This is a genomic window from Rhizobium sp. Leaf371 (genome assembly GCF_001424045.1).
GTDB lineage: Bacteria > Pseudomonadota > Alphaproteobacteria > Rhizobiales > Rhizobiaceae > Ferranicluibacter.
In genome coordinates this window covers 173,015-631,292 of record NZ_LMQB01000001.1, presented here as the reverse complement: position 1 = coordinate 631,292, position 458,278 = coordinate 173,015, and the positions used below count along the sequence as shown (strand labels likewise).

Annotated in this window: 411 protein-coding genes, 2 tRNA genes, 2 other RNA genes, 3 pseudogenes and 2 riboswitches (2 of these 420 cut by a window edge); of the genes and pseudogenes, 182 read left to right on the top strand and 236 right to left on the bottom strand. The window is 64.2% G+C overall.

Annotated elements, in window-relative coordinates; genetic code table 11:
• Positions 1-146, bottom strand: the start of a protein-coding gene (locus ASG39_RS02775) for an ATP-dependent RecD-like DNA helicase (RefSeq protein WP_062592559.1). 982 nt of this gene lie to the left of the window's left edge; only the first 146 of its 1,128 coding nucleotides appear in the window; it begins with the start codon at positions 144-146; its stop codon lies beyond the left edge, outside the window.
• A 291-nt stretch (positions 147-437) separates the two neighbouring features.
• Between ASG39_RS02775 and ASG39_RS02770 the strand changes: the two genes are divergently transcribed.
• Positions 438-1,532 (top strand): AbrB family transcriptional regulator, encoded by a 1,095-nt coding sequence (locus tag ASG39_RS02770; RefSeq protein ID WP_062592557.1) that lies wholly within the window; start codon positions 438-440, stop codon positions 1,530-1,532.
• A 63-nt stretch (positions 1,533-1,595) separates the two neighbouring features.
• Positions 1,596-2,438 (top strand): aldo/keto reductase, encoded by an 843-nt coding sequence (locus ASG39_RS02765; protein WP_062592555.1) that lies wholly within the window; start codon positions 1,596-1,598, stop codon positions 2,436-2,438.
• A gap of 116 nt (positions 2,439-2,554) precedes the next feature.
• Here ASG39_RS02765 and ilvN read toward each other — a convergent pair whose 3' ends face one another.
• The 4 genes from ilvN to ASG39_RS02745 form a co-directional block, all read right to left on the bottom strand.
• Entirely contained in the window at positions 2,555-3,127 is a 573-nt protein-coding gene (gene ilvN, locus ASG39_RS02760) for an acetolactate synthase small subunit (protein ID WP_062474084.1), read from the bottom strand.
• 20 nt (positions 3,128-3,147) lie between these two features.
• Positions 3,148-3,549 (bottom strand): type II toxin-antitoxin system VapC family toxin, encoded by a 402-nt coding sequence (locus ASG39_RS02755; RefSeq protein ID WP_062592553.1) that lies wholly within the window; start codon positions 3,547-3,549, stop codon positions 3,148-3,150.
• Entirely contained in the window at positions 3,530-3,826 is a 297-nt protein-coding gene (locus ASG39_RS02750) for an AbrB/MazE/SpoVT family DNA-binding domain-containing protein (protein WP_062592550.1), read from the bottom strand. Before ASG39_RS02750 ends, ASG39_RS02755 begins: the two co-directional genes overlap by 20 nt.
• A gap of 85 nt (positions 3,827-3,911) precedes the next feature.
• The gene (locus tag ASG39_RS02745) at positions 3,912-5,699 is read right to left on the bottom strand and encodes an acetolactate synthase 3 large subunit (RefSeq protein ID WP_156468018.1); all 1,788 of its coding nucleotides are present in this window, start codon (positions 5,697-5,699) and stop codon (positions 3,912-3,914) included.
• Positions 5,700-6,055: 356 nt separating this feature from the next.
• Here ASG39_RS02745 and ASG39_RS02740 point away from each other — a divergent pair, with 356 nt between their 5' ends.
• Positions 6,056-8,104 carry an ATP-binding protein gene (locus ASG39_RS02740; RefSeq protein ID WP_062592546.1) on the top strand — a complete coding sequence of 683 codons (2,049 nt, stop codon included), beginning with the start codon at positions 6,056-6,058 and terminating at the stop codon, positions 8,102-8,104.
• A gap of 28 nt (positions 8,105-8,132) precedes the next feature.
• On the opposite strand, the gene miaA is transcribed toward ASG39_RS02740, so the two are convergent.
• Positions 8,133-9,029: a tRNA (adenosine(37)-N6)-dimethylallyltransferase MiaA gene (miaA, locus tag ASG39_RS02735; RefSeq protein ID WP_156467982.1), complete on the bottom strand. Its 897-nt coding sequence runs from the start codon at positions 9,027-9,029 to the stop codon at positions 8,133-8,135.
• On the opposite strand from miaA, the gene serB reads away from it, so the two are divergent.
• On the top strand, positions 9,028-9,930 hold the full coding sequence (gene serB / locus ASG39_RS02730) for a phosphoserine phosphatase SerB (protein ID WP_062592542.1): 903 nt from the start codon (positions 9,028-9,030) through the stop codon (positions 9,928-9,930). The genes miaA and serB overlap by 2 nt on opposite strands.
• Complete coding sequence (locus ASG39_RS02725) at positions 9,927-10,472, top strand: GNAT family N-acetyltransferase (protein WP_062592540.1); 546 nt, start codon at positions 9,927-9,929, stop codon at positions 10,470-10,472. Before serB ends, ASG39_RS02725 begins: the two co-directional genes overlap by 4 nt.
• Before the next feature lie 43 nt (positions 10,473-10,515).
• On the opposite strand, the gene ASG39_RS02720 is transcribed toward ASG39_RS02725, so the two are convergent.
• Positions 10,516-12,171, bottom strand: coding sequence for a DegQ family serine endoprotease (locus tag ASG39_RS02720; RefSeq protein WP_062592538.1), 1,656 nt, complete (start codon positions 12,169-12,171; stop codon positions 10,516-10,518).
• A 291-nt stretch (positions 12,172-12,462) separates the two neighbouring features.
• On the opposite strand from ASG39_RS02720, the gene ASG39_RS02715 reads away from it, so the two are divergent.
• Positions 12,463-12,681: an alkylphosphonate utilization protein gene (locus ASG39_RS02715; RefSeq protein ID WP_062592536.1), complete on the top strand. Its 219-nt coding sequence runs from the start codon at positions 12,463-12,465 to the stop codon at positions 12,679-12,681.
• 49 nt (positions 12,682-12,730) lie between these two features.
• On the opposite strand, the gene ASG39_RS02710 is transcribed toward ASG39_RS02715, so the two are convergent.
• The 5 genes from ASG39_RS02710 to ASG39_RS02690 form a co-directional block, all read right to left on the bottom strand.
• Positions 12,731-13,117, bottom strand: coding sequence for an ACT domain-containing protein (locus ASG39_RS02710; protein WP_062592534.1), 387 nt, complete (start codon positions 13,115-13,117; stop codon positions 12,731-12,733).
• 242 nt (positions 13,118-13,359) lie between these two features.
• On the bottom strand, positions 13,360-14,295 hold the full coding sequence (locus tag ASG39_RS02705) for a protease modulator HflC (protein WP_062592532.1): 936 nt from the start codon (positions 14,293-14,295) through the stop codon (positions 13,360-13,362).
• A complete protein-coding gene (gene hflK / locus ASG39_RS02700) occupies positions 14,292-15,434 on the bottom strand; it encodes an FtsH protease activity modulator HflK (protein WP_062592530.1) in 1,143 nt (380 codons plus the stop codon). The genes ASG39_RS02705 and hflK overlap by 4 nt, the downstream gene beginning before the upstream one ends.
• Positions 15,435-15,578: 144 nt before the next feature.
• Positions 15,579-16,133 (bottom strand): dihydrofolate reductase, encoded by a 555-nt coding sequence (locus tag ASG39_RS02695; protein WP_062592529.1) that lies wholly within the window; start codon positions 16,131-16,133, stop codon positions 15,579-15,581.
• The gene (locus tag ASG39_RS02690; protein WP_062592528.1) at positions 16,130-16,924 is read right to left on the bottom strand and encodes a thymidylate synthase; all 795 of its coding nucleotides are present in this window, start codon (positions 16,922-16,924) and stop codon (positions 16,130-16,132) included. The genes ASG39_RS02695 and ASG39_RS02690 overlap by 4 nt, the downstream gene beginning before the upstream one ends.
• Positions 16,925-17,264: 340 nt before the next feature.
• Between ASG39_RS02690 and ASG39_RS02685 the strand changes: the two genes are divergently transcribed.
• The 5 genes and pseudogenes from ASG39_RS02685 (at position 17,265) to ASG39_RS02665 (ending at position 19,863) form a co-directional block, all read left to right on the top strand.
• On the top strand, positions 17,265-18,143 hold the full coding sequence (locus ASG39_RS02685; RefSeq protein WP_062592527.1) for a transglutaminase family protein: 879 nt from the start codon (positions 17,265-17,267) through the stop codon (positions 18,141-18,143).
• 84 nt (positions 18,144-18,227) lie between these two features.
• Positions 18,228-18,628, top strand: a transfer-messenger RNA (tmRNA) gene (ssrA, locus tag ASG39_RS02680).
• A gap of 200 nt (positions 18,629-18,828) precedes the next feature.
• The gene (locus tag ASG39_RS02675; RefSeq protein ID WP_062592526.1) at positions 18,829-19,350 is read left to right on the top strand and encodes an SspB family protein; all 522 of its coding nucleotides are present in this window, start codon (positions 18,829-18,831) and stop codon (positions 19,348-19,350) included.
• Between the two features lie 6 nt (positions 19,351-19,356).
• Positions 19,357-19,566 (top strand): DUF4169 family protein, encoded by a 210-nt coding sequence (locus tag ASG39_RS02670; RefSeq protein WP_062592525.1) that lies wholly within the window; start codon positions 19,357-19,359, stop codon positions 19,564-19,566.
• Between the two features lie 70 nt (positions 19,567-19,636).
• A pseudogene (locus tag ASG39_RS02665) lies at positions 19,637-19,863 on the top strand (ribbon-helix-helix domain-containing protein).
• Positions 19,864-19,982: 119 nt separating this feature from the next.
• Here ASG39_RS02665 and ASG39_RS02660 read toward each other — a convergent pair.
• From ASG39_RS02660 to ASG39_RS02645, 4 genes are all read right to left on the bottom strand, one after another.
• A complete protein-coding gene (locus tag ASG39_RS02660) occupies positions 19,983-23,804 on the bottom strand; it encodes an AsmA-like C-terminal region-containing protein (protein ID WP_062592524.1) in 3,822 nt (1,273 codons plus the stop codon).
• A 197-nt stretch (positions 23,805-24,001) separates the two neighbouring features.
• Positions 24,002-25,411 carry an FAD-linked oxidase C-terminal domain-containing protein gene (locus ASG39_RS02655; protein WP_062592522.1) on the bottom strand — a complete coding sequence of 470 codons (1,410 nt, stop codon included), beginning with the start codon at positions 25,409-25,411 and terminating at the stop codon, positions 24,002-24,004.
• Positions 25,412-25,600: 189 nt separating this feature from the next.
• Positions 25,601-28,756, bottom strand: coding sequence for an efflux RND transporter permease subunit (locus ASG39_RS02650; protein WP_062592521.1), 3,156 nt, complete (start codon positions 28,754-28,756; stop codon positions 25,601-25,603).
• The gene (locus tag ASG39_RS02645) at positions 28,753-29,979 is read right to left on the bottom strand and encodes an efflux RND transporter periplasmic adaptor subunit (RefSeq protein WP_062592518.1); all 1,227 of its coding nucleotides are present in this window, start codon (positions 29,977-29,979) and stop codon (positions 28,753-28,755) included. The genes ASG39_RS02650 and ASG39_RS02645 overlap by 4 nt, the downstream gene beginning before the upstream one ends.
• A gap of 232 nt (positions 29,980-30,211) precedes the next feature.
• On the opposite strand from ASG39_RS02645, the gene ASG39_RS02640 reads away from it, so the two are divergent.
• Entirely contained in the window at positions 30,212-32,848 is a 2,637-nt protein-coding gene (locus ASG39_RS02640) for a UvrD-helicase domain-containing protein (protein WP_062592516.1), read from the top strand.
• A gap of 3 nt (positions 32,849-32,851) precedes the next feature.
• Here ASG39_RS02640 and ASG39_RS02635 read toward each other — a convergent pair whose 3' ends face one another.
• The 3 genes from ASG39_RS02635 to ASG39_RS02625 form a co-directional block, all read right to left on the bottom strand.
• A complete protein-coding gene (locus ASG39_RS02635; RefSeq protein ID WP_062592514.1) occupies positions 32,852-33,550 on the bottom strand; it encodes a hypothetical protein in 699 nt (232 codons plus the stop codon).
• A gap of 73 nt (positions 33,551-33,623) precedes the next feature.
• The gene (locus tag ASG39_RS02630; RefSeq protein WP_062592511.1) at positions 33,624-34,832 is read right to left on the bottom strand and encodes a DUF2778 domain-containing protein; all 1,209 of its coding nucleotides are present in this window, start codon (positions 34,830-34,832) and stop codon (positions 33,624-33,626) included.
• 246 nt (positions 34,833-35,078) lie between these two features.
• Positions 35,079-36,320 carry a YeeE/YedE family protein gene (locus ASG39_RS02625; RefSeq protein ID WP_062592509.1) on the bottom strand — a complete coding sequence of 414 codons (1,242 nt, stop codon included), beginning with the start codon at positions 36,318-36,320 and terminating at the stop codon, positions 35,079-35,081.
• 245 nt (positions 36,321-36,565) lie between these two features.
• Here ASG39_RS02625 and ASG39_RS02620 point away from each other — a divergent pair, with 245 nt between their 5' ends.
• Positions 36,566-37,066 (top strand): CreA family protein, encoded by a 501-nt coding sequence (locus ASG39_RS02620; RefSeq protein WP_082476864.1) that lies wholly within the window; start codon positions 36,566-36,568, stop codon positions 37,064-37,066.
• Positions 37,067-37,093: 27 nt separating this feature from the next.
• Here the strand turns inward: ASG39_RS02620 and pncA are convergent, their stop codons facing one another.
• The 3 genes from pncA to ASG39_RS02605 form a co-directional block, all read right to left on the bottom strand.
• Positions 37,094-37,744 carry a bifunctional nicotinamidase/pyrazinamidase gene (gene pncA / locus ASG39_RS02615; protein ID WP_062592507.1) on the bottom strand — a complete coding sequence of 217 codons (651 nt, stop codon included), beginning with the start codon at positions 37,742-37,744 and terminating at the stop codon, positions 37,094-37,096.
• A gap of 147 nt (positions 37,745-37,891) precedes the next feature.
• Positions 37,892-38,356: a chemotaxis protein CheW gene (locus ASG39_RS02610; protein ID WP_062474135.1), complete on the bottom strand. Its 465-nt coding sequence runs from the start codon at positions 38,354-38,356 to the stop codon at positions 37,892-37,894.
• 2 nt (positions 38,357-38,358) lie between these two features.
• Positions 38,359-40,362, bottom strand: coding sequence for a methyl-accepting chemotaxis protein (locus ASG39_RS02605; protein ID WP_244481101.1), 2,004 nt, complete (start codon positions 40,360-40,362; stop codon positions 38,359-38,361).
• A gap of 287 nt (positions 40,363-40,649) precedes the next feature.
• On the opposite strand from ASG39_RS02605, the gene ASG39_RS02600 reads away from it, so the two are divergent.
• The 4 genes from ASG39_RS02600 to ASG39_RS02585 all read left to right on the top strand — a co-directional run bounded on the left by ASG39_RS02600 (position 40,650) and on the right by ASG39_RS02585 (position 44,835).
• Positions 40,650-40,802, top strand: coding sequence for a hypothetical protein (locus ASG39_RS02600; RefSeq protein WP_156467981.1), 153 nt, complete (start codon positions 40,650-40,652; stop codon positions 40,800-40,802).
• A gap of 151 nt (positions 40,803-40,953) precedes the next feature.
• A complete protein-coding gene (locus tag ASG39_RS02595) occupies positions 40,954-41,553 on the top strand; it encodes an SCO family protein (protein WP_062592500.1) in 600 nt (199 codons plus the stop codon).
• Between the two features lie 116 nt (positions 41,554-41,669).
• Positions 41,670-42,551: a 50S ribosomal protein L11 methyltransferase gene (locus ASG39_RS02590; protein WP_062592498.1), complete on the top strand. Its 882-nt coding sequence runs from the start codon at positions 41,670-41,672 to the stop codon at positions 42,549-42,551.
• A gap of 454 nt (positions 42,552-43,005) precedes the next feature.
• Entirely contained in the window at positions 43,006-44,835 is a 1,830-nt protein-coding gene (locus ASG39_RS02585; protein ID WP_062593366.1) for an aminopeptidase P family protein, read from the top strand.
• A 57-nt stretch (positions 44,836-44,892) separates the two neighbouring features.
• On the opposite strand, the gene ASG39_RS02580 is transcribed toward ASG39_RS02585, so the two are convergent.
• The 12 genes from ASG39_RS02580 to ASG39_RS02525 form a co-directional block, all read right to left on the bottom strand.
• Positions 44,893-45,219, bottom strand: a complete 327-nt coding sequence (locus ASG39_RS02580; RefSeq protein WP_062592495.1) for an AzlD family protein — start codon at positions 45,217-45,219, stop codon at positions 44,893-44,895.
• Positions 45,216-45,911 carry an AzlC family ABC transporter permease gene (locus ASG39_RS02575; RefSeq protein WP_062592493.1) on the bottom strand — a complete coding sequence of 232 codons (696 nt, stop codon included), beginning with the start codon at positions 45,909-45,911 and terminating at the stop codon, positions 45,216-45,218. The genes ASG39_RS02580 and ASG39_RS02575 overlap by 4 nt, the downstream gene beginning before the upstream one ends.
• Before the next feature lie 197 nt (positions 45,912-46,108).
• Positions 46,109-46,942 (bottom strand): 3-methyl-2-oxobutanoate hydroxymethyltransferase, encoded by an 834-nt coding sequence (gene panB, locus ASG39_RS02570; RefSeq protein WP_062592491.1) that lies wholly within the window; start codon positions 46,940-46,942, stop codon positions 46,109-46,111.
• Entirely contained in the window at positions 46,939-47,814 is an 876-nt protein-coding gene (gene panC / locus ASG39_RS02565) for a pantoate--beta-alanine ligase (RefSeq protein WP_062592489.1), read from the bottom strand. The genes panB and panC overlap by 4 nt, the downstream gene beginning before the upstream one ends.
• Positions 47,815-47,926: 112 nt before the next feature.
• On the bottom strand, positions 47,927-50,077 hold the full coding sequence (ligA, locus tag ASG39_RS02560) for an NAD-dependent DNA ligase LigA (protein ID WP_062592487.1): 2,151 nt from the start codon (positions 50,075-50,077) through the stop codon (positions 47,927-47,929).
• Between the two features lie 139 nt (positions 50,078-50,216).
• Complete coding sequence (gene recN / locus ASG39_RS02555) at positions 50,217-51,890, bottom strand: DNA repair protein RecN (protein ID WP_062592485.1); 1,674 nt, start codon at positions 51,888-51,890, stop codon at positions 50,217-50,219.
• Positions 51,891-51,911: 21 nt separating this feature from the next.
• Entirely contained in the window at positions 51,912-52,730 is an 819-nt protein-coding gene (locus ASG39_RS02550; protein ID WP_244481122.1) for an outer membrane protein assembly factor BamD, read from the bottom strand.
• 222 nt (positions 52,731-52,952) lie between these two features.
• Entirely contained in the window at positions 52,953-53,900 is a 948-nt protein-coding gene (lpxC, locus tag ASG39_RS02545; RefSeq protein WP_062593364.1) for a UDP-3-O-acyl-N-acetylglucosamine deacetylase, read from the bottom strand.
• Positions 53,901-54,219: 319 nt separating this feature from the next.
• Positions 54,220-56,028, bottom strand: a complete 1,809-nt coding sequence (gene ftsZ / locus ASG39_RS02540; RefSeq protein ID WP_062592481.1) for a cell division protein FtsZ — start codon at positions 56,026-56,028, stop codon at positions 54,220-54,222.
• A gap of 87 nt (positions 56,029-56,115) precedes the next feature.
• A complete protein-coding gene (ftsA, locus tag ASG39_RS02535; protein ID WP_062474158.1) occupies positions 56,116-57,447 on the bottom strand; it encodes a cell division protein FtsA in 1,332 nt (443 codons plus the stop codon).
• Complete coding sequence (locus tag ASG39_RS02530) at positions 57,444-58,319, bottom strand: cell division protein FtsQ/DivIB (protein ID WP_162242408.1); 876 nt, start codon at positions 58,317-58,319, stop codon at positions 57,444-57,446. The genes ftsA and ASG39_RS02530 overlap by 4 nt, the downstream gene beginning before the upstream one ends.
• Positions 58,320-58,366: 47 nt before the next feature.
• Positions 58,367-59,293, bottom strand: a complete 927-nt coding sequence (locus tag ASG39_RS02525; RefSeq protein WP_062593362.1) for a D-alanine--D-alanine ligase — start codon at positions 59,291-59,293, stop codon at positions 58,367-58,369.
• Between the two features lie 458 nt (positions 59,294-59,751).
• Here ASG39_RS02525 and ASG39_RS02520 point away from each other — a divergent pair, with 458 nt between their 5' ends.
• Positions 59,752-61,056, top strand: coding sequence for an MFS transporter (locus tag ASG39_RS02520; RefSeq protein ID WP_062592477.1), 1,305 nt, complete (start codon positions 59,752-59,754; stop codon positions 61,054-61,056).
• 429 nt (positions 61,057-61,485) lie between these two features.
• Here ASG39_RS02520 and murB read toward each other — a convergent pair whose 3' ends face one another.
• The 17 genes from murB to ASG39_RS02430 form a co-directional block, all read right to left on the bottom strand.
• On the bottom strand, positions 61,486-62,460 hold the full coding sequence (gene murB / locus ASG39_RS02510) for a UDP-N-acetylmuramate dehydrogenase (RefSeq protein ID WP_062592472.1): 975 nt from the start codon (positions 62,458-62,460) through the stop codon (positions 61,486-61,488).
• Positions 62,457-63,884, bottom strand: coding sequence for a UDP-N-acetylmuramate--L-alanine ligase (gene murC, locus ASG39_RS02505; protein WP_062592470.1), 1,428 nt, complete (start codon positions 63,882-63,884; stop codon positions 62,457-62,459). The genes murB and murC overlap by 4 nt, the downstream gene beginning before the upstream one ends.
• Positions 63,881-65,005: an undecaprenyldiphospho-muramoylpentapeptide beta-N-acetylglucosaminyltransferase gene (gene murG, locus ASG39_RS02500; protein WP_062592468.1), complete on the bottom strand. Its 1,125-nt coding sequence runs from the start codon at positions 65,003-65,005 to the stop codon at positions 63,881-63,883. The genes murC and murG overlap by 4 nt, the downstream gene beginning before the upstream one ends.
• A gap of 221 nt (positions 65,006-65,226) precedes the next feature.
• The gene (gene ftsW / locus ASG39_RS02495) at positions 65,227-66,381 is read right to left on the bottom strand and encodes a putative lipid II flippase FtsW (RefSeq protein ID WP_062592466.1); all 1,155 of its coding nucleotides are present in this window, start codon (positions 66,379-66,381) and stop codon (positions 65,227-65,229) included.
• A gap of 149 nt (positions 66,382-66,530) precedes the next feature.
• Positions 66,531-67,919 (bottom strand): UDP-N-acetylmuramoyl-L-alanine--D-glutamate ligase, encoded by a 1,389-nt coding sequence (murD, locus tag ASG39_RS02490; RefSeq protein ID WP_062592465.1) that lies wholly within the window; start codon positions 67,917-67,919, stop codon positions 66,531-66,533.
• A gap of 4 nt (positions 67,920-67,923) precedes the next feature.
• Complete coding sequence (gene mraY / locus ASG39_RS02485; RefSeq protein WP_062592463.1) at positions 67,924-69,024, bottom strand: phospho-N-acetylmuramoyl-pentapeptide-transferase; 1,101 nt, start codon at positions 69,022-69,024, stop codon at positions 67,924-67,926.
• A gap of 95 nt (positions 69,025-69,119) precedes the next feature.
• Positions 69,120-70,556: a UDP-N-acetylmuramoylalanyl-D-glutamyl-2,6-diaminopimelate--D-alanyl-D-alanine ligase gene (locus ASG39_RS02480; protein ID WP_062592461.1), complete on the bottom strand. Its 1,437-nt coding sequence runs from the start codon at positions 70,554-70,556 to the stop codon at positions 69,120-69,122.
• A 4-nt stretch (positions 70,557-70,560) separates the two neighbouring features.
• Entirely contained in the window at positions 70,561-72,096 is a 1,536-nt protein-coding gene (locus tag ASG39_RS02475; protein WP_082476862.1) for a UDP-N-acetylmuramoyl-L-alanyl-D-glutamate--2,6-diaminopimelate ligase, read from the bottom strand.
• 63 nt (positions 72,097-72,159) lie between these two features.
• Entirely contained in the window at positions 72,160-73,911 is a 1,752-nt protein-coding gene (locus ASG39_RS02470; protein WP_062592459.1) for a penicillin-binding protein 2, read from the bottom strand.
• Positions 73,911-74,315, bottom strand: coding sequence for a hypothetical protein (locus ASG39_RS02465; RefSeq protein WP_062592458.1), 405 nt, complete (start codon positions 74,313-74,315; stop codon positions 73,911-73,913). The genes ASG39_RS02470 and ASG39_RS02465 overlap by 1 nt, the downstream gene beginning before the upstream one ends.
• 3 nt (positions 74,316-74,318) lie before the next feature.
• Entirely contained in the window at positions 74,319-75,344 is a 1,026-nt protein-coding gene (gene rsmH, locus ASG39_RS02460; RefSeq protein WP_062592456.1) for a 16S rRNA (cytosine(1402)-N(4))-methyltransferase RsmH, read from the bottom strand.
• Between the two features lie 14 nt (positions 75,345-75,358).
• On the bottom strand, positions 75,359-75,799 hold the full coding sequence (mraZ, locus tag ASG39_RS02455) for a division/cell wall cluster transcriptional repressor MraZ (protein WP_062592454.1): 441 nt from the start codon (positions 75,797-75,799) through the stop codon (positions 75,359-75,361).
• 439 nt (positions 75,800-76,238) lie between these two features.
• An RNA gene (gene rnpB / locus ASG39_RS02450) (RNase P RNA component class A) lies at positions 76,239-76,640 on the bottom strand.
• Positions 76,641-76,749: 109 nt separating this feature from the next.
• Complete coding sequence (locus tag ASG39_RS02445) at positions 76,750-77,931, bottom strand: FAD-dependent oxidoreductase (protein ID WP_062593360.1); 1,182 nt, start codon at positions 77,929-77,931, stop codon at positions 76,750-76,752.
• Positions 77,932-77,986: 55 nt separating this feature from the next.
• On the bottom strand, positions 77,987-78,619 hold the full coding sequence (locus ASG39_RS02440; protein ID WP_082476858.1) for a lytic transglycosylase domain-containing protein: 633 nt from the start codon (positions 78,617-78,619) through the stop codon (positions 77,987-77,989).
• A gap of 201 nt (positions 78,620-78,820) precedes the next feature.
• The gene (locus ASG39_RS02435; RefSeq protein ID WP_062592452.1) at positions 78,821-79,588 is read right to left on the bottom strand and encodes an N-acetylmuramoyl-L-alanine amidase; all 768 of its coding nucleotides are present in this window, start codon (positions 79,586-79,588) and stop codon (positions 78,821-78,823) included.
• Positions 79,585-80,292 (bottom strand): DnaJ family molecular chaperone, encoded by a 708-nt coding sequence (locus tag ASG39_RS02430; RefSeq protein WP_062592450.1) that lies wholly within the window; start codon positions 80,290-80,292, stop codon positions 79,585-79,587. The genes ASG39_RS02435 and ASG39_RS02430 overlap by 4 nt, the downstream gene beginning before the upstream one ends.
• A gap of 347 nt (positions 80,293-80,639) precedes the next feature.
• Between ASG39_RS02430 and ASG39_RS02425 the strand changes: the two genes are divergently transcribed.
• Both ASG39_RS02425 and ASG39_RS02420 read left to right on the top strand, forming a co-directional pair.
• A complete protein-coding gene (locus tag ASG39_RS02425; protein ID WP_062592448.1) occupies positions 80,640-81,854 on the top strand; it encodes a pyrophosphate--fructose-6-phosphate 1-phosphotransferase in 1,215 nt (404 codons plus the stop codon).
• Between the two features lie 292 nt (positions 81,855-82,146).
• Positions 82,147-83,175 carry a lytic transglycosylase domain-containing protein gene (locus tag ASG39_RS02420; RefSeq protein ID WP_062592447.1) on the top strand — a complete coding sequence of 343 codons (1,029 nt, stop codon included), beginning with the start codon at positions 82,147-82,149 and terminating at the stop codon, positions 83,173-83,175.
• 156 nt (positions 83,176-83,331) lie between these two features.
• On the opposite strand, the gene ASG39_RS02415 is transcribed toward ASG39_RS02420, so the two are convergent.
• On the bottom strand, positions 83,332-84,696 hold the full coding sequence (locus ASG39_RS02415; protein ID WP_062592445.1) for a serine hydrolase: 1,365 nt from the start codon (positions 84,694-84,696) through the stop codon (positions 83,332-83,334).
• A 245-nt stretch (positions 84,697-84,941) separates the two neighbouring features.
• Positions 84,942-86,363 carry a bifunctional diguanylate cyclase/phosphodiesterase gene (locus ASG39_RS02410; RefSeq protein WP_062592442.1) on the bottom strand — a complete coding sequence of 474 codons (1,422 nt, stop codon included), beginning with the start codon at positions 86,361-86,363 and terminating at the stop codon, positions 84,942-84,944.
• A gap of 251 nt (positions 86,364-86,614) precedes the next feature.
• Between ASG39_RS02410 and ASG39_RS02405 the strand changes: the two genes are divergently transcribed.
• From ASG39_RS02405 to ASG39_RS02390, 4 genes are all read left to right on the top strand, one after another.
• Positions 86,615-87,895, top strand: a complete 1,281-nt coding sequence (locus ASG39_RS02405) for a DUF3419 family protein (protein WP_082476854.1) — start codon at positions 86,615-86,617, stop codon at positions 87,893-87,895.
• A 5-nt stretch (positions 87,896-87,900) separates the two neighbouring features.
• Positions 87,901-88,551: a class I SAM-dependent methyltransferase gene (locus tag ASG39_RS02400; RefSeq protein WP_062592440.1), complete on the top strand. Its 651-nt coding sequence runs from the start codon at positions 87,901-87,903 to the stop codon at positions 88,549-88,551.
• A gap of 240 nt (positions 88,552-88,791) precedes the next feature.
• Positions 88,792-89,592, top strand: a complete 801-nt coding sequence (locus ASG39_RS02395) for a GH25 family lysozyme (protein WP_062592438.1) — start codon at positions 88,792-88,794, stop codon at positions 89,590-89,592.
• A gap of 210 nt (positions 89,593-89,802) precedes the next feature.
• Entirely contained in the window at positions 89,803-91,062 is a 1,260-nt protein-coding gene (locus ASG39_RS02390) for a lytic murein transglycosylase (protein WP_062592436.1), read from the top strand.
• Between the two features lie 67 nt (positions 91,063-91,129).
• Here ASG39_RS02390 and ASG39_RS02385 read toward each other — a convergent pair whose 3' ends face one another.
• Positions 91,130-92,488 (bottom strand): cation:proton antiporter, encoded by a 1,359-nt coding sequence (locus ASG39_RS02385; RefSeq protein WP_156468016.1) that lies wholly within the window; start codon positions 92,486-92,488, stop codon positions 91,130-91,132.
• Positions 92,489-92,847: 359 nt separating this feature from the next.
• On the opposite strand from ASG39_RS02385, the gene ASG39_RS02380 reads away from it, so the two are divergent.
• On the top strand, positions 92,848-93,804 hold the full coding sequence (locus ASG39_RS02380) for a DMT family transporter (RefSeq protein ID WP_062592432.1): 957 nt from the start codon (positions 92,848-92,850) through the stop codon (positions 93,802-93,804).
• A 394-nt stretch (positions 93,805-94,198) separates the two neighbouring features.
• Here ASG39_RS02380 and metF read toward each other — a convergent pair whose 3' ends face one another.
• Positions 94,199-95,110, bottom strand: coding sequence for a methylenetetrahydrofolate reductase [NAD(P)H] (gene metF, locus ASG39_RS02375; RefSeq protein ID WP_062592430.1), 912 nt, complete (start codon positions 95,108-95,110; stop codon positions 94,199-94,201).
• Positions 95,111-96,124: a metalloregulator ArsR/SmtB family transcription factor gene (locus tag ASG39_RS02370; RefSeq protein ID WP_062592428.1), complete on the bottom strand. Its 1,014-nt coding sequence runs from the start codon at positions 96,122-96,124 to the stop codon at positions 95,111-95,113.
• 147 nt (positions 96,125-96,271) lie between these two features.
• On the opposite strand from ASG39_RS02370, the gene ASG39_RS02365 reads away from it, so the two are divergent.
• Positions 96,272-96,793: an AAA family ATPase gene (locus tag ASG39_RS02365; RefSeq protein ID WP_200943853.1), complete on the top strand. Its 522-nt coding sequence runs from the start codon at positions 96,272-96,274 to the stop codon at positions 96,791-96,793.
• Between the two features lie 423 nt (positions 96,794-97,216).
• Here the strand turns inward: ASG39_RS02365 and ettA are convergent, their stop codons facing one another.
• Both ettA and ASG39_RS22990 read right to left on the bottom strand, forming a co-directional pair.
• Positions 97,217-98,866, bottom strand: coding sequence for an energy-dependent translational throttle protein EttA (gene ettA / locus ASG39_RS02360; RefSeq protein WP_062592426.1), 1,650 nt, complete (start codon positions 98,864-98,866; stop codon positions 97,217-97,219).
• Positions 98,867-99,018: 152 nt separating this feature from the next.
• Positions 99,019-100,020: a ribonuclease gene (locus tag ASG39_RS22990; protein ID WP_277995950.1), complete on the bottom strand. Its 1,002-nt coding sequence runs from the start codon at positions 100,018-100,020 to the stop codon at positions 99,019-99,021.
• 199 nt (positions 100,021-100,219) lie between these two features.
• Between ASG39_RS22990 and ASG39_RS02350 the strand changes: the two genes are divergently transcribed.
• On the top strand, positions 100,220-101,167 hold the full coding sequence (locus tag ASG39_RS02350) for an alpha/beta hydrolase (RefSeq protein WP_156467980.1): 948 nt from the start codon (positions 100,220-100,222) through the stop codon (positions 101,165-101,167).
• Positions 101,168-101,329: 162 nt separating this feature from the next.
• Here the strand turns inward: ASG39_RS02350 and ASG39_RS02345 are convergent, their stop codons facing one another.
• Positions 101,330-101,671: a TIGR01244 family sulfur transferase gene (locus ASG39_RS02345; RefSeq protein WP_062592423.1), complete on the bottom strand. Its 342-nt coding sequence runs from the start codon at positions 101,669-101,671 to the stop codon at positions 101,330-101,332.
• A 76-nt stretch (positions 101,672-101,747) separates the two neighbouring features.
• Positions 101,748-102,674, bottom strand: a complete 927-nt coding sequence (locus tag ASG39_RS02340) for a DUF4432 family protein (protein ID WP_062592420.1) — start codon at positions 102,672-102,674, stop codon at positions 101,748-101,750.
• 237 nt (positions 102,675-102,911) lie between these two features.
• On the opposite strand from ASG39_RS02340, the gene ASG39_RS02335 reads away from it, so the two are divergent.
• Positions 102,912-104,288, top strand: a complete 1,377-nt coding sequence (locus ASG39_RS02335) for a L,D-transpeptidase (RefSeq protein ID WP_244481121.1) — start codon at positions 102,912-102,914, stop codon at positions 104,286-104,288.
• Between the two features lie 172 nt (positions 104,289-104,460).
• A complete protein-coding gene (locus tag ASG39_RS02330) occupies positions 104,461-105,762 on the top strand; it encodes an FAD-binding oxidoreductase (RefSeq protein ID WP_062592416.1) in 1,302 nt (433 codons plus the stop codon).
• Between the two features lie 58 nt (positions 105,763-105,820).
• Here ASG39_RS02330 and ASG39_RS02325 read toward each other — a convergent pair whose 3' ends face one another.
• From ASG39_RS02325 to ASG39_RS02300, 6 genes are all read right to left on the bottom strand, one after another.
• Complete coding sequence (locus tag ASG39_RS02325) at positions 105,821-106,513, bottom strand: ParA family protein (RefSeq protein ID WP_062592414.1); 693 nt, start codon at positions 106,511-106,513, stop codon at positions 105,821-105,823.
• A 188-nt stretch (positions 106,514-106,701) separates the two neighbouring features.
• Positions 106,702-107,847 (bottom strand): iron-containing alcohol dehydrogenase, encoded by a 1,146-nt coding sequence (locus tag ASG39_RS02320; RefSeq protein WP_062592411.1) that lies wholly within the window; start codon positions 107,845-107,847, stop codon positions 106,702-106,704.
• Entirely contained in the window at positions 107,844-109,229 is a 1,386-nt protein-coding gene (locus ASG39_RS02315) for an aldehyde dehydrogenase family protein (RefSeq protein ID WP_062593349.1), read from the bottom strand. Before ASG39_RS02315 ends, ASG39_RS02320 begins: the two co-directional genes overlap by 4 nt.
• A gap of 85 nt (positions 109,230-109,314) precedes the next feature.
• Positions 109,315-110,679, bottom strand: coding sequence for a glutamine synthetase family protein (locus ASG39_RS02310; protein ID WP_062592409.1), 1,365 nt, complete (start codon positions 110,677-110,679; stop codon positions 109,315-109,317).
• Positions 110,680-110,769: 90 nt separating this feature from the next.
• Complete coding sequence (locus ASG39_RS02305) at positions 110,770-112,353, bottom strand: amino acid permease (protein WP_062592407.1); 1,584 nt, start codon at positions 112,351-112,353, stop codon at positions 110,770-110,772.
• A 215-nt stretch (positions 112,354-112,568) separates the two neighbouring features.
• Complete coding sequence (locus tag ASG39_RS02300) at positions 112,569-113,336, bottom strand: N-formylglutamate amidohydrolase (RefSeq protein ID WP_156467979.1); 768 nt, start codon at positions 113,334-113,336, stop codon at positions 112,569-112,571.
• A gap of 184 nt (positions 113,337-113,520) precedes the next feature.
• Between ASG39_RS02300 and ASG39_RS02295 the strand changes: the two genes are divergently transcribed.
• The 10 genes from ASG39_RS02295 (at position 113,521) to ASG39_RS02250 (ending at position 124,736) form a co-directional block, all read left to right on the top strand.
• Positions 113,521-114,414: a MurR/RpiR family transcriptional regulator gene (locus ASG39_RS02295; RefSeq protein WP_244481100.1), complete on the top strand. Its 894-nt coding sequence runs from the start codon at positions 113,521-113,523 to the stop codon at positions 114,412-114,414.
• A 161-nt stretch (positions 114,415-114,575) separates the two neighbouring features.
• Positions 114,576-115,679 carry an ABC transporter substrate-binding protein gene (locus tag ASG39_RS02290; protein ID WP_062592402.1) on the top strand — a complete coding sequence of 368 codons (1,104 nt, stop codon included), beginning with the start codon at positions 114,576-114,578 and terminating at the stop codon, positions 115,677-115,679.
• Between the two features lie 92 nt (positions 115,680-115,771).
• On the top strand, positions 115,772-116,677 hold the full coding sequence (locus tag ASG39_RS02285; RefSeq protein ID WP_156467978.1) for an ABC transporter permease subunit: 906 nt from the start codon (positions 115,772-115,774) through the stop codon (positions 116,675-116,677).
• Positions 116,674-117,462, top strand: a complete 789-nt coding sequence (locus ASG39_RS02280; protein ID WP_062592400.1) for an ABC transporter permease — start codon at positions 116,674-116,676, stop codon at positions 117,460-117,462. The genes ASG39_RS02285 and ASG39_RS02280 overlap by 4 nt, the downstream gene beginning before the upstream one ends.
• Before the next feature lie 14 nt (positions 117,463-117,476).
• Entirely contained in the window at positions 117,477-118,538 is a 1,062-nt protein-coding gene (locus ASG39_RS02275) for an ABC transporter ATP-binding protein (protein WP_062592398.1), read from the top strand.
• 73 nt (positions 118,539-118,611) lie between these two features.
• Positions 118,612-118,777, top strand: a riboswitch (FMN riboswitch).
• Between the two features lie 88 nt (positions 118,778-118,865).
• On the top strand, positions 118,866-119,351 hold the full coding sequence (locus ASG39_RS02270; protein WP_062592395.1) for a 6,7-dimethyl-8-ribityllumazine synthase: 486 nt from the start codon (positions 118,866-118,868) through the stop codon (positions 119,349-119,351).
• A gap of 367 nt (positions 119,352-119,718) precedes the next feature.
• Positions 119,719-120,450, top strand: coding sequence for a peptide-methionine (S)-S-oxide reductase MsrA (gene msrA / locus ASG39_RS02265; RefSeq protein WP_062592393.1), 732 nt, complete (start codon positions 119,719-119,721; stop codon positions 120,448-120,450).
• A gap of 179 nt (positions 120,451-120,629) precedes the next feature.
• Positions 120,630-122,819: a TonB-dependent siderophore receptor gene (locus ASG39_RS02260; protein WP_062592391.1), complete on the top strand. Its 2,190-nt coding sequence runs from the start codon at positions 120,630-120,632 to the stop codon at positions 122,817-122,819.
• Positions 122,820-122,825: 6 nt separating this feature from the next.
• Entirely contained in the window at positions 122,826-123,605 is a 780-nt protein-coding gene (fhuF, locus tag ASG39_RS02255) for a siderophore-iron reductase FhuF (protein WP_156467977.1), read from the top strand.
• 6 nt (positions 123,606-123,611) lie between these two features.
• Positions 123,612-124,736, top strand: a complete 1,125-nt coding sequence (locus ASG39_RS02250) for an ABC transporter substrate-binding protein (RefSeq protein ID WP_062592389.1) — start codon at positions 123,612-123,614, stop codon at positions 124,734-124,736.
• Between the two features lie 78 nt (positions 124,737-124,814).
• Here ASG39_RS02250 and ASG39_RS02245 read toward each other — a convergent pair whose 3' ends face one another.
• Positions 124,815-125,318, bottom strand: a complete 504-nt coding sequence (locus ASG39_RS02245; protein ID WP_062592387.1) for a ferritin-like domain-containing protein — start codon at positions 125,316-125,318, stop codon at positions 124,815-124,817.
• 169 nt (positions 125,319-125,487) lie between these two features.
• Here ASG39_RS02245 and ASG39_RS02240 point away from each other — a divergent pair, with 169 nt between their 5' ends.
• The 4 genes from ASG39_RS02240 to ASG39_RS02225 all read left to right on the top strand — a co-directional run bounded on the left by ASG39_RS02240 (position 125,488) and on the right by ASG39_RS02225 (position 128,184).
• Positions 125,488-126,021 carry a hypothetical protein gene (locus tag ASG39_RS02240; protein ID WP_156467976.1) on the top strand — a complete coding sequence of 178 codons (534 nt, stop codon included), beginning with the start codon at positions 125,488-125,490 and terminating at the stop codon, positions 126,019-126,021.
• Between the two features lie 101 nt (positions 126,022-126,122).
• A complete protein-coding gene (locus ASG39_RS02235) occupies positions 126,123-126,596 on the top strand; it encodes an SRPBCC family protein (protein WP_062592383.1) in 474 nt (157 codons plus the stop codon).
• A 49-nt stretch (positions 126,597-126,645) separates the two neighbouring features.
• Positions 126,646-126,909: riboswitch (cobalamin riboswitch) on the top strand.
• Positions 126,910-126,957: 48 nt separating this feature from the next.
• Positions 126,958-127,134, top strand: a complete 177-nt coding sequence (locus ASG39_RS02230; protein ID WP_062593342.1) for a CbtB-domain containing protein — start codon at positions 126,958-126,960, stop codon at positions 127,132-127,134.
• A gap of 261 nt (positions 127,135-127,395) precedes the next feature.
• Positions 127,396-128,184 carry a CbtA family protein gene (locus ASG39_RS02225; RefSeq protein ID WP_062592381.1) on the top strand — a complete coding sequence of 263 codons (789 nt, stop codon included), beginning with the start codon at positions 127,396-127,398 and terminating at the stop codon, positions 128,182-128,184.
• 39 nt (positions 128,185-128,223) lie between these two features.
• On the opposite strand, the gene ASG39_RS02220 is transcribed toward ASG39_RS02225, so the two are convergent.
• On the bottom strand, positions 128,224-129,513 hold the full coding sequence (locus ASG39_RS02220; protein WP_062592379.1) for a glucoamylase family protein: 1,290 nt from the start codon (positions 129,511-129,513) through the stop codon (positions 128,224-128,226).
• 230 nt (positions 129,514-129,743) lie between these two features.
• Here ASG39_RS02220 and ASG39_RS02215 point away from each other — a divergent pair, with 230 nt between their 5' ends.
• Positions 129,744-130,493 carry a DUF1194 domain-containing protein gene (locus tag ASG39_RS02215; protein WP_062592378.1) on the top strand — a complete coding sequence of 250 codons (750 nt, stop codon included), beginning with the start codon at positions 129,744-129,746 and terminating at the stop codon, positions 130,491-130,493.
• An 18-nt stretch (positions 130,494-130,511) separates the two neighbouring features.
• On the opposite strand, the gene ASG39_RS02210 is transcribed toward ASG39_RS02215, so the two are convergent.
• The 6 genes from ASG39_RS02210 to ASG39_RS02185 all read right to left on the bottom strand — a co-directional run bounded on the left by ASG39_RS02210 (position 130,512) and on the right by ASG39_RS02185 (position 137,079).
• Positions 130,512-131,810, bottom strand: coding sequence for an FAD-dependent oxidoreductase (locus ASG39_RS02210; protein ID WP_062592376.1), 1,299 nt, complete (start codon positions 131,808-131,810; stop codon positions 130,512-130,514).
• Positions 131,811-131,980: 170 nt separating this feature from the next.
• Entirely contained in the window at positions 131,981-132,721 is a 741-nt protein-coding gene (locus tag ASG39_RS02205; RefSeq protein ID WP_062592374.1) for an aspartate/glutamate racemase family protein, read from the bottom strand.
• Between the two features lie 8 nt (positions 132,722-132,729).
• Positions 132,730-133,551: an ABC transporter permease gene (locus ASG39_RS02200; protein ID WP_062592372.1), complete on the bottom strand. Its 822-nt coding sequence runs from the start codon at positions 133,549-133,551 to the stop codon at positions 132,730-132,732.
• Between the two features lies 1 nt (position 133,552).
• Positions 133,553-134,473 carry an ABC transporter permease gene (locus tag ASG39_RS02195; protein ID WP_062592371.1) on the bottom strand — a complete coding sequence of 307 codons (921 nt, stop codon included), beginning with the start codon at positions 134,471-134,473 and terminating at the stop codon, positions 133,553-133,555.
• A gap of 170 nt (positions 134,474-134,643) precedes the next feature.
• Positions 134,644-135,939 carry a PotD/PotF family extracellular solute-binding protein gene (locus ASG39_RS02190; protein WP_062592369.1) on the bottom strand — a complete coding sequence of 432 codons (1,296 nt, stop codon included), beginning with the start codon at positions 135,937-135,939 and terminating at the stop codon, positions 134,644-134,646.
• A 51-nt stretch (positions 135,940-135,990) separates the two neighbouring features.
• A complete protein-coding gene (locus ASG39_RS02185; protein ID WP_062592367.1) occupies positions 135,991-137,079 on the bottom strand; it encodes an ABC transporter ATP-binding protein in 1,089 nt (362 codons plus the stop codon).
• Between the two features lie 244 nt (positions 137,080-137,323).
• On the opposite strand from ASG39_RS02185, the gene ASG39_RS02180 reads away from it, so the two are divergent.
• From ASG39_RS02180 to ASG39_RS02170, 3 genes are all read left to right on the top strand, one after another.
• The gene (locus ASG39_RS02180; protein WP_062592365.1) at positions 137,324-138,052 is read left to right on the top strand and encodes a GntR family transcriptional regulator; all 729 of its coding nucleotides are present in this window, start codon (positions 137,324-137,326) and stop codon (positions 138,050-138,052) included.
• A gap of 126 nt (positions 138,053-138,178) precedes the next feature.
• On the top strand, positions 138,179-138,436 hold the full coding sequence (locus tag ASG39_RS02175) for a DUF982 domain-containing protein (protein ID WP_062592363.1): 258 nt from the start codon (positions 138,179-138,181) through the stop codon (positions 138,434-138,436).
• Between the two features lie 75 nt (positions 138,437-138,511).
• Positions 138,512-139,198 carry a sulfite oxidase-like oxidoreductase gene (locus ASG39_RS02170; RefSeq protein ID WP_062592361.1) on the top strand — a complete coding sequence of 229 codons (687 nt, stop codon included), beginning with the start codon at positions 138,512-138,514 and terminating at the stop codon, positions 139,196-139,198.
• A gap of 62 nt (positions 139,199-139,260) precedes the next feature.
• Here ASG39_RS02170 and ASG39_RS02165 read toward each other — a convergent pair whose 3' ends face one another.
• Positions 139,261-141,135 (bottom strand): DEAD/DEAH box helicase, encoded by a 1,875-nt coding sequence (locus ASG39_RS02165; protein WP_062592359.1) that lies wholly within the window; start codon positions 141,133-141,135, stop codon positions 139,261-139,263.
• A 164-nt stretch (positions 141,136-141,299) separates the two neighbouring features.
• Positions 141,300-142,664: a pilus assembly protein TadG-related protein gene (locus tag ASG39_RS02160; protein WP_062592357.1), complete on the bottom strand. Its 1,365-nt coding sequence runs from the start codon at positions 142,662-142,664 to the stop codon at positions 141,300-141,302.
• A 233-nt stretch (positions 142,665-142,897) separates the two neighbouring features.
• Between ASG39_RS02160 and ASG39_RS23595 the strand changes: the two genes are divergently transcribed.
• Positions 142,898-143,089, top strand: coding sequence for a hypothetical protein (locus tag ASG39_RS23595; RefSeq protein WP_132532133.1), 192 nt, complete (start codon positions 142,898-142,900; stop codon positions 143,087-143,089).
• A 134-nt stretch (positions 143,090-143,223) separates the two neighbouring features.
• Here the strand turns inward: ASG39_RS23595 and ASG39_RS02150 are convergent, their stop codons facing one another.
• Positions 143,224-143,430, bottom strand: coding sequence for a hypothetical protein (locus tag ASG39_RS02150; protein ID WP_062592353.1), 207 nt, complete (start codon positions 143,428-143,430; stop codon positions 143,224-143,226).
• Positions 143,431-143,538: 108 nt separating this feature from the next.
• A complete protein-coding gene (locus ASG39_RS02145) occupies positions 143,539-143,946 on the bottom strand; it encodes a DUF4112 domain-containing protein (RefSeq protein WP_062592350.1) in 408 nt (135 codons plus the stop codon).
• Between the two features lie 321 nt (positions 143,947-144,267).
• On the opposite strand from ASG39_RS02145, the gene ASG39_RS02140 reads away from it, so the two are divergent.
• Entirely contained in the window at positions 144,268-145,989 is a 1,722-nt protein-coding gene (locus ASG39_RS02140) for a PAS domain-containing methyl-accepting chemotaxis protein (protein WP_062592348.1), read from the top strand.
• A 104-nt stretch (positions 145,990-146,093) separates the two neighbouring features.
• Here the strand turns inward: ASG39_RS02140 and ASG39_RS02135 are convergent, their stop codons facing one another.
• The 3 genes from ASG39_RS02135 to ASG39_RS02125 all read right to left on the bottom strand — a co-directional run bounded on the left by ASG39_RS02135 (position 146,094) and on the right by ASG39_RS02125 (position 152,287).
• A complete protein-coding gene (locus ASG39_RS02135; protein WP_062592347.1) occupies positions 146,094-148,880 on the bottom strand; it encodes an EAL domain-containing protein in 2,787 nt (928 codons plus the stop codon).
• 210 nt (positions 148,881-149,090) lie between these two features.
• Positions 149,091-150,440: a sigma-54 dependent transcriptional regulator gene (locus ASG39_RS02130; protein ID WP_062592345.1), complete on the bottom strand. Its 1,350-nt coding sequence runs from the start codon at positions 150,438-150,440 to the stop codon at positions 149,091-149,093.
• Positions 150,437-152,287 (bottom strand): ATP-binding protein, encoded by a 1,851-nt coding sequence (locus ASG39_RS02125; protein WP_062592342.1) that lies wholly within the window; start codon positions 152,285-152,287, stop codon positions 150,437-150,439. The genes ASG39_RS02130 and ASG39_RS02125 overlap by 4 nt, the downstream gene beginning before the upstream one ends.
• Positions 152,288-152,498: 211 nt before the next feature.
• Here ASG39_RS02125 and ASG39_RS02120 point away from each other — a divergent pair, with 211 nt between their 5' ends.
• Positions 152,499-153,830 carry a dicarboxylate/amino acid:cation symporter gene (locus ASG39_RS02120; RefSeq protein ID WP_062592340.1) on the top strand — a complete coding sequence of 444 codons (1,332 nt, stop codon included), beginning with the start codon at positions 152,499-152,501 and terminating at the stop codon, positions 153,828-153,830.
• Positions 153,831-154,078: 248 nt separating this feature from the next.
• On the opposite strand, the gene ASG39_RS22985 is transcribed toward ASG39_RS02120, so the two are convergent.
• The 7 genes from ASG39_RS22985 to ASG39_RS02090 form a co-directional block, all read right to left on the bottom strand.
• Positions 154,079-154,225, bottom strand: a complete 147-nt coding sequence (locus ASG39_RS22985; protein ID WP_082476848.1) for a DUF1127 domain-containing protein — start codon at positions 154,223-154,225, stop codon at positions 154,079-154,081.
• Positions 154,226-154,562: 337 nt separating this feature from the next.
• Positions 154,563-155,120 carry a fasciclin domain-containing protein gene (locus ASG39_RS02115; RefSeq protein ID WP_062592338.1) on the bottom strand — a complete coding sequence of 186 codons (558 nt, stop codon included), beginning with the start codon at positions 155,118-155,120 and terminating at the stop codon, positions 154,563-154,565.
• 161 nt (positions 155,121-155,281) lie between these two features.
• Positions 155,282-156,007: an anti-sigma factor gene (locus tag ASG39_RS02110; protein WP_062592337.1), complete on the bottom strand. Its 726-nt coding sequence runs from the start codon at positions 156,005-156,007 to the stop codon at positions 155,282-155,284.
• A complete protein-coding gene (locus ASG39_RS02105) occupies positions 156,004-156,546 on the bottom strand; it encodes a sigma-70 family RNA polymerase sigma factor (protein ID WP_132532106.1) in 543 nt (180 codons plus the stop codon). Before ASG39_RS02105 ends, ASG39_RS02110 begins: the two co-directional genes overlap by 4 nt.
• A gap of 150 nt (positions 156,547-156,696) precedes the next feature.
• Entirely contained in the window at positions 156,697-157,305 is a 609-nt protein-coding gene (locus tag ASG39_RS02100) for a DedA family protein (protein WP_062592335.1), read from the bottom strand.
• Between the two features lie 67 nt (positions 157,306-157,372).
• Positions 157,373-158,131 (bottom strand): sulfite exporter TauE/SafE family protein, encoded by a 759-nt coding sequence (locus ASG39_RS02095; RefSeq protein ID WP_062592333.1) that lies wholly within the window; start codon positions 158,129-158,131, stop codon positions 157,373-157,375.
• Between the two features lie 157 nt (positions 158,132-158,288).
• Positions 158,289-159,815: an aldehyde dehydrogenase (NADP(+)) gene (locus ASG39_RS02090; RefSeq protein ID WP_062592331.1), complete on the bottom strand. Its 1,527-nt coding sequence runs from the start codon at positions 159,813-159,815 to the stop codon at positions 158,289-158,291.
• A gap of 265 nt (positions 159,816-160,080) precedes the next feature.
• On the opposite strand from ASG39_RS02090, the gene ASG39_RS02085 reads away from it, so the two are divergent.
• Positions 160,081-163,455, top strand: a complete 3,375-nt coding sequence (locus tag ASG39_RS02085) for a DNA methyltransferase (protein ID WP_062592329.1) — start codon at positions 160,081-160,083, stop codon at positions 163,453-163,455.
• A 35-nt stretch (positions 163,456-163,490) separates the two neighbouring features.
• Here ASG39_RS02085 and ASG39_RS02080 read toward each other — a convergent pair whose 3' ends face one another.
• Both ASG39_RS02080 and ASG39_RS02075 read right to left on the bottom strand, forming a co-directional pair.
• Entirely contained in the window at positions 163,491-164,861 is a 1,371-nt protein-coding gene (locus tag ASG39_RS02080; RefSeq protein ID WP_062592327.1) for an FAD/NAD(P)-binding protein, read from the bottom strand.
• A gap of 281 nt (positions 164,862-165,142) precedes the next feature.
• A tRNA-Ile gene (locus tag ASG39_RS02075) sits at positions 165,143-165,218 on the bottom strand.
• 163 nt (positions 165,219-165,381) lie between these two features.
• Here ASG39_RS02075 and ASG39_RS02070 point away from each other — a divergent pair.
• A complete protein-coding gene (locus ASG39_RS02070; protein WP_062592325.1) occupies positions 165,382-166,131 on the top strand; it encodes an SIMPL domain-containing protein in 750 nt (249 codons plus the stop codon).
• 246 nt (positions 166,132-166,377) lie between these two features.
• Here ASG39_RS02070 and ASG39_RS02065 read toward each other — a convergent pair whose 3' ends face one another.
• The 10 genes from ASG39_RS02065 to ASG39_RS02020 form a co-directional block, all read right to left on the bottom strand.
• Positions 166,378-166,758 carry a hypothetical protein gene (locus ASG39_RS02065; protein ID WP_062592323.1) on the bottom strand — a complete coding sequence of 127 codons (381 nt, stop codon included), beginning with the start codon at positions 166,756-166,758 and terminating at the stop codon, positions 166,378-166,380.
• Positions 166,759-166,966: 208 nt separating this feature from the next.
• Positions 166,967-167,371 (bottom strand): nuclear transport factor 2 family protein, encoded by a 405-nt coding sequence (locus ASG39_RS02060; RefSeq protein ID WP_062593338.1) that lies wholly within the window; start codon positions 167,369-167,371, stop codon positions 166,967-166,969.
• Positions 167,372-167,489: 118 nt separating this feature from the next.
• A complete protein-coding gene (locus tag ASG39_RS02055; protein WP_062592321.1) occupies positions 167,490-167,912 on the bottom strand; it encodes a secondary thiamine-phosphate synthase enzyme YjbQ in 423 nt (140 codons plus the stop codon).
• A 79-nt stretch (positions 167,913-167,991) separates the two neighbouring features.
• Positions 167,992-168,345: a DUF1428 family protein gene (locus ASG39_RS02050; RefSeq protein ID WP_062592319.1), complete on the bottom strand. Its 354-nt coding sequence runs from the start codon at positions 168,343-168,345 to the stop codon at positions 167,992-167,994.
• Between the two features lie 105 nt (positions 168,346-168,450).
• On the bottom strand, positions 168,451-169,683 hold the full coding sequence (locus tag ASG39_RS02045) for a DUF930 domain-containing protein (RefSeq protein ID WP_162242399.1): 1,233 nt from the start codon (positions 169,681-169,683) through the stop codon (positions 168,451-168,453).
• Between the two features lie 182 nt (positions 169,684-169,865).
• Positions 169,866-170,441: a GNAT family N-acetyltransferase gene (locus ASG39_RS02040; RefSeq protein ID WP_062592315.1), complete on the bottom strand. Its 576-nt coding sequence runs from the start codon at positions 170,439-170,441 to the stop codon at positions 169,866-169,868.
• A gap of 346 nt (positions 170,442-170,787) precedes the next feature.
• Positions 170,788-172,842 carry an RNA polymerase sigma factor RpoD gene (gene rpoD / locus ASG39_RS02035; RefSeq protein WP_062592313.1) on the bottom strand — a complete coding sequence of 685 codons (2,055 nt, stop codon included), beginning with the start codon at positions 172,840-172,842 and terminating at the stop codon, positions 170,788-170,790.
• Between the two features lie 626 nt (positions 172,843-173,468).
• Positions 173,469-175,397: a DNA helicase RecQ gene (recQ, locus tag ASG39_RS02030; protein ID WP_082476930.1), complete on the bottom strand. Its 1,929-nt coding sequence runs from the start codon at positions 175,395-175,397 to the stop codon at positions 173,469-173,471.
• 319 nt (positions 175,398-175,716) lie between these two features.
• Positions 175,717-177,780, bottom strand: coding sequence for a DNA primase (gene dnaG, locus ASG39_RS02025; RefSeq protein ID WP_062593334.1), 2,064 nt, complete (start codon positions 177,778-177,780; stop codon positions 175,717-175,719).
• Between the two features lie 144 nt (positions 177,781-177,924).
• Positions 177,925-178,383: a GatB/YqeY domain-containing protein gene (locus ASG39_RS02020; protein WP_062592311.1), complete on the bottom strand. Its 459-nt coding sequence runs from the start codon at positions 178,381-178,383 to the stop codon at positions 177,925-177,927.
• A 354-nt stretch (positions 178,384-178,737) separates the two neighbouring features.
• Here ASG39_RS02020 and carA point away from each other — a divergent pair, with 354 nt between their 5' ends.
• On the top strand, positions 178,738-179,946 hold the full coding sequence (gene carA / locus ASG39_RS02015; protein ID WP_062593332.1) for a glutamine-hydrolyzing carbamoyl-phosphate synthase small subunit: 1,209 nt from the start codon (positions 178,738-178,740) through the stop codon (positions 179,944-179,946).
• Between the two features lie 248 nt (positions 179,947-180,194).
• Here the strand turns inward: carA and ASG39_RS02010 are convergent, their stop codons facing one another.
• The 4 genes from ASG39_RS02010 to ASG39_RS01995 form a co-directional block, all read right to left on the bottom strand.
• Entirely contained in the window at positions 180,195-181,583 is a 1,389-nt protein-coding gene (locus ASG39_RS02010; protein WP_062592309.1) for an MATE family efflux transporter, read from the bottom strand.
• Between the two features lie 163 nt (positions 181,584-181,746).
• A complete protein-coding gene (locus ASG39_RS02005) occupies positions 181,747-182,979 on the bottom strand; it encodes a TCR/Tet family MFS transporter (RefSeq protein WP_062592307.1) in 1,233 nt (410 codons plus the stop codon).
• A gap of 288 nt (positions 182,980-183,267) precedes the next feature.
• Positions 183,268-185,181, bottom strand: a complete 1,914-nt coding sequence (locus tag ASG39_RS02000) for a PhoX family phosphatase (protein ID WP_062592305.1) — start codon at positions 185,179-185,181, stop codon at positions 183,268-183,270.
• A gap of 120 nt (positions 185,182-185,301) precedes the next feature.
• Positions 185,302-186,213, bottom strand: coding sequence for a neutral zinc metallopeptidase (locus tag ASG39_RS01995; RefSeq protein WP_062592303.1), 912 nt, complete (start codon positions 186,211-186,213; stop codon positions 185,302-185,304).
• A 368-nt stretch (positions 186,214-186,581) separates the two neighbouring features.
• On the opposite strand from ASG39_RS01995, the gene carB reads away from it, so the two are divergent.
• On the top strand, positions 186,582-190,067 hold the full coding sequence (gene carB / locus ASG39_RS01990) for a carbamoyl-phosphate synthase large subunit (RefSeq protein ID WP_062592301.1): 3,486 nt from the start codon (positions 186,582-186,584) through the stop codon (positions 190,065-190,067).
• A gap of 97 nt (positions 190,068-190,164) precedes the next feature.
• Here the strand turns inward: carB and ASG39_RS01985 are convergent, their stop codons facing one another.
• The 3 genes from ASG39_RS01985 to ASG39_RS01975 all read right to left on the bottom strand — a co-directional run bounded on the left by ASG39_RS01985 (position 190,165) and on the right by ASG39_RS01975 (position 191,958).
• The gene (locus tag ASG39_RS01985; protein ID WP_062592299.1) at positions 190,165-191,202 is read right to left on the bottom strand and encodes an alpha/beta fold hydrolase; all 1,038 of its coding nucleotides are present in this window, start codon (positions 191,200-191,202) and stop codon (positions 190,165-190,167) included.
• A 90-nt stretch (positions 191,203-191,292) separates the two neighbouring features.
• Complete coding sequence (locus ASG39_RS01980; protein ID WP_062592297.1) at positions 191,293-191,637, bottom strand: hypothetical protein; 345 nt, start codon at positions 191,635-191,637, stop codon at positions 191,293-191,295.
• A gap of 24 nt (positions 191,638-191,661) precedes the next feature.
• A complete protein-coding gene (locus ASG39_RS01975; protein WP_062592296.1) occupies positions 191,662-191,958 on the bottom strand; it encodes a hypothetical protein in 297 nt (98 codons plus the stop codon).
• Between the two features lie 239 nt (positions 191,959-192,197).
• On the opposite strand from ASG39_RS01975, the gene greA reads away from it, so the two are divergent.
• Both greA and ASG39_RS01965 read left to right on the top strand, forming a co-directional pair.
• Complete coding sequence (gene greA / locus ASG39_RS01970) at positions 192,198-192,674, top strand: transcription elongation factor GreA (protein ID WP_062592294.1); 477 nt, start codon at positions 192,198-192,200, stop codon at positions 192,672-192,674.
• A gap of 148 nt (positions 192,675-192,822) precedes the next feature.
• Complete coding sequence (locus ASG39_RS01965; RefSeq protein WP_062592292.1) at positions 192,823-193,896, top strand: glycosyltransferase family 4 protein; 1,074 nt, start codon at positions 192,823-192,825, stop codon at positions 193,894-193,896.
• Positions 193,897-193,905: 9 nt separating this feature from the next.
• Here ASG39_RS01965 and ASG39_RS01960 read toward each other — a convergent pair whose 3' ends face one another.
• The 4 genes from ASG39_RS01960 to ASG39_RS01945 all read right to left on the bottom strand — a co-directional run bounded on the left by ASG39_RS01960 (position 193,906) and on the right by ASG39_RS01945 (position 197,345).
• Entirely contained in the window at positions 193,906-194,817 is a 912-nt protein-coding gene (locus ASG39_RS01960) for a hypothetical protein (RefSeq protein ID WP_062592290.1), read from the bottom strand.
• Positions 194,818-195,285 (bottom strand): Lrp/AsnC family transcriptional regulator, encoded by a 468-nt coding sequence (locus ASG39_RS01955; protein WP_062593330.1) that lies wholly within the window; start codon positions 195,283-195,285, stop codon positions 194,818-194,820.
• Between the two features lie 222 nt (positions 195,286-195,507).
• Positions 195,508-196,530: a glycosyltransferase gene (locus tag ASG39_RS01950; RefSeq protein WP_062592288.1), complete on the bottom strand. Its 1,023-nt coding sequence runs from the start codon at positions 196,528-196,530 to the stop codon at positions 195,508-195,510.
• Positions 196,531-196,538: 8 nt separating this feature from the next.
• Positions 196,539-197,345, bottom strand: coding sequence for a glycosyltransferase family 2 protein (locus ASG39_RS01945; protein ID WP_244481098.1), 807 nt, complete (start codon positions 197,343-197,345; stop codon positions 196,539-196,541).
• Positions 197,346-197,745: 400 nt separating this feature from the next.
• On the opposite strand from ASG39_RS01945, the gene trxB reads away from it, so the two are divergent.
• The 4 genes from trxB (at position 197,746) to ASG39_RS01925 (ending at position 201,874) form a co-directional block, all read left to right on the top strand.
• Positions 197,746-198,720: a thioredoxin-disulfide reductase gene (gene trxB / locus ASG39_RS01940; RefSeq protein WP_062592285.1), complete on the top strand. Its 975-nt coding sequence runs from the start codon at positions 197,746-197,748 to the stop codon at positions 198,718-198,720.
• A 115-nt stretch (positions 198,721-198,835) separates the two neighbouring features.
• Complete coding sequence (locus ASG39_RS01935; protein ID WP_062592283.1) at positions 198,836-199,732, top strand: LysR family transcriptional regulator VtlR; 897 nt, start codon at positions 198,836-198,838, stop codon at positions 199,730-199,732.
• A 683-nt stretch (positions 199,733-200,415) separates the two neighbouring features.
• Positions 200,416-200,709: a metalloregulator ArsR/SmtB family transcription factor gene (locus ASG39_RS01930; protein ID WP_062592281.1), complete on the top strand. Its 294-nt coding sequence runs from the start codon at positions 200,416-200,418 to the stop codon at positions 200,707-200,709.
• A gap of 37 nt (positions 200,710-200,746) precedes the next feature.
• Positions 200,747-201,874 carry an alkene reductase gene (locus tag ASG39_RS01925; protein WP_062592279.1) on the top strand — a complete coding sequence of 376 codons (1,128 nt, stop codon included), beginning with the start codon at positions 200,747-200,749 and terminating at the stop codon, positions 201,872-201,874.
• Between the two features lie 81 nt (positions 201,875-201,955).
• Here the strand turns inward: ASG39_RS01925 and ASG39_RS01920 are convergent, their stop codons facing one another.
• Positions 201,956-203,059, bottom strand: a complete 1,104-nt coding sequence (locus ASG39_RS01920; protein ID WP_156468013.1) for an MFS transporter — start codon at positions 203,057-203,059, stop codon at positions 201,956-201,958.
• A gap of 72 nt (positions 203,060-203,131) precedes the next feature.
• Positions 203,132-204,334 carry a pyridoxal phosphate-dependent aminotransferase gene (locus ASG39_RS01915; protein WP_062592276.1) on the bottom strand — a complete coding sequence of 401 codons (1,203 nt, stop codon included), beginning with the start codon at positions 204,332-204,334 and terminating at the stop codon, positions 203,132-203,134.
• 406 nt (positions 204,335-204,740) lie between these two features.
• Here ASG39_RS01915 and ASG39_RS01910 point away from each other — a divergent pair, with 406 nt between their 5' ends.
• The 5 genes from ASG39_RS01910 to ASG39_RS01890 all read left to right on the top strand — a co-directional run bounded on the left by ASG39_RS01910 (position 204,741) and on the right by ASG39_RS01890 (position 207,904).
• A complete protein-coding gene (locus ASG39_RS01910) occupies positions 204,741-205,214 on the top strand; it encodes a hypothetical protein (RefSeq protein ID WP_132532030.1) in 474 nt (157 codons plus the stop codon).
• 5 nt (positions 205,215-205,219) lie between these two features.
• The gene (locus ASG39_RS01905) at positions 205,220-205,408 is read left to right on the top strand and encodes a hypothetical protein (protein WP_062592272.1); all 189 of its coding nucleotides are present in this window, start codon (positions 205,220-205,222) and stop codon (positions 205,406-205,408) included.
• A gap of 80 nt (positions 205,409-205,488) precedes the next feature.
• A complete protein-coding gene (locus ASG39_RS01900) occupies positions 205,489-206,400 on the top strand; it encodes a DMT family transporter (protein ID WP_062593328.1) in 912 nt (303 codons plus the stop codon).
• 476 nt (positions 206,401-206,876) lie between these two features.
• A complete protein-coding gene (locus ASG39_RS01895) occupies positions 206,877-207,092 on the top strand; it encodes a cold-shock protein (RefSeq protein WP_062476090.1) in 216 nt (71 codons plus the stop codon).
• A gap of 389 nt (positions 207,093-207,481) precedes the next feature.
• On the top strand, positions 207,482-207,904 hold the full coding sequence (locus ASG39_RS01890) for a BA14K family protein (RefSeq protein WP_062592270.1): 423 nt from the start codon (positions 207,482-207,484) through the stop codon (positions 207,902-207,904).
• Between the two features lie 84 nt (positions 207,905-207,988).
• On the opposite strand, the gene ASG39_RS01885 is transcribed toward ASG39_RS01890, so the two are convergent.
• Complete coding sequence (locus ASG39_RS01885) at positions 207,989-208,630, bottom strand: MBL fold metallo-hydrolase (protein ID WP_062592268.1); 642 nt, start codon at positions 208,628-208,630, stop codon at positions 207,989-207,991.
• Positions 208,631-208,800: 170 nt separating this feature from the next.
• Positions 208,801-208,977 carry a hypothetical protein gene (locus ASG39_RS24150; RefSeq protein WP_200943852.1) on the bottom strand — a complete coding sequence of 59 codons (177 nt, stop codon included), beginning with the start codon at positions 208,975-208,977 and terminating at the stop codon, positions 208,801-208,803.
• Positions 208,978-209,180: 203 nt separating this feature from the next.
• On the opposite strand from ASG39_RS24150, the gene ASG39_RS01880 reads away from it, so the two are divergent.
• The 3 genes from ASG39_RS01880 to ASG39_RS01870 all read left to right on the top strand — a co-directional run bounded on the left by ASG39_RS01880 (position 209,181) and on the right by ASG39_RS01870 (position 212,078).
• Positions 209,181-209,714, top strand: coding sequence for a MarR family transcriptional regulator (locus tag ASG39_RS01880; RefSeq protein ID WP_244481097.1), 534 nt, complete (start codon positions 209,181-209,183; stop codon positions 209,712-209,714).
• A gap of 102 nt (positions 209,715-209,816) precedes the next feature.
• The gene (locus ASG39_RS01875; protein ID WP_062592266.1) at positions 209,817-210,518 is read left to right on the top strand and encodes a response regulator transcription factor; all 702 of its coding nucleotides are present in this window, start codon (positions 209,817-209,819) and stop codon (positions 210,516-210,518) included.
• 186 nt (positions 210,519-210,704) lie between these two features.
• Positions 210,705-212,078 (top strand): ATP-binding protein, encoded by a 1,374-nt coding sequence (locus ASG39_RS01870; protein ID WP_062592264.1) that lies wholly within the window; start codon positions 210,705-210,707, stop codon positions 212,076-212,078.
• Positions 212,079-212,090: 12 nt separating this feature from the next.
• Here ASG39_RS01870 and ASG39_RS01865 read toward each other — a convergent pair whose 3' ends face one another.
• The 8 genes from ASG39_RS01865 to ASG39_RS01835 all read right to left on the bottom strand — a co-directional run bounded on the left by ASG39_RS01865 (position 212,091) and on the right by ASG39_RS01835 (position 218,140).
• The gene (locus tag ASG39_RS01865) at positions 212,091-214,070 is read right to left on the bottom strand and encodes a pilus assembly protein TadG-related protein (protein WP_062592263.1); all 1,980 of its coding nucleotides are present in this window, start codon (positions 214,068-214,070) and stop codon (positions 212,091-212,093) included.
• 47 nt (positions 214,071-214,117) lie between these two features.
• Entirely contained in the window at positions 214,118-214,522 is a 405-nt protein-coding gene (locus tag ASG39_RS01860) for a TadE family protein (RefSeq protein ID WP_062592260.1), read from the bottom strand.
• Positions 214,522-215,019, bottom strand: a complete 498-nt coding sequence (locus tag ASG39_RS01855) for a TadE/TadG family type IV pilus assembly protein (protein ID WP_162242398.1) — start codon at positions 215,017-215,019, stop codon at positions 214,522-214,524. Before ASG39_RS01855 ends, ASG39_RS01860 begins: the two co-directional genes overlap by 1 nt.
• 83 nt (positions 215,020-215,102) lie before the next feature.
• Positions 215,103-215,393 carry a PilZ domain-containing protein gene (locus ASG39_RS22980; RefSeq protein ID WP_082476841.1) on the bottom strand — a complete coding sequence of 97 codons (291 nt, stop codon included), beginning with the start codon at positions 215,391-215,393 and terminating at the stop codon, positions 215,103-215,105.
• A gap of 283 nt (positions 215,394-215,676) precedes the next feature.
• Positions 215,677-216,018 carry a tRNA-binding protein gene (locus ASG39_RS01850; protein ID WP_062592256.1) on the bottom strand — a complete coding sequence of 114 codons (342 nt, stop codon included), beginning with the start codon at positions 216,016-216,018 and terminating at the stop codon, positions 215,677-215,679.
• 83 nt (positions 216,019-216,101) lie between these two features.
• A complete protein-coding gene (gene proC / locus ASG39_RS01845) occupies positions 216,102-216,920 on the bottom strand; it encodes a pyrroline-5-carboxylate reductase (protein WP_082476839.1) in 819 nt (272 codons plus the stop codon).
• A 2-nt stretch (positions 216,921-216,922) separates the two neighbouring features.
• Positions 216,923-217,423, bottom strand: a complete 501-nt coding sequence (locus tag ASG39_RS01840) for a YbjN domain-containing protein (protein ID WP_062592254.1) — start codon at positions 217,421-217,423, stop codon at positions 216,923-216,925.
• Between the two features lie 456 nt (positions 217,424-217,879).
• A complete protein-coding gene (locus ASG39_RS01835) occupies positions 217,880-218,140 on the bottom strand; it encodes an accessory factor UbiK family protein (RefSeq protein WP_062592252.1) in 261 nt (86 codons plus the stop codon).
• Positions 218,141-218,405: 265 nt separating this feature from the next.
• Between ASG39_RS01835 and lgt the strand changes: the two genes are divergently transcribed.
• From lgt to ASG39_RS01805, 6 genes are all read left to right on the top strand, one after another.
• Positions 218,406-219,257, top strand: a complete 852-nt coding sequence (gene lgt / locus ASG39_RS01830) for a prolipoprotein diacylglyceryl transferase (protein WP_062592250.1) — start codon at positions 218,406-218,408, stop codon at positions 219,255-219,257.
• Positions 219,254-220,345: a class I SAM-dependent methyltransferase gene (locus tag ASG39_RS01825; protein ID WP_062592248.1), complete on the top strand. Its 1,092-nt coding sequence runs from the start codon at positions 219,254-219,256 to the stop codon at positions 220,343-220,345. The genes lgt and ASG39_RS01825 overlap by 4 nt, the downstream gene beginning before the upstream one ends.
• A gap of 197 nt (positions 220,346-220,542) precedes the next feature.
• Complete coding sequence (gene pgeF, locus ASG39_RS01820) at positions 220,543-221,337, top strand: peptidoglycan editing factor PgeF (protein ID WP_062592246.1); 795 nt, start codon at positions 220,543-220,545, stop codon at positions 221,335-221,337.
• A 1-nt stretch (position 221,338) separates the two neighbouring features.
• Positions 221,339-222,490, top strand: a complete 1,152-nt coding sequence (locus tag ASG39_RS01815) for a Xaa-Pro peptidase family protein (RefSeq protein WP_062592244.1) — start codon at positions 221,339-221,341, stop codon at positions 222,488-222,490.
• A 314-nt stretch (positions 222,491-222,804) separates the two neighbouring features.
• Complete coding sequence (locus ASG39_RS01810) at positions 222,805-223,719, top strand: hypothetical protein (RefSeq protein WP_082476928.1); 915 nt, start codon at positions 222,805-222,807, stop codon at positions 223,717-223,719.
• A 240-nt stretch (positions 223,720-223,959) separates the two neighbouring features.
• Positions 223,960-224,892, top strand: a complete 933-nt coding sequence (locus ASG39_RS01805) for a ribose-phosphate pyrophosphokinase (RefSeq protein WP_062592241.1) — start codon at positions 223,960-223,962, stop codon at positions 224,890-224,892.
• A gap of 25 nt (positions 224,893-224,917) precedes the next feature.
• Here the strand turns inward: ASG39_RS01805 and ASG39_RS01800 are convergent, their stop codons facing one another.
• Genes ASG39_RS01800 through ASG39_RS01790 form a run of 3 tightly spaced genes read right to left on the bottom strand, consistent with a single transcriptional unit; the run spans position 224,918 to position 227,048 of the window.
• Positions 224,918-225,286, bottom strand: coding sequence for a transporter (locus ASG39_RS01800; protein ID WP_062592239.1), 369 nt, complete (start codon positions 225,284-225,286; stop codon positions 224,918-224,920).
• On the bottom strand, positions 225,283-226,020 hold the full coding sequence (locus ASG39_RS01795; protein ID WP_062592236.1) for a class I SAM-dependent methyltransferase: 738 nt from the start codon (positions 226,018-226,020) through the stop codon (positions 225,283-225,285). The genes ASG39_RS01800 and ASG39_RS01795 overlap by 4 nt, the downstream gene beginning before the upstream one ends.
• Positions 226,021-226,037: 17 nt before the next feature.
• Positions 226,038-227,048: a glycosyltransferase gene (locus tag ASG39_RS01790; protein ID WP_082476837.1), complete on the bottom strand. Its 1,011-nt coding sequence runs from the start codon at positions 227,046-227,048 to the stop codon at positions 226,038-226,040.
• Between the two features lie 181 nt (positions 227,049-227,229).
• Here ASG39_RS01790 and ASG39_RS01785 point away from each other — a divergent pair, with 181 nt between their 5' ends.
• Positions 227,230-229,068: a hypothetical protein gene (locus ASG39_RS01785; RefSeq protein WP_244481096.1), complete on the top strand. Its 1,839-nt coding sequence runs from the start codon at positions 227,230-227,232 to the stop codon at positions 229,066-229,068.
• A 3-nt stretch (positions 229,069-229,071) separates the two neighbouring features.
• Here ASG39_RS01785 and ASG39_RS01780 read toward each other — a convergent pair whose 3' ends face one another.
• From ASG39_RS01780 to ASG39_RS01770, 3 genes are all read right to left on the bottom strand, one after another.
• Positions 229,072-229,467 carry a DUF779 domain-containing protein gene (locus tag ASG39_RS01780; protein WP_244481095.1) on the bottom strand — a complete coding sequence of 132 codons (396 nt, stop codon included), beginning with the start codon at positions 229,465-229,467 and terminating at the stop codon, positions 229,072-229,074.
• A 385-nt stretch (positions 229,468-229,852) separates the two neighbouring features.
• Positions 229,853-231,361: an aldehyde dehydrogenase gene (adh, locus tag ASG39_RS01775; RefSeq protein ID WP_062592232.1), complete on the bottom strand. Its 1,509-nt coding sequence runs from the start codon at positions 231,359-231,361 to the stop codon at positions 229,853-229,855.
• A 161-nt stretch (positions 231,362-231,522) separates the two neighbouring features.
• Positions 231,523-232,470 carry a helix-turn-helix domain-containing protein gene (locus tag ASG39_RS01770; RefSeq protein ID WP_062592230.1) on the bottom strand — a complete coding sequence of 316 codons (948 nt, stop codon included), beginning with the start codon at positions 232,468-232,470 and terminating at the stop codon, positions 231,523-231,525.
• A 207-nt stretch (positions 232,471-232,677) separates the two neighbouring features.
• Here ASG39_RS01770 and ASG39_RS01765 point away from each other — a divergent pair, with 207 nt between their 5' ends.
• A complete protein-coding gene (locus tag ASG39_RS01765) occupies positions 232,678-233,877 on the top strand; it encodes a benzoate/H(+) symporter BenE family transporter (RefSeq protein WP_062592228.1) in 1,200 nt (399 codons plus the stop codon).
• A gap of 7 nt (positions 233,878-233,884) precedes the next feature.
• Here ASG39_RS01765 and ASG39_RS01760 read toward each other — a convergent pair whose 3' ends face one another.
• Positions 233,885-235,981 carry an EAL domain-containing protein gene (locus tag ASG39_RS01760; protein WP_062592226.1) on the bottom strand — a complete coding sequence of 699 codons (2,097 nt, stop codon included), beginning with the start codon at positions 235,979-235,981 and terminating at the stop codon, positions 233,885-233,887.
• A gap of 256 nt (positions 235,982-236,237) precedes the next feature.
• Between ASG39_RS01760 and ASG39_RS01755 the strand changes: the two genes are divergently transcribed.
• The 4 genes from ASG39_RS01755 (at position 236,238) to pth (ending at position 241,193) form a co-directional block, all read left to right on the top strand.
• Positions 236,238-236,888: a 50S ribosomal protein L25/general stress protein Ctc gene (locus ASG39_RS01755; RefSeq protein WP_062593319.1), complete on the top strand. Its 651-nt coding sequence runs from the start codon at positions 236,238-236,240 to the stop codon at positions 236,886-236,888.
• Positions 236,889-237,115: 227 nt separating this feature from the next.
• Positions 237,116-239,488 carry a bifunctional diguanylate cyclase/phosphodiesterase gene (locus ASG39_RS01750; RefSeq protein WP_062592224.1) on the top strand — a complete coding sequence of 791 codons (2,373 nt, stop codon included), beginning with the start codon at positions 237,116-237,118 and terminating at the stop codon, positions 239,486-239,488.
• Positions 239,489-239,627: 139 nt separating this feature from the next.
• Entirely contained in the window at positions 239,628-240,332 is a 705-nt protein-coding gene (locus ASG39_RS01745) for a transporter substrate-binding domain-containing protein (protein ID WP_162242397.1), read from the top strand.
• A 132-nt stretch (positions 240,333-240,464) separates the two neighbouring features.
• Entirely contained in the window at positions 240,465-241,193 is a 729-nt protein-coding gene (gene pth, locus ASG39_RS01740) for an aminoacyl-tRNA hydrolase (RefSeq protein WP_062592220.1), read from the top strand.
• Positions 241,194-241,239: 46 nt separating this feature from the next.
• Here the strand turns inward: pth and clpS are convergent, their stop codons facing one another.
• Positions 241,240-241,548 carry an ATP-dependent Clp protease adapter ClpS gene (gene clpS / locus ASG39_RS01735; protein ID WP_062592219.1) on the bottom strand — a complete coding sequence of 103 codons (309 nt, stop codon included), beginning with the start codon at positions 241,546-241,548 and terminating at the stop codon, positions 241,240-241,242.
• 217 nt (positions 241,549-241,765) lie between these two features.
• Between clpS and ychF the strand changes: the two genes are divergently transcribed.
• Positions 241,766-242,869: a redox-regulated ATPase YchF gene (gene ychF, locus ASG39_RS01730; protein ID WP_062592217.1), complete on the top strand. Its 1,104-nt coding sequence runs from the start codon at positions 241,766-241,768 to the stop codon at positions 242,867-242,869.
• A gap of 102 nt (positions 242,870-242,971) precedes the next feature.
• Here ychF and ASG39_RS01725 read toward each other — a convergent pair whose 3' ends face one another.
• Together ASG39_RS01725 and ASG39_RS01720 are read right to left on the bottom strand one after the other, a co-directional pair.
• Positions 242,972-243,517, bottom strand: coding sequence for an adenine phosphoribosyltransferase (locus tag ASG39_RS01725; RefSeq protein ID WP_062592215.1), 546 nt, complete (start codon positions 243,515-243,517; stop codon positions 242,972-242,974).
• 141 nt (positions 243,518-243,658) lie between these two features.
• Positions 243,659-244,126 carry a DUF4168 domain-containing protein gene (locus tag ASG39_RS01720; protein WP_062592213.1) on the bottom strand — a complete coding sequence of 156 codons (468 nt, stop codon included), beginning with the start codon at positions 244,124-244,126 and terminating at the stop codon, positions 243,659-243,661.
• Between the two features lie 197 nt (positions 244,127-244,323).
• Here ASG39_RS01720 and ASG39_RS01715 point away from each other — a divergent pair, with 197 nt between their 5' ends.
• Positions 244,324-244,509, top strand: coding sequence for a DUF1059 domain-containing protein (locus ASG39_RS01715; RefSeq protein ID WP_062592211.1), 186 nt, complete (start codon positions 244,324-244,326; stop codon positions 244,507-244,509).
• Between the two features lie 68 nt (positions 244,510-244,577).
• Here ASG39_RS01715 and ASG39_RS01710 read toward each other — a convergent pair whose 3' ends face one another.
• The 3 genes from ASG39_RS01710 to ASG39_RS01700 are packed head-to-tail and all read right to left on the bottom strand — an operon-like array spanning position 244,578 to position 247,150.
• Positions 244,578-245,837: a CCA tRNA nucleotidyltransferase gene (locus ASG39_RS01710; RefSeq protein ID WP_062592209.1), complete on the bottom strand. Its 1,260-nt coding sequence runs from the start codon at positions 245,835-245,837 to the stop codon at positions 244,578-244,580.
• Positions 245,834-246,490 (bottom strand): CoA pyrophosphatase, encoded by a 657-nt coding sequence (locus ASG39_RS01705; protein WP_062592207.1) that lies wholly within the window; start codon positions 246,488-246,490, stop codon positions 245,834-245,836. The genes ASG39_RS01710 and ASG39_RS01705 overlap by 4 nt, the downstream gene beginning before the upstream one ends.
• Before the next feature lie 24 nt (positions 246,491-246,514).
• Entirely contained in the window at positions 246,515-247,150 is a 636-nt protein-coding gene (locus ASG39_RS01700) for a DUF1285 domain-containing protein (protein WP_062592204.1), read from the bottom strand.
• Positions 247,151-247,342: 192 nt separating this feature from the next.
• Here ASG39_RS01700 and ASG39_RS01695 point away from each other — a divergent pair, with 192 nt between their 5' ends.
• The 5 genes and pseudogenes from ASG39_RS01695 to ASG39_RS01680 all read left to right on the top strand — a co-directional run bounded on the left by ASG39_RS01695 (position 247,343) and on the right by ASG39_RS01680 (position 254,330).
• A complete protein-coding gene (locus ASG39_RS01695) occupies positions 247,343-248,356 on the top strand; it encodes a MoxR family ATPase (RefSeq protein WP_062592202.1) in 1,014 nt (337 codons plus the stop codon).
• 4 nt (positions 248,357-248,360) lie between these two features.
• Positions 248,361-249,284, top strand: coding sequence for a DUF58 domain-containing protein (locus ASG39_RS01690; protein WP_162242396.1), 924 nt, complete (start codon positions 248,361-248,363; stop codon positions 249,282-249,284).
• Positions 249,281-251,257 (top strand): annotated as a pseudogene (locus tag ASG39_RS01685) (BatA domain-containing protein); the annotation flags it as partial. The gene ASG39_RS01690 and the pseudogene ASG39_RS01685, both read left to right, overlap by 4 nt.
• A gap of 180 nt (positions 251,258-251,437) precedes the next feature.
• A pseudogene (locus tag ASG39_RS24750) lies at positions 251,438-252,208 on the top strand (DUF4159 domain-containing protein); the annotation flags it as partial.
• Between the two features lie 40 nt (positions 252,209-252,248).
• Positions 252,249-254,330: a hypothetical protein gene (locus ASG39_RS01680; RefSeq protein ID WP_062592197.1), complete on the top strand. Its 2,082-nt coding sequence runs from the start codon at positions 252,249-252,251 to the stop codon at positions 254,328-254,330.
• A 5-nt stretch (positions 254,331-254,335) separates the two neighbouring features.
• On the opposite strand, the gene ASG39_RS01675 is transcribed toward ASG39_RS01680, so the two are convergent.
• A complete protein-coding gene (locus ASG39_RS01675; RefSeq protein WP_062592195.1) occupies positions 254,336-255,202 on the bottom strand; it encodes an alpha/beta hydrolase in 867 nt (288 codons plus the stop codon).
• Positions 255,203-255,335: 133 nt separating this feature from the next.
• Complete coding sequence (locus tag ASG39_RS01670) at positions 255,336-255,836, bottom strand: N-acetyltransferase (RefSeq protein ID WP_062593315.1); 501 nt, start codon at positions 255,834-255,836, stop codon at positions 255,336-255,338.
• A 270-nt stretch (positions 255,837-256,106) separates the two neighbouring features.
• Between ASG39_RS01670 and ASG39_RS01665 the strand changes: the two genes are divergently transcribed.
• The 4 genes from ASG39_RS01665 to ASG39_RS01650 all read left to right on the top strand — a co-directional run bounded on the left by ASG39_RS01665 (position 256,107) and on the right by ASG39_RS01650 (position 259,576).
• Positions 256,107-257,093: a glutathione S-transferase family protein gene (locus ASG39_RS01665; RefSeq protein WP_062592193.1), complete on the top strand. Its 987-nt coding sequence runs from the start codon at positions 256,107-256,109 to the stop codon at positions 257,091-257,093.
• A gap of 79 nt (positions 257,094-257,172) precedes the next feature.
• Positions 257,173-258,081, top strand: a complete 909-nt coding sequence (locus tag ASG39_RS01660) for a metallophosphoesterase (RefSeq protein WP_062592191.1) — start codon at positions 257,173-257,175, stop codon at positions 258,079-258,081.
• A gap of 176 nt (positions 258,082-258,257) precedes the next feature.
• A complete protein-coding gene (locus tag ASG39_RS01655; RefSeq protein ID WP_062592189.1) occupies positions 258,258-258,746 on the top strand; it encodes a sigma factor in 489 nt (162 codons plus the stop codon).
• 2 nt (positions 258,747-258,748) lie between these two features.
• Positions 258,749-259,576: an anti-sigma factor gene (locus ASG39_RS01650; RefSeq protein WP_062592187.1), complete on the top strand. Its 828-nt coding sequence runs from the start codon at positions 258,749-258,751 to the stop codon at positions 259,574-259,576.
• Positions 259,577-259,654: 78 nt separating this feature from the next.
• On the opposite strand, the gene leuA is transcribed toward ASG39_RS01650, so the two are convergent.
• Both leuA and ASG39_RS24655 read right to left on the bottom strand, forming a co-directional pair.
• On the bottom strand, positions 259,655-261,364 hold the full coding sequence (gene leuA, locus ASG39_RS01645; protein WP_062592185.1) for a 2-isopropylmalate synthase: 1,710 nt from the start codon (positions 261,362-261,364) through the stop codon (positions 259,655-259,657).
• Between the two features lie 211 nt (positions 261,365-261,575).
• A complete protein-coding gene (locus ASG39_RS24655; RefSeq protein WP_274533663.1) occupies positions 261,576-261,701 on the bottom strand; it encodes a hypothetical protein in 126 nt (41 codons plus the stop codon).
• 165 nt (positions 261,702-261,866) lie between these two features.
• Here ASG39_RS24655 and ASG39_RS01640 point away from each other — a divergent pair, with 165 nt between their 5' ends.
• Together ASG39_RS01640 and ASG39_RS01635 are read left to right on the top strand one after the other, a co-directional pair.
• A complete protein-coding gene (locus ASG39_RS01640) occupies positions 261,867-262,142 on the top strand; it encodes a type II toxin-antitoxin system prevent-host-death family antitoxin (protein ID WP_062592183.1) in 276 nt (91 codons plus the stop codon).
• Positions 262,142-262,534: a type II toxin-antitoxin system VapC family toxin gene (locus ASG39_RS01635; RefSeq protein ID WP_062592181.1), complete on the top strand. Its 393-nt coding sequence runs from the start codon at positions 262,142-262,144 to the stop codon at positions 262,532-262,534. The genes ASG39_RS01640 and ASG39_RS01635 overlap by 1 nt, the downstream gene beginning before the upstream one ends.
• A gap of 54 nt (positions 262,535-262,588) precedes the next feature.
• Here the strand turns inward: ASG39_RS01635 and ASG39_RS01630 are convergent, their stop codons facing one another.
• Positions 262,589-263,170 (bottom strand): ATP-dependent Clp protease proteolytic subunit, encoded by a 582-nt coding sequence (locus ASG39_RS01630; RefSeq protein WP_062476226.1) that lies wholly within the window; start codon positions 263,168-263,170, stop codon positions 262,589-262,591.
• Positions 263,171-263,446: 276 nt separating this feature from the next.
• On the opposite strand from ASG39_RS01630, the gene ASG39_RS01625 reads away from it, so the two are divergent.
• Positions 263,447-264,031 carry a HupE/UreJ family protein gene (locus ASG39_RS01625; RefSeq protein ID WP_062592179.1) on the top strand — a complete coding sequence of 195 codons (585 nt, stop codon included), beginning with the start codon at positions 263,447-263,449 and terminating at the stop codon, positions 264,029-264,031.
• A 206-nt stretch (positions 264,032-264,237) separates the two neighbouring features.
• Positions 264,238-265,062 carry a DUF2076 domain-containing protein gene (locus ASG39_RS01620; RefSeq protein ID WP_062592177.1) on the top strand — a complete coding sequence of 275 codons (825 nt, stop codon included), beginning with the start codon at positions 264,238-264,240 and terminating at the stop codon, positions 265,060-265,062.
• Positions 265,063-265,102: 40 nt separating this feature from the next.
• Here ASG39_RS01620 and queF read toward each other — a convergent pair whose 3' ends face one another.
• From queF to ASG39_RS01605, 3 genes are all read right to left on the bottom strand, one after another.
• Positions 265,103-265,567: a preQ(1) synthase gene (gene queF / locus ASG39_RS01615; protein WP_062592175.1), complete on the bottom strand. Its 465-nt coding sequence runs from the start codon at positions 265,565-265,567 to the stop codon at positions 265,103-265,105.
• Positions 265,564-266,532: a cation diffusion facilitator family transporter gene (locus ASG39_RS01610; RefSeq protein WP_062592173.1), complete on the bottom strand. Its 969-nt coding sequence runs from the start codon at positions 266,530-266,532 to the stop codon at positions 265,564-265,566. Before ASG39_RS01610 ends, queF begins: the two co-directional genes overlap by 4 nt.
• A gap of 245 nt (positions 266,533-266,777) precedes the next feature.
• Positions 266,778-268,967 carry an anthranilate synthase gene (locus ASG39_RS01605; protein WP_062592171.1) on the bottom strand — a complete coding sequence of 730 codons (2,190 nt, stop codon included), beginning with the start codon at positions 268,965-268,967 and terminating at the stop codon, positions 266,778-266,780.
• Positions 268,968-269,318: 351 nt separating this feature from the next.
• On the opposite strand from ASG39_RS01605, the gene ASG39_RS01600 reads away from it, so the two are divergent.
• A complete protein-coding gene (locus ASG39_RS01600; RefSeq protein WP_062592169.1) occupies positions 269,319-270,356 on the top strand; it encodes an extensin family protein in 1,038 nt (345 codons plus the stop codon).
• Positions 270,357-270,365: 9 nt separating this feature from the next.
• Here ASG39_RS01600 and ASG39_RS01595 read toward each other — a convergent pair whose 3' ends face one another.
• The 3 genes from ASG39_RS01595 to ASG39_RS01585 all read right to left on the bottom strand — a co-directional run bounded on the left by ASG39_RS01595 (position 270,366) and on the right by ASG39_RS01585 (position 272,654).
• A complete protein-coding gene (locus ASG39_RS01595) occupies positions 270,366-271,499 on the bottom strand; it encodes a DUF2333 family protein (RefSeq protein ID WP_062592167.1) in 1,134 nt (377 codons plus the stop codon).
• Positions 271,500-271,623: 124 nt separating this feature from the next.
• Entirely contained in the window at positions 271,624-271,998 is a 375-nt protein-coding gene (locus ASG39_RS01590; RefSeq protein WP_244481120.1) for a cytochrome c family protein, read from the bottom strand.
• 74 nt (positions 271,999-272,072) lie between these two features.
• Positions 272,073-272,654: a thymidine kinase gene (locus ASG39_RS01585; protein ID WP_062592165.1), complete on the bottom strand. Its 582-nt coding sequence runs from the start codon at positions 272,652-272,654 to the stop codon at positions 272,073-272,075.
• A gap of 400 nt (positions 272,655-273,054) precedes the next feature.
• Here ASG39_RS01585 and ASG39_RS01580 point away from each other — a divergent pair, with 400 nt between their 5' ends.
• From ASG39_RS01580 to ASG39_RS01530, 11 genes are all read left to right on the top strand, one after another.
• Positions 273,055-274,011: a choline ABC transporter substrate-binding protein gene (locus tag ASG39_RS01580; RefSeq protein ID WP_062592163.1), complete on the top strand. Its 957-nt coding sequence runs from the start codon at positions 273,055-273,057 to the stop codon at positions 274,009-274,011.
• A 241-nt stretch (positions 274,012-274,252) separates the two neighbouring features.
• On the top strand, positions 274,253-275,098 hold the full coding sequence (choW, locus tag ASG39_RS01575; RefSeq protein WP_062592161.1) for a choline ABC transporter permease subunit: 846 nt from the start codon (positions 274,253-274,255) through the stop codon (positions 275,096-275,098).
• Positions 275,095-276,144, top strand: a complete 1,050-nt coding sequence (choV, locus tag ASG39_RS01570) for a choline ABC transporter ATP-binding protein (protein ID WP_062592159.1) — start codon at positions 275,095-275,097, stop codon at positions 276,142-276,144. The genes choW and choV overlap by 4 nt, the downstream gene beginning before the upstream one ends.
• 97 nt (positions 276,145-276,241) lie before the next feature.
• A complete protein-coding gene (locus tag ASG39_RS01565) occupies positions 276,242-276,982 on the top strand; it encodes a HugZ family protein (RefSeq protein WP_062593311.1) in 741 nt (246 codons plus the stop codon).
• 120 nt (positions 276,983-277,102) lie between these two features.
• Positions 277,103-277,444 (top strand): metalloregulator ArsR/SmtB family transcription factor, encoded by a 342-nt coding sequence (locus ASG39_RS01560; protein ID WP_062593309.1) that lies wholly within the window; start codon positions 277,103-277,105, stop codon positions 277,442-277,444.
• A gap of 370 nt (positions 277,445-277,814) precedes the next feature.
• Positions 277,815-279,143: an aspartate aminotransferase family protein gene (locus ASG39_RS01555; RefSeq protein ID WP_062592157.1), complete on the top strand. Its 1,329-nt coding sequence runs from the start codon at positions 277,815-277,817 to the stop codon at positions 279,141-279,143.
• Positions 279,144-279,282: 139 nt separating this feature from the next.
• Positions 279,283-280,248, top strand: a complete 966-nt coding sequence (locus tag ASG39_RS01550) for an acetylxylan esterase (protein WP_062592154.1) — start codon at positions 279,283-279,285, stop codon at positions 280,246-280,248.
• Complete coding sequence (locus tag ASG39_RS01545; protein ID WP_062592152.1) at positions 280,245-280,973, top strand: alpha/beta hydrolase-fold protein; 729 nt, start codon at positions 280,245-280,247, stop codon at positions 280,971-280,973. Before ASG39_RS01550 ends, ASG39_RS01545 begins: the two co-directional genes overlap by 4 nt.
• 140 nt (positions 280,974-281,113) lie before the next feature.
• On the top strand, positions 281,114-282,811 hold the full coding sequence (gene ade, locus ASG39_RS01540) for an adenine deaminase (RefSeq protein WP_062592149.1): 1,698 nt from the start codon (positions 281,114-281,116) through the stop codon (positions 282,809-282,811).
• A gap of 59 nt (positions 282,812-282,870) precedes the next feature.
• Positions 282,871-283,071, top strand: a complete 201-nt coding sequence (locus ASG39_RS01535) for a hypothetical protein (protein ID WP_062592147.1) — start codon at positions 282,871-282,873, stop codon at positions 283,069-283,071.
• A complete protein-coding gene (locus ASG39_RS01530) occupies positions 283,068-283,322 on the top strand; it encodes a hypothetical protein (RefSeq protein ID WP_062592146.1) in 255 nt (84 codons plus the stop codon). Before ASG39_RS01535 ends, ASG39_RS01530 begins: the two co-directional genes overlap by 4 nt.
• Here ASG39_RS01530 and ASG39_RS01525 read toward each other — a convergent pair.
• Positions 283,314-284,966, bottom strand: coding sequence for an alpha-glucosidase family protein (locus ASG39_RS01525; RefSeq protein ID WP_062592144.1), 1,653 nt, complete (start codon positions 284,964-284,966; stop codon positions 283,314-283,316). The genes ASG39_RS01530 and ASG39_RS01525 overlap by 9 nt on opposite strands.
• Before the next feature lie 192 nt (positions 284,967-285,158).
• Here ASG39_RS01525 and ASG39_RS01520 point away from each other — a divergent pair, with 192 nt between their 5' ends.
• A complete protein-coding gene (locus ASG39_RS01520) occupies positions 285,159-286,073 on the top strand; it encodes a sugar kinase (protein WP_062592142.1) in 915 nt (304 codons plus the stop codon).
• Positions 286,074-286,211: 138 nt separating this feature from the next.
• On the opposite strand, the gene der is transcribed toward ASG39_RS01520, so the two are convergent.
• A complete protein-coding gene (der, locus tag ASG39_RS01515) occupies positions 286,212-287,630 on the bottom strand; it encodes a ribosome biogenesis GTPase Der (RefSeq protein ID WP_062592140.1) in 1,419 nt (472 codons plus the stop codon).
• On the opposite strand from der, the gene ASG39_RS01510 reads away from it, so the two are divergent.
• Positions 287,611-287,916: a hypothetical protein gene (locus ASG39_RS01510; RefSeq protein WP_156467974.1), complete on the top strand. Its 306-nt coding sequence runs from the start codon at positions 287,611-287,613 to the stop codon at positions 287,914-287,916. The two genes, der and ASG39_RS01510, sit on opposite strands and share 20 nt — an antisense overlap.
• Positions 287,917-287,935: 19 nt before the next feature.
• Here ASG39_RS01510 and ASG39_RS01505 read toward each other — a convergent pair whose 3' ends face one another.
• Positions 287,936-288,598, bottom strand: coding sequence for a tetratricopeptide repeat protein (locus ASG39_RS01505; RefSeq protein ID WP_062592136.1), 663 nt, complete (start codon positions 288,596-288,598; stop codon positions 287,936-287,938).
• Positions 288,599-288,926: 328 nt separating this feature from the next.
• Between ASG39_RS01505 and ASG39_RS01500 the strand changes: the two genes are divergently transcribed.
• Positions 288,927-289,979: a polysaccharide deacetylase gene (locus tag ASG39_RS01500; RefSeq protein ID WP_082476831.1), complete on the top strand. Its 1,053-nt coding sequence runs from the start codon at positions 288,927-288,929 to the stop codon at positions 289,977-289,979.
• 25 nt (positions 289,980-290,004) lie between these two features.
• Here ASG39_RS01500 and sbmA read toward each other — a convergent pair whose 3' ends face one another.
• From sbmA to ASG39_RS01480, 4 genes are all read right to left on the bottom strand, one after another.
• On the bottom strand, positions 290,005-291,279 hold the full coding sequence (sbmA, locus tag ASG39_RS01495) for a peptide antibiotic transporter SbmA (RefSeq protein ID WP_062592134.1): 1,275 nt from the start codon (positions 291,277-291,279) through the stop codon (positions 290,005-290,007).
• A gap of 130 nt (positions 291,280-291,409) precedes the next feature.
• The gene (locus tag ASG39_RS01490) at positions 291,410-292,609 is read right to left on the bottom strand and encodes a YbfB/YjiJ family MFS transporter (RefSeq protein ID WP_244481094.1); all 1,200 of its coding nucleotides are present in this window, start codon (positions 292,607-292,609) and stop codon (positions 291,410-291,412) included.
• The gene (gene map / locus ASG39_RS01485; RefSeq protein ID WP_062592132.1) at positions 292,609-293,358 is read right to left on the bottom strand and encodes a type I methionyl aminopeptidase; all 750 of its coding nucleotides are present in this window, start codon (positions 293,356-293,358) and stop codon (positions 292,609-292,611) included. The genes ASG39_RS01490 and map overlap by 1 nt, the downstream gene beginning before the upstream one ends.
• 136 nt (positions 293,359-293,494) lie before the next feature.
• Complete coding sequence (locus ASG39_RS01480) at positions 293,495-294,553, bottom strand: LLM class flavin-dependent oxidoreductase (protein ID WP_062593303.1); 1,059 nt, start codon at positions 294,551-294,553, stop codon at positions 293,495-293,497.
• Between the two features lie 208 nt (positions 294,554-294,761).
• Here ASG39_RS01480 and xdhA point away from each other — a divergent pair, with 208 nt between their 5' ends.
• The 3 genes from xdhA (at position 294,762) to xdhC (ending at position 299,493) form a co-directional block, all read left to right on the top strand.
• On the top strand, positions 294,762-296,270 hold the full coding sequence (xdhA, locus tag ASG39_RS01475; protein WP_062592130.1) for a xanthine dehydrogenase small subunit: 1,509 nt from the start codon (positions 294,762-294,764) through the stop codon (positions 296,268-296,270).
• A gap of 62 nt (positions 296,271-296,332) precedes the next feature.
• Complete coding sequence (xdhB, locus tag ASG39_RS01470) at positions 296,333-298,672, top strand: xanthine dehydrogenase molybdopterin binding subunit (protein WP_062592128.1); 2,340 nt, start codon at positions 296,333-296,335, stop codon at positions 298,670-298,672.
• Positions 298,669-299,493, top strand: a complete 825-nt coding sequence (xdhC, locus tag ASG39_RS01465) for a xanthine dehydrogenase accessory protein XdhC (RefSeq protein ID WP_062592126.1) — start codon at positions 298,669-298,671, stop codon at positions 299,491-299,493. Before xdhB ends, xdhC begins: the two co-directional genes overlap by 4 nt.
• On the opposite strand, the gene ASG39_RS01460 is transcribed toward xdhC, so the two are convergent.
• On the bottom strand, positions 299,469-299,681 hold the full coding sequence (locus ASG39_RS01460; protein WP_062592124.1) for a hypothetical protein: 213 nt from the start codon (positions 299,679-299,681) through the stop codon (positions 299,469-299,471). The two genes, xdhC and ASG39_RS01460, sit on opposite strands and share 25 nt — an antisense overlap.
• Positions 299,682-299,779: 98 nt before the next feature.
• Here ASG39_RS01460 and ASG39_RS01455 point away from each other — a divergent pair, with 98 nt between their 5' ends.
• The 6 genes from ASG39_RS01455 (at position 299,780) to ASG39_RS01430 (ending at position 305,252) form a co-directional block, all read left to right on the top strand.
• Positions 299,780-300,700 carry a LysR substrate-binding domain-containing protein gene (locus tag ASG39_RS01455; protein ID WP_062592122.1) on the top strand — a complete coding sequence of 307 codons (921 nt, stop codon included), beginning with the start codon at positions 299,780-299,782 and terminating at the stop codon, positions 300,698-300,700.
• A 31-nt stretch (positions 300,701-300,731) separates the two neighbouring features.
• Entirely contained in the window at positions 300,732-300,962 is a 231-nt protein-coding gene (locus ASG39_RS01450; protein WP_200943850.1) for a DUF4160 domain-containing protein, read from the top strand.
• Complete coding sequence (locus ASG39_RS01445; protein ID WP_082476829.1) at positions 300,934-301,410, top strand: DUF2442 domain-containing protein; 477 nt, start codon at positions 300,934-300,936, stop codon at positions 301,408-301,410. Before ASG39_RS01450 ends, ASG39_RS01445 begins: the two co-directional genes overlap by 29 nt.
• Positions 301,411-301,479: 69 nt before the next feature.
• Positions 301,480-302,718, top strand: a complete 1,239-nt coding sequence (locus ASG39_RS01440; RefSeq protein WP_062592118.1) for a urate hydroxylase PuuD — start codon at positions 301,480-301,482, stop codon at positions 302,716-302,718.
• Entirely contained in the window at positions 302,715-304,025 is a 1,311-nt protein-coding gene (guaD, locus tag ASG39_RS01435) for a guanine deaminase (RefSeq protein ID WP_062592116.1), read from the top strand. The genes ASG39_RS01440 and guaD overlap by 4 nt, the downstream gene beginning before the upstream one ends.
• A gap of 93 nt (positions 304,026-304,118) precedes the next feature.
• Entirely contained in the window at positions 304,119-305,252 is a 1,134-nt protein-coding gene (locus ASG39_RS01430) for an alpha-hydroxy acid oxidase (protein ID WP_062592114.1), read from the top strand.
• A gap of 6 nt (positions 305,253-305,258) precedes the next feature.
• Here the strand turns inward: ASG39_RS01430 and uraH are convergent, their stop codons facing one another.
• The 5 genes from uraH to ASG39_RS01405 all read right to left on the bottom strand — a co-directional run bounded on the left by uraH (position 305,259) and on the right by ASG39_RS01405 (position 308,625).
• Positions 305,259-305,621, bottom strand: coding sequence for a hydroxyisourate hydrolase (gene uraH / locus ASG39_RS01425; protein WP_062592112.1), 363 nt, complete (start codon positions 305,619-305,621; stop codon positions 305,259-305,261).
• Between the two features lie 81 nt (positions 305,622-305,702).
• A complete protein-coding gene (locus ASG39_RS01420) occupies positions 305,703-306,209 on the bottom strand; it encodes an ureidoglycolate lyase (RefSeq protein WP_062592110.1) in 507 nt (168 codons plus the stop codon).
• On the bottom strand, positions 306,206-306,766 hold the full coding sequence (gene uraD, locus ASG39_RS01415) for a 2-oxo-4-hydroxy-4-carboxy-5-ureidoimidazoline decarboxylase (protein ID WP_244481093.1): 561 nt from the start codon (positions 306,764-306,766) through the stop codon (positions 306,206-306,208). Before uraD ends, ASG39_RS01420 begins: the two co-directional genes overlap by 4 nt.
• Positions 306,763-307,689: an allantoinase PuuE gene (gene puuE / locus ASG39_RS01410; protein WP_062592108.1), complete on the bottom strand. Its 927-nt coding sequence runs from the start codon at positions 307,687-307,689 to the stop codon at positions 306,763-306,765. Before puuE ends, uraD begins: the two co-directional genes overlap by 4 nt.
• Positions 307,690-307,818: 129 nt before the next feature.
• The gene (locus ASG39_RS01405) at positions 307,819-308,625 is read right to left on the bottom strand and encodes a DUF1045 domain-containing protein (RefSeq protein WP_062592106.1); all 807 of its coding nucleotides are present in this window, start codon (positions 308,623-308,625) and stop codon (positions 307,819-307,821) included.
• A gap of 183 nt (positions 308,626-308,808) precedes the next feature.
• Here ASG39_RS01405 and ASG39_RS01400 point away from each other — a divergent pair, with 183 nt between their 5' ends.
• Positions 308,809-309,198: a PRC-barrel domain-containing protein gene (locus tag ASG39_RS01400; protein WP_062593298.1), complete on the top strand. Its 390-nt coding sequence runs from the start codon at positions 308,809-308,811 to the stop codon at positions 309,196-309,198.
• A 75-nt stretch (positions 309,199-309,273) separates the two neighbouring features.
• Here ASG39_RS01400 and ASG39_RS01395 read toward each other — a convergent pair whose 3' ends face one another.
• Positions 309,274-309,807, bottom strand: a complete 534-nt coding sequence (locus ASG39_RS01395; protein WP_062592104.1) for a tetratricopeptide repeat protein — start codon at positions 309,805-309,807, stop codon at positions 309,274-309,276.
• A gap of 83 nt (positions 309,808-309,890) precedes the next feature.
• Positions 309,891-311,066 (bottom strand): FAD-dependent oxidoreductase, encoded by a 1,176-nt coding sequence (locus ASG39_RS01390; RefSeq protein ID WP_062592101.1) that lies wholly within the window; start codon positions 311,064-311,066, stop codon positions 309,891-309,893.
• A gap of 38 nt (positions 311,067-311,104) precedes the next feature.
• On the opposite strand from ASG39_RS01390, the gene mnmD reads away from it, so the two are divergent.
• The 5 genes from mnmD to ASG39_RS01365 all read left to right on the top strand — a co-directional run bounded on the left by mnmD (position 311,105) and on the right by ASG39_RS01365 (position 317,195).
• Complete coding sequence (mnmD, locus tag ASG39_RS01385) at positions 311,105-311,857, top strand: tRNA (5-methylaminomethyl-2-thiouridine)(34)-methyltransferase MnmD (RefSeq protein ID WP_062592099.1); 753 nt, start codon at positions 311,105-311,107, stop codon at positions 311,855-311,857.
• 298 nt (positions 311,858-312,155) lie between these two features.
• Complete coding sequence (locus ASG39_RS01380) at positions 312,156-313,703, top strand: DEAD/DEAH box helicase (protein ID WP_082476827.1); 1,548 nt, start codon at positions 312,156-312,158, stop codon at positions 313,701-313,703.
• A 309-nt stretch (positions 313,704-314,012) separates the two neighbouring features.
• A complete protein-coding gene (locus ASG39_RS01375) occupies positions 314,013-315,407 on the top strand; it encodes a circularly permuted type 2 ATP-grasp protein (protein WP_082476925.1) in 1,395 nt (464 codons plus the stop codon).
• A 5-nt stretch (positions 315,408-315,412) separates the two neighbouring features.
• Entirely contained in the window at positions 315,413-316,351 is a 939-nt protein-coding gene (locus ASG39_RS01370) for an alpha-E domain-containing protein (protein ID WP_062592095.1), read from the top strand.
• Positions 316,352-316,370: 19 nt separating this feature from the next.
• Entirely contained in the window at positions 316,371-317,195 is an 825-nt protein-coding gene (locus ASG39_RS01365) for a transglutaminase family protein (RefSeq protein WP_062592092.1), read from the top strand.
• 205 nt (positions 317,196-317,400) lie between these two features.
• Here ASG39_RS01365 and ASG39_RS01360 read toward each other — a convergent pair whose 3' ends face one another.
• The 5 genes from ASG39_RS01360 to chvE all read right to left on the bottom strand — a co-directional run bounded on the left by ASG39_RS01360 (position 317,401) and on the right by chvE (position 322,723).
• A complete protein-coding gene (locus ASG39_RS01360) occupies positions 317,401-317,646 on the bottom strand; it encodes a type II toxin-antitoxin system Phd/YefM family antitoxin (protein WP_132531797.1) in 246 nt (81 codons plus the stop codon).
• Between the two features lie 58 nt (positions 317,647-317,704).
• Positions 317,705-318,694 (bottom strand): AraD1 family protein, encoded by a 990-nt coding sequence (araD1, locus tag ASG39_RS01355; protein ID WP_062592088.1) that lies wholly within the window; start codon positions 318,692-318,694, stop codon positions 317,705-317,707.
• Between the two features lie 99 nt (positions 318,695-318,793).
• Positions 318,794-320,002, bottom strand: a complete 1,209-nt coding sequence (mmsB, locus tag ASG39_RS01350) for a multiple monosaccharide ABC transporter permease (protein ID WP_062592086.1) — start codon at positions 320,000-320,002, stop codon at positions 318,794-318,796.
• On the bottom strand, positions 320,002-321,537 hold the full coding sequence (gene mmsA, locus ASG39_RS01345; protein ID WP_062592084.1) for a multiple monosaccharide ABC transporter ATP-binding protein: 1,536 nt from the start codon (positions 321,535-321,537) through the stop codon (positions 320,002-320,004). Before mmsA ends, mmsB begins: the two co-directional genes overlap by 1 nt.
• 118 nt (positions 321,538-321,655) lie before the next feature.
• Positions 321,656-322,723, bottom strand: a complete 1,068-nt coding sequence (chvE, locus tag ASG39_RS01340; RefSeq protein WP_062592082.1) for a multiple monosaccharide ABC transporter substrate-binding protein — start codon at positions 322,721-322,723, stop codon at positions 321,656-321,658.
• Between the two features lie 279 nt (positions 322,724-323,002).
• Here chvE and ASG39_RS01335 point away from each other — a divergent pair, with 279 nt between their 5' ends.
• Both ASG39_RS01335 and ASG39_RS01330 read left to right on the top strand, forming a co-directional pair.
• The gene (locus ASG39_RS01335; RefSeq protein ID WP_062592080.1) at positions 323,003-323,980 is read left to right on the top strand and encodes a LysR family transcriptional regulator; all 978 of its coding nucleotides are present in this window, start codon (positions 323,003-323,005) and stop codon (positions 323,978-323,980) included.
• A gap of 113 nt (positions 323,981-324,093) precedes the next feature.
• A complete protein-coding gene (locus ASG39_RS01330; RefSeq protein ID WP_062592078.1) occupies positions 324,094-324,612 on the top strand; it encodes a hypothetical protein in 519 nt (172 codons plus the stop codon).
• A gap of 24 nt (positions 324,613-324,636) precedes the next feature.
• Here the strand turns inward: ASG39_RS01330 and ASG39_RS24370 are convergent, their stop codons facing one another.
• Complete coding sequence (locus tag ASG39_RS24370; protein ID WP_244481092.1) at positions 324,637-324,921, bottom strand: hypothetical protein; 285 nt, start codon at positions 324,919-324,921, stop codon at positions 324,637-324,639.
• 342 nt (positions 324,922-325,263) lie between these two features.
• Between ASG39_RS24370 and iolG the strand changes: the two genes are divergently transcribed.
• The gene (gene iolG / locus ASG39_RS01320) at positions 325,264-326,259 is read left to right on the top strand and encodes an inositol 2-dehydrogenase (RefSeq protein WP_062592077.1); all 996 of its coding nucleotides are present in this window, start codon (positions 325,264-325,266) and stop codon (positions 326,257-326,259) included.
• A 31-nt stretch (positions 326,260-326,290) separates the two neighbouring features.
• On the opposite strand, the gene ASG39_RS01315 is transcribed toward iolG, so the two are convergent.
• Positions 326,291-327,844: a cryptochrome/photolyase family protein gene (locus tag ASG39_RS01315; RefSeq protein ID WP_062592075.1), complete on the bottom strand. Its 1,554-nt coding sequence runs from the start codon at positions 327,842-327,844 to the stop codon at positions 326,291-326,293.
• Between the two features lie 70 nt (positions 327,845-327,914).
• Complete coding sequence (locus tag ASG39_RS01310; RefSeq protein ID WP_062592073.1) at positions 327,915-328,613, bottom strand: SDR family oxidoreductase; 699 nt, start codon at positions 328,611-328,613, stop codon at positions 327,915-327,917.
• Positions 328,614-328,890: 277 nt separating this feature from the next.
• On the opposite strand from ASG39_RS01310, the gene ASG39_RS01305 reads away from it, so the two are divergent.
• Positions 328,891-328,967, top strand: a tRNA-Arg gene (locus tag ASG39_RS01305).
• Positions 328,968-329,424: 457 nt separating this feature from the next.
• Positions 329,425-330,213 (top strand): carbon-nitrogen hydrolase family protein, encoded by a 789-nt coding sequence (locus ASG39_RS01300; RefSeq protein WP_062592071.1) that lies wholly within the window; start codon positions 329,425-329,427, stop codon positions 330,211-330,213.
• A gap of 142 nt (positions 330,214-330,355) precedes the next feature.
• Here the strand turns inward: ASG39_RS01300 and ASG39_RS01295 are convergent, their stop codons facing one another.
• From ASG39_RS01295 to ASG39_RS01280, 4 genes are all read right to left on the bottom strand, one after another.
• Positions 330,356-331,945: a globin-coupled sensor protein gene (locus tag ASG39_RS01295; protein ID WP_082476823.1), complete on the bottom strand. Its 1,590-nt coding sequence runs from the start codon at positions 331,943-331,945 to the stop codon at positions 330,356-330,358.
• A 394-nt stretch (positions 331,946-332,339) separates the two neighbouring features.
• A complete protein-coding gene (locus ASG39_RS01290; RefSeq protein WP_062592070.1) occupies positions 332,340-334,115 on the bottom strand; it encodes a PAS domain-containing methyl-accepting chemotaxis protein in 1,776 nt (591 codons plus the stop codon).
• A 301-nt stretch (positions 334,116-334,416) separates the two neighbouring features.
• Positions 334,417-335,151 (bottom strand): LuxR family transcriptional regulator, encoded by a 735-nt coding sequence (locus ASG39_RS01285; RefSeq protein ID WP_062592068.1) that lies wholly within the window; start codon positions 335,149-335,151, stop codon positions 334,417-334,419.
• Between the two features lie 253 nt (positions 335,152-335,404).
• Complete coding sequence (locus ASG39_RS01280) at positions 335,405-337,222, bottom strand: methyl-accepting chemotaxis protein (protein WP_062592066.1); 1,818 nt, start codon at positions 337,220-337,222, stop codon at positions 335,405-335,407.
• Positions 337,223-337,683: 461 nt separating this feature from the next.
• Between ASG39_RS01280 and ASG39_RS01275 the strand changes: the two genes are divergently transcribed.
• Positions 337,684-337,860 carry a hypothetical protein gene (locus ASG39_RS01275; RefSeq protein WP_156467973.1) on the top strand — a complete coding sequence of 59 codons (177 nt, stop codon included), beginning with the start codon at positions 337,684-337,686 and terminating at the stop codon, positions 337,858-337,860.
• 118 nt (positions 337,861-337,978) lie between these two features.
• Positions 337,979-338,974 carry an MDR family oxidoreductase gene (locus ASG39_RS01270; protein WP_062592062.1) on the top strand — a complete coding sequence of 332 codons (996 nt, stop codon included), beginning with the start codon at positions 337,979-337,981 and terminating at the stop codon, positions 338,972-338,974.
• Positions 338,975-339,016: 42 nt separating this feature from the next.
• Here ASG39_RS01270 and ASG39_RS01265 read toward each other — a convergent pair whose 3' ends face one another.
• Genes ASG39_RS01265 through ASG39_RS01240 form a run of 6 tightly spaced genes read right to left on the bottom strand, consistent with a single transcriptional unit; the run spans position 339,017 to position 345,352 of the window.
• Positions 339,017-339,772: an ABC transporter ATP-binding protein gene (locus ASG39_RS01265; protein WP_062592061.1), complete on the bottom strand. Its 756-nt coding sequence runs from the start codon at positions 339,770-339,772 to the stop codon at positions 339,017-339,019.
• On the bottom strand, positions 339,769-340,602 hold the full coding sequence (locus ASG39_RS01260; protein ID WP_062592058.1) for an ABC transporter ATP-binding protein: 834 nt from the start codon (positions 340,600-340,602) through the stop codon (positions 339,769-339,771). Before ASG39_RS01260 ends, ASG39_RS01265 begins: the two co-directional genes overlap by 4 nt.
• On the bottom strand, positions 340,599-341,528 hold the full coding sequence (locus ASG39_RS01255) for an ABC transporter permease (protein WP_062592056.1): 930 nt from the start codon (positions 341,526-341,528) through the stop codon (positions 340,599-340,601). Before ASG39_RS01255 ends, ASG39_RS01260 begins: the two co-directional genes overlap by 4 nt.
• A complete protein-coding gene (locus ASG39_RS01250) occupies positions 341,525-342,598 on the bottom strand; it encodes an ABC transporter permease (RefSeq protein ID WP_062592054.1) in 1,074 nt (357 codons plus the stop codon). The genes ASG39_RS01255 and ASG39_RS01250 overlap by 4 nt, the downstream gene beginning before the upstream one ends.
• 9 nt (positions 342,599-342,607) lie before the next feature.
• A complete protein-coding gene (locus ASG39_RS01245; RefSeq protein WP_062592052.1) occupies positions 342,608-344,248 on the bottom strand; it encodes an ABC transporter substrate-binding protein in 1,641 nt (546 codons plus the stop codon).
• A gap of 42 nt (positions 344,249-344,290) precedes the next feature.
• Positions 344,291-345,352: a dipeptidase gene (locus tag ASG39_RS01240; protein WP_062593296.1), complete on the bottom strand. Its 1,062-nt coding sequence runs from the start codon at positions 345,350-345,352 to the stop codon at positions 344,291-344,293.
• 324 nt (positions 345,353-345,676) lie between these two features.
• On the opposite strand from ASG39_RS01240, the gene ASG39_RS01235 reads away from it, so the two are divergent.
• On the top strand, positions 345,677-346,897 hold the full coding sequence (locus tag ASG39_RS01235; RefSeq protein ID WP_244481118.1) for an alpha/beta hydrolase: 1,221 nt from the start codon (positions 345,677-345,679) through the stop codon (positions 346,895-346,897).
• Positions 346,898-346,954: 57 nt separating this feature from the next.
• Here ASG39_RS01235 and ASG39_RS01230 read toward each other — a convergent pair whose 3' ends face one another.
• The 3 genes from ASG39_RS01230 to ASG39_RS01220 all read right to left on the bottom strand — a co-directional run bounded on the left by ASG39_RS01230 (position 346,955) and on the right by ASG39_RS01220 (position 349,325).
• The gene (locus tag ASG39_RS01230) at positions 346,955-348,007 is read right to left on the bottom strand and encodes a Gfo/Idh/MocA family oxidoreductase (protein ID WP_062593293.1); all 1,053 of its coding nucleotides are present in this window, start codon (positions 348,005-348,007) and stop codon (positions 346,955-346,957) included.
• Between the two features lie 8 nt (positions 348,008-348,015).
• A complete protein-coding gene (locus ASG39_RS01225; protein WP_062592050.1) occupies positions 348,016-348,801 on the bottom strand; it encodes a ThuA domain-containing protein in 786 nt (261 codons plus the stop codon).
• A gap of 182 nt (positions 348,802-348,983) precedes the next feature.
• Positions 348,984-349,325, bottom strand: a complete 342-nt coding sequence (locus ASG39_RS01220) for an SMR family transporter (protein WP_062592048.1) — start codon at positions 349,323-349,325, stop codon at positions 348,984-348,986.
• A 229-nt stretch (positions 349,326-349,554) separates the two neighbouring features.
• Between ASG39_RS01220 and ASG39_RS01215 the strand changes: the two genes are divergently transcribed.
• Both ASG39_RS01215 and ASG39_RS01210 read left to right on the top strand, forming a co-directional pair.
• Complete coding sequence (locus ASG39_RS01215; protein ID WP_062592046.1) at positions 349,555-349,950, top strand: globin; 396 nt, start codon at positions 349,555-349,557, stop codon at positions 349,948-349,950.
• 3 nt (positions 349,951-349,953) lie between these two features.
• A complete protein-coding gene (locus ASG39_RS01210) occupies positions 349,954-350,316 on the top strand; it encodes a DUF423 domain-containing protein (protein WP_062592044.1) in 363 nt (120 codons plus the stop codon).
• Positions 350,317-350,401: 85 nt separating this feature from the next.
• On the opposite strand, the gene ASG39_RS01205 is transcribed toward ASG39_RS01210, so the two are convergent.
• The 4 genes from ASG39_RS01205 to ASG39_RS01190 form a co-directional block, all read right to left on the bottom strand.
• On the bottom strand, positions 350,402-350,716 hold the full coding sequence (locus ASG39_RS01205; protein WP_062592042.1) for an antibiotic biosynthesis monooxygenase: 315 nt from the start codon (positions 350,714-350,716) through the stop codon (positions 350,402-350,404).
• A gap of 246 nt (positions 350,717-350,962) precedes the next feature.
• Positions 350,963-351,373 carry a DUF2325 domain-containing protein gene (locus ASG39_RS01200; RefSeq protein WP_062592040.1) on the bottom strand — a complete coding sequence of 137 codons (411 nt, stop codon included), beginning with the start codon at positions 351,371-351,373 and terminating at the stop codon, positions 350,963-350,965.
• A 150-nt stretch (positions 351,374-351,523) separates the two neighbouring features.
• The gene (locus ASG39_RS01195) at positions 351,524-352,474 is read right to left on the bottom strand and encodes an energy transducer TonB (RefSeq protein WP_156467971.1); all 951 of its coding nucleotides are present in this window, start codon (positions 352,472-352,474) and stop codon (positions 351,524-351,526) included.
• Between the two features lie 40 nt (positions 352,475-352,514).
• On the bottom strand, positions 352,515-352,973 hold the full coding sequence (locus ASG39_RS01190; protein ID WP_244481091.1) for a hypothetical protein: 459 nt from the start codon (positions 352,971-352,973) through the stop codon (positions 352,515-352,517).
• A gap of 184 nt (positions 352,974-353,157) precedes the next feature.
• On the opposite strand from ASG39_RS01190, the gene ASG39_RS01185 reads away from it, so the two are divergent.
• The 6 genes from ASG39_RS01185 to ASG39_RS01160 all read left to right on the top strand — a co-directional run bounded on the left by ASG39_RS01185 (position 353,158) and on the right by ASG39_RS01160 (position 358,097).
• Positions 353,158-354,213, top strand: a complete 1,056-nt coding sequence (locus ASG39_RS01185) for a hemin-degrading factor (RefSeq protein ID WP_062592037.1) — start codon at positions 353,158-353,160, stop codon at positions 354,211-354,213.
• 11 nt (positions 354,214-354,224) lie between these two features.
• Positions 354,225-355,142, top strand: a complete 918-nt coding sequence (locus ASG39_RS01180; RefSeq protein WP_062592035.1) for an ABC transporter substrate-binding protein — start codon at positions 354,225-354,227, stop codon at positions 355,140-355,142.
• Positions 355,143-355,161: 19 nt separating this feature from the next.
• The gene (locus ASG39_RS01175; protein WP_062593289.1) at positions 355,162-356,268 is read left to right on the top strand and encodes an iron ABC transporter permease; all 1,107 of its coding nucleotides are present in this window, start codon (positions 355,162-355,164) and stop codon (positions 356,266-356,268) included.
• Positions 356,269-356,273: 5 nt separating this feature from the next.
• Positions 356,274-357,086 carry a heme ABC transporter ATP-binding protein gene (locus tag ASG39_RS01170; protein ID WP_062592032.1) on the top strand — a complete coding sequence of 271 codons (813 nt, stop codon included), beginning with the start codon at positions 356,274-356,276 and terminating at the stop codon, positions 357,084-357,086.
• Positions 357,087-357,243: 157 nt separating this feature from the next.
• On the top strand, positions 357,244-357,603 hold the full coding sequence (locus ASG39_RS01165) for a hypothetical protein (protein WP_062592030.1): 360 nt from the start codon (positions 357,244-357,246) through the stop codon (positions 357,601-357,603).
• Positions 357,604-357,674: 71 nt separating this feature from the next.
• Positions 357,675-358,097: a phage holin family protein gene (locus ASG39_RS01160; RefSeq protein ID WP_082476819.1), complete on the top strand. Its 423-nt coding sequence runs from the start codon at positions 357,675-357,677 to the stop codon at positions 358,095-358,097.
• 67 nt (positions 358,098-358,164) lie between these two features.
• Here ASG39_RS01160 and ASG39_RS01155 read toward each other — a convergent pair whose 3' ends face one another.
• The 3 genes from ASG39_RS01155 to ASG39_RS22975 all read right to left on the bottom strand — a co-directional run bounded on the left by ASG39_RS01155 (position 358,165) and on the right by ASG39_RS22975 (position 360,585).
• A complete protein-coding gene (locus ASG39_RS01155) occupies positions 358,165-359,661 on the bottom strand; it encodes an HWE histidine kinase domain-containing protein (RefSeq protein WP_062592027.1) in 1,497 nt (498 codons plus the stop codon).
• 166 nt (positions 359,662-359,827) lie between these two features.
• Positions 359,828-360,382 carry an RNA polymerase sigma factor gene (locus tag ASG39_RS01150; protein WP_062477108.1) on the bottom strand — a complete coding sequence of 185 codons (555 nt, stop codon included), beginning with the start codon at positions 360,380-360,382 and terminating at the stop codon, positions 359,828-359,830.
• An 8-nt stretch (positions 360,383-360,390) separates the two neighbouring features.
• On the bottom strand, positions 360,391-360,585 hold the full coding sequence (locus ASG39_RS22975; RefSeq protein WP_082476817.1) for a NepR family anti-sigma factor: 195 nt from the start codon (positions 360,583-360,585) through the stop codon (positions 360,391-360,393).
• A gap of 140 nt (positions 360,586-360,725) precedes the next feature.
• On the opposite strand from ASG39_RS22975, the gene ASG39_RS01140 reads away from it, so the two are divergent.
• A complete protein-coding gene (locus ASG39_RS01140) occupies positions 360,726-361,520 on the top strand; it encodes a response regulator (RefSeq protein WP_062476437.1) in 795 nt (264 codons plus the stop codon).
• A gap of 271 nt (positions 361,521-361,791) precedes the next feature.
• On the top strand, positions 361,792-362,736 hold the full coding sequence (locus ASG39_RS01135; RefSeq protein ID WP_244481090.1) for a sensor histidine kinase: 945 nt from the start codon (positions 361,792-361,794) through the stop codon (positions 362,734-362,736).
• A gap of 351 nt (positions 362,737-363,087) precedes the next feature.
• On the opposite strand, the gene ASG39_RS01130 is transcribed toward ASG39_RS01135, so the two are convergent.
• The 9 genes from ASG39_RS01130 to ASG39_RS01090 all read right to left on the bottom strand — a co-directional run bounded on the left by ASG39_RS01130 (position 363,088) and on the right by ASG39_RS01090 (position 373,223).
• Complete coding sequence (locus ASG39_RS01130) at positions 363,088-364,665, bottom strand: FGGY-family carbohydrate kinase (protein ID WP_062592023.1); 1,578 nt, start codon at positions 364,663-364,665, stop codon at positions 363,088-363,090.
• Between the two features lie 115 nt (positions 364,666-364,780).
• Positions 364,781-365,470 (bottom strand): HAD family hydrolase, encoded by a 690-nt coding sequence (locus tag ASG39_RS01125; protein WP_062592021.1) that lies wholly within the window; start codon positions 365,468-365,470, stop codon positions 364,781-364,783.
• Between the two features lie 7 nt (positions 365,471-365,477).
• Positions 365,478-366,962 carry a mannitol dehydrogenase family protein gene (locus ASG39_RS01120; protein WP_062592019.1) on the bottom strand — a complete coding sequence of 495 codons (1,485 nt, stop codon included), beginning with the start codon at positions 366,960-366,962 and terminating at the stop codon, positions 365,478-365,480.
• Positions 366,963-367,010: 48 nt separating this feature from the next.
• On the bottom strand, positions 367,011-367,784 hold the full coding sequence (locus ASG39_RS01115) for an L-iditol 2-dehydrogenase (protein ID WP_062592017.1): 774 nt from the start codon (positions 367,782-367,784) through the stop codon (positions 367,011-367,013).
• Positions 367,781-368,782 (bottom strand): ABC transporter ATP-binding protein, encoded by a 1,002-nt coding sequence (locus ASG39_RS01110; RefSeq protein ID WP_062592015.1) that lies wholly within the window; start codon positions 368,780-368,782, stop codon positions 367,781-367,783. The genes ASG39_RS01115 and ASG39_RS01110 overlap by 4 nt, the downstream gene beginning before the upstream one ends.
• A gap of 43 nt (positions 368,783-368,825) precedes the next feature.
• A complete protein-coding gene (locus ASG39_RS01105) occupies positions 368,826-369,650 on the bottom strand; it encodes a carbohydrate ABC transporter permease (protein ID WP_062592014.1) in 825 nt (274 codons plus the stop codon).
• Positions 369,651-369,661: 11 nt separating this feature from the next.
• Entirely contained in the window at positions 369,662-370,534 is an 873-nt protein-coding gene (locus tag ASG39_RS01100; protein ID WP_062592012.1) for a sugar ABC transporter permease, read from the bottom strand.
• Between the two features lie 263 nt (positions 370,535-370,797).
• Complete coding sequence (locus ASG39_RS01095; protein ID WP_062592010.1) at positions 370,798-372,120, bottom strand: sugar ABC transporter substrate-binding protein; 1,323 nt, start codon at positions 372,118-372,120, stop codon at positions 370,798-370,800.
• 149 nt (positions 372,121-372,269) lie between these two features.
• Positions 372,270-373,223, bottom strand: coding sequence for a sugar-binding transcriptional regulator (locus ASG39_RS01090; RefSeq protein WP_062592007.1), 954 nt, complete (start codon positions 373,221-373,223; stop codon positions 372,270-372,272).
• A 178-nt stretch (positions 373,224-373,401) separates the two neighbouring features.
• Between ASG39_RS01090 and ASG39_RS01085 the strand changes: the two genes are divergently transcribed.
• Positions 373,402-374,766 carry an NAD(P)-dependent oxidoreductase gene (locus ASG39_RS01085; RefSeq protein ID WP_062592005.1) on the top strand — a complete coding sequence of 455 codons (1,365 nt, stop codon included), beginning with the start codon at positions 373,402-373,404 and terminating at the stop codon, positions 374,764-374,766.
• Positions 374,767-374,778: 12 nt separating this feature from the next.
• Positions 374,779-376,092, top strand: a complete 1,314-nt coding sequence (gene preA / locus ASG39_RS01080; RefSeq protein ID WP_062592003.1) for an NAD-dependent dihydropyrimidine dehydrogenase subunit PreA — start codon at positions 374,779-374,781, stop codon at positions 376,090-376,092.
• A 90-nt stretch (positions 376,093-376,182) separates the two neighbouring features.
• Here the strand turns inward: preA and mqo are convergent, their stop codons facing one another.
• Complete coding sequence (mqo, locus tag ASG39_RS01075; protein WP_062592001.1) at positions 376,183-377,886, bottom strand: malate dehydrogenase (quinone); 1,704 nt, start codon at positions 377,884-377,886, stop codon at positions 376,183-376,185.
• Positions 377,887-378,104: 218 nt separating this feature from the next.
• On the opposite strand from mqo, the gene ASG39_RS01070 reads away from it, so the two are divergent.
• The gene (locus ASG39_RS01070; protein WP_062591999.1) at positions 378,105-379,799 is read left to right on the top strand and encodes an adenylate/guanylate cyclase domain-containing protein; all 1,695 of its coding nucleotides are present in this window, start codon (positions 378,105-378,107) and stop codon (positions 379,797-379,799) included.
• Positions 379,800-379,821: 22 nt separating this feature from the next.
• Here ASG39_RS01070 and ASG39_RS01065 read toward each other — a convergent pair whose 3' ends face one another.
• Positions 379,822-380,487, bottom strand: a complete 666-nt coding sequence (locus ASG39_RS01065) for a TetR family transcriptional regulator C-terminal domain-containing protein (protein ID WP_062593286.1) — start codon at positions 380,485-380,487, stop codon at positions 379,822-379,824.
• Between the two features lie 270 nt (positions 380,488-380,757).
• Here ASG39_RS01065 and ASG39_RS01060 point away from each other — a divergent pair, with 270 nt between their 5' ends.
• The 11 genes from ASG39_RS01060 to ASG39_RS01010 all read left to right on the top strand — a co-directional run bounded on the left by ASG39_RS01060 (position 380,758) and on the right by ASG39_RS01010 (position 392,977).
• Positions 380,758-382,008, top strand: a complete 1,251-nt coding sequence (locus ASG39_RS01060; protein ID WP_062591997.1) for a Zn-dependent hydrolase — start codon at positions 380,758-380,760, stop codon at positions 382,006-382,008.
• Between the two features lie 30 nt (positions 382,009-382,038).
• On the top strand, positions 382,039-382,251 hold the full coding sequence (locus ASG39_RS01055; protein ID WP_062591995.1) for an antitoxin MazE-like protein: 213 nt from the start codon (positions 382,039-382,041) through the stop codon (positions 382,249-382,251).
• Positions 382,248-382,628, top strand: a complete 381-nt coding sequence (locus ASG39_RS01050) for a type II toxin-antitoxin system PemK/MazF family toxin (protein WP_062591993.1) — start codon at positions 382,248-382,250, stop codon at positions 382,626-382,628. Before ASG39_RS01055 ends, ASG39_RS01050 begins: the two co-directional genes overlap by 4 nt.
• Positions 382,625-384,082 carry a dihydropyrimidinase gene (gene hydA / locus ASG39_RS01045; protein ID WP_062591991.1) on the top strand — a complete coding sequence of 486 codons (1,458 nt, stop codon included), beginning with the start codon at positions 382,625-382,627 and terminating at the stop codon, positions 384,080-384,082. The genes ASG39_RS01050 and hydA overlap by 4 nt, the downstream gene beginning before the upstream one ends.
• On the top strand, positions 384,082-384,447 hold the full coding sequence (locus ASG39_RS01040; RefSeq protein WP_062591989.1) for a hypothetical protein: 366 nt from the start codon (positions 384,082-384,084) through the stop codon (positions 384,445-384,447). Before hydA ends, ASG39_RS01040 begins: the two co-directional genes overlap by 1 nt.
• Positions 384,435-385,265, top strand: a complete 831-nt coding sequence (locus ASG39_RS01035; protein ID WP_062591987.1) for an ABC transporter ATP-binding protein — start codon at positions 384,435-384,437, stop codon at positions 385,263-385,265. The genes ASG39_RS01040 and ASG39_RS01035 overlap by 13 nt, the downstream gene beginning before the upstream one ends.
• Positions 385,266-385,319: 54 nt before the next feature.
• Positions 385,320-386,192 carry an ABC transporter permease gene (locus tag ASG39_RS01030; RefSeq protein WP_062591985.1) on the top strand — a complete coding sequence of 291 codons (873 nt, stop codon included), beginning with the start codon at positions 385,320-385,322 and terminating at the stop codon, positions 386,190-386,192.
• Positions 386,189-387,052: an ABC transporter permease gene (locus ASG39_RS01025; RefSeq protein ID WP_062591983.1), complete on the top strand. Its 864-nt coding sequence runs from the start codon at positions 386,189-386,191 to the stop codon at positions 387,050-387,052. The genes ASG39_RS01030 and ASG39_RS01025 overlap by 4 nt, the downstream gene beginning before the upstream one ends.
• 32 nt (positions 387,053-387,084) lie before the next feature.
• Positions 387,085-388,077: an ABC transporter substrate-binding protein gene (locus ASG39_RS01020; protein ID WP_062591981.1), complete on the top strand. Its 993-nt coding sequence runs from the start codon at positions 387,085-387,087 to the stop codon at positions 388,075-388,077.
• 291 nt (positions 388,078-388,368) lie between these two features.
• On the top strand, positions 388,369-389,640 hold the full coding sequence (locus ASG39_RS01015) for an efflux RND transporter periplasmic adaptor subunit (protein ID WP_244481089.1): 1,272 nt from the start codon (positions 388,369-388,371) through the stop codon (positions 389,638-389,640).
• A gap of 13 nt (positions 389,641-389,653) precedes the next feature.
• Entirely contained in the window at positions 389,654-392,977 is a 3,324-nt protein-coding gene (locus ASG39_RS01010; protein WP_062591979.1) for an efflux RND transporter permease subunit, read from the top strand.
• A 48-nt stretch (positions 392,978-393,025) separates the two neighbouring features.
• Here the strand turns inward: ASG39_RS01010 and ASG39_RS01005 are convergent, their stop codons facing one another.
• The 19 genes from ASG39_RS01005 to urtA all read right to left on the bottom strand — a co-directional run bounded on the left by ASG39_RS01005 (position 393,026) and on the right by urtA (position 408,020).
• Positions 393,026-393,664, bottom strand: coding sequence for a LysE family translocator (locus ASG39_RS01005; RefSeq protein WP_062591977.1), 639 nt, complete (start codon positions 393,662-393,664; stop codon positions 393,026-393,028).
• Between the two features lie 105 nt (positions 393,665-393,769).
• Positions 393,770-394,381 carry an urease accessory protein UreG gene (gene ureG / locus ASG39_RS01000; RefSeq protein WP_062591975.1) on the bottom strand — a complete coding sequence of 204 codons (612 nt, stop codon included), beginning with the start codon at positions 394,379-394,381 and terminating at the stop codon, positions 393,770-393,772.
• 133 nt (positions 394,382-394,514) lie between these two features.
• The gene (locus ASG39_RS00995; protein WP_062593282.1) at positions 394,515-395,195 is read right to left on the bottom strand and encodes an urease accessory protein UreF; all 681 of its coding nucleotides are present in this window, start codon (positions 395,193-395,195) and stop codon (positions 394,515-394,517) included.
• 28 nt (positions 395,196-395,223) lie between these two features.
• Complete coding sequence (gene ureE / locus ASG39_RS00990) at positions 395,224-395,748, bottom strand: urease accessory protein UreE (RefSeq protein ID WP_062591974.1); 525 nt, start codon at positions 395,746-395,748, stop codon at positions 395,224-395,226.
• A gap of 11 nt (positions 395,749-395,759) precedes the next feature.
• The gene (locus ASG39_RS00985) at positions 395,760-396,440 is read right to left on the bottom strand and encodes a TIGR02117 family protein (protein WP_062591972.1); all 681 of its coding nucleotides are present in this window, start codon (positions 396,438-396,440) and stop codon (positions 395,760-395,762) included.
• Positions 396,441-396,516: 76 nt separating this feature from the next.
• A complete protein-coding gene (gene ureC, locus ASG39_RS00980) occupies positions 396,517-398,229 on the bottom strand; it encodes an urease subunit alpha (protein ID WP_062591970.1) in 1,713 nt (570 codons plus the stop codon).
• Between the two features lie 4 nt (positions 398,230-398,233).
• Positions 398,234-398,641 carry a PIN domain-containing protein gene (locus ASG39_RS00975; RefSeq protein WP_062591968.1) on the bottom strand — a complete coding sequence of 136 codons (408 nt, stop codon included), beginning with the start codon at positions 398,639-398,641 and terminating at the stop codon, positions 398,234-398,236.
• Positions 398,628-398,882 (bottom strand): hypothetical protein, encoded by a 255-nt coding sequence (locus ASG39_RS00970; protein ID WP_062591966.1) that lies wholly within the window; start codon positions 398,880-398,882, stop codon positions 398,628-398,630. Before ASG39_RS00970 ends, ASG39_RS00975 begins: the two co-directional genes overlap by 14 nt.
• A gap of 9 nt (positions 398,883-398,891) precedes the next feature.
• Positions 398,892-399,548 (bottom strand): hypothetical protein, encoded by a 657-nt coding sequence (locus ASG39_RS00965; RefSeq protein WP_062593280.1) that lies wholly within the window; start codon positions 399,546-399,548, stop codon positions 398,892-398,894.
• A gap of 139 nt (positions 399,549-399,687) precedes the next feature.
• Positions 399,688-400,074, bottom strand: coding sequence for a lysozyme inhibitor LprI family protein (locus ASG39_RS00960; RefSeq protein ID WP_062591964.1), 387 nt, complete (start codon positions 400,072-400,074; stop codon positions 399,688-399,690).
• A gap of 46 nt (positions 400,075-400,120) precedes the next feature.
• Positions 400,121-400,426, bottom strand: coding sequence for an urease subunit beta (locus ASG39_RS00955; protein WP_062591962.1), 306 nt, complete (start codon positions 400,424-400,426; stop codon positions 400,121-400,123).
• 75 nt (positions 400,427-400,501) lie between these two features.
• Positions 400,502-400,750 carry a DUF1272 domain-containing protein gene (locus ASG39_RS00950; RefSeq protein WP_062591959.1) on the bottom strand — a complete coding sequence of 83 codons (249 nt, stop codon included), beginning with the start codon at positions 400,748-400,750 and terminating at the stop codon, positions 400,502-400,504.
• A gap of 7 nt (positions 400,751-400,757) precedes the next feature.
• Positions 400,758-401,060: an urease subunit gamma gene (locus ASG39_RS00945; RefSeq protein ID WP_062591957.1), complete on the bottom strand. Its 303-nt coding sequence runs from the start codon at positions 401,058-401,060 to the stop codon at positions 400,758-400,760.
• Positions 401,061-401,092: 32 nt separating this feature from the next.
• Positions 401,093-401,947, bottom strand: coding sequence for an urease accessory protein UreD (locus ASG39_RS00940; protein WP_062593278.1), 855 nt, complete (start codon positions 401,945-401,947; stop codon positions 401,093-401,095).
• 11 nt (positions 401,948-401,958) lie between these two features.
• Positions 401,959-402,654, bottom strand: a complete 696-nt coding sequence (gene urtE / locus ASG39_RS00935; protein WP_062591952.1) for an urea ABC transporter ATP-binding subunit UrtE — start codon at positions 402,652-402,654, stop codon at positions 401,959-401,961.
• Between the two features lie 178 nt (positions 402,655-402,832).
• On the bottom strand, positions 402,833-403,585 hold the full coding sequence (gene urtD, locus ASG39_RS00930; RefSeq protein WP_062591950.1) for an urea ABC transporter ATP-binding protein UrtD: 753 nt from the start codon (positions 403,583-403,585) through the stop codon (positions 402,833-402,835).
• 5 nt (positions 403,586-403,590) lie between these two features.
• A complete protein-coding gene (gene urtC / locus ASG39_RS00925; RefSeq protein WP_062591948.1) occupies positions 403,591-404,769 on the bottom strand; it encodes an urea ABC transporter permease subunit UrtC in 1,179 nt (392 codons plus the stop codon).
• A complete protein-coding gene (urtB, locus tag ASG39_RS00920) occupies positions 404,769-406,376 on the bottom strand; it encodes an urea ABC transporter permease subunit UrtB (protein ID WP_062591946.1) in 1,608 nt (535 codons plus the stop codon). The genes urtC and urtB overlap by 1 nt, the downstream gene beginning before the upstream one ends.
• Before the next feature lie 354 nt (positions 406,377-406,730).
• The gene (gene urtA, locus ASG39_RS00915; protein ID WP_062591944.1) at positions 406,731-408,020 is read right to left on the bottom strand and encodes an urea ABC transporter substrate-binding protein; all 1,290 of its coding nucleotides are present in this window, start codon (positions 408,018-408,020) and stop codon (positions 406,731-406,733) included.
• A 262-nt stretch (positions 408,021-408,282) separates the two neighbouring features.
• Here urtA and ASG39_RS00910 point away from each other — a divergent pair, with 262 nt between their 5' ends.
• Positions 408,283-411,678, top strand: coding sequence for an ATP-binding protein (locus tag ASG39_RS00910; RefSeq protein WP_062593276.1), 3,396 nt, complete (start codon positions 408,283-408,285; stop codon positions 411,676-411,678).
• Positions 411,675-412,589 (top strand): DNA-binding response regulator, encoded by a 915-nt coding sequence (locus ASG39_RS00905; RefSeq protein ID WP_062591942.1) that lies wholly within the window; start codon positions 411,675-411,677, stop codon positions 412,587-412,589. Before ASG39_RS00910 ends, ASG39_RS00905 begins: the two co-directional genes overlap by 4 nt.
• A gap of 195 nt (positions 412,590-412,784) precedes the next feature.
• On the opposite strand, the gene ASG39_RS00900 is transcribed toward ASG39_RS00905, so the two are convergent.
• From ASG39_RS00900 to ASG39_RS00875, 6 genes are all read right to left on the bottom strand, one after another.
• Entirely contained in the window at positions 412,785-413,900 is a 1,116-nt protein-coding gene (locus tag ASG39_RS00900; RefSeq protein ID WP_062591940.1) for a branched-chain amino acid ABC transporter substrate-binding protein, read from the bottom strand.
• A gap of 111 nt (positions 413,901-414,011) precedes the next feature.
• Positions 414,012-414,356, bottom strand: coding sequence for a DUF6867 family protein (locus ASG39_RS00895; RefSeq protein ID WP_062591938.1), 345 nt, complete (start codon positions 414,354-414,356; stop codon positions 414,012-414,014).
• Between the two features lie 39 nt (positions 414,357-414,395).
• On the bottom strand, positions 414,396-415,118 hold the full coding sequence (locus tag ASG39_RS00890; protein WP_062591936.1) for an ABC transporter ATP-binding protein: 723 nt from the start codon (positions 415,116-415,118) through the stop codon (positions 414,396-414,398).
• A complete protein-coding gene (locus ASG39_RS00885) occupies positions 415,115-416,023 on the bottom strand; it encodes an ABC transporter ATP-binding protein (RefSeq protein ID WP_062591935.1) in 909 nt (302 codons plus the stop codon). Before ASG39_RS00885 ends, ASG39_RS00890 begins: the two co-directional genes overlap by 4 nt.
• Complete coding sequence (livM, locus tag ASG39_RS00880) at positions 416,023-417,375, bottom strand: high-affinity branched-chain amino acid ABC transporter permease LivM (RefSeq protein WP_200943854.1); 1,353 nt, start codon at positions 417,373-417,375, stop codon at positions 416,023-416,025. The genes ASG39_RS00885 and livM overlap by 1 nt, the downstream gene beginning before the upstream one ends.
• Before the next feature lie 70 nt (positions 417,376-417,445).
• Positions 417,446-418,348 (bottom strand): branched-chain amino acid ABC transporter permease, encoded by a 903-nt coding sequence (locus ASG39_RS00875; RefSeq protein ID WP_062591930.1) that lies wholly within the window; start codon positions 418,346-418,348, stop codon positions 417,446-417,448.
• Positions 418,349-418,823: 475 nt separating this feature from the next.
• On the opposite strand from ASG39_RS00875, the gene cysQ reads away from it, so the two are divergent.
• Complete coding sequence (cysQ, locus tag ASG39_RS00870; protein ID WP_062591928.1) at positions 418,824-419,600, top strand: 3'(2'),5'-bisphosphate nucleotidase CysQ; 777 nt, start codon at positions 418,824-418,826, stop codon at positions 419,598-419,600.
• A 158-nt stretch (positions 419,601-419,758) separates the two neighbouring features.
• A complete protein-coding gene (locus tag ASG39_RS00865; RefSeq protein WP_062591926.1) occupies positions 419,759-420,793 on the top strand; it encodes a DUF2793 domain-containing protein in 1,035 nt (344 codons plus the stop codon).
• On the opposite strand, the gene ASG39_RS00860 is transcribed toward ASG39_RS00865, so the two are convergent.
• Positions 420,777-421,193, bottom strand: coding sequence for a response regulator (locus ASG39_RS00860; protein WP_062593274.1), 417 nt, complete (start codon positions 421,191-421,193; stop codon positions 420,777-420,779). The genes ASG39_RS00865 and ASG39_RS00860 overlap by 17 nt on opposite strands.
• A gap of 324 nt (positions 421,194-421,517) precedes the next feature.
• Here ASG39_RS00860 and ASG39_RS23590 point away from each other — a divergent pair, with 324 nt between their 5' ends.
• Positions 421,518-421,685 (top strand): hypothetical protein, encoded by a 168-nt coding sequence (locus ASG39_RS23590; RefSeq protein ID WP_156467970.1) that lies wholly within the window; start codon positions 421,518-421,520, stop codon positions 421,683-421,685.
• Positions 421,686-421,706: 21 nt separating this feature from the next.
• Here ASG39_RS23590 and ASG39_RS00855 read toward each other — a convergent pair whose 3' ends face one another.
• The gene (locus ASG39_RS00855) at positions 421,707-422,462 is read right to left on the bottom strand and encodes a Crp/Fnr family transcriptional regulator (protein ID WP_062591924.1); all 756 of its coding nucleotides are present in this window, start codon (positions 422,460-422,462) and stop codon (positions 421,707-421,709) included.
• A gap of 199 nt (positions 422,463-422,661) precedes the next feature.
• Between ASG39_RS00855 and ASG39_RS00850 the strand changes: the two genes are divergently transcribed.
• The gene (locus ASG39_RS00850) at positions 422,662-423,525 is read left to right on the top strand and encodes an SDR family NAD(P)-dependent oxidoreductase (protein ID WP_062591922.1); all 864 of its coding nucleotides are present in this window, start codon (positions 422,662-422,664) and stop codon (positions 423,523-423,525) included.
• A 10-nt stretch (positions 423,526-423,535) separates the two neighbouring features.
• A complete protein-coding gene (locus ASG39_RS00845) occupies positions 423,536-425,149 on the top strand; it encodes a VOC family protein (protein WP_062591920.1) in 1,614 nt (537 codons plus the stop codon).
• A gap of 20 nt (positions 425,150-425,169) precedes the next feature.
• Here ASG39_RS00845 and ASG39_RS00840 read toward each other — a convergent pair whose 3' ends face one another.
• Positions 425,170-425,709 (bottom strand): DUF3833 family protein, encoded by a 540-nt coding sequence (locus tag ASG39_RS00840; protein ID WP_062593272.1) that lies wholly within the window; start codon positions 425,707-425,709, stop codon positions 425,170-425,172.
• A gap of 281 nt (positions 425,710-425,990) precedes the next feature.
• Here ASG39_RS00840 and ASG39_RS00835 point away from each other — a divergent pair, with 281 nt between their 5' ends.
• Positions 425,991-427,169, top strand: coding sequence for an aminotransferase (locus ASG39_RS00835; protein ID WP_062591918.1), 1,179 nt, complete (start codon positions 425,991-425,993; stop codon positions 427,167-427,169).
• Positions 427,170-427,893: 724 nt separating this feature from the next.
• On the top strand, positions 427,894-429,831 hold the full coding sequence (locus ASG39_RS00830) for a PAS domain-containing protein (RefSeq protein ID WP_162242395.1): 1,938 nt from the start codon (positions 427,894-427,896) through the stop codon (positions 429,829-429,831).
• 54 nt (positions 429,832-429,885) lie between these two features.
• Here the strand turns inward: ASG39_RS00830 and ASG39_RS00825 are convergent, their stop codons facing one another.
• A complete protein-coding gene (locus ASG39_RS00825) occupies positions 429,886-430,284 on the bottom strand; it encodes a response regulator (protein ID WP_062591914.1) in 399 nt (132 codons plus the stop codon).
• Positions 430,285-430,531: 247 nt separating this feature from the next.
• Between ASG39_RS00825 and ASG39_RS00820 the strand changes: the two genes are divergently transcribed.
• The gene (locus ASG39_RS00820; protein WP_156467968.1) at positions 430,532-431,419 is read left to right on the top strand and encodes an FkbM family methyltransferase; all 888 of its coding nucleotides are present in this window, start codon (positions 430,532-430,534) and stop codon (positions 431,417-431,419) included.
• Here the strand turns inward: ASG39_RS00820 and ASG39_RS00815 are convergent.
• Positions 431,416-431,898: a class I SAM-dependent methyltransferase gene (locus ASG39_RS00815; RefSeq protein ID WP_062591912.1), complete on the bottom strand. Its 483-nt coding sequence runs from the start codon at positions 431,896-431,898 to the stop codon at positions 431,416-431,418. The genes ASG39_RS00820 and ASG39_RS00815 overlap by 4 nt on opposite strands.
• 167 nt (positions 431,899-432,065) lie before the next feature.
• Between ASG39_RS00815 and ASG39_RS00810 the strand changes: the two genes are divergently transcribed.
• Entirely contained in the window at positions 432,066-433,232 is a 1,167-nt protein-coding gene (locus ASG39_RS00810; protein WP_062591910.1) for a DUF3095 domain-containing protein, read from the top strand.
• A gap of 32 nt (positions 433,233-433,264) precedes the next feature.
• On the opposite strand, the gene ASG39_RS00805 is transcribed toward ASG39_RS00810, so the two are convergent.
• Complete coding sequence (locus ASG39_RS00805; protein ID WP_062591908.1) at positions 433,265-434,596, bottom strand: nucleotide sugar dehydrogenase; 1,332 nt, start codon at positions 434,594-434,596, stop codon at positions 433,265-433,267.
• A 288-nt stretch (positions 434,597-434,884) separates the two neighbouring features.
• Here ASG39_RS00805 and ASG39_RS00800 point away from each other — a divergent pair, with 288 nt between their 5' ends.
• The 10 genes from ASG39_RS00800 (at position 434,885) to ASG39_RS00755 (ending at position 449,682) form a co-directional block, all read left to right on the top strand.
• The gene (locus tag ASG39_RS00800; protein ID WP_062591906.1) at positions 434,885-436,225 is read left to right on the top strand and encodes an adenylate/guanylate cyclase domain-containing protein; all 1,341 of its coding nucleotides are present in this window, start codon (positions 434,885-434,887) and stop codon (positions 436,223-436,225) included.
• Positions 436,226-436,433: 208 nt separating this feature from the next.
• Complete coding sequence (locus ASG39_RS00795) at positions 436,434-438,368, top strand: ABC transporter ATP-binding protein (protein WP_062593268.1); 1,935 nt, start codon at positions 436,434-436,436, stop codon at positions 438,366-438,368.
• On the top strand, positions 438,365-440,287 hold the full coding sequence (locus ASG39_RS00790; RefSeq protein WP_062591904.1) for an ABC transporter substrate-binding protein: 1,923 nt from the start codon (positions 438,365-438,367) through the stop codon (positions 440,285-440,287). The genes ASG39_RS00795 and ASG39_RS00790 overlap by 4 nt, the downstream gene beginning before the upstream one ends.
• 3 nt (positions 440,288-440,290) lie before the next feature.
• Positions 440,291-441,289, top strand: a complete 999-nt coding sequence (locus tag ASG39_RS00785; RefSeq protein ID WP_062591902.1) for an ABC transporter permease — start codon at positions 440,291-440,293, stop codon at positions 441,287-441,289.
• Positions 441,286-442,506, top strand: a complete 1,221-nt coding sequence (locus tag ASG39_RS00780) for an ABC transporter permease (protein WP_062591900.1) — start codon at positions 441,286-441,288, stop codon at positions 442,504-442,506. The genes ASG39_RS00785 and ASG39_RS00780 overlap by 4 nt, the downstream gene beginning before the upstream one ends.
• 45 nt (positions 442,507-442,551) lie before the next feature.
• A complete protein-coding gene (locus ASG39_RS00775) occupies positions 442,552-443,760 on the top strand; it encodes a glycosyltransferase family protein (RefSeq protein ID WP_062591899.1) in 1,209 nt (402 codons plus the stop codon).
• A gap of 6 nt (positions 443,761-443,766) precedes the next feature.
• Positions 443,767-445,011 carry a glycosyltransferase family 4 protein gene (locus tag ASG39_RS00770; RefSeq protein WP_062591897.1) on the top strand — a complete coding sequence of 415 codons (1,245 nt, stop codon included), beginning with the start codon at positions 443,767-443,769 and terminating at the stop codon, positions 445,009-445,011.
• Positions 445,008-446,153, top strand: a complete 1,146-nt coding sequence (locus ASG39_RS00765) for a glycosyltransferase (protein ID WP_062593266.1) — start codon at positions 445,008-445,010, stop codon at positions 446,151-446,153. The genes ASG39_RS00770 and ASG39_RS00765 overlap by 4 nt, the downstream gene beginning before the upstream one ends.
• A gap of 157 nt (positions 446,154-446,310) precedes the next feature.
• Positions 446,311-449,112, top strand: a complete 2,802-nt coding sequence (locus tag ASG39_RS00760; protein ID WP_062591896.1) for an ABC transporter transmembrane domain-containing protein — start codon at positions 446,311-446,313, stop codon at positions 449,110-449,112.
• A gap of 108 nt (positions 449,113-449,220) precedes the next feature.
• Positions 449,221-449,682, top strand: coding sequence for a Crp/Fnr family transcriptional regulator (locus ASG39_RS00755; RefSeq protein WP_062476632.1), 462 nt, complete (start codon positions 449,221-449,223; stop codon positions 449,680-449,682).
• A gap of 23 nt (positions 449,683-449,705) precedes the next feature.
• Here ASG39_RS00755 and ASG39_RS00750 read toward each other — a convergent pair whose 3' ends face one another.
• On the bottom strand, positions 449,706-451,436 hold the full coding sequence (locus tag ASG39_RS00750) for a metallophosphoesterase (protein ID WP_162242394.1): 1,731 nt from the start codon (positions 451,434-451,436) through the stop codon (positions 449,706-449,708).
• A 227-nt stretch (positions 451,437-451,663) separates the two neighbouring features.
• On the opposite strand from ASG39_RS00750, the gene ASG39_RS00745 reads away from it, so the two are divergent.
• On the top strand, positions 451,664-452,494 hold the full coding sequence (locus ASG39_RS00745) for an MBL fold metallo-hydrolase (protein ID WP_062591892.1): 831 nt from the start codon (positions 451,664-451,666) through the stop codon (positions 452,492-452,494).
• Positions 452,495-452,520: 26 nt separating this feature from the next.
• Here the strand turns inward: ASG39_RS00745 and ASG39_RS00740 are convergent, their stop codons facing one another.
• Positions 452,521-453,696, bottom strand: coding sequence for a GGDEF domain-containing protein (locus tag ASG39_RS00740; protein ID WP_062591890.1), 1,176 nt, complete (start codon positions 453,694-453,696; stop codon positions 452,521-452,523).
• A 236-nt stretch (positions 453,697-453,932) separates the two neighbouring features.
• On the opposite strand from ASG39_RS00740, the gene ASG39_RS00735 reads away from it, so the two are divergent.
• Positions 453,933-454,586, top strand: a complete 654-nt coding sequence (locus tag ASG39_RS00735; protein ID WP_162242393.1) for an OmpW family outer membrane protein — start codon at positions 453,933-453,935, stop codon at positions 454,584-454,586.
• Here the strand turns inward: ASG39_RS00735 and ASG39_RS00730 are convergent.
• Together ASG39_RS00730 and ASG39_RS00725 are read right to left on the bottom strand one after the other, a co-directional pair.
• Positions 454,570-455,340: a polysaccharide deacetylase family protein gene (locus ASG39_RS00730; protein ID WP_062591886.1), complete on the bottom strand. Its 771-nt coding sequence runs from the start codon at positions 455,338-455,340 to the stop codon at positions 454,570-454,572. The two genes, ASG39_RS00735 and ASG39_RS00730, sit on opposite strands and share 17 nt — an antisense overlap.
• Positions 455,337-456,437 carry a glycosyltransferase family 4 protein gene (locus tag ASG39_RS00725; RefSeq protein ID WP_062591884.1) on the bottom strand — a complete coding sequence of 367 codons (1,101 nt, stop codon included), beginning with the start codon at positions 456,435-456,437 and terminating at the stop codon, positions 455,337-455,339. The genes ASG39_RS00730 and ASG39_RS00725 overlap by 4 nt, the downstream gene beginning before the upstream one ends.
• A gap of 180 nt (positions 456,438-456,617) precedes the next feature.
• On the opposite strand from ASG39_RS00725, the gene ASG39_RS00720 reads away from it, so the two are divergent.
• A complete protein-coding gene (locus ASG39_RS00720) occupies positions 456,618-457,913 on the top strand; it encodes a PQQ-dependent sugar dehydrogenase (RefSeq protein ID WP_062593264.1) in 1,296 nt (431 codons plus the stop codon).
• 93 nt (positions 457,914-458,006) lie between these two features.
• A protein-coding gene (locus ASG39_RS00715) for a Ku protein (protein WP_062591882.1) crosses the window boundary here: on the top strand, positions 458,007-458,278 show its 5' portion. It continues 520 nt past the right edge of the window; only the first 272 of its 792 coding nucleotides appear in the window; it begins with the start codon at positions 458,007-458,009; the stop codon falls past the right edge of the window.

Genomic DNA, 458,278 nt, shown 5'->3' with positions numbered 1-458,278 from the left:
CCATCCACATGTTCGGCAAAATGGCGGGCAAGCGTGGTCTTGCCCGTGCCGGCATAGCCGAACAACCGGAACAAGGGCTTGCGCCCGGCCTTCAGCCACTGGCTGACGGCCTTCAACGCCTCGTCCTGCTGGGGTGCAAATTCCATGCAACGACGTGGCAGGATTCGGCGCCGGAGCGCAAGCCCGCCGGCGCGCTTTCCCCCCGCCTGCGCGAGAGGCCGCCCGCTGTGGCAGCCGCAAACGAAAAGGCAAATGGAGGCTGCATCCTCTCCTTTGACGCTTGAGAATTCTTGACTTCCACCGGCCGATGGCTCTTAACCCGCTGACGGTCCGCCCGCTGCCCCCCGCAGTGCGCGCGGCGCATCTTACAACCCGGCTGAGCCTGATGCCCCGGCTGGACCTGCCCGAGCGAGAATGGCCAGAAATCGAGCCGCCCGATGACGTTGCAATCCGAGAAAAGCAGGACCGGGCTTGGCCGGCGCTCGCGACGCGTCCAGTGGTTCCTGCTTCTCGCCCTCTCCATTGCCGTCGCTGCAACCCTCGAAGCGCTCGGCATTCCCGCGGCGCTCCTGATGGGCCCCATGGTCGCCGGCTGCATTCTCGGCCTCAACGGCAGCACGATCCGCCTCCACCGCGCGCTCGTTCTGTCCTCCCAGACGCTGATCGGCACGATGATCGCGGGCTCCATAACCGCCGATATCGTCGGCACCTTCCTCGGCAACTGGCCGCTCTTTCTCGGCATCGTCGTCTGCGTCATCACCATGAGCACGCTCAGCGGCTACCTGATCACCCGGCTGAACGTCCTTCCCGGCACGACCGCCATCTGGGGCTGTTCGGCCGGTGCCGCCACCACGATGATGGTCATGGCGGAGGCCTATGGCGCCGATGTCCGGCTGGTCGCCTTCATGCAATATCTGCGCGTGGTCTTCGTCGCCGCCGCCGCCGCCCTCGTCGCGCGCTATTGGGCCGGACTGGACGGTGCCACCGCCACGATCGTCTGGTTCGAGCCGATCGCGGCCCTGTCTCTGGCCCAGACGCTCGCCGTCGCCGTCTTCGGCGGCACGCTCGGCTGGTATCTCCGCATCCCCGCCGGCGCCCTCCTCGTGCCCTTCCTCATCGGCGGCCTGCTCAGCGTCACCGGCAGCGTCCACATCCATCTCCCCGAATGGCTGCTCGCGATCAGCTATGCGGCCCTCGGCTGGAACATCGGCCTCGGATTCACGCGGCCCATCCTCGCGCATGCCCGTCGGGTGCTCCTGCCCACAGTCGCCTCCATCCTCGTGCTGATGGGCATTTCCGGCATCCTCGCCTTTATCCTGACCCGCACGGCCGGCATCGATCCGCTGACCGCCTACCTCGCGACCAGCCCCGGCGGCATGGACTCGATCGCCATCATCGCGGCCTCCAGCAATGTCGATATCGCCTTCGTCATGGCCCTGCAGACGGCTCGGCTGCTGATCGTCATGGCCATGGGCCCGCCGCTGGCCCGCTTCGTCGCCAAGCGCGCCGGCGCGCGGCCAAACCTCGGCTGACGCCTCTTCCGCCCGGCAGACACAAGCCTATATCCTCGCTCACCAGGAAGAGAGAACGCCCCGATGCCCACGACGTTGACCAGCACCATATTTCCGAACGGAACCTCGGTTCCAGTGCTTGGTCAGGGCACGTGGCACATGGGCGAGAACGCTGCCGCACGATCCCAGGAAGTCTCCAGTCTCCGACTCGGCCTCGATCTCGGCCTGACGCTGATCGATACGGCCGAGATGTATGCGGATGGCGGCGCGGAGCGTGTGGTGGGCGAGGCCATCGCTGGCCGCCGGGGCGATGCCGTCGTCGTCAGCAAGGTCCTGCCGTCGAACGCGTCGACATCCCGGACGCTGCGGGCCTGCGAGGACAGCCTGACGCGGCTCGGCACCGATCACATCGACCTCTACCTCCTGCACTGGCGCGGCGGCACGCCGCTTTCGGAAACGCTGGAGGCCTTCGAACGCCTGCTGAAGGACGGCAAGATCCGCGCCTGGGGCGTGTCCAATTTCGATGTCGACGACATGGAGGAAATCGAGCAGCTGGCGCCGGGCCGGGCGGCGACCGACCAGGTGCTCTACAACCTGTCGCGCCGGGGCATCGCCTTCGATCTCCTGCCCTGGTGCGCCGCGAAGCGCATGCCGATCATGGCCTACTCGCCGCTGGACGAAGGCCGTCTGCTCGGCAACGCCACGCTGCATCGCATCGCCGCCGCGCATGGCGCAACGCCGGCCCAGATCGCCATCGCCTTCGTTCTGGCAACGCCGGACGTGATCGCCATCCCGAAGACCGGCCGGCCGGACCGCATCCGCGAGAACTTGGCCGCCCTCGATATCCGGCTGACGAACGAGGACAGACTGGCGCTGGACGCCGCCTTCCCGCCGCCCTCGCGGAAGCGACCGCTCGAGATGATCTGAAACGACAAAGCCGCCCACCTTTTCGGATGCGCGGCTTTATGGGTTCGAAGACTGGATCAGGAAGCGGATTCGGCTTCGCAGGAAAGAACCTCAATGCCCTGACGATAGGCGTGTTTTTACATTCCCTGCGCGCCGCGGTTCATGGCGGCGATGCCCGTGCGGCAGACTTCCAGCAAGCCGAGCGGCTTCATCACGGCGACGAACTGGTCGATCTTCGACGACTTCCCCGTGATTTCCAGAATGAAATGCTCGACCGTCGCATCGACCACCTTGGCATGGAAGGCATCGGCCAGACGCAGCGTCTCCGCCCGGTTCTCACCGGTGCCCTTGACCTTCACCAGTGCCACCTCCCGCTCGATCGGACGGTCATGCCCGAGAGAACCGGCGCGCACCGTCAGATCCACGACGCGGTGAACCGGCACCAGCCGTTCGAGCTGCGACTTGATCTGCTCCAGCACATGCGGCGTCCCCCGCGTCACGATCGTGATCCGCGAGAGATGCGCCTCGTGTTCGGTCTCCGACACGGTCAGGCTCTCGATATTGTAGCCGCGCCCGGAAAACAGCCCGATCACCCGCGCCAGAACGCCCGGCTCGTTGGCCACGAGAACGGACAGCGTGTGCTTCTCCGCGATCTCGGTTTCCTTGGCGATGAAATAGGCAGAGCCGGTCGGTTGTAGGTGGGCGTTCATGAGATTGGGTCCTCCAAAATTTATTGGGCCAGCTCGACGCTGGCGTCGGGTATGAGTTTTTTCGCGCGGCGCACAAGATCGCGGTCGAAGGTGACGAAAGGCATGCTTTCATCCGTCAGGCAGAGATGCACCGCATCGGCGAAATCCATGCCCGCGGAATGAAGGTCGAGAGCGCACGTCAGCGCGTCGGGACGCGCGACCTCGATCAATTCGTCGATCAGCATGGATCTGAACATGTCGTTGATGCGCCGAGTGTCCGCCTTGAAGACTTTCCTCAGCACCCACTCCGCCTCCATGAGCACGGTCCAGAGGACCGAAAAACGATTGGTTGTGAAAAGGCGCTCGACGATCGCGTTCTGCTCCGGGTTGTCAAGGACCAGCAACCGGACGAGAACATTGGTATCAATCGACAGGGTTTTCATCGATGCCTTTGTCCCACTGTCGCTGAACGCTGTCCCACCGCTGTTTTGCCTCGTCAAGGATGGCTTGATGCATCATTTCGTCCGTGATCGGCGGGCCGTCGTACCTCATCCGCTTCGCCAGGAATGCCTCCATGGCGATTGTCCGTTTGCCCGTCGTTTCCGACGAAGCCGCGGGTACAGGCTCAACGATCAACTTGCCGCCGCTTTCCGTGATCTCCACTTCGGAGCCCGGATAAAGCCCCACGGCATCGCGGAGCGCCCTCGGAAGCTCCACCATTCCCGTGTCAGACATCCTTGCTCTCGCCATCGCCCTCACCTTTTAAAACGGGACGCGGCCAATCTACCGCGTCCCGTCCGTGCAATCAAACCAGCTGGCGGCCCTTGGCATCGATCGCGGTGGCGACCGCTTCGTCGGTGGCCTCGTCCGGCAGCAGCATCTCGTTGTGCGCCTTGCCCGAGGGGATCATCGGGAAGCAGTTGGCAAGGTTGGCGACGCGGCAGTCGAAGATGACGGGGGCCGGGCTGTCGATCATCCGCAGGATCGCATCGTCCAGCTCGCCGGGCTTGTCGCAGCGAATGCCGACGCCGCCATAGGCTTCCGCCAGCTTGACGAAATCGGGCATCGCCTCCGTGTAGGAGTTGGAGAGACGATTGCCGTGCAGCAGCTGCTGCCACTGGCGCACCATGCCCATATACTGGTTGTTCAGGATGAAGATCTTGACCGGCAGACTGTATTGCACGGCGCAGGACATTTCCTGGATGCACATCTGGATCGAGGCATCGCCCGCGATGTCGATGACGAGGCTGTCGGGATGCGCGACCTGAACGCCGATCGCAGCCGGGAAACCATAGCCCATCGTGCCGAGCCCGCCCGAGGTCATCCAGCGGTTCGGCGCTTCGAAGCCGTAGAACTGCGCCGCCCACATCTGGTGCTGTCCGACTTCCGTCGTGATGTAGGTATCGCGGTCCTTGGTCAGCGCATGCAGGCGCTCGATGGCATATTGCGGCATGATGACGTCGGCGCTTTGCTTGTAGGACAGCGACTTGCGCCCCCGCCAGCGGGCGATATCGGCCCACCAGTCGTTCAGCCGCGCCGTGTCGAGCCCGGCCGATCCGGCATGCCACAGGCGAACCATCTCTTCCAGAACGCGGCCGACATCGCCGGCGATCGGGACATCGACGCGAACGATCTTGTTGATCGAGGATGGGTCGATGTCGATGTGGATCTTCTTGGAGTTCGGCGAAAACGCGTTCAGCCGGCCGGTGATCCGGTCGTCGAAACGCGCGCCGATGCAGATCATGACGTCGGCATCGTGCATGGCCATGTTGGCCTCGTAGGTGCCGTGCATGCCGAGCATTCCGAGCCAGTTGGTGCCGGAGGCGGGGTAGCAGCCGAGGCCCATCAGGGTCGAGGTGATAGGAAAATTCGTCAGCGAAACCAGCTCGCGCAGCAACCGCGTCGCCTCGTCGCCCGAATTGATGACGCCGCCGCCGGAATAGATGATCGGACGGCGTGCCGTCTTCATCAACGCGACCGCTTCCTCGATGCGGCGGATATCGCCATCCATCTTCGGCTGATAGCTCGTCTGGATCGGAACGGCCGACGGCGGCGTGTAGGTGCCCGTCGCGAACTGGATATCCTTGGGAATATCGACCAGAACCGGACCGGGACGACCGGACTTTGCGATGCGGAACGCCTCGTGGATGATCGCTGCCAACTCGTTGACGTCCTTGACCAGCCAGTTGTGCTTGGTGCAGGGCCGGGTGATGCCGACCGTGTCGCATTCCTGGAAGGCGTCGGAACCGATCAGCGAGCTCGGGACCTGGCCGGACAGGCAGACGAGCGGGATGGAGTCCATCAGCGCATCCTGCAGCGGCGTCACGGCATTGGTCGCGCCGGGGCCGGAGGTGACGAGCATGACGCCGACCTTGCCGGTCGAGCGGGCATAGCCCTCGGCCATATGGCCTGCGCCCTGCTCGTGACGGACGAGGATATGCTTGATGTCTTCCTGCTGGTGGATTTCGTCGTAGATCGGGAGGACGGCACCGCCGGGATAGCCGAAGATGACCTCGACGCCATTGTCCTTGAGCGCACGCAGAACGATCTCCGCGCCCGTCATCCTGTTCTCGTCCCTGCTCGCTTCATCCATTTCGCTCTTCCCGCCCGACATGTCTTGGATCCTGTGCTCTGCTTGTTCGAAGGCATAAAAAAAGGCCCCGTCAGGAGCCTTGGTTTGCGCATGGGTGGCTATCGCCGGATGGTTACACCATCCTGCCCATGCGCGATCCCACCACAAGAATGATTGCTTGAATGTTCATGGGGCGCACTGATACCGGCATTCGGCCATGTCGTCAACGGTTTTTACACCTTTGCCGCGATCATGCCCGAGGGCGTTCCATCTGCGGCGATGCCGATCCGATCAGGCTGCCCCGCGTGAAAATAGCCGATGAGAAACATCTTCTTAAAGTCCGACGCTTACATTCCGAAACGTAAGCGAGGTACTACGTGGTGAACAACGAACTTCAGGCCGAAGGCCGGACAGCGGAGGCGGACAGGCGCGATACGGTCGCCCGGGGCAATCGCTTCCTCGGTCGCGTCATCGCCTGCAACGGTTCCCGCGCGACCATCGCCGCACTGGCCGAAAACGGCGAAACGTCGCTGACCGAACTCTGGTCGGTCGGGCGGCTGGTGTCCATCACCGTCGGGACCAATCGGGTCGTCGCCCTCGTCTCCTCCATGCGCACGAGCGACGACAACTGGGCGGAGCAGCAGGACAACGTCTTCCGCATCGACGTGGAACTCGTGGGCGAGGTGCGGGTCGATATCGACGGGCGCGAGGGATTTTCCGCCGGCATCAGCCAATACCCCTATCTCGGCGCCGTCGCCCACCGTATCCGCACCGCCGACCTTGCCCGCATCTACGACACGGGTCGCGGCGGTTGCTTCACCATCGGCCAGTTGACGCAGGACGACAGCCTGGACGCGACGATCCACATTCCCTCGATGCTGTCGAAACATTTCGCCGTCGTCGGCACCACCGGCGTCGGCAAATCCACGGCCGTCACGCTTCTCCTGCGAAAGGCGATCGAAGCCGACCCGAAGCTGCGAATCCTGATCCTCGATCCCCACAACGAGTTCGCCGCCGCCTTTCCCGACCATGCCGTCGTCATCGACACAGACACGCTGGACCTGCCCTTCTGGCTGATGCGGCTGGAAGAGTTCGCGGAAGTCGTGTTCCGGGGGCGCTCCGCCATTGCCGAGGAACTCGACATCCTGCGCGATCTCATTCCCGAGGCCAAGCGAGGCTTCAAGGGCGACGGCGGCGTGATGCGGCGGCAGACGGAGAAAAGCTCCCTGACGGCGGACACGCCGGTGCCCTATCGCATCGCCGACCTCATCGCACTGATCGACGAGCGGATCGGCCGTCTGGAAGGGCGTGGCGAGAAGCCGTCGCTCCGGTCGCTGAAGGTTCGCGTCATGGCAGCCGTCAACGATCCGCGCTACACCTTCATGTTCTCCTCGAACACGATCAACGACACGATCCTGGAAACGATCGCGAAGATCTTTCGCATTCCGGGCGAAGGGCGCCCCATCACCACGTTCCAGCTGGCGGGCATTCCCTCGGAGGTCGTCAATTCGGTCGCCTCCGTTCTTTGCCGCATGGCCTTCGAGATCGGGCTCTGGAGCAATGGCGGCGTCCACATGCTGGTCGTCTGCGAAGAGGCGCACCGCTATGTGCCGTCGGATCAGTCCCTCGGCTTCCTGCCGACGCGCCAGGCCATCGCCCGCATCGCCAAGGAAGGCCGGAAATACGGCGTCTCGCTCGGCATCATCACGCAGCGTCCCGGCGAACTGGACCCGACCATCCTGTCGCAGTGCTCCACGGTCTTTGCCATGCGCCTCTCCAACGATCGCGACCAGGACATCATCCGCTCGGCCATCCCGGATTCGTCCGTCTCGACCATGAGCTTCCTCTCCTCGATCGGAAACGGCGAGGCCATCGCTTTCGGCGAAGCGGTCTCGGTGCCGATGCGCATGCGCTTCGCGCGCATCCCGGACAACCGCCTGCCGAAGGCGGCCGGCGGGTTTGTGAAGGCCGACGACGAAACGCCGGCCAATGTCGATCTGCGCACCATCGTCGCGCGCATGCGCGCGAGTTCCATCGGCGAAACGGCGTCGTTTGCGGCCCATTCGGCGGCGGCCGGCGGATTCTCTTCCGGAGAACCGCTCGCTCCGCCGCCCCTTGCCGACCGCGCTGCGGAGTGGCCAGACACTTCGACCCGATCGGACGCACGAAGCCCGACGGACAGGCTCGAAAGCTACCGCCCGGACATGCTGCCCCGCGTCGAACCGCAATATTCCGATCCCCTGTCGAATCCTCAGGCCGACCGCTTCAATGCCTATCGTCGGCAGATCCTCGGCGGCGAGGCGGACGCTTCAGCCCCAACCGCCCCCGCTCCGCAAGGGCTCGATGAAGCTGCAGCCTCCCTGCGGGCGCCGTCGCTGCGCGAAAGCCTTCTCCGCAAGCCGCTCGGCAGCATGATCCGAAAATAGTGCACCCACCGCGCCATCCGTCCCATCGTCACGGCACGATGCGCTGCCAGCTTTCATCCAGCTGGTTGCGAAACCAGGTCATCTGGCGCTTGGCATATTGCCGCGTGGCAGCCGATGCGGTCTCGATCACGCCGCGCCGGTCCGTGGTTCCCTGCAGCATCGCCGCGATCTGCGGCACGCCGATCGCCTTCATCGCCGGCAGATCGGACGCCAGATCGAGCGCGAGAAGCGCTTCGACCTCCTCCACCGCGCCCCGTTCCAGCATCGCCACGAACCGCCGGTCGATGCGCCGACGGAGGTCGTCGCGATCCGGCAGGACGACGATCTTCAGCGATCGATCCGGATCGACCACCATCGCGCCACGCGCGTCCTGGAAGCTGCGGATCGACCGGCCGCTCGCCGCGAACACCTCGAGAGCCCGCACGATCCGCTGCCCGTCGCCGGGTCTCAGCACAGCGGCGGTCTCAGGGTCGATATTCGCCAGTTCCGCGTGGAGCGCATCAGCCCCCTCCGCAAGGAGCCGCGCCCGCAGGGACGAGCGGATCGCATCGGGAACGGCCGGCATATCGGAGAGGCCGCCCGTCAGCGCCTTGAAATAGAGGCCGGTGCCGCCGACGATGACGGGAACCCGTCCCTCCGCTCGCAGATCTTCGAGCAGCGCCGTCACATCCCGAAGCCACTCGCCGGTGGAATAGCTGCGGCCGGCCGGCACATGCCCGTAGAGCCGGTGCGGCACGCCGTCCATATCCGCCTCTGCCGGTCGCGCGGTCAACACATGGAGCGTGTCGTAGACCTGCATGCTGTCGGCATTGACGACCACCCCACCATGCGCCTGCGCGAGCCGGACGGCGAGCGCGGACTTGCCGCTGGCAGTCGGTCCCGTTATCAGGATCGTGTCCTGTCCTCTTTCAAGGTTTTTCATCATGGCTCTCGTTGCCACGCTTGTCGCCAATCCGTCAAATCCGGTGCTGAGCGCGGCCCTCGGTGAAAAGGCCGCAGCCGCCGTTCAGGCGTCCGGTCTCTATTGGCTGGCCGATGGTATCGCCTGCGATATCGCGCTGCGCGACGGCACCGACCCGGTCGAGGCCGAGCGGCAGCTGCGGGACGCTATCGACGGATTTGCCGTCGATGTGATCGTGCAGGATGCGGAAACGCGGCGCAAGCGCCTGCTGATCGCCGATATGGATTCGACCATGATCGGTCAGGAATGCATCGACGAGCTCGCCGCCGAAGTGGGCCTGAAGGAACAGGTCGCCACCATCACCGCGCGGGCCATGAACGGCGAAATCGCCTTCGAACCGGCTTTGATCGAGCGCGTGGCTCTGTTGAAGGGCCTGCCGGTCGGCGTCGTGGATGAGGTGATCGCAAAGCACATCACGCTGACGCCCGGCGGCGTGGAGCTGGTCGCGACCATGAAGGCAAAGGGGGCCTATACCGCGCTCGTCTCGGGCGGCTTCACCGTCTTCACCGGGCCCATCGGCAAGAGGATCGGCTTCGACGAAAACCGTGCCAACCGGCTGAACGTCGCAGACGGCGTGCTCGACGGCACCGTGGAGGAACCGATCCTCGGCCGGCAGGCCAAGGTCGATGCGCTGATCGACATCACACGGCGGCTCGGGATCACGCCGGAGGACGCCATGGCGGTCGGCGACGGCGCAAATGACCTCGGCATGATCAAGCTTGCCGGCTCGGGCGTCGCCCTGCACGCCAAACCCGCTGTTGCCGCCGAAGCCAAGATCCGCATCGACCATGGCGACCTCACGGCGCTCCTCTACATCCAGGGCTATCGCAAGACGGATTTCGCCCGGCCGGCCGGCCGGCCATGATCGTCACGGAAACCGAACGGCTGCGCCTGCGCAACTGGGAATACCGGGATCGCGATCTCTTCGTCGAGATCAACAGCGACCCCGAGGTGATGACGTTCTTCTCCTATCGCCGGACACGCGCAGAGGCGGACGCGCTGTTCGACCGGAACCGTCAAACGATCGCCGACACCGGCTTCGGTTTTTACGCGCTCGCCCTCAAGGAAACCGACGAAGCCTTGGGGTTTTGCGGTCTGGCTATGGTGGATCTCAGCCCGATTCTGCCAAGCGGCACCATCGAGATCGGCTGGCGCATGGCGCGCCGGCACTGGGCGAAGGGCTATGTGACGGAAGCGGCCCGAGCGCTTCTTGCGGTCGGATTCGAGACCCGCGGGCTCAGCGAGATCGTCTCCTTCGCCGTGCCCGGCAACCACCGCTCGATTGCCGTGATGGAGCGCATCGGCCTGGTCCGCGACGCCGATGCCGACTTCGACCATCCGCGCGTGCCCGCGACGCATCCCCAGCTGAGGCGTCACGTGCTCTATCGCGGCACGCGACCGGTTTAGCGTATTTCGCCGGAGGCGCATCGGCCTCCGGCGCGCGCGCCGGCTATTCGATGCGCACCGTCACGAAGCGCAGCTCGCCGGTCTTGTTGGAGATCATCAGCAACGCATTCCGGCGCCCGTCCGCCTTCAGCTCTTCGATCCGCGCGGTCACGTCCTCCGGCGTCTTCATGGCTTCCTGACCGATTTCGACGATCACGTCGCCGGCCGCAATCCGGCGTTCGGCAGCAGCCGAACCCTTCTCGACCTCTGTGATGACGACGCCTTCGATGTCGTCGGCAATGCCGAAGCTGCGGCGGTTCGGGGCCTCCAGCAGCGCCAGCTTCATGCCGAGCACCTCGTCGGATTTCGGCAGTTCGGCCGCAGGCGGTTCGGCTTGATCCGTTCCCTCCTGGCTGCCCTGGTTGCCCGGGCTGCCCGGGCCAACATTACCGTCTTCGCCCCCGTCCGCCGGCGCATCGTCGGATGAGGGCGGCGTCTCTGCATTCGCGACATCGGCATCCTCGAGCCGGCCGAGCGTGACCTGTACGGTCATCTCCTTGCCGTCCCGGATGACGATGACGTCCACGGCCTTGCCCACCGGGCTTTCCGCCACCACGCGCGGCAGATCGCGCATTTCCGCGACATCGCGGCCGTCGAACTTGGTGATCACATCGCCGGTCTTGATCTCGCCCTTCGAAATCGGGCCGCCCTCGATGATGCCGGCCACCAGGGCGCCGCGCGGCGTATCCATGCCGAGGCTTTCGGCGATGTCGTCGGTCACGGGCTGGATGCGGACGCCGAGCCAGCCGCGCCGGGTTTCGCCGAAATCCTTCAGCTGGGTGATCACGTTGGAGGCAAGCTCGGTCGGCACGGAAAAGCCGATGCCGATCGAACCGCCGGAGGGCGAGATGATCGCGGTGTTGATGCCGATGACCTCGCCCTTCATGTTGAAGAGGGGACCGCCCGAATTGCCGCGGTTGATGGCGGCATCCGTCTGAATGAAATTGTCGTACGGACCTGCATTGATGTTGCGGCCGCGGGCCGAGATGATGCCGACGGTCACCGTGCCGCCGAGGCCGAACGGGTTGCCGATCGCCATGACCCAGTCGCCGATCCGCATCGCGCGGCTGTCGCCGAGCGGCACGGCCGTCAGCGGCTTCTTCGGCTCGACCTTGAGCACCGCGAGGTCGGTCTTCGTGTCGGTGCCGATCAGCTTGGCCTTCAGCTTCGAACCGTTGGCGAAGTTGACCTCGATATCGTCGGCGCCCTCGATGACGTGGTTGTTGGTGACGATGTAGCCGGTGGGATCGATGACGAAGCCGGAACCGAGCGATTCGACCTTGCGACCGGGCGCACCCTGCCCGTTCTGGCCCTTGAAGAACTCGTCGAAGAAATCCTGGAACGGCGACCCCTGCGGCACCTTCGGCATCGGCGCGTCGTCATCCGTCTTCACGTTCTGCGATGTCGAGATGTTGACGACGGCGTCAAGCAGCCCGGCGGCGAGATCGGCCACCGAGTCCGGCCCCTGCGCCGTGCGTCCGGGCGGGGCGATGGAGGGCGATGGCTGCGGCGGAACCGGAAGCGGCCCCGCGGTTCCCGCCGTCGGCGGCGTGATGGGCTTTGCGACCTGCGCTGCGGCCTCGAAAGGCGCCGTCAAAACGAGAGCCGTCGACAGGGCAAGCGCCGCCGTCCGGGTGAAGCTGGAGCGGTGTGATCCCATGAAGTCCTCGTTTCGGAAATTAAGCCGTCGGTTCGCTCGCACCTTATCGGCCCGATGTCGGAAGGAAAAGCCTCGGGCGGGACAGACGAACCCTGCGAGCGCAGATAGCAGCACTGGTGAAGCGAAGATAAGGCGCGCACCCGACGCGTCCAGTCATCTTTTCGTTATGCCGGGACGGAGAGGACATCGTCGCCCGATCCCGCCTCGGGGGCCCTTGCACAGGCGACCTCCGCCGTTCATAAGCGACAAAACAGATACGCGGGCGCCCGGCGCGCCGGAGAGGATGGACGCATGAGCATCGTCGTCAGGGACAGCAACGGAACAGCGCTCGCCGATGGCGACTCCGTGACGCTGATCAAGGACCTCAAGGTCAAGGGCACGTCGGTCACGCTGAAGCGCGGCACGCTGGTCAAGAACATCCGCCTGACGGACGATCCGGCCGAAGTCGAATGCAACGCGGAAAAGGTCAAGGGTCTGGTGCTGCGCACCGAATTCCTCAAGAAGGCCTGAGCCCAGCGTTCCCACATCCTCTGCGGGCGTCAGGATCCGGCATCGGGCCTCAGACCATGACCTCGTGGCCGTGGGTCTTCAGCGCGGCGACCGCCTTTTCGAGGTCGGAGCCGAGGATGAAGATGTAATCGGTGCTGAAGGTGGAGTTGGCGAAAAGGCCGACACCGGCCGTGGAAAGCGGCTCCAGAACCGAGGAGAGAATGCCCGGAATATCGAAGGCGAAGTGTTCCTCGATCCGGAGACACCGCCAGCCGTTCGAGGAGATCACCCCGGTCGGCACGCGCGCGGCGCGGCAGACGAGCGTCATTTCCTCGCGCGACGAGGAGACCGACCAGAAACCGGCGCCCGGCAGCCACTCCGGCAACGGCGAGCCGACATTCAGGCGGGTGATCGAATATTCGGCTTCAACCAGCCGGATCAGCAGTTTGCGAGACATTCATACCCCTCGAGACGCCGGCGCCCGAGCAAGGGTCTTCTGGAGACGCCTGACGGGCAGCAAGCGCGGTGGACGCAACGTCTGCTGCGCGAAGGCAGCAGGCCAAACCATTCGATCAGGGCCGGACACGAAAGGTACGGAGCCCTGCTGGCCTTGCCCTGCCATCCCCAGCGCATGCCGTCAAGAAAGAAGGGGCCGGCATCGCTGCCGGCCCCTTCTTTTATCGTGTCGTTCGCTCTTGCTCAGTTCGCAGCAGGCGTGGCCGGAGCCGCCGCCGGTGCCGCCGGCGCCTGGGGAGACCCCTGCGAGCTGTTGAAGTAGCGGAAGAACTCGGAGTCCGGAGAGATGACCAGGGTCGTATCCGGGCTTGCGATCGCGGCACCATAGGCCGTCATCGAGCGATAGAACTCGAAGAAGCTCGGATCGCGGGCGAACGCATCGGCGAACACGCGGGTCCGCTCGCCCTCGCCTTCACCGCGCAGGATTTCCGCATCGCGCTGGGCGTCGGCCACGAGTTCGACGACCTGACGATCGGCGATGGCGCGGCGGCGCTGGCTTTCTTCCTTGCCGCGGGCACGGATGAGTTCGGCTTCGGCAAGCCGCTCCGCCTTCATGCGGTCGAAGGTCTGCTGCGACACTTCCTGCGTCAGGTCGGTCCGGCGAATCCGGACATCCTGAATGTTGAGGCCGAGCGATTCGGCATCGTTCTTCAGGTCGGCGCGGACTTCCCGCATCATCGAAGCACGCTCTTCCGACAGGGCCGATTCGAACCCGCGAAGACCGTAGACGCGGCGCAGCGACGAATCGAGACGCGTGCGCAGGCGGGCTTCGGCCGAGGTCCGGTCACCGGAAACGGTTTCCCGGAAACGGCGCGGATCCTGGATGCGGTAGACGACGAAGGCATCGACCTCGTAGAACTTGCCGCCGGAAACCTGAACGCGGATGTTGTCGAGGTCGAACCGCAGGGCCTGGTCTTCGACATACTGGACGCGATCGGCATCCATGAAGGCGAAAGGCAGCTTGAAGTAGAGGCCCGGCTCGGTCTTGACGTCCTGGATCTGACCGAAGCGGACGACGACCGCCTGCTGGCGTTCGGTCACGACGAAGACGGAGGAGTAGACGGCCATCAGGATGACCGCGAAAGCGATCAGGAAATAAGGAAGACGGCTATTCATCAGTTGCTTCCTCCGACCTGCGGGGCCGGCCGGCCGATTTCAGTGAGCGGCAGATAAGGCAAGACGCCCTGCCCGTTCTTCTCGTCCAGAATGACCTTCTTGGACTTGCCGAGAACCTCCTGCATGGTTTCCAGATAGAGGCGCTTGCGCGTCACGTCGGGAGCCTGCGCATAGGCGTCGTAGACCGAGATGAAGCGCTGCGCCTCACCCTGGGCTTCCTTGACGACACGATCCTTGTAGGCCGCCGCTTCTTCGCGGTTCTGCGCCGCCTGGCCACGGGCCTGGCCGAGAACCTGGTTGGCGTACTGGTTGGATTCCTCGACGAAGCGATCCTCGTCCTGCTCGGCGCGCTGCACCTCGTCGAACGCATCGGCGACCTCGCGCGGCGGCGCCGCGTCTTCGATCGCGACCGTGTTGACGGAGATACCGGCGCCGTAGGTGTCCATGGTCGCCTGGATCGTCGCCTTCACGTCCTGCGCGATCGCCTGACGGTTGTCGCGGAAGATGTCCTGTGCCGGACGACGGCCGACCACCTCGCGCATGGCGCTTTCGGCAACCTGCTGCAGGGTGTTGGCGGGATCTTCGACGTTGAAGAGATAGGCTTTCGGATCCGTGACCGAGAACAGCACCGAGAACTGGACGTTGACGATGTTCTGGTCGCCCGACAGCATCAGGCCGGCGGACGACGGATCGGCCGAAACGGACTTGCTGCCGATATTCTGCTGCTGCTCGGTGACCTTCACCAGTTCGACCGTTTCAAGCGGCCAGAAATGGTAATGCAGGCCCGGCATGGAAATCTCGTCCTTCGGCTTGCCGAAGCGCATCTCGACGCCACGCTCGTCCGGCTGGACGGTGTAGATGGAGTTGATCAGGATGAAGCCGACGATCAACAGGCCGATGATGGCCGCCACGCCGCCGTTGAAACCGCCGGGAACGACGTTCTTCAACTGGTCCTGACCCCGGCGCAATATCTCTTCGAGATCCGGGGGGCCGCCATTGCCGCGGCCACCGCCGCCACCACGCGGACGGTTGGGACCTTGGCCCCAGGGGCCTTTGTTTCCACCACCGCCATTACCACCGCCGCCGTTACCGCCGCCGCCCCAAGGACCGCCGCCGCCGCCGTTCTGATTGCTCCAGGGCATTCATACCTCTTTCGTTAAACTCCCGCCTCCGGCAATCGGCGGAACCGACTGGGAAGTGAACCCGTTATAGGTATCGCCCCGAAGCCTTTCAACGCGCCGCGTCATAACTTTGGCGTTAACAAGGCGATTTCGTTCCGTTTATTCCTAAAGTTCGAGCAAACCATCGTGACCGGGCTCCGATGCACCCGTCCGCCGCCGCCATGTGGTGAACGTGACGGCATGGCTGTCCTTCTCGGCCCTTGGCGCAGAAACCGCGGAAACCCTGTCGAAGACGGAGGGATCAATCGCTGGGAACATCGTGTCGCCATCGAGATCAGCGTCGACCACGGTCAGGTGGATGATATCGACAGAGGCCATCGCCTCCCGGTAGACCTGCCCGCCGCCGATGACGCAGACCTCGTCCACGCCGCGTTCGGCCGCAAGGTCCCGAGCGAGCCGCAGCCCCTCCTCCAGCGACCCGACGCGCGCAGCACCCTCCGCCACGAAACCGGTATCCCGCGTGATGACGATGTTCGGGCGGCCCGGCAGCGGTCGGCCGATCGATTGCCAGGTCTTCCGACCCATGACCACCGGACGCCCGAGCGTCAGGGCCTTGAAGTGCTTGAGATCCGTCGGCAACCGCCAGGGCATGTCTCCATCCCGGCCGATGACGCCGTTGCGCGCGGCCGCGACGACGATGACGATCTTTGCCGCGCTCATACGGCGATCGGCGCCCGGATCGCCGCATCGGCCTCGTAGCCCACGAGCTCGAAATCCTCATAGCGAAATGCGAACAGGTCCTTCACATCGGGGTTGAGGCGCATCGCCGGCAGCGCCTTCGGCGTCCGGCTCATCTGCAGGCGCGCCTGCTCGAAATGGTTGCTGTAGATATGCGCGTCGCCGAGCGTATGTACGAAATCCCCCGGCTTGAGCCCGGTCACCTGCGCCACCATCAGCGTCAGCAGGGCATAGGACGCGATATTGAACGGAATCCCGAGAAAGATGTCCCCGGATCGCTGGTAGAGCTGGCAGGACAGCTTTCCGTCGGACACGTAGAACTGGAATAGGCAATGGCAGGGCGGCAGGGCCATCTCGTCCACGAGGGCCGGATTCCAGGCCGAGACGATATGGCGCCGGGAATGCGGGTTGGTCTTCAATCCCGCGACAAGCTGGGCGATCTGGTCGATGTGCCGCCCGTCGGGTGCCGGCCAGGAGCGCCATTGATAGCCATAGACGGGACCGAGATCCCCGTCGGCATCGGCCCATTCGTCCCAGATGCTGACGCCGTTCTCCTTGAGATAGGCGATGTTCGTATCGCCGCGAAGGAACCACAACAGCTCGTGGATGATCGAGCGGAGATGCAGCTTCTTCGTCGTCAGCACGGGAAATCCGTCCGCCAGGTCGAAGCGCATCTGATAGCCGAAAACCGAGCGGGTGCCCGTACCCGTCCGGTCGCTCCGGTCGGTGCCGGTCTCCATGACGTGGCGCAGGAGGTCGAGATATTGCTTCATGAGAGACGGGTCCGCGAAATTCGAGTCCGACCAGAATAAGACCTGGAGCGCAGGCGCGATAGACCCCTTGCCCCGTTGTCCCCGCCCTTGGTTGTCCCGCCCTTGCTTGTCCCGACATCGGTTACCCAAGCACAATCCGGTGTGGATCGCTGGCAAGATTCGTCTTATTCGGACGGAGTGAACAGGCCCTGAGCGCCGGTCACAGCCCTGACATTCACGACATTTATCATTTTCGGAAAAACGATGGAACCATTTCCCATGCCGCGTGTTCCCCGGCACTTCCCTGATCCCGTCCTCCGGGCACGAACCCCGCGCCATTCCTCGCCACGAAAGCACATCCATGACCGTCCGTTACAAGCTCGGCTGCACCCTCACCTATGAGGTCCTCGAACCCACCGTGTTCATCTTCAATGTCGAAGTCGCCAAGCTTCAGCGCCATCACGATCTGGTGGAAACGCTGACGATCAACCCCAAGGGCCCCCGCTGGACCTATACGGTGCCGGAAGAGCAGAATCGCTACTTCAAGATCGACGTCGCCCCCGGCCCGCTGGAGGTCACCTATGCCGCAGAGGTCACGCTCGACGTCTTCCGCGCGGACCCCGCCACGATCAACGAGACGCCGCTGTCGGAGATCCCGCTCGACATCATGCCGTTCCTCCTGCCCTCGCGCTTCGTGTCGTCCGATCGCCTCGCAGCCTTCGCGCTGCGCGAATTCGGCAATCTGCCGAAAGGCCATGAGCGCGTGACGGCGATCTGCAACTGGATCTACAACAATATCGATTACCAGCGCGGCTCGTCCAACGGCCAGACGACAGCGGACGAAAGCCTGCTGCTGCGCGCCGGCGTCTGCCGCGATTTCTCCCATATCGGCATCGCGTTCTGCCGGGCGCTCGGTATCCCCGCCCGCTTCGTCAGCTGCTATGCCTATGGTCTGCGGCCGTCGGATTTCCATGCCGTCTTCGAAGCCTATCTCGATGGCCGCTGGTGGCTGTTCGATGCCACGCGCCAGGCCAATCTCGATGGCCTCGTGCGGATCGGCGTCGGGCGCGATGCGGCCGAGATCGCCTTCTGCACGCCGTTCGGCCTGATGGACCCGGGTGCCGTGGATATCACGATCGAACATGCCGACGGCACGCCCGAACAGCCTGGCCGGACGATCGACGCCATCTCCACGGACGACCGCATCGAGATCGCCGAGATCGAACAGGACGCCGCCTGACAAACGCGCGCACGACCATCTCGTAATGACATATGGAAAGGGCATCCCGCTATTTGGCGGCGATGCCCTTTTTCGATGCGCTTTGCCCTTTTCATCGGCTGCGGGAACGCCTATATCTCCCCTGCCGTCGCAAGGCGGATATGGCAATAAACTGTCGGTGTAATAAACCTATTGGACCCGGGGGCGGTACCCGGCGCCTCCACCAAAAACCGGCCTGAAGGGTGACTGGAAACAGGACGCCCGAACGGCGAAATGCCTTGAGCGGCCGGCTTTTGATGGGGGCGAAATAGGATCGACAAGGGCGTAAAGATCGAACTTTTGCTCGGCATTGTACCACCGTTATCGGGCTTAAACAGTAGTTGCAAACGACAACTATGCGGAAGCTCGTCTCGCTGCTTAATCGCGGTGTGACACTTCAAATCAAGTCCTTCCGGTTCGCACCGTAAGGCGGGGTTCGGAGGTACCTGGCAACAGAAACCTCCACTTCTCCCCCCACATATCAGAACAAGCTCACGTCACGTCTGCACGACATCGGCGCGTCGAAGTCATTTCCCACAGGTAGACCGGCGCGCCTTGAAATCGTCCATCAATAGTGCAAATGGTTTGGTGGACGACGCACGGTCGATCGCCGCTCACGTGGCAGACGGTCCTGCGCACTGAAACTTCTAGGCAAGACGGGGATCCGATGGGCCAGGACCATATCCGCTACGACATTCTCGCACAGGACGCGCTTCGGGGCGTCATCCGCAAGGTTCTGAGCGAAGTTGCAGCGACAGGTCACCTTCCCGGCGATCATCATTTCTTCATCACCTTCCTCACCGGCGCGCCCGGCGTGCGCATCTCCCAGCATCTGAAGTCGAAATATGCCGAACAGATGACGATCGTCGTGCAGCATCAGTTCTGGGAGCTGAAGGTCACGGAATCGCTGTTCGAGATCGGCCTGTCCTTCTCCGACACGCCGGAAAAGCTGGTCATTCCGTTCAACGCCATCCGCGGCTTCTATGACCCCTCTGTCAATTTCGAGCTGGAATTCGACGTGGCCGTCGGCGAGGACGAAGATACGGAAACGGAATCCGCCGAGATCACGGCCTATCCCGGCGTCACCATAGAGCGTGACGAAGCGGCGGACGCCGAAGCGCCGAAGACCGAAGACGGCAAGCCAGGCGCCTCCGTCGTCTCGCTCGACGCGTTTCGCAAGAAGAACTGATCCGTCATGGCCGGCGACGTCGTCAATCTGCGCCAGTTCCGCAAGCAGAAGACCCGTAGCGACCACGAAAAAGCCGCGGAGCAGAACCGCATCACCTTCGGCCGAACCAAGGCCGAGAAGACGCTGACGCAGACGCTGAACGAGACCGCCGAGCGTCGGCTGGACCAGGGCCGGCGGGAGACCCCGTCCGGCATCGAACGGCCGACCGAAGATTGATCTGCTTTCCCTCCGTTCGCTCAATGATGCCGCACGCGAGACGGCCGTCCTGGCAAGGTGGGCGTCACCCATGCTGAAGAAGCACTCCGCCACGCCCACGGACACCGCACCAGTTTCTCGCTGGAAGACGTCTTCTGGGAGGAACTGAAGGCCATCGCTGCCGCCCGCGCCATTCCCCTCGCCCGATTGATTGCCGAGATCGACGATGCCCGCTCGGCCGACAGCAATCTCTCCTCCGCGCTGCGGGTCCACGTGCTTGCCTGGGTCAAGGCACGGCGCGAGACCACGCCGGGCTGATGGCGTCTGCGCAGACGTGACGATGGCCATGGGATAGCCGCTCACCACCAGCCGAGTGCGCACACGTGCAGGGCCTCATCGGCGCATGACATTCGTGCCCGGATCGTGCACGTGCGCCGCTATTGCGGGGTGACGCCTGGCAGGGTCTGGAAATTCAACCTGTCCGGGCTTGCTCCCGGCGAAGGCAGTGTTCCGCCACGTTCCACCTGATCGCCGGGATCGACCGGCATCAGACCGGGCTGGCGATCGTCTTCGGCAGAACGCGCCGCCGCGCGCGCGTCTGCGGCAGCCTTCTTCTCCGCGGCCTGCCGGGCGGCCTGTGCGGCGCGCTGGTCGGCAAGCGCCTTTGCCTCGGCAGCCGCCTTGGCGGCAGCGGCCGCACGGGTGTCTTCTTCCGCCTTCTGCCGGGCCGCTTCCTCAAGCGCCAGCGCACGCCGTCGCTGCTCTTCCGCGGCACGTACCCGGTCGGCTTCCCGTTCTTCGGCCCGCGCCTTGTAGAGCGCGGCCTCCCGGCGCAGGCGCTGTTTCTCCAGCACATTGGCCTGGAGAATTTCCACCCGCCGCCGCTCGCGCTCGAAGGCGCGCAGCGACAGAAAGCTCGCAATCTCCCCCGTCTGCAACTGGAACCCCGGCGCGTCCAAGGCACCCGTATAGGACAATTCGACCTCCGGCTCGGCACCGGCAACCGTCTGGTCGCCAGCATCGAAGAGAACGCGGAGGGCAGCATTCAGCGTCTGGTCGGGGAGCGACACCTCGGCATCGCCGGTCACGGTCGCACCGTCGACCTTGGCGGTCACGTTCTGCGCCCGCAGCGTGCCTCCCGCGATGCTGAAGGGCACCTTGACCGCGCCGAGGGCGGCATCGCCGGACAGGATGGCCGGCCGGACGATCGGCTCCACCGCCGCCGGCGTGATCTCGCCTTCGATCCGGTCGGCGCCGGAAAGGATCGCAGGAAGCGCGCCGACATTCAGCCCGCGCACCGTGAGGTCCGAGAGGTTGGCCTCCCCCGATCCGCTCGCCGATTCGGCCATGGCCGCCGCCGTCTTGCCGGAAGCTTCGAGCGCCAGCGACAGATCGAACCGCCCATTGGCGACCGAGGCTCCGGAGGTCTTCCAGGCCGCAGCCGAGAGGTCGCCCCCGGCAAGGTCGAGCCGGGCCTGCAGGAAGCCGGATCCGTTGCCGTTGCCGAGCAACATCCGGCCGGACATCTTGCCGCCCAGCCAGTCGCCGGCCGCATCGGTGATCTCCAGCTGGTCGCCCTTCCAGACGGCCTTGCCGATCATGTTGGAAATGGCGCCGTAGACGCCCGGCCAGACCTGCTTGGCCGTGAGGTCGAGCGCGATGTCGTAACCGTTCCACGCCACGGGCGCGACCGGAGACGTCGCCAGCGTTCCCTCGAGCGGGTCGAGCACCGGCCCGAGCAGGCCATCGGCGGCCCAGGCAAGGTCCAGCGTGTCGATCGCCAGCTGCCCGGTCGCCTTGCCGGGGACGGTCCGATCGAAGGCGATCTGTCCGGTAAAGCCGTTCCTGTCGGCCTTGCCCTCCACGGCCGACAGCGTCACCGCCTCGGGCGTCACGGTCACGTCGCTCTTCAGGCTCAGCGGCAGGCCCGTTCCCGTCTGCGGCAGCGCGATCCCCTGCACCAGCAGGAAGGGCTCGAAATCCTGGCTTTCAAGCGTCAGTTTGGTCTGGCCACTAAGGAACCGGTCCCGCGACAGATCGATCTCGCCGCTCGCATTCAGCGCGGTCTTCTCCGTGGTGAAGCTCAGCGTTCCCGAGGCCTTGTCGCCTTCTGTGCTCTGCAGCTTGATCGAGAGAAGGCCGTTCGCATCCGTATCGAACGGCAGCGGATCGAAACCCGTCTGTCCGAGCAGCGCCAGGCTGGACGGATTTTCGAGCGTGGCTTCAAGGAAGATGCCCTGCCCCGCCAGGGCCTGCGCGATCGTCGGCGCCTGGTAGTTGGCGGCCACGCGGCTGCCGCCGGCCGTGCCGACGATGCCGAAGGTCACGGGCGCATCGCCTTCGCGGCTGCCGGCCGTCAGCGTCACGTCGAGCGCCGCGTCGTTGTAATATCCGCCGCTGCGGGCAAGCCGCGCGAGGATGGGATGCGCCGCCGCATGCCGCTCGACCATCTGGAAGAACGCGGTCATGTCAGGCGCGGCGATCTTCATCTTGGCGGACACGATCGGCGCCGCCAGCGTCCCGCCCATGCGCCCGGAGGCGGCGAGCTGCGCGCTGGCAATGTTGCCGATGGAGGCGCGCTCGGCCTGCAATTGTCCGTTCTTGAGCGTAGCGACCAGTTGCACATCGCGCGCCTCCTCGCCGAAGGCCAGCAGCGTGTCGGCCGAGATATCGGCGGCGATCGTGTGCGACAGCAGCGTCTCATAGGACGCATCGCCCGCCACCAGCCCCGTCAGCGCCTGCAGCGCCTCGAGATCGATGCGATTGCCCTTCAACTGCACGGAGAGCGTCGGGGGAACGCCGTTGAGCGCCTGCCGCTCGACGCGTCCGTTCAAGGTGGCGGGTCCGACGGCCACTTCGAGACGTTCGAACTGCTGAAGCGTGTCCGTCAGGTTGACGGTCGCGGAAAAGCCGGCGGTGCGAAGGCGGCGGATCGCGGGATCGACGGAGCCGGCAAGCCAGGAGGCGAGCCCGGACGGCTGGTTGGACGCGACCAGCAGATCGCCGCGAAAGGCGCGCTGGCCGGACAGATTGAGCCGCCCCTTGGCTTCGAGCTGCGTCCGGCCCGGAAACTGCGCGACGGCATTGTCGACCATCCAGCCCGCCCCGTCGGGACGGAGATCGAGCCGCACGTCGCGGACGGTCGTGTCGCCGATGACGATCGCAGGGAGCTTCAGATTGGCCCTGCCCGGCACCTGGGGAATGGGAATATTGGCGATGATCTCCATCATCGCGGACAGCCGCTGGCGGATCGAGATCGCGGGATCGCGCCCCGTCTTGCCCGCAGCCCCGGCCTTGCCGCCGATCCGGCTGACGTCGATCTGCTGCCCGTCGGCAAGCAGCAGGAATTCCGGCGTTTTGCCGGTATCGAGCGTCGCCTCGCCGGTCACGAGATAGGGATCGTCCCGCGGGCCGACCTCGACACGGTATTCCGGCACGCGGATCCGGTCGTTGGTCAGCTCGAACTGCCCGTTGATCCGCAGGGCCGCCGCGTCGTCCTCGCGCTTCGGCGCGTCGGCGGGGCGGTTTTCCGTCATGGTGAACTTGCCCTGATAGACGGGGCGAAATTCGACCACCTTCAATTCGCCGTCGAGATCGACGCCGAAGGGCCGCTTGTCGGGCGTCAGCCGCGCCCGCAGCGGCAGGCCGCCGCCGTCCAGCAGCTCGCTGCTCGAAAAGGCGAAGCTGCCGGCCTCGCCATCGAGCGCCGCCCGCCCCTCGACCTTCCAGGGCCCGGCGAGCGTGCGGGCCGAGAGATCGGCGTTGAGCCCGGTCACTTCGCGCGTGCGGCCGGTCTGCTCGTCGATGAACTCGATCTCGCCATCGGTGATCTCGACATTTTCGAGGACGACGGTCTTGGCTGGTATCGCCGCACGGCGTCCACGCGCCCAGTCGAGCGTGCCATCCGGCAGAAGCCGCATCTTGGCCTTGGGCTTGTCCAGCCGCATATCGAAGATCAGCGCCTCGCCGGACAGGAAGGGCGCAAGCTCGGCATCCATCGAAAAACGTTCGACCTGCACGAGAGGTGCACCGGCCTCGGTTTCGCCGATGCGGACATCGCTGAGGGTCACCGAGGGAAACGGGATGAGCCGCGCATCGACACTGCCATGCACGACCACCGGCTGCCCGATGATCCGGCTGGCCTCGCGCTCGAAATCCTTGCGGAAATCCGTCCAGTCGATGAACAGCGGTGCGATCAGCGCGGCAAACAGCGCGAGCACAAACAAACCGCCGACGATGACGAAAATACGTGAAAGCACCGAGCCTTACGTCCTGTCCGATCCTGCCACGCAGCCCCCCATGGGCTGGTGTATCCCCGTTACCCTTGCCGCCTTTGCGCCGCGTCATCCCGTCCGCGTCTTGCCGGCTGCCTTGCATCAAACAGTGGCCGTCCTCCCGTTGCGGGCGCGGCAGGGTGCCGTCGATGCAGTAGCATGGCGCAACGACAAATTCTCGTTCATCCGTTAAAAATCTTGCCCGGGTTGAAGATTCCGGTCGGGTCGATCGCCCGTTTGACCTGCCGCATCAGATCGAGCGCATCCCCGAGCTCCGCTTCCAGAAACGGCATTTTTCCCTGCCCAATCCCATGCTCCCCCGTGCACGTGCCGTCCATGGCGAGCGCCCGCGCGTTCAGCCTTTCCACGAAGGCTTCCGCCCGCGCGACGAAGGCGGCGTCCTTGTCGTCGAACAGAAGGCCGACATGAAAGTTCCCGTCGCCGGCGTGCCCGACGATGGGCGCGATGAGGCCGTTTTCCCTGATGTCCTCCCGCGTCGCCTCGACGCAGTCTGCAAGCCTGGAGACGGGCACGCAGACGTCGGTCGACAGCATGGCAAAGTCCGGCCGCAGCGCTTTCTGCGCCCAGTAGGCATTGTGGCGGGCCTTCCACAGGATGGCGCGTTCGTCGGCATTCGAGGTCCAGCTGAAATCGCCGCCGCCGAAGGCCTCGACGATCTCGGCAAAGGCCGCCGATTGCAGCGCGACGCTTTCCGCGCTGCCGTGGAATTCGACGAACAGCGTCGGCTTTTCCGCAAGATGCAGACCGGAATAGGCATTGCTCGCCCGCACCTGCGTCTCGTCCAGAAGCTCGATCCGCGCGACGGGGATGCCCGACTGGATGGTGAGGATCACCGCATTGCAGGCGGCACCGACATCGGCAAAGGCGCAGACCCCGCCTGCGATCGTTTCGGGAATGCCGTGCAGCCGCAAGGTGACCGAGGTCAACACCCCGAGCGTGCCCTCCGCGCCGACGAACAGCCGGGTCAGGTCATAGCCGGTCGAGGATTTGCGCGCCCGGTGCGCGGTGCGGATCTCGCGGCCATCGGCAATGACGGCGGTGACGGCCAGCACGTTCTCCCGCATCGTGCCGTAGCGCACGGCGTTCGTCCCCGAGGCCCGCGTCGATGCCATGCCGCCGATCGAGGCATCGGCGCCGGGATCGATCGGGAAGAACAGGCCGGTCGCGCGCAATTCCCGGTTCAGCGCCTCGCGCGTGATGCCGGGTTCGACCGTGCAGTCGAGATCGCTCTCGTTGACGGAGAGCACACGGTTCATCCGGCTCATGTCGACGCTGATGCCACCATGCGGCGCATTGACATGACCTTCGAGCGAGGAGCCCGTTCCGAACGGAATGAGCGGCACCCGGTATTCGCCGGCGATGCGAACGATCGCCTGGACCTCCGCGCTCGTCTCCGGAAACACCACGGCATCTGGAAGCTGCGCCGGAATATAGGTGGTGGTATGCGCGTGCTGCGCGCGGATCGCCTGACCCGTCTGCAGGCGCTCGCCGAACGACGTCTTCAGCGCCGCAATTGCAGCGACGATCCCCGGCTCATTGCGAACGCCCGACCTGATCGCCTTCAGAGCCATCGACCGCATCCTCCACCCCAGGCACGCTGCCTGCGGTCCTGCTGAAATATCAAGGCCCTACTGTAGAATCCGGAATCACTTTGTCCAGCCTCTCCTTCACCGCATGAAGGTCACCCTGCATTTTGCGAAACGCGTGGGTCACGAGCGCCACAGGTGCACCATTTCGAAACAGGACGGTCGCGCGACCGTCTACTCCGCCGCGCGCAGCCTCTCCTCGGGCTCCACCGCATGGACACCATAGGCGGCCGCAAGCTCACGCTGCAACCGACGCTCCTCGTCCACCTGCGGCTTGGAGAAGCGTGCGATGGCGAGGTAGGCGACAGGGGTCAGGTAGAGCGTGACAACGGTGGCAAGGCCGAGGCCGCCGACGAGCACCCAGCCGAGCGCGACGCGCGCTTCCGCCCCGGCACCGCTGGCCAGCACGAGCGGCACGGCACCGACGATCGTCGCGATCATCGTCATCATCACCGGACGAAGCCGGATATTGGATGCGTTCTCGATCGCCTCCCGCAGCCCCTGCCCGCGGTCGCGCAGCTGGTTGGCGAACTCGACGATCAGGATGCCGTTCTTCGCCATGATGCCGACCAGGAGCACGAGCCCGATCTGGCTGTAGATATTGAGCGTGTTGCCCGTCAGGATCATCGCGAAGACGGCGCAGGCGAGACCGAGCGGCACGGTCGACATGATCACAAGGCCGCTGATCAGGCTCTCGAACTGGGCTGCCAGCACGAGGAAGATGATCACGATCGCAAAACCGAAGGTGACGAACAGCGCGCCCGAATTCTCGTTGAGCGTCGCGGCTTCGGCGAGCGGCACCACGCGGGAGCCGGCCGGCAGCAGCGGCTTTGCGGCCTGCTCGGCATAGGCGAGCGCCTCGCCAAGCCCGGTTCCGGGCGCAAGGCCGGCCGAAAGCGAGACGGCACGAAGCTGCGATTCGCGCGAGAGCTGCGGCGCCACCGCCTGCTCCTTGACGCTGGCGATGGAGGACATCGGCACGATCTTGCCGTCGCCGGTCTTCAGGAACAGGTTTTGCAAGTCGGTCGGGTCGTTGACCGGATTGGTGGTCGAGAGCAGCTTGACCGGATAGGCCTCGCCCTCGACATAGACGTCGATGACGCTGTTGCCGTCGAGCATGGCCTGCAGGGCGGCGGACAGGCCATTGATGTCGATGCCGAGATCGGAGGCGCGCTCCCGATCGATGGTCACGGACAGCTGCGCCTGGTTCGCCTCATAGTTCAGGCGGACGTTTTCGAAGCGGCCGCTGTCCTCCATCTGCCGCACCAGCTTGGCGGCGGCGTCGCCGAGCGCCTTGTAGTCGTTGCCGACGAGCGCCAGCTGCAGCCCGTTGCCGGCCCCGCGGATACCCAGACTGTTCGGCTGGACCGGAAAGACGCGGATCGACGGGATTTCGGCCGACAAGCGCGAGATCTCGCGCGAGATCTGCTGCTGTGTCCGCTCGCGATCGCCCCATGCCGAGAGCGACAGGACCATGAAGCCGGAATTGACGGCACCGCCCTGCCCGGAGATGGAATAGACATTGGCGATCTCGCCGGACTTGACCATCGGCTGCAGCGCGTCCTCCACCCGGCGCATCTGGGCTTGGGTGTAATCGAGGGAGACGCCCTGCGGCGCCTGCATGCGCAGCAGGATACGCGCCCGATCCTCCGTCGGCGTCAGCTCCGAGGGGAGCGTCGTAAATGCGATGCCGCCGGCAATCACCACCATTGCGGCCGCGAGGAACACCACGAGCGGCGAGTCGAGGCACGCCTTCAGGGAACGACGATACCCGCGCGCGAACACGCCGCCGATGCGGCCGAGAGCGCCGCTGTGACCGTGCCCGTCATGCTGGGCCTTCAGCATGCGCGAGGCGAGCATGGGACAGAAGGTCAGCGCCACGAAGGCCGAGAGAAGGATGGCGAAAGCGAGGACGAAGCCGAATTCGCGGAAGAGACCGCCGGTCTGCCCCGGCAGGAAGGACAGGGGAATGAACACGGCCGCAAGCGTCGCCGTCGTCGCGATGACCGCAAAGAACACTTCGAGCGTGCCGAGAACGGCCGCTGCGCGGGGTCCCATGCCCTCGCTTCGCCGTCGCACGATATTTTCGAGCACCACGATCGCATCGTCCACCACCAGACCTGTGGCAAGCACGATGGCGAGCAGGGTCAGGATGTTGATCGAGAAGCCGGCCATGTAGATCGCGGCGCAGGTGCCGATCAGCGCGATCGGCATGGTCAGAACCGGGATCAGGGTCGCCCGCCAGTCGAGCAGGAACAGGTAGATGACCACCGTCACGATGATGACGGAGGCCACGAGTGCGATCTCGACCTCGTGGATGGCGCCCTGGATGAAGACGGCATCGTCGCTGGTAATCGTCAGCTCCGTGCCCGGCGGCAGGATCTTGCCGATCTCGGCCACCGTGGTCTTCACGCCGTTCGAGATGTCGAGCGTATTCGACTGCGCCTGTCGGATGATGCCGAGGCCGATCCCCTGTTTGCCGCCGGAGCGGAGCGACGAGGTACCGATATCCGGCCCCATCGTCACGGTGGCGACGTCGCCGAGCCGCACGTTCGGCCCAAGGATGACCTTCTCGAACTGCTCCGGCGTCTGCAGATCGGCCGTCGCGCGGACGGACAAGTCCTGATTGGCGCTGGTCAGCGATCCCGCGGGAACGTCGAGCGAGGCAGTGGCAAGCGCCGTGCGCAGATCGGCCACGGTCAGGCCGCGCGCCGCGAGCTTGCCCTGGTTGACGTCGATGCGGAAGATCTTCTCCTGGTCTCCGTTCAGCTGGACGTCGGCCACGCCTTCGACGGAGGCGAGCCGGTCGGTCACTTCGTTTTCGGCCAGAAGCGTCAGGTCCTCCATCGACAGCGTGTCGGAGGTGAGCGCAAGGCGCAGGATCGGCTGGCTGTCGGCGTCTGCCTTCACGATCTGCGGCGCGTCCGCGCCATCGGGCAGATCGTTGGTCACGCGGCCGAGCGCGTCGCGCACATCGTTGGAGGCCTGACCGATATCCGTCGTGTCGGAGAATTGCAGCGTCACGCGGCTCTGCGCATATTGCGAGGTGGACGAGATGTCCTTGATGCCCTGCACGCGCGACACGGCGCCCTCGATCACCGAGGTCAGCTCCCGATCGACCGTCTCCGGCGCGGCGCCTTCGAAGCGCGTGTTGACCGAGACGACCGGCTGATCGACCTCCGGCAGTTCGCGGATCTCGACGCCGTTGAGCGCTGCCAGCCCGGCAACGATGATCAGCGTATTGACCACCAGAGCGAAGATCGGACGGCGGATGAAGAGAGCGGTGAACCCCGCCGATCCCCCGGCGCCGGCCTTGTGCGCGCCGCTCATCGCGCCACCTCCGTGCCCGGCACTACGGGTTGCGCGTTCGACACCTTCTGCTCGGCCTGATCTCCGGCAGGCCTTGCGGGCGCATTGGCGATCTTCACCTCGCCGCCGTCGCGCAATCGCTGCACGCCCTCGGTCGCCACCAGGTCGCCCTTCTGGAGCTTCGCGTCCACCAGAACCTTGTCGGAGTTGCGCTGGATGATCGTCACCGGCACGCGCTCCGCCTTGCTGTCGACGACGCGCCAGACATAGGAGCCATCGGCGCTCCACTGCACGGCAAGCGGGTTAACCGTGGGATAGCTGTCTCCGGCAAAACGGACGGTCACCGAGAAGGACATGCCGGCCCGCAGGCTGTCGTCCGGATTGTCGAGACGCGCGCGCACCCGCAGCGTTCGGCTGGCCTGATCGATCCGGTTGTCGATGGCGTGGATCGCGCCGGTCAATTGGCGCGTAACCTGGGCGACGGCAACCGCGGACACCTCCTGTCCGACCTTGATGTCGTTGGCAAACCGCTCGGGAACCCAGAAATCGACGAGGATCTGCGACCGGTCGTCGACCACGGCAATCGGCGTCGAGGTGGTGACGTAATCGCCCGGATTGACCGTGATGATGCCGACGACGCCCTTCGACGGCGCCGTGATGTTGCGGCGCGTCAGATCGAGTTCGGCCGTCTTCAGCGCCAGTTCCGCCGCCTGCTCGGCGAACTCGGCCTCCCGCAGCGTCGCGATCGAGACCGCATTGCCGAGGCGTCGGTTGCGTTCCACCTTGTCGCGGGCGGCGTCCAGCAGCACCTTAGCCTGCGCGACGGCGAGCACCTGCTCGTCGCTATCGAGCTTGGCGATCACCTGCCCCTGCTCGATCCGGTCGCCGGATTTCACCAAAACCTCGATGAGGTTGCCGGTCGAGAGCGGCGTCACGGTGACGGAGAGGATTGCCTCGCCATTGCCGATGGCGTTCAGCCGGTCGTTGACGAGCGCGGTGCCTGCCGGCTCGGTCACGACGAGCGGCGTCTGGTTGCCGGCGGCGGCGCGCTGCGTCCCGCTCTGCCCGCTGCGTCCCTGACCCTTTTCTCCCGGAGCGGCTGCCGGCGCGACCAGCGCGACGACCCCGCCGGGAACGCCGGCCGAGACGAGCATGGGCCCCGCGGAGGGCACGAAGCGCACCCATGCGGCCAGACCGATGAGGAGAAGGACGAGGCTGAGGGCCAGCTGTTTCCAGATCTGCATGCAGGTCTCCGAAGTCGGCATTCCCGAAAGGGGACGGTTCAGATGGCGGAATGCGACGGTTTGCGGCAAAGTACCGGGCAGCGCGCATGTCGCGCAATCCCGCATGGCCCTCATTACGTATTTGTAATGGTAGTGGATTTCCGATGTTCCCGAGATCGCCTCGTCATCCGGCACGGAATAAAAGAAGAACGCAATTCTGGCCTTTCAGACCCGAATCACTACATTGAGCCGCATGAGCAACGGTTTTGACGACATCCCCTTCTTCGACGAAGAGCCCGCGCGTTCGCCCGCGAGAGGCGAACGCGCAAGCGCGTCATCGCCAAAGGCCGCGGAGAGCGCGCGCGGTGCGTCCCCGGTGGAAGAAGGCAACAGTCCCGCCAAGGGCCCCTCGGGTCTCGCAGCCCGCGCCATGGCCGCACGCGACCGCGACCGCGCACCCGATTATCTCTCGGGCCTCAACCCGGAACAGCGCCTCGCGGTGGAAACGCTGGATGGCCCCGTGCTCGTTCTGGCAGGCGCCGGCACCGGCAAGACGCGGGTGCTGACCACGCGTATCGCCCATATCATGGCGACGGGCCGGGCCTATCCGAGCCAGATCCTCGCCGTCACCTTTACGAACAAGGCGGCACGCGAGATGAAGGAACGCATCGGCGTCCTCGTCGGCGGCGCGGTCGAGGGCATGCCCTGGCTCGGCACGTTCCACTCCATCGGCGTCAAGCTGCTGCGGCGCCATGCCGAACTCGCCGGCATCCGCTCCGATTTCACCATTCTCGACACCGACGACGTCACCCGCCTGATCAAGCAGATCCTGCAGGCCGAATCGATCGACGACAAACGCTGGCCGGCCAAGCAGTTCGCCCAGCTGATCGACGGCTGGAAGAACAAGGGTCTGACGCCCGCAGACATCCCCGAAGGCGATGCGCGCGCTTTCGGCAACGGCAAAGGCCGCGAGCTTTACGCCGCCTATCAGGCGCGCCTGCGCACGCTGAACGCCTGCGACTTCGGCGATCTGCTGCTCCACCCGATCGCGATCTTCCGCAAGCATCCCGATCTGCTGCGCGAGTATCACAGCCGCTTCCGCTATATTCTGGTGGACGAATATCAGGACACCAACACCGCGCAATATATGTGGCTTCGGCTGCTCGCCCAGCGGCCCACCCTGCGACAAGGGGGCACGCAACCGGCAGAAGACCGGCAAGGCCAAGCGGCCGTCGCGTCCGATGGCGCGCCGTCGCGGGGCGAGCCGCAGAGCGGCGGCAGCGTGAGCGAACAACACGTCAATATCTGCTGCGTCGGCGACGACGACCAGTCGATCTATGGCTGGCGCGGAGCGGAGGTGGACAATATCCTCCGCTTCGACAAGGATTTTCCCGGCGCGACGGTGATCAAGCTGGAGCGCAACTATCGCTCGACCGCGCATATCCTCGCCACGGCCGGCCATCTCATCGCTCACAATGAAGGCCGGCTCGGCAAGACGCTCTTCACCGACCGCCACGATCCCGAGGACCAGAAGGTTCAGGTCCACGCGGCCTGGGATTCGGAAGAGGAAGCCCGCGCCGTCGGGGAAGAGATCGAGCAGCTCCAGCGCGACAAGCATTTGCTGAACAACATGGCGATCCTGGTGCGCGCGTCTTTCCAGATGCGCGAGTTCGAAGACCGCTTCGTCACGCTCGGCCTCAACTACCGCGTCATCGGCGGCCCGCGCTTCTACGAGCGCATGGAGATCCGCGACGCGATGGCCTATTTCCGGCTCGTCTGCCAGGACGCCGACGATCTCGCCTTCGAGCGCATCGTCAACACGCCGAAGCGCGGCCTCGGCGACACCACCATCCGCCTGCTGCACGACTATGCCCGCGCCCGCGACATCCCGATGCTGGCCGCCGCCGCCGATATCATCGAGACCGACGAGGTGAAGGCCAAAGCCCGCAAGTCGCTGTTCGACGTCGTCACCATGGTGCGCCGCTGGCAGGGCCTGCTCGAAAACACGCCGCACACCGAGCTTGCCGAAATCATCCTCGAGGAATCCGGCTATACCGACATGTGGAAGGTCGACAAGACGGCGGAAGCGCCGGGCCGGCTTGAAAACCTCAAGGAACTCGTGCGCTCGATGGAAGCCTTCGAGAGCATGCGCGGCTTCCTCGAACACGTGTCGCTGGTCATGGATGCCGAGCAGAACGAGAACCTCGACGCCGTCAACATCATGACGCTGCACTCCGCCAAGGGGCTGGAATTCGACACGGTCTTTCTTCCCGGCTGGGAGGAAGGGCTGTTTCCGCACCAGCGCTCGCTGGACGAGGGCGGCCGATCCGGGCTCGAGGAGGAACGCCGCCTTGCCTATGTCGGCATCACCCGCGCTAAGCGGCGCTGCCACCTCTGGTTCGTCTCCAACCGCCGCATCCACGGCCTCTGGCAATCGACCATTCCCTCCCGCTTCATCGAGGAGCTGCCGGTGGATCATGTCGAGGTGGCGGAGATGGAGCAGTCCTATGGCGGCTACGGGCGCGGTGGCTACGGCCAGTCGCGCTTCGACAAGCAGGAGCCGTTCCAGAACACCTATGCCACGCCGGGCTGGAAGCGTGCCCAGGCCAACAAGACGGACGCGACCCGCGACAACTGGGGCAACCGCTCCGGCGTCGCCATCGACCGTATCGGTTACGGTGAAAGCGGCCCGAAGGCCCGCACGATCGAAGGGGAGCTGACCGTCCGCTCGACCGTCGAGACGCCCTCGAAATTCAGCGTTGGCGACCGCGTCTTCCACATCAAGTTCGGCAATGGCAATATCGCGGGGATCGAAGGCAACAAGCTGACGATCGACTTCGACCGCGCCGGCCAGAAGCGTGTGCTGGACGGCTTCGTCGAGAAGGTGTGACGCCTACCGTTTGACGGCGAGCCAGATCACGTGACGGGCGCCGCCGCGTTTGCCGTTGGCACGCGTCGAGACCGCCTCGGCGTCGAAGCCTGAGTCTTTCAGCCGTCGCGTGAACCGCGGGTCCGGCCCGGACGACCAGACGGCCAGCACGCCGCCCGGGCGAAGGGCCGCATGCGCGGCCCGCAGGCCCTGGTGATCGTAGAGGCGATCGTTGGAGGCGCGCGTCAGCCCGTCGGGGCCGTTGTCCACGTCGAGCAGGATGGCATCATAGGCCGCGTGCGCCGACGCGATGCAGCCGCCGACGTCGCCTTCATGGATCGCGACCCTGGGATCGTCGAGACAGCCCTTGAACACGCTGGCCATCGGCCCGCGCGCCCACCGCACCACCGCGGGCACCAGTTCGGCCACCGTCACCGCGGCATCGTCGGGCAGAACGCCGAGCGCGGCGCGCAGCGTGAACCCCATGCCGAGCCCGCCGATGAGGAAGGCCGGACGCGGGTGGTCGCCGATCCTGTCGCGTGCGAGCGACGCCAGCGCCTCTTCCGACCCGCTGAGCCGGCTGTTCATCAGCTCGTTATTGCCGAGCATGATGGAGAATTCCTGGCCGCGGCTCTTCAGCCGCAGTTCGCCGGCGCTGCCGCCGCCTGCGTCGTGGGTTGCGCCGGGAATGTCGGCTCTATCGATCTCGATCCAGGGAAGCATCGGCAGCGGTCCGGTTGAACACGGGATCTCCCTACCGCAGATCGCGGCGGACGGAAACCGGCCGAAACCCGAATCAGCCGTTGCGCGAGAACAGCGATGCCAGCGTCTTGGCCGGTTTGGAGAAGCCGCCCTTCATGCTCTTGACGATGACCATCTGCGAGATCTCGCCCCGCTTGAAGGCCTTGAGGAAGCGCGGATAGTCGGCAAAGGCGACGCAACCATGGCTGTCGCCGCGGTTCCGCAGGAGATAGCTGTGCGCCAGAAGGCCGACGCGGCCATGCGGTGCGACGCCGTCGATCGGTGTCAGGCGTACGGCTTCCACACCGTGGAACAGCGCTTCGCGCATCGTCACCTTATAGGTGCCGGGCGGCGTCGGGCCCTTCATCGGGATGTGCACGGCGTTGGGGTTGTCGCGCAGCTTGCCGATCCCGGAATGCGCCTCGAGCTTTTCGCCGTTCGGCATGTGCACGACGCCGGCCGAGATGTCGTAATAGGCGACACCCTTGCGGCTGCCGAAGAGCGGCCGGCTCGGCGCCATCGACGGCTCGTCATCGTCAAGGTCGATCGGTGCGTTCGGCTTGGCGTAGGCAAGCTGCACCGCCGGCTTGCGTGGACGCTCATTGGCTGCGGGCGCGTCGTCCGCTTCGATGGTGACGCCGGGGCGCGACAGCGGGAGGGGGCCCAGATCCGGCAGGCGCTCCGTCGTCTCGTCATCGTTGAGCACGAGGCTGAAGGGCTTCGGCAGCGACCTGGTCGGCAGGGCGTCCGGCTCCAGCATGGCATTTTCGCGCAAGGGAACCGCGATATCCGTGCGGTCTTCGAGGGATGCGACCTGAACCGGAGCAACCGTCGCCGCCACCGCCTTGGGTGGCAGTGCCGCGAGAACGATGCGATGAATGGTGCTGGCAGAGGCCATCTGCGGCTGGGTCTTGGCAACCGCGACGGCGACGACCGGCGTCTTCACGAGGCGCGAGAACTTCGCCACATGCACGGTGCGCTCGCCGACCGGCGCGCGGGCAATGGCGTTGAGGCCGAGTGAGGTCTGGAAGACCGGGCGCCCGCGTGTGGCGAGATCGCCGGCCACACCGTGCATGGTCAGAATTGTGGCCAGAAGCCAGCCGGCACCGGCAAGGCCGACGCCCGCGGCGACGAGTCCTGGAAGCAGGCGCGAGCCGCTCTCTCTGGGAAGGCCCGATCTCTGCGGCGAATGGGACGGCTGGCGGAGGGGACGCGTCTGCGAACACGTATCGACCTGTCGAACATTCTCAATCGCTGGCGCCATGGAACTCTTTACCCAAAATGGTTACGCAATTCGAAAACAGCACGCTGCACTGTTGTCGAAGCCGGCCGTTTGGGTCGCCTGGCGCTGATGTTGCGCGCTCCCTAGAACACTGCGGCTAGGCGAAAGAATGGCGAAACATGGTAACCATTTCCTTTACGAGCATCCCGAATTCTGACGATTGTCGAAATGCGGAAGCCGCGAGCGCCCCTGCGGCTTTGTCGTGATTCGCGCTGATTGGCCGTCGGTCTAGCCGTCGATGCGCGCGGGAGCCCGGCCTTCGAGGAAGAACCAGGGGCGCAGCCGCACGCCAAGAACATTGCCGGCAAAGGCGGCGACCGCCCAGAGATAGCCATGCAGGCTGCCGGAGGCGATACCGGAGAAATAGGCCCCGATGTTGCAGCCATAGGCGATCCGCGCGCCGTAACCGAGCAGAAGCCCGCCGACGACGGCCGCCAGAACGGACCTGAGCGGAATATCGAGGCGCGGCGCGAATCGCCCGGCGAGAGATGCGGCGAGCATGGCCCCGGCGATCAGCCCGAAATCCATGATCGAGGTCACGTCCGCAAAGACACTGTCGCTCAGCGCCTTGGCATTGGCCGGCGTCTGCCAATAGGCCCAGGCGGACGGATCGAAACCGATGGCCTGCGCACCCTTTGCACCCCAGAGCGCAAAGGCGGAGGTGATGCCCCAGGGCCGGCCGGCCAGCGCCAAAGTGGCGAAGTTGAGAAGCGCCAGCGCAACGGCGCCCCAGACGAGCGGCCAGGGGCCGCGGAGAAAGCGCCCGAAGCCCGTCCGCGACGCGTGCGGAGCCCGCTCAAGCGCACCGTTGCGCCGCCGCTCCACGATCACGGTCAGCCCCGCGATTGCCGCGAAGATCGCAAGCGAGACCGCGATGCCACCCCAGGCGCCGAACGTCTGGACCAGCGAGACGGGCGGCAGCGACGGCAGGCTCGTCCACCAGTCGAAATGCACGGTGGCAACGACCGAGCCGATGATGAAGAACAGGAGCGTCACCAGCATGCGCGCATTGCCGCCACCCGCCGTGAAGAGCGTGCCGGACGCGCATCCGCCGCCGAGTTGCATGCCGACGCCGAACATGAACGCACCCATCACGACGCCGAGACCCGCGGGAGAAACGGAGCCCTTGACCGGATTGCCGAACAGCGTGCCGTCGGCAAGCGCCGGGAAGAACAGAATGACGGCGAGCGCCAGGAGGATCATCTGAACCCGAAGACCCCGCCCGCGGCCTTCCGCAATGAAGACGCGCCAGGCGGAGGTGAAGCCGAACGCCGCGTGATAAAGCGAGATGCCGAGCGCACCGCCGACGAGGAAAAGCGCCCCCTGCACCGCTCCGTAGAAAAGGCCGAGCACGACCGTGCCAAGAAGAAGAACGGCAATGGCGATCAGGCCCGGCGCCCCGAGAGGCGGTGCCTCGCTTTGCGGCGATTGAGGGGATGGCGACACGGTTGAAGACGAGAGAACGGACATGAGGGTAAGCCTCCTATTTCGTTGGGATATAGGAATGACGGCACCGCGCTTCGAGCAATGGCGTTCTGCGCTTGAGCGGGATGGTAGAAAGTTTTTCCGTAAGCCGGTTAAGGTCATCTCCGAAGACTGCATGTGGGACGCAGGCGATGAAGCGTTCGCGCGCACCCAGACATTTCATCATCGATGGCTTGTATTGCGTCGTCACACACTTATCTCGGCTGTGAACCCGATCCGGAGATCTGCCGATGCCCCTGCCCCCTATCCGCCTTGCTGCCGCAGCCGCCCTCCTCGGCCTTGCGGGCCTTGCATCTCCGGCCATGGCCGAGACCGTCGGCGATGTCGGCGTTGACTGGACCGGCAACGACATCGTCGTGGATGCCGTCACCGACCCCAAGGTCGAGGGCATCACCTGCCACGTGACCTATTTCGATCGTGGCGTCATCGACCGCCTGCGCAAGGGCAACTGGTTCGAAGATCCGTCCAACAATTCCATCGCCTGCCGCCAGACCGGCCCCATCGTCATCGACGACATCGACCTGTCGAAGGGCGGCGAGGAGGTGTTTCGGTCCGGCCTGTCGCTGATCTGGAAGTCGCTCCAGGTCACGCGGATCTATGACCGGAAGAACAACACGCTGATCTACCTCGCGCATTCCCGCCAGGTCGTCGAAGGTTCGGCGAAGATGTCGATCTCGACCGTGCCGCTGTTCAACCAGCAGGTCACCTGGAAGAAGGGCGCGCCGCAATAAGGCGCGCGCCCGGCAGCGGGCCCGCCGTCAGGCCCTTGGTTCGCTCGGGACGGTTTCGCTGAGAACGGTGTGCGAGGTGACCACGGCAATTCTTGCCTGCGTCATTGCGTCGATGGCGTTGCGCAAACCGGCCGGATCGATGCCCCGGCTGGCATCCTCGATGAACCGGATCTGCGCCTCGGGCAACATGGTCCGGGCATCGAGCGCCGAGAATTTCACGCAATAATCCGTCGCCAGTCCGCAGATATCGAGACGGGTCACGCCCCGCGCCGAAAGAAGTTCGGAGAGGCCGGTCAGTGCCGCGCGATCATTGTCGCGAAAGGCGGAGTAGCTGTCGACGCGGCGGTCGAGGCCTTTTTGCTGGATGAGGTCGATCCGGTCGAGATCGAGATCGGACCGGAGCGCCGCATCCTCTGTTCCCTGAACGCAATGGTCCGGCCACAGCATCTGCGGCTGGCCGTTCAGCGTGCCCATGGTGAAGGGTGCCGCCCCCTCGTGCTGCGAGGCAAAGCTGCCGTGATCGGCGGGATGCCAGTCCTGCGAGGCGACGATGAGATCGTAGCCACCCTCGGCCATCAGCCGATTGGCGACCGGCACGATCGTGTCCCCATCGGGCACGGCAAGGTTTCCGCCCGGGCAGAAGCCGTTCTGGATATCGACGAGCAAGAGGCATTTCATCGGCTGCGTGTCTCCCCAAGACATGGTCTGGCGAGACGGACCATAGACCGCGTCCCCGCGCGGGGCTAGCCCGACAGACCATGTCCCCGCGCGGGGCGAGCCCGACGCGGAGGCGTTGCAGCGATCGTCAGCGTGCCGGCACGCCGATCAGGCGGCCTGGGCGAGCTCGTCTGCGATGACGGTGTCGAGGTTGAGGAAGCAGACCATGGTCTTTTCCAGCGCCACGATGCCGCGGCAGAAGGCGCGCTGCTCTTCCGGAATGATTTCCGGTGCGGACTGCAGGTCTTCGCTGCGGATCGTCATCATGTCGGAAACCTGCTCGACGAGCAGGCCGACCAGCTTGCCGGCGATATCGGTCACGATGATGGCCGAGCGTTCCGACGGCTCCGTCATGTTCATGCCGAGGCGGCACGCCATGTCGATGACGGGAATGACGGCGCCGCGCAGGTTGATCAGCCCGAGGACGTAGGGCGGCGTGTGCGGCATCGGCGTCACGGGCGCCCAACCGCGGATTTCGCGGATCGCCATGATGTCGATGCAGAATTCCTGGTTACCGAGATGGAAGGACACGATTTCCATCGAGCTTCCCGACTGTTTGGACGTGGTGTTCATGATCAGAATTCTTCCCATTGATCTTTGGAACTGGAGGCCGGCGCCGTTGGAAAGGCGCCGGAAAGCTTGCCCATGAGCGCCTTTGCGGGCGACGGGGCCGGACGGGTGTTGGCGGCTGCCGGCCGGATGGCCGCGGGGCGGGCATCCCCCGACCGCGTGGCGACAGACGCCAGTTTTGCGGGCGCCGCAGGGCGGTAGCTCGAAGACGACGAGGACGTCGTGCGGGGCGCGTGCGAGGACGCGGTCGCATAGGATGCCGTAGCGCCGCCGATGGCGAACTGGCCGATCAGGGCGGAAAGGCTTTCGGCATCCTGCGCGAGCGTATGGCTTGCGGCATTGGTCTGCTCGACCATGGCTGCGTTCTGCTGGGTCATCTGGTCGAGCTGGCCGATGGCAATATTGATTTCGTTCAGGCCTGTGGACTGCTCGCGTGCGGCAACGACGATGGTGCGCATATGCTCGTTGATCTGGTCAACATCGGTTCCGATGCGGCCGAGCGCGTCGCCGGTCTCCTGCACCAGTCGCACGCCGGTTCCGACTTCGGCCGAAGCCCGGCTGACGAGGCCCTTGATGTCCTTGGCGGCGCCCGCGGCCCTCTGGGCCAGTTCGCGCACTTCCTGCGCGACGACGGCAAAGCCCTTGCCCGCCTCGCCGGCACGGGCAGCCTCGACGCCGGCATTCAGGGCGAGCAGGTTGGTCTGGAAAGCGATCTCGTCGATGACGTTGATGATCTTGCCGATCTCGGCGGAGGCATCCTCGATGCGCGCCATGGCGGCGACGGCCTCGCCCACGATACGGCCGGACTCCTCGGCATTGGCGTGGGTCCGGCTGACCATCTGGCTCGCCTCTTCCGCCTTCTCGGTGGCCGTGCGCACGGTGACCGTGATCTGGTCGAGCGCGGCGGAGGTCTCTTCGAGAGAGGCGGCCTGCTGTTCGGTCCGCTTGGCCAGATCGTCGGCCGCAGACCGCATCTGGCGTCCGTTGGCGTTGATCGAGGCGCTGTTGTCGCGCATGCCGGTAAGCACGGTGCGCAGCTTCTCGACAGCCTGGTTGAAATCGAGGCGGAGCGATTCGAGGTCGGCACGGAACGGCGTATCGATGGCGATGGTCAACTGGCCATCCGCAAGCTTGTTGAGGGCCTGACCAAGGGCGGTGACGGCGCTCTGTACCTGGCGGGCGTCGTCGGCCGTTGCAGCGTCGCGCTGGCGACGATCCGTGTCGTTGTGGCTGCGGCTGTCGGCGGCATCCCGCTCCAGCCGCTGCTTGTCGATGGCATCGGTGCGGAAGCGATCGACGCAGCGCGCCATGTCGCCGATTTCGTCGCTGCGCTCCACCGCGCCGACCGCCGTGGCGTAGTCGCCGCCATGAATGCGCTGCATGCTGTCGCGCACGCCGAGAATGCCGCGGCGCAGGATGTTGCCCTGCACGGTCAGCAGCCCGAGAACGAGGCCCATCGAAAGAAGGCCGCAGATAAACTGCCAGAAGAAGGCATCGCCCGAGATGGCGCTCGCTTCCGCGATGCGCGCCTGCGTCAGCGCCATGCTGGCGTCGGCAAGATGTGCGAAACGCTCCGTCAGCTGCGAGCCGGCAGCGTCGATCTTGTCGTCGATGGCGTCGAAGGCTGCCTGGTCGGCGCCGGATTCCACCAATCCCTTGAGCTCCGTCTGGATGGACTGCGTCAATTGCGCAATCATCTCGGGGACGCCAACGCTCAGATCCGGCTTGCCGACGGCTGCGGCAAGACCGGCGATTTCCCCGCTGGCGCTCGTCAGGCTCGACACCGTCGTGTCGATTTCGGTCATGCGATCCGGCGCGATCGCCTTGTCGGCCTTGTCGACGATCGTGTCCATGGCCGCAAGCACGAGGTCGAGGCTGGTGGCGCGCAAGGTGATCGCCTTGGTCTCGACGGTCTTCGCAATGCTGGCCTCATCCAGAACCCGCTCGACCTGCCGATGCTCGTACCATCCCGTCGCCAGGATGGCGCTGATGCCGACAAACGACGCCACGCCCAGCGTGGCCAGTCGCTGACTGACGGTAAGAGAGCTCTGACGGGTCTCGTGATGAATCATTAAAGCGTCCGGAATAGCGCGGATCGTGTCGCGCGCAGGTGAAGGAGCAGCGGTCACAGATGGCGATGGCGGGAACGGCCGACGTCATGTCGACGCGCAAAAGACCTGCACGGAAGGGAAGAATAACAGCGATGCGTTAAAGATCTGGTAAAGATGTTGGCAGCGCACCCCCGCTTCTAGCCGGCCCGCAGATGCGCTATATCGGTGTCATGGACAAACGCCACATGACCAGCCACGTCACAAGCCATGCCACCTTGATCGCCCTGACGGGCGCGGTCCTGTTGCTGGTCGGATGGGCGGGGCTGATCGGTTGGTGGAGATATGGCCCCGACATGATCCTCGCACTGGCCGCAGGCAGCCTGTCGCTCTGCTTCTGAGCGCGGGCGCACAGAAACAGAAGACACCGGGTGCCGCGGACGTGATCGTGGCGATGGGTCATGCCGTGCAAATCGGTTTGCGCGGATCGCCGCTTGGCTCTATGCCTTGCGCCTAAACAATGATGCGGCGTGGACGTGAGACGAGCCTGACATGAGACTTCTTCGAGTGGTGCTGTGGATTGCCGTTCTGGTCACGGCCTCCGCGCTTGGCTTTCTGACGTACAAGATGACGCAGACCAAGGAGGCCGCAGCCGGCGGTCCGTTCGGCGTGCCCTTCACGCTGGTGGCGCAGAACGGCCAGCCGATCACGGAAAAGGCGCTGACCGGCCGGCCTTCCGCCGTGTTCTTCGGCTTTACCCATTGCCCGGAAGTCTGCCCGACGACGCTGTTCGAGATGAACGGCTGGCTCCAGACGGTCGACCCCGACAACACCAAGCTCAACGCCTTCTTCGTCACCGTCGATCCCGAGCGCGATACGCCGGAGATCCTCGGCCAGTATGTCTCCAACGTCACCAGCCGCGTGACCGGCATTTCCGGCCCGCCGGACAGGGTGATGGAGATGGTCAAGGGCTTCAGGGTCTTTGCCAAGAAGGTGCCGCTCGACGCCGCCAAACCGGATGGGGATTACACGATGGACCATTCGGCGTCCGTGTTCCTGCTGGATGCCGACGGCGGCTTCCGCGGCACCATCGCCTATGGCGAGAACACGGAAACGGCGATCCAGAAACTGAAGAATCTCACCAAGAGCTGACCGGAAAGCCGCGCGGGGCGAGCGGCGGGGAGCGCCATTCGGCATTTTGGCCGTGCAAAGCCCTGCCGTCGTGGTAAAGCGCTCATCCGAAGCTCTTGAGACCCGAAGGACGACCCGTGGCTGATTTGCGCCTCTATCTCACCACCACCGAAAAAGGTGCCGACAGCATTCTCGCCCTCATGACCGACGCCTTCGAAGACGAAGGCCATGCGATCGCAACCATGGAGATGGACGAGAAGCGCAATATCTGGGAGGCGTCCGTCTATCTCGACTTCGCCGAAGAGGACGAGGTTCGCGCCCGGTTCGCCGACATCGTGGAGCGCTGGAAACCCGGCACCGAGATCCTGCGCGAGGAAATCCCCGACATCGACTGGATCGCGAAGTCGCTTGAGGGTCTGAGCCCCGTCGTCGCCGGGCGTTTCCTCGTTCATGGCTCGCACGATCGGGACAAGGTGCGGGCCGGGCAGATCGCCATCGAGATCGATGCCGGCGAAGCCTTCGGCACGGGCCATCACGGCACCACGGCCGGCTGCTTGGAGATGATCGAGAGCGTCGCGCGGTCGCGCAGCGTCACCAATGCGCTGGATCTGGGAACGGGCAGCGGCGTGCTCGCGATCGGCCTGCGCAAGATCAAGACCGTGCCGGTGCTGGCCACCGACATCGATCCGATCGCGACCCGCGTCGCCCGCGAAAACATTCGCCGCAACGGCATCGCGAGCGGCATCTCTGCCGTCACGGCCACCGGCTTCCAGTCGCCGGCCTTCGCCGAACACGGCCCCTTCGACCTCATCATCGCCAACATTCTCGCCCGTCCGCTGATGCGCATGGCGCCGGAGCTTGCCCGTCACCTTCAGCCCGGCGGCTCGGTCATTCTCTCCGGCATCCTCGCCGAGCAGCGCTGGAAGGTTCTGTCCGCCTACAATGCCCAGAAGCTGCGCCATGTCCGCACGCTCTGGCGCAATGGCTGGGTGACCATCCACCTCGACAGCCGCGCCTGAGGCGCCTCACCGACAGACGACGACACGAAAAAGGCCGTCCGTTGCCTTCGCACCGGACGGCCTTTTTTTTCAAAACGAAGGCGATGCCGAAGCATCGCCCGTGACCGGCAAGCCGGCCATGTCCGCGAGCTCAGGGAGGAGGATCGCTCAAGCGGACTCTGCGTGATCCCTAAACGTTGCCCGGAGGGAGGAGAAGGCCAACGGTCGAACGGATCACTCAGACGATTGCCTCTCGGCATCTGCGGGAACGGGGTGTTCGCAGCCCGTCCGTTGGCAGCCCTTTTAACGCGTCTAGCGAAACCCGCTAGGGGCTGGCGCGAATAGGTGCCATGCAGATTCCGCATAAGTATGATGAATGGCCATGCGCACCGGCCAGCCGACCGCTTTGATGGGACAGCGCAGCCGGATTTGCTATAAGCGGACAACCCGTTTCATTCGCATGCAGGAAGACATCATGTTCCAGTCCTTCGACGTCACCTCCACTCCGCAGTTCGGGCGCGAACGGGCTGAAGGTCTCCGCGCTGCCTTCGACACGCTCGGTGTCGATGGTTTTCTCGTGCCGCGCGCCGACGAATATCAGGGGGAATATGTCCCGGCCTGCGCCGAGCGCCTCGCCTGGCTGACGGGCTTCACCGGCTCGGCCGGCATCGCCCTCGTGATGCGCGAGACGGCGGTGGTCTTCGTGGACGGACGCTACGTCACGCAACTGGCCGAGCAGGTGGACGGCGCGGTCTTTACCGGTGGTGACCTGATCGGTGAGCCGCCGCATCTCTGGATCGAGCGCCACCCGCCGAAGGGCTTCCGTCTCGGCATCGATCCATGGCTGCACACCAGCGCCGAGGTGCGCCGACTGGAAACCGCACTTGCAAAGATCGGCGGGACGCTCATTTACCTCGACCACAACCCGCTCGACCGCCTGTGGGCCGACCGGCCGGACATGCCGCTCGGCCGCGTCGTTATCCAGCGTATCGAGCAGGCCGGCATCCTCGCCACCGAAAAGATCGCCGACATGGCCGAAACCGTGGTGAAGGCCGGGGCTGCGGCCGTCGTTCTCACCGACCCCTCCTCCGTCGCCTGGACCTTCAACCTGCGCGGCAACGATGTTCCCCACACGCCGCATCCCCTTGCCCGCGCGATCATCCATGCCGATGGCGGGGCCGAGATCTTCCTCGACGCCCGCAAGACCGGCATCGAGGAGAAAGCCTATCTGACCCAGATGGCCGATATCAAAGCACCCGAGACCTTCGGAGCGCGGATATCGACGCTCGCTGCATCCGGCGTCTGCCTCATGCTCGATCCGGACCACGCCGCCTTCGCGCTGGCCGACCGGATCCGCAAGGACGGCGGCACCGTCATCGAGGCCGCCGATCCTGCCCGGCTGCCGCGGGCGCGCAAGAACGCGGTGGAACTCGAGGGCTCGGCCCGCGCCCACCTGCAGGACGGCGCCGCCATGGTCGAGTTCCTCGCCTGGCTCGACGGCACGACGCCCGGGACGGTCACCGAGATCGCCGCGACGGAAAAGCTCGAAGCCGTGCGGATGGCCTGCGGCGAGCGGCTGCAAAATCCGCTGAAGGACGTTTCCTTCGACACGATCGCCGGCGCGGGGCCGCATGCGGCGATCATGCATTATCGCGTCACGCGCGAAAGCGACCAGCCGCTCGAAGCAGGCACCCTGTTCCTGATCGACTCCGGCGGCCAATACGTCAACGGCACCACGGACATCACCCGCACCGTGGCGATCGGCAACGTGCCCGAAGAGCAGAAGCGCTTTTTCACGCTGGTTCTGAAGGGCATGATCGCGATCAGCACGGCGCGCTTTCCCAAGGGCACGCGGGGGGTGGAGCTCGATCCGCTTGCCCGCATCGCCCTGTGGAAGGCGGGTGCCGATTACGGCCACGGGACCGGGCACGGCGTCGGTTCCTACCTCTCGGTCCACGAGGGACCACAGCGCATCTCGCGCGCCGGCATGCAGGAGCTTCTGCCCGGCATGATTCTCTCCAACGAGCCCGGCTACTACCGCCCCGGCGCCTTCGGGATCCGCATCGAGAACCTGCTGCATGTCCTGGAGCCCGCCGCGATCGAGGGCGGCGACCAGAAGATGCTCGGATTCGAAACGCTGACCTTCTGCCCGATCGACCGCCGGCTTGTCCTGCCGGAGCTTCTGACCAAAGAGGAACGCGCCTGGATCGATGCCTATCACGCCGAAGCGCGCGAAAAGCTGGCGCCGCTGATCGACAGCGCAGCGGTGAAAAGCTGGCTGGAGACCGCGACGGCAGCGCTTTAGAGCGAGGTCGGAAACGGGCATCGGCCGGAGGAAAAGCCTCGTCGGCCGAAGCCCGGGTCAGAACAGCCCGGTCGTGCGAAGCACCATGACCACGGCCCATCCGGCCAACAGCATGGGCAGCGCCGAAAACCTCAGGCCAACGAGAAAGGCGGCAAGGATCGCGATCGTCACATCCACGCCGCCATAGACGATCGCGGGCGCCACCAAAGTCGAGAGGACCGCCGCCGGCACGGCATTGAGCGCCGCTTCCATCCGCGGTGGAATGCGCTCCATCCGCGCCATCATGATCGCGCCGCCGATGCGCGTGAGATAGGTGGCGATGGCCGCGAGGATGATAACGGCGATCAGCCGAAGATCCTGCGACAGGAAATGATCGAAGCTCATCGCGCGGCCTCCCCGGATTTGACCGGCAGGCAGGCGGCGAGCACGACGCCGGCGAGCGCGCCGATGCTGACATGCCAGGGCGAACCGACGAGGCGCATCGCGATAACCGAGACGACGGAACTGACCGCGACCACCGGCAGCCAGTTGTCGCGGCTGCGAAAGCCGAGCACCAGCGCCATGAAATAGATCGGCAACATCACATCGAGGCCGATCGCCTTGGGATCGCCGATCAACCCGCCGAAGACGGCGCCGAGGGCGGTCGCGACCAGCCAGGGCAGGTAGATCGCAAGGCCGAGCCCCATATACCAGACGAAGGTGACCGGCTCGCCGCGCTCGCCCCGCTTCTCCGTTTCGGCATATTGCGGATCGGTCAAAAGAAAGAGCGCCGCCGCTTTCTGGACAAGCGAGAAATGCGCGATGTGGCGCGCCATGGAGGCGGAATAGAGGACGTGGCGGAAGTTGACCGCAAAGACCGACAGCACGATCAGCCATGGCTGGACGGCATGGCCGAAGAGATCGAGCCCCACCATCTGGCTCGCGCCGGCAAACACCGTCGCGCTCATGAAGATCGCATCGACGATGCTGAAGCCGTTGTCGATGGCAAGCGCGCCGAACAGTGCTCCGAAAGGAGATGCGGACAGGACGATGGGAACGCCACGGCGGGCGCCGTCCCAGAAATCACGAGATGCCATGCAGACAATCCAAGGGCTTTGCCGAACCGGCGGCACGAGAGCATGTCCGGACAGAGCATGGCTGCTCGGCCGTCGAACGATGCGGCGATAGAAAAGGGCTGTACCCGGCTTTAGCCATCGATCGCGGCATCGGCAAATGAAATCCGCTGATGACCGGATCAACCCGCGTCATGCATCGTGCGGCGGCAGAAAGCCGTTCAACTCTTGACCGTGAACGTATGCTCGGGGCCGGGGAAGCTGCGCGTCTTCACCTCCTCTGCATAGGCCTTGGCGGCGGCCGATATGTCGGGAGCGAGATTGGCGAAGTGCTTGACGAACCTCGGCTTGAAATCGTTGAAGAGGCCGAGCATGTCGTCGGATACGAGGATCTGCCCGTCGCAGGCCGGCGATGCGCCGATGCCGATGGTCGGCGCCTTGAGGGAAGCGGTGATCTCGCGGGCGAGCGGCTCGACGGTCCCCTCGACCACGATGGCGAAGGCCCCGGCATCGTCGATCGCCTTGGCATCCCGCCGGATTTTTGCCGCCTCCCGCTCGTTGCGACCGAGCGAGCGGTAGCCGCCCGTGGTGTTGACCAGCTGCGGCATGAGCCCGACATGACCCAGAACCGGAATGCCCCGGCTCGCCAGGAAATCGACCGTCTCCGCCATTTCCGCCCCGCCTTCGAGCTTGATGGCATTGCAGCCGGTTTCCTTCAGGATGCGCGCGGCATTGCGAAACGCCTGCTCGCGGCTTTCCTGGTAGGAGCCGAACGGCATGTCCACCACGACGCAGGCCGCCGACGTTCCCCGCATCACGGCTTGGCCATGGGCGATCATCATCTCCAGCGTCACGCCGAGCGTCGATTCCATGCCGTAGAGCACCATGCCGAGCGAATCGCCGACCAGCAGGAAATCCACATGCGGATCGAGCAGCCGGGCGATCGGCGTCGTATAGGCCGTGAGGCTGACGATCGGCCGCTCGCCCTTGAGCGCCTGGATGGCGGAGGGTGTGAGGCGGCGGCGGGGTGCGGGGGACGCGGGCTGAACGCTCATGACAGGCGGCTTTCGAGAGAGGACGACGGTGGATAAACGCGATTGTCGAGGAGTCGCGTGGCGCCGAACCGCACGAAGAGAAGGACGAGCACCGGACGCCCCGAAACCGTGTCGATGGGGGCAAGGGTTTCCGGATCGCGAACGGCGACGACCTCGGGCACCGCGAGGGGCTCGCGGCGGATGAAGTCGGTGACGGCCTGTTCCAGCGCGTCCGCCGAGCCCATGCCGGCGCCGAGCAGCCGTCCGGCCTCGTCCAAAGTCTGCGGCACGATCGCGGCCGCGCGGCGCTCGTCCGGCGAGAGATAGACATTGCGCGAGGAGAGAGCGAGACCGTCGGCATCCCGCACGGTCGGGACGGCCACCACCGCGACCGGCTGTGCAAGATCCTCGACCATGCGGCGGATGATCTGAACCTGCTGATAATCCTTCTCGCCGAAATACGCGCGGTCCGGCTGGACGAGATTGAAGAGCTTCGTCACCACGGTCGCGACGCCCGCAAAGTGCCCCGGACGCACCGCGCCTTCGAGTTCGGCCCCGAGCGCGGGCACATCGACAACCGTCTCCATGGCCCGCGGGTACATATCGGACACGCCGGGCGCAAACAGGATATCGACGCCACCGTCACGCAGCATCGCCTGGTCGCGCGCGAGATCGCGCGGGTAACGCGAGAGATCCTCGCCCGCCCCGAACTGAAGCGGATTGACGAAGATACTGGCGACGACGATGTCATTGCTGGCACGCGCCTGCCGCACGAGGTCCATATGCCCCGCATGGAGATAGCCCATCGTCGGCACGAGCCCGATCGAGCGCCCGGCCCGCCGATGATCGCCGACCAACCGCCGCAGATCCGCAATCGCTGAAACTGTCTCCATCCCGGACCTCCCCTCCGTTACAGGCATCCGGTATCGCGTGCCGTGCCGGAAGACAATTCAAAGCCGACGCGGGAGCAAAATAAACGGCTGACGGACGAAGAACGGCGACGCCTCACCCGCCGATCAAGGCCAGCCATTCGTCCTCGTCCATGGTCTGAACGCCAAGCTCCCGGGCCTTGTCGAGCTTGGAGCCCGCACCGGGACCGGCGACGAGAATATCTGTCTTCTTGGAAACCGACCCGGAGACCTTGGCACCCAGACTCTCCGCCCGCGCCTTGGCCTCGTCGCGCGTGAATTTTTCGAGAGACCCGGTAAAGACCACCGTCTTTCCCGCCACCGGGCTCCCCTCGCCCGAAGGCGCCTCCGCATCGAGCGGCGTGACCTGTTCGAGCAGACGATCGACCACCGCCACGTTTCGCTCTTCCTTGTAGAACTCCACGATGGCGCGCGCGACGACCTCGCCGATCCCGTCGATCCGGTTGAGGTCGTCCCAGGCCTCCGACCCCGGCTCGCCCGCCGCCCGCATCGCTTTGTCGAACTCGCCATAGTTGCCATAGGAGCGGGCGAGCAACTTCGCCGTGGTCTCCCCGACATGGCGAATGCCGAGCGCATAGATGAAGCGGGGCAAAGCCACCTGACGCCGCTCGTTGATCGCCTCGTAGAGCTTGCGGACGCTGACCTTGCCGAACCCGTCGATATTTTCGAGCTTGGAGAGCGAACCGTTCTGCCGCTCTTCCAGCGTAAAAATATCGGGCGCGGTGCGGATCGACAGGCTTGGGTCTTCCGCGGCAAAGAAAAAGTCGATCTGCTTGGCACCGAAGCCCTCGATATCGAAGGCGTTCCGCGAGACGAAATGCTTCAGATGCTCCACCGCCTGCGCCCGGCAGACGAAGCCGCCAGTGCAGCGCGTAACCGAATCGACCTTGCCGGTCTTCTCGTTGACCTCGCGCACCGCATGGCTGCCGCAGACGGGACAGGTCTTCGGAAAGACGTACGGCGTGCTGTCGGCCTCGCGCTTCTCCTCGACGATATCGACGATCTGCGGAATGACGTCGCCGGCGCGCTGGACGATGACGGTATCGCCGATGCGGATATCGCGCCCGTCGCGCAGCGGCTGGCCGGCATTGCCGATGCCTTTGATGTAGTCCTCGTTGTGCAGCGTCGCATTGGTGACGACGACCCCGCCGACCGTTACCGGCACGAGGCGCGCCACGGGCGTCAGCGCCCCGGTCCGTCCCACCTGGATATCGATGGCGGTCAGAATGGTAAAAGCCTGTTCGGCCGGAAACTTGTGCGCGGTCGCCCAGCGCGGCGAGCGCGACCGGAAGCCGAGCCGGCGCTGCAAAGCAAGGTCATCGACCTTGTAGACGACGCCATCGATGTCGTAGTCCAGCTCCGGCCGCTGCAGGCCGATCCGCTGGTAGTGATCGAGGATTTCGGCAACCGATGTCAGCCGCTGCGTCAGCGGATTGACCGGGAAGCCCCAGCCCTTCAGCGCCTCGACCATGCCGGACTGGGTATCCGACGGCATCTCCGACATCTCGCCCCAGGCATAGGCGAAAAAGCGCAGCTTGCGCGTCGCGGTGATCGCGGGATCGAGCTGGCGAAGCGAGCCCGCAGCCGTGTTGCGCGGATTGACATAGGTCTGCCGGCCCTCGGCTTCCATCTGCGCGTTGAGCTTGAGAAAATCGCTCTTGGCCATGTAGACCTCGCCGCGCACCTCGACCACATCGGGCGCGCCATCGGGAAGCGTTTGGGGAATTTCCGCGATCGTCCGGATATTGGCGGTGACATTCTCGCCCGTCGTGCCATCGCCGCGCGTAGCCGCCGTCACCAGCTTGCCCTTCTCGTAGCGCAGTGACATGGAAAGGCCGTCGATCTTCGGCTCGGCCGTAAACGCGATGGACTCATCCGGCAACCGGCCGAGAAACCGGTAGACGCTGGCGATGAAGTCGCTGACGTCCTCGTCGGAAAACACGTTGTCGAGCGACAGCATGGGACGGGCATGGGGGACCTGCTGGAAGAGGCCGGACGGTTCCGCGCCGACTTTTCCGGAAGGACTATCGGGCCGCACGAAATCGGGAAAGCGCGCCTCGATCTCGCCGTTGCGCCGCTTCAGCGCATCATATTCCGCGTCCGATATCTCCGGCTCGTCCTTGCCGTGATAGAGCGCATCGTGACGGGCAAGCTCGGAGGCGAGAAACGCCAGTTCCTCCACGGCATCGGCTTCGCTCAGCGCATCCACGGGCTTCGTATCGGTCATGGCGCTCACTCCTGCTGTCGGGAGTGTTGTAGCGAGAATCATTCTTTTGAGAAGAGGAGGAAGCTGGCGATTCCAAGCCTATCGCTCGGAAGATTTTGCGTAAGGACTTGTGAATACGCTTAAAAAAGAAGCTCCGACCTCAGCCGCCGCCGGCCAGCAATTTCGCCGCCGCCGCCCGCGCCTCCTCGGTGATGGAGGCGCCCGCAAGCATCCGGGCGATCTCTTCGGTGCGGGCCTTGTCGTCCATGCGCGCCACCCGCGTCGCGATCATCTCCGAGGATTTTTCGGACGGGCCCTTGGAGATCAAAAGATGCGTCGCCGCCCGCGCGGCCACCTGCGGCGCATGGGTGACGGAGAGCACCTGAACCGTCTTCGACAGCCGCTTCAGCCGCTGCCCGATCGCATCGGCCACCGCGCCGCCGACCCCCGTATCGATCTCGTCGAAGACGAGCGTCGGTGCCGAACCGCGATCGGCAAGCGCCACCTTCAACGCCAGAAGAAAGCGCGACAGTTCGCCCCCCGAAGCGACCTTCATGATCGGCCCAGGCCGTGTGCCCGGATTGGTCTGCACGTGGAATTCGACCGTATCGATGCCCTCGGCCGTCAGTTGCGTCGGGTCGCTCACGACCTCCGCCATGAAGCGCGCGCGCTCCAGCTTCAAGGCCGGCAGCTCCGCCATGACCGCTTCGGAGAGCGCATGGGCAGTGTTGTGTCGCTTGGAGGACAAAGCGGCGGCGGCCGCGTCGAAATCGGCCCGTGCGATGGCGACCTGCGCCTCGAACTGCTTCAGCTTTTCCTCGCCGGCATCGAGATCGGCCACGCTGTTGATCATGCGCACGGCCAGCGCCGGAAGCTCGGTGACGGGAACCGAATATTTGCGGGCGGCGGCACGCAGCGCAAACAGCCGCTCTTCCACCCGTTCCAGTTCCTTCGGATCGTATTCCGTCCGCCGCAAGGCTGCGTCGACCGCCATCTGCGCGTCGGACAAATGGTTCAGCGCCAGATCGAGCAGGTTGACGGTTTCTTCCAGCAGGCCCGGCGCCTCATGGCTCTTGCGCTCCAGGCGCCGCACCAAAGAGGCGATCTGCGGCACGGGAGAGGCGTTGCCGTTGAGAAAATCGCTGGCCTCGCTGATATCCGACGCGATGCGCTCGGATTTCATCATCGTCGCCCGGCGCTCGGCAAGCTCGTCCTCCTCGCCATCGAGCGGCGACAGGGCTTCAAGCTCCTCGACGGCGGCACGCAGGTAATCGGCCTCGCGCGCGGCGGCATCCACCTTTTCGCGGTGGCGCTTCAGGCCGCGCTCGGCATCCCGCCAGATCCGGAAAAGATCGCCGACCGTCTCGGCCTCGGCCGTGAGGCCGCCGAAGGCATCGAGCAGCAGCCGGTGGGCATGGGTATCCACGAGCGCGCGATCGTCATGCTGGCCATGGATTTCCACGAGCCGCTGGCCTGCCTGACGCAGGAGCTGGACGGAGACCGGCTGGTCGTTGACATAGGCCTTGGTGCGGCCGTCGGAGGATTGCACACGGCGGAAGATCAGATCGCCATCGTCATCAATGCCGTTTTCGCGCACGAGCACACGGGCGGGATGATCCATCGCGACGTCGAAGACGGCCGTCACCTGCCCTTTGGTCCCGCCATGCCGCACGAGCGAACCGTCGCCGCGACCGCCGAGCGCCAACGAAAGACTGTCGAGCAGAATAGACTTGCCGGCCCCGGTCTCGCCGGTCAGGACCGAAAGGCCCGCATCGAAGGACAGATCAAGCCGTTCGATCAGGACGATATCGCGGATCGAGAGCTGTGCAAGCATTCGGTCTTCTGTTCTTTCGGATCAGACGCCGAGAAGCTTCTTGCCGGCCCGGGAAATCCAGGATCCGCCATTCTCGCGCGGCTCGAGCCCGTTGGTCTGCAGCAGCTTGTAGCTGTCCGCATACCATTGGCTGTCGGGATAGTTATGTCCGAGAACGGCGGCAGCCGTCTGGGCTTCGCTGGTGATCCCCATGGCGAAATAGCTCTCGACGAGACGGGCCAGCGCTTCCTCGACCTGGTTGGTGCCGGCATACTGCTCGACCACGGTGCGGAACCGGGTGACGGCGGCCAGATATTCCTTGCGCTCCAGATAATAACGCCCGACCTGCATTTCCTTGCCGGCGAGCTGGTCCTTCGCGTAGCGGATCTTGGCCTGCGCATCCTCGACATATTCCGAATTCGGATATTTATCGACGACGACCTGCATGGCCTCGATCGTCTTGAAGGCCGGCTTCTGGTCCTGCGTGACCGTGGGGATCTGCTTGGAATAGGCGAGACCCAGAATGTACTGGGCGTAGGCCGCGTCTTCCGATTCGGGATAGAGATTGAGATAACGGCTGGCCGCGTTGATCGCGTCCTGGTTCTGACCCTGGCGGTAGTTCACGAAGGCCTTCATTACCAAAGCTTTGCGGGCATATTCGGAGAACGGCTGCTGCTTGTCGATCGCGTCGAACTTGCGCGCGGCTTCCGTCGTCTTGCCCGCATTCAGGTTGGCAAGGCCCTGATTGTAGAGAACCTCAGGCGGATCGGTCTCGGCCGAGAGCTTGGTGATGTCGATGTCGGGGTCGTTCTGGCAACCGGTGACCACGATGCTGGTTGTCGCCGCAACAAGCGTGACCATCGCCACGCGCTTGATCGTCTTCCATTCGAAGCCGTCTGCAAAAACCATCAGAAAATCCCAACTCGAGTGGCAGCTGCCCCGCCGCCGACCATGCGGTTCTAGATCATACTAGAACAAGTCCGCAACGTCATGGTGATCGAATAACGCAATTTTGTGGCATCGCGTCCATGAAAAAGCCGGTCTTGTGACCGGCTTTAAGGCAATTTCGATGGCTGAGATGCGTCAGGCCGAGAGTTCGGACGCGCCGGCGACCTGCTTCTCGCGGGGAAGACGCGTCCGCGGCATGGCCGTTTCCACGATCTCGTAAGCGGTGGCATCGCTGAACAGAGCCTGAAGCGCATTGGCATTCATCTTGTGGCCACCGCGATAGGAGCGGTAGCAGCCGATGAACGGCAGGCCCGCCAGCGCCAGATCGCCAACCGCGTCGAGCGTCTTGTGACGGACGAACTCGTCCTTGGCGTAGCGCAGGCCCTCGACATTGATGACCGTATGGTCGTCGGCAATGACGACAGAATTTTCGAGAGACGACCCGAGACCACGACCGGCCGCCCACATCCGCTCGACATCGCGCATGAAGCCGAAGGTGCGGGCGCGCGAAAGTTCGTTCTTGAAGGTCGCAGCCGTCATGTCGCCCTTCCAGGACTGGCGGCCGATCAGCGGCGTATCGAAATCAATCTCGACTTCGAAGCGCATGCCGGCGTCATAGGGCACGAACTCGGACCAGGAGGCGCCGTGCTCGATGCGCACCGGCTTCAGGATACGAATGTAGCGACGCTTGACGGCGAGCGCCTTGATGCCCGTCTGCTCGATCGCGTCGATGAAGGGTGCGGAGCTGCCGTCCATGATCGGCATTTCGGCGCCGTGAACCTCGACCAGCAGATTGTCGATGCCGACGGCATAGATGGCGGCCATCACATGCTCGATCGTGGCGATCCAGGTGGCCGGGGACGTGCCAAGAATGGTGCAGAGATCGGTATTGCCGACATTGGAGGACACGGCGCGATATTCGCCGAGAACGCGCTCGCCCTCGACGCGCTGGAAGACGACGCCGGTATTGGCCTCAGCGGGGTGGAAGGTGATCGAAACGTCGGTGCCGGAATGAACGCCCGTGCCGCTCAGGGTGACCTGGTCGGCGATCGTCGTCTGAAATCCCAGCAGTCCAATTCCCAGTCCCATACTCTTCACTTTCACAATCCTGGCGGCGAGCCGCCCTATTCCGTGTCTGCAAGATACGTCTTTGAGCCTCAGGTCAACCTTTCGCCGGCACATGCGACGTGCGGCCTGATCCTTCGAAGCGGTCGAGAGCGCGGATATCCACAGACTTTCGAGTTTGAAGATAAGGCCCGCGTCCGGCCATTCCAAATCACTGTTTCTTTCGCTTTGTAACGCTTCTTCGTCTGTCGCTATCCCCTTGCAAACATAGCGGAAAAACGGAAAAGCCTGGGCTTGGAGCCCAGGCGTTCCGGCAAGGTAGAAGGCGGGTGGAAAATCAGTTCGACTGACGGCGCAGGAACGCCGGAATCTCAAGCTGATCGTCGTCCTGCGCACGCGGCTGCGGGTTCGTGCGGCCGCGTTCGTCGAGCGCACCGCGACGCGGTGCGTAGACGCTCGCCTCGGGGGACAGCGGACGGCGCTGCTGCGATGCAGCGCTCGGCGCTCCCGAGGTCATGTCCGACGCGACGGAATGGTCTTCCTCTTCGCGGCGGCCGAGCGAATTGGTGATTCGCTTGAGAAGGCCCATCGGACCACGCTCTTCGTGGTGCGCTGCAGCCGGCTGGGACCGGTGCTCGGCTTCGGCCTTCACCATCGGCGGGAAGTCCTCGACCTTGGGCATGCGGGCCTGTTCCGGCTGGCGCATCATCGGAGCGGGCTCGTGACGCTGAACCATCGGCTCATGCTGCATGTAGGGTGCCTGGACCTGCTGGTGTACCGGCTGGGAATGCATCGGAGCGGCCTGCATCGGCTGCTGCTGGTACATCGGCATCTCGACCGGAGCCGGCTGCATGGCAACCTGCGGCGCCGGAGCCCGCATGACGGGGGCGGCTTCCGGTGCGGCACCGGCAAACAGCTTGCTCTGCGGACGGAAGTCGTCCTGGGCCTTTTCGGCAGCGCGCGCCTGGATCAGGAGCTCGCGTTCGATTTCGGCCTGGCGGATGGCTTCGGCGATGTGGTCGGCCTGCGGCGCCTGGGCGACCGGCTGGGGAGCCGGCTGCTGCATGACGGGTGCGGGCTGAGCCTGCATGGCGGGTGCGGCGGCCGGAGCTGCCGGACGCGTGGCGGGCTTTGCTGCTACCGGGCGAAAGCTGGAAGTTCGATCGGCCACCTCCGCGGCCGTACGATCGATTCCGGTTGCAACGACGGAGACACGAATCATGCCTTCGAGCTCTTCGTCGAACGTCGCGCCGAGAATGATGTTGGCGTCCGGATCGACTTCTTCGCGGATGCGGGTCGCGGCTTCGTCGACTTCGAACAGCGTCATGTCGCGACCGCCGGTGATCGAGATCAGCAGGCCCTGCGCACCCTTCATCGACGTTTCGTCGAGGAGCGGGTTGGCAATCGCGGCTTCGGCAGCGGCCATGGCGCGGCCATCGCCCGAGGCTTCGCCGGTGCCCATCATCGCACGACCCATCTCGCGCATGACCGAGCGAACGTCGGCGAAGTCGAGGTTGATGAGGCCTTCCTTGACCATCAGGTCGGTGATGCAGGCAACGCCCGAATAGAGCACCTGGTCGGCCATCGCGAAGGCGTCGGCGAAGGTGGTCTTGTCGTTGGCGATGCGGAAGAGGTTCTGGTTGGGGATGACGATCAGCGTATCGACCGACTTCTGCAATTCGGCGATGCCCTGATCGGCAAGACGCATGCGGCGCTGGCCTTCGAAGTGGAACGGCTTGGTGACGACGCCGACGGTCAGAATGCCCTTGTTGCGCGCCGCCTGTGCGACGACCGGAGCAGCCCCCGTCCCCGTGCCGCCGCCCATGCCGGCGGTGACGAAGCACATATGCGTGCCGGAGAGGTGATCGATGATCTCGTCGATGCACTCCTCGGCGGCTGCACGACCGACTTCCGGCTGCGAACCCGCGCCGAGACCTTCGGTAACGGCCACACCCATCTGGATGATTCGTTCGGCCTTGGTCATGGTCAGTGCCTGGGCGTCCGTGTTGGCGACAACGAAGTCGACGCCCTGGAGGCCTGCGGTGATCATGTTGTTGACGGCATTGCCGCCGCCGCCGCCGACACCGATGACGGTGATGCGGGGCTTGAGCTCGGTGATATCCGGCTTCTGCAAGTTGATGGTCATTTTACCCGTTCCTTCCTGGTTTCTGGTCGCCTTGCCGAGCCGACCAAATCTCAATTCACTCTTATGCCGGTCCTACCTTACGCGAACCTAGAAACTCTCTTTCAGCCACTGACCCATTCGGGCGATGCGGCTGTCGCCGCCGCCGAGCGATGACAGCATCCCGCCCTGGGCGGCATGCGTCTCCATCTCGGCGACCTGCGGATAGATCATCAGGCCGACGGCCGTGGAAAAGGCCGGACCCTTGGCGGCCGGCGGAAGGCCGGAGACACCGAGAGGGCGACCAATCCGCACATTGCGGGCGAGAATACGGCGCGCGGCTTCCGGCAGACCCGTCAACTGGCTTCCGCCGCCGGTCAGAACGACGCGCTTGCCGACGATCGGCGAGAAGCCGGAACGCTGGATGCGGTCGCGAATGAGTTCGAGCGTCTCTTCGACGCGGGCGCGGACGATTCGCGAGACGAGCGCGCGCGGCACGTGAGTCGGCTGGTCGCGATCGTCCTCGCCGATCGGGGGAACCGTGACCATTTCGCGCTCGTCGGCATCGTTCGGCATGGCCGAGCCATGCACGACCTTCAGTCGCTCCGCGTCTTCGATGCGGGTCGAAAGACCGCGCGCAAGGTCCGTCGTCACATGATGTCCGCCAAGGCTCACGGCGTCGGCATGCACGAGCTTGCCTTCGGCAAACACCGAGATCGTCGTCGTACCGCCGCCCATGTCGATGCAGGCGCAGCCAAGTTCGACCTCGTCGTCCACCAAGGCCGAAAGACCGCTGGCATAAGGCGTCGCGACGATACCCTCGACCGAGAGATGCGCCCGGTTGATGCAGAGCTCAAGATTTTTCAGTGCCGCACGTTCGGCCGTCAGCACGTGCATGTCGACGCCGAGGCTGTCGCCGAACATGGCGAGCGGATCGCGGATGCCGCGTTCGCCGTCGAGCGAGAAGCCCGTCGGCAGAGAATGGAGAATCACACGGTCCTGACGCTGCGAGCGCTGGCCGGCAGCCGCAAGAACCCGCTTCAGATCGGCCGCATCCACTTCCTGGCCGCCGAGATCGACGGACGCGGTGTAGATGTCGCTCTGCAGACGGCCTGCGGAGACGTTGACGATCAGGCTGTCGATGGTGAGCCCCGCCATGCGCTCGGCCGCATCGACGGCCAGCCGGACGACGCTTTCGGCAGCGTCCAGATCGGCGATCACGCCGTTCTTCATGCCATGCGACTTGTGATGGCCGAGACCGATGACCTCGATCGCATGGGTGCGACCGGGCAGGATCTGGCTTTCGGCGCGCGGTGTCAGGCGGCCGATCATGCAGACGACCTTGGTCGAACCGATGTCGAGAACCGAAACGATATGCGATCGCTTCGCCGACAGGGGCTTTAGACGCGGCAGGCCGAAATGCGACGAACCGAACAGGCTCATATGCGGTCCTCTTGGCTCTCAAGTTTCTTGAGCTGCTTGGTACGGGCTTCCAGGGCGACCTGTCGGCGCTCTGCGGCGCCGGGGGTCAGTTGTATGGTGGTGCGATCTTCGAGACGAAGATCGATGGCGGCGATGTCGCGCTCCAGCAGCTGCTGGCCCTCCTCCATCGTGGACAGCACCTGCATGGCGCGGTCGAGATCCTGCTCGGGAAGCTTCACCATGACGCCATTGTCGAGGATCAGATCCCAACGACGGCCGGCGACACGGACATAGGCCTTCACGCGGCCGGCGATTTCCGGCCATTCGGCGAAGCGGGCATAGAAGCCGGCCGCAGCCGTTTCCGCATCCCGACCAACGAACAAGGGCAGTTCGGCGAACTTGTTATCCCGCAACGGCGCGATCACGCTGCCGCTCTTTTCGATGAGCGACAGGTCGGAGCCGTGCTGCCAGATCCCGAACGCCTTGCGCTCCTTCAGGTTGACCTCGACCGTGCCGGGATAGACCTTGCGAACCGTCACCTCTTCGACCCAGGGCATCTTGGCGATCGCCAGACGCGCGGCGTCGATATCGAGGGCGACGAGCGACGTTGCGCCATCCAGACCGATCTCCTGCAGGATGTCGATTTCCGATGTCTGGTCGTTGCCCGAGATCTTGACGTCCTCGATGGCGAAGCCGGCCGCCGTCGTCGTCGCCTTGGCGACTTCAGGCGTGTGCCCGCCGATCGCCATGCCGTAGAAACCGGTTGCCGCAAACAGGGCCAGCGCCGAGACGGTGCCGGTATAGGGGGCGAAATGGATGCGGCCGGTGCCGAGCGCCACGAAGAAGCGCGCCACACGGCGCAAAGGACGCGGCAGGACGACATGGCCCTCCATATCGCGATATTCCTGCGGCGCGCGGACGCGGCTCTGAAGACGACCTCTCAACGCAAACACGACGCATCCTCCACGATCCAGCTGAGGAACTCACCAAAGGAATGGCCGGCATGAACCGCCATTTCAGGCACCAGCGATGTCGGGGTCATGCCCGGCTGCGTGTTGATTTCGAGCCAGATCAGCTCGCCCTCGCCGGAGGAGCTGTCGTCGAGGCGGAAGTCTGAGCGGCTGACACCGCGGCACCCCATCGCATGATGTGCCGCAACGGCCAGTCTTTGAATGTTTTGGTAAATATTCGGTAAAATTTCCGCCGGAATGACGTGCGTGGAGCCGCCCTCCACATATTTCGCATCATAGTCGTAGAAGGCATGCCCCTGCGGGATAATTTCGGTCACGGCGAGCGGCTCGCCACCCATCACGCCGCAGGTGAACTCGCGGCCGGGAATGTAGCGCTCGACCATGACGAGGTCGCCATAGCGCCATTCGCTCGAGGTGATGATCTGCGGCGGATGCGACTGCTCCTTCTGGACCATCACGACGCCGAAGCTCGACCCTTCCCGCACCGGCTTGACCACATAGGGCGTGGGAATGGGGTGATCCCGGCCGAAATCGTGCCGGTCCATGACCTTCGCCTCGGCGACGGGAATGCCCGCCGCCTTCGCGACGATCTTCGCCTGCGCCTTGTCCATCGCGAGCGACGAGGCGAGAACGCCGGAATGCGTATAGGGAATTTGGAGATATTCCAGGATACCTTGGATCGTCCCGTCTTCGCCGAACGGTCCATGCAGCGCGTTGAACGCCACATCCGGGCGAAGCGCCCCCAGAACGGATGCGACATCGCGATCCACATCGACCCGGGTGACGCGATAGCCGAAGGCTTCCAGCGCATCGGCACAGGCGGCGCCCGAAGACAGGCTGACCGGCCGCTCCGACGAGAAGCCCCCCATCAACACCGCAACGTGTTTGCCACTCATGAAAACCCCTGCCATTTCTTCTCGATCCGATGGCGGCGAAGCGACCGTGTCGAACCTCGACTCAATGCCTGCCTGCTGACGCTCACTAAAGCGTCATTAAGGTTAACGAACCGTTTACTTTCGTTAACCCGAAGCGTCGGGAGCCACCTCCAAGGCACCACGGCATCCGCGAACCTGACGCCTGTGATGAAAATGGCACGGGCCCCGATCTGCATGGCTGGAAAGGATTTCGATGCGTTTTTCGCGGCCGAAACCACGCGCCGTCCCCGCTTTCGCCCAAAGGCCGGGCATCGAGCAGGCGATCCACGCTTCGGCTATGCGCCAGCGTTGCACCTCATGCGTTACCGCCGGACTCTGCGTCATATTATTGCGCAAACAGGGTTTCTTCCGACATTAACTTGCCTTATGAAGCCGCCAGCTACCTATGAGGGTGGCAGATCCTCAACACGGACAAGATCATGACCAACGCGATATCTCCGGTATCGCCGACGGCAGACGTCTTGGACGCACGCGCTACCAATTCCCCGGCTCGCGTGCTCCTGGCGAGCCTCGTCGGCACCACCATCGAATTCTTCGATTTCTATGTCTATGCGACGGCTGCCGTCCTCGTGTTTCCGACGCTGTTCTTCCCGAACAACGATCCGACGACGGCGCTTCTGGCATCCTTTGCCACCTTCTCCATCGCCTTTTTCGCCCGCCCGCTCGGCGCGGTCGTCTTCGGCCATTATGGAGACCGGGTCGGCCGCAAGACCACGCTGGTCGCGGCCCTTCTGACCATGGGCATTTCGACCGTCATCATCGGCCTTCTCCCGTCCTATGACTCCATCGGCGTTGTCGCACCACTGCTTCTGGCCCTGTGCCGGTTCGGCCAGGGCTTCGGGCTTGGCGGAGAATGGGGCGGTGCCGTTCTGCTCGCGACAGAAAACGCCCCCGAAGGCAAGAAGAGCTGGTACGGCATGTTCCCGCAGCTCGGCGCGCCAGTCGGCCTGTTCCTGTCCTCGGGCGTTTTCTGGCTTCTGCTCCATGTCATGTCGCAGGAGGCGCTGCTCAGCTGGGGATGGCGCGTGCCCTTCATCGCCTCGATCCTGTTGATCGCGGTCGGCCTCTGGGTCCGTCTCTCCATCACCGAGACGCCCGCCTTCCAGAAGGCGATCGACAGCCACGAGCGCGTCCAGGTTCCGGTCGTCGAACTCTTCCGCAACCACAAGCGTAGCCTCGTTCTCGGCACCTTCGTGGCGCTTGCGACCTTCGTGCTCTTCTATATCGGCTCGGCCTATCTCCTGTCTTACAACATCAAGGTTCTAAAGCTGCCCTTCGTCGATGCGCTGGAAATCCAGCTCCTCGGCGCCGTCCTCTTCGGCATCTTCATCCCCATCGCCGGCAAGCTCGCCGAGCGCTTCGGCCGCCGCGAGATCCTGATCGGCGTCACCGTGCTGATCGGCATCTTCTCCTTCTTCCTTCCCGGTCTCCTGACCAGCGGCGAAGCGAGCGTCGTGCTCTTCGTCGTCATCGGCATGGCGCTGATGGGTGTCACCTACGGCCTGATCGGAACGGCGCTGGCCGCCCCCTTCCCGACCAATGTCCGCTACACCGGCTCCTCCATCACCTTCAACTTCGCCGGCATCTTCGGAGCCTCGCTCGCGCCCTACATCGCCACGTACCTGCAGGCGACCTACGGCATGACCGCCGTCGGCTACTACGTGCTGTTTGCAGCCATCATCACGCTCATCTGCATCCTGCTCTCCGGCAAACACGAAGTCTGACCTCAAGCAGAATCAGAACAAGCAAAAAGGCCGCGATGTCCCTGACATCGCGGCCTTTTTTCAATGACAAGGGACCGAGTTCACCGGCCCGGATTGTTGTAGTAATCATATGCGATCCATCCCAAGGTGATCGCGGAAACGATCCAGGGAAAAACATACCAGACGAAGTCTTGCGAGGTCATGCTCTCAACCCTCCAAGGATGCGGTGTCCAGCCCAATGTAAGAGAGCTGCGCCCAAGAGCCAACGACCGAACACTGCCAGCCCGCGCATCGTGGTCGACTCGGGCTTTAGCGACAGCACCTGCCCCAAAACGCCAACGGCCAGAAACGCAGTGGACAGTCTGTCAAGCGCACCGGCGGCGAGCTTCCGTCTTTCGTTGCCAACGAGCTTGCGGCGCGAAGCGTCGATACCGGCCTCGCCCTCCGCCATCACACCGTCGCCCGGCCCAGAAACTCTCGCACCTCATAACCGGCCATGAAGGTGCCGATCCGCTTGATCTCCCATTCGAGCTTGATGCCGGAATGCTCCATCACGCGCTGGCGCACGGTTTCGCCGAGATATTCGAGCTCGTAGCCGCTCGCCTGTCCCGTATTGATCATGAAGTTGCAGTGCATCGGCGACATCTGGGCGCCACCGATCATCATGCCGCGGCAGCCGGCCTCGTCGATCAGCTTCCAGGCGGAATGTCCGTCCGGATTCTTGAAGGTCGAGCCGCCGGTCTTCTCGCGAATCGGCTGAACGGTCTCACGGTGCTGGCGCACGGCGTCCATGTCGGCGCGGATCTTCGCCTTGTCTTCCGGATAGCCCTCGAACACGGCATGCGTGAAGATCAGGTCCTTCGGCGCGCTCGAATGCCGGTAGCTGTAGCCCATGTCGGCATTGCTGAGCACGTGCGTCTCGCCCTTCCGGTCGATCGCGTGCACTTCGACCACCCGCTCGCGCGTCTCGCCGCCATTTGCGCCGGCGTTCATGCGCAAGGCGCCGCCGACCGTGCCGGGAATGCCGTAATAGAAGAAGAATCCACCGATCCCGTGATCGAGCGTCATGGCCGCGAGGTTCTTGTCCGGGCAGATCGCACCCGCCTTGACCCGGTTGTCGCCCACGAGCTCGATATCGCCGAAGCCCTTCGCCGACAGCCGGATGACGACGCCAGGAATGCCGCCGTCGCGCACCAGGAGGTTGGAGCCGACGCCGGCCACCATCACGGGAACCTCGTCCGGAACGAGCTTCAGGAAGGTCACGAGATCATCGACGTCATGCGGCTGGAACATCAGCTCGGCAAGCCCGCCGGCGCGGAACCAGGTCACGCGGTCCATGGGCGCATCCGGCGTCAGCCGTCCCCGAAGCGCGTTGACGCCCTCGCCGAGCGATGCGAGCAGCTTTGTTCCGTCGACCTGTTTCATGCGTCCTGTCCCGTCCCCTGCCCTGTGATCTCGGCCAATTCCTTTGGCAGCGCCGCAGCCCAGTAGGTAATGCTGCCGGCGCCCAAAAGAACCACGAAGTCACCGGGTTGTGCAATGGTGGAGACCAGAGGCGCAAGGGCTTCCGGCCCTTCTATGGAACGCGCGTCGCGATGTCCGCCGGCTTTGATGCGGGAAACCAGCTCCTGCGACGAAATTCCCTCGATCGGCTCCTCGCCGGCCGAGTAGACGGGCGACAGGAGAATCGTATCGGCATCGTTGAAGCATGCTGCAAAGTCCTCGAACAGGCTCTGCAGACGGGAGTAACGGTGCGGCTGGTGGACGGCGATGATTCGGCCCTGGCAGGCCTCGCGCGCCGCGCGCAGCACGGCCTTGATCTCGACCGGGTGATGCCCGTAGTCGTCGTAGATCCGCACGTTGTTCCACTCGCCGGTGAAGGTGAAGCGCCGCTTGACGCCCCCGAAGGAGGCGAGGCCCTTGGCGATATCCTCCGGCTTCATCCCGAGCCGATTGGCAACCGCAATCGCGGCGGTCGCGTTGGACACATTGTGGCGGCCGGGCATCGGCAGGCGAAGGTCCTTCAGTTCGATCAGCTGGCCGGTCCGGCGGCGGCGGATGGCGACGTCGAAGATCGAGGTTGCCCCGTCCATGCGAATATTGAAGAAGCGAACGTCGGCCTGCGGGTTTTCGCCGTAGGTGATGACCTTGCGGTCCTCGATCTTGGAGACCATCGTCTGAACCTCGGGATGGTCGAGGCACATGACGCCGAAGCCGTAGAACGGGACGTTTTCGACGAACTGCCGAAACGCCGCCCGGACCTGGTCGAACGTGCCGTAATGGTCGAGATGTTCGGGGTCGATGTTGGTGACCACGGCCACGTCGGCCGGCAGCTTCAGGAAGGTGCCGTCGGATTCGTCGGCCTCCACCACCATCCACTCGCCGGCACCCATGCGGGCATTGGTGCCATAGGCGTTGATGATCCCGCCATTGATGACCGTCGGGTCGAGACCGCCGGCGTCCAGGAGCGCTGCGACCATCGATGTCGTCGTCGTCTTGCCATGCGTACCGCCGATGGCGATCGAACTGCGGAAGCGCATGAGTTCGGCCAGCATCTCGGCACGACGCACGACCGGAAGCAGCTTCTCGCGCGCCGCGATCAGTTCCGGATTGGTCTTCTTGATGGCTGTGGACACCACGACGACTTCGGAGTCGCCGAGGTTCTCGGCCTTGTGGCCGACGAAGACCTCGATGCCCTTTTCGCGCAGCCGCTGGACGTTGGCGCTCTCGGACTGATCGGACCCTTGGACGCGGTGACCGAGATTGTGCAGCACTTCCGCAATGCCGCTCATCCCGATCCCGCCGATACCGATAAAATGGACGAGGCCGATCGTCTGCGGCAGTTTCATGAGCGTTTTTCCTTGAATTGGGCAATCGTCTGGCCGCTGGCAATAGCCTCTACCATGCCGGCAAGCAAGCGCGCGGCATCCGGGCGGCCGGCAGCCTTGGCACTGGTCGCCATCTCGGCCATGCTCTCCGGGCTGTTCATCGCATCGCGGATGAAGCCGGCGAGAACCTCCGGCGTCAGGTCTTTTTGCGGCACCAGCCGTGCGGCGCCGGTCTCGGCCAGAGCCGCGGCATTAGCGGCCTGGTCATGATCGAGCGCAAACGGATAGGGCACGAGAATGGAGGGGCGGCCGATCACGGCGATCTCCGACACGGTGGATGCCCCGGAACGGCAGATGAGCAGATGCGCCGCCGCGATACGTCCCGCCATATCGGTAAAGAACGGAGAGATCTCCGAGGTGAGCTCGAACTTGGACATCGCCGTACGCGCGCCGTCGAGATCCTCCGGTCGGGCCTGCTGCGTCACATGCAAGCGCGCGCGCAACGCGGGCTCAAGCAGAGCGATGGCTGCCGGAATCGCCTTGGAGAAGAACTGCGCGCCCTGGCTGCCCCCGAACACGACGAGGCGGAACGGCTCGCCCGCGCCGGATGCCGCGTAGGGAACCTCGGCGGCTTCGAGCACGGCCGGGCGGACCGGATTGCCGGTCGTCACCGTCTTGCGCGCATAGCGGCCATCGGTCTCCGGCAGAAACCCGCCGGCAATCGCCGTGACCCGCCCGGCAAGTCCCTTGTTGGCGCGTCCCATGACGGCATTCTGTTCGTGGATGATCGTGGGAATGCGCAGCCGACTGGCCGCCAGAAGCGGCGGGACGGTCGGATATCCGCCGAAACCCACGACCACCTTCGGCGCAAGGGTCTTGATGATCGCCCGCGCCTCGCGCAGTCCGGACCACAGCTGCCAGAGGGAGGACGCAACCTTCACAGGATTGCGCGAACCGATCGTTGCGGACCGCACGACATGGATCCGCTCGGCAGGAAACGAACCGGCATAACGCTCGGCCCGATGGTCGGTGATCAGGTGCACCGTGAAGTCCAGTGCGGCCAGTTCGTGCGCGAGCGCCTCGGCTGGAAAAAGATGACCGCCGGTACCTCCGGCGGCTAGCATGACGATGCCCTTGGTCAAGACTCGAGACCTCCAGTACGAAACGTGTTGCGCGAAACGGCGCAGCTATGTGTCAAAATCGAACGCGTTGATATCTACTACCGCACAATGTCGAAAATCGTGACGAGTTTTCACACCCGTCCAGGCTTCGCTTGAAGTGCCACAGCGTCGCGCATCGGGAAGATGCGCGACGCTGTTTTTTCCTCGGCGCACGCGCGGCGCGCGCCTCGTTTGATGTGGTCCTACTCCGCCGCCACCGGTGCGCCGGTCCGAAACAGGCTGCGCTCCAGAGCACGCTTTTCCGGGCGATGGCGCGTCAGCGCGAGAATGAAGCCGGCCGTGACGCAGATCGCGATCATCGACGACCCGCCATAGGAGATCAGCGGCAGCGTCATGCCCTTGGCCGGAAGCAGCTCCAGATTGACCCCGACATTGATGATCGACTGGATGCCGATCTGCAGCACGAGGCCGGCGACCGCGAAGCGGTTGAAGTCGTTGCGCTCGCGGAAGGCGTGGCTGAGCCCGCGCATGACGAGGAACGAGAAGATGGCGACGATGACCATGCAGAAGACGATCCCGAACTCCTCGGCCGCGACCGAGAAGATGAAGTCGGTATGGCTGTCGGGGATGATCCGCTTGATGATGCCTTCTCCGGGACCCTGCCCCAGCCAGTCGCCGCGGATGATCGCCTCGCGCGCCGTGTCCACCTGAAACGTATCGCCCTCGCCCGTCATGAAGCGGTCGATACGGCCGGCCACGTGCGGCAGCAGCGTATAGGCGACGACGAGACCGCCGACGGCCGATCCGCCGAGGACGACGATCCAGAGCCAGGGCATGCCCGCCATGAAGAACATGCCGCCCCAGACGGCCGTCGTCAGGATGGTCTGTCCGAGGTCGGGCTGGGCGATCAGCAGGGTCGCGACGATGCCGTAAAGCAGGATGGCGAAGAGATTGCCGGGAATTTCCGGCTGGCGGGCATGTTCGGAAAAGAGCCAGGCGCAGACGATGACGAAGGCCGGCTTCATGAATTCGGATGGCTGGATGCCGATCGGACCGATCGAGAACCAACGGCGCGAGCCCTTGATCTCGACGCCGAAGAACAGCGCGAGGATCATCATCGCGATGGCTGCGACGAGGATGACGATCGCCGTGCGCCGCACCTGACGCGGCGTCAGGAACGACAGTCCGATCATGACGACCAGCGACGGAATGAGGAAGGCCGCCTGGCGCTTGACGAAGTGAAAGCTGTCGAGGCCCAGCCGTTCGGCAACCGCAGGGCTTGCGGCGAAGGACAGCATGAAGCCGATGCCCATCAACAGAATGAACGTCGCCAGGAAGAACCTGTCGATGGTCCAGAACCAATCGGCCACCGGGCCCCGCTCCGCACGACTCACCATGTCTTCGTCCTCGTCAAAGTGCGCCTCTGCGCCGTAAACCGTGCGGCCGCGGCAGCAAATGCCGCCACACCCGTCAAATCAGCCCAAGTCCGTCACATCAGCCCAGACCCATCACATGAGCCCGGGCCCATCACATGAGCCCAAGTCCGTCATACCAGCATGGTCACGCCGGGAAGTGCGGCCACATGGGCGACGAAGGCATCCCCGCGCATCTCGAAGTTCTTGTACTGGTCGAAGCTTGCGCAAGCCGGTGACAACAGAACGGCCGCCGGCAATCCGTCGCGCGCGGCATCCGCCGCTGCGTCGGCCACCGCCTTCTCCAGCGTCTGCGACGGCTCGAAGGGAACGACATCGCCCAGCGTCGCCGCGAAATCCTCCGCGGCACGGCCGATCAGATAGGCCTTGGCGATTCTGGAGAAGTAGGGAGCAAGCGACGCGATGCCGCCCTCTTTCGGCACGCCGCCGGCAATCCAGTAGATGCGCTCGAAGCTCGACAGCGCGGGCGCCGCCGCCTCCGCATTCGTCGCCTTGCTGTCATTGACGAAAGTGATGTCGCGCAATGTCGCGACCGGCTGCATGCGGTGCTTCAGGCCCGGAAAGGAGGCAAGTCCGGAGAGAATCTCCGCCTTGGAGACGCCGACCGCAAGGCAGGCGGCGATGGCGGCTGCCGCATTCTGCCCGTTATGGCTTCCGCGCAGCGTCGCGATGCCGGAGAGATCGGCAAAGACCTCCGCAAGGCCCGCCTCGGCGCGCAGGACGGAGGCGTCCTGCGCATAGTACCCGTCGCCGAGCGACCTGTGCCGGGCGATCCGGACGACAGGACGGCCGGCAAGCGCCACGCGGTCCGCACTGGCTTCGCACCAGGCATCGTCCACACCGATGATCGCCGTATGGCTCGCGGCGACGAGGCGCTCCTTGACGGCCGCATAGTGCTCCATCGTCCCGTGCCGGTCGATATGGTCGGGCGTGAGGTTGAGGAGGATGCCGGCGGTGGGTTCGAGCGAAGGCGACAGGTCGATCTGGTAGGAAGAGCACTCGACCACGTAGAAGCGGTCCTTCGCCGGCGGGTCGAGCGTCAGCACCGCCGTCCCGATATTGCCGCCGAGCTGCGTGTCGCGGCCGCTTGCCGAGAGGATATGCCCGATCAGCGCTGTGGTCGTCGATTTGCCGTTGGTGCCGGTGATGGCGATCAGCGGTGCCTCGGGCGCAAGGGCACGCCGTTCGCGGGAGAACAGCTCGATGTCCCCGATCACCTCGACCCCGGCGCTACGCGCGAGATCGACCGTCCAGTGCGGCGTCGGATCGGTCAGCGGCACGCCGGGCGAGAGGATTAAGGCTGCAAATTCCGACCAGTCGGCGTGGCGCAGATCGCCGGTGCCGATGCCCTCGGCCGCGGCCTTCGCGACGCTCTCCGCATTGTCGTCCCAGGCCGTCACCACGGCTCCGCCGGCCACCAGCGCCCGCGCGGTGGCAAGCCCGGAGCCACCGAGGCCGAAAAGGGCGACCCGAGCGCCACGAAGGGAGGTGACGGGAATCATCGGATTACCGCAGCTTCAGCGTGGACAGGCCGACCATCGCCAGGATGACGGCGATGATCCAGAAGCGGATGACGACCTGGCTTTCCGTCCAGCCCTTCTTTTCGAAATGGTGATGGATCGGCGCCATGAGGAAGACGCGGCGGCCGGTGCGCTTGAACCAGAAGACCTGGATGATCACGGACAGCGTCTCGATCACGAAGAGGCCGCCGATGATGACCATGACGATTTCATGCTTGGTGGCGACGGCAACGGTGCCGATCAGGCCGCCGAGGGCGAGCGAGCCCGTATCCCCCATGAAGATGGCGGCCGGCGGCGCGTTGAACCAGAGGAAACCCAGCCCCGCCCCGATCACCGCCCCGAGAATGACGGCCAGTTCGCCCGTGCCGGGCACGAAATGGATCTGCAGGTAATTGGCAAAGACCGCGTTGCCGGCGAGATAGGCGATCACGCCGAAGGAGGCCGCGGCGATCATGACCGGCACGATGGCGAGCCCGTCGAGACCGTCCGTCAGGTTCACGGCATTGCCGGCACCGACGATGACGAAGCCGCCGAACAGGATGAAGAAATAGCCGAGATTGAGCGTGAAATCCTTGAGGAACGGAAAGGTCAGCGACGAGCCGAACGTCGAGCCCGCCGTACCTGCGGAAATCGCCGAACGCATCATGAAGAACACCGCGACGGCGGCGACCGCGAACTCGATCCCGAGACGCGCCTTGCCGGAAAAGCCCTTGTCCGACTGCTTCGTCACCTTCAGATAATCGTCATAGAAGCCGATGGCGCCGAAGCCGAGCGTGACGAGCAGGGTCGAGACGACATAGACGCTCGACAGATCGGCCCAGAGCAGCGAGGAGACGACGATCCCGGCCAGGATCATCAGGCCGCCCATGGTCGGCGTTCCCGCCTTCTTGAAATGCGTCTGCGGCCCGTCGGCCCGGATCGGCTGCCCCCGGCCCTGGCGAACCCGCAGCGACGAGATCATCTTCGGTCCGAACAGGAACACGATCATGGCGGAGGTGAACAGCGCCGCGCCGGTGCGGAAGGTGATGTACCGGAACAGATTGAAAAACTGGAAATGGTCCGCCAGTTCGACAAGCCAGATGAGCATGAGGGACCCTTCCCCAAAAGTTCGATGTCGACACTCCTTCCGCCGACCGGAGAAAGGAGACCGGCCGTCCGGCCGAAAATGAGATGGAGAGCGGCCTAGACCGCCTGCTCCGCTTCGGCCTTGGCCGAAAATGTATCGAGCAGCGCCTGGACGATCCGTCCGCAGCCGGTGCCCTTCGAGGACTTGATCATGACGACGTCGCCTGCCCGCACCGATGCGACCGCATGATTGCGCAGATCGTCGACCGCATCGCAGTGAACGACCGAAACCGTCTCCGGCAGCGCATCGCGCAGATGCGTCATTTCGGGCCCCGCGAGCCAGACCGTGTCGATGCCATGCTCAAGCAGCGGCCCGGCGAGTGCCGCATGGGCCTGCACCGAATGATCGCCCATCTCCAGCATGTCGCCGAGAATGGCGATGCGCCTGCCGCCACCGGTACCAAGCTCCGCCTCGCCGAGAAGGGCGATGGCCGCGCGCATGGAGGCCGGATTGGCGTTGTAGCTTTCGTCGATCAGCGTCAGCAGGCCGGTGCCGACCGACAGGCGATGGCGTTGGCCCCGACCCTTCTCCGGCTGCAGCGTCGCGAGAGAGGCGATCGCCGTATCGAGATCCGCGCCGACGAGCGAGGCGGCGCCAAGCACGGCCAGCGCATTCTCGGCAATGTGGCGACCCGGCGCGCCGATCGGAATTTCGAGCGTGCGGCCATCGACCATCGCCCAGAGCGTGCCGCCCTCCGGCGTCGCCGCATATTCGATCATCCGGAAATCCGCACGTTGATCGACGCCGAAGCTGTGGACACTGGACACGCCGAGCATCGACGCCGCCTTTGCCAGCGTGCCGAACTGCGCATTGTCGCGGTTGAGAAGGACGTGACCGCCATCGACCAGCCCTTCCATGATCTCGGCTTTCGCCAGAGCGATCTCATCGAGGTCGCGGAAATTGCCGAGATGGGCCGGCGCGATCGTCGTGATGACGGCAACATGCGGACGCACCATCCGCACCAGGGGGCGGATCTCGTTCGAATGGTTCATGCCGATTTCGAAGATGCCGTAATCCGTGGCCTCCGGCATGCGTGCTAGCGTCAACGGCACGCCCCAGTGATTGTTGAAGGAGGCGACGGACGCGTGGACCCGGCCGCTCGGAGACAGCGCATGCCGCAGCATCTCCTTGGTGGTCGTCTTGCCGACCGACCCCGTGACCGCAATGATCTTGGCGGCACTGCGGTCGCGGGCGGCGCAGCCGAGCCGCACCATGGCGGCAAGCACGTCATCGACGACGATCATCGGCGCGATCAGTCGGCCGAGCGCCGGCAGCTTGCCCTCGCTGACCACGAGAAGCGACGCACCATTGGCGATCGCAAAGCCCGCATAGTCATGCCCGTCCACACGGTCGCCCTTGATGGCGAAAAACGCCTCGCCCTTGCCGATGGCGCGGCTGTCGATCGAGATGCCGGTAATGCCTTGCGGCAGGTTGCCGACCGGGCGGCCGTGCATGGCCGCCATGAGATCGGCGCTCGTCCAGAGAAAACCCATGCCCTCAGCCTCCCAAATCCTGGCTATCCGTCAGCCCGCCCGTTTGGCGAGTACCCTCATTTTGGGCACCCGTCGTCTGGGCGCTGAGGGCCTTGCGAATTTCGGCGTGATCCGAGAAGGGCAGCGTGACCGAGCCGACCGTCTGGCCTTCTTCATGCCCCTTGCCGGCAACGATCAGGGTATCGCCGGGTCCAAGCAAGCCGACGGCGTGGCGGATGGCCTCGGCACGATCGGCGATCTCGGTCGCGCCGGGTGTCGCGGCAAGGATCTCGCTGCGGATCGTCGCCGGCGTCTCGGACCGCGGATTGTCGTCCGTCACGATCACGATGTCGGAAAGCCGGGCTGCAATCTCGCCCATGAGCGGCCGCTTGCCCTTGTCGCGATCGCCGCCGCAGCCGAACACCGTGACCACGCGTCCCGTCGTGAAGGGTCGCACGGAGGTGAGGACCTGCGTCAGCGAATCAGGCTTGTGGGCGTAATCGACATAGGCGAGCGCACCGTCCGCCGTCTGCCCGACCAGTTCCAGCCGGCCCGGCGCGCCCTGCAGCTTTTCCAGCGCCAGCATCACGATGCGGGCCTCGACGCCGGTCGCCATCGCGAGACCTGCAGCCACCAGCGCATTCGAAATCTGGAAATCGCCGGCCAGCGGCAGATTGACCTCGAAGATGCGCCCGTCGGCATGCACTTCGGCAATCTGCTTGTGACGGAAATGCTCGACGCGCTTCAGCGTGAGATAGTCGCCCTTGCGGCCGACGGTGCGCACATCGCTGCCGGCCGCCTTGGCGGCGCGGATCGCGGCGTCCGACCATTCGTCGTCGGAGAAGATGATGGCCGGCGCGCCTTTGGGCAGCAGCGCTTCGAACAGGCGCATCTTGGCGCCGAGATAATGCTCGACCGTCGGATGGTAATCCATGTGGTCGCGGCCGAGATTGGTGAAGGCCGCAGCCGAAAGGCGCACGCCGTCGAGCCGGCTCTGATCGAGCCCGTGGCTGGAGGCTTCCATGGCGGCATGGGTGACCCCGGAGGCCGCAAGCTCGGACAGCAGCTTGTGCAGCGAGACGGGATCGGGCGTGGTGAGCGAGCCATAATCGTTCCGGCCGGGCGCCACGACGCCGGTCGTGCCGATCATCGCGGCGGACAGGCCGGCCTGCGCCCAGATCTGCCGGGTGAACGAGGCGACCGACGTCTTGCCGGCGGTGCCGGTCACCGCAACCATGGTTTCCGGCTGAGCCCCGTAGAATGTCGCAGCGGCCCGCGCGAGAAACGTTCGCGTGGAGGCAACGCGGATGACGGGCACCGGGAGATCCGCGCCGAGATCCTCCTCGGTCACGATGGCGACGGCACCGCGCGCGACCGCGTCGTTCACATAGACGCTGCCATTTGCCTTGTTGCCGGGAACCGCCACGAACAGCGTGCCCGGCGCAACCTTGCGACTGTCGGCGGTCAGCCCCCCGATGTCGGCATCGGCCTGATCCGGGGAGAGAGAGATCCCTGCCCCATCCTGTCCATCCGCAAGCGTCGCAAGGTCACTGATCTTCATCGATTGCACTTTTCCCAACACGATTCCCTTGGCCATCACGGCCGCGTGACCGTCCTTTACCGCTCAATACGCCACAAGCAAGGCGGAACCATCGACGCCGAACTTCGGCTCGACGCCCAGAAGCGGCGCGGAACGGCTGATGATGTCATGAACCATCGGAGCCGCGGTATTGCCGGCGAGTGCCGCCCCATTGCCCTTGTCCGTCTTCGGCTCGTCGATGAAGGTCAGCACGACGTAGCGCGGATTGTCGATCGGAAAGCCGGCGAGGAAGGCGTTGAAGTTGGCGTCGCTCGAATAGCGGCCGTTGACCACCTTGTCGGCGGTCCCCGTCTTGCCACCGACGTTGAAGCCGGGGACGCGAGCGTTCTTGCCGGAGCCGTGGACCCCGTTCCAGCGGAACAGGTAGCGCATGTCCGCACTGGTCGATGGCTTGAGGACCTGGGTGGACGCGGCAGCGGCCTCTTCGATCGAGCGCGGCAGGAAGGTCGGCTCGATCAGCTTGCCGCCGTTCATCAGCGCCCCGCCGGCGACCGCCGTCTGGAGCGGCGTGGTGGACACGCCGTGACCGAAGGAGATCGTGATCGAGTTGATCTTCTTCCACACCTTCGGCTGGCTCGGCATCTTGATCTCCGGCAGCTCCGTGGGGATCCTCGACAGGAGCCCGAGCCGCGTCAGAAATTCCTTGTGGGCATCGATGCCGACCAGGTCGGCCATCTTGGCGGTGCCGATGTTGGACGAATACTGAAAGATTTCCGGCACCGTGAGGACGCGGCTCTTGCCGTGGAAGTCCTTGATGGTGAAGCCGCCGATGCGGATCGGGAAGCGGGCATCGAAGCTGTCGGTCAGCTTCACCTTGCCGCTGTCGAGCGCCATGGCCGTGGTGAACGATTTGAAGGTGGAGCCCATCTCGAACGTGCCGTTCGACATGCGGTTCATCCAGCCTTCCTTGGCGCCGTCCGCCGGCTTGTTTGGGTCGTAATCGGGATAGGAGACCATGGCGAGAATTTCGCCGGTCTTCACATCCATGACGACGCCGCCGGCCGCAAGCGAGCGGAACTTGGCCATGGCCTCGACCACGACGTCGCGCATGATGTTCTGGACGCGCAGGTCGATCGACAGGCGCACGGGCTCGAGCTTGGCGTCGCTGGTCATGCCGATGGCCGCGAGATCCGCTAGACCCTGGTTGTCGATCCAGCGCTCCATGCCGGCAATGCCGCGATTGTCCACATTGACGTGGCCGACGACGTGCGATGCGGTGGCGCCACCGGGATAGAAGCGGCGCTTCTCCGGCCGGAAACCGATGCCGGGAATGCCGAGCGCGAGGATCTCGCTCTGCTGCTTCGGCGTCAGCTGGCGACGCAGCCACTGGAAGCGCGTCTTCGACTTCAGCTTGTTATAGATGTCGGCATTGTTGAGATTGGGCAGGACGGTCGCCAGTTGCTCGACGGCCTCGTCCGCATCCACGATCTTGTGCGGCTCGGCAAAAAGGGACACGGTGCGGATGTCGGTCGCGAGAATCTGGCCGTTGCGGTCGAGAATATCGGGCCGCGACGCCATCAGATTGTCGGCGCGGCCGATGCTCGACACCGTCTCCGGCTGGGCGAAACCGTACTGGATCAACCGTCCGCCGATGATGCAGTAGACGACGGAGAAGCCGGCGATGACGATGGCGACGCGGCTGCGGGCCTGGTTGCCGCGCCGCTTGCGGATGCCTTCGAAGGGTGCGCTGCGCGAGAGATCGCCGGGATGATTGTTGCCGCCGGCGGAGAAGTGCGCCTTGCTCTTGACGACCATGATGCGGGAGAGAAACGACATCAGCGCGCCACCGAACCTGTTGAGATCTCGTCGGTCGCCGCACCATCGCGCGAAGCGACGGCTGGAGCGGCCTTCTTCTTGCCCTTGCTGTCCTTTTCCTCCGGCGGAGGCACGTCGGCCTTCATCATCGGCAGCTCTTCGGGATGCACCAGCTGGGTCGGGTCCGTGGGAACCAGCTGCAGATCCTTGTCATAGGCCTTGACGAGGCGATCGAGCCGGTTCGGCTGCGTCAGGAGCGACCAGTCTGCGCGCAGGAGGTCGATCGTGTCCTCCTCGAGCTTGATCTGCGCCTCGAGCGACCGGACGTCCTCCAGCTTGTTCTCGGCCTGATGCTTGATCGTATAGGTAACGGTCGCTGCAGCCGTCATGACGACGATCAACACGATATCCAGCGTTCTCAGCATATGTCAGCCTCCCAGCTTCGAAAGACTTGCAAGGTCTGGCAGATCGAAAATCGACATGTCGGCGGGCTCGGCTGGGGCATGCGTGCGTTCCCCGACCCGCAACTTGGCGGAGCGGGCGCGCGGATTCCTGGATGATTCGTCTTCGCTTGCAGCAATCATGGCCTTACCAACTGGTGCGAAGGTTGCCGGGCGCTCGTGCATGATGGGCAGGTGACGCGACCCCGAGGCCTTGCCGGCGCGGTCCTGGAAGAACTTCTTGACGATCCGGTCTTCGAGCGAATGGAAGGTGACCACGCTCAGCCGACCGCCGGGCTTCAGCGCGCGCTCGGCGGCAAACAGAGCCTGCGCCAGTTCGCCGAGTTCGTCGTTGACGAAAATGCGCAGCGCCTGGAACACCCGGGTTGCCGGATGGATCTTGTCCTTGGCCTTGCGCGGGGTCACCACCTCGATCAGACCCGCAAGATCGCGGGTCGTCTCGAACGGGGTTTCGGCGCGGCGCTTCTCGATCGCCCGGGCGATGCGGCCGGACTGGGGCTCCTCACCCAGAAAGCCGAAGATGCGGATGAGATCGCCGACCTTGGCGCGGTTGACGACATCGGCGGCGGAAACGCCGTCCGACGACATGCGCATGTCGAGCGGGCCGCGACGCTGGAAGGAGAAGCCCCGATCCGCCTCGTCGATCTGCATGGAGGAAACGCCGATATCGAGCACGACGCCGTCGAGCCCGCCTTCGGGGGCATGGAGCGCGAGGTCGGAAAACTGTGCGTGGACGAGGGTCAGGCGACCGTCGCTCGCCGCGACGAGAGCCTGTCCGGCCGCAATCGCGCTCGGATCGCGATCGAGCGCGATCACATCGGCGCCGCTCTCGAGGATCGCGGACGTATAGCCGCCGGCACCGAACGTGCCGTCGAGGATCGTCTTGGCCGGTCCCGGCTGAAGACTGTTCAAAACCTCTGGGAGAAGAACCGGAATGTGGCGGACCGGTCCGCCATCGGCTCCAGTTGCACTGTCGCCAAGATCCGCCACCATTCCGTCTCTCCATGCTAGCCGGGGCGCAGACCTCGCAACCTGCGTTCCTGACGTGCCGCCGCCTGCGTTTCCTGAAACACCTGCGGCGCCCATAACTGAAAGTGATCCGCCCGACCGACGAAGGTCACCTCGTTGGTGATGCCGGTAAAGTCGCGAATGAAATCCGTGACCATCAACCGACCTTCCTGGTCGAGCTTCATGAAGACCCCGCCCCCGTGAATGAGGAGCGACATCTCGTTGGCTTGCGGCGAAAACGGATCCTCGCCCGCAATCTGCCGCTCGAAACGATCCAGCAGTTCCGGCCCGCCCGCACTGATCGCAGGGAACACGAAATCCTGGAAGCAATACAATTCCCGGATATCCAGCGTCGCCAGCACACCGCGAAACGACGAGGGAACGGAAACCCGTCCCTTCGCATCGATGCGATTCGTGGCATGCGAGAGAAATCGGTTCATGACGCGTAACAGCCGTTTTCATCCAACGCGCCGGCGGAAGACGCCCGCAAGCAACTCCGGAAGCAGACACCATACGCCACTGCCGGGCGACATGCCCGTTCCACAACCCCTTGAGGGTCAACCACCAAGCTCGCGATGATCGGGCCGTCAACGACCCCTGTGCAGTGCATGATTGGGATAGCATGGGACCATATGGGGGTCAATGGGATTTGGGTCGCTGGAGGGGCCGCCTCCATCGAACATTGATAGACTGTTAAGTTTAACAAATGGTTACGACGCGCTCTGAGACGCTCTATCCGAAAGAGACCCTCCGGCATGGCTCAACGACCGCAGGCGGCAATCGGTGCGGACAAAAGGGATTTTATAACAACAGGATAGATTAAACCCAGCCCGCGCCTGAAAACGGGCGCTACACGCAGGAAGCGTATCGACAGGAAAAAACGCCAGTCGGCCTGTAAGCCGGGTTCTGTATGGCTCCGGCCGGTTGAGGACCGGAACGTGGCAGCCATTCATCTGGGACGACGCTCGCGCGCCGCCTCATGCAACCCACCCGGATGACTGGCCCGGAACAGGCCGGCAGCCTTGCGGCTGCCACGTCATCCCTATTCGGTCTTGCTCCCGGTGGGGTTTACCGTGCCGCCCCTGTTACCAGACGCGCGGTGGGCTCTTACCCCACCCTTTCACCCTTACCCGCGTAAACGCGGGCGGTTTGCTTTCTGTGGCACTTTCCCTGAGGTCGCCCTCGCCGGACGTTATCCGGCACCGTTTTTCCGTGGAGCCCGGACTTTCCTCCCCCCGCAACCTTTCGGTCATAGCGGAGAGCGGCTGCCCGGCCGACTGGCAGCGCCCTGATAGCGGAGACTTCCAGCCTTGGCCAGCTTTATCGGGCCGGAACGACCATGGTCAGGGACGAACATGGGCTGGAACGATCACGGGCTGGAACGGCAGGTTCAGGCGAAGACCGGTGCGAAGGACTGGCTGTAGCCTTCGCCATCGACCTTCCCGTCGAGGATCAGCGAAGCCCCGAGCCGTCCGATCTCGTCGCAGCTCTTCGCCGCCATGCCGTTGCCGCCGGCGAGAAGTGCGACCCGGTCGGATTCGACATAGCCGATATAGGGATAGCCGGTCTCTGTCAGCGAGACGACGCAGGGCGAAAAATGCGTGGAGGCCGGCGCAAAATCCGGCAGGATGTCGGCCAGATGCCGCGCCAGATGCGCTGCTGCCGCAGCGCGACCGCCGCTGCGGAACCAGGACCGGATCGCCGCCTCGTCGCGCAGCTGGAGATCGTCCGGATCGCCGCCGATCTTAATATAGGTCTTGCCGTCCGGATAGCGGATCGGCGGCAGAAGGTAGAAGCTGTCGGCTTCGCTCGCCCCGTTGCGGATCAGCGACGGCATCGCGGAAAGTCGATCCCGGTCCGCCTCCGCCACCTCCGCGAAGAGGACGGTGCGCGCCATGACCTGCAGAACCGGTGTTCGACGCAGAAGCCGATCCGACAGCGCGAACCCGCCGGTGGCGACCAGCACCTTCTCGGCTTGATAAGCGGCACCGTCGATCGTGGTGACGGTGACGCCGTCCGCCGTCTCGACAAGATCCGTCACCTCCCGGCTGATGACCGACGCGCCGGCCATCGCGGCGCAGACGGTTTCCGCGGCAACCAAGGCCCGCGGATTGACGTGCCCGGCATCGCGCGCCTCGAAGATCCCGCGTTCATGGCCGCGGAACGAAAAGGATGGGAAACGCGACCGGAGACCCGTCGGGTCCAGATGCGCGATGGCAACGCCCAGGCTTCTGGCGGCGGCATCGACATGGCCGAGATAGGCACCGCCGTCCGCTCCCGCGATCAGGCATCCGACTTCCGTGTAGAAGCCGATGCCCGAACGGCTTTCGATCGCGTGGTAGCGTTCGATGGAGCGACGGGCCATGCGCGCCCAGTCGCCGTCGCTGTCGATCGTGCGGGTGATCCGGCCATTGTCGTAATGGCTGGAAAACACGCCGTCATGCGTGGCCCAGTCGCCCGGCTCGTCGGGACCGATCAGGGCGACGTTTGCCCCGCTCGATGCGAGATGGCGCGCGGCAGACGCGCCCATCATGCCCTTGCCGACCACGATCGTGTCGAACGTCCCGCTCATCATCATCTCCGGATCTTCGCGTCTGCACAGGTCCGGTCTCCGTCAGACCTGTCGCTTACGAGTCGAGCAGAGTCTGGACCTTGCCGCAATAGCGCCTGGAGACCGGGTTCATGCGGGTGGCACCATGTCCGGCGTTGTAGCGCAGGATCGTGCCGCAGGTGAAGCCGCCGGAGAGGCGATGCGCCTTGGCGAGGTACTTCATGCCGAACTTTATATTCGTTTCGGGATCGAACAGCCCTGCCCGGCTGCCGCCATAGCCCATCATGCGGGCCGTCGCCGGCTTGATCTGCATCAGCCCGACCTCGCCGGCACTGCCGCGCGCCTTCGGGTTGAAGTTGCTCTCGACCCGGATGACCGCATGGGCCAGATCGAGCGGCACGCCATTGGCCTGCGCATAGGTCGCGATGAGGCCGGAATAGGCCGGCGCGTCCATCTCGAAACTGGTGAGCGGGAAGCCGAGCGTCCGCCCGATATCCGGCAACGCGCGCGTCATCTCGGTCGCGCTCGTGTCTTCGAGAGAGGCTGTCCGTGTCGATGGAGATTGAAGGGACAGTTCGGTGGATGCCGTTTGATAGGCGGCCTCCGGTGCCGGAACGACCGGTGCTGTCGCACCGGCAAAGGATGGTTGAACCCCAGAAAAAAGCGCGCAGAAGCAGGCGGCTGCCTGGACGACAGTCGTTCGTCTCATGAATTTTGTAAACTCCGCTGGGATCGGGAGACCAGCGGACGCCCCGCCCCGGTCTCGCCCGATCCATGATCATGGTCATCAGCGGGGAACGGTACGCAACCCTTAGGACCCCGCCCTCGGTACCGTGTCAAAATCCGTGTGGAACATGGTCATCATATGGCGATGCAGCAAATTGCTGCAGAACGGTAAACGCAACAGGTTTCAGGTGCGCGTGAACTGCGGCAGCGAACCGAGCAGCCGATGCAGCGTATCGAGCGTCGAAATATCGGCGATTCCATCGATTCGTTCGGGGCGGAAATGCCGTTGGAAGGCCTCGACGACGCCCTGCGTCCGGTCGCAGAATTCGCCTGTCACCTCAACGCCATAGCCGTAGAGCGACAGCATGCTCTGCACGGCCTCGACCGGCTGGCCCCTGTCGCCCCGCTGAAAGTAGCGTCCGCCGCCCACCGGCGCGGCCTCGACCCAGTGACCAACCCCTTTTTCATACAATTTCTTCCAGGGGAAATTTTCCCCCGGATCGACCTTGCGAATGGGGGCAATATCGCTGTGCGCCAGTACCCCCTCGGGAGGGATGGACCAGCGTTCGACACAAAACTGACACAGTTCGACGACTGCCGCGATCTGGATGGCGGGAAAATCCGGCAGCCCGCCGGGATGGCCGGCATTGACGATCTCGATGCCGATCGAGCGCGAATTGATGTCGGTTTCGTTCTTCCAGATGCTCTTGCCGGCGTGCCACGCCCGGCGGTCTTCCCCCACGAGCTGATCGACCCGGCCGTCCTCGTGCACGAAGTAATGGCTGGAGACCTGGCTCTCTTCCCGGCACAGCCAGTCGAGCGCGCCTTCCGCCGTCGGCATGCCGGTATAGTGCAGGACGATCAGATCCGGGCCGGAAACGTTCAGACGCTCGTTATGATTGGGCGAGGCGACGAACCTTGCCTTCGGAAAATCGCAGACGGGAAGACTCATGCCGCGCGACGTTCTCTCTCGATCGCCGCATAGGCGGCATTGAAGGCTGCCATCCGGTCGTTGGCCGAAGCATGCTGCTCGGCCGGCACGCCGCGCGCGACCAGAAGATCCGGATGATGCTCGGAAACGAGCACGCGATAGCGACGACGAATGGTCGAGAAGTCGTCCTTGCGGGAAACACCGAGCAACGCATAGGGATCGACGCCTTCGAGATAGGCATGGCGCGACAGGATCGTCTCGAACTTCGCCTCGTTCATCCCGAAGATTTCGGAGACGCGGCGCAGGAAGACCAGTTCCTTCTCGTGCAGCGCGCCGTCCGATTTCGCGATATGGAACAGCCCGTCCACGATATCCTCGAGCACGGGGCAATCGGCTTCGCAGGAGACGCAGAGGGCCGAGAGCTTCTCGGCATAGGCCTCGTATCCCGCCACGTCCTGACGCGCGAGATTGTAGAGCCGGGCCACGTTCTGCGCCTGGTCTTCCGGAAACTTGAAGATCTGGCGAAAGGCCGAAACCTCGGCCTCGGTCACCACACCGTCCGCCTTCGCCATCTTGGCCGACAGCGCAATCATCGCGACGGAAAAGGCCACCTTGCGGCGGGTTTCCGGATCGCCCTCGAACAGCGTCCGGATCGCCTCGACGAGACCCGACAGCGCATTGCCGGTCGACGTCACGATTCCGATGAGGCTATCCCAGATCGACATGAAAGAGTCTTTCCCGTTTGGCGGGCCTGTCGAGGCCCCTTGCTCCGGCTCGTTTCGTCCGGCTGTGATGTCAGGACAAAAGCAATGCAGGTGCTCTTTGTTGCATGGGAACCACAGACATCCTTGGTCCGGGCCCGCGCAGGAGGGAGAAGTCTGATCAGATGTCGGCAGCGAATGCAAGACGAAGACGGCCCGGAATGACAGTTTTGTGATGGCCCTCATTAATTTAAGGCTGCATTCTGCGTTGGACGCTCGGCAGCCGTGCGGTTCATGTCATTTTACTTGTGATGGTTCTGGGCTAGGAGAGGTGCGCTACCCGTTGAATGGCATCGTCCCGAGGAGGAATCATGGCCAAGCAGAAAGTCGCAATGCTCACCGCGGGGGGCCTGGCTCCGTGCCTCTCGTCGGCCGTCGGCGGATTGATCGAGCGCTATACGGATATCGCGCCGGATATCGAACTGATGGCCTATCGCTCCGGCTATCACGGCTTGCTGCTGGCCGACCGGATCGCGATCACGCCGCAGATGCGCGAAAAGGCAGGCCTTCTGCACCGCTATGGCGGCTCTCCCATCGGCAACAGCCGCGTCAAGCTCACCAATGCGGCCGACTGCGTCAAGCGCGGCCTCGTCAAGGAAGGTGAGAACCCGCTCCGCGTCGCAGCCGAGCGTCTTGCCTCCGACGGCGTCACGATCCTCCACACGATCGGCGGCGACGACACCAACACGACCGCCGCCGATCTGGCCGCCTATCTCGGCGCCAATGGCTACGACCTCACCGTCGTCGGCCTGCCCAAGACCGTCGATAACGACGTCGTGCCGATCCGCCAGTCGCTCGGCGCGTGGACCGCGGCCGAATACGGCGCGAAGTTCTTCGACAATGTCAGCAACGAGCAGAGCGCGGCACCGAAGACCCTGATCGTCCACGAGGTCATGGGTCGCCACTGCGGCTGGCTGACCGCCGCAACGGCGCGCAGCTACATGCAGACGGTCGAGAAGACCGAATTCGTCGACGGCTTCATGATGAACAGGGAACTGAAGACGATCGACGGCCTCTATCTGCCCGAGACGGCCTTCGACCTGCAGGCCGAAGCCGAGCGCCTGCGCGCCGTCATGGCCAGGACCGGCTATGTCACCCTGTTCGTCAGCGAAGGCGCCTGCATGGACGCGATCGTCGCCGAACGCGAAGCCGCCGGCGAAACCGTGAAGCGGGATGCATTCGGCCACGTCAAGCTCGACACCATCAATGTCGGCAACTGGTTTTCCAAGCAGTTTGCCGACCTTCTCGGCGCCCAGCGCGCGATGGTGCAGAAGTCTGGCTACTATGCCCGTTCGGCGCCGGCCAATATCGATGACCTGCGCCTCATTCAGGGCATGGTCGATCTCGCGGTCCAGAGCGCCCTCGACAAGGTTTCGGGCGTCACCGGCCACGACGAGGACCAGGGCGGCAAGCTGCGCACGATCGAGTTCCCGCGCATCCGCGGCGGCAAGCATTTCGACACGGCGACGCCCTGGTTCGGCGAGGTCATGGATGCGATCGGCCAAAGCTGGAAAGCTGCGCACTGAGGCAAGACGATCCAGACATGACGCACCCGAACACGGCGGCCCGTTCCACCATCGGGCGCCATCTGTCGGGAGTGTTAACGACGGATGAAAGACGCGTGCCGGGGCCTTCGAAAACAGGCTCCGGCACCCTTGCTTTTGGGGCTTTCCGCCGGCGGAGACAGGCCGCGACCGAGCCGAATGACGGCCGTCGCTTGCGAGCGGCCTTCATATAGGTTAATGACGGCGACGACATGGCGGCTTTTGGCTGCAGCACTGGTAAGGCTACGGGGCCAAAAAGCACGAAAGCGACAGCATGGCAGTTTCACGTCTTTCCCTTCATAAACAGTCTCTTACGGCATGCGCACTGATCTCGGCGACCTTGATGGTCGGCTGTTCGAGTGTCGAGCGCACGCCGATGGAGCAGTTGATGGCAGCGCAGACGGTGACGCCGATCGCCAAGCCCGGAACCGAGTTGACGGCATACGCGCTCCCGACACCGGATGGCGCAGCCGCCACGGCGGTCGAAGCCCTCGCCGCACAGACAGCCAACGCTTCGGCGACCACGCCCGCCCAACAGACGTCCGCCGCAGCTGGCGTTTCCGCACCGATGGCCACCGCTTCGGCCGAGGCTGCAAAGACTGCGCCGGGCGCGCCCTCGGCCGTCAAGGCGCTCGCCAATACCGAGGTCGCGTCTCTCGCACCGGGCAATACGACAACCGCTAATCCTCTCCTCGCGAACACGGCAACCGACGCACTTCCGGAAACCGCGAATGCGATGATCACCGTGCGGAAGGTTGCGGTTCAGCCGATGATCGCCAGTGCCGGGGGCATGGAGTCGGATTTCGATACCGGCGAACCGGTCGGCCTCGAAACGCTCGTTGCCAAGCGCATGATCGTTCCCGCCGCCAAGCCGCAGCTGATCTCTGTCGCCTATTCCAAGATGGAATCGGCTGCCAGCGCCCTGCTCGGCCGTGAAAAGCCCACAAGCTCGCGTCCCGAGCTCGACAAGCTGATCACCCACTATGCCAAGCTCAACGGCGTTCCGGAAGACCTGGTCCATCGCGTCGTCCGCCGCGAAAGCACCTACAATCCCCGCGCCTATCACAACGGCAACTACGGCCTGATGCAGATCCGCTACAACACGGCCAAGGGTCTCGGCTACGAGGGAACGCCGGAAGGCCTGTTCGATGCGGAAACCAACCTGAAATATGCGACGCAATATCTCCGCGGCGCCTGGGTCGTTGCCGACAACCAGAACGACAATGCCGTCAAGCTCTATGCCAGTGGCTATTACTACCATGCCAAGCGCAAGGGCCTGCTCGACACGCTGGGAATGCGCTGAGCCAGAAACGCTGTCTGCGATCCTGAGAGGTCAGCTGCGTCCGAGATGACGCATGACGCCTCCTGTCTCGAGAGGTACCTTGACGGCCCGGCCTTGCTTCGAGGCCGCCCCTAACCCCTCCTTGCAGGCGTCGTTTCCACGACCAGCAGAGCGCCTTCAGGGCTGCGTCTTTGACAGGGCGGCGACAATGTCGCGATGGAGCACGCTGTCGTCATAGCCCAGCTCGCGCGGCGTCAGCCCGAGACGCACGACGGCAAGCTGCATGGAGGGTACGAGCAGGATCGACTGCCCGTCATGACCCCGCATCCAGTAGGCGTCGCTCGGGAACCCCTGAGCCTCCGGCCCCGTCTTCATCCATACCTGTCCGGAGCCGAACCGGCCGTTCGAGGCGGAGGTTGCCGTGCGCATCTGGCGGACATAGTCCGCCGGCAGGATCTGCTCGTTGTTCCAAGCGCCATCCTGCAGCAGGAAGAGCGCGAAGCGCGCCCAGTCCCGCGCCGTCGCATACATATAGGAGGAGCCGACGAAGGTGCCGTGCGCATCCGGCTCCAGGATGGCGCTGCTCATGCCGAGCGGCCGGAACAGGGAGGCGCGCGGAAACGTCAGGGCCTCGCGCGGGCTGGCGAAGGAATTCATCCAGAGGCGCGAGAGAACGACCGTGGTGCCGCTCGAATAGGAGAATTGCGTGCCGGGCGCCGCATCCAGCGTCTTCGACGCGGCATAGGCCGCCATGTCGTTTTCGAGGAAGAGCATGCGCGTCGCGTCCGTCACGCTGCCGTAGCTCTCGTTGAAACCGAGGCCGCTCTGCATTCCGAGCAGATCGGACAGCGTGATCCGGCTTCGCTCGTCATTGCGCCATTGCGGCAGGAGGTCGGATGCGTCGAGGGTCATCTGCCCATCCCGAACGCGCAGGCCAATCAGCGCTGCCGTGACGGTTTTCGTCATCGACCAGCCGAGCAGGGGCGTCGAAGCATAGAAGCCGGGAGCATAGCGCTCCGCGATGATCCGCCCGTTGCGGACGACGACCAGACCCCGCATGCCCGGCCCTGCCCGGCTGTCGTCCTCGATCAGCGCCTGCATGCCGGCATCCGCAACCAGCGCGCCACCTTCCGGCCAGGGCTGCGCCGTGTCCGGCTCCAGGCTGCGTCGGCGCAGCGACCGGTTGCCCGGAAAGGCAGCAAACGCCCCATCGGTCACGTTGGAGCAGCCCAGCCCATCGCGGAAGATCGCATGGCCCGGCGCGGCAAAACCAAACATCCGTGCCGTCACCGTCTTGCGCTGCTCGTCGACGGAGACGCGGATGAAGCGCAGCAAGGGATGGCCCGGCGCCTGCACGTCGTCGGCCAGAACCTCCGATGCGTTGCGCCCGGCAACGAACAGGCTGGAACAGACGATCTTCGCCGCGTAGCTGTCGCCAAGTTTCAGGAGATCGGGAGGCGCAACCGTCAACCAGGTGCCGACACCGGCCACGAGCGTGAAGAGCCCACCGGCCATCGTCATGAAAAAGGTGCGTCTGCGCATGATCCGGTTCCGCAGGACTGCAGGCCCCCAACCATCCGAAACGGCGGCAAAAGACCGTGCAGCGGGTGAAGCTGCCGGGCGTTGCGTCTCTCCAAGGCAGAGCCTGCACCGCGCCGGGCGACTGGCCACGCGGCGGCTGGACGCCGCGCACAGGCCGGCGCCGGCTGCCACTATGGCCGTTTCACCCCCGCAAACGCAACCCGCAAGACGACCTGCACGAGGCCCGCGAGCTGAAAAGTGAGCGCTCAGACTTTGAGGGAATGGGCGCGGTTGCCATCCAGAATGGCCGAGACGTCGCCTGCCGACACCGGCCGCGAAATCAGGAACCCCTGGATGGCTTTGGCACCGCGCGAGCGCGCATATTCCAGCTGGCGCTCCGTTTCCACGCCTTCGATCGTCGTCGACACATCGAAGGTGTTGCCGAGCCGCAGAATGATATCCACCAGTTCCGCATCCCGCTTGCTGCCGAGCATAGCTTTGGTGAAGGAGCGGTCGATCTTCAACTGATCGAGAGGAAAGCGGCGCAGATTGTTGATCGAGGAAAAGCCGATGCCGAAATCGTCGAGCGCGATCCGAACACCTTCGGCACGCAGTTCCGTCAGGCTGTCGCAGATCACGGCGGGATCGACGGAGAAGATCGATTCGGTGACTTCGATGGTCAGGCGGCCGGGCGCTATTCCCGACTGACGCAGGCAATCCCGGACGAACGGCAGGAAGGTCGGATCGCGGAACTGGTCGCCCGCGACATTCACGGCAACGCCGATCGGCGCCGGCCAGTGCCGCGCCTCCGCGCAGGCCGTCCGGATAACCCAGTTGCCGATCGGCAGGATGAGGCCCGTGGCCTCGGCGATCGAAATGAACTGATCGGGCGCGATCACGCCCTTCTGGGGATGCTGCCAGCGGATCAGGGCTTCGAAAGCGCTGATCTTGCGTGTCTCCGAGCACACGATCGGCTGGTATTCGAGAAAGAACTCGTTTCGGTCGAGCGCACGTGAGAGATCGTATTCCAGCTCGGTACGCGCCGACGCCTCGGCCAGCATGCCGACCTCGTAATAGGCATGGCTGTTTCCGGCGATCTGTTTTGCCTGCATCACCGCCAGGTCTGCCCGGCGCAGCAGGGCCGACATGGACGTGTCCTCGGGTGTCGGCAAGGCAACACCGATGCTCCCCCCGATCCAGACTTCGCCGGCTGCAAGCGCGAAGGGCGTGCTCATCACCGTCTTGATCGTCGCGCAGACATCCTCGATCTTGCCGTGCGACGGCGCGCCCGCAACGTGAACCGCGAATTCGTCCGCGCCCAGCCGGTAGATCGTGCCGACCCCGCTGAGAACCTGGGACAGACGCGTGGCGATCTGGATCAGCACCTCGTCGCCGGCGGCGTGGTCCATCGTGTCGTTGATGAAGCGGAACCGATCGAGATCGATGAGGAGTAACGCCCCCCGCCCCTCCGTCCGGGAATCGTTCAAAAGCGATGTCAAATCGTGCTCGAGCGCGAATCGATTGGAGATGCCGGTGAGATGGTCGATGTGCAGAATGGGCGCGATCGGCAGCGCGTCACGGCCGCTGGCGTGCGCCGCAGCTGAGTGGGCACCCTGCGGATGCACGAGGATCTTACGCCCGGATCGTCTCTTCTGCAGCCACTCCAGCATCATGGTCTTTCCGAACATAATCATTTCGCTCGGTCAGGCACGATGCCGTCCCGGCGGGTAAAATCCGACAGACGTCTACATGTTATACTTGTGGGGCATGCCAAGCGTCGTGCCAAGCGGAGTCTGCCGTATTGGTAAACGAAGAGCATCCGAAAGCCGAGGCCGACGGGCCCCACCACAGCCGCCCACAGCCCCCTCCGAGCGCACGTCACGAAAGTGTTGCGCAAGCATCCTAGAAGCATCGCATCTTCAACGAACGGCTGTTAACCATGACCGATCTTGCGCCCACCGATCTCGTGTCCTCCCCGCGCGTTGCGGATACTCCCAGCCGGCGTCGAAACCAGAAGCTTCGCAAGGCGCTGATCCAGCACCGGCCGCTGTCGGCCTCCGGCCTGTCCGAGCGCCTGTTCGGCCTGCTCTTCTCCGGCCTCGTCTACCCGCAGATCTGGGAGGACCCGGCGGTCGACATGGAGGCGATGCAGATCCGCCCGGAACATCATATCGTCACCATCGGCTCCGGCGGCTGCAACATGCTCGCCTATCTCTCCGCCATGCCGGAGCGCATCGATGTGGTTGATCTCAACCGACACCACGTGGCGCTGAACCGCCTAAAGCTCGCCGCCTTCCGCCATCTCCCGGCGCAGGGCGATCTCGTGCGCTTTCTCGCCCGAGAAGACCTCAGCTCCAACGTGGCCGCCTATGACAGGTTCATCGCCGAGCATCTCGATGCGTTCACGCGCAGCTATTGGGAAGGCCGCAAGCTGAACGGTCGCCGGCGGATCGCCGTGTTCGGCGCCAATCTCTACCGGACCGGCCTGCTCGGCCGCTTCATCTGGCTCGCCCATATGCTGGCCCGCGCTCATGGCGTCGATCCGTCGGAGCTGACCGCCACCCGCTCGATGCGGGAGCAGCGCCAGTTCTTCGACGAGCGTCTGGCACCCTTGTTCGAACGTCCGGTGATCCGCTGGCTGACCGGCCGCAAGAGCTCGCTCTTCGGCCTCGGCATTCCCCCGCAGCAGTTCGACGAGCTCGCGAGCCTCAGCAGCGAAAAGACGCTGGCGCCCGTCCTGCGCCACCGGCTCGAAAAGCTCGTCTGCCATTTTCCGCTCCGCCACAACTACTTCGCCTGGCAGGCTTTCGGCCGCCGGTACCCGCTGCCGCATGAGGGCATGCTGCCCCTGCACCTGCAGCCCGAGGCCTACGAGGCGATTCGCGACAATGCGGAGCGCGTCCACGTCCACCATGAAAGCTTCACCGACCTTCTGGCGCGCAAACTGCCGGGCACCGTCGATCGCTACGTGCTTCTCGATGCCCAGGACTGGATGACAGACCAGCAACTGGACGATCTCTGGAGCGAGATCACCCGCACGGCCGCACCGGGCGCCGTGGTCATCTTCCGCACCGCGGCCGAACGCAGCATTCTCGAAGGCCGCGTCTCGGACGACCTCCTGGCGCACTGGCATTACGATCAGGCGAAATCCGAAGCGTTGAACGTCAAGGATCGCTCCGCGATCTACGGCGGCTTCCACATCTACCGTCGCCAGGCCTGAGCCGCATGACCGAATCCCTGGTTTCCGACAGCGCGCATGCCGGCCGCATGGACCGGATGTACCGGACCCAACGCCATATCTACGACGCTACACGAAAATATTACCTCTTCGGCCGCGATACGCTGATCGACGGTCTGGACGCCGGCGCCGGTGCCCGGGTGCTGGAGGTTGGATGCGGCACCGGGCGTAATCTGGCGCTCATCGCCAAGCGCTATCCCCAAGCACGACTCTACGGCCTCGACATCTCGGCGGAAATGCTGATCTCCGCCGAAAAGGCGCTGGCCGGCCGCGCGGCGACGCTGAAGGCGGCGGATGCGACGGACTTCGAGGCCCGCGCCTTCGGCGTCGAGGGCTTCGAGCGGATCGTCATCTCTTACGCATTGTCGATGATCCCGGACTGGGAAAAGGCGATTGATGCGGCGCTTGACGCTCTGGCGCCAGACGGTTCGCTGCACATTGCCGATTTCGGCCAGCAGGAAGGCTTGCCGCCGATCGCGCGCCGCATCCTCTCGGCATGGCTCACCCGTTTCCATGTCACCCCGCGCGCCCGCCTGATGGCGGTTGTGACGGCGAAAGCCCGCGCGCGCGGCCTGAGCACGGAGACGAAAGCGCTCGGCCGTGGCTATGCATGGCTGGTCATCTGCCGACGCACCTAGCTTTTATTCGAGGCGGCCTCCCGCCAGATACGGGTACTGCAAGGCCGACGATCCCGGCGGATCGGAGCGTTTGGAGGGTTGTTTGACACAAGCCACGAACGCTATGCTGCGATCAGGGCTTGAAACTAACCCAATTTTTACGTTGATATGATGAACATGGGGTTCAGGTCTCCGGGGGTCGGCACATATGGGCAGTCACGGGTGAGGCACAACGTTCCATCATCAACGAACGGGAACTCCATGCGCCGGCTGCTCCTTGCTCTTCTGCCGCTTGTCTCGCTGCTGTCCGCGTGCACGTCGACCGATTACGACCTCGTGCAAACAGCCTCCATATCGCCCCGTTTCCAGGACAAGGATCCGCAGGATTTCGGCGTGCGCACGCCCCAGCATCACAGCATCCACGGCATCGACGTTTCCAAATGGCAGGGCGATATCAACTGGACGGCCGTCAAGCAGTCCGGCGTGTCCTTCGCCTTCATCAAGGCGACCGAGGGCAAGGACGTCGTCGATACCCGCTTCTCGGACTACTGGCCACAGGCCCGCGCCGCCGGGATCGCCTATGCGCCCTATCATTTCTACTATTTCTGCTCGACGGCCGATGAGCAGGCCGACTGGTTCATCCGCAACGTTCCCAGAAGCGCCGTCCATCTGCCGCCGGTTCTGGACGTGGAGTGGAACGGCGAATCCAAGACCTGCCGTTATCGCCCCTCGCCGCTGACCGTGCAGACCGAGATGAAGCGTTTCATGGATCGGCTGGAAGCCTATTACGGCAAGCGCCCGATCATCTACACCTCGGTCGATTTCCACCGCGACAATCTCGTCGGACAGTTCAACGAGCATCACTTCTGGGTGCGCTCCGTCGCCAAGCATCCGGTCGAGATCTACAAGGACCGTCGCTGGGCCTTCTGGCAGTATACCAGCACCGGACAGATCCCCGGCATTTCCGGCAACACCGACATCAACGTCTTCGCCGGCTCCGAAAAGAACTGGCGTAAATGGGTGAAGGCCGTTTCAGAGCCGAAGCAGGTGGCCGGCAACTGACGCTCGCCCTGCCGCGGGGCTCCCGGCTCCGGCTTCCTTGCGCCCGCTTCTTCATTCCGCCCTATTGCCGTGTGAGAGCGGCCTGACATCGCCGGTCCTGCGACCGGCGAACTTTCCTTGTCGTGGCGTCTGCCCGTATTGGTTTGCCCGACCCGCATTGCCTTGGCGTACCCGTATTGTTTTGCCCTAATTGAATCGAAGGACCCGCTCATGCTTCGCACTCGCCTGCTCCCGTCCCGTCTCGCCGCTGCCAGCCTGCTCGCGCTGATGACGTCGGCTGCCGTCTCGGGACCGGCATCGGCCCAGACCGCGACACCGCCCGCCGAAAAGCCCGCATCAGCCGCTCCCGCCGCCCCGTGCGGCGGCGATCTCGCGGGCTTCCTCAGCGGCGTCAAGGCGGAAGCCGTCGCCAAGGGCATTCCGGCCGACGTGGTCGACCGGGCGCTGGCCGGCGCTGTCATCGATGACAAGGTGCTGGCGCGCGACCGGGCGCAGGGCGTCTTCAAGCAGACCTTCGCCGAATTTTCGAACCGCACCGTCAGCAAGGCGCGTCTCGATATCGGCGCGAAGAAGATGAAGGAATATGAAAGCGTCTTTGCCCGGGCAGAGCAGGAATATGGCGTTCCCGCACCGGTCATCACGGCCTTCTGGGCGATGGAGACGGATTTCGGCGCGGTTCAGGGCAATTTCAACACGCGCAACGCGCTCGTGACGTTGTCGCACGACTGCCGCCGTCCGGAAATGTTTCGTCCGCAGCTGATCGCCGCCATCGAGATGGTCCAGCATGACGACCTCGATCCCGCGACCACCACGGGCGCCTGGGCCGGTGAAATCGGCCAGGTGCAGATGCTGCCCGAAGACATCATCGCGCAGGGCGTCGATGGCGACGGCGATGGCCACGTCAACCTGAAGGACAGCTCGGCCGACGCGATCCTGACGGCGGCGAAGTTCATCAAGAGCCTTGGCTATACCGCAGGCCAGCCCTGGATCCAGGAAGTTACGCTGCCGGAAAACCTGCCCTGGGAGAAGACGGGCCTGCAGCCCGGAATGACGGCCGGGCAGTGGTTTGCGCTTGGCGTCAAGCCGCGCGACGGCAACACGACGTTCGGCGACCTCCCCGCCTCGGTGGTCATCCCGCAGGGCCGCAAGGGCGTGGCCTTCATGACCTATCCGAACTTCAACATCTACCTCGAATGGAACCAGTCGTTCATCTACACGACCTCCGCCGCCTACTTCGCCACCCGTCTTGCCGGCGCCCCGCCATACGAGGCGCGCAATCCGGAACCCGGCCTCAATGACGAAGCCATGAAGGTGCTGCAGACCAAGCTCGACGCCATCGGCCATGATGTCGGCAAGATCGATGGCATTCTGGGCTCCGGCACCCGCGCAGCGCTGCAGCGCGAGCAGCAGCGCCTCGGCATTCCCGCCGATGGCTGGGCGACCCAGGCCGTCCTCGACGCCCTGCCGTAAACGTCAGACATCCCCTGGCATCGAACGCCGCGCGTCGGAAACGACCGCGGCGTTTGGCATTGTCGTATCAGGTTCTGCCGGATCCGTGATCGTCGGAGACGTCGTCTCCGGACGTGTCTGCGCCGGGCGTATCCTCTGCGGAGCCGCCCTTGGCCGGTTGGTCGCGCCGATGCTGCCGGGCCAGCCGCAGCGCGCGATAGCGGAGGCGCAACGCGCGTCCGATGCCCACCAGCGCCGCACCGCCACGCGACACCTCGGCAAGCTCCCGCTGATAGGCGATCGCAAAGGCGTGGCCGTAGCTCTCGCGGTGCTCCGCGGCCAGCCCGTCCAGCCTGTGCATGATCGAAACCCACAGCGGCGACACCAGAAGGGAGAGCGCCGTGACGGCGATCGCAATCCGATAGGCGTCGAGATCGAGCGCCCCGGCCGAAAGGCCTGCGGCCGCGAGCACGAAGGAGAACTCGCCGATCTGCGCCATGGAAAGCCCCGCGACGAGCGCCACCTGCGGCGGCGATCCCGTTCGGCGCAGCAGCGCGATGTTCAGCGCCGTCTTTGCCGCAATGACGACGACGGCGAGCGACAGGACGAGGACCAGATGCGCGGCGATGAAGGTGAGATCGATGAGAAGCCCGATCGACAGGAAGAAGGCGACGAGGAGCACGCTCTGGATCGGCTCGATGACCGGGATGACATGCGCGCGCAGCGTCGAATTGCCGATGACGATGCCGGCGAGAAAGGCGCCATAGGCCGGCGACATGCCTGCAAGGCCCGAGAGTGCCGCCGCAGAGAAGCAGACCGCAAGCGCGCCGAGCGCCAGAATCTCTACCTTGCCTTCGATCGCCGCGCTGAACGGCAGCCGCAGCTTTCCCCGACGTCCGAGCCACCAGAGGAGGCCACCGAGCAGCCCGATGGCGAGAAGCATCTTGATCGCGATCTGGACGAAACCGATCTCGCCGCCGCCTTCAGTGCCACCGAGACTGGTCACGAGAATGAGCATGGGGACGACGGCGATGTCCTGCGCAATCAGGACGCCCACCGCGATGCGGCTGGTCTCGTTGCGCAGTTCCCCGCGGTCATCGAGCATCTTCATCGCCACGACGGTGGACGAGAGCGCCACGACGAAGCCGAGAATGAGCCCTTCGGCAAGCGGCGTTCCGGAGACACCCGACATGATCAGCGCGAGGAGGACGGACACGCCGATCTGCCCGCCGGCGACGAGCAGGGCCTGCCGGAGGCTGAGAATGAAAGCCCGGATCGACAGCTCCATGCCGATGAAGAACAGGAGCACGATCACCCCCATCTCCGCCAGCAGCGTCACGTTTTCGCTGTCGGAAATGAACCCGAACCCGGTCGGCCCGAGCGCCACACCGGCCAGGATGAACCCGACGAGCGGCGGCTGACGCAGGCGCAGGAAGCCGAGCCCCATCAAGGCGGCGACCGCGATGACCAGCGCGATCGAGACGAGATCCTGTCCGTGACCGGCCGCCTCTGCGGCCGAATGGGCGGTGGATGACGTTTGCAGCAGCCCTCTCCTTATCCATGCGCATCGACCCTCAGCACCGCAGACCTGCGATCAAGGAGCCGAACAGACCGGCATGATCGGCATGAAGCGTCCAAGGTCAACCCTCAGCGAGGCCGGACCGTCCGGCTGAAGGCCCTTCGGAGAGCGCACTGCCCCGTCGAGCAAGAAACGGGTGGATGAGACACGGACAACTGCGCTACAGCCCCCGGCAGAGACCGGGAACGAAGGCGCAAGGTGCCCGAGCGCAGAGCGAGGAGGACGACATGACGATCGCGACAACACCGGTGGAAACGCGGATGACGCCGCTCACCTGGGGACTACTGGCGCTGCTCGGGCTCATCTGGGGTGCTTCGTTCTTCTTCGGGCGCATCGCCGTCCAGCACGTCCCCGCCTTCACGCTCGTGTTTCTGCGCGTCTCGATCGCCGCGCTGGCACTGCATCTGTTCGTTCGCGGCCGTTTCGACATCTACAAGGCGCTTGCAGCGCGGTGGCGCGCCTTTCTGGTGCTGGGACTGCTCAACAACGCCATCCCGCACAGCTTCATCTTTCTCGGCCAGACACAGATCGGCGCCGGTCTTGCGTCCATCCTCAACGCGACAACCCCGATCTGGACCGTCCTCCTGGCCCACGTTCTGACGAACGACGAGAAATTGAGCCCGCTGAAGATCGGCGGCACCGCGCTCGGCCTGGCCGGCACGGTTCTGCTCATCGGCCCAAGCGCTCTCGGCCATCTCGGCGCCACATCCCACGGCATTCCGCTCTGGGCGCTCATCCTGCCGCTGGGCGCGGCCATCAGCTATGGCTTCGCAGGTATCTATGGCCGCCGTTTCCGCGGACTGGCGCCGCCCGTGACCGCCGCCGGACAGCTGACCGCCTCGAGCCTGATCATGCTGCCGGTCTCGCTGCTGGCGGACCACCCATGGACGCTGGCGATGCCGCCGCTGACGACGATCCTCGCCATCCTCGCACTGGCGCTCGTATCGACCGCCTATGGCTACATCCTCTTCTTCCGGATCATGGCGCGCGCCGGCGCGACCAATACGTCGCTCGTCACGCTGCTGGTGCCGCCCAGCGCGCTCCTCTTCGGGCTCGCCTTTCTGGGAGAGCGTCTCGACATCACGGATATCGGCGGAATGACCCTGATTGCCGCCGGTCTGATCGTTCTCGATGGCCGCCTGCTGGCCCGCAGGAAGCCCCGTCAGGATGTTGTTAACACCTGAAAACGAATCGTTAATTTCAAAATAGGTTTCGGAAACAATATCTTAAGGGTACGAATAGGCTCGCCACGCCCTATGGCGCTGCAATGCAGCACAAGATTTTCTTGGAGGTGTGACATTTTCAACCTATGTTTCAGGCGTTAACGCTTGGAGGGTTGAATGGGAATCGCACGGTCCGTGAATGTTCTCATGATAGGTGCCTCGTTCGCATTCGTTGCGATGATGCTCTTCATCTAGGAGGAGATGAAAACCTGCCGGCCTTGAGGATGGAGGCCGATGGGGACACTCTCAGCGTGGGACGGGAGAAGATCGTCTCTCTGCTCTGGCATGCAAAAGCCCTCGAACGAACCTTCGAGGGCTTTTGTACGTCTGGCGCCGTGAATGAGACCGCAGGACCTTAGGCCGCGGCACCCTCGGCAATGTCGTCCAACCGCTTGAAACCCACGAGATCGCAGACGGCCGTGATCAACGGCGAGCGGTTCATCGTATAGAGGTGGAAATCCCGGACCCCCCTGCGCGCGAGATCGACGATCTGCTCGGCGGCAATATGGGTCGCCTCCTTGAAGCGCTCCTCGGGAGACTCGTCCAGATGAGCAAGACGCAGAGCCAGCGCCTCGGGAATGCGCGCGCCGCAAAGGCCGGCAAATTTCGAGACCTGCGAGAACTGGTTGATCGGCAGGATACCGGGAACGACCGGAATGGTGATGCCCGCCTTGCGCACCCGCTCGAGGTAGCGCTCGAAGTCGTTGTTATCGAAGAAAAACTGGGTCAAGGCGCGGGTCGCGCCATTGTCCACCTTGCGCTTCAGCATATCGATATCGGCATCGACATCGGAACTTTCCGGATGCTTCTCCGGATAGGCGGAGACGGAAATCTGGAACCGGCCGCGGCGCGCCAGCGCCTCGACAAGTGCGGCCGCGTTCGCGTATCCATCCGGAAACGGCTGGTAGCGCGCGCCGATCCCGCCCTGCGGATCGCCGCGCAGCGCCACGAAATGCCGAACGCCGGCGGCCGCGAATTCATCGACCACGGCATCCACCTCGGCCCGCGGCGCACCGACGCAGGTGAGATGGGCTGCCGTGTTCGGGATGGCGCAATCGTCGATCAGCCGGCGAACGGTGGTGAGCGACCGCGCCTTCGTGGACCCGCCCGCCCCATAGGTTACGCTCACGAATTCCGGCGCATAGGCATTCAGCGCCGCCGCCGTCCGCGTCAGTTGCGCATCCATCTCATCGGACTTCGGCGGAAAATATTCGAAGGAGAGGCGCAGATCGCCGCGCTCGGCCGGGTAAAGCGTGCGGGTGTACATTCAGCGGGCTCCTGCAGCAAGACGCCGGGTTTGTTCGGCGGAGGAATCGGCGGACTTGACCGCGATCCAGATGGTAACGGTGAGCGGCGTCTCCTGCGCCGCCTTCGGCGAAAGATCGATGACGCGCTGAACGGAGAGGCCGGCCGTCTCCAGCCACTCTCCCATCACCTGATGGGAAAAACCGAGGCGCAGATGGGCATGATCCTGACGCAGATGCTCCAGCATATGCGGCGCGAGATCGACGATCGCCAAGCGCCCGCCCGGCGCCAGAAGACGCGCCGCTTCCTCGATCGCCGCTTCCGGCGCCTCAAGAAAATGAAGGACCTGATGGATCGTCACCAGATCGAACTGGCGACCATCGAGCGGAAGATTGAAGATATCGCCATGACGCACGGATGCCTTGGAGACGCCGGTGCGATCCAGATTGGCGCGTGCCACCGCCAGCATGTCGCGGCTTGCATCGACACCGGTTGCGGTCTGGTAGAGCCCCTGGAAGAGCTGCAGGATGCGCCCGGTGCCCGTTCCGAGATCGAGCAGGCTCTCGACCGGCTCCGGCCCGACGGCTGCCACCAGCGCCGCCTCCACCTCGGCCTCGCTGACATGAAACCGCCGCATCGCATCCCACTCGGCCGCGTTGCGGCTGAAATAGGCCTGCGCCCGATCCGAACGCGCCTGCTTCAGTGCGGTCAGACGTTCGCTGTCCCGGGCGAGAACCGCGTCGTCCTTATCCGCCGCGTCGAGAACCTGTCGGATCAACCCGACGCCGTCCCCCTGCCCCCGCAACCGAAAATAGGCCCAGGCACCTTCCTGGTAGCGATCGATCAGCGCCGCTTCCGTCAAAAGCTTCAAATGACGGGAAATGCGCGGTTGGGACTGTCCGAGAATCTCGGTCAGGTCCGTCACTGTCAGGTCTCCGGCAGCCAGCAGTGCGAGCAACCTCAGGCGCGTGGGCTCGCCCGCCGCCTTCAGCACATCCACCACGTCCTCCAGCCGCAATCTGATCTCGCTCGCCATGCTCTTCCCATCAACACATAAAGATATGTTTATGTGATAACGGAGGAGCCTGCAAGGAGAAAGACGGCTTGGCCAACAACCTTTCTGGACACAAAATCCGACAACGGTAGAATACCGACGTGATCCAACCGGCTCCGAGGCAATGTCATGTCGATCCTGATCGTTTTCTCCGGCTTGCCAGGAACGGGAAAGACGACGATAGCAACCAGCCTTTGCCGCCTTTTAACCGCCGTCCACGTGCGCATCGACAGTATCGAACACGCTCTGCAGTCCAGCCGACACCCTATGGCAGACAGTCCACTTGGATATGTCGTCGCCCAAGCTGGGGCTGCCGACAACCTTCGGCTGGGCCACATCGTCGTCGCCGACTGCGTCAATCCGGTCAAGGCTTCCAGAAAGGCATGGCGATCCGTCGCACTAGAGACAGGCCCCATTCCCCTCGAAGTGCGCCTGATCTGCAGCGACGTCCACGAGCATCGGCGGCGAGCCGAAAGCCGTCAAAGCGATGTCATCGGCCTGATCAAACCCTCGCGGGACCGGATCTTGATCCATGACGATGAGCCTTGGGACGGACCACCCGATCTGACCTTGGACACCGCGATCTCGAGCCCAAAGGCGCTAACAGCACAAATTGCGGCCCGGATCCGAAGCCTCAGGCCGACCCCATAGGGATAATGCAGCGGCTCTGGCGTTATCCCGGGGCTACCAAGACAACGCCCTCGATCGTTCCGTCATGCGCCGTCTCGCGTTGCTTCAATCCACCAAACGTCCGGCGGCCGCCCTCTGGAGCAAGCCGGCTTATTCACAAAAACGTCACGCGGTTGCCACGCCGAGCTACAGATGTCCGGCGTGTGGATCGAACACGCGATAGAGCCATGCATCGGATATGACCCTGCCGTCTTTCCCCTGCTGCGGAATGCACGCCGATCAAATCGACCGGAGAGCCATACCCTTGGGCCGCACCGACATTTCCTTAAAACGACACGCCTGACACGTCGGCGCAACATCCTTGCAATCGAACGCATGCGCCTCACGGCGAAGGCGCATGCATCTGGCGCGGGCTGAACGACGCGAAGCCCCTTGGACCGACGCTTAACGCGTCAGGCGCTTGTAGGTGACACGGCGCGGATTGACCGATTCCGGGCCGAGACGACGGACCTTGTCCTTCTCGTAATCCTCGAAGTTGCCTTCGAACCACTCGACATGGCTGTCGCCCTCGAAGGCGAGGATGTGCGTCGCGAGCCGATCGAGGAACATGCGATCGTGGCTGATGATCACGGCGCAGCCGGCGAATGCTTCCAGGGCCTCTTCCAGAGCCGAAAGCGTCTCCGTGTCGAGATCGTTCGTCGGTTCGTCGAGCAGGATGACGTTGCCGCCGTCCTTCAGCATCTTGGCAAGATGGACGCGATTTCTCTGGCCGCCCGAAAGCGAGCCGACCTTCTGCTGCTGGTCGCCGCCCTTGAAATTGAAGGCGCCGCAATAGGCGCGGCTGTTCATATCGTACTTGCCGAGCTTGATGATGTCGTTGCCGCCGGAAATCTCCTCCCAGACGGTCTTGTCGCCACCCAGCGAGTCGCGGCTCTGATCGACATAACCGAGATCGACCGTCTCCCCGATGGTGATCTTGCCGGTATCCGGCGTTTCCTGACCCGTGATCATCCGGAACAAGGTCGTCTTGCCGGCGCCGTTCGGGCCGATGACGCCAACGATGCCGCCCGGAGGAAGCTTGAATGTCAGGTTGTCGATCAGCAGGCGGTCGCCATAGCTCTTCGACAGGTTTTCGGCCTCGATGACCACCTGACCGAGCCGCTCGCCGACCGGAATGACGATCTGCGCCTCGCCGGGCTTGCGGTTCTCGGCTGCTTCCACCAACTCGTCATAGGCGCGGATACGCGCTTTCGACTTGGCCTGGCGTGCGCGGGGACTGGACGCGATCCACTCCTGCTCGCGGGACAGCGCCTTCTGTTTGGCGACATCCTCACGGCCTTCCTGGGCAAGACGCTTGGCCTTGGACTGGAGGTAGGCCGAGTAGTTGCCTTCATAGGGAATGCCACGGCCGCGGTCGAGTTCCAGAATCCAGCCCGTGACGTTGTCGAGGAAGTAGCGATCGTGGGTGATCATCATGACGGCACCCGGGTACTCCCGCAGGTGCTTTTCGAGCCAGGCGATCGTTTCGGCATCCAGGTGGTTGGTCGGTTCGTCGAGAAGCAGGAGATCGGGCTGCGACAGGAGGAGCTTGCAGAGTGCGACACGACGCCGCTCACCGCCCGACAAGCCCGCGACATCGGCATCGGCCGGCGGGCAGCGCAGCGCGTCCATGGCCATCTCGACCTGACTGTCGAGATCCCAGAGGTTCTGACTGTCGATGACATCCTGCAGACGCGCACCCTCGTCGGCCGTCTCGTCGGAATAATTCATCATCAGTTCGTTGTAGCGCTCGAGCACGGCCGTCTTGTGGGCCACACCTTCCATGACGTTGCCCAGCACGTCCTTATCCGGATTGAGGTGCGGCTCCTGTGGCAGGTAGCCGAGCGTCGCACCCTCAGCAAGCCAGGCTTCGCCGGTATATTCCTTGTCGAGACCCGCCATGATGCGCAGGACGGTCGATTTACCGGCACCGTTCGGGCCGAGAATACCGATCTTCGCATCCGGGTAGAACGAGAGATGGACGTTCTCCAGGACCTTCTTCGTGCCGTAGGCCTTGTTCAGCCCGGCCATGTGATAGATAAATTGACGCGCCATGCTCGATCAATGCTCCGCGGGAAATGGAATTTGGCCCGCTATGTAGGCGAATTGCGCCGGGGGAGCAATGACGCCCGCCCTCATTTCCACCCCGATGCGGAATTGAAGCGCGCAGGCCAGAGGACAGCCTACGGCACCCAACGACGCGGCGGCTAACGAAGCTCGATCGCAGCGCCGGCCCGGCTTGCTCCGGTTCCCACCGTCCCGACCACCGCCTCGTTTCGAGACCGAAGTTGCCGTGACGATCCGGCGGCATCGACCAGACCGGAACTGCAGCGCGAGCGGATGGGTGCCGCCCCAAGCATCGACGTCGCAAGATCCGATGCTTCGTCCATCGTTGCGGAGAGCCCGATCGTCAGTCCCGTCACAAGCGTCCGATCGCCGACCTTTCGGCACTGAAGACGAACGCGCTCCCCGGCACCCGCCGCAAAATCCGTATCGAAGGCTGCCCTCACCTCGGCTTCGGTGACGTCCAGACCGATTTTGCTGCGAAACAAGGCGCCGACGGCCGAACGGTTGACGGCCTCGAGCAGGCGGACCTGAAGAGAGAAGTACGCGTCAGGCTCGAGGGTCTGGCAGCTGCCGCTTCGCAACCACATGTGTCGGTCGAGGCCCGAGGCGACCCCGGGCATGGCGACAGCAAGCTTCGCGGCAAGCTCTGTCGGAAGCGGCACCGCAGGCAGCGCCAGCCAATCGCGCTTGCGATCCTGAGCCTGCAGAGCCTCGGAGACTTTGCAGAAGCTGTTGCGAACCGGCCAGAGGCCGACGAGCGTCAAAGCGCGTGCATCGGCACGCTCCGACGTCTGCCCCAAGCATTCCGGGCGTTTGGCTTTCGTCTCGCAGAAAGCCGGCAACCAGCTAAGCCCGAGGACAGAGCCGGTTCGTCCTGCCGCGGGCTTGCGATCCTCGCTCCTCGTCAGGTCAGAGCGATCGGCGGGCGTCGGCGGATTGGAGGACGCCGCGGGATTGGAGGACGTGGGCGCAGCGAGTGCTTGAGGCGCTCTCTGTACCGTTGAAGCCGCTGGAGCCGTCACCTCACCGGCGTAGACGTCACCCGCTAAGCCCGCCACCGGCAACGCCAACGCCAACGCAAGGCAAACGCAGAAGGATAGCCCGAGGAAACGCAGGTTTCGGTGGAAACGCCACAGTCGCATCGGCGCGGAAAATGCACTCCAGACACTCAAAGATATCATTTCGACCTCCAGAACAAAACAAGATCAATGAAGGACTAAAACAGGATAAATGCAAGAACGAATTGTGCACAGCTCATAATTTTTTAGGGAATGCTCATATTGACATCTCCGTTCTGTGCCCGGATAGTGGCGGCGGGAATGGCTTCTGGAGGAGACGATCGTGACATTCGAGGAGAGGCGGCTGGCCAGCCCGTCCGGTGCGGATCTCGCGATCTATCACATGCCGGCAACGACACCGGTGCGCGGTTTGCTTCTGGTCAATCATGGCGTGGCAGAGCATGGGCGGCGCTATCTAAACTTCGCCGTGTCGATGGCGGCACAGGGGTTCGCCGTCTATGTCCACGATCACAGGGGACATGGTGCGACGCGCAGTGCGGCGCATCTTCAGGGGAGATTTGCGCCCGATGGAGGTCTCGATGCCGTGCTGGAGGATGTGGCGGCGGTCCGGAACCGGGCCGCGTCGGATCATCCCGGTTTGCCGATCATCCTTTTCGGCCATTCCATGGGCGGGTTGGTCGCGCTGAATGCCGCGGAAAGAGATCCGGGGCTCTATGACGGTCTTGCCGTGTGGAATGCGAATTTTCATCCGGGCCTCGCCGGTCGGTTCGGGCAGGGCGTTCTTGCGGTCGAGCGGATGTTGAAAGGCTCGGATGTGCCGAGCCCGATACTGGCCCGCCTCACCTTCGGTGCGTGGGCGCGCTCGATCGCTGAGCGGAGAACCGATTTCGACTGGCTGTCCCACGACCCGACAGAGGTCGATCGGTATGTTGCCGATCCCCTTTGCGGATTCGACGTCACGGTTTCGCTCTGGATCCAACTGTTTCGTCTGAGCTACGCCGGTGCGGCGCTGGATCGTCTCCGTCGGCTTCCGCCGGACATGCCGGTCAACCTTGTCGGCGGCGGAGAGGATCCGGCGACCGAGAATGGAAAAGCCGTATCGTGGCTGCAAACCCGGATGAAGAAAGCGGGCCTGCGGCAGGTAACCGCAACGATCTATCCGGGCGCACGCCACGACACTCTGAACGACACGGTCCGGGCGCGCGCTGTACAGGCGTTTTCTGCCTGGTGTCGCAGCGTCGTCGAGCGCTCGCGGGGTGCGCCAGACTAGGCAGAAGCCGGAGGCCGAAGTGCTTTCCGCAAAGCGCGCATGTCACGGAGGGCCTTCGGACGGAGGCCAGAGAGGGACGATACGAGAGGGACGGTACTGAGAGGGCGATACTGAGAGGCACAGTGCGGAGCGAGCCGCCGAGCCATCCTGCAGATATCGAGTCTATCCGCGGATATGTTGCGTCTGCTGGTAGACGGCGGTCGAGCGGGCGCCGGAGCGGCAGTAGCCGAGCATGGGGCGCTGGAACGTGTCGAGCGCATCGACCATCTTGTGCACGGCATCGGCGGTCACGCCAGCGGGGCCGACAGGGATATGCATGGTCTCGATGCCAAGCGCGTGGGCGCGTTGCTCGATCTCGGCAAAGTCCGGCTGGCCGGGCTGCTCATGGTCGGGGCGGTGGCAGACGATCGACTTGAAGCCCAGGGCCTTGATCTGATCGAGGTCGGCTACGGTGATTTGGCCGGTCACGGAATATTCGTCGTTGATCGGGCGGATGTCGTCCATGCTGGTTCTCCTCGACGCGCGGCGCGCCGCAAGCTTCGTTGTCGAAGATGTAGGACGCCTTTGCGGCAGAGGTCAATCAGGTCAGATCCGCTTCATCCGGGTCGACGATGCCGAACATCAGTTCGTATGCGATCGCGGCGCCCGGCTTGAGCATGAACAGCGCGCAGCTCTCGGCAAGCGCTGGGCGCTTGGCGATACGGTGGGATACGGGCTCGATGCTGACCACGTTCGTGTCGCCGCGCTGGCAACGCCACATCTGGAGGAACGGTAGGTGGTCGCTCCTGAAACGGATGTCGAGCGAGCGGTTCGCGAGCGCCGCAAAGGGGCCGATTCGCACCCGTGCCCAGTCGTCTGCGGCGATCGCCGCACCGGTGGCTGCACTGCCAGCGGGTTTTGCATGTGGAGTTGGTTTTGCATCTGGACCGGCAGCATCCCCGTCAGCCGGAAAAAGCACATGCGCGCTCTCGCTTTCGCCGAACCGCCAGCCCATGACCCCGCCCGGGATCATGGCGCCGGTGACGCAGGTGCTGCTGTCGAAGAGCCGGCCGGCGATATTCAGATGATACATCCACAGGGGCGGAAATGGCGTATCGCCTGTATTCTCCACACGATCCTGGAGATGAACCGCCCCTTGCGTGATCGACCAGCGGCGGCTCAGTCGGGCCTTGCCGCCATCGGCCAAGGCGATATCGACGATGGCATGGCACGTATTTTCGGTCGCCTCCAGCGTGTCGACCTGGACCGGCGTGCCCGAAAGCGAGCCATGGAGCGGATAGAGGCCACCCTTGGACGTCGGCTCGGGATGGCGGATATGATCCGGGCCGCAGGTGAAGAGGAACCCCTTCAGGGCCTGATCGATGCGCGGATCCCCATCGGACGGGATGGCCTCGCCCGGCGAGAGGTCCAGTCCATCGACCACCAGCGCCGCCACATCCATCGCGGATGCGCTGTCCAGCAGCAGCGTCACCCTTTTTCCCGCATGATCATCGTCCAGTCGCATCATCTCCCCCTTCTGACGCGGGCAGGCGCTTCCTTGCTCTCCGACGTCTCGCTTTTCGCATGGTTAGCAGTTCTTTAACGTTGAATTCAGGCTTTTCATATTAACGTCCCATTCCGCTTGTAGCTCGCGGGTCGGCCCGCCCATCAACAGGTTCCCGCCTATCAACAGGTTATTGTCGTGACGATCGCTCCGAGACGTACCCCATCCTTCCTTCTGGCCGCCCTTTTGGCGGCCGGCCTTCTGCCGGTTTCCACGCCGGTTTCGGCGCAGTCGCGCCTCGTGCTCTCGCCGGATCAGGTTCTGGTGACGCCACAGGGGGATGTTCTCGATTTTGTCCCTGAGAATGGTGACGTTCGCGTGATGCGCGATGCCCGCGGCCGCACGGTGCTGGTGGACAATTGGGGCAATATCGTCGCCACCGTGATGGGATCGCGCGCCGCCAATGCGGAACGCCGCCGCCCGCCGCCCGATTCCTACGGCGCGGAACCCTATGGCGACGAGGCCTTTGGCGGCCGGCCGCAGCAAGACCGGACCTACGGAAACAGCGCGTTCGGCAACGAGGCCTATGGAGACCGACCCTATGTCCGCAGGCGCGACGGCGGGAACGGCGTTCCGGATTATCGCAATTTCGTCCCGCCAGGCGTCGAGCGGGGCGATCTTCCGGCCGCAGACGAGCCGCTTCCGGACGAAAACGACATGGCCGCACTGCCGCCCGAGCAGCCGCCAGCGTCGCAGGGTACCGCCCTGCCCCGCGCGACGGCCATCACCCGCAAATCCAGCGCCGAAATCACGGCCCTCCAGGTCTTCCTCGATCGCGAAGGTTTTTCGCCCGGCGTGATCGACGGCAAGAACGGCTCGAACGTCACCAAGGCGATCGAGGCGTGGCAGCAGGCAACCGGGGAGACGCTCGACCCGAACAACACGGAAGACACGTTGGAGCGCCTGCGTCTCAGCGGTGGCCTGGCGATCACGACCTACACCATCACGGCTGCGGATGCTGCCGGTCCCTATGTCGCGGAAATTCCGGACGATTATGCCCACAAGGCACTCCTTCCGCACATGTCCTTCACCTCGACCACGGAAATGCTCGGAGAGCGCTTCCACATGGACGAGGCTTACCTGCGCGAACTGAACCCCGGCGTCGATTTCACCATTCCGGGAACGATCATCAAGGTCATCAATCCGGGCGAGCCGAAGACAGGCAAGGTGGCGCGCATCGTCGCAGACAAGCCGCGAAAGCAGGTTTTCGCCTATGACGAATCGGGTGCGCTGATTGCGGCCTATCCGGCAACGATCGGCTCCTCGGACACGCCCTCGCCGTCCGGCACCGTGCAGGTCGATCGCATCGCACTGAACCCGGGCTATACCTACAATCCGAAGATCAACTTCAAGCAGGGCGAAAACGACAAGGTCCTTACCCTGCAGCCCGGGCCGAACGGCCCTGTCGGCACGGTCTGGATCGCACTGTCGAAGCCGACCTACGGCATTCACGGAACGCCGGAGCCGTCGAAGATCGGCAAGACACAGAGCCATGGCTGCGTGCGACTGACCAACTGGGATGCGACGGAACTCGCCAAGATGGTGAGCGTCGGCACGACGGTCGAGTTCCTCGACTGATCGCGGACGCGGCGACAGACAAGGGTGGCTGCGAAGACGGCGGAGCAGGAACAGCGCTTGAGTTTGGGGCATCGCCCCCGGCATCACGTCATCCGCGATTGTCATGAGGCATCCGGGGCCAGGATCGGTTATCTCAGGGCTGCAGAGCTTTGGACACAGTAAGGATGCCCGCATGGCGGATGAACGCGCGCGTTACAAGATCGGGCCGAACCTCTGGCATGCGACCGCGCCGCCTCCGCCGCAGACCTTGATGCTGGACACGGATGTCACGGCAGACGTCGCTATCATCGGTGGCGGATTTACCGGACTTTCCGCGGCTCTGCACCTTGCGGAGCAGGGCGTCGGTGTCGTCCTCATCGAGGCGCGCATGATCGGGTTCGGCGGGTCGGGGCGCAATGTCGGCCTCGTCAACGCCGGCATGTGGACGAAGCCGGCCGATCTGATCGCCTCTCTTGGAAAAGACCCTGGCGAGCGCCTGCTGCACGCCCTCGGCGATGGTCCGTCACTCGTCTTCGATCTGATCGAGCGGCACGAGATCGCATGCGAGGCGGTGCGCAACGGCACGCTGCACATGGCCGTGGGGGTGGACGGTCTTGCGGATATTACCGATCGGCAGGCGCAATGGGCCGCTTTCGGCGCCCCTGTCGAGGTGCTCGATGCGGACCGGGCCCATGGGCTGACCGGCGCGGAGGGATTTGCGGGCGGCCTTCTCGATCGCCGCGCCGGTACCATCCAGCCTCTCGCTTACGCCCATGGCCTGGCCCATGCAGCCGTCAAAGCCGGAGTCCGCGTGTATACCGAGACGCCGCTGACGGGTGCTGCCCGCGAAGGCGCCGCCTGGGTCCTGAAGACGCCGGCCGGCCGTGTGACGGCACCGAAGGTCGTGCTGGCCACCAATGCCTATGGCTCGCTGGTCGATGGCATGCCGTGGAGCGCGCCGGCGAGCGAGCTGACCATTCTTCCCTATTTCCAGTTCGCCACGAAGCCGCTCTCCGCCAACGTCGCAGCCACGATCCTGCCGGAGCGCCAGGGTTGCTGGGATACCGGCATGGTCATGACCTCGTTTCGCATGGACCAGCAGAACCGGTTGATCTTCGGCAGCATCGGACGCCTCGATGCCGTGGCGACCGGAACGCATCGCGGATTTGCCGAGCGCTCGCTTGCGGCGCTCTTTCCGCAGCTCGGCGCGATCGATTTCGAATATTGGTGGGACGGCCGTATCGGCATGACGACCAATGCCCTGCCCAGGCTTCACACGGTCGCGCCCGACGTCCTCTCGGTCAGCGGCTATAATGGCCGGGGCATCGCCCCCGGCACCGTGTTCGGTCGGGCCCTCGCCCACCAGATCACCGGTGGCGCCCATGCCATGCCGCTCGACGAGACACCTGTCACGCCCGATCCGCTGCGGACGGTGAAGTCCGCCTTCTACCATGTCGGCGCGCAGGCAAAGCACCTGATCGACCGGCGCTTCTGAAGCAGGGTCCGAGACACGGAACGCGGCACCGTGATGATGCCGCGTTCGGGACCGTCGATCAGGCCGCGCGGCGGAAAGCGCGAGTGACGTTGAGCGGCACGAGGCGACGGACCTCCTCGGCGAACAAGCGGGCGTTCTCGCGTGCCTTGTCCAGATTGCTCACGCGCGCGGGGTCCATGGTCTGCAATGTGCCGCCGCAATCGAACACATCGCGGAAGGCCGCGCGCTCGATGATCGGCGTTTCCAGAACGCGCACGTTGCGGCTGGCCAGAAGCCCCTTGACCACCTGCAGAGCCCGCGTCGTCACCAGCGAGCTGACACGCGTCAGCACGACGGAATGGTCAATGCGCACGCCGGCCTGCTTTTCGAGCTGCGCCAGGAGTTCCAGCACCTGCGCGCCGCCCTTGGCATCCATCGAACAGCCCTGGATGGGGATGAGCACATGGTCGGACAGGCCGATGGCGGTTGCCAGCAGGCTGTTGCGCGCACCGGCGAGGTCGATGACGAAATAGTCGGTGCTGCGGCGGTTTTCGATGATGTGGCCCTGGATCGAGGCCATCGAGATTTCCGAGATGACGTCGATGTTCGGGACGGCACCGGAGATCTCGTGCCAGGTCGAGATCCAACGCTGCGGATCGGCGTCGAGCACCGTAACGCGGTTGCCGGCGCGTGCGAGTTCCGTGGCGAGAATGAGCGCAGCAGTGGTCTTGCCGGCGCCGCCCTTCGTGTTGGCGAGTGTAATGACTGGCATGGAAACCTCTTTGGGGACGCAGAGCCCCGGTTTGCCCCGCAATCAGCTCCAGCCCCTGAAGCCGCCGCGGTTAAGCCAAATCTTTCAAATCGTGGTTAATGAAGTCTTAACGCACGATACGAGAACCAATGAGAGACAGCCTGGCGCAGGCTTTGAAACCGTTGCGCCAGGCAGCCTGCAAGGCCGTCTCAGATCGTCTCGATGAACAGCGCGCGCGCCGCGTCGAGCGTCAGTTCGACCGGATTGCCGCCGGCCGTGGGATCGACGATCGCCATCTCCGCCATGCGGTCGATCTGGTCCGTGCCGACCCCGAGGCCGGACAGCGCGTCGGGAACGCCGAGGCTCTTGCGCAGATCGAGCACATAATCCGTAAACCCGTCGAACCCGCCGGAAATGCCGAGATAGGCGGCGGCACGGCCGATCTTCTCTTCGATGGCAGGCCGGTTGAAGCGCAGAACGGCCGGCATGACAACGGCATTGGTCATGCCGTGATGCGTGTTGTAGATCGCACCAACCGGATGCGACAGGGCATGAATGGCGCCAAGGCCCTTCTGGAACGCCACGGCGCCCATTGCGGCCGCGCTCATCATGTTGGCGCGCGCTTCGATATCCTGCCCGTCGGCGACCGCCCGCGGCAGGTAGTCCTTCACGAGCCGCAGGCCTTCGAGCGCGATGCCCTGCGACATCGGATGGTAGAACGGCGAGGAATAGGCCTCCAGGCAATGCGCGAACGCATCCATGCCGGTGCCGACCGTGATGACCTTGGGCATGCCGACGGTGAGTTCCGGATCGCAGATCGTGACCGCAGGCAGGAACTTGGGGTGGAAGATGACCTTCTTCGTGTGCGTCACGTGATCGGTGATGACGCTGGCGCGGCCGACCTCGGAGCCGGTGCCCGCCGTGGTGGGCACCGCGATGATCGGCGCGATGCCGGGTACGGACGCCCGCGTCCACCAGTCGCCGACATCCTCGAAATCCCAGACCGGGCGCGTCTGTCCGGCCATGAAGGCGACGGCCTTGCCGAGGTCGAGCCCGGAGCCGCCGCCGAACGCGACGACGCCGTCATGCCCGCCATCGTGGAAGGCCTTCACGCCGGCTTCGAGGTTGACGTCGTTCGGATTGGGATCGACATCCGCGAAGATGGCGCGGCCGAGGCCGGCAGCCTCCAGAATATCGAGCGCAGTCTGTGTGATTGCCATCGGCGCGAGACCGCGATCCGTCACCAGCAGCGGCCGCTTCATGCCGACGGCCTTGCAGTGCTCGGCGAGTTCCTTGATGCGCCCTGCCCCGAACTTGATGGCGGTCGGGTAGCTCCAGTTAGCGGTAATGGTCATGCCGTGACTTTCTTCAGATGGTAGGATTTCGGCCGGGTCAGGTTGTGGAAGCCGAAGACGGAGAGCGAGCCGCCGCGACCGGTTTCCTTGACGCCGGTCCAGCAGAGCGCGGGATCGAGATAGTCGGCGCGGTTCATGAAGACGGTCCCCGTCTCGATCTCGGCGCCGATGGCGGCCGCGCGTTCGGGGTCCTGCGTCCAGAGCGATGCCGTCAGCCCGTATTTGCAGTCGTTCATCAGGGCAAGCGCTTCCGCGTCGCTCTTGACCTTCATGATGCCGACGGCAGGACCGAAGGTTTCCTCGATCATGAACTCCATGGAATGATCGACATCAACAAGGATCTGAGGCGCGATGTAGGCGCCGCCATCATCCGCCGGAAACAGCTTCGGATCGATCGTCGCCCGCGCGCCCTTGGCGATCGCGTCTGCCACCTGCGCCCGCACGACGGCGGCAAAGCGCTTGTTGGCCATGGGGCCGAGCGTCGTTTCCGGATCGAGCGGGTTGCCGAGCTTGTAGTTCGACACCCAGGCGACCGACTTTTCCACGAAGTCGTCATAGAGGCTCTCATGCACATAGATGCGCTCGATGCCGCAGCAGCACTGGCCGGAGTTGAAGGTGGCGCCATCCATCAGCGTGTCCACGGCCGCATCGAGGTCCGCATCCTCCATGACGTAGCCCGGATCCTTGCCGCCGAGTTCGAGCCCGAGCCCGGTGAACGTGCCGGCCGCCGCACGCTCGATCGACCGCCCGCCCTCGACGGAGCCGGTGAAATTGACGAAGTCGAAGGCCTTGGCCGCGATCAGGCGCGCGCTCGTCTCATGGTCGAGGAAGAGGTTCTGGAACACGTCTTCCGGCATGCCGGCCTCGGTGAAGGCGCGCACCATGCGCTCGCCGACGAGCAGCGTCTGGCTCGCATGCTTGATGATCACGACATTGCCGGCCATCAGCGCCGGCGCGATCGTGTTGATCGCGGTCATGTATGGGTAGTTCCAGGGCGCGATGACGAAGACGACGCCGTGCGCCTCGCGCACGATCCGGCGCTCGAAACGGTCGCTTTCCTCGATCACCAGCGGCTTCATGGCATCGGCGGCAATCGAGGCGACATAGTTGGAGCGCTCGTTGAAGCCACGGAACTCGCCGCCGAATTTCACCGGGCGGCCCATCTGCCAGGCAAGCTCCGGCACCACCTCGTCCACCATCTCGTTCAGCCGGGTCACGCCCTTGAGCACGAGCTGCACGCGCTCCTCGAGCGGTCGTTTCGCCCAGGATTTTTGCGCTCTGCGCGCGCGCGCGACCGCCTCGGCGGCGGCCTCGTAGGGCATGGCTTCACGCTCGGCATAGACCGAGCCGTCGACCGGCGAAATGCATTGGATCATCGTCATCATCAACTCCAGAGGAAGTCGGCCCGCAGGCCGTCGTCTCGACGCGGGGATGCCGAGACATGCCGCACCGCGACGGGTTTTGCAATCACGCGCGCTCGAAACCGCGCGCGACCTCCCAGTCCGTGACCCGGCGATCATACTCTTCCTGCTCCCAGGTGCCGGCCCGCGTGTAATGGTCGATCACCTCGTCGCCGAACGCCTCCCGCAGCATGGACGATGACGTCATCAGCTCGGTCGCATGCCGCAATGTCTTCGGGATCTCGCGGATGTCCTTGCCGGAATAGGCGTCGCCGACGAAGGGCGCCTCGAGCTCCAACTTGCCCTCGATCCCGGCAATGCCCGCCGCCAGCAGCGCCGCCATCGCGAGATAGGGATTGAGGTCGGAACCGCCGACGCGGCACTCGATGCGGATGCCCTTGGTGCCGTCGCCGCAGAGGCGATACCCAGCCGTACGGTTGTCCTTGGACCACACGGCCTTGGTCGGAGCGAAGGTCCCGGCCATGAAGCGCTTGTAGGAATTGATATAGGGTGCGAGGAAATAGGTGATTTCGCCGGCATGGGTCAACAGGCCGGCAACGTAGTGTCGCATCGTCTCAGACATGCCGTATTCCCCGTCCTTGTCGAAGAAGTGGGATGTCTTGCCGTCGAGGCTCCAGAGCGACTGGTGGATGTGCGAGGACGAGCCCGCCGCATTCATGTGCCACTTGGCGAGGAAGGTGATCGCCTTGCCCTTCGACCAGGCAATCTCCTTGCAGCCGTTCTTGATGATGACGTGCCGGTCGGCCATATCGATCGCCTCGGCATACCGGACGTTGATTTCCTCCTGGCCGGCCGATGCCTCGCCCTTGGAGTTCTCGACCGGAATGCCGGCGCCCTGCAGCCCCTTGCGGATCGCCCGCATCACATCCTCTTCCTTGGTGGTCTGAAAGATGTGGTAGTCCTCGTTATAGCCGCTGGCGAGCTTCAGGTCGCGATAGCCGCTCTCGCGGGCCTGGTCATAGGTCTGGTCGAACAGGAAGAATTCGAGTTCGCTTGCCATGAAGGCCTTCAGCCCCATTGCCTCCAGCCGCTTCACCTGCCGCTTCAGAATGGCGCGCGGCGAATGCGGCACTTCCTGGTGGGTCTGGTGGTCGAGCATGTCGCACAGCACCAGTGCCGTGCCTTCGAGCCAGGGAATCCGGCGAAGGGTGCCCAGATCCGGCTTCATCGTATAGTCGCCATAGCCGGACTCCCAGCTCGTCGACTTGTATCCGGACACCGTCTCCATTTCGAGATCGGTGGCCAGCAGATAGTTGCAGCTATGGGTCTCCTCATAGGCGCTCTCGACGAAATATTCGGCCTGGAAGCGTTTGCCCATGAGGCGGCCCTGCATGTCGATCTGGCAGGCGAGAACCGTGTCGATACGGCCCTCGGCAACGTCGGTCTTCAGCTCTTCGAACGAATAGGTCATCGGGCGTCCTGTCTGCGATGGTCGAAATGCGTTTCGTGTCGGTGAGCGGCGGCACCCCGTTCTCGGGTGCCGCCGCAGGGTTCGGAGAGCTTACGCCTGGCCCACGGCCTTTTCGGCTGCGGCGATCTCGGCGGCGCGGCGCTTGACCTCGTCGCCGATCGGCGGACCGCGGAAGCGGCGCTTCTCGAAGCCGAACCAGATCAGGCCGGTCAGAAGGAGGAAGCCGACGGTGACGTAGAGCGCCGGGCCGTTCGGCGGCTGCACGCCGAGAACGAAGATCAGGATCATCGCGAGCACTGTCAGGCCCGCAAAGAGCTTGAACACGCCTTCGCCGAGGTTCCACGGTCCCTGTGCCGGCCATTTGGACGTGCCCCAGGCAAAGAGGCCGAGCGTGATCGGAATGGCGAAGGAGAAGAACAGGAAGATGACCGTGCAGGAGACGACGATGGTGTAGACCGGCGTCTCGCCGATGGTGATCAGCGACGAGCCCCAGACGAAGAGCACCGAGAGGATCGACCCGGTCCAGATGGCCGAGACCGGCGTGCGGAACTTTGGGCTCACCTTGGCCAGAGCCTTGGACGCCGGCAGGCCGCCGTCGCGCGAGAAGGCGAAGATCATGCGCGAAACCGATGTCACCGTCGCAAGACCGCAGAGCCACTGGCACAGAAGGATCGCGAGATAGAGCACATCCTTGACGATCGGTTTCATCTGCGTGTCCATCGACCAGAAGAACACGTTCCAGCCCTGGGCTGCAGCAGCCTGCATGCCATCGACGACGGTGCCGTCGGCAAGCGGCGCCTGCGTCGGGATCATCAGCACGAACGAGCACAGCATGATGTAGCCGAAGAGCGCCGACCAGAGCACGGAGGAGATCATGCCGCGCGGCACGGAGGTCGCCGCCTTCACCGTTTCCTCGGAGGTGTGGGCCGAAGCGTCGTAGCCGGTGATCGTATAGATCGGCAGGAGCAGACCGAGCAGGAATACCCAGGTGGAAGACGTTTCCGGCCAGACATTGCCGCCGGCCGGCCCTGAGAAGTTCGAGAAGGTGAAGAGACGCGCGATGTCGTAGCTATCGGCCGCGACGAGGCAGGCGAGCGACAGCAGGATGGCCGTCACGAAGATCAGATAGCCGGAGAAATCGGTCAGCTTGGCCGTCAGCCCGATCCCCATGTGATTGACCACGGCCTGCAGGCCGGTGATGACGACGAGGAAGAGAATCCGGAAGGTGGTGGTGTCCTCGAGCCCGAAATACGGCGTGCCGAAGGTGCCCATGAAGAAATAATAGGTGCCGACATTGATGGCGCCGAGCACGGTGACGAGGCCGAGCAGGTTGAACCAGGCGGTCAGCCAGCCGGTGAAGCGGTTCCCGAGGATCGAACCCCAGTGATAAAGGCCACCCGCCGTCGGATAGGCCGAGGAGATCTGCGCCATCGCCATGGCGAAGACGAAGGAAACGAAGCAGCCGATCGGCCAGCCGATCCCGATGGCGGCGCCGCCGGCCCCGGCTGTCGCCTGCGCCAGCGAATTGATGCCGCCGGAGAGAATGCAGATGATCGAGAAGGACACGGCGAAGTTCGAGAACGAGCTCATGCGCCGCTCAAGTTCCTGCGCATATCCCATGGAATGAAGGACCTGAAGGTCCGCGTGTTTATCCACGTCACTATAGTCAGGCATGATTTTCCCCTCTGAACGCTCGGCGCCGGGCGGTATTGCCGGATGCCGGTGCAGCGGCGCGCGACCCTCATGGCGCACGGACGCTGCAACGCTTGATCGTGCTGCGTGTGTGCCCCGCTTTTTCAGGTTCGGTTCGAGGTCTTCACGCAGTCGTGCCAGTGCTCCCGCCAACCGGGCGGGAACGGTTTCCGCGGACAAGCCGCTCCCCGGGTCTTTTAGGGTTCGAGGTCCGCCAGGGCTTTGCCCAGGTGATCCCCGATATAGCCGGCCAGGACCCTCTGGCCGTCTTTGCTTGCGATGAGATCGTTGCGGATCTCGATCATGACGTTGAGCAGGCCGTTGTGAAGGCCGTGCTCGATCAGCGTATGCGTCACACCGTCCTGCGGTCCGTAAGGCTCGTTGCGACGCGTGACGAAGTCTTCATCCCTGGCGGCATCTTTGAGAAAAGCATCGGCGAGCCGACTGTCGCTGTCATGCAGGATGCCCACCTCGACGTCCCGTGGCTGCCCGTGCCAGATAGGCGTGAAGGAATGCAGGGTGACGATAACGGGCGGCCGATGGTTTGCAACCCGAGTCTTGATCAGTTCGGAAAGGCCCTTGCGGAACGGGCTGTAGATGGCCTCCGTGCGCGCCAGACGTTCGGCCGCCGATAGCCCCGCATTGCCGGGAATATCGAAGATCTCGCTTCTTGCGGGCATGGCGCTCGGCGAATCCGGCGGACGGTTGCAATCATAGACGAGCCGGGAGAAGCGCTGGTAGATCAGCGTCGCATCGAGCGCCTGCATCAGAATCCGGCAAACGGCCAGAGCGCCCGGATCCCAGGCGATGTGGCTTTCGAGCGCCTCCGGCGAAAGCCCGAGCGTTCCCAGCCTCTGCGGGAGACGCCGCGAGGCATGCTCGCAGACGAGCACGATGCGGGAGCCGGCCTCCGCATTCTCGAGCGCGACAGGCGCGCCATCCTCGACGGTCAACAGCGCACTCACACCCGGCTCCGTCCTCGCACCCACCCTCATGGCAGGTCTCATGACTGAAGAGAATTCTTCACAAAATCGTGTCTGTCAATTGCAAACTGAAACGATCTCTTCATACACCCCATTGACTCCGATTGTGACAGCGATGTTTACTCTGTCACACAAGGCCGGCGAAGATCGGCCTCAGGGGAATATCTTGATCAGCACCGAAACACACAAGACGGTGTCGGACGTGATCGCCGCGAACTTCACCGCACTGACCCGGGCGGAGAAGCAACTGGCGGAGACGTTGCTCGACAACTATCCCGTTTCCGGGCTCGGCAGCATCACGACCGTGGCCGAGAATGCCGGCGTCTCGACGCCGACAGTCGCGCGCATGGTGCAGAAACTCGGCTTTCGCGGCTTTCCGGATTTTCAGGCCCGGCTTCACCAGGAGCTGGAAGCGACGATCTCCAACCCGATCAGCAAGCATGATCGATGGGCGACGAATGCGCCGGGCACGCACATCCTCAACCGTTTCGCCGACGCCACCATCAACAATCTCAGGGCGACGCTCGCCCAGATGGAGACGCAGGACTTCGATGGCGCCGCCGCACTCGTCGCGGACCCGAAGCGTCGGGTCTATCTCATCGGCGGCCGCATCACGCGGACGCTTGCCGACTACGTCTTCACGCATCTGCAGGTCATCCGCGCCGGCGTGACGCTGATCGCCTCCGGCTCGAGCCCCTGGCCCCACTACGTGCTCGACATGAAGAAGGGCGACGTCCTCGTGGTGTTCGACATCCGCCGCTACGAGCAGGAACTCGAAACGCTGGCAAAGGCCGCACGCTCGCGCGGTGCCGAAATCATTCTCTTCACCGACCAGTGGTCGTCACCCGTCGCCAAGTCCGCGGCCAAGGTTTTCCGCATTCACATCGAGGCGCCCTCTGCATGGGACAGCTCGGTCGTCACCCTCTTTACGGTGGAGGCGCTGATCGAAGCCGTGCAGAACTCGATCTGGGAGGAGACCCGGGACCGGATGAAGGCGCTGGAGACCTTGTTCGATGCGACACCGTTGTTTCGAAAGCCTTTTCAGGAAAGAAAGGGATGAGATCGGATACCCGGCAACACCAACCCTGAAAACAGGGGGTTAGCCGGGAAACGAAGCCTGAAGCCGTCCACCGCGTCTGTCATAGAAGCTTCATGACGCCGCTCTATCAGCTTGACCCACCGGGTCGGAAACCCCGGCCTGACAAACCCAAGGAGACTTTCGTGCTGTCAAAGACCCACCGCCTTCTGTCGCTGACATCGGCGATTCTCGTCGCCTCCACCGCGCTTGCCGCGGCTGCGCCGAGCGAGGAACTGATCGCTGCCGCCAAGAAGGAAGGCACGCTCACCACCATCGCGCTTCCGCACAACTGGTGCGGCTACGGCGACGTCATCGCCGGCTTCAAGGCCAAGTATGGTCTCGAGGTCAACGAGCTGAACCCCGATGCCGGCTCCGGCGACGAGATCGAAGCCATCAAGGCCAACAAGGGCAACACCGGTCCGCAGGCCCCCGACGTGATCGACGTCGGCCTCTCCTTCGGCCCCTCGGCCAAGGCCGAAGGCCTGATCCAGCCCTACAAGGTCTCCACCTGGGATTCGATCCCCGATAGCGCCAAGGATGCCGACGGCTACTGGTACGGTGACTATTACGGCGTTCTCTCCTTCGTCGTGAACACCGACATCGTCAAGGACGTGCCCAAGGACTGGGCCGACCTGAAGAAGTCCGACTACGCCAACAGCATTGCGCTGGCGGGCGATCCGCGCGCCTCCAACCAGGCCGTTCAGGCCGTCTACGCGGCAGGCCTCGCGGCCGGCGAAAAGGATGCGACGAAGGCCGGAACGGCCGGCCTCGCCTATTTCGGCGAACTGAACAAGGCCGGCAACCTCGTGCCCGTCATCGGCAAGTCGGCCTCGCTCGCGCAGGGCTCCACGCCGATCGTCGTCGCCTGGGACTATAACGGTCTCTCCTGGCGCGACAGCCTCAACGGCAACCCGCCCGTCGAAGTCGTCGTTCCCACGAGCGGCGTTGTCGCCGGCGTCTACGTCCAGGCGATCTCTGCCTTCGCACCGCATCCGAACGCGGCAAAGCTGTGGATGGAGTATCTTTATTCCGACGAAGGTCAGCTCGGCTGGCTGAAGGGCTATTGCCACCCGATCCGCTTCAACGATCTGGCCAAGAACAACAAGATCCCGAAGGAAATGCTCGACAAGCTGCCGCCGGCCGCCGCCTATGAAAAGGCCGTGTTCCCGACGCTCGAAGAGCAGGCTGCCGGCAAGACCGAGATTACCGGCAAGTGGGACAGCGTCGTCGGCGCCAACGTGAAGTAAGCCGCAAAACCGGTCCAGCGACCGGGCAACATCGCCTCTCCGCGTCCGCGCGGGGAGGTTCGCCACACGCCCTCCCGCACGAAAGCTCGCCGATGAGCCCACCGATCAGCACAGTGACAGCGCCGATATCGCGGCCAGCCCCGATCATCAGCAAGGACCGAATCATCGACTGGCTGGGCATCGCGCCCTTCATGCTCTTTGCCCTGCTGTTCCTGCTGGCGCCGACCTTCTATCTCGTCATCGGCGCCTTTTTCACGCCGGATGGTCAGCTGACGCTCCAGAACATCGCCGACCTGTTCACGCCGTCGATTCTGTCGGCCTATTGGATCTCGATCCGCATCTCGCTCGCCTCCGCCCTCGGCGGCGCCTTCATCGGCTTCCTTCTCGCCTGGGCGGTCGTGCTCGGCGGGCTGCCGGCCTCGGTGCGCTCGACCCTCCTGACCTTCTCCGGCGTCGCCTCGAACTTCGCCGGCGTTCCCCTCGCCTTTGCCTTCCTCGCCACCCTCGGCCGCACGGGGCTTGCCACCGTGCTCCTGCGCGACTGGTTCGGCTTCAATCTCTATTCCACCGGCTTCAACCTTTTGAGCTTCACCGGCCTGACGCTCACCTACATGTATTTCCAGATCCCGCTGATGGTGCTGATCCTGACGCCGGCGCTCGATGGCATGAAGAAGGAATGGCGCGAAGCCTCCGAGATCCTCGGCGCCACCAACCGGCAATACTGGACCATGGTGGCCCTGCCGATCCTGTGGCCGAGCCTGCTCGGCACCACGCTGCTCCTCTTCGCCAACGCCTTCGGCGCCATCGCCACGGCCTATGCGCTGACCGGCAGCTCGCTGAATATCGTGCCGATCCTGCTCTACGCGCAGATCCGCGGCGACGTTCTGCACAATCCGAACCTCGGTTATGCCATCGCGCTCGGCATGATCGTCATCACCGGCGTGTCCAACGTGCTCTACCTCATGCTGCGCATGCGCGCCGAGAGGTGGCAGAAATGAAGACGAACCGGATCGGCGCCTGGATCGCCATGGCCATCGGGGCGAGCTACTTCGTCATTCCCCTGATCGGCACCTTCGAATTCTCGTTGCGCATGCGCCGCGGCGAATACTCCTTCGATGCCTACCGCTCGGTCTTCTCGGACATGCAGTTCCGCGAAACCTTCGGCTATTCCATGTTGATGGCGCTGCTGACCATCGTCTTCGGCATGCTGCTCGTCGTTCCCACCGCCTACTGGGTGCGCCTGCGCCTGCCGCAGATGCGGCCGGTGGTGGAGTTCATCACGCTCCTCCCGCTGGTCATTCCCGCCATCGTCATCGTGTTCGGCTATCTGCGCATGTACAATTCCTCCTCCGTCCTGCCGCTGACCGGCTCGACGACGGGAACGAACGTGCTGCTCGTGTTCTCCTACATCACCCTGTCGCTGCCCTACATGTACCGCGCCGTCGATACCGCCATGCGGGCCATCGACGTGCGCACGCTGACCGAAGCGGCGCAAAGCCTCGGCGCCAGCTGGGGGACCATTCTCTTTCGCTGCATTTTTCCGAACGTCATGAGCGGCGTGCTCTCCGGCGCCTTCATCACGCTTGCCATCGTCATGGGCGAGTTCACCATGGCCGCCCTGCTCAACCGCCCGGCATTCGGCCCCTACCTCCAGCTCGTCGGCGCCAACAAGGCCTACGAGCCGTCGGCGCTCTCCGTCATCGCCTTCTCCATCACATGGCTCTCCATGGGCCTCCTCAATCTCGTCTCGCGCTTTGGCAAGTCCGCCCCCGTCAAAGCATAAAGGTCACAGGCTCCATGTCGTTTCTTACCCTGACCCATATCCGGAAATCCTTTGGCCAGACGCAGGTCGTGCACGACTTCGACATGGCGATCGAGAAGGGCGAGTTCGTCTCGTTTCTCGGCCCGTCCGGTTGCGGCAAGACGACGGTGCTGCGGATGATCGCCGGCTTCGAGACGCCGTCCTCCGGCACCATCATGATCAACGGCCGGAACCAGACCGAGCTGAAGCCGAACCAGCGCAATATCGGCATGGTGTTCCAGGCCTATGCCCTGTTCCCCAACATGACGGTCCGCGACAACGTCGCCTTCGGCCTGAAGGTCGCCGGCGCGCCGAAAACCGAGATCGACGCCCGGGTGAAAGAGATGCTCGCGCTCATCCATCTCGAGCATCTGGCGGACCGCTATCCCTATCAGATGTCGGGCGGACAGCAGCAGCGCGTGGCGCTCGCACGGGCGCTCGCGCCGAAGCCGCAGGTGCTCCTCCTCGACGAACCCCTCTCGGCCCTCGACGCGAAGATCCGTGTCTCGCTGCGCGAGGAGATCCGCATGATCCAGCAGCAGCTCGGCATCACCACCGTCTTCGTCACGCATGACCAGGAAGAGGCGCTGTCGATCTCCGATCGCATCGTCATCATGAATGGAGGACGCGCCGACCAGATCGGCACGCCGTTCGAGATCTACAACCGTCCCGCGACCCGCTTTGTCGCGTCTTTCGTGGGAACGCTCAACCTGATCGATGCGAAGGTGCTGGACCCCGCGGCAAACCGCATCGCCATCGGCGACCAGGGCATCACGCTGCGGGAACCGCTGGGCGCGGCCAAGGCCGGCGACACCGTCTCGCTCGCGCTGCGGCCGGAAGCCGGCTCGATCGCCGCGGACGCCAAGGGCGATACCGCACTGACCGGCCATGTCATTGCCAGCAACTTCCTCGGCTCCGTCATCCGCACCCGCATGAAGATCGCCGACAGCGTCATCTCGTTCGACACGTTCAACAATCCGGGCGTCAAACCGCCGGCGATCGGCGAAACGGTGACCTTGCGCTTCACCGCCGGCGACCTTCTCGTCGTGCGGGAATAGTTTTTCGCAAAAACACTTCACGGCAGAATAATGCGGATTTGACGCCTCGCCACACTTGCTTATAGTTGCCGGTGTACGTTCTCAGGGCGGGGTGAAACTCCCCACCGGCGGTAACAGGCGTGAATGTCTGGAGCCCGCGAGCGCTTCAGGTCGTTCGGCATCAGCCGCACGTCGTGAAGGTCAGCAGATCCGGTGTGATTCCGGAGCCGACGGTATAGTCCGGATGAAAGAGAGCAAACGGCAGGCAGGCCTCGCAAGGGCTTGGTCGCGTCCGCGTGTTCGCCCAAGGGATCCCGTCGAACGGCTAACCCTTGAAAGGCCACTTGAATGACCATCGTTTCCCACCCCACGCAGAAGATCGCCGTCATCCGTGCGCGTTGGCACTCCGCCATCGTCGATCAGTGCGTCAACGCCTTCGTCGCCCGCTGGCAGGACCTCGGCGGCAACGCGGCCGATGTCGAGATCTTCGACGTGCCCGGCGCACTCGAAATTCCGCTTCACGCCCAGACACTGGCAAAGACCGGCCGGTTCTCCGCCATCCTCGGCACCGCCTTCGTCGTCGATGGCGGCATCTACCGCCACGACTTCGTCGCCTCCACCGTGCTCGACGGCATGATGCGCGTCTCGCTCGACACGGGCGTTCCGGTTCTCTCCGCCGTGCTGACGCCGCATCATTTCCAGGAATCGGAAGCCCATATCCGCTTTTTCACGGATCACTTCGTGATCAAGGGCGGCGAAGCGGCCAATGCGGCGCGCCAGCTGCTGGCTGCCCGCGCCGAGATCGCTCTCGCGCCCGTCGACGCGGCGGCCTGACCGACAAACCGGCGACAGCCATCCACCTGGACGCCGTTCCGAATGATTGTAATGGCGCCCGAAGTCCTGCGAGACCTCGGGCGCCATCGCCGTTTCGACACAGAGACCGAACGCACGGGTTCCGACTCATCGTCTCAGCGAAACCCCGCAAGCGATTCGCAGGATTCGATATTCCCGGACCGTTGAAGCCCTGGGTGAGCGCGTTGATTGAGATCCGGAATGCTGCCTGATCGGCCAGATCATCGCGAAACTACACGAAATCGCGATTTGACGCCGCCGGCGGATCGGCTCACAACGGCGCGCATATCCGCAACATTACGGCGCGTCGTCAGGCCCTACCGCCCTCCGCGCCCTTAGGGATTGCCGCATGTCGAAGACCTCCCGTTCCAATCTCCGTCGCAACCTCACCGGCGGCGTCCTCGGCGCGTTCGCGCTGACCGCCCTCATCATCGCCGTCACCGCCGTGCGTGCCGGCGCCGCCGAGGAAGCCGTGGTCATTCCGCCGCCCAGCATCGATGAGAAGACCGCCGCCAAAACCGAAAAGGCCGTCTTTGCCGGCGGCTGCTTCTGGGGCGTGCAGGGCGTCTTCCAGCATGTGAAGGGCGTTTCCAACGCCGTCTCCGGCTATTCCGGCGGCGCGAAGGAGACCGCCTCCTACGAGACCGTCAGCGGCGGCAAGACCGGCCATGCGGAAGCCGTCGAGGTGACCTATGATCCGTCGCAGGTCAGCTACGGCCAGCTGTTGCAGATCTTCTTCTCGGTGGCGCACAATCCGACCCAGCTGAACTATCAGGGCCCCGATCATGGTACGCAGTACCGCTCGGCAATCTTCACGCTCAGCCCGGAGCAGAAGAAGGTCGCGGACGCCTATGTCGCCCAGCTCGACAAGGCGAAGGTGTTTCCGGACAAGGTCGTCACCCAGGTGGACGATCTCAAGGGCTTCTACACCGCCGAAGCCTATCACCAGGATTTCCTGACGCTCAATCCGGATTATCCCTATATCGTCTATAACGACCTGCCGAAGATCGAGAACCTGAAGACCGTCTTCCCCAAGGCCTATCGCGAAAAGCCGGCTCTCGTCTCGCAGGCCAAAGGCTAAAAGCCAAGCCTCTTACACGCCGCCACGCGCCGCACCGCCGTGGCGGCTTTCGTCTGTCTGTGCGCACGCGTTGCGAAATTCCCACAGCCTTAAACATGATTGTAGTTATCATGTTTTAGGGCTGTCATCGGGAAAGAATCTTGATAGTGAAAGTCATCTTTCACCGAGAGACTTGTCGCATGCCGATCCGTTTTCCCAGCCGCCTTCCCCTCCGGTCAGCCCTCGTCACCAGCACATCGATCCTCACGCTGGCGTTCAGCGGCGGCAGTCTTCAGGCGTTCGCGCAGGATGCAGCGACCGGCGAGGCAACGGTTCTGGAGGAAATCGTGGTGACCGGCGGCAGCGGCGGCGTCATCACGGGGGACGGCTATGTCGGCACGGCGAGCGCAACCGGCGCGAAGACCGACACACCCTTTCTGCAAACGCCGCAATCCATCTCGTCGGTCACGCAGGCGCAGCTTGAGGACCGCAATCCGCAGTCTCTGCAGGAATCCCTCGGCTACACCCCCGGCACCCGCGTCGGCGCCTTTGGCTTCGATCCGCGGTTCGACAGCTTTTCCGTCCGCGGCTTCGACGTCACCTATACCGGCATCTTCCGCGACAACCTGCGGCAGCCGGGCGCGGGCTCCTCGCTGTTCAAGACGGAGCCCTATGGTCTGGAAGGTGTCTCGATCCTGCGGGGGCCCTCCTCTGCGCTCTACGGCGCATCCGGTGCCGGCGGCCTCTACAATCTCATCACCAAGCGCCCGACGATCGAGCCGCTGCACGAGATCGAGCTGCAATATGGCACCAACCAGCGCTATCAGGGCCAGTTCGACGTCTCCGGCCCGATCAACGAAACCGATCCGGTCTATTACCGGATGACCGGGCTCCTGCGCGATGCCGAGACCGAACAGGTGTCCGTCTCCGACGACCGCGCCTATATCGCGCCGGCCGCCACCTGGAAGCCGGACGAGGACACCAAGCTGACCATTCTCGGCGAGTATTCCCGCACGAGGTCGGGCGGAACCGCCGCCTATTACAACGACCCTCTCACCGGCGACGTGACCGACATTTTTGGTGGCAATCCGGACTTCAACAGCTCCGTCCAGAAGCAGGCGCGGATCGGCTATGAATTCGAGCATCGGCTGAACGACGTCTTCGTCTTCCGGCAAAACGCGCGCCTCTCGACCCTCGACATCGATGCCGACTATGCCTTTGCCTACGCGCCGAACGCGCTCGACCCGACCTTGCTCGACAGCAGCGCCGGCACTTTTGACGAACGCCTGACGGCCGGCGTCATCGACAACCAGATCGAGGCGAAATTCGCCACAGGGGCGTTCGATCATACGCTTCTCTTCGGCGTGGATTTTCAGAAACTGCGCTACCGCTCGCTCGACGGCACAGGCACCACCCCACCACTCGACACGGCGAACCCGAATGCCGGGCGCGATGTCGATCCCATCCCCTTCTCGACCCGCACCGTGCAGGACCAGTGGCAGATCGGCACCTATGTGCAGGACCAGATCCGCTACGACGCCTGGACGCTGACGCTCGGCGGCCGTTACGACTGGGTCGACACCGATACCAACGACACCGTTCTGGCGACAGGCGACACGACCAAGACCTCGCAGCGCGACAAAGCCTTTTCCGGCCGCATCGGCCTGACCTACGAGACGGATTTCGGCCTCGCGCCCTATGCCAGCTACTCCACCGCCTTCTCGCCCAATGCCGGCATCAATCAGGAAACGCGCCGGCCGTTCGATCCGACGGAAAGCCGGCAGCAGGAGGTCGGCGTGAAATATCTGCTGCCCGACAGCAACACCCTCCTGACCGCCGCCCTCTTCAACATCGATCAGGACAACGGCCTCTATTACGAAGTCGTCAACCTGCCGACCGGCCCCGAAAACATTCAGGTCCAGCGCGGCAAGCTGCGCTCCCGCGGGCTGGAACTGGCGGCGACGACGAGCCTCGACAACGGCCTCTCCCTGACGGCCTCCTACACCTACACGCACATGAAGATCGTCGAGGGGCCGACCACCAGCCGGGGCAATTTCGTCTCGTCGGTGCCGATGCACGTGGCCTCGGTCTGGGCGAATTACGATCTGCCCGAAGACACCTTCGCGCACGGCCTCGGCGTCGGTGCTGGCGCGCGCTTCATCGGCTCGAGCTTCGGCAACGACACGAACACGAGGAAAAATACGTCGCGGGTCCTCTTCGATGCGGCCGTGCATTACGATTTCGCTGCCATCGACAAGAAATACGAGGGCCTGAAACTGCAGGTCAACGCCACCAATCTCTTCGATCGGCGCGATGCCGTCTGCTCGGCCGGCTTCTGCTATCGCGATCAGGGCCGCACCTTCATCGGCTCGCTGAAATACAGCTGGTAAACCCGGATGATCGAGACCCCTCCCTCTTCGATGAACGAAGCCTTCCGGCCACCGGGATTGAAATCCGTGTTCACCGGCGAACATGCCTGGTGCGGTGAAAAGATGATGCTGTCGCGGGATCTGGAGGGCGCGCTGCCCCTCGCCGGGTTTTTTTCCTCGTCAGTCTTCACCGAGGCGCTCGATCGCTACGCGGACACCCACGGCGGCAGCGACCGCCGGGCGGTGGCCTCCATGTGGTCGCTCTATTACTTCGCCGCGTTGACGATCCCCTTCATCGTCGCCCGCCGCGCCGATCACGTCCTGCCGGTCGATCTTGCCAGCATGACCATCGCGCTGGCCGAAGACGGCCTGCCCCGTGCCTTCGGCCTGGAGACCGAGGGAGACTGGAACGACGACGATGCGGGCGACGGACCCGATGGCTACGTCGTGCCCCTCGTCCACCGTCATCTCGCCGCTGTGATTGCCGCAATGAAAACCGCCGCCGGCTTGGCACCGAAGCTCGCCTGGAACAATGCGGCCGTCTATATCGACTACGCGTTCAACGCGACGGCCCCGACGGGCGGCGCCGATGCCTGGGCCTCCCGTCCCTTGTTCGAGCAGCCGGTGCTGGCCGACGGCACCGCGAACCCTTTTCGCGGCTGTCTCCGGCACGAGCCCGCAGGCGAAACGACCGTCTGTCGCCGCAAGGTCTGTTGCCTGCGCTACCTCCTTCCGGGCATTCCAAGCTGCGGCGCGCTCTGCGCCCTGCCGAGCCAGCGCGGCGAGCTTGCGCAACAAGGACACTGACACCCGATGCACCCGCTCCGCCTCTCCGCCGTTTTCGTCTGTCTCGTCTCGCTTTTCGGCATCCTTTCGTCCGGCCCGGCCTCCGCAACGACCTACCCGCTGACGGTCACGGACTCGATCGGCCGCACGGTTACGATCAAGGAGAAGCCGAAGGCGATCCTGCTCGGCAGCGGCTTCAACCTCGTTGCCCTCTCGCTCATTCATCCGGACCCTGTCAGCCTTCTGGCCGGCTGGTCCGGCGACATGAAGGGCGATAATCCGGACATCTATGCCGCCTTCGAGAAGCGTTTTCCCGATATCGCCAAGCTCCCGACCATCGGCGACGGCACCGGTGACGGCCTGTCCTTCGAGACCATGCTGTCGCTGAAGGCCGATCTTGCCATCCTGGCGAACTGGCAGGCCGATACGGAGCTCGGCAAGCGTGCCATCGACTATCTGGAGAGCACCGGTGTCCCCGTCATCGTTGTCGATTTTAACAGCGATGCCCTGAAGAATACCCCTTCCGCCATGCGCCTCCTCGGTGCCGTGCTCGACCGGGAAGCGCAGGCGGAGGATTTTGCGACGTTCTACGAAACGCGCCTGCAGCGCATCCGCGACCGGGTTGCACAGGCAACGGCACCGGGCCCGACGGTGCTGATGGATGCCTTCCCCAATCCGGACAAATGCTGCTATGCCTATGGCACAGGCGGCCTTGGCGCCTTCATCGGTCTCACCGGCAGCCGGAACATCGCCGACGGCAATCTGCCCGCCCAGGGCGGCATCGTCAGTACGGAATATCTGATCGCCGCCGATCCCGAGGTCTATATCGCCACAGGGTCCCCCGGCGGCACCTACAGCACGTTTTCGATCGGCCCGGGCGTGACCGACGACGACGCCCGCAGGACGCTGAAGCAGGTCGTCACCGCCCCCATCCTCTCCAACCTCAAGGGCGTGCGCGACGGGCGGGTCCACGGCCTCTGGAATTTCTTCAATGCGGTGCCGCTCAACATCCTGGCAGCCGAGGCATTCGCCCGCTGGCTACGGCCGGAGCTCTTCGCAGAACTCGACCCCGCAGCGACGCTGGCTGACATCAATGCCCGCTTCGCCGCCGTCCCATTCGAGGGCGCCTATTGGATCAGCCTCAAGGAGTGAGACGCGGAGATCCACGCGTGACAACGCCGGCGCGGAGCAATCCGGCCGGCGTTGTTTTTGACCAGAAAAGTCGATGGCTCAGGCAGCCTTCGCCTTGGCCATGGCGCTGGCATTGACGGCCTTCGACAGCTTCGTCAGATCGGCGTCGGTCTTTTCTTCCTGCTTCAGCGTCTCGTCCAGCAGCTTCACGGCTTCGTCGAGACCCAGGAGGCCCGCCCATGTCTTCAGCGTGCCGTAGCGTGCCATTTCATAATGCTCGACGGCCTGTGCCGTGGCGAGCAGGCCGGCATCGACGGCCGGCGAACCCTTGAATTCCTCAAGGACTTCCTCGCCTTCCTCGATGATGCCTTCGATGGCGGCACAGGTCTTGCCGGTGGCGCGCTTGCCGAAGATCTCGAAAACCTGCTGCAGGCGTTCGATCTGGCCTTCGGTTTCTTCACGGTGCTTTTCGAAAGCGGCCTTCAATTCCGGGCTCTGTGCGCCGCGGGCCATCTTCGGAAGCGTCTTCACGATCTTGCGCTCGGCGTAATAGACGTCCTTGAGCATGTCGTGGAACAGATCTTCGAGTGCTTTCCCAGCCATTGTTCGTTCCTTTCGTGGGTCCGCGCACGATGTCTCGCCGCGGTGGTTCAAAGGTGTTTGTGCGGTTGAGGAACTAGACGATCCGTCCTTTGTTCCCGTTTTGATTCGCCCGCTCCGCTTTGACCCCGGCGCCCTAGTTCCTATATGAAAGGGCATGGGGAGGACGTTGATGCTTTGGATATTGCTCGCTGCTGCAAGCCTGCTGATCGTCGGGCTTGCGGTCTGGGAGCCGCGGTTTCGCAAGCTGGCGGAGCCCGTTCTCTCCGTGCTCGTCGCGGTCGGCCTTATCAGTGCCTTCGTCGTCTGGTGGACCGACGATAATGCAACACCGCGCGAGCCCCTGTCGCCGGTCACGACGGATCGCCCTGTCGCAACGATCGGGGAAAACCAGATCCGACTGGAGAACCTCCAGTTCGAAAAGAGCACACCGGCCAGCAGCTATGTCGTGACCGGAACAGTGCACAACGACAGCACGGCTTTCCTCGACTATTTCACCCTCGACGTGACGCTGGACGATTGCCCTGCCGGCACATGCCGGACGATCGGCCGCGACGACGCGCTGATCATCGCCCGCATACCGCCCGGTCAATCCGCGGCACTTCGCACCTCGCTGGTTTTCCCCGCACCGCGCGCAGGCCCGCCGGAAGCGCCGCGCTGGACCACGGCGATCGTGAAAATCCAGTCGTCGCCCGCCGGTCCGTGACGGACCCGATCGCGAGAAGATGCGTCTCTTGAGGGTCTCGACAGTCAGCGCGGGATGACGGAAACTCGGCAAAACCGTCCCGCCGCTCCAGGATCACGCGCATGACCCAACAGACCACCGCCGACGATCGCGACCTCGTCATCACCCGCCACATCGCCGCATCGCCGAATGCCCTGTTCCGATGCTGGACGGAGCCTGCCCTGATCCGGCAATGGTTCGTCCCCAGGCCCTGGACGATCGCGTCGGCCGAGATCGATCTGCGCGTAGGAGGTGCGAACCTCATCGTCATGCAGAGCCCCGAGGGTGAGGAAATGCCCAATCGCGGCGTCTATCTCGAGATCGTTCCGGATCGGAAGATCGTCTTCACCGACGCTTATATCCATGCATGGACGCCTTCGGAAAAGCCCTTCATGACCGGCATCATCACCTTCGAGCCGGAGGACGGCGGGACGCGCTACACGGCCCGTGTCCGGCACTGGACGAAGACCGACCGCGACGCGCACGAGCAGATGGGCTTTCACGAAGGCTGGGGCCAGTGTGCCGATCAACTCGCCGCTCTCGCCGCGACGCTGTAAGGCGCGGCACCATCCCAGGGGCCAATTGACACACGCCCTGCACGCGTCATAGTGACCCTTATCAAGAGGTTCTCCGGATGACACACCATCCGGGGAGTAAATGGGAACGTGACGGGTGGACCCAGTGCGGCACCTTCATCACGGCCGACCCCGCGACTGTAGAGCGGTCAGGGTCTTTCATGCCGGGCGACCGGTAGAAGCCACTGCGGAGACGAGGCAACTCCGATCTGCGGGAAGGCGAGAAAGATCCGACGATGCCAGCCGGCATCAGACGCCGCGAGCCAGGACACCTGCCGCTTGATGTCGGGCATTTCGCCCAAATGAGTGGGACATGTCCCACGCTGCCATCACGGAGGTTGTCATGGCTGTTACCAACGCATCCGGCGTTTCGCTTTCCCTCAATGACCGCATGATTGCGGGTTTCCTGTCCTTGTTCATCGGGGCGTTTCTCGTGTTTGGAGCGGGGCTCGCCAATTCGTCCGTGCTGCACGACACGGCCCACGACGTCCGCCACTCGTTCGGCTTCCCCTGCCACTAAGGCTCGCGAGTCTCCGATCGCGCGCCTGGTCGTGACTTCGCCTTTGCGTCAGAGGCGCGCGTCCGTGCGAGCCGTCGAGCGTCAAGGCAGACGCGCGTCCGATGATCGGCTGCGCGCAGTGGAGGCATGCCGGATCGGCATCGCTTCCCCGCGCCCGCGTCGCTTCGTGGAACCGCGCCGAGCCTAGACGTCAGGCCTCCAGCAAAGTCTCAACAAGGATCCAAGAGCAGACCGCAAGGTGCTGCTTGAAAAGGACTATCCATGATCGTCAAAACACTGCTGGCCGCCATCTGCGCCGGCCTTATTGCGGGCAGCTTCATGACAGCCGCCCAGGAGCTTCGCGTCGTCCCGCTCATACTGGAAGCGGAAACCTACGAGACTGCGCCCCTACCGGGAGCGCCGGAAGCCGAGGGGTACCCGGCGGCACACGAGCACTCGTCGCGCGCCGGCGGCTCGCTCTTCCCTTCCCTTGCATCCGCGCTCCAGCTCGTCACGCCGGCCTATGCGCATGAAAGCGCGGGCCAGGAGGCAGGGCACGCGGATGGCGGCATCATGTTCGGCTTGAGCCGCTTCTCCGGCACGCTGATCGCCAATTTGGTCACGGGTGCAGGTTTCGGCCTCCTTCTCGCCGGCCTCGGCCTGGTGACGAGCACACCGCCAACCATGCGGAACGGCCTTGTCTGGGGCGCGCTCGGCTGGCTGTCGGTTCACATGCTGCCGGCCCTCGGCCTCCCGCCGGAACTTCCGGGCTTTCCGGCAGGCGATCTCGGCGATCGCCAGATCTGGTGGCTCATGGCTACGGTGCTCTCGGCGCTTGGGCTCGGTCTCATCGCGCTGCGAAAGGAGATCTGGGCAAAGGCTGCCGGTCTGGGACTTCTCGCACTGCCCCACCTCTATGGCGCGCCACAGCCCGGCGACCTCGCAAGCCCCGTTCCTGCCGTTCTCGGCGCGGAGTTCGCGGTGGCCGCGCTTGCGACCACGCTGGCCTTCTGGCTCGTGCTGGGAGCCGTATCTGGCGCCATCAACGATCGTTTTCTGAATACGGCATGATGGCGACGGACGCGTCAGGTCGGGTCGCCGCGATCCGGCCTACAGCCAGCCGCCCTCAAACCCCGCGCGCTTCAACCCGCGCCGGATCGGCACCGACTGGCGCAAGAGGTTCCAGAACAATCCGGTCCTGTGATTCTCGATCATCATCAGGAGAATTCCCTGATCGAGCCCGATCCGCCGCGTGTTCATCCAGCCCTCGGCCGTGCGGGCGGGAACGCTCGGATTGAAGCTGCCGATGAAGCCATCCTCTTCGACCACGCCTGGATAGGCATCGAGAATATGCCGCGTTCCGGCAAGGGCCGCGGCCTCATCGAAGGGCAGGCAGGCAAGCGGCGCCCAGGGCGCAAGCGTTCCGTCGTCCGGTCCGTCTGGCGCACCTCTTGCGGCATAGCCCGAAAAATTCTGCTGGCGACCGTCCCGCAGCCGACGCGACCGCTCCGGGCCGTCGCAGGCCGTCAGGCCCCAACAATCCTCACCGTAACCGACGAAGGATTCGGGGTTTCGCGCGGCATAGTCGCGCTGGACATCGATGGCGAGACGCGTGTTCTCGAAGTAATCGCTGTCATGTTCCGTCATTGCCGCATCGCGGATACCCCGAAAGTCGATCCAGGCATGCGAGAAGAGATGGATGAACAGCGGTCCGGCAGAGAGGAACGGCTTGCCCTGCATCTCCTTCCAGTCGCACTGGTTGCCGAAAGCCAGGTAGCTCTTCGGCGGGATGGGATAGGACGGCGACGACAGGGCCAGCGTGTAGAGAATGATCGCTTCGCTGTAGCCATGCCAGCGAAAGGGAAGAAAACCGCTGCGCGGCTTCCAGCCGAGCGCCAGCGCATCCTGCTCGTCCAGCGCCCAGGCCCAGTTGGCCCGCGCATAGATCATGTCGGCGATATCGCGAATTTCCTTCTCCGCCGGCGTATTGTCGGAAAAATACGCACCGACCGTGATCACGCCGGCGATCAGAAGCGCGCTGTCGATCAGCGAAATCTCGCTCCGCCACGCTCGCCGTCCCGTCTTCATATCCAGGAAATGATAGTAGAGACCTTTGTAACCCGTGGCCAGCGTATCGCGGCTCTGCTCGCTGTCGCGAAGGAACCGCAAGGTCGTCAACGCACGCGTCGCAGCGTCTTCGCGCGACAGCCAGTCACGTTCGACGCCGACCGGGAGCGCGGACAGACCGAAGCCCGTTGCAGCGATGCTGGCCGGCGAACCGTCCTGCGAACTGTCGGCCACGAGACCCGTTTCCGGATGGGTATACCGCATGAAGTACCGGAACGCGCCCAGCTGAAATCGGTCGATCAAGCCGACATCGGTCGTATCCTTGAAAAGCATTCCAACTCCTTAGATGTCGGCACGCTTTGGGTACCACATCTCTCGTGCTCAAAAATTTATGGTCTCACCGAGTGTTGACTTCCTGCAGCCGCTTAGCGGTCGCCGCCATCACCCGTTGTGTTAATGTTCGCTTCTACGGGGCGAAGCGGGGATTGGATGACATGATCTTGGCGGGAATTGCATTGCTGATGAGCCTTAGCAATCAAGGCATTCAACCGACGCCTTACGCGATGGAAACGGTCTCCGACCACACGGCTGCCGCACGTGTCGCGCGGGAGGTGGATGTCGAGCTGGTTCTCGCCGTCGACATGTCCGGATCGATGGATATCGAGGAGGCCCGTATCCAGCGCGCGGGTTACCTCGACGCCCTGCGCCACAAGGAATTCATCGACGCCGTGCGCGGCGGACGGATCGGCGAGATCGTCATCAGCTATTTCGAATGGGCCGGGAGCGTCAATGAAAGTTCGCGCGTGGACTGGCGCGTGATCGCGTCGGCCGCGGACGCTGCGGCCTTTGCGGACGAGATCGCCGCAAGGCCCGTCACCACCCGTCGCGGCACCTCGATATCCAACGCGCTGACCTATGCCAGCGGCATGATCGATACCAACGCCTTCGCAGGCCAGCGCCGTGTCATCGATGTCTCGGGCGACGGGCCCAACAATCTCGGGCCACCGGTCGTGCCCGCGCGGGATACGGCGGTGCGCAGCGGCATCATCGTCAACGGCCTCGCCATCATCATCCGTCCGACCGGCGTCGGCGTCCGGCTCGACCGCTATTACGGCGACTGCGTCATCGGCGGGCCGGGCTCCTTCGTCCTGCCGATCCACAATCCCGACGATTTCGGCGTTGCCATCCGGCAGAAGCTGGTGATGGAGGTGAGCGGGCGCCAACCGCCGTTCCGCGTCATCCCTGCGGCAAGCCCGGCCGCGACGGATTGCCTGATCGGCGAGAAGCTGCGCCCCGGCTTTTTCGACAAGTGAGCGGGCTCACGGCTTCGGTCAGCGCTCCGCGGTCCCGTCTTCCAGAGCCAGATCTTCGCGCGCAAGCCGATCGGCGATACGCCCGGCCGCAAGCCGTCCCGCAATGATCGCGCCTTCGATATAGGTGGGAAAGGACGGAGACAGCTCGGAACTGGCAAACGCCACGCGGCCAACGCCCGCGCGCAAAACCGCCTCGGCATCGTAGGCTGCGGGATCGACGATCACGTCGCTATAGCCGCCGCCGCTCCAGCGGTCGTCCGTCCAGTCGTGCAGGATGAACTCGACCGGCACCGGCGCGTCGGGACCAAGCAACGCGGCCATCCGTTCTCCCACCGTCCGCGCGATATAGGCCTCGCCCCGGGCGCGCCAGTCCAGCGCCAGCGGACCGCCGACAAACACCACGAAACCGGCGTGATCCTCGTCCTGGCTGACGTCGAACGCATAGAGCCCGCTCACATCGTCCCACGAAATTCCGGAAGAGACGGAAGGCGACCAGATGCGTGCGGGATAGCGCAGCAGGATCTTGATCACGGCCCCGCTCCGCCAGCTGCCGAGCGCCCGGGCAAGCGGCTCCGGCAGCGGCGGATGCTGGACGATGTCGCGCGCACGCACGGGCGGAACCGCAACGAGCGCATGCCGCGCCGTGATCTGCCGGTCGCCGGCCATCACCACGACATGATCCTCCTCCCGCCGAATGCTCGAAACAGGCGTGGAGAGACAAAGAGAGCGCTGCAGCCGCCCGGCCATGACCTCGGCGAGCGCTGCCGCGCTTTCCTTCAGAAAGTATTGAAGCTCCGAGACCTCGGCGGTGTTCCGACGGTCGCTGTCCACGAGATACCAGAACGGGATGATATCCGCCGGCAGACACCAGAGGCCGTGCACCATGCTCAAAAACTGCCGCTTCGCCTCGTCTGTCGCGTCCTGCCTGTCCAGCCAGTCGGTGATGGAGAGGCCGGCAAGCGCCGGGTCCGCAGGATCGGCCGCTTCCATCTTTGCAAACAGCATGTTGTCGCGCTGGGCGATCCGCCGGGACGCCGTGGCCGACACGGTCTTCGATGCGCCCTTCCACCGGCTTTCGACACGATCGAGGGGCGCCTCGCGGACAAGGGCCGTGACCTCCGGCATGTCGTCACAGATGAACTGTCCGCCGGCATCCCGTCGCACGCCGTCCGACGTCAGGAACGACCGGACGCGCCCCCCGACGTCGGACCGGGCCTCGAGCACCTGAACCGACAGCCCGCGATCGGCCAGAGCCTGTGCTGCCGCCAATCCCGTGAAGCCGGCCCCGACCACGACCACATCCACATCCCGCTTCATGCCACCCTCTCTGCAATCCCCGGCCACAGTTCGCCAAGCAAGGCCATCTGTCCGAAGGATATAGCAGGACGCGATCGAAAGGACACGCGAGCGTGCGCTTGTTCCCTAGCCTCCCTCGGCAGGCGGAAAGACAAAGGTAAAGTGTGATCGACTTCAGCCCGTGCGAAGGTTCAGGAAGCGATAGCCGGTGCGAAGTCGCTCAGCACACCGGAATAGGGCTTGGCCAGAGGTGCGGCATAGGACCCCCGCTTGCTGGTGGTCAGCCGCTGGGCGATCAGCGCTTCGGCCTGCTTCACCGCGGCGGAAACGCCATCGACGACCGGCACGCGATAGATGGTTTGCAGCTCGTGGGCCAGATCCGCCATGCCGGCACAGCCCAGCACGATGGCCTCCGCGCCGTCTTCGGCGAGCGCGCGCTCGATCTGGTGGCGCAGCTTGTCGAGTGCGCCGGAGCCTTCCTTTTCCAGATCCAGCACCGGAATATCGGCCGCGCGCACCTTGGCCCGCCCACCGAACCCATAATGCCGCGTCAGGTTTTCGAGCAGCACGCGGGAGCGCTCCAGCGTGGTCACGACGGTGAAGCGCTGCGCGAGGAATCCGGCGGTCACCAGCGCGCTTTCGCAGAGCCCGAGCACCGGAATGGAGGCGAGCGACCGCGCGGCATCGAGCCCGGTATCGTCGAAACAGGCGATGACGGCGGCCTCGGCTCCGGCCGCCTCGCCATCCCGGATCGCGGCGAGCAGGCCCGGCAGCGCCAGCGCGCCGTCATAGTGCCCCTCGATCGAGGCCGGCCCCATCGCGGCGGTCGCAGCGACGATCTGCGTCCCCGCTGCGGCGACGAGACGCGCCGCCTCAGCCGCCTTCTCGGTCATGGAAACGGTGGTGTTCGGATTGACGACGAGGATGCGCATGCGAGGGTTCAGACCAGCTTGGCCTGCTTGCGGCCGAGCATCAGGATGATGCCGAGCGCCAGCAGAATGACGGTGAAGGAGAAGACGGTGGTGACGGTGCCGAGCGCATAGAGCACCGGCGTGGTGACATTGGTGGTCATGCCGTAGATTTCGAGCGGCAGCGTGTTGTAGGTGCCGGACGTCATCAGCGTGCGGGCGAACTCGTCATAGGACAGCGTGAAGCCGAACAGGCCGACGCCGATCAGGCTCGGTGCGATCATCGGCAGCACGACGTGGCGGAAGGTCTGCCAGGCGCTCGCCCCGAGATCGCGCGCCGCTTCCTCGTAGGCCGGCGAGAACCGGTTGAACACGGCGAACATGATGAGCACGCCGAAGGGCAGCGTCCAGGTGAGATGCGCGCCGAAGGCCGAGGAATACCAGGCAGGCTTGAGCCCGAACTGCTGGAACACCACGCCGATACCGAGCGAGATGATGATGGAGGGAACGACGAGGCTGGCGACCGTGAGGTAGAACAGCGTGGTCGAGCCGCGGAACTTGCGGCGGAAGGCGAGGCCCGCGAGCAGCGACACCAGCACGTTGACGACCATGACCATGATGCCGAGCGCAAAGGACCGCCGGAAAGACGCGCCAAAATTGCCCACCGCCTGCTGCTCGAACAGATTGTAGAACCAGCGCAGCGACACCCCGTTCATCGGGAAGGTCAGGCCGCCGTTCGGCCCCTGGAAGGACAGGATGAGAACCGCCGACAGCGGGCCATAGAGAAAGAGCACGAACAGCGCGAAGAAGGCGGCGAGCACGTAGAATTCGAAGGTGCGTTTCTCGTGGCTCATCTCACAGCTCCTTGCGGATATCGACGACGCGCAGGATCGCGGCGACCATCAGCAGCACGACGATCAGGAGCACGACGGCATTGGCGGCGGCGGCCGGATATTGCAGCAGCGACATCTGGTTGCGCATCATCAATGCCACCGATGCACTCTGCCCGCCGGACATGACCTGCACGGTCGAGAAATCCGCCATGACCAGGGTGACGACGAAGATCGAACCGATGGCGATGCCGGGCTTGGCGAGCGGAATGATGACGTTCCAGAGGATCTGCCAGCCGCTGGCGCCAGCATCGCGCGCCGCCTCGATCAGCGATTTGTCGATCCGCATCAGCGTGTTGAAGATCGGCGTCACCATGAACAGCGTGTTGAGATGCACCATGGCGAGGATGACGGCGAACTCGGAATAGAGCAGCCATTCGATCGGCGCCGGAATGATCCCCATCTCGATCAGCGTCGAATTCACCAAGCCATTGCGCCCGAGCACCGGGATCCAGGAGATCATGCGGATGATGTTGGAGGTGAGGAACGGCACGGTGCAGACGAGGAACAGCACCATCTGCATCGTCGTCGTGCGGATGTGGAACGCCAGGAAATAGGCGACCCAGAAACCGATGAACGTCGTCAGCGCCCAGACGACGACCGTATATTTCAGGGTGTTGAGGTAGGTTTTCCAGGTGACCCAGGAGCCCAGAGTCTCCTCGTAATTCATGGTCAGGAAATCCGGGTAGAGGCCGGCGAAATCATAGTCCCAGAAGCTGACGATCAGGATCATCAGGATCGGCAAGAGAAAGAAGAAGCCGAGAATGGCGATCAGCGGCGCCGACTGCAGATAGGAGACGGCGCGCGGCGGCAGGCGGAAGGATTTTGGCGTGCGCACCCGCGCGTCCGGCGCCGGTGTCGGCTTGCTTGCAGCGATGATCGCCATGGTGCGGTCGTCTCCGTTGAGGACTCAAGGCGCAGCGGAGTGAGAGGCCTCCCCTCATCCGCCTGCCTGCACCTTCTCCCAGACTGCGGGGAGAAGGAAAGTTGTGGCAATCGGCCCGGCTTGAAAGAGCCGGAGATGGAGGAGCCGCCGCGCGGGCGACCCGCACAGCATCAGGCCGCGATGAACTCGTTCCAGCGGCGGACCATGTAGCGGTCCTCGTCCATCACCGAGTTCCAGCAGGCGACCTTGCCCATGCGTTCTTGGAACGAGCCGCCATCGCGCACCGCGCCGGCCTTTTCCATGATCTTGCCTTCCGGAGACATGATGTCGCCCTTGGCGGCCTTGCCCTCGATCCAGTAGCCCCACTCGTCATCGGTCATGAACTTCTTGGCCGTGTCCATGGCGGCGGAGTAATAGCCCTGGCGGTTGAGATAGCCGCCGACCCAGCCGGACGTGTACCAGTTGATGTATTCATAGGCCGCATCGAGCTGCGCGCCCTGCAGATGCGCGGCAAGGCCGAGACCGCCGCCCCATGAGCGATAACCTTCCTTGAGCGGCTGGTATTTGCAGGCGATGCCCTTGGAGCGGACGGCGGCAACGGCCGGCGACCACATGGACTGGATGACGACTTCGCCCGACGCCATCAGGTTGACCGACTCGTCGAACGACTTCCAGAAGGCGCGGAACTGGCCGTCCTGCTTCGCCTTGATGAGGAAGTCGATCGTCGCGTCGATCTCCGCCTTGGTCATGTTGCCCTTGTCGGCATATTTGATGTTGCCGAGCGCTTCCATGATCATCGCGGCATCCATGATGCCGATCGAGGGAATGTTGAGGATCGAGGTCTTGCCCTTGAAGGCGGGGTCCATGATATCGGCCCAGGACGTGATGTCGCGGCCGACGAGGTCCGGGCGGATGCCGAGCGTGTCGGCATTGTAGATGGTCGGGACCATGGTGAAGAGACCGGTCTCCGACTTGGCAAAGGTCTTGTCCCCGGCCTTCTCCACATAGCCGACCGTGTGCGGTGCGGTGCCCTGCGCGATCACGCTGTCCGGCGTCAGCTTGCCCGTCTTGAACAGGGGCACGATCTGGTCGTAATATTTCAGCTTGGAGATTTCCATCGGCTGGATGACGCCGGCCGGGAAGACCTTCTTCAGGATCCAGTATTCGATGTCGGCGATGTCGTAGCTGTCGGGCTGGGTCACCGCGCGCTGGGCCGCAGCATCCGAGTCGGTCGCCGTCATCTCGAGCGTGATGCCGAGGTCGGCCTTGCACTTCTCGGCGATGGCGTTGATGTTGGAAACGCCGGTGCCGAACTGGCGCAGCGTGATCGGGTTCTGCGCCCAGATGGTCGGAAAACCGGTGATGGCGCCGGAGCCGGCAATGGCGCCGACGGCCGCAGCCCCTGTTTTCATCAAAGCGCGGCGGCTGATGCCCGTCGCCTTCTTCGTGTCCTTGATCTCGGTCATAGTCTGTTCCCTTTTCTTGTGGTGAGACGGATCGTGATGAGCTTGAAGACGTCAGGCGGCCGCAGCCCCCAGGAGGACGGCGTCTTCGAGGCCCCAGCTGAGGGAGACCGCATCGCCGACGGCGACCGGCTTTTCGAAATAATCCGCATCGGTCGCGATGACGGTGAAATCCTCGGACCCCGCGCCCATGACGGTGATCTTCACCGACGCGCCGCGATATTCGACGTTTGACACGACACCGTTGAAGCCGAGCGTCTTCTCGGCCGGTTCGCTGAGGCGAACGCGATCGGTGCGGATGCCGATATCGATCGGCGACCCCTCGTCCCGGCCCTCGCCCGCGACGGCGAAGGTCTGCCCCTCCGGCACCTGCAGCGTCAGCACGCCGTCGGCGCTGGAGATCACCCGGCCGGTCAGCACGTTGTGATCCCCCATGAAGCGCGCGACGAAGGCCGTCGCCGGCCGCTCGAAGACCTCGCGCGGGCTTGCCGCCTGCTCGATCCGCCCATCGCTCATGATGACGATGATGTCGGCGAGCGCCATCGCCTCTTCCTGGCTGTGCGTCACATGCACGAAGGTGATGCCGAGGTTCTTCTGCAGCTTCTTCAGTTCGGCCCGCATGCGGATCTTGAGAAACGGATCGAGCGCCGACAAAGGCTCATCGAGCAGCAGCGCTTCCGGATCGGTGATCAGCGCGCGGGCGAGCGCCACACGCTGCTGCTGTCCGCCGGAAAGCTGGGCCGGGCGGCGGTTGGCATAGGGCTCCATCTGCATGAGCCGGAGCATCTCCAGCGCCTTTGCGCGACGCTCTTCCTTGTCCACGCCCTTCATCTTCAGGCTGAAGGCGACGTTGTCGATGAGGTCGAGATGCGGGAACAGCGCGTAAGACTGGAACATCATCGCCGTGCCGCGCTTGGCCGGGGGCAGGTCTGTCACCACCGTGTTGCCGAGCCGGATGTCGCCCGAGGAGATCGTCTCGTGCCCGGCGATCATCCGCAAAGTCGATGTCTTGCCGCAGCCGGACGGCCCGAGAAAGCAGCAATAGCTTCCCGACGGGATCTTGAGACTGATGGAATGGACGGCCGTCGTGCTTCCGTAAATCTTGGAAACGGATACGATGTCGATCTCTGCCGCTTTGGTCATGACGAATTCCCTTCTGGTAACAGAGAGAATGCATCAAGCGTGCCAGTTCGACAGGCAGGTGTCAGTCCATTGTTTCCAAATGATTATCCGAAATCCTTCAAACCGTGACGTCCATATGAGAATGAAATCGCCCAATTTTTCATCTATTGTGCCGAATAAAATATCAGATCGTATACAATCTCGTTATTTTATGGATACGAATGGCCCTTCTTTCCCATGGTCATCTGAATTAGATTAGACAACCATGGACAATCACCAGACCAAGCCGGACAGCGTGATCGCGCGACCTGACGCAGATAGGGCGGATGGAAGCCAGCGCGCTATTCGGGATGCCATCCGCGATGCGATCGTCGACCGGCGACTGATGCCGGGTACGAAACTGACGGAGTCGGATGTCGGCGCCCTGTTCCAGGTGAGCCGTACGCTGGTGCGCGGCGCCCTGCAGGCGCTGGCGCATGAGGGTCTGGTGACCGTCGAGCGCAATCGCGGCGCCTTCGTCGCCAACCCCTCCCCGGAGGAAGCCCGGCAAATCTTCGCGACGCGCCGCATCATCGAACCCGGCATTCTCGCCGAGGCTGCATGCCACATCACGCCGGCCCATATCCGCCAGCTCCGTGAACTGCTGCTGGACGAGGGTCGCCTGATGAACGAGCGGGGGCAGAGCGCACGCCGGGCCGAAATCAAGGCATCGGGAGACTTCCACCTGCACATCGCCGCCATGACCCGAAACACCGTCATGCAGCGTTTCATGGACGAGCTGATCGCCCGCTCCTCCCTCGTCATCTCGCTTTATGGACAATCCACCGTCTCGAGCTGCGGCCATAACGAGCACAGCGACATCGTCGACGCGATCGAGGCCGGGCAGATCGATCGCGCGGGCCGGCTGATGGTCCACCATATCCACCACATCGAGGCCGATCTCGACCTGCGCGTCCGCCGCGCCAACGAGCTCCGCGACGCGCTTCTTCCTTAAGACAGCGATCTTGCGAGAGCGAACAACGCACTGAAAAAATACGTGATTTTTTGTTAACCAATGAACGGAACCAAACAGTCCGGAAACAGTTTTGCACGCGCACGAAAGACAGCATGCGAGGCGAGTATGAGTTACAAGCGTTTTCCGAAGCCGGTCCGGATCATTCTCCAGCAGAGCCAGGAGTGCATCATCGCATCCGCTTGGGACGCCCTGGAGTTTCTGCGCGGCTGGCCCGCCGGTCGCTCCGGCAGAGCCTATCGCATTGCTCTCCAACACTGCCTCGATGCCCTTGACGGTATCCTCAGCCCGCGCAAGGCGCAGGCATCCTTCATGGCCGCAGCCCGCGAGGCCGGCATTCTGGCGAAACGTAAACAGTCCGTCTGAAGCGTCGCAGCCGCTTGACGGGAGGCCGCCGGTCGGGCGACCATGGAGCCCTAGAAGCGCCACCAGGAGCAGAGCATGTCGGACGCAAATCCCCCGGAAGAACCGTCCGACGATACGAAACTGACACGCTCCAAACGGCGCTGGGCGGCAGAAGGCCGCTTCTTGACCGGACAGGTCTCGGGCCAGGTCGCGCGTTCAGGCTCAGATCGCCTGCCGCCGGGCCAGCATCTCGTGAAGAACTGGCCTGTGCTCGATCTCGGCCAGCACCCGATCATCGACACCGCGACCTGGTCCCTGACGCTGAAAGGCGCGGTCGAAAATCCGGCGACGCTGGACTGGGCGCAGTTCAAAGCCCTGCCGCAGAGCAAATTCCAGTCCGATATCCACTGCGTCACCACATGGTCGCGCTACAACAACGGTTGGAAAGGCGTTTCCACGCACGATCTGCTGGATCTCGTCGCACCGAAGCCGGAGGCGACCTATGTCATGCTGACGAGCTATGACGGATACACGACCAACCTGCCTCTGGCGGATTTCGCGAGCGAGCATGCGCTGGTCGCGACCGATTGGGAGGGCCAGCCGTTGACCCGCGAGCATGGTGCGCCGGCCCGGCTGATCGTACCGCATCTCTATCTCTGGAAGAGCGCGAAGTGGCTGACGAAGATCGAGTTCATGACGGGCGATCGTGCCGGCTTCTGGGAGAAGAACGGCTACCACATGCTGGGCGACCCCTGGCGGGAGCAGCGCTATTCCGACGATTGAGGACAGGCGATGGTCCAAAAAGAAAGAGGCTCCGGCGATCGTCGCCGGAGCCTCTTTGCTGATCAGTAGGCCTTTTTCTTGAAAGGCTTTTTGGCAGGCTTGCTGCCATCGTCCGTCGGCTTTGGGCCAGCCTTGGAGAAGCCGGGCTTTGCCGCCTTCTTTGCCCAGGGCTTGCTGTCCGGGCGGTCGGACTTTTCGCCACCGTCTTTCCAGCGCGGCTTGCTGTCCGACGGCGCGGCATTGTCCTTGCGGACGAACGGCTTGCGCGGGGCGGCAGACAGATCGGGCGCGCTGTCGAGCTGCGTCACGGTGATGCCCTTTTCGAGCATGCGCTTGGGGCCGAGCGCCTCGACGAAGCTGTCGGAGAAGTCGCGCGCGATTTCGACGAACGTGTTCTCCGGCATCATCTTGATGGCGCCGATTTCCTGCTTGGTGATGCGGCCGATGCGGCAGAGCATCGGGATCAGCCAGCGCGGCTCGACATTCTGCTTGCGACCGGCGGAGATCGAGAACCAGACGGCATCGCCGAAATCGCCCCGCGGCGCTCGCGCTTCGGACCGCTCCGGTCGCGGACCGCGATCACCGGCACCTTGGCCCGACGTTTGGCCGGACGGCTGGAAGGCTGGCGTATCGATGATGTCTTCCGGCGCGGAGCGGCCGGCACGCGCGAGCCGTACGAAGGCTGCCGCAACCTGTTCCGGGCTATGACCGGCCAGCACCTGCTGCACGAAAGCAGTCTCGTCCTCGCGGATCGGATCGTTCAGCGCGGCATCCGAGAGAATGCGCTCGTCGTCCTTCTGCGAAACCTCGTCGGCCGACGGCGGCTTTGCCCAGTCGGCTTCGATGCGCGCATCCCGCAGCAGACGCTCGGCCTTGCGGCGGGCGTTCGAGGTGACGATGATGGCGCTGACGCCCTTGCGCCCTGCCCGGCCGGTCCGGCCGCTGCGGTGCAGAAGCGTTTCCGGGTTGGTCGGCAGGTCGGCATGGATGACGAGCTCGAGACCGGGAAGGTCGATGCCGCGCGCGGCGACGTCGGTCGCGATGCAGACGCGGGCGCGCCCGTCACGCATGGCCTGCAGCGCATGCGTCCGCTCGCTCTGGCTGAGTTCGCCCGAAAGTGCCACGACCGCAAAGCCACGATTGTTGAAGCGCGCGGTCAGATGATTGACGGCCGCGCGGGTCGAGCAGAACACCAGCGCGTTCTTCGCTTCGTAGTAGCGCAGCACGTTGATGATGGCGTTTTCCCGATCGGAGGGAACGACGACGAGCGCACGATAGTCGATATCCAGATGCTGCTTCGCCTCGGCCTGCGTCGAGATCCGCAGCGCGTCGCGCTGGTAGTTCTTGGCCAGCGTCGCGATGGATTTCGGCACAGTGGCCGAGAACATCAGCGTCCGCCGATCGGCCGGTGCCGTCTCCAGCAGGAATTCGAGGTCCTCGCGAAAGCCAAGATCGAGCATCTCGTCGGCTTCGTCCAGCACGATGGCCCTGCAGGCGGACAGATCGAGCGCACCGCGGCGGACATGGTCGCAGAGACGGCCGGGCGTGCCCACGACGATATGCGCGCCGCGATCGAGCGCGCGACGCTCGTTGCGGATGTCCATGCCCCCGACCGAAGCGGCGATCACGGCGCCGGTCATTTCGTAAAGCCATTCGAGCTCGCGCTGAACCTGCAGCGCCAGTTCGCGCGTCGGCGCGACGGCCACCGCCAGCGGCTTGCTGGCCGGGCCGAAGCGATCGGCGCCATCCAGCAGCGTCGAGGCGAGCGCGAGCCCGAAGGCGACGGTCTTGCCGGAGCCGGTCTGGGCGGAGACGAGCGCGTCGCGACCCGACATTTCCGCTTCGATGACGGCGGCCTGTACCGGCGTCAGGGTGGAATAGCCGCGTTTGGTCAACGCCTCGGCGATCGCCGGAACGACCCCTGCGAATTCTGTCATATGTCTGTCTCTCGGAAGTTCGAACCGTGCAGCGTGCACGATAGAATGCGCACATGCCTTGAGGACCGCACGCTGCGGCCCATACCATGGCGCTCTCTTAGTCCCTCTATCCGTAAATGTACAGAGGATCGCCGAAGGACGCCCTTTGGCGGCCGGAGCCGGCCTCAGCCTGTCAGGCGCGGGCTGCGGATGATCTTGACGAAGAGGGCCTTCATCGCCGACTCGATCCCGTCGGACGGATTGACCTCGAAATAGAGCCCGGGAGAGGCGCAGGCCTGCATTTTCGTGCCGATCTCCGATTGGAACGGCTTGATCCACTTGTTGTACCAGTCGTTCGTCGGCAGCGGCAGGTAGGTCGTGTAAAGCACGGCGATCTTGACGCCGCGATCCTTGATGGTCTTGCAGAAGCTGACGTCGATCGGCTCCTGGCACCGGCCGCCCGTCGTCTTCTTCGTGCAACCGCTCGGCTTGTAGCTGTCACCGACGCCGTCGGCGACGAAATAGACGACCTTTTCGGCTTTCGCCGCCGTCGATCCGTCGCCAGGCGCCGGGATTTCCGTATTGATTCTCGTCAGCGCCTGATCGAAGCTGGTGATCTGGTCGCCATTATATCCGTGATACGGGATGCTCATGAGCGAGATCGTGTCCGCCTTGGTCTGGATATCCTTCAGGTCATCGGTGAGCTTGGACACCTGATAGAGTTTGGCATCTTCCGCCTTCTGTCCGAACGTATAGGCCGCCATCCGATACTGGTTCGTGTAGGTCTCCGTCTTCTCCGCCTCGCGCGTCAACGCGGCCACGGCCTGCGCCACGACATCGATGCGGATGGTGGCACCCACCTTTCGGGCGACGAAATAGTTGCTGTTCTTGTCGGCATCGCCCTTCTCGGACACGATGTGGCAGGCAAAAGCGCAGTTGCGCGAACCCGCATCCGATGCGTTCTTCGTCGCGGCGATCAGCTTGTCCACATCCGCCGGGGTCGCACCCACGCCCATCGAAGGCGTATTGTCCAGCAGCATGTAGAAATCCATGAACGAGTTGGACTGGAACGTCGCTTTGGCGACGCCATCGACCCGGATGAAATCCTTCCCCAAGATCCGCAGGAACGTCGTCGGCACGAGCGTCGAGAACGACGCCGACACATTGATGTCGCGTCCGGACTTCACCGCGCTGACGGTAAAGACTCTGGCCGCCGTCTCCATGTCTTCGGGCGGCGGCTGCACCGCCTGGCCGGGCACGTCTGAGACCGCCGTCGTGGAAAGCTGGGCATTGAAGATCTGGCGCGCCTCGGTTTCGCTCAGGCTCACCGTGCCGTCCGCCGACATGGCCATCGCCTGCGCCACGCCATCCGATTTATCCGTGATGGATCCGACGACCGCCGCGTCCGCCGCCCCTTGCAGTTCCGACTTGACCTTGATCGCATTGCTGATGTCGAGGGCAAGCCCGGCCGTCCCGAGAAGCGGAAGGAGCGACAGAGAGCCGATAATGGCCAGATTGCCGGAACGATCGGCGAGAAAACGCTTGAACATGATAACGACCCCAGGCGCCGTATCTGGCGGCGCTCGATGATCGTAAGCGATTGCTTTCAATAGTGCGTGAAGCAGCGCGGTAAACGAGATAACAAATGATACACTTATTCAGCGATCGAGGTTCCGATCATGAAACCGTGAATGTATTTACGGTTAAGTTTCCTTGCGTCGGTCGCATGATCGCATACATTTACAACTGCGATGAGGAGTCGCCGAAGCCTATGGGAGGAATGATGATGGAAACGTCGGATCATCTGAGAGTGCAATACGACTTCAGAAGCGGAACGGTCCTGCTCCAGTGCCGCAACCGGAGCCATGTGCTCGCGGAGCGCTTCAGAACGAAGGAAAGCGCAGAGGCAGCGGCCATCCAGTTCGCCCGCAAGAACTGGGATTATTCGGACCCGCAGTCCGAAACCCAGCACTAGCGGGCATAAGTCCAGCCCGCTGATGACGCGGTTGCGGATGTTAAAAGAACGAGGAGGCCGGGGCAAACCCGGCCTTTGTTACGTTCGCCGGCAAGAAACGCGCTCTTGCCACGAAGAACGCATGCCGGGACCACTCAATGGCGCGACGGCGCGACGTCCTGACGCCGCAGATCGTCGATCGCGGCGACCGCTTCCTCCGCTGTCCAGCCGGCGCCGACGGCCGCCCTTATCAGGCGCGCATCCGTTTCCACTTCCAGCTTCACGAACAGCGGCTCCAGCGCTTCGCGGGCCGTGACGACGTTCGATTGCGCGACCGGAATGGCCTGCTTCGACATGGGCATGATCTCTTCTCCTTTTTCAGACTCCTCGGAATGGAAGCAGAGTCAAACTGGTTCCATCATTTGTTCGCAATATGTCTAAAATGACCGGAATACGGGACGTTTGCGCGATTAGAGATCGCGATCGCTGATCTCGAAGTGATCCATGATCACCCGGATATTTCTCTTGTGGGCTTTGAAGTAGACGTCGAAGACATCGCCGACCAAGGGAACGGCACCGACGGTCGCGTCTACGCCGAGATTATACAGCATCCGCGCGAGCTTTCGCTTCGGCACGCCGAGCCGCCGGGCCTCGTTGACGATCGCAAGACCGATGATCGCGCCGCTGGCATCGCCGACGACCGGAACAAGGCCTAGAAGGGCGTCCGCACCGAAGCGGAACCGTGTTCCGGGGATGCCGACGGCGGTGTCCATGATCCGCGCGAGCTTTGCCAACCGGCGCAGACGCCGCAGGCGTTCGGCACGCCCGACATCGTCGGCGGCGCGCGTGAAGTCTGCCGCATAGGCTGTGCTTGGCATCGTCCTTCGTCTCCCGTGTTCGCTCTCTATTGCATATGGAGAGTGTTTGCCGCGGCACAAGGCTCCCCTCCTTTCGATTGTCGCAAAAGGGTTACATACACCGCCGTTCAGTGTCCCCGGGCGCTCCCGCGCAACTTCAAATGCCCTGCTCGGAATTCTGCAAGAACCATGCGCTGCAGAGACGAGCGCTTCGCAGACATCGCAGGATTTTCCGTGCGTTACCGTACGAACTCAATTGAAATTAAAAGATAATTTAAATTCACACCCTATTTTCGGGGTGAACCGCCCACCCGTTCTCCTGTCAGAAGCGATCCCAGCCGAATGTCGATTTTCTCCCTGTCCGATAGCGCCATCATGCAAGCGCTCAACCAGTCGCAAGCGATTATCGAATTCGATCTCACGGGCAAGATTCTGCGCGCAAATGCCAATTTCTGCCGTGCCATGGGCTACGACAGCAAGGAGATCGTTGGGCGCCATCACAGTATGTTCGTTCTGCCGGACGAAGCGCGCTCCCCGTCCTATGTCGCCTTCTGGCGTGCGCTTGCAGACGGCACGTTTCAGCAGGCGCAGTACAAGCGGCTCGGCAAAGGCGGTCGCGAGGTCTGGATCGAGGCATCGTACAATCCCGTCTTCAAGGGAAAGCGCCCGGTCAAGGTCGTGAAATTTGCGACCGATATCACTCAATCGAAGATCACCAGCCTCAGCGACAAGGGCAAGCTCGACGCCTTGTCGCGCGCGCAGGCCGTCATCGAGTTTACGCCCGGGGGGCAGATCGTCACCGCGAACGAGAACTTCCTTTCGGTCCTCGGCTACCAGCTGGAGGAGATCGTGGGCCGACACCATGCGATCTTCTGCGAACCTGACTATGTGCAGTCGGCAGCCTACCGGACCTTTTGGGAACACCTCGCCGGCGGCGCCTTCGTGACCGACCAGTTCCTGCGTCTCGGTAAGGACGGCCGTCGCGTGCATATCCAGGCGACCTATAACCCGATCGTCGACGACAGCGGCCGCGTCATCAAGGTCGTGAAGTTTGCGACCGACATGACCGAGCGGGTCCGCGCCGTCGAGGAACTGGGCGCCGGTCTCGGCCGTCTGGCACAGGCCAATATCCGCCAGACGCTCGACCGCCCGTTCACGCGGGAATTCGAACAGCTGCGCCACGACTTCAACCTGTCGATCGGCGGCTTCCAGCAGACACTGGTCGATGTGCTCGGGCAAACCGAGAATTTGAACGGCCACAGCCATACGATGCGTCAAGCGTCCGACATTCTTGCCGAGCGGACCCATGCACAGGCCACTGCGCTCGAAGAAACGTCATCGGCGCTGGAACAGATCACCGTCACGGTCCGCCAGTCGAACGAACGCGTGCAGGACACGCGCAATCTCGTGAAGCAGGCAAAGGAGCAGGCCGGCCATTCGGCAATGGTGGTCAGCGACACCGTGGCGGCCATGCAGCGGATCGAAACCGCCTCGGCCTCGATCGGCCACATCATCGGCGTCATCGACGAGATTGCCTTCCAGACCAACCTGCTGGCGCTGAACGCCGGAGTCGAGGCGGCCCGTGCCGGTGAAGCGGGTCGCGGCTTTGCCGTGGTCGCCCAGGAGGTCCGCGAACTCGCCCAACGGTCGGCGCGCGCCGCAAAGGAAATCAAGGGCCTCATCTCGAACGCCTCCAACGAAGTCGTCGAAGGCGTCCGCCTCGTCGGCGATACCGGCAGGGCACTGACCGAGATCGAGGTTTTCGTGGCCGCCATCAACGAGAACATCGATGCGATCGCCGCCGCGACCTCGGACCAGACCACCGGCCTTGGCGACATCAGCGCCTCGGTCAACAATCTCGACAGGATGACCCAGGAAAACGCCGCCATGGTCGCGCGCACCACGGAACTGAGCCACACCCTGGCGCAGGGCGCAGCCGTGCTTGCCGATCTCGTCTGCCGTTTCCAGCTGAACCGCCGAACCACCATTCGCGAACCCGGCACCTTCAAGCCGGACCGTCACAACGCGGAACAGGGCGAAGGGAGACTTCGCAAGAGCGCCTGACGCGTGAGGCGAACGGCTTTCGCGCTGCCATCGAACGAAAGCCCGGTTGCTGAGACCGGGCTTTTTTATGCGTCTCTCATGCCTGTTTCCGGACGGGGGCGGTTTCAGGCGGTAAGTGCCGGACGATCGAGCGACAGATCGGCGAGCTCCGAGATCGGGCAGGGACGGCCGAAGAGGAAACCCTGCACTTCATCGCAGCCTTCGGCAACCAGCACGTCGAGCTGGTCCTCGGTCTCGGCACCCTCTGCAAGAATCGTGACATCGAGGCTGTTGCCGAGCGCCACGATGGCGCGGATGAACGCGCGCGATTGGCGGCCGTCGAAATCCTGGACGAAGCTCCGGTCGAGCTTGATCTTGTCGAAGGGGAACGCCCGCAGCGTTTCAAGCGAGGAATAGCCGGTGCCGAAATCGTCGATCGCGATCGTCACGCCCATCGCGCGGATCTGGCGAAGGATGTGCAGCGCCCTGCCCTTGTCGCCGATGATGGCGCTTTCGGTGACCTCCAGCTCCAGGCGCGACGGCGAGAGACCCGTGCGCAGCAGCGCGGAACGGACCTTGTCCACCAGCGCGACATCGCCCAATTGCAAGGGGGAAAGATTGACCGCGATCTTGTGACCGAGATTCCATTCGGCAGCCTCCCGGCAGCCCTCCTCCAGAACCCAGTCGCCGATGGCGGAGATCAGTCCGCATTCCTCGGCAATGGGGATGAACGTCGCCGGCGAGATCAGCCCCCGTCGGGGATGCCGCCAGCGCAGAAGCACCTCGTAGCCGGTCGTCTTGCGGGTGCGCGCGCATTTCTGAACCTGATAGACGAGAAAGAACTGTTTCTCTTCGAGCGCCACGCCGAGGTCGCGCCCGATGGCACGACGCTCGCGCGCCGCTTCGTCCATCGCCGCCTCGTAGAAGCTGATGCGCTGGTCGGGCTGTGCCTTGGATCGATACATCGCCATGTCGGCATTGTTCAAAAGCTTCTCGCGATCCGGCGCATCCAGCGGATAGATCGAGACGCCGATGCTGGCACCGGGCAGGATCTCGGTCGTGTCGATGACGATGCGCTCGTTCAGTGCCCGGAACAGCCGCCCGATGAAATCCTCGAGGTCCTTGTCCTCCAGGAAGCGCTTGAAGGCGACGAATTCGTCGCCGCCGAAGCGACCCACGGCCTCGTTCTCACCGACCAGCCGCTGCATCCGTCCGGCAAGCTCATAGAGAACCTTGTCGCCCATCGCATGGCCGTAACGGTCGTTGATCTCCTTGAACTCGTCAAGGTCGATGCAGATCGCGGCGACCTTCTCCAACCCGCTGACGCTGTCGATGGCGGCGTCCAGCCGTTCGGCGAACTGGTGGCGGTTCGCAAGGCCCGTCAGGGCATCATGCCGCGCTAGATGCCGGATCTTTGCTTCGGCATGCACGCGATCCGTGATGTCTTCCAGCGTCATCACGAAGGAGCCGTCGCCCGTCGGGCGATGCACGGTGCGGATGTTCCGGCCGTTGGCCACCTCCCGCGCCGTCTCGCCACCAGCGGGAGCCATGAACAGCGCGCGATGGAGCGCATAGAGCCCGTCCGCATTCGTCGATCCGGTCTGATCGGTCTTGAAGCGCTCGTAGCAGAGCGAATGGAAGCTCCGCCCGACGATATTGAGCGAGGGCGGAAACGCGATGATCTCCCGGAACAGCTCGTTATGGAGAATGAGCTTCTCGTTCGCGTCGAACAGCGCGATCCCGTGCCCCATCGTGTTGAGCGCGATCGAGAGGTTGTTGGTGACATCCAGCAGGCGCGCCGCACTGTCGGTTGCCTCCGTGCAGTCCCGCGTGATCTTGGCAAAGCCGATATGGACCTTGTGCTCGTCGTAGATCGGATCGATGACGACGGAGGCCCAGAACCTGGTTCCATCCTTGCGGTAGCGCCATCCGTTCGTCTCGAACTTGCCCGTGAGGAGTGCCGTTTCGAGCGCCTGTTCCGGCGCTCGTGCGCGACGATCCTCCTCCGAGTAGAAGAGCGCAAAATTCCGGCCCACGATCTCGCGATCGACATAGCCCTTCAGACGCTGTGCGCCGACATTCCAGTTGGTGACGAAGCCGGCGGGATCGAGCAGATAGATGGCGTAATCGCTGACCCCCTGCACAAGATGCCGAAACCGCGCGTTCGTGGCGAGGGTCGCCGTTTCGGTGCGGCTCGCAAACAGCGCGGCCGCGAGCACGGAGAACAACAGCGACGTCGCGGTCGCGACGATGACGATCACCATGAGGGCCGGCGACAGGAGGTTCGATGGCAAGGGCGAGTCCGCGACCGGCGTCATGGTCACGCCGCCCATCGAGGTGAAATGCATGGAGACGATGCCGAGCGCCAGAAAGCTCGCCGCAGAGGCCAGCCGCCTTGCGCCCCAACGCCCGTGCCGGACGGCTGCAAATCCCGCAACGGAGAAGAGCACGGCAAAAAGGATGGCACTCCAGACGAGATGGACGTCCCAGAGGATCTCGCCCGGGAACTCGATGGCCGTCATGCCGACGAAATGCATGGTGGAGACGCCGAGACCGAAGAGCAGCCCGGCCATGACATAGGCCGCGCGGCCCGCAAGCAAGGTCGCGACGGCGACGGCGAGAAACGTGGTGACGATCGAGATGGCGAGCGATGCCAGCGTGCGCGACGGGTCGTAACCGAGCACCTGCGCAGCCTCATAGGCAAGCATTGCGACGAAATGCGTCGCCCAGATACCGAAGCCGCCTGAAATGCCGGCGGCAGCGAGCCAGATCCACCGGGCAAAACCGTCCGCGCGATGCGCCCGCTTCAGCAGCATCATGGCCGAAGCGCAGGAGACAAGGCAGAGAAGAGCCGCCAGAACGACCAGACGCACATCATGCTCGAGTGACATGCAGGAGAGAACACGGAGCATGGATGCCTCATGGCGACCGCATCGCGGCGAAGCGCGCGACGGTCGGGAGATCGGATTGGCAGGCACCCTATCGGCTGACTGCGCGGGAAAAGATGTGAGGTCATCGGCGAGAGGCCCCGGTACGGGCTCCGCCAATGACGAACCCTACGCTATCCACCAAACCTTCAAACAGGCTTAAGACGTCCCAAATTTAGGGTCGAAATCTCACCTTTATCGCGTCGCGAAATCACTTCGTACGATGCCGTACCGTTGCAGCTTGTCGTAAAAGGTCTTGCGGGGAATGCCGAGCGCCTCGATCGTGCGCTGCACATCCCCTTGGGTCTCGCGCAGTGCCGCGCGGATGAAGTCCGCTTCGATGCGATCCATTCGCTGCGGCAGCGTGCCGGTTCCCGCATCGGCCACATCGAGGCTGCCCCTGGACGGACCGTCCGGCGAGAATCCCAAAACCGTTCGCTCCGCGAAATGGCCGAGTTCGCGCACGTTGCCCGGCCAGTCATGCTCGGCCAGATAGCGGCGCACGGCGTCGGTCATGGCGGGAACGTCCCGCTTGAACCGCGCTGCGGCACGGGCTGCAAAGGTCGAGAACAACAGGGGAATATCGTCGCGGCGCTCGCGCAGCGGCGGGATCGAGAGGGTGACGACATTCAGTCGGTAATAGAGATCCTCGCGAAAATCGCCGCGCGCCCGCGGATCGCCAAGGTCGACCTTCGTCGCCGCCACCACACGCAGATCGACCGGGCGCACCTCGTTGGTGCCCAGCGGCGTCACCTCGCGCATTTCCAGCACGCGCAGCATCTGCACCTGCGTCGCCGGCGCCATGCTCTCGATTTCATCCAGAAAAAGCGTGCCGCCGCTCGAATGCTCGATCCGTCCGACCCGCTTCTTCTGCGCGCCGGTGAAGGCGCCGGGTTCGTGGCCGAAGAGTTCGCTCTCGATCACCTGTTCCGGAAGCGCCCCGCAATTCAGCGCGACGAAGTGCCCCTTCGCCCGCCGGCTCCAGCGATGCAAAAGCGTCGCCACGACCTCCTTGCCGCTGCCCGTCTCGCCGGTCATCAGCACGTCCACATCCGTGTCGGCGATCTGGCGGATGGTTTCGCGCAGTCGCTCCATCGCCGGTGTCTGGCCGATCAGCAGGCCGCCGTCCTGGGCCTCGTCCGCGGCCTCCCGCAGCGCGCGGTTCTCCAGCACCAGCCGCCGCTTCTCCCCGGCATTCAAAACCCCCTGCACCAATCGGTCCGTCGGATATGGCTTGGGCAGGAAATCATAGGCGCCATCCCGGATCGCCTTGATCGCCATGGGAATATCGCCATGGCCCGTCATCAGGATCACGGGAATATCCGGGTCGATGCGGCGGACACGGTCGAACAGCTCCAGCCCGTCGATCTGCGGCATGCGGATATCCGTGACGACGACGCCCGCAAAGCGCCGGTCGAGCCCCAGGAGCGCCTCGCGCGCGGAGGACACCGCCTGAACGGTGAAGCCTCCGAGTTCCAGCGTCTGCCGCGTTGCCTTCAGCAGGTCCGGATCGTCATCGACAAGGAGAACGTTGACGTCGCTCATACCGTCGCCCTTTTCAGGTGAATGGTGAAATGCGCGCCCGCATCCGAACTCTCGACCGCGATGCGCCCGCCGTAATCCGCCAGAATGTCGCGCGAGATGACGAGCCCGAGGCCGAGCCCCTGCTCCTTGGACGTGTTGAACGGCGTGAACAGAGCGCTCATGATCTCCGGAGAAATCCCCGGACCGTTGTCGCGAACGTGCAGTTCGACATCGCAGCCCTCCGTTTCGACCGCGACATCCACCCGGGCATCGGAACGGCCGGACAGGGCCTCCAGCGCATTCTGCAGGAGGTTGATCAGCACCTGCTCCAGCCGCACACGATCGCCGAGAACGAGAAGGGCGTCCTCCGGCAAGTCGATCTGCAGCGCATCGAGCCGCCCGCCAAACCGGCTCTTCAGCAGCATCACGGCGCTTTCCAGCATGGCACGGACCGAGACCGGCCCGGCCGGGGCACGGCCCTTGCGCGAAAACGTCTTCAGCTCGTCGGTGATGCTGCCGATACGATCCGTCAGCGCGGCGATGCTTTCGAGATTCTCGTCGACTGGCCCCGGCTGTGCCCGCGTCAGGAAGACACGGGCATTGTCGGCATAGGCGCGGATGGTGGCGAGCGGCTGGTTGATCTCATGCGCGACGCCCGCGGCCACCTGCCCGAGAATGGCAAGCCGGTTGGCATGGACAAGCTCCTGTTGCACGCCCTGAAGCGTCGTCTCCGTCGCCCGGTGTCCGGCAATCTCGTCCTCCAGCCGGTCGCGGGCCGACGTCAGCGCCTCCGTGCGCTCCCGCACGCGGCGCTCGAGCTCTTCGCGCGCGGCCAGTTCCCGCGCCAGCCGACCGATCGCCTGCTGCCGGCGGGCAGTGAGGACGGCTGCGAGCGCTGCAAGCGGCACCACGATGGCAAGGCCGAGCAGGCGCTTGCTCTGGACGGCGGCGGCAACCGCAGCATCCGTCTCGACAAGATAATCGAGCCGCCAATCCGTCGATGGCACGGCGACGGCCAGGCGCAGAAAATCCCGCTGACGCTCCCCCGGCATGACGGCACTGACCCGCTCGACGCCGGCCGACACCGGTTCGAGAACCGTCATCGGCACCGGCGTCAGGGGCGCATCGCCAAACTGGAGGCTGGTGCGGATGGCGGCGAGGCGATCGGACGCGATCGGCGTCATCGCCATGAACCGCCAGGACGGGATGCTGGTGATCAGCACGACGCCGTTCAGGTCGGTGACGAAGGTGGGTCGTCCCGCGCTGCGCCAGTCGGTCTCGATCTGGTCGAACTCCATTTTCGCAACGACCACGCCGAGCGGTCCGGATGCGCCTTCGATCCGCCGGGATATATAAAGACCCGGGCGCTTGCTGACCGAACCAAGGGCGAAATGCTCCGCCGTGCCCGCCGTCATCGCCTTGCTGAAATATTCGCGGAACGTATAGTCGTTGCCGACGAAGCTCGTCGGTTCCTTCCAGTTGCTCGACGCGATGGCGATCCCGTCGCGCCCGATCACGTAGATCACGGCGGCATCGGTATCCGCGACGATCTCCTCCAGCTTTCGATCGAGACTGATGCTCCGCTGCGGATCGGGTCGCTCCAGCGTATCGGCCAGTTGGCGATCGCGGGCAAGCAGCATGGGCAAGGCGCGCGGACGCTCGAGAACCGCCCGCAAATGCGCAACTTTGAGGCTCGTATCGGTCCGGGCCTGGGCCTCCAGCGTCCGCAGCGCATCTTCCCGCCCGAAATACGACCCTGCCACCATCGCCGCGACAAGGCCCGCAAGCACCAAGGCCCCGAGAACGATCCAGGGGAGGAGGCGTTTCCGCGAGCGGGAGACGGACGGTTTCGGTAGCGGATGGTGCATGTCCCATTGTGCATAAATCCGGACACATCGCAAACCGCACTGTGCGGATATCCGCATTCACCGCATCTGAGAAAGAACGGTTGTAAAATTTAGCTGAATGAAAACAACCGCCAGACCTGCGAGACAAAACTGGCACGCTCTTTGCAATCATAGTTCCGAGAAGGAACAGTCCCGGGAGAGCCTGTCGGCGGGGGACGCAAGGAGGAACGATATGCACGCGATACCTGAACCCATGGAACCGAGCGCAAAGCTGCCCTTTTACCGGCATCTCTATTTCCAGGTCCTCACCGCGATCATCGCGGGCATCCTGCTGGGCCACTTCTACCCGCAGCTCGGAACCCAGCTGAAGCCGCTCGGCGATGCCTTCATCAAGCTCGTCAAGATGATCATCGCACCGGTCATCTTCCTCACCGTCACCACCGGCATTGCCGGCATGTCGGACCTGAAGAAGGTCGGCCGCGTCGCAGGCAAGGCGATGCTGTACTTCCTGACCTTCTCGACGCTGGCGCTGGCCGTCGGCCTCGTCGTCGCAAACGTCGTCCAGCCGGGTGCCGGCATGCACATCAGCGCCGCTTCGCTCGACGCCACGGCGGTCGAGACCTATACGGCGAAGGCGCATGAGGCGAGCATCATCGGCTTCCTCATGAACATCATCCCGCAGACGATCGTCGGCGCCTTTGCCGATGGCGACATCCTGCAGGTCCTGTTCTTCTCGGTGCTGTTCGGCATCGCGCTCGGCATGGTCGGCGACAAGGGCCGTCCCGTCACGGACTTCCTGAATGCCGTGACCGCCCCCATGTTCCGCCTCGTGGCGATCCTCATGAAGGCCGCCCCCATCGGTGCTTTCGGCGCCATGGCCTTCACCATCGGAAAGTACGGCATCGGCTCGATCGCCAACCTCGCCTTCCTGATCGGCACCTTCTATCTCACGGCAGCGATCTTCGTCTTCGTCGTCCTCGGCGCCGTCGCCCGCTATAACGGCTTCTCCATCGTGGCGCTCATCCGCTACCTCAAGGAAGAGCTGCTGCTCGTCCTCGGGACATCGTCGTCGGAAGCAGCGCTTCCCGGCCTGATGGCAAAGATGGAACGGGCCGGCTGCAAGCGCTCCGTCGTCGGCCTCGTCATCCCCACGGGCTACTCGTTCAACCTCGACGGCACGAACATCTACATGACCCTTGCCGCCCTGTTCATCGCCCAGGCGACGGACACGCCGCTCACCTACGGTGATCAGATCCTGCTTCTGCTCGTGGCCATGCTGTCGTCGAAGGGTGCCGCCGGCATCACCGGCGCGGGCTTCATCACGCTTGCCGCCACGCTCTCGGTCGTCCCCTCGGTCCCGGTCGCCGGCATGGCGCTGATCCTCGGCATCGACCGCTTCATGTCCGAGTGCCGTGCCCTCACCAACTTCATCGGCAATGCGGTCGCGACCGTGGTTGTCGCCCGGTGGGAAAACGAACTGGACAAGGACCAGCTCGCCGCAGCGCTGGCCGGCAACGCACCGCCGCTCCTCGAGCCGGTTCCGGTGCTCCACGCGGCCGAGTAACTGTCGTCCGGCGCCAGAGCCTTCTGAGCGTCTGGTCCCGAACTCCCCCCGGCATCGCTGCGGGGTGCCTCCCAAGGCCAAAACCCCCGCCGCAAGCGGGGGTTTTGGTTTGAGCGATCAGCAGACGGAAAAATACGCGGACCACGTCCGCCCGCGCCTCATCCGCAAACGCGAAACGCCCGCGACGAGGCGCGGGCGTTTGGGTGGAGCCGTCCGGCTGAGGCCGGCAGCAGTCATTCGACGGTCGATCAGAGAGCGGCAGCCGAACGGGCGACCGTGCGGATTTCGCTGCGGGAGATGCCGAGGTCGTTCAGTTCGCGGGTCGACATGCGGCCGAGTTCGTTGACGGTCTGACGATACTTGCGCCAGGTGGTGAAAGAGCGAGCGACGTTCATGATGTTCCCTTTCCAAGGTCTTGAAGGGGGCCTCGAAACACCGTCTGGATGTTTCCGAAGTGTTGCGCCCCGTTCGTGTTCGATGTCCGGTTTATACGCCCGCACCCCGCAGCCAACCAGCGCGAAGCCCTCAGGCCACCCATGCATCCGCCGCACGGCTCGCCCACATTCAATCGGTTCGCCCTTCCGTGAACACATGGAAAGAGCCAGGCCGACAAGCGGACCGACAGGTGGACAGACAGGGGGGTCAACGGGGGGCCTGCCACCGCGAGAGGACGTGAAAAAGCCGGCCGCCCCTTTCGGGACGACCGGCTTGCCGTCATGTCTCTGCTAAGACTTACATCTTCGGCAGGAGAACCTTGTCGATGACGTGAATGACGCCGTTCGACTGCTTGACGTCGGCGATGGTCACATGAGCGACGCCGCCGGTTTCGTCGGTGAGCGTGATCTTGCCGCCCATCTCCTTGGCCTTCAGCACGCAGCCGCCGACGGTCTTCACGTCATGCTCGCCGCCGTCGTCCTTGATCATCTTTGCGATCGCGGTCGACATCGCGTCGGCAGCAACGACGTGGCAGGTCAGGACCTTGGTCAGCTGGGCCTTGTTCTCAGGCTTCAGAAGGGTTTCGACGGTGCCCTTCGGCAGCGCCTCGAACGCTTCGTTGGTCGGAGCGAAGACCGTGAACGGGCCCTTGCCCTGCAGGGTCTCGACCAGGCCGGCCGCCTTGACGGCGGCAACCAGCGTCGTGTGATCCTTGGAGTTCACGGCATTTTCGACGATGTTCTTGTCTTCGAACATGGCGGCGCCGCCGACCTTCGGATTGGCAGCATAGGCGGAAACGGCGGTGGCGGAAACGAGTGTCGCAAGGGCGATGGTACGGAGTGCGGACGTCAACATGGGTGGTTCCTCTTCCTGTTCGGTTCTCGGCCCGGCGCGATCGCGCTTTTTGGGGCATCACGTCTCGGGTGACACAACAGAGACGAGGCCGGCGCGGAAACAGTTTCGGCCGGATCGAGATCCGGCCGAAAAAAATTGACGAATTGTTCAGACATGCGACGTCAGGGGTGATGGGCCTCACCGGCCGCGATCACGGGACCGGTCGGCAGACCGGTCGGCGACCCGCCGGGCGGCTCGACGCTGACGGCAAGCGTGATGCCTTCGCTCAGGTTCGCGCGGTGCGCCGGAGCAATGTCGATCACGCCCCGACCATCCTGCGGCAGAACGCCGAGCGCAACGGGTGCAGCATCGCCGCCCGGGACCAGCCACAGTTCCAGCGAGCGCGGCGCTTCCGCATCGGCGGCCACGGGCGTGATCGCCAGACGACCGCTGGCGGGGTCATAGGAGGCGAGCAATGCGAGTGGCGATCCCTCGCCCTTCATCGCGGCAACGAGAGGTGCCGGAGCCGGCAACGGCTTGGCGCCGAACGGGCCCTGCTGCAGGGCCGCGAGAACGACGACCGCGGCCATCGAGGCGAAGGCGACGCCCCGCCAGATCGCCACCGAATGCCACCAGCCCCCGCGTCGTGCACCGGCAGAGGCAGACGATCCGAAAAGGCGCGCCTCGATCTTCGGATAGACGGAATGCGGAGGCGCTTCCTCCGCCGGCAGCTCCAGAGGGCTCAGGCGATCTTCCCATTGCGCGACGAGCAGCGCAAAAGCGGGTTCGCGCTCGATCCGCGCCTCCAGCCGCTTCCGGTCGGCGAAGGACAGCACGCCCACGGCATACTCGGCGGCAAGCACCTCGTCGCGGGAGCGGTCTCTGTCGCTGTCATCGATCTCGGTCATCGCTCCAGGCACTCTTTCAGTTTGAGCAGGCTGCGGCGCAGCCAGGTTCGCATCGTGTTCAGCGGCACATTATAGCGTTCCGCCAGTTCCTGGTAACTCAATCCCTCGACATAGGCGTTCCGGACGGCGTCGGCCCGTTCCGGCGGAAGTTCGCCCATGCAGCGGTCGATCCGCCGCCCCTCGCCAAGGCCGATCGAGACGGCCTCCGGATCGGGACTGCTATCGGCAATCTCAAGCCCTTCCTCGCCGATCGTGTCGGCAGAAGGCCGTCGCGCCCGGATCATGTCGATCGCCTGGTTGCGGGCGATGGCGGCGAGCCAGCCGTTCGGGTTCACGCCCGTCGCCGCATACCGGTCCGCCCGCTGCCAGATCTTGACGAAGACATCCTGAAGGGCGTCCTCGGCATCTGTGCGATCCTTGAGGATACGCAGGCAGATGGCAAAGAGTTTCGGGGACACTGCGGAATAGAGGGATGCCAGCGCTGCACGGTCGCCCATGGCGACCTTCGCGATCAGTCCGGCGATATCAAGACTTGGCACGAAGCCGCCTTTCTCACGGGAAGAAACCACCGAATAGGTCGGTGGCTTCGAAGGAAGAGCAGATCGTCCGCTGCTCATCGACAGTGCCGCGGAAGATACCGCGCTTTTCAAGCCTGTCCAGTCACAGGGCTCGGCCTTAGCAACGCGAGATCAGGCATCGCCACGCTGCGGTTTGAAAGTCGCGACGCGATAGCCGTAGAAAAGCACGATCAGCACCATGACCGTGGTGGAGACGGGATCGACATAGGCCGACACGACGTCATAGGCCTGCCCCAGGAGATAACCGGCCATGGCCAGACCGGAGGTCCAGGCGACCGTCCCGATCAGCGAGAAGATCGTGAACGTGGACAGCGGCATCCGGGCGATGCCCGCGGGCACCGAGATCAGCGTACGCACCGTCGGAATGAGCCGTCCGACCAGAATGGCGGTCGCGCCTTTTTCGCGAAACCGCCGGCTTGCGGCATCCACATCCGCCTCGGTCAAGGTCAGCCAGCGCCCATGTCGCGCCGCGAGCCGCTTCATCCGCGCTTCGCCGAGCTTCCGTCCGGCATAGTACCACGGCATGACTCCCAGCAGCGAGCCGATGCTGCCGGCGACAATGACGGTGACGATCGACATATCGCCTTGCGATGCACGATAGCCGGCCAGCGGCATGATGAGTTCCGAGGGGATCGGCGGAAAGATGTGTTCGAGGAACATCAGAAGCGCGATACCCCAGGGTCCGAACATCTGCATCAGGCTTTCAACGATATCTTCCATGGGTCCTCGGAGCGCGTCTGTCTTGGCGAGCCCAATGTTATGTTGCTGCAGCGCGAAAGGAAGGGGCTTACGGCACCAGCGTCATCACGTAATCGACAATAAGCTTGATCGACAGTAGCAGCAATGTGAACTGCACGATCTTGAAGAACAGGCCATCGGGGATCACCAGCGTCAGGCGCCGTCCGGCCACCGTGCCGATGATCGCAGCCGGCGCCAGCCAGAGAACCAGCGACGTATCGTAGTTGGAGAACTGCTGGAGCTGCCAGTAAGGCAGGATCTTTACGGCGTTCACGATGGCGAAGAGAATGGTGGACGTGCCCGCAAAGGTCATCTTCTCGAGCCGCTGCGGCAGCACGTACATCTGATAGGGCGGCGCGCCGGAATGGGAGACGAAGCTCGTCAATCCGGTGAGCGTGCCCCAGAAGAGACCGCGCGGCACATCGGCCTCGCGCGCGACCGTCCGGTAGCGTGCGCCGAACCAGATATTGAGGCAGAAGAGCACGCCCACGAGCCCCACCAGCGCGCCGATCACCACGGACGAGAGATGGGCGCTGAAGAGCCAGCCGAGAAACACGCCGAAGATGGCGGCAGGCGTGAGGATCGCAAGGTTCCGGCGCGAAAAGTCCTCGCGATAGAGATAGAGCCCGACCATGTCGCTTGCGACATAGATCGGCAGCAGCAGCGCTGCCGCCGTCACCGGCGAGATGACGAGTGCCAGGAGCGGCACCGAAATGGTGCCGACCATCGGCAGCCCGCCCTTGGACAGCCCCACCAGAAAAGCGGCGGCGACGGCAAGGGCGATCACCAACGGCGTATGTTCGATCATGAGATTGCCGGCACGGACGCCGCCTCGACGCAAGAGTATGCCGAAGTCGAGACGGGTCTGCAGGCGACGGCGTGTCCGCCGATCTGTTCAGGATCGGCGGCGCGTCGTCAAGTCCTTCGATCACACACCGGTCAAAGTGCGTTGGTGACGTCGAAAATTACCGAGCCAGCGCTTTCGGCAGAAGGGCATGCGGCATGTCCTGATAGCTGACCGGGCGCAGGAAGCGATAGATCGCGAGCGTCCCGACCGAGGTCGTGCGCCCATCCGACGTTGCCGGATAGGGACCGCCGTGAACCATCGCCGGCGAGACCTCGACGCCGGTGCCGAACCCGTTGACGAGCAGGCGTCCGGCCAGAAGTTCGAGCTTCGGCAGCAGCGTACGCGCAGCCTCATGATCGGCCGCGTCGATGTGAAGCGCCGCCGTCAGCTGGCCCTCCATGGCATCGATGACGCTTTCGAGCTCTGCGGCATCGGCGCAGCGGATGACGAGACCGGCGGCACCGAAAACCTCGTCCTGCAATTCGTGATGGGCGAGGAAGGATTTGGCGCTGGTCTCGAACAGGGCTGCCCGACCCTGCGTCGCCGTCCCTTCCAGACCTTCGGCCAAGGTCTTCACCTCGGCATGGCCCGACAGGCGTGCGACGCCGGAAAGATAGGCCTTGCAGATCCCGCTCGTCAGCATGGTCTGCGCGGGAATGGCGCTCAACGCTTCGCCGGCGGCCGCGATGAAGGCATCGAGGCCGGGACCGTCGATCGCGAGGATCAGGCCCGGATTGGTGCAGAACTGGCCCGCACCGAGCGTCAGCGATCCGGCGAAGGCCTTGCCGATGGCGGCACCGCGGTTGGCAAGCGCGTGCTGGAACAGGATGACGGGATTGATCGAGCTCATCTCGGCATAGACCGGGATCGGCACCGGGCGTTCCGCCGCGATCTTCATCAGTGCGGTGCCGCCGGCGCGCGAGCCGGTGAAGCCGACCGCACGAATGCGATGATCGGCGACGAGCGCCTGGCCGATCGCCCTGTCCTCGTCAAACAGCAGGGAGAAGGTCCCGGCCGGCAGTCCGCAATCGGCAACCGCCTTCTGCACCGCGCGGCCGACCAGTTCCGAGGTTCCCGGATGGGCGGAATGCGCCTTGACGATCACCGGGCAGCCGGCCGCGAGGGCCGATGCCGTATCCCCGCCGGCAACGGAGAAGGCAAGCGGAAAATTGGAGGCGCCGAACACCGCAACCGGGCCGATGGCGATGTTGCGCAGGCGCAGGTCCGGCTTCGGCGCAGGCTTGCGCTCCGGATCGGCTGCGTCGAAGCGCAGGCTCTGGAAATCCCCCGCACGGACTTCGGCGGCAAACAGGCGCAACTGGCCGACGGTGCGGCCCCGCTCCCCTTCGAGCCGTCCGCGCGGCAGGCCGGATTCGGCCATCGCCCGCTCGATCAGGCTGTCGCCGATGTCGAGGATGTTCTGAGCGATGGTTTCGAGGAAGGCGGCACGTGCTTCCAGCGCCGTTTCGCGATAAATCGCGAAGGCGTCCCAGGCGAGCGCAGCTGTTTCCTCGACGTCGGCAGCCGTCGCCCCGGCAAACACCGTGGGCAGCGCCGCACCCGTCGCCGCATCATAGCCGGTGATCGCACCGCCCTGCCCGCGCCGCGCCGTTGCACCGATCAGAAGTTCGCCTGTGAGGGTCATGCTCGTCTCCTTCGTCCTGTCATGAGGCGGCATTGGCGCCGCCAGTCGCCCGGCGCAGGTCGCACCAAAGCGTGTCGGGGTCTGTATAGGGCGCGGCGGCAGCGATTTAAACCGCAGGCGCCAGATATCCGTACGACGGCGCGGTAATTCGGCTCACACGACAGACCAGACGATACACGCAAAAAGAGCGATAAGTTGAAATGTAATTTTTACTTGCATCCTCGCCGGAAGTTTCGGAGAACTGTCGCTTCGAAGAGGGCCAAGCGTGCAGTCTGTGGTCGAAACGTTCATTCGTCGGTGGCAGGGGCAGGAAGGTGGGCAGGAGCGCGCCAACTACGCCCTGTTTCTCACCGAACTCTGCGATCTGCTCGGCCTGCCACACGCCCAGCCGGCGGCGGCCAGCACGGAAGCCAACGACTATGTGTTCGAGCGCGTCGTGCGGGAGCCCAACCGCGATGGCGCCCCGACGCGCCGCCGGATCGACCTCTACAAGCGGGACTGTTTCGTGCTCGAAGCCAAGCAGAGCCGGATCTTCGGTGACAAGAGCCTGCGCGGCGCGGCGGGATCGGCGGAGAACATGCTGCCCTTTCCCGGCATGGAACCGCAGACGCGGGGACGGCGCGGTGCCGGGCGTGCCTGGGACGTACTGATGCGCAATGCGCGCGCCCAGGCCGAAGATTACGTGCGCCTGCTGCCGCCCGATCACGAGCCGCCGCCGTTTCTGCTCGTCTGCGATGTCGGCCACTGCATCGAGATCTATGCCAATTTCCGCCGGGATGGAAAAGCCTACGACATTTTTCCCGACCGCCGGACCTATCGCATCTACCTCGAAGATCTGCGCGACGAGGCCGTTCGCAAGCGTCTCGTCTCCATCTGGTCCGACCCGTTGTCGCTCGATCCCGCCCGCCACGCCGCCAAGGTGACCCGCGAGATCGCGACCCGCATCGCCAAGGTGTCGCAGGCGCTGGAAAAGGCAGGGCATCCGACCGAGGACGTGGCGATGTTCCTGATGCGCGTGCTCTTCACCATGTTTGCCGAAGACGTGGATCTCCTGCCCCGCAACAGCTTCAAGCGTCTCCTGAAGGATTGCGCCGACCGACCAGAGATTTTTCCCGGCATGATGGAGGAGCTTTGGCGCGCGATGGACGAAGGCGGCTTCTCCGCCACCATCCGCCACCCGGTGCGCCGCTTCAACGGCGAGTTCTTTCGCAACCGCCGGGCCCTGCCGCTGCGGCGCGAGGAGATCGGCGAACTGGCGGCGGCCGCCGACCACGACTGGAAGGACGTCGAGCCCGCGATTTTCGGCACCTTCCTGGAGCAGGCGCTGAACCCCGGGGAAAGGCGGCGCCTTGGCGCGCATTACACGCCGCGGGCCTATGTGGAGCGGCTGGTGATCGCCACGGTGATCGAACCGCTGCGTCTCGAATGGGCCGGCATCCGCGCGACGGCGGATCGACAGAAGAGCGAAGGCCGCGAGCGTCAGGCGATCGCCAGTGTCCAGGCCTTTCACGACCGTCTCTGCAATCTGCGCATCCTCGACCCCGCCTGCGGCACCGCCAACTTTCTCTATGTCTCGCTCGAACTGATGAAGACGCTCGAAAGCGATGTGCTGGAAGCCTTGACCGATCTCGGCGGACAGGAAGCGCTTCACGGGCTGGAGAGCCACACGGTCGATCCGCATCAGTTCCTGGGCCTGGAGGTCAATCCCCGCGCCGCGGCCATCGCCGAGCTCGTCCTGTGGATCGGCCATCTGCAACTGCATTTCCGCAACAATGGCGGCATCCCCTCCGAGCCGATCCTCAAGGCGTTCCACAATATCCGCTGCATGGATGCGGTGCTCGTCTCGCCCGAGGACCCGCGCCGACCGGACTGGCCGGAGGCCGACTATATCGTCGGCAATCCGCCGTTCATCGGCGGCAAGGACCTGCGGGCCCGTCTTGGCCAGCCCTATGCGCAGGCGCTCTGGGCCGCGCATCCGCATATGAACGAGAGTGCCGATTTCGTCATGTACTGGTGGGACCGCTCGGCAGAACTCCTGACCCGCAAAGGCTCATGCCTGAAACGCTTCGGCTTCGTCACCACCAACTCCATCAGCCAGGTTTTCCAGCGCCGGGTGATGGAACGCTATCTCGGGGCCAAGTCTCCCCTTTCGCTGGTCATGGCCATTCCCGACCATCCGTGGACGAAGGTCACGCGCGACAGCGCCGCGGTGCGCATCGCCATGACGGTCGCGGAAGCGGGGAAGCTGGAAGGCCAGCTGATGCAGGTGGTATCGGAAGACGGCGTGGCCACGGACACGCCGGTGATCCTGTTTCGCGAGACGATCGGCACGATAAACTCCGACCTTACGACAGGCGCGAACATGGGTGCAGCCGCACCTTTAAGCGCAAATTTCGGCCTATCCTCACGCGGGGTCTCTCTCCACGGCAAAGGCTTCATCGTCACGGCGAAGGAAGCCGGCCATCTCGGCCGCGACAGACATCCGGGCCTTGAAAAACATATCCGAAACTATCGCAACGGCCGCGATCTCACGAAGCGGCCGCGGGAGGTCATGGCCATCGATCTGTTCGGGTGCACACAGGACGCGGTGCGAAGGCTCTATCCGGAGGTCTACCAGCACCTGCTGCTGACCGTGAAGCCGGAGCGCGATCGCAACAACAGGGCGACCTATCGCGACAACTGGTGGATCTTCGGCGAACCCCGTCGCGAGCTTCGCCCCGCGCTCGCGGGCCTCTCCCGCTTCGTCGCCACGGTCGAGACGGCAAAACATCGCGTCTTCCAGTTCCTCGATGCGGACGTTCTTCCCGACAACATGCTGGTCGTCATCGCAACAGCCGACCCAGCCGATCTTGGCATCCTCTCGTCGCGCTGGCACACGATCTGGGCATCGGCACAGGGCGGCACGCTGGAAGACAGGCCACGCTACTCCAAATCCCGCTGCTTCGACCCCTTCCCATTCCCCGTGCTGTCGAACACAGACCGGCAAGCGATCGGCCTGCTCGGTGAAGCGCTCGACGCCCACCGCAAACGCGTGCTCGCCGACCATCCGCATCTCACGCTGACAGGCCTCTACAACGTGCTCGACCTTATCGTTTCCGGCACGCATCCCGACAGGCTGGAGCGCAGGGATCGCCGTATTTTCGAGGACGGTCTCGTTCTGATCCTCAAGGAGCTGCACGACGAGCTGGATATGGCGGTAGCCGCCGCCTATGGCTGGCCGGCGGACTTGGCGCACACAGACATATTGGCCCATCTCTTGGCCCTGAACAAAGAGCGCACGCGTGAGGAAAAGCGCGGCATCGTTCGGTGGGTCCGCCCGGACTACCAGATCGAACGCTTCGGCTCCGAAACCGAGAAAGCCCTGCAGATCGAGGCCGATCTCGGTCCGGCCCTTGGCATCGCGGCAAGAGGAAGCCTTCCCCCGTTCCCCAGCCGCAACGACGCCGCCCAGACCGCCCTCGTCATCGATGCTCTCATTGCGGCCGGTGGCGCTGTCGATGCCGCAGGCATTGCGGGACGTTTTCGCCAGGGTCAGCGGGTCCGTCCCGCGGTCGCGAGCGTGCTGGCCTCGCTCTACCGGATGGGGCTGGTCTCCACCGCGGACATGGGCCGCACCTTCGCCTTCCGCCGCGCCGCCTGACGCCTCTCAGGGCACGGAACGACGCGATCGTGACGTTAGGCGACGGAAACCGCGCGCTCGGCGATGATGGCGTTTGCGACCGTCTGCGCCTGCACCCGAATGTCCGGCACCGCCGTGATCTCCCAGAATTGCCCCGCCGTCAGCGCACCCACGGCATAGAGGCCCGGCAGCGCGTTGCCATCGGCGCCGATGGCGCGTGACAGGCCGTCGACACGCAAACCGAGACCCAGACCGTCGGGAACGACGATCCCCTGGTCCGCCATATGCACCAGCAAGGGCGAATGCCCGATGCCCGCGCGCTCCATGCCGGTACAGTTGATCACCCAATCGACCGGGAGGGACACGCCATCCCGCCCGCCGCGCGGCCGGTAGGCAAGACAGGGGCGGCCGTCCCGAAAGCCGATCTCGTTCAGAAATCCGGCATGAACCTTCACGCTGCCGTCCCGCAGCAAGGCATCGAACTGCTCGAACACGGGCGGCGCGACACGGTGGCGGTGGATGTTCCACCAGGCCAGCGCATGCCGCAGGAAGCGGGCGCGCTCGGGCGGGGACAGGCGCTGCCACAGCGCCTGCGTTCGCGGCCGCAGGCCGTCCATCACCGTGCGCCACTCCGCACCCTGACGAACCTGTCTCCGCAGCGCCTTCAGAATGCCGCTCACCGTCAGCGGATCGTCGGGAAGATCGGGCAGCACGGCTGCCCCATGATGGCGGGCATGGGCATGCGGAACAAGGCCGCGCCGCGAGAGAACGTGAATGACGCCCCGATGGCCGCGGGCGCGCAGCGTCAGCACCTGGTCGATCATCGTCAGTCCCGAACCGAGGATGGAGACCGTCTCCTCGGGCTTGACCTTCGACAGCCATTTCAGCCGCCAGGGATTGCGCACGAGCCGCCGCCGGGCAGGCTCGGCGATCCGCGCGTCGCGAAGCGGCAGATCCGCTGTGCCGACACCGAGACACAGGGCCACCGCCCGCGCCTGCAGGCTCTCACCCTCGGCAAGCTGAAACAGCAGCCCGTCATCCGCCAGGCGAACGCATCCCGTCGCCTTCGCCCGGATGAAATCGAGCTTCGCCCGCGATGGCCGGTCCCTGAGCAGCGAGGCCAATGTGTCCCGAAGATACAGCCCGTAATCCCCGCGCGACGCGAACTCGTCACGCGAGATGCCTCTTCCCTGCCGCTCGAGCCATTGAAGGAAGTGATCGGGCTCATCGGGAAAAACGCTCATGCGGCCGGCCGGCACGTTCAGCCGGTGCAGATGAAACTCGGTCCGATAAGCGGTGCCCCGGCCAAAAGCCGGATCGTCGCCGACGATCGCGATGCTGGCCGACGCCGGCAGCGACCGCAACAGGTGAACGCTGACCGCGATGGCCGAAAACCCCGAACCGACAACCGCCACATCATACACCAAAACCTGTCCTCCCTAAACTTCGCCGCAAATCGCCGCACCCGAGCCAGCCCGAAGCGTCAACGACCGCGCCAGCCCCAAGGTAGAGACAGGCGGACGTTTGTCGAGTGATTTGATAGACGATAGGGCGGGATGATTTCCATTGAGGGGCGGAATGACAGCGACGCGCACGCGACAGTTCGCGCCGGTTACCACGGGATATCCGGTCAAGAATCGAACTGGCTAAACGTTTGGACAATCACCATGGCGAACGGCGATATAAATCACTGAAAGTAAAATTGATGTGGTAGGCCCGGAGGGACTCGAACCCCCAACCAAGCGGTTATGAGCCGCCGGCTCTAACCATTGAGCTACAGGCCCTGACGGCGGTGCCGTTTTTGGGAGGTCAATGGTGGCCTCCGCGGGATGGCTTTAGCGGAATTTCGGGTTTGTCACAAGGCGCCGCCGTATTCCCTTCACAATCGATCCGCAACAAGGTTGCAGGGACGAAATAGATGAAGAGAAAGAACCCGATATGACGTCAATGCTCCGCCTGCGCCGCACCCTCCTGGGTGGTTTCGTGCCCGCTCTCGCTCTCTCCGTCATGGCCGCGACGGCCCTGCCCGCTTCGGCCCAGACACCGCCGCCGCAGCGCGAGGCCGTGATCGAAGTCAGTGGCGAGGGGCGCGTCAGCGTCGCGCCGGATATGGCGATCGTCTCCTTCAGCGTGGTCACCGATGCGAAAACGGCGCGCGAAGCGCTCGATGCCAACTCCAAGTCGATGACCGATGTTCTGGCTGCGCTGCGCACCAGTGGCATCGCGGATCGTGATCTGCAGACCTCCGGTTTTGCGGTCAATCCGCAATATCGCTATCCAGAGAACAACAATGGCAACGAGCCCCCGACTCTCATCGGCTATCAGGTCGCCAACACCTTGACCGTGCGGCTGCGGGAGATCGCCAAGCTCGGCGCGATCATCGACCAGGCGGTAACGCTCGGCGTCAACCAGGGCGGCAGCATCCAGTTTACCAACGACAAGCCGGACGCGACCCTCAATGAGGCCCGCAAGTCCGCCGTGGCCGATGCGATCGCAAAGGCAAAAACCCTGGCGGACGCCGCTGGCGTCAAGCTGGGCCGGGTGATCGAGATCAACGAGAATGCCGGGCGCCCCGAACCCGTGCCCATGATGGCCCGCGCCATGGCCAAGGATCTGGCCGAAGCGGCCGTTCCGATCGCGAACGGGGAGAACAACTACAACGTCACCGTCAACCTGACCTTCGCGATCGATCCCTGAAACACAACGAAGAGCGGCGGGCCGGCTGCGGCGCGTCGCTCTGTCGTCCGCGTGGGGTAACCGACCGCTTCGTTCGCAGCATTGCTGCAAGCAAGGAGCATGGTCGCTGATACCCGCTGGCTCTCTCCGAACCTGCGCAGCGGACGCCGGCAACGACACCCCTGTCATTGGCAAAGCCTGCCCGATCGCTTTGACCGGGCAGGCTTTGCTGTTTCGAGCCTCGCTTATGGGCGGCGAAGGCGGCTGTTAGCGGCCGAGCCGCGGGCAGCCGCGCATGTTTGCAAAGGCGATCGTGCGGAACCCGCCGCGGAAGCGGCCTTCGACCACGACCCGGCGCGGTGTGACGGCAACGACGCGGGCGCGGCGCAGGCCATAGGCACCGGCCTTGTCGGCCGCCAGCCACGGTGCGCAATGGCCACGACGCTCACGGCCCCAATCGCGGCGATCGTGCCGGCGATCCTGGCGGTCGCGCCGCCAGTCGCGTTCGTCGCGATACTGCACATCGACGACGGAGCCGGACGAGAGGCCGAGGCGGATCTCGTTGGCGGAGGCCGCGCCGGCGAAGGCGGAAAGGCTGGACACGCCGATCATTGCGGCAACGGCAAGTCGGGTCATCATGGTTTTCATGGTGCGTTTCCTCGATCTTCAAAAACGCGTCCCCCGTCTCCGCGAGGCGCGCGTCAGTTGCGCCGTTGTCCGGCGAATGCATCCTTTCTAGCGCGGGGAAGCTGAATGTACGTGAAACCGTACATTCAGGAATCGTTCATCTCGAAAGCGCGCGTGAAGACGGTCGCAGCATGGCAAACCATGCCTGTCGGCCAGGGTGGCCGGCGCTTCAGCGCAGCAATTGCTGCTCGAAAATGCGGATGTTGCGATAATGCGTGAGACGCGTCACGCTGGGCCCGTCGAACTCGAAAACGAAGACGCTCGGGATCGAATAGGATTGGCCCGTCGCCGTCGGAAAGCCGGCCATGCTTTCCCGGTAGGTTCCCCGGGCCGTGACATCGACGGCAACGCGCTGGCCCAGCTGATCGCGCATTGGCACCATATCCGAAAAGGTTTCGTCGAAGTGGCGGAAATAGCTCATGATCGCCAGGCGCAGTGGATGCGAGCCGATGGCGCGCAGTCCGGTGAGCGTGTCGAGCGCCGCATCCTCATCCAGAAATCCGGCGATGGTCTCGAAATCGCGATGGTTCAGCGCCTCCATGAAGCGCTCGGCAATGGTCTGAACGTCCGTCATCATCATTCCCCCTCATCGGCTCGGCGCGTGTCAAAGCAAAGGCTCAAGAGAAGAGATGCGGTCTGAAATGCCGATGTCAAGCGATGGCCTGGCTTGAACCTTCGCTACGGTGTCGATCCTAGCGACCGATATGCAGGACGACCTCGCGCCGATGCGGACGCTGGCGATGTTCGAACAGGTAGAGGCCTTGCCACGTGCCGAGCACGAGGCGGCCGCTGGCGATCGGGATGCCGATCGACACCGCGGTCAGCGCCGCCTTGATGTGCGCCGGCATGTCGTCCGGGCCTTCGTCGGTATGGACGACCCACTGCATCGAGGGATCGTCCGACGGCGGCACCAGACGGGCAAAAAACATGTCGAGATCCCGCCGGACATCCGGATCGGCATTCTCCTGAATGAGCAGCGAGCACGAGGTGTGCCGGACGAACACGGTCAACAAACCCTCCTCGATCCCCGATTGGCGCACGAAGGCGCGGACCTCGTCGGTAAACTCGTAGAGCCCGGAACCCCGGGTGGACAGGGTCAGCATGGTTTGCGGCATGAGATCTCCCGAGATCGCTTCTGCGGCAGGACCATAAGGCGATGGCTCCTTCGGTGGAAGCCTGTTTGCCGACGGCAATCTAGGCCCGGACCAGCATATCGAAACCCCCATAGATCAGTCTCTGCCCATCGAAAGGCATGGTCTCCGGATCGATCTTCAGCCGTGGGTCGGCCATGACCTTCGGCACGATCAGGTCGCGGTCGGCCTTCGAGGCATAGACGATCCAGGCAAAGACCACCACCTCGTCGGCCGTCGCCTGCACGGCGCGCGGGAACGAGGTGAGCTGCCCGTAAGGCAGGTCGTCGCCGATGCATTCCACATAGTCGAGCGCGCCATGCGCCTTCCAGATCGCGCCGGCCTGCCGCGCGAGATCGGCATAGGCATCCAGCCGGTCCCGACGGACAGCGACGATGAAGCCATCCACATACATCATAATCCCCCTTCCACGCGCAGAGCGCGCATTCCTTCTGGCGAAGGAAAGCGATGGCTGACGAGTTGTTCCCCGGGGAATGGCCGGACGGCCTGAAAACCTGGGTTATCAATCGGCAGCAAGCCCACGGGCTGCCCAGTCGCTGCGAGGGATCGTGTCGCCGATGGCGAAACGGAAGGAGGTGATCGCATCGAATGCGGCATTGACGGTGCAGTCGAAGGTGATTTCGCGCCAGACCCCGCGGGACCGGACCGCGCCACCCCGCGCGCTCAAATGCGGCCCGGCGATAAGCCCGCCATTCTTGCCGAAGCCCTTCAGAAGGTCCGGCCGGAAGGAAGCGCTGGAATGGCGCGCCTGCTCGAGTGCCTCGATGCCGCATATCTGGACGATCCGCTTCTCGGGCGACAGTCTGCCCAAGGCACCGCGCACGCGCGGATCCGCGAGAATATTTCTGGCATAAAGCGTCTTCGCCGCCTTCGGGGCGGGCTCGGGATCGGGCTTCGTCACCGGTACCGCAGGCTTGGCCGGAACGAACGCCGCCTGCTCGTCCGGCGTCATCGGTGCTTCGGCGCGGCTTTCGGTTGTCGGGCGGACGTCGGGCTTCTCCGCGGACGAAAGCGGTGGCGGCGGTGCTGTTTCAGGAGGCGGGATGGAGGATGGAGGAGACGCAAGGGTAGCGGCCTCGCTCTCCTCTCCTTCTGTCAAGGGTGTTTTTCCGGTGAGCACCTCCGGCATGGCTGGCGGTGTCTCGGCCGGTTGTGGCGGCGTCGGGGCCGGCGTCGGTGCATCCGGCCGTGTTTCCGAAACGGGCGCATCCGAAGAGGAAGCGGGCTTGGCATACGGTTTGTCCGCGGCATCCGCAGAGCTTGCAGGCACATCCTCTGCCGGCTCTTGCGTCGGCACATCCTCTTTCAGGGCCTTGTCATCCGGCGCCGGCAGATCGACAGCCTCCCGCGGCGCGTCGGTCTCCTCTGCTGCCGACGCCTCGAAAGGCTGCGAGGGCGCAGCAGCCGATGACGGCTCAGCCGGGGTCGATGTCGAAGCAGGTGCCGGTGGTGTTGGTGGTGGCGGCGGCTTCGACGGTGCGGATTGAGGCTTGGGCGCCTCGGGCCGCGGCTCGGGCGCTTTCTCCGTCGTCGTCTCAGGCTTTTCGACGGGCTCCGGCGTCTTCTCCGGTTCCGGAACGATCTCCACGGTGACGCTCTGCTCCACTGGTTCCTCGGCCGCACGATCCGGCAGCCGCAGCACGAACGGCGCAATGATCGCGGCATGCAACGCAAGCGAGGCAAGAATCGCGAGGATCGGTCTGTTGGAGCGGCGCTGGGAAGGTTCTGATGTCACGGAGATGGACATAAAGCATGTCGCGCAAAAGTGTGCAGCGCTTTTGCAACAAGGATATGTGCAAAACAAGACGCTGAAGCGTCAGGGGCGAACCGGAAAGATCGCAACGCGATTAAGCGATCTGGCGCCAGAAAACCAAGCCAGAGGCGATCGCGCCCGCTTGTCCCAAACGTCGATGACGATCAGTCTGCGATCCCGGCCGTGGGTTCGCAAAGCCCCGGTGCCAGCAAGGCCATGGCAAGGACGTCGGCATAGGTGCCGTCCCGGAACGCGTAGGCGCGCAACAGGCCCTCGCGCTCGAACCCGACGCCTTCGTAGAGAGAAATGGCGCCGGCATTGTCTGCAAAAACCGTCAGCTCCACCCGTCGGATCTGCAGCCAGTTGAAGGCCGCATCCAGCAACGCATCGAGAAGTGCCGCACCGATCCCCCGGCGCTGAAAACCGTCGTGAACGCCAAGCCCGAGAATGGCGACATGCTGGCGTCGTCCCGTTTGGCGATGCAGACCACCGATGCCGACGATCTGCCCGCCGAGGTCCGCCACCACGGGCGGCGATGCCGCCTCGCCGCCTGCGCCAAGCCACCGCGCCGTGGCCTCCTCGCTCTGGAACGGTAGCCTCTGCGTTCCCGCGCGATAAAGCGGAAGGTTGGCGAGGGCGGTGATGCCGGCGACGTCGCGCTGCTCGGCTGCGCGGAGGGTCAGGCCATCCGGCCGGTGACGACCGGGTGCAAGACGTTCGGGAGAAAAGAAAGAGGGCATGGGTCGCTCCTTGGTGGTTCAAGGGCGAGCCGTCTCCGGGCCACCCTATGGAAGGCGGCACGGACGGCGGAACAGAAAAATCAGTCCCGACAACGCTCCGCGCACCCCGTAAGGGATGTCACGATGCAGGTCGTCATGGCGGAGATCATGTTCATGATGCGGAGCTTATGCAGGCCGATCCCCGCCGTCAAGCCGGCGCAAGCAAACGGCGCTTCTCGGTATGCCGGCGCGAGACGTCGAAGACACCCTGCCCATTGCGCTCCACCCGATAGACAAAAACGGCGCCCGCTGATGCGGACGCCGTTGCTCTGACGTGGTGACCGGCACGCCGGTCGAATGCCTCAGCCTAGCTGTCGAGGAACGAGCGCAGCTTGCGCGACCGGCTCGGATGCTTGAGCTTGCGGAGCGCCTTCGCCTCGATCTGGCGAATACGTTCGCGCGTGACCGAGAACTGCTGGCCGACCTCTTCCAGCGTGTGGTCGGTGTTCATGCCGATGCCGAAGCGCATGCGCAACACGCGCTCCTCGCGCGGCGTCAGCGAGGCCAGCACGCGCGTCGTCGTCTCCCGCAGGTTCGCCTGAATGGCCGCATCGATCGGCAGCAGCGCATTCTTGTCCTCGATGAAATCGCCGAGATGGCTGTCCTCCTCGTCGCCCACAGGGGTTTCGAGCGAGATCGGCTCCTTGGCGATCTTGAGGACCTTGCGGACCTTTTCGAGCGGCATCGCCAGCTTTTCGGCCAGCTCTTCCGGGGTGGGCTCGCGGCCGATCTCGTGCAGCATCTGGCGCGATGTGCGGACAATCTTGTTGATCGTCTCGATCATGTGCACCGGAATACGGATCGTGCGTGCCTGGTCGGCGATCGAGCGGGTGATCGCCTGCCGGATCCACCATGTCGCATAGGTGGAGAACTTGTAGCCGCGCCGATACTCGAACTTATCGACCGCTTTCATCAAGCCGATATTGCCTTCCTGGATAAGGTCCAGGAACTGAAGACCACGGTTGGTGTACTTCTTGGCAATCGAGATCACGAGGCGAAGGTTGGCTTCCACCATTTCCTTCTTGGCGATCCGGGCTTCGCGCTCGCCCTTCTGCACCATGTGAACGATGCGGCGGAATTCCGAGATCGAGATGCCGGTTTCCGTTGCGAGATTGTGGATCTCGCCACGGATCGTGCTGATCATGCGCTCTTCGTTCTTCACGAAAGGCGCCCAGCCGCGGGCCGTCAGATTGCTGACCGTTTCCATCCAGTTCGTCACGAGTTCGCTGCCGGAATACTGCTCCAGGAACGAGTCGCGCTTCACGCCGTAGCTTTCGGCCAGCCGCAGCAGCTTGCCTTCGTTCTGCACCAGCCGCTTGTTGATGTCGTAAAGCTGCTCGACCAGATTATCGACGCGATTCTGATTGAGCGACAGCGACTTCACGGCCGTGATGAGCTCGTCCTTGAGCTCCTTGTACTTCTTTTCCTGCGCGGAACTCAGCGATCCAGAGGCCGCATGCATCCGCAGCTCCACCTGCTGGTCCTGCAGCTTGCGAAGCTTCTTGTAGGTCTCGGCAATGATGTCGAGCGTTTCCATGACCTGCGGGCGCAGTTCCGCTTCCATCGCGGCGAGAGACAGGTTCGACTCGTCGTCGTCCTCTTCCTCTTCCTCGGGCGGCAGGCCCTCGCCGCCGACATTGGTGATGTCGTCTTCGCTGGTGCGCGAACGGCGGGTCTTTTCCTTTTCCTCGGCGGCCTTGCGGTCCGCCTCGATCTTCTCGGGCGACTGGAACTGCGGCGCGGCCTTGGCTTCCGGACCCGAATAGGTCGTTTCGAGATCGATGATCTCGCGCAGCAGCGTCTGGCCTTCGTTCAGTTCGTCGCGCCAGATGATGATCGCCTGGAACGTCAGCGGGCTTTCGCAGAGACCCGCGATCATCGTTTCGCGACCGGCCTCGATGCGCTTGGCGATCGCGATTTCGCCCTCGCGCGACAGAAGCTCGACCGAGCCCATCTCGCGCAAATACATCCGCACCGGATCGTCGGTCCGGTCCGTCGGTTCTTTCTTCTTGGCGGTGGCGAGCGCGGTGCCGCTGGAGGTGGCGATCTCGCCGCCCTCGCTGTCGGGCTCGTCGTCGCTTGCCTCTTCCTCGCCGCCGGAGGCGTTCTCGTCGACCTCTTCGTCCTCGACGACATTGATGCCCATGTCGGACAACATGGCCATCGTGTCCTCGATCTGCTCGGAGGTCACCTCTTCGGACGGAAGCACGGAGTTCAGCTCGTCCATCGTGACGTAGCCGCGCTTCTTGGCGGCCTTGATCATCTTTTTGACCGCGTCGTCCGAGAGATCGAGAAGCGGGCCGTCCGTTGCGCCGTCGCGTTCAGATTCGGCTTCTTCGTTCTCTTTGACTTTGGTTGCCATTCTTCGTCGCTTTCTTTGGACCAGCATTCCACGTTGGAGCGGTGACGAGCCGTGTGGCCCGGGCGCCTCGAAGGCGCAACACCGCGAACATTACCCCTGACCTAACGGGCTGATATTAATTCCCGATTAACCACGGCACTGCCGCGATCATCCCGGTCGGCTGCGACAGCAGCACGTTCCAAACATCACTTGCATGATGATCGTTTCCGCCGTATCCAATAAACCTTCCAAGCCAAAGACGGTTGATTCCCAGATTCTTCGGCTACGTCAAGCTCTTCCGGCAGAAAACAGCGCAATAAGGCGAAAAACGCCGGAATTAAGGCTTGGCATTGCCGCTGTCTCGATCTGCTAGGCAGATGTAGGTCTTTTCGCCCGCAAGACAAGGGCAAGACAGAGCCAAGACGAAAGCTTGACGGAAGCACGGCGCTTCGGGCTCGGCTCGACACCTCAGTAACCGTGTAGCGTAAGTCTCAGATCACAAGCATCGTGCACGGATAGAGCGAGATTATTGCCGGACCGCCCGTTGTCGCAACTCGACATGACCATGCGCGCATCTGCACGTCCGCTCTGCCGGCATCCCATCATCCGGCATTTTGAACGCGCAACTGTCTCCGGGTCGGGGGACACTACCCCCGAAACGTCCGGATCACCTCCAGAAACTGCTCGCCGAACCGCTCCTTCTTGCTTTGCCCGATCCCCGGCACATCAAGCAGATCGTCCGCATCGTCCGGCCGCATTTTGGCAAGCGCGATCAGCGTCGTATCGGGGAAGACGACATAAGGCGGCACGTTCATGCCGCGCGCAATATTGGCGCGCTCCGCCCTCAGCGCCTCGAAAAGTTCGAGATCCGACCCATCCAGCGCCGCCTTCTCGCGCGCGGCCGGCGATCGGGCATTGCGGGCAGCCTTGGCGGAGGTCGGGCGGTCCTTGCGGAACCGAACCTCGGTCTCTTTCTTGAACACCCCGCGCGCCGTCGGCTCCAGCTTCAGCGCGCCGAAGGCCGAATGATCGACACTGAGGAAACCGGCGGCCAGCAACTGCCGCAGGATCGACTGCCAGGTCTTGGCCGCGATCTCCTTGCCCGCCCCGAACACCGGCATATCGGCATGACCGAAACGCGTCGTCTTGTCGTTGACCGTGCCGGTCAGCACATCGATGACGTGGCCTGCGCCAAAACGCTCGCCCGTGCGATAGACCGCCGCCAGCGCCTTGATCGCCGCCTCGGTTCCATCCCAGGTCTCGACGGGATTGAGGCAGGTGTCGCAATTGCCGCAGCCGCCGGCATGCCGCTCGCCGAAATGCGCGAGGATCGCCTGCCGCCGGCAGGAGGCCGTCTCGCAGATGCCGAGAAGCGATCCGAGCTTGCCGCGTTCGATGCGCTTGATGTCGTCGGCCGCCCCGCCCTCGTCGATCATCTTGCGCCGCTGGATCACGTCGGCCATGCCATAGGCCATCCAGGCCTGCGACGGCTGGCCGTCGCGACCGGCACGGCCCGTCTCCTGGTAATAGGCCTCGACGGACCCCGGCAGGTCGAGATGCGCGACATAGCGCACATCCGGCTTGTCGATCCCCATGCCGAAGGCGACCGTGGCCACCAGGCAGAGATTTTCCTCCTTCAGGAACGCGTCTTGGTTTGCGTCGCGCACGGCGCGGTCCATACCGGCATGATAGGCAAGCGAACGGATTCCCTGCCCGTTCAGCCACTCCGCGGTGTCCTCCACTTTCGCGCGCGACAGGCAATAGACGATACCGCTCGCCCCCTTGTGCCGCGATAGGAAGCGCAGCAATTGCTGGCGCGGCTGGTCGCGCTCGACGATCTCGTAGGCGATGTTCGGCCGGTCGAAGCTGGAGCTGAACACCCGCGCGTCCGACAGCGCCAGCCGCTCGATGATATCCCCGCGCGTCTGCGGATCGGCCGTCGCCGTCAGCGCCATGCGCGGCACGCCCGGATAGAGCGTCGCCAGTTGCCCCAGCGTGCGATACTCCGGCCGGAAATCATGCCCCCACTGCGAAACGCAATGGGCCTCGTCGATCGCAAACAGCGCGATCTCGACCCCCGCCACCATCTCGCGGAACCCGTCCGTGACGATCCGTTCCGGCGTGACGTAGAGAAGATCGAGCGTCCCGTCGCGCACCGACCTGCGCACGTCGAGAAAATCCTCACGCGACAGCGACGAATTCAGGGCCGCCGCGCGAACGCCAAGCGCCTTCAGAGCCTCCACCTGGTCACGCATCAGCGCGATCAGCGGCGAGACCACGATCCCGAGCCCCGAACGGCAGAGCGCCGGCACCTGGAAGCAGAGCGACTTGCCCGCCCCCGTCGGAAACAAAACCACCGCATCCCCGCCGGAGACCACGTGATCGACCACATCACCCTGCTGCCCGCGGAAGACGGAATAGCCGTAGACGGATTTCAGCACCTCCAGCGGCGCCTTGCCGGATGCCCGAAACGTCGTCTGCCCATCCCCTCGCCGGTGGGCTGCAGGCGCAGCGGACGGCGCGTCGAAAGGCGGATCGTTACGGGTCTGAAGAGACGGCACTGGAGAAGATGTCATGAACGCCATTCTGCACGATTCCACCAGCCGGCGCGAGGGCGCTGGCCGCCGAACACCAGGATGACCACAGCAGCGTGCACCTGCCTGCCATCCGGCGTGGCTCCGAGAATACACAAAGAGAGGGAAAAGAAAAGGAATTTGTTCTTGCTTTGTTCAAAATATGAATTAGGGTTTCCTTATGCAGGAATGCCGCTGTCTGTGCGGACCCGGGGTGGTCGCGTGTTGCACAGTCACGGACACGGCCGGAAACGCAAAGATCAAAACGTGAAAGATCGCGACCCACTTGAGGAGGAGCGCAATGACCTCGACCGTCCATCCGTCATTTCGCGCCCGGCCCTTTGACCCGACCGGACAGCACGCCGAACCCCTCGATAATCGCCTCCTGATTCTCCAGGCGTTCGACCTCGTTCTGCACCTCTTCCAGATTGCGCAGGACAAGGCTTGCCAGTTCGTCGTCGCCATCTTCCGTCGCGCGCGCCAGGTCGCGCTCCAGCTCGCGCCGTTGCCAGAGAAGCGCCTTCGTGCGTTTGTGCAGCGCCAGCGCCTGCCGATATCCTTCCAGCGCATCGGCCGGATCGGCCGCCTGCGTCGCGATCCAGAGACGGGCGAAGCGGACCTGCTGGTCGAGCATGGCGAGGAGGCCCGTAAAGCCGGCAGCCTCGAGGTTCTCCACCAGCATCTCGCGCGTCAGGCGCGGCCCCTTTGCCGCAGCGGCATTGAGCACCTGCGACCAGAGGCGCTGCAGATCCTTGCTCTCATAGTCGATGACCGAAATCTCGTCATATTCGGCAAAGAGCACCTCGGGATGGTTGACGATGGTCAGCGCCAGCACGCTCTCCTTCAGCGGCGGCAGCGACTGGACGCCCGAGACGATCGAAGACCGCGCCAGCCGTTCCGAGATGCCCGCAAGGCCGCGCATCGGCGCCGCCTCCTTGCCGAAAGCGCCGCGACCACCGGATCGGCCGCCGCCTTGTCCGCCACCTCTCTGGCCGCCGGACGCGAAACCGCCCGCCCCGCCGCCCCGCGCGTAATTTCCACCCTGATAGCCGCCCCCCTGATAGCCACCGCCCTGAAAACCGGAGCGCTGCGGCCCGCGCAGATAGGTGTTCAGCCGGTCGCGCATGGCCTGTCCGTAGTGCCGGCGAACGCTCTCGTCGCCGATCACCGCGACGATCTGCTTCAATTTCGCCTCCAGCTCCGCCCGCTTTTCCGGCGTCTCGAAACCGCCCGCCTGGACTTCGCGCGTCCAGACCATTTCCGAAAGCGAGCGCGCTGCCGCAAGCACGCGGTCGAACGGCGCCCGTCCCTCCTCGCGCACGAGATCGTCGGGATCCTTGCCATCTGGCAGAAGCGCGAAGCGAACGGAACGGCCGGGTTTGAGATGCGGCAACGCGAGATCGACCGCCCGGTTGGCGGCCCGAATGCCGGCACCGTCGCCATCGAAACAGAGGATCGGCTCCGGCGTCAGCTTCCAGAGAAGCTCCAGCTGGTTCTCCGTCAGCGCGGTGCCGAGCGGCGCCACGGCGTTCTCGATCCCCGCCTGATAGAGGGCGATCACGTCCATGTAGCCTTCGACCGCAATGATCGTCTCGTTGCCGTCGGCGCCCCCGAGCGTCCGGCGCGCGCGCGCGAAATTGTAGAGCACATTGCCCTTGTGAAAGAGCTCGGTCTCGTTGGAATTCAGGTATTTCGCCTGCGCATCCTTCGACATGGCCCGTCCGCCGAACGCGATCACCTTCTCGCGCGACGACAGGATGGGAAACATGATCCTGTCGCGAAAGCGGTCGTAGGAGACCGCAATGTCGGGACCATGCACCACGAGACCGCAGGCCTCGATCTGCTCGCGCGGGATCCCCTTATTGGCGAGATGTTCCTTCAAGGCGTTGCGGCTCTCCGGTGCATAGCCGAGCCGGAAGGTCTCGATCGTGCGCCCGGTCAGTCCGCGGTCGCGCAGATAGGCGCGGGCACGCGCGCCATTCGCGGTCTGCAGCTGATCCTGAAAGAACTGCGTCGCCATTTCCATGACGTCCTGCAGCGTCGCGCGCTGCCTGTCGCGCTTCTCCGCCTCCACGTCCGGCTGCGGCATGGCGACACCGGCGAGATCGGCGATCTGTTGCACGGCTTCGGGAAAACTCATCCCGTCGAGTTCGTTCAGAAAACGAAAATGGTCGCCCGATACCCCGCACCCGAAGCAGTGGTAGCGCCCCTTGCGGTCTTCGCAGTGGAAACTCGGCGATTTCTCGCCATGGAAGGGGCAGCAGGCCCAGTAGTCGCCCTTGGACGCATTGGTCTTCTTCCGGTCCCAGGTCACGCGCTTGCCGATCACGTCCGAAATCGGAACACGATCCTTGATTTCTTCGAGAAAGGTCGGGGAAAAGCGCATGGCCTCGATATAGGCGCTTGCGCGCCGTATCGCTACAGCGCGCAACATCCCTCACCGCTATCCACAGGCAATCCTTCGCGCCGCGGGAGCCCGACACGCAGCAGCCACGCCGAAGCTTGCCGCAGACGCGACCGCCGGCGGATCTCAGGCGCCCGAGAGAAGGCCCTTCAGCACGCCCGATGCCTTGGCGAAATCCATCTGGCCGGCATGCCGCTCCTTCAGGATCGCCATCACCTTGCCCATGTCCTTCGGACCCGTCGCCTGCGCCTCGGCAATCGCCGTGGCCACGACCTCCTTCACCTGCGCCTCGGAGAACTGTTCGGGCTGGAAATCGCCGATGATGGCGATTTCCTCGCGCTCGTGCGTCGCAAGCTCCGGCCGCCCGGCATCGTCATAGACCTTGGCCGATTCTTCGCGCTGCTTGACCATCTTCGCAAGGATCTGCAGCAGTTCGTCATCGGTCGTCTCCGGCTTGCCGACGCCGCGATTGGCAATGTCGCGGTCCTTGAGCGCCGCCTGCACCAGCCGCAGCGTCGAAACCCGCCGGGCGTCCTTGGCCTTCATGGCCGTCTTCAAGGCATCGTTGATCGTTTCGCGCAGCATGCGTATCTCCCTTGTGTCTCGTGGCTCTGTCGTCGTGTGTCATGGTTCTGTGGCCGTGGCGGCTCTCATAGACCATCGGCCGGGCGGCAACAAACGGGTTCGTCGTCAAATGGGCTTCACGAAAAAATGGGGCGTGGCCGGGCAGCTTGCGCGCGACGCTGGGCAAGGCCGGCATTATTCAGCGGATTTCCCGCCGCGACGGTTGACCCCGCGCGACCACGCGCTTATGTCGAGGACCTGCACCAAGAGAGACCTGAATTGCGACCCGCGCCCGTCTGCGCCGGGCGGCACCGGGTGCTGAGAAGCTTGGCGAACCGGTGGCCCGTTCTCTCGCTGCCTCGCCTAAAGGGGATGATGCCGATGACCGCTCCATGGACCACCGAAACCGCAACCGCGATGCTCGTCCTGGCGGACGGCACCGTGATCGAAGGCAAGGGCATCGGGGCCACGGGCGCCGTTCCGGCCGAAGTCTGCTTCAACACCGCGCTCACCGGCTATCAGGAAATCCTGACCGATCCGTCCTATCTCGGCCAGATCGTCACCTTTACCTTTCCCCATATCGGCAATGTCGGCGCGAACGACGAAGACATCGAGGACCTGACCCCGGCGGCCCGCCACGGCGCGGTCGGCGTCATCTTCAAAGCCGATATCACCGACCCCTCCAACTACCGCGCCGCGCGTCATCTCGACGTCTGGCTGAAGGCGCGCGGGATCATCGGCATGTGCGGCGTCGACACGCGCGCGCTGACCGCCTGGATCCGCGAAAACGGCGCACCGAACGCGGTCATCGCCCATGATGCCAACGGGCAGTTCGATCTCGACGCGCTGAAGGCGATGGCGAAGGACTGGAGCGGCCTCGAGGGCCTCGATCTCGCCAAGGTGGCGACATCCGGCCAATCCTCCATCTGGAACGAAAAACCCTGGGTCTGGAACGAAGGCACCGACACGCTGTCCGCAGATGCGGCGAAGTATCACGTCGTCTGCATCGACTACGGCGTCAAGCGCAACATCCTGCGCCTCTTCACCGGCCTCGACTGCAAGGTCACGGTCGTGCCGGCGACGGCGAGCAAGGACGACGTCCTGGCGCTCAATCCGGATGGCGTCTTCCTGTCGAACGGTCCGGGAGACCCGGCGGCAACCGGCGAATATGCCGTACCCGTCATCCGCGAGCTGATCGAGACCAACATTCCGGTGTTCGGCATCTGCCTCGGCCATCAGATGCTGGGCCTGGCCCTCGGCGGCAAGACCGAGAAGATGCATCAGGGCCATCATGGTGCAAACCATCCGGTAAAGGACCATACGACCGGCAAGGTCGAGATCGTCTCCATGAACCACGGATTCGCGGTGGACTCCGCTTCTCTGCCGGCCGGCGTCGAAGAGACCCATGTTTCGCTGTTCGATGGCACCAATTGCGGGCTGCGTCTTTCCGGCAAGCCGGTTTTCTCCGTCCAGCACCATCCGGAAGCCTCGCCCGGCCCGCAGGATAGCCATTATCTTTTCCGCCGCTTCGTCAATCTGCTGCGCGAGAAGAAGGGCGAGGAAGCACTGGCGGAACGCGCCTGAGGGCGACAGGCCGTCTGCTCCGAAAACGGGGGCTTGATACCCAGGCCCCACGCCGACCCGTCACGCCTGGCGGGGCGTAGCTGGCCGGAGCAGCATTCACGCCGGCGCGAAGGGCGCCGGCCAGGCCCTTAAAGCCCGTCGCGATCTCTCAGTTTGGCGCGCTTCCGGTCCTTGCCTTGCACATGTCGTCATCTGCGCCTGTCGCCAGCGCAAAACTGCTCCACGGTCTTGCGCGACGAACCTCACGCTCACTTGAGCTTGCGAACGATCCGGAAGAACCGTGCGTTCAGCAGGCAGGCTGCAGCCAGAAGGCCGAGCGAGAACCCGTACCACACACCCTGCCCGCCAAGCCCCAGCGGAAATGCGAAGAGCCAAGCCGAGAAGAAGCCGATCGGCCAATAGGAGATGAGCGCGAGCAACATCGGCACGGTCGTGTCCTTCAGCCCGCGCAGCATGCCCGCAGCGATCGCCTGCAGACCATCGACGAGCTGGAAGGCACCGGCGATCACGATCAGCGGGCCGGCATAGGCGAGCACCATGGCGGCATCCGCGCGGCTGGTGTCGAGGTACAGCGCTGCAAGAGCATAGGGAATGACCGCAAACAGCGTGGAGCCGATCGCGGCACAGAGGGTGCCGAGCGCAAGGGCGGCGATGCCCGCACGCCGCACGCCCTCCATGTCGCCGCGGCCGTAGGCCAGACCGACGCGCACGGTCGCAGCCTGGGCGAGCCCGAGCGGGATCATAAAGGCGACGGAGGCAAATTGCAGGGCGATGCCATGCGCGGCCAGTTCCACCGTGCCGATCGTGCCCATGAGCAGCGAGGCGACGGTGAAGAGGCTGACTTCGGCAAGGATCGTCAGGGCGATCGGCAGTCCGAGCAACACGACCTCCTTCAGCGCATGCCAATCGGGGTTCCAGAAGCGCACGAACAGTTCGAAGCGTCGCAGCTCTTCATGCCGCTGGATATAGACGATGGCGAGCACGAGGCCGAGAACCGCGACGGTCAGAGCGGCCCAAGCCGCCCCGACCATGCCGAGCGCTGGAAAACCGAAATGGCCGTAGATCAAAAGGTAGCAGAGGCCCGCATTGAGCACGAGCGTGATCAAGGTGATGTAGAGAATGATCCCTGCCCGCTCCAGACCGCTGAGAAAGGCGCGCAGGACCATGAAGACGAGGCTCGGGAAGATCGCCCATTGCGCCACGTGCAGATAGCCTGCCGCCTTCTCCGCCACCTCCGGCTGCTGTCCGGCAAACAGCAGAATCGGCTCGGCCATCCACAGGAACGGCGCCGTCAGGACGCCATAGATCAGCACGGCCCACATGCCCATGCGCACCGAACGCCGCGTGGAAACGACGTCACCACGCCCGACGGCCTGGGCCACCATGGGAACGACGGCATTGGAAAAGCCGGAGCCGAAAACGAAGATGGTGAAGAACATCTGCGTCGCGATGATGATCGAGGCAAGCTCGGTCGCGCCCAGTCTGCCGACCATCACCACATCCGTGGTGTTGATGGCGAGCTGCGCGATCTGCGCGGCAACGAAGGGCACGCCGAGAATGACGCTTCCGCGAAAGTGCGCTGTCCAGGAATTGTCCCAACGGATATCGCCCGCAGCGGGGTGCGTTGACGTCAGCATGATCGAAAAGCCTCTGGTCCGTCGCGGCCGGAATGGGCTCGCGCGACGCCTCGCTCATAGCCTGAATGGTGGAAAACCTCCAGACATCGGCGTGCAATGCTGCGAATTTCATCGAAACATCACGGAGATTGATCGTTTTTAAAGCGGTTTCGACCCTTTCAGGTCATGTCTGCCGCGAGACACCGTCCGATTTCAGCCGCGTGACGTAGAGATAGACGGCGCCGGCGATCAGGACGGCGGAAAGGATGTAGGGCGCGCCGGCAAAGCGTATGGATGCGCCCGGCGCGGTAAAGCTGCTGAAGATATGCGCGAACATCAGCGGCCCGAGGATCGTCGTGAAGGAGGAGATGCTGGAAAGCGCACCCTGCAGCTCACCCTGCGCCGACGGCGGAACTTTCGCCGCCGCAATCGAGCGGAGCGGCGGATCGGCCAGTGCCTCGAGGCAGGTGGCAGCGATCACGGCATAGACCATCCAGCCCTGAAACGCGAAGGCATAGCCGATCAGGCCGGCACAGCAGAAGATCAGCCCCAGCGCACCGGAGCGCCACTCGCCGAGCACGGGAATGACGCGCGGCAGGACGAATGCCATGACGATCGCGCTGCAGATCCCGAAGACGCCGAGCGACAGGCCGATCTGTCCCTCGCTCCAGCCATAGCGATAGGTCGCGACGAAGGACCAGACGGAGGGATAGACCGCATGGGCCTGCCAGTAGAGGAAGAACACCAGCAGCACCCAGCCGATACCGGGATAGCTTCGCATCTGGCGAAGCGCGCCGAGCGGATTGGCGCGACGCCATTCGAAACGCCGGCGATGCTTGCGCTCCAGCGTTTCCGGCAGCAGGAAAAACGCGATGATGAAATTGATGAACGAAAGCAGCGCCGCACCATAAAACGGCACGCGCGGCCCGAACTCGCCCAGCGCGCCGCCGATCACAGGGCCGAGCGCAAAGCCGGTGCCGAAGGCGATGCCGATCAGGCCGAAATTCTTGGCACGATTGCTGTCATCGGACACGTCGGCAATGAACGCGGAGGCCGTGGAAAAACTGGCGCCGGAAATGCCGGCGAGAATGCGCCCGACGAACAGCATGCCGAAGCTGGTTGCCAGCGCGCAGATGAGGTTGTCGATCGCAAAGGTCAGCACCGATGCCAGCAGCACCGGCCGGCGCCCGAACCTGTCGGAGAGATTGCCGATCAGCGGCGCAAACAGAAACTGCATGCCGGAATAGACGAGCAGAAGCCACCCGCCGTCGATCGCCGTATCGCTGATCGAATCGCCCGTCAGTTCCGCCAGAAAGGCCGGGAGAACGGGCATGATGATCGCGATGCCGATGATGTCGAGAAAGAGGATCATGAAGACGAGGAGAAGCCCTCGCCGCGCCGCCACCGGATCGATCATCGCAAACTCCCCTTCCCCCACCCCGCGCCGCCCGACGCGAGGCTCGTGACGCGTGCCCGTTGACCCGGGCATCGCTTTTTGCGGGCGACCCGCACTGCGAATGGGTCAGCTCGCCGTTGCTGTAGAACCAAGCAGGCATCGAGGCAACGACCATTGTCGAGGCGCCGTGAGGCCGCGCCTTCACCCCGCGGAGCATTCCTGGAGCGTCGGCAGCCTCGCGTCAGATGGCAAGCGTCGGGAAAGTGACCCGGACCTTCGCGATCGCCGGGTCACCGGGCAACAGAAGGTTCAGGCGCCGACGGCGCCGTCGTCCGCCTTGCGGATGGCGATCACCGACGGCCGGGGCAGGCTGCCCTTGAAGTCGGGCCACAGCGTTTCCGCTTTGTCCAGCGTCTCGGCATCCTCGGCGGGGTGTTGCACGGAAACGAACAGGGTCTTGCCATCCGGGGTGAAGCAGGGCCCGGTCGCCTCGGCACCGGCGGGACAGGTGAAGAGCAGTTTCGGCAGACCACGCGCCGGACCCTCGGTATCGATACCGTAGATCCCGTCCGGAAGGCCGAAATCGTTCGCGCCGTCCGTGGCAACCCAGAGCCTGCCCGCGGGATCGAAGGTGATATTGTCGGGGCAGACGAACCAGCCATTCTCGGAGGTTTCGGGATGGAAGCTCGACCCGGTGGCCGCATCGGCCGGATTGCCGGCGAGAACGAACAGGTCCCACGCGTAGACCTCTGCCGTGTGGTCGGCATCGCGCCCTCGGCCCCCCGGCGGGATCAGCTCGACGATATGGCCCCACAGGTTTTCCGGCCGCGTGTTCGCGGGGTTCAGCTTGTCCTGCGCGCGCTTCTTGTTCTTGGTCATCACGGCGTAGACGCGGCCGGTCACCGGGTTCGTTTCCATGTCTTCCGGCCGGTCCATCGGCGTCGCCCCGAGCGCGTCGGCGGCAAGGCGCGTCTTCAGAAGCACGTCCGCCTGCGTCGCAAAGCCGTTTTCGGCGGTCAGCGGCCCCTGCCCGTGAACGAGCGGCAGCCAGTGCAGCGTACCGTCGTCATCGAAACGCGCAACGGACAGGATGCCGTCGTCGAGGATGTCTTTCGAGGTTTCCGGCTTTGCGGGATCGAAGGCCGCCTTGGTGACGAAACGATAGGTGTATTCGAAGTAGTCGTCATCGCCCATATAGATGACGATCCGCCCGTCCTTGTTGTGCACGACCGTCGAGGCTTCGTGGCTCATGCGCCCGAGCGCCGTGCGCTTGATCGGCGTGGAGGCGGGATCATAGGGATCGATCTCGACCACCCAGTCGAAGCGGTTGGGCTCGTTCGGCTCCTTGGTCATGTCGAAACGATCGTGAAAACGGGCGCGCCCGTAGACATCGGAGCCGTCGAACCCGTAGCGCTCGAGCACCGGCGCGATGGTCGATCTCTCGGGCTTGCCGCCGAAGGTATCCGAGGCGCCTTCCTCGCAGGTCAGCACCGTGCCCCAGGGGGTGACCCCGCCGCCGCAATTATAGTTGGTGCCGTGCACGAGGCGGCCGTCCGGATCGGCCGTGGTCCTGACCAGATCGTGGCCGGCGACCGGGCCCGATAGCGCCATCGGCGTCTCCAGCGTCAGGCGGCGATTGTAGGGGCTATCCTGGACCATGGCCCAGGCACCGTTGTCCATCTTCACCTCGACGATCGAGTGGCCCATCGCGGCCATGCCGAAATCCACCTGTTCGCGCGTCATCTTCGCCCCGGCATCGTCCTCGGTCAGCCCGGGAAAGATCACGTTCGGCGAGATATATTCGTTATTGACGCAGAGAAGGCCATGATCGGCGCTGGTGGAGCCTTTCGGCAGCGGCATATAGGCGATGTAGTCGCAATTATAGCCGAAGCGGGCCATTTGCTCTGCGGCGGAAGGCACGGTTCCGTCGAAGGCGGCGGTGGCGCCGGTCATCGGATCGCCCCAGCGCGCCACCACATCGGCCTTGTAGCCGGGCGCGACCGCCATGTCCTTGTCGTAGACGCGCTTCAGTTCGGTGAATTTCAACGTCGAGGCAGCGGATGCCGCGAAACTCTCGTCCGCGAAAAGCGAGCCGACGAAGCCGGAGCCGGTGGCAGCCAGGGTTCCCACGGCCGAAAAGCCCTTGAGAAAGCTTCGGCGGGACGCCCGCGCCGCGATGATGTCGCGGATGACGGGCGAGGACGTGCTGGGACCGTGTGCCATGAAAGCGCTCCTGGTGCGTTGGAATGCGCCTGGATTAGCGGCCGCTCATGACATGCGGGAGACAGCGGGCACGCGGAAGACAAGATTCGTCCGCGTGCCATGCTACCCGAGAAAAATCCGTCAGACCGGATTGTTGAACGTGTCGCAGGCCTGCAACTGCCCGCTGTCGAAGCCGCGCTTGAACCAGGTCGCCCGCTGCTGCGACGTGCCATGATTGAAGCTTTCCGGCACGACATAGCCCTGGGTCCGCTTCTGCAGCGTGTCGTCGCCGATCTGGGTCGCGGCGTTCAACGCCTCCTCAAGATCGCCCTGCTCGAGCAGACCCTTCTGCTGCGTGTACTTGCCCCAGATGCCGGCATAGCAATCGGCCTGGAGCTCGGTCCGCACGGACAGCTCGTTGGACGACGCCTCGTCCATGCCCTGCCGCTGCTCGTTGACCTTCGGCAGCGTCCCGAGCAGGTTCTGGACATGGTGCCCGACTTCATGCGCGACCACATAGGCTTGCGCGAAATCGCCCGAGGCCTGAAAGCGCTGGGAAAGCTCGTCGAAGAACGAGGTGTCGAGATAGACCTTCTGGTCGCCCGGGCAGTAGAACGGCCCCGAGGCGGCCGATGCCTGACCGCAGGCCGACTGCACGCCGCCAGTGAAGAACACCAGCGTCGGCTCGCGATAGGTCTGGCCGTTCGCCTGGAAGATGCCGTTCCACGTATCCTCGGTCTCGGCGAGAACGGTCTTGATGAAGGCTTTGGTCTCCTCCTGCTGGGCCGTGCCCGGCGTGCTGCCCTGGCTCTGCTCGTAGCCGGACTGCCCCGTCTGGCCCCCGTCGAGAACCTGCAGAAGGTCGATGCCCATGGCCTTGAAGATGAGGTAGATGACCACGAGGAAGATGATGGTGCCGATGCTCAACCCGCCGCCGCGTCCGCCGCCCATCGGGATGCGGAAACCGCCACCCCGACCGAAACCGCCCCGCACGGGGCCGGAGCCGCTCTGATCTTCGACGTTGCTCGACTGGCGACGGCCCTTCCATTCCATGGCGGTCCACTCCCTTGGATAAGCGTTTTTGGTAAGTGCGATATAGAGCGCTTCGCCGGAAAGCCTACGTCCTCCCTCGCGAAATGCGCGTCGAGATGCCGACCGGCCGGAAAAGCATCTGGGATGGCGCTCTTTGCCACGCCGCTGCGACCGCAGGGGGCATGGCCTCAGTCGAGTTCGCAGTGGCGTCACGGGGCGCGCTTCTGCGTCGATTTTCCTGTTGTGATCGCGATTTCGGGGTTTCGCACCCGCGCCCATTTCCCTATAAGCCCCTTCTAGCCTTAAAGACGTGAGCCTGCACGACCGGCCGATGGACACCCGCCATCGGAGCCGGCTTTTCGCGCAGCCTGAAAAGCGGAACCGACATCATGCCCAAGCGCCAAGACATCAAGTCCATCCTCATCATCGGCGCTGGACCGATCGTCATCGGCCAGGCATGCGAGTTCGACTATTCGGGAACACAGGCCTGCAAAGCACTGAAGGAAGAAGGGTTCCGGGTCATCCTGGTCAACTCCAACCCGGCGACCATCATGACCGATCCGGGCCTGGCGGACGCGACCTATGTCGAGCCGATCACGCCGGAAGTCGTGGCGAAGATCATCGCCAAGGAACGCCCCGACGCGCTGCTGCCGACCATGGGCGGGCAGACGGCACTCAACACCGCGCTCTCCCTGAAGCGCATGGGCGTTCTCGACCGCTACAATGTCGAGATGATCGGCGCAAAGCCTGCGGCCATCGACATGGCCGAGGACCGCGCTCTGTTCCGCGAAGCGATGGCCCGCATCGGCCTGGAAACCCCGAGGTCGATGCTGGCCAACGCCACCGACATCAAGGAGGCCGACCGCAAGACGCACGAGGCGGAGCGCAGCAAGCTCCGGGAGACGCTGTCTGGCTCCGATCTGGACAGCGCCCTCGACACGCTGGAGAACGAGTGGAACCTCGGCGAGACAGACCGCAAGCAGCGCTACATGAGCCATGCCATGGCGCTGGCCGCCCAGGCCATCGACCAGATCGGCCTTCCCACCATCATCCGCCCCTCCTTCACGCTCGGCGGCACCGGCGGCGGCATCGCCTATAACCGCTCGGAATTTTTCGAGATCGTTTCCTCGGGCCTCGACGCCTCGCCCACCACCGAAGTGCTGATCGAGGAATCGGTGCTCGGCTGGAAGGAATACGAGATGGAGGTCGTCCGCGACACGGCGGACAACTGCATCATCATCTGCTCGATCGAGAACATCGACCCGATGGGCGTGCACACCGGCGACTCGATCACCGTCGCACCCGCGCTGACCTTGACCGACAAGGAATACCAGATCATGCGCAACGCCTCGATCGCGGTGCTGCGCGAGATCGGCGTGGAGACCGGCGGCTCGAACGTGCAGTTCGCCGTGAACCCCAAGGACGGTCGCCTCGTGGTCATCGAGATGAACCCCCGCGTCTCCCGCTCCTCGGCGCTCGCCTCCAAGGCCACCGGCTTCCCGATCGCCAAGATCGCCGCCAAGCTTGCAGTCGGCTATACGCTGGACGAGCTGGAAAACGACATCACGGGCGACGCGACGCCTGCCTCGTTCGAGCCCTCGATCGACTATGTCGTCACCAAGATCCCGCGCTTTGCCTTCGAGAAATTCCCGGGCGCCTCGCCTGTCCTGACGACGGCCATGAAGTCGGTCGGCGAGGTCATGGCGATCGGCCGGACGTTTGCCGAATCGCTGCAGAAGGCCCTGCGCGGCATGGAAACCGGACTGACCGGCCTCGACGAGATCGAGATCCCCGGCCTCGACGACGGCAGCGACGGACGCAACGCCATCCGCGCCGCCATCGGCACGCCCACGCCCGACCGGCTGCGCATGGTTGCCCAGGCGCTGCGCCTCGGCATGTCGGAGGCCGACGTGCATGACGGCTCCAAGATCGACCCCTGGTTCATCGCCCAGCTCAAGGCCATCGTGGACATGGAAGCCCGCATTCGCGAGCACGGCCTGCCGGACGATGCCGGAAACCTGCGCATGCTGAAGGCCATGGGCTTCTCCGACGCGCGTCTCGCAACGCTCTCGGGCAAGCGCCCGAAGGAAGTCGCCGAGAAGCGCAACGCGCTCGACGTGCGCCCGGTCTACAAGCGCATCGACACCTGCGCAGCCGAGTTCGCCTCGCCGACCGCCTATATGTACTCGACCTACGAGACGCCCTTCGTCGGCCAGACGCGCAGCGAAGCCGGCATTTCCGACCGCAAGAAGGTCGTCATCCTCGGCGGCGGACCGAACCGCATCGGCCAGGGCATCGAATTCGACTATTGCTGCTGCCATGCCGCCTTCGCCCTGAAGGATGCCGGCTTCGAAGCCATCATGATCAACTGCAACCCGGAAACGGTCTCCACCGACTACGACACGTCCGACCGGCTTTACTTCGAGCCGCTGACGGCCGAGGACGTGATCGAGATCCTCAAGATGGAGCAGGAAAAGGGCGAGCTCGTCGGCGTCATCGTGCAGTTCGGCGGCCAGACTCCGCTGAAGCTGGCCGAAGCACTGGAGAAAAACGGCATTCCGATCCTCGGCACCGCGCCCGACATGATCGACCTTGCCGAGGACCGCGACCGCTTCCAGAAGCTCCTGATGAAGCTCGACCTCAACCAGCCGAACAACGGCATCGCCTATTCGGTCGAGCAGGCCCGTCTTGTGGCATCGGAGATCGGCTTCCCGCTGGTCGTGCGTCCGTCCTATGTGCTCGGCGGCCGCGCCATGCAGATCATCCACTCGGAAAGCATGCTGCAGACCTATCTGCTCGACACGGTTCCCGAACTCGTGCCGGAAGACATCAAGCAGCGCTACCCGAACGACAAGACCGGACAGATCAACACGCTGCTCGGCAAGAACCCGCTGCTCTTCGACAGCTACCTGGCAAACGCCATCGAAGTGGACGTCGATTGCATCTCCGACGGCAAGGACGTCTACGTCGCCGGCATCATGGAGCATATCGAGGAAGCCGGCATCCATTCGGGCGACAGCGCCTGCTCCCTGCCCCCGCGCACGCTCTCCAACGACATGCTCGACGAGCTGGAGCGTCAGGCGAAAGCCATGGCCAAGGCGCTGAAGGTCGGCGGCCTGATGAACGTGCAGTTCGCGATCAAGGACGGCACGGTCTACGTGCTCGAGGTCAATCCGCGCGCCTCGCGCACGGTGCCCTTCGTCGCAAAAACCATCGGCGCGCCGATCGCCAAGATCGCCGCACGCGTCATGGCCGGCGAAACGCTCGACCAGTGCTTCGCGGCCTATGGCGGCAAACCCGATCCGCGTGCGCTGAAGCATATCGCCGTCAAGGAAGCCGTGTTCCCCTTCGCCCGCTTCCCGGGCGTCGATATCCTGCTCGGCCCGGAAATGCGCTCGACGGGTGAGGTCATCGGCCTCGACACCGATTTCGCGCTCGCCTTCGCCAAGGCCCAGCTTGGCGCCGGTGTCGATCTGCCGCGCGAAGGCACGGTCTTCGTCTCCGTGCGCGATGGCGACAAGGACGGTGTGCTCCCGGCCATCCGTATCCTGACCGATATCGGCTTCAAGGTGCTGGCAACCGGCGGCACGGCCCGCTTCCTGGAAGCCAACGGCATTACCACGACCAAGATCAACAAGGTTCAGGAGGGTCGTCCGCATATCGAGGACGCCATCCGCAACCGACAGGTCCAGCTCGTCATCAACACGACCGACAGCAACAAGGCGATCTCGGACTCGAAGTCGCTCCGCCGCGCCACGCTGATGCAGAAGGTTCCCTACTATACGACGATGTCCGGTGCAGAAGCAGCCGCCGCCGCGATCAAGGCGCTGAAGGCCGGCAACCTCGAAGTCCGCCCGCTGCAGAGCTACTTCTGACGCGCATGAACGGAACGGCGTTTCCAAACTGGAGGCGCCGTTCTTATGGTCGGCGACCGTTGCGGGTCTGTGACCTTCCTCGGTCTTGGGGCATCGATTACCGGATATGCCGCTCGGTCATCTGCGCGGTCGACTTGATGTCCCACTGGCTCTGGAAGACGGGGCGCGGGTGATCGGCAAGGCACAGCTCTCCGCCGATCCGCTCGCGTGTGGGAATGAAGTCCCGGTCGATCGCCCCCTCCAGCGTCATCGCGAGATCGCGCGCGAACACTCGGTTGCCGATGTACCAGGAGTGGGTCCAGGAGACATGGGCGAAGCTCGCATCCGGCTGCAATCCCTTGAAGTATGGTCCGCAGTTGACCGCAACTGCCTTGTCCGGCGCATCCGCCGGCAGCCCGCGCCGTCCGGCCCGCGGCGAGACGCCCAGCCGTTTGGCGGTCGAAACGGCAAGCGCCGCATCGAACGGATTGTAATAATTGGTGAGCCGCATGATCCGCGCGAACATCGGGCCACTCCAGTCGCTCTTGACCGACAGGCTGTTCATCGAGACGTCTCCCGAGATGAAGGCCACCTGTCCGATGCGCCACGGCGTGTTTCGCAAAGGACCGTCCTTCTCCGCCTGAAGAAAAGCCTCCATCGCCACATAGGCCCCTGCGGAATGGGCGAGCAGATGAACGTTCGTCCGGCAATCCGCCTTCTGGCCCTCGCTGAGCAGACGAATGGCCTTGCTGACGAGTGAGATGGCAACCTGCGATCCGTCCCATCGGTCTTCGAGATAATTGAGCGTCTGATTGGCGCTCGGCCAGTCGAAAGCCACGACCTGGCCGCGCCAGCCCTCCGCGCGCAGATCCTTGCTCAGCTGTCGGGTCCGGCGAAGGATGTCTTCCATGCTGTTGTTATAGCCATGGATGAACACCAGGACGTCACCCGTCGGCGCGATGGAATTGGGATTTTCGTCTCCGTCCGCAAGCGCCTGCACCTCCCCGGCCCAGATCTTCGGGTTCGCAACGACATGCGAGCTGTCATAGAACGTCTTGACGGTGGAAGGCACTTTCAGGAATCGAACAGGCCCCGGTTCGCTGGTGAAGACGTCCCCATTGCGCTTCCGGGCGCAGATCACGTAGGTGTCGGTCATTGCAATATTCCCCCAATCAAAATAAACCAGAGGGAGTATTTAATATTTCTAATGAAATGTATACGGGTCTGTCTTTAGGCCCGATGGGTATCAGATCTGTGTCGGCCGGATCGTTCCAACCGAAACCGTCCCCTGCACGACCCCACGTTCCCCTTCGTTTTCAAGCGCAGAATCCAACGGTTCCTCGATCACCGTATACAGCTTCTCGTTTCGGAAAGCGCTGGCCATGCGCGTATCCGTGCCCTCTGCCGGCTTGGCGTCGATCTCGGTGAAATCGAGTTCGGCCTCTGCAGCCACGATGCGGGCATCGGCGGGCGATTCGGCACGAACGACGATATCGCCCTGGCTCGGCGCGTTGCCCCAGCCGGGATCGCCCGGCCCTGCCGAAGGAACGAGACGATAGAGACGAAGCGGTCGTTTTTCGATCGGATTCATGATGAAGGCTCTCCTCTCTGAAGCTCAGGGCGCTGTCGATCGGGCCGCGGCGAGCGCTTCGGCGCGTGTCAAAGCCGTGGCGATGAGGGTGCGGATTTCCTCGTCGGTGTGATTCTGGCCGGCGAAGCCCTCGTCCGGCATCACCCCGGGATCCTCCTCGTGGTCGGCGACAACCTCGGTGTCGCGCGCGATGGCTTGCAGCATGTCGCGTCCATCGGGATCGCGTGCGACATAGGTCATGAGGCCGATCAGGAGGCGACGATAGGCGTTGAGGCGTCCGTCGATCTGCTCGGGGGATTGCTCGGGAAATGCGGGGTTCATCGGCATGCTCCATATTATCGGATCCAACGGTCGCCGGGCCCGGTTGGTTCCTGAAGACGCTGCCGGTGCCCGTCGCACCTTGCACATTCTTCGAAAGATCTGGCTTCCCACAGGCCCTTTCTGCTATAGTTGATGCCTTGATGTTTTGAACGGTTCCGGAGTTGACGCTCCGGATGCCGTTTTATTTTGCTTCGGGCCTGCCTGCGCAGGCCCGGCGCGCACCATGAAGGACGTTGGAAATGGTCGAAAAAGTACCGATGACGCAGAGCGGTTTTGCCAAGCTGCAGGAAGAGCTGCGCTGGCGCCAGCAGGAAGAGCGGCCGCGGATCATCGAGGCGATTGCCGAAGCGCGCGCCCATGGCGACCTTTCGGAAAATGCCGAATACCACGCAGCCAAGGAAGCGCAGAGCCACAACGAAGGCCGTATCGGCGAGGTCGAGGACTATGTGGCGCGCGCCGAGGTCATCGACCTCTCCAAGATGTCCGGCTCCAAGATCAAGTTCGGCGCCACCGTCAAGCTGATCGACGAGGACACCGAGGAGAACAAGACGTACCAGATCGTCGGCGACCAGGAAGCCGATGTGAAGCAGGGCCGCATCTCCATTTCCTCACCGATTGCGCGCGCGCTGATCGGCAAGGAAGTTGGCGATTCGATCGAAGTCGTCGCCCCCGGCGGCTCCAAGGCCTATGAGATTCTCGCCATCAACTGGGGTTGATGGCAAGTTCCATGGATGCGGCTCCCGATCCTGTATCGGGAGCCGTTCTGATTCCGGGCGCCCGAAACGCCGGTCGCTCCGAATGCGCGGTGGATGACGCGCAGGCGCGGGTGACGGATCGCTGCGCTTCCTTTATCCTCTCTTGATCATGAGCAGGTTTCTGGACATCCGCACCGTCGATATCATCGCTCCGAATTTCAAGAAGCGGCTTTCCGGCGTGACCTCCACCATCGTGCAGCTCGTGCCGGTGCAGGCCCGCAGGGGCGAGCGGATCGCAACACTCGGGCCGGGCCTGCCGGAAACCCTTCCCGCCATCCGCTTTCGCGACCTCCTGCATCTCCGCCGCCCACCGGAGGGAGGCGCCGTTCGCATCTGGCACGCCCGCCGCAACCTCGAAATGCTTCCCGGCATTCTGCTGCGCGACGTGCTGCGCATGCCGCTCAAGCTTCTCTTCACCTCGGCCGCCCAACGCAGGCATTCGCGCTGGACCAAGGGGCTGATCCGCCGCATGGACGCGGTCGTCGCCACATCCGCCAAATCCGGAAGCTTTCTCGACGTCCCCCACACCGTCATCCGCCACGGGGTGGATCTCGATCTGTTTCATCCCCCGGCCACGGGAGGTCGCGAACTCGCGCCGGACGATCTTGCCGGCCGCAGGCTCGTCGGCTGTTTCGGGCGCGTGCGGGCGCAGAAGGGCACAGACCTCTTCGTGGCGGCGATGATCGCCCTTCTGCCGCATCATCCCGAATGGACCGCGGTCATCTGTGGGCGCGTGACCCCCGAACACGAGACCTTCGCCGCCGGCCTCAAAACCTCGATCGCCGAGGCAGGATTGTCGGATCGCGTCCGCTTTCTGGGCGAAGTCGATGACATCAAGCCCTGGTATCGCCGTGTCTCGCTGCTGGTCGCCCCGTCCCGCAACGAAGGCTTCGGCCTGACGCCGCTCGAAGCCATGGCCTCCGGCGCTGCCGTGGTCGCCTCCGACGCCGGTGCATACGCCGAGATGATCCGCCCGGGCGAGACCGGCGCCGTCGTTCCGGCCGGCGATGGCGACGCGCTCACCACCGCGCTCCGCCTCTACCTCCAGGCCCCTGCCCGCGCCACGGCCCACGGCCAGGCAGGCCTCGCCCATGTCCGCGCCGAATTCGGCATCGAACGGGAAGCGAGAGCGCTGTCGGGGGTTTATGGTGGATTGCTGAGGCACGAAGCGCCCAAGGCGTGATCAGGCACGTCAGCGCAGGCCGACCAGCCGATCGCTGTAGGGAATGCCAATTTTCTGAAGCGCCGAAGAGGGCGCGTAGTTGACGAAGACCGAGCCACGCGCCTCGCCGACCGTCTTCGCCAGGCGTATATGCGCAAGAATTCGCCCCTCGGCTTCCGACACGCCGGAAAAGACCCGCTCGCCGGGTTTCTCGTAAAAACGGGGCTGCGCCGCATTGGATATATCGATGCCGATAAAACCGATGACCCGCGGGCGGCAGAACAGCGCAAACTGAAGCGCCGACACCGCGACGCTTCCGCCCTGGAAGACGCCCAATCCCGGATCAAGCGACACCCCGGAACGGCTCGGCGCACCCACCGTCACCGCCACCATGCGGGAGACATCGGAAAGATCGCGCCTGTTTTCGCCATAAGGCTTCAACAGATTGTCGATGAGGATGACCGGTCTGTCGATCAGCCAGTCCGCATCGTGCTCGAGGACCGCACGGATGACCGCGACGGAGAGAAGACAGAGAATCGTCCGGTCGAGGCCCGCCAGAAAAGTCTCGAAGTGGCGATAAACGAAGCGCTCATCCTCCGCGACGAAGGCGAGCGGCCGGGGAATGCGCTCCGGCACGAGAGCGATGGCTCCGTTGAGGAGAAGCGTGCTCCGGTTCGCGAGCGTGCGGAGGTCTGCTTCGCGAACGGACGGTCCCGAACCGACGATCGTGATGTCGCTGCCAGCGAGGTCGGAGAGTGCCGATGGCGGCAACAGGGTGCCAGCCGGCTGCCCGTTGAAAAGGATCGTTCTTTCAGGACCATAGGGCGCATTCTCGATCCGCAGCGATGGCGCCCAGTCATGGGCGTGGGCGCGACGACGACCATAGGCGAGTGTGGCAGCCAGCTTCCAGAGCCGACGGCGAAGCGGTCGATCGGATGCCATTCAGATATCCACCAGCCCGACCTTCTTGACCTGCCGGATTGTCAGCATGGTTCGGACGGTGTCCACCTGCTCGTTGGCGGTCAGTTCCTCGATAACGAAATCCTGGAAGATCGTGAGATTTTCCGCCACGCAATGCAGGAGAAAATCGCTGTCGCCATTGACGAGCCAGGCCTGCCGGACGAGCGGCCAGGCTGTGGTCGCAGCCGAAAACGCCTTCAGATTGGCCTCGGACTGGTGCTTTAGCCCGACCATGCAGAAAGCGACGAGATCGAGGCCGAGCATCGGGCCGTTCAGTACGGTACGATAGCCCTCAATGACGCCTGTCTCTTCCAGCCGCCGCACACGACGCAGACAGGGCGGCGCGGAAATGCCGACCCGGGCCGCAAGCTCCACATTGGTGATCCGCCCGTCGGCCTGAAGTTCGCGGAGGATCTTGATGTCGATCTGATCGAGATCGGCGCGCAGCACGGGGTTCACCACCTCTTGTTCGCCTCGACAGCGCAGCACCATCTCTGGCGCGCTTGGGGGACGCTGCGGGTTTTTCTGGCCGACATGCACGACGACCTCTTCGGTTTCTGCATCATCGCAAAGCCGGGAGCAAGAAGTTTAACGAGCGCCCCTTTCACCTGTCGCAACGACTGCCCGCCCTGGCACGACCGCCCCGTAACGGATACCGGCGTCGGGATCGACCTAAGTGCGACGACGGAAGAGATCGATGTAGGCGGCGGTCGTCGCTTCCTCGGAAAACTGCCGCATCAGCGTTGCATGCCCGCCTTCGCAAAGCTCGCGCGCCAGAACGGGATCGGCAAGAATGCGGGCGATCGCGCTGGCAAACTGATCGGCATCGCCGATATCCGCAAACAAGCCGTTTTCCCCGTCCTTCACGAACCAGGACGGTCCTTCCGCGCGCGAGGTGACAACCGGACGCTTCTGTGCCCAGGCTTCCAGAATGACATTGCCCAGGGGCTCATGGGTGGACGGCATGACGAAGACATCGGCAGCGGCAACGAAGGGACGCGTGTCCGCCTGCCAGCCGAGAAACCGGGTGCGCGCGCCCATCCCCCGCTCCTCGACCAGAGCCTGAAGGGCCGCGCGCTCGACACCATCACCCGCAATCCAGAGGAAGACCTCGGGAAGCTTGGCGACTGCATTGATGAGCGTATCGAAACCCTTGCGTTTGACGAAACGCCCCATGGTCATCACGACGGGAACGTCCTCCGGCGTATCGAAGGTCTTGCGAAGCGCCGGCTGTACGAGATCCGTCTGGGTAAAGTTCGAGATGACCTCGACACCACGTGTCCAGCCGATCCGGCGCACATGATCGGCAATGCCCGGCGTGTTGCAGACGAGCATGTCCGTCGTTTTGAAATAGTCGAGATGAGAGGGATAGTCGCCAAGCCTGGAAACGGTCAGTCCGTGGCTGTACTGGGGTGTTAACCTCCCCGCGCGCATGACCCAGGACATGATGGCGTCCGGCCTTTCGCGTTCGGCCAGGTTCTTGATCCGAATCGGCAATGTCAGTCTGTCGAGGGACAGGTTGCGAAAATTGCTCTCGATGATCCGCGCGTGAGGTTCGATGTCCTTGCGCCAGACGCGCCCCCTGCGGATGACGGCTGTCTGCTCGACGCCTTGGCGTCCAAGCGCCCCGACGAGATGCACGAAGAATTTTTCCGCGCCGCCATCCTTGCCGAAGTGGAGGTGAAAGACTTTCATGTCTGTGCTTACCTGCTCTGCGAGTCGTCATGGTTGGGGCGATAGCGAAGCGCATGCCGCTGATGGAGTTTCGCCTGCGTCAGGAAGGAATAGACCGCACCGGTCATGGCTTCGATGAAACCGGGCGTGCCGCACCGCCAAAGGCCAGCTTTGAGGTAGAGCCGGACGAAATAGAGGGCCGGGGAGAACACGAGACTGAGCGCCCTCGGGCGTCGGCCGGTGTTGTACGCCTGGTCGGCTTTCAGCGTGGAGTAGTGGTTTTCCTTGAGAATCTGCTCGTCCATCGGCAGCGGCCGGTAGTGCAGCAGACTGCCTAGGGGCGCCTTGCGCACGATCCCGTTTGCCGAAATCCCCTCATGAACCGCCTGGCTGAGATCGTAGCTTCCGGTTCCGCGTCGCACGAGGCGAAGGTTCTTCCGCTCGCGGACATGCAACGGCGTGTATCCATAGCCGATCAGGTAAGGACGCCGCGCGATCCTCCAGCCGACCACCTCGGCCTTGGCATCCATCAGGCGCGGCAAGGCGGCGCGCAGCGGGCCATCCAGCCGCTCGTCGGAATCCACGTTCAGGCACCAGGGCTGCGTGCACTGGTCGAGTGCGAACTGCTTCTGCCCCGCATAGCCCCGCCATGGTTCCTCAAAGAGGCGTATCGGCCAGCCCGCGGCGATATAGCGGCGGATGAGCGGCAAGGTGCCATCGGTCGAGCCGGAATCCACGATGACGATCTCGGCACATCCTGCAAGACTCTCGATGCAGTTCTCGAGATAGGCCTCCTCGTTCTTGCAGATGATGAAAACGGAAAGTGCAAGAGGCACTGTCGTTCGTGTCTGTTCGATTCCGCTATGCATCATGTCTCGACCATGGACGTCCCTCGACTTCGACGACGCTTCGCAGCGTTGAAGCCAACCAAGGATGCACGCTAAAAGAACTGATTCTAAATTACCAATGCTTAATTGTCATATCGGTAAATCAGCTCTGACAGTGGGTCCATTGGCTGCCGATCATGCGTTCCCTCTCCGTGGAACCAGGTCGGGTGCCGCCAAGTCGCGGAAAAGGCCATATCGTCGTCAATCAAATGTGGTAATCCTGTCCTGCGCACTTGAAACCGCTTGACCCTCATCCCTACACTGAGCACTTCTGCCGTTAACAAACGATCGCCTGTTTTGCGCGCAGGGCCCGAAACGACGGGCTTGAGTTCGCGCCCAAGGAAACGCCATGACCGCCCGTCACACCAAGCTTCTCATCATCGGCTCCGGCCCGGCCGGCTATACCGCCGCCATCTATGCCGCGCGCGCCATGCTGAACCCCGTCCTCATCGCCGGCATGGAGCAGGGCGGCCAGTTGATGATCACCACGGATGTGGAAAACTATCCGGGCTTCGGCGATCCGATCCAGGGCCCCTGGCTGATGGAGCAGATGTTGAAGCAGGCGGTTCATGTCGGCACCGAGATCGTCAGCGATCTCGTGACGTCGGTGGACGTTTCGGTCCGTCCCTTCCGCCTGACGACGGACAGCGGCACCGTCTGGACCGCCGATACGATCGTGATCGCCACCGGCGCCAAGGCGAAATGGCTGGGCATCGAGACGGAGGAGACCTTCAAGGGCTTCGGCGTGTCGGCCTGCGCGACCTGCGACGGGTTCTTTTATCGCAACAAGGACGTGATCGTCGTCGGCGGCGGCAACTCGGCCGTCGAGGAGGCACTCTATCTGTCGAACCTCGCAAGGACGGTCACCGTCGTGCATCGCCGCGATCACTTCCGGGCCGAGCGCATCCTGCAGGAGCGCCTGTTTGCCAAGGCCAACGTGAAGATCGTCTGGGACCACGAGGTCGCCGCCTATACGGGCACGCCGCCCAAGCCGCCGATGCCCGCCTCGGTCACCGGCGTTACCCTGCGCAACACGCGCACCGGCGAGGTGTCGGACATGCCGATCGACGGCGTCTTCGTGGCGATCGGCCATGCACCGGCGACCGAACTCTTCAAGGGCAAACTGCGCCTGAAGCCGAACGGCTATCTCTGGACCGCGCCGGATTCGACCGCGACCGACGTCGAGGGCGTCTATGCCGCCGGCGACGTGACCGACGATATCTATCGCCAAGCGATCACGGCGGCGGGGATGGGCTGCATGGCGGCGCTGGAAGCCGAGAAATTTCTGGCGGGTCATATGCCCGTCGCAATTGCAGCCGAGTAGACGCTGCGAGAGAAAGTGGCGCCATCGACGGTGGTGCCCTGTGGGAACGAAAGAAGCGCCAGACGGAGAAAGCGACACCGCTTTCTCCCTGCAGGCGTTGTGACTGGGGGACGGAATGCCGCTCGACTGGGATAAACTGCGCATCTTCCATGCTGCGGCGGAAGCAGGCTCTTTCACCCATGCCGCCGACAAGCTTCATCTGTCCCAGTCCGCCATCAGCCGTCAGGTCTCGTCGCTCGAACAGGACGTCGGCATCAAGCTCTTCCACCGTCATGCCCGCGGCCTGATTCTCACCGAACAGGGCGAGATCCTCTATCGCACGGCACACGAAGTGCTGATGAAGCTGGAAAGCGTCAAGGTTCTCCTGACGGAGACCACCGACAAGCCCTCCGGCAAGCTGCGCATCACCACCACTGTCGGCCTCGGCCAGGGCTGGCTGACCGACAAGGTGCAGGAGTTCCTGGCACTTTACCCGGATATGTCGGTCCAGCTCATCCTCGACAACGAGGAACTCGACGTCAACATGCGCCACGCCGATTGCGCCATCCGGCTTCGGCAGCCGCAGCAATCGGACCTCATCCAGCGCAAGCTGTTCACGGTCCACATGCACCTTTATGCCGCCCCCTCCTACATCAACAAGCATGGCGAGCCGCAGTCGATCGAGGATCTCGACAACCACCGGATCATCACCTTCGGCGAGCCGGCACCCAATTATCTGCTCGACGTCAACTGGCTTGCGATCGCCGGGCGCGACAGCGACAATCCGCGCACTTCGCATCTCCAGATCAACAGCCAGACCTCGATCAAGCGCGCCTGCCTGCTCGGCATCGGCATCGCCATGATGCCGGACTATATCGTCGGGCGCGATCCCGGCCTGATCCAGCTGCCCATCGGCGCCGACATCCCCTCGTTCGACACCTACTTCTGCTATCCCGACGAGCTGAAAAATGCCGCGAAGCTGAAGGTCTTCCGGGACTTCATTGTCTCCAAGGCGCGGAACTGGAACTTCTAGCCTCGCGATTTAGCAGTGCCGAAATTTCAGCCATAGACTGTCATCGCCTCAACATCTTGTTAAGACTGATCTTCCCAGGCGTGGATTTGGCGCGCCTGCGAGCTATGCACCAACTTTGCCTCAAACTTAGCCAGAGATGCGTCTGTCGCATAGCTGATGTGCATAGTTATTGATTGCTGGCCGCCTAAGAAACGATCATACCGACCACAGCTGATGCATCTTTGGTGGCGATTTTCCTCCCAGTGCCACCGCAGCAGCTGTTCCCCTCTGGAGGTTGAATAACCTTCATAATTTTAAAGGGCCCAAGTTTACTTGCGGCCCTCTTTTTTTGCCCGGATTTTGCGCCGTCCTGGACGCGGCGCCGCTCGACGACGGACGGCGCGAGAAGCCCCCTCGGCAGAATTTCAACGAAATTCCGGATCGAGCGTTGAATTCGTCACAGGTCTTTCCCATATGTTTTTGAGCTGATGCACCGGTGATCTAATCCCTCCCAGTATCACCGCACCAGCTGTTCCCCTCTGGAGGTTTTATGACCTTCACATCTCAAGGACCTCGGCTTCGCCGCAGGTCCTTTTTTTTGACCCAAAACACCCTTTCTCAAAACCGTCCCTTGTAAATCGTATTTCAACGATCCACGTATCGAAGGAAGACAATTTTAAATTCGTTTTTCTACGACGGGCATCATGGACCTGAACGAAATCCTCAAGGCGCTGGCGCATCCCAAGCGGGTCGAGATCCTGACCAAGCTCAAGGACCCGAGCGCGCATTTTTCGTCGCAGGCCCACCCGGTCGAGATGGGCGTCTGTGCCAGCCAGTTCGAGACGGTCGGCCTGTCGCAATCCACGATCTCGGCACATCTCGCCATTCTCCAGCGCGCAGACATGGTCACGACCCGACGCGTCGGGCAGTGGATCTTCTACAAGCGTAATGAAGACACCATTCAGGCGTTCCTTGCCGAAATCGGCACGGCTCTCTGAAACCCACCTCCCCCGACCCGACTGGAAAGGACATTCCATGACGTCTCTCTTCGAACCCACGACCGCCGGCGACATCAAGCTTGCGAACCGCATCGTGATGGCGCCGCTCACGCGCAATCGCTCGCCGGGCGCCGTGCCGAACACGCTGAACGTCACCTATTACGCGCAGCGCGCCACCGCGGGCCTCATCATCACCGAGGCGACCGCCATCACCCATCAGGGTCAGGGCTATGCCGACGTTCCCGGCCTCTACACCCCTGAAGCCCTCGAGGGCTGGAAGAAGGTGACCGACGCGGTTCACGCCGCCGGCGGCAAGATCGTCGTGCAGTTGTGGCATGTCGGCCGCATCTCCCACACCTCGCTGCAGCCGGGCGAAGGCAAGCCGGTCTCGGCGTCCGCCATCACGGCGAAATCCAAGACCTACATCCGCCATCCCGACGGCGCGGGCGAGTTCGTTCCGACATCCGAGCCGCGTGCGCTCGAAACCTCGGAAATCCCCGGTATCGTCGAAGAGTTCCGCAAGGCGGCCCGTGCCGCCATCGATGCAGGCTTCGACGGGGTCGAGATCCACGCGGCCAACGGCTACCTGGTCGATCAGTTCCTGCGCGCCGGCACCAATACCCGCACGGACGCCTATGGCGGATCCATCGAAAATCGGACCCGCTTCCTGTTCGAGGTAACCGACGCCATCGTGGCCGAGATCGGCGCCGGTCGCACCGGTATTCGTCTCTCCCCGGTCACGCCGGCAAATGATGCGTTCGATCCCGAGCCGCAGCCCCTCTTCGACCATGTCGTCAAGGGTCTCGCCAAGCATGCGCTGGCCTATATCCATGTGATCGAGGGCGCCACCGGCGGCGATCGCGACTTCAAGCAGGGCGATACGCCGTTCGACTTCGCAGCCCTTCGTGCAACCTATCAGTCTGCCGGCGGCAAGGCAGCCTGGATGGCGAACAATGGCTATGACCGCAAGCTGGCGATCGACTCGGTCGAAAGCGGCCGCGTCGATCTCGTCGCCTTCGGCAAGGCCTTCATCGCCAACCCGGACCTTGTCGAGCGCCTGAGGCAGGATGCCCCCTTGAACGCGCTCGACGCCGACACCCTGTATGGCGGCGGTGCCAAGGGCTACACCGATTACCCGGTGCTGACGCAGCAGGCTGCTGAGTAGTCAGCCGGCAATGGCTAACAGGAAAAGGCTCGCAGCGATGCGGGCCTTTTTCGTGCTGGAATGTCGGATGCAGGAGCGACGTCAGGCGGTGCGCGGCGCAACGCTCTTCAAGGCGGGAACGCAGAACAGCGCGCCGACGACCAGCGGCAGGCATATGAAGTAGGAGGCGCGAATGCCGGCATGTTCGGCGACGAAGCCGAGCAACGGTGGCGCGAAGAAAAAGATGATGAACGTCACCTGCCCGAGCGAGGCGACGTTGACATGCGGCGCGCGGTCACGCCGCTGGGCGGCGGCGGAGACCGCGAGCGGATAGACGGCACTGCAGCCGGCGCCCATCAGGGCGAAGCCGACAAGCGCCACGACCGGATGCGGCGAAAGGCCGACCGCGGCAATGCCGATGGCCGACAGGACCAGAAGCGAGGCGGCAACCGCACGACTGCCGAAACGCTCGACGATCGGATCGGCCACCATCCGCACCAGCGCCATGAAGAAGGTAAAGAGCGTGAGGCCCAGACCGCCGACGAAAGGCTCCGACTGGAACACGTCCCGCATGTAGATCGCCGACCAATCGATGCCGGCACCTTCGACCAGAAACGCGGCGATGCCGATCAGGCAGAGCGGCAGGAGACCCATCGTCGGGAAGGCGAAAGCCGGCGCCTTCTCCTCCGGCAGATGCGAGGCATCGACCGGCGCAGCCTCAAGCCCGCGGATCGCGATCCACGCAAAGACGATGACGACCAGAAATGCGGCGCCCAGATGCGCCTGCATGGACATGCCGGACTGTCGGGCGAAGGACGCGACGAGGGCCGTGACGAAGAAGCCGGCGCTCCAGCAGCCATGCGCCCGGTTCATCACGCTGCGGCCGGTGGCCGCCTCGATGCGCCCGAGTTCGACATTGAGATTGATTTCCAGCGCGCCCGCGAGCATGCCGGCCACGAGCAGGACGGCAAAGACGCCGGCCGCGCCCGGCATCCAGGGCACGAGCGCATAACAGGCGGCGGTGCCGATCACGGTGATATAGGCGGTCACCTTGGGCCCGAGCCGCTCGATGAGCGGCGAAGACACGGTGAGCGAAATCAGCGCGCCGATCGCCATGCCGATCAGGGTGAGGCCTAGCTGGGATTTATCGACCTGCAGGGCGACCTGCAGGTCGGGCATGCGCGCCAGCAAGGCCCCCAATGCCATGGCAAACAGGAAGAAGCAGATGTAGATCCTGTGGTGCCCGGAAAGCGTCAAGAAACCTGCCTCTTCGTCGCGTTACTTGCAGGCGGCGCAGAAGCGCTGGATGCGCTTGCAGGCTTCCTCCAGCAGCGTCTCCGACGTCGCATAGGAGATGCGGAAGTTCGGGCCGAGGCCGAAAGCCGATCCCTGAACCACGGCAACGCCCTCGGACTCCAGCAACTCGGACACGAAGTCCTCATCCGTCTCGATAACCTTGCCCGTGGGCGCCGTCTTGCCGATCAGCCCCTTGCAGGAGGGGTAGACGTAGAACGCACCTTCCGGCGACGGGCAGACGATGCCGGTCGCCTGGTTGAGCATGGAGACAACGAGATCGCGACGACCTTCGAAGATCTTCTTGTTTTCCGGAATGAAATCCTGTGTGCCGTTCAGCGCCTCGACGGCCGCCCACTGCGCGATCGAGCAGGCGCCGGAGGTCTGCTGACCCTGGATCATGTCCATGGCCTTGATGAGCGGCAGCGGACCGGCGGCATAACCGATGCGCCAGCCGGTCATGGCATAGGCCTTGGAAACGCCGTTCATCGTCAGCGTCCGCTCATAGAGCTTCGGCTCGACCTCGACCGGCGTCGCGAACTTGAAATCGCCATAGGTCAGGTGCTCGTACATGTCGTCCGTCAGCACCCAGACATGCGGATGCTTCAGGAGAACGTCCGTCAGCGCCTTCAGCTCGTCATGCGAATAGGCGGCACCCGACGGGTTCGACGGCGAGTTGAAGATGAACCACTTCGTCTTCGCGGTAATCGCCTTGTCGAGATCTTCGGCCGTCAGCTTGAAATTGTTGGCCTGGGTCGCCTCAACGAACACCGGCGTGCCGCCGCAGATCGACACCATCTCCGGATAGGACACCCAGTACGGCGCGGGAATGACCACCTCGTCGCCGGGGTTCATCGTTGCCATGAAGGCATTGAACAGGATCTGCTTTCCGCCCGTGCCGACGATGGTCTGCGCCGCGGTGTAATCGAGATTGTTCTCGCGCTTGAACTTCTTGGCAATCGCCTCGCGCAGTTCCGGAATGCCGGAAACCGGCGTGTATTTCGTCTCGCCGCGGTTGATCGCGTCGATGGCGGCCTGCTTGATGTTGTCGGGCGTGTCGAAATCCGGCTCGCCGGCGCCAAGTCCGATCACGTCCCGGCCCTTGGCTTTGAGTTCGCGCGCCTTCTGCGACACGGCGATGGTGGCGGAGGGCTTCACACGGGAAAGAGCGTCGGCGAGAAAGGCCATGATGGGACGGTCCTGATGGTTTCGACAAGGATGCCCCGGCGGAAAAACGGCCCGGAGCGCTAGCTGTATGTCGAATGTAGCCGGTCAATTCAAGGGGAAAGGCCGCAAGACCGGGCGACATGACGAGGTTTGATGGATCGCATGTCCAGCATCGATGGACCGGGGACGACTGGCGAATCACGCCGATCGGGCTTCGTTTCACACGCGCAGAAGCTTGCGCGGAGCCTCTTGCATCGGTTTATTTTTCCTTAATGAAAACAGTTATTTCCGGGTTATCCCAGCGCCTTGTTTTTGCCATGACATTTGCCGGAGCATGCCGCAATTCGGTCGATATGAAGCCGATATCGGAGCGCCTTCTACAGTCTATCCGCTCAAGCTGTTCCGCCGCCTGCCCTCGAGGTCCGTCATGCCTGTATCCGCCCCACCTGCCCTGTCGTTTCTGCGTCGCGCGGCCTTCGGCCTGACCATCGCGGCCACACTTGCCTCGGCCGGAACCGCCATGGCGGGCCAGTGGACCGAGACGCAGGCGCAGACAGGCTTCGCATTCGAGCAGGCGGAACTGGCATCGGAGCAGGCGGACGATGCCCTGTTTCCGCTCGGCAAGCCCCCGGCCTTGATCGAAGCGACGGGACCCGAAGCCAACAGCCCGATGTTGTGGCTCGACAACGCCCCCCTCGGGGAGCCGGATCAGATGTCGACCGGCGCCATTCTCTCGGCCCGCCAGCTCGCCAGCATCAGCGCCTTCGCCCTGCCCGGCCGCATCATGCCGGCGGAACGCCATATCGCCATCGGACTGATGCTGCTGGCCGGTGCGGCGATGGCTGCGGTCAGCTTCGGCCTGTGGCGCTGGCAGGCGCGCGGCCTGTCGTGGGACGCGTGAACGCCATGGCATCCGAACCCGACCACAAACAGCAGCGCTTCAGTCTCTTTACCGGCCTCAACGCGTTAGAAACCATCGTCGTCGCCGCCATCGTCATCGTCGCGCTTGCCGGCATGATGCTGGTCGGCAAGGGTCTCTTCCTGCAGAGCCACATCGTCGCCGGCCCCGGCGCCGTCTTCGTCGCCGCGCTTTAGACCATAAGCCGCAGACGATCTTGTCATGATATCTCCCGCCTGCTAGCCGGATAGCCCGGCGAGCGGTGGAGGAGCAGGTCGTGACGCGTCTTCAGGCCAATCTCGTTCTTCTTCTTGCTGGCGCGATCTGGGGCGCCGGCTTCGTCGCGCAATCCACGGCGATGGAAACCATCGGTCCGCTGTGGTTCACGAGCCTGCGCTTCTTCATTGCCGTCATCGTGCTGACCCCCTTCGCGCTCTGGGAACACCGCCGCGCATCGATGGCCCCGAGCGGGCGCGATCTGCGCGGCTTCGTCGCCATCGGCGTCTCGCTCTTCCTTGCCGCCCTCACGCAGCAGATCGGCATCATGACGACGACGGTGGCCAATTCGGGCTTCCTCACCGGCCTCTACGTGGTGATCGTGCCGATCCTCACCGTTCTCTTCCTGCGCCGCCGCCCGCACTGGATCATCTGGCCGGCCGCCGGCCTGTCCTTCCTCGGGATCTTCCTGCTTTCGGGCGGCGCCCTGTCGCAGCTGACGGAAGGGGATCTCCTCACCATCCTTGCGGCGCTCTTCTGCGCGGTCCAAGTCATCCTCATCACCGTCTTTGCCCACTCCAGCGGCCGGCCTTTCGCCCTGTCGCTCATCCAGTTCGCAACCTGCACCGTCCTTGCCGGCGCAGTCGCACTGATCGTCGGCGAGCCGCTGTCGCTCGATGCCGTCACCGCCACGATCCCGGAATTTCTCTATTCCGGCATCTTCTCGAGCGGCGTCGCCTTTACCCTGCAGGTGGTCGGACAGCGCTACACCACAGCGCCGCAGGCCGCGATCTTCCTGTCGAGCGAAGCATTGTTTGCAGCATTCTTCGGCGTGTTGCTTCTGGGCGAAACCATCGCGCCGATCGGTTATCTCGGCGGCCTCATCATTTTCGCCGCCATGCTGATGGTCGAGATCGTCCCCGAATTCGGCCGTAACAGGACAGGCGAGAAGCCAGTCGCGTCAATAGGTTAGCTCGATCTTACCGCGAGATTCGCCTCGAAACGGCTGAGGCGGCCTATCCAGCCTAACCAGCGATCACGACATCGCATGTCGCAATCAGCCTAAATTTTGACCACCCCGTTCTCAAATGGAAATAGTTTCAATAGCTTGCAATCGCGGAGGTAAAAGCGAGGTTTATCGGCAGCTGCGCCGAATTTAGACAAACGCAACCGACTGACTTATTTCAATAAACTTTCGCTTGCCAATTGAAAATAAACGCATCAAGTTTACTGCGTTCGGGCAATCTGCGAACACGGGAAGACCTTAAGAATAAATGCGCACCGGGGACGCAAGAATTCTCCGGGTGGCCAGTGTCGGGGCGGTAGATCCGGCACGGGACATGAATGACAGGACCTTTCCTCACAGTCGAGACATGCCTGCCAATCGCCCTTTGGGCACATTCGTAATGCTGCTCGCCGCATCCGGGCAGAGGAAAAAGGACCTGACGCATGGCCGAAACCGGCATTGTAAAATTCTTCAACACCGACAAGGGCTTCGGCTTCATCAAGCCTGACAATGGCGGCGCGGACATCTTCGTCCATATCTCCGCCGTCCAGGCCTCCGGCCTCAACGGACTGACCGAGAACCAGAAGGTCAGCTACGACACGGAACCGGATCGCCGCGGCAAGGGCCCGAAGGCCGTCAATCTCAACGTTTCCGGCTGAGACATCAGCCGATCGCACGACAAAGCGGAAACCTGGCGTACGCGCCGGGTTTTCGTGTGTTTGTACGAGCACCTGTCGGCCGAGGGCGCGGAAGCGCGTCGCGATCGTGTGCGGCACGTGTCACGCAGCAAGGCTGACGGGGATGCTGCATCGAAAAGATGGCGTGTGCTGTCCATCCTCCGATGACGACGCTGCAGGACGTCGCTGTGCAAACGCGGACTCCGCAAAATCGCTGCGGGTTTCGCATCACCCCCCAATCCGATATATCTGTCGTTTTCGGCGCGCGCGCCATGAAAACGAACCGTTCACCCTGCATTCAGTTTGGCTCACCTAAAGTGGGTTCATCGTAAGGGACGAGCCGTTTCGTCCCGTGAGACAGGATCAACGCTATGAAAACCTTGGTCAAAGCTGCAGTTCTTACCATTGCATCGCTTTCTGCAGTGCTGCCGAGCATGACGCCGGCGCATGCAGACGATTGGCGCTATCGCCGCCATCATCATCGCGGCAATGACGGCCTGGCGCTTGGCGCCGTTGGCCTCGCCACGGGTCTGATTGTCGGTGGCGCCATCGCCAGCGCGCCGCGCTACCGCAGCGAGGAGCGTGTCTATATCGACCCGCCGGCTGACGAATACTACGAGCCGGCACCGGTCTATCGCCGTGCGCGCCCGGTCGTCGTCAACAATTACGGCTCGCTGGAGCCATGGTCGCCGTCCTGGTACCGCTATTGCTCGAACCGTTACCGTTCGTTCGACTCGCGTAGCGGCACCTTCGTCGGCTATGACGGCCGCTCCTACTTCTGCAACGCCGGCTGACCTGCCGGGATTGCCTCAAACGAAAAGGCCACGCTTCCCACGAAGCGTGGCCTTTTCGTTTGACCGAAGGTCGGGATCGATCCGTCAAAGTCCCCGCAGATAAGGATTGGTCCTGCGTTCCTCGCCGATCTGCCCGCCTGGACCATGGCCACAGATAAAGCCGAAATCGTCGCCGAGCGGCAGGATCTTCGTGCGGATCGAGTCGAGCAACTGCTGCTGGTTACCGCCCGGAAGATCCGTGCGACCGATGGAGCCGCGGAACAAAACATCGCCGACATGGGCGAACCGCTGCGCCTGATGGACATAGACGACATGTCCGGGCGCATGACCGGGGCAGTGCAGCACCTCGAAGACATGCTCCCCGAACGAGACCGTATCGCCATCGGCAAGCCAGCGATCGGGCAGCACGTTCTCGACCTTCATGGTGAGGCCGAAGCGCTCGGCCTGCGCCTCCAGTTTTTCAAGCAGCGGCCTGTCGTCTTCATGCGGCCCGATAATCTGAAGGCCGGTCGCCTCCTTCAGCTCCTTGGCGCCTCCGGCATGGTCGATATGGCCATGCGTCAGCCAGATCGCCTTGAGCGCGATCCCGTTCTCCCGCACCGTCTGCAGGATCACGTCGACGTCTCCACCGGGATCGACGACGACGCCCTCCTTGGTGTCGCTATCGAAGAGGATGGTGCAATTCTGCTGGAAATGCGTGACCGGAATGATGCCTGCCTGAAGCATGGGAACCCTCATCTGCGGCCGCTGTTGGGTGAGCAGCCGAACCTACAAACGGCACAGGCCAAGCGGCCATCGTGCGACGTGTTGCCGGTATAGGGCCAACGCGGGCGGAGGGAAACCTGCGAAGCGCTTTGGCGCGCCGCCGTCATCGACCTCCTGGTGTCGCGATCCGCTTAACGGACCGCGGCGATCTCCAGGTTGTCGCCGGCCGTCAGGCTCGGAAGCACGGGATAGTTGATCGTCGTCATCAACAGCGCGAAGACCGCAATTTTCGCAAGGACCACGGTGATCACGACCGGGCGAAGCTGTTCGGCGGTCGAAGAAACGGGAGAAAACGTCTCGGTCTGCATGGCACGGGTCCTTCTGTCTGAGCCGGGAATGCGCATGTCTGAGAAAGGTTCCGGCACGCTGCGGCTGAAAGGGCCTATTTCTTTCGCAGGCAAAACCGGTTGTTGCAAACCGGCAACAAACGCGCTTTCCTGCTGGCAGAGCGCCCCCGCAAACGGTAGAAAGAGGCAGGGCACAGGACTTTAGATCCGCAGGACTTACGCATTTGGCAGAACAGATCCCTTTGGCTGAACAGGATTCCCCGGCGGAAAAGATGCGCCATGCACAGGCGAAGACATCGGGCAGCGACACCGGCACGAAACCGGCTTCGCTGGAGCGTGCCGGGCTCGATTACGAACTGATCGAGCTGTTCTTCTTCGCCTATCGCGATTTCACCTCCGATCCCGATGTCATCCTAGAAAAGCGTGGTTTCGGCCGGGCGCATCATCGCGTGCTCCACTTCGTCGATCGGGAGCCGGGCATGACGGTCGCCGACCTTCTGGAAACCCTGAAGATCACCAAGCAGAGCCTGGCGCGCGTTCTCAAGCAGTTGATCGATGGCGGCTATATTCATCAGGTTGCCGGCCCTGAGGATCGGCGCCAGCGCATGCTCTATACGACGCATGAGGGCAAGGCGCTCGCCAAGGCCTTGGCGGAGCCACAGTCGAAGCGCATCGCGGATGCCTTGGCCAAGCTCGGTCCCGAGGGCCGCGATACCGTTCGCCGCTTCCTCGCCAGCATGAAGACCGGATCCGTCTAGCGCCTTCGCGGGAGAGGCGCATTCGGACGATGTGAAAAACAAAAAAGCGGGTGCTTCTCGTTCGAACAGAGGTGACCGGAAGAACTTCAGGGAGCGACGACGATGACGAAACCCTTCTCCCTTCCCGACGATGCACCGCATCTCCTGATCGTCGATGACGACCGGCGCATCCGCGATCTTCTCAATCGCTATCTTGTCGAGCAGGGCTTTCGCGTCACGACGGCCGCCGATGCGGACGAGGCGCGCCGTCGTCTGACCGGCATCGATTACGACCTCCTCATCGTTGACGTCATGATGCCGGGCGAGACCGGCATCTCCCTCACCCAGAGCCTGCGCCGCGTCAAATCCGTTCCCATCATCATGCTGACGGCGCTGGCCGAAACGAATGCCCGGGTCGAGGGTCTGGAAGCCGGTGCCGACGACTATCTACCGAAGCCTTTCGATCCGCGCGAACTCGTCCTGCGCATCAACAATATCCTGCGCCGCAACATGCCGGTGCAGGCGCCGAAGGTGGAGCAGGTCATTTTCGGCCCTTTCACCTTCTCCGTCGTCCGCCGCGAGCTTCGCCGCGGCGCCGATCATATCCGCCTGACCGATCGCGAGCAGGAGATCATGATGCTGTTCTCCCAGCGCGCCGGCGAGACGATCCCGCGCCACGAACTGGTGAGCGACGATACCGAGGTCGGAGAACGGACGATCGACGTCCAGATCAACCGGTTGCGCCGGAAGATCGAGGACGACCCGTCCAATCCGGTCTGGCTGCAGACCGTGCGCGGCATCGGCTACAAGCTGGCCATAGACTAGAGCATTCCCAGCCGAAGCAGGCTCGCTTCGGCGTCGGAGAATGCTGCAAAACAAAGACCGAGGACAGACCCTGTGAACCCCGTAGTCACAAGAAATGTCCGAAATCACGCCGGGCCGGCCATCGGTCTACAGCGCTCAACCGCATCCGCAAGGATGCCGCCATCCCCGGCGACGGGAAGGACAGTGATGATCGAATCCGTTCGCCAGACGAAGACGGAGCGGGGCGAGAAGCCGCGCAGCCCGCTTGCCCGCTGGCTCCGTCGCCACCTGCCGATGGGGCTTTACGCCCGCTCGCTGCTGATCGTCATCATTCCCATGGTGCTCCTGCAGTCCATCGTCGCCTTCGTCTTCATGGAGCGCCATTGGCAGCTGGTCACCCAGCGCCTGTCTGCGGCCGTCACGTCGGACATCGCGGCGGTCATCGACCTCATCAACACGATGCCGCCCGCGTCCTACCCGGACATCGAATCGATCGCCCGCCGGCAGCTCGGCCTCTTCATCTCGCTGGAAAATGGCGGCGAACTGCCCATGCCGGTGCGCCAGCCCTATTTCGATATTCTCAACCGCATCCTGTCGGACGAAATCCGGCAGGAAACGAAGCTGCCCTTCTGGCTCGACACCTCGACGAGCGAGGATGACGTCTACGTCCGGATCAAGCTCGACGGCGCCCGCATCCTGCGCGTCACCATGCGCCGCAATGCCGCCTATGCCTCCAACACGCATATCTTCATCGTCTGGATGGTCGGCGCGTCGCTGGTGCTTCTCCTCATCGCCATCCTGTTCCTGCGCGGCCAGATCCGACCGATCCTGCATCTCGCCCGTGCGGCCGAAAGCTTCGGCAAGGGTCAGAAGATCGACGATTTCTCGCCGCGCGGTGCCGAAGAGGTTCGCCGGGCGGGCCTTGCCTTCATCCAGATGCGCGAACGGATCGAGCGGCAGATCGAGCAGCGCACCACCATGCTCACCGGCGTCAGCCACGACCTGCGCACCATCCTCACGCGGTTCAAGCTGCAACTGGCCATCGCCGGCGACAATCCCGATCTTCAGCCGCTCAATCAGGACGTCGAGGACATGCAGAGCATGCTCGAGGGATATCTCGCCTTCGTGCGCGGCGAGGCCGAAGAGGATGTCGGAACGCTGAAGCTGACGGACGTCATGACGCGCCTTTCGGCCGAGGCCGAACTGCACGGCAAGACGCTGACCACCGTCGTGGAAGGCGACGACGAGGTTCGCGTGCGGCCGAACGCCTTCACGCGCCTCATTCTCAACCTCGCCTCCAACGCCTATCGCTATGCCGACACGATCCATATCGAGGCGCGACACGGACAGCGCTGGCTGTCGATCACCATCGACGACAACGGCCCCGGCATCCCCGAGCGGTCCCGCGAAGACGTCTTCAAACCGTTCTTTCGTCTGGACGAAGCCCGCAATCTCGACAGCAGCGGAACCGGCCTCGGCCTTGCCATCGCGCGCGACATCGCCCGCAGCCATGGCGGAAACGTCACCCTGTCGGACAGTCCGCTCGGCGGCCTGAGGGCCATCGCCCGCGTTCCCGCGTGAGGCGCAACCGCCTCAGCGCGTCAGAGACACCGTGCGGGCCGCCATGCCGGACAGGCTGCAGGATCGCGTCTTGAGCGACGCATTCTGGTAGATATCGACGAAGCCGCCGATCAACTGCAGGCAGCCAGCCTCGGGTATCTCGACGCTCTGGCCCCCATAGATCGAGATGTTACTCCCCGGCGCATAGATCACGCCGGACAGGAGGTCGCGGACATTCCCCTGGTAGAGGCTGAACGCTCCGCCATAGATGTAGAACAGGATGTTTCTGTAACCGAACGTTGGCGTGCTTGCCGTCGGCGCCGTCATGGCCATCGTCCCCACACCATGGAGGCTGACGCTGCCGCCATAAAACGCGAAGGTCGTACCCACGGCCGTCAGCGCATCCGATTTGAAGGAGTAGGATCCCCCGTAAAAGAAGGCCGAACTCGATCCACGTTGCGCATCGCCCGTCCTGTCCCGCCCCACCACGATGCTGGAACCCTCGAAGGTTGCGCTCCCCCCGTAGAAATTGAGATCGCCGACGCCAAACACGGTTTCGGAACCGGGACTGAGCGTCAGCGACCCGCCGGAAAACTCGAAAGGCCCATCACCGAATGTCAGCCGCCCGCTGCTGTTCGTCACCGTGCCGCCATACAGATAGAACGGCCCGTTGCCGAAGGTCGTCGAACCGGCAAGTGTGTTGGTCAGGGAGCCGCCCCAGAGGTAGAATGCGCCGTTGCCGAAGGTGAGCGATCCCGCATTGGAGATGGTCCCGCCCGCGACATAATAGGGCCCGTCGCCGAAACGCAGGGTTCCATTCTGGTTGGTGATCCCGCCCCCGATGCGGAACGGCCCGTTGCCGAATGTCAGCTTGCCATGCTCGGCATTGGCAACGTCTCCCAAAATGGAGAACCCCATATTTCCAAAGCTCAGGGTGGCGGGTGCGTTGTCGATCTTCCCGATCACGACCAGCATGACGCTCGCGCCGGGCAAGGGATCGAAGCGCGTCACGGCACCGCTTCCATTCAGAAGGGAGCCGCCGATGGCGTAGCAACCCGAGCCGAAGGTGAGCTGATTGGTTCCGGACAGAACGACATCGCCGCTGATCGTGGTCGGGTACAGGCAGGTGGGGTCCGGCGCACCGCGCGCCGTGATGGCGATGGTCGAATTGGAAATCGAGAGACGGCCGTAGCGACGCGTTCCCGGCAGAGAAACGGTGGCGCCGGAATACGTCTCATCCCCGCCGAAAGCGATCTCCAGCGTGAGGGGCGCCTTCGGAATGGTGGTGCCGTAAGCCCAGTTCGTCATGCCCTGCAGGCGGGATTTGATTGCCAGAATGCGCGGATCCGCCGCAAGCGGATCGACGCTCGGCGTATCGAAGGAGAAGCTCGAAAGAGGCGGATCGATCAGCCCTTGGGAACAGACGAAGATCGTTTGCACGTCGCGGGAGGTTCCGACCTCGACCTTGCGTGCCGCCACGAGAGGCGTGCCGCAGAGATTGAGATAGGTCGCCGCCGCGATGGTGCAGCCGGGACCATCGACCACCGCCCTGTCGTAGATGCTGGTCGCCCCGAACAGCGACCGGATACAGTCGCCGGTCCCCTCCGCGACGACACGGGCGGACGAGCTGCCGCCCACGGGCACCGTCCGCTTGTCCGTGAGGATCTGACCGAAATCGAGCGGGCTCTGGTGCAGGATCCGGGTCGAAAGCTCGGGAACGCCCGAGGCCCCTGCCGTCACCGTGGTCTCGACCTCGCCTGGCTGGAAGCCGTTGACGACGGCCATCTGTCGTGCCGTTGCCAGCGCGGTGGCGCTGGGCGCCGTCCTGACGATGGGCGAAGGCGTGTTCGCAGCCGCGAGATTCGCGATATCGGCCGCCCGCTGGGTGCGCAGCTTCTCGACATAGAGCGACGACGTCTCCAGCGCGAGCGCCGAGATCATCAGCAACACCATGATGGAGAAGACCGACATGATCGCGACGGAGCCCGCGTCGTCCTTGCGAATGTCCCTCATGTCGCTTCCTCCTGAACGAGCGTTCCGGATGACCGGACGCGAAAGGTTCAGCTGTTGGGATAGGACGCGCTGCCGGAGAGCGTCATGGTGTAGCCGAGAAGATCGAAGGGCCTGTTCAGCGTGACCCGCGTCGAGACGGCCGGCCCCGTTGCCACGGCAGGTTCGATGAGGATCTCGGATGCCGTCAGACCGAAAATGCCGCGCTCGTTGCCGAGCGTGGTGATGAAGCAGATCTCTGCGACCGATGTGCAGCCGGCCGGAGGGACCGTGCAATCCGGACCGTTCACGGCCAGACAGCGTGCCGCCTCCGCTGCGACCTGATTGAGGATCGAGGTGCTCCAGATGGCGATCCCCATGCCGATCATGCCGAAAATCACGGCGAAGAACACCGGCGCGATGATCGCGAACTCGACGGCCGTCGCTCCGTCCCGTCCCAGGAGGACGCGGCGCATCACTGCACCCTGACGAGCGCGGCATCGGCAACCGCGAGAGAGCCGCCGAACAGATCGGCGGACAGGAAGATCGGCGTGATGTGCCCGCTGACGCGGATCGAAACGAATTTGCCGGAGGTCAGGTTGCCGCCGCAACCGGTGCTCGCAGCGCCTGCGGCGGTGAACACGGCGGGATAACCGCTCACACAGAACGTGGTCGATGTCTTCGCCCCCGTGGGATCGTCATTGATCACCACGCCGACCGAAAGATCGTCGCTCACATTGGCCAGCAGACTGTTTGCAACGCCCGCGACATTCGCCGTGTAGGCCTGCGCCGTTGCCACGGAGAGCGCCTGCCCTTTCTGGAACGCGTAGTAGGCGGCCGCGGAGATTGCCGCGTTGACCCTGAGTTTCGCATGATAGGCAAAGCCGAGATCGATGAGGCCGACCATCAGCAGAAGGAAGATGGGTGACATCAAGGCGAATTCGACGGCCGCAACGCCGGAGCGATCGCTCAACAGCCGCCCGACCGGATGAAGCCCCGGACCGGGCCCAAAGCGTGGCCACCGGGGCCGCACGCCGCCGGAATGCCACAGCGTTTTCACGGATTTCCGCCCGGCTCGGATGCCGTCATGGTTGCATTGTCGGCTGAGAGAAAGGACACGCCGACATCGAGCGACTTCCTCCATGCAACGCTGCATGACCGGATCGAACCGTCCGAAAACGTCACCTTGAACGTATCGGGGATCGTTGGAACCTGACTGAAAGACAGTTTAGCTCCACTCCCCGAAAGGTTTCTCAATATACAATCAAGTGTCGAACGACCGTCGTTGAAAATGATGCGGCCGGATTTGTACGTTTTCATGCGCGGTTGACGACGATGTTCTTGCATCCATGACTCCCGAAAATGATAGGAGCAGAAAGGTCTCGATTCCTGCTGACCGCCGATCCGGTTCGCCGACGACAGAGGAGCGACGGAGTACCATGACCGGTTGCATCGGAAACGCTACCGCCAAGAACTTAAGGATTTTCTAAATATGCGTGACTCAATTAGAGTTTTCTAAGAAAAAATCTAATTGGAAACACTGACTGTGGCGCGACGCGTCCACGCGCGGTCGAAACGATACTTTCGGACAGGACGGAAGAGCGCAGATACGCCCCGCGCGGGATGGACGCTAGAGAAGCTTCCGGCCATTCGGGACCGGCTTGCCCGCCGATGCGAGGACGATGGCACCCGCCTCGTCCTCGAAACCCAGCGTCAGGACTTCGGACCGGAACGGGCCGATCTGTCGCGGTGGAAAGTTGACGACGCCGAGCACCTGGCGACCGACGAGCGTTTCCAGATCGTAGTGGACGGTGATCTGCGCGGAAGACTTTTTCAACCCGATCTCGGGGCCGAAATCGATGACGAGCTTGATCGCGGGCTTGCGCGCTTCCGGAAAGGCGGAGGCTTCGACGATCGTGCCGGTGCGGATGTCGACCTTCTCGAAATCGGCATAGGTAATCACATCGTTCATCGGCGTTCGCCCTCGTCAGACATGTTAAGGCCTGTCCCGCAAAACTGTGCGGCGGTTCGCGAAACGGAGAGATCGCGACGCGTTCAGTTCGCCAGTTCTTCGGCACGTTGCCGCGCTGCGGCCACTGCGGCGGTAAAAAGGGGCTGCATCCCGTCTTCGGCCATCAGCACCGCGAGGGCGGCAGCGGTCGTGCCTCCCGGCGATGTGACGTTCTGGCGAAGCCTGGAGGCGTCATCGGGGGACTGGTGAAGCAGTTCACCAGCCCCCGCGACGGTTTCCCGTGCGAGACGCATGGCAAGGTCCGCCCGAAGTCCGGCCTTGCGGCCGGCTTCCGCCATGCATTCGACGAGATAGAAAACATAAGCCGGCCCGCTGCCCGACAGCGCGGTGACGGCATCGATATCCGCCTCGCTATCGACCCATTCGACGGGACCGGACACTTTGAGGAGATCGTTGACGCGGGCGCGCTGCTCGTCACCGACCTTCGCATTGGCGAAGGCGCCGGTGATACCGCGGCCGATCATGGCGGGCGTGTTCGGCATGGCGCGCACCATGGCGGCGTCGCCGAGATGAGACTGGAGAAAGCCGAGCGTCTTGCCGGCGGCGACCGACACGATGACGGTCTGTGGCCCGACGAGGCCGGAAAGAGCCGGAAGAACGGCCTGCATGACCTGCGGCTTGACCGCCAGAAACAGAACGGATGCCGTGACACCCTCTGGCGCGACCGTCACATGACGCGCGCCATGATCGGCGATCATCGCCGCCATTGCGGGCGGCGGACCCGGATCGACCACCAGGACATCGCCACCGGCAATACCGCTCTTCAGCCAGCCGGACAGCATGGCACCGCCCATATTGCCGGCCCCGACGAGAACGATCGGGCCCACACCGCTCGCCACCACGATCAGGCTTCTCCGACCGTTTCGAACATCACGGCCTCGACCGCGCGCTCCGCATCGACGCCGGACCAGACCACGAACTGGAAGGCCTGAAAATAGCTCTCGCAGGCATCGAGCGCGCTCGACAAGAGAACCTCCACCTGACGATTGGTCGGCTCGGCACCGCCGGACAAAAGCAGCGACTGGCGAAAGATCACGACATCTTCCTGCCGCCAGAGATCGAAATGCCCCATCAGCACCTGGCCATTAATGTGGGAGAGAAGCCGGATGACCTCGTTGACGCGGCTTTCGGGAACCTTGATGTCGAAGGCGCAGGCGAGATGCAGGGCTTCGAACTCCTCCATCCAGGAGAAGGAGACGTGGTAATCGGACCACTTGCCTTCCACCGTCATGGCGATTTCGTCTTCGCCGGAACGCTCGAAGCTCCAGTCATTCGTGGCCGCGACGAACTCGATCATATCGACCGGATTGGATTGACGCTGCAGTTCCAGTTCTACGAGGCTCATGCTTCACCTTCAAAGTTCCAGCGTGGCATGCGCCGTCGCGTTCGCACGCGAAGCCCCACAGGCCCGACAACACCGGAAACAACATGGAATGATCGACGAACGCACGACGAAGCCGAACCGATGACCCTGCCCGTATCTCGTGTGACCCGTTTCGAATCATCTTGTAAAATCAGTGTATAACGCCGGAGTCTGCACACCAGCCCCGACCACCCAAAAAAGGCGTCGCAGCTGTGGATAGAGCTTTGGAAACTGATTCAGCCTGAGTCAGTAAAGGATTCAGCGGATTGCGTTTTTTAGGGATGTCCACAGGGTCGAATTTTTTCTCGTTTTCGCTCTGCGGCAACCCTCTCATGAGGGCGATAAACGCCCCTCTCTAAGCCCAGCCTATCGGACGAACGAAAAAAAGCGGGAAACACCCTTCCCGCTTCGCAATATCGGATGGAGAAGAAGGCCCGATCAGCCCTTTTCGGCAAGCCGAGCTTCCAGGAGCGCGACGCGTGCCAGCAGCGCATCGTTTTCCTCGCGCGCCCGCAGCGCCATCTCGCGCACGACCTCGAATTCTTCGCGCTTGACCACATCCATCGTGTTGAGGATGCGCTCGCCCTGCGTCCGGAACATCGTCTCCGCTTCGCGTCGCACGCCCTGTGCCGCGCCCGCGGCATCCGTCATCAGCTTGGCAAGATCGTCGAGGATGCGGCTTCCACCTGTCGTCGTCATGATGTCCCTCCGGGATCGCGGTTGAAGCGCCGCACGGCGCCTGTGATAGGGAGGTAGGAGAGGCAGGACCGGGTTGCAAGGAAAAACCAGTGAATCATGAGACTTGCCGCTCCGCCTTCGCTTGACCCCATGCATGCCGCCCGCCATGGTTCGGGCAAGCGAATGCACCTATGCCGGTTCGCAGTGAAAGACCCGCCGCAGGTCCTGATCCGTTGCCGGGTCGCCAGGGGATCGGCCGGGTGTAACCGAGGCTGAGCCACGTCCTTTGGAACCCATCGCAAGCCTTCTTTCGATTTTGCCCTTTCCGGAGATCGACCCGGTCCTGATCTCCATCGGGCCCCTTCAGATCCACTGGTATGGCCTGGCCTATGTCGCGGGCATCCTGCTCGGCTGGCTTTACGCGCGCCGGATGGTTCGCAACGACACGCTGTGGGGCGGCAAGGCGCCGATCACCGAGGTCGATCTCGATGACTTCCTGCTCTGGGTCGCCGTCGGCATCGTCGGTGGTGGTCGCATCGGCTACATCCTGTTTTACGACCTCCCCTCCGTGATCGCCAATCCGCTTCGCGCCTTCGAGATCTGGAATGGCGGCATGTCCTTCCATGGCGGTCTCATCGGCACGATCCTCGCAATGCTGATCTTCGCCCGCAAGCGGTCCATCCCCATCTGGAGCCTGTTCGACATCGTGGCGGCCGTCGTGCCGATCGGCCTGTTGTTCGGGCGCCTCGCCAACTTCATCAATGGCGAACTCTGGGGCCGCCTGTCCTCCATGCCCTGGGCCATCGTGTTCCCGACCGGCGGTCCCTTCGCCCGCCACCCGAGCCAGATCTACGAAGCCATTCTCGAGGGCATCCTGCTGCTCGTCGTGCTCGCTGTCCTCATCTACAAGCGCCACGCCTTGCGAACACCGGGTCTCGTCGCCGGCGTGTTCATCACCGGCTATGGCCTTGCCCGCATCTTCGTGGAATTCTTCCGCGAACCCGACGCGCAGATCGGCTATCTCGCCGGGGGCTGGCTGACGATGGGCATGCTCCTGTCGCTGCCGATGGTCGGCCTCGGCCTCTGGGCGATCCTGCGCGCCAGCCGGGCGAGCGCCCTTCTCAGAGGGCGCCTATGACCACGCCGCTCAGCGACAAGATCAAGGCGCTCATCCTGGCAACGGGCCCGATCAGCGTCACCGACTATTTCGCGCTCTGCCTCGCAGATCCCGAACATGGCTACTACCGCACGCGCGAGCCTTTCGGACAGAGCGGCGATTTCATCACCGCGCCCGAGATCAGCCAGCTGTTCGGCGAACTCGTCGGCATGTTCCTGTTCGAGGCCTGGCGCCGGCACGGATCGCCGGAAACGGTCGCGATCGCGGAAATCGGACCCGGCCGCGGCACGATGATGTCGGATATCCTGCGCGTGCTTTCGCGCCTCTCGCCGGACCTCTATGAAAAGGCGAGCGTGCATCTGGTCGAAACCAGCGAGCGGCTGCAGAAGGTCCAGAGCCAGACTTTGGTCGCCCACAAGTTCAAGATCGCCTGGCACGAGAGCTTCGAGGAGATCCCCGACGGCTTCCTGCTGCTCGTCGCCAACGAGCTTTTCGATGCCATCCCCATCCGCCAGTTCGTCAAGACCGAACAGGGTTTTCGCGAGCGCATGGTCGGCCTCGACGCGAACGACACGCTCTGCTTCACCGCCGGCGTCGCCACCATCGATCCCGATCTCCTGCCGCCGGGAGACAACATCCCGGTTGGCACGATCTTCGAGGTCGCGCCGGCCCGCGATGCGGTCATGGCCGCGATCTCTTCCCGGCTGAAGCGCAGCGACGGCTCCGCTCTCATCATCGATTACGGGCATATGGCCACCAATTACGGCGATACGCTGCAGGCCGTGCGTGACCACCAGTTCGATCCGCCGCTCGCCCATCCGGGCGAGGCCGATATCACCAGCCATGTGGATTTCGAGCAGCTGGCCCGCCGGGCCGTCGCAGAGGGTCTCCGCATCAATGGCCTGACCTATCAGGGGGATTTCCTGCTCGCCCTGGGCATCCGCGAACGGGCCGAGGCGCTCGCGCGCGGCAAGGACATCATCGTGCAGGAAGGCGTACGGCAGGATGCCGAACGGCTTTCGGGCTCGGGCGAAGGCAAGATGGGCGAACTCTTCAAGGTGCTCGCCGTCAGCCATCCCGCCATCGCCCTTGTGCCGTTCCAGGCTTGAGCATGTTGCCTCCGGCGTCTGTGCGGGACAGCGGACAAGGCAGCCTTGCAAACCCCGCGGCCGACATCGTTTTTCGCCTGCGCGATTGACAGGGCGGGACGCAAAAGGTCAACATCCCGCGCAAATCAGAGGCGGGCCATGTCTGGCATCGCCCGTTTCCTTCGCAAGCACGGACATCGAAAAAGGGCGAAAGACCAATGCCGGACGACGCCTTGCCTTCCCCTATCCAGAGCCCTCTGCTTTCCTCCGCCTCTCCCCTGATCGCGCACGGGTTTTTCACCCGCGCGGGCGGCGTCTCGGAGGGCCTTTATGCGGGGCTGAACGTCGGCCTCGGCTCGCGCGACGCCCGTGCGCATGTCGAGGAAAACCGCGCCCGTGTCGCCGCCTGGTTCGGCCAGCCCGTCGAGAGGCTCGCGACCGTGCATCAGATCCATTCACCCGACGTCGTGACCATCGGCGCCGATTATGACGGCACGCGTTCCGAGGCGGATGCGCTGGTCACGACGACGCCCGGAATCGTGCTCGGCGTCCTCTCGGCCGATTGCGGCCCCATACTCTTTGCCGACGCCAGAGCCGGCGTCATCGGCGCGGCGCATGCCGGCTGGAAAGGCGCGCTCACCGGCGTCCTCGAAAACACCATCGCCGCCATGCTGGCACGCGGCGCGACGCGGTCGGACATTCATGCCTGTCTCGGGCCTTCCATCGGCCCTGCCAATTACGAAGTCGGACCGGAATTCGTCGAGCGATTCCGCGCGCAAGACGCCTCCTATGACAGGTTCTTCACGCCCTCCGAGCGCGCCGCCGGCCACGCCATGTTCGACCTTCCCGCCTTCACACTCGACCGCCTGTCGGCAGCCGGCGTCAAGGCCGAAACGCTCGACCTCTGCACCTATGAGGACGAAGCACGCTTCTTTTCCTACCGCCGGACGACCCATCGCAGCGAGCCGGATTACGGCCGGCAGATTTCCGCCATCAGCATCAGGGAGGCATGACATGGCCCTTCACTTCACCCAGGACGAGTATGCCGCACGCCTTGCCAGCCTCACGGCGAGGATGCGCGAAGACAAGCTCGATGCCCTGCTGCTCTTTGCTCAGGAGAGCATGTACTGGCTGACCGGCTACGATACGTTCGGCTATTGCTTCTTCCAGACGCTGGTCGTGAAATCCGATGGCTCGATGGTGCTGCTCACCCGTTCCGCCGACCTTCGGCAGGCGCGCCACACCTCGAATATCGAGCGCATCGAAGTCTGGGTCGACAGGGTCAATGCCGATCCGACGATGGACCTCAAGAACCTGCTGAGCGAACTCGATCTGCTCGGCGCCCGCATCGGCATCGAATACGACACCCATGGCATGACCGGACGTATCGCCCGGCTGCTCGATCACCAGATGGCGAGCTTCGGCCAGATCGTCGATGCCTCGATGCTGGTCGGGCGCCTGCGCCTGATCAAGAGCGCCGCCGAAATCGCTCATGTCGAGAAGGCCGCGAGCCTTGCCGACGACGCGCTGGATGCCGCCTTGCCGCTGATCGGTCCCGGCGGCGACGAGGCCGCTATCCTTGCGGCCATGCAGGGTGCAGTCTTTGCAGGCGGCGGCGACTATCCCGCCAACGAGTTCATCATCGGCTCGGGTGCCGACGCCCTTCTCTGCCGCTACAAGGCCGGCCGCCGCAAGCTCGACGCACAGGACCAGCTGACGCTCGAATGGGCCGGTGTGAGTGCCCACTACCACGCCGCCATGATGCGCACGATCGTGGTCGGTGAGCCGACCAATCGTCATCGCGAACTCTACAGCGCCTGCCGCGAAACCATTCAGGCGATCGAGATGGTGCTGCGGCCGGGCAATACGTTCGGCACCGTCTTCGATGTCCACGCCAAGATCATGGACGAGCGCGGCCTTGCCAAGCACCGGCTGAACGCCTGCGGCTATTCGCTCGGCGCCCGCTTCTCGCCCTCCTGGATGGAGCAGCAGATGTTCCATGCCGGCAATCCGCAGGAAATCCTGCCCAACATGTCGCTCTTCGTGCACATGATCATCATGGACAGCGACAGCGGCACGGCCATGACGCTCGGGCAGACCTATGTGACCACCGACGGCGCACCGCGGGCCCTCTCCCGCTTCGGCCTGGATGTGATCGACCTCTGAGATCCCGCGCACGGTAGAGCGGGCCCAAGGCCCCGCCAGCCCCAAAAAGGAGACGCCGGATCAATACGGCTTCTTAGGATTATCGCCGTAATCTGGTTGCCTGACGTTTGCGACCGACGGGATAGGCCCGTCGGGTGGCGTCACAGTGTGCCAGCGTATCGGCGTTTCATACTGCAGCGTATCCCTCATGCCCCAAGGCATGCGGCGTGCTGGAGACGGGCGGCGGGCGCGGCATCTGTCCAGGATGGAGGTCGACCGTGCGCATCCTCTTTGCAACGACGACGAACATCGCGCGCAGCCGCGCCAGAGCATCGCTGTGCGTTCTGCCTTTCCTTTTCACGCTGTCGTCCTGCAACAGCATCGACGCGCTGACGCCGCCGGAAAATGTCGGCGACGGCAGCTATCAGTCGTCCCCGGTCAATCAGGCCGACCTAGACACCATGTCTTCGCAGCAGCCCGTCGTCAGCAGCGCACCGGATGCGGCGACCGCCGTTCACGAGATGCGCGTGCAACGGTCGGCGAGCCTCTCCGACCCCGATGACAACGCGCAACCCAACATCACCGGCACCGCCTATGCGCGCGGAGACGAGGACTATCGCAATCCGGCCGGCTCCTTCGAGGCGCAGGCGCAGGCGCTCGCCAGCAACCCGCCGCCGCAGATCTCCGCCAACGAAAGCGCCGTCGGCTTCCCTGCGACCGGCAATCAGGTGAGCGAAACCGAGGCCGCCGCACGCACGCAGACGCCGGAAGCCCAGGCGCCGGAGGCGGAACAGGCGGAAACGTCGGAAAACGATGTCCCGGCCGTGGCGGGCAGCCCGCCGCAGGAAGAGGCCGCCCTCGCGCCGGCCGCCAAGGCCGGCCCCGTCGGCAGCATCCGCTTTCTTCCCATCATGGGCGCGCCTGTCGAAGCCATCCGTCCGCTTTCCGAACAGCTCGGCGCGGAAGCCCGCTCCAATGGCCTGATCATCAAGACAGCGGCGGATCCCGGCAGCCAGCACATCCTCAAGGGCTATTTCTCGGCCTTCAAGGACGGACGAAAGACGACCATCGTCTATGTCTGGGACGTGCTCGATCAGGCCGGCAACCGCCTGCACCGGATCCAGGGCCAGGACAGCGTCGACACGAAGGGCGCCGATCTCTGGTCTGGCGTTCCGCCGCAGACCATGCGCGACATCGCGAGCAAGAGCGTCGGCCAGTACCTGGCATGGCGCGACGCGTCGGCCGGGTAGGCCCTTCAAGCGCCGTCTCCGGTGGTCCCTCCGAAATCTTTTTCGGATAAACCGTCCCGATACCGGCCTTGCTCTTGCATTCAGGGAGAAGGCCGCTATGAAGCGCCCATCGGCATCGACGGGCGCACGCTCGCTGGAGCCGCTGCGCATTGGGATGCGGGTTTACGGAATCTTGCGGATTACGGCAAACGGACCGTCCGGTTCGGGCCTATCCCGGACAGCACGACAGGCGGACCATCGATGAAGGTTTTCGCAGGCAATTCGAACCGGCTCCTGGCCGAAGCGATCTGCAACTATCTCAATCTTCCGCTCGGGCGGGCGACGGTCCGGCGCTTCGCCGACCAGGAAATCTTCGTCGAGGTCCAGGAGAATGTGCGCGGCGAGGATGTCTTCCTCGTCCAGTCCACGTCCTTCCCGACAAACGACCACCTGATGGAACTGCTGATCATGATCGACGCCATGCGTCGCTCGTCGGCAAGGCGCATCACCGCCGTCATTCCCTATTTCGGCTATGCCCGCCAGGACCGCAAACCCGGACCGCGCACGCCGATCTCCGCCAAGCTCGTCGCCAATCTCATCACCGAAGCCGGAGCCGATCGCGTTCTGACGCTCGACCTGCATGCAGGTCAGATCCAGGGCTTCTTCGACATTCCCACGGACAACCTCTACTCTGTGCCGATCCTGACGCGCGACGTGAAAGAGCATTATGAGCTCAGCAACGTCATGGTCGTCTCGCCGGACGTCGGCGGCGTGGTGCGCGCCCGTGCGCTCGCCAAGCGTCTCGACTGTCAACTGGCCATCGTCGACAAGCGCCGCGAGCGGGCCGGCGAGTCCGAGGTCATGAACGTCATCGGCGACGTCACCGGCAAGGACTGCCTGCTGATCGACGATATCGTCGACAGCGGCGGCACGCTCTGCAACGCGGCAGAAGCGCTGCTGAAGAACGGCGCCACCAGCGTCACCGCCTACATCACCCACGGCGTCCTGTCCGGCGGCGCGGTCGCCCGCGTCACCTCGTCCAAGCTGAAGGAGCTCGTCATCACCGACAGCATCCAGCCGACGACGGCGGTGCAGTCCGCCCACAACATCCGTGTGATCTCGACGGCAAGCCTCATCGGTGAGGCGATCAACCGCACGAGCCAGGAAGAGTCCGTCTCGAGCCTCTTCGACTGATCCCAGCCCTCGGAACGTTTCGATATCAGCTGTTGATGACGATCATGCCGCCGATGAGCAGCAGGGCGCCGACGGCCGTGCGCAGTGTCAGCGTTTCCCCGAGGAAGATGCTGGCAAGCAGTGGCACGAAGCAGAACGTCAGCGCCATGAACGAATAGGCCATCGTCAGCGGCACGCTCTTCAGCACGAAGATCCAGACGAGCGTACCGATGCCGTAGACGGCAAGAGCCGCGATCATCAGCGGATTGAGCAGAAGCGCGACGATGCCGGCCACGCCGAATTCGCCGGTGGTGCGGCTCGACAGCTTGAACAGCACCTGCCCCATCGCAATCATCAGCGGCGTGCCGGTCAGGCCCAGCCACAATGCGGGGCTGTAGCTGCCCGCGCCGTTCATGCCGCTGCCGCCGCGACGCCGCCGGCGGCCGTGCCCGCCTTCTCCACCGTTTCGCAATAGAAGATGTCGCGGCCGATGTCCTCGCAGACATGGATCGAGGGAACCGGATGGACGGCCCGCAGGAAGGAGTGCGTGTAGGGAAAGAAATTGAAATGCGGGTTGAAGCTGTAGCGATACTCCCGCTCGCGCGGCACGACGATGATCAGGCGGCGGCGCGCGATGCGGCGCAATTCGGCGATCGCCTGCCGGTAGTCGAGGACATGCTCGATGACATGCGTGCAGACGACCGTATCGAAGGCGCCGTCCGCAAATGGCAGGTCCTCGATGCGCGCGGCGATGTATTCGACACCGGGAAGGCTTGCGGCGTCATCGACGACGAAATCGACGCCGGTCACGCGGGAAAGACCGGGGCGGGACGCCTGGATATGCTTCAGCAGCGCCCCGGTGCCGCAGCCGACATCGCAGACGCTGTCGCCTTCGATCGCGTCGGCAATGCGGCGGATGCAGGCCGACGAGTTGTCGGTCCCTTCATGCACGCGCGGATGCTTGCGATAGAGATCTTCATACTCCGCCTCCGACAGAAACGGCGCGCGGGCGCGAAATTCGGCGAGGTGAACGATATGCTCGCCCCAGACCAGCTTGGCCGCCGCGCGGAACAGCCGCGAATCCCGAACGACCGGCGGCAGAAGGTCTTCCAGCACGAAGCGGATGCGGTTTGTCGTCTCGCGGTTCATCGATCGGTCTCCAGATGTTAAGCGGCCGCGCTGCGCACAGCGCTCGCTTCATGCGGTACCGGCTCGACCGCACCGGCGCCGGGCTCGGCCAGAAAGGGGCTCGACGGCAGGGCCATGTAGTGAAGCCGCAACTGCTCGGCCCTGGCGCGGGCAAGCGAGTCGAGGATGAGCCCCGCAGTGAACATCATGAACGAGATCATCATCAGCGCCACCGAAAGAACCCAGGTCGGCATGCGTCGCACGAGGCCGGTCTCGAAATATTCGACCAGCACGGGTGCCATGAAGATCAGGCTTGCGGCCATGAAGGCGCCGCTGATGGCGCCGAAAAAGGTGAAAGGCCTGGTTTCCTTCATCAGCATGGCGAACATCCACAGGATGCGCCCGCCATCGCGGAACGTGGACAGCTTGGAGTGTGATCCTTCGGGCCTGCGGCCATAGTCGAGCGGCATCTCGCAGACCGGCAACTTCAGCCGCGACGCGTGCACGGACATTTCGGTTTCGATTTCGAAACCGCCGGAAACGGCCGGAAAGCTTTTGGCAAACCGGCGCGAGAACACGCGGTAGCCGGAAAAGATATCGGTGAAATCATTGCCGAACAGCGTCCGGTAGAGCCGGTTGAACAGCCGGTTGCCAAAGGCGTGCCCTTGACGGCCCGCATCGGCCTTTACGCCTCGGCGTGTGCCCACGACCATATCCGCCCGCTCCGACAGGAGCGTGGCGATGAGCGCGGGTGCGTCGGCAGCCGCGTAGGTGCCGTCGCCGTCCGCCATCACGTAGATATCCGCATCGACATCGGCGAACATCCTGCGAACGACGTGCCCTTTTCCCTGCCGCATCTCGCGCGTGACGATCGCGCCGGCCAGCGTCGCCCGCAGGGCCGTCTCGTCGGTGGAGTTGTTGTCATAGACATGGATGCGCGCCAGCGGCAGCGCGGCGCGGAACGCATGGACGACGGAGATGATCGTCGCGGCCTCGTTGTAGCAGGGGAGAAGGACGGCGATCCTGAGGTCTGTCGGAAGCGTCTGCATCGGTGTCATCCATGGCGGTCCGACGACAATGCCGATGAAATCTTAAGGTCCCGTTGAAGATGTCTTCGACGCGGCGGGATCGCACCGTCTGGCATGCCTTGTCCGGCAAAGGCTTTTTTCACCTTCCTGCCCTATCGTGCCGGCCAGCCGGACATCCCGGACGACGCTTGCGAGGCCCACCGTGACCCATCCCGAACCCGCCCTTCGCAGTGCCGGCCGCTTTCCAGATACAGGTCTAAAACTCAGAGTATTGCGGGACAGGCCGTGGGCCATCGTCCTCCTTGCCATCATCATCGTCGTTCTCGCCTCCCTCGTCGCCGGCATCCGGGCCACGGACTATGTGGGTCGCGACAATGACGACGCCATGCGCCTCGTCGAGGTGCGGGACTTTCTGGCCGGTCAAGGCTGGTTCGACACGATGCAATACCGCCTCGGCCTTGAGGGCGGCACGCTCATGCACTGGTCGCGCCTCGTCGATCTGCCGATTGCCGGGCTGATCGCCGTCTTCGGCCTTTTCCTGCGTCCGCAGGCGAGCGAAGCAGCGGCCCTGTTCGTCTGGCCCATCCTGTTGATCGCGCCGGTGGTGATCGGCGTTGCCCGCGCCTGCTTCAATATCGGCGGACGCCAGACCATGGTCATCGGTCTCATCCTCATCGTCCTCTCGCTGATCGGCAATATGCGTTTCCAGCCGGGAAACATCGATCATCACAATGTGCAGCTCGCCCTGATCGCTCTGCTCATGGCTGGCCTCACGGACCCTCTGGGCCGTCCGCGCGGCCATGTCCTTGCCGGGATCGCGGCGGGCATCGCGGTTGCGGTGGGCGTCGAAACGACGCCGCTGGTCGCCATTGCCGGCACCGTCATCGCCCTGCGATGGGCATGGCATGGAGAGCGGATGGAAGGCGCGGCGAAGGCGTTTGGCCTTTCGATTGCCACGACCGTCACTTCGGCATTTCTTGTCACCACCCCGCCGCATCTCTACGCGCTGGTCACCTGCGACAACCTCTCCCTCGGCTTCTTCGCCATCGCGACATCCGGCGGGCTGGCGCTCTTCCTGTCGGCGCTCACAACCAGCCGGGCATCGGCGAAAGCTCGTGTGCTCGCCCTTGCCGCGTCGGCCGCAGCCGTTGCCGTGGTCACCCTGTCGGTCGCACCGCAATGCCTGCAGAACCCGCTCGCCTCCCTCGATCCGCTGCTGAAGACCCTTTGGCTCGACCGGGTGGAAGAAGCGCAGTCGATCGTGCAGCTGGCGCAGACCATGCCGTCCTATCTCGGTTTCGGCTTTGCGGCCGGCACTCTCGCGATCCTCACCTGCTTGGTTCGCATCTGGCGCAACGACCGGCGGGAACTGCACCTCGTCTTCCTGGCGCTTTGCCTGCCGACGCTCGCGATCAGCATGCTTCAGATCCGCGGCACGACCTTCCTCAATTTCCTCTCGATCTTTCCGCTCTCGCTCGCCGTGTCCGATCTGCGCACCCGTGCGTATCGCGAACCGAGGACGATCCGCGCGGAGCTCGCCTTCGCCGGGCTGATGCTGATGTCGATCCCGAGCATCTGGGGCCTCGCCGCAGCCGCGGTGGCAAGCTCGGCGGGCACGGAGGCGACGGTGATGACGGGCACGACGACGAGCGCCTGCGGCACGCGCGACGCAATCGCGCCGCTCGCCGACGAGCCGACCGGCCTCGTCGCTGCCCCCTCCAATCTTGGCGCCGCCATCCTGCGCTTCACGCGGCATCGTGTGCTCGCCGCGCCCTATCATCGCAACACGGCCGGCATGCTGGCGGAACTGAACATCGGCCTTGCCGCGCCGGATGCGGCGAGAGACCTTCTCCACCGCGATGGCATCACGCTTCTTGCCTTTTGTGCCGAGGACGGACAGACGGACCTGATCGCGCAGCGCGCACCGGGTGGGCTCTATGCGGCACTCGAAAAGGGCATCGTTCCCGATTATCTCGCGCCGGTCGCCACGCCGGGTCCGGCGGCGCTGAAGATCTTCCGCGTTATCCCCCAAGGACTGTAAAGGCTACGCGCCGGCGGGAACGGCGCAGGCCTCTCCGCCGGAAAAGAGCCGCGAGCGGGTGAGAAAACGCTTCTCGCGGCCGTTGTCGAGCGAGAACATGCCGCCCCGCCCGGGCACGACATCGATGATCAGCTGCGTGTGTTTCCAGACCGCGAACTGGCTGCCGCTGATATAGACCGGGACGCTGCCGATCTCGCCCAGCCGCACATCATGGTCGCCGACAATGTAGTCGTCCGCAGGATAGCACATGGGCGACGAGCCATCGCAGCAGCCGCCGGACTGGTGGAACAGGATGTCGGGATGATCGCGGCGGATCTCCTCGATGAAGGCAAGCGCCGCCTCTGTGGCGAGCACGCGCTTCTGACCGTCCGGCATATCGCCGACTTGAACGCCCTGCATGACAAACCTGTCCTTTTATGAGACCCTACTAAATCTAGTGAGTGACGACCTGTTCATAAATGTGACATACTTGCGCCCTGGATTTGGGAGGATCACATCATGTCGTACCGTGCGGAGTGCTATTTGACCTGCATCAGCCTGTCGCTGTTCCTCTGGAGCGCGCTGCTCCTGGTGGCGCAGCACGCCTGAAGAAGCCCTGCCGTACCGCCTCCCGCAGGCTGGAGCCGAAGAGCTTTCGGTGGGTCGCGAGACGCGTCGTTTCTGAGGCAGTATTCTGGTCAATCGCATCCGGCGAGCATCTGCTCACCGGATGCGTTTTAGCTGGCGTTTTCGACGCCTCGTCCGAGGGCGAATTGATTTCGCTTCGGCTGAAAAATACCTAGACTCAGAAGAAGCCGAGCGCCTTCGGGCTGTAGCTCACCAGCATGTTCTTGGTCTGCTGATAGTGGTCGAGCATCATCTTGTGCGTTTCGCGGCCGATACCGGACTGCTTGTAGCCGCCGAAGGCCGCATGCGCCGGATAGGCATGGTAGCAATTGGTCCAGACGCGCCCGGCCTGGATATTGCGGCCGAAGTTGTAGCAACGATTCGCATCGCGGCTCCAGACGCCGGCACCCAGACCGTACAGCGTGTCGTTGGCGATCTCGAGCGCTTCCGCGTCGTCCTTGAAGGTGGTGACGGAGACCACGGGTCCAAAGATCTCCTCCTGGAAGACCCGCATCTTGTTGTGCCCCTTTAGCACGGTCGGCTTGACGTAGAAGCCGCCGGCCAGTTCGCCGTCGAGCATGTTGCGCTCGCCACCAATCAGGACTTCCGCACCCTCCTGTTTCCCGATGTCCATATAGGACAGGATCTTGTCGAGCTGCTCGGAGGAGGCCTGCGCGCCGATCATCGTGGACATGTCGAGCGGGTTGCCCTGCTTGATGGCCGCGACACGCTTCAGAGCCTTTTCCATGAACCGGTCGTAGATCTTCTCGCTGACCAGTGCCCGGCTCGGGCAGGTGCAGACCTCGCCCTGGTTGAGCGCGAACATGGCGAAGCCCTCAAGCGCCTTGTCGAGATAGTCGTCGTCTTCCGCCATCACATCGGCGAAGAAGATGTTGGGCGACTTGCCGCCAAGTTCGAGGGTGACCGGGATCAGGTTCTGGCTGGCATATTGCATGATGAGCCGGCCGGTCGAGGTCTCGCCGGTAAACGCGACCTTGTTGATGCGCGGGTTGGTCGCCAGCGGCTTGCCGGCCTCGAGCCCGAAGCCGTTGACGATGTTGAGCACGCCCGGCGGCAGCAGGTCGGCGATCAGCTCGGCCCAGACGAGAATCGAGGCCGGCGTCTGTTCGGCCGGTTTCAGGATCACGCAATTGCCGGCGGCGAGCGCCGGCGCCAGCTTCCACGCGGCCATGAGAATCGGGAAATTCCACGGGATGATCTGCCCGACGACGCCGAGCGGTTCATGGAAGTGGTAGGCGATCGTATCGCGATCGACTTCGCCGATGGTGCCTTCCTGGGCGCGGACGCAGGAGGCGAAATAGCGGAAATGGTCGATGGCGAGCGGCATGTCGGCCGCCATGGTCTCGCGCAGCGGCTTGCCGTTGTCCCAGGTTTCCGCCCGCGCCAGAAGCTCCATATTGTCTTCCATGCGCTGCGCGATCTTCATCAGGATATTGGCGCGCTCGGTGGTCGAGGTCCGGCCCCATTTATCCTTGGCCGCATGGGCGGCATCGAGCGCCGCCTCGACATCGGCCGCTTCCGAGCGGGCAATCTGGCAAAGCACGCCACCGGTGACGGGCGTCGTATTGTCGAACGTCCGACCGCTCGCAGCGTCGCGCCAGGCGCCTCCGATGAAGTTGCCGTATTTCTGCTTGAACGGGTTCTCGACGATTTTCTGGTGCAGCATGTGCTTCTCCTCCGAAAGGACAGTTCCCTCTGTCTGAGCGAGATCCTGCGCCGGAACAGGCCGCAGCAAAAGAAGCGGAGAACCGATCCGGGGTCGCAACTGTCTCACATCTGCGACACGCGTGCGCTGCAACCCGTGCTGCGGTGCGAAGAGGGCGTCGATCAGTCGATCGCGAGCTTCTTGATCTTCCGGTAGAGCGTCGCGCGGCTGATCCCGAGGCTTTCGGCCGCGGCGGAAACATTGCCACTCGCCCGCGACAGCACCCTGCGAAGTGCGGCGCGCTCCGCATCGTCAAGATTCTCGTGGTCGCCCGAGGGACGATCGTTCAGGAGATCGGAGGCCGGAATCCCGGCCGCGATTCTCACATCGTCGATCCCCAGCGTCAGCCGTGCCGCCCGCGTCGCGCCGAGCACGAGGTCGTCGCGATCAATCGCGAGCAGCGCCGGCGTCGTCTTGCCCTCGGCCGGCACCAGCAGGACACGATGGCCGCGAAAGGCCCGGTGGAACAGGTTCGATTCGATCCGCGCGGCGGCATCCCGCACGGCCTGGGCGAGGATGGACATCGCCATTTCCCCGGCATCCTCCCGGCAGGTGGAGATATCGATCGCTGCGGTTACGCGTCCGCAATGATCGCGGATTGGCGCGGTCGCGCAGGAAAGACCTGTGTTGCGGCTGAGAAAATGCTGGTCGCGATAGATGACGATCGGCCGCTCGTCCGCAATCGCCGTGCCGATGCCGTTGGTGCCGACGCTCGCCTCGCTCCAGACCGTGCCGGACCAGAGGCCGATGCCGCGGAAATCCTTGTCGTCGCCGGCGGCCCCGCGCCGATCGAGCGCTACGCCGTTGCCGTCGGTAAGAAGTAGGCAGCAACCTGCTTTCCCCACGGTCGCAAACAGCCTGTCGATCTCGCCGCGCGCCTCTTCGAGCAGGGCGCCGCTCTGCTCGCGCGCCAGCCGAAAGGCCTGGTCGTCGAGCCGTATGGGCGACCGCGCCTCCTCCGGCGAAAGCCCGTGCACGGTCATACATCGCCGCCACGACGCGGCGACGGGCGAACTGGCTGCCGCAGACGCGTGATGCGCCACGGCCTGAACGTGATCCGAATGGTTCATCCGCTCTCCTCCCCGAAAGCTGACGGTCCGGGCACTATACCGGGATTTCCCCAAACGTCCATGCAGCGGAAAAGAGAGGTCGCATCAGGACGCCGGCACGGTAAAAAATCGCGCTGGCCTGTGTTCTCGGAGCCTCCGACTTGCTACAGCGAAACGGACCCTGGCCGACATCGGCCGGCTTTCCCGCATTCTTTTCGACGGACCATCATGCTGCGCGACATTTCCTTCCAGAGCCTGTTCATGGGGCTCCTCACGGCCTTTGTCGGCTTTGCCAGCTCGTTCGCCGTCATCCTGCACGGCCTGTCGGCCGTGGGCGCGACGGAGGCAGAGGCGGCCTCCGGGCTCATGGCCCTGTCGGTCTCCATGGGCATTCTCGCCATCCTGTTGAGCGTGTGGACCCGCCTTCCGATCAGCATCGCCTGGTCGACGCCGGGGGCGGCCCTCATCGCCAGTTCCGGGGCGATCGCCGGCGGGTTCCCGGCGGCCGCCGGCGGCTTCGTGCTCTGCGGCGTCATGATCGTCATCGCCGGCCTCTGGCGCCCGCTTGGCCGGCTCGTCGGCATGATCCCCGCGCCGCTCGCAAACGCCATGCTCGCCGGCGTGCTGGTGTCGCTCTGTTTCGCGCCGGTGAAGGCCGTGGGTGCAGATCCCGCCCTCGGCTTGCCGATCGTGCTGGCCTGGGCCGTCGCCGGAGCAATCAACCGGCTGCTGGCGGTGCCCGCCGCCCTGCTCGCCTTCACCCTCGTCATCATCTTCGGCATCGATGTTCCACCGGGCGCGCTGGATGGCCTCGTCGCGACGCTCGTTCCCGAGCCGGTCTTCGTCATGCCGGTCTTCACCGTGGCGGGCCTCGTCTCCATCGCCCTGCCTCTCTTCGTCGTCACCATGGCGTCGCAGAACATTCCCGGCATCGCCGTGCTCAAAGTCCACGGCTATACACCGGAGCCCGGCCCGCTCTTTGCCGCAACGGGGATCTTTTCGCTGTTTGCCGTTCCCTTCGGTGGCCACGCGGTCAATCTCGCCGCCATCACGGCGGCCATGTGCGCCGGGCCGGATTCGCATTCCGATCCCGCACGGCGCTACTGGTCGGCCATTATCGCCGGCATCTTCTACATCGTCTTCGGACTTCTCGCGGCCACCGTGACGCTGCTCGTCGGCCTTGCGCCGCCGGTGCTCATTCAGGCCGTGGCGGGTCTCGCGCTGATCAGCGCCTTCGCGACCTCGGCCGCCGCCGCCTTCAAGGATGCGGAAAGCCGCGACGGCGCCGCCATCACCTTCCTCGTGACAGCCTCCGGCGTCAGCTTCGCCGGCATCTCAGGCGCCTTCTGGGGCATCGTCGCGGGCGGGCTCATGCTGCTCCTCACCCATGTCAGGTCCAGACGCGCGGCATCGCGCCATCCATCCTGAACGGGCCTCAGGCCGCGACGGCCGGGGACAGAGGCGACGGATCGACGGTCTCGTCGTCGTCCAGGGACAGCTCGATCTCGACGGCCGTCATGACGGCGGTCTTGATGTCGGAGAGCGGTTGCGGCTTTCCGAAGAGATAGCCCTGCACCTGCAGGCACCCCTCGCCGCGCAGGAAGGTCATGTGCTCCTCCGTCTCGACCCCTTCGGCAAGGACCGGAATATCGAGGCTGCGCGCCAGGATGATCGTGGAACGCACGATCGCTTCGGCCGGCCGGCTGCGGCCGATGCCATCGACGAAGCTCCGGTCGATCTTGATCTTGTCGAACGGAAAATTCTGCAGGGTCGACAGCGAGGAATAACCCGTCCCGTAATCGTCCATGGCGATCTTCACGCCCATCGCCTTCAGCTGCCGGATGATGTGCAGCGCATGCTGCTGGTCGCCGATGATGCCGGATTCGGTGATCTCGAGTTCGAGACGGTCGGCCGAAAGACCGGTCTGGAGCAGGATGTCGCGCACCCGGTGCGGCAGGAGCCTGTCGGCCAGCTGCGCCGGGGCGACGTTGACGGCAATGCGCAGCGGCTGCGCCCAGGACGAAGCTTCGCGGCAGGCCGTTTCCAGCACCCAGTCGCCCAGCGTCTGGATGAAGCCCGTACGCTCCGCGAGCGGAATGAACTCGACGGGCGACACCATGCCGCGCGTCGGATGCCGCCAGCGCAGCAGCACCTCGTAGCCGATGATGTCCCGGCTCAGGGCATCGTTCTGCGGCTGGTAGTAGAGTTCGAGTTCGCCCCGGTCGATGGCGTGGTGAAGGTCGATGGACAGGAGGCTGCGATCGCGCGTGGCCGCATCCATGCTCGGCTTGTAGAACCGGACGGCCGTCGGCCCCGTTGATTTTGCGCGCTGCATGGCGAGATCCGCCTGCGTGAGAAGATCGGTCGCGGTCTGTCCCGAGCCGGGGAAGAGTGCGATGCCGGCACTCGCGGTCACGCGGAAGGGCCGTCCCTCCAGATCCATCGGCAGGTTGACGGCGGTCAGGATCCGCTCGGCGAATTCCTTCGCATCCGCCTTCATGAAGAACTGGTCGAGAACGGCCACGAACTCGTCGCCGCCGTTGCGGGCCAGAAACTCGCCGGTCTGCAGGACGCCGGACACTTTTTCCGCGATCTCCCGCAGAACCCGGTCGCCGACGGCCTGCCCGTGGGCATCGTTCACATCCTTGAACCGGTTGACGCCGATGGCCACGACCGCCATGCGCGCCGTGTCGTCGCGCGGCTGCCGCATCGTCTCGCCGACATGCTCATGGAGCGCATCCCGGTTCGGCAGGCCGGTCAAGGCATCGTGCCGCGAAAGATGGCGGTAGCGCTCGGCTGCCAACTGGTTGGAATTCAGATCGATGATATAGGCCGAGGCGCCGAGCGCCATCATGACCGCCATGATCAGGAGAACCATGGCGACCAACACGCTGTCCGACACGCCCATGTCCGGGATCAGGACGGTGGGGTCGGGGACGATCGTCATCCCCGCCATCGCGGTGAAGTGCAGCGAGACGATCGCCAGAATAAGGCTCGTCGCGCCGCCATATTTGCAGAAACGCGTAACCGGCCGCGCGATACGGTTCGTGGCAACCGCGCCGAAGCCGACCGAGAGCACCATTGCGACGGCGGTCAGCACCGGGTCCCATGTCTTGAAACCTTCGACCAGAAACGCGGCCATGCCGACATAATGCATCGCCACGATGCCGAGACCGACGATACCGCCACCGACCTCGATGGTCGCACCCGTCTGGCGTCCGGCGGTGATGCCAAAGCCGAACAGCGTGAAGCCAACGGCAATGGCGAGCGACAGGAGGCTCATGAAGGGATCATAGGCGTGATCGAGCGACATGCGATAGCTGATCATCGCGATGAAATGCGTCGACCAGATGGTCGAGCCGCCGATACATCCCGACAGAAACAGCCAGTGGAGCTTCTGGACCCCCTGGGTGCGCCGCACGCGGGCATAAAGCCGCATCGTCAGGACGGAGCCGAGGATACACACGGCAAGCGCTGCAAGCAGCAGCGGATACGAATGGTCGAGCGCTACGCAGGAGAGAATTGTCAGCATGCAACACCTATGAGAGACGGATGAGATCTCGCACGGCCATACCCATCAGGTCCTTAACGCGCCGCGACGTTCTTCCCGAACGGTTACCGACCTCTGAACGGCCGAGGGCGCGCAAGCATTGCAATTTCGGGGTTTCTCGGTTATGGACGCGCGTCCGCGCAGACACCCTTGGAGGCAAACGCGGATGAGGCCTCGAAACCTCGATCCGCAAGGCGGCTTCGCCCTGCGGATGCTTCACAACAAGAAAGGTATTGCCATGAGCAACGCAACTTACGAGCTCAAGGCCGAAACGCGCGAACGGGTAGGTAAGGGGTCCTCCCGCGAACTGCGTCGCAACGGTCTTATTCCTGCGGTCATCTATGGTGACAAGCAGACACCGATTTCCATCGCCCTGTCGACGAAGGAAGTCACCCGGCTCATTCATGCCGGCGGTTTCATGACCACGGTTGCCACGATCGACGTCGACGGCAAGAAGATCCAGGTCCTCCCCAAGGACTATCAGCTTGATCCGGTGCGTGATTTCACCATGCATGTCGACTTCCTGCGCGTGTCGAAGAACAGCGTCGTGACCGTCGAAGTGCCGGTTCACTTCGAAAACGAAGACAAGTCCGCTGCCATCAAGAACGGCGGCGTTCTCAACGTCGTTCGTCACACGATCGAACTGGTCGTCCCGGCAAACGCGATCCCGGACGCCATCACGGTCGACCTCAGCGGTCTGGCCAAGATCGGCGACGGCATCCACATCTCCGACATCACGCTGCCCGAGAACGCGACGCTGACGATCACCGACCGCGACTTCACGGTTGCGACGATCGCCGCTCCGGACGTCCTGACGGCTGAAGAAGAAGAAGGCACGCCGGCTGCTGAAGCTGCCAGCGAAGACGAGAACGAAGGTAACGCCGAGTAAACCTTACTTTCAAGTAAGCTTTACGAGCGTCCATGCCGCATCGAAAGGCCCGCCTGCATCGCGCAGGCGGGCCTTTTGCATTCGCTCCCACGGCGGGTGGCTTCAATAACATTTAATGCTTTTGTGGTCTTGTTGCCGAAGATTGTGCGCTGTGTTCCGGCATGCGGAACCTTGTGCGATCAATGCAGGGAACGGGCCATGACAGACGCGATTGCCGGGGCGAGACAATGATGCATTCCGTGGAACATCGCTTCGTCGCGATCGTCTGCGGCGCCATGCTGGTCTTCGTCGCGCCGCTCATCGTGCTCTTCCTCTACCTCTCCTCCGGCCGCATCGAGCGCGAGCAGCTGGCCACGGCCGAGATCATCCTGGACGCCGGCGCCAAGGCGCTGGCAAAGCCGCTCTGGGACTTCGACACGGAAGCGCTGGACCGGATCGCCCACGCGCTGGCGGCGGACGGAAACATCGCCTTCGTCAAGGTCACCGGCACCTCTGCCGGCCTCTCCTCCGTCTATCCGGCAACCGACGACGAGGCGGCCGGCACCCATGCCATCCTGTCCCGCGACATCGTCTACGACGCGCAGACCGGCCGGAAAGTCCTCGGAACGGTCGAGCTGCATGTGCGCAGCAGCGGCCTGTTCGCCCGGTTCGGTACCGACGAACTGGTTATCTTCTCCATTCTCATCGTCGCCATCGCCGTCGTGTTCATCGCGGCGATCGTCGGCAATCGCATCACCGTCATCCGCCCGCTCCTGCGCCTGACCGCCGCCATCGAGATGAGCCGCCTGTTCGGTTCCCGCCAGAGGGTCGAATGGGAATCGGACGACGAGATGGGCGCGCTCGTGCTCAAATTCAACGAGATGCAGAGCCGTCTCGAAAACGAGCAGAACGCGCTGCGCCGCGCCCATGCGCGCTCGACCGAAATCTACAACCTGACGCCGGCCATGCTGTTTTCGATCGATCTGGAAGACCGGATCGTCGCCGTCAGCAACTTCTGGCTGAGCAAGACCGGCTATGCGCGGGAAGCCGTCATCGACCGGCCGTTTTCGGATTTCCTCGACCCCCTGGCCCATGAATCCTATCGCGACCGTCGCATCGCCGCCGGGCTTCAGAACACCTGCGAGGTGACCGTTCCTTTCCTCAAGGCGAATGGCGAGACGATGAGCGTCCTCATCCAGGAGACCATGACGCTCGATCACGGGCAGACGGAAGATGCCGCCCTCGCCGTCATGACCGATATCACGGCGCTGAAGCAGGCCGAAAGCCGCAACCATGTGCAGGCCATGACCGATCACCTGACCGGTCTCCTCAACCGCCAGGGCTTCGAGGCGGCCCTGAATGCCGGCATCCGCAAGGCCGACGAACGTTCCGGCGAACTCGCCTGCGTGTTCATCGACCTCGATCGCTTCAAATGGATCAACGACAATTTCGGCCATGCGGTCGGCGACGAGGTCCTGCGACAGGTCGTGTCGCGCGTTCGCGCCAAACTGCGGCCCGAAGACACCATGTCGCGCATCGGCGGCGACGAATTCGCGATCCTCATCAATGGCGAGAACGTCGAGATGCTGGCCAGCGACATCGGCGACGGCATCTGTGCGAGCCTTGCCGAACCGATCGTCGTACGCGGCACCGAACTCTCGGTCAGCTGCAGCGTGGGCATCGCGCTCTACCCGGTCCATGCCGAAAACGCCTCGGATCTGCTGCTGAAGTCCGACATCGCCATGTATGCCCGCAAGCATGGCGGAAAGAACGGCAAGCAGATGTTCGATACCTCGATGCTCGACGCTGCCCGGGAGCGGCACGAGATCGCCCAGCATATCGAGAGCGGCCTGCGCGAAGACTGGTTCGAAGCCTATCTCCAGCCGATCGTCGGCATGAGCGATGGCCGCATCGTCGGCTTCGAGGCGCTGATGCGGCTGAACCATCCGGAAAAGGGTCTCCTCTCCCCGGCCCGCATTATCGGCATCGCCGAGGAGACCGGCACGATCGGCCGCGTCGGCGAGCGCATTCTGGAAAAGGCCATCGGCCATCTCGCGGCGATCTCGCGGCTGGAAGGCACCGGCGACACCTATCTCGCGGTGAACTTCTCACCGATGCAATTCGAAACCACCCTGCCCCACAAGCTTGCGGCGCTGCTCCTCAAGAACCACATCGCACCGAGCCGCATCGTCATCGAGATCACCGAAGCCGTGCTGATGCTCGACAGCCCGGATGTCCACGCCGTGCTGAAGCAGCTCGGCGAATTCGGCTGCCGCATCGCGCTCGACGATTTCGGCACCGGCTATTCGTCGCTGAGCTATCTCAACCGTTTCCCCGTCGATATCGTCAAGGTGGACCAGTCGTTCACCCGCTCGCTGACGGCCGATGAGGTGGACGTCCGCCGCAAGAGCCGCATGCTGATCAAGGGCATCCGCACCATCTCCAACCAGATGGGATACGACACGGTGGCCGAAGGCATCGAAACGCTCGAAGACTGGGAACTCCTGAAGAAACTCGGCATCGACTATGGCCAGGGTTACTTCTTCAGCAAGCCGATGCCGATCGGCGACATGCTGAGAATGCTGGAGAGCAATTCGGAAGCCAAGGCGACGACGGCCTGATCGGCTCGAACGGACCGACGGGCATGTCCAACGCCCGATCATTTGGCAGGGAGCGACGGCCGGCATGCAGCAAACGGGATCAGGGAGAGCGGGACGCGCAACGGCGGTCGCAACAGCCATGCTGTGCTCGTCTCTTCCCATGACCGCCGCATCTGCGCAATCGGCCGCCGCTCCTGATGGCCCGAAAACGCTGACGTTCCTGACGGAGGAATATCCGCCCTTCGGCTTCACGAAGAATGGTGTGGTGACCGGTTCGTCGGTCGATCAGATTCGCGCGATCCTGACGGAAATCCATCAGGACTACACGCTCGACATCGTCCCCTGGGCCCGTGCGTTCGCAACGGCACAGGCGGATCCGGCAACCTGCATCTTCACGACGGCGTTTCTTCCCGAGCGCGCCGCGCAATTCAAATGGGTGCTTCCGCTCGATGTCGATGCGCTTCTGCTCGTCGGCCGCTCCGGCGGCACGGCCCTCCCCCGCTCGATCGAGGCCGCCAAGGCCTTCACGGTCGCGGTCTATAATGGCGACATCGGCGAGCGCATCGCCCTCGCCATGGGTTTCCAGCATCTGGATTCGGCGCCAAGCGTCGAGCTGTCCATCAAGAAGCTGCTCGCCGGCCGCGTCGATCTCGTCCTTATCACGGGCAAGACCTTCAACGAGCTCCGCAGCCAGGATCAGCCTCTCGAAGAGGTCCTCAAGGTCGAATCCACACGCTCCGGCATCGCCTGCAACCCGTCCGTGCCGGACGCGCGCATCGCCGCCATGCAGGCGGTGCTCGACCGCATGATTGCGGACGGTACCCAGGCCGAGATCGAGCAGCGCTACCGAATTTCGGGCAACTAGCACGATCCAGAGGCCTCGCCCCCCACGAACCGGCTTGACAGGGACGCCCCCGACAGGTGCAGAAAGCCCTTCCCGCAGCATACGCACGCGACGCGTTCTGCACCGAACCGGCAAACGACCCGAGACGAGACAATGTTGATCTTTGCAGGACTGGGCAATCCGGGCCCGAAATATGCGGGAAACCGCCACAATATCGGTTTCATGGCCCTCGACGCGATCCATCGCCGTCATCCCTTTTCGCCTTGGTCGAAAAAGTTCAAGGCCGAGATTGCGGAAGGCGACCTCGGAGGCGAGCGCGTGCTCCTCCTGAAGCCGCAGACCTTCATGAACCTCTCGGGTGAAGCCGTCGGCGAGGCGATGCGCTTCTACAAGGTTCCGGTCGGCAACGTGGTCGCGATCTACGACGAACTCGATCTCGTGCCGGGAAAGGCGCGGCTGAAGACGGGCGGCGGCCATGGCGGGCACAACGGCATCAAGTCGATGGACGCGCATTGCGGCCGCGATTACCGGCGCCTGCGCCTCGGCATCGGCCACCCCGGCTCGAAGGAACAGGTGGAACGCCACGTCCTCGGCGACTTTTCCAAGGCCGACCGGCTCTGGCTCGAGCCGCTTCTCCAGGCTTTGGCGGACAATGCCGACATGCTGGTCCGTGCCGAGGATTCGCAGCTGATGAACAAGCTCGCGCTTGCCACCGGCAGCCCGCCGCCGGCCGAGCCCGGAGCGAAGGCGCCGACCGCAAAGAAGCCCGCCGGTCAGTCCCACATCCGGGCGGCGCGCAACCACGCCCAGCCGAAAATCCTGCCGACGACCGGACCGATGGCGGACATGCTGAAGAAGATGTTCGGCAACAAGGACGACTAGACGGACGAGCCGGCGCTCGGCACGATCGGGGCCTTCAAGGCCGCGATCACTCTTCGGGCTCGGTGGTCAGCATCATCGGAAATCCGGCTTCCTTGGCGAGGTCGGTCGCTTCCTTCGCCTTTGTCTCGGCAATATCGCGGGCGCAGACCAGGAGAACGCAGGAGCCCATCTTATGGGCGGTCAACATCATCCGGTAACCGCTCTCCTCGCTCATCCGGAACACGATCTTCAAGACCATGATGACGAAGTCACGCGGCGTATAGTCGTCATTCAGAAGAATGACCTTGTAGAGCTTCGGCCGCTGGAGCTTCGGCTGCGTCACCGTCTTCGGCGTGGTGGTGGTATCATCGCTCATGAGCAAGCGCCTTTCCGACGAAAAAGGCCCGGGAACAGGCAAGCCGCTATATCACATCGCGCGTCACCGGTTTCAAGCGTGACCAAGCAGATTCAAGGCGCGGCCCCGTCTTCCAACAGCGTCCGGACGCCCGCACGCGGCCCGCCCCCTTGACCCTTCAGCCGCTTTCGCCCATAGGCACCGCATTGCAAAACGAGTAGAGACGGGTCGTCACGCCATGGGTTTCAAATGCGGTATCGTCGGTCTGCCGAACGTCGGCAAGTCCACGCTGTTCAACGCGCTGACGAAGACGGCGCAGGCGCAGGCGGCGAACTATCCCTTCTGCACCATCGAGCCGAACACCGGTGAGGTCGCCGTGCCCGATCCGCGGATGCGCAAGCTGGCCGATATCGCCAAGTCCAAGGAACTCATTCCGACCCGCATCGCCTTCGTCGACATCGCCGGCCTCGTGCGCGGCGCCTCGAAGGGCGAAGGTCTCGGCAACCAGTTCCTCGCCAACATCCGCGAAGTCGATGCCGTGGTGCACGTTCTGCGCTGCTTCGAGGACGACGACATCACCCATGTCGAGGGCAAGATCGATCCCGTCGCGGATGCCGACACGATCGAAACCGAACTGATGCTGGCCGATCTCGAAAGCCTGGAGCGGCGGACCGAGCAGACCCGCAAGCGGGCAAGCTCGAAGGACAAGGAATCGGTCGCCGCCCTTCCCATCATGGACGCGTCGCTGAAGCTTCTGAACGAGGGCAAGCCGGTCCGCACGCTGCTCTCCACGCTCAACGCCGAGGAACTCCTGATCCTCAAGAGCCTCAACCTGCTGACATCGCACCCGGTCCTCTATGTCTGCAATGTCTCCGAGACGGATGCGGTCGAGGGCAACGCGCATACGCGTGCCGTCGAGGTGATGGCCAAGGCGCAGGGCGCGGAAACCGTGGTCATTTCTGCAGCCATCGAGTCCGAAGTCGCCCAGCTTCCGGAAGACGAATCGCGGGAGTTCCTCGAAGCGCTCGGCCTCAGCGAAGCCGGCCTCGACCGTCTCATCCGCGCCGGCTACAAGCTGCTAGACCTCATCACCTATTTCACGGTGGGACCGAAGGAAACGCGCGCCTGGACCATCGAGCGCGGCATAAAGGCCCCGGCCGCCGCCGGCGTCATCCATTCGGATTTCGAACGCGGCTTCATCCGCGCCAACACCATCGCCTATGACGACTACATCCAGTTCAGTGGCGAAAGCGGCGCGAAGGAAGCCGGCAAGGCGCGGGACGAAGGCAAGGAATATGTCGTCCAGGACGGCGACGTCATCCACTTCCGCTTCAACACATAAGCGCCGAAACGTCTGCCACCCCAGTCGCTCCGGGAACGTGACAAGGCCCCATGCATCTCCGCAGAGGCATCTCCGCATCGGACATGCCCGGGGCCTTTTCATTCAGTGTCCGGAAAATTCGACCAGCGTGCGCACCTCGACGCCGAGTGCCTCGAGCTTCTTGCGGCCGCCGAGATCGGGAAGGTCGATGACGAAGCAGGCGGCGACGATATCGGCGCCCATCTGCTTCAGCAGCTTGCACGCGCCCTCCGCCGTGCCGCCGGTCGCGATCAGATCGTCGATGACGATGACCTTCTCGCCCGGCGTGATGGCGTCGCGGTGCATTTCCATCTCGTCCACGCCATATTCGAGGCTGTAGGCGATACGCACCGTATCATGCGGCAGCTTGCCCTTCTTGCGGATCGGCACGAAACCGGAGGACAGCTGGTGCGCCACGGCACCGCCGAGGATGAAGCCGCGCGCCTCGATGCCCGCGACCTTTTCGATCTTCGTCCCGGCAAAGGGATGCACGAGTTCGTCGATCGAGCGGCGGAACGCCCGCGGATTGCCGAGAAGCGTCGTGATATCGCGAAAGAGAATGCCCGGCTTCGGATAATTCTCAATGGTGCGGATGGCGGCAGCAAGCTCGCTCTGTAGGGAAGACGTCATGAAAACGGAAGGCCTCGCAAAGGTCTGTTAGAGCCCACGTCTTAGCACCGGAAAGGGCCCGGCCCTACAGCATTTTTCACGGGTTTCCGGTCCTGGGGACAAACGGCCCGGCCTGTCGGCCGGACCGCTCCGAATGCGCGATCAGTCGGCGGCAGCCGGGCTCTTCTGCAGGTTTTCCTGCACCTTGCGCGCCACGGTCGGGTCGGATTGCGCCGCCGTGATGATGGTCTTGTAGTCGTTCAGCGACATGCCGGGAGAGGTTTCCACCGCCTTGATCATCTGCTGGTTGGCCTCGTTCTGCAGCTTCTGCTTTGCTGCGGCATCGGTAGTGGTGCCGATCTTCTGGGTGTAGTCCTGCCGCACCTTGTCGACCTGGAGATAGGCGACGGCGAAGGCCTTCAGCTTCTCGTCCGTGATCGCGGCCTGCGGCGCTGGAACCTGCGTGGCTCCGGCAGACGGGGTGCGCGGCTGCGTCGCCTGCGGTACGGCCGCACCCTGCGCGAAGGCCGGCGACTGGACGACGAGGATTCCGAGGAGCGCAGCCGTCAGCGAGGCGACGGGGGTGGAGACGGTCCTGTTGCGGAACGTTGTCGTGGGGCGGTTGATCATTCATTGTCCTTCCGTGTTTCCGGGAAGCCAGAAGCTTCCTTTGCGTTTCTCAGCCCGCGCCCCTTCTCGCCAATTCACCTGGCGAGAATGTGACGGCAAGGCCGTTTCCGGAACCATCCGCCGGTCTCGCGTGTTTGCCGATGCCATCTCTGCGTTGAAAGGCGGGGGTGGCAGGAGGATAAGAACAGGAGGAAACAATGAGACTGTTTGAATGTGGTGCGCTGGTCCCCGGCTGCGACTGGCATACGCGGGCCGACAACGACGCCGAGATCGTGCGGCGAACCGTCGAGCATCTGCGCCAGGCCCATGGCGAGAGCGTCATCCGCGAAAACATGATCGACAACATCAAGTCGCGGATCGTCGAGGAAACGAAGGCGGCCTGAAAAAGGCAGGCAACAGCGCCGCAGGCATCCGGCCTGCGGCTCGCGCGACCCAGCCCATTCGAGACCGGCTATTCGCCCGTGACGCGCGCGAGCAGGTTTTCCCGGCTCTCGCGGAAACCCGAGGCGATCCAGGCATCTTCGAGCTCTGAAAGCTTCTGCCCCATCGCCGGACCCGGCGAAACTCCGCTTGCGATCAGGTCACTGCCGCTCACGGGAAATACCGGTTTCTTCCAGGCAAGCGTGCGGTCGAGCAGACGCCCGAGGCGGGCGACGGTCGCCATCGCCTCCCCGTCGGTGTCCGCCTTCTGCCGCGCGGATGCGAGCGCCAGCTTCAGGCGAAATACCACGCCACTCGCACCCTGACGATAAAGCAGCCGGTCGAGTGCTGACTCCGCTATACCGTCCGCGATCGCGCCGGCTTGTGCAAATGCCTGCAGCACCGCACCTTCCACCTTGGAGAGACGCAGCCGCGAGGCCATGGCGTCCAGCCGCTCAGCATCCGGCGGAACCATGGCAGCCAGACGCAGCAAAGGATCGACCGGCCATCCCAGAGTTTGCTCGGTCGCAATCAGCCCCGGAATGGCGTCGATGCCCCATTTCTCGCTTTCCGGCAGGATTTCCGTGAGAACGCCGGAGGTTCGCATCCACAACAGCGCCCGACCGGGGTCTCTTGCCGACAGCAGTTTCTTGAGTTCGGCCCACACCCGTTCCGCCGAGAGCGTCGAGAGCTTCGCCTTCGCTTGTGCCGAGGCGCGCAAGCCGTCCGCATCCGGCCGGAAGGAGCCGTACCAGGCGAAAAACCGGAAAAACCGAAGAATGCGCAGATAGTCTTCCGCAACCCGCTCGGCGGCCGGGCCGATGAAGCGAACCATACCCTTCTCGATGTCGGCGATCCCGCCGACGAGGTCGATCACCTCGCCGGAGGCCGTCGCATAGAGCGCGTTCATCGTCAGGTCCCGTCGCGCTGCGTCTACCGCCCAGTCCGTTCCGAACGCGACCTGGGCGTGCCGGCCGTCCGTGGACACGTCGCGGCGCAGCGTCGTCACCTCGAAGGGCACACCGTCGAGGACCAGCGTCACCGTGCCATGCGCGATGCCGGTCGGCACCACCTTGATGCCGGCCGCCCTGGCCCGCTCGGTCACTGCGTCGGGCGTCAGCGTCGTCGCCAGATCGACCTCGCTGACCTTCGCACCCATCAACGCATTGCGCACCGCGCCGCCCACCACCCGGACCTCGCCGCCATCCGCGTTCAGGAGGTCGAAGATGCGGCGGAGCGCCGGCGCCTGGAACCAGGGCTGGTCTGCGACGGATGGTGCGGCAGCGGTCATGCGTAAAGCCTTTCATACAGCATCCGGACGATGCCGGCCGTGATGCCCCAGATCCGATGCCCCTCATAGGGCATGGAATAGTAGTGCCGCTCCGCGCCTTTCCAGTGGCCGCTGTCGACCGCGTGATTGTCGGGATTCATCAGAAACGACAGCGGCACGACGAAAGAGCCCGCGACCTCGTCCGGGTTCAGGGTCAGCGTATAGCCGGGGCGCACGACGGCGAGCACCGGCGTGATGCGGAAACCGGACAGCGCCATGTAATGCGGCAGCCGCGCGACAGGCTCGATGAAGGCGCGATCGAGGCCGATCTCCTCCTCGGTTTCCCGCAGCGCCGCATCCTCGACCGATCGGTCTTCGGGATCGACCGAACCGCCGGGAAAGGCGATCTGCCCGGAATGCTTGCGCAGCGTCGTCGTCCGCTCGGTGAAGATGACCCCGGCATCCGCGCCGTCATCCACCACCGGCACGAGAACCGCGGCATCCCGGAGCGACAGCGTCTCGATATACGGCACGACATCGGGATTGAGCAGAATGTCGGCGTGATCCCGCCAGGCAAGATCGATCGGTCCGCCGCGCTGCGCCGTCGCGCGGCTCCGGAATGCGGCTGCGGAAAAATCGGTGATGGCCGAGGTGGCGTTGGTGGCATCCGTCATGACAGCGTCATCGTCCAGCCGCGATCATTCCGCAAGAGCCGCGAGCGTTTCCGCCGGCATCATCGGGAAGACGGCGCCGCCGGAGCGCACCGCAAAGGTCGGCACGCCCTCGATCTCGATCTCTTCGCCGAGCGCTGCGAGATCGTACGTGACGGCCCGCGACACGAGCGCCTCCAGCCGTCCGCGGACATGCAGATAGGGCTTCATCTCGGCATGCTCTCCGGTCATCTCGAAGCGCAACGGGTGCTCGGGACCGGCTTCCACGACATCCCCGACATTCGTGCGGAACGACAGGACGGGCACGCCGTCGCGCAGCGTCGCCGTCATCTCGACCGCAAGGAACGGCGCGTCCACCACGCGGATGCCGACCTTCTCGCCGGGCGTCACCAGATAGGTCTTGCCGTCCTCGTCCTTGCGCAGCACGGTGGAGAACAGCCGGACGAGCGCCGGCCGGCCGATCGGCGTTCCCATGTAGAACCAGGTTCCGTCAGCGCGGATTTCCATGTCGAGATCGCCGCAGAAGGGCGGGTTCCAGCGCTCCACGGGAGCCACGCCACGGGGTGCCGCCCCCTCGATGGTGACGGCCTGTCCCGCCGCCCGCGCGATCATCGCCGCGAGACCGGCTGCATCGCTCGTGTCGTCCGTTTTCGCCGCTGCCATCGTTCTGTCCCGTTTGCCCGTGATCTTGCATTTTATCAGACTGAGCCTCACGAGATAGTGCGCTGCACATGGCTTGTCAGCCTGAAGGTGATAGCTAGTTTGAAATGGAACACGGAACAGGCGCGGATGCGATTCGAAATTCCCGTTCGGATCAGGGTCGTATCGGGCGCCGGGCGAGCGGAGAGTTGAGCGATGGGACTGATGAACACGGCGGACGCCGCGCTCGACGACAAGGCGATCGTCGCCGCCGCTGAAAAGGCGCTGGCCGACATCGCCGTCATCCGCGCGGAAGTCGGCAAGGTGATCTTCGGTCAGGAAAGCGTGGTCGAGCAGACCCTGCTCGCCGTCCTCTCCGGCGGCCATGCGCTGCTCGTCGGCGTGCCCGGGCTCGCAAAGACCAAGCTCGTCACCACGCTCGGCACCGTGCTCGGCCTCGACAGCAACCGCGTCCAGTTCACCCCCGACCTCATGCCGTCCGATATTCTCGGCTCCGAGGTCATGGACCAGGACGACACCGGTCGCCGCTCGTTCCGCTTCGTGCCGGGCCCGATCTTCACCCAGCTCCTGATGGCCGACGAGATCAACCGCGCCAGCCCGCGTACGCAATCGGCCCTGCTCCAGGCCATGCAGGAATATCACGTGACGGTTGCCGGCCAGCGCAACGACCTGCCGCGGCCCTTCCACGTTCTCGCCACCCAGAACCCGCTGGAGCAGGAAGGCACCTATCCGCTTCCCGAAGCGCAGCTCGACCGCTTCCTGATGCAGGTGGATGTGGACTATCCCGAGCTTGCCGCCGAACGCCGCATCCTGCTGGAAACGACCGGCACCCATGAAAGCAGCGTCAAAGCCGTGCTCGACGCGCCGCAGTTGATGGGCATCCAGAATCTCATCCGTCAGATGCCGGTCAGCGAAACCGTGGTCGATGCCATCCTGACGCTGGTGCGCTCTGCCCGCCCGGGCCACGGCAATGCCGATACCGACCGTCACGTCGCCTGGGGTCCCGGCCCGCGCGCCGGCCAGTCGCTGATGCTGACGGCCCGCGCCCGCGCGCTGTACGACGGCCGCCTTGCGCCCTCGGTCGATGACATCGCGGCCCTTGCCGAGCCCGTGCTTCAGCACCGCATGGCCCTGACATTCGCCGCCCGCGCCGAAGGCATGTCGGTGCGCGACGTCATCGCCGGCCTCGTCAAGACCCTCAAGGCCTGACCGGATGGTGAACGCCGTCGGGCACATCGTCGATCGCACGCCCTCCGGTGAGCTTCTCTCGCGGGCCCAGAGCCGGGCCGCCCTCGTGCCGGACTGCATGGTCGAAGCCCGCCGGATCGCCAACACCGTCATCTCCGGCTGGCACGGCCGCCGCCGGCGCGGCATCGGCGAAAATTTCTGGCAGTTCCGGCCCTATTCGGATGGCGAAAGCCTGTCGCGCATCGACTGGCGCCGCTCCGCCCGCGACGACCACACCTATGTCCGCGACCGCGAATGGGAGGCCGCCCACACGATTTGGCTCTGGGCCGACCTGTCGCCGTCGATGATGTACAAGTCGCGCTTCGGCACCGTGTCGAAGGAAAGCCGGGCGCTGGTGCTCATGCTGGCCCTGGCCGAGATCCTTGCCCGCTCGGGCGAGCGCATCGGCTGCCCCGGCGTCATGGAACCGGTGTCCGCGCGCAATGCGGCCGAGCGGCTCGCAACCGCGCTGATCCACAGCGACCTCTCCTCCGGCCTGCCGGAAACCGGCATGATCCGCGGCTGGAGCGATCTCGTGCTGATCGGCGATTTTCTCGATCCTGCCCCCGCCATCATGGAGCGCCTCGGGCCTCTTGGCCGGCGTGGCATGCGCGGCCATGTCATCGAGGTGGCAGACCCGGCCGAGGAAACCTTTCCCTATGCCGGCCGCACGGAATTTACAGACCCGGAAACTGGGGAAAAGCTGACCGCCGGCCGGGCCGAAATCCTCGCCGAGGACTATCGCCGCGCCTATCTCGCGCGCCGCGACAGCCTGGGCCAGTCCCTTCGCCACATGGGCTGGACCTTCATTCCGCACCGGACCGACCATCTGGCCTCTGAAGCGCTCGTCGCCGTGCACATGCACCTCTCCGGCATGCCCGGACGCGCCACGCATGGAGGCCAGCTGTGAGCGTCCTGCCCTTCGTCTTTTCCAGCCCGCTGATGCTCGCCGCCCTCGTCGCGCTGCCGGCAATCTGGTGGCTGCTGCGGCTGACACCGCCCAAGCCCGTGACCGAAGCCTTTCCGCCGCTGCGCATTCTCGCCGGCGTGCTGAAGCGCGAGGAGACCCCGTCCAAGAGCCCCTGGTGGCTGACGGCATTGCGCATGCTGATGGCGGCTTTGATCATCCTCGCCATCGCCGATCCCGTCGTCAATCCGAAGGTCGGAACGCTGTCGTCCGCCGGACCGCTGGCGCTGGTCATCGACAATGGCTGGGCGACCGCAACCGACTGGGAGCGCCGCGTGCGCACGGCGGATGCCTTGATCACCGAGGCCGAATCCGCCGACGTGCCCGTCTCCCTCGTGCTGACGGCAGAGCCGGAGAATGACGGCGTGCCGGGCACGGCCACAGCGGCCCGGACCCGGCTTGCCGCCGCCGCGCCGCGCCCGCTGCGCCCCAACCGCGCCCAGGCGGTTGCCGCCCTGCGCACCGGGCTCGACGGCACGCGCCCCGGCACGCTCGCCTTTATCAGCGACGGGATCGCCTCTGGCGACGACACCGTGATGCGCGACCTGGCGGGCCTGTCTCCGCAGAGCCTGCGACGGATCGCGGGCGATGGCGGCGATGCGATCGCCCTGACCGGCGCCGTCAACGAGGCGGACGCGATGCGGATCACCGCGACGCGCCTTCAGACTGCGGCACCCCGCACGATCGCCCTGACCGCCTTCGACACGCGCGGCCGGACCATTTCGAACGGCAGCATCACCTTCCCCGCAGGCGAGGCCACAGCCTCCGGCACCCTGACCGCGCCCTTCGAACTGCGCAACGATTTCGCCCGCATCGGCATCGACGGCCTCGCGACGGCGGGCAGCACCTATCTTCTGGACGACGGATTTCGTCGCCGGCGCGTGGCGCTTCTCTCGGGCGAAGCGCGCGACCAGTCGCAGCCGCTCCTTTCGCCGCTCTACTATATCAACCGCGCGCTGGCGCCCTATGCCGACCTCGTGCAGCCGACGGAGAACGATCTGGCCGTCGCGCTGCCGCAGCTTCTCGAGCAGAAGCCCTCGATGGTCATCATGGCCGATATCGGCCGCCTGCCGGAAGAGACCACGCCGGCCATGACGCGCTGGATCGAGAACGGCGGCACGCTGGTGCGCTTTGCCGGTCCACGCCTTGCAGCGGCCCCTGCCGACGATCCCCTGGTGCCCGTGCGCCTGCGCCAGGGCGAACGCGCGCTGGGCGGCACGCTCTCCTGGTCGGAGCCCCAGCCGCTTGCACCCTACCCCGCCACCAGTCCCTTTGCCGGCATGCCGCGCCCGGAAGGCATCACCGTCAACCGGCAGGTGCTGGCCGAACCCACGGCCGATCTCTCGCAGCGCACCTGGGCGAGCCTTGCCGACGGCACACCCCTCGTCACCACGCGCACGCTGGGCGCCGGGCGAATCGTGCTCTTCCATGTCAGCGCGGAAGCGACCTGGTCGAACCTGCCGATCTCGGGTGATTTCGTGGAGATGCTGCGCCGCGTCGTGCAGCTGTCGCGCAGCGGCGGCGTCACCAGCGAAGGCAGCGCTTCGGCACAGGCCCTGCCGCCCTATCGCCTGATGAATGCCGATGGCACGCTCGTCACCGAGACCGGCGGCGCGCGTCCGCTGGAGATCGCGGCGGGCGTGACGCCCGTGGCCGATAGCGAGCATCCGCCCGGCCTGTACGGTTCCGAGGAAGGCTTCGTCGCCCTGAACCTCCTGCCCCGCGACGCGACGCTGCGTCCGATCGAAAGCACCAACCTGCCGATGCCCTATACGAGCGAAGCCCTGATCGGCAGCGAGGCCTGGTCGATGAAACCGGCCCTTTTCACCGCGGCGCTGATCCTTCTGCTCTTGGACACGCTGATCGTCCTCTTCATGGCCGGCACCTTCGCGCGTCCGAACCGGCTGAGGACCGCAACCGCCATGCTGGCGATCGGCATGATCGGCTTCGGCGCGGCAGCGCTCGCGCCGCAGCCCGCCCAGGCCCAGGCCCAGGCACAGGCACAGGCCCAGGCCCAGGCCCAGACACAGGCCCAGACACAGGCACAGGCACAAGCCACGCCGCCGACACAGACGGCCCCCGCTCAAGGGCCGTTCGACGACACCCGGCCCGGCGACGAGGAGATCCTCAGCCATCTCGACAACACGCATCTGGCCTATGTCGTCACCGGCGAGAGCGAGGTGGATCGCATCTCCGAGCGCGGGCTCGCGGGCCTGACCGAATTCCTCACCTATCGCACGACGCTTGAGCCCGGCGCGCCGGTCGGCCTCGATATCTCCAAGGACGAGCTGTCGTTCTACTCGCTGATCTACTGGCCGATCTCCGCCAATGCCGAAATGCCGAGCCCTGCGGCGATCAGCCGGATCGACGCCTATATGCGCGCCGGCGGAACCGTGCTGTTCGACACGCGCGACCAGCTCTCTTCCCTGTCGGCCGCCTCCGGCACCAGTCCGAACACCGAACGTCTGCAGGCGATCCTGGCCGATCTCGACATTCCCCCGCTCGAACCCGTGCCGACCGACAACGTGCTGACCAAGTCGTTCTATCTGCTCTCATCCTTCCCGGGCCGCTATACCGGCAGCCCTCTGTGGATCGAGGCGCAGCCGCACAATGACGGCGAGCCGTCTGAGCGTCCCGCCCGCTCGGGCGATGGCGTCTCGCCGATCATGATCACGGGCAACGATCTGGCCGGCGCCTGGGCGACGGACGACAATGGTGCACCTTTGTTGCCGACCGTGCCGCCGGACGAGATGCAGCGCGAATATGCGTTCCGCTCGGGCGTCAACATCATGATGTATATGCTCACCGGCAACTACAAGGCCGATCAGGTCCACATTCCGGCCCTGCTCGAACGGCTTGGCCAGTGAACGGCTTGGCCCGTGAAGGCCGATCAGTGAAGGCCCACAGATGACCATCGACGTTTCGCCCCTCGTTCCCCAGGCCGTGCTGATCGCCTTGTCGATCCTCGCCGCCCTGCTCGTCGCCCTGTCGCTGTGGCGCGGCGTGCGGGGTGCCGTGTTGCGGGCGCTGGCGCTGGCCGCGCTCTGCCTTGCGCTCGCCAATCCCGTCTTCTTCCAGGAGCAACGCGAGCCGCTGTCCACCATCGTCGCTGTCGTGGTCGATCGCAGCCAGAGCCAGGATGTCGGAGAGGGTGCTGCCAACCGGCGGGCGATGACCGACCAGGCGCTGACGACGCTGAAGGAGCGCCTCGCACGCTTCCCGCAGATCGAGCCGCGGATCGTCGAAGCCGCCGACGATGCCGACACCGAGACGCCCTCGACACGCCTGTTCTCGGCGCTGTCGAATGCCCTGTCCGACGTCCCCCCGGCCCGCGTCGGCGGCGCGATCTTCATCACCGACGGCCAGATCCACGACGTGCCCGATATCAATCAGCCGCTCGGCTTCGATGCCCCGATCCACGGCCTGATCACCGGCCAGCCCGACGAGTTCGATCGCCGGATCGAGGTGATCAGCGGCCCCCGCTTCGGCATCGTCGGCGAGGAACAGGCCGTGACCTTCCGCGTCATCGACGATGGCCGCACGCCGTCCGGTACCGCCGAAGTCACCGTCAGCCTCAACGGGCAGGAGATCGCCACGCAGCAGGCGGAGCCCGGCACAGACATCCCCTTCCGCTTCACCGTGCCGCGCGGCGGCAACAACATTCTGGAATTTGCCGTCGCGCCGCTGGCCGGCGAGGTCACCGGGGCGAACAACCGCGCCGTCCACGTGCTCGACGGCATTCGCGAGAACCTGCGCGTCCTCCTCGTCTCGGGCGAGCCGCACTCCGGCGAGCGTGCCTGGCGCAACCTCTTGAAGTCGGACGCCTCGGTCGATCTGGTGCATTTCACCATTCTGCGCCCGCCGGAAAAGCAGGACGGCACGCCGATCAACGAGTTGTCGCTGATCGCGTTTCCGACCCGCGAGCTGTTCATCGAGAAGATCAACGAGTTCGACCTCATCATCTTCGATCGCTACCAGCACCGCGGCGTGCTGCCGATCATCTATTACGACAACATCGCCCAATATGTCGAAAACGGCGGCGCCCTGCTGATCGCCGCCGGCCCGGAACATGCGGGCGCCGACTCGATCGCGACGACGCCACTCTCCGCCGTCCTTCCCGCCAGCCCGACCGGGCAGATGAACGACAAGGCCTTCTTCCCGAGGCTGACGGACGAGGGCCGCAAGCATCCCGTGACGCGCGGGCTCGAAGGGGCAAACAGCGAGCCGCCGCATTGGGGCCGCTGGTTCCGCACTGTGGATGTCGATCCGCCCGAGGGGCAGACGATCATGCAGGGCGCCGACAACAAGCCGCTGCTGGTGCTGAACCGTGTGGGCAAGGGCCGCGTCGCCATGCTTTTGTCCGACCAGGGCTGGCTCTGGGCGCGCGGTTTCGAAGGCGGCGGTCCGAGCGTGTCGCTCTATCGCCGCACGGCGCATTGGCTGATGCAGGAACCGGCGCTCGAAGAGGAAGCGCTGACGGCACGCGCCAGCGGCCGGACGCTCGAAATCACCCGCCAGACCATCGCCGGCGATCCTGGCACCGCCCGCCTCACCCTGCCCTCGGGCGGCACGCTGGATGTGGGCCTGACGGAACGCGAGCCCGGTCTCTACCGCGCCGACGTGCGCACCGCGGAAACGGGCCTGTTCGAGGTGGCGAACGGTGACCTGACCACGCTCGTCCACGTCGGCAGCGTCGATGCGCCGGAATTCAAGGCGACCGTCTCGTCGGAAGATCTGCTGGCGCCCTGGGCCGAGAAGACGAAGGGCCTCGTCCACCGCGTGGCCGATGCCTCCGGCGCCATCGATATCCCGGCCATTCTGCCCGTGCGCGGTCAGGTTCGCGTCGCCGACGCCAATCGGATGTCGCTGCGCATGACCGATGAAACCGTGCTGAAGGGCGTCAATTCCCTGCCGCTCTTTGCCGGCTTCCTCGGCCTCGCAGCCCTGCTCCTCGTCCTCTCCAGCACCTGGTATCGCGAGGGCCGCTAGCGGGTTCAGGTGCTCGGCCCGCGCCCGTCGAGGAAGGCAAGCACCGCGGCGCAGTAGCCGACCGGATCCTGATAGAGCGCCTTGTGGCCGACATCCTTGAGCAGCAGGAAGCGCGCGCCGGGAATGGTGCGGGCGATATATTCGGAATGCGCACGGCTGACCGCCTCGTCGTGATCGCCGAGCGCGATAAGGGTCGGCACGCGGATGCTCTTCAGCTCGGCCTCGGAGTAACGCGGCTCGGTCGCCCAGAGCTTGGCAATGGCGGCCCGAAATGCCGGAAAATCGTCGGGCGTTGCGGACAACCGCCGGTAATCCGTCTCGTCGCGGTTTCCGTCCGGCTGCTGGAGCGAGAAGCGCGGTTGGGGCAGAAGCCCGTCCGGCGAGACGTTGGCCGCCTGCGCGAACAGCTTCGTCAACCGCTCCGGATGGTTGAGCGCGATATCGAGACCGATGATGCCGCCATCGCTCCAGCCGACCAGCGCCGTCCGCTCGATCTTCAGCGCATCCAGCAGCGCGACATAATCCTCCGCCATGAGATGATAGGTGAAGGGCGCATCCGTGCGGGTGGACCGGCCATGGCCACGACTGTCGGCGACGATGACCTCATGGGTCTTCGCAAGGATCGGCACTTCGAAGCCCCAGACATCGGCGCTCCCCATGCCGCCATGGACGAGCAGGATCGGCGATCCCCTGCCCTTGCCGTAGACCGCATAGGACATGCGGATACCGTTGACCGCGGCAAAGCCGCTGTCATCGGCCCGCGGCAAAGGCGGCGGCGGGTTGAAGCGGTACCAGCGCTCGTCGCCCGCCACCCCGAGATAGCCGAGCATGAAGACGAGGAACGCGAGAACGAGACTTTTCAGACCGGACATGAACGCGCACCCTGGCTCCGCCCGGCACGGGGTCCGGACACAGCGTAAACCTAGCCGCACAATATTGAGGAACGTTTACGCGAGCCCCGACAATGGGAGCGGCAGGCACAGGGAGACGTGGACGCGTGCTCTCTCAGCCGCGCCAGCGGATCTCGCCGGCAAGCCGCGCATGAATGTCGGCACCGATCGGCACCACGAGAACCCGCGCCATATCGACGGGACCGGGAAACAGGAGCGCCCCGCGCGAGACCGGCTCGAAGCCGAGCGGCTGGTAGTAAGCGGCATCGCCGACGAGGATGACGGCTTCCGACCGCTTGCGCCGGGCGGCCTCCACCGCAATCCGAACCAGTTCCCGCCCGATCCCGCGGTTCTTGTGGGAAGGCCGCACGGCCAGCGGTCCCAGCAGATGGGCGGCGACCGGACCGGCGGAGACGGGGGTCATCCGCACGGAACCGATCGTCTCCCCGTCGTCGGCGCAGATAAAGGACAGCGACCGGTCGTGCGGCCCCTGCTCGCGGATGCGGGCGGCCGCGCGCGCGAAACGGCCGGGGCCGAAGGCTTCCTCGTTGATCAGTTCGATGGCGGCGTCGTGGGAGGCATCTTCCGTCAGATAGACGAGGTCGTGCTTGTGCATGAACATGGGGAAACCCGATTGGCGAGCGAGACATGGGGAACGACAGCGCAAGACCGCGCATGCCGGAAAGCATGGTCATCAGCGTCGTCGAGGGTTTCCTGCAAAATGCATGTTCACGTCTTTCGAGAAAAAGCTGGTGCGCCGATAGCAGAAAAAAAACGCATCACCAAGTGAAAACGCAGCGTTCACCGCGGCGCGCCTATGCCGAGGTTGCCGGTCTCCTATCTTGTGTGGCATCGAAGACACCGCAACAACCGAGGGAAGCCATCCATGGGCATGCTGGTCGAGGGCATCTGGCACGACGTCTGGTACGACACCGCGTCGACCAAGGGGCATTTCAAGCGCTCCGAATCGCAATTCCGCAACTGGGTGACGGCCGATGGCGCGGCCGGCCCAACGGGCGAAGCCGGCTTCAAGGCGGAAGCGGGACGCTACCACCTCTACGTCTCGCTCGCCTGTCCCTGGGCGCATCGCACGCTAATCGTCCGGGCTCTCAAAGGCCTCGGAGACCTCGTCTCCGTCTCGGTCGTCGATTATCTCATGCTGTCGAAAGGCTGGGAGTTCGGGGAGCGTGCGGGCGACACGCAGGATCACCTCTTCGGCGCCAAGGCTCTTTCGGAGATCTACGTGCGTGCCGACCCGAAATATTCCGGCCGCGTCACGGTTCCCGTTCTCTGGGACAAGGCGCAGAACAAGCTCGTCTCCAACGAATCCGCCGACATCATCCGCATGTTCAACACGGCGTTCGACGGCCTGACCGGCTCGACGCTCGACCTCTACCCGCGCGATTTGCAGAGCGAGATCGATCCGGTAAACGCGCGCATCTACGATACGGTCAACAACGGCGTCTACAAGGCCGGATTCGCCACCACGCAGGACGCCTATGCGGAGAGCGTGAAAGCCATTTTCGAGACGCTCGACGATCTGGAGGCGCGGCTGTCGACCCGGCGTTATCTGCTCGGCGACCGCGTGACGGAAGCGGACTGGCGGCTGTTCACGACGCTCGTGCGGTTCGACCCGGTCTATGTCGGCCATTTCAAATGCAACATCCGCCGCATCGCGGACTATCCGAACCTTCAGGCCTATCTGAAAGACCTCTACCAGACGCCCGGCGTCGCCGGCACGGTCGATATGCACCATATCAAGCATCACTATTACGAGAGCCACAAGACCATCAACCCGACCGGCATCGTGCCGGAAGGGCCGCTGCTCGATCTGGACAGCCCGCACGGCCGCGAGCGCCTGGCGGCCGCGTAACGCCTCATCGCGTTCCGCATTGTGGCAAAAGCGTGCCGCAGCGGTTAGCTTTTCCCGTGATATGCGCTAGGTAGAACCCATGTTCAAACTTGCGCATATCTCCGACATCCATCTCGGTCCTCTTCCCAGCCTGTCCATCCGCGAACTTGCCTCGAAGCGTATCACCGGCTTCATCAACTGGCACCGCAACAGGCGCAGCCATATGGTGGGAAACACGCTGAACGCGGTCATGGATGCGATCGACCGGATCGATCCAGATCACCTCGCCATTACCGGCGATATGGTCAATCTCGCCTCCTCGCGGGAGATCGAGGCGGTGACGGCCTGGCTGCAGGACGCCGGCGAGCCGCGCAACATCTCGGTCATCCCCGGCAATCACGACGCCTATGTGCCGGGTGCCTACGAGAAGGCGACGAAGGCCTGGTATCCCTTCATGCGCGGCGAGGATGCGCCCGCGGTCTGGGACGAGGACTTTCACTGCTACCCCTATATGCGCGTCCGCGGCAATGTCGCGATCATCGGCTGCTCGACCGCGCTTGCGACCCCGCCCTTTGCCGCCAGCGGCTATTTCGGCCGTCGCCAGGCCCGCGAAACGGTGAACCTGCTGCGCGCCGCGGGCGAAGCCGGCCTGTTCCGCGTCGTCATGATCCACCATCCGCCCATCCGCGGCGCGACTCCGACCCACAAGCGCATGATCGGCATCCGCCGCTTCGGTGCCACGATCTCGGCCGGTGGTGCGGAGCTCGTGCTGCACGGGCACACTCACCTCAACACGGTCTATTCGCTGCGCGGCCAGAAACTGCCCGTCCCCGTCGTCGGCATCGCCTCGGCGTCGCAGGGCCCTGGCGGTTCCAAGCCGCCGGCCGGCTTCAACCTCTTTTCGATCTCCGGAAACCCCGGAAACTGGAAGCTTCTGCGGGAGCGTTTCGAGCTGAACGACACCGGCCGCGGCGTGCATCTGGCGGAAACCACGCGGTTCTTCGCCTAGACACCCATCCACCACATCGTGATCGGCAAAAAACCGTGATACAACCGTGGCTCGACTTGCGAAGCGGCGTGCGATGGTTTCATATCTGTTCGGTTAGACGAAGCGGAACCGACGGCCCGGCGCTCGCAAGACGCGCAGACGGCAAGGCTCCGAACAAAACCTCCGCAGGTGAAAGCATGCGTCCAGCACAGGAATCGATCGACATCAGCCGCGATCTCGTCAGTCTGCTGCCGAGACTGCGGCGCTTCGCGCTGACGCTGACGCGCGACGGCCTGCAGGCGGACGATCTCGTGCAGGCCGTCTGCGAGAGAGCGACCGGACGACAGCCGGTCTGGAACGGTCATGGCCGGCTGGAAGATGCCCTGTACATCCTGGCGCGCACCCTGCAGGACGAGGCGAACGGTCGCAAGCGCGTGGCGGCCGATCCCCGCGTCGGTTCGGCCTCGGCAGGCGGAGCGACCAGCGGCGATGCCGTCCAGCAGATGATGATTGCGATGCCCGAGGGGCTCGCCAGCGCCTTCCTGCTGGTGGCCGTCGAGCAGAGAAACTACCGGGACGCCGGCCATATTCTCGGCCTGGCGCCGGATGTCGTCGCGCACAAGCTTGCGACCGCACGCCTGCGGCTGGCGGCGATGGCGTCCGATACGACGGAAAGAAGGGCCTGATCTTGCAGCACACGAAAAGTCCCACCATCGAGGCGCGGCTGTCGGCCTATCTCGATGGCGAAGTGGACGAGAACGAGCGTCGGGAGATCGACCAGCTTCTGGCAAGAGATGCCGAAGCCCGACGCCTGCTCGAACGCCTGAAACAGGGAAGTGCCTTCGGCGCGACCGGCTTCGAGGCCGTCCTGCACGATCCCGTGCCCCTGTCGCTCGCCCGTCGCATCCGCCAGGGCACGGATATCAACCCGAAACAGGAACGCGTGGTCGGCGCGCCTCGGCGACAGCGGCGCAAGCTCTGGCGCGGCGCCCTCGCCGCCTCCTGCGGCATGCTTCTCATCGGCGGCTCCACAGGGTACCTCATCGGCCGCACCATCGACGACAACACGCCGTCGGCGCCCGTGGTCAAGGCGCGCACCTGGCTCGACGATGTCACGGATGCTCACCGGGTCTATGCGCGCCAGCCGCGCCACCTGGTCGAGATCACCGCCGAGAACGATGAAGAGATCCGCAACTGGCTGACCGCCAGCACCGGCGTCGCCTTCACCATCCCGGATCTCACCGCAAGCAAGCTGACCTTCCAGGGCGCCCGCCTGCTGGTGGCCGCGGGCAAGCCGACGGCACAACTGCTGTTCAAGGATGAGGACGGCGAAGTTTACGCCATCTGTTTCCAGCGCTCGCCGACCACCGATGACAGCGGCCGCATGACGGAAGGCATGCGCGACGACCTCGCGCTGATCTCCTGGAACGAGCCGGGCGCCGCCTATGTCGTCGTCGGCCCTTCGGCGACGGCCAATTTCAAGGACCTCGCCGACGCCATCGCCGACGTGATGTAGGTCGCAAAAACCCCCGGGCGTTTCCGGCCGGGGGTCGATGTCGTCGCCAAGATCAGGCGCAGGATCAGGCTCTGGCGATCAGACCGCCTGCTCCTCGATCACCCGGTTGGCCGCCGAAACGATCGCTTCGAGCGATGCGGTGACGATGTTGGTGTTGATGCCGGCGCCGAACAGCTTGCCGCCCTCGTACTGCACCTCGACATAGGCGATGGCGGCGGCGTTCGAGCCCTGCTGCAGCGAGTGCTCCGAATAGTCGGCAACCGAGATATCGACACCGAGATAGAGCGATAGCGCATTGATGAAGCCGTCGATCGGACCTGTGCCGCGTCCCTCGATCATCTTCGTCTCGCCACGGTCGGTGATCTCGGCCTGCACGATGCGCGCGCCGCGATGCTCGCCGAGCGGCAGCGTCGTGTGATCGACGTAGCGGATGCGGGCGCCCGGCTGCTCGATATAGCGCTCCAGGAACCGCGCATAGATCGCCTTCGACGGCATCTCCTTGCCCTGCTCGTCGGTGATCCGCTGGATGTCCTCGCGGAACTCGACCTGCAGCGGCCGCGGCAGGTTGATGCCGTAATCCTCCTGCAGGATATAGGCGATGCCGCCTTTGCCCGACTGCGAGTTGATCCGGATGATCGCTTCATAGGAACGACCGACGTCGCGCGGATCGATCGGCAGATAGGGCACTTCCCACTGCGGCTTGTTGGCGACCTTGATCGCCTTCATGCCCTTGTTGATCGCATCCTGGTGCGAGCCGGAGAAGGCGGTATAGACCAGCTCGCCGACATAGGGGTGACGCTCGGTGATCGCCATCTGGTTGGAATATTCGTAGACATCCTTGATCCGCTCGATGTCGGAGCAATCGATCTGCGGATCCACGCCCTGCGTGAACATGTTCAGCGCCATCGTGACGATATCCACGTTTCCGGTGCGCTCGCCATTGCCGAACAGCGTGCCTTCGACCCGGTCCGCACCCGCCATCAGGCCGAGCTCGGCAGCGGCGATGCCGGTGCCGCGGTCGTTGTGCGGGTGCAGCGAGATGATCAGGTTCTCGCGATTGTCGAGGTTGCGGCACATCCATTCGATCTGGTCGGCATAGATGTTCGGTGTGGACATCTCGACCGTTGAAGGCAGGTTGAGGATCAGCTTGTTCTCGGCGGTCGGCTTGATGATCTCGGCCACGGCATTGCAGATCTCCAGCGAGACCTCCAGTTCCGTACCCGTAAAGCTCTCCGGCGAATATTCGAACCGGAAGTCGCCGCCGGCCTTCGCCGCCATATCGGCAATCATCTTGGCCGCATCCGTGGCGATCTGCTTGATGCCGGCGACGTCCTTGGCAAACACCACGCGGCGCTGCAGCTCGCTCGTGGAGTTGTAAAAATGCACGATCGGCTTGTTGGCACCCTCCAGAGACTCGAAGGTCCGCGTGATCAGTTCCGGACGGCACTGCACCAGCACCTGCAGGGACAGGTCCGTCGGGGTACTGCCCTCTTCGATGCACCAGCGGGCGAAATCGAAGTCGGTCTGCGACGCCGAGGGAAAACCGATCTCGATTTCCTTGAAGCCCATATCGACCAGCAACTGGAACATCCGCGCCTTGCGGTCATGCCCCATGGGATCGACGAGCGACTGGTTGCCGTCGCGCAAGTCGACGGAACACCAGATGGGCGGGCTCGAAATCGTCTTGGAAGGCCAGGTGCGGTCGGTGATCGGCACCTGCGGATAAGACTGATACTTGACGGCGGCCGAGGGCATGCCCTGTTTGACGGTATGGGATTTCAGGATCATTTCGGTTCTCTTCGACTTCACAGCGTCCGGCATGGGATGTGCGGGGCCAGATCGCTGTCACGGTGAAACGTCGCGCGTGCTGCCATAGCCGATCGGAGGCCGGTTGACGATGGCAATGCTGAGCCAAATTCTGGAAAAGGCTGCGGAGACGTCGGATTCTAGCGGAGGCTAAGGAGCTGTGCCGGTGGGCTTGTCGGCCACCGGGCGCTCCTTAAAGAACCCGGCAACCGCGCGTAAGGCCGAGAAGAAGAAGCGAGGTGAAAGCGCGCGAGCGATCGCGAACGACGGTCCGTCCACGGGAAAACTGCTCGATGATCTTGGCGCTGTTCTTCGACATGTCGGGCTCTATACCCGGCGCCGAAAGAAAGGGCAAGGCCAGATGAAGAAAAAGGCAATTGCGCCTGTGGAATGCAACGTTTGACGCGAGCCCGCAGCTCCCTCTCCGGTCGAACCCTGGCTGCACACAAATTGCAAATTTCTAATTTGCAGCTACAATATCGACATGACCACGATCCCGATCCGAGACGCCAAGAACCGCCTGACCGAACTCGCCCGCCGCGTCGAAGACGGCGAGCGCTTCACCGTGACCCGCGACGGCAAACCGGTCATGGAGCTTGTTCCGGCGAAAGAAAAGGTCGGCATCGATTGGGAGGGGCTGGAAGCCTTCAAGCGCGAAAAGGGTATCACCCATTTCTTTGGGGAGATACCGGCGGATTTCGATGACCCGCTGCCCGAAGACTTTTTGATCACGCCACTCCCGCTTCCGACCAAGAGTTGATGCCGCGTCTTCTGGACACCCAGATCTTCATCGCTTTGCTCGAAGGTCGCTCCGAGCAGCTCCCGGCCGCTGTCCGGCATGAAGTCCAAGCCGAACGGGGTGCCCTCTATGTCAGTGTGGCGAGTCTTTGGGAGATTGCGATCAAATCGCGGATCGGCAAGCTTCCGCTTCGTACCCCTTTGGACGGCCTTCCGGACGCTGCAAGGCAGGCAGGATTGACGCTTCTCCCCATTGACGAGCATCACGCCCTCCACACCATCTCGCCGGAGCCGCCGACCCGCGATCCGTTCGACAGGCTGCTGCTCGCCCAATGCGCCATCGAGCGCATGCGGCTCGTCACCATCGACCGCGCCTTGGCCGCCCATCCGCTCTCGGCAACCGCCACCCCATAACGAAAAACCCCGCCGGCAAGCGGCGGGGTCCAGAGTGCGTCCAGAAAAGACGGCTCAGATGTCGGCGACGTTCGTGACGATCCGCGACACCAGGCCATAGCTCTTGGCGTCTTCGGCAGACAGCCAGTAGTCACGATCCGTGTCCTTGGCGATCTTTTCGATCGGCTGGCCGGTTGCTTCGGAGAAGATCCGGTTCAGGCGCTCGTTCATCTTGATGATCTCGCGTGCCTGGATCTCGATGTCGGATGCCATGCCGCGCGTGCCGCCCGAGGGTTGGTGCAGCAGGAAGCGCGTGTTGGGCAGGCAGAGGCGCTGCTCCTTCGGCACCGAGACGTAGATCAGGGCGCCGGCGGAAGCGACCCAGCCGGTGCCGATGATCCAAACCTTCGGCTTCACGAACTTGATCATGTCGTGAATGCTGTCGCCGGATTCGACGTGGCCGCCCGGCGAATTCACGAAGATGCGGATATCTTCGTCGCTGGCCGACGAGAGCGCCACGAGCTGCGAGCAGACCTTCTGCGCCAGTTCCTGGTTGATCGGGCCATAGATGAAAATCGAGCGCGACTTGAAAAGGTTCGCCTCAGTTTCCTTGCCCAGGGGCAGTTCCGTCTTCTTGTCGTCCTCGTCTTCGTTCATCCGCTGTCTCCCGCGAAATTTCAGGTGTCTACCCGCTCAGATAAGGCGACTCGACCGCGATGACAATGCAACAAACACACGAGCCGCGGCAACAGAGACGCGGCTCGGCAGACACGTGCGCCTTCACCATGCTTAAGGGCCGGGCTTTCGACCTTGCCCCGGGGCATTTGCCGTATGGACAGGGCGCGACGGCGGATTAGGATGCGGGTTCGAACGATAACCGCGGCGCGCCTCCCAAGCCGATCCACTTCGCCGCCCTGAACCGAGGGGACCATCATGACACGTCGCTTTCTCGCCGCTGCCGTCGCGGCTTTCGCCCTGTCCGCCGCACCGGCCTTCGCACATCTCGACCCGAGCGAACATGGATCGATGATGGCAGGCATCGCCCACCCGCTGACGGGCCTCGATCACGTGCTGGTCATGGTGGCCGTCGGCCTCTGGGCGGCACAGCTGGGCGGCCGCGCGCGTCTCGCGGTGCCCGTAGCCTTCGTCGTCACCATGGGCCTCGGCTTCGCACTCGCGCTCTCCGGCCTGACTCTGCCCTTCGTCGAGCCCGCCATTCTCGCCTCCATCGTGGCGCTCGGCCTGTTGGTCGCGATGGCGGTGCGCATGCCGGCTGCGGCCGGTGCCGGCGTGGTCGGCCTCTTCGCCCTCTTCCACGGCTATGCGCATGGCGGCGAGATCGGCGCAGCGAGCGCCCTGCCCTTCGGTCTCGGCTTTGCGCTGTCCACCGCCGCCCTGCATGCGGCGGGCATCGGACTTGGCATGTTCATCGGCCGCCTGGGAAATGCCGGCATCGTCTCGCGAGCGCTGGGCGTGGCGACAGCCGTCGCAGGTGCCGCGCTCATCGTGACCGGCTGATCGCCTGCCCGGCGCCACGCGCATCAGAAAAAAACTTTTCTGCCCCGCCACGATCCGGCCCTGAAAAGCCGGATTTGCGGACTGTAGTCGATGACATGGCATCCCTGCCAGCGTGGATCGGGCGGCGTCCTGCCGCGAGACCGATCCATGAGGAACCGACAAGCGACGACATCATTTCCGTATGATCCAACGCTTGGGAGACGACCATGTCACCGGAAGAACAATCCCTTCTCAGCGGCCTTTTTGAACGGGTCCGTACCGCCGCCTCGACGCCGCGCGACCGGGAGGCCGAAACCCTGATCGATCAGGCCGTCCGCGCCCAGCCCTCGGCGCCCTATTATCTTGCGCAAGCCGTCATCGTTCAGGAAAAAGGCCTTGAGGCCGCAGCCCAGCGGATCGAAGCCCTCGAAGCTCAGCTCCGTCGCACCGAAGAGCGTCTCCACGAACTGGAATCCAGACGCGACCACGCGCCACGCGACCACGCGCCAGGCGAAAGCGCCTCGGGCGGTTTTCTCGGTTCGCTCTTCGGATCGTCCGAAAAGCCGCAGCCAAGACCGGACGCCAATCGCAGCGGCGAGGCCTCCCAGCCCGATCGCCTGGCCGCCGGAGGCCCGTGGGGAAGCGCACCACGGACAGCCTATCCTGCGTCCAACCCGCCCTACCAGCCGCCGTATCAGGCACCGCCGCAAGCCTCGTCAGGCGGCGGCTTCCTGCGCGGCGCCATGGGCACCGCCGCGGGCGTTGCGGGCGGCATGCTGCTCGCCAACTCGCTCAGCGGCATTTTCGGCAACCATATGTCGTCGCTCGGCCTTGGCGGTGCGACCGAGACCGTCGCACCGATCGAAGAGACCACGATCAACAACTATTACGGCGACGATGCGGTGACGCAGGCCTCGGATACGACGCCTGACGCCGCCCCGGACCAGAACGGCGCAGCCGATAATGACGGCTGGCAGCAGGCGGATCTCGATCCGTCGCCCAACGACGATTTCGACGCCGATTTTAGCGGCGACGACACGATGGATGTCTGAGCCGGAGCGCCTGTCAGGCCCGCATTGACCGGAACAGGCCCTAGCCGCGGCCGCGATAGGGCTGGACACCCTGGTCGGGCAGCCAGACGCCTTCGGGCGGGCTGCCCGTCTGCCAGAACACGTCGATCGGAATACCACCGCGCGGATACCAGTAGGCGCCGATCCGGAGCCACTTCGGCGACAGGAGATCGACGAGACGCTTGGCGATGTCGAGCGTGCAGTCCTCGTGGAACGCACCGTGATTGCGGAAGGAATGCAGGAAGAGTTTCAGCGATTTCGACTCGACCAGCCAGCCATCGGGCACATAGTCGATGACGATATGGGCGAAATCCGGCTGCCCGGTCATCGGGCAGAGCGAGGTGAATTCCGGCGCCGTGAAGCGCACGACGAAGTCGGTACCGGAATGATTGCTCGGCACGCGCTCCAGCACGGCCTCGTCGGGGTTGGTTGCGCCGGACACGGCCTGTCCCAGCATGGACAGTCCGGAAACGTCGGTCTTGCTCATTCGTCTGTTCCTTCTGCTGGCCGCCTTGCGTCGACAAGGCCGCGATCGTCGCGGTTGGGCGTGACCTTCACGCGGATGCCGTGGGCTTTTTCGCTCTCGGGCTCGATGTGGATGGCGATCTTGGCAGCAGCGTTGACCGCACGGATCGCATCCTCGATGCGGTCGCAGATCTCATGCGCCGCCCCGACCGTCATGTCGGCCGGCACCACCATGTGGAAATCGACGAAGATCACCGAGGCCGCCTGCCGCGTCTTCAGGTCGTGGACGCCGAGGGAGCCCGAAGCGTTCGCGGCGATCGCCGCGCGGATCTCCGCATCCTCCGCCGTTTCCACCGCCCGGTCCATCAAGCCGCTGATGGAACCGGCGATGACCTTCCAGCCCTGAAACAGGATGTTGAACGCGACGACGACCGCGAGCAGCGGATCGAGGATGGTATAGCCGGTGACGATCGCCAGGACGAGGCCGACCAGAACCCCGCCCGAGGTGACGACATCGGACATGATGTGGTGCCCGTCGGCCAAGAGCGCCGGCGAGCGCAACGCCTTGCCGGCGCGCAGCAGAATGGTCGCCCACACCGCATTGACGACACCGGCGGCAAGGTTGATCGCAAGCCCGAGGGCCGGCGCCTCGAGCGGTTGGGGCGAAAGAACGGCGGGCACGGCTTCGTAGACGATCAGGAGCGCCGCGACGACGATCAGCACACCCTCGATGACGGCGGAGAAATACTCGGCCTTGTGATGTCCGAACGGATGGTCGTCGTCTGCGGGTTTCGCGGCATAGCCGATGACCACGAAGGCGACGACGGCGGCAACGACATTGACGATCGATTCCAGACCGTCGGACAGCAGCGCCACGGAGCCTGTGAACCACCACGCCGCCAGCTTCATGCCAAGCACGAGAAGCGACAGCGGAATCGTCCAGAAGGCGAGCCGCTGGGCGCGGTTGATGGTGCTGGTCGTCGTCATGGATGAACCTCCGGTCGGCAGCCCTGCCGACCTCTCATGCCGTTGACGCGGAACGCCACGCCATCGCTGACGGCGAGACGCCCTGAACGTCGGATGATTCTGGAATGCCTGATCTGTGCGGGTCGCCGCGCGCCCCGACCAGTGGGGGCGTCACGTCCCGCAAATGTGCTCGAACGATAATGCCCGCACCCTTTCGCGGAAAAGGCACGGGCATGCAAGACCCTAAATGCAGCGCAGGCCGGTTGTCAGGCGGCCTTCACCTTGACGCGCTTGGCGAGGTTCGCCACCACGTTCTCGATCATCCGCATGCCGGCATCTCCACCGAGCGTCATGATGGATTCCGGATGGAACTGCACGGCGGCGATCGGCTCCTTTGTGTGCTCGATCCCCATGATCGTGCCGTCCTCGCTCTCGGCCGTGATAATGAAGTCGCGCGGCAGGGTCGAGGGATCGGCGAAGATCGAGTGATAGCGCCCGACGGTGACCTCCTTGCCGAGGCCGGAGAAAACGAGGCCCGGCTCCAGCACGCGAATGCGCGACGGCTTGCCGTGCATGGGCACGGCGAGCTGCCGCAGATCGCCGCCATAGGCCTCCGCCAGCGCCTGAAGGCCGAGGCACACGCCGAAGATCGGCAGATCGCGCGCCCGCGCCTTCTTGATCGTCGCCTTGCAGTCGAAATCCTTGGGCCGGCCGGGACCGGGCGACAGCACGACGAGGTCCGGCTTCAGCCTGTCCAGCAGTTCCTCGGCGACCGGGGAGCGCACCGTGTTCACGGTCGCGCCCGTCTGGCGGAAGTAATTGGCAAGCGTGTGGACGAAGCTGTCCTCATGATCGACGAGCAGAATGTTGACGCCGGCGCCGACAGGCGCGACGTCGCGGGCCTGCTTGCCCTTGGCGGCGGATTTCGCATCGCGAATGGCGGAGATCATGGCGGAGGCCTTCAGTTCGGTTTCGGCTTCTTCCTCATGCGGATCGCTGTCGTTGAGCAGCGTCGCGCCGGCCCGTACTTCGGCGATACCGTCCTTGATGCGGATGGTGCGCAGCGTCAGCCCGGTGTTCATGTCGCCATTGAAGCCGACCATGCCGATCGCACCGCCATACCATGCGCGCGGGCTCTTCTCGTGGCTTTCGATGAAGCGCATCGCCCAGAGCTTCGGCGCGCCGGTCACCGTGACCGCCCAGGCATGGCTGAGGAAACCGTCGAAGGCGTCCATGTCGTCGCGCAACCGGCCTTCGATGTGATCGACCGTGTGAATGAGCCGCGAATACATCTCGATCTGGCGCCGGCCGATGACCTTGACGGAGCCGGGCACACAGACGCGGCTCTTGTCGTTGCGGTCGACGTCGGAGCACATGGTCAGCTCGGACTCGTCCTTCTTGGAGTTCAGCAGCTTCAGGATCTGCTCGCTATCGGCGATCGGATCGTCGCCGCGCTTGATCGTGCCGGAAATCGGGCAGGTCTCGATGCGGCGGCCGGACACGCGCACGAACATCTCCGGCGACGCGCCGACCAGATATTCCTGATGACCGAGATTGATGAAGAAGGAATAGGGCGATGGGTTGATCGCCTTCAGCCGGTTGGAAATCTCCGATGGGCGGCTCTCGCAGCGCTCGTAGAATTTTTGCCCCGGGACCACCTCGAACAGGTCGCCGCGCCGAAAGCTCTCCTTGGCCTTCGTCACCAGCTCGGCATATTCGCCCGGCCGATGGTCGCCATGCGGCGGAATGCTGTCCACGACGCGGAAGGGTTCGGCCGGGATATCGCCCGCCTTGCCGAACGTCGAGCGGTCGCCGAGCGCGAAATCGTATCGATCGATCCACGCCTTGGCGGCGTAGTGATCGACCACGAGGATCTCGTCTGGAAGAAACAGCACCATGTCGCGCTGATCGTCCGGACGCTTCAGCGTGAAATCGATGGCATCGAACTGGAATGCGAGGTCGTAGCCGAAGGCGCCATAGAGGCCGAGGCTTGCATCTTCGGCCGAGAAGAACAGCGCCGTCACGGCTCTGAGCACCGTGAAGACGGTCGGCATCTTCGAGCGTTCTTCCTCGGTAAAGACATGGTCGGGCGTGTCGATCGTCAGGTCCAGCCGGCGCAGGGCCAGCGTTCCCAGGGTGATGTCCTTCACATCCTTCAGATGGTCGGCAATGATCGCCAAAAGCACTTCGCCGCGCGCATTGTAGGCTTCGATCCAGAGCGAGCGACCGAAGGAGGAAATACCGAGCGGCGGATCGACGATCGCCGTATCCCAGCGCGTATAGCGGCCGGGATATTCGTAGTTGGACGAGAACACGGCGCCGCGGCGCTCGTCGAGCTGATCGACATAGGTCGAGATCGCATCGGCATAGGACGCTTCGCGCCGGCGACGCGTCACGCTGATCCCGCCCTGCGTCACATAGGCTTCGGCACCGTCTTCAAGCTTGGTCGTCGACATTCGTTCGCTCCGTTCTGGCTCGGAAAACGAGCACGGCCAGAATGCAAAAAAGCCGCCTCGAAACTCCGGGCGGCTTATCGTAAAAATCCATCACGCAGGACTGATCGAGGCCGCTTTAGCGAGCCCACCACCAGACAGAAAGGATGAGTGCGTTGATCATGAAAAACTGTTAGCGCGCGGCGGCCCGTCTGGCAAGCGGCAAGCACGGCAAAAGCAGGCCCCGCGACGCGGCACCGTGGCGAAAGCGCGACACCCGACAGCAAACGCTTCGACCCACCCTCGCCGCCGGCCGTGTCGCACCTAGTTCACAATGACCGGCCGAAGCGCCGCCAGAAACTGGATGGGTCCCCGATGCGTCGACGTCTTCCGCTGCTTTTCCCCCTGATGATCCTCCCGGCCGTGCTGATCCTCACCGGCGCCGGCCTGCCGGAAGCGGGTCCCGTGCCGGAGACCAAGCCTGCAACCGCCGGGGCGCAGGCTGCTCCGCCCGAGGCGCCTGCGAAAGAGACCGATCAGATGAGCACGGACGGACAGCCGGTGGAACCGGCAGCGACGGACGAGGTTCCCAAACCCGAAGCAAAACCTGTCCCGCCCGCGCAGGAGACGAAACCCGGCGAGGAGACCAAACCGGCCGATCCGGGCGACAAGGCGGAAAAGCCTGAAAAGCCTGAAAAGCCTGAAAAGCCCGGAGATCCCGATGCGGCCGCACCGGGCAAGACACCAACTGAGCCGGCATCCGGTGACGCAAAGCCCGACGCAAAGCCGGGAGAAAAGCCGCCCGAGCCGAAGACCACGACACCGGCCGCCGAACTCGTCATCACGCCGGAAGAGCCGGCCGCCTATGCGCAATGCCTGACGGACCTCAAGGCGCTTGGCGTGACCTTCTCGGAAAAGCCGCGCATCGACGACGGCAAGGGCTGCGGCATCGACAAGCCGATTTCCGTGACCGAAATCCTGCCCGGCATCAAGCTTGCGCCAGAGGCGACGCTGCGCTGCGAGGCGGCTCTGGAACTCGCGCGCTGGACGAAGGAAGCCGTGATACCGGCGGCGCGCGTGGCGATGTCGGAGGATGGCGCGCTGAAGACCATCAACCAGGCTTCGAGCTATATCTGCCGCCTGCGCAACAATGCCTCCACCGGCAAGATCTCCGAGCACGCCCGCGGCAACGCGATCGACATCGCCTCCTTCACCTTCAAGAATGGCGAGTCGATCGCGATCCAGCCGCGCGACGAGGACGGAACGCTCTCCGGCGCCTTTCAGCGCGCGGTCACGGCCACCGGCTGCCTCTATTTCGAGACGGTGCTCGATCCGGGCAGCGACGAGGCGCACGAGAACCATCTGCATTTCGACGTGCTGCAACGGCGCGGCAATTACCGCTACTGCCGCTGATCTCCAGCCTCACCGAGAGAGGATGTCGCGCATTTCCACGAGATTGGACCGGACGCGCAGGATATAGAAGCCCATCGTCGCCAGGTGCGTCGGCATGATCCAGCCGTCCTCGCGGCCGTTCGAGATGATGGCCGGCTGGATGCGCAGAGCGGCACGCAGCTGCTTCAGGCTTTCGGCCCAGATCGGCGCCAGCCCGCGCTGGGTAATGACGCCGTCGAAATCGGCGCCGGCCGCCGCCATGACGCCGTAATAGCCATAGAGCTGACCATAGGCGAACCAGAAGCGGTCGTCGGCGCGCGTGTCGAACCAGCCGCCATCGTAATTTTCCGAGCGCTCGCGGATCATCGCCGAGGTATTGCCGATATCGTTGGAGATGCGGTCGATGAACTCCATCAAATTGTCGGCGCGTCCGTCGAAGGTCGCCTCGCATTTCACGAGGCTGTCGTTGAACGCCTGCAGATCCCGCTTGGCGGAGCGATAGAAGCTCGGGGTCGGCGTCTTCGGGCCGAACGGGTCGAGACCGAAATACCAGGCGCCCTCATCGAACTGCATGTTGCTGCGGGCCTTCTGCAGGTTCTCGTTGATACCCGACGTGCCCCGTACGCGTCCGAGCGAATCCACCAGCTCGACCGTCGTGCGCCGGATCGCCTGGTTCACGCCGCGCTGAAAGGACGCCTTGTTGTCGAGAAACGGGGTGTGATCCCAGTCCATGCCGAACAGGCCGACCTTGTAGAGCAGCATGGAGGAGATCCAGGCGTTCTCGTCGACATTGAAATCGATGAGATCCGAGGCGACATCGACGATGGCCGAGCGCTCGCAGGTCGCTGTGGCCGGCGCGGCCGCACCCGGCGCCAGCTTCACCGGCAGGCCGGCATCGGTCTTGCGTTCCGCGAAATTATACCGGTTGACGTAGTCGGGATCGAAATTGGTCCAGGCCTGCGTCGTGAAGAGAAAATAGCCATAGAGCCCGGCGAACAGGATAACGATGGCGGCCACCGGACCCTTGACGATCCAGCCGCCGCTCGACCGGAACCAGCCGGCAAAGGTGACGAAGGGATAGAGGAGCCAGGAAACGGCGATGCCTAAGCCCCGACCGATCGTTGAAAAGAGGCGCTGGAAGAACGCGACGACCGGTTCGAGCATGGAGGCGTGTTCCTTGTGATCATGGCCCGGTGACGATGGCCGGGGACGATAGTCGGGCTTTCTGCCCAGCCTGACATAGGCGTCGCAGCCATCCGCCACAACCGGCATCCGCCCACCGCGCGCTTTATTGCGCAGCCGTCCCCTTCAGATAGGCGATCACATCGGCAATATCCTTGTCGGATTTCAGACCCGCAAAGCTCATGCGCGTTCCCGGCACCATGGCGCGGGGCGCCACGAGATAGGTCGAGAGCCGCGCCTCGTCCCACACCTTGCCGTCGCTCCCGAACGCGCGCATCGCATCCGAATATGTATAGTTTTCGACATGCGCGACCGGCCGGCCGACGACACCCTGAAGGCTCGGTCCGACCCGGTTTTCCGGCGCGGTCGCCGTATGACAGGCGCCGCATTTTCGAAACACACGCTCACCGGCCGCCGCATCGCCAGTGCCGGTCGCGGGACCGGTGCTGGGGCCTCCCGCCTGGGCGGCGCCGGCAAGCATGGGAAGTGTGATCATGAGACAGAAGGCAAAGGCGATGCGCATGGCACGCTCCCGTGAAAGAAATCGGACGGACGTTACTCTTCCCGCATCCGGTCGTCCCAGTGCCGACGGCAGTAGGACACGTATTTCTCGTTGCCGCCGATCTCGACCTGCGCGCCCTCATGCATGACCCGGCCCCGACCGTCGAGACGCACCACCATCGTCGCCTTGCGGCCGCAATGGCAGATGGTGCGCACCTCGCGCAGCTCGTCCGCGATCGCGAGCAGCGCTGCGGATCCCGGAAATAGCTGGCCGCGGAAATCGGTGCGCAGACCATAGGCCATGACCGGAATGCCGAGCCGATCGGCCACCCGGGCAAGCTGCCACACCTGCGCCTCGCTGAGAAACTGTGCCTCGTCCACGAACACGCAGGCCGCATCCGTCTGCGAGATCGCCGCCTTGACCAGCGCATAGAGATCGTCCGTCACGCGAAAGGTGATGGCGTCCGACGACAGGCCGATGCGCGAGGAGACGCGTCCCTCCCCGGCGCGATCGTCGAAGGCCGCGATCAGAACCACCGTGCGCATGCCGCGTTCCTCGTAATTGTAGGAGGATTGCAGCAAGAGGGTCGATTTTCCCGCATTCATCGTGGCGTAGTGGAAATAGAGCTTTGCCATGCCGACGATCCTTCCGGGTCTTTGAGGGCGTTCCTCGGGTCTCGGTGCGCGTCGCGCGGTGGAGCCCACCTCGGCGTACCCGGCGGCTTCATGCCTGACCGGACGAGATTTGACCAGTGCGCTCCGGCCATTCTTGCCTCTGGCACCTTTGCCTTCGAAAGCGGATGCCTTATGTTGCCCAGCGTGAACGCTCGACCGTCTTCCTGCCGGCCCAACGGCGCGCTCCGATCCGCGGCCCTTTCATGTCGATCGCGATCATGGAATGCGCCATTGCGACATTGGCTGTCGCATCAGGGGCCGCGTGAGTTCGAGAGCGCAATACACTGACCGGACTGTCGGATCTGAACTTGCTGTGGATCCGACGCTCTTTCTGACGTCATAACAGGGGAACAAAAAACCAATGACCAGAAATTTCGCCCGCCTTCTCGCACTGTCCGCCGCCGTTTCCTTGACTGCGCTGAGCACCGGAACCGCCTTTGCCGCCGACCCGGCAAGCTGTGCCACCGTCCGCTTCTCGGATGTCGGCTGGACGGACATCACGGCGACGACGGCAACCGTCGCCGCCGTCGTCGAGGCGCTCGGCTACACGCCGGATATCAAGGTGCTGTCGGTTCCCGTCACCTACCAGTCGCTGAAGAACAAGGACATCGATGTCTTCCTGGGCAACTGGATGCCGGCGCAGGAGAAGGACGTAAAACCCTACCTGGACGACAAGACGGTGGAATCGCTCGGCGCCAACCTCGAAGGCGCCAAGTACACGCTCGCCACCAATGCCAAGGGCGCCGCGCTCGGCATCAAGGATTTCTCCGACATCGGCAAGCACAAGGACGAGCTTGACGGCAAGATCTACGGCATCGAGCCGGGCAATGACGGCAATCGCCTCGTCATGACGCTGATCGAGAAGAACGAGATGGGCATGGGCGGCATGGAGATCGTCGAAAGCTCCGAGCAGGGCATGCTGTCGCAGGTCGCACGGGCGGAGAAGGACGGCAAGCCGGTCGTCTGGCTCGGCTGGGCGCCGCACCCGATGAACTCAAGCTTTGAGATGACCTATCTCACCGGCGGCGACTCGACCTTCGGCCCGAACTTCGGCGGCGCGACCGTCTACACCAACACGCGCGCCGGCTATGTCGCGGAATGCCCGAACATCGGCAAGCTGATTTCCAACGTGAAGTTCAACCTCGATATGGAAAACCATATCATGGGCAAGATCCTCAACGACAGCGAAGAGCCCGGCACCGCGGCGAAGGAATGGCTGAAGGCCAACCCGACCGTCATCGAACCCTGGCTCGCCGGCGTCACGACGCTGGACGGCAAGGACGGCCTGCCGGCCGTCAAGGCGGCCCTCGGCCTCTGATGCGAATGCGCAAAAGGCGGGGGAAACCCCGCCTTTTGCGCACAAGCCCTGATGATGGGGCCTTCAAGACGAGGGCTCTCTGTCTCGCGGCTTTCAGATCGGCATTCGGGCTTACCCAAGCCCTCGTCTCCCAAGATCCGTCTTTTTTCGGTCCGGGCTTTGCGATCCGCGCTCTTGCGGTCCATGATGTCCAGGCGATCGATGTCGTATCATCCGTCACTCTTTCAGGAGAGGATCCCGCATGGATTTTCTGACAGGACACCGTGTTCCCATCGGCCAGGGCGCAAAGGCCTTCGTCGACTGGTTGACGACCAATTTCAGCCTGTTCTTCGACCAGCTCTCACGATTCCTGTCGGGCGTCGTCTCGGCGATCCTCTTCGTTCTCCAATATCCCCATCCCCTCGTCGTCGTCGGCCTCGTTACCGTGCTCGCCTGGTGGCTGCGCCGGTCGATCGGCGTCACGCTGTTTACGGGGCTCGGCCTGATGCTGATCATCAATCAGGGCTACTGGAAGGAAACGACGGAGACGCTGGCGCTGGTGCTCGCGGCCAGCGTCGTTTCCATGGCGATCGGCATTCCCCTCGGCATTGCCGCCGCGCGCCGCGCCTGGGTCTATGCCTTCATGCGCCCCGTGCTCGACCTGATGCAGACCATCCCGACCTTCGTCTATCTCATTCCGGCGCTGATCCTTTTCGGCCTCGGCATGGTTCCCGGGCTGATCGCCACGGTCATCTTCGCCATTCCCGCCCCCATTCGCCTGACCCGGCTCGGCATCATCTCGACCCCTCCATCGCTGACCGAGGCGGCCGTGTCCTTCGGCGCCACGCCGTCGCAGGTGCTGCGCAAGATCGAGCTGCCCTTCGCCATGCCGCAGATCATGGCAGGGTTGACCCAGACGATCATGCTGTCGCTGTCGATGGTGGTCATCTCGGCCCTCGTCGGCGCCAACGGCCTCGGCGTCCCGGTGCTGCGCGCGCTGAACACGGTCAACGTCGCCAAGGGCTTCGAGGCCGGCCTCTGTATCGTGATCCTCGCAATCATCCTCGATCGCCTCTTCCGCTCCTCGGACGAAGGAGAAGGCGCATGAGAGATGCCGTGATCTTCAACAATGTCGATATCGTCTTCGGCGACCGCCCCGAGCGGGCCTTGCAGATGGTCGATACCGGAAAGACCCGCGACGAGATCGGCACGGCCACGGGCCTCGTTCTCGGCGTCGCCGGCGCATCGCTGACGGTGCGCGAAGGCGAGATCCTCGTGTTGATGGGCCTGTCCGGCTCCGGCAAGTCAACGCTGCTGCGCGCGGTCAACGGGCTCGCCCCCGTCGTGCGCGGCAATGTCAGCGTGAAGACCGGCGGTGGTACGATCGACCCTTATCGCACCACGCCGAAAGCCCTGCGCGACTTCCGCAAGCACACCGTCTCGATGGTGTTCCAGCAATTCGCGCTCCTGCCGTGGCGGACCGTCGAGGACAATGTCGGTTTCGGCCTGGAACTGGCGGGCGTGCCCGATGGCGAGCGCCGCCGCCGCGTCGGCGAACAGCTGGAGCTGGTGAACCTGACGCAGTGGGCCGGTCGCAAGGTGCAGGAACTCTCCGGCGGCATGCAGCAGCGCGTCGGCCTCGCCCGCGCCTTTGCCACCGGCGCCCCCATTCTTCTGATGGACGAGCCCTTCTCGGCCCTCGACCCTCTCATCCGCACCCGTCTGCAGGACGAGTTGCTCGAATTCCAGCGCCGCCTGAGGAAGACCATTCTCTTCGTCAGCCACGATCTGGACGAAGCCTTTCGCATCGGCAATCGCATCGCCATCATGGAAGGCGGGCGGATCATCCAGTGCGGAACGCCGCAGGAGATCGTGAAAAACCCCGCCAACCAGTATGTCGCCGATTTCGTCCAGCACATGAACCCGATCACCATGCTGACCGCGACCGACGTCATGCAGCGCGGTCTCGGGCAGCGCCCCTCTCCCGGCGGTGTCAGCGCGACGGCTTCGCCCGACACGCCGCTGATCGACATTCTCGACGCCATGACCCGCCAGCCGGGCTCGATCGGCGTCGTCGAAAACGGCGCCGTGATCGGCACGATCGACGCACAGGACGTGATCGAGGGCCTGACCCGGCATCGAACGCGTCCCTAACGCTAGAGCGTCTTCACAAGCCGGTTTTCCCCTGTAGGCTCGGCCGAATCGATCGCACGCACGTGCGGCCGATGAAGCTTTGAGGATGCGGGGAAGCATGGCGGAAAAACCAAAAGTCTTGCGCGAGACGGATGACGCGGCCCGCAAACTGGCCCGCCTCGTTCTACGCGAACAGCGAAGCGCGGCGATCGGCGTTCTCGAGCCGGACGGCGACGGCTTTCCCTTCGTCAGTCGTGTCCTTCTCGGTTTCGACATCGATGCAGCACCCGTCATCCTCGCCTCGCGCCTTGCCACGCACACGCAGGCCCTGCTCGCGGATGGCAGATGCTCGCTGCTGGCCGGACGCAGCGGCAAGGGCGATCCCCTCGCCCATCCGAGGATCACCGTGCAATGCGAAGCCGAACCGATCGCGCAGGCGGACTTAGGACACACGCGTCTGCGAGACCGCTTCCTCCGGCGTCATCCCAAGGCCGAGCTTTACATCGACTTTCCGGATTTTCTCTTCTTTCGCCTGGTGCCGCTGCGCGCGAGCTTCAATGCGGGCTTCGGGCGGGCCTACGCCCTGACGGCAGACGACCTTTTGATCGCCTCATCGGCCTTGGAAGAAATCGCGGCGGCCGAGGCGTCCCTTCTTGACGAACTGAACAGCAACAAAGATGCTGTAGTAGATCTGCTTGCAGACGATCGCGGCCCTGTTACTGCGGCCTGGCAAGTGACCGCAATCGACGCGGAGGGAATCGACCTTGCACTGGGAGACGCATTCCATCGGGTGGTCTTTCCCCGAGAGGTTGAAAACACCGACGCCCTCCGTGCAATGTTCGTAAAACTTTACCGTTAACTCCCCACAGGTACCCCGAAATCTCGCATAGGGCTGTTGTTCCCTTTATGCGTCATGCCTAATTGTCGTATTCTAGCCGCACCGAGATGGGTGGGGCCAAGACGTCGCATGGAGTATGGCATGGAAACAATTCCTCCCCACCAGCATGAAAAAGCCGAGGTTGCTGCGGATTTTCTCTCGGCTATGGCCAACCCGAAGCGGCTGCTGATCCTGAATGAGCTGGTCAAGGGCGAGATGGCTGTCGGAGCGCTGGCCGCTCAGGTCGGTCTCAGTCAGTCCGCACTTTCGCAGCATCTGTCGAAGCTGAGGGCGCAAAGCCTTGTAACGACACGCCGCGATGCGCAGACGATCTACTACTCGTCTTCGTCCGAGTCCGTTCTGAAGGTTCTTTCGATGCTGTCGGAGATCTACGGCGCACCGGACGCCAAGGACGAAGCGCAGCCGCGTCGCCGCTCGGCCTGAGACCGCGCGACGGGCGGTGCGGACCGGCAGAGGCCGCGACCGGATGCCGCCTGCAGCCTGCGGGTCGACACGTAAAAAATACCCATCCCTGTCGTTTCCGGGATGGCACTGAGAAGTGCGAGGAAGCCAGGAATCAGGGAGGTTCCTGGCTTTTTTCGTTCACGCACCGCTTGTGTCGTAAGATGACAGTTACGTTGCGAGTCCCGATCCTACAACCGGGATACTACAGCCTGCGCGAAGCAGGGTTGTGACGGCACGCAACACATGCGGCATGCCTTGACGCCCTCTGGCCCGCTGGTAGTTTGACCATCGGATAAAAATCGCCGATCAGCTCAAACGCCAGATGGCCCTATTGGCCATGGAGACCGTCATGTCGAACCGCCTGAACGCCACGCCCAACGATCTGCGCGCCTTCTGGATGCCCTTCACCTCGAACCGGCAGTTCAAGAAGGAACCGCGCATGTTCGTCTCGGCGAAGGACATGCACTACAAGACGCATGATGGCCGCACCGTTCTCGACGGCACGGCGGGGCTGTGGTGCGTCAATGCCGGCCACTGCCGCCCGCTGATCACCGAAGCCATCCGGGAACAGGCCGGCGAACTCGACTACGCTCCGGCCTTCCAGCTCGGCCATCCCAAGGCCTTCGAACTTGCCAACCGTCTGGTGGATATCGCGCCGGACGCCTTCAACCATGTGCTTTACACCAATTCCGGCTCCGAATCGGTCGATACGGCGCTGAAGGTGGCGCTGGCCTACCACCGGGTGAAGGGCGACGGCGCGCGCTCGCGTCTCATCGGTCGCGAGCGCGGCTATCACGGCGTCAACTTCGGCGGCATCTCGGTCGGCGGCATCGTCTCGAACCGAAAGATGTTCGGCACGCTTCTGAGCGGCGTCGATCACATGCCGCACACCCACATGCCCGACAAGAACGCCTTTACCAAGGGCGAGCCCGAGCATGGCGGCGATATCGCCTCCGAACTGGAGCGCATCGTCACGTTGCACGATGCCTCGACGATCGCCGCCGTCATCGTCGAGCCCGTTGCCGGCTCGACCGGCGTGCTCATTCCGCCGAAGGGCTACCTCCAGAAGCTGCGCGAGATCTGCACCAAGCACGGCATCCTGCTCATTTTCGATGAGGTCATCACCGGCTATGGCCGTCTCGGCACGCCGTTTGCGGCCCAGTATTTCGACGTCATGCCGGACATGATCGTCACGGCGAAGGGCCTGACCAACGGCGTCATTCCCATGGGCGCGGTGTTCGTGACATCGGAGATCCATGATGCGTTCATGCAGGGCCCGGAGCACATGATCGAGTTCTTCCATGGCTACACCTATTCCGGCAACCCGATCGCCTCAGCCGCCGCCATCGCCACGCTCGACACCTACCGCGACGAGGGCCTGCTCACCCGCGCCGCGACGCTTGCGCCCTATTGGGAAAACGCCCTGCATTCGCTGCGCGATTGCCCGCATGTCATCGACATCCGCAATATCGGTCTCATCGGCGCGATCGAACTCGCGCCGATCGCCGGAGAGCCGACGAAGCGGGCCTTCTCGGCTTTCCTGAAGGCCTATGAGAACGGTCTGCTGATCCGGACCACGGGCGACACGATCGCGCTTTCGCCGCCGCTGATCATTACCGAAGCGCAGATCGACGAGTTGGTCGCCGGCATCCGGACCGTGCTCGAGACCGGCATCTGACGAACCTTCATCCGCGTCCCGTGGGATTTCACCGCTGCGGGACGCGCATGAAGCTGGACCAGCATCCGGACGGCACCCGAATGGCAGACGCGATGCGTGCCCGGGCTATCCTCTCCTTCGAGAACGGGGTCAGCCGACCATGAGCATTCCCAAGCGCCACCCTTACGATTTCGATCCCACCTACGGGCTCGGGCTTGCAGACCTTCGCGCGATCCGGCCGCCGCCGGAGGCGAAGGGTTTCGACGCCTTCTGGCAGGAGCGCTATCGCAAAGCGCTCGCCGTCGATCCGAGCCCCAGCCTGACCCGATCGGCCATCCAGAACGGCAAATGGATCGTTCACGATCTCTCCTATACTTCGACGGAGGGTTTCCGGATCGGCGGATGGCTTCTCCTGCCGCATCACGGCACCGTGCAGCGCGGCCTTATCGTCGGCCACGGCTATGGGGGACGCGACCAGCCGGACCTCGACCTTCCCGTCGAAAACACCGCCATTCTCTTCCCCTGTTTCCGCGGCCTTTCCCGCAGCAGCCGGGCTCCGATCTCGCCCGATCCCGCCTGGCACGTGCTCCACGATATCGACGATCCCGATCGGTACATCATCGGTGGCTGCGTCGAGGACGTCTGGGTCGCCGTCACCGTGATGAACACGCTGTTTCCCGGCACGACGGGCCGCACCGGCTACAGCGGCATCAGCCTCGGCGGCGGCATCGGCGCGCTGGCCATTCCCTTCGACCGCCGCATCGACCGGGGCCACCTCACCGTTCCCACGTTCGGCAACCGGCCGCTCTGGCTGACCTTGCCGACCATCGGCAGCGCCAATGCCGTGCAGGCCTACAGCCACACCCATCCGGAGGTGACCGAAACGCTCCGCCTGTTCGACGCGGCGACCGCCGCCAAGCGCATCGCGGTGCCGATCCTCTGCGCCGTCGCCCGGTTCGACCCCGCCGTTGCGCCACCCTGTCAGTTCTCCGTCGCCAATGCGCTCCCGACGAAGAATTATAACGAAATCTTCATCCTGGACGCCGGGCATTTCGATTATCCTGGTCAACAGGCGCAGGCATCGGCGCTGATGGCAAAAGTCGGGACACTCTTCGGGACACCATGAATCGCGAATATCTGCGCTGGTACAGTCCGCGGCTCCATCGAGACATGGAGTTGCTGGTGTTCGGCCATGCCGGCGCCAAGGTGCTGATGTTTCCGACACGCGAAGGCCGGTTCTGGGAATACGAAAAGCTTGGCCTGGTCGGTGCGCTCGCGCAGAAGGTCCAGGCCGGGCACCTGCAGCTCTTCTGCATCGAGGGGCTCGCCCGCGAAACTTTCTACGACCGCAGCCGAGACCCCGCCGACCGCATCCGCCGCCACAGGGCGCTGGAGGAATATGTTTTGAACGAGGTGCTGCCGCTCATGGCCGAGCGGAACCCGCATGGCGCCACGATCGCGCAGGGCTGCAGCCTCGGTGCCTACCAGGCGGCAAGCCTCGTCTTCCGACACCCGCACCTCTTTTCCAAGCTTGTGGCCTTCTCCGGGCGCTACGACCTGACGCTGGAGGTCGAAAGTTTCACCAATCTGCTCGACGGCCACTATGACGACGAAGTCTATTTCCACACCCCGACGCATTTTCTGCCGGGCCTCTCGCAGGACTGGCGCCTCGACCGCCTGCGGTCCGTCGAGATCGTCCTTGCCATCGGCAATGCCGACCCCTTCCTGGAGAACAACTGGTATCTGAGCCGCCTGCTCGACGAGAAAGGCGTCCATCACCAGCTCCATGTCTGGGACGGCCGCGCCCATCGCGCGCAGTCCTGGCGCAAGATGGCGACGCTTTACATCTGAAGGCCAATCCCGGCGTTGACGGCCTCTCCGAGGTCGCCATTTCGCGGCCCGCCCTTCCCCTGCGCGTTCCACACTCTATGATGAGCCCTGGTGTCGATCTCCCGTCACGCCGCCATTTCCATGCCAGAACCGGAGCCCTCATGTCCGCCACTCTCTCCGACCGAATCGACCAGGGCACGGGCCGCGTCGCTGCCGACATCGTCCTCAAGAATGGACGCTTCTTCGACCTCGTCACCGGCGACTGCCTCGAAAGCGACATCGCGCTCTGCGGCGACCGGATCGTCGGCACCTGCGGCAGCTATCACGGCGTCGAGGAGATCGACATTTCCGGTCGCATCGTCGTTCCCGGTTTCATCGACACCCATCTCCATATCGAATCCTCGCTGGTGACGCCGCACGAGTTCGATCGCTGCGTCCTGCCCTACGGTGTGACGACCGCCATCTGCGACCCGCACGAGATCGCCAATGTGCTGGGCACGCAAGGCATAGAATTCTTCCTCGACAGTGCCCGCGAGACGATCATGGATATCCGCGTGCAGCTGTCGAGCTGCGTGCCGGCGACCCATCTGGAAACCTCCGGCGCCAGCCTGCCGATCGAGGCGCTGCTTCCCTATCGCGGCCATGAGAAGGTCATCGGCCTTGCCGAGTTCATGAATTTTCCGGGGGTCATCCACAAGGACCCGATCTGCATGGCGAAGCTCGAAGCTTTCCAGGACGGCCATATTGACGGTCATGCGCCGCTGCTGCGCGGTCTCGATCTCAACGGCTATCTCGCGGCCGGCATCCGCACCGATCATGAATGCACGACGGCGGACGAAGCCCTGGAGAAAATCCGCAAGGGCATGCATATCCTGGTGCGGGAAGGCTCGGTCTCCAAGGACCTTCACGCCCTGATGCCGATTCTGACGGAGCGACTGTCGCCCTTTCTCGCGCTCTGCACCGATGATCGCAATCCGCTCGATATCGCCGAGGAAGGCCATCTCGACTACATGATCCGTGAGGCCATCGCACATGGCGTCGAGCCGCTCGCCGTCTATCGAGCCGCCTCCATCTCGGCCGCCCGTGCCTTCGGCCTGCGCGACCGCGGCCTCGTGGCCCCCGGCTGGCGGGCCGATCTCGTGGTCGTGGACAGCCTCGAAAACTGCAAGGCGCAGATGGTCTTTTCCGCCGGTCGCCGCGTCGATGACGCACTCTTCGCCACCCGACGTCCCGTGGCACCCGTCGGGCTCGACAGCGTCAAGGCCGGACACATCCACGCCGCCGCCTTCGCCGTGCCCTATACGGAGGGCGAGACATCCGTCATCGGCGTTCTCCCTGGCAAGATCATCACCGAACATCGCCGCTTCCAGCTGCCGGCCGACGGCAACCAGACGGGGGCCGATCTCGGACGAGACATCATCAAGGTCGCCGTCATCGAGCGCCACGGCATCAATGGCAATCACGCCAACGGCTTCGTCCAGGGTTTCGGATTGAAGAAAGGCGCCATCGCCTCGACGGTCGGCCACGATAGCCACAATATCTGCGTCGTCGGCGTCGATCCCGACGACATGGCGCTCGCGGCGAACCGCCTGGGCGAGATCAAAGGAGGCTTCGTCGTGGTCGAGGACGGCATCGTCACCGGAGAGATCGCCCTGCCGGTCGCGGGCCTCATGAGCCTCGAACCCTATGAAAGCGTCCGAGACACGCTCCACCACCTGAGGCAGGCCGCCTTTGCTCTTGGCGCCACCCTGCAGGAACCTTTCCTTCAACTCGCCTTCCTGCCCCTCCCCGTCATCCCGCATCTGAAGATCTCAGACAGGGGGCTGGTGGATGTGGATCGGTTCATGCTGATCGGGTGAAGGCGACCTTGGCAGCAACCGGCGCCTGTCCTATTCTGCGTGCAAGATCGGAGACCATCATGAGCCGCCTCGAACATATCGAAAAATCGGTGACCGAGCTATCCGCCGACGAACTGGCGGAGTTCGCGCGCTGGTTCGAAGACCTGCAGGCAAAGCGCTGGGACGAGCGTTTCGAAGCGGATGCGACATCCGGAAAGCTCGATGCACTGGCAGATGCCGCGCTTTCGGAGCTTTCCGCAGGGCAGGCACGACCCCTTTGAAACATCACGCGACCGGCGCGTTCTGGAAGTGCTACGATGCGCTTCCCCAGCATGTGAGAGCGGTTGCCGATCGCAATTTCGATATTTTAAAGGGCGATCCCTTCCATCCGTCCCTTCATCTGAAGCAGGTAGGCCGCTTCTGGTCCGTTCGTGTCGGGTCGTCCTGGAGAGCCCTCGCCGTTCGAAACGGCGAAGACCTTGTCTGGTTCTGGATCGGCTCGCATGCCGATTACGACAGGCTTCTAGCCTGACACCCGCCCGCAGAAAGCATCCAGCGCCTCCAGCACGATCTCGTCTTTCTCGATTCTCGCCGTATCGAATCCCGGCAGCGGCAGCATCTCGGCGATGGTCATGCCCTTCGGCAGAGTTACCGTCTGTGGGCCGCGTCGCAGGTTGAAGACGAAGAGCAGTTTTTCGCCGGCCTTCTCGCGGGTGAAGATCAGGATGTCCTGGTTGGTGTCGAGGAAGGTCATGCCCCCGTCGAACAGCGCGGGCATGGCCTTCCGGAAGGCGAGCGTGTCGCGATAATGCGCGAGCACCGAATCGTCCCCGGCCTCCTGCACATCCACGGCAACGGCCTTGTGCACGTCCGGTACCGGCAGCCAGGGCTGTCCCGTGGAAAAGCCGCCGCTCTGGCCGGCACGCTCCCACGGCATGGGCGTGCGGCACCCGTCGCGGCCCTTGAAGGCTGGCCAGAAGCGGATGCCGTAGGGGTCGCGCAACTCATGCAGCTCGAGCTCGGCTTCCGGAAGTGCCAGTTCTTCGCCCTGGTAGAGGCAGATGGAGCCGCGCAGCGTCGCGAGCACGGAGATGGCAAGCTTCCCGATCCGCTCCCGCTCGCTCTCGTTCTGGATGAAGCGCGAGACATGTCGCTGGACGTCATGGTTGGAGAAGGCCCAGCAGACCCAGCCGTCCGTCACCGAATTCTGGAACGAGGACACGCAGTGCCTGATGTGGCTGGCCGTGAAGTCGGGGCCGAGCAGGTCGAAGGTGTAGCACATGTGCAGCTTGTCGCCGCCGCTGACATAGGCAGCCAGCGTCTTCAGCGAACGCCCGCCGTCACCGACCTCGCCCACGGCCGTGCGGTCGTCATATTCCTCCAGGAGCGCCCGGAAGCGCTTGAGGAAGCCGATATTCTCGGGCTGCGTCTTGTCGTAGAGATGGCTCTGCATCCCGTAGGGATTGACATCCGGCGCATCGAGTCCAGGCCCGTCGTCATCGTGCCCGAGCGGCGGGTTGTCGCGCAGTTCCTTGTCGTGGAAGTAGTAGTTGACCGTATCCAGCCGGAAACCGTCCACGCCGCGCTCCAGCCAGAAACGCACCGTGTCGAGCACCGCCTCCTGAACCTGCGAATTGTGGAAGTTCAGGTCCGGCTGCGAGCCGAGGAAATTGTGCAGGTAATACTGCCGGCGGACGCCGTCCCACTCCCAGGCCGGACCGCCGAAGATCGACAGCCAGTTGTTCGGCGCCGTTCCATCGGGCTTCGCATCTGCCCAGACATACCAGTCGGCACGCGCATTGGTGTTGCTCGCGCGACTTTCCTTGAACCAGGGATGCTGATCGGACGTGTGCGAGATCACCTGGTCGATGATGATCTTGAGGCCCAGACGATGGGCTTCCGCGAGCATCGTGTCGAAATCGGCGAGCGTTCCGAACATCGGATCGACGTCGCAGTAATCCGATACGTCGTATCCCATGTCGGCCATCGGCGAGGTGAAGAACGGCGACAGCCAGATGGCATCGACGCCGAGGCTGGCGATGTGCGGCAGCCGTGCCGTGATGCCCGGCAAATCCCCGATCCCGTCACCGTTCGTATCCTGGAACGATCGCGGATAGACCTGATAGATCACCGCGCCGCGCCACCAGTCCGGGTTGGTCTTCGGGGAAGAGGCCATGGACGATTCCTTTTGAATGGGAGGTGTCAGCCGATGTTCTAACGTTCGGCCGGCAACGAGGCAATGACGGGATGCCGGCATTCGGGCGCTCGGGCGAAATGACAGGCATTCACGAATTCCTTGCCGATCAGGCCCTGCCTTGCCATCGGCGCCGGCAGGGCTTATCCGGCGAACGCAACGAGGAGAACAGCGATGGCACGGCTTCTGGCAATCGGCGAATGCATGGTGGAACTCGGAGACGCCGGCAGCGGCCTGCTCCGCAAGGGCTTTGCCGGCGACACGCTGAATGCCGCCTACTATGCCCGCACCTACCTGCCGACCCCGTTCGACGTCGCCTATCTCAGCGCCGTCGGCACCGATCTTCTGTCGGAGGAAATGCTCGCCTTCATGGCGGAAAAGGGCATCGTCACCGAGGATGTCAGGCAGATCGAAGGTGCCGCCCCCGGCCTCTACATGATCCATCTGAAGGATGGCGAGCGGAGCTTCTCCTACTGGCGCTCGGCCTCCGCCGCGCGAAGGCTGGCCGACGACGCCGCGCATGTCCGAAGCGCCATCGAGAAAGCCGACACGATCGTCTTCTCCGGCATCACCCTTGCCATCCTCTCGCCGGATGCGCGCGAGACGCTGATCCTCGAACTGCGCCGCGCCAGGGCCGCGGGACGGCGCGTCGTCTTCGACCCCAACATCCGCCCTCGGCTTTGGGAAGACGCCGCAACCCTGCGATCCGTCGTCGAAGCCGGCGCCCGTGCCGCGACCGTCCTCCTGCCGAGCTTCGACGACGAGCAGGCGCATTTCGGCGACGCCGACCCCGAGGCGACGATCGCGCGCTATCGGCAATGGGGCGCCGAAACGATCCTCGTGAAGAATGGCAGCGGGGAAGCGCGCCTCGCAGACGGCGCCGGCGCCATCGTCGGGATAGCACCGCCGAAGGTCGAGACCGTGGTCGACACGACCAGTGCCGGCGACAGTTTCAACGGCGCGTTTCTGGCAAAGCTGCTCACCGGCGTCGCGCCGGCCGAAGCCGCAGCCTTTGCCGCCCGCGTCGCCGCGGCCGTCATCGCCCATCACGGCGCGTTGGTGCCGCCCGCGCATCTGCCGCAGCCTTGAGCCCCTTCGCGTAAAAGCTTAGGCGAAGGACGACGGCTAACCTTTGGAATCGACTCGGGAAAAGCGGTCGTTTCAGGCGCAAGGCGCCAGGCAGATGCGCCGGAACGCCTGAAGAGACGTTCCGATCGATGTCGCAGTTTAGCGGCGCTTCTTGCCTTCGAACGGGTTTTCCGAGGCGCGGAGATGGATGCGGATCGGCACGCCGGGCATCTGGAAATCGGCGCGCAGGCCGTTGGTGAGATAGCGAATATAGCTCTCAGGCACGGAGTCCGGACGCGTGCAGGAGATCATGAAGCCCGGCGGGCGGGCCTTGACCTGCGTCATGTATTTCAGCTTCAGGCGACGGCCGGAGACGGCCGGTGGCGGATGCTGGGTCTGCTGCGCGTCGAGCCACTTGTTGAGGCGCGCGGTGGAGATGCGGCGGTTCCAGACCTTGTCCGTGTCGATGATCGACTGCATCAGCTTGTCGAGCCCGTAGCCGGTCTGCCCGGACATGGGCACGGCGCGGATGCCGCGCGCCTGCGGCAGCAGCCGCTCGGTCTTTTCGCGCAGGTCGGCCAGCAGCGCCTGCGGATCCTCGACCAGATCCCACTTGTTGAAGGCGAGCACGGCGGCGCGACCCTCGCGGATCACGAGATCGACCAGCTGCAGATCCTGCTTCTCGAACGGAATGGTCGCATCGAAGACGATCACGACGGACTCGGCAAAGCGGATCGAGCGCAGGCTGTCGGCGACCGAGAGTTTTTCGAGCTTCTCCTGGACACGGGCCTTCTTGCGCATGCCGGCCGTGTCGAACATCTTGATCGTGCGGCCGCGCCAGTCCCATTCCACCGAAATCGAATCGCGCGTGATGCCGGCTTCGGGGCCGGTCAGCAGACGATCCTCGCCGAGGAAACGGTTGATCAGCGTCGACTTGCCCGCGTTCGGCCGCCCGATGATGGCGACGCGCAGCGGCTTGGTCTCGTCGTAAGCGGGTTCCTCATCGTCGTCGCCCTCGCCCGCCGACTTCCGCAGGTCGATATCCGTCTCGGCTTCGTCCACCACGGGCGGAAAGGCCCGCTCCTCGCCGATCGCCTCGACGATGGCATCGCGCAGGTCGATCATGCCCTGCCCGTGCTCGGCCGAAATCGGGCAAGGGTCGCCGAGGCCGAGCGTGAAGGCATCGTAGAAGCCGCCGTCCGAGCCCTTGGCTTCCGACTTGTTGGCAACCAGCACGACCGGCTTGCCGCGGCGGCGCAGGAGATCGGCCAGCGTCTGGTCGGCCGGCGTCAGGCCCGCCTTGGCATCGACCACGAACAGCGTCAGGTCCGCCTCGTCGATCGCGGCCTCCGTCTGCGCCCACATACGACCCTGCAGGGTCTCGGGGCCGGACTGTTCGAGGCCGGCGGTGTCGATGATCGTGAAGCGGAGATCGACCAGCTTCGCGTCGCCCGGCCGGCGGTCGCGTGTCACGCCCGGGGTGTCGTCCACCAGCGCCAGCTTCTTGCCGACAAGGCGGTTGAACAGCGTGGACTTGCCGACATTGGGGCGGCCGACGATGGCGACGGTGAAGTTCATCTCAAAATCCTGTCGCGGCGTTCATGCCGCTGTGCCGGCCGCAGCGGCGCCCGTCATCATGACAGGCAAGGCGTTGCGACCTCTCGGTTCATTCCGCCGCGGCACACAAGGCAGCCAGCGGCATCAAAGCCTGTCGCCCGCAAGCCTGCAGCGGCTTCGGGCGACGGGTGTCAAACGGATCTCAAGCATCATGCGCAGTTTCGTGATCGCGCAATCTGCCGGGATTTCTGTTTTTGCCGCAGTGTCCGATGCCGAGGCGTTCCCGCTTCGGCTGGACATGCTCTAGTTGGTCACTGCGCGGACGGTCACTGCGCGGACGCCATGACGTCCAGAAGCATGCGGGCCCGGTTGGCAAGGCCGCGCGGCGCCTGGCTGTCGTCGACGATCTGCTGAAACCATTCCTTGGCCTTGGCCTTGTCTGCAGCCTTGTAGGCAGAAAGGCCCAGCGCTTCGCGCGCGGAGTTGCGAAGGCCGTTGCCGTCCACCGCCAGCTGCTCGGCTTCCGCCGAGACCTGCTGATAGGTGCCGGTGTCGACCAGCAGATAGGCTGCGCGAATCCGGGCGGCATCCCGCATCGGCTGCACGATCGCCTCGTTCTTCGAGATCGCGGAGAAATCGGCGATGGCAGCGGCGGTATCGCCCTTCTGCGCCTTCAAGGTTGCGGCCCGCATCTGCGCGAGAACCGGATAGGCGCCGTAGCCGTCGGCCTCCAGCTTTTCGAAGGCGGCCAGCGCCTCGTCGGACTTGTTGTCCTTGGCGAGCGTCAGGGCGGCGAGGAATTCGTCGCCCGAGGCCGAGGCCGAGGTCTCGTGCCAGTAATCATAGGCGACCTTGCCGATCGTGCCGATGACGATGAGAACCGCGAGCATGGCGAGGATGCCGCCGAAGCGGAGCCAGACCGCCTTGACCTGCTCGGAGCGAAGCTCGTCATTGACCTCGCGGATGAAACTGTCGTTCTGATGCGCCATTCGGGTTCCGGCGGACCGGCCTTCTCTGCCATTTCTGTCAAAGCCGCGCTTCTAGCCTATTTCGCGCATATTGTAAGGGGGCACGGCGAAATCGCGGCAATGTGAGTATGTGCCTTCCGCGCCCCTCTCTGACACGGCAAGCTCGAGGGCATTATTTCCGCCTATCTCCGTTGCGACGCTTGTCGCTCCAAAGGATCGCCGTATTCCTGCCGCATGGGGCAAGCGCGCATCGTCCGTCACCCCGGGTGATGCCGCGTCTTCCTCTCCCGCTGCAGGGTCGGCCAGCCCTTCGCCCGTCTACAGCAGGCGCATCACGTCAGGTTTTAGCATGCAACTCTCCACGACGCCTTTGGCCGCCCTCATTCTCCTGCCGCCGCTGGCGCTCATGCCCTCTGTCGCGCGGGCCGACCCGCCCCAGCCGGCAGCGGGGATCTCGCAGCCGGCACCGTCTCCGGCAGCAGCATCGAAATTCCAGCAGCTCGTCATCATCTCGTTCGACGGCGCGCACGACAACACGCTCTGGGAACGCAGCCTCGCGATGAGCCGGCAGGTGGGCGCGCATTTCACCTATTTCCTGTCCTGCACGTTCCTGATGACCAAGGCGGAAGGCGGCCGGTCCTATCGGGCGAGCGGCCACAAGCAGGGTGCCTCGAATGTCGGTTACGCCCAGAGCCGCGAGGAGATCGCGACGCGGGTGCGCCACATCTGGCAGGCTCATCAGGACGGCCACGACATCGGCAGCCATGGTTGCGGCCATTTCGACGGCAAGGACTGGAGCGAGAAAGACTGGAGCGACGAATTCTCCGCCTTCGATGCGGCGCTCGACAAGGCCTGGGAGGCCGGCGGGATCGGGCAGCAGGAGCCGGATGGCTGGCGCAGCATGGTCGACGGGATCAAGGGGTTTCGCGCGCCCTACCTTTCGACCAGCACCGGCCTCGTTCCGGCAGAGCGAAAAGCGGGCCTCTCCTACGACGCCAGCCTCGTCACCAAAGGCCCGGCCTGGCCGACGCTCGAAGGCGGCGTGGAGCGCTTCGGCCTGCCGCTGATCCCCGAGGGACCGAGCGGGCGCCGCGTCATCGGCATGGATTACAACCTCTTCGTCCGCCATTCGATGGGCGTCGAGAACCGCAAGGACAGCGCCACCTTCGAAGCGCGCACGCTCAAGGCCTATCGCGATGCCTTCAGCGCAGAGTACGACGGCGCCCGCATCCCGCTGCAACTCGGCTTCCACTTCGTGGAAATGAACGGCGGCGCCTACTGGCGGGCACTGGAAACCTTCCTGACCGAAACCTGCGGCAAGCCGGACGTGGCCTGCGTCAGCTATGCACAGGCACTGCCGCTGATCGAGGCACGAAAAAAGGCGGATCCCTCCGCCTTTTGATGTGTCCGCTGTCTTCCTCGGCTCGCTACGGCTTGTCGGCCGCCAGTTCGCCATCGGTCTGTTCGCGCGCCAGATAGCGCTGATCGATCTCCGGCAGCGGTTCGCCTTCAATCGCAGACTCGAATGCACGCAGGCGCTTGTAGATCGACAGAAGCTCGACGATCGTCGTCCACGAGTTCACCAGATACTGAAACGATTCCCGAACCTGCCCGAAGACGTTCTGGATCTGGTTCAGGACACCGAGCGAAAGCTTGCCCGCGATGATGGACGGGACGAGGACGAATGTCCCGAAGAGATTGTCGGCCTGAAGATAGAAGATTCGAGCGACGTTGAAGTACATGTAGTGAAAATAGAGACGGAAATAGTTCCGGCGGACATTGGCAAACAGTTGCGCCACCGTGATGGGATCGGCGCGGTCCGCGTTATCCTCGCCATAGACGAGTTCCTTACGGTACGCCGCTTCGACCCGCTGGTTGCGGAACTCGAGCCCGGGTAGTTTGATGCCCACGGCGGCCAGAAAGACGGTACCGAACAGGGACCAGCAGATTGCCGCCCAGACGAGGGCATGCGGCACTTCGCCGATGAAGGGCAGTTCGGTGACTGTCGCGGAGAACTTGAACAGGATCGGCATGAAGGCGATCAGCGTCATCACCGAGCTGACGAGGTTGACGCCGAGACCTTCCATGGTCCGCGAAAACCGCATCGTATCGTCCTGCACACGCTGTGAGGCGCCTTCGATGTGCCGCAGCTTGTCCCAGTGCGACATGTAGAAATCGTTCATCGCAGTTCGCCAGCGGAAAACATAGTGGCTGACGAAGAAGAGGTTCAAAACGCCGACCGTGACGGCGACGAAGGCGATACCGGCAAAGCCGAGCATGCCCATATAGAGCTGATCCGCTGTCACAGGGGCCGTGCGCGCCAAAGCTTGCTGAATGAGATCGTAGAACGGGCCGTACCAGGCATTGATCGACACGCCGACCTGAACGGAGAAATAGGTGTTGAACATGATCAGCGCAGAACCAAGGATCGACCAGTTCTGCCAGCGATGCGGACGGTAGGTGTACCAGAAGGCGGCAAACAGGCCGACCATCAGTGCGTAGTAGATATAGAACCAGAGGAACGGCGGCGACCAGAAGACCGAAACCCCGATCACCGGTTCCGTGCCCGGCGGCAGAGACGGAAGCCCTATCAGATTGCCGAACTCGCTGCCTCCCGCATACCATGCGGCGATCGCGAGCATGGTCCAGATGACGACGGACGGGAAGAAGTATCGTGGATAAGGGAAAAACGAGACAAACAAATCGAGCGCCTTCAGCTTGATGCAACGACGTCATTCGCGCCGTGACGCGAAACCGGCGCGAACCTAGGCCAATTGCCCGAGCTTCACAATCGCGGCTTCGTCAGGTTACTTGGAATTAATGAGCCGCGCCTCATAGCCCCGACGCCCTGCGGATGCCGCGGCGCTCGGCAAAGACGATCATCGCACAGAGGATCAGAACCCCGCTTGCGATCAGCGTCGGCAGCGTGAAGCTGCCCGTCATCCCGGCCAGCCAGCCGGCGACGAGCGGGCCGATGATCTGTCCGATGCCGAAGGCGGCGGTCATCACGGCAAGCGCCCGGCGCTGGCTTCCCGGTGCGAGAGCGCGGCCGATCTGCAGACCGAAGGCGGTGATCATGACGAAGGTCGCGCCCAGCAGCAGCCCGCCGGCAAGGGGCGCCGCCGGAAACGGCAGGGCGACCGTGAGGATCAGGCCGAGAGCCTCCACCACGAGCCCGATGAGATACACGCCGACGATGCCGAAGCGCGGCACCGCGCTGCGCCAGGCCGCAACGGACACGGCGGCGCTCAGACCCGTGACGAGCCAGGAGAGGAACTCGATCGTATGATCGACGGCGCCTGCCCGGGCCATGGCGACGAGGAAGGTCGCCGTGATGACATAGCCGAAGCCGAACAGGCCATAGGTCAGGGTCAACGCCGTAAAGGGTCGCGTCCACACGAGCGGCGGCTCCGCCACCGGCACCGTGCCTGAGGTCGCGGTTCCCTCGGGCAGAAGCAGCGCCACGCAGGCGGTGCCGAGCAACGACAGGAAGGCACCCGCAAACCACGCCTCTCGCCAGTTCGCGAGCGCTTCGCCCTGGCCGGACGGCAAGAGCCAGACCATCAGCGACGAGGCGGCGATGCCGAGACCGACGCCCGCGAAATGCAGGGACTGGACATGGGATTTGCCGGCCGCAGCACCCCTGGTGAGCACGATCTGGGAGATCATGATCATGGTGAAGGCGCTGGCCATGCCGGCGAGAAAGCGGATGAGAGCGAACAGGAGCACGGAGTTCGTCATGCCCATGGCGCAGAGGAGCAGCGTCGTGGCGACCAGCATGCCGAGCCCGATCACCCGCTCGCGCCCTTGCGCGAAAGAGAGGCCGGCCAGCACGGCACCGAGCAGATATCCGAGGAAATTGGCGGCGGCGATTACCCCGGCCTCGCCGGGGGTCAGCGGAATGTCGAGCATCATGCCGGGCAGGATCGGCGTATAGGAGAACCGTCCGAAGCCCATGGCGACCGCCATCGCGATCGCACCGGCCAAAGCCGTGGCCAGGAGCCTCAGATCCGATCGGCGCGGTTTCAGCATCAGCCGGGCAGCGTGACGACGAGAGGGCCGTTGCGGGTGACGACGACCGTGTGCTCGTACTGCACCGTCGGCGCGCGCGGCTCGCTATAGAGCGTCCAGGCATCGTCGCCGCCTTCGGCGAACTGCCCGCCCATCGACAGGAAGGGCTCGATGGTGAACACCATCCCGTCCTCCATCCGCCGCTTCTCGTGCTTGTCCGGCCAGGTGGAGATCTCGGTCGGCTCCTCGTGCAGCGAGCGGCCGACGCCGTGGCTCGCGAGGTTGGAAATCAGCGTGTAGCGGTTCTTGCGGGCAAAGGCGCCGATCGCGTTGCCGATGGAAGCCAGCGGCTTGCCCGCCTTGACCTCGTTCAGCCCCACCCACATGGCCCGCTTGCCGTCGCGGCAGAGCCGCTCGGTCGCGCGCGCGACAGGCGGCACGGCAAAGGACGCACCGGTATCGGCAAACAGCCCGCCCTTTTCCGCGGAGACGTCGATGTTGACGAGGTCCCCCGCCGCGATGACGCGCGCACCGGGAATGCCATGCGCGACCTCCTCGTTGACGCTGATGCAGGTGGCGCCGGGAAACCGGTAGGACAGCTCCGGCGCCGACCGCGCACCTTCGGCCTCCAGCGCCTTGCGGCCGATGAGGTCGAGTTCGGCCGTCGTCATTCCCGGCTCAAGGGCGGCGCCCATGATCTGCAGCGTATTGGCGCAGATCCGGCCGATCTCCTTCAGGCGTTCGAGATCGTCGTCATTTTCAAGAGTCATGATCGTTCATATCCGAAGTCTGATCCGGCGCGTCAGGGTTGGAAGCCACGACGCGCCGGCAAAAACGCAAACTTATCTTTTCCGCTTCCCGCCTGCAAGGAAGGCAGGTTGCCCGCGGCATGCGGCTGACACGGGCTCAGACGGCGCTCGCCGCCCGTGCCGCATCCTCGGCGATCCCGGCGCGCACGAGCGGCGCGACCTTCGTGCCGTAAAGCTCGATCCCACGCATGATCTGCTCGTGCGGCATCGGGCCGATCGCCATCTGCAACAGAAAGCGGTCGTTCCGGAAAATCCGGTGATGCCGGACGATCTTTTCCGCGACCGTTTCGGGATCGCCCAGAAACAGATTGCCCCGCGGGCCGATCGCCTGGTTGAAATGCGCCCGGTTCGTCGGCCCCCAGCCGCGCTCGCGGCCGATCCTGTCCATCACCTCAGCCTGCGGCCCGTAGAACTGGTCGGCTGCAGCCTGCGTCGTATCGGCGATGAACCCGTGCACGTTGATGCTGGTTTTCAGCCCCGTGGCCGGCTGCCCCGCCCGCCGGGCGGCTTCCCGGTAGAGATCGAACAGCGGCGCATAGCGCGCCGGCTCGCCGCCGATGATGGCGAGCGCCACCGGCAGGCCGAGCGCACCGGCGCGCGCAACCGACTGCGGCGTGCCGCCGACGGCCACCCACAGCGGCAGCGGCGCCTGCAACGGCCGGGGATAGACGCCGCGATCGTGCAGCGCCGCCCGCTTTTCGCCATCCCATGTCACGATCTCGCCGCTGCGCAGCGCCATCAGCAGGTCGAGCTTTTCGGAGAACAGGTCGTCGTAATCCTCCAGCGGATAGCCGAACAGCGGAAACGATTCGATGAAGGAGCCGCGTCCCGCCATGATCTCGGCGCGACCGCCCGAGAGAAGATCGAGCGTCGCAAACTGCTGGAACACGCGCACCGGATCGTCCGAGGAGAGCACGGTGACCGCACTGCTCAGCCGGATGCGCTTGGTGCGCGCCGCCGCCGCCGCCAGCACCACGGCCGGCGACGAGACGACATAATCGGCGCGGTGATGCTCGCCGAGCCCGAAGACGTCCAGCCCGACCTGATCGGCAAGCTCGATCTCGTCCAGCAGATTTTTCAAGCGGCGTTCGCCCTCGCGGCCCTTTTCGGCGGCTTTGGGATCGACATCGCCGAAGGTATAGAGACCGAGTTCCATGATGTGTCCGTCCTGATGAAGCTGTTTCACCACACATAATCATCGCAAGCGCTTTTTCCCACAGCCAAAGGCGGAGACGCTGTGTTTACAGCCACGCGCGGCGTTTTGCTTTCGGATGCCCACAGCCGGCGGGCGAGCAGACTGCCAAAAGCAATTGTCAGCCGGCTGTCTTTGCGCTTAGTCTTGCCCGTCAAGACAAGGGGTCCTTATGACCAGCACCACCCGAACCGCCCAATCGACCGCCAAATCTTCCTCCGGCAGCATCCGCTTCCTGCTCAACGACCGCGACATTGATCTGACGAGCGTGGCGCCGACGGCAACGCTGCTCGATTTCCTGCGGCTGGAACGTCGATTGACCGGCACCAAGGAAGGCTGCGCCGAGGGCGATTGCGGCGCCTGCACGGTTCTTGTCGGGCGTCTGGTCGCGGGAGACCTCGTTTATGAAGGCGTCAACGCCTGTATCCGTTTCGTCGGTTCGCTGAACGCCACCCATGTCGTCACCGTCGAGCATCTGGCCGCGCGCGACGGCACGCTGCATCCGGTGCAGCAGGCGATGGTGGATTACCACGGCTCGCAATGCGGTTTCTGCACCCCCGGTTTCGTCATGTCGCTGTACGGCCTCTGGCTGTCGAAGGACAATCCCGGCCGCGCCGATATCGAAAAGGCGCTGCAGGGCAATCTCTGTCGATGCACCGGCTACGAGCCGATCGTGCGCGCGGCCGAAGCCGTCGCCACCGCCCGGCCCGATGCCGTGTTCGATCCGATCCTGAAAATGCGCGCGCGCGTGATCACCTTCCTCTCGGGCCTGCCCACCCGCGAAACCATCGTGCTCGGCCCGCCCGAGGCCCGCCTCGTCGTGCCCGGCTCGGCGCAGGCGCTGGCCGAAACGCTGGCCGAATATCCGCAGGCCACTGTTGTCGCGGGTTCGACCGATGTCGGATTGTGGGTGACGAAGCAGATGCGGCCGATCAACCCCGTCATCTTCATCAACGGCCTGTCGGATCTGCAAGCGATCACCGAGACGCCCGACGGCATCACCATCGGCGCCGGCGTCACCTATTCGCGCGCCTTTTCCACCCTCGCGCGCCGCCTGCCGCCGCTTGGCAAACTGCTCGACAGGCTGGGTGGCGATCAGGTGCGCAACATGGGCACCATCGGCGGCAACATCGCCAACGGATCGCCCATCGGCGACACGCCGCCGCCTTTGATCGCGCTCGACGCCACCGTCACGCTCCGCTCCGTCTCCGGCACGCGCACCGTGCCGCTGCAGGATTATTTCATCGCCTATGGCCGGCAGGACCGCCATCCGGGCGAGTTCGTGGAGAGCGTTTTCGTGCCGACGCTGCCGGCAGACGAGCACTTCGCGGTCTATAAAATCTCAAAACGCCGCGACGAGGACATCTCCGCGCTCTGCGCCGCCTTCCGTCTCTCGGTGTCCGGGGAAGGCCTCGTCACATCCGCCCGCATCGCCTTCGGCGGCATGGCCGGCACGCCGAAGCGCGCCACGGCGGTCGAAAATGCGCTGATCGGCAAGCCCTGGAGCGAGGACACCGTCACCGCCGCCCGCCCGGCCTTCGACGTCGATTACCAGCCTCTCAGCGACTGGCGCGCCACCAGCGCCTATCGCGCGCTGACCGCCAGGAACCTGCTGTTGCGGTTCTATCTGGAAACATCGGGCGCGCCGGCGGAACTGGTGCGCTTCGAAGCCGCGGAATGAGGTTTCGCGGTTCGGTTCGGTGCCGCTAATGAATAAAGGCCGCAAGGTCAAGGAGACGCATCATGGACAGCTCGACCTTCGAGGAGCGCAAGATCATCCGCGGCGGCATGCACCGGAACCTGCGCCATGACAGCGCGCACAAGCATGTGGCGGGCAGTGCCGACTATATCGACGACATGCCCGAGCCGGCGGGAACGCTGCACGCGGCCCTCGGCCTGACCGACCGCGCCCATGCCGAGATCGTCTCGATGGATCTCGACGCCGTCGAAGCCTATCCCGGCGTCGTCTGCGTTCTCACCGCGCGCGACATGCCGCATTCCAACGACATCAGCCCGAGCCACCTCGATGACGAACCGGTGCTGGCGGATGGCTGTGTCGAATTCCACGGCCAGGCCGCTTTCGCCGTCATCGCCGAAACGCGCGACGCGGCCCGCCGCGCCGCTCGTCTTGCAATAATCACCTACAACGACCTGCCGCACGCGATCGACCTGACGGACGCGCGCGCGGCCGGCGGAAAACTCGTGACCAAGCCGCTGACCCTGTCGCGCGGCGATGCCGCCAGCGAAATGCAGAACGCGCCGCACCGCGTGAAAGGCGAGATGCGCATCGGCGGGCAGGAGCATTTCTATCTTGAAAGCCACATCGCCTTTGCCATTCCCGGCGAAGACGACGACATCACGGTCTGGTCCTCCACCCAGCATCCGAGCGAAATCCAGCACATGGTCGCCCATGTGCTCGGCGTCCCCTCCAATGCGGTGACCGTCCAGGTCCGCCGCATGGGCGGCGGCTTCGGCGGCAAGGAAACGCAGGGCAACCAGTTCGCGGTCATCGCCGCCGTCGCCGCGAAGAGGCTGAACCGCCCGGTCAAGTTCCGCCCCGACCGCGACGAGGACATGGCCTGCACCGGCAAGCGCCACGACTTTCTGGTCGAGTACGATGTCGGCTTCGATGACGACGGTCGCATCCATGCGGTAGACGCAACATTTGCCGCCCGCTGCGGCTATTCTTCCGATCTCTCCGGCCCGGTCACCGATCGCGCCCTCTTCCACGCGGATGGCGCCTATTTCTATCCGCATGTGCGCCTAACCTCCGAGCCGCTGAAGACCAACACGGTGTCCAACACCGCCTATCGCGGTTTTGGCGGACCGCAGGGCATCGTCGGCGCCGAACGCATGATCGAGGAAATCGCCTATGCGCTCGGCAAGGACACGCTCGAGATCCGCAAGCGGAACTTCTACGGCGAAAAGGGCTCCAGCCGCGATCTCACGCCCTATCACCAGCAGATCGAGGACAATGTCATCGGCAAGCTCGTGGCCGAACTGGAAGAGAGTGCCGACTACCAGGCGCGCCGCGCCGACATTCTCGCCTTCAACGCGCAAAGCCGCATCATCCGCAAGGGCATTGCGCTGACGCCGGTCAAGTTCGGCATCTCCTTCACCATGACCGCCTTCAACCAGGCGGGCGCGCTCGTGCATGTCTATCAGGATGGCTCGATCCACCTGAACCATGGCGGCACGGAAATGGGCCAGGGGCTCTACATCAAGATCGCGCAGGTGCTGGCCGACAGCTTCCAGGTCGATATCGACCGGGTGAAGATCACCGCGACGACGACGGGCAAGGTGCCGAATACGTCGGCCACCGCCGCCTCCTCCGGCACCGACCTCAATGGCATGGCCGCGGCCGATGCCGCCCGCCAGATCAAGGACCGGCTCGTCGCCTTCGCCGCCGAGCGCTGGCAGACGACGCCGGACAAGATCTCCTTCGTGCCGAACCATGTCCAGATCGGCGAGGAGCGCGTGCCCTTCAACGATCTCGTCAAGCAAGCCTATTTCGCCCGCATCCAGCTCTCTGCCGCGGGCTTCTACAAGACGCCGAAGATCCACTGGGACCGCAATACCGGGCGCGGCACGCCCTTCTATTATTTCGCCTATGGCGCCGCCGTCTCGGAGGTCTCGATCGACACGCTGACCGGCGAATATATGGTGGACCGCGTCGATGTGCTGCACGACGTCGGCCGCTCGCTCAACCCGGCGATCGACATCGGCCAGATCGAAGGCGGCTTCGTGCAGGGCATGGGCTGGCTGACGACGGAAGAGCTCTGGTGGGATGCCAAGGGACGTCTGCGCACCCACGCGCCTTCCACCTACAAGATCCCGCTCGCCTCCGACCGGCCTAAAATCTTCAATGTCAAACTGGCGGACTGGAGCGAAAACGGTGAGGAGACCATCGGACGCTCCAAGGCCGTGGGCGAGCCGCCGTTCAACCTGCCGATCTCCGTGCTCGAAGCCATCTCGATGGCGGTCGCGAGCGTCGGCGACTATCGTCGCTGCCCCCGCCTCGATGCGCCCGCCACGCCGGAACGCGTGCTGATGGCGGTCGAGCGCATGCGTGTCCCTTCATGAAATATGTGGTCGGCAGCCTGCAGGCGTTTCTGGCCCGCGAGGCACAGATCGTTCTGGTGGAGGTGGCGGAAACGCGTGGCTCGACCCCGCGCGAGACGGGCGCCTTCATGCTCGTTTCGCCGACCGACGCCCACGGCACCATCGGCGGCGGCCAGATGGAGCACATGGCAATCGACCACGCCCGCGCCATGCTGGCGGGCATTGCGGCGGACACCCGTCTTGACATCCCCTTGGGGCCCGAGATCGGCCAATGCTGCGGCGGCCGGGTCGCCTTGTCGTTCCGCCGGCTCGACGCGCCGGCCCGCGACGACCTCGACGCGATGCTGAACGCCCGTATCAACGGTTTCCCCGAAGTCTGGCTGTTCGGCGGCGGCCATGTCGGCCGGGCGTTGGCGGACGCGCTGGTGCTGCTGCCGGTGCGCACCTTCGCCGTGGAGACGCGCCGGAACGAACTCGACCTGATGTCATCTGGTACCAGCCCGCGGCTGACCGCGATGCCGGAAGCCCTGGTCAAGGACATCGCTCCCGGCAGCGCGGTGATCATCGTCACGCATGACCACGCATTGGATTTTCTGATCGCACGGGAAGCCCTTGCCCGCACCGACCTTGCCTATACCGGCATGATCGGCTCGAAGACCAAGCGCGCGACATTCGCCAGCTGGGCGCGCGACGAAGGGCTTGAGGACGCCGCCCTCTCCCGCCTGGTCCTGCCCATCGGCGGCAAGACGGTGAGCGACAAGCGCCCGGCCGTCATCGCCGCGATGACGGCCGCCGAGGTGCTGGTCGCCCTCGACGCCTACCGCCGCTCCGCCGCCTCGTAGCGCGGATCTCGTCCATCGAGAAAGCCGAGATCGCGCTGGAGATGCTCCGGCATGCTCTCGAGGTCGAGCCGCGGATAGCGTGCCGGCAAGAACCGCGCGAGCACGGCCTTCGTTCGGCGCAGGACCAGACGAACGGCATTCTCTTTCGGGGTCTGCAGGGGGATCCGATGTGTCGTCTGCGGGCGCATGGCATCACCATTGTCTCAGGGAATGGCTTGCATCATCGGCTCGCGCGTGCTCGAAATCCAATCGAACATCCGCCTGCCGCCATCAAGAGAACTGATCCATGAAGATGTCCCGACAGGTCCCGCTCAATGCCCTGCGCGTCTTCGAGGCGGTCGCGCGCCTGTCGAGTTTTACCCGCGCCGGCGAGGAACTGGGCCTCACCCAGACCGCCGTCAGCTACCAGATCAAGCTGCTTGAAGAGAACATCGGCGAACCCCTCTTCCTGCGCCGCCCCCGCCAGATCACGCTGACGGAGACCGGCGAACGGCTGCTGCCGAAAGTGAGCCAGGGGTTCGATCTGTTGGGAGAGGCGGTCGTGGCGGCGCGGCGTGCGTCGAGCGAGATTCTCATCCTGCATTCCACACCAACCTTCGCCCAGCAATGGCTGACGCGACGCCTCGGCACCTTCCAGTTCCGCCATCCGCAGATCGCCGTCCGGCTCGTCACAGGCGCGCGCATCGTTGATTTTCATACGGAAACCGCCGATATCGCCATTCGCTGGGGCACGGGGGATTGGCCGGGTCTGATCAGCCAACACCTGATGCGCCTCGATTTCGCGCCGATCCTCAGCCCGGCGCTGGCAGAAACGCATGGCGGCATCCGCGAGCCCGCCGACTTGCTGAAGCTGCCGCTCATCAGCCCGTCCGATCCGTGGTGGAAGCACTGGTTCAAGGCCGCCGGCGTCCCCGATCCGAACCTCGACACCCTGACGCCGAACGATTTTGGCGTTCAGACCTTCGACGCGGCCGCCGCCATGGCCGGACAGGGCGTCGCGATCGTCAATCCCGCCCACTATGCCGACGACATCGCCGCCGGACGCCTCATTCTTCCTTTCGACCTCCTGTGCAACGATGGCCGTGACTACTGGCTTGCCTATGCCGAGAGTCGCCGCAACGTTCCGAAGATCCGTGCATTCCGGGACTGGATTTTAGAGGAGTTTGCAGGAGCAGATGCTTGCTCAAAGACGGAAAAGTGCATATAGTGCACTTATGTGAGAGAGGGCAGCGCTCGCCATGCCGACATTGGTGATGCTTGGCTCGGTGAAGATCCAGATATTCGCCGACGATCATCACCCGCCGCATTTCCATGCCTCTTCACCAGACCACGACATCCTCATCGCCATATCCGACTTCCAGATCGTGGCGGGGCAGATGCGGGCACGGGATTTGCGGGCGGTGCTCACATGGGCAGCGGACAACAGGCAGAGACTTCAGGATGAATGGACCAGACTTAACCAGCGTTGACGATGACGACATCATAGGCTTCGAAAAGCCGCTCCCGCGCATCCGGTCAGCCACGCCGCTAGACGCGCGGCGGGTGGAGATCGTCTGGGCTGGCGGCGACAGCGAGATCGTTGATCTGACACCGGCCTTGGCCAGCAAGCCGATCTTTCTCAGGCTCAGGACCGACAGCGCGCTGTTTGCGACAATGCGCGTGAGCAGCTACGGCAGCGCGCTGGAATGGGACGACGGCTCGGAATTGACGGCCCATTGGATTCGCCGGCTTGGCCCTGCCACCATCGACAACACGGCTTTTCGAAATGCCATGACGGATCTTGGCATGAGTCTCGACGGAATGGCGGCCGCGCTCGAAATCTCACGCCGCCTCGTTGCGGATTACCGCAAAGACAAGCCGATCCCCCGCCACATCGCACTCGCCACCAAATATCTTGTCGAGCACGCGGATCTTTAGGAAGCCGCCCCTTCCCTCACCGTCAAAATTTTCGCAATGTGACAATCGGGGGGCATGAAAGGGACAGAGATGTACGAATACGCCATCGTCTGGGAATGGCTGACCTTTGCCGTGCGCTGGCTTCACGTGATCACCGCCATCGCCTGGATCGGCTCCTCCTTCTATTTCATCGCGCTCGATCTCGGGCTGGTCAAGCGGCCGCACCTGCCGGTCGGGGCCTATGGCGAGGAATGGCAGGTTCATGGCGGCGGTTTCTACCATGTCCAGAAATATCTGGTCGCACCGGCCACGATGCCGGAACACCTGACCTGGTTCAAATGGGAGGCCTACACCACCTGGCTCTCCGGCTTCGTCCTGCTCTGTCTGGTCTACTATGGCGGTGCCGATCTGTTCCTGGTCGATCGCCACGTCCTCGACGTCTCCTCCACGACCGCGATCCTCCTGTCGCTCGCCTCCCTCGGTATCGGCTGGATCTTCTACGACCTCTTGTGCAAGTCACCGCTCGGCAAGAACACTTGGACGCTGATGGGCCTGCTCTATGTCGCGCTGGTCGCCATGGCGTGGGGCTACACGCAGATCTTCACCGGCCGCGCCGCCTTCCTGCATCTCGGCGCCTTCACGGCCACCATCATGTCGGCCAACGTCTTCTTCATCATCATGCCCAACCAGCGCATCGTGGTGGCGGACCTCATCGCCGGACGCACGCCGGACCCGAAATACGGCACGATCGCCAAGCAGCGCTCGCTGCACAACAACTATCTGACGCTGCCCGTCATCTTCTTCATGCTGTCGAACCACTATCCGCTGGCCTTCGCCACGGCCTATAGCTGGATCATCGCGGCACTCGTCTTCCTCATGGGCGTCACCATCCGCCACTGGTTCAACACCACCCATGCACGGAAGGGCAGACCGACATGGACATGGCTCGTCACGATCCTGCTCTTCATCCTCATCATGTGGCTTTCCACAGCGCCGAAGCTGCCGGGCCCTGCAGGAGAAACCGCCGCCGTCTCCCCCGCCTTTACCCGCTTTGCCGAAAACGCGCATTTCCCTGCGGTGCGCGGCACGGTCTCGACCCGCTGCTCCATGTGCCACGCGGCCGAACCGGTCTATGAAGGGCTGGTCCGCCCGCCAAAGGGCGTGGTGCTCGAAAATGACGGCGAGATCGCGGCCCATGCCCGCGAGATCTACCTCCAGGCCGGACGCAGCCATGCCATGCCGCCCGGCAACCTGACCGACATGACGGCAGACGAACGCGCGCTGATCGCCGCCTGGTTCGAAAGCGCCGCGGGAACCGCAACACGATGACCTCAATGCTTCTTCGCGGCCGAACCCTGACGTTCCGCCGCCGCCCCGTGTCGATGGACGACACGCAAGCCTATCTCTACGAGACCGACGGCGCCCTGCTGTTGCGGGACGGCCTGATCGTCGCCAGCGGGCCCTACGATGCGGTGCGCGCGCAGGCGCCCGACGATGTCGTCGAGATCGACCACCGGCCACATCTCATCCTGCCCGGCTTCATCGATACCCACGTCCATTTTCCCCAGATGCAGGTGATCGGCTCCTATGCCGCCAATCTGCTGGAATGGCTGAACACCTACACGTTTCCCGAGGAATGCCGCTTCGTGGAAACGGCGCATGCCGCGCGCATTGCTGTCCATTTCTTCGACGAGATGATCCGCCACGGCACGACGACCGCGGTCGCCTACTGCTCCGTCCACAAGGCCTCGGCCGACGCATTCTTCACGGAAGCCATGAAGCGCGACATGCGCATGATCGCCGGCAAGGTGATGATGGACCGCAACGCACCGCAGGGCCTGCTCGACACGCCCCAAGTCGGCTATGACGAGACGCGGGCGGTCATCGCCGAATGGCACGGCAAGGGGCGCAATCACGTCGCCATCACCCCCCGCTTCGCCATCACCTCGACACCGGAACAGATGTCGGCCGCGCAGACGCTCGCAGCCGAGTTCCCGGACCTGCACATCCAGACGCATCTCTCGGAAAACCGCGACGAGATCGACTACACGCTTTCGCTCTATCCGAATGCCGCCGACTACACCGATGTTTACGCGAACTACGGTCTCATGGGTCCCAAATCCCTGTTCGGCCACGCCATCCATCTGTCGGAGCGCGAGCGGGACGTGATGAGCGAGACCGGCTCGGTCGCCGTGCACTGCCCCACCTCCAATCTCTTCCTCGGCTCCGGCCTGTTTCCGCTGAAGGAACTGGCGCGGCGGGAAAAGCCGGTGCGCATCTCTGTCGCCTCCGATATCGGCGGCGGATCGAGCTATTCCATGCTGCGCACCATGGACGAGGCCTACAAGATCCAGCAATTGCTGGGCGAGCGGCTGAATCCGTTCGAGAGCTACTACTATCTGACGCGCGGCAATGCCGAGGCGCTCTTCCTGTCCGACCGGATCGGCACGCTGGAACCGGGAACCGACGCCGATCTCATCGTGCTCGACATGGCGGCGACGCCGGCCATGGCATTGAAGGCCGAGGTCGTGGCCTCGCTTTCCGACGAACTCTTCCTCCTGCAGACCATGGGCGACGACCGGGCGGTGGTGGAGACCTATGTCGCCGGCCGGGCCGCAAAAACCACGCTCGGATAACTGGTCAATAAAATTGACCAGTTGCACGCCTGACGCTTAACGCCCGGCCTCCAGCATGCTAGGACGAAGGCAATACCTCTTGCGGAGCCGCCCATGCCGTCCCTCGAAATCAGCGATCTGAAAGCTTTGGCGAAACGCCGCGTGCCAAAAATGTTCTTCGACTATGCCGATAGCGGCGCCTGGACCGAGGGCACCTATCGCGCCAATGAGACGGACTATCAGAAGATCAAGCTGCGCCAGCGGGTGCTGGTCGACATGACCAACCGGTCGCTCGCCACCACCATGATCGGGCAAAAGGTCTCGATGCCGGTGGCGCTTTCGCCGACCGGGCTCACCGGCATGCAGCATGCCGATGGCGAGATGCTGGCGGCGCAGGCGGCGGAAGAATTCGGCGTGCCCTTCACCCTGTCGACCATGAGCATCTGCTCGATCGAGGACGTCGCCTCGGTCACGACCAAACCGTTCTGGTTCCAGCTCTACGTCATGAAGGACCGCGATTTCGTCCGCAATCTCATCGACCGCGCCAAGGCCGCGAAGTGCTCGGCGCTGGTGCTGACGCTCGACCTGCAGATCCTCGGGCAGCGACACAAGGACCTGCGCAACGGCCTCTCCGCGCCGCCGAAGTTCACCCCCAAGCACATCTGGCAGATGGCGACGCGGCCCGGCTGGTGCCTGAAGATGTTGAAGACCCAGCGGCGCGGCTTCGGCAACATCGTCGGCCATGCCAAGAACGTCTCGGACCTCTCTTCCCTGTCGGCCTGGACGGCGGAGCAGTTCGACCCGAAACTCTCCTGGGACGACGTCGCCTGGATCAAGCAGCTCTGGGGCGGCCCGCTGATCCTCAAGGGCATCCTCGATCCGGAAGATGCCCGCATGGCAGCGAAAACCGGAGCGGATGCGATCATCGTCTCCAATCATGGCGGACGCCAGCTGGACGGCGCCGCATCCTCGATCGCCATGCTGCCCCGCATCGTCGATGCGGTCGGCGGCGACATCGAGATCCATATCGACGGCGGTATCCGTTCCGGGCAGGATATCCTGAAGGCCGTGGCGCTCGGCGCACAGGGAACCTATATCGGCCGCCCGTTCCTCTACGGTCTCGGCGCCGGCGGCAAGACCGGCGTGCTGCTGGCGCTCGAAATCCTGCGCAAGGAGCTCGACATCACCATGGCGCTCTGCGGCAAGCGCGACATTCTGGACGTCGACAGCAATATTCTCGACGTCTGAAGCCGGTCAACTTCCCCGATAGGTCGAGTAGCTGAAGGGCGAGAGCAGCAGCGGCACATGATAATGTGCCGCGGGGTCGGCAATCCCGAAGCGCAGCGGGATCATGTCGAGAAAGGGCGGATCGGACAGCGCCGTGCCGCTCGACTTGAGATAGTCGCCGGCGTGGAAGACGAGCTCATAGGTCCCGCGCAAGAGCGCATCGCCTTCGAGAAGCGGCGCGTCCACCCGGCCATCGCTGTTCGTCGCGACGATCTTCAAGAGCGTGCGCCCCTCACCCTCGATGTGGAACAGCGCGATCTGCAAACCGGCCGCGGGACGGCCGAGCGCCGTGTCGAGAACATGCGTTGTCAGGCGGCCCGTAGCGGACATGATGACCTCTTTTCGATGAACCCGACGGGACCGTTCCCGCAGGGCCTGAGACTGTGGTTGCCAAATGAACGAGATCAGCCCTCAGGGCATCGATGAAGCCGCGATCGTGAACGGCGTTTCGAAGAAGACCTCTTCCAGATTGGGCTCGCGCCCCTCGCGATCGACCACGAGGAAATCGCTGACGGCACCGACGGCGACCAGGGGATGATGCCAGACGTTTCGGCCATATTGCACGCCCTGACGGCCCGAACAGGCAAAGACCCGGAGACGACCGGGCCGGCCATTCTCGTCCTCCGCCGCGACAGCAAGCCAGGAGCGGTTGTCGAGCGGAACGAAACTCTGGGAGCCCCACGGGTGCCGCTCCATCATATCCACCGCATAGGGAAAGAGCCGGGGCTGTCCGCGAAAGATGCTGATGATCACGCGGGCATCCTCACCGGCAGCCTCCGTCGTGCTCAAGGCATGAAACCGCTCCGTCGTCCCGCCATTGATGAGCCGCATCGTTGCCGGATCGGCCTCGATGACGCTGCCGAACGGCGCGAAGGCTTCCGCCGTCAGCGGCTCGATGGGCAGGACCAGACCGCTCATGCACCCGACCCAGACGCAGGCGCAGATCCAGGCCCAGATCCGAGCCCCGGTCCGGCAAGAAGCGCGTCCAGCCGCAGCCGGGCGATCGTCTCGACCTCGGCCGTGGCGGTCGCGAACTCCTCGTCCGGCGTGTTGTCCAGCCGCGCTTCGAAGGCCGCGAGAATGTCGTCTTTCGTCTTTCCGCGCACCGCGATGATGAAGGGAAAGCCGAACTTGTCGGTATAGATCGCATTGCAGGTGGTGAAGCGGGCGTGCTCGTCCGGCGTCAGCCGATCGAGACCGGCCGAGGCCTGTTCCGCCTTGCTGTCGGCGGTCAGCCCGCCGGCGATCGCCAGCCGTCCGGCGAGATCGGGATGGGCGCGCAGCACCTGCAGCCGCTTTTCCGGCGATGCTGCCCGAAACGCCCGGACCATGGCCGCATGCACGGTGGCGGCCGTCAGCGGCCCCTCCGCCAGATCGTCGAGCGCGTCCTCGGCGACCCATTGCGAATGCTCGAAAATCCCGCCGAACCGGGCAATAAACGCCTGCCCTTCCGCGCTGTCTCTGGCGATGCTCACAGGCCGCCCTCCGGCTTGTGATGCGCATGCCAGTGATGCGCGATATCGATCCGCTTGGCGATCCAGACCTTTTCCTTCGACAGCACGTAATCGACAAAGCGCGCCAACGCCGCCGCCCGTCCGGGCCGCCCGACGAGACGGCAGTGGAGGCCGATATTCATCATCTTCGGGCTGCCCTCGGCACCCTCCTCGTAGAGCACGTCGAACGTATCCTTCAGATAGGTGAAGAACTGGTCGCCGGAATTGAAACCCTGCGGCGTGGCGAACCGCATGTCATTGGCATCCAGCGTGTAGGGAATGATGAGATGCGGCGTCTCCGGCGTTTTGCCCGGCACCCAGTAGGGCAGCTCGTCGGCATAGCTGTCGGAGGAATAGAGGAAGCCGCCCTCCTCGATGACGAGCTTCAGGGTGTTGTCCGAAGGCTTGCCCTGATAGAGTCCGAGCGGGTGCGAGCCGGTCAGCTCCGTGTGCAGGCGCACGGCGTCCCGTATATGGCGGCGCTCCTCCTCCTCGGTGAAGTCCTTGTATTCGAGCCACCGATAGCCGTGGCTGGCGATTTCCCAGTCGGCTTCCTTCATGGCGGCGACGGCGTCGGGATTGCGGGCCATCGCCAGCGTCACACCATAGACCGTGACCGGCACGTTGCGGCTGGTAAACAGGCGCCACAGCCGCCAGAATCCGGCGCGCGACCCATATTCGTAGATGGATTCCATGTTGAGGTTGCGCTGCCCCGGCCAGGGCTGCGCGCCGACGATCTCCGACAGCAGCGACTCGGAGGCCTTCTCGCCATCCATGATCGTGCTCTCGCCACCTTCTTCATAGTTGACGACGAACTGAACGGCGATCCGCGCCTCCCCGGGCCAGTGAACCTCGGGCAGGTGACGGCCATAGCCGACGAGATCGCGCGGTGTCGAAAAATCCATGTCGTACCCTCTTTGCCGCCAAACGGTACCATCCGAAACGGGAAAGTCGAGGCATAAAGATCGATATCGACAGGCGTAACGAGCCGGTCGTCGCGCCCTGCACGCTGCGGACGCGGCGCGGCTCTTCCTTTACGCGCCGGTGGTCAGCCGTCGCATGGCCTTGGCCATCTGCACTTCGCGCGCGGGCGTCGCCGCCGATGTCGTGGGGTCGGAAGGTGCGGCGAAGCGCGCCGTCGGCTTGTGGGCCGAGAGCTTGCCGAGAGGATGCTGGGAATGGACGCGCAACGGCGCCCCAGCGCCCGGTTCGATGAACAAGGCGAGGCTTGCGACCTTCACCGGCTGCGCGAGCGCCGCGGCAAACTGAATCCGCAACGGCCCTTCCATCTTCTGGCGCATCGCGGCCGTCATCGGTCCGGTCAGCATCATGTGAAAGCGGTATTCGTCCATGACGAAGGGATCGCCCCAGCGATGCAGGTTGGAAAACTGCGGCGCCGTCAGCTTGTCGGCGTTCAGGCGCGCGATGTCCCCATCGGTGAAGGGCGCCCGGAACTCATCGAAGGCCTGAACGACCCGCGCCGCCAGATGCGTCAGCGGTTCGCACGGGACGCGCGGGCTGAGCCCAAAGGCGCTGCCGAGCCAGGAGACTTCGAGATCGGGGATTTCGAACGGGCCGATCTCGCCGGCAAACCGCATCATCGCCTTCAGCAGCGCCGATTCGGTTCTGTCTCCGGCCAGATGAAACGGCGCCTTGATCGACCCGTGAAAGCCGTAGCGCCGGGGAACGGCGGTGTAATACGCCATGTCCTGCGCAGAGCATCCTGCGACCGACAGTTGTTCGCAAAGATCGCCGGAATAGACGTTGCGCCCCAGCCAGTCGGCGGCAGCCACGGAAAGCGGATCATGGATCGGCGGAGTGAAGCAGATGGCGTAGCGCATGGCAAACCTCGGTTTACCCCCTGCGCTACGTGATTTGCATGACAGCCTGACGAAGCCGGCCTCTGTCACGGCGCGAAATCCAGGGAACCCGAGCGCCGTCCAAACGTTTATCGAGCATCAAGCCAGAAGAGGAGACGGAACGTGACCTATCACAACCCCAATCTGAATGACGGCAGCCTCAACATGCCGGGTGACAGCTCTAAACTTCAGGATGCCAGCATCGTGGAGACTCACGACCTGATCGCAAGCGACAAGGTCGAAGGCACACGCGTCTACGGTGCCGATGGCGAGCGGATCGGTTCGATCGAGCGACTGATCATCGGAAAGCGCAACGGCCAGGTCGCCTATGCCGTTCTCGGCTTCGGCGGCTTCCTCGGCATCGGCGAGGATCATTATCCGATCCCGTGGACGAAGCTGAGCTATGACGAAGCTCTGGGTGGTTATCGCACGGAACTGACGCGCGAGCAGGTCCAGAAGGCGCCGAAATATCGCAGCGACGACGAATATGCGTGGAACCGCGAAAACGGCCGCCAGGTCTACGATTATTATGGCGTGCCGCCCTACTGGATGTAGGTTTCACACACGGACGACAGATGCGGGGCGCGCCGGAAGGCAGCGCCCCTTTTTCATGGGCTCAGATTCATGGGCTCAGATTTTTGACGGGTCGGCGATGACCTCCGCGAGGTCCTTATATTCTTCGCAGTCCGTGCCGCAGATCGACTTAATGGTGTCGAGCTGGGCACGCGCGAGATCGATCTGACCCTTCACCACATAGGCCTCGCCCAGATATTCCCGAACCTTCGCATATTTCGGGTCCTTGTCGACCGACTTGAGATAGTAGCCGATACCCTCGTCGGTCTTTCCGAGCTTGCGCGTGGCATAGCCGCGATAGTTCAGAACTTCGGCCGTCTCCTGATCCTTGACCGTGTCTAGAACCTCCAGCGCCTCGGCATAGCGCTCCGCCTTGGCAAGCGCATAGGCGTAATCCGCCTTGTTCTCGTCCGTCAGATTGGAGCCCTGCTGCTTGACGCATTTCTTGGTCTTCTGGTCGTAGACCTCGCCCTTCTTGCAGACGGGCGTGCTCGGGCTGTCATCCCCCGCTGCAAGGGCCGGCGACAGGAAAAGGCCCGAAGCGAGGCAAGCGCCGGCAACGAGGGACAGGACGTGTTTGGACATCGACATGGGATCCTCCAGGCTGACGGATAGGTCATCCGCAACTGTCGAATATTCTTACAGACGCAGGCAGATCACGGCAAGCAGCGAGATCAGGCGCGTGATGGCGCGACAAGGTGGTTCTCGCACCGGAACGATGCGGGAAGCGTGATCGCCCCTTCCGGATCCGTCGGCCGTCCGCCGAGGCCCTCCACCACGGCCTGCGCCAAGCGATGGGCGATGCCGAAACTGATCTTGAAGCCGCCGGTCATCAGGTGCAGGCGCGGATGATCCGGATGCACGCCGGCCATCGGGTCCCGCCCGATCGCGCGCGGACGCAGCCCCGCCCAGCGCTCGAGGATCGGCGCACCGGCGAGCGCCGGAACCAGTGTCTCCGCCTTTGCGAGAAGACCGTCGAGCCGCTGGTCCGTCGCGAGCGGGTCGGCATACGCCACCTCGCTGGTGCTGCCGATCGCCACGCCGCCCGCGTCATGCGCGATGACGTAGACGCCGTCCGAATAGAGGATCGGCAGGCCCGGATCGAGATCGACCGCAAGCCGCGCCGCCTGTCCCTTGACGCCGGTGCCGCTCGCCGGCCTCGGCTCTCCGCCCACGACCTTCGGCAAACCGTCGATCATCGGAAAACTGTCGACGCCTGCGGCCAGCACGATATGCCCAGCATGAATGACGCTGCCGTCGGACAAAGCCACCTGCCCGCGCTGCGGATCGATGCCGCGCACGGCGCATTGCTCCCGGATCGTCACGCCACGCATCGTTGCGAGCATCGCCGTCAGAAGTCGCAGCAGGCCGCGCGGCGAGACGCGGGCCGCAAGCCCGTCGAATACGGCGCCTTCGGCAACGGCATCCGGGGAGAACAGGCCGTCCGGTGCGGCATCGAGCACACGCCAGGGAAAGCCGCCGCTCCCGCTTTGCCAGTTGATATCGGCGTCGCCGACCTGCCGAAGCGCGATCGCCCGCAAATGCGGCTTTGCCAGCGGAATGAGCCGGCCTGTCCGCCTGTATCCCGCGGAAAGCCCGGTCTCCGCCTCCATCGCGCGGATCTCGTGCTCCAGCGACACCAGCGCATCGAACTGGAACTGCTTCTTGTCGTTCCACCTGTCGGGCGTGTGCGGCATCAGCGCGCCGAGCAGGCCGCCGCTCGCGCCCGCCCCGATCGTCGTGCGCTCCACGAGAAGCACCTCAAGCCCCGCGCGGGCGGCGTGAAGCGCCGTCCAGAGACCCATGATGCCCCCGCCGATGACGACCAGATCCGTCTTCCCATCCGCCATCGATTGACCTTGCCCGCCGGGCTTATTATCGCTTGTCCATGATCGAGAGCCGCCCGACCACCCCTGCCGACGCTGAAACGCCGAGCCGCCAGACGCTCAGCTGGCACACCGGCGATATGCCGTATTCGGTGGAATTTGACGACCATTTTTATTGCCGCACGGACGGACGGCTGGAATGCGGCCATGTCTTCCTGGAGGGCAACGGCCTGCCGCCGCGCTGGCAGGACGCGCAGATGTTTACGATCGGCGAACTCGGCTTCGGAACCGGGCTCAATCTCTGCGAGACCTGGCGCCGGTGGAAGCTGGCCGCAAAGCCACCCGGCGCCCGTCTCGCCTTCTCCTCCTTCGAGCGCTTTCCGATGCAGGCGTCCGACATCGCCCGCGCGCTCTCCGCCTGGTCCGAGATCGAGGAGGAACGCGAGGCGCTGGTCGCGGCATGGCCGGAGACCCTGGCAGGCACGGTCCGTCTTGACCTTGCAGACGACGTCACGCTCACCATCGTCTGCGGACCGGCCTTGGAGACGGTGACACGCGCGCCCACGGTCTTCGACGCCTGGTATCTCGATGGCTTTGCGCCCTCTCGCAATCCGGACATGTGGTCTGCAGAGCTGATGGCGGCGGTCCACGACCGCACGGCCATCGGCGGAACCTTTGCAACCTACGCCGCGGCCGGTTTCGTTCGACGCAACCTGCAGGCCGCGGGCTTCCGGGTCGAGCGTCATCCGGGCTTTGCCGGCAAGCGGGAAATGCTGCGCGGCACGCGTCTTCACGCACCCTTGGAAGCCGTGTGAAAGCGACGTGCCTTTCGCACATGCGAAAAGACGTCTTGACTTTTTGACTTCAAACAACGACATGAGGGCCAGCGTCACCTTCCGGCCGCCGCGTGAGCGAGCCAAGCGGATTTTGTCAATCCGTCGCGAAGGCTAAGCGCACCTATGAGACCGTGCCACATTCGGCACCCGCAGCGCAGACAGCTTTTTCAACCCACCAAGATCCCATCTCACGCGGGGTTCTTGAAACCAGATGACCCGGAACCGCAGAAAGCGTTGTTTCCGGTCCCTGTCGTTTGGCGCCCCGAAAGGCATACCTTTGACCGATTTTACTTCCCTTGGCCTCTCCGAGCAGATGGTAGCGAACCTCACACTGGAAGGTTTCACCAAGCCGACGCCGATTCAGGCCGAAGCGATCCCGCTCGTCATGGCAGGCCATGACCTCATCGGCCTCGCACAGACCGGCACCGGCAAGACCGCTGCCTTCGGCCTGCCGATGATCGAGCGCATGCTCGCCGACGGCAAGCGCGCCGACCCGCGCAACGTCCGCGCGTTGATCCTCGCGCCCACCCGCGAACTGGTGAACCAGATCGCCGCCAACCTGAAGGTCTTCGTCAAGAAGAGCCCGCTGCGCATCGGCCTCGTCGTCGGTGGCGCCTCCATCAACAAGCAGACCCAACAGTTGGAACGCGGCGTCGAAATCCTCGTCGCCACCCCCGGCCGCCTGCTCGACCTTCTCAACCGCAAGGCCGTGACGCTGACCACCGCGCGCTACCTCGTGCTCGACGAAGCCGACCAGATGCTGGACCTCGGGTTCATCCACGACCTGCGCAAGATTTCCAAGCTCGTCCCGAAGAACCGCCAGACCCTGCTGTTCTCGGCCACGATGCCGAAGGCGATCGCCGATCTCGCAGGCGACTACCTGACCGATCCGAAGCGCGTCGAAGTCGCAACCGCCGGCAAGGCTGCCGACAAGATCGAGCAGTTCGTGCATTTCGTGAACGGCAAGGACGGCAAGGTCACGCTGCTCAAGCAGTCGCTGACCGCAAACCCCGACGGCCGCGCCATCGTCTTCTCGCGCACCAAGCATGGCGCCGAAAAGCTGATGAAGCACCTGGAGTCGGTCGGCTATTCCGCAGCCTCCATTCACGGCAACAAGAGCCAGGGCCAGCGCGAGCGCGCCCTGAAGTCCTTCCGTGACGGCGAGATCAAGGTTCTGGTTGCCACCGACGTTGCCGCCCGCGGCATCGACATCCCCGGCATCACCCACGTCTACAACTACGATCTGCCGGAAGTCGCCGAAGCCTATGTTCACCGCATCGGCCGGACCGCCCGTGCGGGCCGCGACGGCATCGCCATCGCCTTCTGCGCACCGGACGAAGCCCGCCTGCTGCGCGACATCGAAAAGCTGATGGGCATGACCATCACGGTCGCCAGCGGCGAAGCACCGGCGCACATCTCCCGCGCACCGGCCCCCCGCAATGCACGTGGCAATGGTGGCCGCGGCAGCAACAATGAAGGCCGCAACGGCCAGGGACGCGGCGAAAACCGCGGTGGCCAGGGTCGTGGTGAGAACCGCGGCGGCGAGAACAATCGCCCGGCCCGCGTGGCACAGGCCCCGAGCCCGTTTGCGGGCGACGATCTCCTGGCCGGCGACGACAATGCGCAGCGCCGCGAACACCGCAAGGGCCAGGGCCCGGCCGCACAGGCCGCCCATCAGGCAGCCCTTGCCAAGCGCAACGGCAACCGCAACGGCCGTCCGGGTGGCGCACCCCGCACCTCCAGCCGCGGCCCTCGCCCGGCAGCCGGCAGCCCGGGCGCACAGGCCGCCCAGCGCCGTGAAGGTTCGCGCCGCGAAGAAGCATAAGATAGACGGACATTTGAAGATGGGAAAACGGCGGGACGGAAGTTCCGCCGTTTTCCTTTGTGTCGTCCGGCTCGTTTCGAACCTATGCGCTCATTCGATAAGCAGGTGCGAAGATATTGAGCGAATTCCCGCGGCAAGGCCGGGAGGTCGCCTTGTCATTCCCCCTGCGAAAGCCATCTTCTTGCCCAAGGGGACAGCCGGAACGGGTGAAAATTTCTTTCCGGCTGAAACGAGCATGCTTCTTGCATTGCCGAAGCGCTTGTAATCAAATGGCTTAAAAAGGGGACCAGGCCGTTGGCATTCGATGAAATGATGAATGCGGACAACACTCCGCGACCGCCTTACGCAACATACAACGAATGGTATGCCAACCAGGACAGAGCCCGCCTGATCGCCAAGTCGAAAGAGGCCGAGAACATCTTTCGCAAGACCGGCATCACGTTTGCCGTCTATGGCCATGCCGACAGCGCCGAGAAGCTCATCCCCTTCGATCTCATTCCGCGCATCATCTCCGCACGGGAATGGCGCCGTCTGGCGCAGGGCATCGAGCAGCGCGTGCTCGCGCTCAATGCCTTTCTGGACGACATCTACCACAAGCAGGAAATCATCAAGGCGGGTCGCATTCCGCGTGAACTGATCGAGAAGAACGATGCCTTCCTGCCGCAGATGGTCGGCATGCGTCCGCCGGGCGGGGTCTATACGCACATCGTCGGCACCGACATCGTGCGCACCGGCGAGGACCAGTTCTACGTTCTCGAGGACAATGCCCGCACCCCCTCCGGCGTGAGCTACATGCTCGAAAACCGCGAGACGATGATGCAGATGTTCCCCGAGCTGTTCTACCAGAACCGCGTCCAGCCGGTGGAGAACTACCCCTATCTGCTGCGCCATTCGCTCGCCGCCGTCGCCCCTCCCGGCTGCGAGGGCAAACCGCGCGTCGCCGTGCTGACGCCCGGCATCTACAATTCCGCCTATTACGAGCATGCCTTTCTGGCCGACATGATGGGCGTCGAGCTGGTCGAAGGCTCGGACCTGCGCGTCATCGACGGCAAGGTGCGCATGCGCACCACCCGCGGCTACGAGGCGATCGACGTGCTCTACCGCCGTGTGGACGACGACTATCTCGATCCGCTGACCTTCAAGCCGGAATCCGCCCTCGGCATTCCCGGCATCATGGATGTCTACCGCGCCGGCAACATCACCATCGCCAATGCGCCGGGCACCGGCATCTGCGACGACAAGGCGATCTATTCCTACATGCCGGAGATCGTGGAGTTCTACACCGGCCGCAAGGCACTGCTCGAAAACGTGCCGACCTGGCGCTGTTCGGAGCCCGACAGCCTTAAATATGTGCTGGAAAACCTTGCCGACCTCGTCGTGAAAGAGGTCCACGGCTCCGGCGGCTACGGCATGCTCGTCGGCCCGACGGCCTCCAAGAAGGAACGGGCGCTGTTTGCCGACAAGCTGAAGGCGCGCCCGAGCAACTACATCGCGCAGCCGACTCTCTCCCTCTCGACCGTTCCGATCATGGTCAACAAGGGCATCGCGCCGCGCCATGTCGATCTCAGGCCGTATGTGCTGGTGTCCGACAAGGTGCAGATCATTCCCGGCGGCTTGACCCGCGTGGCCCTCAAGGCCGGCTCTCTGGTGGTGAATTCCAGCCAGGGCGGCGGCACGAAGGACACCTGGGTACTGGAGGACTGATCGGCATGCTCGGAAGAACAGCAAACGGCCTATACTGGATGTTCCGCTATATCGAGCGGGCAGAAAACAGCGCCCGCCTGGTGGATGCCGGACTGCGCATGTCGCTCACCCGCTCGCATCTCGGCGAAGACAACTGGGAAAGCGTGCTCCAGAGTTCGGGCGTCATGGACATCTACGAGCAGCGTTACGAGAGCGCGACGAGCGCGGACGCCGTCGATTTCCTGCTGCGCGAGACCAGCAACCCGTCGAGCGTGCTCTCCTGTATCGAGACCGCCCGCAGCAATGCCCGCATGGTGCGCACCGCATTGACGCGCGAGACATGGGAAGCGGTCAACGAGTGTTATCTCGACCTGAAATCCATGCTCGCCCGCCGCGTGAAGGCCGCCGATCTGCCGGAGGTCATCGACGCGATCAAGCGCAAGACGGGTCTTATCCGCGGTGCCTTCCACGGCACGATGCTGCGCAACGACCTCTTCAACTTCTCGCGCATCGGCACCTTCATCGAGCGTGCCGACAACACCGCCCGCATTCTCGACGTGAAATACTACGTCCTGCTGCCGGCCGTGTCGCAGGTCGGCACGGCGATCGACAATGTCCAGTGGGAATCGATCCTGCGCTCGGTGTCGGCCCATCGCAGCTATGGCTGGGTCTACGAGGCGGAATACAAGGCGGCCAACATCGCCGACTTCCTCATCCTCAACGGCCGCATGCCGCGCTCGCTCGCCTATTGCTACGACAAGATCAACAGCAATCTCGGCTATCTCGAGCGGGAATATGGCGAGCGGCACAGCGCGCACGACACGTCGGAGACCACGCTGAAATCGCTGCGGAACTGCTCGATCAAGGACGTGATGGATCAGGGCCTGCACGAATATATCGAGACGTTCATCACCCAGAACAATCGTCTGAGCCAGGAAATTTCCGACGGCTACAGGTTCTATTGAACAAGGACACATCCGGCGTATGCGACTGAAAATCACCCACACGACCGAATACAGCTATGCGGAGCCGGTCAGCTACTCGCTGCAGCGGCTCCGTCTCACGCCCTTCTCCCAGCCGGGACAGACCGTCCTGAACTGGGAGACCTCGGTCGAAGGTGCCAAGGTGGAGGTCGGCTACGAGGATCATTTCGCCAACCGCGTGACCCTCGTCAGCGTCATGGGCGACCAGATCCGCATGCGCATCGTGGCGACCGGCGAGGTCGAGACGCAGGATCGCGCCGGCGTGTTCGGGCCTCACCAGTCCTACATCCCGCTCTGGCTCTTCCAGCGCGACACGCCGCTGACCAAGCGGACGAAGCAGATCCGCGATCTCGCCAAGTCGCAAGGCGGCGATGGTGTGCTGGCGCAGATGCACGATCTCATGGGCGCGATCCATGAGGCCGTGACCTTCGAACCGGGATCCACAGGCACGGAGACGACGGCGGACGAAGCCCTCACGCGCGGCATCGGCGTCTGCCAGGATCACGCCCACATCTTCATCGCGAGCGCCCGCTCGCTCGGCCTGCCCGCCCGCTACGTCTCCGGCTACCTGATGATGGACGACCGCACCGAGCAGAGCGCCACGCATGCCTGGGCCGAAGCCCACCTCCCCGGTCTCGGCTGGGTCGGTTTCGACGCTGCCAACGACGTCTGCCCCGACGAGCGCTACGTCCGCATCGCCACCGGCCTCGACTACCGCGACGCCGCCCCCATCTCCGGCCTCGTCCACGGCGCCGCGAATGAAACGCTGACGGTCGCCCTGACGGTGGAGCAGCAGGGGCAAAGCCAGAGTCAGAGCCAGAGCTGACTCGAAGAGGCGTCGATGACCCTTGGAAGCCCGGGTTGACCCGCTGTCGATGCGGTGTGGCGAAGCGGGAGCCGGATGACGTTCAGAGTTGGGCCGGAATTGTCGAGAGATATCCGGTCGCGCTAGTCGAGAAGCGTCCTTGCCCTGCGTTTCAGTCTGGGATCATCCTGAACGGCCCAGACGAGGACGTGGGTATCCACCACCATCAAGACTGCGCGTTCCAGTCTCCGGCCCCGGAGACTGGGCCGAAGGAATCATCGAAATCGTAACCGGCGCTCCTCAAAGCACCGATCAAGCTGGGACGCCGCTTTGGGTGAGAAAGCGGGGTCATCATTGCAACCGGTTCGCCGCCCTTGGTGACGATCACAGGCTCCCCGTCGTCCCTCATGCGGTCGATGATCGTCATGCACGTTGCTTCAAATTCCACAGCACCAACACGTCGAACGCTCATGGCCTACCTCCGGAACATGCAAAAAAGATAGGCTGTTGGCGGAAGTGGCACAAGACCTCTACAGCACCCCCACCGTCACCACCTCTTCGGCGCCCACCACAAGCCGGTTGCGCAACGGCAACCCGAACCCCTCGGCCTCCATCTCGAAAAGGTCGCCCGCCTGCGTCCGCACGCCGTCACCGAACGACAGCGTTGCCGTGCCGAACATGTGCACATGGACATCGCCGGGCGTGCGGAAGAGGGCGTATTTGAAGTGGTGATGTTCGAGATTGGCGAAGCTGTGGGACATGTTGGCTTCGCCGGAGAGAAAGGGTTTTTCCCACAGGACGGCGCCGTTGCGCAGGATGCGGGAGGTGCCGCGGATGTCGGACGGGGCGTTGCCGATGCGGATCTCCGGACCGAAGCTGGCGGGGCGCAGCTTCGAATGGGCGAGGAAAAGATAGTTGACGCGCTCGGTGACATGGTCCGAGAACTCGTTGGCGACGGCAAAGCCGAGCCGGAAAGGCTGGCCGTTCTCGGCGATGACGTAGATGCCGGCCATTTCGGGCTCCTCCCCGCCATCGGCGGCGAAGGCCGGCGAGACGAGATCGCCGCCGGGAGCGGCAAGCTGCAGGCCGTTGCCCTTGTAGAACCATTCCGGCTGTACGCCCGTTTCGCCCGGCTTCGGCTTGCCGCCTTCGAGACCCATCCGGAACATCTTCATCGAGTCCGTCATATCAGCCTCGTCCTTTGCCGATGCATGCATCGCGTCGCGCGTGGCAGCCGAGCCGAGATGGGTGAGGCCCGTGCCGGTGAGGTGGAGATGGGCCGGATCGGGATGGGTGATCGGTGGCAGGAAGCGGCCCTCTGCAGAGGCTGCCTGGAGATCGACGACACCGGCCACGCCCCGCGCCGTTACGATATCGGCGAGCGTCCGCCCGGAATTGGCGGCTTCGAGCGCCAGCGCGTAGACGCTCCGCGCGCCACGCACGGCACGCCCCGGCTCTCCCTCTTCGCGAATGGCGACCGTGATCGAACCGTCTTCATTGCGGATCTGCGACATCAGCATGGTGTTGTCCTCCCTCTCTCGAACGCAAACGCCGCCATCTGATCCTGTCAGACGGCGGCGTGATCTCGAACGACGTGAGCGTTCCCTCTCGGGAAACGTTCAGCCCTTGTTCTTGTTGTAGACGTCGAAGAACACGGCGGCGAGCAGGACCAAGCCCTTGACGAGCTGCTGGTAGTCGATGCCGAGACCCATGATCGACATGCCGTTGTTCATGACGCCCATGATGAACGCGCCGATGACCGCACCGGTGATCTTGCCGACGCCGCCCGAAGCCGATGCGCCGCCGATAAAGCAGGCGGCGATGACGTCGAGCTCGAAGCCGACGCCGGCCTTCGGCGTTGCCGAGTTGAGGCGGGCCGCGATGATCATGCCGGCAAGCGCTGCGAGAACGCCCATATTGACGAAGGTCAGGAAGGTCAGGCGCTCGGTATTGATGCCCGAGAGCTTGGCGGCCTTCTCGTTACCGCCCATGGCGTAGATGCGACGGCCGATGGTCGAACGCGTGGTGATGAAGGTGTAGAGCGCGATCAGGAGCGCCATGACGATCAGCACGTTCGGGAAACCGCGATAGGTCGACAGCTGGAAGCCGAGGAAGATCGCGACGGCACCGATGATGGCCATCTGGATGGCGAAGAACACGAAAGGCTCGTTCTCCGTGCCGTGCTTGTCGTTGCTCTTGCGCTCCTTGAGGCCGGAATAGACGGCGAGACCGACGAGGACGATCACGGCAATCAGCGCGAAAAGGTTGGTGACGATCGCCGGGTTCGGATTGGCAAACCAGAGCAGGTCCGGCACGAAACCGGTCGAGAGAATCTGGAATTCCTTGGGGAACGGGCCGATCGGGCGGTTCTGGAGAATGAGGTAGGTCAGGCCGCGGAACACGAGCATGCCGGCCAGCGTCACGATGAAGGACGGGATCTTCTGATAGGCGACCCAGTAGCCCTGCGCCGCGCCGACGAGACCGCCGAGAACGAGGCAGAGCGGCACCACGAGCGAATAGTGAATGCCCCATTTCACCATCATGACCGCCGACAGGCCACCGGTAAAGGCGACGATCGACCCGACCGACAGGTCGATATGGCCGGCGACGATGATGAGCAGCATGCCCAGCGCCATGATGACGATGAACGAGTTCTGCAGGATCAGGTTGGTGATGTTGACGGGGCGGAAGAGCACGCCGCCGGTGACGAACTGGAAGAACAGCATGATGACGACGAGCGCGACCAGGAGGCCGTATTCGCGGATGTTGGCTTTCAGATAGGCGCCGACGGACGGCTTTGCTGCTGGTGCGCTGGTTTCAAGGACCATTAGTGCTTCTCCCCGGAGCGCATGATGGCTCGCATGATGGATTCCTGGCTGGCTTCACCCTTGGGGAGTTCCGCGACGATGCGACCTTCGTTCATGACGTAGATGCGGTCGCAGGTTCCCAGGAGCTCGGGCATCTCGGACGAGATCATGAGAATGCCTTTGCCCTCGGCAGCCAGCTGGTTGATGATGGAATAGATTTCGTATTTCGCACCGACGTCGATGCCGCGTGTCGGCTCGTCGAGGATGAGGATTTCCGGATTGGTGAACAGCCACTTGGACAGCACGACCTTCTGCTGGTTGCCGCCCGAAAGGTTCACCGTTTCCTGGTAGATCGAATGCGAGCGGATGCGCAGGCGCTTGCGGTAGTCGGTGGCGACCTCGCGCTCACGGTGCCCGTCGATCACGCCGCCCTTGGCCACGGCCGGCAGGTTGGCGAGCGTCGTATTGTGCATGATGTTGTTGTTCAGCACGAGACCGAGATGCTTGCGGTCCTCGGTGACATAGGCCAGCCCCGCCTCGATCGCCTTCTGGATCGTGCTGACATCGACCGGCTTGCCGTGCATCATCACGTCGCCGGTGATCTTGTGGCCCCAGGAACGGCCGAAGATGCTCATGGCCGTCTCGGTGCGTCCGGCGCCCATCAGGCCTGCGATGCCGACGACCTCGCCGGCGCGAACCGTGAAGTTCACGTCATGCAGGAACTGCCGGTCGCGGTGGTGCTGGTGGTAGACGTTCCAGTTCTTCACTTCCAGCAGCGTGCTGCCGATCTTCGGATCGCGCGGCGGATAGCGGTCGTCCATGTCTCGCCCGACCATGCCCTTGATGATCCGGTCTTCGCCGATATCCTCATTGTGGCAGTCGAGGGTTTCGACCGTGCCGCCATCGCGCAGGATGGTGATCTTGTCGGCAACCGTCTTGATCTCGTTCAGCTTGTGCGAAATGATGATCGAGGTCATGCCCTGCTTGCGGAATTCCATCAGCAGATGAAGGAGGGCGGCCGAATCCGTCTCGTTGAGCGACGCCGTCGGCTCGTCGAGGATCAGAAGGCGCACCTTCTTCGACAGGGCCTTGGCGATTTCCACCAGCTGCTGCTTGCCGACGCCGATATCGGTGATCAGCGTTGCGGGCGATTCCTTCAGGCCGACCTTGGCGAGAAGCTCGCGCGTGCGGGCGAATGTTTCCTTCCAGTCGATGACACCCTTGGACGCCACCTCGTTGCCGAGGAAGATGTTTTCCCCGATCGAGAGCAGCGGAACGAGCGCCAGTTCCTGGTGAATGATGATGATTCCGAGATGCTCGCTGTCCGAAATGTCCTTGAACTGGCGGACCGAGCCGTCGAAAACGATGTCCCCGTCATAGCTGCCGGCGGGATAGACGCCGCTCAGCACCTTCATCAGGGTCGATTTGCCGGCACCGTTCTCGCCCACGAGCGCGTGGATTTCGCCCTCGCGAACCTTGAGATTGACGTCGTCGAGCGCTTTCACGCCGGGAAACGTCTTGGTGATGCCCCGCATTTCGAGAATGTAATTGTCCATGTCAGGCGTTCCAGTGGCCGTCCGTCTTGCGATGAGGTGGGACGGGCCGAGGGTCAGGCTCCTCATATGCCAAAAGGGTCCGCGACTGGTATCGCGGACCCCATGATAGCGTGATCGCTTAGTTGTCGATCTGCTCGGCGGTGTAGTAACCAGCGCCGACCAGGACGTCCTTGGCGTTCGTCTTGTCGACGGCAACCGGCTTCAGCAGGTAGGCCGGAACGACCTTGACGCCGTTGTCGTAGGTCTTGGTGTCGTTGATCTGGGGCTCCTTGCCGCTGATCACGGCATCGACCATGCCAACGGTAACCTTGGCCAGTTCGCGCGTATCCTTGAAGATCGTCGAGTACTGTTCGCCAGCCATGATCGACTTGACCGAAGGTAGTTCGGCATCCTGGCCGGTGACGATCGGCATCGGCATGTCGCCGGAGCCGTAGCCAACGCCCTTCAGGGCCGAGATGATGCCGATCGAGAGACCGTCATAGGGGGAGAGAACGCCATCGACCTTTGCGTCGGTGTAGGTCGAGGACAGCAGGTTTTCCATGCGGGCCTGTGCAACGGCACCGTCCCAACGCAGCGTGCCGACCTGTTCCATGCCCATCTGGCCGGACTTGACGACGATCTTCTTGGCATCGATCAGCGGCTGGAGAACCGACATGGCGCCATCGTAGAAGAAGAAGGCGTTGTTGTCGTCCGGCGAACCGCCGAACAGTTCCACGTTCTTCGGCTCGGTTGCGCCGTCGAGCTTCAGGCCGTTGACGAGCGTCGTTGCCTGGAGAACGCCGACCTGGAAGTTGTCGAACGTCGCGTAGTAGTCGACATTGCCGCTGTCGCGGATCAGGCGGTCATAGGCGATGACCTTGACGCCGGCTTCGTGGGCCTTGGCGAGAATGTCGGAGAGCGTCGTGCCGTCGATGGCGCCGATGACGAGAACCTTGGCACCCTTGGTGACCATGTTCTCGATCTGGGCGAGCTGGTTCGGAATGTCGTCGTCGGCAAACTGCAGGTCGGCGGTGTAGCCGGCTTCCTTGAACAGCTTTTCCATGGTCTCGCCGTCCGAGATCCAGCGCGTCGAGGTCTTCGTCGGCATGGAAATGCCAACGGTGCCCTTGTCCTGCGCGAACGCCGGGAAGGCGAAGGACGCGACGCCGATGGCGGCAGCGGCCAGAAGTGATGTTACCAGTTTCATACGGTCTCTCCCTGGAGTGTTGACCGCGCCGGCCTGAAGCCGTCGCGATATGTGCAGCGCTGGACGCACCCGAGAATCGATCCCGAGTTGGGAGGGCAAATGGATGAAGAAATCCCCCCGGCTTTAACCTCCGCAAGCGCCGGCGCACATCGCCGCAAACTGGAATCAAACTCCATAACTGTCAAATACAATATTCGATCACTCCCATAATTTTTTTGGTATAATAAATGAAAAGAATGTGATTTTTAACGGCGTGGGGAGCTGGGGGAGTCACGTCACATGGAAGACACGGAAAATCAAGGACTTGTGCCGTTCGGCGCGTCCGCGCGCAATGTTTTCAAGTCCGGGCTGAAGCTCGTGCACCTGCACCTCATCCTCGCCATCGAGGACAGGGGCCAGATCAGCGCGGCGGCCGAGGCTTTGGGGATCTCGCAGCCGGCGGCATCGCGCATGCTCGGAGACATCGAATCGATCCTGCGGGCACCGCTCTGCGAGCGCGTGGCCCGGGGCGTCGAACTCACGCCCTACGGCAAGGCGCTCGCCCGCCGTGCCCGCACGATCTTTCTCGAACTGCGCGAAACCGCGCGCGAGATCGGCGAACTGAAGACCGGTCGCGGCGGTTCGGTGTCGCTCGGCTCGGTCACCGGCCCTGCCCTGCATCTCGCCGTGCCGGCCATGCACCAGGTGACGACCGCCTATCCCGGCATCGAGATCAGCATCCAGATCGAAAACAGCAACGTCCTCATCCGCGAGCTCATGGCCGCTCGGCACGACTTCGTAATCGGCCGAATTCCCGACGATATCGACCCCCGCCAGTTCGATCTCGTGGAGATCGGATCCGAGGATGTCTGCCTGATCGTTCGCGAAGGGCATCCCCTGCTCGAAAAGCCCGTCATCGTGCATGAGGATCTGCCGGGCCACGACTGGGTTTTCCAGCCGGCGGGAACGCTGCTGCGCCGCGCCGTCGAGGATAGCTTTCTCGCCAGCGGCGTGCCGCTGCCGACCACGACGATCAACACCTCCTCGATCATCCTCACGCTCTCCATCGTGCGCAACACCAATGCGATCGCGCCCGTTGCCCGGGACGTGGCCGAGCTGGTGGCGAGCAACGGCACGTCGATCGGCGAGATCCGCGTCCTGCCGATCGATTTCGCCATCACCATCCGCCCCTACAGCCTCATCACGCCGCGCGGTCGCGAACTTCCCCCCAGCGCCAAGCTGCTGCACGACCTGATTCTCCAGGAGGCCAAGGCCTGACAGGCGACCCTGTGTCCAACATGGACAGGCTTGCGCAATCCTGTCGTGCTTGGGTCGAGCCGAGGACAGCCGTGCCCCCACGGCGACGCCAGGGCTTTTCCGGGGAGACGGCCATGTTCGGCAAATCGCTCTTCCAGTCCGTGCTCGAACGGATCGAAGAGGAAAATCCGCGGGACGAGATCGAGGTCGCGACGCGCGCCGGCATTTCAGGCCTCAACACGGGCCTTGCCTTTTCCTGGGAACCCGCAGCCGCCGGCGACGCCGTGCGGCAGGCCTATGCCGACATGGAAGAAGCCCCGAGCCCGAGCCCGACGCCCGAACCCGAGCCACTGCCCGAAATCCCGGAGCGCCGTGCCCCCGAACCTCCGCCGCGAGAGCGACCCGCGCATCTCGACCGGCTGTCACCCGCCGAGGTGGCCGAGGACCTTGAGATATCGAATGCCGACACGCCGACGACGCTCGCCGAGAAGCGCCGGGCCTTCGCCATCCGCAATCATCCGGATCGCCACGCGCCGGAAGACAGCGAGGCGGCGACCACACGCATGACGATCGCCAATATGCTGGTGGACGAGGCCTTGCGCCGGCTGAAGCGCGGCCTGCCGATCGGCATGACGGCCCCCCGCCCGAGATAGCGAACGCGTCCCGGCCTCTGACGATCAGGCCTTCGGTTCGTCGCGGAAGGGTTTTTCGGACGGGTCAGCCGAAGGCGCATCCACCGCGCGCTCGGTCTCCGTCTGGACACCCTCGGCCGCACCCGTAGGCTTGAAGAACACGATCAGCGTCGCCGAGGTATAGGCGGTGACGGCCAGAAAGATCATGCCCCATGTCGTGGCGCCGTTCCAGAATTCGACGGCCGTCCAGAGCGCGCAGCTCCCGACGATCAGCAACCGCCTCCAGAGAGGGCGATAGAAAGGGTGATCCGGATCGATGAACTTCTGCATGCGCCCTCTTGGAGCGGTCGCGCGCGCTGATGGATGTGGAGATGGCGCAACCGTTGGCAAAGGACATGCGCAAAAAACATCCAAAGCGCAAGGCCAGCGACTTGACGGGCATAGATCCAACGGAATAAAAATTCCAAACAAAGATCAGGATCAATCTTTCGTTCCGGCGATGGCAAGCCGCATCTCGACCCTGTATGACCTTGGCAAGGATGCGACAGTGCCGGTCTCTCTCCGGTCTCGACCCGACAGGTCTGCCACGGCGGATCGCCTAGCGCTTGTGCGGAGTGAGCGTATCATTCCGCGTCCTCTGGCTCTCAGGGCCGATCTATCGAAAGTGGTAACATGACTGTGAGATTTGGTCTCCTCGGCGCCGGCCGTATCGGCAAGGTCCATGCCAAGGCCGTGAGCGGCGACGCCCATGCACGCCTCGTTGCCGTTGCCGACGCATTTCCGGCGGCCGCACAGGCGATTGCCGACAGCTATGGCTGCGAGGTTCGCACCATCGAGGCGATCGAAGCGGCGGATGACATCGACGCCGTCGTCATCTGCACGCCCACCGACACCCATGCCGACCTGATCGAGCGTTTTGCCCGCGCCGGCAAGGCGATCTTTTGCGAAAAGCCGATCGATCTGGATGTCGGCCGCGTTCGCGATTGCCTGAAGACCGTCGCTGCCACCGGCGGCAAGCTGATGGTCGGCTTCAACCGCCGCTTCGATCCGCATTTCATGGCCGTGCGCCAGGCCATCGACGACGGCCGCATCGGCGATGTGGAAATGGTCACGATCATCTCCCGCGATCCCGGCGCGCCGCCGGTGGATTACATCAAGCGCTCGGGCGGTATTTTTCGCGATATGACCATCCATGATTTCGACATGGCCCGCTTTCTCCTCGGCGAAGAGCCGACCATCGTCACGGCCCATGCCGCCGTGCTGGTCGATCCGGAGATCGGTACCGCCGGCGATTACGACAGCGTCTCTGTGATCCTGGAAACCGCCACCGGCAAGCAGGCGATCATTTCCAACTCGCGCCGCGCCACCTATGGCTACGACCAGCGGATCGAGGTGCATGGTTCCAAGGGCGTCGTTTCCGCCGAAAACCAGCGCGCCGTGTCGATCGAGATCGCCAATGGCGAAGGCTACACCCGCCCGCCCCTGCACGACTTCTTCATGACGCGCTACACCCAGGCCTATGCCAACGAGATCGCAAGCTTCATTTCCGCCATCGAGACCGGCACGGAAATCGCACCTTCAGGCGCGGACGGCCTGGCGGCACTCGCCCTTGCCGAAGCCGCGCTTCGCTCCGTCAAGGAAAAGCGCCAGGTCGCCGTCGAGGTCTGAGCCTTCAACGGCCGACACGGGGGGTAAGCCTTCAATAGGTCTTCGGCAGGGCGTCCAGTTCCGCAAGGAATGCCCGGGCGCTCTGCCGCGTTTCCCTTTTCTGCTCGGGGCCCATGCGCCCCCAGGCGGCATAGACCGGCCCCAGCCGGTGGTTGCCCCTTAGCTTGTCCTCGTTACGCGCCAGAAAATCCCAATAGAGCGCGTTGAACGGACAGGCATCCTTTCCCGTCTTCTTGCGGACGTCATAGGCGCAGCCTTCGCAATAATCCGACATGCGATTTATGTAGTTGCCGCCGGCCGCATAGGGCTTCGAGCCGAGAAAGCCGCCATCGGCAAACTGGCTCATGCCGATCACATTCGGCAATTCCACCCACTCATAGGCATCCGCATAGACCTCCAGATACCATTGGTGGATCTCCAGCGGGCGCACGCCGGCCAGCATGGCGAAATTGCCGGTGATCATCAGCCGCTGGATATGGTGGGCATAGGCATTGTCGCGCGTTTCCGTGATCACCTGCCGAAGGCAGGCCATGCGCGTCTCGGCCGTCCAGTAGAAATCCGGCAGCGCCCGATCCGCCTCCAGAAAATTCATCTCGCGATAATCCGGCATCTTCAGCCAGTAGACCCCGCGGATATACTCGCGCCAACCGATGATCTGGCGAACGAAGCCTTCGACCGCATTCAGCGGCGCATCGCCCGCGAGATAGACGGCCTCGGCCCGGCGACAGAGATCGAGCGGATCGAGCAATCCGGCATTGAGGTAGAACGACAACAGCGAATGGCTGAGAACGGGATCGCCCGACAGCATGGCATCCTGCCGCTCGCCGAACCGCGGCAGATGGTCGGCCATGAACCGGTCGCGCAGCGTCTCCGCCTGTTTCCGGGTGACAGCGAAATCGAACCCCTCGAGCCGCCCGAAATGCTGAGAAAAGCGACGCCCGACCAGCGCCAGCACCTCTTGCGTGATCGCATCCGGTTTAAACCCTTTTCGCGGCTGCGAGAACAGATCGAGCGTTGCGGGCTTGCGGTTTTCAGCGTCGAAATTCCAGCGCCCGCCGGCCGGCGTGTCGCCCTCCATCAGGAGCCCGGTCTTGACGCGCATCTCCCGGTAGAACGTCTCCATCCGCAACTGCCGCCGCCCGCCGGCAAAGGCTGCAAACGCGGATCGGGAACAGAGAAATCTGTCATCGTCGAGGATCTCGACAGGCACGTTGAACGCCCGCTGCCAGCCGTTCATCATCTCCAGAACACGAAACTCGCCCGGCTCGGTGACGACGACGCTGTCCGGCCGCAAAGCCGACACCGCACGCCCGACCTCGCCCCCGAACGACCCGGTATTCCCCTCGTCCTCCAGGCGGACATAGCGCACGGTCAGCCCCCGCGCCCGGAGATCGTCGGCGAAATGGCGCATGGCCGAAAACAGGAAGGCGATCTTCTTTGGATGATGCCGCACATACTGCGCCTCCTCCATGACCTCGCACATCAGCACGACATCCTGCACGGACGCGTCCCCGAGGCTCGACATCTCCGGCGACAGCTGGTCCCCGAGGATGACGATCAGCTTGCGGACTTTCCTGTCGCTCATCTCACGCACGCCTTTTCTCCGCACAGCGAAGCGCCAGCCCCTTCCCACATGCCAAAGCCAGGCCGCGCCGCTACCATACGATCGCCGTTCCGTCATAGGCAAAGAACTGCCCGGTCTCGGCCGGCGAGAGATCGGAGATCACCGAGAGAAGCGCTGCCGCCGCCGCTGCCGGCATCATCTTGTCGGCATGCTTGCCATGCGTGGCCGTCAGCCCGGTTTCCACGGTGCCGGGATGCAGGGCAACGACGACGCTCTGGGGACATGTCCGCGCGATCTCGATCGATGCCGTGCGCACGATCTGGTTCAACGCCGCCTTCGCCGCACGATAGGAGATCCAGCCGCCAAGCCGGTTATCGCCGATCGACCCCACCCGCGCCGAGAGTGTCGCGAAGGCGCAGGGCCGATCCCGCGGCAGCAAGGGCGCAAAATGCTTGATCAGCAGGGCCGGCCCGATCGCGTTCACGGCAAACTGCCGCGCCATGATGGCGGGGTCGATCGCCCGGATCGCCTTCTCCGGCCCATGTCCCTCGATCTCCAGCGCCCCCGTCGCATCGAAGACGAGATCCACCGACCCGAAACCATCGCCGATGCGCCGGGCGGCGGCGGCAACCGACACCTCGTCGGTCACATCCATCCCGTCATCCCGCCGCGACAGCCCGACCGCCGCGCCGCACCGCGGATCGTCCTGAAGCGCGGCCAGAACCGCAGACCCGATGCCGCCGCTCGCCCCGAGAACCACCGCCCGATATCCTTGCTGAAACCCCGGCATCCACCCTCCCAATTCCGGCATTGGCCCGGCCCTGGCCGGACATCGGCCCGGCATTGGCCCGACACTGGCGCCGCATCGACCCGGCCATCCCGGCGAGCCGCCGCACGGTTCGTTATCCAAATCTGATCCTATCTACGCTCGCCCCCTCCAACCGGATCGCCGATCCCTCCATCTCCGACCCGCCCCAGCCGATTTTCCACCAATCCCCCTCTTCCCCATTGATGCCGACCCGAACCTGAGCTATGAACCCCTCATCCACCCGGCAAAGCCGGTTGCTGCACCCGTAGCTCAGCTGGATAGAGTGTTGGATTCCGATTCCAAAGGTCACAGGTTCGAATCCTGTCGGGTGCGCCAATTAATGCAAGATCCACGGATGCTCCCTCACCTTCACCGGCGAAAGCGAAACGTGGTTGATCAAGAAGCCGGTTAGCGCGTAAAAAAGCGTTCGCACTCCGTCGATTTCGCTCCAACCGCAAGGTTGCCGGGCGAACTCTTGCCGGCAATCTGTCGGGTATGGATTGCAAAAGTTCAACCGCCGCCTTCATCATGTCGTCGCGGACATCGATGTAGCGCTGCGTCGCCGCCAGATTGCGGTGGCCCGCGAGCGTCCTGGTGACCTCCGGGCTCACACCGAAACGCGCCAGCCGGCGATGAGACACCGGCGCCGCCGTGGTTCGACGGCGGTGCGCTGCCAGGAGATGTCGAAGCCCCAAGGGCATGTGCTGGACCCCAAACCGACCGAATGTCCGCTCACGGCGTAGACCGCTGAATGGCGAGGTCCGATGCCGTAGTCGCTGAGAAAGAGACGCGTATGTCGACGAAAACCTTTCGGGTCGCACTCGCCCAAGTTCTGTCGGATGCCGACATTGATGCCGTCATCACCAGCGCGGCCGACACGGCTGCAGATCTCATCGTGTTTCCTGAGATGTTTTCGAATGGATACAGCAAATTCGATCCTCGCAACGCTTCCGCGCGTGCTTCATGGCTCGATGGCGCCGTCGATCTGCAGGGAGCCTTTATCGAAACATTTCGTGTTGCCGCGCGGAGGGCAGAGATCGCAGTCGTTGCGACCTTTCTCGAAAAGGCGGAGCCCAAACCATTCAATGCGGCCGTACTGATCGATCGTAACGGTGATATCGTCCTTCACCAAAGAAAGCGGCACATCTGTTTTTTCGACGTGCCCGAAGAAGCCTGTGCGCCGGGAGACAGTTCCTCGGTTTCTCGGCTCGACACCCGCTGCGGGCCGGTTTCGGTCGGGATCATGATATGCATGGACCGCGAGTTTCCAGACGTTGCATCCGATCTGGTTCGTGCTGGAGCAGAGATCGTTCTTGTGCCGAACAGCAGCCCTCTGGTCGATGATGTCGAGGTGGGGGACATCCGTGTTGCCGGGGTCCGCGCCATGGCTTTCCAGTCCGTGATCGGAGTGGCCGTCGCAAACTACCCCGAACCGAAAGACGACGGACATTCCTTTGCTGTCGGTGCGTCGGGCCAAATCCTCGCCATGGGGGGCAAGCAACAGGCCGTCGTCTATGCAGACTTCGATCTCGACGACCTGAAAGCCGCTCGAGACAAGGAATGGTTTCGTCGCGTCCGATGACCAATTCAGCCGTAAAGGCTTCTTCGCTTCATGCCAGGAGCAGCGAAACAGCTGCGGTAAGCTGACGCCCGCAACACGGCGGCATGTCGTTCCAGCCACCACCCGAGCGGCTCGCAAAACCGCTCGGGTTGGCCATCATCGATCAGTATTCCGACCAGCCGCCGTTCGCGACCTTCTTTTCCGTCGCATATCCCGTCGCGGGCTGAGGCGACGGACGGGGGGGTTGGCGTGCGGGGGCGGCGCGGCTTTCGGTCGCGCGGGTCGCGTTGCCGGACGGGGTGCGGAAGGCGGCGACGAGGTCGGAGAGGCGCTCGGCTTCAGAGGAAAGCTTGACCGTCGAGGCGGAGGTCTCCTCGACCATGGCGGCGTTCTGCTGGGTAATGCTGTCGAGGCTTCCGATGGCGATGTTGATCTCGGCGATACCGGTCGCCTGCTCGCGGGATGACTGGGCGATCGAGGTCATGTGTTCGTCGATCGCCTCGACCTGGCCGCCGATGCTCTTCAGGGCCTTGCCGGTCGTGTTGACCAGGGCCACGCCGCGGGCGACATCCTGCGAGGAGCGCGCGATCAACTCCTTGATTTCCTTTGCGGCGCGGGCGGATCTCTGGGCGAGTTCGCGAACTTCCTGGGCGACGACGGCAAAGCCCTTGCCCTGCTCGCCGGCGCGTGCCGCCTCGACGCCGGCATTCAGCGCCAGAAGATTGGTCTGAAACGCGATCTCGTCGATGACGGCGATGATATCGTTCATCTGGCTCGACGACTGTACGATGTCGCTCATCGCCTGGACGGCCTCTTCCACGATCTTGCCGGAGGCTGCGGCTTCCGAAGCCGACACGGTGACCACGGACTGGACCTCGGCCGTCCGCGTCTCGGACTGGCGGGCAATCGAGCTGATCTCCTCCAGGGCTGCCGCCGTCTCTTCGAGCGCCGCAGCCTGGCGTTCGGTCCGTTTGGCCATGTCGTCCGTCGCCGCGGCGATTTCGGAGGACTGGGCGAGCACGAAGCCGACGGCCTGCAGGATCTCGGACATCGCGCTGCCGAGCGTCTCGATGGAGCCGTTGAAATCGGTCTTGATGGTGTCGAAGCTGGAGGCAAGCGCCTGGTGGACGGGACGGGTCAGATCCCCGTTCGACAGGGCAGCCAGTGCCTCGCCCAGCGCGGCGAGGGCTTCGTCCTGCTCGGCCTTCAGGACCGCCTGTCGCTCTTCGGCCTTGGCCCGCTCGCCGGCGAGAACGTCGAGATAGACGGAAATCGCATAGTCCATATCCACGAGCGCCGCCTTGACCACAGTGGTCACGTCGTCGCCGAGCTTCGCGCGCTTCTTGCGCACGAGAAATCCGTCGAGTTCCTTGTCGATCACGGCCCGCACGATGTTCTCGATCATCAAAGCGTAACCGCCGATGTACCATCGCGGCTCCAGACCCAGCCGGGCATGCGTCCGGCCGATCAGGGTCACCTCGTCGATATAGGCCTGATCGTATTTCGCGGAGGAAATCGTTTCCCAGTGATGGGCCTGCCGCTTCTTGGCCTGCGCCACATGGCTGTCGCCGGAAAAGAATTTCGCCGTATCCGGATGATGCCGGACCTTCGCGTAGAAGATCTCGAGCGCACCCGCAAGCGAGGCATTGATGGTCGGGGCGAGCGCGGCCAGATTGCGGCGCTGCGGTTCAAGCAGGCCGACAAAGTCCAGTCGCTCGTTCAGAATGGCAGTTTCAGGTTTTGCCTTGGTCATGTTCGTGCCCTTTCGACCTCTGCTCCCGCAGATCCTGTTGCAGCGCTCCCGCGCAAGACACGGCTGCGCGATCCAGAAGACGGTCGGAGCCGACGGCGCGGCGGCCGGCGATCCTGATCTCCTTGAAGGGGCAAACATGTCTGGAGGAGCTCGCCTGGCGACGCGATGGCGGCGCTTCAATCGGCGCCAGACCGCGATCAGGGGCGGGCGGCGCGACTGCGCCTGTCTGGACTTTCGAAACTAGGGCAACATGCTTAATGTCGCGTTAATATGAAACTACAAGATTACGTAATTATATACGCACTAATACCGATTGCATTTGTAAGCATTTAATTTAGTTCGCACGGTGGAACCCGGGCCTGGCGCGACCGAGGCTGCGCTCAGCGGATGATCCTCAGAACTCCTCCCAGGTTTCCTTGAGCGCCGCGGTCCCGATCGCGCCACGCGAAACCTGTCGAGCGGGCGGGCGGGCGGCGTTCTGGTGACGCATCGCCGGCCGCGTCGCCCCAGGCTCGGCCCTGCCTCTTTCATCGACCTTGAACTGCCGGATCAGGGTGAACAGCGCATCCGCCTCCCCCGCAAGTCCATGGCTGGCGGCGGTGGATTGCTCCACCAGGGCGGCATTCTGCTGCGTCCCCTGGTCCATGGTGTTGACCGCCGTGTTGATTTCCGCAAGTCCGGTCGCCTGCTCGCGGGACCCCTCGACAATGGCGGCGACGTTCATGTTGATCTCGTGCACCTGCCCGACGATCACCTCGAGCGCCTTGCCGGTCTGGCCGACGAGCACGACGCCGGTCTTGACCTGCTCACTCGAGAGGTTGATGAGCGACTTGATCTCCTTGGCGGCCTTGGCGGAGCGCTGCGCAAGCTCGCGAACCTCCTGGGCGACGACGGCAAATCCCTTGCCGGCCTCTCCGGCCCGCGCCGCCTCCACGCCGGCGTTCAGCGCCAGCAGGTTGGTCTGGAAGGCGATATCGTCGATGACGCCGATAATGTTGCCGATCTCGCGCGAGGAACGCTCGATCTCGCCCATCGCGATGATGGCCGTCTTCACCACCGCGCCCGATTGCTCGGCGTTCGCCCGCGTATCCGCGACCAGCTTGCCCGCCTCGCCGGCCCTGCGGCTGGAGTCGGCCACCGTCTGCGTGATCTCCTCGAGCGCGGCTGCCGTCTGTTCCACGGATGCGGCCTGCTGCTCCGTGCGCCGGGCGAGGTCGTCGGCGGCCGACCGCATCTCGTTCGCGCCAGAGGCGATGGCTGCTGCATTATGACCCACGGAGGTCATGGCGGATTTCAGCCGGTCCGCCGCGCCGTTGAAGTCGGTGCGCAGCTGGTCGAGCGAAGGGATGAACGACCGGTCGATGTTTTGACAGAGATCTCCGGCCGCGAGCCGTTGCAACCCTTCGCCCAGGCGCTGGACGTTTTCGACGCGCGCCGAGATGTCGGTGGCGAATTTCACCACCTTGACGACGCTGCCATCCATGGCGAAGATCGGATTGTAGGACGCTTGGATATGCACCGTCCTGCCGCCCTTGGCGATCCTCCTGAACTCTTCCACAACGAATTCGCCGGCGCGCAGCCGGTCCCAGAACGCGCGGTATTCGGCGCCGCCCACCGTGGCGGGATCACAGAACATGGCGTGGTGCCGCCCCTCGATCTCGGAGAGCTGATAGCCGAGCGTCGTCAGGAAGTTCTCATTGGCGGTGATGACGTCGCCCTGCGGCGTGAATTCGATCACGGCCTGAGCGCGCGAGACGGCGGCAAGCTTGCTGGCATCTTCCGCCGTCTTCAGCTTGAATGCGGTGATATCGGTTGCGACCTTGACCACCTTGTAAGGCTTCGACCCGCGCAAGACGGGATTGTAGGACGCCTCGATCCAGACGTCCCGCCCGCCTTTTGCAATCCGCTTGTACTGGCGTTGATCGAATTTTCCCGCGCCGAGCGACGCCCAGAAGGCGCTGTAGGCCGGCGACGCGGCCTCTGCGGGATCGACGAACATGCTGTGGTTGCGACCGATGATCTCGGGCAGCGTGTAGCCGAGGGTGGAACAGAAATTGGCGTTCGCATGCAGGATCGTGCCCTTCATATCGAACTCGATGATGGCCTGCGACTTGTCCATCGCGGCCAGGATCGCAGCTGCGCCCTGACGTCTGGAAAATGAAAATTTCATGCCGATTCCTTTGCATCAGAGGATCAAATGGATCTTCGAACAGCGATCGGACCGGTTGAAAAAGCCCCTACGATAACGCAGCGTGTTCCCGTGAGGTCAAAGATCGCCCTCGGAAAGACCTGGAAGGGAGTGAAGGATCGGGTCCACTGCAGCCTGAAGTGCCGTCACCGAAACCATCGGATCGTGCAGACCCCTAAATTAGGCTAAAAACAATAATGATAAATTAAAACAGATATCTGTCAGATTCGTTTTGGATTATGCGCAAAAACGAACGTGACTTCGAGGCGCAGAGACCCGACAGTCAGGCTATCAGGCGTCTGCGCAAGGCCTCCACGATCGCCTGTGTCCGGTTCGTTGCGCCGAGCTTCTTGACGGAAGACTTGATGTAGCTGTTCACGGTATCGCTTTGAAAGCCGGTTTCCATGGCGATGGCCTCGCTGGTCAAACCACGGCTGGCGGCTTCCAGACAGGCGAGTTCGCCCTTCGTCAGCCCCATCTGGTCAGCCGCAAAGCGCTCCACGAGCGGCTTCGTCACGGCCGTATGGATCAGCTCCGAAACAAGTTCCAGAAACCGGATCTCGTCGAGCGTGAAGGGGATCGACCGCGTGTAGCAGATCGCGCCATAGGCAATGTCGTTGCGGAAGATGGGGACGAGCGTCCGGTTGTGGACCCCGAACGTTTGCTGGAGATAGGCCAGGCGAGGCGGTGGTGCGTGCAGCGCGTAAACCTCGCTCTCCACGACCACGGCTCGAGAATTCTTGCCCGCCTGGAGAAACGGATCGATGCCGGGAAGCTTGTCCGCCTCGTAGATTTCGAGAAAGGCGGGCGGGAGATCCGTATCGATCGAGAAGCCGGTCCCGAACCGATAGTGATCCACGTCGAGACCGCTGATAATGATGTAATCGAACGGAACGGCCAGACGAAAGCGATCGACGAGGTCATTCTTGCCGAAGAAGCGATGCTTGGGCACGGATCTCAGATCGGCATAGTCGTTCAGTGCGTTCGGCTCGAGGATCGAAAGTGGGCTCACGGGCATGGGACTGTTGCAACTCTAGAAACAGAGACGGAAACACCGCTGGTGGCGGAATATGACGAAAACCTTAACCGTGTTCGTCATCCTCGTCTATCACATCGTTCCGGTTGCCCCCCGACCCTGCCGGATCGGCCATTCCAGAACGGCATCGACGCGCCTTCAGCGTCCCCGTCATACGCTGCGTCTTTCCCGGCTTCGGAAACGACAAAACCGGCCGAGAAGGCTCGACCGGTTCGGTGTTTGAAGGGTGTCGATGTCAGGCGGCGTAACGCTGATGCGCGGTTGAAGAGCGGCCGGCCAGCGTAAAGTGGGAGATGAGCTCCCGCAGGCGGGCGCTTTCGCTGGCGAGCGTGCTGCCCGCGGCACTGGTCTCTTCCACCATGGCGGCGTTCTGCTGCGTCACCTGGTCCATCTGGTTGACGGCGATGTTGACTTCGGCAAGGCCGGTCGACTGCTCGCGCGCCGAGGTGGCAATGGCCTCCATATGGCCGTTGATCTCGACGACATGCGCCTCGATGGTCTTCAGCACGTCACCGGTGTCGCGAACGAGCTTCACGCCGCTTTCCACTTCAGCCGTCGAGTTGCGGATCAGGTCCTTGATCTCCTTGGCTGCCTTGGCCGATCGCTGGGCCAGCTCGCGCACTTCCTGCGCAACCACGGCAAAGCCGCGGCCGGCCTCCCCTGCCCGGGCCGCCTCGACACCGGCATTCAGGGCAAGCAGATTGGTCTGGAACGCGATTTCGTCGATCACGCCGATGATCGAGGAGATCTGGCTTGAGGAGTGTTCGATACGGCCCATGGCGGTGACGGCTTCCGCAACCACCTCGCCCGAGCGGGACGCGCTCTTGTTGGCGTGAACCGCCACTTCGCGCGCCTCGTTGGTGCGCTTGGAGGACTGGCCGACATTGGCGGTGATCTCATCGAGCGCCGCTGCGGTTTCCTCCAGCGAGGCCGCCTGCTGTTCCGTGCGGCGCGACAGGTCGTTGGCACTCTCGCTCACTTCGCGAGCGCCGTTGTCGATCTGGTCGGCAGCGACGGCAACCGCGGCAAGCGTTTCGTTGAGCTGGGAGACCGCCGCGTTCAGGTCGTGGCGCAGGGCTTCGAAATCGGGCGCGAAGGGAACGTCGAGACGGAAGGAGAGATCGCCTGCCGCCAGACGGCGCAGGCCGTCCGCAAGGCTCGATGTGGCCTGATCGAGCCGGGCCTGGGCGGCCCGTTCGGCGTCCGCCGCGAGACGCTCGCGGTCGGCCTCCGCCGCGCGGCGCAGGGTTTCGGCCTGGCTCTGCAGATCCTTGTTGGAAACGGCGGCAACACGGAACACCTCGACGGCGCCGGCCATCTGGCCGATTTCGTCGGAGCGCTGCGAATATGGGATGGCGCTGTCGGTATCGCCTTTGGCAAGGCCGGTCATCGCCGTCGTGATCGCGCGGATCGGGCTGGCGATGCCGCGAAGGACGTAGAGGGTGGAGACGACCAGAAGCGTCGCGACGACACCGATCAGGATGAAGGTGATCATCTGGGCGTCGGCAGAGGTGTGGTGCATCAGTTCCGTCGCGTCGGTCACCTGTGCCGTGTTCTCGGCGATCAGTTCGTCGAGCCCGACCTGGGCCGGAACGATGATCTCGCCCATCGATTCCAGCATGTTGTTTGCCTGCTGGAAATTGCCGACCTTGGCAAGGGTGATCATGTTGCCGCCGGCCTTGATGTAGGCTTCCAGGCTGTCCGTGACCGTCTTCAGAAGGGTGCGCTCGGCATCCGAGCCGACATAGGGCGTATAGACTTCGACGGCATGTGCGATCCGCAGCCGCGCCTCGCCGAGAAGCGCCTCGGCCTTTTTCGTCGCTTCGGGCGTGAGGGCCGCGAGATACTGGAAATAGCCGAGCCGCATGGACACCAGCTCGATGCGGATATCCTTGACCGCGGACACGGCGGGAAACACGTCCGTGACGACATTGTCGGAGATTTCGCGCGTCTTCGACAGCGACTGCAGCGTGACGACGGAGAAAATGGCCGTGAGAACGGCAATAGCGGCAAAGATCGCGATAAGCGATGTGCGGATGGATGGCCTCGTCACGAAACACCTGTGCTGGATAAACGCCTCCACCCGTCCTCATGACGTGGAAAGCGCAACGGAACCGACCCACATCGCGGCATCACCCTATTATTGGGCGAAACCATTAAGGTTACGTAACTTCATAATTACTCATGCATTCCCTCATCATTGCTGCGATGCAGCATATTCGCGCGGTGCGAAAGGTAAGGTGACGAAATCGGAGTGGGATTTGCTGATCAGCAGCGCGCCGTGCCTGTCAGAACCCCGGAATTTGCGTCCCGGCGGAATGTCTGGTGCCGAACGTTGCTGTCAACGGCGAACTCTCAAGACAAATTGGCCATCTCTCCAACATTCCATCCCTTTTATGTCTCAAGAATAGGGTCAGCGGCAGGAGCATCGAGACGCAACCGTGTCCGCGCACTTGCATACGAGGCCAACCTCTGGTTATGTAAGTCTTTGCAGCTTACGCGCCGGGAACGATGATGCCAGCCTGGATCTTCTCCTGCGAATTCTCTTTTCTCGGATGGGCGACACGTCGCCCGGAAGAGGTCTCGCGCTTCGCCCCGACCTTGCGGCTCGTTGCGCTCTCCCTGGCCGTTCTTCTTTCCCTGATCCTCTGGGTCTTCATCATCGTCGGCATCGTCTGGCTCTTCTCCTGACGCAGGCCTGTGGCCCAACGCACGCCGGGATGCGCCGAAAGACGCATTGGCATGAGGCCACGGGACATGGCATGACGGACGAAAGGCGGAGGAGACCGCCAAGGGAGCGGAGAGCGACATGACCGAAACATTCAGGGCCATGATGATCGACACCGTCGATGGTCGCGCGCAGGCTGCATTCCGCGAGATTTCGCAGAGCGACCTCCCCGACAACGATGTCCTTGTCGAAATTTCCTTTTCCACGCTCAACTACAAGGATGGCCTTGCCGTCACAGGCAAGGGCCGGATCGCGCGGCGAACGCCGATGGTGGCCGGCGTCGATCTCTCCGGCACGGTCGTGTCGTCGCGTTCGCCGGAATGGAAGCCGGGCGACCGGGTGGTCCTCAACGGCTGGGGCCTGTCGGAAACCGAATGGGGCGCTTTCACCCGCTTCCAGCGCGTCAAGCCGGAATGGCTGATCCCCCTCCCCGCAGCCTTCTCGCTGCAGCAGGCGATGGCCATCGGCACCGCCGGCTATACCGCGGCGCTCTGCGTCGATGCTCTGGAAAAATGGGGCACGATGGCGCCCGGCGACGGCGATGTTCTCGTCACAGGCGCGGCAGGCGGCGTCGGCTCCGTCGCGGTCTCGCTTCTCGCCGCGCGCGGATATCGGGTCGTCGCATCGACGGGGCGCGCGGAAACGGAGGATTACCTCAAATCCCTCGGCGCCCGCGAGATCATCGACCGGAAGACGCTTGCGGACAAGGCCGGGCCTCTCCAGAAGGAACGCTGGACCGGCGGCATCGACTCCGTCGGTGCGACCACGCTTGCCAACGCGCTTGCCCAGACCGTGCGCGGCGGGGCCATCGCCGCCTGCGGCCTTGCCGGCGGCGCCGATCTCCCCGGCACGGTGATGCCGCACATTCTCCGGGCGGTCACGCTCATCGGCGTCGATTCGGTCTATGCGACCCGGACGCAACGCCTGGCCGCCTGGGGCCGTCTCTCGCGCGATCTCGACCCGGCCCATCTCGACAGCATGACGACGGTCGCGCCGATGTCCGATCTCCCGGCACTGGCCGAGGCCATTGTTGCCGGTCGCATCCGCGGCCGCGTGGTCATCGACGTCAACGCCTGAGGGATACCGCGACGGTCAGCATCCGAAGGAACAGGCGTTCCCTCACGCTTCGGTGCGGACGAAGCCTTTGCTCGCGATCATGAGATTGCGCGTATAGTCGGCGGTGATCCGGCCGGCGACCAGATCGGCCGCGCTCAGGCGCTCCACGACCTGGCCGCTGCGCATGACGGCCAACTGGTCGCACATATGCGTCACGACGCCGAGGTCATGGCTGACCATCAGGAAGGTGAGACCTCGATCGCGCTGGATCTGCTCCAGCAGATTGAGCACCTCCGCCTGCACCGAGGCGTCGAGCGCCGATGTCGGCTCGTCCAGCAGCAGGATGGAAGGCTCGACGATCAGCGCGCGGGCGATGGCCACGCGCTGCCGCTGCCCGCCGGATAGCTGATGGGAGTAGCGAAACCGGAAGCCGGTCCCAAGGCCGACCTCGTCCAGCGCCCGCGCGATCCGTGCCTCGGCATCGGAAATGCCGTGGATCGCCAGCGGCTCCTGCAGCAGGCGATCGATCGTCTGGCGGGGGTGAAGCGAGCCGTAGGGATCCTGGAACACCATCTGGACGTCGCGGTAGAAGGCCTTGTCGCGCCGGCGCGGTTCCAGTTTCCGGCCATTGACCTCCAGCGTGCCGGAAGCAACGGGCGCGAGGCCGGCAATCGCGCGCAAAAGCGTCGACTTGCCCGACCCGGACTCGCCGACGAGACCGTAGGATTGCCCCTTCTCGACCGCGATGCTCACGCCGTCGAGCGCCTTGAAATCCTCGTAGATGACGGTGACGTCGTGGGCGGAGACGGCAATGCTCATAAGGCCCACTCCGGCTTGCGGTCGAGAACGGGCAGCGGATGCCGGTCCTGGCCGATCTCGGGCATGCAGGACAGCAGCCCCTGCGTATAGGGATGCCGCGCGTTGCGCAGGTCGGCGGCCGCGATCTCCTCGACGATGCGCCCGGCATACATGACGATCACCCGGTCGCAGAAGGACGAGACGAGCCGCAGATCGTGGCTGACGAAGATCAGCCCCATGCCGCGCTCGGCCACCAGCCTGTCGAGAATGGCAAGCACATCGAGCTGCACCGTTACGTCGAGGGCCGAGGTCGGCTCGTCGGCAATCAGCAACTCCGGCTCGGCGATCAGCATCATCGCGATCATCGCCCGCTGCCCCATGCCGCCGGAGACTTCATGCGGATGCAGGTCGAAGACGCGGCCTGCGTCCCGGATCTGCACGGCCTCCAGCATGGCGAGCGCCCGCTCCTTCGCCTCGGAAGAAGAGATCTTGCGATGCGTGCGCAGCGTTTCCACGATCTGGCGGCCGATGGTCATCACCGGGTTGAGCGAATATTTCGGGTCCTGCAGGATCATCGCCACGCGGTCGCCGCGCAGATCCCGGCGCTTGGCCGGCGACGCCTTCAGGAGGTCGATCCCGTCGAAATTCAGCGTCTTCGCCGTAATTTTCGCATGCGGCGGCGTCAGCCCCATGATGGCCCGGCCGGTCTGTGATTTTCCGGAACCGCTCTCGCCGACGATCCCCAGGCGCTCGCGACCGAGCGAGAAGGTGACACCGCGCACCGCCTCCACCAGCCCGGTGCGCGTGGGAAAGCTGACGCGCAGGTCCTCGACGGTCAACAAGGGGCTCATTGTCCGGCCTCGCGCGGATCGAGCGCGTCGCGAAGACCGTCGCCCAGAAGGTTGAACGCCAGGCTGACGAGCAGAATCGCGATGCCCGGCATGGTGGCGACCCACCACTGGTCGAGGATGAAGCGGCGGCCGGACGCGATCATCGCGCCCCATTCCGGCAGCGGCGGCTGCGCGCCGAGCCCGAGAAAGCCGAGACCGGCCGCCGTGAGGATGACCCCCGCCATATCGAGCGTGATGCGCACGATCAGCGACGACAGGCACATGGGCATCACGTGCAGAAGCACGATGCGCAGCGGCGACGCGCCCATCAGGCGCACCGCGGCGATATAGTCGGCGTTGCGCACCGTCATGGTTTCCGCCCGCGCGATGCGCGCATAAGGCGGCCAGGACGTTACGGCGATGGCGAGCACCGCATTCTCGATTCCCGGCCCCAGCGCCGCGACGAGCGCCAGCGCCAGCACGAGCTTCGGGAAGGCAAGGAAGATATCCGTGATCCGCATCAGCACAGCATCGACCCAGCCGCCGGCATAACCGGCGACGGCCCCGACGATGAGGCCGGTCGGCGCCGCGATGACGGCAACGAGGATGATGACGAACAGCGTCAGACGCGAGCCGTGCAGAAGCCGTGACAGGATATCGCGCCCCTGATCGTCCGTGCCGAGAAGATAGCCCGGCGAACCCGGCGGCAGCAGACGCGCGCCGGCCAGATCGCCGACGACCGGCGAATGCGGCGACAACACACCGGCAAAGATCGCCATGAGGATGAGAAGAACGAGAATGCCGAGACCGAGCAGCGCCAGCCGGTTGGCGGAAAACCGGCGCCAGGTCATGTAGGCCCGGCCGAGACGCGCCTGCATCCGCGATTGCGGCCGGTCGGACAGCAGCCAGTCGCGCCGGCTCATGGGGGCGGAAGAAACGACCGTCATCGCGCGCGTGTCCTTGGGTCGAGCGTCCGGTAGAGGATATCGGACAGGATGTTGATGGCGATGAAGATCGAGCCGATCACGATCGTGCCGCCGAGGACGGCGTTCATGTCGGCGTTCTGCAGGGAATTGGTGATGTAGAGCCCGATGCCCGGCCACGCGAACACCGTCTCCGTCAGCACGGAGCCTTCCAGCAGGCTTGCATAGGACAGCGCAATCACCGTCACCAGCGGCACGGCGGCGTTGCGCAAGGCGTGACACCAGATGATCCGCGTCTCCGAAAGCCCCTTCGCCCGCGCCGCGACGATATATTCCTGCGACAGTTCATTGAGCATGAAGTTGCGCGTCATGCGGCTGATATAGGCCAGCGACACATAGCCGAGCAGGCTTGCCGGCAGGATGATATGGCGGAACACGTCGCGAAACACGTCCCACTGCCCCTGCCAGAGCGAGTCCAGCAGGAAAAGCCCGGTCTTCGGCGTAAACGTATATTCGTAGACGACATCGATGCGGCCGGGAAAGGCGACCCAGCGCAGCTGCGCGTAGAACAGCAGCAGCGACAGAAGCGCCAGCCAGAAGATCGGCACGGAATAGCCGATCAGCCCAACGATGCGCACCGCCTGATCGATCAGGCTGCCGCGCTTGACGGCGGCGAGAACGCCGAGCGGGACGCCGATGAGGCTGCCGATCAACGTCCCGAGCGTCGCAAGCTCGAAGGTCGCCGGCAGCACGCGGCGGATGTCGGTCATGACGGGATTGGTCGTCAGCACCGAGGTGCCGAAATTTCCCTGCAAGGCATCGCCGAGATAGCGCAGGAACTGCTGATAGAGCGGCAGGTTCAGCCCCATCTCCTCGCGCACCCGCTCCACCACATGGGCGGGCGCCCGGTCGCCGAGAACGGCCAATACGGGATCGATCGGGATCACCCGGCCGATGAAGAAGGTGACCGCGAGAAGGCCGAGATAGGTGGTGACGATGACCACGAGGAAGCGGACGACGATGGCCGCCCGCCCCCGCGCCCGGGCGCCTTTCGAGCGCCCGGCCACCATCTGCGACGTTTCTGGAAGAGTCATGCGGGTCGCCTATTCCTTGGTGACGCCGTCAAGGAAGGTCGTGTCGAAGCTCGGACCGAGCTTGAAGTCCTTCACGTCCTTGCGAACGCCCGCGACTTCCGTCTGCTGGTAGATCACGACGAACGGGCCACGATCGAGAACCGCCTTCTGCAAGCCCTTGTAGATGTCGGCGCGCTTTGTCGGGTCCTTTTCGAGCAGGGCGGCCTTCGTCTGTTCCGTCAGATCCGGAACGTCCCAGGCATTGCGCCAGGCCAGCGTCTTGTTCTTGCCGTCGTCGGCATTGTCGTAGTTGATCGTAAACGTTTCGGCATTCGAGTTCGGATCGAAGTAGTCCTGACCCCAGACGCCGATATAGATGTCGTGCGTGCGGGCGCGGAACTTGGTGAGCGTTTGCTTGCCGTCACCCGGAATGAGATCGATCTTGATGCCCGCCTGAGCAGCCGTCTGCTGGATCGATTCCGCGATGCCGGTGGTCGGCTGGTTGCTGCGCACATCCATGGTCACGGTGAACCCGTCCGGAAGGCCGGCCTTCGCCAGCAGTTCCTTGGCCTTGGCCACGTCGAACTTGAACGGCTTTTCATCCAATTCGCCCAGAACGCCCTTGGGCAGGAAGGTCTGGTGCACTTCGCCGACGCCCTTGATCAGGGTAGAGCCGATCGCGTCGTAATCGACCAGATACTTGAAGGCTTCGACCACCTCGGGCTTGGCAAGGTTCGGGTTCTTCTGGTTAAGGCTGAAATAGAACACCGTGCCCTTCGGCGCGCTGGTCTGGACGATGTCCTCCTTGCCGGCCGTCGATTCCAGGTCGTTCGGCTCAAGGTTGCGGGCGATGTCGATATCGCCGTTTTCCAGCGCCAGCCGCTGACCCGAGCTTTCCTTGAGGTGGCGATAGATGACCCGGGCGAGCTTGGGCTTCTCGCCGAAATACGTGTCGTTGCGCTCCAAGACGACGACTTCGTTGGCGCGCCACTCGCGCAGCTTGAACGGACCGGAACCGGCAAAGTTCGTCTTCAGCCAGGCATTGCCGAAGTCATTGTCATACTTGACATCAGCCGTCTTCTCGACAGGCGCGACGTGTTCCATCACGAGCTTCTTGTCGACGATCGAACCGACGGTGGCCGTCAGGCAGTTGAGCACGAAGCTCGGCGCATAGGGCTTGTCCACCGTCAGCGTGAAGGTGGTCGCATCGACCGCCTTTGCCTTCTCGGTCACGTTGTCGCCGCTCAGGCCGAACTGCGTGAGGATAAAGGCCGGGCTCTTGTCCATCTTGATGACGCGTTCGATCGACCAGGCGACGTCTTCCGCAGTGATCGGATTGCCCGAGGCAAAGGTCATGCCCGGCTTCAGTTTGAAGGTGAAGGTCAGGCCGTCGTCCGACACCGTCCAGCTTTCGGCAAGGTCGCCCTTGACCTTGGAGGTGTCGGCGAGATCGAGCCGAACGAGAAGGCTATAGGTGTTGGCGGTGATTTCCGCCGTCGAGATTTCGAACGCTTCGCCCGGGTCCATCGAAATGATGTCGTCGATCGCCCAGGCCTGCACCAGCGTGTCCGCCGGCGTCTCGGCATAGGCGGGTGCGGCTGCCGCCATGATCAGGGCGATGGCCGCCCCTGCCGTCAAACGCCGCACCGTCGTACCGAAAGAATGCATCATCGCTCTGTTCCCTGTTTTTCTGGCCTTTACGGCCGTTGATCGTCAGCCCTGGTCGGTCTCGTGCCAGACCTTGGAAAGAACCCGCAGCCAGTTTTCCCGGCAAATCTTGGTTAGATCGTCCTCACCATAACCGGCGCTCCGCAGAGCGGCAATCAGGTTCTGGTTTCCGCCGGCATCCGAAATTTCGGCCGGAATCGTCGCACCGTCGAAGTCCGATCCGAGCGCGACGCAATCGATTCCCATGCGCTCGACCATGTAGTCGATATGGCGCACCATGTCGGACAGCGGCGTCGCCGCATTCTCCTGCCCGTCCGGGCGCAGCATGGTCGTGGCATAGTTGACGCCGGCGAGCCCGCCGCTGTCGCGGATCGCATCCATCTGCCGGTCGGTGAGGTTCCGGGCAACGGGCGTCAGGGCATGGGCGTTGGAATGGCTGGCGATCAGCGGCGCGGTGCTCGTCTTCGCCACATCCCAGAAACCCTTCTCGGTGATATGCGCGAGATCGATCGCGATGCCGAGCCTGTCGCAGGCCCGAACGAGGGCAAAACCCGCATCCGTCAGGCCCGGGCCCGTGTCCGGGTCCATCGGATAGGCGAACGGCACGCCATGGGCAAAGATGTTGTGTCGGCTCCAAACGGGGCCGAGCGACCGGAGGCCGGCGGCATAGAAGGTTTCGAGCGCGGCGAGATCGGCATCGATCGCCTCGCAACCTTCCATATGCAGGACGGCTGCAAAGTCCCCGTCCGCCATCGCCTTGCGAATCTCCGACGTCGTACGGCAAAGCCGCCAGGCCTTCGCCTGATCGAGGCGCAGCGCGATCGCCGCAAACTGCAGGGCGATCTCCAGCGAAGGACCACGCTCCAGCGGCGCCGACATCGGCGTGACATAATGCCCGTTTGCATCCGGCTGCTTGAGGACGAGGTCGCCCGAGGGAATATAGATGGCGCAAAGCCCGCCTGCGAGACCACCCTTGGCAGCACGCGGGCCGTCGATATGCCCGGATGCCGTGCCGTCCCGGAATTCGGCGATCGGATCGTGCCCGGCCCGTGCGTGGCTCCAGAGCCGCAGAAGCACGTCATTATGACCGTCGAACACTGCCTGCATCGAAAAAAGACCTTCCAAAACAATTCGCTAGCCGCTATATCCGCGGGCGGAGACCTGTCGGCAAAATGCATGCTAGACAATGGCAGGAGGGCTGGCAACACTGCACCTGCAAACAAATTGGGCAGTGCACAGACGCGTGCGACCGTGTCATTCAGGTGACGGTAACTGTGCAATTGCTGATAGGCGGAGAAACGGTTTTCCGTGGCCCTGTAAATCTGGCAAGTCTCGGACGAACAGATGAAGGGTTCCGTCATGATGACAGAGCAGCGGACAGGACGTCCGGCACCGTCCCCCTCCAGACGCCTGCAGAGGGCGGGTGGACGCCTGCGCGTGGCGGCATGTCTCGCTCTGGCCCTTGCTTTGTCGGCCTGCGCCAGCCGGCCTGTCGGCGTTCTCATCCCGTCCGGCACGGCACCGGGCGCCACGGAAGTCGATATGCTCGTCGCGACGACGCGCGCGCCCTCCAAGCAGGCCGGCGTGCTCTATGGCGGCGAGCGCGGCACCGAGCTGACCGCGGCCGAGATCGTCGTCTCCATTCCCCCGGACAAGAACCGCAAGATCGGCCAGGTCCAGTGGCCGAAGCGCCTGCCCGCCGATCCCTCCAAGGAATTCTCGACCGTCTCGGTGACCCCGCTTGCCGAACGCGCCGAGGTGGAGACCTGGACACGCGACTCGCTGCCGAAAAGCCGCCGCGTGCTGATCTTCGTCCACGGCTTCAACAATCGCTACGAGGATGCGGTCTATCGCTTCGCGCAGATCGTCCATGACAGCCGCGCCGACGTGGCGCCGATCATCTTCACATGGCCGTCACGCGCCAGCATATTCGACTACAACTACGACAAGGAAAGCACCAATTACTCCCGCGACGCGCTGGAAACCCTGCTGCGCCGTACCGCCGAGGACCCGCGCGTTTCCGACGTGACGATCATGGCGCATTCGATGGGCTCCTGGGTCACCGTGGAAGCGCTGCGCCAGATGGCGATCCGCGATGGCCGCGTGGCACCGAAGATCAACAACGTCATCCTCGCCTCGCCCGATCTCGATGTCGACGTGTTCGGCAAGCAGTGGGAAGCGATGGGCCCGAACAAGCCGAAATTCACCCTGTTCGTCTCGCGCGACGACCGCGCCCTCTCCATCTCGCGCCGCATCTCCGGCAATGTCGAGCGACTGGGTCAGATCGATCCGACGCAGGAACCCTATCGCACCAATCTCGAAAAAGCCGGCATCACCGTTCTCGACCTGACAGCTCTCCAGACGGGCGACCGCCTCAACCACGGCAAGTTCGCCGAAAGCCCGGAAGTGGTCAAGCTGCTCGGGAACCGCCTGATCGCCGGCCAGACCGTGACCGACAGCGATGTCGGCCTCGGCGAGCGCGTCGGCGCCGTCGCGCTCGGCACCGCCCAGACCGTCGGTAGCGCCGCCAGCATCGCCGTCAGCACCCCGATCCTGATCTTCGACCCGAAGACACGCGAAAACTATCGCGGCCAGGTGGACCGCCTCGGACGATCCGTTGGCAACACGCTGGAGACGGCCACGGGCCAGTAAGGCGAAGATGGAAACGCGCGCGCGGTCAGGTGGCGCGCGGTCCGGACGTTGGAATCGTCAATTCCCCGAAACCGCCATCTCGCGCCGCTCCCGCTCCGTCACCAGCGCCAGATCCAGCACCTTCTGCAGGTCGGCGGCGTGGCGGAAGCCGGGCTCGGCGGTCTTGCCGATCTTGATGGCGTCGATGAAGCGCTGGTAGTTGGTGAACACGGTGCCGGGATCGATGCTCTGCCAGACACCCTTCTCCACATCCGCGCCGAGGCAGGCGCGCAACGTCGAGCCGTCGGGCATGTGCACCACCTCCAGCGCACCCTTGTCGCCATGCACCCGCAGACGCAGCTCATTGAGGTGGCCGACGGCCCAGCGGCTGGCATGGATGACGCCCATGGCCCCGTTGGTAAACTCGGCCGTCATGGTAAAGCTGTCGTTCGCATCGAGATCGTACTCGCCGATCCGGTTGCCCGGCGCCTTGTCGAAGGTCTTCAGCCGCGCGAAGACATGGTCGATCTCGGTCGCCGCGCCATAGCCGACGAAGTCGAGAATGTGGATGCCGACATCGCCCAGAACGCCATTCGAGCCGTGCTTGGTCGACAGCCGCCACAGCCATTGCGACTCGCTCGCCCAGTCGCCCCAGGCCTTGGAGACGAGCCAGCTCTGCAGGTAGGAGGCCTCGATGTGGCGCACCTGCCCGATCTCGCCGGAGATCACCAGCTGCCGCGCCGTCTGCACGGCGGCGACATTGCGATAGGTCAGGTTCACCATCGTCACGAGGCCGGATGTCTCCGCCGCCGTCGCCATTTCGTCGGCCTTGGCGAAATCTTCGGCCAGCGGCTTCTCGCACAGCACGTGCTTGCCGGCCGCGAGCAGCGCCAACGTCGTCGCATGATGCACGCGGTCGGGCGTCACGTTCGCGACGGCATCGAATTCGCCCCAGGCAATCGCTTCGTCCAGCGAGGTGAAGGTCGTGGGAATATCGTGCCGCAGCGCAAACGCGCGCACGCGCGCGAGATCCACATCGACCGCCGCCACCAGCACGGCGTCGGCGATCGTCTCGAAATTCATCGCATGCGTGTTCGCCATCCCGCCCGTGCCGAGAATGAGGATCCGGATCGGCGCCATCACTTGTATCCCTCTTCGCCGGCCTTGTGCAGGCGCGGACCGCGCTCGACGATCGGCTCCAGCGCCTGCTCGACCGGTACGTTCGGCGCGTCGTGGATCGACGTCAGCGCCCCTTGCGGATTGTAGGCCCAGCGCACCGCGTTCTTCAAAACGGTCTTCACATTGGCATCGTAATAGGTCGGATAGGTCTCGTGGCCCGGACGGAAATAGAAGATGTTGCCGGCCCCGCGACGCCATGTGAGGCCCGAGCGAAACACTTCGCCGCCGGCGAACCATGAGATGAAGACCGTTTCCAGCGGTTCCGGCACGGAGAACTGCTCGCCATACATTTCCTCGTTCTCAAGCACGAAATTGTCGTCCAGGCCCTCGGCGATCGGATGACGCGGATTGACGACCCAGACGCGCTCGCGCTCGCCCGCCTCGCGCCATTTCAGCGCGCAGGGCGTTCCCATCAGGCGCTTGAACGGCTTTGCGAAATGGCCGGAATGCAACACGATCAGCCCCATGCCTTCCCAGACGCGCTTGGCGACACGCTCGACGATCTCGTCCGCGACGTCGCCGTGCGCCTTGTGCCCCCACCATAGGAGCACGTCGGTCTTGGCCAGGCGATCCTGCGAGAGGCCATGCTCCGGCTCCTGCAGCGTTGCGGTCGTCGCCTCGATGTTCGGATGCTCGTTGAGGCCGGCGGCGATCGCGGTGTGCATCCCGTTCGGGTAGACGCCACCGACGATCGCATTCGTATGCTCGTGGATATTCTCGCCCCAGACGACGGCACGAATGGTCATAATCATCTCCTGAAAAAACTTGAAAACGTCCCCAGAACCAGCAAGGCCCGACGCCGGAAAAGGTTCCGCGCGAGGCCTCTCGACGGCGATCCAAAGCGCTTGCAGGAGGCAGCGATAAACCGCATTTCGGCAAAGGACAAGAGACGGAAAACGCAATGATCAGGCGCCGATCGACAGGTCGATCAGTGGACCGTCGATTTCGAAAACACGTTGATGACGATGACGCCCGAGATGATCAACCCGAGCCCGAGCACGGCGGGAAGATCGAGCCTCTGGCCGAAGGCCACGACGCCGACGATGGAGATCAGGACGATGCCGAGGCCGCTCCAGATGGCATAGGCGATGCCGACGGGAATGGCGCGCAGCGTGTAAGACAGACAGAAGAACGCGACCGCATAGCAGCCGATCATGACCAGCGTCGGCCCGAGCTTGGAAAAGTGCTGGGCCGCCTGCATGGCCGAGGTGCCGAGCACCTCGAAGACGATGGCGACGACCAGCACGGCATAGAGCATCAGGGGGTTCAAGACGGCCTCCGCGCAGGGGAAACCCGATCTTGGGTCGGGCCCGGGACCGGGTCAAGGGCCGCACCGCGCCGACATGTCTTTTCGGTCTGTGCATCCGATTCATTTTGTACGCGCGCGCCAGCGACCAATTGAATCGGCTGGCGAATCTTCTCCTGCCTGCCAATCGGGTTTAAGAGGTTCACCGGAGCGATGAAGACCTCTCTCCCGACAGTAAGCCAGAGTGCCCGCCATGGACGATACCCGCAGCACCACCCTCTACGACGCGATCGGCGGCGATGCGACCGTGCGGGCGCTGACGCACCGTTTCTACGAAATCATGGACGCCGCGCCCGAGGCGGCCGCCTGCCGAGCCGTGCATCCGCCGTCGCTGGCCGGCAGCGAGGCCAAGCTTTACGACTATCTCACCGGATGGCTGGGCGGACCGCCGCTCTACACCGACAAGCATGGCCACCCGATGCTCCGCCGACGGCACTTCGGCGCGTCCATCGGTCCGGAAGAGATCGAAGGCTGGCTGTTCTGCTTCCGTCAGGCCTTGGAAGAAAGCGTCGCGCATCCGGAGCTTCGCAAGATCATTCTGGAGCCGGTCACACGGCTCGCGCATCACATGCACAACCGGGAGGGCTGAGCTATGGCCGACCGCATGCCGTCCCTTCTTCTCGCCGCGTCCGGCCTTCTCGGCCTCTCCGGTGTCGCCCTTGCGGCGGCAGCCTCGCATGGCGCGGACCCGCGCCTTCTCGGCGGCGCCTCCGCAATGTGCCTCGCGCATGCCCCGGCACTTCTGGCGCTGGCAGGCGCCGGACGAAACATCCGGCTCGGGGCGGCGGCCGGCACGGCCATGGCGCTTGGAACCGCCATCTTTGCCGGGGATCTCGTGCTGCGCCACATCACGGGCCACGGCCTCTTCCCCATGTCGGCGCCGCTCGGCGGCGTTCTCATGATGGCGGGATGGGCCCTGATTTTCGTCAGCGCCTTGCTGCCGAAGCGGCCCTGAGCGCGAACAGCTTCCGCCGTCGAACAAAGAAGGTCAATCTTTTGAAGAGCTTGTCGGCATCGCCGGAATCAGGCCGGCAGGCGCTTCAAGCACCCTCTACGACGGAAAAACCCTCGAATTTCGGCGGGCCGAGATAGAGCGCACGATTGTCGCCGGCATTGCGATGGGCCGCACGAAAATTCTCGGATTTGGTCCAGGCGACGAAATCGTCACGGCTGTTCCAGATCGAGGAAGAGACGAACAGCGTGTAGCCTTCCTCCGGATGGGTTTCGCCGCGCAGCAGGCGAAACTCCTTGAAGCCCGGGTTCTCGGCGAGACTCGAGTCGCGGTTCTTCCAGATCGCCTCGAAGGCCTCTTCGTGGCCGAGGGCAATCCGGAACCGGTTCATGGCAAAATACATCGCTTCACATGTCCTTCGATACGCGCTCTGGCACGGCAGCGTCGCTGCCCTGCGGAAAGAGAGAGATAACGGCGCGCTTCCCGGGCGCAAGTCCCGATCGGCAGGAGCGTGCCCGCCGCGGCAGGAACGGCACGACGTTGGCGCCCGGCCCCGGCGTCGCGCTCAAGGCGCGCAACGGCGCGAGACACGCGGCCGGGTGAAGCCCGAGGGGCGAAAAACGCGGAGCGTCCGGCATCGGGCAGCGCCTCAGTTCGCGCGCGACCGCGCAGCCTTCAGATCGTGCAGCGCACGCTCCAGGCTCGACTTGCTGCCGTTGCGCAGCGGCACGAAGGCCTTGCCGAATTTCTTGCAGCCGGTCTTCACCCGCAGGCAGGCATCGTGGCTGATGCAGTCGATCGGGCAGAACACGCAATCGACGGAGGGAAGCACGTTGTCGATCCGGGAGACGGCTTCGCGCAGGCCGCCATCGTGATGGATCAGTTCCGCGCCGAAATTGCTGGCGATCTGGCGAAGATGCGCCACCTGACAATCGCGTCCGCCGACATAGAGAAAGCTGCGGACGTCGAGGGCCTGGGGCTCCTGCACTGCGGGTGCTGCAGGCGTCGGGCTCGCGCTGCGCTTCTGTTTTGTCCGCTGCTGCTGACGCTTGTCGCCCATGGGGTTCTCCGGGTTCCATCTGCCGGCACGTTCTGCGCCGCCTCTTCCGCCGCGACCCTAGTAAACCTGACAAACTGAGTAAAGTTAAAACATGATAGTTTCTATCATATTTTATTCCGGCGTCTCGTGCGGCATCGGCCGCTCAGGTCTTCATCGTGTAAAGGTGATGGGAATGGTGAAGAGCCATGACGATCGTCCGGAGTCTTCCGGGATTTTCGGGGACCGCATCCGACGGGCCGCATCCAGAGCCGCACTGTCGAGAACCGGCGAGCCGCTGCTCCGCGTGACCTTGGGGCCGCTGACGCTGCCATTGGCGGCGACCAGGAACTGGACCTGCACGACGCCCTTCACACCCTTGCTTTCGGCGCGGGAGGGATAGCGGACGGCACGCTGAAGGGCACTGCGAACCTTGCCCTCGAAATTCGAAAAGGACGCGTTGCCGGCCGAACGCGCGCGCGTTCCCTTGCCCGAGCTGCTCGCGGACGCAACCTCCGAGCCATCGGAACGGCCCTTGGTGTTCCGGGTCTCCGCCTGGCCTTGCTGGCCGGACTTGATCGGCTCCGGCTTCTTCTTCGGCTTCTCGACCTCGGCCTTCTTCGTCACGGGCTTGACGGGCGGGACCTTGCGCACCGGCGGCGTGTCCGCCACGTCGGGCGGTGTCTCGGGCCGCGTCTCCGGAATAACCGTCGCGACCGGCGGCAGCGCGGCGACGACCTCGGGCGCATCGGTTGCGACCGGCGGCAAGGCATCCGCGGGAAGAATGACATCGGCGTCTGTCGGGACCGTGTCGGGCAAGACCTCGGATACCGTCTCCGCGGGCGGCGTCGTCGTCAGCGTCTCCGTCTCGACCTCCGTCGTCTCGGGCTGAATTGTCGCGACCTCCTCGGGCGGCGTTTCCACGGGGGTGATCGTATCGCTGATCGCGCCGGACTCAACGGTCTCCTCGAACGCATTTCCGAGAAGCGCGATCTCCATCTCCTCGCCACCCTGCGTCGCCGCAAGCGGGGGCGGTGGCGCATCCGGCAGGAAGGCGATGGCTGCACCGGCATGGGCCGCCACAGAGAAGGAAAGGGCCATCGCCCATTTTACCGCTTTTTGCATCCTTCGTTCCGATCCTTGCTCAGCTGTATCCGCCGTTGCCTCAGCCCTTCAGGCCCACAGGCGATTTCGAGCCGGTTCGCAGGCCCTGCATGCAGGCACTCTTGTCGATGCCTTCGCCGGAGCAGACCGGCGCATCGTTGATCAGCAGGCTGCCCAGCGCATCGCATTTCGTTCCCGCCAGATCGAACTGCCGCACCTTCGTCTTGCCGGCCGGGAGATCGCGGAAATCGAGAACCGCCATCCGCTCGACGCGTCCCTTCTGGTCGAACAGCACGAATTCGAACGACACCTTGGAGAGCGGCTGCGCCAGATCGTTGCCGGCAACGAAGGTCAGCTTGCAGCCACGCTCGGAGGTCGCGACATCGTTCAGCTCGACCGAAAGTCCGGTGGCGGCAGCCGCAGCCGCAGCCTCGGGACCTTGCGCCGCCGCCGGCGAAAACGGCGCCGTCAGCGCGAGCGTGGACAGGACAACGAGGCGCGACAGGGGGCGGCGGATCATGGTGCAGAGCTCCGAAAAGATGGTCTGGCCTGCATGTCGTTCTCGACGGAACGTTGCCGGCATATTGCGTCCATATTAAAAGATGAGTTATAAAGTCAAGATAGAAGGCGCGCGAATGAACCCGCACAGCAGCGCCTTTCCCGTGAAAAAGCCCCTGAACCGGCCCCGAACCAGGCAGTGAACCATGACCGAACCGACAGCTCCCACGCCCGCAGACATCCGCGCCTACAGGGCGGAACACCCGAAGATGCGCGAACGCGAGATCGCAGCGCAGCTCGGCATCTCCGAAGCGGCGCTCGTGGCGGCCGAATGCGGACTGACGGCGGTCCGGATCGATTCGGATGCCAACCGCCTGCTTGAATTTGCCCCGCAGCTCGGCGAGGTCATGGCGCTGACGCGCAACGAGAGCGCCGTCCACGAGAAGATCGGCGTGTTCGAAGCGCCGAAGACCGGCAAGGGCGCTTCCATCGTACTCGGCGAGAACATCGACCTGCGGGTCTTCCCCGGCGCCTGGGCCCATGCCTTCGCCGTCACGAAAACGGATGGCGACGATGTCCGCCGCAGCCTGCAGTATTTCGACCGGCAGGGAACGGCGGTGCACAAGGTCCATCTGCGGCCGGCCTCCAATCTCGAGGCCTATCACCGCCTGGTGAAGGATTTCACGCTGGAGGATCAGTCGCAGACCTTCACCCCGGAAGCGCTGGCGCCCGTCATCGAGACCGAGACCGAGGCGGTCGATCTCGACGGCCTGCGCGACGGCTGGAGCCGGATGACCGACACGCACCAGTTCCACGGCCTCCTGCGCAAGCTGAAGATCGAGCGGCGCGCGGCCCTGCACGCGATCGGCGACGATTATGCCTGGCAGCTCGATGCCGGTTCCATCGCGGCGATGCTGCGCGCCTCGGCAGCGGTCGCCCTGCCCCTGATGTGCTTCGTCGGCAATCAGGGCATCATCCAGATCCATTCCGGTCCGGTCGCGGCCATCAAGTCCATGGGCCCCTGGCTCAACGTCATGGATCCGACCTTCCACCTCCACCTGCGCACGGACCAGCTCGCCGAGATCTGGGCGGTGCGCAAGCCGACGGCCGATGGGCATGTGACCTCGCTCGAAGCGCTGGACGCGCGTGGCGAAATGGTCATCCAGTTCTTCGGCAAGCGCAAGGAAGGCGTCGCCGAACGCGAGGAATGGCGCGCCATCATGGAGGCCCTGCCGCGCCTCGATCTCACCGTCGCTGCCTGAGGAGCCGATCCATGACCCTGCGATCAGACCTGCGGCTTCGCGCCGTCCTTTCCCTGCTCGTTCTCGCCACCCCGCTCGCAATCCCGCTCGCCATGAGCGCGCCTGCGGTCGCAAAGGACGCCAAACCCATCGACACCTCCCGCCTCGTCTCCGTCGGCGGCGACGTGACGGAGATCATCTATGCGCTGGGCGAAGAGAAACGGCTGGTCGGACGCGACTCCACCAGCATCTACCCGCAAGCGGCAACGAAGGTTCCGGATGTCGGCTACATGCGCCAGCTCTCTCCGGAAGGCATCATGGCCACCAATCCGACCGCCATTCTGACCGTCGAAGGCAGCGGCCCGCCCGAAACCCTCGCCATCCTCAAGAACGCCGCCATCCCGATGGAGACCGTGCCGGAACGCTACGACGGCGCCGGCATCGTCGCAAAGATCGTGCGCGTCGGCGCCGTCCTCGGGGTCGAGGACAAGGCGAACACGCTCGCCGCAAAGGTCAAGGCGGACCTCGATGCGGCCGTGGCTGCAGCCGAGGCCCGCCCGGAAACCGGGCGCAAGCGCGTGCTGTTCATCCTCAGCATGCAGGGCGGCAAGATCATGGCGGCGGGCAATGGCACGGCGGCCGATGCCATCGTGCAGCTTTCCGGCGCCGTCAATGCGACGAAGAGTTTCCAGGGGTACAAGCCCGTGACCGACGAGGCCATCATCGAGGCCAAGCCGGATGTGGTGCTGATGATGACGCGGGGCGGATCGCACGGCGCCTCGGACGAGGAGCTTTTCAGGCAGCCGGCGCTTGCCCTGACGCCTGCGGCCGCGAAAAAGAGCGTCATCCGCATGGACGGCCTGCATCTCCTCGGCTTCGGTCCGCGCACGGCGAGCGCGGTGCGCGAGCTGAACGCCGCCATCTACGGAAAAGCGAATGCATCCCAGTAACGCCGTCACGGGCGATATCATGGCCCCCGATCCGCGGCGCGTCTCTCCCTTTGCCGGCCTGCGGGCAGACTGGGCGGCGGGCGATCGCTCGCGCCTTGCGCGTCTGTTGATCCTGGTTCTCGTCATCGTCACCTCGTTCGCCTTCGGCGCGTCGGTCATGACCGGTGCCGCCGATGCCTCGGTCGGCAACCTCCTGCGCTGGCTCACCGGCACGGAAACCGCGGAGGCCGCGCTCAGCCTGCGGGATCGCATCATCATCCTCGATATCCGCCTGCCCCGCGCCGTGCTCGGCCTCCTGGTGGGGGCGGCGCTTGCCGTCTCCGGGGCGGTCATGCAGGGCCTGTTCCGCAACCCGCTGGCCGATCCCGGTCTCGTCGGCGTGTCCGCCGGAGCGGGTCTCGGCGCCGTGCTCACCATCGTGCTCGGCGCATCCGTCTTCGGCCCGCTCTTCGCGCTGGTCGGTATCTATGCCCTGCCGGTCGCAGCCTTCCTCGGCGCCTTGCTGACGACCTTCCTCCTCTACCGGATCGCCACCCGCGGCGGCCAGACCTCGGTCGCAACCATGCTGCTGGCCGGGGTGGCACTCGCGGCCCTTGCGGGCGCCGTGACGGGCGTGCTCATCTTCGTCGCCGACGACAAGCAGTTGCGCGACCTGACCTTTTGGGGGCTCGGTTCGCTGGCCGGCGCCAGCTGGACGAAGATCGCGGGTGCCGCGCCCATCATCCTGCTCTCGCTCGCCGTCGTGCCGTTCCTCGCGCGCGGCCTCAATGCCCTGACCTTGGGGGAAGCCGCGGCCTTCCACATGGGCGTTCCGGTCCAGCGGCTGAAAACGGTCGCCGTCGTCACCGTCGCCGCGTCCACGGGTGCGGCCGTCGCGGTCAGCGGCGGCATCGGCTTCGTCGGCATCGTCGTGCCGCATGTGCTACGCCTGCTGATCGGCCCCGACAATCGTTACCTCCTGCCGGCCTCCGCCCTCCTCGGCGGCACCCTGCTGATCGTCGCCGACATGGTTGCCCGCACCATCGTGCCGCCGGCCGAACTGCCGATCGGCATCATCACCGCCTTTGCCGGGGCGCCATTCTTTCTCTGGATCCTGCTGCGCGGTCGCACGCAGATGGGCTTGTGACACCGATGATCGAAGCGCTGGACGTCACCGTTCGCCTGGGCAGCAAGACCGTGCTCCACGATATCAGCCTCACGGCCCGCGCGGGCGCGCTCACAGCCATCGTCGGCCCCAACGGCTCCGGCAAGACGACGACGATGAAGGCGCTTGCCGGCGAGATCGCCTGCGATGGCCGGGTGCTGATCGGCGGCGAGGACATCCGCAGCTTGAAACCCTGGCAGCTCGCCACCCGCCGCGCGGTTCTCCCGCAGGCCAGCGTCATCTCGTTTCCCTTCACCGTGCGCGAGATCGTGCGCATGGGCCTCACCGTCGGCGCCTCCACGACGCGCGTCGGCGGCACGTCGGCCGATCCGGGTCTTGCGGACCGCATCGCACGGGAGGCGCTGGACGCGGTCGATCTCGGCGGCTTTGCCGGTCGGTTTTACCAGGAGCTTTCCGGCGGCGAGCAGCAGCGGGTCCAGCTCGCCCGCGCGCTCAGCCAGATCTGGGAACCCGTGCGCGACGGGCGCCCGGCCTTTCTCCTCCTCGACGAGCCCGTCTCGAGCCTCGACATCCGCCACCAGCTGACCATCATGCGGCTTGCGGCGGATTATTGCCGGCGCGGCGGCGGTGTCGTCGCCATCATGCACGATCTCAACCTGACGGCCATGTTCGCCGATCAGGTGGTGATGATGAAAGAGGGCCGCGTCGTTGCCGCGGGCGCACCGCAGGCGATCATGACGGACGGAATGATGGAGACCGTCTTCGGATGCCCGATGCGGGTCAGCGTGCCGCCGCCGGCCGGGATCCCCTTCGTCCTGCCGCAAACGACCATGGCATAAAGCTCCCGCCATCGCCTGCCGGGTGCCCGCATGTCACCCGCGCACGCCCGTGCCGGGAACAAATCGGCGTGTTCGGCGTTTGCGCTGCACAAGGTCGGACACGTCCGGCCGCCTGTGTCAGCAAACGTCGTGAACCCGCGGCAACAAGGAGTACATCATGTCCCTCGGTCTGTTTTCCAGCTCGTCCAGCCGCAAGCGTCAGCACCTCCTGGGTGGCGCCATCGAAGACCAGCTGAGCGATCTGCGCAGCGATATCGCCTCGCTTGCCAATCTCGTGTCCAAGCGCGGCAATAAGGCCGGCAACCTTCTCTCGTCGCGCGCAAGCGACGTGCGCGGACAGGCCGAAACCGGCCTTGCCGACATGATGGACGGCGCCGAGCAGCTTCTGTCGGATCTGCGTCATCGGTATGCCTCGACGGAACGCCAGGTTCGCCACACCGTCCGCGAACATCCCCTCGCGACCGTCGGCGCCATCGCCGCCCTCGGCATCGCCTTCATCGCGCTGTCGCGTCGCTAAGCCACCGTCGTCGGGTTTGAATGCCGTCCCTCGCGAAGGGGCGGCTTTTTAGGATTTGAGGGAGAATATGCATGGGGTCTTTGGCGGCATTATTGTCAGGCGTCGTACTCAGTGACATTTCAACGGTCGTCGCGCGGACGAAACGAAACGCGATTTTCATGGCGATCGCCGGCGTCTTCGTACTGACCGCCTACGTCTTTTTGCTCGTCGCAGGCACCATCGCGCTTTCCAATGCCTATGGCACGATTCCGGCAACTCTCATCATGGGCGGCGTGTTCGTTGCCATCGCGGTCGTCCTCTTCATCATCATGTCGGCCATGGCATCGGCCGAAAAACGCCGTGCGGCCGAGCGCCGACGCCAGTCTCAGCTGAAGACCAACGTCGCCGTGACCACGGCCCTCACCGTCTTCCGTCGCAAGCCCCTCGTGGCGGCGGGCGTCGCGATGGCCGTCGGCGCACTGCTTGGCGTGACGCGCGGCCGCAACGACGACTGAGCGCCGACACGCACCAGCCTGCTCTGCAGAAAGGCCCTCCGGGGCCTTTTTTTTCGTTATGAGGAACCTAGAGCGGCAAACGGACCAGCGCCGTGACCCCGGCTGCGAGATATTCGACCTTCACCGAACTGCCCATCACCTTGTCGAGGCTGCGCTCGATCAGGATCGAGCCGAAGCCGCGCCGGCCGGGCTCGCTCACCGGCGGACCGCCGACTTCGGTCCAGGTCAGATTGAGGACGCGCCCGATCTCTTCCAAATGCCCCCGCGCAGTGATCACGATCCGCCCGTTCGGCACGGAGAGCGCGCCATATTTGTAGGCATTGGTTGCCAGTTCATGGAGCACCAGACCGAGGCCAACGGCCTGATCGGGGCCGAGAAGGATCTCGTCCTTGTGGATCTCGATCTGGGCCTCGTAATCGCGCACATGCGGCGAAAGCTGCTTCTTGAGCAGCGCCGACAGTCGGATCTCGCCCCATTCATGATCCGAGAGAAGGCCGTGCGCCTCCGAGATCGCCTGCAGCCGTCCGGCAAAGGCGGTCATGAACTCCTGCGGATCGCTCGTCTGGCGCAGCGTCTGCCGGGCCAGCGACTGCAGCATGGCCAGCGTGTTCTTCACCCGATGATTGAGCTCCCGCAGCAACAGGCGGGTCCGCTGCGTCGTGGACTGCTCGGCCGTCACGTCGATATTGACGCCGAGAAAGCTCTTCGGCTTGCCGGAGGCGTCGCGCTCGTGCACCCGGCCTCGGCCCAGCACCCAGCGCCCCGTCGTCTCGACGCGGAACGTGCTTGCATATTCCGCGTCTTCCGTCATGGCGGCCCGCAGATTGTCCAACATGCCGGCCCGGTCTTCGGGATGGATGAAGCCGATGATATCGCGCGCGCTCATCGTGGTCGCGGTCACGCCGAACATGCGCGACATCGCCGCGTTGCAGGTTACCTGCCCGGTCTCGGCGTCCCACAGCCAGCTGCCCACATTGGCGGCCTCGAGCGCCTGCGCATGGCGCTTCTCGTCGCGCGAGAGCACCTCGGCCCGCGCGGCGCGGGCACGCGCATCCTCCTTGAAACTCATCAGCCGCGATGCGATCCGCGCCAGTCGCTGCAACTGCAGGGTCAGCGCCTCCGGCACCTCAAGGCGCGGCGCACGATCGACGACGCAGACCATGCCGACCGCATGGCCCTCGACCAGCAGCGGCGCGCCCGCATAGAAACCAACGCCGTCGGCCACGCAGGCCTGGGCGGCAAACCGCGGATCCTTCGCGGCATCGCGCACGACGAAAGGCGCCAGCGGATGCGTGGCGACCGCATGTGCGCCGAAACAGGTAAAGGCATCGACGTCGGACAGATCCGTGCCGACCCGCGCCACCACCCATTCGCGCCGATCGTCGATCAGGGTGAGCAGCGCGACCGGCGCATCGAAGATACCGGCGGCGACCTCGACGATCTCCTGGAATTCGGCAGACATGCCGGGACGGCCAGGCTGCAGCGACCGCAAGGCGGCAAGCCTTTGTTTGTCCATGATGACCGCGGGGACATCTGGCAGCAAATCCGGTCGGGTCTCAGTCATCAGCACTCGCCTGCGGCATCCCTCGGCCTGACGCGGCGCCGGGGGGATGAATCGGTTCGACCGGAATCTGCATGATCCTGTGCATGACAGCAATGGTCAAAGGCACAAGCTCAGAGATCGGCGCATCTCGCAATGCGCCGACCGGAGGCACGCAACCCTCGAAACCTCAGGAGACGAAGGCGCGCGACGTCAGGGGAGCCGAGGTTGCATCCGGGCCATATTCGTTTTCGCCGGTCACCTGCAGGATGTCCGACAGGCGCTGGCGCGCGCGGTTCACGCGGCTCTTGATGGTGCCGAGCGCGCAACCGCAGATCTCTGCCGCCTCCTCATAGGAAAAGCCGGAGGCGCCGACCAGAATGATCGCTTCCCGCTGGTCGGGCGGCAGCATGTTCAGCGCCCGCTTGAAATCCTGAAGATCGAGCGACCCGTATTGCGAGGGATGCTGGGCGAGCGATTCCGTGAAGAAGCCGTCGCTGTCCTGCACCTCGCGGCCGCGCTTGCGCATCTGGCTGTAAAGCTCGTTGCGAAGGATCGTGAACAGCCACGCCTTCATATTGGTGCCCATTTCGAAGTGGTCCTGCTTTGCCCAGGCCTTCATGATGGTATCCTGCACCAGATCGTCTGCACGGTCGTGCCGGCCGATCAGCGACATGGCGAAAGCGCGCAGGCTTGGCAGGGCAGCCAGCATCTCGCGCTTGAAACTGGGTTCTTCAGCCGTCATCTTGGTGCTCATTTCGTAACGTCCGGAACGTGACGACGCTCGACGGCGTCCAGCTGTTCGAGAAGATCGAGGAAGCGATCGGGAACGGCTTCCTCCTGGACGGAGACGTAGAGAGCGCGCAGCTTCGTGGCGATCTGCGCATGTGGATGATCGGCCCGGACCGGTTCGCCGGCTCCAGAACTTGCCCCAGTTTTATCGGTCATGAAAACGAAATACCTCGCGTGGTGATCGCAGCCTAAATGCCTGGCGCAAAAATTTGTTCCCGCGACGGAACCTTTTTTTTGGATCAACGTTCCCATAACTGTCATGGCCATAACCTCGGCCGGATTGAGGGAGTTTTTGTATGTCATTGTCTACCCGGATCGCTCCGTTCCTGCCCTACCTGCGCCGGTATTCCCGCGCACTGACCGGGTCCCAGACATCGGGCGATGCCTATGTCGCCGCCGTTCTGGAGGCGTTGATCTCGGATATGTCGATCTTCCCCGAGGCGAGCAGCGACCGCGTCGCTCTGTTCCAGCTTTATACCAAGCTGTTCGGATCGTCTTCGGTTCTCATTCCCGAGCCGGTTTCTCCCTTCGCCTGGGAAAAGCGCGCCTCCATCAATCTGGCATCGGTCTCGCCTCTCGCCCGTCAGGCGTTCCTCCTCGTTTCCGTCGAAGGTTTTCGCACCAGCGAAGCGGCAGAAGTTCTGGGAACGTCGGAAAGCGGCATGGCGCAGTTGATCGAGCGGGCATCCGAGGAGATTTCCCGCCAGGTCGCGACCGACATCATGATCATCGAGGACGAGCCGCTGATCGCGATCGACATCGAGCAGATGGTCGAGAGCCTCGGCCACCGCGTGACCGGCATCGCCCGCACGCGCGACGAGGCGGTGGCACTCTTCAACGCCACGCAGCCGAGCATGGTGCTTGCGGATATCCAGCTCGCAGACGGCAGCTCGGGCATCGATGCCGTGAACGAGATCCTGCGCACCTCCGCCGTGCCGGTCATCTTCATCACCGCCTTCCCGGAACGCCTGCTGACCGGCGAGCGCCCGGAGCCGACCTTCCTGGTGACCAAGCCGTTCAACCCGGACATGGTCAAGGCCTTGATCAGCCAGGCGCTGTTCTTCAACGAATCGACCAAGGCCGCGGCCTGAGCCAAGGCCATATTTTCCCTCGCATTCTCTCTTCGGGCCGCGCCTCTCCGGGCGCGGCCTCTCTCATCGGACAACGATCGCTCGGGCAACGTCGCAACATCATCGCAGATGATGGAACGGACCCGTGTTTGTCTCGTTAACGCGTCAGCCGCCCCGTATTGTCGTGAATGAAGAGGCATCCCGCGTGACCAGCGCAAGCAGTTCAACATCTCCAGCCGGCGCAAGCAGAGCCGTCGAGACTGGAGAGAGTATCGGACTGCTGGACCGCGTCGTGAAGAAAACCGGCGCCGGTTACATCTTCCAGTCCGAATCCCTCGACGTGCTGTTGTCCGGCAATCTGCCGGAAAGGCTCGATGGGCTTCTCGCTCACAACGGCGATATCGACGTGCTCGGAGACGAGGACGGCAGGCGACTGCTCGCGTTGAAGAAGACCGTCTTCGAGACGGACGAGGCCGACTGCATGGAGGTCGAGCTTCCCTCCTCCTCCGGCCTCATGACGTTCCGGATCGATCTCGAACGGATCACCGCGCTCGACACCGACGGCATTCTCTCCGTCATCACCGACATCTCCGAGACCCGGCATCGCGAGCGCGTCCTGAAAACGCTTCTGCGCGAATTGAGCCATCGCTCGAAAAACCTGCTTGCCATCATTCAGGGGATCGCGACGCAGACCGCGCGTCAGGCGCTGTCGCTCGATAGTTTCCTGGTCAAGTTCAGAGGCCGTATCCAGTCGCTCGCCTATTCCCAGGATCTGGTGACCGATTCCAGCTGGCGGGGTGCGTTTCTCTTTGCGCTCGCCGCAAAGCAGTTCGCCGCCTATTGGTCGGAACCGAGAATGCCGATCGTCGCGACCGGCATCGACGCGCACCTCTCGCCGAATGCAGCACTCCATATCGGCCTCGCGCTTCACGAGCTGATCGTCAACTCGGCCTCTCACGGGGCGATTGCCGCTGGGGTGAACTCGCTGACGCTCGACTGCTTCGAGACCGTCTTCAACGACAAGCCGGCCCTCGAACTCGCCTGGATCGAACTTTTGCCGGAGCCGGACACGACGCGTGATCACGACGAGCCGAGCTTTGCCCGGACCGTGCTGGAACGCGTCGTCCCCATCGCAATTGCGGGCAAGGCCGTCTACATCACGCGTGCGGACCGGATCGAATATCACCTGACCATCCCCGCCCACGAATACGAGATCCTCGATCCCGTCGAGGGCTGAAGGCTGTCTCGTCGGAAAGAACGGGTTCCGCTTTTCTGGCAACGACAAAAGGCGGGACACCGCTCCTTCACGCATGCCGGTACGGTCGGATCGTTCAGAGCCGATGTCGCTGGTTCTTTGTGCTGAAAAAGAAACAGCCAGTGCCGGGGGGAGGCACTGGCTGTATTCGACAACTCACCGAGGGGGCATGTGAGTTGGAAGCCGGATATTATTGGGTGGTTCTCATTGGGGGCGATGAGAACCATGGTCCGGACATCCAATAAATGCGCGGCCCGAAATTTGGTTCCGGCCTCTCGCATCTTTTTTCGAAGTTTTTTTGCGCTGCCGAAACAGCCGATGGTTTGCAGGCTTTCAGTCCGCCTCGAGCTCCGCGCGGTGGCGGTAGAGGCTGAGGAATTTGGCATAGTCGCGGTCGTAGACGGCCGTCATGTCCGGGTCCGGTCGGCGTTCGAAGCCGCCGGGGCTCATGCCCGCTCCCGCAGCGGCAAGATCGCCGTAAAGGCCGCCGGCGACGGAGGCGATCATGGCCGTTCCGAGAAGCACGGCATCCGTCGTTTCGGGAACGACGACACGGCATCCGGTGGCGTCGCTGTAGAGGTCCATCAACAGCGGATTGCGCACATGGCCGCCTGTCACATGCAGTGTATCGACGTGATAGCCCGCATCCTTCATCATCGCGAGAATGTGGCGCACGCCGAGCGCAATGGCGACGCAGGTCCGCCAGTAGAGACGGCAGAGCGCATCGAACGAGCTGTCGAGCGTCAGGCCCGAGATGACGCCGCGCGCATGCGGATCGGCAAAGGGCGAACGATTGCCGTGAAAGTCCGGCAGGACATGCAGCCGCGCGGCGAAGTCCGTGCCATAGGCCGCGCGCAATTCCTGGATGCGCAGGACGATCCGCGCGTGTATTTCCGCATCCGGCTCCCCGCCGGCACTGTGGCTGCGCACCACGTGATCGAGCAGGGCGCCGGTCGCCGACTGCCCGCCCTCGATCAGCCACTGCCCTTCAAAGCCCGCTTCATAATACGGTCCCCACATGCCGAAGCCGGGGCGCATCTCGCGGGAGAACGCCACGATGCAGCTCGAGGTCCCCGCGATCAGCGCCAGCTGCCGTTCCAGAACGTCCGGCTGCCCGGCGAACCGGCCGAGAACGCCGATGGCGCCGGCATAGGCGTCGATGACGCCGGTCGCCACCCGGCAGGCCTCGTGAAGCCCGAGATCGGCGGCCGCCTCCGCCGTGAGAAGGCCGATCGCCGAGCCGACAGCCGCCGGCTCGGCGTCGAGCCGACCGCGTTCCGGAAGATCGCCGAGCCCGATCGCGTCGAGAAAATCCGGTTGCCAACCGCCGGCATGGCTCAGATAGTTCCACTTCGCGGTCAGCGTGCAGCGCGACCGCAACGTGCTCCCCGTCGCCCGCCACGACATGAAATCGGCAAGGTCGAAAAGGTAGCCGACCCGCTCCCACTGCTCCGGCAGGGTCTGCTTCAGCCAGAGAAGTTTCGGCATCTGCATTTCCGGAGACATGACGCTGCCGGAATGCCGAAGCACGGCATTCTTGGTCGCGGTGCAGGCATCCGCCTGCGCCATCGCCCGATGGTCGAGCCAGACGATCGTGTCCCAGCGCGGATCGCCCTTGCGATTGACGGAGAGCGGCGCGCCGTCATGGTCCCGCACGACGAGCGAACAGGTCGCATCGAACCCGATGGCGGCGATCGCCTCGGCCGGAACCCCGGCCTTGGCACGCGCCGTCTTCACCGCGATGCAGACGGCCGACCAGATGTTTTCGGAATCATGCTCGGCGTGGTTTTCTTCCGGCCGGTTCATCAGGATCGGGTAGTCCGCCCGGGCGAGAAGCGTGCCCACGGCATCGAAGATCCCGGCGCGCGCGCTGCCCGTCCCGATATCGACCGCAACGATCAGATCGCCCATGCCGCATCCGTCATATCCGGCATCTCACGCCAGGCAGCAGGCAATGGATCGCTTGCCGACGTGCGCCATGGGCGCCGCGGTGTTGCAGGCTCTGGCCGTGAAGCGGTGCGATGCGTCAGCCTGGGTGTCCATCCCGTTTTTGTTCTTTCGCCACAAGATGGATGAGTTCGCGCATATCGTCAAACACGGCGTCTGGCGCGAGGTCCCGGATGGCGCCGAGATGCCGCTCGGTGCGGGCATGCGACGCGCCGGTGAACGCGAAGACGCGCATGCCGGCCGCCTTCGCCGCGACGATACCCGCCGGGCTGTCCTCGATGACGATGCAGTTTTCCGGCGCCACGTGCATCGCGTCCGCCGCATGCAGAAAGAGATCGGGGGCCGGCTTCCCGTTCGTCACCATGGTCGCGCTGAAGAGATGCGGTTCCAGCCGGTCGATCAGCCCGGTAATGGTCAGCGACAGGCGAATGCGCTCCATCTGGCTCGACGACGCGACACAGCGCCGCACATCCAATGCGTCGAGAACGCCGGAGATGCCCGCAATCGGCTGCAGCTCGGCTTCGAACCGCTGGTAAAGATCGTGGCGCATCTCTTCCAGAAACGCCTCGTCCACCTGCAACCCGAAATCGTCATGCAGGATTTTCGTCATCGTCATCAGGCTTTTGCCGAGAAACCGCTCGGTCGCCTCGTCGGCATCCATCTCGACACCGGCCGTGCGCAGCACCCGCACCAGCACATCGATCGACAAGGGCTCGCTGTCGACCAGCACGCCGTCGCAATCGAAGATGACAAGTTCGGGTGCGGCCATGATGATCTTACTCCGTCAGTTTTCCGTCGAGATACAGCTGCAGCGTCTGGCGCGTGCCCTGCTCCCATAGCGTCTTTAAGGCATGCGTAAAACGCTTGGCGAAGATTTCGGACTGCGCGACCTCGCCGAAGATGTCGGAAAGCGCCAGGAACGCCATCGGATCGTCCTTTGCCTTGAGAGCCGCCTCGTGCAGGCGGTCGGCACTCGCATCGTTGAAGGCGATCTTGGCGCCGCTGTCGGTCGTGCCGGCGAAATAGCGGCACCAGAGGGCCGAGACCAGCGCCAGCCCGACGACGTCGAGGCCCTGGCGCAGGCGATCGCCGGTCGAGGGCAGGATGAACTTCGGCTGCCGGTTCGATCCGTCCTGTGCCAGGCGGGGAATCGTGTCGCCGATCTTCGGGTTGAACAGGCGCGTCTCGACCTGCTTGTAATAGGCCTTGAGATCCGTATCCGGCACGGGGGGCACGATCGGGATGATCTCGTCATGCTCGAGCTTTTCGAGGAAAGCCTGGATGATCGGCTCCCCCATGGCGTCGTGCACGAAATGAATGTCGAGCAGCGCCGCGGGATAGGCGATGGCCGCATGACCGCCGTTGAGGATGCGGATCTTCATCAGTTCATAGGGTGCGACGTCGGGCACGAACTGGACGCCGACCGTTTCGAGCGCCGGCCGGCCGGCGGGAAAATGATCCTCTAGCACCCATTGCTTGAACTCTTCGCAAAATACCGGCCAGGCATCGTCGATGCCGTACTGGTCGGCGGCGATACCGATCTCGCGCGGGCCGGTCGCGGGCGTGATCCGGTCGACCATGCCGTTCGGAAAGGCGACGTTGGCGTCGATCCAGTCGGCCAGCGCCGCGTCCGACAGGCGCGCCAGACCCGAAACGGCCGCATGCGTGACCTCGCCATTGCCGGGAATATTGTCGCAGGACATGACCGTGAAGGGCGCGAGACCCTTCTCCCGCCGCGCTTTGAGGCCGGCGATGATCAGGCCGAACACCGTCTTCGGCGCATCCGGGTTCTCGGCATCGGCAACGATCGCGGGGTGCTTCGGGTTGAAGTGGCCGGAGGCCGGATCGATGAAATAGCCGCCTTCGGTGATCGTCAGCGACACGATGCGGATCGCCGGATCGGCGAGACGGGCAATGGTTGCGGTCGGGTTTCCGGGCGCGAGATAGTCGATCATCGGGCCGGTCACGCGGGCGGCGGACCGGTTGTTGTCCTGCTCCACCACCGTCGTCAGATAATCCTGCCCGGCCAGCTTTTCGCGCATGGCCGCATCCGACGGCAGCACGCCTGCCCCAACGATCGCCCAGTCATGGTCGCGGCCCGTGTTGAACAGGTCGTCCAGATAGACGGCCTGGTGGGCGCGATGAAAATTGCCGACGCCGAAATGGACGATCCCGGCGCTGAGCGCCGAGCGCTCGAAGGCCGGAACGGTCGCCGTCGCCTTGATGGCATCCAGGTTTGCAAGCGAGAGCTTGGTGGTCATGATAGTACCCTTTCGGAACGCGGCTTGGAGATCGAGCGGGCGCGAGCCTCAGCTCATCCAGTTTCCGCCGTCGACATTGTAGGTCTGGGAGACGATGTAGTCGCTGTCGGACGAGGCGAGGAACACGGCCATGCCGGTCAGGTCCTGCGCCGTCCCCATGCGACCGAACGGCACTTCCGCGCCGACGAGCTTCTTCTTCTCGCCGAGCGGCCGGTTCTCGTATTTCGCAAACATCGCGTCCACGCCGTCCCAATGCTCGCCGTCCACGACGCCGGGGGCGATGGCGTTGACGTTGATGCCGTGCGGGATGAGGTTGAGGCCCGCCGACTGGGTCAGGCTGATGACCGCCGCCTTGGTCGCGCAATAGACCGCCACCAGTGCTTCGCCGCGTCGTCCGGCCTGGCTCGCCATGTTGATGATCTTGCCGCCGTGCCCCTGGGCGATCATCTGCTTGGCCGCCGCCTGCAGCGTGAAGAGCGTGCCGGACACGTTGATCGCAAACAGCCGGTCATAGCTCTCGCGGCTGATCTCGGCGATCGGCGCAAGGTCGAACAGGGCCGCATTGTTGATCAGAATATCGAGCCGCCCGACCTTTGCGACGACGGTCGCGATGGCCGCATCGATCGACGCCTGCTGCGTCACGTCCATCTCGACCGGATAGGCCTGAGATCCGAGTTCCCCCGCCGTCTCGGTGGCGCGGGAGAGGTTGATGTCGGCAATCGCCACCGTCGCGCCTTCGGCGATGTAGGCTTCCGCGAAGGCGCGGCCGATCCCCCGGGCCGATCCGGTGATCAGCGCGCTCTTTCCTTCAAGACGTTTCATCGGATCGCCATGCCCTTCTCGTTGAACTTGTGAATGCGCGCCTCGTCGGGCGTCAGATAGACGGTGTCGCCGTGCTGGACGGGCACGTCGCCGGCGATGCGCGCGGTCACCTGGCCGATGCCCTCGACCAGAATATGCAGGAACGTGTCGGCACCGAGATGCTCGGCGACGCTGACCCGGCCCGTCCACGTGCCGCTCTCGCGCGACAGCTTCAGATGCTCCGGTCGCACGCCGATCGTGTGAGCGTCATAGCCGCTGGCAAATGCACCGGTCGCGAAGTTCATGCGCGGCGAGCCGATGAAGCCGGCGACGAAGATGTTGTTCGGGCGATGATAGAGATCGAGCGGCGAACCGACCTGCTCGATATTGCCGGCATTCAGCACGACGATCTTGTCCGCCATGGTCATGGCTTCCACCTGGTCGTGGGTGACGTAGATCATCGTGGTCTTCAGCTGGTTGTGCAGCTCGCTGATCTCCAGCCGCATCGTGCCGCGCAGAGCGGCATCGAGGTTGGACAGCGGCTCGTCGAACAGGAAGGCCGAGGGTTCGCGCACGATGGCGCGGCCGATGGCGACGCGCTGGCGCTGGCCGCCCGAAAGCTGGCCCGGCCGACGGTCGAGATAATTGGTGAGGTTGAGGACGCGCGCGGCCTCTGTTACCTTCTTGTCGATCGCGCCTTCGTCCATCTTCGCCATCTTCAGCGGGAAGGCGATGTTGTTGCGCACCGTCATATGCGGATAGAGCGCGTAGGACTGGAACACCATGGCAAGGCCGCGCTTGGCGGGCGCCTCGTTGGTGACGTCGCGGCCGTCGATCTCGATATGACCGGCAGTCGCATCCTCCAGTCCCGCGATGATCCGCAGCAGCGTGGACTTGCCGCAGCCGGACGGCCCGACGAAGACCACGAATTCGCCGTCCTTGATTTCGAGGTCGATGCCCGGAATGACCGTCGTGGCGGCGAAACTCTTCGAGACGTTCTTCAGACGTATATTGCCCATGATGTGCGCTCCCGCTCGTCTTGTCGTTATCTTTGTTGAACTGCTACTTCACGGCGCCGAAGGTGAGACCCCGCACCAGCTGCTTCTGGCTGAACCAGCCCATGATCAGGATCGGCGCGATGGCGAGCGTCGAGGCTGCCGAAAGCTTCGCCCAGAAAAGGCCCTGCGGAGACGAGAACGAGGCGATGAAAGCCGTCAGCGGCGCCGCGTTCGTGGTCGTCAGCCGGATCGTCCAGAAGGCTTCGTTCCAGGCGAGGATGATGTTGAGAAGCATGGTGGAGGCGATGCCCGGCACCGCCATCGGGGTCAGCACATAGGCGATCTCGCCCCAGAGGGAGGCGCCGTCCATGCGGGCGGCTTCGAGGATCTCGCCCGGAATTTCCCGGAAGTAGGTATAGAGCATCCAGACGACGATCGGCAGGTTGATCATGGTCAGCATGATGGTGAGGCCGAACCGGCTGTCGAGCAGGCCGAAATCGCGAAACAGCAGGTAGATCGGCACCATGACGGCGGCAGCCGGCATCATCTTGGTGGACAGCATCCACATCAGGATATCCTTGGTGCGCGGCGTCGGCGAAAACGCCATCGCCCAGGCGGCAGGCACCGAGATCAGGAGCGCCAGCAGGGTGGAGCCGACCGAGATGATCACCGAATTCAGGAAGAACTTGAAGTAGTTGCTCTGCGCCTGCACGGCGGCATAGCTCTCGACGGTGCCCGACGGGATCAGGTTGAAGCCCTGGATCGCTTCCGTCTCGGACTTGAACGAGGTGATGATCGTGTAGAGGATCGGGAAGAAGATCACCAGAGCCACGATCCAGGCGAGCACGGTGAAGAAGACGGTCCTGCGGGTCGAAACGGCGCGTGCCATGATGGTTCTCCCTACTTGTCGAGGTTCTTGCCAACGGCGCGCATCAGGAAGAAGGCGACGATGTTGGCGAGGATGACGGCGATGATGCCCCCGGCGGATGCGCCGCCGACGTCGTAACCGAGAAGGGCCGTGCGGTAGATCAGGAACGGCAGGTTGGTCGAGGCATAGCCCGGACCGCCGTTGGTGGTGACGAGGATTTCCGCATAGACGCCGAGCAGGAAGATCGTCTGGATCAGGATGACCACGGTGATCGAGCGGGCGAGATGCGGCACGGTCAGGTAGATGAAGCGGTTGACGAAATTCGCCCCGTCCATCTCGGCCGCTTCCTTCTGTTCGCCGTCGAGCGACTGCAGGGCGGTCAGCAGGATCAGCGTCGCGAAGGGCAGCCACTGCCAGGCGACGATGACGATGATGGAGAACAGCGGATACTGCCCGAACCAGTCGACCGGCTGAAAACCGAAGAAACGGCTGATATCGGCAAACACCCCGTATTGCGGGTGCATGATCATGTTCTTCCAGACGAGGGCCGCGACCGGCGGCATCACGAAGAAGGGCGAGATCACGAGGATGCGCACGATCCCCTGCCCCCAGACCGGCTGGTCGAGCATCAGCGCGATGGCGATGCCGCCGATGACGGTGATGGCGAGGACGCCCACGACGATGATCAGCGTGTTGAAGATCGACTGGAAGAAGGCGGGATCGGAATAGAAGAACTGGTAGTTGAACAGGCCGGCGAAGCTGACATTGCCCGGATTGAGCAGATTGTAGTTCTGGAAGGAGAACCAGAGCGTCATAGCCAGCGGCACGATCATCCAGATCAGGAGCAGGCCGACGGACGGCGCCATCATGAACCGGGCAAGGCCTCGGGTATTCTGCGTTGCCATGGATGGACCCTCCCTCTGGTGTCGCCGGCTCTGCCTTCCGCAAAGGCGGAAAGGGTGGCGCTTTGTTGTGTGGGTTGTGTGGTGCGGTGCGCGGGGCTGGCCCCCTCATCCGCCTGCCGGCACCTTCTCCCCGCTTGGCAAGGGCGAAGGGCACTCGGAGTTACCGGGTTGTGCGTCCCCTCTCCCCGCAAGCGGGGAGAGGGTTAGGGTGAGGGGCAACCCACGCCTGAAGCGTGAGAAGCAGCCCCGCCCGTCAGGTCAGCTTACTTGATGTAGCCGCCGCGCGTCATTTCGCGCGTTGCCGCCGTCTGGGCCTGGGCGAGCGCATCGTCGACCGACATCTGGCCGGCAAGGGCTGCCGAGAACAGCTGGCCGACGGTGGTCCCGAGGCTCTGGAACTCGGGGATCGCCACGAACTGGACGCCGACATAGGGAACGGGCTTCGTCGAAGGGTTCTTCGGGTCGGCCGCGTTGATGCTTTCGAGCGTCATCTTGGCGAAGGGTGCCGCCTTCTGGTACTCGGCGTTCTGGTAGAGCGAGGTGCGCGTGCCCGGGGGAACGTTGGCCCAGCCTTCCTTCTGCGCGACGAGGTCGAGATAGTGCTTGCTGGTTGCCCAGGAAACGAACTTCTCGGCCGCTTCGGCCTTCTGCGTGCCGGCGGGGATGGCGAGGTTCCAGGCCCAGAGCCAGTTGCCGCGCTTGCCGAGACCCGTGTCCGGCGCCAGCGCGAAGCCGACCTTGTCGGCAACCGTCGAGTCCTTCGGGTTGGTCACGAAGGAGGCCGCCACCGTGGCGTCGATCCACATGCCGCACTTGCCCTGCTGAAACAGCGCCAGGTTCTCGTTGAAGCCGTTGGAGGATGCGCCCTGCGGGCCGGCATCGTTCATCAGCTTGACATACATGTCGAGCGTGGCCTTCCACTCGGGCTGGTCGAACTGCGGCTTCCAGTTCTCGTCGAACCAGCGAGCGCCGAAGGCGTTCGAGGTTGCCGTGAGGAACGCCATGTTCTCGCCCCAGCCGGCCTTGCCGCGAAGGCAGATGCCGTTGATGCCCGTGGCACGGTCGGTCATCTTGCGGGCCGCTTCGTTGATGAACTCCCAGGTCGGCGCGTCGGGCATCTTCAGCCCGGCCTTCTCGATCAGGTCTTTGCGGTACATGACCATCGAGCTTTCGCCGTAGAACGGTGCGGCATAGAGCTTGCCGTCGGCGGTCAGGCCCGACCGGATGGCCGGCAGCAGATCGTCGACGTCGTAGTCGGCGCCGAGGTTGTCGAGCGGCAGAAGCCAGTTCTGCTTGGCCCAGATCGGAACCTCGTAGGTGCCGATGGTCAGCACGTCGTACTGGCCGCCCTTGGTCGCGATGTCGGTGGTGACGCGTTCACGCAGTACGTTTTCTTCCAGAGTCACCCATTCGAGCTGGATGTCGGGATTGGCCTTGGTGAAGTCGTCGGTGAGTGTCTGCATCCGGACCATGTCGCCATTGTTCACCGTCGCGATGGTGAGGGTCTCGGCCTGGGCCAGACCGCCGGAAACGGCAGCAATGACGAGTGCTGAGCATGCGCCCAGCAGTGATGTCTTCAAATTCATGATCTTCCTCCCAGAAGAGTAATGAGCATTTGCCTCGCTCACGGGCAATTACTCATTTTCAGGGCGGACTTGTCAATCGCATTCGTTGCTGCAGCGCCGAACACGCGGCTAAGTCATCGGAAGGACTGACAATTTTTTGACATATTTGCTCAAGGTGCGAGCAGATATTCAGCCGTTTCCTCGTCCGTGATGACGCCGTTGATGAGTCCGCCGCGCAAGGCGGCCCGCAGCGCGAGGTGCTTGCGCCGGCCCTTGGCCATGCCGATCAGCGTGGTGGTATCGCGTGACGGCAAGGGAACGCTCGCCACCCGCTTGTTGATATCGCCCGAGATGAGCTGTCCGTCGCCGTCGAACATCCAGCCGCAGATTTCGCCGGCCGCCCCCTGCTCCACCAGCTTGGCCATCTCGTCATGGGCCAGAAACCCGTCCTGGCAGAGCGGCGCATCGGTGCCCACTTCGCCGATGCCGACGAAGGCGATGTCGGCCTGCGTGCCGAGGCTGAGCGCCGACTGCACGAGGATCTGCTTGTGCAGCACCTCGCGCTCCTCGGCCGAGGACACGATGACCGGCAGGGGCATGGGGAAATGCCGCGCCTTGACGGCGTCGGCCATGGAAAAGATGACGTTGTAATAGGCGGCCGACCCGTCGACGCCGATATTGCCGGTCAGCGAGACGATGCGATGCTGCGGACAGTCCATCGCCGGCAGCTGGTCGATCGCCGCCTTCAGCGTCCGCCCGGTGCCGATCGCCATGATGATCGGCTCGCTCGACTTCAGCCAGCGCTCGATCTCGGCCGCCCCGGCCTCCGCAATGCCGACGGTGGTGGAGGAGGATGTGGGATCGCTCGGAACCACTTCCGCCTGCCGCAGCCCGTAGCGTTCCTTCAGCCGCAGGCCGAGCTCCATGCAGGCGGCGATCGGGTGGTCGAGGCGGACCTTGATCAGCCGTTCGGCCATGGCGAGCGACACGAGCCGCTGCGCCGACTGTCGCGAGATGCCCATCTGCCCGGCGATCTCGTCCTGCGTGCGCCCCGCGACATAATAGAGCCAGCCGGCGCGTGCCGCATCGTCGAGCCGTGCATTCGCTTCCGGTCTGCGTGCCATTCCATGCCTCTCCCAAGGTCCAGCGGGAAACCGAAGTGCTGACACCTTTTGCCGCGACCTGTCAATCGACCCCGCGCCTTGGAAAACACCGAAAATGGGTCCTGAAATTTTACCGTTTGATAAAGAAATTTTCCATGTTAGCCTTCGCTGATCGTGCGGTTGCCATTGGGAGGAAAACATGGGAACGACGGACTCCGGAATGATCGGCGGGCGCCTGACGCCCGGCCAGTACGAGGCGAACTTCGCGGATCTGCATCCGCGCCTGGACGAGCACGAGGCGCTCGTCGCGGCCGATCGCTGCTACTTCTGCTATGATGCGCCGTGCATGACGGCCTGTCCGACCTCCATCGACATCCCCCTCTTCATCCGGCAGATCGCGACAGGCAATCCGATCGGCTCGGCCAACACCATCTTCGACCAGAACATTCTCGGCGGCATGTGCGCCCGCGTCTGTCCCACCGAAACGCTGTGCGAGGAGGCCTGCGTCCGCATGGAGGCGGAGGGCCGCCCGGTCGCCATCGGCCGGCTGCAGCGCTACGCCACCGACATCGCCATGGCGGAAGATCGCCAGTTCTACGAACGTGCGCCCGCAACGGGCAAGACCGTGGCCGTCGTCGGCGCCGGACCCGCAGGTCTTGCCTGCGCCCATCGCCTCGCCGTCAACGGCCATGACGTCGTCGTCTACGACGCGCGCGAAAAGGCCGGCGGGCTGAACGAATACGGCATCGCCACCTACAAGGCGACCGACGACTTCGCGCAGAAGGAGGTGGATTACGTGCTCGCCATCGGCGGCATCGAGATCCGCAACCGTCAGATGCTCGGCCGCGACATCAAGCTTTCCGATCTCCTCGCCCGTCACGACGCGGTTTTCCTCGGGATGGGCCTGACCGGCGTCAATGCCCTGCGCGCGGAGGGCGAAGCGGCCGAGGGCGTGGCGGATGCGATCGACTTCATCGCGGCCCTGCGGCAATCGCCGGGCAAGACCGACATCCCCGTCGGTCGCCGTGTCGTCGTGATCGGTGGCGGCATGACCGCGATCGATGCGGCGGTCCAGGCGAAACTTCTGGGCGCCGAGGAGGTCACCATCTGCTACCGCCGCGGCCGCGAGCACATGAACGCCTCGGCCTATGAGCAGGATCTCGCGACCTCGCGCGGCGTCACCATCCGCCACTGGCTGCAGCCCCGGCGCATTCTCGCCGGTGAAGACGGCAAGATCGCCGGCATCGAGCTGGATTACACCGCCGAAGCGGACGGACGCCTCATCGCCACCGGCGAGACCGGCGTGCTTGCGGCCGATCACATCCTCAAGGCGATCGGCCAGACGCTGGAGGCCGATGCGCTCGGCGTCGTCGCGCTTCAGTCCGGCCGCATCCTCGTGGACGAGGAGGGACGAACGTCGCTCGACCGCGTCTGGGCCGGCGGCGACTGTCGTCTCGGCGGCGAAGACCTCACCGTCTCGGCCGTCGCCCAAGGGCGGGACGCCGCCGAATCGATCCACCGCACGCTGATGGCCGAGCGCCATCCGTCTGCTGCCGTCGCTTGAGGGAGATGAACCATGGCTGATCTGCGCAACAATTTCGTCGGCATCAAATCCCCCAACCCGTTCTGGCTCGCCTCGGCACCGCCGACCGACAAGGCCTACAATGTCGAGCGGGCCTTCAAGGCCGGCTGGGGCGGCGTGGTCTGGAAGACGCTCGGCGAGGACGGCCCGCCGGTCGTGAACGTCAACGGCCCGCGCTACGGCGCCATCTGGGGCGCCGATCGCCGGCTCCTCGGCCTGAACAATATCGAGCTCATCACCGATCGCGACCTCTACACCAACCTGCGCGAGATGAAGCAGGTCAAGATGAACTGGCCCGACCGCGCCCTGATCGCCTCGATCATGGTGCCCTGCGAGGAGGAAAGCTGGAAAGCGATCCTGCCGCTGGTCGAGGAAACCGGTGCCGACGGCATCGAGCTGAATTTCGGCTGTCCGCACGGCATGTCGGAGCGCGGCATGGGCGCCGCCGTCGGCCAGGTGCCGGCCTATATCGAGATGGTCGTGCGCTGGTGCAAGCAATATACCCGTATGCCGGTCATCACCAAGCTGACACCGAACATCACCGACATCCGCCAACCCGCCCGCGCTGCAAAGGCCGGCGGCACCGACGCCGTGTCGCTGATCAACACCATCAACTCGATCACCTCGGTCAATCTCGACACCTTCGCACCCGAACCCTCGATCGACGGCAAGGGCAGCCATGGCGGCTATTGCGGCCCGGCGGTCAAGCCGATCGCGCTCAACATGGTGGCCGAGATCGCCCGCGATCCGGAAACGCAGGGCCTGCCGATCTCCGGCATCGGCGGCATCACCACCTGGCGCGATGCGGCGGAATTTCTCGTGCTCGGGGCCGGCAACGTGCAGGTCTGCACCGCCGCCATGACCTACGGCTTCAAGATCGTGCAGGAGATGATCACCGGGCTCTCCACCTGGATGGATTCCAAGGGCCACCGGACGCTCGACGACATCACCGGCCGCGCCGTCCCGAACGTGTCGGATTGGCAGTATCTCAACCTCAACTACATTGCCAAGGCCCGCATCGACCAGGATGCCTGCATCAAATGCGGTCGCTGCCACATCGCCTGCGAGGACACCTCGCACCAGGCGATCACGCAATATGTCGATGGCGTCCGGCATTTCGAGGTGATGGAGGACGAGTGCGTCGGCTGCAATCTCTGCGTCAACGTCTGTCCCGTGCAGGACTGCATCACCATGGTCGCCCTGCCCCCGGGCACGCTGGACGAGCGCACCGGCAAGGTGGTCGATGCAACCTACGCAAACTGGACAACGCACCCCAACAACCCGATGTCGCGACAGGCGGCGGAGTAACGGGGGAGCGATCGACGGAGCGCGGCGGGATCGTTGCGCTCCCATCGTGACCTGCCGCGCATCAAGCCGGCAGGTCGTCGATCGAGAGGCTCAGAGCGCCATATCCGGAACGCGCTTCACGTCGGCGGACGGAAGGGCGGTCGGTGCGGCGGTGCCGATGGCCGGCGGTGCGATGGCGAGCTGGAGGCGCTCGCTCGTCGCGGCCCAGGCGAGCGCCAGCGCCTGCGGATTTTCGTTGAGCTTCGTGCCGTAGCTCGGCACCATTGTCTTCACCTTGGCCTGCCATTCCGGCGTCGCCAGACGCTCGGCAAAGACCTTCTTCAGAACGTCGAGCATGATCGGCGCCGCCGTCGAGGCGCCCGGCGACGCGCCAAGAAGCGCCGTGATCGTACCGTCTGCCGAAGCGACGATCTCCGTGCCGAGCTTCAGCACGCCGCCCTTTTCAGGGTCGCGCTTGATGATCTGCACCCGCTGCCCGGCCTGCCACAGGCGCCAGTCCTCGCCGTTCGCCTGCGGGAAGTACTCGCGCAGGGCGGCAAGCCGATCCTCGTCGGACATCAGGAGCTGGCCGGCGAGATATTGGACGAGGCTGAACTCGTTCATGCCGACCTGCAGCATCGGCCAGATATTGTCGAGCGTCACGGACGCGGGAAGGTCGAAATAGGAACCGTCCTTCAGGAACTTGGTCGAGAAGGTGGCAAACGGTCCGAACAGCACGACCTGCTTTCCGTCCAGCATGCGCGTGTCGAGATGCGGCACCGACATCGGCGGCGCGCCGACGGACGCCTGACCATAGGCCTTGGCCAGATGCCGGTTGACGATCTCGGGCTTCTCGCAGACGAGGAACGACCCGCCGACCGGGAAGCCGGCATAGTCGTCGGCCTCGGGAATACCCGACATCTGCAAGAGCGGCAGCGCACCGCCGCCGGCCCCCAGAAACACGAACTTCGCGTTGATCACGCCCTTCCGGTCGCCGGTCCGCGTGTCGGTATAGCTGACGCGCCAGGTGCCGTCCTCGTTGCGGGCGATCTCCTGCACCTCGCTGGAGGGGGTTAGGGTGAAGGTCGGCTGGGTCTTCAGATGGGTGACGTACTGGCGGGTGATCTCGCCGAAATTGACGTCCGTGCCGAGCGGCGACCAGGTGGCGGCCAGCGGCTGGGCGCGGTCGCGGCCCTCCATCATGATGGGGACCCATTGCGCGATCTCGTCATGGTCGCGCGAGAATTTCATGCCCGAAAACAGCGCGCTCGCCTTCAGCGCCTCGAAGCGCTTTTCCAGGAAATCCGTGTTGTCGTCGCCCCAGACGAAGCTCATATGCGGCGTCGAATTGATGAAGGAGCGCGGGTCCTTCAGAACGCCGCGATCGACCTGATGCGCGAGGAACTGGCGGGAGACCTGGAAGGATTCGTTGATGCCGACGGCCCGGCTGATATCGACATTGCCGTTCACATCCTTCGGCGTGTAATTGAGCTCGGCAAGCGCGGAGTGGCCGGTGCCGGCATTGTTCCAGCCGTTGGAGCTTTCGAGCGCCACGTCGTCCAGCCGCTCGATCATCTCGATCGACCAGGATGGCTCCAACTCGTTGATCAGCACGCCGAGCGTCGCGCTCATGATGCCGCCGCCGACGAGGAGGACGTCCACCGTCTTCTCGGCCGCAAGAGCCCAGCTGGGAATGGAGGACAGGGTCAGAGCGGCCGCGCCGCCTGCCGCCGAACCGAGAAGGTGCCGACGGCTTATGGCCAGATGCTGCGAAGTTCCCGAACGCCGAGCGCTGCTCTCTGTTTTACTGGCCATGTCAACCTCACGTCTTGTTAGTCCCCCCAGGATCGCCGTATAAGCGAAAGCTTTTTTTATGACAAGGCAATTTGTCGCAGTGCGAAGGGTTGCGTGATCGAACCTGTGGTTGCAGGCCATCGACCTCGCCTCGCCCGTGCGTCACAATTCCCGCGTTGCTACGCGTCCCAAACTGGCCGATAAGCATCCGGTGATCAACGGATCGAACCGGAGACTGCTTGAAACGCGATCGTTCGAAGCTGCGCAAGCGCCTGCATATCTGGACCGGCGTGTGTCTGGGGCTGTTCCTGCTCACGCATTTCCTCAACCATGCGCTCGGTCTCGTCTCGATCGACGCGATGGAGCGCGGGCGCGATGTCTTCAACGAGATCTGGCGCAGCCTGCCCGGGACCATCGCCCTTTATGGTTCGCTCGCCGTGCATTTCGTGCTGGCGCTCGATGGGCTTCGGCGGCGCCAGACGCTGCGCATGCCGCTGCGCGAAGCGTTGAAGATCGGGCTCGGCCTTGCTCTGCCCTTCCTTCTGGTCAGCCATGTCACCGTCACCCGCATCGACTGGATGCTGTCGGGCTATTCCGCGGATTATCGCGATATCCTGCCGCGCCTCTGGTCGCGCACCGGAAGCGCCGTCTGGCAGTCCGCAGCCCTCATCATCGCCTGGGCGCATGGCTGTCTCGGCTTCTGGTTCTGGATGCGCGGGCGTGACTGGTATCCCCGCGCCGCCTTGCCGCTTTATACGCTGGCTCTTCTGATTCCGGTCCTGTCGCTGCTCGGCTTCGTGGTCGCCGCCCGCACGGTCGGCCCGGCCATGCCATCGAACGCCTGGTTCATGTCGGGCCGCACCGATCCCGCGCTTCTCGCCGATATCCGCCAGGGCATCTTCCTTATCCTTGCCGGTTCCATCGGCATCACGCTGCTCTGGCGGTCCTTTCCCATCCGCGGCAAGGTCCGCATCCGCTATCCCGACGGCAAGGTCCTCTCCGTCGCGCGCGGTTTTTCCGTGCTCGAAGCCAGCCGCTCGGCCGGCATCCCCCATCTCTCCGTCTGCGGCGGGCGCGGCCGCTGTTCGACCTGTCGCGTCCGGGTAACGGACGGGCTGGAAGGCTTGCCGCCGCCCAGCGAAGGCGAGCGCCAGACGCTGATCCGCATCCGCGCCGGCGAAAATGTCCGCCTCGGCTGCCAGCTTCGGCCCACGCACGATGTTTCCATCGCGCCGGTTCTGGGCGCCGAGAATGTCGGCGTCCGCCCGCAGATCGGCGAGGATGTGGCGGCCGGCCGCGAACGTCGCATCGCCGTGCTGTTCTGCGATCTGCGCGATTTCACGCTGCTCACCCAGCAGCAGCTGCCGTTCGATACGGTGTTCCTGCTTAACCGCTATTTCGAGACGATCGGCGAAGCGGTCGAGGGCTCCGGCGGGGTCATCGACAAGTTCATCGGCGATGGCGTCCTCGCCCTTTTCGGCCTGACCGGCTCGATCGAGGACGCCTGCGCCAATGCGCTGGAGGCGACGTCCCGCGTCGCCCGGGGAATCGAGACGCTCAACCGAAACTTCACGAGCGAACTCGACAAGCCGCTGCGGATCGCGATGGGCATGCATGCGGGATCGGCGATCATCGGCCATATCGGCTACGGCCGCGCCTCCTCGCTGACGGCTGTCGGCGACACGATCAACGCGGCGAGCCGCCTTGAGGGCTTTGCCAAGGAATACGACGCGCAGCTCGCCGTGTCCGCAGACGTCATCCGCTATGCCGGGCTGAAGCTGGAGGATCGCGAGAGCTACGACATCGCCATTCGCGGTCGCAAGGGGACGCTGGAAACCCTGATCGTCGAAAATGCCGAGGAGATCGGCACCCTGCTGGCGGCCGCGCGCCAGAAAAAGGATGTCATCGCCAGAGCCGTGCGCACCGGCGCCTGATCCGCCCTCCGCAATCGAGAATTCAACCGCCGGATGTTCCGGTAGACGGGACACCCACCCCGAGACCATTGACGAAGAGCATCTCCAGAAACCGGGCCGCATCCTCGAAACGTCCCTCGCCGGCGCGGTCCGGGCCGAGCACCGCCCGCACCTGCACGTCGAAGTCGGCATAATGCTGCGTCGTCGCCCAGATGGCGAAGATCAGGTGGTAGGGATCGCACTTGGCGATCTTTCCGGCCTTGGCCCAGGCGCGGATGACCGTCGCCTTCTCGTCCACCAGCGATTTGAGCGGCCCCATCAGGGCATCCTCGATGCGGGGCGCGCCCTGCAGGACCTCGTTGGCGAACAGCCGGCTCTCGCGTGGAAAATCCCGCGCCATCTCGAGCTTGCGCCGGATGTAGCCGCGGATCTCGGTCACCGGATTGCCCTCCGCATCGAACTCGCGCAGCGGATCGAGCCAGCTGTCGAGAACCCGCTCGATCAGCGCCCGGTGCATCGCTTCCTTGGTGCGGAAATAATAGAGCAGATTGGGCTTCGACATGCCCGCGACGTCTGCGATCTGGTCGATGGTGCTGCCGCGAAAGCCGTTGGTTGCAAACACCTCCAGCGCCGCCTCCAGGATCAGCTCTTCCTTCTCTTCCTGGATTCGCGTGCGCCGCTGCGTTTTGGCCGCCCTCGGTAATGCCATCCAAGCCCCCTTTCGCCAGCCTTCCGGCCGCCAGTCCATCGCGTCGTTCTGCCGTCTTTTCTTTTTTTGCTTTTCCGTCTTGAGTGCTGCAACGGAAGTTGTAATGTTTACCAACCGGTTAAATTATCAGTCACTTCAATGACAAACGCAACGACTGATACGAGGGCGAACAAAAAGAATGCCCCATTCGACCGGTGGGAACAACACAATCGAACGTCGGCCGAAGAGCGCCCCTGCGCCCTGCCGCGTCCGAACGGAGAGGGATAGACCATGGCCGCACCGGGCGAGAATATGCGGGTCGACGCCGACCGTCTCTGGGACAGTCTGATGCAGATGGCGGAGATCGGCCCGGGCATCGCCGGCGGCAACAATCGCCAGACGCTGACCGATGCGGATGCCGAAGGCCGGAGCCTGTTTGAGACCTGGTGCCGGGACGCCGGCCTGACCATGGGGCTCGACCGCATGGGCACCATGTTCGCCACCCGGCCGGGCACGGACCCGGATGCCCTGCCCGTCTATGTCGGCTCGCACCTCGACACCCAGCCGACCGGCGGAAAATATGATGGCGTGCTCGGCGTGCTCGCGGGGCTCGAAGTCGTGCGGACCCTGAACGATCTCGGCCTGAAGACGAAACACCCGATCGTCGTCACCAACTGGGCGAACGAGGAAGGCGCGCGCTTTGCCCCCGCCATGCTCGCCTCCGGCGTCTTTGCCGGCGTCCACACGCTCGACTACGCCTATAGCCGCAAGGACCCGGACGGAAAAACCTATGGCGACGAGCTGACGCGGATCGGCTGGCGCGGCGAGGAAGAGGTCGGCGCGCGCAGGATGCATGCCTATTTCGAATATCACATCGAACAGGGTCCGATCCTCGAAGCGGAGAACAAGGCGATCGGCGTCGTGACCCACTGTCAGGGTCTGTGGTGGCTCGAATTCACGCTGACGGGACGCGAGGCCCATACCGGCTCGACGCCGATGGGCCTGCGCGTCAATGCCGGGCTTGCCATGTCGCGCATCGTCGAGATGGTGCAGAAGGTCGCCATGGGCGAGCAGCCGGGTGCGGTGGGCGGCGTCGGCCAGGTGTTCTTTTCGCCCAATTCCCGCAACGTCCTGCCCGGCAAGGTCGTCTTCACCGTCGACATCCGCACGCCCGACCAGAGCAAGCTCGACCGCATGCGTGCCCGTATCGAGGCCGAGGCTTCCATGATCTGCGCCGATCTTGGCGTCGGTTGCTCGGTGGAGGCCGTCGGCCATTTCGACCCGGTCACCTTCGATCCGACGTTGGTCTCGACGGTTCGCACCGCTGCCGAAAAGCTCGGGCTCAGCCACATGGACATCATCTCCGGTGCCGGCCACGATGCCTGCTGGGCCGCCCGCGTCGCCCCCGCCACCATGATCATGTGCCCCTGCGTCGGCGGGCTCAGCCACAACGAGGCGGAGGAGATTTCGAAGGATTGGGCCAGCGCCGGCTGCGACGTCCTGTTCCACGCCGTGGTGGAGACGGCCGGGATTGTGGAGTAGGATCGGCACGCAAACAGGAGGAGAGCCATCATGGGTCGCCCGAGAGAATTGTCGCCGGAAGAACGCGCGGATTTGATAAGCCGAGGGTATCGCCCCGTGGAGATCTGGATCCCCGATACCGACGACAAGATGTTTCAGGAGCAACTTCAGCAGGAGGCACGACAGATCGCTGTGGCCCCTGAGGAAGACGAAATCATGGATTGGATCGCGGCCGTCGGGCCGGATAACTGGGACAAGCCATGAAGCTCAGCCGGGGAGATGTCGTAATTGCGGTTTTTCCGGCTGAACTTGGAAAACCCAGGCCTGCCGTCATCCTGCAGGCAGATGCCTTGATCGAACCGTTGAGCAGCATTCTTGCCTGCCCGATCACGACGCATCTGATCGACGCTCCGATCCTTCGGCCGATCGTCGCGCCGACCGTCGAAAACGGCTTGCAACACGTCTCTCAGGTCATGGTCGAGAAAATCTCGCCGCTGAAGAAGGACGTCATCCGCCAACGAATAGGCCATTTTCGGCCAGCGGATATGACGAGACTCGAAACCGCTCTTATCCTGGCCGTTGGCCTGCCTTATCCCGCTCTCCCGACGAGCGAAAAGAAACAACAACGGGAACATCCATGACCACCACCATCATCAAGAACGGCACCATCGTCACCGCCGACCTGACCTATGCCGCCGACATCCGCATCGAGAACGGCGTGATCGCCGACATCGGGCCGAACCTTACCGGTGGCGATGTGCTCGACGCGACGGGTTGCTACGTCATGCCCGGCGGCATCGATCCGCACACGCATCTGGAAATGCCGTTCATGGGCACCTATTCCGCCGATGATTTCGAGAGCGGCACGCGCGCGGCGCTCGCCGGCGGCACGACGATGGTGGTGGATTTCGCGCTGCCGAATCCCGGCCAGTCGCTGCTTGAAGCCCTCGACATGTGGCACAACAAGACCTCGCGGGCGGCCTGCGACTATTCCTTCCATATGGCGATCACCTGGTGGGGTGCGCAGGTCTTCGAGGAAATGGAGACGATCGTCCGCGACAAGGGCATCAACACCTTCAAGCACTTCATGGCCTACAAGGGCGCGCTGATGGTGGATGACGACGAAATGTTCGCCTCGTTCCAGCGCTGCGCGGAGCTCGGCGCCCTGCCGCTCGTCCATGCCGAAAACGGTGACGTGGTGGCGCAGATGCAGGCCAAGCTGATCGCCGAGGGCAATGACGGGCCGGAGGCGCATGCCTATTCCCGGCCGCCGGAGGTCGAAGGCGAGGCGACGAACCGCGCCATCATGATCGCCGACATGGCGGGCTGTCCGGTCTATATCGTCCACACCTCCTGCGAGCAGAGCCACGAGGCCATCCGCCGCGCCCGGCAGAAGGGCATGCGGGTCTATGGCGAACCGCTCATCCAGCACCTGACGCTGGACGAAAGCGAATATGGCAATGCCGACTGGGACCATGCCGCCCGCCGCGTCATGTCGCCGCCCTTCCGCAGCAAGCTGCATCAGGACAGCCTCTGGGCCGGCCTTTCCTCCGGCTCGCTGCAATGCGTGGCGACCGACCACTGCGCCTTCACCACCGAGCAGAAGCGCTCCGGCCTTGGCGATTTCCGCAAGATCCCGAACGGAACCGGGGGCCTGGAAGACCGCATGCCGATGCTCTGGACCCATGGCGTGGCCACCGGCCGCATCACCATGAACGAGTTCGTCGCGGTGACCTCGACCAACATCGCCAAGATCCTCAATATCTATCCGAAGAAGGGCGCGATCCTCGTCGGCGCCGATGCCGACCTCGTCGTCTGGGACCCGAAGCGGACGAAGAGCATTGCGGCGGCGACCCAGCAATCGGCGATCGATTACAACGTCTTCGAGGGAAAGACCGTCACCGGCCTGCCCCGCTTCACGCTGACCCGCGGCGTGGTGGCGATCGAGGAAGACACGGTGAAGACCCGCGAAGGCCATGGCGACTTCGTGCGCCGCCCGCCGGTGACGCCGGTCGCAAAGGCGCTCTCGACCTGGAAGGAGATCACGGCGCCGCGCAAGGTCACCCGGACCGGCATCCCGGCGAGCGGCGTCTGATGCGAACCCTCGTGCTCCTGGCCGCCTGCGGCTGCGTCTCCGGCGTCAGCGTGGCCGCGCCGACATTTCTCGACGGCGCCTATGGCAACGCCGAGGGCTGCGTCTATGCCAAGACGGGCGAATCGAGCGGCGCCGACGTTTTCTTCCTGCTCAACGACGAGGGCATCACAACGGCCACGGCCTATTGCCAGTTCGAGGGAACGGCCGGGAAAACCGCGACCGGCTTTACCATCCGCACCCAGTGCGACGCCGAAGGCGAGGTCGGCCCGAAGGAAACCGTCGCGCTCGACAAAAGTGCGAAGGGCTATACGATCCGTTTCAAGGACGGCACTACATGGGGACCGCTTTCGCAATGCCGCAGATAAGACCCGATGCCTTCTCCCCGAACACCGCGTCGCCGGACGCCCGCTCCGTCGTTTCCGCCCGGGGTCTCGGCCTCACCTTCAAGACCGATGATGGCCCGGTCACGGCTCTGACGGGCGTCGATCTCGATGTGCGCAAGGGCGATTTCGTCTCCTTCATCGGCCCGTCGGGCTGCGGCAAGACCACCTTCCTGCGCGTCATCGCGGATCTGGAAAAACCGACCGCCGGCACGATCACGGTCAACGGCACGACGCCCGAGGATGCGCGCAAGAACCGTTCCTATGGCTACGTCTTCCAGGCCGCAGCCCTCTATCCCTGGCGCACGATCGAGCAGAACATCGCGCTGCCGCTCGAAATCATGGGCTATGGCGAGGCCGAGAAGCGGGCGCGGATCGAGCGGACGCTGGCGCTCGTCAATCTCTCGGGCTTCGGCAAAAAATTTCCCTGGCAGCTTTCCGGCGGCATGCAGCAGCGCGCCTCCATCGCCCGCGCGCTGGCCTTCGATGCCGACCTCCTGCTGATGGACGAGCCTTTCGGCGCGCTGGACGAAATCGTCCGCGACCACCTGAACGAGCAGCTGCTCGAGCTCTGGGCCCGCACCGAAAAGACCATCTGCTTCGTCACCCACTCGATCCCCGAGGCCGTCTACCTCTCCACCAAGATTGTCGTCATGAGCCCCCGCCCCGGCCGGATCACCGACGTCATCGAATCAACCCTGCCCCGGGAGCGACCGCTGGATATCCGCGAAACCCCGGAATTCCTGGAGATCGCCAGCCGTGTCCGGGACGGTTTGCGGGCGGGGCACAGCTATGACGAATAGCGGCGGGATGCCTTGCTTAAACAGCCTCGCACCTCTCAGGACAGAGGCCACCCCATGACGAACCGGGAAAAGATCGTCCCCGTCCTCACCATTCTCGCGGCTCTCCTCGCCGTCTGGTACGCCGCCGTCGTTTTCCTCAATGCGCCGTTCGAGCGCGACACCGCCGCCCGGGCCGGCACCACCATCTCATTCTCGGAGATCGTGCCGCGGACGATGGCGCAGGCGCGGCCCGTTCTGCCGGCGCCGCATCAGGTGATGGCCGAGCTGTGGGATACGACCATCAACAAACCGGTGACCTCCAAGCGCAGCCTCGTCTATCACGCCTGGATCACGCTCTCCGCCACGCTGGTCGGCTTCGGGCTCGGCACCCTGCTCGGCATCGCGCTTGCCGTCGGCATCGTGCACAACCGGGCGATGGACCGCTCGCTGATGCCGTGGATCATCGCCAGCCAGACGATTCCGATCCTCGCCATCGCCCCGATGATCATCGTCGTGCTCAACGCCATCGGCATTGCCGGCCTGCTGCCGAAAGCGCTGATCTCGACCTATCTCTCGTTCTTCCCGATCGCGGTCGGCATGGTGAAGGGCCTGCGCAGTCCGGAACAGATCCAGCTCGACCTGATGCGCACCTACAATGCGAGCCCCTCGCAGCTTTTCTGGAAGCTCCGCTGGCCGGCCTCCATGCCGTATCTGTTCACCTCGCTGAAGGTGGCGGTCGCGATCTCGCTGGTGGGCGCCATCGTCGGCGAGCTGCCGACCGGGGCCGTCGCCGGCCTCGGCGCCCGCCTGCTGGCAGGGTCCTATTACGGGCAGACGGTGCAGATCTGGTCGGCCCTGTTCATGGCCGCGGGCCTTGCCGCCGTGCTCGTCCTCATCGTCGGCGCCGCCCATTCCGCGGTGCTCCGCCGCATGGGAGTCCGCCCATGAACGCCATCCTCCCCGCCGTCCTCTTCTGGCTCGGCGCCTGGGCGCTGAACGAATGGCTGGTCCGACGCAAACCGGCCTCGAAGGCCCTAGAGCGCACGATCCGCCTCATCGTCCCCATTCTGTTCGGCGTCAGCCTGCTCGTGCTGTGGGAAGGTCTCGTGCGCGGCTTTGCCGTGCCGGCCGTCTTGTTGCCCCCGCCCTCGATGATCTGGACGCGGCTGATCTCGTCGCTGCCCACGCTCTGGGCGGATTTCCGCCAGACCTTCCTCAAATCCGTGATCACCGGCTATGTCACAGGCTGCGGCCTCGGTTTCCTCGTTGCCATCGCCATCGATCGCTCGCCCTTCCTGCAGAAGGGGCTGCTGCCGCTCGGCAATTTCGTCTCCGCCCTCCCCGTCGTGGGCGTCGCCCCGATCATGGTCATGTGGTTCGGCTTCGACTGGCCGTCGAAGGTGGCGGTCGTCGTCATCATGACGTTCTTCCCCATGCTGGTGAACACGGTGACGGGGCTTGCCGCCGCGAGCAGCATGGAAAAGGACCTAATGCAGACCTATGCGGCCTCCTGGTTCCAGACGCTGGTCAAGCTTCGCCTGCCCGCCGCCTGGCCTTTCATCTTCAATGCGCTGAAGATCAACTCGACGCTGGCCCTGATCGGTGCCATCGTCGCGGAATTCTTCGGCACGCCGATCGTCGGCATGGGCTTCCGCATCTCCACCGAGGTCGGACGCATGAATGTCGACATGGTCTGGGCGGAAATCGCTGTGGCGGCGCTGGCCGGCTCGGTGTTTTATGGTGTGGTGGCGCTGGTGGAACGCGTCGTCACGTTCTGGCATCCGTCCGTCCGCGGTGGACGGGCGTAAAAAGAAGACGAACGATAACAAAGGGAACGCATATGAAACGGACAATCGCATCGCTTCTCATGTCCAGCGCGCTGTCGCTGGCCGCCTTCGACGCCATGGCGGCGGAAAAGGTGACGCTGCAGCTCAAATGGGTCACGCAGGCCCAGTTCGCCGGCTATTACGTCGCCAAGGACAAGGGTTTCTACGAGGCGGAAGGTCTCGACGTCGAGATCAAGCCGGGCGGCCCGGATATCGCCCCGCCGCAGGTCATCGCCGGTGGCGGCGCCGATGTCGTGGTCGACTGGATGCCCTCGGCGCTCGCCACGCGCGAAAAGGGCGTCGCCCTCGTCAATATCGCCCAGCCTTTCAAGAAGTCCGGCATGATGCTGACCTGCCTGAAGGAAAGCGGCGTCGCGAGCCCGGCCGATTTCAAGGGCAAGACGCTCGGCGTCTGGTTCTTCGGCAACGAGTATCCGTTCCTCTCCTGGATGAGCCAGCTTGGCCTCAAGACGGATGGCGGGCCGGACGGCGTGACGGTCCTCAAGCAGGGCTTCAACGTCGATCCGCTGATCCAGAAGCAGGCCGCCTGCATTTCCACCATGACCTATAACGAGTACGGCCAGGTTCTCGACGCCGGCATCAAGCCGGAGGATCTCGTGACCTTCAAATACGAGGACCAGGGCGTCGCGACGCTGGAGGACGGCCTCTACGTGCTCGAAGACAAGCTGAAGGACCCGGCCTTCAAGGACAAGATGGTCAAGTTCGTCCGCGCCTCCATGAAGGGCTGGAAATATGCCGAGGAGCATGTGGACGAGGCCGCCGGCATCGTGCTCGAAAACGACGCCACCGGCGCCCAGACCGAAGAGCACCAGAAGCGCATGATGGGCGAGATCGCCAAGCTCACCGCCGGCTCCAACGGCGCGCTGGACGAGGCGGACTACACCCGCACCGTCGCATCCCTCATGAAGGGCGGCTCCGACCCCGTCATCACCAAGGAGCCGACCGGCGCCTGGACGCACGAGATCACCGACGCGGCCCTGAAATAGGCCCACAGGTCTTCGACAGAAAGCAGCGCGCGGCCTCGGTCGCGCGTTTTGCGTTCTGCCTGAAAATTGCCTGATCCCGACGCCATATACCGTAAAAACCTCGTCCAAAGCGCGGTTTCCGCGCTCTTTGACGCAGATCGCGACCATGATTCTGCGCGCGCGAAACCTGGGATGATGGTAAAGAGATTGCCGGGTGCAGTGCCGCGGGGGCGTGGCGCGTGCCTTCAGATCATGGGGCGGACAGGCGGCAATCGTCGTCTTTCAGCACAATTCGACAATGAGGACACGCCGATGGCGGCTGGAAGACCCTTTGCAGGTGGCATGCGCGCCAGGCCGGTTTCGGCCCGGTCGCCGGTTGCCGTGTTTCTCACCGTCCTCGCCCTGTCGGTCGCTCCTTCCCTGACACCTGCGGCCCTTGCGCAGGAGGCCGCAACGTCTGAAGCGAAGACGCAGGCCAAGCCCGAGACGGCCTATCCCTCCATCGTGGTCACCAGGGCCGAAACGCGCAAGATCATCGACCGGGTGATCGCGACCGGGACGATCCAGGCCGTCGAGGAAACCTTCGTGCAGCCGCTTGTCGAAGGTCTGTCGATCCGCAGCCTCGCGGTGGATATCGGCGACAAGGTCGAGGCCGACGCCACCATGGCGACGCTGAACGAGGATGCCCTGCTGCTGACGCGCAGCCAGAACGAGGCAAGCCTCGCGAAGGCCCGCGCCTCGCTCGCCCAGTATCAGGCGCAGCTCGTCGAGGCGCAGGCCAATGCGAAGGAAGCCGTCCGCGTCTCCGAGCGCAACGCGAAACTCAAGGACGCAGGCACCGTTTCCACCGCCCTCGCCGATCAGACGGAGGCCGCCGCCGCCGCAGCCCTTGCGCGCGTCACCTCGGCCGAGCAGCTGATCGCGGTCGCGCAGTCCGACATCAAGGTGGTCGAAGCCCAGATGTCCGACGTGGATCTGCGCCTGGCGCGCACCGTCATCAAGGCGCCGGTCGCCGGCACCGTCTCCGCCCGCACGGCCAAGGTCGGCGCCATCGCCGCCGGCTCCGGGCAGCCATTGTTCACCATCATCCGAGACGGCGCCGTGGAAATGCGCGCCGACGTCTCGGAAGGCGATCTTCTGAAACTGGCCGTCGGCCAGAAAGCCAGCCTGAAGCTCGCCGACAGCAGCGTCACGCTCGACGGCAAGATCCGCCTGATCTCGCCGACGGTCGATGCCGACACGCGGCTCGGAACCGTTTTCATCAGCATTCTCGATCCCGAAAAGGCGCGCGTCGGCATGTATGCCAATGCCGACATCACGGTCGAGGAAAAGCAGGCCCTGGCCCTGCCGCTGACGGCCGTGACCAGCGGCAAGACCGAAACCGTGGTGCGCAAGGTGCGCGACGGCGTGGTGGAGATGGCGCGGATCGAAACGGGCATCCAGGACGGTCGTTACATCGAGATCGTCTCGGGCCTGAGCGAGGGCGACGAGGTCGTCGCGAAGGCCGGCGCCTATGTTCGCGACGGCGACCGGATCACGCCGGTCAAGGCCGCGGCATCCACCGGCAAGACGGCCACCAACTGAGGATCGACCCGCCATGAACTTCTCGGCCTGGGCCATTCGCAATCCGATCGCACCGATCCTCACCTTCGTGCTGCTGATGTTCCTCGGCTATCAGTCGTTCAACGCGCTGCCGATCACCCGCTTCCCCAATATCGACGTGCCCATCGTCTCCATCTCCGTCGCGCAGAGCGGGGCCGCGCCGGCCGAGCTGGAAACGCAGGTCACCAAGGAGATCGAGGATGCCGTGGCCGGCATCGCCGGGGTCAAGCACGTCACCTCGACCATCACCGACGGCATTTCCACGACCGGCGTCGAGTTCGAGATCGAGATCCCGACGAACCAGGCGGTGCAGGACACCAAGGACGCGATCGACCGCATCCGCGGCGACCTGCCGGCCGGCATCGAGGAGCCGATCGTCGCGAAGATCGATGTCGAGGGACAGGCGATCCAGACCTTCGCCGTCTCCGCACCGGACATGACGCTGGAAGAGATCAGCTGGTTCGTGGACGACACGGTGAAGCGCGCGCTGCAGGGCCAGACCGGCATCGGCCGGATCGACCGCTACGGCGGCGCCGACCGCGAGGTGCGGGTGGAACTCAGCGACAGCCGCCTCAATTCCTACGGCATCACCGCGACCGACGTGAACGCGCAACTGCGCAAGATGAACACCGACCTCGGCTCCGGCCGCGGACAGATCGGCGGCAGCGAACAGGCGATCCGCACGCTCGGCGACGCCCGCTCCGTCACGGCACTCGCCGATACGATGATCGCCATGCCGAACGGCCTGTTCGTCCGCCTGTCGGAACTCGGCACCGTCACCGATACCTATGAGGAGCCGAAGAGCTTTTCGCGCTTCGACGGCACGCCCGTCGTCACCTTCGCCGTCTTCCGCTCCAAGGGTGCGAGCGAGGTCAGCGTTGCAGAGACCGTGGCGAAGTCCCTGGATGCCGTACGCGCCGCCAATCCCGGCGTCTCGATCCAGCTCATCAACGACAGCGTCTACTTCACCTACGGCAATTACGAAGCCGCCTTGGACACGCTGATCGAAGGCGCGCTGCTGGCCGTTGCCGTCGTGCTGCTGTTCCTGCGAAACTGGCGCGCGACGCTAATCTCGGCCCTCGCGCTGCCGCTGTCGGCCATCCCCACCTTCTGGATCATGGACCTGCTCGGCTTCTCGCTAAACCTCGTCTCGTTCCTCGCCCTGACGCTGGCGACCGGCATTCTCGTGGACGATGCGATCGTCGAGATCGAGAACATCGCCCGGCATATCAAGATGGGGAAATCGCCCTATCGGGCGTCGATCGAGGCGGCGGACGAGATCGGCCTTGCGGTCATCGCCACCACCTTCACCATCATCGCCGTCTTCGTGCCGGTGTCGTTCATGCCGGGCATTCCCGGACAGTACTTCATCCAGTTCGGCCTGACGGTCGCCGTCTCCGTGTTCTTCTCGCTGATGGTGGCGCGCTTGATCACGCCGGTCATGGCGGCCTATCTCATGCGCTCCGGCGATGGCGACGGGCACGGCGAGGCGCGCGACGGCATCATGATGCGGGGCTATAGCTGGCTGGTCTCGGCCACGACGCGCCGCTGGTACATGCGTTACCTGACGCTCGCCGTCGCCATCGCCTTCCTCGTCGGCTCGGTGCAGCTGCTGCTCACCGTTCCCGGCAGCTTCCTGCCGCCGGAAGATGCTTCGCGCATCGTGCTGTCCGTCGAACTTCCGCCGGATGCCATGCTGGAAGACACCGACCGCACGAGCGCGGAAATCTATGACCGGATCAAGGATTTCCCCGGCGTCGAAGGCATCTTCGTGCTGGGCGGAGCCTCGCCCAAGGGCGATCTGGAGCTGCGCCGCGCGACCATTACGGTCATGCTGGAAAAGCTCGATCATTCGCTCGTCAACAAGCTGGTCAACAATCTGCTCGGCAGCCTTCCCCTCGTCGGGCAATACATGCCGAAGCTGCCGCCGGCCGGCCGCATCATTCCGCAGTCGCGGATCGAGGCCCAGATCTTTGCCGCCATCCATTCGATCCCGGATGTGCGCGTGCTGAAGCTGAACGACCGTGGCGAGCGTGACCTTGCGTTCAACCTCCTCTCCAACGACGAAGCGGCCCTGAACGAGGCCGTCGGCCTGCTGCAGGCCAAGCTCCGGGACGAGCCGGCGCTTGCCAATGTCAGCCCGGACGGCGCGCTGCCGCGCCCGGAGCTGCAGCTGCGCCCGCTGACCGAACGCATGTCGCGCCTCGGCATCACCACGTCCCAGCTCTCCGATGTCCTCCGCGTCGCGACCATCGGCGACATCGACGCGGCTCTGACGAAGATCTCGCTCGACGACCGGCAGATCCCCATCCGCGTGCAGATCGACACCGATATGCGCACCGACCTCGCCGCCATCCGCAACCTCAAGATCCAGACGGCATCGGGCGCGCTCGTGCCCATTTCGAGCGTGGCCGACATCGCCTATTCGGAAGGTCCGAGCTCGATCAAGCGCTACGACCGCTTCCGTGTCGTCACCATGGGTGCCGATCTGCCGGTGGGCGTTGCGCTGGACACCGCCTCCGACCGCTTCAAGAAAGCCGCGAGCGAAGTCAGCCTGCCGGAGGGCGTCCGCTTCCTGGAAAGCGGCGATGCCGAGGTCCAGGCGGAAATGCAGTCCGGCTTCGTCCATGCCATGCTGCTCGGTCTTCTGTTGGTCCTCGTGGTGCTCATCCTCCTCTTCAAGGATGTGATCCAGCCCTTCACCATCCTCTTCTCGTTGCCGCTCGCCATCGGCGGCGTGGCGCTCGGCCTCATCGTCACCAACAACGCGCTCTCCATGCCCGTTCTCATCGGCATTCTCATGCTGATGGGCATCGTCACCAAGAACGCCATCCTGCTGGTCGATTTCGCCATCGAGATGAAGCGGCAGGGCATGGAGCGTGTGGATGCCATGGTGGAAGCGGGTCGCAAACGCGCCCGGCCGATCATCATGACCTCCATCGCGATGTCGGCCGGCATGCTGCCCTCGGCGCTCGGGGTCGGCGAAGGCGGCTCGTTCCGCGCGCCCATGGCCATCGCCGTCATCGGCGGGATCATCGTCTCCACCGTGCTGTCGCTGGTCGTCGTACCCTCGTTCTTCCTGATCATGGACGATCTGTCCCGCCTGCTCGGCTGGTCCTTCGGCCGTCTGGTCGGCCGCAAGGAAATCGAGACCGTCCCGCTCGAAAACACAGAACTCACGGAAAAGCTCGCCGCTCAGGCCGAGACGATCGAAACGCTGCAGGAGCGCCTCGCCCGACTGGAAAGCCGCACCGCCCCCGGCACGCTGCGCGCCGTCGGCGGCACGGTGGTGACGCATCCGGCCCTGGCTGCGGAGTAGACGCAGGGACACGCGCAGGACCGGCGCGCCGCCGGTCCTGAAGGGGCGTTACGCCGCGGCCTTCTTCCATCCGGCCGCGAGCAGGCCGGCCCCGATCATCAGCGAGCCGCCCGTCCGGTTGACGATGCGCTGGACGCGCGGTTTGCCGATCGAATTGCGCGCCATCGAGGCCATCAGGCCGTAGGCCGCCGCATTCGCCGTGGCGAGCACGAGGAAGGTGGCTTCGAACACGACCATCTGGAACGCGATCGGCCGCGATGCATCGATGAACTGCGGCAGGAAGGCGATGAAGAAGATGATGCTCTTCGGGTTGAGCGCCGTCACCACATAGGTGTGCAGGAAGATGCGGATCGGCCGGTCCCTCGCCGGCGCAGCGTCTCCCGCCTCCGACGCGCCGCCGGAGACCGGCGCTCGCCAGAGCTTGATGCCGAGATAGATGAGATAGGCGGCACCGATCCATTTCAGCGCGGTGAAGATGGCGGACGAGGTCGCCAGCAGCGCGCCGAGGCCGAGCATCGACGCGGTCATCGCCGTGAAATCGCCCAGCGCGACGCCTGCGACCGTCGCCGCAGCCACCTTGCGACCATGGCTGAGCGCATAGGAAATGACGAGAAGGATCGTCGGCCCGGGTATGGCCAGAAGGATGGCCGATGCGGCGACGAAGGCGAACCAGTGTTCCCAGGACATGTTGCAACTCCCTTGTTGGCCGATCAACAATCCACAGGCCACGCCCTTTTGCAAGGCCTTCCTAAAACGCCCGATGCAGGTTTCGCAACGAGGTTCCGGAACGCATTACAGCCCGCCTTCGACCCGCAGAAACTCCACGATCCGCTCCACGCCCTCGCCCCGCTTCATGTCCGAAAACACGAACGGGCGGGACTGGCGCATGCGATCGGCGTCGCGCTGCATGACGTCGAGATCGGCGCCGACATAAGGCGCGAGATCCGTCTTGTTGATGACGAGAAGATCGGACCGCGTAATGCCGGGCCCACCCTTGCGGGGAATTTCCTCACCCTGGCAGACGGAGATGACATAGAGCGTGATATCCGCGAGATCGGGCGAAAAGGTCGCCGCGAGATTGTCGCCGCCGGACTCGATGAAGACGACGTCGAGATCGGGAATGCGGCGATTGAGATCGGCGATGGCCTGCAGGTTGATCGTCGCATCCTCGCGGATGGCCGTGTGCGGGCAACCGCCTGTCTCGACGCCGACGATCCTGTCGGAGGGCAGCGCCTGCATGCGCACCAGCGCCTCGGCATCTTCCTGCGTATAGATGTCGTTGGTGACCACGGCGACCGACCACCTGTCGCGCATGGCCTTGCAGAGCTTGTCCGTCAGCGCCGTCTTGCCCGAGCCGACCGGCCCGCCGATGCCGACGCGCAGGGGTCCGTTGGAAGAAGCCATGAGAGTGTCCTTTCAAGTGCGCCAGTCCGGCTCAAGCTGTTCGCTTCGACGCCGGACGAAGCTGGGTCATGACGAGATGAAGCCCCTGCACCGGGGCGTCACCGAAAATCGATCCGACAATGGGCTCCGATCCTTATGAGCGGAACAGGCGAGAGGCCAGCGTCTCGTGCCGCACACCTGCGATATCGGCGAGGATGCCGGCGGAGCCGAGATCGTCGAGCGAACTTGCCGCCGCGCGCGCGGCGGTCATGGCGATTTCCGTTTCCAGCGCCGCCAGCACCGCCACCCCGGCCCGCTGGCCGAGAACGCCGCAGCGGATCGCCACCGAGATCTGGTTGGACACGCTCGCATGCAGATAGGCCGCAATCGCGGGTTCGAGCCCCGCGCCATGGAGACCGGCCACCGCGCCGACGGCAACCGGATAGGCCACCCGCTCCGGCAGCCGATCCTCCTGCCCGGTCGGCCAGGCCGACGCCGCGGCGAGAAAGGCCTCTCCCTGCAGCATGGTTTCCATCTGCCGCTCCTGGCTCCCGGCCATGGCCTCCGCCAGGGCGGCGACGGCGTGAAGCCTCTCGACCTCGCCGGCCGCACGATAGCTTTCCGCCAGCAGCACCGCATCGTTCCAGCCGGCTCCCTGCGCGAGAGCGCCCGAGAGCCAATCCTGGAGCGAGGCCGCATCCGCAACGCCGCCGTCCGCCACCGCCTGCTCCAGCCCGCTCGAATAGGAGAAAGCGCCGATGGGAAACGCCGGCGACAGCCAGCTCATCAGCCGAAGCAGCGCCTGTGTGCCTCCCGACGCCGGCGGTTTTTCCATCTTCTCCACGCGCGCGCTCGCAAGGATATCAGTCATGGGAATGGCGATGCCTTTTTCCCCCATGATCATGGCCGTGGTCGTGGTCGTGGTCGTGATGGTCATGCCCGGCATGATCATGGCCGCTGTGATAGGCGCCCCGCATCGGCTGGAACTGCGCCGTCACCTCGTTGACCGTTGCACCGAGGCCGATCAGCATGGAGCGGATGACGGGATCGCGCAGGATGACGATGCGGTCCTCGCGGATTTCGGCTTGCAGATGCCGGTTGCCCAGATGCCAGGCGAGTTCGATCAGGTGAAGACGGTCGCGCGGCACGATCTCGTAAAGCGGCTCCTCCACGGCTGCGATCAGGATATAGCCGCCGCCTTCCAGCACCAGTGCATCGCCATCGGCCAGCATCACGGCCTGCTTCAGATCCAGCATGACGACGTCGTCATCCGGCAGATGCAGAAGCTTGCGCCGGAGATGCCGCTGGTCGTGCGGCAGCCGCAACAGGGCAATCGGCGTGATATCGGCCGGTGCCGGGGAAGCGATGGATGTCGAGCGATAGGGCATGATGTCCTCGATCAGTTGAAATGCTTGAGAGAAAAAGCGAGCGACACCGGCAACGGGTTCCAGAACCCGGTGCGAAGCCCCGCCGCCCGCAACACGCGCGCCGTCCAGGTGTTGCAGCCGGCAAGCGCGGTAAACCAGCCGGTCGCCTCGAAGAACCGGTCGGTCTGCCCGTAGCGCACATCCGGCACCGGCACGACCTGACCGTCCCGCGTTGCAAAGCCCGCCGCGATCTCCTCGAGCAGCCGCGCATAGGCCGCCGGCCCGATGTCGAAGCCTTGCACGGTGGGCGAGGGTTCGGCAAGCGCGCCGAGGACATCCACATGCAGCACGGCGCGATCGAGCGTCAGGCCGCGCAGCAAGGGCAGCGGCTTCAGATCCGCCCAGGTCGGCGTCTCCAGATAGAAGGTGCGACCGCCCCGGCCGAAAACCATCCATCGCGCGGCGGGATCATCGACCGGCACGCCGCTCGCCGCGAGAAACGGAAACCGCGCCAGGCTTTCCGCATCCACGGGAATGGCGATATCGGTGTGGATCGGGTTGGAGAGCACGAGAATCCGTCTCGTCCCTTCTCCGCCCGCCGGCGACGGCGCCAAGAACGGCTGCGGCATAATGGTCCCGAGCCCCGCGGCTATTGCCAGAAGGAGCACCAGCACCGGCAGACCGATCAGCAGTCGTCGCAGACCCGTGCGCAACCGTCTCATGTCGTCCACATCATGGCCGTCGCCCGCCGAACCTGCCGCCCGACGTGGTGATCGCGGTCATGCGCATCTAGAACAGGAAATAGCGCTGCGCCATCGGCAGCACCGTCGCGGGTTCGCAGGTCAGCAGTTCGCCGTCCGCGCGCACCTCGTAGGTTTCCGGGTCCACCTCGATCACGGGCGTCAGGCTGTTGTGGATCATCGAGGCCTTGCCGATGCCGCCGCGCGTGTTCTTCACCGCCATCAGCGTCTTCGCCACGCCAAGCCTGGCCGCAAGCCCGGCATCGAGCGACGCCTGCGACACGAAGGTGACCGACGAGTTGGTGCGCGCCTTGCCGTAGGAGCCGAACATCGGCCGGTAATGCACCGGCTGCGGCGTCGGGATGGAGGCGTTCGGGTCGCCCATCGGCGCGGCCGCGATCATGCCGCCGAGCAGCACCATGTCCGGCTTCACCCCGAAGAAGGCCGGGTTCCACATCACGAGATCCGCCCGCTTGCCGACCTCCACCGATCCGATCGCGTGGGACAGGCCGTGCGCGATGGCGGGGTTGATCGTGTATTTCGCTATATAGCGCTTCACCCGCATATTGTCGTTGTCGCCGGTCTCGCTCGGCAGACGCCCGCGCTGGCGCTTCATCTTGTCGGCCGTCTGCCAGGTACGGATCGCCACCTCGCCGACGCGGCCCATGGCCTGGCTGTCGGAGGAGATGATCGAGAAGGCGCCGATATCGTGCAGGATATCCTCGGCGGCGATCGTTTCCTTGCGGATCCGGCTTTCGGCGAAGGCGATATCCTCGGGGATCGACGGCGACAGGTGATGGCAGACCATCAGCATATCCAGATGCTCGGCCAGCGTATTGATCGTGTAGGGCCGCGTCGGATTGGTGGAGGACGGGATGACGTTCGGCTGGCCGCAGATCTTGATGATATCCGGCGCATGCCCGCCGCCTGCCCCTTCGGTGTGGAAGGCGTGGATGGTGCGGCCCTTCAGCGCGGCGATGGAGTCTTCCACGAAGCCGCTTTCGTTCAGCGTATCCGTGTGGATCATCACCTGCACGTCGTATTCGTCGGCGACCGACAGGCAGCAGTCGATGGCGGCCGGCGTCGTGCCCCAGTCCTCGTGCAGCTTCAGCGACGTGGCCCCGCCGAGCACCATTTCGACGAGCGCACCCGGCAACGAGGCATTGCCCTTGCCGGCAAAAGCGAGGTTCATCGGAAAGGCATCGGCCGCCTCGATCATCCGCGCCAGATGCCAGGGGCCGGGCGTGCAGGTCGTTGCCAGCGTGCCGTGTGCCGGACCCGTGCCGCCGCCGAGCATGGTGGTGAGGCCCGACATCAGCGCCTCCTCGATCTGCTGCGGGCAGATGAAATGGATGTGGCTGTCCATGCCGCCGGCTGTGATGATCTTGCCTTCGGCGGCGATCGCCTCCGTGCCCGGCCCGACGATGATATCGACATTCGGCTGCGTATCCGGATTGCCGGCCTTGCCAATGGCGACGATCAGCCCGTCCTTCAGCCCGATATCGGCCTTGACGATCCCCCAGTGATCGACGATCAGCGCATTGGTGATGACGGTATCCACCGCGCCCTCCGCCCGCGTCACCTGGCTCTGCCCCATGCCGTCGCGAATGACCTTGCCGCCGCCGAACTTGACCTCGTCGCCATAGGTGGTGAAATCCTTCTCCACCTCGATGAACAGCTCCGTATCCGCCAGCCGAACCCGGTCGCCCGTGGTCGGGCCGAACATGTTGGCATAGGCGGCTCGGGACATCTTGTAGGACATGGGACTACCTCGATAGCTCGGAGAAAAGGGGCGACCGGGCCGCAGCGCGATCGAACGTATAGGTGGTGCGGCGGCCATTGCGGCTGTTGATCTCGCCGATCAGGTGGTCGGAAAAATCACCGGTGGAGTGCGCAAAGGCGCGTGCGGCGGCCCGAACGGCATCCTCGTCCTGAACGCGGATTTCAGGCGCATCGAGGATCCGGTCGATGATCGTGACGATCGCCGCGCGGCTCCGCTTCGTCCGCCGCGCCAACACCCAGATCGTCTCGGCAATCACGACGTGATTGACATGCAGAGGTCCTTCGGACGATCGAACGAGATTGCGGATCGCAGCCATCTCGGCCTCGACATCCTCGCCGAGCATGTCCCCGAAAAGCCAGCGGAGAAGAACGTTCGTATCAATCCCGTTCATCATCGTCTCCGCCACCGCGCATCTCGCGAACCCATCCGATGATCTCGTCGGTGGTCACAGGCCGGTCGAACTTCACGATCCCGCGCAGATCCTCGAAGCTCTTTCCCGGCTTGCGGATCTCGAACCCCCCGGCTTCGTTCGCGACGATCTCGACCGCGTCGCCATCCTTCAGCCCGAGCGTCGTCAGCACCGATTCCGGAACCTTGATCGTGCCCGCCGTGATCCTGACCGTTTCGCCCATGGCGCTCTCCTAGCTCCCGACCGCGAGAGACACTGCCGGCGCTGCATCGAGCCGGCGAAGCCGGCCCTCGGCGACCCAGCGCTCGACAAGTTGCGCCTCCGCGGCAAAGGGATGCCCCTCCCAGCCGACATGGGTGAAGCCGGCAAGCGCGATATCCGCGGCGGGATGAGCGCCCAGCACATCGGCGACCACGACGATGCCGCTGCTCGGCACGATGTAGGGTGCAGGCGAAAACCCGCTGAGAATCTGTTCGACAAACCTCTGGGTTTGCCCGTCGAGCACCCGGAAGGTCTTGCCGGACGCCCGCGCGAAGGCTTCGAACGCCTCCGTCTCATCGTCGCAGAAGTCGTCCAGTTCGGGATGCGTGATGGCAAGCGGTGCCCGAAGGGCGGCAAAGAGAACAGGATTGCGAACGCACCAGAGGCCTGTCGCCTCCACCACTGCGGGATGATTGGCCCAGGCCGACGATTGGAGGCCGGTGGGCGCATCAGCGGACACCGCACGCCCCAGCATCATCCTGGCCGGACGACCTGTGTTGCAGACCGCGACGATGTCGGTCCGCTCGCCGGCCCGGGAGGAGCGGCAATCGTTGAAGCGGACGACGCAATCGGCACACGCGATCTCGGCGGCGGCGCTGTCCGGCACCGGCCCATTGCCAACGATCACGATGCGCGCACCGGTCTTCACAGCCTTCTCATGCCCCTGTTCCTGCCCGCCTTTTTGTCGGGTGCCGCATCGGAAACCATCGATCGGAACCCGCAGCCCGCGTCACGTTGAGACCCTTGAGGTCCCGCGGATGCGTCGATCAAGGATCGACCAGCGCCGCGTCCAATTCTGCCGTCCGCTTGATGGTCAGCTCGGCAAGGCAGCCGGCCACAAGCATCGGCTCCATGGTCCCGCCCCGCGCCTCGAAACCGGCAAGCTCGCACTGCCCGTCACGATAGCCGATCCAGGCCCGCTGCGCCGATTTCAACGCCTCGACGGCGCCGACCATGTTGTCGCCGAGATCGGCGAGATCCTTGTCCGTGGTCTGCGCGCGCGCCATCGTCTTGCGATAGCTTGCGTTCAACGCCTCGTCCGCCGTGTCGAACTCTATCTGCGCGCACAGCGTCAGATCGGTCTGCGTCGTCGCATTGTTGCAGTCGGGCTCGTCCGGACCGGCCGCAGAGGCTGACGCCGCGGCAAGAAACATCCAGGAGACCAGGGCAGCGCCCGAAATGAACCGTATCCTTGCCATGTCAGAGCGCTCCCATGACCTTCTGGCGGAAACCGTAGACTTCCCGCTTGCCGGCAAAGGGGATGAGCGTCACCTCGCGCATCTGCCCCGGCTCGAAGCGGACGGCCGTGCCGGCCGGGATATCGAGCCGCCTTCCATGGGCCGCCGCACGATCGAAGGTGAGCCCCGCATTGGTTTCGGCGAAATGATAATGGCTGCCGACCTGCACCGGCCGGTCGCCGGTGTTCGACACCTCGATCGTCACGGTCTCCAGCCCCACATTCAGCTCGATTTCGCCCTCTGCCGCAAGGATTTCACCGGGGATCATCTTGTTTCTCCTCAAGGTCTCGATAGGCATGTTGCACGGCGATCGTGGCGAGCGGAAGATGCGAGCGCCGCGGCATCACGCCGCCGCGGCACAGCCTTGCGCTTTCAGAATGCGGTCGGTGGACGCCGGGTTCTTGACCAGCTTTTCGGCAGGGCGAACGGGGCGGCGGACGAGTTCGCCGGTGCAGTTCGGGCAGCGTCCGTGCAGCACATCCGTCGCGCAGCTGGCGCAGAAGGTGCACTCGAAGCTGCAGATCATCGCCGCGCGGCTATCGGCCGGCAGGTCCGTGTCGCAGCATTCGCAATTGGGTCGAAGCGCCAGCATGGAAACCTCAGCGAATGGGTTCGTGAACGGTGACGAGCTTCGTGCCGTCCGGAAAGGTCGCCTCGATCTGGATGTCGTGGATCATTTCCGGGATGCCCTCCATCACCTGCTCGCGCGTGATGACATGGGCGCCAGCCTCCATGAGGTCTGGCACGGAACGCCCGTCGCGCGCGCCCTCGACCACGAAATCCGTGATCAGCGCGATGGCTTCCGGATGGTTCAGCTTGACGCCGCGCTCCAGCCGGCGACGCGCCACCATGGCGGCCATCGAGATCAGCAGCTTGTCTTTTTCCCGGGGAGTGAGGTTCATGCGGTGCGACCCATCATCATCTTAGACATTCTCTACAGGCTCCAGACTTTCGGCACAGACGCGCTCCTGCGCAAGTGCGAAATCATCGGCACGAGGATTTTTCGCAAGGCGAATCCGTCCGTCGCAACGATCCGCGCGACGAGCTTCCCCTGCCCGCCGACCACGACATGGCTGACGCCGCCCGACCCGTTGGCGGCACCGTCGTCCAGCCGCTCGCGCAGGGGTTTCAGAGACCGCTCGCAATCGGCCGAGGTAAACAGCAGCGTGGCGAAAGCCACGTGACCGCTGAGCGAAAAAGCCCGTCGCGTCAGCGCGTCGATATCGCCGGACAGCCGCATGTTTTCGGCATGCAGCAGCGTGCCGCCCTTCACGATGCGCCACCGGTCGCGAAAGAGCCCGCTGCGCATGCGCTCACCCATGGCGGCGCGTCCCAGCAGCACGGCCTCGACGGCCAGGAACTCGGCATTCGCGGCAAGATCGACATCGAGCGACCGCGTCATCGAAGCCCGATCAAACAGGATCGTCTCCTGCGGCAGCCAGTGGACGCGGGACCCCTGCTCCGCCCGGATGGTCGTCGTCACCGAGGTCGTGCCGGCGCTCGCCTTGTAGATCTTCTCGCAGGCCTGCGTCGTCAGCGTCAGCTCGGTCCCCGCGCCCGCGGCAAACCGCCAGTCCATCACGTCGCCACCGGTCAGCCCGCCGGAACTGTTGATCAGCACGGCCTCCATGCTGCCGTCGAACATGGTGGGAAGGCGCAGCTTGGCACAGCCCTCCTGGTAGAATTCCGCCAGCCGCGTGCGCCCGCCGGCCGATTTCGCGACCAGCCGTCCGCGCCCGAAGGCGCGCTGAGGGGCGGCCGGCGCCTTCTCCCGTACGAGCTCAGACATCGCTTGCGCGATCAAACCGTGAGGTGCCGTCGGGCTTCCGGCGTGTCGAGCGTTTCGGCCGGGCCTTCATGCACAATCTCTCCGCGATCCATGATGTAGACATGGTCTGCAAGCTCACGGTAGAAGTCAAGATATTGTTCCACAAGCAGAATTGCCATGCCGGTGGAATCCCGCAAATACTGGATCGCCCGGCCGATATCCTTGATGATCGACGGCTGGATGCCCTCCGTCGGCTCGTCCAGCACGAGGATCTTCGGACGCGTGACGAGCGCCCGGCCGATGGCGAGCTGCTGCTGCTGCCCACCGGAGAGATCGCCGCCACGACGGCCGAGCATGGATTTCAGAATCGGAAACAGCTGGAAGATCTCATCCGGCACAAAACGGTCCTTGCGGGCGACAGGCGCGTAACCGGACTCCAGGTTCTCCTTGACGGTCAGAAGCGGAAACACCTCCCGCCCCTGTGGCACGAAACCGACGCCGAGGCGCGCCCGATGATAGGGCGCCATGCCATTCATGAGGGTCTCGTTGAAGGTCACCTTGCCGGCGCTGGTCGCATGCTGGCCCGTCACCGCGCGCAGAAGGCTGGTCTTGCCGACGCCGTTGCGGCCGAGCACGCAGGTGATCTTGCCCATCGGCGCCGTGATGGAGACGCCGCGCAGCGCCTGTGCCGCGCCGTAATGGAGGTTGATGTTATCGACGGTCAGCATGGTGCACCTCGTGTCATGGAAGGGGTCGGTGCCTCGGCGTTTTCAGGGTGTCCCGCGGCCCGACCCGACATCTCCCTCACAGGAAGAAGGGAGAAGACATCCGCCCGAGAGCGAGGCGGCAAAGTCGGTCCGCCGAAGTGTTGAACCGCGAACATCGAAACATTGTAATGCATTGAGATCACCGCCCCAGATAGTTTTCGATGACTTTGGGATCGTTCGACACGAAGTCGATCGTGCCCTCGGCAAGCACCGATCCCTCGGCAAGGCAGGTGACCTTGACGCCCAGGTCGCGAATGAAGCCCATGTCGTGCTCGACCACCACGACCGAGCGGGTCTTGGCGATCTCTTTCAGCAGGATCGCGGTTTCCGCGGTCTCGGCGTCGGTCATGCCTGCGACGGGCTCGTCCACCAGCAGCAGTTTCGGCTCCTGCGCAAGCAGCATGCCGATCTCCAGCCATTGCTTCTGGCCGTGCGACAGGCTGCCGGCGAGATGGTCCTTGCGGGCGGTCATGCGCACCGTTTCGAGGATCTCCTCGATCCGCGCCTTGTCGGCCGGCGTCAGCGTGTAGAACAGCGTCGCGAAGACGCCGCGTTTGCGGTTGAGCGCGAGCTCGATATTGTCCCAGACCGTCTGGCTCTCGAACACGGTCGGCTTCTGGAACTTCCGGCCGATGCCGAGCTGCGCGATATCGGCCTCGTCCTTCTTCGTCAGATCGACCTTGCCGTCGAAATAGACCGTGCCGCTGTCCGGCCGCGTCTTGCCGGTGATGATGTCCATCATCGTGGTCTTGCCGGCCCCGTTCGGGCCGATGATCGCCCGCAACTCGCCGGGCGCGACCACGAACGACAACGCATTCAAAGCCTTGAAGCCGTCGAAGGAAACGGAAACGCCGTCGAGATAGAGAAGGCTGTTGGTGATCTTCTGGTCCATGGCGCTCACTCCGCGGCTTGAGGTTGGGCGTCGGCCGGCGCGCTGGCCGAAACGGTGCGGCCCTTTTCGGCCTCGGCCGCCGCCTTGTAGTCGCGGCGGGAGGAAAAGCCCTGCTGGATGGTGCCGACGATGCCCTTGGGCAGGAACAGCGTGGTGGCGACGAAGAGCGCGCCCAGCGCAAACAGCCAGAATTCAGGAAACGCCGCCGTGAAGACGGACTTGCCGAAATTGACCAGCACCGCCCCGATGATCGGCCCGATCAGCGTGCCGCGTCCGCCGACCGCCGTCCAGATGACGACCTCGATCGAGTTGGCGGGCGCAAACTCGCCCGGATTGATGATGCCCACCTGCGGCACGTAGAGCGCACCGGCAATGCCCGCGATCATGGCGGAGACCGTGAAGATGAAGAGCTTCATGTTCTCGACGCGATAGCCGAGAAAGCGCGTCCGGCTTTCCGCATCCCGCACCCCGATCAGCACCTTGCCGTATTTGGATTGCACGATGGCCGAGGAGAGCAGCAGCACCACCGCAAGCACGATGCCGGTGATGGCAAAGAGCGTGGCCCGGGTTTCCGGCGCCTGGATGTTGAAGCCGATAATATCCTTGAAATCGGTCAGGCCGTTATTGCCGCCGAAGCCCATCTCGTTGCGGAAGAAGGCGAGCAGCAGCGCATAGGTCATCGCCTGCGTGATGATGGAGAGGTAGACGCCGGTGACCCGCGAGCGGAAGGCGAGCCAGCCGAAGACGAAGGCGAGCGCGCCCGGCACCAGGATCACCATGAGGGCTGCGAAGGGGAAGCTGTCGAAACCCGTCCAGTACCAGGGCAGGTCCTTCCAGTTCAGAAACACCATGAAATCGGGCAGGACCGGGTTCGCATAGACGCCGCGCGCGCCGATCTGGCGCATCAGATACATGCCCATCGCATAGCCGCCGAGCGCGAAGAAGGCGCCATGGCCGAGCGAGAGGATGCCGCAATAGCCCCAGACCAGATCGAGCGCGAGCGCGAGCAGCGCGTAGCAGAGATATTTTCCGAACAGCGGCACGACATGCGACGGCACGTGCAGCGGGTTGCCGGGATCGAGCAGCAGGTTGGACGCGGGAACCGCGATGGCGATGAAGAGGATCAGGGCGGCAAGCGCCAGCACCTTCTTTTCATGCGCTTGGATGAGCCGGGTCGTGAACATTATTCGATCGACCTCCCCTTGAGGGCGAACAGGCCGCGCGGCCGCCGCTGGATGAACAGGATGATGAGGACGAGGATCAGGATCTTGCCGAGCACGGCACCCGCATAGGGCTCCAGGAACTTGTTGGCGATCCCGAGCGTCATGGCGCCGACGAAGGTGCCCCAGAGATTGCCGACCCCGCCGAACACCACGACCATGAAGCTGTCGATGATGTAGTTCTGCCCGAGATTGGGCGAGACGTTGTCGATCTGGCTGAGCGCCACGCCGGCGATGCCGGCAATGCCCGAGCCGAGGCCGAAGGTCATCGCGTCCACCATCGGCGTGCGGATGCCCATGGAGGAGGCCATGCGTCGGTTCTGCGTGACGGCGCGCATCTGCAGGCCGAGCCGCGACCGTTTGAGCAGCGTCAGCAGCGCCAGGAAGACGGCCAGCGAGAAGACGATGATCCACATGCGATTCCAGGTGATCGCGAGACCGCCGAAATCGAAGGTGCCCGACATCCAGCTCGGATTGTCCACCTGCCGGTTGGTCGGCCCGAAAATGGTGCGGATGGTCTGCTGCAGGATCAGCGACAGGCCCCAGGTGGCGAGCAGCGTCTCGAGCGGCCGGCCATAGAGAAAGCGGATGATGCCGCGCTCGATGGCGACGCCGACAAGGCCGGTGAAGAGAAAGGCGATCGGCACCGCGAAGGCGAGCGAAAAAGTGGCGAGCCCCGGCGCCAGCGACGCGACCGTCTGCTGCACGACATAGGTCGTATAGGCTCCGAGCATCACCATCTCGCCATGCGCCATGTTGATGACGCCCATGACGCCGAAGGTGATGGCAAGGCCGATGGCGGCGAGCAGCAGGACCGAGCCGAGCGACAGCCCGTACCAGACGTTCTGCAGCACATCCCACACGGCAAGGCTGCTGGTAATGCCGTCGATGCGGCCCTGAATGACCGGCACGAGATCCGGCGGCGCGGTGGCAAGCGCTGCGGAGAGAATGTTGAGCGCACCGCGATCGCCGCGCGCCGCGACATTCTCGATCGCCGCCTTCTTGTCCTCGGCGCTGGCATCCGTCTTCAGGATCAGCACGGCGCGGGCGGAGTCCATCGCCGCCTTGACCTCGGGATCGCTTTCCTTCGCCAGCGCGCCGTCGAGCAGCGCGAGATTGGCAGTGTCGCCGCTGGCCAGCAGCGCCTGCGCGGCGGAAAGGCGGGCATTGCGATCGGGGCTGAGCAAGGTCAGCTGGCTCATCGCATCGCCGATCGCCCCGCGCAGCATATTGTTCAGTCGGATCTTCTGCAGGCTGCCGGCAGCGACGCCCTCGACAGGCGCGCCGGTGACCGGATCGGACACGACGTCGCCCTCGACGAGATAGACCGCGCCGCCCGCCTTCGGCGCGAACAAGGCGCCGGCACTCAGTTTTTCCAGGATCTCGGGCACCTTGGGGTCGCCCGTCGCGGCCAGCCGCTTGACCGCTTCCACCTTCTGCGGAAACGCCGTCGCGCCGAGGCCATCGACCAGAGGCTTCAGCGCCTCCTGCGCCCGCGCACCGGCTGCAAAGGCAAGGCAAAGGCCGAGCAGAAGAAGAATGGTCCGAACCGTGCGCGAGGTCAGCTGCATGTCTGTTCAAAGCCCCTTCATGCGGCAGGGCGGCGGTGAGCCGCGCGCATCTGCCCAGGAATTCCGCAGGCGTCCCTTGGGGGTTGCACTAAAGCGGGTACGACAGTGGTGGGAAAGGCGATCATTCGCCCTGTCCGGTCATTTCGATGCATGATCCGTGCCATGCGCGAACGGCCGTGAATGCGACGAGCGATCCCTCCCCCGGGGAAGACGTCTCCGCCCGGCACGAAGCCGGACGGAGGCGAACATTTCAAATCATCGGTATGAAGACCTGGCGGTGCGGCCCGGAGGCCGCACCAAAAATGCATTCGTCATGAAAATCAGTTGTGCACCATCGGCTTTACGAGGAAGCGATCAGGAGCCCTTGCCGCCGCACTTGCCCGTTGCAACGTTGAAGTTGCCGCAGGACATCGGCTTGCGCCAGTCGGAGATCAGGTCCTTGCTGTCCGGCAGGAAGTCCGACCACTCGTCGCCGACGACCTGGGGGGTCTGCTGGACGATTTCGAACTGGCCGTCGGCCTGGATTTCGCCGATCAGCACCGGCTTGGTGATGTGGTGGTTCGGCATGACGGTGGAATAGCCGCCCGAGAGGTTCGGAACGGAGGTGCCGATGATCGTGTCGAGGACGGCATCCGTGTCGGTGGTGCCGGCAGCCTCGACGGCCTTTACCCAGGCGGAGAAGCCGATATAGGCGGCTTCCATCGGGTCGTTCGTCACGCGCTTGTCGTTCTTCGTGTAGGCGTGCCACTGCTTGATGAAGTCGGCATTGGCCGGCGCATCGACGGACTGGAAGTAGTTCCAAGCGGCGAGATGGCCGACGAGCGGCTTGGTGTCGAGACCGGCGAGTTCTTCCTCACCGACCGAGAAGGCGACGACCGGAATGTCGGTAGCCTTGATGCCCTGGTTGCCGAGTTCCTTGTAGAAGGGAACGTTGGCATCGCCGTTGATGGTGGAGACGACGGCGGTTTTCTTGCCGGCCGAGCCGAATTCCTTGATCTTGGCGACTTCCGTCTGCCAGTCCGAGAAGCCGAACGGCGTGTAGTTGACGATGATGTCTTCCTTGGCCACGCCCTTGGAGATCAGATAGGCCTCCAGGATCTTGTTGGTCGTGCGCGGATAGACGTAGTCGGTGCCTTCGAGCACGAAGCGCTCGACGCCTTCGTTGGCCATCAGGTAGTCGACGGCCGGGATGGCCTGCTGGTTCGGCGCGGCACCCGTGTAGAAGATGTTGCGCGAGGACTCTTCGCCTTCATACTGGACGGGGTAGAAGAGGATCGAGTTCAGCTCTTCGAACACCGGCAGGACCGACTTGCGCGACGAGGACGTCCAGCAGCCGAACACGGCCGCGACCTTGTCGACGGAGATCAGCTCGCGGGCCTTTTCGGCAAACAGCGGCCAGTCGGATGCGGGATCGACGACGACGGCTTCGAGCTTCTTGCCGAGAACGCCGCCCTTCTTGTTCTGCTCCTCGATGAGCATCAGCATGGCGTCTTTCAGCGTCGTCTCGGAAATGGCCATCGTGCCGGACAGCGAGTGCAGGACGCCGACCTTGATGGTGTCGTCAGCCGCGTTGACGGCGGAGAATGCCGTGGTTGCCAAGGCACCCGCCAGGAATGCACTGAGGATATGGGATTTGAATGACATAAGAGAGCCCCTCTCGTTCGTTGGCGCCGTTTCCTAAGGGAGGGTTAACGGGTCGCAACGGGACTATCCGACAGGCCTTGTGCAATGCACATACGTTAATTGACGTAGGTGGCGGGCGCAGAGGACGCGTGCCTTTCTGCACGAAACATGCGGTCTGTCTGGACAGGTGCCCGCGTTGTCTTCAAGATCGCCCGACCCGCGCGCCTTTCACCATCGTCGCGTGATCGGCAAGGATGTTGCTTCGCACCATGAAAACTTCGAGATGACAGCCCGGCAGCGCATCATTCCGGTCCGGCGCGAATACAATCGCTGGGTCGCCGACCAGACGCTGGAAGACTATGCCCTGCGCTTCACCGCCAAGAGCGCCCGCAGGTTTTCGGCAAGCCGCATCTCGCAGACCGCCATCGGCGCGATCTCGTTCCTGGCGCTGGAGGCGATCGGCGGCACGATCACCCTCTCCTACGGCACCACCAACGCCTTTTACGCCATCATCGCCGCCGCCGTCGCCATGCTCGTCATTGGCATGCCGATCAGCCGCTACGCCATCCGCCACGGGGTCGATATCGACCTGCTGACGCGCGGCGCGAGCTTCGGCTATATCGGCTCCACCATCACCTCGCTGATCTATGCCAGCTTCACCTTCATGCTGTTCGCCATCGAGGCATCGATCATGACCGGGGCGCTGAACCTCGCCTTCGGCATCCCGCTCTGGATCGGCTACATCATCAGCGCGGTCGTCGTCATTCCGCTCGTCATCTACGGCGTCCAGCTCATCTCCCGCTTCCAGCTCGTCACGCAGCCCTTCTGGATCGTCCTCAACATCCTGCCCTTCGTCTTCATCGCCTTTTCGGACTGGGAAAAATTCGACCTCTGGCGCGCCTTTGCCGGCATCGCCCATTCCAACGCCGAGGTGGGGGGCACAGCGCCGTTCGATCTCATCGAGTTCGGCGCGGCGTCCGCCGTCATCCTTGCCCTCATGCCGCAGATCGGCGAGCAGGTGGATTTTCTGCGCTTCCTGCCGCCGGAAGGCATGAAGAAGTGGCGGCATCGCTTTGCCGTCTTCCTGGCCGGTCCCGGCTGGGTGGTGGTGGGCGTGCCAAAGCTGCTTGCCGGCTCGTTCCTGGCCGTGCTGACGCTCTCGACCGGCGTGCCGGCCGGCCAGGCGGCGGACCCCTCGCACATGTATCTCACGGCCTTCGGCTACATGATCCCGAACGACACTGCGGCCCTGGTGCTGATGGCGGCCTTCGTCGTGGTCTCCCAGCTGAAGATCAACGTGATGAACGCCTATGCGGGCTCGCTCGCCTGGTCGAACTTCTTCTCCCGCCTGACGCACAGTCACCCCGGCCGGGTCGTCTGGCTGGTGTTCAATGTCGCCATCGCCCTGCTCCTCATGGAGTTCGGCATCTACACGCTGCTCGAAGCGACCCTCGGCGTGTTCTCGATCATCGCCATGTCCTGGCTCTGCACGCTGTCGGCCGATCTCTTCATCAACAAGCCGCTCGGCCTTTCCCCGCCGGGCATCGAGTTCAAGCGCGCGCATCTCTACGACATCAACCCGGTCGGTCTCGGCGCCATGTTCACCGCGGCCGGCGTCGCGCTTGCCGCGCATTTCGGCCTTTTCGGCACCATTCTGGCGTCACTGTCGACCTATGTCACCCTTGTCGCCTTCCTCGTTTCCCCGGCCATCGCCTATGCCACGCGCGGGCGCTACTACCTCGCGCGAAAGCCGCGCGCACACTGGAAGAGCCTGAGCACCATCACCTGCTCCATCTGCCAGCACCCGTTCGAGCCGGAGGACATGGCCTATTGCCCGGCCTATTCCGCGCCGATCTGTTCGCTCTGCTGCTCGCTCGACAGCCGCTGCCACGATGTCTGCAAGCCGCATGCGCGGGTCAACGCCCAGACCGCAGCCGTCGCCCGCAGGCTGCTGCCCGAGCGGATCGTCGCGGCGCTTTCGAGCCGCCTTGGCCGCTACGCCACGGCCGTCGTCATCGCCGTCTCCGCCATCGGCGCCATCCTCGCGATGATCGCCTACCAGACCGGATCGGCCTCGCCGATGGCCGCCGAGGTGATCAACCGCACCATCGGCATCGTCTTCTTCGTGTTCACGGTCGTCACCGGCGTCGTCTGCTGGTTCTATGTGCTCGCGCATGACAGCCGCCTCGTCGCCGAGGAGGAATCCTCGCGGCAGAACACGCTGCTGCTCAAGGAAATCGCGGCCCACAAGAAGACCGACGCCGCCCTGCAATATGCCAAGGAAACCGCCGAGGCCGCCAACCGCGCCAAGAGCCGCTACGTCGTCGGCCTCAGCCACGAACTGCGCACGCCGCTCAACGCCGTCATGGGCTATGCCCAGATTCTCGAACGCGACGAGACGATCCCCGCCCCCCGGCAGGCGGCCATCCGCGTCATCAAGCGCAGCGCCGATCACCTCTCCGGGCTGATCGACGGCCTGCTCGACATTTCCCGCATCGAGGCCGGACGGCTGCAGGTGTTCTCCAACGAGATCAACATCCAGGATTTTCTCGATCAGATCGTCGATATGTTCCGCCCGCAGGCCCAGGCGAAGGGGCTGGCCTTCGAGCATCGGCGCGCGCCCGGCCTGCCGACGCATGTGCGCGCCGACGAGAAACGCCTGCGCCAGATCCTCGTCAACCTTCTTTCAAACGCCATCAAGTTCACCGATCGCGGGCTCGTGAGCTTCGAGGTCACCTATCGCAGCCAGGTCGCGACCTTCACCGTGACCGATACGGGCCGCGGCATTTCGGAGGCCGACCGGCCGCGCATCTTCGAGCCGTTCCAGCGCGGCGAAGCCGAGACGATCCGGCCGATGCCCGGTCTCGGGCTCGGCCTCACGATCACCCGTCTCCTCACCGAGACGCTGGGCGGCGAAATCCTCGTGACGAGCGAGCGCGACAAGGGCTCGACCTTTCGCGTGCGGCTGATGCTGTCGGCCATCGCCCATCCCGCCGCCGTTCCGCCGCCGTCGCGCGCCGTTACCGGCTATGCCGGCCCCCGCCGCACCATCGTCGTGGTCGATGACAACGAGGATCACCGCGAACTGATGCGCGAGGTGCTGATCCCGCTCGACTTCGTGGTCCTCACCGCCATCGGCGGCGCCGAATGCCTGACGCTGATCGAGGGCATCAAGCCCGACCTCTTTCTTGTGGACATCTCCATGCCCGGCATGAGCGGCTGGCAACTCGTCTCGCGCCTGCGCGAGCATGGACAGGCGGCGCCCATCGTCATGCTGTCAGCCAATATTGGCGACGGCAGCCTTGCCAGCCAGCATATCGGCCACAACGACACGCTCGCCAAGCCCTTCGACATCCGTCAGCTCAAGGGCAAGATCGCCCTTCATCTCGGCCTGACCTGGACGCATGACGACCCCGCGACGCAGGCGGAGCCCGTCGCGCCGCCGACGATCCTCGTGCCGGAGGCCTCCCACATCGAAGAACTCATCCGGCTGGGCGAAATCGGCTATATCAGGGGCATCGAGGCAAAACTCGCCGAACTCGCGCGCGACGCTGCCCACCAGCCCTTCGCAGACGCCGCGCGCGCCTATGTCCAGGCCTTCGACATGGCCGGCTATGCCACCTTCCTCGAAACCGCCGCCATGCGCAGCGACCCCTTGGCGGAAGGAGATCGCCGGTGAGTGAGACCCCCCGCCCCCGCGATATCGTCCTGATCGTCGATGACAGCCCGGAGACCCTCGGCTTTCTCACCGACGCGCTGGAGCAATCCGGCTTTTCGGTGCTGATCGCCACCTCCGGCCCGGCAGCGCTGAAGGTCGTGGACAAGATCACGCCCGACATCGTGCTGATGGATGCGGTCATGCCGGATATGGACGGCTTCGACACCTGTCGGCGGCTGAAGGCGCTGGCCGACATCGCCCCGGTGCCGGTGATCTTCATGACCGGGCTGACGGAGACGGAGCACATCGTCCATGCGCTCGAATCCGGCGGGGTGGACTATCTCTCCAAGCCGATCAACATCGACGAATTGCGCGCCCGCATCCGTGTCCACCTCGGCAACGCCCGCTCGGCGCAGAGCGCTCGCGTCGCGCTCGACGCTGCCGGCCGGCACCTGCTGGCGGTGCGCGGCGATGGCGCGCTGCACTGGTCGACCCCCCAGGCGACGCGGCTGGTCGAGACCGCCATCGGCTCGAACGATGGCCTCGCCGCCATGTCCGGTCGGATCGCCCAGTTTCTGCGCGACCGGACCGGCACGAAGGATGCCCCCCTCATCGTCGAAAGCGACGGCGTGCCCGTCCTGCACCTTGCTTTCCTCGGCGCGATCGGCAGCGACGAATACCTGTTTCGCCTCACCGCCGTCAGCCAGACCAGCGACGAGGAAGCGCTGCGCCGCCATTTTTCGCTGACCATGCGCGAAGCCGAGGTGCTCGTCTGGATCGCCAAGGGCAAGGCCAACCGCGACATCGCCGAAATCCTCGGCCTCTCCGCCCGCACCGTCAACAAGCACCTCGAGCAGATCTATGTGAAGCTCGGCGTCGAAAACCGGGCCTCGGCCGCGGTGAAGGCGACGAATGCGCTGCGCCAAGCCTGAGTCGGCGTGACAGCCGATCGCGTCCGGATGATCGGACGTCACCCCATCCGCAGCGTCTCGTAGCACCTGTGTCAGAAGAACGCCGTCCCCTGCACCGAGCTTGACAGAACGGCGAACCCGCAGGCACGGAAAAGCCCGGCGCAGGGCCGGGCTTTCCTCGTTTCGGACAAGGCGGCCGGAGCCGCGATGCCGTGATTACTGCGGGAAGTAGCTGTACTTGCCGTCCGGGCCCTTCTTCCACTCGTACATGATGTAGCCGGGAAGCTTCGGGTCGCCCTTTTCGTCGAAGGACATGTCGCCGAGAACGGTCTTGAACGGACCCTTTTCCTTCATCGCGGTGGCGACGGTCTCGGAATCGATGGAGCCGGCAATCTTGGCAGCTTCTGCGATCGTCTGCAGGGCGGCGTAGGAGTAGAGCGTGTAGGCTTCCGGGTTGAAGCCGGCGGCCTTGAACTTCTCGACCAGTTCCTTGTTCTCCGGGCGGAGCGTCGGATCGGGGCCGAAAGTGTTGAGCGTGCCGGCAACCGCGTCGCCCGCGATCGAGGCCAGTTCGTTGGAGACGATACCGTCGCCCGAAACGAGCGTTGCCTTGAGGCCCTGATCGGCCGACTGGCGGATGATCAGGCCGGCTTCCGTGTGGAGACCGCCCCAGTAGATGATCGAGACGCCGGCTTCCTTCATCTTGGCGATGAGGGCCGAGAAATCCTTGTCGCCGGTGTTGACGCCTTCGTACATGACTTCCGTCATGCCGGCAGCGTTCATCGCCTTCTTGGTTTCGTCGGCAAGGCCCTGGCCGTAAGGCGTCTTGTCATGAATGACGGCGACCTTGGCGTCCTTGAACTTCTCGACGAGGTAGGCGCCGGCAACGCCGCCCTGCTGGTCGTCACGGCCGCAGGTGCGGAACGTGTTCCACAGGCCGCGCTCGGTGAAAACAGGGTTGGTGGCAGCCGGGGTGATTTCGAGGATGCCGTTTTCGGCGTAGACTTCCGACGCGGGGATCGAAACGCCCGAGTTGAAGTGACCGATGACATACTTCACGCCGTCGGCAACGAACTTGTTGGCAACCGAGATGCCCTGCTTCGGGTCGGACACGTCGTCGCCGAGAACGATCTTGATCTGCTCGCCGTTGATGCCGCCGGCGGCGTTGATGTCAGCGGCTGCCTGCTCGGCACCCTTCTGGAGCTGCGCGCCGAAAGCGGCGTTCGGGCCGGTCAGCGGACCGGCAACAGCGATCGTGATGTCCGCCCAGGCCTGGCCGCTGAACGCGACCATCGCCGTCAGCGCAACAGCCGACAAAAGTGACTTCTTCATCCTGTAACTCCCAATTTTCAAGCGGGTCTGTTGCCATAGCCAACGCAGTTCCCACTCTGCTGCGCCGGTGTTCGTTGTGGCCGAGGCGATGCGCCTGCGGCTGTTCCCTTATTATTTGTTCTTCCACGAGAAAGGCGACGCCTTTTCGTAAAGCCAGTAGTAGCTGTTGACCATCTGGCGCGTCCGGTAGAAGCGGAAGCCAGCGGTAGAAAACAGCAAAAGAATGATCGTGTCCACAAGGTAAAAGTGGAGGCTGAACATCGTGCCGTTGAACAGTGCGTGATGCACGAAACGGATGCCGAGGCCGAGCAGCGCCGTATAGATCAGCACGGTCGTGTAGGTCTGCCAGCCGTCCGCGACGCTCTTGCCCGTGCGCCACGCCGCCCAGCCGCCGAGCACGCAGGTGATCAGCATGAACTGAAGGATCGAAGGCTCTTCGTGAAGAATGCCCTGCATGTCAGAAACTCCCGGTGGGTGGGATGAAGAAAGCGGCGCTCAATGGTGCCCGCCTTCGAGATAGGCGGCGCGCACTTCGGGATTGGCCAGCAGCTCGCGACCGCCGCCGCTCATCGTCACCTGTCCGTTGACCATGACATAGCCGCGATGCGACAGCTTGAGCGCGGCAAACGCGTTCTGCTCGACGAGGAACACGGTGAGCCCCTCTTCCTCGTTCAGCTTCTTGATCGCGGCGAAGATGCCCTTGACGATCAGCGGCGCGAGACCGAGCGACGGCTCGTCGAGAAGCAGGAGCTTCGGACGCGCCATCAGGGCGCGACCGATCGACAGCATCTGCTGCTCGCCGCCCGAAAGCGTGCCGCCGCGCTGCGACTGGCGCTCCTTCAAGCGCGGAAACAGCGTGAAGATCTTCTCGATGTCCTCGTTGAAATATTTGAGGTTGTCGAGGCTCGCACCCATCTGCAGGTTTTCGTAGACCGTCATGCGCGGGAAGATGCGCCGCCCCTCGGGCGACTGGGCGATGCGCAGCCGGGCGATCTCGTGGGTCGGCATCCGGGTGATGTCCTGGCCGTCGAAAATGACCGATCCGGTGCGCGCCTGCGGGCTGCCGCAGATCGTCATCATCAGCGTCGACTTGCCGGCGCCGTTCGCGCCGATCATGCAGACGATCTCGCCCGGTTCCACGACGACATCGACGCCGCCGAGTGCGCGGATGTTGCCGTAATAGGTTTCGACGCCCTTGACGTGAAGAAGCGGGCTCATGGGCGCTCTCCCGTGTGGCCGGTTCCGTGACCGACGGTTGCCGCAACCTCTTCCACTTCCGCGATCACCTCGTCGACCTCATCATCCTCGACACCGAGATAGGCCGCGATGACCTTCGGGTCGTTCTGTACGAATTGCGGATTGCCATCCGAGATCTTCTGTCCGTATTCCAGCACGACGACGTGGTCGGAGATTTCCATGACAACGGACATGTCGTGCTCGATCAGCAGGATCGAGGTGCCGGTGTCCGTGCGGATGTCGCGCAGCAGCGTGTTGAGCGCCAGCGACTCGCGCGGGTTGAGACCGGCGGCCGGTTCGTCCAGGCAGAGAAGCTCCGGCTCGGTGCACATCGCGCGCGCGATTTCCAGGCGACGCTGGGCGCCGTAAGGCAGGTCGCCGGCCGGATCGTCGGCACGGTCGGTCAGCGACGCCTTGTCGAGCCAGTACTTCGCCAGCTCGATGCTGGCGAGCGACGCCTTCTTGTAGGCGGGAAAGCCGAGCAGGCCGAGAATGGTGTAGCCCGACGCGCGCATCAGCGCATTGTGCTGCGCGACCAGCAGGTTTTCCAGCACCGTCAGGCCCGAGAACAGGCGGATGTTCTGGAACGTCCGGGCGACCTTCGCCCGCTTGGTGATTTCGAAGTCCGGCAGGCGTTCCAGCAGGAACTCCTGGCCGCTCTTCTGGCGCATCGTGATCATGCCCATGGTCGGCTTGTAGAAGCCGGTGATGCAGTTGAACACGGTGGTCTTTCCGGCCCCGTTCGGGCCGATGAGGGCGGTAATCTCGCCGCGCGTGGCTTCGAACGAGAAATCGTTGATGGCCATCAGGCCGCCGAAGCGCATGGAGAGATGTTCGACCTTGAGGATTGGATCCTTGGACATTGTCGTCGCCGTTCCCGTAACCATCAGCCGTGCCCTTCCTTGGTAAAGCTTCCGGACACGTTCTTTCGGGTGTGAAGGAAGGCCGACGGCGCACGCGATCCGACGAAGCCGCGCGGCTTGAACAGCATCACGACCACCATGGCGAGACCGAAGATCAGCATGCGATAGAGTTCCGGCGTAAACTCGGGGCCGAACACGACCTTGAGGAAGTTCATTTCACGCAGCAGTTCCGTTCCCCCGACCATGACGACCGCGGCAATGGCGATGCCGGTCAGCGACCCCATGCCGCCGAGAACGACGATGGCGAGGATGACGGCGGACTCGATGAACACGAAGCTCTCCGGCGAGACGAAGCCCTGGCGCGCGGCGAAGAACGAGCCGGCGAAACCGCCGAACATGGCGCCGGTCGCAAAGGCCGTCAGCTTGGTCGTCACCGTGTTGATGCCGAGCGAGCGGCAGGCGATCTCGTCTTCCCGCAGCGCTTCCCAGGCACGGCCGATCGGCATGCGGCGCAGGCGGATCGTCACATAGGCCGTGAGCATGCAGAGGAGCAGGATCACGTAGAACAGGAAGATCTTGTAATAGGCCGACGACATCGGCAGGCCGAAGGACTTGGCGAAGTTCGACGGCGAGCCGACGTCGAACGACCAGATGCCGAAGATCGATGCCTTGGCGATGCCGGAGATGCCGAAGGTTCCCTTGGTCACTTCCGTCCAGTTGATCAGCACAAGCCGGATGATTTCACCGAAGGCAAGCGTGACGATGGCGAGATAGTCGCCGCGCAGACGCAGAACCGGGAAGCCGAGGATGATGCCCCAGAGTGCGGCGAAAATGCCGGCGAGCGGCAGGAGAACCCAGAAGGACAGACCGAAATGGGTGGAGAGCAGCGCGTAGGAATAGGCGCCGACCGCGTAGAAGGCGACGTAGCCGAGGTCGAGCAGGCCGGCAAGGCCGACCACGATGTTCAGACCCCAGGCCAGCATCACGTAGATCAGGATCTGGATGCCGAAATTGTCGACCAGAAGCAGCGAGCCCTGAACGCCGCGCAGCATCACCGACACCGGCGGGTAGATCAGAAGCGCGATGAGCGCGATCTTCAGGAAATGGCGGTGGAAGAAACCCTTGTCTTCGGAAACCTCGAGGATGCCGCTCTTGGCCTTTTCCAGCTTTCGCTTGTCGAGCGCCGGCCGGATGAAGGCGACGTTGACGAAGCGGCCGACGGCGGCGACGAGAACGAAGACCGCCAGCAGGCCCCAGCGCATGCGCCAGACAAGTTCGTTGTTGATGTTCTGATAGGTCTCAACGCCGACGAAAAGGCAGAAGAGGCCGAGCGAGACGAGACCCGCGAAAAAGGCTTCCTTGAACGCACGCGCCATGATGCTGGGTTCTGCATGCGGCTTCGATGCGGGCGGCGGGGAAACGGGAGAGGAAATGTTCGCCATGGACTTATACCTTCTCCACTTCGGGCCGGCCGAGAATGCCGGTCGGCTTGAAAATCAGAACGACCGCGAGGATGACGAAGGTTGCGACGTCCTTGTAGGCGATGGAGAAATAGGCCGACCACAGGCTCTCGATGAGGCCGATGAGGATGCCGCCGAGGACGGCACCCGGCAGCGAGCCGATGCCCCCGAGAACGGCCGCCGTGAAGGCCTTGACGCCGGGGATGAAGCCGTCGGTGAAGACAGAAACACCGTAATACATCAGGTACATCGTGCCCGCGACGGCGGCGAGTGCGGCGCCCATGATGAAGGTGATGGAAATCGTGCGGTCCACGTCGATGCCGAGCAGCGCGGCCATCTTGCGGTCCTGCTCGGTGGCGCGCTGGGCGCGGCCGAGCGGCGTCTTGTTGACGATGTACCAGAAGATGGTGAGCAGGACGGCGGTGACGACGATGATCACGATCTGCTTCAGCGAGATCGAGATGCCGAGCACCTGATAGTTGGAATTGATCAGCGGCGGGATCGGCTTGTTGCGGGGGCCCTGCACCACCTGGATGAAGTTGGACAGCGCGATCGACATGCCGATGGCCGTGATCAGCGGCGCAAGCCGGAACGAACCGCGCAACGGCCGGTAGGCGATCCGCTCGATCGTCCAGTTCCACAGGCCCGCCAGCAGCATGGCCACGATCATCATCACCAGCAGGGCGAGGACGACGGGGATGCCGGCAAAGAGGGTCGTGAGGATCAGGAAGACGATGAGGGCCGCGAAGCTGCCCAGCATGAAGATATCGCCATGGGCGAAGTTGATCATGCCGATAATGCCGTAGACCATCGTATAGCCGATGGCGATCATGCCGTAGATAGATCCGAGAGTCAGCCCGTTGACGAGCTGCTGGACGAAATACACCATCTATTTTCCCCTGGACCAGATCCCTTGGCGGGTCCGGCCTCTTGTTCTGCAGTCCATTGAGGACCCGACGTTTGCGGGGATTCCATACTGTTTTCGCTCGAAAAGAAAAGCACAAAAAGAAGGCACCCAACAGATTCTTTTCCAGCAGGACAAAATCTGGCGGTTTCCGCGGCAAAGGGCCGGGATGGATGCAGCAGCAGGTTACATTTTAAGCATATCAGTGACTTGCGCTGCAACGCAGGCGCCCGTTCGCGCCGAGCGCATCCGGCTGTAATTCTTCAGGAAACACGCTTTGCGCGAGATGCGGCAAGCCGTTAACGCGCGCGAAACCAAGGCCTGCGACGCCACGAAATGTAACGACCGTTCACAGGGATTTGCCTGACGAATGAGGCAAAACCCTGTATGGTTGTGGGGAAACGCGATGGGCGCCGGGACGCCCGTCATCGCAGGGCGGAGAAGGAGCGCGGCAGGCGCTATGTTGCACGTGTTGGAGAGGGCGGCGGTCGAGGCTGGGCGGGCGGTCATCGACGTCTATAATGTCGGCGGCGATGTCCGTTACAAGGCGGATGCGTCGCCGGTCACGGATGCGGACGAAAGCGCTGAACGCATCATCCTGCGGCATCTCAAGGGTGCCTATCCGGACATTCCCGTGGTCGCGGAGGAAGCCGCGTCGGCAGGCCTCGTTCCCGATATCGACGGACGCGCCTTCTTCCTCGTCGATCCCTTGGACGGCACCAAGGAATTCGTCGGTCGCAATCACGATTTTACGGTCAACATCGCCCTCATCGAGGACGGCGCGCCGACCTTCGGCGTCGTCTACGCGCCCGCTCTCGGCATTCTCTACGCCGCGGAACGAAACCGGGCACGCAAATCCGTCGTCTCCGGCCAGACGGATATCGGCGCCCCCACCATCATCGGCTGTCGCCAGCGCGGCGACAGGATCGTGGCGCTGGCCAGCCGGTCGCACAACAGCGCGGAAACCATCGCCTATCTCGCGGAACACGGCGTCACCGACTATGAATCGGTCGGCTCCTCGCTGAAATTCTGCCTGCTCGCCGAAGGGCTCGCCGACATCTATCCCCGCCTCAGCCGCACGATGGAGTGGGACACGGCGGCCGGCGATGCCGTCCTGCGCGCAGCCGGCGGGGAAACCCTGACCATGGACGGCAATCCCCTTTTCTACGGCAAGCGCAACCAGGTCTACGACGTGGATTTCGCAAATCCCTATTTCGTCTCCCGCGGCCGGGCCTGACGCCGCCCACGCTCCGAGCATGCGCACCGCGTCTCACACCTTGGAACTGCGGGGAGAAACAACGCCAAAAACCGTTTGAAATCAGCGCGATCACCTCCCGCTCCTCCCCGCGGCCGCGCGTTCGCGCACACTGGCGGCACCCCCGACAGGAGATGCCGATGAGCGAGACGACCCCCAACCTCGAAATGCCCTATATCCTGCCGTCGCAGGCCCAGAAGCACGTCACCCACAATGAGGCGCTGCAGCGGCTGGATGCCGTAACGCAGCTGGTGATAACGGCAAGGCTGTCGCACCCTCCGGCAAGCCCTGTCGAAGGCGCCTGCTACGAGGTCGCGCCAGCACCAACGCCGACCGACGCCTGGACCGGACAGGCCGGGACGATCGCCGTGTGGCAGGATGCGGCCTGGACGTTCGTCACCCCCCGCCCCGGCTGGCGGGCCGTCTTTACCGGCGACGCCCGCCTCCACATCCATGACGGCACCGGCTTCCGGCCCTATGATGCCGTTTCGGATCTGCAGAGGCTCGGCGTCAACGCAACGCCGGACGAGGTCAATCGCCTCGCCGTCTCGGGAGACGCGACCCTGCTCAGCCATGCCGGCCACGGCCACCAGCTCAAGATCAACAAGGCGACGACCACCGACACCGCCAGCCTGCTCTTTCAGAGCGGCTGGTCCGGAAGGGCGGAAATGGGCTTGAGCGGAGCGGATACGTTCGCGATCAAGACCAGTGCCGACGGCACGGTCTGGCAGGAGGCTCTGCGCGTGGACGGAGCCGGTCGCGTCCAACTGCCGCAAAGGCCGATCGCCCGCGCGGCGACGGCGACCGGCACATCCACCCCGGCCGACGGCAGCGAAAGCGGATTTGCGACCCTGCCTGTGTCCCAGGGCGGCTTTGCGCTTGGCGCCTCGGTCGCAGGTGGCGGTCAAAGCCTCGTCGTGCCGGCAACCGGCATCTATCTCGTCATCCTGAAGGCGGAAGTGCAGCCGGCCGGCACGTTCTCCCTCGCGGTGAAGGCGGGCGCACAGACCATTGCGACATTGCGGGAGTTTTCGAGTGCCTCGTCCCGTCATGCGGCGACAGTCACCGCTCTCGCAGCGCTCACAGCCGGGGACGTGCTGCGGCTGGCCTATACGGGCAGCGCCACGATCACCTATGGCAGCGACCGGACGGAGGTGCTTATCGCGATGCTTTAGAGGCGGCTTCGGTGGAAGCCTCGCCCGCGCCATCCGCGCCGGACACGGACGCGAGCAACTGGCTCATCGATGTCTCGTTGAACGGCTTGGTGATGCGGGGCCGGTCACGGTGGCTGCCGGGAAACATCGCGCTTTCGCCATAGCCGCTGACGAAGCCGAACGGGGTGTCGCGGGCCACGAGAATATTGGCGAAGTCGAAGCTGGTCTCGCTGCCGAGATTGACGTCGAGAAGCGCGAAGTCGAAAGCGTGCTCCTCGACGAGCTGCCTGGCCTGGGTGACATTCGTGGCGATATCGACCGTCTCGACGCCCAGCGTCCGCAGGATATCCTCGGCCTCCATCGCGATGATGAAGTTGTCTTCCAGCACGAGAACGCGTTTGATTGACGAAAGTGTTTCCAAACGCAGCACCAAGATCCATTCGTTGCGAGGCAGTTCAGGCGTTAACAGGCTGTCGCCCTTGCCCAATCCACAAATATGATTCGACGTCCCCGAATTCAACAGTAAAGGCAAGTGCCGCCGGTCACATTTAAATAAGACATACCGTCAGCAGCCGTCTCCGACCACCTATCGAAATCCCGCTCGAGTGACCGGTCTTATAGCCGCAACGAGACGTCTCCGAAACACCGGAACGTGACCGGCGTGTTTTCGAAAGTTCTTACGCTGGACTGGAACTTTTAACCCTTCAGGCGCATTCTGGTGAGCGGGAGCACATGGGAGGAAATCATGACGACCAGCGAGATTGAAAGACTGGAACAAGCGGCCAGAAGCGTGTTCGGCCACGATGAAGGCGACACGGTGATTGCCGAGGAAAAACAAAGTTTTGGCGAAAGAATTCGTGCCTTCATCCTGAAGCGCATTGCCCTTCGCACTCCGTCGCTTCCGGGCGTCTGAACCAAGGCTTCGAAAAACCCGTCAGATAAACGGCCGCCGGACGACCTCGATCCCGTCCCAGTCGGCCACGCGCATCAAGCCCTCGGCATCCAGGACATCGCAACCGCGATCCTCCCAGCGGATCAGATTGCGCTCCGCAAGTTTCTTCAGCGTCTTGTTCGTGTGAACGATCGAGAGCCCCAGAGTGTCGGCCACATGCTGCTGCGTCAGCGGGATCGACACGCGCTCCCCCTTGAACAGATTGGACGCATTCGCCCTCTGCGAGAGGAACGAGAGCAGATAGGCCGCGCGTTCCAGCGCCGTGCGGCGTCCGATGCTGAGCAGATGTTCGTCCAGGATCCGCTCCTCCTGCGACGCGATCCAGGTCACGTCGAAGGCGAGATCGGGATGATTGCGGTAGACCTGACCGAGCCGTTCGCGCTCGAACACGCACAGCGTCAGGGCCGACAGGGCTTCCACCGAATGCTTCATCTCCCCCATCAGGCTGCCCTGCAGGCCGACGAGGTCGCCCGGCATGATGTAATTGAGAATCTGCCGTCGGCCGTCCCCCATCATCTTGTAGCGAAAGCCCCAGCCGGACAGCACCGTAAACAGGTGCGCGCTGTGGCTGCCCTCGACCAGCACGGTGGTTCCCGCATCGACCGAAAGTTCGCCCGTCTTGAAATGTGAGACGAAAGCGAGTTCCTCGGGCTGAAATTCGCGGAACGTCGGCAAATGACGCAGGGGGCATTGGTCGCACGGCGTCTGCCGGCTATTGCGCGTTCTCGGGGGATACATTGGGACTCGAAGAGAGAGACGGATGAATGGCGGGAGAGGATGTCGGCTCGGAAAGACGGTCTGGCGCTGAAGGAACAGGAAAAGGCAGGCAGAAGCAAGAGGATGGACTTGAGCCTCCTCCTTACCTACTTTCGCGGGCGACACTATTAAATTTGCTAACCGCGCCCTCTTTAATAGCGGCGCAGATTTCGGACCGAACATGACACATGCCGCCTTCTCCGCCAACGCCGTCGCCGTCGTCACGGGAGCCGCCTCGGGCATCGGCCTTGCCGCGGCGCACCGTTTTGCCTCCCTCGGCATGAAGGTCGTCCTCGCCGACCGCAAGGGCGAGCGTCTGTCAGAGGCCGCCCGGGCCGTCGCCGAAACCTCTGCGCACGGCGCCGAAGGCGTGCTCGCCTGCGCAACGGACGTCTCCGAGCTGGAAGCATTGGAAGCCCTGCAAGAAGAGGTGATCGAGCGATTCGGCAAGGTCCACGTGCTGATGAACAATGCCGGCATCCAGCCCGGCAGTGCGCTGTTCGGCCCGCTTGAAAACTGGGAGCGCGTGATGGCCATCAATCTCGGCGGCGTCATCAACGGGACGCGCGTCTTCGGCCCCGCGATGATCGCGCATGGCGAGCCCGGCCTCATCATCAATACCGGCTCCAAGCAGGGCATCACCACCCCGCCCGGAGACCCCGCCTACAATGTTGCGAAGGCCGCCGTCAAAGCCTTCTCCGAAGCGCTCGAACACGAGCTGCGCAACACGCCGGCGTGCCGCATCGCCGCGCATCTGCTCATCCCGGGCTTTGTCCATACCGGGCTCACCGCGAAGGGGCGCACCGACAAGCCGGAGGCGGCCTGGACGCCGGAGCAGACGGTGGACTTCATGATGGACAGCATCGCGCGCGGCGATTTCTATATTCTCTGCCCCGACAACGACGTCAGCCGCGAACTCGATGAAAAGCGCATTCTCTGGGCGGCCGGCGACATCGTCGAGAACCGCCCGCCCCTCTCCCGCTGGCATCCCGACCATGCCGAGGCGTTCCGCACCTATCTGACGCAGGACCGCGCGCGGCAGTAGGAGACCGACCATGACAGAGACCCCCACGGAACCCGGCCGCGAGGCCCCGCACGGCACCAGCGGCCTGCACCACATCACGCTCATCACCCGCAAGGTGCAGGCGAATGTCGATTTCTACGCCGGCTTCCTCGGCCTGCGCCTCGTCAAGCGCACCGCCGGCTTCGAGGACACGGCACAGCTGCACCTCTTATATGGCGACAGCACCGGTTCGCCCGGCTCGCTCGTAACCTTTCTCGTCTGGGAGGACGGCGGTCCCGGCCGCGTCGGCGAAGGCCAGCCGAGCGAGATCGCCCTTGCCATCGCGCCGGGATCGATCGGCTTCTGGCTGCAGCGTGCGCTCCGCTACCTCGTGCCGGTGTCCGGCCCGGCACCGGAATTCGGCGAACCCGTCCTGCGTCTGAAGGATCCGGACGGCGTCATCGTCAAGCTCGTGGGAACGACGGCGGTTCCGGGCGGACATCCGGCCTATACGCCCGGCATCCCGCCCGAAGACGCCATCCGCGCCCTGCGCGGCGCCACCATCCTCACGAGCCATGCCGCGGAAACATCCGCCTTCCTGCAGCGCCATACCGGGTTCCGGTCGAGCGAGCGGACTGAAACGATCGAGCGTCTGCGCTCGGATGCGGGCGACGTCATCGACGTGCGCGACGCCACCGGCTTCTGGACGTCCGCACCCGGCACCGGCACGATCGACCACATCGCGGTGCGGGCACCCGATCGCGCCGCCGTGAAGGCGTCGCGGGACCGCCTGGGCGCGGAGCATGCCGGCCCGACGCCGGTGCATGACCGCACCTACTTCTTCTCGCTCTACGTTCGCGAACCCGGCGGCAGCCTGATCGAGATCGCGACCGACGGGCCGGGAATGATGATCGACGAGGACGAAGCCACGCTCGGAACCCGGCTGTTCGTGCCCGGACAGACGAAAGACGGACCCGACGAGGACATCACCGTCCTCCTGCCGCAGTTCGGCCTTCCCGGCGAGGAGCGGTTTGCGGCGCGAGAGCTGCCGTTCATCCATCGCCTGCATCAGGCCGACGCGCCGGACGGCACCACGCTGTTCCTGCTGCATGGCAGCGGCGCCAACGAGCTGAGCCTCCTGCCGCTCGCCCGCAAGGCGGCGCCGCATGCGCTGCTGGTCGCCCTGCGCGGGCGCAGCCTCGAGGAAGGCGCACCGCGCTTCTACCGGCGGCTGGGCGAGATGACATTCGATCAGGCGGATATCGCCAGCGAGGCGGAAGCGCTCGCGGGCTTCGTCGAGGGCGCGGCGTCCGGCTACGGCATCGATCTCGCGCGCGCCGCGTTCCTCGGCTATTCCAACGGCGCCAACATGATCGCGGCGACGATGTTCCTGCAGCCGGGGCTCATCCGCCGCGCCATCCTTCTGCGCAGCATGATGCCGCTCGAAACGGTGCCGGCCGCGGACCTCTCCGGCAGCGACGTGCTCGTCGTCTCCGGCGCGACCGACAGCTTCGACGGCTATCGGCCGGCCCAGGTCAAGGCGTTGTCGGAGGCCGGCGCGCGCACGACCGTGGTCACGCTTCCCGCCGGCCACGAACTGTCGCCGGACGACGCCGGCACGATCGCCGGCTGGCTGGACAGTCTTTCCGGACGGCCGGCGCCGTAGGCGAAGCGCGCCGACCTCGGTTATTTGCGGAAATCGATCTTGACCCGCGCGACGGGCAGGATCGTCTTCCACACCATGGCCGTGTTCGTCATGGTCTTGCCGTCGCGTGCGAAGGTCAGCGTGTCGAAGAAGCGATAGAGGTCCTGCTTCGGGCCGGGATCGAGATCCACGAGATAGTTGAACCGCACCACATTGCCATCCACGCGCACCGTCGTGCCGCCGATGACGTCTTCGCGCGTCCCGCTATAGGTTGCAGGTCCGGTGCGCACGAAGTGCCAGGTCTTTCGCTCCTTGGCGCCGTCCGCATAACGGATGTCCTCGCGCAGCGTCAGCCCGGTCTTCGTCACCGTGCCGCGCAGCGCGATATCGAGGTCCCGCCGGGTGCCGTTGATGGCGCGAAAGGTGCCCTCGGCCTGCGTCTGACCCCGGAAAAACCGCTCCATCACGGTCTCGCGCAGGGGACCCGTGCGGCTCGGCGTCTGGGCAAAGGCACCGCCCGATGCGGAAAGGAGCGCCGCTGCGAGGGTGGCGGCAAAAACGGTTGTCGATGCGATCGTCATGATCATCTCCATTCAGTTCTGGAGACGATACGGATCTCCCGGCGGAACGGTTTCCTCCGCGTCGCAAAACATCGGGGAGGCTCGGGACCGTCCGGTGCCTTTTGCCCTTGGCTTCGGCTCCGGCTTCTGGAATTGTGCGACAAATCGCCCCACACGCACCCGGACCCGCTTCCGGCTCAAATCAGCCACCATTCTCCCCGAACGCTCCGGGCGCAATATGTCTCGATGCTGATCCACGACCGCCTCCCGACCGGCCGACCAGCACATACAGGAACGAACCCATGCCGAAATTCAACCCGCTGGTCGCCCGGCTGTCGCCACCGCCCATCCCCTCGGTCGCCGCCTGGGCTCAGGGCTATGATGGCGGGCTCGGCCCGCTGCTCGACCTCAGCCAGGCCGTGCCCGGCTATCCGCCGCACGCCGACATGCTGACCTGGCTCGGCGAAGCCGCATCGTCCACGCAGGCAGCCGGCTATGGTCCGATCGAAGGGGAGATGCCGCTCCGCACCGCCTATGCGGCACATGTCGCGGACCTCTATGGCGCGCCGCTGACGTCCCGCCATGTCCAGATCACCGCGGGCTGCAACCAGGCCTTCGTCGCGGCCGTCATCGCACTGGCCGAGGCCGGCGACACGGTTCTGATGACCAACCCCTATTATTTCAACCATGAGACCACGCTGTCGATGCTCGGCATCAACGTCGATCTCGTGCCCTGCGATGCCGCCGGCCAGTTCGTGCCGGACATTGAGTCCATCGAGGCCTCGCTGCACCCGCGCGTGCGGGCGCTCGCGCTGGTCTCGCCGAACAACCCCACAGGTGCCGTCTATCCCGCGGACCGCCTTGCGGAGATTTTCGACCTCTGCCGCACCAAAGGCATCTGGTTGATCCTCGACGAGACCTATCGCGACTTCCTCGACGACATCGCCGCACCGCCACACGATATCTTCTCGCGGGAAGGCTGGCAGAGCCATTTCGTCAGCCTCTACAGTTTCTCGAAGTCCTACTGCATTCCCGGCCACCGCCTCGGCGCCATCACCGGCGGCGTTCAGATGATCCAGCAGATCGCCAAGATCATGGACAACCTGCAGATCTGCGCGCCCCGCGCCGGCCAGATCGCCCTGGTGAAAGCCATCCCCTCGCTTGCCGAATGGCGCGCGGAGAACCGACGCGAGATCGGTCGCCGAAGTGCGGCCATGCGGGCGGTGATGGAAGGCCTTCAGGGCTGGAAAATCGAATCGATCGGCGCCTATTTCGCCTATATTCGCCACCCCTACCCCGACATCAGCGCCGAATTCGTCGCGGCCAAGCTTGCAGCCCTCGCCGGCGTCGTCTGCCTTCCGGGCGATTACTTCGGCGAGATCCAGGAAGGTTTCCTGCGGTTCGCCTTTGCCAATGCCGACGTCGAAACCATCGGCCTCCTGCGGCAGCGCCTCGAAGCGTTCAAACTGCCCGGCATCTGACGACCCCCCAAACGCGAAAACCGGACCGCGACGGGATGCCGCGATCCGGTTTTCGAATGGTCAGACGAGAAGCGGGGCGCTCAGATGGCGCCGAAAACGCAGGCTCCGATAAACGCAAAGGCGGCGACCAGCGTCAGCGTGCGCAGCACGGCATGGAAGCCGGGCATGACCGCAGTCGATGCAGCCTCAGAATAGCGGGCGTGAGAATACCGGGCTTGGGGTACGTGCAGGACCTGTTTCGACGTTCGCATCATATCCTCCAGAACTAGCGAGCCGTGTTCACATTTCGCAAAATCGACCGTGATCGGCTCTGCGTCTACATTCTTGGATTTCCACCGATTTCATAGACAATCTATTCCAAGTCGCGGGCAGTTCTTAAAAATTCCTACTTTTCCGAAATTCCTACTTTTCCCGGGGACCCTCGCACCTGAAACGTCGGTCTGATCGCATGGTTCCCCCGTCTTCATTCTTTCTTCATGCCTGATCCAAAGCCAGGCCCGGACGCCGTTGCGCCCAGACCCCTGCGCCCAGTGCACAGCCGGGTCGTTGACGATGTCCATGCGCGGACAGAGGCGGCAGGGCGCGGCGTTAGCATCAGGAAGAAGATGACTTTCGACCGGTCCTGCCTATATGCTTTCCCAAGGCGCGTGGAGCGACCGAAGCCGATCCGAGATGCGCCATGCAGAGTTCTCCCCCACCAGAGTCCATGCCAGATATCAAGTCAGTGACCAGCCCAGAGACCAGCCGGAACACCGTCGATACGTCGCCCGTTTCGGCCAGCCGATGGACGACGGGTGCGGTTTCCCGAAGCGAGATCGCAGGCCTTCTGGAAAGCCGGGACTGGAGCCGGACGCCGCTCGGTCCGCGCGACCGCTGGCCGGCCTCGCTGACCGGCCTCGTCCGCGTCGTCCTGTCCTCGCCGGTCGCCATGACGCTGCTTCTCGGCCGCGACGGCATCATGATCTACAATGCCGGCTATGCCACGATTGCCGCAGGGCGCCATCCCGGCTGCTTCGGCGTGTCGGCGCTGACCGCCTGGCCCGAGATCGCCGACTTCAACCGCACCATCATCGATGGCGTGCTGGGAGGCGCCTGCTTCTCCTATGCCGATCTGGACATGACGGTGAACCGAAACGGCGCCGACGAGCACGTCTGGTTCGACCTCGACTATAGTCCCGTGTTCGACGATGACGGCGAGATCATCGGCGCACTGGCGGTCGTGGTGGAAACCACGAAGACGGTTGAGGCGGAACTGGCACTATCGCGCAACCGCGAAAAGCTGTCGCTCGCTTTGCAGGCGTCCGGCGTGGTCGGCATCTGGGACTGGGATGTCGTCGCCGACCGTGTCTACTCCGACGACAAGTTCGCCTCCCTCTATAACGTCGATCCCAAGGCCGCGGCGACGGAGGGCGTGCCGATTTCCGGCTTCACCGCCTCCATCCATCCCGACGATGCCGAGCGTGTGGGCGAGGTCATGCAGTCCGTCATGGCGAGCGGGGAAAAATTCTCGATCGAATACAGGCTGGTGCAATCGGACGGATCGGTGCGCTGGGTCGTTGCCGAGGGGCAACCGCTTCTCGAAAACGGCGTCTGCATCCGGTTTCCCGGGATCGCCGTCGATATCACGGCGCAAAAGGAAGTGGCCGAGGCCTATGCGCAGTCGGAGGCCGGGTTCCGCACGCTGGCCGATACGATGCCGCAAATGGTATGGGCGACGCAGCCGGACGGTTTTCACAACTATTACAATGCCCGCTGGTACGAGTTCACCGGCGTGCAGCCGGGATCGACCGACGGCGAAGGCTGGAGCGGCCTTTTCCACGCCGACGACCAGGACCGCGCCTGGGCGCTCTGGCGCCACAGCCTGGAAACCGGCGAGCCCTACCAGATCGAATATCGTCTCCGTCACCGCAGCGGCGCCTATCGCTGGGTGCTGGGACGCGCCCTTCCGACGCGCGATGCCGAAGGCCGGATCACCCGCTGGTACGGAACCTGCACCGACATTCACGATGCCAAGATGGCGCAGGCGGAACGTGAAGTGGTCGCGCATGAGCTGAGCCACCGGATCAAGAACATCTTCTCGGTGCTGAGCGGTATCATCAGCCTGTCCGCCCGCTCCGAGCCGCAGGCCCGCAACTTTGCCGAGCTGCTGCGCAAGCGCATCGACGCCATGGGCCGCGCGCATGATTTCGTGCGCCCGCACAGCGAGATGTCGCGCCCGACCATGCCGGATACGACCCTGTTCAACCTGCTGACACGGCTGCTGGAACCCTATTGGGGCGAAGCGGGAACAGGCGCGATCACGCTGTCGGGCGACGACACCGTCATTGCCGACAGCGCGGCCACGCCCCTGGCGCTGCTGCTGCACGAACTCGGCACGAATTCGGCGAAATACGGCGCCCTGTCCGCGGCCGACGGCCGCGTCGAGATCACCGGGCGGATCGACGGCCAGACCTATCACCTGACGTGGAATGAGAAGGTCCCGGGCGTTGTGATAACAGCCCCGGCGCGGAACGGTTTCGGCTCACGCTTGATGACGATCAGCACGGAAGGCCAGCTCGAAGGTCAGCTCGAACGCATCTGGGAACCGGATGGCCTGCGGCTCGAAGCAGCGATCCCCTTGAGAGCCCTGAGCCGCAGCGGGCATCTCGGGCGCCTCTCCTGAAACGGCCGGTCTTGCCTGAAACTGCAGGTCTTGCTTGAAACGGCAGGCCTTGGCTCAGGCGAACACGCGAAGCCGGGGCGGCGCTGTCGCCTCGCGCGCTTCACGCAGCGCGACGGTGTAGCGAACGGCAGCCTTCAGCTCCTCCTCGGCCACAGGCTTCGGCAGCACGCCGACGGCACCCGGAAAAGCGTCGCCGACCTGCGACGGATTGGCCGTCATGAAAAGCACGGTCATGCCGTGGCGTTCGGCCAGAAGACGGCCGATGTCACGGCCGGTGGCGCCATCGCGCAGGTTCAGATCGACGAGCGCGATATCGGCAAGCGGCCCAAGCTTGATCGCCGATGCGGTATCGGCAGCGATACCGACGGGACGGTAGCCGAGTTCCTCGACAACATATTCGATCTCGGTCGCAACGAAAATCTCGTCTTCGACCACCATGATATTGCAACTCATGACGACACTTCCACCTCAGACATCGAAACGGCCGTTCCTCAGATCGCACCGAAAACAAGGGCACGACCGCCCCGGGAACAGGACCATGACGCGTGCCTAATGCGGAACCGCGAAAAAAGTTCCCGCGGCATCACGCATCGGCTGCAGCAAGATCGGACGTGCTGCAAAAACACGCCACAACGGCCTTTTTTTCGCAGACCTCCTGTGGTGTAACCCGCGCAACGCGATCGACCGGGAAAGGTGGCGCATGCCCCTCGTCAATGACATGCCGGTTTTAAAGCGGTGGAAACGCCGGCTGCGCAAGCTGCGCAACCGATGGGCGCGCCGGGCCTTTGCCACGCGCTACGGTCGGGAACTCCTGATCCAGTGCATCAGTCCGCGCGTGCTCTCCATGACCGCCGATTGCGGCGATCACGTCATGACTTTCTCGCCGCACGACTACATCGGCCGCAAGGTCTACCGGAAGGGCCAGTTCGAGCGCGACCACGTCGTCCGCCTGCTCACCGTCCTGCGGGAGCGTCGGATAAGCCTGTCGGGAGCCCTTTTGGAAGTCGGCGGCAATATCGGCACGCAGACAATCTACTTCGCGCTTGGCAGCGACATTCCGCGCATCGTGACGGTCGAGGCGGACCCGCGAAACTACGCGCTCCTCACCCAGAACATTCGCCAGAACGGGTTGGAGGATCGGATCACCGCCATTGCCTGCGCTGCGGGCGAAACAATGGGCACGATCGAATTTTTTCAGCATCCAGACAATCACGGCAAGAGCAGTACCACGCGGCAGAGTCCGCGCGACCGGCAGATCAGCGTGCCCGTGCGCCCGGTCATGGACATCCTTGCCGGTGAGAACATCGCGGCCGACGGCGTATCGCTGATCTTCATGGATATCGAAGGATACGAGCCGGTCGCCGCCCGCTCGATGATCCCGCTTCTGGAACGCCGGACGCCGTTCTATCTCGAATTCTCGCCGGTCTTCTACGGCCACGCCGAGGCACGCGCCTTCGCAGAGTGGCTCGGCACGTTCTATTCGCGCTGCATGGTCTTCACCGAAGACGCGATGACGGAGATGGCGCTCGCCGACATTCCGCTCGACCAGGACCAGTTCGACCTGCTGCTGCTGCCCGACAGCGCCTAGCGGCGCCGGTAGAGATAATAGCGCTTCGGATCGATTCCCTCCGGCACCGGCAGCGGGACCAGATCGTTATGCGCGAGCGGCAGGCCGCTGGCGACGATCCCGCCGGAGGCGAGCGCATCGGCGAGCGCTGGCGGCAACCAGCGTTTTGTCTCCGCATCCACCTCGGGATAGGCCGTGCCGATATCGGCATGGGCGAACGCCGCGCCGATGCCGGCCATGGTCTTCAGCGTCTCCGAAATTTCACCGAGCACGAGGTCGCCTTCGTCCGGCGTCGATCTGGGGTGTGACCCGACGGCGCGATCGAAGGCGATGATCCGGCGATCGGGAAAGATCTCGCGGATATGATCATAGGTTCGACCGTTTCCAAGCCCGATTTCCAACACCGCGCCGGTACCCGGAAGCGCCATGTCATCCCGGATATGATTGAGGATGGCGCGCTGCGCCAGCAGGCGGGCGATGAAGCTGTCGAGACGACTCATGCAGGCAGTTTCCGGTGATCGGGAGGCCTTCTATAGGGTCCCGACCCCACCGCAGGCAACAGGCCGACCCTTTCGCGCGGAGAACGGCCCGGCACAACCGGTCCGCCCACGCAAAAGTCATCCGGCCCGGCCCTTCCGCAAGCTTCCGGCTGTGCTACCTTGCCTCCATGGCCCAGGTGCAGAGCGACCTTTTCTTTTCCACACTGCCCGTTTTCACGGCGTTCGAGGGCGTGGCGGACGCGCAGAACTATCGCCCGCTGCCGATCGACTGGTGGATCGCCAGCGCCGACATCGTCGATTCCACCGGCGCCATCGAGGCCGGACGCTACAAGGCCGTGAACATGGCCGGCGCCAGCGTCATCTCCTCGGTCCTGAATGCGGTCGGCCATTTCGACCTTCCCTTCGTCTTCGGCGGCGATGGCGCGCTGGTGGCGCTGCCGCCCTCGGCGCTGGTGGCGGCCACATCCGCCCTTGCTTCGGTGCAACTCTACACCCGTGAGGAACTCGATCTCGACCTGCGGGCAGCCCTCATCCCCGTCTCCGACATCCGGCTCGCCGGCTTCGATGTTCGGGTCGCACGGTTCCAGGTCAGCACCGACGTGTCCTATGCCATGTTTGCCGGCGGCGGCGGCGCCTGGGCGGAAACGGAAATGAAGGCCGGGCGCTATCTCGTCGCACCGGCGCCGGCGGGCGCCCGCCCCGATCTCACCGGGCTGTCCTGTCGCTGGAACCCCATCGCTTCCCGTCACGGGGCCATCGTCTCGATCATCGCCGTGCCCTGCCCCGGCAAGGAGGCAGGCCCCTTCGCCCGGCTGGTCGCCGATATCGTCGCGCTTGCCGCAGGCGAGGAGCGCGAGGGCCATCCGGTGCCGGCCGAGGGGCCGACGATCGGCCTCTCCCGCGAAGGGTTGGAAACCGAAGTGCGAACGGTGGAAACACAGAGCCGCCTGCGCAAGCGCGGCCGCGTTCTCCTCGAGGCGGCACTGACCTATGGCCTAGCGCGGCTCGGACTGACGCTCGGCCGCTTCGATCCAAAAATCTACCGCCAGGACGTCGCCAGCAATTCGGACTTTCGCAAGTTCGACGATGGTCTGAAAATGACGATCGACATCGATTCCGGGCGGCTTGCGAGCATCGAGACCCGGCTGGAGCGCGCCGCGGCGGACGGCGTCTGCCGCTTCGGGCTGCATCGCCAGGACGAGGCGCTGATGACCTGCATCGTCCCCACGGCGCTCAGCCGCGATCATATGCACTTCATCGATGGCGCCAATGGCGGCTATGCCATGGCGGCAAGCCACCTGAAGGCACCGATGCAGGCAGCGCCCGCAGCCTGAGCGACCAGGCCTTGACGGTCAGGCGTTTACAATCAGGCTTTGATGATCAGGCCACCCGCAATGCCGCGGCGGGCAAAGACGTTGCGGGTATCGATAACGAGCAGCGCCTGCCGCGCGACCAGCGCATAATCCACATCGTCGTGATCCGTGGCGACCAGCACGGCATCGAAAGCGGCAAGTTCGCTCAGCGGCACGGAGCGCCGGCCCTTCAGCGCGAGATATTCGCGTGTCTTCGGGATCTCGTCCACATGCGGATCATGGAAGGCGGCACGACCGCCGCGCTCCTCGATCAGCTCGATCAGTTTGAGCGACGGACTTTCGCGGATGTCCGGCACGTTCTTCTTGTAGGCGAGGCCGAGCACCAGAACGCGCGAGCGGCTGAGCGCCTTGCCGAGATGGACGTCCAGTGCCTCGGCGAGCCGACCGACGATGTGCTTGGGCATGGCCGAATTGATCTCGCCCGCGAGTTCGATGAACCGTGTCGGCATTTCGTATTCGCGGGATTTCCAGGTGAGATAGAACGGGTCGATCGGGATGCAGTGCCCGCCGAGGCCGGGCCCCGGATAGAACGGCATATAGCCGAAAGGCTTGGTCTTCGCCGCGTCGATCACCTCCCAGACGTCGATGCCCATGGCCTCGAACACGGTCTTCAACTCATTGACGAGTGCGATATTGACGGCGCGGAAGATATTCTCCGTCAGCTTCACCGCCTCGGCCGTCGCGGTCGTCGACACGGGCACGACACGCTCCACCACGGCCGAATAGAAGGCTTCCATCACCTCGGCCGCCGCATCGCCGTCGCCGGCAACGATCTTCGGAATGCTGGTGGTCGAGAAATCGCGATTGCCGGGATCTTCCCGCTCGGGCGAAAAGCCGAGGAACACCTCGCCCCCGATATCGAGCCCGGTGGCCGCCAGAATCGGCCGCACGACATCCGTCGTCGTTCCGGGATAGGTGGTGGATTCCAGCACCACGAGCTGCCCCGGCCGCAGCCGCCGGGCAATGTCCTCACAGGTCTTGACGATATAGGTCAGGTCAGGATCGCGGTGCCGCGTCAGCGGCGTCGGCACGCAGATGACGATGACGTCGCAGGCCGCCAGACCGTCGAAATCGACGGTTGCGGAAAACCGGCCGGCGTCCCGTTCCGCCGCAAGCACCGCGTCGCCGACCGCCTCGATATAGGACCGGCCCGCCTCGATGGCGACGATCTTGCCGGGATCGATGTCGAAACCCGTCACGGTGAAACCCTTTCGGGCAATGGCGATCGCCAGCGGCAGGCCGACATAGCCGAGACCGATGACGCCCGCATGCGCCGTGCGATCGGCGATCCGCGACAGGAGGACCGCGTGGGGGGACATGCTCATCGGTTGCCTTGCCGGTTGGGACGTGCCGCGCACGCCGGAGCCATGGCAGATGCGGACTTGGGATGCCGCTGTCAAGGTCGGGTCTGAAGGCGAGCCATCAAGGCCGGGGCCGGCTGCGACAGCTTCGGCACCGATGGTCAAGATCCAAGCCGACCGGTTTCGTCAACTTTTCTCGCCGGTCGTTCTAGTTTCTGCCATTCTCCGTGATTATATTTCCATGCAGCGCTTGCGGTGCCGGGGGACATTGCCCGGCAGCGATCGTTCGGACCAGACAGCGGGAAGATTGCCATGACCCAGACACAGCAGGTTTCCACGCATCTGCTCGATCGCGTGTCTTTGTGGCTCAAGCAGACGGCGCTGAATGGCGGCTCGCTCGAAACGCTGGTCACCGGCTTCTGCGAACGGCTCGCGGCGGCCGGCGTGCCGCTCTCCCGCGTGCATCTGAGCTTTGCCATGCTCCACCCGCTCTACGACGCGCTCGGCTTTACCTGGCAGCGCGGCAAGGGCGTCACCGTCGAGGGCTTTCGCGCCGGACAGAGCGAGACGGATGCGGAACGCTTTCTGCGCAGCCCCTATTATTACCTCTTTTCCCATGACCTCGACCATCTCCGCCGCCGCATCACGCCGGAAACGCCGATCGAGTTCCCGATCTTCGAGGAGCTGAAGCGCGATGGCGCGACCGATTATTTTGCCTTCGTCCAGTCGTTCAGCGAGAGTCACGGCCAGGGCATGGTCGGGTCCTGGACCACGGATGCGCCGGAAGGCTTTTCCGACCAGCTGATCGAGGCCATGCTGCGCCTGCAGAGCAGTCTTGCCGTTGCCGCCAAGATGGCGGTGCTCGGCAAGCTCGCCGACAATATGCTCACGACTTATCTGGGGGAAAACGCCGGCAAGCGCGTGCTCTCCGGCCAGATCCGTCGCGGCGATGGCGAAACCATCCGCGCCGTGCTCGTCATGGCGGACATGCGCCAGTCGACCGTGCTGGCCGAACGCGAGGGCCGCCAGGCCTATATCGACACGTTGAACCAGTTCTTCGACGCCATCGCGACCCCGTTCAATCGCGGCGGCGGCGAAATCCTCAGCTTCCTCGGCGATGGTTTCCTCGCGGTCTATCCCTGCGGCCGCCACCGCGAGCCATCCCAGGCCGCAGCCCTTGCCGCCATGGAGGCCGTGCGACAGGCAACCGCCCGCATGGCCGACATGAACCGGGAGCGCCGGGAAAACGGGCTGAGCGAGGTCGGCTACGGCATCGGCCTGCATATCGGCAACGTCATGTTCGGCAATGTCGGCCTACGCGATCGCCTGACGTTCTCCGCCTTCGGCACCGCCGTGAACGAGGTCTCCCGCCTGCAGGGCCTGACGAAAAAGCACTCGACCCATATCGTCGCGAGCCAGGCCTTCACCGCCTATGCCGGCGGCGAATGGGAAACGCTCGGCGAGGAAAAACTGCGCGGCGTCCGCCAGAAACTCACGGTTCTCGTGCCGAGCGAAAAGCTCCTGAAGATCGACCAGGCGGAAGCCATCCGCCACCGCACGCAGGAAAGCAGCTCCGAGGCGGAGCAGGTCATGCTGCTCTACCGCAACCGCAACATGCCCCAGCGCGACATCTGGAACAAACTGCTGCAGTAGCAATTGTCTGCTCGCGGGAGCAGACCTTCAAAAAACCGATACATCATGACGCTAGACCCGCAACCGACGCCGGGAAGGCGTGACCTTGCGCTTTGCAGAGCGGTCATGGACAGGCCGAAATGCCTGCGATAGTCTTCCCTTCAAGGTTTTGGCGAAAAACCGGCCACCATCCGCACCGGATGGAGAGAATAAGTGGGGAATGGCAGGCATGACATCAGGCGGAGACCTGTTGCGGATCGAAGACCTGAGCGTTTCTTTCGCCATGTTCGGCGGTCGGATCGATGCGGTGCGCAAAGCAAGCCTGCGCGTGCTGCCAGGCAAGGTCACAGCGCTGGTGGGCGAATCCGGCTCCGGCAAATCGGTAATCAGCCAGGCCATCATGGGAATCCTGCCGAAGTCGGCCGAAATCGGCGGCAAGATCCTCTTCAAGGATGACACCGCACCGGGCGGCGTGGTCGATCTCGCGGCACTTGCGCCCGACGGTGCGGATATGCGCGCCTTCCGCGGCAATCGCATCGGCATGATCTTTCAGGAGCCGATGACGTCGCTCTCGCCGCTGCACACCATCGGCGACCAGATCAGCGAAAGCCTGCGCATCCACCGGGACGTCGACAAGGCCGGGCAGCGGACGCAGACCGAGGAGATGCTGCGGCTCGTCGGCTTCCCCGATCCGAAGCGCGCCTTCGGCATGTATCCCTTCGAACTCTCCGGCGGCATGCGCCAGCGCGCGATGATCGCCATGGCGCTGATCTGCCGGCCGTCGCTGCTGATCGCGGATGAGCCGACGACGGCGCTCGACGTCACCATCCAGGCGCAGATCCTGCAACTGCTCAAGGACCTGCAGGCGACCTTCGGCATGGCCGTGCTGCTGATCACCCACGATCTCGGCGTCGTCGCCAACATGGCCGACGAGGTCGTCGTGATCTATCACGGCGAGATCATGGAAGCCGGCTCCGTCGAGGATATCTTCCGCAACCCGTCCCACCCCTACCTCCAGGGGCTGATGGCCGCCGTGCCGCATTTCGACATGAAGCCCGGCGAGCGGCTGAAGGCGCTGCGCGACGTGCCCGTCAACGTCGAGAGCCTGATTGTCCGGCGCAAGGGCGAAAGCGCGCCGAAGCGTCCGCTGCCGCGGGTCGAGGACACGCTTCCGGCACCGACCGCGGACGTTCTCCTCTCCGTTCGCCACATCGGCAAGACCTTTACCAGCCGCAAGACCGGCTGGTGGAAGAAAGGCGAGAAGAACGAACACCGCGCCGTCGACGATGTCAGTTTCGACATTCGCCGCGGAGAATGTCTCGGGCTCGTCGGCGAAAGCGGATGCGGCAAGACCACGCTCAGCAAGATCCTGATGCGGGCGCTGTCGCCCGATACCGGCTCGATCATGCTGAACGCCGCCGATGGCCCGATCGACATTCTCAAGGCGCAGGGCTCCTCGCTCGACACGCTGCGCACGCGCATGCAGATGATCTTCCAGGATCCGGTATCCTCGCTCTCGCCGCGCATGACGGTGCAGAACATTCTGAGCGAGCCGCTGGAAATTCACCATCGCGGCGATCCGAAGAGCCGGCAGCAGACGGTCAAGGCGCTCTTGAAGGCCATCGGCCTCAGCGAGCGGCACATGAACCGCTATCCCCACAGCTTTTCCGGCGGCCAGCGCCAGCGCATCGGCATTGCGCGCGCGCTCGCGCTCGGGCCGGAGCTGCTGATCTGCGACGAGCCCGTCTCCGCGCTCGACGTGTCCGTGCAGGCGCAGATCCTCAACCTCCTCAAGGACCTGCAGGCGGAACTCGGCCTTACCTACCTCTTCATCTCCCACAATCTCGCAGTCGTCGATTACATGGCGGACCGCATCGCCGTGATGTGCGCCGGCCGGATCGTGGAACTGGCGCCGCGCGAAACGCTGATGCGCGCGCCGGTCCACCCCTATACCAAGGCGCTTCTGGCCGCCGTCCCCTTCCCGGATCTCGATCGGCCGCTGGACTTCGTCGCGCTCGGCGCGAGCGGCGCCTCCGACAAGACGCGCTGGAACGCCGCCTTCCGCCCTGGCGAAAGCGATACCGGCCTCGCGCCGGCCGATCTCGGCAACGGTCACTGGGTGCTGGCGAGCCGCAATGCCGACGTGAAGGAGCTTCAGCCGTGATCAAGCGCCGCACCACGCTCGGCCTCCTCGCCTCCGCCCTCGCCCTGCCCCGGCTCATGCTGCCGAAAAACGCCATGGCGGCGGGCACGGAGCCGCAGATCCTGCTCGAAAAGATCGCGGCCGGGTCGCTGCCGCCGATGGCCGAGCGGCTTCCGAAAACGCCGCGCGTCATCAACCTTGGCGCCATCGGCCGGACGCCCGGCAGCTACAGCGGCGCCATCCGCATCCTTATCGGCAGCCAGAAAGACATCCGCGTGATGTATATCAATGGCTATGCCCGGCTCGTCGGTTACGACGAGAAGCTCGCCTTCCAGCCGGATATCCTGGAGGCCTGCGAGGTCGAGGGCGAAAAGGTCTTCACCTTCCGCATTCGCGAAGGCCATCGCTGGTCGGACGGCAGCCCGGTGACCTCCGAAGACTTCCGCTATACCTGGGAGGACGTGGTCCTCGACCCGGACCTGCGCAAGGGCGGCGTGCAGCAGGAGCTGCTGGCAGACGGCAAGCCGCCGCGGTTCGAGGTCATCGACGCGCGCACCGTGCGCTACAGCTGGGACGCCCCGAACCCGGATTTCCTGCCCAATCTCGCCTCCGCTCTGCCGCTGACGCTGTTGCTGCCCGCTGCCTACATGAAGCAGTTCCACAAGAAGTATCAGACCGAAGACCAGCTCAAGGCCTTCATGAAGCAGTACCGGGTCAAGAAGTGGGTTGACCTGCACATCAAGATGTCCCGCCAGAGCCGGCCCGACAATCCGGAGCTTCCGACCCTCGACCCCTGGATGAACACGACCGCATCGCCGGCCGAGCAGTTCCTCTTCGATCGCAATCCCTACTTCCACCGTGTCGACGAGAACGGGGTTCAGCTTCCCTATATCGACCGCGTCGTCCTCAACGTGTCGTCGCCCGGCATCATCGCGGCAAAGACCGGCGGCGGCGAAGCGGATCTGCAGGCGCAGAACATCGACTTCGTGGACTATGCCTTCATCAAGGACAGCGAGAAGCGCTATCCGGTGAAGGTCAAGTTGTGGAAGCGCGTGCAGGGCTCGCGCGTGGCGCTGCTGCCCAACCTCAATTACGGCGACCCCGTCTGGCAGGGCCTGCTGCGCGATGTCCGGGTTCGCCGGGCGCTGTCGCTGGCGATCGATCGGCGCGAGATCAACATGGTCGCCTTCTACGGTCTCGGCAAGGAAAGCGCCGATACCGTGCTGCCGGAAAGCCCGCTCTTCAAGCCGGAATATGCCGCCGCCTGGTCGCAGCACGACACCGCGCAGGCCAACCTCCTGCTGGACGCGGCGGGACTGACCAACCGCGACGAAGACGGCATGCGCCTGCTGCCGGATGGCCGCGTCGCGCAGATCGTGGTGGAAACCGCCGGCGAGAGCACGCTGGAAACCGACGTGCTCGAACTCATCACCGATCACTGGGCGAAGATCGGCATCCCCCTCTTTATCAAAACGTCGCAGCGCGAAGTCTTCCGCAACCGCACCATGGGCGGCGAGATCATGATGTCCATGTGGCTCGGCCTTCCCAATGGCGTGCCGACGGCGGATATGAGCCCGGGCCAGCTCGCCCCCAGCGCCGACGACCAGCTGCAGTGGCCGGTCTGGGGCATGCATTACCTGTCCCTCGGGCAGTTCGGTCATGCGCCGGAGCTGCCCGAGGCGCAGAAGCTGGTGGACCTCTTGAAAGAGTGGCGCCGCTCGGCGGACACGGCCGGGCGCACGCGCATCTGGCACGAGATGCTGTCGATCTATACCGACCAAGTCTATTCCATCGGCATGGTCAATGCGACGCTCCAGCCGATCCTGCACACGGCGCGCATGCAGAACGTTCCGGAACACGGCCTCTACGGCTTCGATCCGACCTGCTACTTTGGAATCTACATGCCGGATACGTTCTGGCTCGGCGACAAGGTGAGCTGATCGATGCTGCGATACATTCTCTGGCGCGTCGGCGTCATGATCCCGACGCTCGTCATCATCTCGGCCCTCGTCTTCACCATCATCGAACTTCCCCCGGGCGACTATTTCGAGAGCTATATCTCGGAGATGCGGGCGCAGGGCGAAGGCGTCGATATGGCCGAGATCGAGGCGCTGCGGGCCGAATACGGCTTCGACCGCCCGCCGGTCATGCGCTATTTCCACTGGGTCGCCGGCATGCTGCAGGGCGATTTCGGCTATTCGTTCGAGTATCAGCTGCCGGTGTCCGACGTCGTCGGCGATCGCCTCTGGCTGACGGTCTTGGTCTCGTTCGTGACGATCTTCTTCACTTGGATCATCGCCTTTCCGATCGGCATCTACTCGGCCACGCACCAGTATAGCTGGGGCGATTACGGCCTCACCTTCCTCGGCCTTCTGGGTCTTGCGATCCCCAATTTCATGTTCGCGCTGATCCTCATGTATTTCGCCAACATGTGGTTCGGGACCTCCATCGGGCATCTGATGGACCAGAAATATCTCTCGCAGCCGATGAGCTGGGACAAGTTCCTGTCGATCCTGGAGCACCTGTGGATCCCCGTCATCATCATCGGCACGGCCGGCACCGCCGGCATGATCCGGCGGCTGCGGGCCAATCTGCTCGATGAACTCCAGAAGCAATATGTGGTGACGGCGAAGGCCAAGGGGCTTCATCCCTTCCGCGCGCTGGTGAAGTATCCGCTGCGCATGGCGCTCAACTTTTTCATCGCCGACATCGGCTCGATCCTGCCGGCGATCATATCTGGCGCCGAGATCACCGCCATCGTGCTGTCGCTGGAAACCACGGGGCCGATGCTGATCCGGGCGCTGCAGAGCCAGGACATGTATCTGGCCGGCTCCTTCCTGATGTTCCTCGCCTTCCTCACCGTCATCGGCGTGCTCGTCTCCGACATCGCGCTGGCGTTCCTCGACCCGCGCATCCGGCTCCAGGGGGGCAGCACGAAGTGAACGCACCGCATCCGCCGTCCACCGCGCCCTTCCCTGCCACGCCTCCCGCCTGCCTGCCGGAGCCCGGCCAGCCGCTGAAGCATTTCGTCTCCACCGCGCCCTTCGATCCGATGGCCGTGGAAGCGATGAGTCAGAAGCAGAAGCACGTCTACGAGGCTTCGCAGCTTCAGCTGATGTGGTGGAAGTTCAAGCGTCACCGGGTGGCCGTCGTGTCGCTCGTCTTCCTCGCTCTGCTCTATGCGATGATCACGATCGTCGAGTTCCTGGCGCCCTATAACCTGCACACCCGCAACGTCGATTTCATCCACGCGCCGCCGCAGCAGGTACACCTGTTCGATGACGGGCAGTTCGTCGGCCCGTTCGTCTACGGCCGCACGATGAACCTCGACATGGATACGCTGCGCCGCGTCTATACGGAAGATCCGGAGCGGGTCGAAAAGCTGCGCTTCTTCTGCCGCGGCGATGCCTACGACTTCTGGGGCCTCGTCCCCGCGTCGCTGCATCTCGTCTGCCCGGCGGAGGGCGGACAGTTCTTCATGCTCGGCAGCGACCGCCTCGGCCGCGACGTGCTGTCGCGCATTCTCTACGGCGCCCGCATCTCGCTGACGATCGGCCTTCTCGGCGTGACGATGAGCTTCGTCCTCGGCATCGTCATCGGCGGTCTCGCCGGCTACAAGGGCGGCGTCTTCGATCTGATTGTCCAGCGGATCATCGAGGTGCTGCAATCGATCCCGAGCATTCCGCTCTGGATGGCGCTCGCCGCCATCATGCCGGTGACGTGGAGCCCCCTCGTCATCTATCTCGGCATCACCGCGATCCTCGGCCTTCTCGACTGGACGGGCCTTGCCCGTGCGGTGCGCTCCAAGCTGCTGGCGCTGCGCGAGGAGGACTATGTGCTCGCGGCACAGCTGATGGGCGCGCGCACCAGCCGCATCATCGGCCGCCATCTCGTGCCCGGCTTCATGTCGCACCTGATCGCCAGCGCGACCATGTCGATCCCGGCGATGATTCTCGGCGAAACCGCCTTGAGTTTCCTCGGTCTCGGCCTGCGTCCGCCGATCACCAGCTGGGGCATTCTCCTGACGGAAGCGCGCAGCGTCAGCACCATCGCTTTTTATCCGTGGTTGCTCTATCCAACCATCCCGGTCATTCTCGTCATTCTGGCCTTCAACTTTCTGGGTGACGGACTTAGAGATGCGGCTGATCCGTACAAGTGAGTTTCCAATGCTGATCAAGCTTGCCCAGCACGAAGAGCCGTGCCGATGACGCGCCGCATCGAAAATGCCCGCATTCTGATGTACAGCCACGATACGTTCGGTCTCGGCCATCTGCGCCGATGCCGGGCGATCGCCCATGCCCTGGTGGAGGATTACCGCGGCCTGCAGGTGCTGATCATTTCGGGCGCGACCATCGCCGGCGCCTATGATTACCGCGCCCGCGTCGATTTCGTGAAGATCCCGAGCGTGATCAAGTTGCGCAACGGCGAATATACCTCGATGGACCGGCACATCGATCTGAACGAGACGCTGAAGATGCGCCGTTCGATCATCCGGCACACGGCCGAGACCTTCAAGCCCGACATCTTCATCGTCGACAAGGAGCCGATGGGCCTTCGCGGCGAGGTGGAGGACACGCTCTCCTACCTCAAGCACCAGGGCACGGCCCTGGTGCTCGGCCTGCGCGAGGTCATGGACGCGCCGCATCTCCTGGAAGCCGAATGGAAGCGCAACGACGTGATGCGCAAGATCGGACAGTTCTACGACACCGTCTGGGTCTACGGCCCGCCCGATTTCTACGATCCGCTCGTCGGTCTCGACGTGCCGGCGTCGGTGCGCGCGCGCATGAATTTCGTCGGTTTTCTCCAGCGCAGCGTTTCGCTCGATGTCAGCTCCGAACACAAGCCGAAGGGCGAGTACATCCTGATCACCACCGGCGGCGGCGGCGATGGATCGGACCTCGTCCATGATGTCGTGGACGCCTACCGGGCCGACCCGACATTGACGCATCCTTCCTTCGTGGTGCTCGGCCCCTACATGCCGGCAAAGCAGCGCCACAAGCTGCTCTCCAAATGCGCGCTGACGCCGCATCTGCAGGTGATCGAATTCGACAACCGCATGGAGGAACTGATCGCCAATGCGAGCGGCGTCGTCGCCATGGGCGGCTACAACACCTATTGCGAGATCCTCTCCTTCGACAAGCCGGCCCTGATCGTTCCGCGCGTCGTGCCGCGCGAGGAACAGCTGATCCGCGCCCGCCGCGCCAGCGAACTCGGTCTGGTCGATATGCTGCTGCCGCAGGAGGCCGCCGACCCCAAGCGGCTCGCCGCCGCGCTGCATGCCTTGCCGCACCGCGCTCCGCCCTCCCATCACGCCGCCAATATGCATCTGGATGGGCTGAGCAATATCTCCCGGATCGTCGGCGACATGCTCGATGGGCGGGACCGCGACCATCTGAGCGTCGTGAAAGCCTGAAACGTCATGCAAAGCCGCAAGATCGTCGTCATCCTGAAGGGCTATCCACGCCTGTCGGAAACCTTCATCGCCCAGGAACTGCTCGGCCTCGAACAGGCGGGGCTCGAATTGTCGCTGATCTCGATGCGCCACCCCACCGACAAGAAGCGCCATCCCGTGCACGACGAGATCCGCGCGCCGGTGCTCTATCTGCCGGAATATCTCCATCACGAACCGTTGCGCGTGCTGCGCGGGCTTTGGGCCGCCACCCGGCGCGCGGGCTTCCGCAAGGCCTTTACAGCGTTCAGACGCGACCTTGCCCGCGACGTCTCGCGCAACAGGGTCCGCCGCTTCGGCCAGGCCGCCGTGCTTGCCGCGGAATGGCCGGAGGGCGGTGCCTGGCTGCATGCCCATTTCATCCACACGCCGGCTTCCGTCGCCGCTTATGCGAGCCTCCTGACCGATATTCCCTGGACATGCTCGGCCCATGCCAAGGACATCTGGACCTCGCCCGACTGGGAGCTGACCGACAAGCTCGCCTCCAACCGCTGGACCGTGACCTGCACCGAAACCGGCTTCCAGCATCTCCGCACGCTCGCGACCAACAAGACAAGCGTGCATCTGAGCTATCACGGCCTCGACCTTGCCCGGTTTTCGCCCTTCGATGCGGAGCGCCCTCTGCGTGACGGCAGCGACCCTGCCGATCCCGTGATCATTCTCAGCGTCGGCCGGGCCGTGGAAAAGAAGGGCTACGACCTCCTGTTGACGGCGCTCGCGCGCCTGCCCGCAAATCTCGCCTGGCGCTTCGTGCATATCGGCGGCGGCACGCTGGCCAAGTCGCTGAAGGGCATGGCGACCGATCTCGGCATCGCCGACCGCATCGACTGGCTGGGCGCGATGGCGCAGGAAGACGTGCTCGCCCGCTATCGGGCCTCTGACATCTTTGCGCTTGCCTGCCGCATCGGCGCCGACGGCGACCGGGACGGCCTGCCGAACGTGATCGTCGAGGCGTCGAGCCAGAAGCTCGTCTGCGTCTCCACCACGATTTCCGGCGTGCCCGAACTCCTGTCGAACGGTGAAACCGGCCTGCTCGTGCCGCCCGAAGACCCCCAGGCGATTGCAGAAGCCCTGGAGCGCGCCATCCGCGATCCTGCGCTGCGCAAAACCCTGGGAGACGCCGCCGAACGGCGCGTCCGGCGCGATTTCGACTACCACACCAGCATCACCCAGCTACGCAATCTCTTTGAAACCGAATGGCGGACCGCACCATGACCGATCCGGAACCAAAACGCGTTCTCTTCTACGTCCAGCACCTGCTCGGCATCGGCCACCTCACCCGGGCGAGCCGGATCGCCAATGCGCTCGCGGTGCGGGGCTTCGACGTGACGGTCGTGACCGGCGGCAAGCCCGTCTCCGGCTTTCCCGGCCCGGCCGTCCGCCACATCGCGCTGCCGCCCGTCGTCTCCAGCGACGAGGGTTTTTCCGCGCTGCAGGACATGGACGGCAACCCGGTGGACGACGCGTTTCGCGACATGCGCCGCGATCGCCTGCTCGCCATCCTCCACGAAACCCGACCGCACGCCATCCTCACCGAGGCCTTTCCATTCGGCCGGCGGCAGATGCGCTTCGAGCTCCTGCCCTTCCTCGACGCCGCCCGCGCCATGCCGGAGCCGCCGAAGATTTTCGCCTCGGTCCGCGATATCCTGCAGAAGCGCCCCAAGCCGGAGCGCGACCGGGAAACGGTCGACTACATCGACCGCTACTTCGACCGCATCCTCATCCATGGCGATCCGACCTTCGCTCGCCTCGAGGAGACCTTTCCGCATGCCGACGAAATCGCCGACAAGGTGGTCTATACCGGCCTCGTCGCCCCGCCGCAGCCGGAGCCGCCCGCAGACAGGTTCGAGGTCGTCGTTTCCGCGGGCGGCGGGGCGGTCGGCCGGCACGTGCTGCACGCGGTCGTCGGGGCAACCGCCATCATCCGCCCGGAAAAGCCCTGGGCGCTGATCACGGGCCCGAACCTCGCCCAGGCCGATCATGATGCGATCGCCGCCGGTGTGGTCGGCAACGTCAAGGTCTTCCGGTTCAGACCGGACTTTGCCAGCCTCCTGTCCGTCGCCCGTCTCTCGGTGTCGCAGGCCGGCTACAACACCGTCTGCGACATCCTGCGGGCGCGCTGCCGGGCGATCGTCGTGCCCTTCACCACGGGTGGCGAAACGGAACAGGCGGCCCGCGCCGAACGGCTGGAACGCCTCGGCCTCGTCTCGACGCTCGGGGATGCCGACCTCTCGGCCGAGCGGATGGCCGCCGCAATCCGCGCCGGTCTCGATGCCCCGGCCTTCCCCGAAGGAGAGCTGTCGATCGACCTGGAAGGCGCCGACCGGACGGCGGATATCCTGCGCGACACGCTGTAGGACGGGCGGCCGCGCAAGCGTCGGGGGAGACGCCGAGAACAACGCGTTTGCGGGTGGTTTTCCGGCTATGAGTGCTATAGATTCCGTCTGAACGGAGGAGACAGACGAGCACCTGGTCCCCCGCGTCGTCTCCGCTTCGTCTCGATGGCAGCCCTTCATGGATATCCGCCTTACCCGTTACATCTGGACCCACACGCGCAAGCAGCAAATGTGGATCCTCATGATCGTCGCCATCTCGATGATCCCGTATTTCCTGTCGTTCGACCTGCCCAAGCAGATCGTCAACGGCCCGATCCAGGGAAAGGGTTTCGAGCAGCCCGGCGCCACCCAGCGGTTCTTCGACGTCTCCTTCTCGCTGCCCTGGATCGGGGATGTCACCCTGTTCGACGGCCTCGACCTGACGCGGATGGAAACGCTCTACGCGCTGAGCGTGATCTTCCTCCTGCTCGTCATCGTCAACGGCCTCTTCAAGCTCTACATCAACACCTATAAGGGCCGGCTCGGCGAACGCCTGCTGCGCCGCATCCGCTTCGAACTCGTCGATCGCATCCTTCGCTTCCCCCCCACCCAGTTCAAGCGGATGAAGGGGGCGGAAGTCTCCTCTATGGTCAAGGACGAGGTGGAGCCGCTTGGCGGGTTCACCGGCGACGCCTTCGTCTCGCCGGCTCTGCTCGGCGGACAGGCGCTGACCGCCCTCGCCTTCATCTTCATGCAGAACATGTGGCTCGGCTTCATCGCCGCCTTCATGGTCGGCATCCAGGCGACGATCATCCCGCGCATGCGCCGCCGCCTTCTCGTGCTCGGCCGCGAGCGCCAGATCACGGCGCGCGAACTTGCCGGCCGCGTGAGCGAAATCGTGGACGGCATCGGCACCATCCACGCCTACGACACCTCGAACTACGAGCGCGCCGACGTGGCCGCGCGGCTGGGGCGGATCTACAAGATCCGTTACGATCTCTACCAGTGGAAGTTCATGGTGAAGTTCATCAACAACTTCCTCGCACAGCTGACGCCCTTCCTGTTCTACTGCATCGGCGGCTATCTCGCTCTGCGCGGCCAGCTCGACATCGGCCAGCTCGTCGCCGTCATCAGCGCCTACAAGGACCTGCCGGGCCCGCTGAAGGAGCTGATCGACTGGGATCAGCTGCGCCAGGACGTGCAGGTGAAATATGTCCAGGTGGTCGAGCAGTTCACGGTCGATCCGCTGATCGATCCGAAGATCCAGGCCGTCTCCACGATCGGTGCGGCCGGTGCGGCAGGTGCGGTTGCGGTCGGTGCCGGCATGGCGGCTGCGGGCATGGCCCGTTCAAGTGCTGACAATGGCGAGCCCTGCAAGAAGACGGGCTCGCTGGCCGCATCCGGTCTCACGCTGGCCGACGACAGCGGCGCGCGACTACTCGAGCATGTGTCGGTCGAGATCAAGCCGGGCGAGAAGGTGGCCATCATCGGCGGGGCGGCCAGCGGCGGCGACGTTCTGGCCGAGGCTTTCGGCCGCCTGATCTGGCCGGAGGGCGGCAAGGTCACGCTCGGCGGCGAAGATCTGCTGCACATGCCGGAATCGGTCGTCGGCCGCAGCATCACCTACGCCTCGTCGGACACTTTCTTCTTCTACGGCTCGCTGCGCGACAACCTGCTCTATGGCCTGAAACATGCGCCGCTGGCCGCCGCGACCTATGAAGGCAGTCTCGCGGCCCACCGCAAATGGGAAGTGACGGAAGCCAAGCTCGCCGGAAATCCCGACTACGACGTCAATGGCGACTGGATCGACTATGTCGCCGCCGGCGCGACGCATGCCGAGGACCTGTTCCCCTCGATCCTCGCCGTGCTCGACACGGTGCAATTGTCGAAGGACATTCTCGACCTCGCTCTGCGCACCAATATCGATCCCGCCGACCGGCCGGAATTTGCGGCCAGCATCGTGGAAATGCGCCAGGCCCTGCGCGAGGAACTCGAAGAAGCCGGCCTCAACGGGCTGATCGCCTATTTCGAGCCCGGCGAATACAATATGGAAGCGACCGTCGGCGAAAACCTGCTGTTCGGCACGGCGACCGCCCCGAGCGTTGCCGGCCGCGCCATCGCCAAGAACCCCTACTTCCGCAAGGTCGTCTCGGAAACCGGGATCGACAGCGTGCTGTTCGACATGGGCTACCAGATTGCCGAGAACGCGGTCGAGCTTTTCGCTGACCTGCCGCCGGATCATCCCTTCTTCCAGCAGCTGACCTTCATGACGGCGGACGATATTCCGGCCTACCAGCTTCTGCTGCAGAAATATGCCGGCAAGGGCCTGGAGACCGCCAACGAGGACGACCGCTACCAGATCATCCGGCTGAGCTTCAACTACGTCGAGCCCCGCCACCGTTTCGGTCTCCTGACCGACGACCTGATGGCGCAGATCGTCGAGGTTCGCCGCCAGTTCCACGCGAACATGCCGGAAGACCTCACCCACGACATCGAGCGCTACGATCCGGAGAAGTACCTCGCCTCGGCCAGCCTGATGGACAACGTGCTGTTCGGCCGTATCAGCCACAAGCACACAGACGGTTCCAAGCGCATCCGCGCCATTGTCTCCTCGCTCCTGAACTCGCAGGGCCTGATCGAGCAGGTGCTGGATATCGGTCTCGACTTCAATCTGGGCGCCGGCGGCAAGCGGCTGACCGCTGTCCAGCGGCAGAAGCTCAATCTGGCCCGCGCCATCATCCGCCGCTCGGACTATTATGTCTTCAACAGGCCCCTTCCCAGCCTCGATCACCGGCTGCAGGACGAAATCGTCCGCGACGTGATGAAGCTTCTGACCCGCAACGGCGCCAACCCCGCCGTGATCTGGGTCCTGTCGAACAACGGCCTGACGAAACTGTTCGAGCGCGTTCTGGTATTTGATCGCGGCGCGCTGGTCGAGGATGACACGCACGCCAATCTGTTCAACAATGACGGCGTCTTTAAACAGTTGGTAACCTCGTGATACCTACGGGGACCGGAAGATTGGCAGGCACCAGACGACGGGCGGGCAGTGCTGCCGCACCCGGAACGTTCAGGGCATGTACCGCCGAATATGGGAGTTGACGAGCTGATGTTGCTGAAGGACGAAGTGCAGATGCTGCGGCGGGTGCCGCTCTTTTCCGGCGTCGAAGCGGGCAAGCTGAAGCTGCTGGCCTTCACCTCGGATCGGGTGAGCTATGGCGTCGGCGAAACGCTCTTCCACCAGGGCGATGCCGGCGATGCAGCCTATGTCGTGCTCGACGGCAAGGCAGAGATCCTGGTCGACTCGGCAACCGGCCCGATCCGCGTGGCCGAAGTCGAGCGCAACTCGATCGTCGGTGAAATCGCCATCCTCTGCGACGTGTCGAGAACGGCAACCGTGAAGACGACGACGACCGTCGAGGCCCTGCGCATCCGCAAGGACCATTTCATCAAGCTGCTCACCGACTTTCCGGAAATCACCATCGAGATCATGCGGGTGCTGGCCGACCGGCTGAGCCACACGACGAGCGAGCTGACCGAAGCCCGCAGCCGCGTTCGGGAACTCGAATAGGCCCCGGATCGCAACAACGGGTCTTACATCTCGGTGATCTCGCCGCTCAAAAGGTCGATCCGGAAATCGATCGCGGGCAGTCCGCTGCGGTAGGCCTCGAACATCGACAGCATCGCGGCGATGCCGCTCTGGGCGGAGCCGTCCGGCCAGGCCTGCGCCAGATAGAGCGCTGAGAGCCGGTCATAGAAGCGCATGCGCTGCGGGCTGATGGCAATCGCTCCGAGATCGCTTCCCATACGCAGGCGGTACCAGTCGCCGAGGAAGGCGATGGCCGACAAGGATTCGGGGCCGTTCATCTCCCGAGATCGCGACGGTCCGGACGCTACGGCAAGCATCGCGACGGCGACGTCCATCGGCACCACGGGCCGGACGGCCAGCCGCGCGAGATCGCCGAGCGTGGCGGCCCGCAACAGCGCCGCGAGCGCTGCCGGCCACTCGCGCTTCAGGTGTCTCCGCCAGGCGAGATGCCCGATATGCGCCGAGAGAAACGCTCCATAGCGCGTCGCCTCTGCCATGCCGCCGGTCTGGACATTGGTCCGCCGCACTTCCGCGGCGTAGAGCGCCCCGATCGCGGCATCCATCGGCATATCCCCCAGCGAAACCGTCTCGATCTCGGCCGCACCGGCGCGCAGCGTCAGGATCTTGTAGGCCGGCGGGAAACCGGCAAGCGAGGGCACGGCCACGTTGACGAACGCCCGTTCGCCGCGCCGCATCCGCGCCGTGTCGTTGACATGGAGATGGCCGCTGAAATGCAGCGATATCCCCGCCTCGATGAATGCCTCTCCGACAGCATCGTCCGGAATGCGGCCGGACGTCGCCGTCGGCCCCAGAAGCGCGATCTCGGCGGCCCGCGTTCCATCCAGCGGATCGAGCGCGGGATAGTGGGAGAACGCGACGAGACGCTTGCCGCGCCGCGCCGCCCGCGCGCCGACGTCCTTCATCCAGGAAATCACATGGCGTTTGTGCACCAGCATCGCATTCCATCCGGCCGATGTGCTGTCGACCCAGTCGTCCGATCCGTCGAGGGGCACGAAAACATTCGCGTCGATCATCAGCAGCCACAGGCCTTCGACAGGCTCGACCAGATAGGATGCCTCCATCAGCGGCCGGCATGTTTCCCCGCTGTCCGAGACCGCGATGAACATCCGCTCATCGATTTCGCCCCGCGGCCCGAACGGCGTTTCCCAGTGGAGATAGCCGTTCTGCGGAAAATAGCCGTGCTCTTTCAGCGGTATCAGCCCGTCGGGATAGCCGGGGCAGAACATGGAAGGCGACACGGTGACCGGGAGGTCGCGCGGAATGGCGGCCGGCAAGGGATCGTGCACGGCGGTGACCGGATGGCTCGTCACCACGGCGCTCGATCCGTCGGCGTCCAGAAACCGTTTCGTCCGGTGCCGACCGGCATCGCCGAAGATGTCGTGGTTTCCGGGCAAGGCGAAGAAGGCGATGCCGTGCCGCGTGCCGTAGTCCTCGAGGATGGCCGCAACCGCTGCCGTCGTCGCGATCTGGCCGTCATCGGTGTAGTCGCCGAGGAGAACCACATGCCGGATGCCGCGGGCGGCGACATCGTCGAGCGCGGTGCGGAAGGCCTGGAGGCTCTCGTTGAACACCCGGGTCGATCGGGCCGCCTCCGCCAGGGGCCGCACGGACAGGCCCCCGGTCTGCGCAGCGCCGGGAAAACCGAAATCGGCGGCGGGATCGTGGACATGGGCGTCTGCGATCACGGCGATCGGCGAAAAAACCTCAAAAGGCATGGCAACGGCAACGGTTTCGAAATCGGGATCGGATAGCGTGACCCTGTCTCTGGCACGGGACGCGAGAAAAAGCGAATGCCTGTCTCGCTTCATGTGGACAGTTTGGATAACATGTCAAAAATACGGCCGGACACAGAAGCCGGCAGGGTCGATCCTGACCCGCGCAAGAGAGAGGGACAGTCGCGGCACGCCATGTGATGGTGGCAGGTCGAAACTGGAAGCAAACTGTGAACGATCATGTGTTTCGCGTACGTTTCTGGGGCGTTCGAGGAAGCCTGCCGGTATCGGGGGCCGAATTCCAGCGCTATGGCGGTCGGACCGTCTGCATCGAGATGCAATGCGGAAACGAACGCCTGATCTTCGACGCAGGGTCCGGACTGATGCCGGCCGGCATGGCCCTGAAGGCCGAAGGCGTGTCCGCGTTCAACCTGTTCTTCACCCACTGCCATTATGACCACATCATCGGCCTGCCGTTCTTCCCGCCCCTCTACGATCATTCGGCCGACGTCACGATCTGGTCCGGCCATCTCGCCGGGCGCATGTCGACGCGCCAGATGATCGGCGAGTTCATGCGGCCGCCCTGGTTCCCGGTCGAGCCCGATATCTGCCGCGCCGCGCTCGACGCGCGGGATTTCCGATCGGGCGATCGCCTCGCCCCGGTGTCCGGCATCGAGATCCGCACCGGCAGCCTCAACCATCCGGGCGGCGCCGTCGGCTACCGCGTCGAATGGGGTGGACGGGCCTGCGCGCTCATCACCGATACGGAACACCATCCCGGCGTGCTCGATCCCGCCGTTCTCGAACTGATCGAAGGCTGCGACCTTTTCATCTACGACGCCATGTATGACGATGCCGAGATGGAACGGCATGTCGGCTATGGCCATTCCTCGTGGGAACAGGGCATCCGTCTGGCCAAGGCGGCCGGCGCCAAGCGCGTCGCCTTCATGCATCACGCCCCCTTCCGCACGGACGATGCCCTCGATGCGGTGGGGAAGAAGGCAAAGATCCTCTTCCCCGGTGCCTTCCCGGCCTATGACGGCCAAGTCATCGATCTCTGATCGACGGCGGGACGGCGGCAGAGCCCTTATCCCTGAACCTCTCCGACGCAGACCCGGTTGCGTCCCGTGCGCTTGGCTTCGTAAAGCCCGGCATCGGCGATATGGATCGCCTGTTCCAAGAGGGGTTCCTCGTCCCGGAAGAGCGCAACACCGATGCTCGCGGTCACCGGGATGGTCTCGCTGCCCACCTCGAAGGGCGTTGCCTCGATCACCCGACAGAGCAGTTCGGCAAGTCGCACCGCATCCTCCAGAGAGGCGTCGTGAAGCACGGCGACGAATTCCTCTCCGCCCCAGCGGGCGAGCACATCCTGCTGTCGTTTGAGGTGGTTCTGCAGTCGCTCGGCAAATTGTTTCAGGACGATATCCCCGGACGCATGGCCGTAGCGGTCGTTGATCGACTTGAAGTGATCGATATCCGCGATCAGGACGGCCATCGGCCGCTGCTGGCGGCGCCCGGCACCGATGATCGCAAGCGTCCGCTCCTCCAATCCGCGACGATTGGCAAGACCCGTGAGGGGATCCGTCGTCGCCGTCACCCGCATATGCCGCTGCGCCTCCTCGAGCGTCATCGCCACGAGGCCGACATAGATAAGGACGCTGAAGGTCTGGTCGATGAACACCGAAACGAAGACATAGTCGCTGCTCGGACCGATCCCTCCATAGCCGAGAACTTCCCCGACGACGAGCAAAACCGCCGTTGCCCCAAGCGTCACGGCATAGACGGCAAGCGCCGAGCCGATCAGGATCTGCGACGGAAGACGCGTCTGCCGACGACGTTTGAGGAAACTCCAGGAGGCCGTCGCCAGCGTGTAGACCAGCACGATCATGGTCAGCGCCAGCACGTAGCGCGTCGACAAGCCCGCGGTCGACGTGCTCCAGTGGACGAGCGCCGGCACGATCGACGTCACCAGAAAGCTGAAAGGGTCGAGAGGGACGCCGAAAAACGACTTTGCCCCCGTCCGCACCGAAACGATGCTGATCGTGACGATGAAATAGATGAGCGCGCCGTTCTCCGGACTGAAGTTCGGGTAATTGGCATCCTGATAGGTCAGCCAGAGACCCGCAGCCGAACAGATGATGCTGAGCGTCCAGAAACGATACGCAGTCACCGCGCCGGGCCGGAAACTGTAGAGAATAAAAATAATCAGAAAACCCGCTCGTGCCAAAACGCCCGAGACCAGCAGGGTCTGCACCTCAACCATCGATACTCCCCTGACGGGGAACGACCCCCCAGAATCTACATATAAAAACACGCTATATTACGCATACAAAAATAAGTTTAATAGCATAGGAGCATGCTGCTCAATCGGTTATTTGAGAGCCAGTGACGGGGTTGTCGATGACGAGAGAGCGAAACGATCCGATTCCTATGGCGTCCGGCAGGAACGTCCGGTTGCCGGCCTGTGCGACAGGCAATCGCTTTCGTCGGATGGCGTCCGTGCCTGCCTTGCTCGCATTGGCTTTGCTCGCATCGACTGCACCGGCGCTCGCGCAAGAGCCCGAAAGCGGCGGGTCACCGCCCTCGTCCGGGCTCGGCGCCGGCGATCTCCTCATTCGCGCCCGTATCACCGGCGTGCTGCCCTACGACCTGCGATCACGGATCGACCTGATCGGCGGCGCGGTGCAGGTGGATCGCATGGTGCTGCCGGATGTCGATGTCAGCTATTTCCTCACCGATCACATCGCTGTCACGGGTCAGACGGGCGTGCTGAAGACGCGCTTCCGGATCAAGGGCAGCCTTGTCGGCGATATCGATGTGGGCTCCATCTTGACGATCCCGCTCGCCCTGTCGGCCGACTATCACTTCCTGCCGGACGCGCGCTTCAATCCCTATCTCGGCGTCGGCGCCGTGGCGACCTGGTACACGGGCGCAAAACCCGCAAGCCCGCTGGTGAAAAGCTTCAGCGTCGAGCGCCAGATCTCTCCCATGGTGCGTATCGGCATGGATGTCCGGATGACGGAGAAGTGGTTCGCCAACACGGAAATGCGTCTCGTCCTGCCCCCGACGCAGGTGCTGACCAATTCCGGCGTGACGGCCCGCACGGACGTGAAGAGCCTTTCGCTCGGCGTCGGCGTCAGCTACCGGTTCTGACACCCTCGACCAGTTCGGAAAGTGACACCCACCGGCAGGCGGGATGCGGTTCCGTGCCTGCGAAGAGATCGCCGAGAAAGCCCCAGACCGCCGCGTCGTGAACGAGATGATGCGTCAGGAGCCCGACGCTTCCCCCCGTCTCGAGGCACGTAGTCAGACGCGCCACGATCTCGCGCCGAAGATCCCCCCGGTCGCGACAGCCGCGCGTGCCGTGCCAATCCATCACGTCCACATGTGTGTTGATCATCGGCAATGCGCCGGGTTTCTCCGGACCGTAGACCGACAGGGCCCGGAATCCGAGATCGGGCAGGCGCGCCGCGAGCATCATGTCGACCCGGTTCCACGGCGGCACCAGCACCGGCAGAAACCGTTCCCGATGCAGGGTTGAGAGCTTGGCAAAGCCCGCCGAAAGCTCGTCGAGAACCACATCGGCCGGACGGTCGGCGCCGAGTTCCGCCCGCTTCGCTCGCTCGGCCGCATGATTGGCATGGCGCCAGCCATGCACCGTCACGTGGACCCGCGGCGAACGCGCGAGCCGCCCGGCAAGAGCCTCGCCTGTCGGCTCGGGAATAACCGCGAGCGCCAGCGGCACGCCATGGTTTTCGGTCAAGGACAGAAGGCGATCGAGCGCGGGCGTCGGCTCGATCGCATCGTCGTCGCGCAGCCAGAAGCGGGCGACACGACCGGCCGCCTGAAAACGGTCGAGGACGGCGATGATATCGTCCAAATCGCTCGTGCTCTGGGCCTCGCTCATAAGGACGCTCCGCTCTTCACCGGCACATGACGATCGAGAATGTCGGCGAGCCGGACTGCGGCCGGTTGAAGCGCGCGCTCCCTCCCCGCAAACAGCCGGGCCTCCGCCCCCATTGCCTGTCGTCGCGTCTCATCCGCCAGAAAAGCGGCGATCGCCCCGGCATAGGCCTCGACGTCGCCCGCCGGCGTCAGCACACCGGTCCGCCCGTGCTCCACCACTTCGGGAACGCCAGCGATGGCCTGCGCCACCACGGGCAGGCCGGCGGCCTGCGCCTCCAGATAGGCAAGCCCATAGGCTTCGCCGCAGCCGGGCCAGACATAGAGCGAGGAGGTCGACAGCAAGGCGGCCATCTCCTCCGCACTGCGCTCGCCGGCCCAGACGACCCGACCGGGCCCGAGCGGCGCGAACAGGGCCTCGACCTCGCCCCGCGCCTTGCCGTCCCCGACAATTGTCAGCGTGAACGGCAGATGCAGCAGCCGCGAGAGCGCCGCCGCCAGCATCCGGTAACTGTCCATCTTGTCGCCCGGACGCATCATCGCCACGGTCACCAGCCGGCCGGGATGCGGTGCCGGCTCGTTCGCCAGGAAGAGCGTGGGGTCGATAAACGGCGGCAGGCGCTCGACACGGGCGTCCGGTGCCCCTTCGAGAATGCCGATCCTGTCGCGTTCCGTCATCGAGATATTGACGGACGCCGCCGTCAGCGTGTCCAGAAGCGCGGCCTGCGCCGCGGCCCAGCCCTGTCCGTCCCGCCGCGCCGAATAGGAGGCCTCGGCCGTGACATAGCCGATGCCATGGGCATGCGCGAGCGGCGGCCCGAGGAGGTCCGGCGCCTTGTAATAGGGGTGGTAGCAGAACCAGCAGTCGGGCACGCCCTCCGTCCGCCAGTCGGCTTCGATGCGCTCCCGCTCCGCATCCGCCGCAACCCGGAGATCATCGATATCCTGAGGACTGCGCAGGAAGCTGCGCAACTCGGAAACGAGGCTCACCTGATGCCCGGCGCGCGCCAGCGCCTCCATCATTAGCCGCGACATCAGCCGGTCGCCGGACGGGGTCGGGTGCCGGGGAGACTTGAGGGGAGCGTAGAATGCGATCTTCATGCGCCCTGATCTACACCATCGCCGCCCCCGCTTTCAAATGCTTCTGCCGGAAGAGAGACCAGGGTGAACCGGCGATAAAGTATTCTTGAACGCCGCGCGATGAGCAATCCGTAACCAAGGCTCTACATGCTTTCCATCGTCAACGCGTCGTCCGACGCCGTCATCACGACAGGAACATCCATGAAAACGCGTGCTTGCCTCCTTGCCGGAACCGTCCTGACAGCCCTCCTCGGCGCGAGCCCCCTGATGGCGCAATCGACGGGCGACACATCGCCGATCGACCAGGTCGAGGGCCAGCCGCCGGCCACCGGCGAGACGAAGGCCGCCGGAAAACCCGTCGAGACGGAAGAAGCGAACGCCCCCGACCAGAAGCCCGCCTTCGAGAACCAGACGCGTGCGCCGCAGCCGGACAAGATGCCCACGGTGACGCATCAGGCGGTCGCCGAAGGTCTGCCGCAGCTCTGGTCGATGGAATTCCTGCCGGACGGCCGCATGCTGGTGGCCGCGAAGAAAGGCTCCATGCACATCGTCGGCGCGGACGGCAAGCCGAGCAACGCATTGAAGGGCGTTCCCGCCGTGATCTCCGATGGGCAGGCCGGCCTGCTGGACGTCGCCGTCGCACCGGATTTCGCCACCTCGAACCGCATCTTCTTCTCGTTCTCCGAGCCCAGGGCCGACGGAAACGGCACATCGGTCGCCTCCGCCCGGCTGGTCGCGGACGACACGGGCGGTGCAGCCCTCGAAGAGGTCGCCGTCATCTTTCGCCAGACGCCCAGCTACGACAACACCAAGCATTACGGCTCTCGCCTCGTCTTCGGCAGCAATGGCGAACTCTACGTCACGGTCGGCGAGCGTTCCGACCGCGAGACCCGCGTCTTTGCGCAGGACCTGAAGAGCGGCTTCGGCAAGGTCTTCCGCATCGACACCGCGGGCAAGGCGCTCGCCGACAATCCCTTTGCCGGGAAAGGCGATGCGAAGCCGGAAATCTGGAGCTATGGGCACCGCAACCTGCAATCGGCGGCCCTCGACGCCAAGGGCCGGCTCTGGACCGTCGAACATGGCCCGAAGGGCGGCGACGAGCTGAACATGCCGCAGGCCGGACGCAACTACGGCTGGCCGGTCATCACCTATGGCGTCGATTACAGCGGCTCGCCCATCGGCGACGGCATCACCGCCAAGGACGGCATGGAGCAGCCGGTCTACTACTGGGACCCGGTCGTCGGCCCGTCCGGCATGCTGTTCTACAGCGGATCGGAGTTTCCGGAATGGGAAGGTGCTGCCGTCATCGGCGGCCTCGTTTCTACCGGCCTCGTCGTTCTCCACCTGGAGGGCGACAAGGTCAGCCACGAGGAGCGCGTGCCGCTCGACGCCCGCATCCGCGACGTTAAGATCGGCCCCGACGGGGCGATTTATGCGGTGACCGAAAACCCGAAAGAGGGAACCTCGGCCATCCTGAAGGTGACGCGGGAGGGCTGATCGGCCGAGCCCATCGGCAACCTTTTGATCGGTGGCGGGTTGATCGGTGGCGGGTCGATGATCCGCCATCCCATCCAAGGACGAGACCCCGCCATGGCCCGCAACAGCTTCTGGAAAGGCTATCTCCGTCTCTCCCTCGTCACCGCGTCGGTCTCGCTGACGCCCGCGACGACGGAAAGCGAGAAGGTGCGCTTCCACGTTCTCAACCGCGCCACCAAGAACCGGGTCGAAAGTCGGTATATCGACAGCGTGACGCACAAGAAGGTCGCCGAGAAGGACCAGGTGAAGGGTTTTCCGAAGGGCGAGGACGAGTATGTGCTGCTCGAGGACGACGAGATCGAGGGCGTCGGGCTGGAGAGCACGCG

What these genes read in the sequence shown, in the direction of transcription:
- xdhC (WP_062592126.1), top strand. Translation starts at nt 298,669, where the DNA reads ATGAAATATGTGGTCGGCAGCCTGCAGGCGTTTCTGGCCCGCGAGGCA.
- ASG39_RS00750 (WP_162242394.1), bottom strand. Translation starts at nt 451,436, where the DNA reads ATGCCTTTTGAGGTTTTTTCGCCGATCGCCGTGATCGCAGACGCCCAT.
- ASG39_RS01755 (WP_062593319.1), top strand. Translation starts at nt 236,238, where the DNA reads ATGAGCAACGCAACTTACGAGCTCAAGGCCGAAACGCGCGAACGGGTA.
- ASG39_RS02475 (WP_082476862.1), bottom strand. Translation starts at nt 72,096, where the DNA reads ATGAAGATCAGTGACCTTGCGACGCTTGCGGATGGACAGGATGGGGCA.
- ASG39_RS01915 (WP_062592276.1), bottom strand. Translation starts at nt 204,334, where the DNA reads ATGGCCTTTCTCGCCGACGCTCTTTCCCGTGTGAAGCCCTCCGCCACC.
- ASG39_RS02330 (WP_062592416.1), top strand. Translation starts at nt 104,461, where the DNA reads ATGGCGGATGAACGCGCGCGTTACAAGATCGGGCCGAACCTCTGGCAT.
- ureE (WP_062591974.1), bottom strand. Translation starts at nt 395,748, where the DNA reads ATGCCCTATCGCTCGACATCCATCGCTTCCCCGGCACCGGCCGATATC.
- ASG39_RS01745 (WP_162242397.1), top strand. Translation starts at nt 239,628, where the DNA reads ATGACCGCCGCATCTGCGCAATCGGCCGCCGCTCCTGATGGCCCGAAA.
- ASG39_RS00950 (WP_062591959.1), bottom strand. Translation starts at nt 400,750, where the DNA reads ATGCTGGCGCTTCGACCCAATTGCGAATGCTGCGACACGGACCTGCCG.
- ASG39_RS01635 (WP_062592181.1), top strand. Translation starts at nt 262,142, where the DNA reads ATGCCGCGTCTTCTGGACACCCAGATCTTCATCGCTTTGCTCGAAGGT.
- ASG39_RS01505 (WP_062592136.1), bottom strand. Translation starts at nt 288,598, where the DNA reads ATGGCGCATCAGAACGACAGTTTCATCCGCGAGGTCAATGACGAGCTT.
- ASG39_RS01850 (WP_062592256.1), bottom strand. Translation starts at nt 216,018, where the DNA reads ATGAACGATGTGATTACCTATGCCGATTTCGAGAAGGTCGACATCCGC.
- ASG39_RS02470 (WP_062592459.1), bottom strand. Translation starts at nt 73,911, where the DNA reads ATGTCGTTTCTCTCCCGCATCATGGTCGTCAAGAGCAAGGCGCACTTC.
- ASG39_RS02260 (WP_062592391.1), top strand. Translation starts at nt 120,630, where the DNA reads ATGCCGATCCGTTTTCCCAGCCGCCTTCCCCTCCGGTCAGCCCTCGTC.
- ureC (WP_062591970.1), bottom strand. Translation starts at nt 398,229, where the DNA reads ATGTCCTACAAGATGTCCCGAGCCGCCTATGCCAACATGTTCGGCCCG.
- ASG39_RS02020 (WP_062592311.1), bottom strand. Translation starts at nt 178,383, where the DNA reads ATGCTGCGCGAAACGATCAACGATGCCTTGAAGACGGCCATGAAGGCC.
- ASG39_RS01315 (WP_062592075.1), bottom strand. Translation starts at nt 327,844, where the DNA reads ATGAGCGACAGGAAAGTCCGCAAGCTGATCGTCATCCTCGGGGACCAG.
- ASG39_RS00875 (WP_062591930.1), bottom strand. Translation starts at nt 418,348, where the DNA reads ATGGTGTATTTCGTCCAGCAGCTCGTCAACGGGCTGACTCTCGGATCT.
- ASG39_RS01985 (WP_062592299.1), bottom strand. Translation starts at nt 191,202, where the DNA reads ATGACCGACACCTACGTGATCTGCGCCCGGAAGCGCAATGGGGACGTC.
- ASG39_RS02060 (WP_062593338.1), bottom strand. Translation starts at nt 167,371, where the DNA reads ATGACGGACGTTCAGACCATTGCCGAGCGCTTCATGGAGGCGCTGAAC.
- der (WP_062592140.1), bottom strand. Translation starts at nt 287,630, where the DNA reads ATGAACTTCACCGTCGCCATCGTCGGCCGCCCCAATGTCGGCAAGTCC.
- ASG39_RS02650 (WP_062592521.1), bottom strand. Translation starts at nt 28,756, where the DNA reads ATGAGCGGCGCGCACAAGGCCGGCGCCGGGGGATCGGCGGGGTTCACC.
- ASG39_RS01265 (WP_062592061.1), bottom strand. Translation starts at nt 339,772, where the DNA reads ATGAGCATTGCCGTCTCCGCCCACGACGTCACCGTCATCTACGAGGAT.
- ASG39_RS01815 (WP_062592244.1), top strand. Translation starts at nt 221,339, where the DNA reads ATGGCCCTTCACTTCACCCAGGACGAGTATGCCGCACGCCTTGCCAGC.
- ASG39_RS01205 (WP_062592042.1), bottom strand. Translation starts at nt 350,716, where the DNA reads ATGTATTTTGCCATGAACCGGTTCCGGATTGCCCTCGGCCACGAAGAG.
- araD1 (WP_062592088.1), bottom strand. Translation starts at nt 318,694, where the DNA reads ATGCTGATGTCGCAGATCCGCAATGAAGACGGTTCGATCACGGTCGCC.
- ASG39_RS02580 (WP_062592495.1), bottom strand. Translation starts at nt 45,219, where the DNA reads ATGAGCTTCGATCATTTCCTGTCGCAGGATCTTCGGCTGATCGCCGTT.
- ASG39_RS01455 (WP_062592122.1), top strand. Translation starts at nt 299,780, where the DNA reads ATGAAGATGTCCCGACAGGTCCCGCTCAATGCCCTGCGCGTCTTCGAG.
- ade (WP_062592149.1), top strand. Translation starts at nt 281,114, where the DNA reads ATGTCCGCCACTCTCTCCGACCGAATCGACCAGGGCACGGGCCGCGTC.
- ASG39_RS01825 (WP_062592248.1), top strand. Translation starts at nt 219,254, where the DNA reads ATGACCACGCCGCTCAGCGACAAGATCAAGGCGCTCATCCTGGCAACG.
- ASG39_RS01585 (WP_062592165.1), bottom strand. Translation starts at nt 272,654, where the DNA reads ATGGCAAAGCTCTATTTCCACTACGCCACGATGAATGCGGGAAAATCG.
- mraZ (WP_062592454.1), bottom strand. Translation starts at nt 75,799, where the DNA reads ATGAACCGATTTCTCTCGCATGCCACGAATCGCATCGATGCGAAGGGA.
- serB (WP_062592542.1), top strand. Translation starts at nt 9,028, where the DNA reads ATGGCTCTCGTTGCCACGCTTGTCGCCAATCCGTCAAATCCGGTGCTG.
- ASG39_RS02410 (WP_062592442.1), bottom strand. Translation starts at nt 86,363, where the DNA reads ATGTTCGGAAAGACCATGATGCTGGAGTGGCTGCAGAAGAGACGATCC.
- ASG39_RS01545 (WP_062592152.1), top strand. Translation starts at nt 280,245, where the DNA reads ATGAATCGCGAATATCTGCGCTGGTACAGTCCGCGGCTCCATCGAGAC.
- murD (WP_062592465.1), bottom strand. Translation starts at nt 67,919, where the DNA reads ATGATTCCCGTCACCTCCCTTCGTGGCGCTCGGGTCGCCCTTTTCGGC.
- ASG39_RS02645 (WP_062592518.1), bottom strand. Translation starts at nt 29,979, where the DNA reads ATGCAGATCTGGAAACAGCTGGCCCTCAGCCTCGTCCTTCTCCTCATC.
- ASG39_RS01420 (WP_062592110.1), bottom strand. Translation starts at nt 306,209, where the DNA reads ATGAGCGGTCTGGTCCTGCCCATCGAGCCGCTGACGGCGGAAGCCTTC.
- urtD (WP_062591950.1), bottom strand. Translation starts at nt 403,585, where the DNA reads ATGGACCAGAAGATCACCAACAGCCTTCTCTATCTCGACGGCGTTTCC.
- ASG39_RS02685 (WP_062592527.1), top strand. Translation starts at nt 17,265, where the DNA reads ATGACCGTCCGTTACAAGCTCGGCTGCACCCTCACCTATGAGGTCCTC.
- ASG39_RS01500 (WP_082476831.1), top strand. Translation starts at nt 288,927, where the DNA reads ATGCAACTCTCCACGACGCCTTTGGCCGCCCTCATTCTCCTGCCGCCG.
- ASG39_RS01010 (WP_062591979.1), top strand. Translation starts at nt 389,654, where the DNA reads ATGAACTTCTCGGCCTGGGCCATTCGCAATCCGATCGCACCGATCCTC.
- ASG39_RS01155 (WP_062592027.1), bottom strand. Translation starts at nt 359,661, where the DNA reads ATGACTGAGACCCGACCGGATTTGCTGCCAGATGTCCCCGCGGTCATC.
- ASG39_RS02635 (WP_062592514.1), bottom strand. Translation starts at nt 33,550, where the DNA reads ATGCTTCCCTGGATCGAGATCGATAGAGCCGACATTCCCGGCGCAACC.
- ASG39_RS02315 (WP_062593349.1), bottom strand. Translation starts at nt 109,229, where the DNA reads ATGACGATGATCCAATGCATTTCGCCGGTCGACGGCTCGGTCTATGCC.
- ASG39_RS01110 (WP_062592015.1), bottom strand. Translation starts at nt 368,782, where the DNA reads ATGGGCAATATACGTCTGAAGAACGTCTCGAAGAGTTTCGCCGCCACG.
- ASG39_RS01805 (WP_062592241.1), top strand. Translation starts at nt 223,960, where the DNA reads ATGAAGGTTTTCGCAGGCAATTCGAACCGGCTCCTGGCCGAAGCGATC.
- ASG39_RS22985 (WP_082476848.1), bottom strand. Translation starts at nt 154,225, where the DNA reads ATGAACGTCGCTCGCTCTTTCACCACCTGGCGCAAGTATCGTCAGACC.
- ASG39_RS00810 (WP_062591910.1), top strand. Translation starts at nt 432,066, where the DNA reads ATGGCCCAGGTGCAGAGCGACCTTTTCTTTTCCACACTGCCCGTTTTC.
- ASG39_RS02070 (WP_062592325.1), top strand. Translation starts at nt 165,382, where the DNA reads ATGCTCCGCCTGCGCCGCACCCTCCTGGGTGGTTTCGTGCCCGCTCTC.
- pncA (WP_062592507.1), bottom strand. Translation starts at nt 37,744, where the DNA reads ATGAAATGCCTCTTGCTCGTCGATATCCAGAACGGCTTCTGCCCGGGC.
- ASG39_RS02435 (WP_062592452.1), bottom strand. Translation starts at nt 79,588, where the DNA reads ATGAGTCTTCCCGTCTGCGATTTTCCGAAGGCAAGGTTCGTCGCCTCG.
- ASG39_RS00840 (WP_062593272.1), bottom strand. Translation starts at nt 425,709, where the DNA reads ATGACGATCGCATCGACAACCGTTTTTGCCGCCACCCTCGCAGCGGCG.
- ASG39_RS01895 (WP_062476090.1), top strand. Translation starts at nt 206,877, where the DNA reads ATGGCCGAAACCGGCATTGTAAAATTCTTCAACACCGACAAGGGCTTC.
- livM (WP_200943854.1), bottom strand. Translation starts at nt 417,375, where the DNA reads ATGGCGCGTGCGTTCAAGGAAGCCTTTTTCGCGGGTCTCGTCTCGCTC.
- ASG39_RS02715 (WP_062592536.1), top strand. Translation starts at nt 12,463, where the DNA reads ATGAGCATCGTCGTCAGGGACAGCAACGGAACAGCGCTCGCCGATGGC.
- ASG39_RS01875 (WP_062592266.1), top strand. Translation starts at nt 209,817, where the DNA reads ATGACGAAACCCTTCTCCCTTCCCGACGATGCACCGCATCTCCTGATC.
- preA (WP_062592003.1), top strand. Translation starts at nt 374,779, where the DNA reads ATGGCTGATCTGCGCAACAATTTCGTCGGCATCAAATCCCCCAACCCG.
- ASG39_RS01400 (WP_062593298.1), top strand. Translation starts at nt 308,809, where the DNA reads ATGCCGGGTGACAGCTCTAAACTTCAGGATGCCAGCATCGTGGAGACT.
- ASG39_RS01780 (WP_244481095.1), bottom strand. Translation starts at nt 229,467, where the DNA reads ATGCAGGGCGTTCAAGTCGGCGATATGCCGGACGGTCAGAAGCGCGTG.
- ASG39_RS01865 (WP_062592263.1), bottom strand. Translation starts at nt 214,070, where the DNA reads ATGAGGGACATTCGCAAGGACGACGCGGGCTCCGTCGCGATCATGTCG.
- ASG39_RS02205 (WP_062592374.1), bottom strand. Translation starts at nt 132,721, where the DNA reads ATGCGCATCCTCGTCGTCAATCCGAACACCACCGTTTCCATGACCGAG.
- queF (WP_062592175.1), bottom strand. Translation starts at nt 265,567, where the DNA reads ATGAGCAAGACCGACGTTTCCGGACTGTCCATGCTGGGACAGGCCGTG.
- ASG39_RS02340 (WP_062592420.1), bottom strand. Translation starts at nt 102,674, where the DNA reads ATGATGCGACTGGACGATGATCATGCGGGAAAAAGGGTGACGCTGCTG.
- ASG39_RS02395 (WP_062592438.1), top strand. Translation starts at nt 88,792, where the DNA reads ATGCGCCGGCTGCTCCTTGCTCTTCTGCCGCTTGTCTCGCTGCTGTCC.
- ASG39_RS01710 (WP_062592209.1), bottom strand. Translation starts at nt 245,837, where the DNA reads ATGACCGCTGCCGCACCATCCGTCGCAGACCAGCCCTGGTTCCAGGCG.
- ASG39_RS02345 (WP_062592423.1), bottom strand. Translation starts at nt 101,671, where the DNA reads ATGGACGACATCCGCCCGATCAACGACGAATATTCCGTGACCGGCCAA.
- ASG39_RS00865 (WP_062591926.1), top strand. Translation starts at nt 419,759, where the DNA reads ATGAGCGAGACGACCCCCAACCTCGAAATGCCCTATATCCTGCCGTCG.
- ASG39_RS01630 (WP_062476226.1), bottom strand. Translation starts at nt 263,170, where the DNA reads ATGAACGAAGACGAGGACGACAAGAAGACGGAACTGCCCCTGGGCAAG.
- ASG39_RS01560 (WP_062593309.1), top strand. Translation starts at nt 277,103, where the DNA reads ATGGAAACAATTCCTCCCCACCAGCATGAAAAAGCCGAGGTTGCTGCG.
- ASG39_RS02240 (WP_156467976.1), top strand. Translation starts at nt 125,488, where the DNA reads ATGCTTTGGATATTGCTCGCTGCTGCAAGCCTGCTGATCGTCGGGCTT.
- ASG39_RS02055 (WP_062592321.1), bottom strand. Translation starts at nt 167,912, where the DNA reads ATGCCGCAAACCATGCTGACCCTGTCCACCCGGGGTTCCGGGCTCTAC.
- ASG39_RS02600 (WP_156467981.1), top strand. Translation starts at nt 40,650, where the DNA reads ATGACCAGCCACGTCACAAGCCATGCCACCTTGATCGCCCTGACGGGC.
- ASG39_RS00770 (WP_062591897.1), top strand. Translation starts at nt 443,767, where the DNA reads ATGCAAAGCCGCAAGATCGTCGTCATCCTGAAGGGCTATCCACGCCTG.
- mqo (WP_062592001.1), bottom strand. Translation starts at nt 377,886, where the DNA reads ATGGCCAGTAAAACAGAGAGCAGCGCTCGGCGTTCGGGAACTTCGCAG.
- ASG39_RS02135 (WP_062592347.1), bottom strand. Translation starts at nt 148,880, where the DNA reads ATGCTCCGTGTTCTCTCCTGCATGTCACTCGAGCATGATGTGCGTCTG.
- ASG39_RS01450 (WP_200943850.1), top strand. Translation starts at nt 300,732, where the DNA reads ATGCCGACATTGGTGATGCTTGGCTCGGTGAAGATCCAGATATTCGCC.
- ASG39_RS01285 (WP_062592068.1), bottom strand. Translation starts at nt 335,151, where the DNA reads ATGCCCGTGAGCCCACTTTCGATCCTCGAGCCGAACGCACTGAACGAC.
- ASG39_RS22990 (WP_277995950.1), bottom strand. Translation starts at nt 100,020, where the DNA reads ATGCGACTGTGGCGTTTCCACCGAAACCTGCGTTTCCTCGGGCTATCC.
- ASG39_RS00910 (WP_062593276.1), top strand. Translation starts at nt 408,283, where the DNA reads ATGACAGCCCGGCAGCGCATCATTCCGGTCCGGCGCGAATACAATCGC.
- adh (WP_062592232.1), bottom strand. Translation starts at nt 231,361, where the DNA reads ATGCTGCACCAGAAAATCGTCGAGAACCCGTTCAAGCAGAAATACGGC.
- ASG39_RS02150 (WP_062592353.1), bottom strand. Translation starts at nt 143,430, where the DNA reads ATGCCCATGTCGAAGCAGGCCATTCCGGTCGCGCAATCGAACGTCGTC.
- ASG39_RS01550 (WP_062592154.1), top strand. Translation starts at nt 279,283, where the DNA reads ATGAGCATTCCCAAGCGCCACCCTTACGATTTCGATCCCACCTACGGG.
- ureG (WP_062591975.1), bottom strand. Translation starts at nt 394,381, where the DNA reads ATGGCTTCTTCCAACGGACCCCTGCGCGTCGGCATCGGCGGGCCGGTC.
- ASG39_RS02310 (WP_062592409.1), bottom strand. Translation starts at nt 110,679, where the DNA reads ATGACCTATTCGTTCGAAGAGCTGAAGACCGACGTTGCCGAGGGCCGT.
- ASG39_RS01565 (WP_062593311.1), top strand. Translation starts at nt 276,242, where the DNA reads ATGGCGGAAAAACCAAAAGTCTTGCGCGAGACGGATGACGCGGCCCGC.
- ASG39_RS01480 (WP_062593303.1), bottom strand. Translation starts at nt 294,553, where the DNA reads ATGGAACTCGGTCTCTATACCTTCGGCGATGTCGATCCCAAAGCCGCC.
- ASG39_RS02385 (WP_156468016.1), bottom strand. Translation starts at nt 92,488, where the DNA reads ATGGGGCTCGGCTTCCTGCGCCTGCGTCAGCCGCCGCTCGTCGGGTTC.
- ASG39_RS00720 (WP_062593264.1), top strand. Translation starts at nt 456,618, where the DNA reads ATGAAAACGCGTGCTTGCCTCCTTGCCGGAACCGTCCTGACAGCCCTC.
- clpS (WP_062592219.1), bottom strand. Translation starts at nt 241,548, where the DNA reads ATGAGCGATGATACCACCACCACGCCGAAGACGGTGACGCAGCCGAAG.
- ASG39_RS00940 (WP_062593278.1), bottom strand. Translation starts at nt 401,947, where the DNA reads ATGTCTGAGCTCGTACGGGAGAAGGCGCCGGCCGCCCCTCAGCGCGCC.
- ASG39_RS02585 (WP_062593366.1), top strand. Translation starts at nt 43,006, where the DNA reads ATGTTCCAGTCCTTCGACGTCACCTCCACTCCGCAGTTCGGGCGCGAA.
- ASG39_RS00970 (WP_062591966.1), bottom strand. Translation starts at nt 398,882, where the DNA reads ATGGGCGAAACGGTCAGGATCACGGCGGGCACGATCAAGGTTCCGGAA.
- ASG39_RS02180 (WP_062592365.1), top strand. Translation starts at nt 137,324, where the DNA reads ATGGACAATCACCAGACCAAGCCGGACAGCGTGATCGCGCGACCTGAC.
- ASG39_RS01935 (WP_062592283.1), top strand. Translation starts at nt 198,836, where the DNA reads ATGCCGCTCGACTGGGATAAACTGCGCATCTTCCATGCTGCGGCGGAA.
- ASG39_RS02745 (WP_156468018.1), bottom strand. Translation starts at nt 5,699, where the DNA reads ATGGATGAAGCGAGCAGGGACGAGAACAGGATGACGGGCGCGGAGATC.
- ASG39_RS02185 (WP_062592367.1), bottom strand. Translation starts at nt 137,079, where the DNA reads ATGACCAAAGCGGCAGAGATCGACATCGTATCCGTTTCCAAGATTTAC.
- ASG39_RS02445 (WP_062593360.1), bottom strand. Translation starts at nt 77,931, where the DNA reads ATGAGCGGGACGTTCGACACGATCGTGGTCGGCAAGGGCATGATGGGC.
- ASG39_RS01360 (WP_132531797.1), bottom strand. Translation starts at nt 317,646, where the DNA reads ATGAGCGTTCGACGTGTTGGTGCTGTGGAATTTGAAGCAACGTGCATG.
- ASG39_RS02095 (WP_062592333.1), bottom strand. Translation starts at nt 158,131, where the DNA reads ATGATCGAACATACGCCGTTGGTGATCGCCCTTGCCGTCGCCGCCGCT.
- greA (WP_062592294.1), top strand. Translation starts at nt 192,198, where the DNA reads ATGGTCGAAAAAGTACCGATGACGCAGAGCGGTTTTGCCAAGCTGCAG.
- ASG39_RS02160 (WP_062592357.1), bottom strand. Translation starts at nt 142,664, where the DNA reads ATGTTCAAGCGTTTTCTCGCCGATCGTTCCGGCAATCTGGCCATTATC.
- ASG39_RS01535 (WP_062592147.1), top strand. Translation starts at nt 282,871, where the DNA reads ATGAGCCGCCTCGAACATATCGAAAAATCGGTGACCGAGCTATCCGCC.
- ASG39_RS02390 (WP_062592436.1), top strand. Translation starts at nt 89,803, where the DNA reads ATGCTTCGCACTCGCCTGCTCCCGTCCCGTCTCGCCGCTGCCAGCCTG.
- ASG39_RS01460 (WP_062592124.1), bottom strand. Translation starts at nt 299,681, where the DNA reads ATGCGCCCGCAGACGACACATCGGATCCCCCTGCAGACCCCGAAAGAG.
- choW (WP_062592161.1), top strand. Translation starts at nt 274,253, where the DNA reads ATGGATTTTCTGACAGGACACCGTGTTCCCATCGGCCAGGGCGCAAAG.
- ASG39_RS00730 (WP_062591886.1), bottom strand. Translation starts at nt 455,340, where the DNA reads ATGAGCGAGGCCCAGAGCACGAGCGATTTGGACGATATCATCGCCGTC.
- ASG39_RS01125 (WP_062592021.1), bottom strand. Translation starts at nt 365,470, where the DNA reads ATGGCCGCACCCGAACTTGTCATCTTCGATTGCGACGGCGTGCTGGTC.
- ASG39_RS01715 (WP_062592211.1), top strand. Translation starts at nt 244,324, where the DNA reads ATGAGACTGTTTGAATGTGGTGCGCTGGTCCCCGGCTGCGACTGGCAT.
- ligA (WP_062592487.1), bottom strand. Translation starts at nt 50,077, where the DNA reads ATGACCGATACGAAGCCCGTGGATGCGCTGAGCGAAGCCGATGCCGTG.
- ASG39_RS01035 (WP_062591987.1), top strand. Translation starts at nt 384,435, where the DNA reads ATGCCGCAGATAAGACCCGATGCCTTCTCCCCGAACACCGCGTCGCCG.
- fhuF (WP_156467977.1), top strand. Translation starts at nt 122,826, where the DNA reads ATGATCGAGACCCCTCCCTCTTCGATGAACGAAGCCTTCCGGCCACCG.
- ASG39_RS02000 (WP_062592305.1), bottom strand. Translation starts at nt 185,181, where the DNA reads ATGGCACACGGTCCCAGCACGTCCTCGCCCGTCATCCGCGACATCATC.
- guaD (WP_062592116.1), top strand. Translation starts at nt 302,715, where the DNA reads ATGACCTCAATGCTTCTTCGCGGCCGAACCCTGACGTTCCGCCGCCGC.
- ASG39_RS00740 (WP_062591890.1), bottom strand. Translation starts at nt 453,696, where the DNA reads ATGGTTGAGGTGCAGACCCTGCTGGTCTCGGGCGTTTTGGCACGAGCG.
- ASG39_RS01965 (WP_062592292.1), top strand. Translation starts at nt 192,823, where the DNA reads ATGAGCAGGTTTCTGGACATCCGCACCGTCGATATCATCGCTCCGAAT.
- hydA (WP_062591991.1), top strand. Translation starts at nt 382,625, where the DNA reads ATGACCACCACCATCATCAAGAACGGCACCATCGTCACCGCCGACCTG.
- ASG39_RS01930 (WP_062592281.1), top strand. Translation starts at nt 200,416, where the DNA reads ATGGACCTGAACGAAATCCTCAAGGCGCTGGCGCATCCCAAGCGGGTC.
- msrA (WP_062592393.1), top strand. Translation starts at nt 119,719, where the DNA reads ATGTCGAAGACCTCCCGTTCCAATCTCCGTCGCAACCTCACCGGCGGC.
- ASG39_RS01165 (WP_062592030.1), top strand. Translation starts at nt 357,244, where the DNA reads ATGTCCCTCGGTCTGTTTTCCAGCTCGTCCAGCCGCAAGCGTCAGCAC.
- ilvN (WP_062474084.1), bottom strand. Translation starts at nt 3,127, where the DNA reads ATGAACGCCCACCTACAACCGACCGGCTCTGCCTATTTCATCGCCAAG.
- carB (WP_062592301.1), top strand. Translation starts at nt 186,582, where the DNA reads ATGCCCAAGCGCCAAGACATCAAGTCCATCCTCATCATCGGCGCTGGA.
- ASG39_RS00755 (WP_062476632.1), top strand. Translation starts at nt 449,221, where the DNA reads ATGTTGCTGAAGGACGAAGTGCAGATGCTGCGGCGGGTGCCGCTCTTT.
- ASG39_RS01335 (WP_062592080.1), top strand. Translation starts at nt 323,003, where the DNA reads ATGGAAGACACGGAAAATCAAGGACTTGTGCCGTTCGGCGCGTCCGCG.
- ASG39_RS01180 (WP_062592035.1), top strand. Translation starts at nt 354,225, where the DNA reads ATGACCCTGCGATCAGACCTGCGGCTTCGCGCCGTCCTTTCCCTGCTC.
- ASG39_RS02690 (WP_062592528.1), bottom strand. Translation starts at nt 16,924, where the DNA reads ATGAAGCAATATCTCGACCTCCTGCGCCACGTCATGGAGACCGGCACC.
- ASG39_RS01290 (WP_062592070.1), bottom strand. Translation starts at nt 334,115, where the DNA reads ATGAAATTTTCATTTTCCAGACGTCAGGGCGCAGCTGCGATCCTGGCC.
- ASG39_RS00975 (WP_062591968.1), bottom strand. Translation starts at nt 398,641, where the DNA reads ATGAACGGGATTGATACGAACGTTCTTCTCCGCTGGCTTTTCGGGGAC.
- ASG39_RS01405 (WP_062592106.1), bottom strand. Translation starts at nt 308,625, where the DNA reads ATGCGCTACGCCATCTGCTTCACTCCGCCGATCCATGATCCGCTTTCC.
- ASG39_RS02710 (WP_062592534.1), bottom strand. Translation starts at nt 13,117, where the DNA reads ATGTCTCGCAAACTGCTGATCCGGCTGGTTGAAGCCGAATATTCGATC.
- ASG39_RS01695 (WP_062592202.1), top strand. Translation starts at nt 247,343, where the DNA reads ATGGGACTGATGAACACGGCGGACGCCGCGCTCGACGACAAGGCGATC.
- ASG39_RS01330 (WP_062592078.1), top strand. Translation starts at nt 324,094, where the DNA reads ATGTTCGGCAAATCGCTCTTCCAGTCCGTGCTCGAACGGATCGAAGAG.
- ASG39_RS02655 (WP_062592522.1), bottom strand. Translation starts at nt 25,411, where the DNA reads ATGGCTCTGAAGGCGATCAGGTCGGGCGTTCGCAATGAGCCGGGGATC.
- ASG39_RS02430 (WP_062592450.1), bottom strand. Translation starts at nt 80,292, where the DNA reads ATGTCGATCTGGGATAGCCTCATCGGAATCGTGACGTCGACCGGCAAT.
- ASG39_RS02420 (WP_062592447.1), top strand. Translation starts at nt 82,147, where the DNA reads ATGGCAGTTTCACGTCTTTCCCTTCATAAACAGTCTCTTACGGCATGC.
- ASG39_RS01910 (WP_132532030.1), top strand. Translation starts at nt 204,741, where the DNA reads ATGCCTGTATCCGCCCCACCTGCCCTGTCGTTTCTGCGTCGCGCGGCC.
- puuE (WP_062592108.1), bottom strand. Translation starts at nt 307,689, where the DNA reads ATGGATTTTTCGACACCGCGCGATCTCGTCGGCTATGGCCGTCACCTG.
- ASG39_RS01490 (WP_244481094.1), bottom strand. Translation starts at nt 292,609, where the DNA reads ATGCTGAAACCGCGCCGATCGGATCTGAGGCTCCTGGCCACGGCTTTG.
- ftsA (WP_062474158.1), bottom strand. Translation starts at nt 57,447, where the DNA reads ATGAGCCTGTTCGGTTCGTCGCATTTCGGCCTGCCGCGTCTAAAGCCC.
- ASG39_RS01040 (WP_062591989.1), top strand. Translation starts at nt 384,082, where the DNA reads ATGCGAACCCTCGTGCTCCTGGCCGCCTGCGGCTGCGTCTCCGGCGTC.
- leuA (WP_062592185.1), bottom strand. Translation starts at nt 261,364, where the DNA reads ATGATCCTGAAATCCCATACCGTCAAACAGGGCATGCCCTCGGCCGCC.
- ASG39_RS01225 (WP_062592050.1), bottom strand. Translation starts at nt 348,801, where the DNA reads ATGACCATTCGTGCCGTCGTCTGGGGCGAGAATATCCACGAGCATACG.
- ASG39_RS02400 (WP_062592440.1), top strand. Translation starts at nt 87,901, where the DNA reads ATGACCGAATCCCTGGTTTCCGACAGCGCGCATGCCGGCCGCATGGAC.
- ASG39_RS01160 (WP_082476819.1), top strand. Translation starts at nt 357,675, where the DNA reads ATGGGGTCTTTGGCGGCATTATTGTCAGGCGTCGTACTCAGTGACATT.
- ASG39_RS01835 (WP_062592252.1), bottom strand. Translation starts at nt 218,140, where the DNA reads ATGACGACGACAGGTGGAAGCCGCATCCTCGACGATCTTGCCAAGCTG.
- ASG39_RS02050 (WP_062592319.1), bottom strand. Translation starts at nt 168,345, where the DNA reads ATGATGTATGTGGATGGCTTCATCGTCGCTGTCCGTCGGGACCGGCTG.
- ASG39_RS01980 (WP_062592297.1), bottom strand. Translation starts at nt 191,637, where the DNA reads ATGAATCCGATCGAAAAACGACCGCTTCGTCTCTATCGTCTCGTTCCT.
- ASG39_RS02090 (WP_062592331.1), bottom strand. Translation starts at nt 159,815, where the DNA reads ATGACCCTCACAGGCGAACTTCTGATCGGTGCAACGGCGCGGCGCGGG.
- ASG39_RS01705 (WP_062592207.1), bottom strand. Translation starts at nt 246,490, where the DNA reads ATGACGGATGCCACCAACGCCACCTCGGCCATCACCGATTTTTCCGCA.
- urtC (WP_062591948.1), bottom strand. Translation starts at nt 404,769, where the DNA reads ATGTTCACGACCCGGCTCATCCAAGCGCATGAAAAGAAGGTGCTGGCG.
- ASG39_RS01020 (WP_062591981.1), top strand. Translation starts at nt 387,085, where the DNA reads ATGAAACGGACAATCGCATCGCTTCTCATGTCCAGCGCGCTGTCGCTG.
- ASG39_RS02380 (WP_062592432.1), top strand. Translation starts at nt 92,848, where the DNA reads ATGACGATCGCGACAACACCGGTGGAAACGCGGATGACGCCGCTCACC.
- ASG39_RS01085 (WP_062592005.1), top strand. Translation starts at nt 373,402, where the DNA reads ATGGGAACGACGGACTCCGGAATGATCGGCGGGCGCCTGACGCCCGGC.
- ASG39_RS01375 (WP_082476925.1), top strand. Translation starts at nt 314,013, where the DNA reads ATGATGAATGCGGACAACACTCCGCGACCGCCTTACGCAACATACAAC.
- ASG39_RS00725 (WP_062591884.1), bottom strand. Translation starts at nt 456,437, where the DNA reads ATGAAGATCGCATTCTACGCTCCCCTCAAGTCTCCCCGGCACCCGACC.
- ASG39_RS02370 (WP_062592428.1), bottom strand. Translation starts at nt 96,124, where the DNA reads ATGGCGAGCGAGATCAGATTGCGGCTGGAGGACGTGGTGGATGTGCTG.
- ASG39_RS00765 (WP_062593266.1), top strand. Translation starts at nt 445,008, where the DNA reads ATGACCGATCCGGAACCAAAACGCGTTCTCTTCTACGTCCAGCACCTG.
- mmsA (WP_062592084.1), bottom strand. Translation starts at nt 321,537, where the DNA reads ATGGACAATTACATTCTCGAAATGCGGGGCATCACCAAGACGTTTCCC.
- ASG39_RS01250 (WP_062592054.1), bottom strand. Translation starts at nt 342,598, where the DNA reads ATGACTCTTCCAGAAACGTCGCAGATGGTGGCCGGGCGCTCGAAAGGC.
- ASG39_RS02575 (WP_062592493.1), bottom strand. Translation starts at nt 45,911, where the DNA reads ATGGCATCTCGTGATTTCTGGGACGGCGCCCGCCGTGGCGTTCCCATC.
- ASG39_RS01655 (WP_062592189.1), top strand. Translation starts at nt 258,258, where the DNA reads ATGCGTCCAGCACAGGAATCGATCGACATCAGCCGCGATCTCGTCAGT.
- ASG39_RS01185 (WP_062592037.1), top strand. Translation starts at nt 353,158, where the DNA reads ATGACCGAACCGACAGCTCCCACGCCCGCAGACATCCGCGCCTACAGG.
- ASG39_RS02005 (WP_062592307.1), bottom strand. Translation starts at nt 182,979, where the DNA reads ATGATCGATCCGGTGGCGGCGCGGCGAGGGCTTCTCCTCGTCTTCATG.
- ASG39_RS01240 (WP_062593296.1), bottom strand. Translation starts at nt 345,352, where the DNA reads ATGCAGGCAGTGTTCGACGGTCATAATGACGTGCTTCTGCGGCTCTGG.
- ASG39_RS01365 (WP_062592092.1), top strand. Translation starts at nt 316,371, where the DNA reads ATGCGACTGAAAATCACCCACACGACCGAATACAGCTATGCGGAGCCG.
- cysQ (WP_062591928.1), top strand. Translation starts at nt 418,824, where the DNA reads ATGTTGCACGTGTTGGAGAGGGCGGCGGTCGAGGCTGGGCGGGCGGTC.
- ASG39_RS02405 (WP_082476854.1), top strand. Translation starts at nt 86,615, where the DNA reads ATGACCGATCTTGCGCCCACCGATCTCGTGTCCTCCCCGCGCGTTGCG.
- ASG39_RS01580 (WP_062592163.1), top strand. Translation starts at nt 273,055, where the DNA reads ATGACCAGAAATTTCGCCCGCCTTCTCGCACTGTCCGCCGCCGTTTCC.
- ASG39_RS00760 (WP_062591896.1), top strand. Translation starts at nt 446,311, where the DNA reads ATGGATATCCGCCTTACCCGTTACATCTGGACCCACACGCGCAAGCAG.
- ASG39_RS00775 (WP_062591899.1), top strand. Translation starts at nt 442,552, where the DNA reads ATGACGCGCCGCATCGAAAATGCCCGCATTCTGATGTACAGCCACGAT.
- ASG39_RS02550 (WP_244481122.1), bottom strand. Translation starts at nt 52,730, where the DNA reads ATGGTCACGCTTGTTGCGGCGACAACCAGCATCGTGGTCACCGGTTGC.
- ASG39_RS01100 (WP_062592012.1), bottom strand. Translation starts at nt 370,534, where the DNA reads ATGGCAACGCAGAATACCCGAGGCCTTGCCCGGTTCATGATGGCGCCG.
- ASG39_RS02145 (WP_062592350.1), bottom strand. Translation starts at nt 143,946, where the DNA reads ATGCCAAGCACAGCCTATGCGGCAGACTTCACGCGCGCCGCCGACGAT.
- ASG39_RS02195 (WP_062592371.1), bottom strand. Translation starts at nt 134,473, where the DNA reads ATGGCGATCATCGCTGCAAGCAAGCCGACACCGGCGCCGGACGCGCGG.
- ASG39_RS01060 (WP_062591997.1), top strand. Translation starts at nt 380,758, where the DNA reads ATGGCCGCACCGGGCGAGAATATGCGGGTCGACGCCGACCGTCTCTGG.
- ASG39_RS02440 (WP_082476858.1), bottom strand. Translation starts at nt 78,619, where the DNA reads ATGAGACGAACGACTGTCGTCCAGGCAGCCGCCTGCTTCTGCGCGCTT.
- murC (WP_062592470.1), bottom strand. Translation starts at nt 63,884, where the DNA reads ATGAAACTGCCGCAGACGATCGGCCTCGTCCATTTTATCGGTATCGGC.
- murB (WP_062592472.1), bottom strand. Translation starts at nt 62,460, where the DNA reads ATGAAACAGGTCGACGGAACAAAGCTGCTCGCATCGCTCGGCGAGGGC.
- ASG39_RS02280 (WP_062592400.1), top strand. Translation starts at nt 116,674, where the DNA reads ATGAAGACGAACCGGATCGGCGCCTGGATCGCCATGGCCATCGGGGCG.
- ASG39_RS02250 (WP_062592389.1), top strand. Translation starts at nt 123,612, where the DNA reads ATGCACCCGCTCCGCCTCTCCGCCGTTTTCGTCTGTCTCGTCTCGCTT.
- ASG39_RS00885 (WP_062591935.1), bottom strand. Translation starts at nt 416,023, where the DNA reads ATGGTTACGGGAACGGCGACGACAATGTCCAAGGATCCAATCCTCAAG.
- ASG39_RS02120 (WP_062592340.1), top strand. Translation starts at nt 152,499, where the DNA reads ATGCACGCGATACCTGAACCCATGGAACCGAGCGCAAAGCTGCCCTTT.
- ASG39_RS02040 (WP_062592315.1), bottom strand. Translation starts at nt 170,441, where the DNA reads ATGCCCTCTTTCTTTTCTCCCGAACGTCTTGCACCCGGTCGTCACCGG.
- ASG39_RS02230 (WP_062593342.1), top strand. Translation starts at nt 126,958, where the DNA reads ATGGCTGTTACCAACGCATCCGGCGTTTCGCTTTCCCTCAATGACCGC.
- ASG39_RS02275 (WP_062592398.1), top strand. Translation starts at nt 117,477, where the DNA reads ATGTCGTTTCTTACCCTGACCCATATCCGGAAATCCTTTGGCCAGACG.
- ASG39_RS02215 (WP_062592378.1), top strand. Translation starts at nt 129,744, where the DNA reads ATGGAAACGGTCTCCGACCACACGGCTGCCGCACGTGTCGCGCGGGAG.
- ASG39_RS02520 (WP_062592477.1), top strand. Translation starts at nt 59,752, where the DNA reads ATGACCAACGCGATATCTCCGGTATCGCCGACGGCAGACGTCTTGGAC.
- ASG39_RS02320 (WP_062592411.1), bottom strand. Translation starts at nt 107,847, where the DNA reads ATGACCATTACCGCTAACTGGAGCTACCCGACCGCCATCAAGTTCGGG.
- ASG39_RS02620 (WP_082476864.1), top strand. Translation starts at nt 36,566, where the DNA reads ATGCCCCTGCCCCCTATCCGCCTTGCTGCCGCAGCCGCCCTCCTCGGC.
- ASG39_RS01275 (WP_156467973.1), top strand. Translation starts at nt 337,684, where the DNA reads ATGCCAGCCTGGATCTTCTCCTGCGAATTCTCTTTTCTCGGATGGGCG.
- ASG39_RS02425 (WP_062592448.1), top strand. Translation starts at nt 80,640, where the DNA reads ATGGCCAAGCAGAAAGTCGCAATGCTCACCGCGGGGGGCCTGGCTCCG.
- urtE (WP_062591952.1), bottom strand. Translation starts at nt 402,654, where the DNA reads ATGCTGACCGTCGATAACATCAACCTCCATTACGGCGCGGCACAGGCG.
- trxB (WP_062592285.1), top strand. Translation starts at nt 197,746, where the DNA reads ATGACCGCCCGTCACACCAAGCTTCTCATCATCGGCTCCGGCCCGGCC.
- mraY (WP_062592463.1), bottom strand. Translation starts at nt 69,024, where the DNA reads ATGCTCATCTGGCTTGTCGAACTGGCGGACCATTTCCAGTTTTTCAAT.
- ASG39_RS00825 (WP_062591914.1), bottom strand. Translation starts at nt 430,284, where the DNA reads ATGAGTTGCAATATCATGGTGGTCGAAGACGAGATTTTCGTTGCGACC.
- chvE (WP_062592082.1), bottom strand. Translation starts at nt 322,723, where the DNA reads ATGAAACTGGTAACATCACTTCTGGCCGCTGCCGCCATCGGCGTCGCG.
- ASG39_RS00845 (WP_062591920.1), top strand. Translation starts at nt 423,536, where the DNA reads ATGACAGAGACCCCCACGGAACCCGGCCGCGAGGCCCCGCACGGCACC.
- ASG39_RS02225 (WP_062592381.1), top strand. Translation starts at nt 127,396, where the DNA reads ATGATCGTCAAAACACTGCTGGCCGCCATCTGCGCCGGCCTTATTGCG.
- pgeF (WP_062592246.1), top strand. Translation starts at nt 220,543, where the DNA reads ATGCCGGACGACGCCTTGCCTTCCCCTATCCAGAGCCCTCTGCTTTCC.
- ASG39_RS02720 (WP_062592538.1), bottom strand. Translation starts at nt 12,171, where the DNA reads ATGGGATCACACCGCTCCAGCTTCACCCGGACGGCGGCGCTTGCCCTG.
- ASG39_RS01510 (WP_156467974.1), top strand. Translation starts at nt 287,611, where the DNA reads ATGGCGACGGTGAAGTTCATCTCAAAATCCTGTCGCGGCGTTCATGCC.
- ASG39_RS02285 (WP_156467978.1), top strand. Translation starts at nt 115,772, where the DNA reads ATGAGCCCACCGATCAGCACAGTGACAGCGCCGATATCGCGGCCAGCC.
- ASG39_RS01520 (WP_062592142.1), top strand. Translation starts at nt 285,159, where the DNA reads ATGGCACGGCTTCTGGCAATCGGCGAATGCATGGTGGAACTCGGAGAC.
- ASG39_RS01370 (WP_062592095.1), top strand. Translation starts at nt 315,413, where the DNA reads ATGCTCGGAAGAACAGCAAACGGCCTATACTGGATGTTCCGCTATATC.
- ASG39_RS01840 (WP_062592254.1), bottom strand. Translation starts at nt 217,423, where the DNA reads ATGAGCCTCGTAGAACTGGAACTGCAGCGTCAATCCAATCCGGTCGAT.
- ASG39_RS02235 (WP_062592383.1), top strand. Translation starts at nt 126,123, where the DNA reads ATGACCCAACAGACCACCGCCGACGATCGCGACCTCGTCATCACCCGC.
- carA (WP_062593332.1), top strand. Translation starts at nt 178,738, where the DNA reads ATGCCGATGACCGCTCCATGGACCACCGAAACCGCAACCGCGATGCTC.
- ASG39_RS01925 (WP_062592279.1), top strand. Translation starts at nt 200,747, where the DNA reads ATGACGTCTCTCTTCGAACCCACGACCGCCGGCGACATCAAGCTTGCG.
- ASG39_RS01395 (WP_062592104.1), bottom strand. Translation starts at nt 309,807, where the DNA reads ATGTCGATGTCCAAACACGTCCTGTCCCTCGTTGCCGGCGCTTGCCTC.
- ASG39_RS02270 (WP_062592395.1), top strand. Translation starts at nt 118,866, where the DNA reads ATGACCATCGTTTCCCACCCCACGCAGAAGATCGCCGTCATCCGTGCG.
- ASG39_RS01720 (WP_062592213.1), bottom strand. Translation starts at nt 244,126, where the DNA reads ATGATCAACCGCCCCACGACAACGTTCCGCAACAGGACCGTCTCCACC.
- ftsW (WP_062592466.1), bottom strand. Translation starts at nt 66,381, where the DNA reads ATGGTGAGTCGTGCGGAGCGGGGCCCGGTGGCCGATTGGTTCTGGACC.
- ASG39_RS01430 (WP_062592114.1), top strand. Translation starts at nt 304,119, where the DNA reads ATGCCGTCCCTCGAAATCAGCGATCTGAAAGCTTTGGCGAAACGCCGC.
- ASG39_RS01700 (WP_062592204.1), bottom strand. Translation starts at nt 247,150, where the DNA reads ATGGCAGCGGCGAAAACGGACGACACGAGCGATGCAGCCGGTCTCGCG.
- ASG39_RS01660 (WP_062592191.1), top strand. Translation starts at nt 257,173, where the DNA reads ATGTTCAAACTTGCGCATATCTCCGACATCCATCTCGGTCCTCTTCCC.
- ASG39_RS02755 (WP_062592553.1), bottom strand. Translation starts at nt 3,549, where the DNA reads ATGAAAACCCTGTCGATTGATACCAATGTTCTCGTCCGGTTGCTGGTC.
- ASG39_RS02010 (WP_062592309.1), bottom strand. Translation starts at nt 181,583, where the DNA reads ATGCTGACGTCAACGCACCCCGCTGCGGGCGATATCCGTTGGGACAAT.
- ASG39_RS01770 (WP_062592230.1), bottom strand. Translation starts at nt 232,470, where the DNA reads ATGAACCATTCGGATCACGTTCAGGCCGTGGCGCATCACGCGTCTGCG.
- ASG39_RS01600 (WP_062592169.1), top strand. Translation starts at nt 269,319, where the DNA reads ATGCGTCGACGTCTTCCGCTGCTTTTCCCCCTGATGATCCTCCCGGCC.
- ASG39_RS01030 (WP_062591985.1), top strand. Translation starts at nt 385,320, where the DNA reads ATGACGAACCGGGAAAAGATCGTCCCCGTCCTCACCATTCTCGCGGCT.
- ASG39_RS02480 (WP_062592461.1), bottom strand. Translation starts at nt 70,556, where the DNA reads ATGGGTTTTCTCTGGACGAGCGCCGATCTCATGGCGGCCATGCACGGC.
- ASG39_RS01555 (WP_062592157.1), top strand. Translation starts at nt 277,815, where the DNA reads ATGTCGAACCGCCTGAACGCCACGCCCAACGATCTGCGCGCCTTCTGG.
- mmsB (WP_062592086.1), bottom strand. Translation starts at nt 320,002, where the DNA reads ATGGTCCTTGAAACCAGCGCACCAGCAGCAAAGCCGTCCGTCGGCGCC.
- ASG39_RS02675 (WP_062592526.1), top strand. Translation starts at nt 18,829, where the DNA reads ATGGGCCAGGACCATATCCGCTACGACATTCTCGCACAGGACGCGCTT.
- ASG39_RS00800 (WP_062591906.1), top strand. Translation starts at nt 434,885, where the DNA reads ATGACCCAGACACAGCAGGTTTCCACGCATCTGCTCGATCGCGTGTCT.
- pth (WP_062592220.1), top strand. Translation starts at nt 240,465, where the DNA reads ATGTTGATCTTTGCAGGACTGGGCAATCCGGGCCCGAAATATGCGGGA.
- ASG39_RS01995 (WP_062592303.1), bottom strand. Translation starts at nt 186,213, where the DNA reads ATGGAATGGAAGGGCCGTCGCCAGTCGAGCAACGTCGAAGATCAGAGC.
- ASG39_RS02175 (WP_062592363.1), top strand. Translation starts at nt 138,179, where the DNA reads ATGAGTTACAAGCGTTTTCCGAAGCCGGTCCGGATCATTCTCCAGCAG.
- ASG39_RS02305 (WP_062592407.1), bottom strand. Translation starts at nt 112,353, where the DNA reads ATGCCTGACTATAGTGACGTGGATAAACACGCGGACCTTCAGGTCCTT.
- recN (WP_062592485.1), bottom strand. Translation starts at nt 51,890, where the DNA reads ATGCTTGCACAGCTCTCGATCCGCGATATCGTCCTGATCGAACGGCTT.
- ASG39_RS01690 (WP_162242396.1), top strand. Translation starts at nt 248,361, where the DNA reads ATGGTGAACGCCGTCGGGCACATCGTCGATCGCACGCCCTCCGGTGAG.
- ASG39_RS01595 (WP_062592167.1), bottom strand. Translation starts at nt 271,499, where the DNA reads ATGCTCGAACCGGTCGTCGCGTTCTTCCAGCGCCTCTTTTCAACGATC.
- ASG39_RS01625 (WP_062592179.1), top strand. Translation starts at nt 263,447, where the DNA reads ATGACACGTCGCTTTCTCGCCGCTGCCGTCGCGGCTTTCGCCCTGTCC.
- ASG39_RS01120 (WP_062592019.1), bottom strand. Translation starts at nt 366,962, where the DNA reads ATGACCACCAAGCTCTCGCTTGCAAACCTGGATGCCATCAAGGCGACG.
- ASG39_RS02525 (WP_062593362.1), bottom strand. Translation starts at nt 59,293, where the DNA reads ATGAGTGGCAAACACGTTGCGGTGTTGATGGGGGGCTTCTCGTCGGAG.
- ASG39_RS00945 (WP_062591957.1), bottom strand. Translation starts at nt 401,060, where the DNA reads ATGAACCTCACTCCCCGGGAAAAAGACAAGCTGCTGATCTCGATGGCC.
- hflK (WP_062592530.1), bottom strand. Translation starts at nt 15,434, where the DNA reads ATGCCCTGGAGCAATCAGAACGGCGGCGGCGGCGGTCCTTGGGGCGGC.
- ASG39_RS02725 (WP_062592540.1), top strand. Translation starts at nt 9,927, where the DNA reads ATGATCGTCACGGAAACCGAACGGCTGCGCCTGCGCAACTGGGAATAC.
- ASG39_RS02695 (WP_062592529.1), bottom strand. Translation starts at nt 16,133, where the DNA reads ATGAGCGCGGCAAAGATCGTCATCGTCGTCGCGGCCGCGCGCAACGGC.
- ASG39_RS02365 (WP_200943853.1), top strand. Translation starts at nt 96,272, where the DNA reads ATGTCGATCCTGATCGTTTTCTCCGGCTTGCCAGGAACGGGAAAGACG.
- ASG39_RS01890 (WP_062592270.1), top strand. Translation starts at nt 207,482, where the DNA reads ATGAAAACCTTGGTCAAAGCTGCAGTTCTTACCATTGCATCGCTTTCT.
- ASG39_RS01005 (WP_062591977.1), bottom strand. Translation starts at nt 393,664, where the DNA reads ATGTCCTGGGAACACTGGTTCGCCTTCGTCGCCGCATCGGCCATCCTT.
- ASG39_RS01260 (WP_062592058.1), bottom strand. Translation starts at nt 340,602, where the DNA reads ATGAGCCCCTTGTTGACCGTCGAGGACCTGCGCGTCAGCTTTCCCACG.
- map (WP_062592132.1), bottom strand. Translation starts at nt 293,358, where the DNA reads ATGACTCTTGAAAATGACGACGATCTCGAACGCCTGAAGGAGATCGGC.
- ASG39_RS01115 (WP_062592017.1), bottom strand. Translation starts at nt 367,784, where the DNA reads ATGAAACGTCTTGAAGGAAAGAGCGCGCTGATCACCGGATCGGCCCGG.
- ASG39_RS01725 (WP_062592215.1), bottom strand. Translation starts at nt 243,517, where the DNA reads ATGACGTCTTCCCTACAGAGCGAGCTTGCTGCCGCCATCCGCACCATT.
- ASG39_RS01210 (WP_062592044.1), top strand. Translation starts at nt 349,954, where the DNA reads ATGGCCGACCGCATGCCGTCCCTTCTTCTCGCCGCGTCCGGCCTTCTC.
- ASG39_RS00815 (WP_062591912.1), bottom strand. Translation starts at nt 431,898, where the DNA reads ATGAGTCGTCTCGACAGCTTCATCGCCCGCCTGCTGGCGCAGCGCGCC.
- ASG39_RS02770 (WP_062592557.1), top strand. Translation starts at nt 438, where the DNA reads ATGACGTTGCAATCCGAGAAAAGCAGGACCGGGCTTGGCCGGCGCTCG.
- ASG39_RS02200 (WP_062592372.1), bottom strand. Translation starts at nt 133,551, where the DNA reads ATGAGCCACGAGAAACGCACCTTCGAATTCTACGTGCTCGCCGCCTTC.
- ASG39_RS01795 (WP_062592236.1), bottom strand. Translation starts at nt 226,020, where the DNA reads ATGAACCGCGAGACGACAAACCGCATCCGCTTCGTGCTGGAAGACCTT.
- ASG39_RS01750 (WP_062592224.1), top strand. Translation starts at nt 237,116, where the DNA reads ATGATGCATTCCGTGGAACATCGCTTCGTCGCGATCGTCTGCGGCGCC.
- urtB (WP_062591946.1), bottom strand. Translation starts at nt 406,376, where the DNA reads ATGCAGCTGACCTCGCGCACGGTTCGGACCATTCTTCTTCTGCTCGGC.
- ASG39_RS01620 (WP_062592177.1), top strand. Translation starts at nt 264,238, where the DNA reads ATGTCACCGGAAGAACAATCCCTTCTCAGCGGCCTTTTTGAACGGGTC.
- ASG39_RS22980 (WP_082476841.1), bottom strand. Translation starts at nt 215,393, where the DNA reads ATGCAAGAACATCGTCGTCAACCGCGCATGAAAACGTACAAATCCGGC.
- ASG39_RS01760 (WP_062592226.1), bottom strand. Translation starts at nt 235,981, where the DNA reads ATGCTGACAATTCTCTCCTGCGTAGCGCTCGACCATTCGTATCCGCTG.
- ASG39_RS01300 (WP_062592071.1), top strand. Translation starts at nt 329,425, where the DNA reads ATGTCGACGAAAACCTTTCGGGTCGCACTCGCCCAAGTTCTGTCGGAT.
- ASG39_RS02765 (WP_062592555.1), top strand. Translation starts at nt 1,596, where the DNA reads ATGCCCACGACGTTGACCAGCACCATATTTCCGAACGGAACCTCGGTT.
- ASG39_RS01140 (WP_062476437.1), top strand. Translation starts at nt 360,726, where the DNA reads ATGTCATTGTCTACCCGGATCGCTCCGTTCCTGCCCTACCTGCGCCGG.
- ASG39_RS02750 (WP_062592550.1), bottom strand. Translation starts at nt 3,826, where the DNA reads ATGGTGGAGCTTCCGAGGGCGCTCCGCGATGCCGTGGGGCTTTATCCG.
- ASG39_RS01090 (WP_062592007.1), bottom strand. Translation starts at nt 373,223, where the DNA reads ATGGCACGCAGACCGGAAGCGAATGCACGGCTCGACGATGCGGCACGC.
- ASG39_RS02170 (WP_062592361.1), top strand. Translation starts at nt 138,512, where the DNA reads ATGTCGGACGCAAATCCCCCGGAAGAACCGTCCGACGATACGAAACTG.
- ASG39_RS01215 (WP_062592046.1), top strand. Translation starts at nt 349,555, where the DNA reads ATGGACGATACCCGCAGCACCACCCTCTACGACGCGATCGGCGGCGAT.
- ettA (WP_062592426.1), bottom strand. Translation starts at nt 98,866, where the DNA reads ATGGCGCGTCAATTTATCTATCACATGGCCGGGCTGAACAAGGCCTAC.
- ASG39_RS23590 (WP_156467970.1), top strand. Translation starts at nt 421,518, where the DNA reads ATGACGACCAGCGAGATTGAAAGACTGGAACAAGCGGCCAGAAGCGTG.
- ASG39_RS01130 (WP_062592023.1), bottom strand. Translation starts at nt 364,665, where the DNA reads ATGGGCGATCTGATCGTTGCGGTCGATATCGGGACGGGCAGCGCGCGC.
- ASG39_RS22975 (WP_082476817.1), bottom strand. Translation starts at nt 360,585, where the DNA reads ATGACCGATAAAACTGGGGCAAGTTCTGGAGCCGGCGAACCGGTCCGG.
- ASG39_RS00855 (WP_062591924.1), bottom strand. Translation starts at nt 422,462, where the DNA reads ATGTATCCCCCGAGAACGCGCAATAGCCGGCAGACGCCGTGCGACCAA.
- ASG39_RS01105 (WP_062592014.1), bottom strand. Translation starts at nt 369,650, where the DNA reads ATGGCACGCGCCGTTTCGACCCGCAGGACCGTCTTCTTCACCGTGCTC.
- mnmD (WP_062592099.1), top strand. Translation starts at nt 311,105, where the DNA reads ATGATCGAGAGCCGCCCGACCACCCCTGCCGACGCTGAAACGCCGAGC.
- ASG39_RS01790 (WP_082476837.1), bottom strand. Translation starts at nt 227,048, where the DNA reads ATGCAGACGCTTCCGACAGACCTCAGGATCGCCGTCCTTCTCCCCTGC.
- ASG39_RS02640 (WP_062592516.1), top strand. Translation starts at nt 30,212, where the DNA reads ATGAGCAACGGTTTTGACGACATCCCCTTCTTCGACGAAGAGCCCGCG.
- ASG39_RS02210 (WP_062592376.1), bottom strand. Translation starts at nt 131,810, where the DNA reads ATGAAGCGGGATGTGGATGTGGTCGTGGTCGGGGCCGGCTTCACGGGA.
- ASG39_RS01055 (WP_062591995.1), top strand. Translation starts at nt 382,039, where the DNA reads ATGGGTCGCCCGAGAGAATTGTCGCCGGAAGAACGCGCGGATTTGATA.
- ASG39_RS24655 (WP_274533663.1), bottom strand. Translation starts at nt 261,701, where the DNA reads ATGTCGAAGAACAGCGCCAAGATCATCGAGCAGTTTTCCCGTGGACGG.
- ASG39_RS01800 (WP_062592239.1), bottom strand. Translation starts at nt 225,286, where the DNA reads ATGAACGGCGCGGGCAGCTACAGCCCCGCATTGTGGCTGGGCCTGACC.
- ASG39_RS01150 (WP_062477108.1), bottom strand. Translation starts at nt 360,382, where the DNA reads ATGACGGCTGAAGAACCCAGTTTCAAGCGCGAGATGCTGGCTGCCCTG.
- panB (WP_062592491.1), bottom strand. Translation starts at nt 46,942, where the DNA reads ATGAGCGTTCAGCCCGCGTCCCCCGCACCCCGCCGCCGCCTCACACCC.
- ASG39_RS02625 (WP_062592509.1), bottom strand. Translation starts at nt 36,320, where the DNA reads ATGTCCGTTCTCTCGTCTTCAACCGTGTCGCCATCCCCTCAATCGCCG.
- ASG39_RS01640 (WP_062592183.1), top strand. Translation starts at nt 261,867, where the DNA reads ATGACCACGATCCCGATCCGAGACGCCAAGAACCGCCTGACCGAACTC.
- ASG39_RS01960 (WP_062592290.1), bottom strand. Translation starts at nt 194,817, where the DNA reads ATGGCATCCGATCGACCGCTTCGCCGTCGGCTCTGGAAGCTGGCTGCC.
- ASG39_RS01195 (WP_156467971.1), bottom strand. Translation starts at nt 352,474, where the DNA reads ATGCAAAAAGCGGTAAAATGGGCGATGGCCCTTTCCTTCTCTGTGGCG.
- ASG39_RS01200 (WP_062592040.1), bottom strand. Translation starts at nt 351,373, where the DNA reads ATGGGCGACAAGCGTCAGCAGCAGCGGACAAAACAGAAGCGCAGCGCG.
- iolG (WP_062592077.1), top strand. Translation starts at nt 325,264, where the DNA reads ATGACTGTGAGATTTGGTCTCCTCGGCGCCGGCCGTATCGGCAAGGTC.
- ASG39_RS00960 (WP_062591964.1), bottom strand. Translation starts at nt 400,074, where the DNA reads ATGTTTCTTGCCGCGGCGTCAGCCTCTGCGGCCGGTCCGGACGAGCCC.
- ASG39_RS01270 (WP_062592062.1), top strand. Translation starts at nt 337,979, where the DNA reads ATGACCGAAACATTCAGGGCCATGATGATCGACACCGTCGATGGTCGC.
- ASG39_RS01015 (WP_244481089.1), top strand. Translation starts at nt 388,369, where the DNA reads ATGGCGGCTGGAAGACCCTTTGCAGGTGGCATGCGCGCCAGGCCGGTT.
- ASG39_RS02165 (WP_062592359.1), bottom strand. Translation starts at nt 141,135, where the DNA reads ATGACAGAATTCGCAGGGGTCGTTCCGGCGATCGCCGAGGCGTTGACC.
- xdhB (WP_062592128.1), top strand. Translation starts at nt 296,333, where the DNA reads ATGGACAGCTCGACCTTCGAGGAGCGCAAGATCATCCGCGGCGGCATG.
- ASG39_RS01390 (WP_062592101.1), bottom strand. Translation starts at nt 311,066, where the DNA reads ATGGCGGATGGGAAGACGGATCTGGTCGTCATCGGCGGGGGCATCATG.
- ASG39_RS00850 (WP_062591922.1), top strand. Translation starts at nt 422,662, where the DNA reads ATGACACATGCCGCCTTCTCCGCCAACGCCGTCGCCGTCGTCACGGGA.
- ASG39_RS01310 (WP_062592073.1), bottom strand. Translation starts at nt 328,613, where the DNA reads ATGCCGGGGTTTCAGCAAGGATATCGGGCGGTGGTTCTCGGGGCGAGC.
- ASG39_RS24150 (WP_200943852.1), bottom strand. Translation starts at nt 208,977, where the DNA reads ATGCAGACCGAGACGTTTTCTCCCGTTTCTTCGACCGCCGAACAGCTT.
- ASG39_RS00995 (WP_062593282.1), bottom strand. Translation starts at nt 395,195, where the DNA reads ATGGAAAAACCGCCGGCGTCGGGAGGCACACAGGCGCTGCTTCGGCTG.
- ASG39_RS02220 (WP_062592379.1), bottom strand. Translation starts at nt 129,513, where the DNA reads ATGCTTTTCAAGGATACGACCGATGTCGGCTTGATCGACCGATTTCAG.
- ASG39_RS02140 (WP_062592348.1), top strand. Translation starts at nt 144,268, where the DNA reads ATGTCGATTTTCTCCCTGTCCGATAGCGCCATCATGCAAGCGCTCAAC.
- ASG39_RS00795 (WP_062593268.1), top strand. Translation starts at nt 436,434, where the DNA reads ATGACATCAGGCGGAGACCTGTTGCGGATCGAAGACCTGAGCGTTTCT.
- ASG39_RS01610 (WP_062592173.1), bottom strand. Translation starts at nt 266,532, where the DNA reads ATGACGACGACCAGCACCATCAACCGCGCCCAGCGGCTCGCCTTCTGG.
- ASG39_RS01525 (WP_062592144.1), bottom strand. Translation starts at nt 284,966, where the DNA reads ATGGCCTCTTCCCCGAAGACCAACCCGGACTGGTGGCGCGGCGCGGTG.
- ASG39_RS01245 (WP_062592052.1), bottom strand. Translation starts at nt 344,248, where the DNA reads ATGATGCATTCTTTCGGTACGACGGTGCGGCGTTTGACGGCAGGGGCG.
- ASG39_RS02530 (WP_162242408.1), bottom strand. Translation starts at nt 58,319, where the DNA reads ATGGAGGGCCATGTCGTCCTGCCGCGTCCTTTGCGCCGTGTGGCGCGC.
- ASG39_RS23595 (WP_132532133.1), top strand. Translation starts at nt 142,898, where the DNA reads ATGATGGAAACGTCGGATCATCTGAGAGTGCAATACGACTTCAGAAGC.
- ASG39_RS01255 (WP_062592056.1), bottom strand. Translation starts at nt 341,528, where the DNA reads ATGACGGTCGTTTCTTCCGCCCCCATGAGCCGGCGCGACTGGCTGCTG.
- ftsZ (WP_062592481.1), bottom strand. Translation starts at nt 56,028, where the DNA reads ATGACCATCAACTTGCAGAAGCCGGATATCACCGAGCTCAAGCCCCGC.
- ASG39_RS02130 (WP_062592345.1), bottom strand. Translation starts at nt 150,440, where the DNA reads ATGAGCGACGTCAACGTTCTCCTTGTCGATGACGATCCGGACCTGCTG.
- uraH (WP_062592112.1), bottom strand. Translation starts at nt 305,621, where the DNA reads ATGTCCGCTACGGGCCGCCTGACAACGCATGTTCTCGACACGGCGCTC.
- urtA (WP_062591944.1), bottom strand. Translation starts at nt 408,020, where the DNA reads ATGTCATTCAAATCCCATATCCTCAGTGCATTCCTGGCGGGTGCCTTG.
- ASG39_RS02245 (WP_062592387.1), bottom strand. Translation starts at nt 125,318, where the DNA reads ATGGCTGGGAAAGCACTCGAAGATCTGTTCCACGACATGCTCAAGGAC.
- ASG39_RS01440 (WP_062592118.1), top strand. Translation starts at nt 301,480, where the DNA reads ATGTACGAATACGCCATCGTCTGGGAATGGCTGACCTTTGCCGTGCGC.
- ASG39_RS01065 (WP_062593286.1), bottom strand. Translation starts at nt 380,487, where the DNA reads ATGGCATTACCGAGGGCGGCCAAAACGCAGCGGCGCACGCGAATCCAG.
- metF (WP_062592430.1), bottom strand. Translation starts at nt 95,110, where the DNA reads ATGTACACCCGCACGCTTTACCCGGCCGAGCGCGGCGATCTGCGCCTC.
- ASG39_RS01670 (WP_062593315.1), bottom strand. Translation starts at nt 255,836, where the DNA reads ATGCACAAGCACGACCTCGTCTATCTGACGGAAGATGCCTCCCACGAC.
- ASG39_RS01680 (WP_062592197.1), top strand. Translation starts at nt 252,249, where the DNA reads ATGACCATCGACGTTTCGCCCCTCGTTCCCCAGGCCGTGCTGATCGCC.
- panC (WP_062592489.1), bottom strand. Translation starts at nt 47,814, where the DNA reads ATGGAGACAGTTTCAGCGATTGCGGATCTGCGGCGGTTGGTCGGCGAT.
- ASG39_RS02190 (WP_062592369.1), bottom strand. Translation starts at nt 135,939, where the DNA reads ATGACCGAGATCAAGGACACGAAGAAGGCGACGGGCATCAGCCGCCGC.
- ASG39_RS00955 (WP_062591962.1), bottom strand. Translation starts at nt 400,426, where the DNA reads ATGATCCCCGGTGAAATCCTTGCGGCAGAGGGCGAAATCGAGCTGAAT.
- ASG39_RS01920 (WP_156468013.1), bottom strand. Translation starts at nt 203,059, where the DNA reads ATGGCATTGGGGGCCTTGCTGGCGCGCATGCCCGACCTGCAGGTCGCC.
- ASG39_RS01190 (WP_244481091.1), bottom strand. Translation starts at nt 352,973, where the DNA reads ATGATCCGCCGCCCCCTGTCGCGCCTCGTTGTCCTGTCCACGCTCGCG.
- ASG39_RS01885 (WP_062592268.1), bottom strand. Translation starts at nt 208,630, where the DNA reads ATGCTTCAGGCAGGCATCATTCCGGTCACGCATTTCCAGCAGAATTGC.
- miaA (WP_156467982.1), bottom strand. Translation starts at nt 9,029, where the DNA reads ATGATGAAAAACCTTGAAAGAGGACAGGACACGATCCTGATAACGGGA.
- ASG39_RS00835 (WP_062591918.1), top strand. Translation starts at nt 425,991, where the DNA reads ATGCCGAAATTCAACCCGCTGGTCGCCCGGCTGTCGCCACCGCCCATC.
- ASG39_RS01025 (WP_062591983.1), top strand. Translation starts at nt 386,189, where the DNA reads ATGAACGCCATCCTCCCCGCCGTCCTCTTCTGGCTCGGCGCCTGGGCG.
- ASG39_RS02325 (WP_062592414.1), bottom strand. Translation starts at nt 106,513, where the DNA reads ATGCCAGTCATTACACTCGCCAACACGAAGGGCGGCGCCGGCAAGACC.
- ychF (WP_062592217.1), top strand. Translation starts at nt 241,766, where the DNA reads ATGGGTTTCAAATGCGGTATCGTCGGTCTGCCGAACGTCGGCAAGTCC.
- ASG39_RS02115 (WP_062592338.1), bottom strand. Translation starts at nt 155,120, where the DNA reads ATGTTGACGTCCGCACTCCGTACCATCGCCCTTGCGACACTCGTTTCC.
- dnaG (WP_062593334.1), bottom strand. Translation starts at nt 177,780, where the DNA reads ATGCGCTTTTCCCCGACCTTTCTCGAAGAAATCAAGGATCGTGTTCCG.
- ASG39_RS02415 (WP_062592445.1), bottom strand. Translation starts at nt 84,696, where the DNA reads ATGCGCAGACGCACCTTTTTCATGACGATGGCCGGTGGGCTCTTCACG.
- ASG39_RS01445 (WP_082476829.1), top strand. Translation starts at nt 300,934, where the DNA reads ATGAATGGACCAGACTTAACCAGCGTTGACGATGACGACATCATAGGC.
- ASG39_RS02100 (WP_062592335.1), bottom strand. Translation starts at nt 157,305, where the DNA reads ATGGAAGATATCGTTGAAAGCCTGATGCAGATGTTCGGACCCTGGGGT.
- ASG39_RS01905 (WP_062592272.1), top strand. Translation starts at nt 205,220, where the DNA reads ATGGCATCCGAACCCGACCACAAACAGCAGCGCTTCAGTCTCTTTACC.
- ASG39_RS02125 (WP_062592342.1), bottom strand. Translation starts at nt 152,287, where the DNA reads ATGCACCATCCGCTACCGAAACCGTCCGTCTCCCGCTCGCGGAAACGC.
- ASG39_RS01295 (WP_082476823.1), bottom strand. Translation starts at nt 331,945, where the DNA reads ATGACCAAGGCAAAACCTGAAACTGCCATTCTGAACGAGCGACTGGAC.
- xdhA (WP_062592130.1), top strand. Translation starts at nt 294,762, where the DNA reads ATGACCAGCACCACCCGAACCGCCCAATCGACCGCCAAATCTTCCTCC.
- rpoD (WP_062592313.1), bottom strand. Translation starts at nt 172,842, where the DNA reads ATGGCAACCAAAGTCAAAGAGAACGAAGAAGCCGAATCTGAACGCGAC.
- ASG39_RS01170 (WP_062592032.1), top strand. Translation starts at nt 356,274, where the DNA reads ATGATCGAAGCGCTGGACGTCACCGTTCGCCTGGGCAGCAAGACCGTG.
- recQ (WP_082476930.1), bottom strand. Translation starts at nt 175,397, where the DNA reads ATGACATCTTCTCCAGTGCCGTCTCTTCAGACCCGTAACGATCCGCCT.
- choV (WP_062592159.1), top strand. Translation starts at nt 275,095, where the DNA reads ATGAGAGATGCCGTGATCTTCAACAATGTCGATATCGTCTTCGGCGAC.
- ASG39_RS01860 (WP_062592260.1), bottom strand. Translation starts at nt 214,522, where the DNA reads ATGCGCCGCGTCCTCCTGGGACGGGACGGAGCGACGGCCGTCGAGTTC.
- ASG39_RS00895 (WP_062591938.1), bottom strand. Translation starts at nt 414,356, where the DNA reads ATGCAGGGCATTCTTCACGAAGAGCCTTCGATCCTTCAGTTCATGCTG.
- ASG39_RS01590 (WP_244481120.1), bottom strand. Translation starts at nt 271,998, where the DNA reads ATGCTTGCCGGCGCCGCCCAGGCGGGAGGCCCCAGCACCGGTCCCGCG.
- ASG39_RS02065 (WP_062592323.1), bottom strand. Translation starts at nt 166,758, where the DNA reads ATGAAAACCATGATGACCCGACTTGCCGTTGCCGCAATGATCGGCGTG.
- ASG39_RS24370 (WP_244481092.1), bottom strand. Translation starts at nt 324,921, where the DNA reads ATGCAGAAGTTCATCGATCCGGATCACCCTTTCTATCGCCCTCTCTGG.
- ASG39_RS00785 (WP_062591902.1), top strand. Translation starts at nt 440,291, where the DNA reads ATGCTGCGATACATTCTCTGGCGCGTCGGCGTCATGATCCCGACGCTC.
- ASG39_RS00900 (WP_062591940.1), bottom strand. Translation starts at nt 413,900, where the DNA reads ATGAAGAAGTCACTTTTGTCGGCTGTTGCGCTGACGGCGATGGTCGCG.
- ASG39_RS00890 (WP_062591936.1), bottom strand. Translation starts at nt 415,118, where the DNA reads ATGAGCCCGCTTCTTCACGTCAAGGGCGTCGAAACCTATTACGGCAAC.
- ASG39_RS01050 (WP_062591993.1), top strand. Translation starts at nt 382,248, where the DNA reads ATGAAGCTCAGCCGGGGAGATGTCGTAATTGCGGTTTTTCCGGCTGAA.
- ASG39_RS01095 (WP_062592010.1), bottom strand. Translation starts at nt 372,120, where the DNA reads ATGAATTTGAAGACATCACTGCTGGGCGCATGCTCAGCACTCGTCATT.
- ASG39_RS01975 (WP_062592296.1), bottom strand. Translation starts at nt 191,958, where the DNA reads ATGAACCCCGCATTTCCCGAGCAATCCCCCGAGCAGATCGACGGACGC.
- ASG39_RS00820 (WP_156467968.1), top strand. Translation starts at nt 430,532, where the DNA reads ATGCCCCTCGTCAATGACATGCCGGTTTTAAAGCGGTGGAAACGCCGG.
- ASG39_RS01675 (WP_062592195.1), bottom strand. Translation starts at nt 255,202, where the DNA reads ATGTCCGGTCTGAAAAGTCTCGTTCTCGCGTTCCTCGTCTTCATGCTC.
- rsmH (WP_062592456.1), bottom strand. Translation starts at nt 75,344, where the DNA reads ATGGTGGCGGATCTTGGCGACAGTGCAACTGGAGCCGATGGCGGACCG.
- ASG39_RS02630 (WP_062592511.1), bottom strand. Translation starts at nt 34,832, where the DNA reads ATGGCGCCAGCGATTGAGAATGTTCGACAGGTCGATACGTGTTCGCAG.
- ASG39_RS01950 (WP_062592288.1), bottom strand. Translation starts at nt 196,530, where the DNA reads ATGAAAGTCTTTCACCTCCACTTCGGCAAGGATGGCGGCGCGGAAAAA.
- ASG39_RS02595 (WP_062592500.1), top strand. Translation starts at nt 40,954, where the DNA reads ATGAGACTTCTTCGAGTGGTGCTGTGGATTGCCGTTCTGGTCACGGCC.
- ASG39_RS02670 (WP_062592525.1), top strand. Translation starts at nt 19,357, where the DNA reads ATGGCCGGCGACGTCGTCAATCTGCGCCAGTTCCGCAAGCAGAAGACC.
- ASG39_RS02610 (WP_062474135.1), bottom strand. Translation starts at nt 38,356, where the DNA reads ATGAACACCACGTCCAAACAGTCGGGAAGCTCGATGGAAATCGTGTCC.
- ASG39_RS02465 (WP_062592458.1), bottom strand. Translation starts at nt 74,315, where the DNA reads ATGCTGAGAACGCTGGATATCGTGTTGATCGTCGTCATGACGGCTGCA.
- ASG39_RS01175 (WP_062593289.1), top strand. Translation starts at nt 355,162, where the DNA reads ATGGCCCCCGATCCGCGGCGCGTCTCTCCCTTTGCCGGCCTGCGGGCA.
- ASG39_RS01870 (WP_062592264.1), top strand. Translation starts at nt 210,705, where the DNA reads ATGATCGAATCCGTTCGCCAGACGAAGACGGAGCGGGGCGAGAAGCCG.
- ASG39_RS01665 (WP_062592193.1), top strand. Translation starts at nt 256,107, where the DNA reads ATGGGCATGCTGGTCGAGGGCATCTGGCACGACGTCTGGTACGACACC.
- ASG39_RS02110 (WP_062592337.1), bottom strand. Translation starts at nt 156,007, where the DNA reads ATGACCGAGATCGATGACAGCGACAGAGACCGCTCCCGCGACGAGGTG.
- ASG39_RS01605 (WP_062592171.1), bottom strand. Translation starts at nt 268,967, where the DNA reads ATGTCGACGACCAAGCTTGAAGACGGTGCCGAAGCCTATGTGACGCAG.
- ASG39_RS01765 (WP_062592228.1), top strand. Translation starts at nt 232,678, where the DNA reads ATGCTGCGCGACATTTCCTTCCAGAGCCTGTTCATGGGGCTCCTCACG.
- ASG39_RS00805 (WP_062591908.1), bottom strand. Translation starts at nt 434,596, where the DNA reads ATGAGCATGTCCCCCCACGCGGTCCTCCTGTCGCGGATCGCCGATCGC.